Annotated in this window: 420 protein-coding genes, 3 tRNA genes, 2 other RNA genes and 2 riboswitches (2 of these 427 only partly in view); of the genes, 156 read left to right on the top strand and 269 right to left on the bottom strand. The window is 63.8% G+C overall.

Features of this window, described 5'->3' with window-relative positions:
- Positions 1-124 carry the 5' portion of an N-methyl-L-tryptophan oxidase gene (gene solA / locus ACSBOB_RS16085; RefSeq protein WP_442583384.1) on the bottom strand. Its footprint begins 1,022 nt before the window's first position, so 124 of the gene's 1,146 nt are visible here — the first part of the coding sequence; the start codon lies at positions 122-124; its stop codon lies off the left edge, out of view.
- Positions 125-217: 93 nt separating this feature from the next.
- Here solA and ACSBOB_RS16080 point away from each other — a divergent pair, with 93 nt between their 5' ends.
- The 3 genes from ACSBOB_RS16080 to ACSBOB_RS16070 all read left to right on the top strand — a co-directional run bounded on the left by ACSBOB_RS16080 (position 218) and on the right by ACSBOB_RS16070 (position 5,926).
- A complete protein-coding gene (locus tag ACSBOB_RS16080; RefSeq protein ID WP_442583383.1) occupies positions 218-1,795 on the top strand; it encodes a trimethylamine methyltransferase family protein in 1,578 nt (525 codons plus the stop codon).
- Positions 1,796-1,898: 103 nt separating this feature from the next.
- On the top strand, positions 1,899-4,472 hold the full coding sequence (locus ACSBOB_RS16075; RefSeq protein WP_442583382.1) for a GcvT family protein: 2,574 nt from the start codon (positions 1,899-1,901) through the stop codon (positions 4,470-4,472).
- A gap of 134 nt (positions 4,473-4,606) precedes the next feature.
- Entirely contained in the window at positions 4,607-5,926 is a 1,320-nt protein-coding gene (locus ACSBOB_RS16070) for a M24 family metallopeptidase (RefSeq protein ID WP_442583381.1), read from the top strand.
- Here the strand turns inward: ACSBOB_RS16070 and ACSBOB_RS16065 are convergent.
- The 3 genes from ACSBOB_RS16065 to ACSBOB_RS16055 form a co-directional block, all read right to left on the bottom strand.
- Entirely contained in the window at positions 5,916-6,173 is a 258-nt protein-coding gene (locus ACSBOB_RS16065) for a hypothetical protein (RefSeq protein ID WP_442583380.1), read from the bottom strand. The genes ACSBOB_RS16070 and ACSBOB_RS16065 overlap by 11 nt on opposite strands.
- Before the next feature lie 194 nt (positions 6,174-6,367).
- The gene (locus ACSBOB_RS16060; RefSeq protein WP_442583379.1) at positions 6,368-7,141 is read right to left on the bottom strand and encodes a phosphate/phosphite/phosphonate ABC transporter substrate-binding protein; all 774 of its coding nucleotides are present in this window, start codon (positions 7,139-7,141) and stop codon (positions 6,368-6,370) included.
- 132 nt (positions 7,142-7,273) lie between these two features.
- The gene (locus tag ACSBOB_RS16055) at positions 7,274-8,281 is read right to left on the bottom strand and encodes a fatty acid desaturase (protein ID WP_442583378.1); all 1,008 of its coding nucleotides are present in this window, start codon (positions 8,279-8,281) and stop codon (positions 7,274-7,276) included.
- A gap of 222 nt (positions 8,282-8,503) precedes the next feature.
- On the opposite strand from ACSBOB_RS16055, the gene ACSBOB_RS16050 reads away from it, so the two are divergent.
- Positions 8,504-9,352, top strand: a complete 849-nt coding sequence (locus ACSBOB_RS16050) for a helix-turn-helix domain-containing protein (RefSeq protein ID WP_442583377.1) — start codon at positions 8,504-8,506, stop codon at positions 9,350-9,352.
- A 97-nt stretch (positions 9,353-9,449) separates the two neighbouring features.
- The gene (bmt, locus tag ACSBOB_RS16045; protein WP_442583376.1) at positions 9,450-10,469 is read left to right on the top strand and encodes a betaine--homocysteine S-methyltransferase; all 1,020 of its coding nucleotides are present in this window, start codon (positions 9,450-9,452) and stop codon (positions 10,467-10,469) included.
- Positions 10,470-10,472: 3 nt separating this feature from the next.
- Here the strand turns inward: bmt and ACSBOB_RS16040 are convergent, their stop codons facing one another.
- The 4 genes from ACSBOB_RS16040 to ACSBOB_RS16025 all read right to left on the bottom strand — a co-directional run bounded on the left by ACSBOB_RS16040 (position 10,473) and on the right by ACSBOB_RS16025 (position 14,818).
- Entirely contained in the window at positions 10,473-10,928 is a 456-nt protein-coding gene (locus ACSBOB_RS16040; protein ID WP_442583375.1) for a hypothetical protein, read from the bottom strand.
- 135 nt (positions 10,929-11,063) lie between these two features.
- A complete protein-coding gene (locus ACSBOB_RS16035; RefSeq protein ID WP_442583374.1) occupies positions 11,064-11,660 on the bottom strand; it encodes a PadR family transcriptional regulator in 597 nt (198 codons plus the stop codon).
- A 519-nt stretch (positions 11,661-12,179) separates the two neighbouring features.
- Positions 12,180-14,249, bottom strand: coding sequence for a vWA domain-containing protein (locus tag ACSBOB_RS16030; protein WP_442583373.1), 2,070 nt, complete (start codon positions 14,247-14,249; stop codon positions 12,180-12,182).
- A 2-nt stretch (positions 14,250-14,251) separates the two neighbouring features.
- Positions 14,252-14,818: an RNA polymerase sigma factor gene (locus tag ACSBOB_RS16025; protein ID WP_442583747.1), complete on the bottom strand. Its 567-nt coding sequence runs from the start codon at positions 14,816-14,818 to the stop codon at positions 14,252-14,254.
- A 138-nt stretch (positions 14,819-14,956) separates the two neighbouring features.
- On the opposite strand from ACSBOB_RS16025, the gene ACSBOB_RS16020 reads away from it, so the two are divergent.
- Positions 14,957-15,334 (top strand): COG4315 family predicted lipoprotein, encoded by a 378-nt coding sequence (locus ACSBOB_RS16020; protein ID WP_442583372.1) that lies wholly within the window; start codon positions 14,957-14,959, stop codon positions 15,332-15,334.
- A gap of 319 nt (positions 15,335-15,653) precedes the next feature.
- On the opposite strand, the gene ACSBOB_RS16015 is transcribed toward ACSBOB_RS16020, so the two are convergent.
- From ACSBOB_RS16015 to ACSBOB_RS15995, 5 genes are all read right to left on the bottom strand, one after another.
- Positions 15,654-16,082, bottom strand: coding sequence for a DUF1810 domain-containing protein (locus ACSBOB_RS16015; protein ID WP_442583371.1), 429 nt, complete (start codon positions 16,080-16,082; stop codon positions 15,654-15,656).
- Between the two features lie 24 nt (positions 16,083-16,106).
- The gene (locus ACSBOB_RS16010; RefSeq protein ID WP_442583370.1) at positions 16,107-16,841 is read right to left on the bottom strand and encodes a dienelactone hydrolase family protein; all 735 of its coding nucleotides are present in this window, start codon (positions 16,839-16,841) and stop codon (positions 16,107-16,109) included.
- Between the two features lie 143 nt (positions 16,842-16,984).
- Positions 16,985-17,557 carry a ribbon-helix-helix domain-containing protein gene (locus ACSBOB_RS16005; protein ID WP_442583369.1) on the bottom strand — a complete coding sequence of 191 codons (573 nt, stop codon included), beginning with the start codon at positions 17,555-17,557 and terminating at the stop codon, positions 16,985-16,987.
- Between the two features lie 86 nt (positions 17,558-17,643).
- Positions 17,644-19,062 (bottom strand): APC family permease, encoded by a 1,419-nt coding sequence (locus tag ACSBOB_RS16000; RefSeq protein ID WP_442583368.1) that lies wholly within the window; start codon positions 19,060-19,062, stop codon positions 17,644-17,646.
- A 107-nt stretch (positions 19,063-19,169) separates the two neighbouring features.
- The gene (locus tag ACSBOB_RS15995; RefSeq protein WP_442583367.1) at positions 19,170-19,841 is read right to left on the bottom strand and encodes a hypothetical protein; all 672 of its coding nucleotides are present in this window, start codon (positions 19,839-19,841) and stop codon (positions 19,170-19,172) included.
- Between the two features lie 516 nt (positions 19,842-20,357).
- On the opposite strand from ACSBOB_RS15995, the gene ACSBOB_RS15990 reads away from it, so the two are divergent.
- Both ACSBOB_RS15990 and ACSBOB_RS15985 read left to right on the top strand, forming a co-directional pair.
- On the top strand, positions 20,358-22,277 hold the full coding sequence (locus tag ACSBOB_RS15990; RefSeq protein WP_442583366.1) for a M10 family metallopeptidase: 1,920 nt from the start codon (positions 20,358-20,360) through the stop codon (positions 22,275-22,277).
- A gap of 179 nt (positions 22,278-22,456) precedes the next feature.
- The gene (locus ACSBOB_RS15985) at positions 22,457-22,708 is read left to right on the top strand and encodes a hypothetical protein (protein WP_442583365.1); all 252 of its coding nucleotides are present in this window, start codon (positions 22,457-22,459) and stop codon (positions 22,706-22,708) included.
- Positions 22,709-22,919: 211 nt separating this feature from the next.
- On the opposite strand, the gene ACSBOB_RS15980 is transcribed toward ACSBOB_RS15985, so the two are convergent.
- Both ACSBOB_RS15980 and ACSBOB_RS15975 read right to left on the bottom strand, forming a co-directional pair.
- Complete coding sequence (locus ACSBOB_RS15980) at positions 22,920-24,494, bottom strand: trimethylamine methyltransferase family protein (protein ID WP_442583364.1); 1,575 nt, start codon at positions 24,492-24,494, stop codon at positions 22,920-22,922.
- A 174-nt stretch (positions 24,495-24,668) separates the two neighbouring features.
- Positions 24,669-26,243, bottom strand: coding sequence for a serine hydrolase domain-containing protein (locus ACSBOB_RS15975; RefSeq protein WP_442583363.1), 1,575 nt, complete (start codon positions 26,241-26,243; stop codon positions 24,669-24,671).
- Positions 26,244-26,631: 388 nt separating this feature from the next.
- Between ACSBOB_RS15975 and ACSBOB_RS15970 the strand changes: the two genes are divergently transcribed.
- On the top strand, positions 26,632-27,327 hold the full coding sequence (locus ACSBOB_RS15970) for a corrinoid protein (RefSeq protein ID WP_442583362.1): 696 nt from the start codon (positions 26,632-26,634) through the stop codon (positions 27,325-27,327).
- Between the two features lie 380 nt (positions 27,328-27,707).
- Entirely contained in the window at positions 27,708-29,786 is a 2,079-nt protein-coding gene (locus ACSBOB_RS15965) for a hypothetical protein (protein WP_442583361.1), read from the top strand.
- Positions 29,787-29,816: 30 nt separating this feature from the next.
- On the opposite strand, the gene ACSBOB_RS15960 is transcribed toward ACSBOB_RS15965, so the two are convergent.
- On the bottom strand, positions 29,817-30,998 hold the full coding sequence (locus ACSBOB_RS15960) for an alpha/beta fold hydrolase (RefSeq protein WP_442583360.1): 1,182 nt from the start codon (positions 30,996-30,998) through the stop codon (positions 29,817-29,819).
- Between the two features lie 491 nt (positions 30,999-31,489).
- Here ACSBOB_RS15960 and ACSBOB_RS15955 point away from each other — a divergent pair, with 491 nt between their 5' ends.
- Positions 31,490-33,601 (top strand): beta strand repeat-containing protein, encoded by a 2,112-nt coding sequence (locus tag ACSBOB_RS15955; RefSeq protein ID WP_442583359.1) that lies wholly within the window; start codon positions 31,490-31,492, stop codon positions 33,599-33,601.
- Between the two features lie 219 nt (positions 33,602-33,820).
- On the opposite strand, the gene ACSBOB_RS15950 is transcribed toward ACSBOB_RS15955, so the two are convergent.
- On the bottom strand, positions 33,821-33,958 hold the full coding sequence (locus tag ACSBOB_RS15950; protein WP_442583358.1) for an EncA/B family entericidin: 138 nt from the start codon (positions 33,956-33,958) through the stop codon (positions 33,821-33,823).
- A 57-nt stretch (positions 33,959-34,015) separates the two neighbouring features.
- Here ACSBOB_RS15950 and ACSBOB_RS15945 point away from each other — a divergent pair, with 57 nt between their 5' ends.
- From ACSBOB_RS15945 to ACSBOB_RS15885, 13 genes are all read left to right on the top strand, one after another.
- On the top strand, positions 34,016-34,636 hold the full coding sequence (locus tag ACSBOB_RS15945; protein ID WP_442583357.1) for a DUF1638 domain-containing protein: 621 nt from the start codon (positions 34,016-34,018) through the stop codon (positions 34,634-34,636).
- A 232-nt stretch (positions 34,637-34,868) separates the two neighbouring features.
- A complete protein-coding gene (locus tag ACSBOB_RS15940) occupies positions 34,869-35,450 on the top strand; it encodes a DUF4893 domain-containing protein (protein ID WP_442583356.1) in 582 nt (193 codons plus the stop codon).
- Positions 35,451-35,587: 137 nt separating this feature from the next.
- Entirely contained in the window at positions 35,588-36,247 is a 660-nt protein-coding gene (locus ACSBOB_RS15935; RefSeq protein ID WP_442583355.1) for an exopolysaccharide biosynthesis protein, read from the top strand.
- On the top strand, positions 36,235-37,017 hold the full coding sequence (locus ACSBOB_RS15930) for a formyl transferase (protein WP_442583354.1): 783 nt from the start codon (positions 36,235-36,237) through the stop codon (positions 37,015-37,017). Before ACSBOB_RS15935 ends, ACSBOB_RS15930 begins: the two co-directional genes overlap by 13 nt.
- 137 nt (positions 37,018-37,154) lie before the next feature.
- Entirely contained in the window at positions 37,155-37,457 is a 303-nt protein-coding gene (locus ACSBOB_RS15925) for a virulence factor (RefSeq protein ID WP_442583353.1), read from the top strand.
- A complete protein-coding gene (locus ACSBOB_RS15920; RefSeq protein ID WP_442583352.1) occupies positions 37,450-38,100 on the top strand; it encodes a methylenetetrahydrofolate reductase C-terminal domain-containing protein in 651 nt (216 codons plus the stop codon). The genes ACSBOB_RS15925 and ACSBOB_RS15920 overlap by 8 nt, the downstream gene beginning before the upstream one ends.
- The gene (locus ACSBOB_RS15915; RefSeq protein ID WP_442583351.1) at positions 38,097-39,197 is read left to right on the top strand and encodes a methylenetetrahydrofolate reductase; all 1,101 of its coding nucleotides are present in this window, start codon (positions 38,097-38,099) and stop codon (positions 39,195-39,197) included. Before ACSBOB_RS15920 ends, ACSBOB_RS15915 begins: the two co-directional genes overlap by 4 nt.
- A 66-nt stretch (positions 39,198-39,263) precedes the next feature.
- A complete protein-coding gene (locus tag ACSBOB_RS15910; protein ID WP_442583350.1) occupies positions 39,264-40,238 on the top strand; it encodes a methyltetrahydrofolate cobalamin methyltransferase in 975 nt (324 codons plus the stop codon).
- A gap of 58 nt (positions 40,239-40,296) precedes the next feature.
- Complete coding sequence (locus tag ACSBOB_RS15905; RefSeq protein ID WP_442583349.1) at positions 40,297-40,920, top strand: Uma2 family endonuclease; 624 nt, start codon at positions 40,297-40,299, stop codon at positions 40,918-40,920.
- Positions 40,921-41,097: 177 nt separating this feature from the next.
- Positions 41,098-41,496 carry a hypothetical protein gene (locus tag ACSBOB_RS15900; RefSeq protein WP_442583348.1) on the top strand — a complete coding sequence of 133 codons (399 nt, stop codon included), beginning with the start codon at positions 41,098-41,100 and terminating at the stop codon, positions 41,494-41,496.
- A 69-nt stretch (positions 41,497-41,565) separates the two neighbouring features.
- The gene (locus ACSBOB_RS15895) at positions 41,566-43,593 is read left to right on the top strand and encodes an ASKHA domain-containing protein (protein WP_442583746.1); all 2,028 of its coding nucleotides are present in this window, start codon (positions 41,566-41,568) and stop codon (positions 43,591-43,593) included.
- A 4-nt stretch (positions 43,594-43,597) separates the two neighbouring features.
- On the top strand, positions 43,598-44,335 hold the full coding sequence (locus ACSBOB_RS15890; RefSeq protein WP_442583347.1) for a hypothetical protein: 738 nt from the start codon (positions 43,598-43,600) through the stop codon (positions 44,333-44,335).
- A gap of 317 nt (positions 44,336-44,652) precedes the next feature.
- Positions 44,653-44,838 carry a hypothetical protein gene (locus ACSBOB_RS15885; RefSeq protein ID WP_442583346.1) on the top strand — a complete coding sequence of 62 codons (186 nt, stop codon included), beginning with the start codon at positions 44,653-44,655 and terminating at the stop codon, positions 44,836-44,838.
- 65 nt (positions 44,839-44,903) lie between these two features.
- On the opposite strand, the gene ACSBOB_RS15880 is transcribed toward ACSBOB_RS15885, so the two are convergent.
- Complete coding sequence (locus ACSBOB_RS15880; protein ID WP_442583345.1) at positions 44,904-45,803, bottom strand: LysR substrate-binding domain-containing protein; 900 nt, start codon at positions 45,801-45,803, stop codon at positions 44,904-44,906.
- A 41-nt stretch (positions 45,804-45,844) separates the two neighbouring features.
- The gene (locus tag ACSBOB_RS15875) at positions 45,845-46,042 is read right to left on the bottom strand and encodes a hypothetical protein (protein WP_442583344.1); all 198 of its coding nucleotides are present in this window, start codon (positions 46,040-46,042) and stop codon (positions 45,845-45,847) included.
- Here ACSBOB_RS15875 and ACSBOB_RS15870 point away from each other — a divergent pair.
- The 3 genes from ACSBOB_RS15870 to ACSBOB_RS15860 all read left to right on the top strand — a co-directional run bounded on the left by ACSBOB_RS15870 (position 46,035) and on the right by ACSBOB_RS15860 (position 47,904).
- Complete coding sequence (locus ACSBOB_RS15870) at positions 46,035-46,220, top strand: hypothetical protein (RefSeq protein ID WP_442583343.1); 186 nt, start codon at positions 46,035-46,037, stop codon at positions 46,218-46,220. The genes ACSBOB_RS15875 and ACSBOB_RS15870 overlap by 8 nt on opposite strands.
- A gap of 334 nt (positions 46,221-46,554) precedes the next feature.
- Positions 46,555-46,695: a hypothetical protein gene (locus ACSBOB_RS15865; RefSeq protein ID WP_442583342.1), complete on the top strand. Its 141-nt coding sequence runs from the start codon at positions 46,555-46,557 to the stop codon at positions 46,693-46,695.
- A gap of 270 nt (positions 46,696-46,965) precedes the next feature.
- Positions 46,966-47,904, top strand: coding sequence for a GlxA family transcriptional regulator (locus ACSBOB_RS15860; RefSeq protein WP_442583745.1), 939 nt, complete (start codon positions 46,966-46,968; stop codon positions 47,902-47,904).
- Positions 47,905-48,034: 130 nt separating this feature from the next.
- Here the strand turns inward: ACSBOB_RS15860 and ACSBOB_RS15855 are convergent, their stop codons facing one another.
- From ACSBOB_RS15855 to ACSBOB_RS15840, 4 genes are all read right to left on the bottom strand, one after another.
- Positions 48,035-49,120, bottom strand: coding sequence for a Gfo/Idh/MocA family protein (locus ACSBOB_RS15855; RefSeq protein ID WP_442583341.1), 1,086 nt, complete (start codon positions 49,118-49,120; stop codon positions 48,035-48,037).
- Positions 49,121-49,196: 76 nt separating this feature from the next.
- Positions 49,197-50,033 (bottom strand): DUF1194 domain-containing protein, encoded by an 837-nt coding sequence (locus tag ACSBOB_RS15850; RefSeq protein ID WP_442583340.1) that lies wholly within the window; start codon positions 50,031-50,033, stop codon positions 49,197-49,199.
- Between the two features lie 97 nt (positions 50,034-50,130).
- Positions 50,131-50,949, bottom strand: a complete 819-nt coding sequence (locus tag ACSBOB_RS15845; RefSeq protein WP_442583339.1) for a site-2 protease family protein — start codon at positions 50,947-50,949, stop codon at positions 50,131-50,133.
- 118 nt (positions 50,950-51,067) lie between these two features.
- Complete coding sequence (locus tag ACSBOB_RS15840; protein WP_442583338.1) at positions 51,068-53,629, bottom strand: GcvT family protein; 2,562 nt, start codon at positions 53,627-53,629, stop codon at positions 51,068-51,070.
- A 388-nt stretch (positions 53,630-54,017) separates the two neighbouring features.
- Between ACSBOB_RS15840 and ACSBOB_RS15835 the strand changes: the two genes are divergently transcribed.
- Positions 54,018-54,392 (top strand): hypothetical protein, encoded by a 375-nt coding sequence (locus ACSBOB_RS15835; protein ID WP_442583337.1) that lies wholly within the window; start codon positions 54,018-54,020, stop codon positions 54,390-54,392.
- Positions 54,393-54,406: 14 nt separating this feature from the next.
- Here the strand turns inward: ACSBOB_RS15835 and ACSBOB_RS15830 are convergent, their stop codons facing one another.
- From ACSBOB_RS15830 to ACSBOB_RS15790, 9 genes are all read right to left on the bottom strand, one after another.
- Positions 54,407-55,177, bottom strand: coding sequence for an FkbM family methyltransferase (locus ACSBOB_RS15830; protein WP_442583336.1), 771 nt, complete (start codon positions 55,175-55,177; stop codon positions 54,407-54,409).
- A gap of 4 nt (positions 55,178-55,181) precedes the next feature.
- Entirely contained in the window at positions 55,182-56,369 is a 1,188-nt protein-coding gene (locus tag ACSBOB_RS15825) for a hypothetical protein (protein WP_442583335.1), read from the bottom strand.
- Between the two features lie 61 nt (positions 56,370-56,430).
- Positions 56,431-57,870 (bottom strand): aspartate aminotransferase family protein, encoded by a 1,440-nt coding sequence (locus tag ACSBOB_RS15820; protein WP_442583744.1) that lies wholly within the window; start codon positions 57,868-57,870, stop codon positions 56,431-56,433.
- 39 nt (positions 57,871-57,909) lie between these two features.
- A complete protein-coding gene (locus ACSBOB_RS15815; RefSeq protein WP_442583334.1) occupies positions 57,910-58,917 on the bottom strand; it encodes an NAD-dependent epimerase/dehydratase family protein in 1,008 nt (335 codons plus the stop codon).
- On the bottom strand, positions 58,914-59,348 hold the full coding sequence (locus ACSBOB_RS15810; RefSeq protein WP_442583333.1) for an EamA family transporter: 435 nt from the start codon (positions 59,346-59,348) through the stop codon (positions 58,914-58,916). Before ACSBOB_RS15810 ends, ACSBOB_RS15815 begins: the two co-directional genes overlap by 4 nt.
- Before the next feature lie 107 nt (positions 59,349-59,455).
- Positions 59,456-60,808, bottom strand: a complete 1,353-nt coding sequence (locus ACSBOB_RS15805) for an FAD-binding oxidoreductase (protein ID WP_442583332.1) — start codon at positions 60,806-60,808, stop codon at positions 59,456-59,458.
- On the bottom strand, positions 60,808-62,244 hold the full coding sequence (locus ACSBOB_RS15800) for a UbiA family prenyltransferase (protein WP_442583331.1): 1,437 nt from the start codon (positions 62,242-62,244) through the stop codon (positions 60,808-60,810). Before ACSBOB_RS15800 ends, ACSBOB_RS15805 begins: the two co-directional genes overlap by 1 nt.
- 210 nt (positions 62,245-62,454) lie before the next feature.
- Positions 62,455-62,718: a hypothetical protein gene (locus ACSBOB_RS15795; RefSeq protein WP_442583330.1), complete on the bottom strand. Its 264-nt coding sequence runs from the start codon at positions 62,716-62,718 to the stop codon at positions 62,455-62,457.
- 128 nt (positions 62,719-62,846) lie between these two features.
- A complete protein-coding gene (locus ACSBOB_RS15790) occupies positions 62,847-65,330 on the bottom strand; it encodes a mechanosensitive ion channel domain-containing protein (RefSeq protein WP_442583329.1) in 2,484 nt (827 codons plus the stop codon).
- 173 nt (positions 65,331-65,503) lie between these two features.
- On the opposite strand from ACSBOB_RS15790, the gene ACSBOB_RS15785 reads away from it, so the two are divergent.
- From ACSBOB_RS15785 to ACSBOB_RS15760, 6 genes are all read left to right on the top strand, one after another.
- Positions 65,504-66,763 carry a sarcosine oxidase subunit beta family protein gene (locus ACSBOB_RS15785; RefSeq protein ID WP_442583328.1) on the top strand — a complete coding sequence of 420 codons (1,260 nt, stop codon included), beginning with the start codon at positions 65,504-65,506 and terminating at the stop codon, positions 66,761-66,763.
- Between the two features lie 49 nt (positions 66,764-66,812).
- The gene (locus tag ACSBOB_RS15780; protein ID WP_442583327.1) at positions 66,813-67,097 is read left to right on the top strand and encodes a sarcosine oxidase subunit delta; all 285 of its coding nucleotides are present in this window, start codon (positions 66,813-66,815) and stop codon (positions 67,095-67,097) included.
- The gene (locus tag ACSBOB_RS15775; protein ID WP_442583326.1) at positions 67,094-70,087 is read left to right on the top strand and encodes a sarcosine oxidase subunit alpha family protein; all 2,994 of its coding nucleotides are present in this window, start codon (positions 67,094-67,096) and stop codon (positions 70,085-70,087) included. Before ACSBOB_RS15780 ends, ACSBOB_RS15775 begins: the two co-directional genes overlap by 4 nt.
- Positions 70,080-70,667, top strand: a complete 588-nt coding sequence (gene soxG, locus ACSBOB_RS15770; protein ID WP_442583325.1) for a sarcosine oxidase subunit gamma family protein — start codon at positions 70,080-70,082, stop codon at positions 70,665-70,667. The genes ACSBOB_RS15775 and soxG overlap by 8 nt, the downstream gene beginning before the upstream one ends.
- 217 nt (positions 70,668-70,884) lie before the next feature.
- Positions 70,885-71,415 carry a DUF3280 domain-containing protein gene (locus tag ACSBOB_RS15765; RefSeq protein ID WP_442583324.1) on the top strand — a complete coding sequence of 177 codons (531 nt, stop codon included), beginning with the start codon at positions 70,885-70,887 and terminating at the stop codon, positions 71,413-71,415.
- A 176-nt stretch (positions 71,416-71,591) separates the two neighbouring features.
- A complete protein-coding gene (locus ACSBOB_RS15760; RefSeq protein WP_442583323.1) occupies positions 71,592-72,218 on the top strand; it encodes a hypothetical protein in 627 nt (208 codons plus the stop codon).
- A gap of 58 nt (positions 72,219-72,276) precedes the next feature.
- Here the strand turns inward: ACSBOB_RS15760 and ACSBOB_RS15755 are convergent, their stop codons facing one another.
- A complete protein-coding gene (locus tag ACSBOB_RS15755; RefSeq protein ID WP_442583322.1) occupies positions 72,277-72,987 on the bottom strand; it encodes a nitroreductase in 711 nt (236 codons plus the stop codon).
- A gap of 160 nt (positions 72,988-73,147) precedes the next feature.
- Here ACSBOB_RS15755 and ACSBOB_RS15750 point away from each other — a divergent pair, with 160 nt between their 5' ends.
- Genes ACSBOB_RS15750 through ACSBOB_RS15730 form a run of 5 tightly spaced genes read left to right on the top strand, consistent with a single transcriptional unit; the run spans position 73,148 to position 80,537 of the window.
- Positions 73,148-73,735 carry a helix-turn-helix domain-containing protein gene (locus tag ACSBOB_RS15750; RefSeq protein WP_442583321.1) on the top strand — a complete coding sequence of 196 codons (588 nt, stop codon included), beginning with the start codon at positions 73,148-73,150 and terminating at the stop codon, positions 73,733-73,735.
- Between the two features lie 36 nt (positions 73,736-73,771).
- Complete coding sequence (locus tag ACSBOB_RS15745; protein WP_442583320.1) at positions 73,772-76,225, top strand: GcvT family protein; 2,454 nt, start codon at positions 73,772-73,774, stop codon at positions 76,223-76,225.
- 1 nt (position 76,226) lies between these two features.
- Positions 76,227-76,904 (top strand): HAD-IA family hydrolase, encoded by a 678-nt coding sequence (locus ACSBOB_RS15740; protein ID WP_442583319.1) that lies wholly within the window; start codon positions 76,227-76,229, stop codon positions 76,902-76,904.
- 10 nt (positions 76,905-76,914) lie between these two features.
- Complete coding sequence (locus tag ACSBOB_RS15735) at positions 76,915-78,096, top strand: pyridoxal phosphate-dependent aminotransferase (protein ID WP_442583318.1); 1,182 nt, start codon at positions 76,915-76,917, stop codon at positions 78,094-78,096.
- Positions 78,093-80,537, top strand: a complete 2,445-nt coding sequence (locus tag ACSBOB_RS15730) for a GcvT family protein (protein WP_442583317.1) — start codon at positions 78,093-78,095, stop codon at positions 80,535-80,537. The genes ACSBOB_RS15735 and ACSBOB_RS15730 overlap by 4 nt, the downstream gene beginning before the upstream one ends.
- Before the next feature lie 25 nt (positions 80,538-80,562).
- Here ACSBOB_RS15730 and ACSBOB_RS15725 read toward each other — a convergent pair whose 3' ends face one another.
- From ACSBOB_RS15725 to ACSBOB_RS15690, 8 genes are all read right to left on the bottom strand, one after another.
- Positions 80,563-81,057, bottom strand: a complete 495-nt coding sequence (locus ACSBOB_RS15725) for a hypothetical protein (protein ID WP_442583316.1) — start codon at positions 81,055-81,057, stop codon at positions 80,563-80,565.
- Between the two features lie 100 nt (positions 81,058-81,157).
- Entirely contained in the window at positions 81,158-81,742 is a 585-nt protein-coding gene (locus ACSBOB_RS15720; protein WP_442583315.1) for an NAD(P)H-dependent oxidoreductase, read from the bottom strand.
- Entirely contained in the window at positions 81,743-82,324 is a 582-nt protein-coding gene (locus tag ACSBOB_RS15715) for an NAD(P)H-dependent oxidoreductase (protein ID WP_442583314.1), read from the bottom strand.
- Between the two features lie 217 nt (positions 82,325-82,541).
- Positions 82,542-83,933 carry an FAD-binding oxidoreductase gene (locus ACSBOB_RS15710; RefSeq protein WP_442583313.1) on the bottom strand — a complete coding sequence of 464 codons (1,392 nt, stop codon included), beginning with the start codon at positions 83,931-83,933 and terminating at the stop codon, positions 82,542-82,544.
- On the bottom strand, positions 83,908-85,251 hold the full coding sequence (locus ACSBOB_RS15705) for a cytosine deaminase (protein WP_442583312.1): 1,344 nt from the start codon (positions 85,249-85,251) through the stop codon (positions 83,908-83,910). The genes ACSBOB_RS15710 and ACSBOB_RS15705 overlap by 26 nt, the downstream gene beginning before the upstream one ends.
- A gap of 160 nt (positions 85,252-85,411) precedes the next feature.
- Positions 85,412-86,269 (bottom strand): ABC transporter permease, encoded by an 858-nt coding sequence (locus ACSBOB_RS15700; protein ID WP_442583311.1) that lies wholly within the window; start codon positions 86,267-86,269, stop codon positions 85,412-85,414.
- Positions 86,256-87,074, bottom strand: a complete 819-nt coding sequence (locus ACSBOB_RS15695) for an ABC transporter ATP-binding protein (protein ID WP_442583310.1) — start codon at positions 87,072-87,074, stop codon at positions 86,256-86,258. The genes ACSBOB_RS15700 and ACSBOB_RS15695 overlap by 14 nt, the downstream gene beginning before the upstream one ends.
- 61 nt (positions 87,075-87,135) lie before the next feature.
- The gene (locus ACSBOB_RS15690) at positions 87,136-88,140 is read right to left on the bottom strand and encodes an ABC transporter substrate-binding protein (RefSeq protein WP_442583309.1); all 1,005 of its coding nucleotides are present in this window, start codon (positions 88,138-88,140) and stop codon (positions 87,136-87,138) included.
- A gap of 325 nt (positions 88,141-88,465) precedes the next feature.
- Here ACSBOB_RS15690 and ACSBOB_RS15685 point away from each other — a divergent pair, with 325 nt between their 5' ends.
- Together ACSBOB_RS15685 and ACSBOB_RS15680 are read left to right on the top strand one after the other, a co-directional pair.
- A complete protein-coding gene (locus tag ACSBOB_RS15685) occupies positions 88,466-88,861 on the top strand; it encodes a (R)-mandelonitrile lyase (RefSeq protein ID WP_442583308.1) in 396 nt (131 codons plus the stop codon).
- Between the two features lie 31 nt (positions 88,862-88,892).
- Complete coding sequence (locus ACSBOB_RS15680; protein ID WP_442583307.1) at positions 88,893-89,876, top strand: aldo/keto reductase; 984 nt, start codon at positions 88,893-88,895, stop codon at positions 89,874-89,876.
- 7 nt (positions 89,877-89,883) lie between these two features.
- On the opposite strand, the gene ACSBOB_RS15675 is transcribed toward ACSBOB_RS15680, so the two are convergent.
- Positions 89,884-90,183 carry a DUF1905 domain-containing protein gene (locus ACSBOB_RS15675; protein WP_442583306.1) on the bottom strand — a complete coding sequence of 100 codons (300 nt, stop codon included), beginning with the start codon at positions 90,181-90,183 and terminating at the stop codon, positions 89,884-89,886.
- Positions 90,184-90,417: 234 nt separating this feature from the next.
- Here ACSBOB_RS15675 and ACSBOB_RS15670 point away from each other — a divergent pair, with 234 nt between their 5' ends.
- Positions 90,418-90,801 carry a RidA family protein gene (locus ACSBOB_RS15670; protein ID WP_442583305.1) on the top strand — a complete coding sequence of 128 codons (384 nt, stop codon included), beginning with the start codon at positions 90,418-90,420 and terminating at the stop codon, positions 90,799-90,801.
- A gap of 190 nt (positions 90,802-90,991) precedes the next feature.
- A complete protein-coding gene (locus ACSBOB_RS15665; protein WP_442583304.1) occupies positions 90,992-91,795 on the top strand; it encodes a creatininase family protein in 804 nt (267 codons plus the stop codon).
- Between the two features lie 213 nt (positions 91,796-92,008).
- Here ACSBOB_RS15665 and ACSBOB_RS15660 read toward each other — a convergent pair whose 3' ends face one another.
- Together ACSBOB_RS15660 and cobD are read right to left on the bottom strand one after the other, a co-directional pair.
- Positions 92,009-92,518: a tyrosine phosphatase family protein gene (locus ACSBOB_RS15660; protein ID WP_442583303.1), complete on the bottom strand. Its 510-nt coding sequence runs from the start codon at positions 92,516-92,518 to the stop codon at positions 92,009-92,011.
- Positions 92,515-93,564, bottom strand: a complete 1,050-nt coding sequence (gene cobD / locus ACSBOB_RS15655; protein WP_442583302.1) for a threonine-phosphate decarboxylase CobD — start codon at positions 93,562-93,564, stop codon at positions 92,515-92,517. The genes ACSBOB_RS15660 and cobD overlap by 4 nt, the downstream gene beginning before the upstream one ends.
- Between cobD and cbiB the strand changes: the two genes are divergently transcribed.
- Positions 93,563-94,534: an adenosylcobinamide-phosphate synthase CbiB gene (gene cbiB, locus ACSBOB_RS15650; RefSeq protein ID WP_442583301.1), complete on the top strand. Its 972-nt coding sequence runs from the start codon at positions 93,563-93,565 to the stop codon at positions 94,532-94,534. The two genes, cobD and cbiB, sit on opposite strands and share 2 nt — an antisense overlap.
- Before the next feature lie 112 nt (positions 94,535-94,646).
- Positions 94,647-95,228: a class I SAM-dependent methyltransferase gene (locus tag ACSBOB_RS15645; RefSeq protein WP_442583300.1), complete on the top strand. Its 582-nt coding sequence runs from the start codon at positions 94,647-94,649 to the stop codon at positions 95,226-95,228.
- On the opposite strand, the gene cobO is transcribed toward ACSBOB_RS15645, so the two are convergent.
- From cobO to ACSBOB_RS15625, 4 genes are read right to left on the bottom strand one after another with little or no spacing between them, the layout of a single operon-like run.
- Complete coding sequence (cobO, locus tag ACSBOB_RS15640; RefSeq protein ID WP_442583299.1) at positions 95,158-95,772, bottom strand: cob(I)yrinic acid a,c-diamide adenosyltransferase; 615 nt, start codon at positions 95,770-95,772, stop codon at positions 95,158-95,160. The two genes, ACSBOB_RS15645 and cobO, sit on opposite strands and share 71 nt — an antisense overlap.
- Before the next feature lies 1 nt (position 95,773).
- The gene (cobU, locus tag ACSBOB_RS15635; RefSeq protein ID WP_442583298.1) at positions 95,774-96,289 is read right to left on the bottom strand and encodes a bifunctional adenosylcobinamide kinase/adenosylcobinamide-phosphate guanylyltransferase; all 516 of its coding nucleotides are present in this window, start codon (positions 96,287-96,289) and stop codon (positions 95,774-95,776) included.
- Complete coding sequence (locus ACSBOB_RS15630; RefSeq protein WP_442583297.1) at positions 96,282-97,046, bottom strand: CbtA family protein; 765 nt, start codon at positions 97,044-97,046, stop codon at positions 96,282-96,284. Before ACSBOB_RS15630 ends, cobU begins: the two co-directional genes overlap by 8 nt.
- Before the next feature lie 12 nt (positions 97,047-97,058).
- Complete coding sequence (locus ACSBOB_RS15625; protein WP_396650459.1) at positions 97,059-97,238, bottom strand: CbtB domain-containing protein; 180 nt, start codon at positions 97,236-97,238, stop codon at positions 97,059-97,061.
- Positions 97,239-97,272: 34 nt separating this feature from the next.
- A riboswitch (cobalamin riboswitch) is annotated at positions 97,273-97,465 on the bottom strand.
- A 122-nt stretch (positions 97,466-97,587) separates the two neighbouring features.
- Here ACSBOB_RS15625 and ACSBOB_RS15620 point away from each other — a divergent pair.
- Positions 97,588-98,763, top strand: coding sequence for an aromatic ring-hydroxylating oxygenase subunit alpha (locus ACSBOB_RS15620; protein WP_442583296.1), 1,176 nt, complete (start codon positions 97,588-97,590; stop codon positions 98,761-98,763).
- Here the strand turns inward: ACSBOB_RS15620 and ACSBOB_RS15615 are convergent.
- Positions 98,756-99,955 carry an MFS transporter gene (locus ACSBOB_RS15615; RefSeq protein ID WP_442583295.1) on the bottom strand — a complete coding sequence of 400 codons (1,200 nt, stop codon included), beginning with the start codon at positions 99,953-99,955 and terminating at the stop codon, positions 98,756-98,758. The two genes, ACSBOB_RS15620 and ACSBOB_RS15615, sit on opposite strands and share 8 nt — an antisense overlap.
- A gap of 280 nt (positions 99,956-100,235) precedes the next feature.
- On the opposite strand from ACSBOB_RS15615, the gene ACSBOB_RS15610 reads away from it, so the two are divergent.
- Positions 100,236-101,237, top strand: coding sequence for a heparan-alpha-glucosaminide N-acetyltransferase (locus ACSBOB_RS15610; RefSeq protein ID WP_442583294.1), 1,002 nt, complete (start codon positions 100,236-100,238; stop codon positions 101,235-101,237).
- Positions 101,234-101,710, top strand: coding sequence for a methyltransferase family protein (locus ACSBOB_RS15605; protein WP_442583293.1), 477 nt, complete (start codon positions 101,234-101,236; stop codon positions 101,708-101,710). Before ACSBOB_RS15610 ends, ACSBOB_RS15605 begins: the two co-directional genes overlap by 4 nt.
- 25 nt (positions 101,711-101,735) lie before the next feature.
- On the opposite strand, the gene ACSBOB_RS15600 is transcribed toward ACSBOB_RS15605, so the two are convergent.
- The 4 genes from ACSBOB_RS15600 to mgtE all read right to left on the bottom strand — a co-directional run bounded on the left by ACSBOB_RS15600 (position 101,736) and on the right by mgtE (position 106,346).
- Positions 101,736-103,145 (bottom strand): adenylate/guanylate cyclase domain-containing protein, encoded by a 1,410-nt coding sequence (locus ACSBOB_RS15600; RefSeq protein ID WP_442583292.1) that lies wholly within the window; start codon positions 103,143-103,145, stop codon positions 101,736-101,738.
- A gap of 148 nt (positions 103,146-103,293) precedes the next feature.
- On the bottom strand, positions 103,294-103,680 hold the full coding sequence (locus ACSBOB_RS15595; protein ID WP_442583291.1) for a MerR family transcriptional regulator: 387 nt from the start codon (positions 103,678-103,680) through the stop codon (positions 103,294-103,296).
- Positions 103,681-103,806: 126 nt separating this feature from the next.
- A complete protein-coding gene (locus ACSBOB_RS15590) occupies positions 103,807-104,826 on the bottom strand; it encodes a hypothetical protein (RefSeq protein ID WP_442583290.1) in 1,020 nt (339 codons plus the stop codon).
- 101 nt (positions 104,827-104,927) lie between these two features.
- On the bottom strand, positions 104,928-106,346 hold the full coding sequence (mgtE, locus tag ACSBOB_RS15585; RefSeq protein WP_442583289.1) for a magnesium transporter: 1,419 nt from the start codon (positions 106,344-106,346) through the stop codon (positions 104,928-104,930).
- A gap of 284 nt (positions 106,347-106,630) precedes the next feature.
- Here mgtE and ACSBOB_RS15580 point away from each other — a divergent pair.
- The 3 genes from ACSBOB_RS15580 to ggt all read left to right on the top strand — a co-directional run bounded on the left by ACSBOB_RS15580 (position 106,631) and on the right by ggt (position 109,389).
- A tRNA-Leu gene (locus tag ACSBOB_RS15580) sits at positions 106,631-106,715 on the top strand.
- A gap of 140 nt (positions 106,716-106,855) precedes the next feature.
- Positions 106,856-107,599 carry a lipoyl(octanoyl) transferase LipB gene (gene lipB / locus ACSBOB_RS15575; protein ID WP_442583743.1) on the top strand — a complete coding sequence of 248 codons (744 nt, stop codon included), beginning with the start codon at positions 106,856-106,858 and terminating at the stop codon, positions 107,597-107,599.
- Positions 107,600-107,628: 29 nt separating this feature from the next.
- Positions 107,629-109,389, top strand: coding sequence for a gamma-glutamyltransferase (gene ggt / locus ACSBOB_RS15570; protein WP_442583288.1), 1,761 nt, complete (start codon positions 107,629-107,631; stop codon positions 109,387-109,389).
- A gap of 339 nt (positions 109,390-109,728) precedes the next feature.
- Here ggt and ACSBOB_RS15565 read toward each other — a convergent pair whose 3' ends face one another.
- From ACSBOB_RS15565 to ACSBOB_RS15415, 31 genes are all read right to left on the bottom strand, one after another.
- Positions 109,729-110,655 (bottom strand): hypothetical protein, encoded by a 927-nt coding sequence (locus ACSBOB_RS15565; RefSeq protein WP_442583287.1) that lies wholly within the window; start codon positions 110,653-110,655, stop codon positions 109,729-109,731.
- Positions 110,656-111,104: 449 nt separating this feature from the next.
- Positions 111,105-111,785, bottom strand: a complete 681-nt coding sequence (locus ACSBOB_RS15560) for an ABC transporter ATP-binding protein (protein ID WP_442583286.1) — start codon at positions 111,783-111,785, stop codon at positions 111,105-111,107.
- Positions 111,785-113,074 (bottom strand): lipoprotein-releasing ABC transporter permease subunit, encoded by a 1,290-nt coding sequence (locus ACSBOB_RS15555; RefSeq protein WP_442583285.1) that lies wholly within the window; start codon positions 113,072-113,074, stop codon positions 111,785-111,787. Before ACSBOB_RS15555 ends, ACSBOB_RS15560 begins: the two co-directional genes overlap by 1 nt.
- A complete protein-coding gene (gene proS / locus ACSBOB_RS15550) occupies positions 113,071-114,402 on the bottom strand; it encodes a proline--tRNA ligase (protein WP_442583284.1) in 1,332 nt (443 codons plus the stop codon). The genes ACSBOB_RS15555 and proS overlap by 4 nt, the downstream gene beginning before the upstream one ends.
- Before the next feature lie 431 nt (positions 114,403-114,833).
- The gene (locus ACSBOB_RS15545; protein ID WP_442583283.1) at positions 114,834-115,103 is read right to left on the bottom strand and encodes a DUF1467 family protein; all 270 of its coding nucleotides are present in this window, start codon (positions 115,101-115,103) and stop codon (positions 114,834-114,836) included.
- Between the two features lie 17 nt (positions 115,104-115,120).
- Positions 115,121-115,525, bottom strand: a complete 405-nt coding sequence (mce, locus tag ACSBOB_RS15540; protein ID WP_442583282.1) for a methylmalonyl-CoA epimerase — start codon at positions 115,523-115,525, stop codon at positions 115,121-115,123.
- Between the two features lie 144 nt (positions 115,526-115,669).
- Positions 115,670-117,340, bottom strand: a complete 1,671-nt coding sequence (locus ACSBOB_RS15535; protein WP_442583281.1) for a ribonuclease J — start codon at positions 117,338-117,340, stop codon at positions 115,670-115,672.
- On the bottom strand, positions 117,337-118,071 hold the full coding sequence (locus tag ACSBOB_RS15530) for a biotin--[acetyl-CoA-carboxylase] ligase (protein ID WP_442583280.1): 735 nt from the start codon (positions 118,069-118,071) through the stop codon (positions 117,337-117,339). Before ACSBOB_RS15530 ends, ACSBOB_RS15535 begins: the two co-directional genes overlap by 4 nt.
- 48 nt (positions 118,072-118,119) lie before the next feature.
- The gene (gene nuoN / locus ACSBOB_RS15525; protein WP_442583279.1) at positions 118,120-119,556 is read right to left on the bottom strand and encodes an NADH-quinone oxidoreductase subunit NuoN; all 1,437 of its coding nucleotides are present in this window, start codon (positions 119,554-119,556) and stop codon (positions 118,120-118,122) included.
- A gap of 13 nt (positions 119,557-119,569) precedes the next feature.
- The gene (locus tag ACSBOB_RS15520; RefSeq protein WP_442583278.1) at positions 119,570-121,108 is read right to left on the bottom strand and encodes an NADH-quinone oxidoreductase subunit M; all 1,539 of its coding nucleotides are present in this window, start codon (positions 121,106-121,108) and stop codon (positions 119,570-119,572) included.
- Positions 121,108-123,294, bottom strand: coding sequence for an NADH-quinone oxidoreductase subunit L (nuoL, locus tag ACSBOB_RS15515; protein ID WP_442583277.1), 2,187 nt, complete (start codon positions 123,292-123,294; stop codon positions 121,108-121,110). The genes ACSBOB_RS15520 and nuoL overlap by 1 nt, the downstream gene beginning before the upstream one ends.
- Positions 123,295-123,305: 11 nt before the next feature.
- On the bottom strand, positions 123,306-123,614 hold the full coding sequence (gene nuoK / locus ACSBOB_RS15510; RefSeq protein ID WP_396649155.1) for an NADH-quinone oxidoreductase subunit NuoK: 309 nt from the start codon (positions 123,612-123,614) through the stop codon (positions 123,306-123,308).
- A 2-nt stretch (positions 123,615-123,616) separates the two neighbouring features.
- Positions 123,617-124,237 carry an NADH-quinone oxidoreductase subunit J gene (locus tag ACSBOB_RS15505; protein WP_442583276.1) on the bottom strand — a complete coding sequence of 207 codons (621 nt, stop codon included), beginning with the start codon at positions 124,235-124,237 and terminating at the stop codon, positions 123,617-123,619.
- A 189-nt stretch (positions 124,238-124,426) separates the two neighbouring features.
- A complete protein-coding gene (gene nuoI / locus ACSBOB_RS15500; protein ID WP_308056715.1) occupies positions 124,427-124,918 on the bottom strand; it encodes an NADH-quinone oxidoreductase subunit NuoI in 492 nt (163 codons plus the stop codon).
- A gap of 4 nt (positions 124,919-124,922) precedes the next feature.
- On the bottom strand, positions 124,923-125,114 hold the full coding sequence (locus ACSBOB_RS15495; protein WP_442583275.1) for a hypothetical protein: 192 nt from the start codon (positions 125,112-125,114) through the stop codon (positions 124,923-124,925).
- Complete coding sequence (nuoH, locus tag ACSBOB_RS15490; protein WP_442583274.1) at positions 125,114-126,157, bottom strand: NADH-quinone oxidoreductase subunit NuoH; 1,044 nt, start codon at positions 126,155-126,157, stop codon at positions 125,114-125,116. Before nuoH ends, ACSBOB_RS15495 begins: the two co-directional genes overlap by 1 nt.
- A gap of 8 nt (positions 126,158-126,165) precedes the next feature.
- The gene (locus tag ACSBOB_RS15485) at positions 126,166-126,525 is read right to left on the bottom strand and encodes a hypothetical protein (protein WP_442583273.1); all 360 of its coding nucleotides are present in this window, start codon (positions 126,523-126,525) and stop codon (positions 126,166-126,168) included.
- Complete coding sequence (nuoG, locus tag ACSBOB_RS15480) at positions 126,522-128,606, bottom strand: NADH-quinone oxidoreductase subunit NuoG (protein ID WP_442583272.1); 2,085 nt, start codon at positions 128,604-128,606, stop codon at positions 126,522-126,524. Before nuoG ends, ACSBOB_RS15485 begins: the two co-directional genes overlap by 4 nt.
- Entirely contained in the window at positions 128,606-128,917 is a 312-nt protein-coding gene (locus ACSBOB_RS15475; protein ID WP_442583271.1) for a pentapeptide repeat-containing protein, read from the bottom strand. Before ACSBOB_RS15475 ends, nuoG begins: the two co-directional genes overlap by 1 nt.
- Positions 128,918-128,930: 13 nt before the next feature.
- Positions 128,931-129,941 (bottom strand): hypothetical protein, encoded by a 1,011-nt coding sequence (locus ACSBOB_RS15470; RefSeq protein ID WP_442583270.1) that lies wholly within the window; start codon positions 129,939-129,941, stop codon positions 128,931-128,933.
- 82 nt (positions 129,942-130,023) lie between these two features.
- Positions 130,024-130,275 (bottom strand): hypothetical protein, encoded by a 252-nt coding sequence (locus tag ACSBOB_RS15465; protein WP_442583269.1) that lies wholly within the window; start codon positions 130,273-130,275, stop codon positions 130,024-130,026.
- A 10-nt stretch (positions 130,276-130,285) separates the two neighbouring features.
- Positions 130,286-131,590 carry an NADH-quinone oxidoreductase subunit NuoF gene (gene nuoF, locus ACSBOB_RS15460; RefSeq protein WP_442583268.1) on the bottom strand — a complete coding sequence of 435 codons (1,305 nt, stop codon included), beginning with the start codon at positions 131,588-131,590 and terminating at the stop codon, positions 130,286-130,288.
- Between the two features lie 10 nt (positions 131,591-131,600).
- The gene (locus ACSBOB_RS15455; protein ID WP_442583267.1) at positions 131,601-132,866 is read right to left on the bottom strand and encodes an NADH-quinone oxidoreductase subunit E; all 1,266 of its coding nucleotides are present in this window, start codon (positions 132,864-132,866) and stop codon (positions 131,601-131,603) included.
- Positions 132,863-133,852 carry an FkbM family methyltransferase gene (locus ACSBOB_RS15450; RefSeq protein ID WP_442583266.1) on the bottom strand — a complete coding sequence of 330 codons (990 nt, stop codon included), beginning with the start codon at positions 133,850-133,852 and terminating at the stop codon, positions 132,863-132,865. The genes ACSBOB_RS15455 and ACSBOB_RS15450 overlap by 4 nt, the downstream gene beginning before the upstream one ends.
- Complete coding sequence (locus ACSBOB_RS15445) at positions 133,849-135,039, bottom strand: NADH-quinone oxidoreductase subunit D (protein WP_442583265.1); 1,191 nt, start codon at positions 135,037-135,039, stop codon at positions 133,849-133,851. The genes ACSBOB_RS15450 and ACSBOB_RS15445 overlap by 4 nt, the downstream gene beginning before the upstream one ends.
- A 42-nt stretch (positions 135,040-135,081) precedes the next feature.
- Positions 135,082-135,465 carry a four helix bundle protein gene (locus ACSBOB_RS15440; RefSeq protein ID WP_442583264.1) on the bottom strand — a complete coding sequence of 128 codons (384 nt, stop codon included), beginning with the start codon at positions 135,463-135,465 and terminating at the stop codon, positions 135,082-135,084.
- Positions 135,466-135,486: 21 nt separating this feature from the next.
- On the bottom strand, positions 135,487-136,089 hold the full coding sequence (locus tag ACSBOB_RS15435; protein WP_442583263.1) for an NADH-quinone oxidoreductase subunit C: 603 nt from the start codon (positions 136,087-136,089) through the stop codon (positions 135,487-135,489).
- Positions 136,086-136,307 carry a hypothetical protein gene (locus tag ACSBOB_RS15430; protein WP_442583262.1) on the bottom strand — a complete coding sequence of 74 codons (222 nt, stop codon included), beginning with the start codon at positions 136,305-136,307 and terminating at the stop codon, positions 136,086-136,088. Before ACSBOB_RS15430 ends, ACSBOB_RS15435 begins: the two co-directional genes overlap by 4 nt.
- Complete coding sequence (locus ACSBOB_RS15425) at positions 136,304-136,534, bottom strand: hypothetical protein (protein ID WP_442583261.1); 231 nt, start codon at positions 136,532-136,534, stop codon at positions 136,304-136,306. Before ACSBOB_RS15425 ends, ACSBOB_RS15430 begins: the two co-directional genes overlap by 4 nt.
- A gap of 4 nt (positions 136,535-136,538) precedes the next feature.
- Entirely contained in the window at positions 136,539-137,120 is a 582-nt protein-coding gene (locus tag ACSBOB_RS15420; RefSeq protein WP_442583260.1) for a NuoB/complex I 20 kDa subunit family protein, read from the bottom strand.
- Entirely contained in the window at positions 137,111-137,476 is a 366-nt protein-coding gene (locus ACSBOB_RS15415) for an NADH-quinone oxidoreductase subunit A (protein WP_349006576.1), read from the bottom strand. Before ACSBOB_RS15415 ends, ACSBOB_RS15420 begins: the two co-directional genes overlap by 10 nt.
- A 297-nt stretch (positions 137,477-137,773) precedes the next feature.
- Between ACSBOB_RS15415 and ACSBOB_RS15410 the strand changes: the two genes are divergently transcribed.
- From ACSBOB_RS15410 to ACSBOB_RS15375, 8 genes are all read left to right on the top strand, one after another.
- On the top strand, positions 137,774-139,009 hold the full coding sequence (locus tag ACSBOB_RS15410; protein WP_442583259.1) for a winged helix-turn-helix domain-containing protein: 1,236 nt from the start codon (positions 137,774-137,776) through the stop codon (positions 139,007-139,009).
- An 88-nt stretch (positions 139,010-139,097) separates the two neighbouring features.
- Positions 139,098-139,295: riboswitch (cobalamin riboswitch) on the top strand.
- 35 nt (positions 139,296-139,330) lie between these two features.
- A complete protein-coding gene (locus ACSBOB_RS15405; RefSeq protein ID WP_442583258.1) occupies positions 139,331-139,750 on the top strand; it encodes a DUF1636 family protein in 420 nt (139 codons plus the stop codon).
- On the top strand, positions 139,747-140,784 hold the full coding sequence (gene cobW, locus ACSBOB_RS15400) for a cobalamin biosynthesis protein CobW (protein ID WP_442583257.1): 1,038 nt from the start codon (positions 139,747-139,749) through the stop codon (positions 140,782-140,784). The genes ACSBOB_RS15405 and cobW overlap by 4 nt, the downstream gene beginning before the upstream one ends.
- A 241-nt stretch (positions 140,785-141,025) precedes the next feature.
- The gene (gene cobN / locus ACSBOB_RS15395; protein WP_442583256.1) at positions 141,026-144,667 is read left to right on the top strand and encodes a cobaltochelatase subunit CobN; all 3,642 of its coding nucleotides are present in this window, start codon (positions 141,026-141,028) and stop codon (positions 144,665-144,667) included.
- Positions 144,664-146,118 (top strand): precorrin-3B synthase, encoded by a 1,455-nt coding sequence (gene cobG / locus ACSBOB_RS15390; RefSeq protein ID WP_442583255.1) that lies wholly within the window; start codon positions 144,664-144,666, stop codon positions 146,116-146,118. Before cobN ends, cobG begins: the two co-directional genes overlap by 4 nt.
- Positions 146,115-146,747 carry a precorrin-8X methylmutase gene (locus ACSBOB_RS15385; protein WP_442583254.1) on the top strand — a complete coding sequence of 211 codons (633 nt, stop codon included), beginning with the start codon at positions 146,115-146,117 and terminating at the stop codon, positions 146,745-146,747. The genes cobG and ACSBOB_RS15385 overlap by 4 nt, the downstream gene beginning before the upstream one ends.
- Entirely contained in the window at positions 146,744-147,511 is a 768-nt protein-coding gene (locus ACSBOB_RS15380; RefSeq protein ID WP_442583253.1) for a precorrin-2 C(20)-methyltransferase, read from the top strand. The genes ACSBOB_RS15385 and ACSBOB_RS15380 overlap by 4 nt, the downstream gene beginning before the upstream one ends.
- Positions 147,508-148,266, top strand: a complete 759-nt coding sequence (locus ACSBOB_RS15375; RefSeq protein WP_442583252.1) for a precorrin-3B C(17)-methyltransferase — start codon at positions 147,508-147,510, stop codon at positions 148,264-148,266. Before ACSBOB_RS15380 ends, ACSBOB_RS15375 begins: the two co-directional genes overlap by 4 nt.
- Here the strand turns inward: ACSBOB_RS15375 and ACSBOB_RS15370 are convergent.
- Positions 148,236-148,997, bottom strand: a complete 762-nt coding sequence (locus tag ACSBOB_RS15370; protein ID WP_442583251.1) for a cobalt-precorrin-6A reductase — start codon at positions 148,995-148,997, stop codon at positions 148,236-148,238. The two genes, ACSBOB_RS15375 and ACSBOB_RS15370, sit on opposite strands and share 31 nt — an antisense overlap.
- A 19-nt stretch (positions 148,998-149,016) precedes the next feature.
- Between ACSBOB_RS15370 and cbiE the strand changes: the two genes are divergently transcribed.
- From cbiE to cobM, 3 genes are read left to right on the top strand one after another with little or no spacing between them, the layout of a single operon-like run.
- Complete coding sequence (gene cbiE / locus ACSBOB_RS15365; RefSeq protein WP_442583250.1) at positions 149,017-150,231, top strand: precorrin-6y C5,15-methyltransferase (decarboxylating) subunit CbiE; 1,215 nt, start codon at positions 149,017-149,019, stop codon at positions 150,229-150,231.
- Complete coding sequence (locus tag ACSBOB_RS15360) at positions 150,228-150,611, top strand: cobalamin biosynthesis protein (RefSeq protein WP_442583249.1); 384 nt, start codon at positions 150,228-150,230, stop codon at positions 150,609-150,611. Before cbiE ends, ACSBOB_RS15360 begins: the two co-directional genes overlap by 4 nt.
- Positions 150,611-151,369, top strand: a complete 759-nt coding sequence (gene cobM, locus ACSBOB_RS15355; RefSeq protein ID WP_442583248.1) for a precorrin-4 C(11)-methyltransferase — start codon at positions 150,611-150,613, stop codon at positions 151,367-151,369. Before ACSBOB_RS15360 ends, cobM begins: the two co-directional genes overlap by 1 nt.
- Positions 151,370-151,670: 301 nt before the next feature.
- Here cobM and ACSBOB_RS15350 read toward each other — a convergent pair whose 3' ends face one another.
- Positions 151,671-152,765, bottom strand: a complete 1,095-nt coding sequence (locus ACSBOB_RS15350; RefSeq protein ID WP_442583247.1) for a cobalt-precorrin-5B (C(1))-methyltransferase — start codon at positions 152,763-152,765, stop codon at positions 151,671-151,673.
- Between the two features lie 53 nt (positions 152,766-152,818).
- Between ACSBOB_RS15350 and cobA the strand changes: the two genes are divergently transcribed.
- The 5 genes from cobA to ACSBOB_RS15325 all read left to right on the top strand — a co-directional run bounded on the left by cobA (position 152,819) and on the right by ACSBOB_RS15325 (position 157,485).
- A complete protein-coding gene (gene cobA / locus ACSBOB_RS15345; protein ID WP_442583246.1) occupies positions 152,819-153,598 on the top strand; it encodes a uroporphyrinogen-III C-methyltransferase in 780 nt (259 codons plus the stop codon).
- Positions 153,599-153,869: 271 nt separating this feature from the next.
- Entirely contained in the window at positions 153,870-155,252 is a 1,383-nt protein-coding gene (locus ACSBOB_RS15340; RefSeq protein WP_442583245.1) for a cobyrinate a,c-diamide synthase, read from the top strand.
- Entirely contained in the window at positions 155,249-156,049 is an 801-nt protein-coding gene (locus ACSBOB_RS15335) for an adenosylcobinamide-GDP ribazoletransferase (RefSeq protein ID WP_442583244.1), read from the top strand. The genes ACSBOB_RS15340 and ACSBOB_RS15335 overlap by 4 nt, the downstream gene beginning before the upstream one ends.
- Positions 156,050-156,085: 36 nt before the next feature.
- Complete coding sequence (gene cobT, locus ACSBOB_RS15330) at positions 156,086-157,102, top strand: nicotinate-nucleotide--dimethylbenzimidazole phosphoribosyltransferase (protein ID WP_442583243.1); 1,017 nt, start codon at positions 156,086-156,088, stop codon at positions 157,100-157,102.
- Positions 157,103-157,173: 71 nt separating this feature from the next.
- Positions 157,174-157,485: a hypothetical protein gene (locus ACSBOB_RS15325; protein ID WP_442583242.1), complete on the top strand. Its 312-nt coding sequence runs from the start codon at positions 157,174-157,176 to the stop codon at positions 157,483-157,485.
- Positions 157,486-157,497: 12 nt separating this feature from the next.
- On the opposite strand, the gene ACSBOB_RS15320 is transcribed toward ACSBOB_RS15325, so the two are convergent.
- Positions 157,498-158,274 carry an SH3 domain-containing protein gene (locus tag ACSBOB_RS15320; protein ID WP_442583241.1) on the bottom strand — a complete coding sequence of 259 codons (777 nt, stop codon included), beginning with the start codon at positions 158,272-158,274 and terminating at the stop codon, positions 157,498-157,500.
- A 175-nt stretch (positions 158,275-158,449) separates the two neighbouring features.
- On the opposite strand from ACSBOB_RS15320, the gene ACSBOB_RS15315 reads away from it, so the two are divergent.
- A complete protein-coding gene (locus tag ACSBOB_RS15315) occupies positions 158,450-159,328 on the top strand; it encodes a DMT family transporter (protein ID WP_442583240.1) in 879 nt (292 codons plus the stop codon).
- 5 nt (positions 159,329-159,333) lie between these two features.
- On the opposite strand, the gene ACSBOB_RS15310 is transcribed toward ACSBOB_RS15315, so the two are convergent.
- From ACSBOB_RS15310 to ACSBOB_RS15290, 5 genes are all read right to left on the bottom strand, one after another.
- Positions 159,334-160,068 carry a FadR/GntR family transcriptional regulator gene (locus ACSBOB_RS15310; RefSeq protein WP_442583239.1) on the bottom strand — a complete coding sequence of 245 codons (735 nt, stop codon included), beginning with the start codon at positions 160,066-160,068 and terminating at the stop codon, positions 159,334-159,336.
- A gap of 278 nt (positions 160,069-160,346) precedes the next feature.
- Entirely contained in the window at positions 160,347-162,176 is a 1,830-nt protein-coding gene (locus ACSBOB_RS15305; RefSeq protein ID WP_442583238.1) for an IlvD/Edd family dehydratase, read from the bottom strand.
- A gap of 27 nt (positions 162,177-162,203) precedes the next feature.
- The gene (locus tag ACSBOB_RS15300; RefSeq protein ID WP_442583237.1) at positions 162,204-163,133 is read right to left on the bottom strand and encodes a Gfo/Idh/MocA family protein; all 930 of its coding nucleotides are present in this window, start codon (positions 163,131-163,133) and stop codon (positions 162,204-162,206) included.
- A gap of 13 nt (positions 163,134-163,146) precedes the next feature.
- The gene (gene araD1 / locus ACSBOB_RS15295) at positions 163,147-164,139 is read right to left on the bottom strand and encodes an AraD1 family protein (protein ID WP_442583236.1); all 993 of its coding nucleotides are present in this window, start codon (positions 164,137-164,139) and stop codon (positions 163,147-163,149) included.
- 110 nt (positions 164,140-164,249) lie between these two features.
- Positions 164,250-165,206 carry a LysR family transcriptional regulator gene (locus tag ACSBOB_RS15290; RefSeq protein ID WP_442583235.1) on the bottom strand — a complete coding sequence of 319 codons (957 nt, stop codon included), beginning with the start codon at positions 165,204-165,206 and terminating at the stop codon, positions 164,250-164,252.
- Between the two features lie 385 nt (positions 165,207-165,591).
- On the opposite strand from ACSBOB_RS15290, the gene chvE reads away from it, so the two are divergent.
- From chvE to mmsB, 3 genes are all read left to right on the top strand, one after another.
- Entirely contained in the window at positions 165,592-166,602 is a 1,011-nt protein-coding gene (gene chvE / locus ACSBOB_RS15285; RefSeq protein WP_442583742.1) for a multiple monosaccharide ABC transporter substrate-binding protein, read from the top strand.
- Between the two features lie 125 nt (positions 166,603-166,727).
- Positions 166,728-168,281 carry a multiple monosaccharide ABC transporter ATP-binding protein gene (mmsA, locus tag ACSBOB_RS15280; RefSeq protein ID WP_442583234.1) on the top strand — a complete coding sequence of 518 codons (1,554 nt, stop codon included), beginning with the start codon at positions 166,728-166,730 and terminating at the stop codon, positions 168,279-168,281.
- Positions 168,278-169,534: a multiple monosaccharide ABC transporter permease gene (gene mmsB / locus ACSBOB_RS15275; protein WP_442583233.1), complete on the top strand. Its 1,257-nt coding sequence runs from the start codon at positions 168,278-168,280 to the stop codon at positions 169,532-169,534. Before mmsA ends, mmsB begins: the two co-directional genes overlap by 4 nt.
- A 55-nt stretch (positions 169,535-169,589) precedes the next feature.
- On the opposite strand, the gene ACSBOB_RS15270 is transcribed toward mmsB, so the two are convergent.
- The 5 genes from ACSBOB_RS15270 to ACSBOB_RS15250 form a co-directional block, all read right to left on the bottom strand.
- Positions 169,590-170,390 (bottom strand): S1/P1 nuclease, encoded by an 801-nt coding sequence (locus ACSBOB_RS15270; protein ID WP_442583741.1) that lies wholly within the window; start codon positions 170,388-170,390, stop codon positions 169,590-169,592.
- A gap of 88 nt (positions 170,391-170,478) precedes the next feature.
- Positions 170,479-171,099, bottom strand: a complete 621-nt coding sequence (locus tag ACSBOB_RS15265) for an isochorismatase family protein (protein ID WP_442583232.1) — start codon at positions 171,097-171,099, stop codon at positions 170,479-170,481.
- A gap of 59 nt (positions 171,100-171,158) precedes the next feature.
- Entirely contained in the window at positions 171,159-172,094 is a 936-nt protein-coding gene (locus ACSBOB_RS15260) for a CobW family GTP-binding protein (RefSeq protein ID WP_442583231.1), read from the bottom strand.
- Positions 172,095-172,117: 23 nt separating this feature from the next.
- Positions 172,118-172,429 (bottom strand): hypothetical protein, encoded by a 312-nt coding sequence (locus ACSBOB_RS15255; RefSeq protein WP_442583230.1) that lies wholly within the window; start codon positions 172,427-172,429, stop codon positions 172,118-172,120.
- Positions 172,430-172,492: 63 nt separating this feature from the next.
- Entirely contained in the window at positions 172,493-173,398 is a 906-nt protein-coding gene (locus ACSBOB_RS15250; RefSeq protein ID WP_442583229.1) for a polysaccharide deacetylase family protein, read from the bottom strand.
- A gap of 219 nt (positions 173,399-173,617) precedes the next feature.
- Here ACSBOB_RS15250 and ACSBOB_RS15245 point away from each other — a divergent pair, with 219 nt between their 5' ends.
- Positions 173,618-174,028, top strand: a complete 411-nt coding sequence (locus ACSBOB_RS15245; protein WP_442583228.1) for a DUF3830 family protein — start codon at positions 173,618-173,620, stop codon at positions 174,026-174,028.
- Between the two features lie 361 nt (positions 174,029-174,389).
- Here the strand turns inward: ACSBOB_RS15245 and ACSBOB_RS15240 are convergent, their stop codons facing one another.
- From ACSBOB_RS15240 to ACSBOB_RS15185, 12 genes are all read right to left on the bottom strand, one after another.
- Positions 174,390-175,286 carry an NAD-dependent epimerase/dehydratase family protein gene (locus ACSBOB_RS15240; RefSeq protein WP_442583227.1) on the bottom strand — a complete coding sequence of 299 codons (897 nt, stop codon included), beginning with the start codon at positions 175,284-175,286 and terminating at the stop codon, positions 174,390-174,392.
- Between the two features lie 54 nt (positions 175,287-175,340).
- On the bottom strand, positions 175,341-176,798 hold the full coding sequence (gene hydA, locus ACSBOB_RS15235; protein ID WP_442583226.1) for a dihydropyrimidinase: 1,458 nt from the start codon (positions 176,796-176,798) through the stop codon (positions 175,341-175,343).
- A gap of 54 nt (positions 176,799-176,852) precedes the next feature.
- Positions 176,853-177,791, bottom strand: a complete 939-nt coding sequence (locus ACSBOB_RS15230) for an N-carbamoyl-D-amino-acid hydrolase (RefSeq protein ID WP_442583225.1) — start codon at positions 177,789-177,791, stop codon at positions 176,853-176,855.
- 3 nt (positions 177,792-177,794) lie between these two features.
- Complete coding sequence (locus ACSBOB_RS15225; RefSeq protein ID WP_442583740.1) at positions 177,795-178,703, bottom strand: NAD(P)-dependent oxidoreductase; 909 nt, start codon at positions 178,701-178,703, stop codon at positions 177,795-177,797.
- A gap of 1 nt (position 178,704) precedes the next feature.
- Positions 178,705-179,100 carry a carboxymuconolactone decarboxylase family protein gene (locus tag ACSBOB_RS15220; RefSeq protein ID WP_442583224.1) on the bottom strand — a complete coding sequence of 132 codons (396 nt, stop codon included), beginning with the start codon at positions 179,098-179,100 and terminating at the stop codon, positions 178,705-178,707.
- A gap of 22 nt (positions 179,101-179,122) precedes the next feature.
- On the bottom strand, positions 179,123-180,502 hold the full coding sequence (locus ACSBOB_RS15215) for an amidase family protein (protein ID WP_442583223.1): 1,380 nt from the start codon (positions 180,500-180,502) through the stop codon (positions 179,123-179,125).
- 334 nt (positions 180,503-180,836) lie between these two features.
- Positions 180,837-182,006 (bottom strand): ABC transporter ATP-binding protein, encoded by a 1,170-nt coding sequence (locus ACSBOB_RS15210; protein ID WP_442583222.1) that lies wholly within the window; start codon positions 182,004-182,006, stop codon positions 180,837-180,839.
- A gap of 5 nt (positions 182,007-182,011) precedes the next feature.
- Entirely contained in the window at positions 182,012-182,845 is an 834-nt protein-coding gene (locus ACSBOB_RS15205; protein WP_442583221.1) for an ABC transporter permease, read from the bottom strand.
- On the bottom strand, positions 182,845-183,723 hold the full coding sequence (locus ACSBOB_RS15200; protein ID WP_442583220.1) for an ABC transporter permease: 879 nt from the start codon (positions 183,721-183,723) through the stop codon (positions 182,845-182,847). The genes ACSBOB_RS15205 and ACSBOB_RS15200 overlap by 1 nt, the downstream gene beginning before the upstream one ends.
- 163 nt (positions 183,724-183,886) lie before the next feature.
- Positions 183,887-185,185, bottom strand: a complete 1,299-nt coding sequence (locus ACSBOB_RS15195) for an ABC transporter substrate-binding protein (protein WP_442583219.1) — start codon at positions 185,183-185,185, stop codon at positions 183,887-183,889.
- Positions 185,186-185,390: 205 nt separating this feature from the next.
- The gene (locus ACSBOB_RS15190; protein ID WP_442583218.1) at positions 185,391-187,163 is read right to left on the bottom strand and encodes a hydantoinase B/oxoprolinase family protein; all 1,773 of its coding nucleotides are present in this window, start codon (positions 187,161-187,163) and stop codon (positions 185,391-185,393) included.
- A gap of 10 nt (positions 187,164-187,173) precedes the next feature.
- Complete coding sequence (locus ACSBOB_RS15185; protein ID WP_442583217.1) at positions 187,174-189,261, bottom strand: hydantoinase/oxoprolinase family protein; 2,088 nt, start codon at positions 189,259-189,261, stop codon at positions 187,174-187,176.
- A gap of 283 nt (positions 189,262-189,544) precedes the next feature.
- Here ACSBOB_RS15185 and ACSBOB_RS15180 point away from each other — a divergent pair, with 283 nt between their 5' ends.
- The 5 genes from ACSBOB_RS15180 (at position 189,545) to ACSBOB_RS15160 (ending at position 192,832) form a co-directional block, all read left to right on the top strand.
- Positions 189,545-190,447, top strand: coding sequence for a LysR family transcriptional regulator (locus tag ACSBOB_RS15180; RefSeq protein ID WP_442583216.1), 903 nt, complete (start codon positions 189,545-189,547; stop codon positions 190,445-190,447).
- Between the two features lie 36 nt (positions 190,448-190,483).
- Positions 190,484-191,497: an ornithine cyclodeaminase family protein gene (locus ACSBOB_RS15175; RefSeq protein ID WP_442583215.1), complete on the top strand. Its 1,014-nt coding sequence runs from the start codon at positions 190,484-190,486 to the stop codon at positions 191,495-191,497.
- A 23-nt stretch (positions 191,498-191,520) separates the two neighbouring features.
- Complete coding sequence (locus ACSBOB_RS15170; protein WP_442583214.1) at positions 191,521-191,664, top strand: hypothetical protein; 144 nt, start codon at positions 191,521-191,523, stop codon at positions 191,662-191,664.
- A tRNA-Lys gene (locus ACSBOB_RS15165) sits at positions 191,655-191,730 on the top strand. The genes ACSBOB_RS15170 and ACSBOB_RS15165 overlap by 10 nt, the downstream gene beginning before the upstream one ends.
- A 265-nt stretch (positions 191,731-191,995) precedes the next feature.
- Positions 191,996-192,832: a universal stress protein gene (locus ACSBOB_RS15160; RefSeq protein ID WP_442583213.1), complete on the top strand. Its 837-nt coding sequence runs from the start codon at positions 191,996-191,998 to the stop codon at positions 192,830-192,832.
- Between the two features lie 1,088 nt (positions 192,833-193,920).
- On the opposite strand, the gene ACSBOB_RS15155 is transcribed toward ACSBOB_RS15160, so the two are convergent.
- The 6 genes from ACSBOB_RS15155 to ACSBOB_RS15130 all read right to left on the bottom strand — a co-directional run bounded on the left by ACSBOB_RS15155 (position 193,921) and on the right by ACSBOB_RS15130 (position 200,230).
- Entirely contained in the window at positions 193,921-194,934 is a 1,014-nt protein-coding gene (locus tag ACSBOB_RS15155; protein WP_442583212.1) for a LacI family DNA-binding transcriptional regulator, read from the bottom strand.
- A gap of 24 nt (positions 194,935-194,958) precedes the next feature.
- Positions 194,959-195,975 (bottom strand): ABC transporter permease, encoded by a 1,017-nt coding sequence (locus tag ACSBOB_RS15150; protein ID WP_442583211.1) that lies wholly within the window; start codon positions 195,973-195,975, stop codon positions 194,959-194,961.
- A complete protein-coding gene (locus tag ACSBOB_RS15145) occupies positions 195,972-197,540 on the bottom strand; it encodes a sugar ABC transporter ATP-binding protein (RefSeq protein WP_442583210.1) in 1,569 nt (522 codons plus the stop codon). Before ACSBOB_RS15145 ends, ACSBOB_RS15150 begins: the two co-directional genes overlap by 4 nt.
- A 180-nt stretch (positions 197,541-197,720) precedes the next feature.
- Entirely contained in the window at positions 197,721-198,665 is a 945-nt protein-coding gene (locus tag ACSBOB_RS15140; RefSeq protein ID WP_442583209.1) for a substrate-binding domain-containing protein, read from the bottom strand.
- 468 nt (positions 198,666-199,133) lie between these two features.
- A tRNA-Cys gene (locus ACSBOB_RS15135) sits at positions 199,134-199,207 on the bottom strand.
- Between the two features lie 114 nt (positions 199,208-199,321).
- Positions 199,322-200,230, bottom strand: coding sequence for a PhzF family phenazine biosynthesis protein (locus ACSBOB_RS15130; RefSeq protein ID WP_442583208.1), 909 nt, complete (start codon positions 200,228-200,230; stop codon positions 199,322-199,324).
- Positions 200,231-200,492: 262 nt separating this feature from the next.
- Here ACSBOB_RS15130 and ACSBOB_RS15125 point away from each other — a divergent pair, with 262 nt between their 5' ends.
- The 4 genes from ACSBOB_RS15125 to ACSBOB_RS15110 all read left to right on the top strand — a co-directional run bounded on the left by ACSBOB_RS15125 (position 200,493) and on the right by ACSBOB_RS15110 (position 206,489).
- The gene (locus tag ACSBOB_RS15125) at positions 200,493-201,779 is read left to right on the top strand and encodes an efflux RND transporter periplasmic adaptor subunit (RefSeq protein WP_442583207.1); all 1,287 of its coding nucleotides are present in this window, start codon (positions 200,493-200,495) and stop codon (positions 201,777-201,779) included.
- Positions 201,779-202,489 (top strand): ABC transporter ATP-binding protein, encoded by a 711-nt coding sequence (locus tag ACSBOB_RS15120; protein WP_442583206.1) that lies wholly within the window; start codon positions 201,779-201,781, stop codon positions 202,487-202,489. Before ACSBOB_RS15125 ends, ACSBOB_RS15120 begins: the two co-directional genes overlap by 1 nt.
- Positions 202,489-203,697: an ABC transporter permease gene (locus ACSBOB_RS15115; RefSeq protein WP_442583205.1), complete on the top strand. Its 1,209-nt coding sequence runs from the start codon at positions 202,489-202,491 to the stop codon at positions 203,695-203,697. The genes ACSBOB_RS15120 and ACSBOB_RS15115 overlap by 1 nt, the downstream gene beginning before the upstream one ends.
- Positions 203,698-203,963: 266 nt before the next feature.
- Positions 203,964-206,489 carry a PAS-domain containing protein gene (locus ACSBOB_RS15110; protein WP_442583204.1) on the top strand — a complete coding sequence of 842 codons (2,526 nt, stop codon included), beginning with the start codon at positions 203,964-203,966 and terminating at the stop codon, positions 206,487-206,489.
- Between the two features lie 81 nt (positions 206,490-206,570).
- Here ACSBOB_RS15110 and ACSBOB_RS15105 read toward each other — a convergent pair whose 3' ends face one another.
- From ACSBOB_RS15105 to ACSBOB_RS15095, 3 genes are all read right to left on the bottom strand, one after another.
- Positions 206,571-207,245 (bottom strand): hypothetical protein, encoded by a 675-nt coding sequence (locus ACSBOB_RS15105; protein WP_442583203.1) that lies wholly within the window; start codon positions 207,243-207,245, stop codon positions 206,571-206,573.
- A 230-nt stretch (positions 207,246-207,475) separates the two neighbouring features.
- The gene (locus ACSBOB_RS15100) at positions 207,476-208,183 is read right to left on the bottom strand and encodes an NUDIX hydrolase (RefSeq protein ID WP_442583202.1); all 708 of its coding nucleotides are present in this window, start codon (positions 208,181-208,183) and stop codon (positions 207,476-207,478) included.
- 11 nt (positions 208,184-208,194) lie between these two features.
- A complete protein-coding gene (locus tag ACSBOB_RS15095) occupies positions 208,195-209,307 on the bottom strand; it encodes an endonuclease/exonuclease/phosphatase family protein (protein WP_442583201.1) in 1,113 nt (370 codons plus the stop codon).
- A 155-nt stretch (positions 209,308-209,462) separates the two neighbouring features.
- On the opposite strand from ACSBOB_RS15095, the gene ACSBOB_RS15090 reads away from it, so the two are divergent.
- Positions 209,463-210,107 (top strand): BA14K family protein, encoded by a 645-nt coding sequence (locus ACSBOB_RS15090; protein ID WP_442583200.1) that lies wholly within the window; start codon positions 209,463-209,465, stop codon positions 210,105-210,107.
- A gap of 108 nt (positions 210,108-210,215) precedes the next feature.
- Here ACSBOB_RS15090 and ACSBOB_RS15085 read toward each other — a convergent pair whose 3' ends face one another.
- The 5 genes from ACSBOB_RS15085 to ACSBOB_RS15065 all read right to left on the bottom strand — a co-directional run bounded on the left by ACSBOB_RS15085 (position 210,216) and on the right by ACSBOB_RS15065 (position 214,229).
- Positions 210,216-210,557, bottom strand: a complete 342-nt coding sequence (locus ACSBOB_RS15085) for a PilZ domain-containing protein (protein WP_442583199.1) — start codon at positions 210,555-210,557, stop codon at positions 210,216-210,218.
- An 84-nt stretch (positions 210,558-210,641) separates the two neighbouring features.
- Entirely contained in the window at positions 210,642-211,661 is a 1,020-nt protein-coding gene (gene ilvC / locus ACSBOB_RS15080) for a ketol-acid reductoisomerase (protein WP_442583198.1), read from the bottom strand.
- Positions 211,662-211,696: 35 nt separating this feature from the next.
- Entirely contained in the window at positions 211,697-212,341 is a 645-nt protein-coding gene (locus ACSBOB_RS15075) for a TetR/AcrR family transcriptional regulator C-terminal domain-containing protein (protein WP_442583197.1), read from the bottom strand.
- A gap of 133 nt (positions 212,342-212,474) precedes the next feature.
- A complete protein-coding gene (locus ACSBOB_RS15070) occupies positions 212,475-213,785 on the bottom strand; it encodes an FAD-dependent oxidoreductase (RefSeq protein ID WP_442583196.1) in 1,311 nt (436 codons plus the stop codon).
- A gap of 33 nt (positions 213,786-213,818) precedes the next feature.
- Entirely contained in the window at positions 213,819-214,229 is a 411-nt protein-coding gene (locus ACSBOB_RS15065) for a winged helix-turn-helix transcriptional regulator (protein WP_442583195.1), read from the bottom strand.
- A 117-nt stretch (positions 214,230-214,346) separates the two neighbouring features.
- Here ACSBOB_RS15065 and ACSBOB_RS15060 point away from each other — a divergent pair, with 117 nt between their 5' ends.
- Positions 214,347-215,231, top strand: a complete 885-nt coding sequence (locus ACSBOB_RS15060; protein WP_442583194.1) for an SDR family oxidoreductase — start codon at positions 214,347-214,349, stop codon at positions 215,229-215,231.
- Positions 215,232-215,255: 24 nt separating this feature from the next.
- On the opposite strand, the gene ACSBOB_RS15055 is transcribed toward ACSBOB_RS15060, so the two are convergent.
- Complete coding sequence (locus ACSBOB_RS15055) at positions 215,256-216,161, bottom strand: LysR family transcriptional regulator (RefSeq protein ID WP_442583193.1); 906 nt, start codon at positions 216,159-216,161, stop codon at positions 215,256-215,258.
- 103 nt (positions 216,162-216,264) lie between these two features.
- On the opposite strand from ACSBOB_RS15055, the gene ACSBOB_RS15050 reads away from it, so the two are divergent.
- Genes ACSBOB_RS15050 through ACSBOB_RS15040 form a run of 3 tightly spaced genes read left to right on the top strand, consistent with a single transcriptional unit; the run spans position 216,265 to position 219,620 of the window.
- Positions 216,265-217,461: an MFS transporter gene (locus tag ACSBOB_RS15050; protein ID WP_442583192.1), complete on the top strand. Its 1,197-nt coding sequence runs from the start codon at positions 216,265-216,267 to the stop codon at positions 217,459-217,461.
- Between the two features lie 41 nt (positions 217,462-217,502).
- Positions 217,503-218,807, top strand: a complete 1,305-nt coding sequence (locus ACSBOB_RS15045) for an SGNH/GDSL hydrolase family protein (protein ID WP_442583191.1) — start codon at positions 217,503-217,505, stop codon at positions 218,805-218,807.
- 18 nt (positions 218,808-218,825) lie between these two features.
- A complete protein-coding gene (locus tag ACSBOB_RS15040; protein WP_442583190.1) occupies positions 218,826-219,620 on the top strand; it encodes an SDR family NAD(P)-dependent oxidoreductase in 795 nt (264 codons plus the stop codon).
- 45 nt (positions 219,621-219,665) lie between these two features.
- On the opposite strand, the gene ACSBOB_RS15035 is transcribed toward ACSBOB_RS15040, so the two are convergent.
- The gene (locus ACSBOB_RS15035; protein ID WP_442583189.1) at positions 219,666-221,576 is read right to left on the bottom strand and encodes a potassium transporter Kup; all 1,911 of its coding nucleotides are present in this window, start codon (positions 221,574-221,576) and stop codon (positions 219,666-219,668) included.
- Between the two features lie 107 nt (positions 221,577-221,683).
- On the bottom strand, positions 221,684-222,424 hold the full coding sequence (locus ACSBOB_RS15030; RefSeq protein WP_442583188.1) for a pyridoxine 5'-phosphate synthase: 741 nt from the start codon (positions 222,422-222,424) through the stop codon (positions 221,684-221,686).
- Between the two features lie 106 nt (positions 222,425-222,530).
- On the opposite strand from ACSBOB_RS15030, the gene ACSBOB_RS15025 reads away from it, so the two are divergent.
- Positions 222,531-222,926, top strand: a complete 396-nt coding sequence (locus tag ACSBOB_RS15025; protein ID WP_442583187.1) for an STAS/SEC14 domain-containing protein — start codon at positions 222,531-222,533, stop codon at positions 222,924-222,926.
- A 3-nt stretch (positions 222,927-222,929) separates the two neighbouring features.
- Here the strand turns inward: ACSBOB_RS15025 and ACSBOB_RS15020 are convergent, their stop codons facing one another.
- Complete coding sequence (locus ACSBOB_RS15020) at positions 222,930-224,057, bottom strand: ATP-dependent DNA helicase (RefSeq protein ID WP_442583186.1); 1,128 nt, start codon at positions 224,055-224,057, stop codon at positions 222,930-222,932.
- A gap of 208 nt (positions 224,058-224,265) precedes the next feature.
- On the opposite strand from ACSBOB_RS15020, the gene ACSBOB_RS15015 reads away from it, so the two are divergent.
- The gene (locus tag ACSBOB_RS15015; RefSeq protein WP_442583185.1) at positions 224,266-224,982 is read left to right on the top strand and encodes a gamma-glutamylcyclotransferase; all 717 of its coding nucleotides are present in this window, start codon (positions 224,266-224,268) and stop codon (positions 224,980-224,982) included.
- 8 nt (positions 224,983-224,990) lie between these two features.
- Here ACSBOB_RS15015 and ACSBOB_RS15010 read toward each other — a convergent pair whose 3' ends face one another.
- Positions 224,991-226,052 (bottom strand): class I SAM-dependent methyltransferase, encoded by a 1,062-nt coding sequence (locus ACSBOB_RS15010; protein WP_442583184.1) that lies wholly within the window; start codon positions 226,050-226,052, stop codon positions 224,991-224,993.
- Positions 226,053-226,173: 121 nt separating this feature from the next.
- A complete protein-coding gene (locus tag ACSBOB_RS15005) occupies positions 226,174-227,454 on the bottom strand; it encodes an MFS transporter (RefSeq protein ID WP_442583183.1) in 1,281 nt (426 codons plus the stop codon).
- 69 nt (positions 227,455-227,523) lie between these two features.
- Between ACSBOB_RS15005 and ACSBOB_RS15000 the strand changes: the two genes are divergently transcribed.
- A complete protein-coding gene (locus tag ACSBOB_RS15000; RefSeq protein WP_442583182.1) occupies positions 227,524-228,147 on the top strand; it encodes a TetR/AcrR family transcriptional regulator in 624 nt (207 codons plus the stop codon).
- 25 nt (positions 228,148-228,172) lie between these two features.
- Here the strand turns inward: ACSBOB_RS15000 and ACSBOB_RS14995 are convergent, their stop codons facing one another.
- From ACSBOB_RS14995 to ACSBOB_RS14965, 7 genes are all read right to left on the bottom strand, one after another.
- Positions 228,173-230,374, bottom strand: a complete 2,202-nt coding sequence (locus ACSBOB_RS14995; protein WP_442583181.1) for a mechanosensitive ion channel family protein — start codon at positions 230,372-230,374, stop codon at positions 228,173-228,175.
- Positions 230,375-230,536: 162 nt separating this feature from the next.
- A complete protein-coding gene (locus tag ACSBOB_RS14990) occupies positions 230,537-230,899 on the bottom strand; it encodes a nitrile hydratase accessory protein (protein WP_442583180.1) in 363 nt (120 codons plus the stop codon).
- Positions 230,886-231,545, bottom strand: a complete 660-nt coding sequence (gene nthB, locus ACSBOB_RS14985; protein ID WP_442583179.1) for a nitrile hydratase subunit beta — start codon at positions 231,543-231,545, stop codon at positions 230,886-230,888. The genes ACSBOB_RS14990 and nthB overlap by 14 nt, the downstream gene beginning before the upstream one ends.
- Positions 231,542-232,156: a nitrile hydratase subunit alpha gene (nthA, locus tag ACSBOB_RS14980; RefSeq protein ID WP_442583178.1), complete on the bottom strand. Its 615-nt coding sequence runs from the start codon at positions 232,154-232,156 to the stop codon at positions 231,542-231,544. Before nthA ends, nthB begins: the two co-directional genes overlap by 4 nt.
- Positions 232,157-232,256: 100 nt before the next feature.
- Complete coding sequence (locus ACSBOB_RS14975; protein WP_442583177.1) at positions 232,257-235,469, bottom strand: efflux RND transporter permease subunit; 3,213 nt, start codon at positions 235,467-235,469, stop codon at positions 232,257-232,259.
- Positions 235,466-236,695 (bottom strand): efflux RND transporter periplasmic adaptor subunit, encoded by a 1,230-nt coding sequence (locus ACSBOB_RS14970; RefSeq protein ID WP_442583176.1) that lies wholly within the window; start codon positions 236,693-236,695, stop codon positions 235,466-235,468. Before ACSBOB_RS14970 ends, ACSBOB_RS14975 begins: the two co-directional genes overlap by 4 nt.
- Before the next feature lie 143 nt (positions 236,696-236,838).
- Complete coding sequence (locus ACSBOB_RS14965; RefSeq protein ID WP_442583739.1) at positions 236,839-237,435, bottom strand: LysE family translocator; 597 nt, start codon at positions 237,433-237,435, stop codon at positions 236,839-236,841.
- A 162-nt stretch (positions 237,436-237,597) separates the two neighbouring features.
- Between ACSBOB_RS14965 and ACSBOB_RS14960 the strand changes: the two genes are divergently transcribed.
- Positions 237,598-238,824 carry an adenylate/guanylate cyclase domain-containing protein gene (locus tag ACSBOB_RS14960; RefSeq protein WP_442583175.1) on the top strand — a complete coding sequence of 409 codons (1,227 nt, stop codon included), beginning with the start codon at positions 237,598-237,600 and terminating at the stop codon, positions 238,822-238,824.
- Positions 238,825-238,827: 3 nt separating this feature from the next.
- Here the strand turns inward: ACSBOB_RS14960 and ilvN are convergent, their stop codons facing one another.
- The 4 genes from ilvN to ACSBOB_RS14940 form a co-directional block, all read right to left on the bottom strand.
- Positions 238,828-239,400: an acetolactate synthase small subunit gene (gene ilvN / locus ACSBOB_RS14955; protein WP_442583174.1), complete on the bottom strand. Its 573-nt coding sequence runs from the start codon at positions 239,398-239,400 to the stop codon at positions 238,828-238,830.
- Between the two features lie 83 nt (positions 239,401-239,483).
- Complete coding sequence (locus tag ACSBOB_RS14950) at positions 239,484-241,235, bottom strand: acetolactate synthase 3 large subunit (protein ID WP_442583738.1); 1,752 nt, start codon at positions 241,233-241,235, stop codon at positions 239,484-239,486.
- A gap of 329 nt (positions 241,236-241,564) precedes the next feature.
- Complete coding sequence (locus tag ACSBOB_RS14945; protein WP_442583173.1) at positions 241,565-242,599, bottom strand: hypothetical protein; 1,035 nt, start codon at positions 242,597-242,599, stop codon at positions 241,565-241,567.
- Positions 242,554-245,322 carry a hypothetical protein gene (locus tag ACSBOB_RS14940; protein WP_442583172.1) on the bottom strand — a complete coding sequence of 923 codons (2,769 nt, stop codon included), beginning with the start codon at positions 245,320-245,322 and terminating at the stop codon, positions 242,554-242,556. The genes ACSBOB_RS14945 and ACSBOB_RS14940 overlap by 46 nt, the downstream gene beginning before the upstream one ends.
- A gap of 709 nt (positions 245,323-246,031) precedes the next feature.
- Between ACSBOB_RS14940 and ACSBOB_RS14935 the strand changes: the two genes are divergently transcribed.
- The 3 genes from ACSBOB_RS14935 to ACSBOB_RS14925 all read left to right on the top strand — a co-directional run bounded on the left by ACSBOB_RS14935 (position 246,032) and on the right by ACSBOB_RS14925 (position 253,737).
- Positions 246,032-247,834, top strand: a complete 1,803-nt coding sequence (locus tag ACSBOB_RS14935; protein ID WP_442583171.1) for an NAD(P)-binding domain-containing protein — start codon at positions 246,032-246,034, stop codon at positions 247,832-247,834.
- A gap of 482 nt (positions 247,835-248,316) precedes the next feature.
- A complete protein-coding gene (locus ACSBOB_RS14930; protein ID WP_442583170.1) occupies positions 248,317-251,085 on the top strand; it encodes a calcium-binding protein in 2,769 nt (922 codons plus the stop codon).
- A gap of 180 nt (positions 251,086-251,265) precedes the next feature.
- The gene (locus ACSBOB_RS14925) at positions 251,266-253,737 is read left to right on the top strand and encodes a PQQ-dependent sugar dehydrogenase (RefSeq protein WP_442583169.1); all 2,472 of its coding nucleotides are present in this window, start codon (positions 251,266-251,268) and stop codon (positions 253,735-253,737) included.
- A gap of 66 nt (positions 253,738-253,803) precedes the next feature.
- Here ACSBOB_RS14925 and tmpB read toward each other — a convergent pair whose 3' ends face one another.
- The 3 genes from tmpB to ACSBOB_RS14910 all read right to left on the bottom strand — a co-directional run bounded on the left by tmpB (position 253,804) and on the right by ACSBOB_RS14910 (position 257,538).
- Entirely contained in the window at positions 253,804-254,385 is a 582-nt protein-coding gene (gene tmpB, locus ACSBOB_RS14920; protein ID WP_442583168.1) for a (R)-1-hydroxy-2-trimethylaminoethylphosphonate oxygenase, read from the bottom strand.
- Complete coding sequence (gene tmpA / locus ACSBOB_RS14915; RefSeq protein WP_442583167.1) at positions 254,382-255,530, bottom strand: 2-trimethylaminoethylphosphonate dioxygenase; 1,149 nt, start codon at positions 255,528-255,530, stop codon at positions 254,382-254,384. The genes tmpB and tmpA overlap by 4 nt, the downstream gene beginning before the upstream one ends.
- 139 nt (positions 255,531-255,669) lie before the next feature.
- Positions 255,670-257,538 carry a hypothetical protein gene (locus ACSBOB_RS14910; protein WP_442583166.1) on the bottom strand — a complete coding sequence of 623 codons (1,869 nt, stop codon included), beginning with the start codon at positions 257,536-257,538 and terminating at the stop codon, positions 255,670-255,672.
- 190 nt (positions 257,539-257,728) lie between these two features.
- On the opposite strand from ACSBOB_RS14910, the gene ACSBOB_RS14905 reads away from it, so the two are divergent.
- On the top strand, positions 257,729-259,615 hold the full coding sequence (locus ACSBOB_RS14905) for a hypothetical protein (protein WP_442583165.1): 1,887 nt from the start codon (positions 257,729-257,731) through the stop codon (positions 259,613-259,615).
- A gap of 214 nt (positions 259,616-259,829) precedes the next feature.
- Complete coding sequence (locus ACSBOB_RS14900) at positions 259,830-261,662, top strand: ATP-binding protein (protein ID WP_442583164.1); 1,833 nt, start codon at positions 259,830-259,832, stop codon at positions 261,660-261,662.
- A gap of 114 nt (positions 261,663-261,776) precedes the next feature.
- On the opposite strand, the gene ACSBOB_RS14895 is transcribed toward ACSBOB_RS14900, so the two are convergent.
- Together ACSBOB_RS14895 and miaA are read right to left on the bottom strand one after the other, a co-directional pair.
- Positions 261,777-262,571, bottom strand: coding sequence for a GGDEF domain-containing protein (locus ACSBOB_RS14895; RefSeq protein ID WP_442583163.1), 795 nt, complete (start codon positions 262,569-262,571; stop codon positions 261,777-261,779).
- A gap of 83 nt (positions 262,572-262,654) precedes the next feature.
- Entirely contained in the window at positions 262,655-263,629 is a 975-nt protein-coding gene (miaA, locus tag ACSBOB_RS14890; protein ID WP_442583737.1) for a tRNA (adenosine(37)-N6)-dimethylallyltransferase MiaA, read from the bottom strand.
- On the opposite strand from miaA, the gene serB reads away from it, so the two are divergent.
- Both serB and ACSBOB_RS14880 read left to right on the top strand, forming a co-directional pair.
- Entirely contained in the window at positions 263,628-264,515 is an 888-nt protein-coding gene (gene serB, locus ACSBOB_RS14885) for a phosphoserine phosphatase SerB (protein WP_442583162.1), read from the top strand. The genes miaA and serB overlap by 2 nt on opposite strands.
- Positions 264,512-265,069 (top strand): GNAT family N-acetyltransferase, encoded by a 558-nt coding sequence (locus ACSBOB_RS14880; protein WP_442583161.1) that lies wholly within the window; start codon positions 264,512-264,514, stop codon positions 265,067-265,069. The genes serB and ACSBOB_RS14880 overlap by 4 nt, the downstream gene beginning before the upstream one ends.
- Here ACSBOB_RS14880 and ACSBOB_RS14875 read toward each other — a convergent pair whose 3' ends face one another.
- The 10 genes from ACSBOB_RS14875 to ACSBOB_RS14830 all read right to left on the bottom strand — a co-directional run bounded on the left by ACSBOB_RS14875 (position 265,070) and on the right by ACSBOB_RS14830 (position 273,251).
- Positions 265,070-265,330, bottom strand: a complete 261-nt coding sequence (locus tag ACSBOB_RS14875; protein ID WP_442583160.1) for a pilus assembly protein HicB — start codon at positions 265,328-265,330, stop codon at positions 265,070-265,072.
- A 102-nt stretch (positions 265,331-265,432) separates the two neighbouring features.
- Complete coding sequence (tnpA, locus tag ACSBOB_RS14870; RefSeq protein WP_442583159.1) at positions 265,433-265,861, bottom strand: IS200/IS605 family transposase; 429 nt, start codon at positions 265,859-265,861, stop codon at positions 265,433-265,435.
- A 116-nt stretch (positions 265,862-265,977) separates the two neighbouring features.
- Positions 265,978-267,570 carry a DegQ family serine endoprotease gene (locus ACSBOB_RS14865; RefSeq protein WP_442583158.1) on the bottom strand — a complete coding sequence of 531 codons (1,593 nt, stop codon included), beginning with the start codon at positions 267,568-267,570 and terminating at the stop codon, positions 265,978-265,980.
- Positions 267,571-267,760: 190 nt separating this feature from the next.
- On the bottom strand, positions 267,761-267,946 hold the full coding sequence (locus ACSBOB_RS14860; protein WP_442583157.1) for a DUF2065 domain-containing protein: 186 nt from the start codon (positions 267,944-267,946) through the stop codon (positions 267,761-267,763).
- 12 nt (positions 267,947-267,958) lie between these two features.
- The gene (hflC, locus tag ACSBOB_RS14855; RefSeq protein ID WP_442583156.1) at positions 267,959-268,912 is read right to left on the bottom strand and encodes a protease modulator HflC; all 954 of its coding nucleotides are present in this window, start codon (positions 268,910-268,912) and stop codon (positions 267,959-267,961) included.
- Positions 268,912-270,021 (bottom strand): FtsH protease activity modulator HflK, encoded by a 1,110-nt coding sequence (gene hflK, locus ACSBOB_RS14850; protein ID WP_442583155.1) that lies wholly within the window; start codon positions 270,019-270,021, stop codon positions 268,912-268,914. Before hflK ends, hflC begins: the two co-directional genes overlap by 1 nt.
- A gap of 299 nt (positions 270,022-270,320) precedes the next feature.
- Positions 270,321-270,851: a dihydrofolate reductase gene (locus ACSBOB_RS14845; protein WP_442583154.1), complete on the bottom strand. Its 531-nt coding sequence runs from the start codon at positions 270,849-270,851 to the stop codon at positions 270,321-270,323.
- Positions 270,851-271,861 (bottom strand): DUF4424 domain-containing protein, encoded by a 1,011-nt coding sequence (locus tag ACSBOB_RS14840; RefSeq protein WP_442583153.1) that lies wholly within the window; start codon positions 271,859-271,861, stop codon positions 270,851-270,853. The genes ACSBOB_RS14845 and ACSBOB_RS14840 overlap by 1 nt, the downstream gene beginning before the upstream one ends.
- Before the next feature lie 68 nt (positions 271,862-271,929).
- Positions 271,930-272,724 (bottom strand): thymidylate synthase, encoded by a 795-nt coding sequence (locus tag ACSBOB_RS14835; protein ID WP_442583152.1) that lies wholly within the window; start codon positions 272,722-272,724, stop codon positions 271,930-271,932.
- Between the two features lie 215 nt (positions 272,725-272,939).
- Entirely contained in the window at positions 272,940-273,251 is a 312-nt protein-coding gene (locus ACSBOB_RS14830) for a DUF2853 family protein (protein WP_442583151.1), read from the bottom strand.
- Positions 273,252-273,549: 298 nt separating this feature from the next.
- Here ACSBOB_RS14830 and ssrA point away from each other — a divergent pair.
- Positions 273,550-273,904: a transfer-messenger RNA gene (ssrA, locus tag ACSBOB_RS14825) on the top strand.
- A gap of 141 nt (positions 273,905-274,045) precedes the next feature.
- On the opposite strand, the gene ACSBOB_RS14820 is transcribed toward ssrA, so the two are convergent.
- The 3 genes from ACSBOB_RS14820 to ACSBOB_RS14810 form a co-directional block, all read right to left on the bottom strand.
- Complete coding sequence (locus tag ACSBOB_RS14820) at positions 274,046-275,014, bottom strand: tyrosine-type recombinase/integrase (protein WP_442583150.1); 969 nt, start codon at positions 275,012-275,014, stop codon at positions 274,046-274,048.
- Positions 274,998-275,198 carry a helix-turn-helix transcriptional regulator gene (locus ACSBOB_RS14815; RefSeq protein ID WP_442583149.1) on the bottom strand — a complete coding sequence of 67 codons (201 nt, stop codon included), beginning with the start codon at positions 275,196-275,198 and terminating at the stop codon, positions 274,998-275,000. Before ACSBOB_RS14815 ends, ACSBOB_RS14820 begins: the two co-directional genes overlap by 17 nt.
- A 141-nt stretch (positions 275,199-275,339) precedes the next feature.
- Entirely contained in the window at positions 275,340-275,531 is a 192-nt protein-coding gene (locus tag ACSBOB_RS14810) for a hypothetical protein (RefSeq protein WP_442583148.1), read from the bottom strand.
- Positions 275,532-275,868: 337 nt separating this feature from the next.
- Between ACSBOB_RS14810 and ACSBOB_RS14805 the strand changes: the two genes are divergently transcribed.
- Positions 275,869-276,750 (top strand): DUF2806 domain-containing protein, encoded by an 882-nt coding sequence (locus tag ACSBOB_RS14805; RefSeq protein WP_442583147.1) that lies wholly within the window; start codon positions 275,869-275,871, stop codon positions 276,748-276,750.
- Between the two features lie 55 nt (positions 276,751-276,805).
- Here ACSBOB_RS14805 and ACSBOB_RS14800 read toward each other — a convergent pair whose 3' ends face one another.
- A complete protein-coding gene (locus ACSBOB_RS14800; RefSeq protein ID WP_442583146.1) occupies positions 276,806-277,180 on the bottom strand; it encodes a hypothetical protein in 375 nt (124 codons plus the stop codon).
- Positions 277,181-277,724: 544 nt separating this feature from the next.
- Between ACSBOB_RS14800 and ACSBOB_RS14795 the strand changes: the two genes are divergently transcribed.
- The 3 genes from ACSBOB_RS14795 to ACSBOB_RS14785 all read left to right on the top strand — a co-directional run bounded on the left by ACSBOB_RS14795 (position 277,725) and on the right by ACSBOB_RS14785 (position 279,351).
- The gene (locus ACSBOB_RS14795; protein WP_442583145.1) at positions 277,725-278,273 is read left to right on the top strand and encodes a hypothetical protein; all 549 of its coding nucleotides are present in this window, start codon (positions 277,725-277,727) and stop codon (positions 278,271-278,273) included.
- Complete coding sequence (locus tag ACSBOB_RS14790; protein ID WP_442583144.1) at positions 278,258-278,470, top strand: hypothetical protein; 213 nt, start codon at positions 278,258-278,260, stop codon at positions 278,468-278,470. Before ACSBOB_RS14795 ends, ACSBOB_RS14790 begins: the two co-directional genes overlap by 16 nt.
- Positions 278,471-278,736: 266 nt before the next feature.
- Positions 278,737-279,351, top strand: coding sequence for a hypothetical protein (locus tag ACSBOB_RS14785; RefSeq protein ID WP_442583143.1), 615 nt, complete (start codon positions 278,737-278,739; stop codon positions 279,349-279,351).
- 171 nt (positions 279,352-279,522) lie between these two features.
- Here ACSBOB_RS14785 and ACSBOB_RS14780 read toward each other — a convergent pair whose 3' ends face one another.
- Entirely contained in the window at positions 279,523-279,837 is a 315-nt protein-coding gene (locus ACSBOB_RS14780) for a Rha family transcriptional regulator (RefSeq protein WP_442583142.1), read from the bottom strand.
- Between the two features lie 87 nt (positions 279,838-279,924).
- Between ACSBOB_RS14780 and ACSBOB_RS14775 the strand changes: the two genes are divergently transcribed.
- Positions 279,925-280,137, top strand: a complete 213-nt coding sequence (locus ACSBOB_RS14775; RefSeq protein ID WP_442583141.1) for a hypothetical protein — start codon at positions 279,925-279,927, stop codon at positions 280,135-280,137.
- 171 nt (positions 280,138-280,308) lie between these two features.
- Positions 280,309-280,659 (top strand): hypothetical protein, encoded by a 351-nt coding sequence (locus tag ACSBOB_RS14770; protein WP_442583140.1) that lies wholly within the window; start codon positions 280,309-280,311, stop codon positions 280,657-280,659.
- Between the two features lie 137 nt (positions 280,660-280,796).
- On the opposite strand, the gene ACSBOB_RS14765 is transcribed toward ACSBOB_RS14770, so the two are convergent.
- From ACSBOB_RS14765 to ACSBOB_RS14695, 15 genes are all read right to left on the bottom strand, one after another.
- The gene (locus ACSBOB_RS14765; RefSeq protein ID WP_442583139.1) at positions 280,797-282,140 is read right to left on the bottom strand and encodes a DUF2635 domain-containing protein; all 1,344 of its coding nucleotides are present in this window, start codon (positions 282,138-282,140) and stop codon (positions 280,797-280,799) included.
- 49 nt (positions 282,141-282,189) lie between these two features.
- Positions 282,190-282,858 carry a DUF3102 domain-containing protein gene (locus tag ACSBOB_RS14760; protein ID WP_442583138.1) on the bottom strand — a complete coding sequence of 223 codons (669 nt, stop codon included), beginning with the start codon at positions 282,856-282,858 and terminating at the stop codon, positions 282,190-282,192.
- Positions 282,855-283,391 (bottom strand): hypothetical protein, encoded by a 537-nt coding sequence (locus ACSBOB_RS14755; RefSeq protein WP_442583137.1) that lies wholly within the window; start codon positions 283,389-283,391, stop codon positions 282,855-282,857. The genes ACSBOB_RS14760 and ACSBOB_RS14755 overlap by 4 nt, the downstream gene beginning before the upstream one ends.
- 4 nt (positions 283,392-283,395) lie before the next feature.
- Positions 283,396-284,727, bottom strand: a complete 1,332-nt coding sequence (locus ACSBOB_RS14750; RefSeq protein WP_442583136.1) for a DNA circularization N-terminal domain-containing protein — start codon at positions 284,725-284,727, stop codon at positions 283,396-283,398.
- Positions 284,728-284,745: 18 nt separating this feature from the next.
- A complete protein-coding gene (locus ACSBOB_RS14745; RefSeq protein WP_442583135.1) occupies positions 284,746-285,990 on the bottom strand; it encodes a hypothetical protein in 1,245 nt (414 codons plus the stop codon).
- The gene (locus ACSBOB_RS14740; RefSeq protein WP_442583134.1) at positions 285,991-286,353 is read right to left on the bottom strand and encodes a hypothetical protein; all 363 of its coding nucleotides are present in this window, start codon (positions 286,351-286,353) and stop codon (positions 285,991-285,993) included.
- Positions 286,354-286,453: 100 nt separating this feature from the next.
- The gene (locus ACSBOB_RS14735) at positions 286,454-286,801 is read right to left on the bottom strand and encodes a hypothetical protein (protein WP_442583133.1); all 348 of its coding nucleotides are present in this window, start codon (positions 286,799-286,801) and stop codon (positions 286,454-286,456) included.
- Complete coding sequence (locus ACSBOB_RS14730; RefSeq protein WP_442583132.1) at positions 286,798-288,045, bottom strand: HK97 family phage prohead protease; 1,248 nt, start codon at positions 288,043-288,045, stop codon at positions 286,798-286,800. The genes ACSBOB_RS14735 and ACSBOB_RS14730 overlap by 4 nt, the downstream gene beginning before the upstream one ends.
- Before the next feature lie 5 nt (positions 288,046-288,050).
- Complete coding sequence (locus ACSBOB_RS14725; RefSeq protein WP_442583131.1) at positions 288,051-289,028, bottom strand: hypothetical protein; 978 nt, start codon at positions 289,026-289,028, stop codon at positions 288,051-288,053.
- Between the two features lie 74 nt (positions 289,029-289,102).
- On the bottom strand, positions 289,103-289,459 hold the full coding sequence (locus ACSBOB_RS14720) for a hypothetical protein (protein WP_442583130.1): 357 nt from the start codon (positions 289,457-289,459) through the stop codon (positions 289,103-289,105).
- A 7-nt stretch (positions 289,460-289,466) separates the two neighbouring features.
- Complete coding sequence (locus ACSBOB_RS14715) at positions 289,467-289,952, bottom strand: hypothetical protein (protein ID WP_442583129.1); 486 nt, start codon at positions 289,950-289,952, stop codon at positions 289,467-289,469.
- A gap of 312 nt (positions 289,953-290,264) precedes the next feature.
- Positions 290,265-290,429 (bottom strand): hypothetical protein, encoded by a 165-nt coding sequence (locus ACSBOB_RS14710; protein WP_442583128.1) that lies wholly within the window; start codon positions 290,427-290,429, stop codon positions 290,265-290,267.
- A complete protein-coding gene (locus ACSBOB_RS14705; RefSeq protein WP_442583127.1) occupies positions 290,426-290,788 on the bottom strand; it encodes a DUF6074 family protein in 363 nt (120 codons plus the stop codon). The genes ACSBOB_RS14710 and ACSBOB_RS14705 overlap by 4 nt, the downstream gene beginning before the upstream one ends.
- Entirely contained in the window at positions 290,788-291,687 is a 900-nt protein-coding gene (locus ACSBOB_RS14700) for a hypothetical protein (RefSeq protein ID WP_442583126.1), read from the bottom strand. Before ACSBOB_RS14700 ends, ACSBOB_RS14705 begins: the two co-directional genes overlap by 1 nt.
- Entirely contained in the window at positions 291,687-292,013 is a 327-nt protein-coding gene (locus tag ACSBOB_RS14695; RefSeq protein ID WP_442583125.1) for a hypothetical protein, read from the bottom strand. The genes ACSBOB_RS14700 and ACSBOB_RS14695 overlap by 1 nt, the downstream gene beginning before the upstream one ends.
- A gap of 278 nt (positions 292,014-292,291) precedes the next feature.
- Here ACSBOB_RS14695 and ACSBOB_RS14690 point away from each other — a divergent pair, with 278 nt between their 5' ends.
- Entirely contained in the window at positions 292,292-292,852 is a 561-nt protein-coding gene (locus tag ACSBOB_RS14690; RefSeq protein WP_442583124.1) for an AAA family ATPase, read from the top strand.
- Between the two features lie 21 nt (positions 292,853-292,873).
- Here the strand turns inward: ACSBOB_RS14690 and ACSBOB_RS14685 are convergent, their stop codons facing one another.
- A complete protein-coding gene (locus ACSBOB_RS14685; RefSeq protein ID WP_442583123.1) occupies positions 292,874-294,088 on the bottom strand; it encodes a multidrug effflux MFS transporter in 1,215 nt (404 codons plus the stop codon).
- 147 nt (positions 294,089-294,235) lie between these two features.
- On the opposite strand from ACSBOB_RS14685, the gene ACSBOB_RS14680 reads away from it, so the two are divergent.
- From ACSBOB_RS14680 to ACSBOB_RS14665, 4 genes are all read left to right on the top strand, one after another.
- Positions 294,236-294,883, top strand: coding sequence for a TetR/AcrR family transcriptional regulator (locus tag ACSBOB_RS14680; protein WP_442583122.1), 648 nt, complete (start codon positions 294,236-294,238; stop codon positions 294,881-294,883).
- 83 nt (positions 294,884-294,966) lie between these two features.
- Positions 294,967-295,515: an SspB family protein gene (locus ACSBOB_RS14675; RefSeq protein ID WP_442583121.1), complete on the top strand. Its 549-nt coding sequence runs from the start codon at positions 294,967-294,969 to the stop codon at positions 295,513-295,515.
- Positions 295,516-295,533: 18 nt separating this feature from the next.
- Entirely contained in the window at positions 295,534-295,734 is a 201-nt protein-coding gene (locus tag ACSBOB_RS14670) for a DUF4169 family protein (protein WP_442583120.1), read from the top strand.
- A gap of 34 nt (positions 295,735-295,768) precedes the next feature.
- Positions 295,769-295,996: a ribbon-helix-helix domain-containing protein gene (locus ACSBOB_RS14665; protein ID WP_442583736.1), complete on the top strand. Its 228-nt coding sequence runs from the start codon at positions 295,769-295,771 to the stop codon at positions 295,994-295,996.
- 12 nt (positions 295,997-296,008) lie between these two features.
- Here the strand turns inward: ACSBOB_RS14665 and ACSBOB_RS14660 are convergent, their stop codons facing one another.
- Positions 296,009-300,073 (bottom strand): AsmA protein, encoded by a 4,065-nt coding sequence (locus tag ACSBOB_RS14660; protein ID WP_442583119.1) that lies wholly within the window; start codon positions 300,071-300,073, stop codon positions 296,009-296,011.
- A gap of 180 nt (positions 300,074-300,253) precedes the next feature.
- Here ACSBOB_RS14660 and ACSBOB_RS14655 point away from each other — a divergent pair, with 180 nt between their 5' ends.
- Together ACSBOB_RS14655 and ACSBOB_RS14650 are read left to right on the top strand one after the other, a co-directional pair.
- Positions 300,254-300,556, top strand: coding sequence for a type II toxin-antitoxin system RelE/ParE family toxin (locus ACSBOB_RS14655; RefSeq protein ID WP_442583118.1), 303 nt, complete (start codon positions 300,254-300,256; stop codon positions 300,554-300,556).
- Positions 300,549-300,839: an addiction module antidote protein gene (locus tag ACSBOB_RS14650; protein ID WP_442583117.1), complete on the top strand. Its 291-nt coding sequence runs from the start codon at positions 300,549-300,551 to the stop codon at positions 300,837-300,839. Before ACSBOB_RS14655 ends, ACSBOB_RS14650 begins: the two co-directional genes overlap by 8 nt.
- Before the next feature lie 15 nt (positions 300,840-300,854).
- Here ACSBOB_RS14650 and ACSBOB_RS14645 read toward each other — a convergent pair whose 3' ends face one another.
- Positions 300,855-302,258 (bottom strand): FAD-binding oxidoreductase, encoded by a 1,404-nt coding sequence (locus tag ACSBOB_RS14645; protein WP_442583116.1) that lies wholly within the window; start codon positions 302,256-302,258, stop codon positions 300,855-300,857.
- Between the two features lie 101 nt (positions 302,259-302,359).
- Here ACSBOB_RS14645 and ACSBOB_RS14640 point away from each other — a divergent pair, with 101 nt between their 5' ends.
- The 4 genes from ACSBOB_RS14640 (at position 302,360) to ACSBOB_RS14625 (ending at position 305,068) form a co-directional block, all read left to right on the top strand.
- Positions 302,360-302,839 carry a thioesterase family protein gene (locus tag ACSBOB_RS14640; RefSeq protein ID WP_442583115.1) on the top strand — a complete coding sequence of 160 codons (480 nt, stop codon included), beginning with the start codon at positions 302,360-302,362 and terminating at the stop codon, positions 302,837-302,839.
- Between the two features lie 179 nt (positions 302,840-303,018).
- Positions 303,019-303,234 (top strand): hypothetical protein, encoded by a 216-nt coding sequence (locus ACSBOB_RS14635; protein WP_442583114.1) that lies wholly within the window; start codon positions 303,019-303,021, stop codon positions 303,232-303,234.
- 270 nt (positions 303,235-303,504) lie between these two features.
- Positions 303,505-304,614, top strand: coding sequence for a histidine kinase dimerization/phosphoacceptor domain -containing protein (locus ACSBOB_RS14630; protein WP_442583113.1), 1,110 nt, complete (start codon positions 303,505-303,507; stop codon positions 304,612-304,614).
- Positions 304,607-305,068: a response regulator gene (locus tag ACSBOB_RS14625; protein WP_442583112.1), complete on the top strand. Its 462-nt coding sequence runs from the start codon at positions 304,607-304,609 to the stop codon at positions 305,066-305,068. The genes ACSBOB_RS14630 and ACSBOB_RS14625 overlap by 8 nt, the downstream gene beginning before the upstream one ends.
- Positions 305,069-305,078: 10 nt before the next feature.
- Here the strand turns inward: ACSBOB_RS14625 and ACSBOB_RS14620 are convergent, their stop codons facing one another.
- The 4 genes from ACSBOB_RS14620 to ACSBOB_RS14605 form a co-directional block, all read right to left on the bottom strand.
- A complete protein-coding gene (locus ACSBOB_RS14620; protein WP_442583111.1) occupies positions 305,079-305,957 on the bottom strand; it encodes a dienelactone hydrolase family protein in 879 nt (292 codons plus the stop codon).
- Between the two features lie 114 nt (positions 305,958-306,071).
- On the bottom strand, positions 306,072-306,908 hold the full coding sequence (locus ACSBOB_RS14615) for an EamA family transporter (protein ID WP_442583110.1): 837 nt from the start codon (positions 306,906-306,908) through the stop codon (positions 306,072-306,074).
- Complete coding sequence (locus ACSBOB_RS14610) at positions 306,905-307,483, bottom strand: TetR/AcrR family transcriptional regulator (RefSeq protein WP_442583735.1); 579 nt, start codon at positions 307,481-307,483, stop codon at positions 306,905-306,907. The genes ACSBOB_RS14615 and ACSBOB_RS14610 overlap by 4 nt, the downstream gene beginning before the upstream one ends.
- Positions 307,484-307,631: 148 nt before the next feature.
- On the bottom strand, positions 307,632-308,780 hold the full coding sequence (locus ACSBOB_RS14605) for a metallophosphoesterase (RefSeq protein WP_442583109.1): 1,149 nt from the start codon (positions 308,778-308,780) through the stop codon (positions 307,632-307,634).
- 184 nt (positions 308,781-308,964) lie between these two features.
- Here ACSBOB_RS14605 and ACSBOB_RS14600 point away from each other — a divergent pair, with 184 nt between their 5' ends.
- Together ACSBOB_RS14600 and ACSBOB_RS14595 are read left to right on the top strand one after the other, a co-directional pair.
- The gene (locus tag ACSBOB_RS14600) at positions 308,965-309,639 is read left to right on the top strand and encodes a L,D-transpeptidase (RefSeq protein ID WP_442583108.1); all 675 of its coding nucleotides are present in this window, start codon (positions 308,965-308,967) and stop codon (positions 309,637-309,639) included.
- A 10-nt stretch (positions 309,640-309,649) separates the two neighbouring features.
- On the top strand, positions 309,650-310,189 hold the full coding sequence (locus tag ACSBOB_RS14595; RefSeq protein ID WP_442583107.1) for an OmpA family protein: 540 nt from the start codon (positions 309,650-309,652) through the stop codon (positions 310,187-310,189).
- Positions 310,190-310,345: 156 nt separating this feature from the next.
- On the opposite strand, the gene ACSBOB_RS14590 is transcribed toward ACSBOB_RS14595, so the two are convergent.
- Positions 310,346-310,873 (bottom strand): glyoxalase superfamily protein, encoded by a 528-nt coding sequence (locus tag ACSBOB_RS14590; protein ID WP_442583106.1) that lies wholly within the window; start codon positions 310,871-310,873, stop codon positions 310,346-310,348.
- A 220-nt stretch (positions 310,874-311,093) separates the two neighbouring features.
- Positions 311,094-311,612, bottom strand: a complete 519-nt coding sequence (msrA, locus tag ACSBOB_RS14585) for a peptide-methionine (S)-S-oxide reductase MsrA (protein ID WP_442583105.1) — start codon at positions 311,610-311,612, stop codon at positions 311,094-311,096.
- Between the two features lie 184 nt (positions 311,613-311,796).
- Here msrA and ACSBOB_RS14580 point away from each other — a divergent pair, with 184 nt between their 5' ends.
- Entirely contained in the window at positions 311,797-314,646 is a 2,850-nt protein-coding gene (locus ACSBOB_RS14580; protein ID WP_442583104.1) for a UvrD-helicase domain-containing protein, read from the top strand.
- A gap of 18 nt (positions 314,647-314,664) precedes the next feature.
- Here ACSBOB_RS14580 and ACSBOB_RS14575 read toward each other — a convergent pair whose 3' ends face one another.
- Positions 314,665-315,750, bottom strand: a complete 1,086-nt coding sequence (locus ACSBOB_RS14575; protein ID WP_442583103.1) for a DUF4238 domain-containing protein — start codon at positions 315,748-315,750, stop codon at positions 314,665-314,667.
- A gap of 267 nt (positions 315,751-316,017) precedes the next feature.
- A complete protein-coding gene (locus tag ACSBOB_RS14570; RefSeq protein WP_442583102.1) occupies positions 316,018-316,344 on the bottom strand; it encodes a hypothetical protein in 327 nt (108 codons plus the stop codon).
- A 562-nt stretch (positions 316,345-316,906) separates the two neighbouring features.
- Here ACSBOB_RS14570 and ACSBOB_RS14565 point away from each other — a divergent pair.
- Positions 316,907-317,653, top strand: a complete 747-nt coding sequence (locus ACSBOB_RS14565; protein ID WP_442583101.1) for a hypothetical protein — start codon at positions 316,907-316,909, stop codon at positions 317,651-317,653.
- Between the two features lie 87 nt (positions 317,654-317,740).
- On the opposite strand, the gene ACSBOB_RS14560 is transcribed toward ACSBOB_RS14565, so the two are convergent.
- The 5 genes from ACSBOB_RS14560 to ACSBOB_RS14540 all read right to left on the bottom strand — a co-directional run bounded on the left by ACSBOB_RS14560 (position 317,741) and on the right by ACSBOB_RS14540 (position 325,001).
- Positions 317,741-319,555, bottom strand: coding sequence for a DEAD/DEAH box helicase (locus tag ACSBOB_RS14560; RefSeq protein WP_442583100.1), 1,815 nt, complete (start codon positions 319,553-319,555; stop codon positions 317,741-317,743).
- Positions 319,556-319,793: 238 nt separating this feature from the next.
- A complete protein-coding gene (locus ACSBOB_RS14555) occupies positions 319,794-320,633 on the bottom strand; it encodes an EamA family transporter (protein WP_442583099.1) in 840 nt (279 codons plus the stop codon).
- A 148-nt stretch (positions 320,634-320,781) separates the two neighbouring features.
- Positions 320,782-322,239 (bottom strand): phosphonoacetaldehyde dehydrogenase, encoded by a 1,458-nt coding sequence (gene phnY, locus ACSBOB_RS14550; RefSeq protein ID WP_442583098.1) that lies wholly within the window; start codon positions 322,237-322,239, stop codon positions 320,782-320,784.
- A 288-nt stretch (positions 322,240-322,527) separates the two neighbouring features.
- The gene (phnA, locus tag ACSBOB_RS14545; RefSeq protein WP_442583097.1) at positions 322,528-323,784 is read right to left on the bottom strand and encodes a phosphonoacetate hydrolase; all 1,257 of its coding nucleotides are present in this window, start codon (positions 323,782-323,784) and stop codon (positions 322,528-322,530) included.
- 23 nt (positions 323,785-323,807) lie between these two features.
- Entirely contained in the window at positions 323,808-325,001 is a 1,194-nt protein-coding gene (locus ACSBOB_RS14540) for a 2-aminoethylphosphonate--pyruvate transaminase (protein WP_442583096.1), read from the bottom strand.
- A gap of 192 nt (positions 325,002-325,193) precedes the next feature.
- Here ACSBOB_RS14540 and ACSBOB_RS14535 point away from each other — a divergent pair, with 192 nt between their 5' ends.
- Positions 325,194-326,063 carry a LysR substrate-binding domain-containing protein gene (locus ACSBOB_RS14535; protein WP_442583095.1) on the top strand — a complete coding sequence of 290 codons (870 nt, stop codon included), beginning with the start codon at positions 325,194-325,196 and terminating at the stop codon, positions 326,061-326,063.
- Between the two features lie 72 nt (positions 326,064-326,135).
- Here the strand turns inward: ACSBOB_RS14535 and ACSBOB_RS14530 are convergent, their stop codons facing one another.
- The 3 genes from ACSBOB_RS14530 to ACSBOB_RS14520 form a co-directional block, all read right to left on the bottom strand.
- Positions 326,136-326,624 (bottom strand): hypothetical protein, encoded by a 489-nt coding sequence (locus tag ACSBOB_RS14530; protein ID WP_442583094.1) that lies wholly within the window; start codon positions 326,622-326,624, stop codon positions 326,136-326,138.
- A gap of 120 nt (positions 326,625-326,744) precedes the next feature.
- The gene (locus ACSBOB_RS14525) at positions 326,745-327,386 is read right to left on the bottom strand and encodes a DapH/DapD/GlmU-related protein (RefSeq protein WP_442583093.1); all 642 of its coding nucleotides are present in this window, start codon (positions 327,384-327,386) and stop codon (positions 326,745-326,747) included.
- A gap of 38 nt (positions 327,387-327,424) precedes the next feature.
- Entirely contained in the window at positions 327,425-327,913 is a 489-nt protein-coding gene (locus ACSBOB_RS14520) for a CreA family protein (protein WP_442583092.1), read from the bottom strand.
- Positions 327,914-328,268: 355 nt separating this feature from the next.
- Between ACSBOB_RS14520 and ACSBOB_RS14515 the strand changes: the two genes are divergently transcribed.
- Both ACSBOB_RS14515 and ACSBOB_RS14510 read left to right on the top strand, forming a co-directional pair.
- Positions 328,269-328,847 carry an SCO family protein gene (locus ACSBOB_RS14515; RefSeq protein ID WP_442583734.1) on the top strand — a complete coding sequence of 193 codons (579 nt, stop codon included), beginning with the start codon at positions 328,269-328,271 and terminating at the stop codon, positions 328,845-328,847.
- A gap of 13 nt (positions 328,848-328,860) precedes the next feature.
- The gene (locus tag ACSBOB_RS14510) at positions 328,861-329,733 is read left to right on the top strand and encodes a 50S ribosomal protein L11 methyltransferase (RefSeq protein WP_442583091.1); all 873 of its coding nucleotides are present in this window, start codon (positions 328,861-328,863) and stop codon (positions 329,731-329,733) included.
- A gap of 47 nt (positions 329,734-329,780) precedes the next feature.
- Here the strand turns inward: ACSBOB_RS14510 and ACSBOB_RS14505 are convergent, their stop codons facing one another.
- Positions 329,781-329,957, bottom strand: coding sequence for a hypothetical protein (locus ACSBOB_RS14505; protein ID WP_442583090.1), 177 nt, complete (start codon positions 329,955-329,957; stop codon positions 329,781-329,783).
- A 214-nt stretch (positions 329,958-330,171) separates the two neighbouring features.
- On the opposite strand from ACSBOB_RS14505, the gene ACSBOB_RS14500 reads away from it, so the two are divergent.
- The 3 genes from ACSBOB_RS14500 to ACSBOB_RS14490 are packed head-to-tail and all read left to right on the top strand — an operon-like array spanning position 330,172 to position 332,949.
- Entirely contained in the window at positions 330,172-332,013 is a 1,842-nt protein-coding gene (locus ACSBOB_RS14500) for an aminopeptidase P family protein (RefSeq protein WP_442583089.1), read from the top strand.
- 40 nt (positions 332,014-332,053) lie between these two features.
- Entirely contained in the window at positions 332,054-332,593 is a 540-nt protein-coding gene (locus ACSBOB_RS14495; RefSeq protein ID WP_442583088.1) for a DUF6036 family nucleotidyltransferase, read from the top strand.
- The gene (locus ACSBOB_RS14490; RefSeq protein ID WP_442583087.1) at positions 332,590-332,949 is read left to right on the top strand and encodes a hypothetical protein; all 360 of its coding nucleotides are present in this window, start codon (positions 332,590-332,592) and stop codon (positions 332,947-332,949) included. Before ACSBOB_RS14495 ends, ACSBOB_RS14490 begins: the two co-directional genes overlap by 4 nt.
- On the opposite strand, the gene ACSBOB_RS14485 is transcribed toward ACSBOB_RS14490, so the two are convergent.
- The 26 genes from ACSBOB_RS14485 to ACSBOB_RS14360 form a co-directional block, all read right to left on the bottom strand.
- Positions 332,862-333,329 carry a hypothetical protein gene (locus ACSBOB_RS14485; protein WP_442583086.1) on the bottom strand — a complete coding sequence of 156 codons (468 nt, stop codon included), beginning with the start codon at positions 333,327-333,329 and terminating at the stop codon, positions 332,862-332,864. The two genes, ACSBOB_RS14490 and ACSBOB_RS14485, sit on opposite strands and share 88 nt — an antisense overlap.
- A gap of 12 nt (positions 333,330-333,341) precedes the next feature.
- The gene (locus tag ACSBOB_RS14480) at positions 333,342-333,638 is read right to left on the bottom strand and encodes an AzlD family protein (protein ID WP_442583085.1); all 297 of its coding nucleotides are present in this window, start codon (positions 333,636-333,638) and stop codon (positions 333,342-333,344) included.
- Positions 333,635-334,360 carry an AzlC family ABC transporter permease gene (locus ACSBOB_RS14475; RefSeq protein WP_442583084.1) on the bottom strand — a complete coding sequence of 242 codons (726 nt, stop codon included), beginning with the start codon at positions 334,358-334,360 and terminating at the stop codon, positions 333,635-333,637. Before ACSBOB_RS14475 ends, ACSBOB_RS14480 begins: the two co-directional genes overlap by 4 nt.
- A gap of 136 nt (positions 334,361-334,496) precedes the next feature.
- Positions 334,497-336,716, bottom strand: coding sequence for an NAD-dependent DNA ligase LigA (ligA, locus tag ACSBOB_RS14470; RefSeq protein ID WP_442583083.1), 2,220 nt, complete (start codon positions 336,714-336,716; stop codon positions 334,497-334,499).
- Between the two features lie 81 nt (positions 336,717-336,797).
- Positions 336,798-338,468, bottom strand: coding sequence for a DNA repair protein RecN (gene recN, locus ACSBOB_RS14465; protein ID WP_442583082.1), 1,671 nt, complete (start codon positions 338,466-338,468; stop codon positions 336,798-336,800).
- A gap of 164 nt (positions 338,469-338,632) precedes the next feature.
- A complete protein-coding gene (locus tag ACSBOB_RS14460) occupies positions 338,633-339,439 on the bottom strand; it encodes an outer membrane protein assembly factor BamD (RefSeq protein WP_442583733.1) in 807 nt (268 codons plus the stop codon).
- A 237-nt stretch (positions 339,440-339,676) separates the two neighbouring features.
- Complete coding sequence (gene lpxC, locus ACSBOB_RS14455; protein ID WP_442583081.1) at positions 339,677-340,627, bottom strand: UDP-3-O-acyl-N-acetylglucosamine deacetylase; 951 nt, start codon at positions 340,625-340,627, stop codon at positions 339,677-339,679.
- 280 nt (positions 340,628-340,907) lie between these two features.
- Positions 340,908-342,587 carry a cell division protein FtsZ gene (gene ftsZ, locus ACSBOB_RS14450; RefSeq protein WP_442583080.1) on the bottom strand — a complete coding sequence of 560 codons (1,680 nt, stop codon included), beginning with the start codon at positions 342,585-342,587 and terminating at the stop codon, positions 340,908-340,910.
- Between the two features lie 68 nt (positions 342,588-342,655).
- A complete protein-coding gene (ftsA, locus tag ACSBOB_RS14445; RefSeq protein WP_442583079.1) occupies positions 342,656-343,966 on the bottom strand; it encodes a cell division protein FtsA in 1,311 nt (436 codons plus the stop codon).
- A complete protein-coding gene (locus tag ACSBOB_RS14440; protein ID WP_442583078.1) occupies positions 343,963-344,898 on the bottom strand; it encodes a cell division protein FtsQ/DivIB in 936 nt (311 codons plus the stop codon). The genes ftsA and ACSBOB_RS14440 overlap by 4 nt, the downstream gene beginning before the upstream one ends.
- Entirely contained in the window at positions 344,886-345,812 is a 927-nt protein-coding gene (locus ACSBOB_RS14435) for a D-alanine--D-alanine ligase (protein WP_442583077.1), read from the bottom strand. The genes ACSBOB_RS14440 and ACSBOB_RS14435 overlap by 13 nt, the downstream gene beginning before the upstream one ends.
- Before the next feature lie 384 nt (positions 345,813-346,196).
- Positions 346,197-347,648, bottom strand: coding sequence for a GntP family permease (locus ACSBOB_RS14430; protein ID WP_442583076.1), 1,452 nt, complete (start codon positions 347,646-347,648; stop codon positions 346,197-346,199).
- 3 nt (positions 347,649-347,651) lie between these two features.
- A complete protein-coding gene (locus ACSBOB_RS14425; protein ID WP_442583075.1) occupies positions 347,652-348,758 on the bottom strand; it encodes a patatin-like phospholipase family protein in 1,107 nt (368 codons plus the stop codon).
- Between the two features lie 121 nt (positions 348,759-348,879).
- The gene (murB, locus tag ACSBOB_RS14420; protein ID WP_442583074.1) at positions 348,880-349,845 is read right to left on the bottom strand and encodes a UDP-N-acetylmuramate dehydrogenase; all 966 of its coding nucleotides are present in this window, start codon (positions 349,843-349,845) and stop codon (positions 348,880-348,882) included.
- Entirely contained in the window at positions 349,842-351,248 is a 1,407-nt protein-coding gene (gene murC / locus ACSBOB_RS14415; protein WP_442583073.1) for a UDP-N-acetylmuramate--L-alanine ligase, read from the bottom strand. The genes murB and murC overlap by 4 nt, the downstream gene beginning before the upstream one ends.
- The gene (gene murG, locus ACSBOB_RS14410) at positions 351,245-352,372 is read right to left on the bottom strand and encodes an undecaprenyldiphospho-muramoylpentapeptide beta-N-acetylglucosaminyltransferase (protein WP_442583072.1); all 1,128 of its coding nucleotides are present in this window, start codon (positions 352,370-352,372) and stop codon (positions 351,245-351,247) included. The genes murC and murG overlap by 4 nt, the downstream gene beginning before the upstream one ends.
- Before the next feature lie 12 nt (positions 352,373-352,384).
- Positions 352,385-353,542, bottom strand: coding sequence for a putative lipid II flippase FtsW (gene ftsW, locus ACSBOB_RS14405; protein ID WP_442583071.1), 1,158 nt, complete (start codon positions 353,540-353,542; stop codon positions 352,385-352,387).
- Positions 353,542-354,942 carry a UDP-N-acetylmuramoyl-L-alanine--D-glutamate ligase gene (gene murD, locus ACSBOB_RS14400; RefSeq protein ID WP_442583070.1) on the bottom strand — a complete coding sequence of 467 codons (1,401 nt, stop codon included), beginning with the start codon at positions 354,940-354,942 and terminating at the stop codon, positions 353,542-353,544. Before murD ends, ftsW begins: the two co-directional genes overlap by 1 nt.
- 4 nt (positions 354,943-354,946) lie before the next feature.
- Positions 354,947-356,029: a phospho-N-acetylmuramoyl-pentapeptide-transferase gene (gene mraY / locus ACSBOB_RS14395; RefSeq protein WP_442583069.1), complete on the bottom strand. Its 1,083-nt coding sequence runs from the start codon at positions 356,027-356,029 to the stop codon at positions 354,947-354,949.
- Between the two features lie 25 nt (positions 356,030-356,054).
- Positions 356,055-357,488: a UDP-N-acetylmuramoylalanyl-D-glutamyl-2,6-diaminopimelate--D-alanyl-D-alanine ligase gene (locus tag ACSBOB_RS14390; protein ID WP_442583068.1), complete on the bottom strand. Its 1,434-nt coding sequence runs from the start codon at positions 357,486-357,488 to the stop codon at positions 356,055-356,057.
- The gene (locus ACSBOB_RS14385; protein ID WP_442583067.1) at positions 357,485-358,939 is read right to left on the bottom strand and encodes a UDP-N-acetylmuramoyl-L-alanyl-D-glutamate--2,6-diaminopimelate ligase; all 1,455 of its coding nucleotides are present in this window, start codon (positions 358,937-358,939) and stop codon (positions 357,485-357,487) included. Before ACSBOB_RS14385 ends, ACSBOB_RS14390 begins: the two co-directional genes overlap by 4 nt.
- A 69-nt stretch (positions 358,940-359,008) precedes the next feature.
- Entirely contained in the window at positions 359,009-360,727 is a 1,719-nt protein-coding gene (locus ACSBOB_RS14380) for a peptidoglycan D,D-transpeptidase FtsI family protein (RefSeq protein WP_442583066.1), read from the bottom strand.
- Positions 360,724-361,101, bottom strand: coding sequence for a cell division protein FtsL (gene ftsL / locus ACSBOB_RS14375; RefSeq protein WP_442583065.1), 378 nt, complete (start codon positions 361,099-361,101; stop codon positions 360,724-360,726). The genes ACSBOB_RS14380 and ftsL overlap by 4 nt, the downstream gene beginning before the upstream one ends.
- Positions 361,102-361,103: 2 nt before the next feature.
- Complete coding sequence (rsmH, locus tag ACSBOB_RS14370) at positions 361,104-362,120, bottom strand: 16S rRNA (cytosine(1402)-N(4))-methyltransferase RsmH (RefSeq protein WP_442583064.1); 1,017 nt, start codon at positions 362,118-362,120, stop codon at positions 361,104-361,106.
- Positions 362,117-362,581, bottom strand: coding sequence for a division/cell wall cluster transcriptional repressor MraZ (gene mraZ, locus ACSBOB_RS14365; RefSeq protein WP_442583732.1), 465 nt, complete (start codon positions 362,579-362,581; stop codon positions 362,117-362,119). The genes rsmH and mraZ overlap by 4 nt, the downstream gene beginning before the upstream one ends.
- 440 nt (positions 362,582-363,021) lie before the next feature.
- A complete protein-coding gene (locus ACSBOB_RS14360; RefSeq protein ID WP_442583063.1) occupies positions 363,022-363,810 on the bottom strand; it encodes a GGDEF domain-containing protein in 789 nt (262 codons plus the stop codon).
- A gap of 377 nt (positions 363,811-364,187) precedes the next feature.
- Here ACSBOB_RS14360 and ACSBOB_RS14355 point away from each other — a divergent pair, with 377 nt between their 5' ends.
- The 3 genes from ACSBOB_RS14355 (at position 364,188) to ACSBOB_RS14345 (ending at position 369,434) form a co-directional block, all read left to right on the top strand.
- Positions 364,188-366,359 carry a calcium-binding protein gene (locus ACSBOB_RS14355; protein WP_442583062.1) on the top strand — a complete coding sequence of 724 codons (2,172 nt, stop codon included), beginning with the start codon at positions 364,188-364,190 and terminating at the stop codon, positions 366,357-366,359.
- A 100-nt stretch (positions 366,360-366,459) separates the two neighbouring features.
- Positions 366,460-368,166, top strand: coding sequence for a calcium-binding protein (locus ACSBOB_RS14350; protein ID WP_442583731.1), 1,707 nt, complete (start codon positions 366,460-366,462; stop codon positions 368,164-368,166).
- A 152-nt stretch (positions 368,167-368,318) separates the two neighbouring features.
- A complete protein-coding gene (locus tag ACSBOB_RS14345; protein ID WP_442583061.1) occupies positions 368,319-369,434 on the top strand; it encodes a cystathionine gamma-lyase in 1,116 nt (371 codons plus the stop codon).
- A gap of 329 nt (positions 369,435-369,763) precedes the next feature.
- Here the strand turns inward: ACSBOB_RS14345 and rnpB are convergent.
- The 4 genes from rnpB to ACSBOB_RS14325 all read right to left on the bottom strand — a co-directional run bounded on the left by rnpB (position 369,764) and on the right by ACSBOB_RS14325 (position 372,850).
- An RNA gene (gene rnpB / locus ACSBOB_RS14340) (RNase P RNA component class A) lies at positions 369,764-370,213 on the bottom strand.
- A gap of 93 nt (positions 370,214-370,306) precedes the next feature.
- Positions 370,307-371,185 (bottom strand): lytic transglycosylase domain-containing protein, encoded by an 879-nt coding sequence (locus tag ACSBOB_RS14335; RefSeq protein ID WP_442583060.1) that lies wholly within the window; start codon positions 371,183-371,185, stop codon positions 370,307-370,309.
- 184 nt (positions 371,186-371,369) lie between these two features.
- On the bottom strand, positions 371,370-372,134 hold the full coding sequence (locus tag ACSBOB_RS14330) for an N-acetylmuramoyl-L-alanine amidase (RefSeq protein WP_442583059.1): 765 nt from the start codon (positions 372,132-372,134) through the stop codon (positions 371,370-371,372).
- A complete protein-coding gene (locus ACSBOB_RS14325) occupies positions 372,131-372,850 on the bottom strand; it encodes a TerB family tellurite resistance protein (RefSeq protein ID WP_442583058.1) in 720 nt (239 codons plus the stop codon). The genes ACSBOB_RS14330 and ACSBOB_RS14325 overlap by 4 nt, the downstream gene beginning before the upstream one ends.
- A gap of 126 nt (positions 372,851-372,976) precedes the next feature.
- Between ACSBOB_RS14325 and ACSBOB_RS14320 the strand changes: the two genes are divergently transcribed.
- Complete coding sequence (locus ACSBOB_RS14320) at positions 372,977-373,879, top strand: DMT family transporter (RefSeq protein WP_442583057.1); 903 nt, start codon at positions 372,977-372,979, stop codon at positions 373,877-373,879.
- A 60-nt stretch (positions 373,880-373,939) separates the two neighbouring features.
- Here the strand turns inward: ACSBOB_RS14320 and ACSBOB_RS14315 are convergent, their stop codons facing one another.
- The gene (locus ACSBOB_RS14315) at positions 373,940-374,215 is read right to left on the bottom strand and encodes a hypothetical protein (RefSeq protein ID WP_442583056.1); all 276 of its coding nucleotides are present in this window, start codon (positions 374,213-374,215) and stop codon (positions 373,940-373,942) included.
- 318 nt (positions 374,216-374,533) lie between these two features.
- Between ACSBOB_RS14315 and ACSBOB_RS14310 the strand changes: the two genes are divergently transcribed.
- Together ACSBOB_RS14310 and ACSBOB_RS14305 are read left to right on the top strand one after the other, a co-directional pair.
- Positions 374,534-374,776 (top strand): hypothetical protein, encoded by a 243-nt coding sequence (locus ACSBOB_RS14310; protein WP_442583055.1) that lies wholly within the window; start codon positions 374,534-374,536, stop codon positions 374,774-374,776.
- Between the two features lie 148 nt (positions 374,777-374,924).
- Positions 374,925-378,767 (top strand): hydantoinase B/oxoprolinase family protein, encoded by a 3,843-nt coding sequence (locus ACSBOB_RS14305; protein ID WP_442583054.1) that lies wholly within the window; start codon positions 374,925-374,927, stop codon positions 378,765-378,767.
- Here ACSBOB_RS14305 and ACSBOB_RS14300 read toward each other — a convergent pair.
- Positions 378,749-379,138, bottom strand: a complete 390-nt coding sequence (locus ACSBOB_RS14300) for a cupin domain-containing protein (RefSeq protein WP_442583053.1) — start codon at positions 379,136-379,138, stop codon at positions 378,749-378,751. The genes ACSBOB_RS14305 and ACSBOB_RS14300 overlap by 19 nt on opposite strands.
- Positions 379,139-379,307: 169 nt before the next feature.
- Between ACSBOB_RS14300 and ACSBOB_RS14295 the strand changes: the two genes are divergently transcribed.
- Positions 379,308-380,552 carry a DUF3419 family protein gene (locus ACSBOB_RS14295; protein WP_442583052.1) on the top strand — a complete coding sequence of 415 codons (1,245 nt, stop codon included), beginning with the start codon at positions 379,308-379,310 and terminating at the stop codon, positions 380,550-380,552.
- Positions 380,549-381,223, top strand: a complete 675-nt coding sequence (locus ACSBOB_RS14290) for a class I SAM-dependent methyltransferase (RefSeq protein ID WP_442583051.1) — start codon at positions 380,549-380,551, stop codon at positions 381,221-381,223. The genes ACSBOB_RS14295 and ACSBOB_RS14290 overlap by 4 nt, the downstream gene beginning before the upstream one ends.
- A gap of 42 nt (positions 381,224-381,265) precedes the next feature.
- Here the strand turns inward: ACSBOB_RS14290 and ACSBOB_RS14285 are convergent, their stop codons facing one another.
- The gene (locus tag ACSBOB_RS14285) at positions 381,266-382,645 is read right to left on the bottom strand and encodes a serine hydrolase domain-containing protein (protein WP_442583050.1); all 1,380 of its coding nucleotides are present in this window, start codon (positions 382,643-382,645) and stop codon (positions 381,266-381,268) included.
- A gap of 310 nt (positions 382,646-382,955) precedes the next feature.
- On the opposite strand from ACSBOB_RS14285, the gene ACSBOB_RS14280 reads away from it, so the two are divergent.
- The 4 genes from ACSBOB_RS14280 (at position 382,956) to ACSBOB_RS14265 (ending at position 387,429) form a co-directional block, all read left to right on the top strand.
- Entirely contained in the window at positions 382,956-383,714 is a 759-nt protein-coding gene (locus tag ACSBOB_RS14280) for a glycoside hydrolase family 25 protein (RefSeq protein WP_442583730.1), read from the top strand.
- Between the two features lie 113 nt (positions 383,715-383,827).
- Positions 383,828-385,591 (top strand): hypothetical protein, encoded by a 1,764-nt coding sequence (locus ACSBOB_RS14275; protein WP_442583049.1) that lies wholly within the window; start codon positions 383,828-383,830, stop codon positions 385,589-385,591.
- Positions 385,592-385,704: 113 nt separating this feature from the next.
- A complete protein-coding gene (locus ACSBOB_RS14270; RefSeq protein ID WP_442583048.1) occupies positions 385,705-386,919 on the top strand; it encodes a lytic murein transglycosylase in 1,215 nt (404 codons plus the stop codon).
- A 72-nt stretch (positions 386,920-386,991) separates the two neighbouring features.
- Positions 386,992-387,429: a YqaA family protein gene (locus tag ACSBOB_RS14265; protein ID WP_442583047.1), complete on the top strand. Its 438-nt coding sequence runs from the start codon at positions 386,992-386,994 to the stop codon at positions 387,427-387,429.
- Positions 387,430-387,498: 69 nt separating this feature from the next.
- On the opposite strand, the gene ACSBOB_RS14260 is transcribed toward ACSBOB_RS14265, so the two are convergent.
- Entirely contained in the window at positions 387,499-388,722 is a 1,224-nt protein-coding gene (locus ACSBOB_RS14260; protein ID WP_442583046.1) for an alanine racemase, read from the bottom strand.
- A gap of 390 nt (positions 388,723-389,112) precedes the next feature.
- On the opposite strand from ACSBOB_RS14260, the gene ACSBOB_RS14255 reads away from it, so the two are divergent.
- A complete protein-coding gene (locus ACSBOB_RS14255) occupies positions 389,113-390,060 on the top strand; it encodes a DMT family transporter (protein ID WP_442583045.1) in 948 nt (315 codons plus the stop codon).
- A gap of 342 nt (positions 390,061-390,402) precedes the next feature.
- Here ACSBOB_RS14255 and metF read toward each other — a convergent pair whose 3' ends face one another.
- Complete coding sequence (gene metF, locus ACSBOB_RS14250; RefSeq protein ID WP_442583044.1) at positions 390,403-391,332, bottom strand: methylenetetrahydrofolate reductase [NAD(P)H]; 930 nt, start codon at positions 391,330-391,332, stop codon at positions 390,403-390,405.
- Complete coding sequence (locus ACSBOB_RS14245; protein ID WP_442583043.1) at positions 391,332-392,330, bottom strand: ArsR/SmtB family transcription factor; 999 nt, start codon at positions 392,328-392,330, stop codon at positions 391,332-391,334. Before ACSBOB_RS14245 ends, metF begins: the two co-directional genes overlap by 1 nt.
- Before the next feature lie 118 nt (positions 392,331-392,448).
- Here ACSBOB_RS14245 and tsaA point away from each other — a divergent pair, with 118 nt between their 5' ends.
- From tsaA to ACSBOB_RS14230, 3 genes are all read left to right on the top strand, one after another.
- Positions 392,449-392,973, top strand: coding sequence for a tRNA (N6-threonylcarbamoyladenosine(37)-N6)-methyltransferase TrmO (gene tsaA, locus ACSBOB_RS14240; protein ID WP_442583042.1), 525 nt, complete (start codon positions 392,449-392,451; stop codon positions 392,971-392,973).
- Positions 392,973-393,284 (top strand): DUF2293 domain-containing protein, encoded by a 312-nt coding sequence (locus ACSBOB_RS14235; protein WP_442583041.1) that lies wholly within the window; start codon positions 392,973-392,975, stop codon positions 393,282-393,284. The genes tsaA and ACSBOB_RS14235 overlap by 1 nt, the downstream gene beginning before the upstream one ends.
- 72 nt (positions 393,285-393,356) lie before the next feature.
- Positions 393,357-394,934, top strand: a complete 1,578-nt coding sequence (locus ACSBOB_RS14230) for a tetratricopeptide repeat protein (RefSeq protein WP_442583040.1) — start codon at positions 393,357-393,359, stop codon at positions 394,932-394,934.
- 57 nt (positions 394,935-394,991) lie between these two features.
- Here the strand turns inward: ACSBOB_RS14230 and ACSBOB_RS14225 are convergent, their stop codons facing one another.
- The gene (locus ACSBOB_RS14225; protein ID WP_442583039.1) at positions 394,992-395,579 is read right to left on the bottom strand and encodes a TetR/AcrR family transcriptional regulator; all 588 of its coding nucleotides are present in this window, start codon (positions 395,577-395,579) and stop codon (positions 394,992-394,994) included.
- Positions 395,580-395,721: 142 nt separating this feature from the next.
- Here ACSBOB_RS14225 and ACSBOB_RS14220 point away from each other — a divergent pair, with 142 nt between their 5' ends.
- Positions 395,722-396,561, top strand: coding sequence for an SDR family oxidoreductase (locus ACSBOB_RS14220; RefSeq protein ID WP_442583038.1), 840 nt, complete (start codon positions 395,722-395,724; stop codon positions 396,559-396,561).
- Positions 396,562-396,581: 20 nt separating this feature from the next.
- Here the strand turns inward: ACSBOB_RS14220 and ACSBOB_RS14215 are convergent, their stop codons facing one another.
- From ACSBOB_RS14215 to ettA, 9 genes are all read right to left on the bottom strand, one after another.
- The gene (locus ACSBOB_RS14215) at positions 396,582-397,208 is read right to left on the bottom strand and encodes an MOSC domain-containing protein (protein WP_442583037.1); all 627 of its coding nucleotides are present in this window, start codon (positions 397,206-397,208) and stop codon (positions 396,582-396,584) included.
- A 332-nt stretch (positions 397,209-397,540) separates the two neighbouring features.
- Positions 397,541-398,659: a beta-ketoacyl-ACP synthase III gene (locus ACSBOB_RS14210; RefSeq protein ID WP_442583036.1), complete on the bottom strand. Its 1,119-nt coding sequence runs from the start codon at positions 398,657-398,659 to the stop codon at positions 397,541-397,543.
- Between the two features lie 160 nt (positions 398,660-398,819).
- Positions 398,820-399,155: a hypothetical protein gene (locus tag ACSBOB_RS14205; protein ID WP_442583035.1), complete on the bottom strand. Its 336-nt coding sequence runs from the start codon at positions 399,153-399,155 to the stop codon at positions 398,820-398,822.
- Positions 399,156-399,216: 61 nt separating this feature from the next.
- On the bottom strand, positions 399,217-399,996 hold the full coding sequence (gene tam / locus ACSBOB_RS14200) for a trans-aconitate 2-methyltransferase (RefSeq protein WP_442583034.1): 780 nt from the start codon (positions 399,994-399,996) through the stop codon (positions 399,217-399,219).
- Between the two features lie 167 nt (positions 399,997-400,163).
- Complete coding sequence (locus tag ACSBOB_RS14195; protein WP_442583033.1) at positions 400,164-401,168, bottom strand: hypothetical protein; 1,005 nt, start codon at positions 401,166-401,168, stop codon at positions 400,164-400,166.
- A 411-nt stretch (positions 401,169-401,579) separates the two neighbouring features.
- Positions 401,580-401,882, bottom strand: coding sequence for a hypothetical protein (locus ACSBOB_RS14190; protein ID WP_442583032.1), 303 nt, complete (start codon positions 401,880-401,882; stop codon positions 401,580-401,582).
- Positions 401,883-401,890: 8 nt separating this feature from the next.
- Positions 401,891-402,157 carry a type II toxin-antitoxin system RelE family toxin gene (locus ACSBOB_RS14185; RefSeq protein ID WP_442583031.1) on the bottom strand — a complete coding sequence of 89 codons (267 nt, stop codon included), beginning with the start codon at positions 402,155-402,157 and terminating at the stop codon, positions 401,891-401,893.
- Positions 402,154-402,405, bottom strand: a complete 252-nt coding sequence (locus ACSBOB_RS14180) for a hypothetical protein (protein WP_442583030.1) — start codon at positions 402,403-402,405, stop codon at positions 402,154-402,156. Before ACSBOB_RS14180 ends, ACSBOB_RS14185 begins: the two co-directional genes overlap by 4 nt.
- Positions 402,406-402,473: 68 nt before the next feature.
- Complete coding sequence (ettA, locus tag ACSBOB_RS14175) at positions 402,474-404,123, bottom strand: energy-dependent translational throttle protein EttA (protein ID WP_442583029.1); 1,650 nt, start codon at positions 404,121-404,123, stop codon at positions 402,474-402,476.
- A gap of 794 nt (positions 404,124-404,917) precedes the next feature.
- On the opposite strand from ettA, the gene ACSBOB_RS14170 reads away from it, so the two are divergent.
- The gene (locus ACSBOB_RS14170) at positions 404,918-408,247 is read left to right on the top strand and encodes a beta strand repeat-containing protein (RefSeq protein WP_442583028.1); all 3,330 of its coding nucleotides are present in this window, start codon (positions 404,918-404,920) and stop codon (positions 408,245-408,247) included.
- A 250-nt stretch (positions 408,248-408,497) separates the two neighbouring features.
- Here ACSBOB_RS14170 and ACSBOB_RS14165 read toward each other — a convergent pair whose 3' ends face one another.
- The gene (locus ACSBOB_RS14165) at positions 408,498-411,962 is read right to left on the bottom strand and encodes a beta strand repeat-containing protein (protein WP_442583027.1); all 3,465 of its coding nucleotides are present in this window, start codon (positions 411,960-411,962) and stop codon (positions 408,498-408,500) included.
- 536 nt (positions 411,963-412,498) lie between these two features.
- On the opposite strand from ACSBOB_RS14165, the gene ACSBOB_RS14160 reads away from it, so the two are divergent.
- The 3 genes from ACSBOB_RS14160 to ACSBOB_RS14150 all read left to right on the top strand — a co-directional run bounded on the left by ACSBOB_RS14160 (position 412,499) and on the right by ACSBOB_RS14150 (position 415,340).
- Positions 412,499-413,590, top strand: coding sequence for a helix-turn-helix transcriptional regulator (locus ACSBOB_RS14160; RefSeq protein WP_442583026.1), 1,092 nt, complete (start codon positions 412,499-412,501; stop codon positions 413,588-413,590).
- A 150-nt stretch (positions 413,591-413,740) separates the two neighbouring features.
- Positions 413,741-414,721, top strand: a complete 981-nt coding sequence (locus ACSBOB_RS14155) for an alpha/beta fold hydrolase (RefSeq protein WP_442583025.1) — start codon at positions 413,741-413,743, stop codon at positions 414,719-414,721.
- A 166-nt stretch (positions 414,722-414,887) separates the two neighbouring features.
- Positions 414,888-415,340, top strand: coding sequence for a hypothetical protein (locus ACSBOB_RS14150; protein WP_442583024.1), 453 nt, complete (start codon positions 414,888-414,890; stop codon positions 415,338-415,340).
- A 97-nt stretch (positions 415,341-415,437) separates the two neighbouring features.
- On the opposite strand, the gene ACSBOB_RS14145 is transcribed toward ACSBOB_RS14150, so the two are convergent.
- Positions 415,438-417,801: a beta strand repeat-containing protein gene (locus ACSBOB_RS14145; RefSeq protein ID WP_442583023.1), complete on the bottom strand. Its 2,364-nt coding sequence runs from the start codon at positions 417,799-417,801 to the stop codon at positions 415,438-415,440.
- Positions 417,802-418,032: 231 nt separating this feature from the next.
- Here ACSBOB_RS14145 and ACSBOB_RS14140 point away from each other — a divergent pair, with 231 nt between their 5' ends.
- On the top strand, positions 418,033-419,199 hold the full coding sequence (locus tag ACSBOB_RS14140; RefSeq protein ID WP_442583022.1) for a CaiB/BaiF CoA transferase family protein: 1,167 nt from the start codon (positions 418,033-418,035) through the stop codon (positions 419,197-419,199).
- Positions 419,196-420,845, top strand: coding sequence for a thiamine pyrophosphate-binding protein (locus tag ACSBOB_RS14135; RefSeq protein WP_442583021.1), 1,650 nt, complete (start codon positions 419,196-419,198; stop codon positions 420,843-420,845). Before ACSBOB_RS14140 ends, ACSBOB_RS14135 begins: the two co-directional genes overlap by 4 nt.
- Before the next feature lie 20 nt (positions 420,846-420,865).
- Here ACSBOB_RS14135 and ACSBOB_RS14130 read toward each other — a convergent pair whose 3' ends face one another.
- The 6 genes from ACSBOB_RS14130 to ACSBOB_RS14105 all read right to left on the bottom strand — a co-directional run bounded on the left by ACSBOB_RS14130 (position 420,866) and on the right by ACSBOB_RS14105 (position 426,038).
- Positions 420,866-421,288, bottom strand: a complete 423-nt coding sequence (locus tag ACSBOB_RS14130; protein ID WP_442583020.1) for a type II toxin-antitoxin system MqsA family antitoxin — start codon at positions 421,286-421,288, stop codon at positions 420,866-420,868.
- Between the two features lies 1 nt (position 421,289).
- Positions 421,290-421,595, bottom strand: a complete 306-nt coding sequence (locus tag ACSBOB_RS14125; RefSeq protein ID WP_442583019.1) for a type II toxin-antitoxin system MqsR family toxin — start codon at positions 421,593-421,595, stop codon at positions 421,290-421,292.
- 142 nt (positions 421,596-421,737) lie between these two features.
- Positions 421,738-422,709 (bottom strand): ABC transporter substrate-binding protein, encoded by a 972-nt coding sequence (locus ACSBOB_RS14120; RefSeq protein WP_442583018.1) that lies wholly within the window; start codon positions 422,707-422,709, stop codon positions 421,738-421,740.
- A gap of 22 nt (positions 422,710-422,731) precedes the next feature.
- A complete protein-coding gene (locus ACSBOB_RS14115) occupies positions 422,732-423,880 on the bottom strand; it encodes an ABC transporter permease (protein WP_442583017.1) in 1,149 nt (382 codons plus the stop codon).
- A 166-nt stretch (positions 423,881-424,046) separates the two neighbouring features.
- Positions 424,047-424,928 carry an ABC transporter permease gene (locus ACSBOB_RS14110; protein WP_442583016.1) on the bottom strand — a complete coding sequence of 294 codons (882 nt, stop codon included), beginning with the start codon at positions 424,926-424,928 and terminating at the stop codon, positions 424,047-424,049.
- A 327-nt stretch (positions 424,929-425,255) separates the two neighbouring features.
- Positions 425,256-426,038 (bottom strand): ABC transporter ATP-binding protein, encoded by a 783-nt coding sequence (locus ACSBOB_RS14105; protein ID WP_442583015.1) that lies wholly within the window; start codon positions 426,036-426,038, stop codon positions 425,256-425,258.
- Between the two features lie 124 nt (positions 426,039-426,162).
- Here ACSBOB_RS14105 and ACSBOB_RS14100 point away from each other — a divergent pair, with 124 nt between their 5' ends.
- On the top strand, positions 426,163-426,591 hold the full coding sequence (locus tag ACSBOB_RS14100; RefSeq protein ID WP_442583014.1) for a cupin domain-containing protein: 429 nt from the start codon (positions 426,163-426,165) through the stop codon (positions 426,589-426,591).
- Positions 426,592-426,594: 3 nt separating this feature from the next.
- On the opposite strand, the gene ACSBOB_RS14095 is transcribed toward ACSBOB_RS14100, so the two are convergent.
- Entirely contained in the window at positions 426,595-427,062 is a 468-nt protein-coding gene (locus ACSBOB_RS14095; RefSeq protein WP_442583013.1) for a hypothetical protein, read from the bottom strand.
- Positions 427,063-427,089: 27 nt separating this feature from the next.
- Between ACSBOB_RS14095 and ACSBOB_RS14090 the strand changes: the two genes are divergently transcribed.
- Positions 427,090-427,329, top strand: a complete 240-nt coding sequence (locus tag ACSBOB_RS14090; protein WP_442583012.1) for a hypothetical protein — start codon at positions 427,090-427,092, stop codon at positions 427,327-427,329.
- 125 nt (positions 427,330-427,454) lie between these two features.
- On the opposite strand, the gene ACSBOB_RS14085 is transcribed toward ACSBOB_RS14090, so the two are convergent.
- From ACSBOB_RS14085 to ACSBOB_RS14075, 3 genes are read right to left on the bottom strand one after another with little or no spacing between them, the layout of a single operon-like run.
- A complete protein-coding gene (locus tag ACSBOB_RS14085) occupies positions 427,455-428,705 on the bottom strand; it encodes a Zn-dependent hydrolase (protein WP_442583011.1) in 1,251 nt (416 codons plus the stop codon).
- 10 nt (positions 428,706-428,715) lie between these two features.
- Complete coding sequence (locus ACSBOB_RS14080; RefSeq protein WP_442583729.1) at positions 428,716-428,973, bottom strand: cupin domain-containing protein; 258 nt, start codon at positions 428,971-428,973, stop codon at positions 428,716-428,718.
- Between the two features lie 38 nt (positions 428,974-429,011).
- Complete coding sequence (locus tag ACSBOB_RS14075) at positions 429,012-430,340, bottom strand: aspartate aminotransferase family protein (RefSeq protein ID WP_442583010.1); 1,329 nt, start codon at positions 430,338-430,340, stop codon at positions 429,012-429,014.
- Between the two features lie 239 nt (positions 430,341-430,579).
- Here ACSBOB_RS14075 and ACSBOB_RS14070 point away from each other — a divergent pair, with 239 nt between their 5' ends.
- Both ACSBOB_RS14070 and ACSBOB_RS14065 read left to right on the top strand, forming a co-directional pair.
- Entirely contained in the window at positions 430,580-431,212 is a 633-nt protein-coding gene (locus ACSBOB_RS14070) for a TetR family transcriptional regulator C-terminal domain-containing protein (RefSeq protein ID WP_442583009.1), read from the top strand.
- Positions 431,213-431,306: 94 nt separating this feature from the next.
- Positions 431,307-431,615 (top strand): EthD family reductase, encoded by a 309-nt coding sequence (locus ACSBOB_RS14065; RefSeq protein WP_442583008.1) that lies wholly within the window; start codon positions 431,307-431,309, stop codon positions 431,613-431,615.
- A 78-nt stretch (positions 431,616-431,693) separates the two neighbouring features.
- On the opposite strand, the gene ACSBOB_RS14060 is transcribed toward ACSBOB_RS14065, so the two are convergent.
- The 6 genes from ACSBOB_RS14060 to ACSBOB_RS14035 all read right to left on the bottom strand — a co-directional run bounded on the left by ACSBOB_RS14060 (position 431,694) and on the right by ACSBOB_RS14035 (position 435,518).
- Positions 431,694-431,951, bottom strand: a complete 258-nt coding sequence (locus ACSBOB_RS14060) for a DoxX family membrane protein (RefSeq protein ID WP_442583007.1) — start codon at positions 431,949-431,951, stop codon at positions 431,694-431,696.
- Positions 431,952-432,118: 167 nt separating this feature from the next.
- Positions 432,119-432,580 carry a carboxymuconolactone decarboxylase family protein gene (locus ACSBOB_RS14055; RefSeq protein WP_442583006.1) on the bottom strand — a complete coding sequence of 154 codons (462 nt, stop codon included), beginning with the start codon at positions 432,578-432,580 and terminating at the stop codon, positions 432,119-432,121.
- A gap of 33 nt (positions 432,581-432,613) precedes the next feature.
- On the bottom strand, positions 432,614-433,111 hold the full coding sequence (locus tag ACSBOB_RS14050; RefSeq protein ID WP_442583005.1) for an RrF2 family transcriptional regulator: 498 nt from the start codon (positions 433,109-433,111) through the stop codon (positions 432,614-432,616).
- 122 nt (positions 433,112-433,233) lie between these two features.
- Positions 433,234-433,605 carry a DoxX family protein gene (locus ACSBOB_RS14045; protein WP_442583004.1) on the bottom strand — a complete coding sequence of 124 codons (372 nt, stop codon included), beginning with the start codon at positions 433,603-433,605 and terminating at the stop codon, positions 433,234-433,236.
- Positions 433,606-433,799: 194 nt separating this feature from the next.
- Complete coding sequence (preA, locus tag ACSBOB_RS14040; protein WP_442583003.1) at positions 433,800-435,113, bottom strand: NAD-dependent dihydropyrimidine dehydrogenase subunit PreA; 1,314 nt, start codon at positions 435,111-435,113, stop codon at positions 433,800-433,802.
- Between the two features lie 18 nt (positions 435,114-435,131).
- A complete protein-coding gene (locus tag ACSBOB_RS14035) occupies positions 435,132-435,518 on the bottom strand; it encodes a hypothetical protein (protein WP_442583002.1) in 387 nt (128 codons plus the stop codon).
- Between the two features lie 118 nt (positions 435,519-435,636).
- Between ACSBOB_RS14035 and ACSBOB_RS14030 the strand changes: the two genes are divergently transcribed.
- Both ACSBOB_RS14030 and ACSBOB_RS14025 read left to right on the top strand, forming a co-directional pair.
- A complete protein-coding gene (locus tag ACSBOB_RS14030; RefSeq protein WP_442583001.1) occupies positions 435,637-435,867 on the top strand; it encodes a type II toxin-antitoxin system HicB family antitoxin in 231 nt (76 codons plus the stop codon).
- A 3-nt stretch (positions 435,868-435,870) separates the two neighbouring features.
- Entirely contained in the window at positions 435,871-436,107 is a 237-nt protein-coding gene (locus ACSBOB_RS14025) for a type II toxin-antitoxin system HicA family toxin (RefSeq protein ID WP_442583000.1), read from the top strand.
- On the opposite strand, the gene ACSBOB_RS14020 is transcribed toward ACSBOB_RS14025, so the two are convergent.
- A complete protein-coding gene (locus tag ACSBOB_RS14020) occupies positions 436,104-437,468 on the bottom strand; it encodes an NAD(P)-dependent oxidoreductase (RefSeq protein WP_442582999.1) in 1,365 nt (454 codons plus the stop codon). The genes ACSBOB_RS14025 and ACSBOB_RS14020 overlap by 4 nt on opposite strands.
- A gap of 194 nt (positions 437,469-437,662) precedes the next feature.
- Between ACSBOB_RS14020 and ACSBOB_RS14015 the strand changes: the two genes are divergently transcribed.
- Entirely contained in the window at positions 437,663-438,070 is a 408-nt protein-coding gene (locus ACSBOB_RS14015) for a thermonuclease family protein (RefSeq protein WP_442582998.1), read from the top strand.
- A gap of 84 nt (positions 438,071-438,154) precedes the next feature.
- Here the strand turns inward: ACSBOB_RS14015 and ACSBOB_RS14010 are convergent, their stop codons facing one another.
- Genes ACSBOB_RS14010 through ACSBOB_RS14000 form a run of 3 tightly spaced genes read right to left on the bottom strand, consistent with a single transcriptional unit; the run spans position 438,155 to position 442,627 of the window.
- Positions 438,155-440,662: a GcvT family protein gene (locus ACSBOB_RS14010; RefSeq protein ID WP_442582997.1), complete on the bottom strand. Its 2,508-nt coding sequence runs from the start codon at positions 440,660-440,662 to the stop codon at positions 438,155-438,157.
- Between the two features lie 36 nt (positions 440,663-440,698).
- Entirely contained in the window at positions 440,699-441,064 is a 366-nt protein-coding gene (locus tag ACSBOB_RS14005; RefSeq protein ID WP_442582996.1) for a DUF6984 family protein, read from the bottom strand.
- A gap of 24 nt (positions 441,065-441,088) precedes the next feature.
- The gene (locus ACSBOB_RS14000; RefSeq protein ID WP_442582995.1) at positions 441,089-442,627 is read right to left on the bottom strand and encodes a trimethylamine methyltransferase family protein; all 1,539 of its coding nucleotides are present in this window, start codon (positions 442,625-442,627) and stop codon (positions 441,089-441,091) included.
- Between the two features lie 218 nt (positions 442,628-442,845).
- On the opposite strand from ACSBOB_RS14000, the gene ACSBOB_RS13995 reads away from it, so the two are divergent.
- Positions 442,846-443,433, top strand: coding sequence for a transglycosylase SLT domain-containing protein (locus tag ACSBOB_RS13995; protein WP_442582994.1), 588 nt, complete (start codon positions 442,846-442,848; stop codon positions 443,431-443,433).
- 45 nt (positions 443,434-443,478) lie between these two features.
- On the opposite strand, the gene ACSBOB_RS13990 is transcribed toward ACSBOB_RS13995, so the two are convergent.
- The 6 genes from ACSBOB_RS13990 to ACSBOB_RS13965 all read right to left on the bottom strand — a co-directional run.
- Entirely contained in the window at positions 443,479-443,961 is a 483-nt protein-coding gene (locus tag ACSBOB_RS13990) for a pyridoxamine 5'-phosphate oxidase family protein (RefSeq protein WP_442582993.1), read from the bottom strand.
- A gap of 140 nt (positions 443,962-444,101) precedes the next feature.
- Positions 444,102-446,540, bottom strand: a complete 2,439-nt coding sequence (locus ACSBOB_RS13985) for a dipeptide ABC transporter ATP-binding protein (protein WP_442582992.1) — start codon at positions 446,538-446,540, stop codon at positions 444,102-444,104.
- A 35-nt stretch (positions 446,541-446,575) separates the two neighbouring features.
- Complete coding sequence (locus ACSBOB_RS13980; RefSeq protein ID WP_442582991.1) at positions 446,576-447,733, bottom strand: ABC transporter permease; 1,158 nt, start codon at positions 447,731-447,733, stop codon at positions 446,576-446,578.
- A 10-nt stretch (positions 447,734-447,743) separates the two neighbouring features.
- The gene (locus tag ACSBOB_RS13975) at positions 447,744-448,781 is read right to left on the bottom strand and encodes an ABC transporter permease (protein ID WP_442582990.1); all 1,038 of its coding nucleotides are present in this window, start codon (positions 448,779-448,781) and stop codon (positions 447,744-447,746) included.
- Between the two features lie 92 nt (positions 448,782-448,873).
- The gene (locus tag ACSBOB_RS13970; RefSeq protein WP_442582989.1) at positions 448,874-450,526 is read right to left on the bottom strand and encodes an ABC transporter substrate-binding protein; all 1,653 of its coding nucleotides are present in this window, start codon (positions 450,524-450,526) and stop codon (positions 448,874-448,876) included.
- A gap of 383 nt (positions 450,527-450,909) precedes the next feature.
- Positions 450,910-452,011, bottom strand: the final stretch of a protein-coding gene (locus tag ACSBOB_RS13965; RefSeq protein ID WP_442582988.1) for a translocation/assembly module TamB domain-containing protein. It continues 4,664 nt past the right edge of the window; 1,102 of the gene's 5,766 nt are visible here — the last part of the coding sequence; the start codon falls outside the window, past its right edge; the stop codon is at positions 450,910-450,912.

Below are 452,011 nucleotides of genomic sequence, written 5' to 3'. Positions count from 1 at the left end.
GGAACTGCTCGATGCCGATGGCCCGCACGCCGCGCCGCGCGAGGTGGAACAGCGCCGCGCTGCCCATGGCGCCAAGCCCGATGACGGCAACGTCGTACGTGCCTGCTGCTGGTCCCTGCGTCATGTCGCTTCCCTCGCCCAACGGGTCGCCGCCTCCGCAATGGCGGCTTTGTGACCGGTCCATTATGCCGCTCGAATAGCATGAGTGAGGACCAGCATGAACGCAGCCGTCCAGCCAGCGGAGCCGGCCGTGGCCACCGAACGCACCCGTCGCGGCGGGCGAGCGGGAAGCCGCGCCCGGGGTTCGGCCACGTTCGAGCAGCCGCCGTTCCGGCAGCTCAAGATTCCGTTCCAGCCGACAAAACTGATCTCCGACGACGAACTGGAATCCATCCACCTCGCCTCGCTGCGCGTGCTGAAGGAGATCGGCGTCGACGTGCTGCATGAGGGCGCGCGCAAGATCATGAAGGAGCACGGCGCCGACGTGCGTGAAGGCTCGGACCGCGTGCGTTTCGACGCCGCCATGATCCTCGAGCTGGTCGCGCACGCCCCGTCCGAATTCACCATCCACGCGCGCAATCCCGCGCATAATGTTCGCTTCGGCGGCAACAACCTCGTGCTGTCGCAGATGGCCTCGGCGCCCAACTGCTCGGACCTCGACGGCGGCCGCCGCCCCGGAAACCAGCGCGACTTCCGCAATTTCCTGCGGTTGGCGCAGATGCACAATATATTGAACACCACCGGCGGCTATCCGGTCGAGCCGATCGACATCCACCCGTCGGTGCGCCACCTCGAATGCATCCGCGATCTCGCGACGCTGACCGACAAGGTCTTTCACATCTATTCGCTGGGCAAGGAGCGCAACGTCGACGGCATCGAGATCACCCGCATCGCCCGCGGCATCAGCCACGAGCAGTTGCTGGAGGAGCCGTCGGTCTACACCATCATCAACACCAACTCGCCGCTAAAACTCGACGTGCCGATGATGGAGGGCATCATCCAGATGTCGTCCGCCGGCCAGGTGGTCATCGTCACGCCGTTCACGCTGTCGGGCGCCATGGCGCCGGTCACCATCGCCGGCGCGCTGGTGCAGCAGAACGCCGAGGCGCTGGCCGGCATCGCCTTCACCCAGATGGTCAGGAAGGGTGCGCCGGTGGGTTATGGCGGCTTCACCTCCAATGTCGACATGAAGTCGGGCGCGCCGGCCTTCGGCACGCCAGAATATATGAAGGCGCAACTGGTCGGCGGGCAACTGGCGCGGCGTTACAAGATCCCCTACCGCACCTCCAACACCTGCGCCGCCAACACGGTCGACGCGCAGGCGGCCTATGAAAGCGTGTTCTCGCTGTGGGGGGCGATCCAAGCGGGCGCAAACTTCATGCTGCACGGCGCCGGCTGGCTGGAGGGCGGGCTTCGCTGCTCCTACGAGAAGACCATTCTCGACATCGACCTGTTGCAGATGGTGGCCGAATTCCTGACGCCGCTCGATCTCTCCGACGATGCGCTCGGCTTCGACGCCATCCAGTCCGTAGGCCCAGGCGGCCATTTCTTCGGCACCCAGCACACGCAGGACCGCTACAAGACCGCCTTCTACTCGCCGATCATCTCCGACTGGCGCAATTTCGAGACCTGGGCGGAAGCGGGTTCTCCGACCGCGATGGAAAAAGCCAACCGCGTCTGGAAGGAGCGGCTGGCGAGCTACGAGGAACCGTGGATGGACCCCTCCATCCGCGAGGAACTCGACGCCTTCGTCGACAAGCGCCGCGCCGAAGGCGGCGCGCCGACGGATTTTTGATCGATAAATGACGGTGTTCCTTCACTCGCCTTGACCCGCTGATTAAGAGACAGTTGCTCTGCGGCGTATTTGATTCACTCTCCCAACGCACGGACCTAACTATATGAAATCCCACGTTAAAGCGGTTGTCATCGGCGGCGGTGTCGTCGGCTGCTCGGTGCTTTATCACCTCGCCCGAGCCGGTTGGACCGACATCATGCTGATCGAGCGCTCGGAACTCACCTCCGGCTCGTCCTGGCATGCGGCCGGCGGCTTCCACACGCTGAACGGCGACCCCAACGTCGCCAAGCTGCAGGCCTATACGGTGCAGCTCTACAAGGAACTTGAGGAAATTTCCGGCCAGTCCTGCTCGCTGCATCTGACCGGCGGCGTGATGATGGCCGACACGCCGGAACGCATGGACTTCCTGCGGCTGGCGCACGCAAAAGGCCGCTATCTCGGCATGGACACAGAACTGATCACGCCGTCCGAGGCCAAGGCGATGTTCCCGCTGATGGACGAGACGAATTTCGTCGGCGCCATGTGGGACCCGGTCGAGGGCCATCTCGACCCCTCCGGCACGACCATCGCCTATTCCAAGGCGGCGAAGAAGCTGGGCGCCGAGATCGTGCTGCGCAATCCGGTCAAGGAATTGACGCAGCAGCCGGACGGCACTTGGAACGTCATCACCGAACAAGGCGTCGTGCATGCCGAGCATGTCGTCAATTGCGGCGGCCTGTGGGCACGCGAGATCGGCCGCATGGTCGGCGTCGAACTGCCGGTGCTGGCCATGGAGCATATGTACCTGCTTACCGAGCCCATGCCGGAGGTCGAGGCGTTCAACAGGGACACCGGCCGCGAGATGGTCGGCGTGCTCGACTTCAAGGGCGAGATCTACACCCGCCAGGAACGCAACGGCATCCTGCTCGGCACTTATGAAAAGGCCTGCAAGCCGTGGTCCCCGGTCAACACGCCCTGGGATTTCGGCCACGAGCTGCTGCCGCCCGACCTCGACCGCATCGCGCCGTCGCTGGAGATCGGCTTCAAGCATTTCCCGGGCATCGAGAAGGCCGGCATCAAGCAGATCATCAATGGTCCCTTCACCTTTGCGCCGGACGGCAACCCGCTGGTCGGCCCGGTGCAGGGCCTGACCAATTTCTGGGTGGCCTGCGGCGTTATGGCCGGGTTTTCCCAAGGCGGCGGCGTCGGGCTGGCGCTGTCCAACTGGATGGTCAATGGCGATCCCGGCTTCGACGTGTGGGGCATGGACGTGGCGCGCTGGGGCGAGTGGGCGAGCCTGCGCTACACCAACGCAAAGGTGCGCGAAAACTATTCGCGCCGTTTCTCGATCCGCTTCCCCAATGAAGAGCTTCCGGCCGCAAGGCCGGCACAAACAACGCCGCTCTACGACATCATGGTGGCGCAGAATGCGGCCATGGGTGATTCCTGGGGCCTGGAGACCCCGCTGTGGTTTGCGCCGAAGGGAACGGAACCGAAGGACATCGTGTCCTTCCACCGCTCCAACGATTTCGAGCATATCGGCAACGAAGTACGCGCCGTGCGCGACAGCGTCGGCGTGACCGAGATCGCCAACTTTGCCAAATATGAAGTCAGCGGAAGCGGTTCCGAGGATTTCTTGAACCGGCTGATGACCAACCGCATGCCGAAGAAGGGCCGCATCGTGCTGACGCCGATGCTCAACGAATTCGGAAAACTGATCGGCGACTTCACCATCGCTCGCGCTGGCGAAGAGCGTTTCATGATCTTCGGCTCGTCGGCTGCGCAGAAATACCATATGCGCTGGTTCGAGAAGCATTTGCCGAAGGACGGCAGCGTAAAAATCCACCGCTTCGACCAGACGCTCGTCGGCCTCTCCATCGCCGGCCCGAAGGCGCAGGCGCTGCTGCAGAAACTGGTCGACGAAGACGTTTCGACCAAGGCGTTCAAGTTCATGGATTTCCGCGAGATGGCGGTCGGCGGCGCGCCGGCAATGGTCAACCGCGTCACCTATACGGGCGATTTAGGTTACGAGATATGGATGCAGCCGGCCTACCAGCGGCTGGTCTATGCGGCGATCAAAGCTGCCGGCCAGGAATTCGGCATCGTCGATTTCGGCATGCGCGCTTTGCTCTCCATGCGTCTGGAAAAGAATTTTCCGACCTGGTTCCGCGAGCTTCGTCCGATCTACGGCCCGTTCGAGGGAGCGATGGACCGTTTCATCCGCCTCGAAAAGAACGACTTCATCGGCCGCGACGCAGCGGCGAAGGAAAAGGAGGAGGGACCGAAACTCAGACGCGTCTCGCTGATCGTCGACGCACTCGACGCCGACGTGATGGGCGACGAGCCGATCTGGGCGAAGGTCAACGGCAAGGATTTCGGCACCGTCGGCAAGACCCACGATTTCGGCGCCCCGCGCTTCGATGCGGCCGGCAAGCCTGTTCGCGGCTCGACTGCGGCAACCGGCGCATCCGCCGTGCGCGGCATCCATGACGGCGAATGGTCGGTGGTCGGCTGGGTGACGTCGGGCGGCTTCGCGCATTTCGTCGAAAAGTCGCTGGCGCAGGGTTATGTGCCTGCTGAACTCGCCGACGACGAGAGCGAAGGGATGTTCGAGGTCGAGATTCTCGGCCACCGCCGGCCCGCACGCATTAACCGCGAGCCGCTATTCGACCCGGCGGGCGAGAAGATGCGCGGGTAGCACTTTACCCTCCCCCTTGTGGGGAGGGTCGGACGGCAAAGCCGGCCGGGGTGAGGGTAGAATGATTTTCGTGCGGCTTCAAAAGACCCCCACCCCGCCCTGCGGGCGACCCTCCCCACAAGGGGGAGGGTAAAGTGCGCCATCGAAAAATCGCGCCGTTCCTGCCCAGTGAAGAGGCGTCGGTTCGCGCCGCCGCCCGCCAAAAGGCTGCATCGCTGAACCAGCATGTGCTCGGCTATGGCGCTGTCGCCCAAGCCGAATGGGCGGCGGCAAATATTCCCGCCCCCGACTTGCCCGCTATGCGAAAATACCGGCTGGAGTGCATCCGCGCCGAGTTGAAGCGCCGCGACTATGCCGGCATCCTGCTCTACGATCCGGTCAACATCCGCTACGCGACCGACAGCACCAACATGCAACTCTGGGTCGCGCATAACCCGACCCGCCACTGCTTCGTCGCGGCGGAAGGCCCGGTGGTGCTGTTCGACTATTTCTCCTGCGAGCATCTTTCCGACCATTCCGGCGTGGTCGATGAGGTGCGGCCGGCCGTCTCGTGGATGTATTTGTACGGCGGCGAGCTAAGCGGCGAGCGGGTAAAACGCTGGGCGGGGCCGATCGCTGATCTCGTCAAGACCCATGGCGGCGGCAATGTGCGTCTCGCCGTCGATCATTTGAATCCGGAAGGCGTCGCCGAGCTCTCGCGCCTCGGCGTCTCCGTCCACAATGGTGAAGCCGTCATGGAAGAGGCCAGGCTGATCAAGTCGCCGGACGAAATTCTTGCCATGCGCCGCGCCATCGTCGCCTGCGAGGCGGCAATGGTTGAGATGCAGGCGGCGCTAAGGCCGGGTATTTCCGAAAACGAGCTCTGGGCCGAACTGCATCGCGGCAACATCGCGCGGGGCGGCGAGTGGATCGAAACGCGGCTGCTATCCTCAGGGCCGCGAACGAACCCCTGGTTCCAGGAGTGTTCGGCGCGAAAGATCGAGGCGGGCGAACTCGTCGCTTTCGACACGGACCTCATCGGCCCGTACGGTTTCTGCGCCGACCTGTCACGCACATGGCTATGCGGTGACGGCGCGCCGAGCGATGAACAGCGCGACCTGCATTCCATCGCCCTCGACCAGATCGCCCACAACATAGCGCTGGTGCGCCCGGGCATTTCCTTCCGGGCGCTGGTCGAGCAATCCGCTGTTCCGCCGGAAGACTGCTATCCGGCGCGTTACGGGGTGCTTTATCATGGCGTCGGGCTGGCGGACGAATATCCGACCTTGCCGCATGCCTCCGACTGGGCGGCGGACACGCCCGACGGCGTGCTTGAGCCCGGCATGGTGGTTTGCGTGGAGAGTTATATCGGGCGCCTTGGCGGCCATGAGGGCGTCAAGATCGAGGAACAGGTGCTGGTGACCGAAACCGGCGGCGAGACGTTGTCGCGTTATCCGCTGTCGCTTACCGCGTAGTGCCGGCGAGCCGGTCGAAGCGGCGCGAGCGTGTATCGGTTTCGCGTCTGCGCTTCTCGGTGTCGACCCGCACCGGGCATTGGTCGTTCTCTTCCGTATCGGCATAAAGCTCGCCCACTGCCTCGCGCAACTCGCTGCGTTCGGCCGGCGTCAGTTTTCGTTGCTTGATCAATGCATAGGCCATGGCGGCTGCCAGGAGCACGGGACCGGCGATGGTGAGCAACATCCAAGAGGTGGAATCGAGCATGGCACGCTCCTGTCGAAAGTGAGCCCTGTGCCGTAACGCGGCAGGCCGGCCACCGTTCCCTCGAATAATATCGGTGCTCCCTTCCACAACGCACCCGCCCTCTTCGAGTGCAAAAGCATCTGTCGGCTCTTATCCGGGACGCGTCCCGATAAACAGCACCATTTCCAGGCCATGAGGCCGGAGCAAGGTTCGCGTCAGAGCGGCCAGCGCGTGACGGGCGAGCCGAGCGCGGCGATGTAGGGCAAGCCTTTTCGCCTTGCCGTCCAGCCAACGACACGGACGTCCTTTGCTGCCGGCTCGAAGCGCCGCGCCAGCGCCCAGCTCCGGCAATCGATGGCGGCCACATCCGCCCTGCCCTCGGCCACGGCGACGATCGAGCTTCGATGCCCACCGCTCTCGATGCGCTCGGAGAAGATATCGAGGGATTCACCCATCGCCGTCAGATCACGCGTCAAGGCAATGATGCCGGACATGGAGTCGTCGCTGTTGAAAGCTAGGCGCCGGCCGCGAATGAGATCGAGCGGAATGAGCGGCCGGCCGTCCAAAGGACTTGCAATATGCCCCTCATCCCCGACTCGCATCACGATCGCGCTCGAATAGAACTCGCCCTCGCCGCCCTCAAATTCTGAATAATCCGGCTGGCCGATAACACGCACGTCACGCGCCACGCCGAGTTCCAGTGGGCCCCAGCAGGCCTGTCCGAACAGCAGCTTCGGGTGCCGCCACACAGTTGGGAAGTCGAGTTCGTCGGGCGGCAGCGTCGCCGGGTCCGGTGCGATTACCGCGCCCGCCGCATTGCGGATACCGCCGGGCACGGCCGGCATGTCGCCGTTGCGGCGGACAAGCCTTTCGGGCGCATCGAAACCCGCCGCAACCAGCCGCGCGCGGATCGCCGCCCATTCAACGTCGACCTCGGCGCAGACTTCCGGCCAGTCATACATCGGCAGCGCGGCAATGAAGTCGCTCATGGGGCAAATCACGCAGGGATATTTGTGCAGATCAGAAGGCAGCGCTCCGCCACGGCCCTTGATGCGCGGTGGAGTGCCTACGAATTAAGAAGGAAAGACCGCGAAGTCAAAGCCGCCATACGGCGCGGCTGCCTACTCCTTCGGCGGCTCGGCGGGCACGGGCACTGAACCCATGCCGTTCAGCGAATGGCCGCGCACACGCGGCTTGAAGGCGCGGCCCATCTCCGGCGCGCGGCGCAGCGCCGGGTGCACCACCGGCTCCTTGGCACGGAATCCGTAGCTCTTCAACAGCGCTAGATAGTTCGGGAACACATAGCCGTGGTTCATCGCCAGCCACTCGTCACGCCGGGCGCGAAACATTTCCGGCAATTTGTACCAGGCGACGGTCGGGTTCTTGTGGTGCACAAGATGCAGGTTGTTGTTGAGGAACAGGAAGGAGAAGGGCGAGCGCTCGACGATGATGGTGCGCCCGTCAGGCCGCTCGGACCACTGGTGCTCGGCGAAAGTTCTGACCGAGATGATCGACTGGCCGAGCCAGACGGCGAGGAGATAGGCCCAGAGCGGAATGCCGAAGCCGATGAGCACGACCGGAACCACGATCGCCAGCCCCAGCCCATGCAGCAGCCAGGCCTCGCGGACGGCGCGGTCGCCGGCAAAAATCGCCCGCATGTCGTTGAGGAAGAAGCCGACGCTGCCGAGCAGCGGGTTGAGCAGCATGCGGCCGAGCATGGTGTTGTTGACCGCGAGCACATGTTTCATCGGTTGGGGCAGCGTCTCGTGCTGCCATAGCGACTGGTAGTAGCTTTCCGGGTCGTCGAACGGATCGGTCAGGCTTTCGTCTGCATGGTGACGCAGATGGATGGACCGGAATCGCCGGTACGGCCAGACCAGTCCGATCGGCAGGCCGACCAGCAGTTCGTTGACCCAGGCTTTTCGCGTCGGATGGCCATGGCAGGCCTCGTGCATCAGCGAGGATTGCAGCGCAAGCACGAAGCCGAGCGCCACGATCGCGATGACGGGATAGGCCGGCCAGACGATGCTGCCGAGCAGCGCCCAGGCGCCGTATGTCGCGATGATCAGGAGAGCGGTCGGCCACTCCAGTGACCGAACCGTCTTTCCCCTACGCCCATAAGTTTTCATTCTATCGACCACTGCCCCCAGTCGCCGGAACCCAAATCGATTCCTGACAGTATGGTGTCAGGAGTTTTCGCGACCTTCAACGCGACAATGCGCAGAAAATGTTGTGATTGCGCATGTTCAGCCTCAAATGTTATGGAAAGTAAACAAACTGCGGATTCAAATACCTCCCAGATAGCCAAATCCACGCGCCTGGGGGTACGTCATTCTCTGTCGGGAGGCGATGTGGACAAGCGCGATCTTTCAAGCCTGTTTCGCGAGCGTTTGCGAACGCTCCTGCAAAGATATGCCGGGAATCAATCGGCTTTCGCGGCTTCCATCGGCATAGACCGCTCGGCCCTGTCGCAGATGCTGTCGGAAGCCTCGACCCGCCTGCCCCGCGCCGAAACGCTGCTCACCATCGCCGCCGAGCACAAGGTGTCGCTCGACTGGCTGATGGGCCTCAGCCATGACGAGGGGCTGACCGGAGAGATCCGCGAGAGTTTCGAGATCGAGGAAGGGTCCGGCAATTTCGACGACACCTTGCTCGCCAGTTGGCATGCGGAAGCCGTCGGCACGAAGATCCGTTACGTACCGGCCGGCATTCCGGACCTGCTGCGCACCGAGGCGCTGATTGATTACGAGGCAGAGATTTCCAACCGCAGCCGCGAGGCCCAGGCCGGCGAAACCCGCTACCGCATCGACTACAACCGCCGGCCCGAGACCGACATGGAGGTCTGCATGCCGCGCCACACGCTGGAGATTTTTGCACGCGGGCTGGGCGTCTGGAGCGGCTTTCCGGAGGAAGCCCGCCGCGAGCAGCTACGCCACATGGCGGCGCTGCTCGACGAACTCTACCCGACCTTCCGCTTGTTCCTTTATGACGGGCGCATGCGCTATTCCGTGCCCTACACGATCTTCGGGCCGTATCGCGTGGCGGTCTATGTCGGCGACATGTATCTGGTGTTGAACGCCACCTCAGCGGTGCGCACCTTGACCCGGCATTTCGACAATCTGATCCGCTCAGCCGAGATCAACCCGCACGAGGCGGCGGGATTTGCGCAAAGACTGGCGGATATGCCGTTCCGAAGGTGAGTGATTTTGCCTGTTTGCGGGCCACGGAAGATCATTGACCAGACATAAAGACTTCTTTATATGTTTATCCAGCCAATCCCGAGAGAAAAGCCCTTCCATGACCAACCCGATCGACGCCCTGCTTGCCGAAAAGGGCATCCTGCTTGCCGACGGCGCGACCGGGACGAACCTGTTCAACATGGGGCTAGCGTCGGGCGAGGCGCCGGAACTGTGGAACGAGACGGCGCCGGAGAAGATTTCCGCGCTGCACCGCAATTTCGTCGAGGCGGGCGCCGATATCATCCTCACCAACTCCTTCGGCGGCACCCGCCACCGGCTGAAGCTACATGATGCGCAGGATCGCGTCCACGAGTTGAACAGGAAGGCCGCCGAGATCGCCCGCGCCGTAGCAGACGCCGCCGGCCGCAAGGTAGTCGTCGCCGGTTCTGTCGGCCCGACCGGCGAGCTTCTGCAGCCGCTCGGCGCGATGACCTATGACGAGGCCGTCGCGGCGTTCAAAGAACAGATCCACGGCCTGAAGGCCGGCGGCGCCGAAATCGCCTGGATCGAGACCATGTCGGCGCCCGACGAGGCGAAAGCGGCAGCGGAAGCCGCGATCGCCGTCGGCCTGCCCTACACCTACACCTTCTCCTTCGACACCGCCGGCCGCTCGATGATGGGCCTTGCGCCGAAGCATATTCACAGCGTGGCCGACGGGCTGGTCGAGCCGGCGGTCGCCTGCGGCGCCAATTGCGGCGTCGGCGCTTCCGACATTCTTGCTTCGCTGCTCGACATGACCGAGGCGAACCCGGACGCCACGATCATCGTCAAGGGCAATTGCGGCATTCCGGAGTTCCGCGGCACCGACATCCACTATTCCGGTACGCCGGAACTGATGTCGGACTATGTGCGGCTTGCGGTCGACGCCGGCGCAAAGATCATCGGCGGCTGCTGCGGCACCTCGTTCGAGCACCTCGCCGCCATGCGCAGATCGCTCGACGCACACCAGCGCCAAAACCGTCCGACGGTGGCAACGATCGTCGAACGCATCGGCCCGCTGCGCAACAAGACCGCCGACCAGAGCGGCAACACCGGCGAGACCAGCGAAGCCCGCCGCGAACGCCGCCGCCGCGCCTGACCTCTATTCCGCTTCGGCCTGTCGTTCGGACAGGCCGCTCAGCACCTGGAAATAGTGCTCTTCGCGCTCTTCCAGCCATTCATGGCCGCGCGGCCAGGCGCCGGGATCGGTCACCGCCAACGGGTGGTTGCTGAGATAGCAGCACCCTTCCCACCCGCGCAGGCTGGCGCCAAGCGCCAGACCGAGGCCGGGCTCATAGGCCGACAGCCGGTTCACCGTTGTTGCCCAGCGTTCGCCGCGCTGACCACGAACGAACAGGCCGACGCTGCGGTTGGTCAGATAGAGCGAGATGACCAGATCGTCGGCGACATGGCGCCAGCGCGAATAGAGGCTGCCGTATTTGACCGGACAGTTTTCGCGGCGGGTGATGTAGGCATTCCAGAACGTCTTGATCTCCACCGCAGAGAGCGAGCGGAGGCCGCGCGCGAAATCCCATTCGTCGAGGCCGTTGTCTTTCATCACTATCCCGCTTTGCCGTCGGTACCGCCGCCGACCCTGCGGCACCAGGGGACAGTTTACTTTCTTTCCGTAGAAAGGCACGGCCGCTTCCAGGTTCGCGCGGGCGGAAAAAAGTAAACTGTCCCCGGCACTTGACTACAGATCCTCGATGTCGCGGCGCGCCTTCTTGAGGATATCGCGGGCTTTCCGGGCCTGTTCCGGCGTGAACTCGCCGCGCCGCATCCGCACGAACACCGCCTTGGCGACCCCCCTCACCTCGTCGCCGAGCGAGATTTCCCCGCCCTCGGCCGAGACCTCGTCGATCTGCGCGTTGATGCGTGCAAGCTCTTCCGCGTTCTCTTCCAGATAGGCTTTTCCCTGCTCGGTGATCGAGTAGAGCCGCTTGTTGCCATTGGCCTGCGAGGCGACGAGATCGGCCTCCTCCAGCATCTGCAGCATCGGATAGATCGCGCCGGGGCTCGGGCTGTAGGCGCCCTGGAATTTCGCCTCCAGCGCCTTGATGATGTCGTAGCCGTGGCGTGGTTCTTCCGCGATCAGGCCGAGCACGACGAGGCGCAGTGCGCCGGGGTCGAACATGCGAGGGCCGCGCCCGCCGAACGGGCCGCCGCGATGGCGGCCGAACGGCCCGCCCATGCCACCGCCGCGCCGGCCGCCGAAGCGCCCGCTGCCCTCGCCACCCGCCATGGACCAGCCGCCGCAATGATCATGCGACCTGCGAAAATGGTTGAACATTCGGAATTCTCCTTTGTCAGTTATATCTTTCATGAGACATATCTATGCAAAGATATATCTTTCGACAAGGGCGAATTTTGACGTCTTGGCTGCATGACGAAAAAGGCCGGCGGAGAAGCCCATCTCCGCCGGCCTGCCTCACCCGCCCAGAAAGCCGGCTCCCCTGCCACGATCCCCGTCCGAAGGGAGCCGGATATTGCCGCCGCCATTTTGACCACGCGCCGAGGCAATGGCGCGAAGATGCAGGGAACCGTCCTTAAGCCCACCCTTGGACGGCGCCTCGCGGCGTCGGCAATCCGAGGGCCCGGAACGCCGGGCCTCAATCTGCTTTCGATGGTGAGACGCTGCCCAATGCCGCTTCCTTGGGCGTCGTCCAAGAATTCGGCGATTTCCTGCAACACATGCGCGTGATCGGGGCGTGAAGGCCTTTCCGGCAAAAAAATCGGCCGGCCGCCATGAGGCAACCGGCCGCGTCCAGCCTTGGGAGCGCAGTTGGACGTAGAGCTTCCAAAATGACCCTTAGCGTTTCCCGCCATCGAGCGCCGTTGCCAGCCGCACCAGCGACAGGAACTCCGACCGATATCCGAACGGGTCGGCGCCGCGCGCCGCGGTGGCGATCTCGGCGATCTTGTCATAGCCGAAGCTGGCCACCTGGTCGGCGTTCCTGAGCTTCTGGCCGAAGGCGGCGACCGCCACCGAAAACCGCTGGTCGGTCGAGGCGGCGTCGAAGGACGGCACTTCGTTCGCCGCCGTCACCGGCGTGGTGATCAGCTTCGACACGTCGCCGTCCGGCGCCTTGTAGCGGATCTTCACGAAGGCATATTCATCGGCATTGGCGACGCCGCCGTTATCGGTCGAGGCCTGGCCGTAGCGCAGATCGTCGATGACCGTGGCCGGGCTGCCCTTCGGCGTGATCTCGTAGATCGCCGTCACCGAATGCCCGGAGCCGATCTCGCCGGCGTCGACGCGGTCGTTGTTGAAATCCTCGCGCTTCAGCGCCCGGGTCTCGTAGCCGATCAGCCGGTACTCGGCGACCTTTTGCGGATTGAACTCGACCTGGATTTTGACGTCCTTGGCGATCGGGAAGATGGTCGAGGAGGCATCCTGAACCAGCACCTTTTCCGCCTCGGCCAGCGTGTCGATGTAGGCCGCCGTGCCGTTGCCGTTCTGGGCAATCGTCTGCATCATCTGGTCGTTCAGGTTGCCGCGCCCAAAACCGAACACCGACAGGAACACGCCGCTCTTGCGCTTCTCCTCGATGATGCGCTTCAAATCGTCATCGTCGCTCTGGCCGACATTGAAGTCGCCGTCGGTCGCCAGCATGACACGGTTGACGCCGTCCTTGACGAAGGATTGTTCGGCCAGCCGGTAGGCCTCGCGGATGCCCGCCTCGCCGGCCGTCGAGCCGCCCGGCGTCAACGTGTCGATGGCGCGCAAAATCTTGTCGCGCTCCGAAACCTTTGTCGGCTCGAGAACCGTGCCTGCGTCGCCGGCATAAGTCACGATCGACACCGTGTCGTCGGGACCGAGCGTGTTGACCAGCAGCCGGAAGGCGGCCTGCAGCAGCGGCAGCTTGTCGGGCTCGTTCATCGAGCCGGATACGTCGAGCAGGAAGACGAGGTTGGCCTTCGGCTTTTCCGCCGGCTTCACGTCGTAACCCTTGATCGCCACATGCATCAGCTTCGTGCCGGCGTTCCACGGCGTCGGCATCACGGTGACGGTCGAGTTGAACGGCGTCGAGGCAGCGTCCGGCCCCTTCCAGTCATAGGGGAAATAATTGACCATCTCCTCGACCCGCACCGTGTCGGCCTGCGGCAGAAAACCTTCCTTCAGCGAGCGGCGCACGAAGGAATAGGAGGCCGTGTCGACGTCGATGGAGAAGGTCGAGACAGGATTTTCCAGCGCCGAGCGCACCGGATTGGTCTCGAAATCCTGAACGCGGTCGCGGTTTTCTTCCTGCATGACCGGCATGTCGGAAGGCGCGAAGCTCGGCGCCGGCTGCGCCATCAGCTTGGAATTTGCGCCGCCGGCCACCTCGCGGCTCACACGCCCGCCTTGCACCGGCGCAAACTGGATCGCTGCACGAGCCATATCGCCTTCCGCCTTGCTCTCGCTGGCGGCAACCGAATCAGCCTCTGCGGGCACAGGCGACGCCGGCTTCGCCGGCTCGGCCTTCAGGTCGGCCAGCACGTCGCGATGCTCCTCGTCCTGGTCGCCCTTCTTCTTCTCGCCCGCCGTCGCTTCCTGCTTCTGCTGGATCGGCGCGTCGGTCGCTTCCTGGCCGGTGCCGAACACGAAGGGCGATTCCGGCCTGTCGAGCAGATAAAAGGTCGTGTAGCCGGCGATCGGCAGCGCCACCAAGGTGGCCAGGGCCGGCGTTGCGTAGAGTTTCTTGTGCATCATCCCACTCCAAAGCTTGATTGCTCTGTCGGTGAGACGAAGCGGCTTTGCCGTTCCTTGGGTGACCTGCGGATCTTTTTCAGCTTCGAACGCGGCCATGGCGGCCTGAAGCGCCCGCGCCTTCGCCTCGCCCGAGGGTTTTGGCGCGGGAATGTCGCGTAGCCTGAAAAGTTCGTTGTCGTCGACCATGGTCAAACTTCCCCGGCTGAGCGCATCAGCACCTTCAGCCGTTTCTTCGCTTCATGGATGTGCCACGAAACCGTCGTCTCCGAGATTGCCATCACGTCCGCCGCCGCCGCGTGGCTGAGCCCCTCGCCATAGACCAGCAGCACGGCGTCGCGCTGCTTGTCCGGCAATTGCCGCACGGCGGCCCACAGCGCCTCGGCCTGGTCCTCCGGCTCCGGCTGCTGCAGCGCGCCGCCGCCGATCAGCGCCTGCACGCCATAGGCTTCGGTCCTGGCCGTCTCGCGCGCCGCCTTGCGGCCCATGTCGCGGGCGGCATTGAGCGTCAGCGTATAGAGCCATGTGGTGAAGGCGCCGGCGCCGCGATAGGTTTTGATCGCCGACCCGAGCCGAACGCAGACTTCCTGCGTGATGTCCTCGGCATCGGCCTTGCGGCCGCACCAACGCCAGGCGACGCGATAGACGAAATCATAGTGCCTTTCGACCAGCTGGCCGAAAGCCGTCCTGTCGCCGTCGCGCGCCCGACCGATCAGTTCGGTGTCGGAAGCCTCGATATCTTCCACCATCATCGCCATCATTTGCCGATAAGACGAAGCCTATCGGCCATTCCTTGGGGTTTTGCGAAGAATTTTTTGCGGAAGACCTACCGGGGCCACGGCGTTGATCTGTCAGGCCCGTCGTTATGCACGCGGCCGAACCAGGGAGCCACGATCATGAAGAAATTTGCAATGAGCTTTGCCGCGCTGCTGCTCGCCACCGGTGCTGCCTATGCCGCCGATCCGGCGAAGGTCATGGACAGTTCGGCCGGAAAGATCTGGACCGACCAGAACGGCATGACGCTCTACACCTATGACAAGGACGAGGCCGGCAAGTCGAACTGCTACGACAAATGCGCCACCAACTGGCCGCCGCTCAAGGCGGAAGCCGACGCCAAGGCGATGGGCGAATGGACGGTTGTCGAGCGCACCGACGGCACCAAGATGTGGGCCTATGAAGGCCACCCGCTCTACACCTTCATCGCCGACAAGGCCGCCGGCGACGTCACCGGCGAAGGCAAGGGCGGCGTCTGGCACATCGCCAAGGCGGATTGACGGCCGCCCAAGGGCGCATCGGCTGCAATCGAGCAGCGGTGCGTCCTTCGAGGCTCGCCCCTCAAGGTTCGCGCCAATCTCTTCCATGCAGGCGGGTGCGAGCACCTCAGGATGAGGACGGTAGGAGCCAAATCGCCAATCGGAAAAGTCGGCGCTGAAATTGTTCAGCGTATCGCGGCGACGGAAACTTTGAGCCGACTTTACCGGTTAGCGTCTGGCACCTTGCGGTCCTCATCCTAAGGTGCTCGCCCTCACCGGCGTGGAACATTGGCACGAACGTCAATGGGCGAGCCTCGAAGGACGCACCCAAAGCCAATGCTCATCTCTCCTCCAAAATCCGCAGCGTCTCCGCATCCGGCTCGCCGTCGAAATATTTGTCCAACGCCCGCAGAAAAACTTCCTCGCCGCAGGCTTCGGAAAACAGCGTCAGGCAGGAGTGCAGCTTCATGTCGTCCGGGCTGCCGAAGATGGCATGCGCCGAGCGGCCTTCCTGTTCCAGCAGCATCTCGACGCATTCGCGCAGCCGGTTGCCCAGCAACGGATGCGCCAGATAGGCTTTCGCCTCCGCGACCGAGCCGATCGCGTATTTCTGCGACATCATGCTGGATCCCAGCCCGGCAAGTTGCGGAAACACGAACCACATCCAATGGCTGGTCTTGCGGCCGCGCTTCAGCTCTTCCCGCACGCGGTCGAACACCGGCGCCTGAGCGTCGACAAAACGGGAGAGGTCGGAGGAATCGTCGGACATTGTAGCCTTGCCGCAAAGGTTCACTCAGACCGTACCCGACAGGGTTTCGGCGAAGAAGGTGGCCAGTCGCTTCCAGTGGCGCTCCGCACCGCGTTCGTCGAACACGCCGTTGTCGGAAACCGCCCAGCCATGGCTCATGCCGACATAATTCTCGATCACATGGTCGACCTCCGCCTCGCGCAGCGCCTGCGCCAGTTTCGCCGACTGCTCCGGCGGAAAGCTGCGGTCGACGCCGGCGACGCCGACATAGACCCGGCCCTTGATGCTGGCCACGAGACGGTGCGGGCTGTCCGGCGCGTCGGAGGCGAGATTGCCGCCATGAAAACTGGCTGCCGCGACGACGCGATCCGGATAGGTCGCCGCCGCATTCATGGCACGCCCGCCGCCCATGCAGTAGCCGACGGTGCCAATAGGCCCGGTCGCCCCGGCTTCATCCAGCGCGCCGAGAAACGCCGCCGTGTCACGCTGCGTCATCTCCTGCGTCGTGCCGCCGATGAGTCCCACCAGCTGCGCGCGCGTCTCGTCATGGTTGAAAGCCGTCTTCGCGTCGAACGGCCCGTAGGGCGCATTGCGATAGAACAGGTCGGGCACCAGCACCGTATACCCCTCGCCGGCCAGCCGAGCGGCGATCTCGTCCATCGCAGGGCGCACGCCGAACGCATCCATGTAGAGGATGATGCCCGCCGTACCCGTGCCTTTGAACAGGTGGGCCTTGGCTAGACCGTCCCCGGTTCGGATCTCGATCTCGCGTTTTGTCATTTCAAGCCTCAATGATGGATTTGCGCCGGGACATTAGTCCCTGCGGCAACCTTCTCAAGACCCGCTGGATGACTTGCGGATGAAAAGCGTCGTCAGGAGCCCTCAATTTTTCGGCAGCCCGGCCGCTTGGCAGACTCTGTTACTTATTCATCAAAAATGGGAAGCGTCACGTTCCCGAGGCGCTTTCCATAGGCATCTGCGATGGATTTGCTGATCAAAGTGAGCTTCCCATGAAGCTTATGTCCGGCCGATGCGTCACGTCCGTGTCTTTTCCAAGCTTCCGGAGAAATCTCCCATAGCTCGAAATTACGGTCATCTTTCGTGTATGCGCAAATAATAGTTTCCACCTCATTCAACATTGTATTGAGACACCCCCACTGTGTATTTCTTTTTCGGGCCGTCCGGATCGTCGCGCTTCGCTTGTCCGGCAATTGCAAGACGGTTGCTTTAGGACTAGTCAGGCTTCCCAGCTTTTGTGCGAGCATGCGGCCAGCCTTGATGCCGAAGTCACGGCCTTCCCGCCCACTTTCGGCGTCCTGACCGGCGCCGGCGGGAGCACGATTCTTCCTCGAAATCATGGCGGAAGCAGGCAGAAATGCATCCAGGGCTAGCACCGTAGCTGACGACCTAGACTTGGACGGGTTGGCCTCGACGAATGCATCGAGCCTCTTGAGCAAATCCGACGAAACTCGAACCGTGAACCGATGTTCCGACATGCGCTCGCCCGCGGCCAGATGTTCCGATCAAGCGTTTCACGAAGAGCGATAGGATGCAAGAGGTATGCATCTAACCTCTGCCGTGTTCAATTCACGGTGCTTCCAGTGCCAAGATCCTCGACATCCGGCGCCTTCGGCACGACGCCCATCCGCTTGTTGACCATCACGGTCACCGCCCACAGCACGACGCCGATGGCCAGCAGCACGCCGGCGATCGTGTATTGCTCCGGGTTGCGGCCGGTCCACGGGCCGGTCAGGAAGCCGCAGGCGACCGCGCCGATGATGGGCAGGATGGTCGGCGCGCGAAAATGCTCGTGGCTGACCTTGTCCTTGCGCAGCACCAGCACCGCGACATTGACCACCGTGAACACGCACAGAAGCAGCAATGCCGTGGTGCCGCCGAGCTGCGGCACGCTGCCGACGAAGGTGATGAGGCCGAAGGCGAGCAGCGTGGTGAAGATGATGGCGATATAAGGCGTGTGCCGTGTCGGATGCACCGTTCCCAGCACCGGCGGCAGCACGTGCTCTCGGCTCATGCCGTAGACCAGCCGGCTCGCCATCAGCATGTTGATCAGCGCGCTGTTGGCCACCGCGAACATGGTGATGAAGGCAAAAATGCCGATCGGGAAATTCGGCGCACCGGCCTGCACGACTTTCAACAACGGCGCCTCGCCCTCTCCGAGTTCGGCGGGCTCCACCAGCGTCACCGCCGAGATCGACACCAGCATATAGATCAGCCCGGTTATCAGCAGGCCGGCGAGCAGAATCTTGGGGAAGATCTTGCTTGGATTCTTCGTCTCCTCGGCCATGTTGACGGAATCCTCAAAGCCGACCATGGCGAAGAACGCCAGCGTCGTCGCGGCGATGACCGGCCACACCGGGCTCACGCCTTCGGGCGTGTGGAACTCGGTGATGCGCGACACGTCGCCCTGGCCCATGCCGATCGCCCACATGCCGATGACGATGACAATGAGCAGGCCCGTCAGCTCGACGCAGGTCAGAACAACATTGGCCTTCACACTCTCGCCGACGCCGCGGAAATTCACCACGGCCACCACCGCCATGAAGGCCAGCCCCAGAAGGATGATGCCGGTCCCGCCTTCCAGCCCGAGCCCGAAGGCGCTGGAGAAATTCACCGCGAAGGCGCGCGATGCCGTCGAGGCCGAGGTGATGCCGGAGCACATCACCGCGAAGGCGACGATGAAGGTGATGAAATGGATGCCGAACGCCTTGTGCGTGTAGAGCGCAGCACCCGCGGCGCGCGGATATTTCGTCACCAGTTCGAGGTAGCTGAAGGCGGTGATCAGCGCCACGACGAAAGCCACAAGGAACGGCAACCAGACCACGCCACCCACCTGCTTGGCCACCTGCCCGGTGAGCGCGTAGATGCCGGTTCCCAGAATGTCGCCGACGATGAACAGCAGCAGCAGCCACGGCCCCATCACGCGGTGCAGGCTAGGCTCCACGGTTGCCGGTTGGTGGGAAGCGGCGGTGATGTCGGCCATGCGAAATGCCTCCATGCGCGATCTGCCTCGCGCGATGCTCCGGCCTCTTCCGCGGCCGGCATAAACCATCCCCGTGCCCGCAATGGTTGCGCATCCGGCTGCAAATATCAACGACCGGCGAAAGCCCGCATGTGGAAAGCCTGGACATTTGCCGGATAACGATAGGCGAGACCGTAGGGACAGGCATTGCGGTCAAGACAGCCTTGCACCATGCAGCCTTGACCCTCCACCCCCCGGACCAAGCACAGGCAGCCTTCATAGTCGAATCCGGCATGCGAATGCGCGCCGACGGGACAGGCTTTCATGCAAGGTTTTCCGATACATGCGTCGCAAAGGTGAATCGGCGTCTCAGCCGGCGGAAAGTCCAGCGCGACATCGAACAACAACGCGCCGCGATAGGCGTGCCATAGCCCATATTCGGGATGCATGAGGATGCCCAGCGGCGACGGCTTCAGTCCCTCCGCCCGTATCGCCCATTGCTGGAACGGCAGATAGGGCCGGTCGGACGGCGACACGTCGCGTGCACAGAACCTTTTTGCGACCTCGCCGATGACCTGCCGCGCCCAGGTGTCGAACGGATTGGCGAGGTTTTCCGCCTGGGTTTCCCGCCATGCGAGAAAGTGCGGCCACGGCGCTGCACCCGCCTGGCCGACCAGAAGCACGGATTTCGCCGGCACGGCTGAAGGTCCGGCGGGCGGCTCATCCCCGGCGACGAAATTGAAACCGCCGCGTAAAACCAAGCCGTCGACCGACAACTTTGAGTCGATTTCGGATCTCATGCCCGCCAGATCGTGCGGCGTCCCCATTTGCTGCTTCCCGGCTCCATGCAACGATCTTATCTTAACGACAACATCGATGGGAAGTTGACAGACAACGACGGGCATCGCTTCAGGCGCCTTCCACTCCAACACCACGGGGCTGGCGCAGGATGCCGGCGACCGCATCATCGACGAGAACGACACCGGCGAACTCTACTACGACGCCAATGGCAGTGCCTCGGGCGGCGGCATCCTGTTCGCAAAACTCGGCATCGGGCTCGGTCTCACAAACACGGACTTCGTGGTGATCTGACCGCGTTCTTCAATATCCGTCGAGAATCGTGGCCGCGCGGGATTTAAGCATCGTTCGGTCTGGCGGTAAAACCTTTTGCGTCGCCGAAGATCTCGGAAAGAAACCGGTTTGTTTTTTCAACCTGCGATGCGCCGGGCAAATATCTCCGATTGTATTCATCCTAGACATTCGTCCAAACCCAACGTAGTTATCGCGCGGGACAGCACGTCTGAGCGAGGAAATTCATGACCATAACCAATGTCACGACGGCGGAAGCCTATGCGGGTCTTGTCGGCTTAAGCAACGCGAAATGGACCGGAGACATAACGTTTTCCATTCCGGGCGCCGGGGCTGTCTGGCAGGGAGGATACGGCAAGGGCGAGCCGGTTAATGCCCAATATGGGACGCTCGATGCGACGCAGGCGAACGACTTCCGCGCTGCAATGGCGGTCTGGGATTCCTACATCGCTCCATCCATCGGCGAAGTCTCCGATGCGACCCCGGGCAATATCCGTGTGGCGTTCACCGACGTCTCCGGCCTGCAGGGCGGCAACTTCACCGGATTCGCCTATGGCCCGCCAGTTGGAGCCGAGGTTCCGGTGAATGGCGACATCTGGATCGACGAGACGCTCAAGGGGGTTTCACTGGCGCGCGGCACATCCAGTTTCGAACTGCTGCTTCACGAGTCCGGACACGCTCTGGGCCTCAAGCATTCGTTCGAAGCGCCAACCGTGCCGGCCGGCTACGACAGCACGACCTATACGGTGATGAGCTATACCCACCAGGATTACTTCTACACCTGGTCCGGAGGCGGCGGCAGCATTTTTGTAAATTACAATGGCACGGTCGACTTCACGCCGATGGTGCTCGATATCGCCGCCATCCAAACCCATTACGGCGCCGACAAGACGACCGCGACGGGAAACAACGTCTACGCATTCACCGACACAAGCCTCAACGGAAGACAGGCGATCTACGATGCCGGCGGCATCGACACGATCGATCTTTCGGCGCTGAGCCGCGGCTCGAAGGTCGACCTTCGGCCCGGAGCTTACTCCGACATCGCCTACTACAGCGTCGCCGACCAGACCGCCGACCTCATACAGCAGTACGGAGCCCAGTTCGCGAGTTTCATCACGAACACGCTGAACAATCCAGGCGCACCGGCCTACGAATGGGAAAACAATGTCGGGCTTGCCTTCACCACTGTCATCGAAAACGTCACCGGCAGCAAGTTTGCGGACGAACTCATCGGCAATGCCGCCGCCAATGTGCTGAGCAGCGGCAAGGGCGCCCCCGACACCATGATGGGGCTCGGCGGCAACGACACCTACCGGGTCTACAATGCCGGAGACATCATCGTCGAGGCCTCGACGCAAGGCACGGCTGACCGCGTCATGGCGGCGGTGGATTATGTGCTCGGCGCCACTGTCTGCGTCGAACTGCTCACCACCAACGGCTCGAGCGGAACCTCGGCCATAGACCTGACCGGTAACACGCTGAAGCAGACGATCACCGGCAATGCCGGAGCCAACATCCTCAACGACGGCGGCAAGGGCGCCGCCGACACGATGCAGGGACTTGGCGGCAACGACACCTACCGGGTCTACAACAGCGGTGACATCATCGTCGAGAGTGCATCCCAGGGCACGGCCGATCGGGTGGCGTCCGCGGTCGACTACCGGCTGGGCGCCGGCGTGCATGTCGAACTCATGACCACCAACGGATCGAGCGGCACCTCGGCCATCGATCTCGCCGGCAACGAATTCGCGCAGCAGATCACCGGCAACGCCGGCAACAACCGGCTGGAAGGCCGCGAAGGAGGCGACATCCTGCGAGGGCTCGGCGGCGCCGACACCTTCGTCTTCAACACGAAACTCGGTCCGTCCAACGTCGACGTCATCCTCGATTTCAACGTCACCGACGATCGTTTCCTGCTGTCGGATGCGATCTTCACCAAGCTGAACACCGGCGTTCTGGCTTCGGGCTATTTCCGCAACAACACCACCGGGCTGGCACAGGACGCCAACGACCACATCATCTACGAGCGCGACACCGGCGAGATCTACTACGACGCCGACGGCACCGGCGCGATTGCCGGCATACGGTTCGTAAAGATCGCAGTCGGATTGAGCCTCACCAATGCGGATTTCTACGTGGCTTAGGCTAATCGCGACGCAGGATGCAAAGATTATTCCCGGCCGGGAAAGGTTTTTTGGTCCAGAGGCCACGCGGGATGATCTCCTTATTAATAACCGCGCCTCGTCGGCGCGGTCACCTTTGCTGTGGCGTGGCGAATTTATCACTCATCTTGACCGCCTCTGCCTGCTCCTGCATGTCGCTCTTGTGCAGATCGGCCCGCTTCCTGCTGTCGGACGCGATCTTCAAGGCGCTGACACCCGGCCTTCTGCCCGCCGCGGCGTTCCAGGCCAACACAACCGGCCTGGCGCAGGACGCCAGCGACCGCATCATCTACGAGACCGACACGGGCAAGCTGCTCTACGACGCCAACGGCACGGGCGCTGGCGGCGGCATCCATTTGGCGACGGTGGCGGTCGGACTGGCACTGACCAACGCCGATTTCTCCATAGCGTAGCCTGGGCGGCCGGACATTGGGGATCGCCTTCTGTCGATCCACCCCGATCCGATAGTCTTGGATGAAGAGTTCGGAAATCAAGCACGATAGCTCAAGGCTTCTCGGTGCCCTTAGACAAATCTTCCTTCCCCGGCGGCTGCTTGAACGCGCTGCGCCACACTTCCTTGTGAATGATGTCGGCCACTTTAGCCCGGCCGGAATCGGGCTCCCTTCACGTGAAGGCGTCGGGCATCGAGTTCTTCTTCTGGGTGATGAAAGCGGTCAGCGCCTCGTCGATCGCCGGGTCGAGATACGGCGCCTCGTAGCTTTCCAGCCAGCGCCGCGCCAGTTCGTTGGCGCGCTGCGAAGCGTTCTTCTCGCCTTCCGCCAGCCACTGCTCGTAGGAATTGTTGTCGGCGATCGATGAGCGGTAGAAGGCGGTCTGGAAATTCGCCTGCGTGTGGTCGCAGCCGAGATAGTGGCTGCCCGGCCCGACCTGACGGATGGCGTCCATCGCCTGGCCGTTCTCCGACAGGTCGACGCCCTCGGCGAATTTCTGCTGCATGCCGAGCTGGTCGATGTCCATCATGAATTTTTCGTAGCAGGAGGAGAGCCCGCCCTCGAGCCAGCCTGCCGCGTGCAGCACGAAGTTGGTGCCGGCGAGAATCGTCGAGTTCAGCGTGTTGGCGCTCTCATACGCCGCCTGCGCATCGGGGATTTTCGAGGCGCAGAGCGACCCGCCTGTGCGGAACGGCAGGCCGAGCCGCCGCGCCAGTTGCGCAGCACCATAGGACACTAGCGACGGTTCCGGCGTGCCGAAGGTCGGCGCGCCCGACTGCATCGAGATCGAGGAGGCGAACGTACCGAACAGCACCGGCGCGCCGGGGCGCACCAGTTGCGTCAGCGCAGCACCCGCCAGCACCTCGGCCAGCACCTGCGTCAGCGTGCCGGCCACTGTCACCGGGCTCATCGCACCGGCCAGGATGAACGGCGTGACGATGCAGGCCTGGTTATGGCGCGCATAGACCTTCAGCGCGCCAAGCATCGTCTCATCGAACACCATCGGTGAGTTGGCGTTGATCAGGCTGGTCAGCACCGTGTTGTTCTCGACGAAATCGTCGCCGAACACGATCTTTGCCATCGCCACTGTGTCCTCGGCCCGCTCCGGCGCGGTCACCGAGCCCATGAACGGCTTGTCGGAATATTTGATGTGCGAATAGATCATGTCGAGGTGGCGCTTGTTCACCGGCACATCGACCGGCTCGCATACTGTGCCGCCCGAATGGTGGATCGACGGCGCCATATAGGCCAGCTTCACGAAATTGCGGAAATCCTCGATCGTCGCATAGCGCCTGGCACCGTCGAGGTCGCGCACGAAGGGCGGTCCGTAGACCGGAGCGAACACCGTGCCCTTGCCACCGATCTCGACGCTACGCGCCGGGTTGCGCGCATGCTGGGTATAGAGCGACGGCGCGGTCTTCAGCAACGAGCGCGGCAATCCCTTCGGGAAATGCACCCGCTCGCCCCTGACGTCGGCGCCGGCCTCCTTCCACATCTCGAGTGCTTCGGGATCGTCGCGAAAAATGATGCCGATCTCTTCTAGCACCGTGTCGGCATTGGCCTCGATCAGCGAGATGCCTTCCTCGCCCAGCACCTCGTAGAGAGGGATTTTACGCTTGATGTAGGTCAACTGCGGGCTAGGTCCGCCGCCGGAGCGCGCCGCGCGCCTCGCCGCCGCACCGCCGCTGGCGCCCCTGCCCCGCCGCGCGTTCGACGCTTCCTGATCGACTGGCGCGTGCTCGCTCATGATCGCTCTTCCCTGAATCTGTTCCAGCCGCTTCCGGCGCAGCCTTTCGCCAGATCGTAGTCGAGGACCTATGGCAAAACGGCCCGGCAGCGCCAAGCCCTGTCGCAAAATAGACACGGGTGCAGACGGCTTGGCGGAGAGCGTTGCCCACTCCTCGGCGGACGGCGCTCGCGCTTACCGCCGCATGAACGGATATTTCTGCCCGTTATCCCCCGAAATAAACGTGAACCCGCCGATCCCGCCGCTCTGGTCGACCTCGAACTGCGCAATGCCGATCGGCTCCGGGCCGAGGTTTGCGGCGATATCCTGAAACCGCCCTTCCGGCACGAGTGTCACGGCAAAGGCCTGCCCGCCCTGGTCCGCGAGCTTCAGCTTCGCGCCGGTGGCCAGAATCTCGACCGACAGCCCTGCCCCGTCCCCGCTCACCTTGGCCTGTCCAAGACTGTCGTTGGCATAGTCGCCGGTGAGCGGTGCCAGCACCGTCGCCGGCTGCCTCACCGCCGGCGGGGCTCCCGCCTTCTCGCCCTGCGCGAAGGCCGCGTTGGCCGCCTTCAGCTTTTCCGCGACATGGTCGATTTCCGGATTGCCCAGCAGCCGGTCGAGCGCCCACTCGCCGATCGCGTCGGGGAACCCGACATTGGTCTCGTTGGTGAGCACGATGACGCCGACGTCCTTGTCGGGCGCCATGCCGATGAAGGCGCCATAGGCGGTGGTGCCGCCATTGTGCCAGACGATCCGCCCGTTGGGCGTGCTCTGGATCACCCAGCCCATCGCATAGGTCAGCGCTTCGTTGATGCCGGTGCGCGGCGTCTTGGTGACGGCAAGGTTTTTCGCCGAGACGATTTCCTTGCCCTCGAATTTACCGTTTGCAAGATGCAGGCGCACCCATGGGCCGAGATCCTCGACGGTCGAGTTGATTGCGCCGGCTGCCCCGAACCCGTAGGGGAAGATCGGCGTGAACGGCACCTCCACCGTCCCGTGCGGCGTCCAGCGGTAGCCTTCCGTGTGGTTGGGCGCCGCCTGGATCGCTTCCGCGGTGAAGGAAGAGTTCTGCATGCCGAGCGGCTCGAAAATTTCTGTCCGCACCACCGTATCCCAGTCGGGTGCTCCGAACTGCCGGGCGACGATGCGCTGCGCCAGCATGTGCGTCACATTCGTATAGGCGAAGGCCGACCTGAAACTCGACACCGGCTCGACGAAACGCATGGCGCGCACCATGCCCGCCTGGTCGACGCCCAGCATGCCCATCAGATCGTTGGCCGAGGGCGGCATGCTGGAATGCTGGGCGAGCAGGTCGGAGACGCGGAATTCGCGCGTCACCCAGGGATCCTTCATCTCGAAATCGTCATCGAGATCGACGATACGCGCGTCCCAGGCGAGTTTATCGCGGTCGGCGGCGATTGCCATGGTGGTGGCGAGGAAGGCCTTTGTCGTCGAGCCGATCTGGAAGACGGTCCTGGTGTCGACCGGTTCGCCTCCCTTCTTGCGCAGGCCATAACCCTTGCTGAAGTAGAGCTTGTCGCTGGTGACGATGCCGATGGCGAGACCCGGATTGTCGAAATCCTTCATGCCTTTCTGGACATAGGCGTCGAGCGCCGGCCCCAGATTCCGGATTCGGATCTCCATGTCCTGGTCGGCGCGGGCGGTTTGTGCCGCCCCCAAAGTGCAGACGGCCACGGCGGCGAACAACCAGACCGCTTGACCGCGACCGAAGACTTGCCTGCGGATGAAGGCATTCCCGAAAATCATGATTTATCCCTCTGCCACGCCCGCCCCGCGGTCGCGGCCGGACGCCGTTGCCGTTGGCCTCGCAACGGCATGACCCTCTCGCCAATGCGGCGTCCTGACAAGACGCCATCCGCATTCCCGCCCGGCAAGTCCGGTAACGGTTATCGAAATGTAATTTCAGGCCGAAAAGGCGTTTACGATTCCAATCCGCGCGGCTGTCTCGCAGGGCTCCGCCTGCTTGTCAGATGCCGCTGCTCCTTCAAGCGCGATTACATGCTTGCCGCCCCGCGTCCCAGTCGCTTTCGTTTTGCAGGGCGTCGCAAATCAGCTAAGGATTTGTAACGCTTGCGAGATAGAAATCGGCGTTGCTGCGGCACAGGCACCCGCGATCACAAACCCGAGGAAAAAGATGTCCGACGACGAGATCATCCTGTCCGAGCTTTCCGACGACGAACTCGTGCAACAGATGCACGACGATCTCTATGACGGCCTCAAGGAAGAGATCGAGGAAGGCACCAACATCCTGCTCGAGCGCGGCTGGGTGCCCTACAAGGTGCTGACCGAGGCGCTGGTCGAAGGCATGCGCATCGTCGGCGAGGATTTTCGCGACGGCATCCTGTTCGTCCCCGAGGTGCTGCTGTCGGCCAACGCCATGAAGGCCGGCATGTTCATCCTGCGCCCGCTGCTCGCCGCCACCGGCGCCCCCAAGCAGGGCAAGATGGTCATCGGCACGGTCAAGGGCGACATCCACGACATCGGCAAGAACCTCGTCGGCATGATGATGGAGGGCGCCGGCTTCGACGTCATCGACCTCGGCATCAACAATGCGGTCGAGAAATACCTGGCGGCGATCGAGGAGCACCAGCCCGACATTTTGGGCATGTCCGCCTTGCTCACCACCACCATGCCCTACATGAAGGTCGTCATCGACACGATGAAGGAAAAAGGCATCCGCGACGACTATGTCGTTCTCGTCGGCGGCGCGCCGCTCAACGAGGAGTTCGGCAAGGCCGTCGGCGCCGACGCCTATTGCCGCGACGCGGCGGTGGCCGTCGAGACCGCCAAGGACTTCATGAAGCGCAAGCACAACATCCGCGCCGCCTGAGTTTTTCGGCAAGCTCCGTCACGATAGGCACGGCAACGGCGGCTTTTTGGCCGCCGTTTTTCCTGGCACTTCCGTCCCGCCGACCCGCGCGACAGGCTTCGTGCCGGAGGCGATTGAGATCGAGGTGGACACTTCGCCTTGATCTGTCCAGTTATTCCAACCCCCCTCGCCCTGCGGTTATTCTGGCCGAGACTGGATTTCCAGGAAGTATAGGCGTATCCTACAGACATCTGGAACAAGCTTGGGCCGTCAAAAATGGCCTGCAAGCCTTGTCGGGCCGTTAAGTCGGAACCCGGCATTCTCGGGCGGTTCGCGTCCAACTTTCCAAGACGGGGCATACATCTTCGCACTGAAATGATCTTTCATTTCGAGGAGGAAACATGCCTGTTCTCAACGTAGACGTCACGACCGACTTCACGATGGACGATCTCGTCGACATCGACGCGATCATTTATGGCGATGCCGGATCTATTTCCGCGAACTTCGACAGTGCCCAGTTCGGCGCTGGACAAATATCGGAAACCGTCGAGCTGACCGGCGGCGCCGACACCAATTTCCTGCGGGTCGACATGTCCGCGGCCGGCATCTTTTCCGCCCTGGACTGGACGCTGACCAACTGGACCGGACTCGACCAGGTACAGATTTTCGGGACCGTCGGCAACGACGAGATCCACGGAACCGATGGCAGGGACCAGATCGGCGGGCTCAACAATGGCGGCGGCATCGACAAGCTTTTCGCTTATGGCGGCAACGATGTCCTGCGGCTTCCGTTCGGAGCGGTCGCAGGCTCGATCTTCGACGGTGGCGACGGCACCGACGGACTGCTGCTCACGCAGGTCGCCGACTACGATTTCACCGGGACCACGATCGTCGATGTCGAGCAGGTCCAGTTCGCGCAGATCATCACCGCCACCTTCAATGACAACCAGTTTGGCGCAGATGCGATCAACCAGGTCATCGGTACCAAGTCCGAGCAGAACGTCGTGATTGTTGAGGGTTCCGATACCGACCTGAGCGAGGTCAGTTTCCTGACCTGGGGCCGCGACGACCAGACCATCTTGATAGAAGGAGAAATCTTCGTCGCCAACACCCTCGTCGGATCGGATCAGGACGACACCATCAACGGCGGCTCCGCAGGCGACACGCTGGAGGGCGGCGGCGGCACCGACCTGTTGTTCGGCAACGACGGCGCCGACAAATTCGTCTACCGGTCGGGCAGCGACCTTGTGAAAGGCGAAGAGGAAGCCGTGATCGGCGTCGCCGGCACCGACACCGTGCAACTCGTCAACACAGGCTCGATCGACTTCTTCGAGACCGCCTTCAACGACGTCGAGCAACTGACCTATCAGTCCGGCGTTAGCAGCGCTCGTTTCGGTTCAGAAGCGATTATCGATTTCGACAAGGTCACCGGCGGCGGTTCAGTGGACACGCTGACTATCGACCGAACCGGCGCCGGTCTTTTCGACCTGTCCAAACTTGCTTTTTCAAACTGGGCAAACGGTACGGATATCATCAAGGTCAACGGCACCAATGCCGGCGAGATCATCATCGGCACCGCCGAGAACGACACGATCGACGGCAAAGGCGGCAACGACACGATGTCCGGCGGCGCCGGCGACGACGTCTTCCGCGTCGGCCAAGCCGGCGACGTCATCGACGAGGTTGCCGGCAAAGGCGACGACCGGGTGATCGCCACCGTGAGCTACGCGCTGAACGGCGGCGCCTCGGTCGAGCTCATCACCACCAACAGTTCGGGGGCGGTCACGGCCATCGATCTCACCGGCAACACCTTCGCACAGGAGGTCGCCGGAAACGCCGGTGAAAACACGCTGCATGACGGCGGCGTCGGCGCTGCCGACACGCTGCGAGGCCTTGGCGGCGACGACACCTACCGAGTGTTCAATGCCGACGACACCATCATCGAAAATTCGACGCAAGGGACGGAGGACCGGGTGATGGCCGCCGTCGGCTACAAACTCGGCAAGGGCGTCTTCGTCGAACTGTTCACAACCAACGGCTCGACCGGCACCTCGGACATCGACCTTACCGGCAACGAGATCGCCCAGGAAATCCTCGGCAATGACGGCGACAACCGGCTGGAGGGCAAGGGCGGCAGCGACACACTGCGCGGATTCGACGGGAAAGACAGCTTCGTCTTTGCATCGACCATCGGCGCGGCCAATGTCGACACCATTATCGACTTCGTCGTGGTGGACGATCGTTTCCTGCTTTCGGACGCGATCTTCACGGCGCTCGCTGTCGGCACGCTTGCAGCCGCGGCCTTCCGCTCCAACGCCACGGGTTTGGCCGAGGACGGCAGCGACCGCATCATCTACGAGACCGATACGGGAGAAGTCTACTACGACGCGGACGGCACCGGCGGCGGTGCCGCCGGAATCGAATTCGCCACCATCGACACCGGCCTGGCGCTCACCAATACGGATTTTTCCGTGGCGTGAAGCCTCCGCCATGGCAGCGCGGCGCGCCGCTCACGAGGCGAGGAACGCCCCGATCTCCTCCTGGAATTTCAGCCAGCCGGGGTCGGTCGCCAGGATGAGATGGTTTCGTCCCTCGAGGCCCACCAGCCGGGCGCCGGGAATGTTGGCGGCCAGGAAGCGCCCCTCCTCGAAGGGCTGCACCGCGTCGTCATGGCAATGCAGGACGAGCGTCGGCACCGTTACCAGCGGCAGGAGGTCGACGACGTTCATGTAGTCCGAGACCAGCCTGATCCGCACGGCATTTTCCGGCGAGGTGGTCTTGCGCTGCAATTCGTTGAACCAGTCCATCTGCTCCATGGTGGCGCCGGGTATGAACAGCGACGTAAACACTTGGCGGAACGCCGGGTTCTGCTGGCCCCAGCCGGTGCGCATCAGTGTGGTCAACGCCTCCGCTTGCTCGACGTCGACCGGCGTCCCGCGCACCCGCCTCCCCCGCGCGAACCCACCGTAGAGCACGAGCTTGCTGACCCGCTTGGGGTGCCTGACCGCATAGGCGATGGAGAAGGCACACCCCTGGGATGCGCCGAACAGCGCAAACCGATCGAGCGCCGCGGCATCCACCACGCTTTCGAGATCGCGCACGAAGGCGTCGAAGGAAAGGTCCTGCACGTCCCAGTCCGACAGTCCGTTGCCGCGCGCATCGTAGCGGATGAGCTGGCGGCCGGTGGCAAGCCATCTCAGCAGATGGCTCCACACCGGGCTTTCCCAGTCATATTCGAGATGGTTCAGCCAGTTGCCCGTCTTGACGAGCGGCGGGCCGATGCCGACCTTGGCATAGGCGATGCGCACCGCATTACCGGAAGTGCAGTAAAGCACTTCCTGGCGCATCGATGCGGCGCCAGCGGAAGGCGCTGGATGGGTTGTGACAGCCGTGGCGCTGCCCGTGAAGCGGTAGCCGCGACGGGGCACGGTCTTGATCAGATGCTGCCCGGCTCCAGTGTCGCCAATGGCATGGCGAGCCGCGTTGATGCGGCTGGTCAGCGCCGACGGCGATATTGCACGCCTCTTCCAGACGGCATCGAGCAGTTCATCGTTGCCGACCACCCTATCCTGGTTACGCACGAGATAGGCGAGGACCTCGAAGACCTGTGGCTCCACCGCGACGGGCACGCCCGCCTTGCTGAGCTCGATGCGCTCGATGTCGAGCAGATAGTCGCCGAAAGCGTACTGCAAGCCGGCCCCCGCCCCGGCTGCAAGCCGGCACGCAATATGAAGGAATCCTCAAGGGAAAATCAAGCATGTCTCAAGGACACGCGAAAGACATTTGCATACTTTCCCCTACGGAAATACGCCGTTCTTCAGGCTCGGCATTTCGCCGCGGGACCATGATGACTTCGCGCCAGCATGAGCGGATGCAAATCCCCGCCGGGACGCCTCGGCGCCGGCTACATTTGCCAAGTCCACAAGCCTTCACCTTCATTGGACTAGAACTGCTGTCGGAGGTTCAAATCCCGCCGCGGGATATTGCGCCGGCCCTCTGCGTCGATCAGGCGGCCGACCGACACCGCAAGCTGGAAATGTCACCCGGAGAGGCGACAGGCCACGAACAGCCGGGACGACCCGGCAAAGACAATCGGCACATTCGAAGGAATTTTCCTGGGGCATCAACCCAAACAGCCGGACCGGCGCAGGCGCGCCTCCGCGCGATTGCTTGAGAGGTTATCATGGCCACGCTTACGATCACCAATAATGGCAATACCGACTTCCGCGGCGGACCGGCGGAAATCAACATCGACAAGATCCTTTTCCTGACGCCAGGCCCCGCCACTTCCACGGCAATCTTCGCGCCGGCGCAGTTCGGCGCCGGCCTGATCTCCAATACCATGGAACTCATCGGCGACGCCAACCAGAACCGGGTACGTGTCGACTTCGCCGCCGCAACGACCTTCTCTGCGGCAGGCTGGAAATTCACGAACTGGGGCGGCACCGACGAGACGCAGCTCTTCGGCTCCACCGGCAGCGACACGATCACAGGAAGCGCCCAGCGCGACAACATCGCGACGAGCAATGGGCTTACGAACGGCATCGATGTGATCAGCGCCGGCAACGGCAACGACAAGATCCAGATGACTGGCAACAGCTTTGCCGCCGGCACGAAGGTGGACGGCGGCAGCCATAATTTCGGCGGCTTCGACGAGGTCACCTCGAACGGCATCAATGACGACCTCACCCTCGTCGCCTTCTCGAACGTGGAAAGGCTCAGCCTGATTTCGAATGGCCAGACCACGATCGTGAACGGCAAGCAGATCGGCACCGGCGGCTTCACGCAGCTTGCCGCCGACGCGGGCGAGACCGTTACGCTCAGGGTGCGCGGCAGCGACGTCGATCTGCGCGGAGTGACGACCTTCGTCAACTGGGACGCCGACAACGCGATCAGCATCGAAGGCACCAGCATCTCGTCCAACGTGCTGTTCGGTTCGTCCCAGAACGACACGATCAAGGGCACCGGCGCCTCGTCGGACCTGATCACCGGCGGCGGTGGCCTGGACACATTGATCGGCAACAAGGGCGCCGACAATTTCCGCTACTTTGCCGGCGCGGAAGCCGTCGCCGGCGAGATCGTCGACGCAGGATTGGGCATCGACAACCTCAGTCTCTTCAACACCGGCGCCATCGATTTCAGCCCGCTCGCCATCAGCGGCGTCGAGGGCCTCGATTTCATCAGCGGAAACTCAACCGCGACTTTCGAAAGCGACCAGATCGGTGGCGCGGCGATCACCGCGATCTCGGGCTCGGCTGGCGTGGACCAGATCATCGTCAACGCCGTCGGCCAGGCGGCCAATCTCAGCAATCTCACCTTCAGCTTCTTCACCAACGGCGCCGATTCCATAACCATCAACGGTTCCGCCCTGCAGGACGCGCTTACCGGGTCGAGCCAGAACGACACGATCGACGGCAAGGCCGGCAACGACTCCATGACCGGCGGAGGCGGCGACGATGTCTTCCGCGTCGGCGAGGCCGGCGACATCGTCAACGAGGAACTGGGCGCGGGCTTGGCGGACAGGGTCATCATCACCGCGAGCTACGTGCTGACCAAGGGCGCCGAGGTGGAGCTTCTCACCACCAACAGTTCATCGGCGACGGTCGCCATCGACCTGACGGGCAACGAACTCACCCAGGAAATCGTCGGCAATGCCGGCGTCAACACACTGAACGACGGAGGCAAGGGTGCGGCCGACACGCTGAGAGGTCTCGGCGGCAATGACAACTACCGGGTTTTCAACGCCGGCGACGTCATCGTCGAGAGTTCCTCGCAGGGAACCGCGGACCGGGTGACGGCGGCCGTCGACTACGTGCTCGGCAAGGGCGTTTTCATCGAACTGTTCACCACCAACGGTTCAACCGGCACATCGGACATCGATCTCACCGGAAACGAAGTCGCCCAAGAGATTCTCGGGAACGCCGGCGACAACCGTCTGGAAGGCAAGGGCGGCGCGGACACGCTGCGAGGCTTTGCCGGCGCCGACAGTTTTACCTTCGCCACAGCGCTGGGAGCCGATAACATCGACACCATTGTCGACTTCAACGTCGCCGACGACCGCTTCCTGCTGTCCGACGCGATCTTTACGGCACTGACGCCGGGTACGATTTCAGGCGAGGCGTTCCGGGCAAACCTTACGGGTCTCGCCCAGGACGGCGACGACCGCATCGTCTATGAGACCGATACGGGAAAGGTCTTCTATGACGAGGACGGCACCGGTGCCATCGCCGGCATCCAGTTCGCCCTGATCGGCACCAACCTGGCGCTCACCAACGCGGATTTTTCCGTGGCATAGGGTGCTAGGCGAAGGCGCGCAAGGCTCGTTCTCGTGCCTCGCCCGCTCGCGAACGGTTCCTGAGACGACATTCTCGTCTTCGACGCGGGCGCTGGAGGCGACATGCTTCAAAAACCGGCCGCTGGCGGCCGGTCGTCGATCCGTCGTTTCAGCCAGCAGACTTCGACATGAAGAAAGCCGCGTTTTTGGACCTTTTTTGTCGCGTTGACTCGAAAGGGGTCACTCGACCGTATCCTCGACGGCGTTGACGGTGCCTTTGACGTCCTTACCGACGCCGCGCACAGTGTTGGCGCAGGCGGAAACGGCCAGCGCACAAGCCAGCAGGACGGCGAGTGAAGCGATGCGGGTCGATGTCATGGTAGTTCCCTCCGTTGACAAGTGCTACATTCAACTATCGAAACGCAGACAAGTTCCATGGATGCCGCGCAGAACCACAATGCTGACCGGGACGGGCGGGTGCTGGTGATCGCCTGCGGCATGCTGGCGCGCGAAGTGCTGGCGGTGAAGGCGCAAAGCGCGCTCGAACACCTCGACCTCACCTGCCTGCCGGCCGAATACCATTTCCGCCCGGACCGCATCGCACCGGAGATGGACAAGGCGATCGCCAAGGCGAAGGCCGAAGGCTACCGCCACATTTTCGTCGGCTACGGAGACTGCGGCACCGGCGGCATGCTCGACCGGGTGATCGAGAGCCACGGCGTCGAGCGCATGGCCGGGCCACACTGTTTTGCGTTCTACCAGGGCGCTACGGCGTTCGACGCGCAAGGCGACCGCGACATGCTTTCCTTCTACATGACCGACTTCCTCTGCCGTCACTTCGACAGTTTCTTCATGAAGCCGCTCGGCCTCGACCGCCACCCGGAACTGATCAAGGATTTTTTCGGCAACTACGAAAAAGTCGTCTATCTCGCCCAGACCGACGACCCGGCGCTGGACAAGGTCGCGGAGGATGCGGCAAGGCTGCTCGGCCTCGCCTACGAGCGCCGCTTCACCGGCTATGGCGACCTCGTTCCCGTCCTGTCGCGCGTCGCGTGAAAAGCAGGCGAACGGCAGGGTCGGTCAAGCCAATTGCCCCCGAGGGCACGTCAGGCGCGGCAAAAATGGCGCTTGCGTGAAGCCCGGCGTGCAAAAAATCCGAAACCGGAAGGTCAACATGTTGAAGTAATTGATTCTTCCGGACTTCACGGCGAATCCCCGTGGCTGCCCCTTTGCGATCGGGCGCATCGCTGCCATTTGCACAACACATTGAAAAGATATGGAAAAGACGATGAGAACCCTGCCTTCCCTCGCTGCCGCCACCGCGCTCGCCCTGCTGTGCGCCCTGCCCGCGCTGGCCACCGGCGAGATCGTCAATCTGATCACAAAAGCCGACCAGAAGCGGCTGGACGACTATGGCCCGACCCGCGTGACTGCGCTCGCCGAGGCACGGAAAGGGGAACCGGCGGATGTCGCCGTGCTCGACGCGATCCTCGCCAAGCGCATGATTTCGTTCCAGGATTTCGACATGACCGGCAACTGGCAATGCCGCACCATCAAGGCCGGCGGCCTTGCCGAGCTGGTCGTCTACGGCTGGTTCAAGTGCCGCGTCACCGACAACGGCGCCGGCTGGATGCTGGAAAAACTCACCGGCTCGCAGCGCACCGCCGGCCGTTTCTTCGACGACGGCGATAAGCGATTGATTTATCTGGGTTCCGGCTTCATCGCAGGTGAACGCATCAAACCTTATGGCAACGGCCCCGACACCGACCAGGCCGGTTACGCCTTTCGCACCGGACCGAAGGAATGGCGCATAGAATTCCCCGCGCCTTATTACGAATCCAAGCTCGATATACTCGAGTTCAAGCGATAGCGATTTCGCTCGGTGGTGCGGCAAACGCTTTGGCCGCACATTCGCCGTGGGAACATCCTGCCGTCATCAAGGCTTAACCCATCCATGAACAGAATATACTGCTTGCGCAGGGGCTTGCGGGCGTTGGTAAGGGCGGCATGAGAGCGGAGACGGATGGTTTGGAGGCCGGCCGGGCTGGCGGCGCGCCGTTGCGGCGCAAGCCGCGCCGGCTGTCGCAGGTTTTCGCGCGCCTCGCCTCCGACGCCAAGGATCGCGTCACCATCGCCAGCATTTTGGACGCACTCGGTGACCGCAGCTTTGCAGCGCTGCTCGTCATCTTCGCCGTCTTCAACCTCATACCACTGCCGCCGCCCTCCTCGGCCATCCTCGGCCTGCCGCTGCTGGTGGTCGCCGCCCAGTTGACCTATGGCAGCAAGCGCGCCTGGCTGCCGAAATTCATTGCGGAAAAGTCGATCTCAGCCGAGCAGTTCCGCTTGATCATGGACCGGGTGGTCCCTCGGCTGGTGCGGCTGGAAAGGTTCATCAGGCCGCGCTACTGGCCGTTCTGGCGCAAGCGCGGCGACCGGATCGTCGGCATCATGTCGCTGGTGCTGGCCATCATCGTCACCTTGCCGATCCCGCTCGGCAACTGGCTGCCAGCCTTCTCCGTGGCGCTGCTCGGCCTTTCGCTGTCCGAGCGCGACGGCATTCTTTTTGCCGTCGGCAGCGCGGTGGCTGCCGCGTCGCTCGGCGTCGTCGCCCTCGTCTTCGGCACGGCTGTCGCCGCCATCCAGGCCATGTTCCTATGGATATTCTGAAAGGGGCGCCGCGCCGCATCGTCGTGGTCACCGAGGGCGGCCGCCACGTCTGGGGCATCGTCAACGCCATCGCCGCGCGGTTCGGCCCGCCGACCGTCATCCTTGAGCAGCCGGAATCGAAATGGGCTCTGCTGAAGCGCCGTGCTCGCCGCCAGGGCTGGATTTCGGTGGCCGGGCAGATCGGCACGATGCTGATCATCCGCACCTCGAAGGTGCTTTACGCCCGCCGTCTGGCCAGCCTGACGGCCGAAAGCGGCCTCGACACGACCTCGCCGCCGCCCGAACGGATCATCGCGGTTCCTTCAGCCAACAGCCCGGAATTCCTCGCAGCTTTGCAAAAGATCGGCCCGGAAGTGGTCTTCCTCGCCGGTTGCCGGCTGTTGAACCGCGAGACATTGGCCGCGATCGCCTGCCCCGTGCTGAACTACCACGCCGGCATCACGCCGAAATACCGCGGCATGAACGGCGGCTATTGGGCGCTGGCCAGCGGCGACGCTGGAAACTTCGGTACGACCGTGCATCTGGTCGACACCGGCGTCGACACCGGCGCGGTGCTGCACCAGGCACGTGGAAAACCCTCCAAAGGCGACACCATCGCCACCTACGCGCTGACCCAGGCCGCCTTTTCGCGAGACATCTGTGCCCGCGCCGTTGAGGACGCGTTGGCCGGCAGGCTGACGCCGGTCGGCACCGACCTGCCGTCGAGACAATGGTATCATCCGACACTGTGGTTCTATCTCTGGACCGGATTTTCGCGCGGCGTCTGGTAGGTTTCGCGGCTGCATTTCGATATTGCCGATTTGCGACACAGCCCCCTGTCGCTTTTGAAGGCCCGCGCGTCGTCTGATGAGGAGCGGGATTCCCCGCGTTCCGGCAATGCTCCAACAACAGCAAACACAGGGTTTTCATGGCCGACCTCATCGTCGTCTACTGGCGCGACATTCCCGCCCAAATCATCGTCAAGCGCGGCCGCACCAACGCCAAGCGGGAACTGCCGCTGCGCTTCACGGAAGCCATCGACATGGCCGCGATGCGCTCCGGCGCGGCCGAAACCGACGCCTATCTGGCGGAATGGCGCAAGGCCGACCCGGTGCCGGTCGGAGACGATCTGGAAGCCGAGGCTGACAAGGCGATGGCCGACATCGATGCGAAATACGACCGGGAGCGGCTGGTCGCTCTCGCGAAATCCGGCGGCAAGGAAAATGTCTGATACCCAGCCGAATCCCACCACGGCCACGGCGCCGTCCAACGGCACGCCTGTTGTTCCGCTCACCGCGTCCGGCGGCGTAACCCAAGCGACGCAGGTCAAGAAGGCTGCGCCTAAAAGCGACTATAAACCTGCCGACGTGTCGCCGCAGCGGCGCGTCCAGCGCTCCTATTCGGTGCGGCTGTGGGCGATCCGCCACTCGCGCCTGCTCGAATGGTTCTATGCCCGCTTCGCCGACATGTTCCTGATGCTGCATCCGCTGTGGAAGGGCATCGGCTACGGCCGCGTCGAAGCGCCGGTCAAATTCGTCGAGAAGCGGGTGAAGGGTTTCATGTTCGACTGCCGCATGTGCGGCCAGTGCGTGCTGTCCTCCACCGGCATGTCCTGCCCGATGAACTGCCCGAAACAGTTGCGCAACGGGCCGTGCGGCGGCGTGCGCGCCAACGGCAATTGCGAGGTCGAGCCGGATATGCCGTGCGTCTGGGTGAAGGGCTGGGAGGGCTCGCGCCAGATGGTCAAGGGCGACGCCATCCTGACCGTGCAGAAGCCGGTCGACCAGTCGCTGCGCGAGACCTCCGCCTGGCTGCGCGTCACCGCACAGGCGGCAGCAGTCAAGGAAGCCGCGAAGGCCGGGGCAGCCACATGAGCGCCGCCCGCATCCCGCAGCGCGACGAGAACCCGGCCGGCATCCATCTGCCGCTCGATCCCCTGCCCGGCCATACCTCGCGCGGGCGCCTCGAGCGCGTGCTGCGGCGTGGCGAGTTCGCGGTCACCACCGAGCTCAACCCGCCCGACAGCGCCGATCCGGAAGACGTCTACAACCGCGCGAAAGTCTTCGATGGCTGGGTCGACGCCATCAATGCCGTCGATGCTTCCGGCGCCAACTGCCACATGTCGTCAGTCGGCATCTGCGCGCTGCTGACCCGCATGGGCTATGCGCCGATCATGCAGATCGCCTGCCGCGACAAGAACCGCATCGCCATCCAGGGCGACGTGCTGGGGGGGGCTGCCATGGGCGTCGCCAACATGCTGTGCCTGACCGGTGACGGCGTGCAAGCCGGCGACCAGCCGGGCGCCAAGCCGGTGTTCGACCTCGACTCCATGTCGTTGCTGGAAACCATCCGCATCATGCGCGACAACGGAAAGTTCCTGTCGGGCCGCAAGCTGACCACCCCGCCGCAGCTTTTCCTCGGCGCGGCGGTCAACCCCTTTGCCCCCCCTTATGATTTCCGCCCGATCCATCTCGGCAAGAAGATCGCCGCCGGCGCGCAATTCGTGCAGAGCCAGTATTGCTTCGACGTACCTATGTTCAGGACCTTCATGCAGAAGGCGCGCGATCTCGGCCTGACCGAAAAGGTCTTCGTCCTGTGCGGCGTCGGCCCGCTGGCTTCGGCCAAGACGGCGAAATGGATCCGATCCAACGTGCCCGGTATCCACATCCCCGACGCGATCATCAAGCGGCTGGAAGGCGCCCAGGACCAGAAGGCCGAAGGCAAGCGCCTCTGCATCGACATCATCAACGAGGTGAAGGAAATCCCCGGCGTTTCCGGCATCCATGTGATGGCTTACCGCCAGGAGGAGTATGTCGCCGAGATCGTCGACGAATCCGGCGTGCTCAAGGGCCGCCAGCCGTGGAAGCGCGAGGCGCGCCGCGACGACCAGATGGTCGCCGACCGGCTCGACCACATCCTGCACGACGACATCACCGAAACGCAGGCGGAAATGGTGAAAACCGCGCATTAAGCGCGCCGCCGATTGAACCAGAACGAAAACGATATAAAGAAGTCTTTATATCACGAGGAGAGATTTATGACACGCACCATCGTCGCCTCGGCGACCCGCGAAATCGTCATCGGCTTCGACCAGCCGTTCTGCGTGATCGGCGAGCGCATCAACCCGACTGGCCGCAAGAAACTCGCTGCCGAGATGGCGGCCGGCAACTTCGAAACGGTGATCAGGGACGCGATCGAGCAGGCCGCCGCCGGCGCCACCATGCTCGACGTCAATGCCGGCGTCACGGCCGTCGATCCCAATGCGACCGAACCGGCGCTGCTTGTCCAGACGCTGGAAATCGTGCAGCGCACGGTTGACCTGCCGCTGTCGATCGACAGTTCCGTCTCGGCAGCGATCGAGGCTGCGCTGAAGGTGGCGAAAGGCCGGCCGCTGGTGAATTCCGTCACCGGCGAGGAGGAGAAGCTGGAGGCGATCCTGCCGCTGGTGAAGAAATACAACGTGCCTGTCGTGGCTATCTCCAACGACGAGACCGGCATTTCGATGGACCCCGACGTTCGCTTTGCGGTGGCGAAAAAAATCGTCGAGCGCTGCGCCGACTTCGGCATCCCGGCGCATGACGTCGTTGTCGACCCGCTGGTCATGCCGATCGGCGCATTGGGCGATGCCGGCCGCCAGGTTTTTGCGCTGCTCCGCCGCCTGCGCGAGGAGTTGAAGGTCAACACCACATGCGGGCTCTCCAACATCTCCTTCGGCCTGCCACACCGCCACGGCATCAATGCCGGTTTCATCCCGATGGTGATCGGCGCCGGCATGACCTCTGCGATCATGAATCCGGTCCGTCCGCAGGAGATGGAAGCGGTTCGCGCCGCCAACGTGCTCAACGGCACCGACAGTGACTGCATGACCTGGATCAAGACCTACAAGGACTTCAAGCCGGGCGAACACGCTGCCCCTGCTCCGGTGGCCGTGGTCACGCCCGGCGCCGAAGGCGCGGCCGCAGCCGGCGGACGCCGGCGTGGTGGGCGGGAAGCGCGGATGGGCCGGGGATGACGCCGCGCTTCGGCGCGGTTATCATGAACCCGTCAGCGATTGCAGGCCGTAGACCTAGATGACCATCGCTCAAAAGCAACGGAAATGGACTGTCGACGAGTTCTTCGCCTGGAACGAGCACCAGGAGGAAAAGTACGAACTCGTTGACGGCGTCCCCATGCTGAAGCGCGAGCCCGTGCCGATTATGCTGCCGGGAGCAACTGCTCCCGTTATGATGACGGGTGCCAGCCGCCGTCACAATATGGCGAGCGGCAACCTCTTCAGTCTTGTCGGAAATCAGCTTCGGGGTGGTCCGTGCAAGGCATTTGCCAACGACGCGGCGGTGAAAACGGGGCCATCCCAAATCCGGTTCCCCGACCTCGTTGTCGATTGCGGTACGAAGATTGATGATGATTTCATCTTCGAGAACCCGAAACTGGTCGCGGAGGTTCTGTCACCTTCGACCAGGACGTTCGACCTCGCGGGAAAGATCACGGAGTATTGGCAGATCGCGACGATCGCCCATGTGCTGATTATCGACCCCGAGAAGTTTCGTGTTCAAATCCATACGCGCCGCCCTGGCGAAGCACCGACCGTGCGCATCTTCTCCAACAGCGATGACAGCTTCGAGATCCCGGAGATCGGCGTGACGCTTAAGCTCGCCGACATCTTCGAGGGCCTCGTGCCTGTCATGGAACAGTAATTTGTATGGTATCTCGGCATATGTCCCATTCCCTCTTTCTATTCCTGCCTTCTGGCGCACACGCTGCCCCGCCACCCATGGCGGTGGTCACCCTAGGCGCAGACGACGGCACCGCTGCAGTTGGTTACCCTCGGGACGGTGAGCGTGAGGCAAGGATGGCGAAAGGGTAGCGTTCTGGTGGTTGAAGCCACATACACGGAACTGGCAACGGGAGGCTTTCTCGATAGCATCGAAATCAAATCCGACAGCGTCAGGTTCAACTTCATTCTAGCTCGTCGCGGTTGGAATCTGTCAGTCGAATTCTTTATCGACTTCCAGTTCTCCAATTCGCTGAACGATGGGAAGGACTGTGAATTTGACATTGCCAGACGCTCGGGTGCTGTAGAACAGCTCTGGCGGCTTATTGGATTGCAGATCGGACGATTCACCTTCCGATCCGACGAAGTGGCCATAGAGTTTGCGTCGGAGCATCTGAACAGTCCGTTCGTGAGGGCCGCCCCGTCAGTTGGACGAGGCTTTCCGGAACAAGTCGTCTTTCGGATCCATGAAGAAAATGTCTTCGACCATGTGCCTTAAGTCGCCGGTTAGAAAGCTGAGAGCACCTTGAACTCCCCCGCAAACATTACCGACCCCCTCGTCCTTTTCATGCCCTCCGGCAAGCGCGGGCGTTTTCCCGTCGGCACGCCGGTGCTCGACGCGGCGCGCTCGCTCGGCGTCTACGTTGAATCCGTCTGCGGCGGGCGTGCCACCTGCGGCCGCTGCCAGGTCGAGGTGCAGGAAGGCAATTTCGCCAAACACAAGATCGTCTCGGCGCTCGACCACATATCGCCCAAGGGCCCGAAGGAGGAGCGTTACGAGCGGGTGCGCGGCTTGCCCGAAGGTCGCCGCCTCTCCTGTTCGGCCACAGTTCAGGGCGACCTCGTCATCGACGTGCCGCAGGACACGGTCATCAACGCACAGACCATCCGCAAGGCCGCGACCGACCGTGTCATCGAGCGCAACGCCGCCGTGCAGATGTGCTACGTCGAGGTCGACGAACCCGACATGCACAAACCACTCGGCGACCTCGATCGCCTCAAGGCGATGCTCGCCAAGGACTGGGGCTGGAAGGACCTGCTGGTCGCGCCGCATCTGGTCTCGCAGGTCCAGAAGATCCTGCGCAAGGAGAACTGGGCGGTGACCGCCGCCATCCACCGCGACATGGAATCGTCGCGGCCTTTCATCATCGCACTTTATCCCGGCCTGAAGAACGAAGCCTATGGCATCGCCTGCGACATCGGCTCAACGACGATCGCCATGCACCTGGTGTCGCTGCTGTCGGGCCGCATCGTCGCGTCGGCAGGAGCGCCAAACCCACAGATCCGCTTCGGCGAAGACGTGATGAGCCGCGTCTCCTACGTCATGATGAACCCGGACGGACAAGGCGCTATGACCAAGGCGGTCCGCGACGCGGTGAACGAGCTGATCGGAAAAGTCTGCGCCGAGAGCGGTGTCGACCGCCACGACATCTTCGACTGCGTCTTCGTCGCCAACCCGATCATGCACCATCTGTTCCTTGGCATAGACCCGACCGAACTCGGCCAGGCGCCGTTTGCGCTGGCCGTTTCCGGCTCGATGCAATTCTGGGCGCATGAGATCGGCATCGAAGTCAGCCCGGGCGCGCGTCTCTATACCCTGCCCTGCATCGCCGGCCATGTCGGCGCCGATGCCGCCGGCGCAACGCTGTCCGAAGGGCCGTACCGCCAGGACCGCATGATGCTGCTGGTCGACGTCGGCACCAACGCCGAGATCGTGCTGGGCAACCGGCAGCGCGTCGTTGCGGCGTCCTCACCCACGGGGCCGGCCTTCGAGGGCGCGGAAATCTCGTCGGGCCAGCGCGCCGCCCCCGGCGCCATCGAGCGCGTGCGCATCGATCCGGACACGCTGGAGCCGAAATACCGCGTCATCGGCGTCGACAAATGGTCGGACGAGGACGGGTTCGAGGACGACGCGAAAGCGACCGGCGTGACCGGCATCTGCGGCTCGGCCATCATCGAAGTGGTCGCCGAGATGTACCTCTCCGGCGTCATTTCCGAAGACGGCGTGATCGACGGCGGTCTGGCGACCAAGAGCCCACGCATCATCCAGAACGGCCGCACATGGTCCTACCTGCTGCGCGACGGCGAGCCGCGCATCACCGTGACACAGAACGACATCCGCGCCATTCAGCTTGCCAAGGCGGCGCTCTATGCCGGCATCAAGCTGTTGATGGACAAGCAGGGCGTGACCGAGGTGGACACGATCCGCTTCGCCGGCGCCTTCGGCTCCTTCATCGACCCGAAATATGCGATGGTGCTCGGTATCATTCCCGACTGCGCACTTTCCGAGGTCAAGGCGGTTGGCAATGCAGCGGGCACCGGCGCTTTGATGGCACTGCTGAACCGCGAGCACCGCCGGGAGATCGAGCAGGAAGTGTCGAGGATCGAGAAGATCGAGACCGCACTGGAGCCGCAGTTCCAGCAATTGTTCATCGACGCGATGGCCCTGCCCAACAAGGTCGATCCGTTTCCGAAACTCGCCGAGCAGGTAAAACTTCCGCCGCGCAAGCTGAACGAGACCGGCGGCGATCCGGGCGACGGCGGCCCGCGCCGGCGTTCCCGCGAGGACCGCGCGGCGCGCCGGGCGCGGGAGTGACGGCGTGACGATCGATCTCGCGCCCTACGATTTCGTCGACTTCGGCTGTTCCTCGGGAGGCTCCATCAAGTTCGCGATGGAGCGGCTCGGCGGCGTCAACGGCATAGGCGTGGACCTCGATCCGGTGAAGGTGGCGGCCACCCGCGAAAAGGGTTTTACAGCCGAGCTTGCCGACCTGACGCTGCCGATGTCCTTCAAGGGCAAGGCGCGCTTCTCGTTGATCGCGCATGTCCTGGAGCACATTCCCTCGCCGAAGATCGCCGGACAGATCCTGCGCACCGCCGCTTCCATCAGCTCGGAGTTCGTGCTGGTCCGCCAGCCCTGGTTCGACTGCGACGGGCCGCTGGCCGCAATGGGCGTCAAGCTGTATTGGTCGGATTGGAGCGGGCACACCAACCATATGACGACGCTGGAGATGTATCTGGCGCTGAAGCAGCTATTTGAGAAGAAGCTCATCGCGAGCTTCACCATCTTCGGCTTCCGGCGTATCAGCCACACCTCGTCCGACCGGATCGTCCCGCTGGACAGCCCGATCAATCGCCATCATTATGCGGCCGGGATTGACGCCCCCAAACCGCAGGCCGACCTTCCGTTCGATTGTTTCGACGAACTGGTGGCGCTGATCGGGGTCAGCCGCTCCTATGATGCGACGCGGCTTCCGCCATGCTTCCGCGACGCCAAACCAATCCTCGCGCTCCCCGTTCCGGGCGCGGTCGCAATCGCCGAAACCTTGGCTAGATAGGGCAATCTCGCTCGCTGCCCAATAAGGTCGATCCCTTTCCGAAACTCGCCGAGCAGGTGAGGCTGCTGCCCGGCAGACCGCTGGCGACGTCGCCACCCGCCGCCGTTCGCGCGGCCCGACGCAACCGCGAATAGGCGCCGCATCACCAATATTGCGCCGCACCAATTCATTTGCATACGAATGTTTCCGCAAATAAGCATTTGCTGAAACGAAGGTGCTTTCGGGCGCAATCGGGCAGAAACAAACACACGGCATACCTCCGCTCGCGATCGGCTTCCCGGATGGTCCGGAAGCCGCGACACGCGATGGAGATGGAAATGTCGATACTGCATGATATCGGCCGGTTTGGCGCCGCTCTCCGCATGGCGCGCCGCAGCCGGCTGGCGATCCGCGAAATGAACGCGCTTCCGCCGGAACTTCAGAAGGACATCGGCTGGCCGGCCAGCCCTGAGTCCCGCATGGCGACGAACATCCGCAGCGTCTACCTGAAGACGCTGCGCTGAGCGGCCATTCACGGATCGCGGGATCGGATGAAGGTAGAGCGTCTTCCGGTTCCGCAAGTCCGCGGTCAGAACTTTCCCGTATTCCGGAACGCCTCGAAGGTGGCGCGTATATGGTCGGCGACCGCCTTGACCGGCGCGCTGGCGTCCGGCGACACGACCATTGCGAGATTGTAGGTGCCGATCTCAGGCATGCCGTCCTTGGCGCCAAGCTCGACCATATCGCTGCCGAGGAACGATTTCGGCAGGGGTGCGACCGCGAGATCCGCCTGGATCGCGGCGCGTTGCCCGGCGGTGTGGGCGCTCATATAGGCGACGCGGTAGTTGCGCCCCTCCCTGCCGAGGGCATCCAGCGCGTTGGCCCGCCAGGCACAGCCCTCTTCCCATAGAGACACTGGCAGAGGCTCGCGCATATGCGCGCAACCGCCCTTGGCGCCGGCCCAGACGATCGGCTCGGTGAGCAGCACTTCGGCGCCGAGCGCGCTGGTGCGGTAGGAATTGGTGAGCAGCGTGATGTCCAGCGCGCGGTCGTCCATGCGGCGGCGCAGATTGATGCTCTGATCGATGGTGACATCGACCGCGATCGACGGATGCGACTGCGCGAAGCGCTTCAGCACGTGCGGCAGCACCCGCTCGCCGTAGTCGTCCGGCGAACCGAGGCGCACCACGCCGACGATGTCGGGGATGATGAATTTCGACACTGCCTCGCGGTTGATGGCGAGCAGCCGCCGGGCATAGCCGAGCAGCATCTCGCCATCCGTGGTCAGAGTCACGGAGCGTGCATCACGTGTGAAGACAGAGCGGCCAAGGATATCCTCGAGCTTCTTGATCTGCATCGAAACGGCCGAGGGCGTACGGAACACTGCGGTGGCGGCAATGGTGAAGCTGCCCGTTTCGGCGATTGCCACAAAAGTGCGCAGCACGTCGAGATCGAGAAGTGGAAGCGGATGATTGAGCGGGGCGTTCATCAGCGGCAGTCCATTCAAAAAATCTGATCAGAAGCATCACTTCATTTCGTTTGATTGAACATCAGGATGGAGCGATAGTCAACACTATGGAAGGCGGCGAACTTGTCATCCTGACAATCGCCGCCGGACGAAGACCGGAAATCAAAGTTTGACGGATCGCGTGCCGGGTCAACCGGTCTGCGTCGGCGGTCCCGCTCTGCCCGAGCGCGGCCAAAATTGAAGGAGAACGACATGTCCATCTTTTCTGCCATCGGCCATCTGGCCCACGAATACAGCGTTGCCCGTGCCCGTTATCTGACCGAGCGCCAGGTCCGTGCCCTGCCGCAGGAGATCCAGAAGGATATCGGCTGGCCGGATGCCAGCGAGCGGCAGCCCTCCTCGCGCATCGCCCTCGGGTCCTGGGCCGGAGGCCGCTGATCGTGAGGTGTCCCATCTAGACCCGCCGTCATCATGACGGCGGGTTTTTGTTTTCAAGCCTGCCTCATCTCGACGCAGTCATGCTTGCCGCGCATGACGCATCTGAGCCAGCCGCATGGCTGATCTTCAACAGTGAAAACCGGCTGATTTTGCTTGGTTTTTCAAATTTCCGCCACCCGGCGTCGCGGCCCTGATGTCGCTTTTTATATTGAGCGCTTCGCTTTTATTGCTGCACTGCAAAGTGCAAATGCCTATATCAGCGGCATCAAACGAGATGCCCCACTCCTAAGACCTAGCGAAGGCACCCCGTGTAACCACTGCATGGAGCCGTGTCATGAACTTCTTCTCCCGCCTTTTCGGCCGCAACCGCGAAATGAACCTGACGACCGCCCTGGAGCGCCAGCGGCTCGATCGCACCATGCCCGGCCAGTCCGGCGCTATGGCCGCGTCCCGCCTTGGCTTCGTGGTCCGCTAAGCCGCCACCACAAATCCTGTCAATCGATCGAACCGCGTCGGCCTCGCCGGCGCGGTATTTGTTTGCGCCCGATATCCGCACTGATGCTCGCGCGCCGCGATGTCGCATTTTTTGCATCGCACGGCCGCCACTCCATTGACAGCAAGACGTTTTCCTGTTGAGCCTGTGCTGATAGCGACATTGATGTCGCATCCGCGTGAGGCTTGCTTGAACGCCGTCAAACATCCGCTGAAACGGTCGCTTGTCTTCTTTCTCATCCCCGATTTCACCATGATCGCCTTTGCAACGGCGCTTGAACCGCTGCGTTCGGCAAACCGGATGCTGGGCTACGAAGCCTACCGGTGGCGGCTGGCGAGTTATGATGGCAGGCCAGTCAACGCCTCCAACGGCGTCGAATGTGCCGTCAACACTTCGCTGGAGGAGGAACGGCGAAAAATGGCCGGCCCAGAGCGGCCGTCGATGGTGGTGGTCTGCAGCGGCATCAATGTCGAGAAATACCAGAACAAGTCGGCTTTCGCCTGGCTGCGCGAGGAATACAATCGCGGCGTCGCGATCGGCGGTCTGTGCACGGGAGCGCATGTGCTGGCGTCCGCCGGCCTTCTCTCCGGCAAGCGCTGCGCCATCCATTGGGAAAACCTGCCAGGTTTCTCCGAGGCTTTTCCGAAGGCCAATGTGTTTGCCGATCTCTTCGAGGTCGACCAGAATATCTACACCTGCGCCGGCGGCACCGCGGCGCTCGACATGATGCTGAAGCTGATCGGCGACGATTTCGACGACAACCTCGTCAACCGCGTCTGCGAGCAGGTCCTGACCGACCGCGTCCGCAGCCCGACGGACCGCCAGCGCCTGCCGCTACGCGCACGTCTCGGGGTGCAGAATGCAAAAGTGCTGTCGATCATCGAACTGATGGAAGCCAACCTTTCCGAGCCGCTGTCGCTGATCGAGATCGCCGACGACGTCGGCCTGTCGCGCCGCCAGATCGAACGGCTGTTCCGCACCGAGATGGGCCGCTCCCCCGCGCGCTACTATCTGGAGATCCGGCTCGACCGCGCCCGCCACCTGCTGATCCAGTCATCCATGCCGGTGGTAGAAGTCGCCGTCGCCTGCGGCTTCGTCTCCGCCTCGCATTTCTCCAAATGCTATCGCGAACTTTATGCACGGTCGCCACAGCAGGAACGTGTCGACCGCAAGCAGCTGCTCGCCGCATAGATCGGCTGGGCACGGGTGCCTGGGGCGTCCTTCGAGGCTCCCCGGGGAACATTTAGCTTTTCATTTTCAAGGTATTGCGGGCGAGCCTAGAAGGACGCACGATCAACCCGACAACCAGAAGCCGTCGACATCATTCCCGCTCGGCGGGCTGGCCAAGTACTGTCTCGATCACTTCCAGCACCGCGATGCTTTCGCGCAGTGGCATGATGCTCGACTGCGCCGCCCCTGCGCGCACCGCCTCCATGACGGCAGCCGCCTCGAACTGCAGGCCACCGCCGGGGAAACGAAAATGGCTGACCTTGCGGCCCGGCAGCGGCAACCGCGACAGAAATTTGCCCGCAAGGCCGGAATTGGGTCCCCTCGCCCCGATCAGCGGCAGCCCGCTCACTCGCCCCTCGAACAGCGTGATACGCTGCGCCTTGAGAAAAGGCGCCTCGATGCGGATCGCGCCTCGCTCGCCAAAGATCGAAAAGCTGTTCGAGCCGTCGCGGTCAAAGCCGCATGACAGTTCAGCCGTTGCGCCGGCAAAGGAGAGTTCGAAAAGGCAGCGCCGGTCGACGCCGCTGCGCGCCGCCCACCAGCGTCCGGAAAATTTCTCCGGCACACCAAGCAGTTGCACGGCAAGCGACAGCGGATAGACGCCGAGGTCGAGCGCCGAACCGCCGCCCAACGCCGGATCGAAGAACCGGTCACCCGAAATCTCCGGCTTGCGGTAGCAGAGTTCGGCCTCGATATGCGCGACCTCGCCGATGACACCGGACGCCAGCATGTCGCGGACTGCCGTGACCGCCGGCAGGAACCGCGTCCACAGCGCCTCCATGGCAAAGCACCGGTTGGTGCTTGCGAGGTCTGCTATGCGCGCCGCATCCCCGCTCGACGTCGCCAATGGCTTCTCGACCAGCACCGGCTTTCCGGCGCCGAGCGCCTCCAGTGCCTGCGAAGCGTGCAGCATGTTGGGCGTCGCCAGATACACCGCGTCGATCTCTGGATCGCCAAGCAGTGCCGCGAGCGTTGAGTGAAATCCTGCCGCCCCGCTCACCGCCATGAAATCTTGCGCGGCTTTCTCGCTGCGAGAACACACCGCGCCGATCTGCGCACCCTGCACATGGCGGAGATCGGCGGCGAGCTGACGCGCGATCACGCCGGTGCCGACGATGCCCCATGTGAACGGCCGCGCCGGATCAGTGTGTTGCGTGATCGGTTTTTCCTGCTGCATGGCGAGATCATACGCGGTCGCGCCTAAGAGAGGATTGACGGCAAGGGCCTGTTCTGGCGCACAATGCACACGGGCATCAACGCGCGTCCCACATGAACGAGCGATCCCGCCACATCTTCTCGCCGACCATGCAGTCGTAGCTTCGGACGTCCTGTGCCAGGATGACCGGCAATCCCTCGTCAGGGGGCGGCGGCTCAAAAGTGCCGGCCAGTTCGAGCACCAGCTTGCGCCGGATCGCCTCGGGAAACTGCTCCCAGTCATTGACCGGGATCATGAACGAACCCGGCCCGCCGATCACGCAATTGCTGTAATAATTGTCGAGATCCTTCACGTCGTAGACGCTGGTGAAGCCGCCGCTGGTCATCAGCGGCAGACCGTTGATGACGATGCCTTGCGCCACCACCGCGTCGCGCGCCAGCACGATCGGGCCGCCCTGGTTGTTGGGCCCGTCGCCGGAAATGTCGATCACCCGCTTCATCCCGCGGAACTGGCTTTCGGCGAACAGATCCGAACCGAATTCAAGCGCCCCCGAGATCGAGGTGCGGCGGGCGCTGTTCGGCGGATTGGCGCCAAGCTGCTCGGCGACACGCTCGGCGTCGGTACGCGACGCGATCACCGTCCACGGCACGATGAGGTGCTGCGAGGTTGCGCCGGCCCATTCGAAATAGGTCACGGCGATCTTGCCGTAGGCGCCCTCGGCGATCGCCTGGATCACGCGCTCGTCGGTGAGCGCCGCGGCATAGCCGTGGCGCTGGATTTCCAGTTCCTGCGGCGACATGGAAAGCGACACGTCGACTGCCAGCACCAGCTCAACGTCGACCCTTTCCTGGGCTTGCACAGGACCCGCAAATAAGCCGCCGAGAAGCATGGCGGCGATGGCGAGAATCTGTCCGGTGCGCGAGGAACGAGACATGACGCAAGGTTACGCGAAAGCTGCGCCTTGAAAAGAAAGGCCGGAGAAAATCCCCCCGCCGTGGCCTTCACAATTTCGCGACTAGTCGTTCCTACTGTTACTTGCGGATACGCCAGCCGCCTTTGCCTCGCCACTCGATTTCCTCGGCTTCCGCGCTGGCAATGGCGGGTTTGAGTTGCCTTTTTGGCTTGCCGCTTCCGCAGAACGCCCGCCAGTTCGGCCTGAAGGGGGGCGGCAGCCACACGAAGAAGCCCGCTGCCGCCGCAGCCAGCATGACCGGGAAGCGAAGAGCCGAAAGCATCAGCCCGCAGGCGCCAACGATTTTTGTCGCGCGCTGCGGCCCAAGATGCGGTTGCAGGAGTTCCCGGGCGATGATGCCGCCGTCCAGCGGAAAAGCAGGCAGAAGATTGAGGACGCCAAGTGCCAGGTTGACCAGCGCGCCCAGCCATAAGGTCCACTGCAGGAAGCTCGACCGCAGCGGCGGTGGCGTGAAGAACCCACCGTCATAGGGAAGAGGATCGGAGAAAGCCCAAAAGGCCAGGTAGCCCGCCAGGAACAGCCCGCCCAAAACAAGATTCACAAAAGGGCCGGCGAAAATGATCCATATCCAGGAATTGGGTTGCCGCGAGGTCGGCTTGAAGAAAATCCAGCCCCCGAACAGATACAGTTCAATGCGATCCGCATCGACGCCACGTGATCGGGCAGCCCACATATGTGCCAGTTCGTGAAAAAACACCGCTGAAAACAGCAACACTCCCACGATAGCGGTATGAATGAGCGCACCCAACGGCCGCTCCGGCCACTCGAACAGAAATGGCAGCACGATCGGCACGGCAAACGTCCAGTGGATACGCACGGGAACATCGCCGCCGAGCCGGAACGTTAGCGACTCATTCTTTCTGTCCCACCAAAGCATAGGCACACGCGTTCCCCCGTAGCGCGCCGTGACGGGACGGACATTCGCCGATCAGGGTCGGGTTGGCCAGCTTGCCAGGAACATTATTTACGGCGGATCACCGACCTGGAACTGACCCTCAGCTCCGCGGCTTCGAATTCTCCGGGTCATACAGCGGCTTGTAGCCGACGCCGGCCACCTCCACCGGATAAGTCTCACCGAAATACTCGACCGTCAGCTTGCGACCTTCCTGGCAATACGCCCATGGCAGATAGGCGAGCGCGATGTTCTTGCCGATGGTCGGGCCGTAGGCGACGGAAGTGGTGAAGGAGCGGCGGCCGAGTTCGTCGACCAGCGTCTCACCGGTTTCCGGGTCCATCACCGGCATGGTGCCGACGGGATAGCGGGCCACCCCCTTGGAATCGACGTTCTCCGTCATCACCAGTGTGCACAGCATCGCCGGCTGGTTTTTTCGCGCACGATACTCTTCATGCCTGGCCTTGCCGACAAAATCCGCCTCCTTGACCTTCGGGCGGGCGAGGTCGGCCTCCAGCAGATTATATTCAGTCAGCAGGTCGGCATTCTGCAGGCGCAGGCTCTTTTCCATGCGCCGCGTGTTGGCATAGGTCTCGACGCCGAATGGCATGACGCCGGTCGAGCGCAGTGCGTCCCAGACGGCCAGCCCGTCCTCATAGCGCATGTGCAGTTCCCAGCCCTGCTCGCCGACATAGGAGATGCGGAAGGCGGTGACATCCTTGCCGCCGATTTTGATGGGCTTGATGGAAGCGAAGGCAAAATTCTCGGGCGTCAAGCCTTCAGGGTTCTCGACGACCTTCTGCAGATTTGTCCGCGCATTCGGCCCCCAGATGCCAATGGTGACGTATTTTTCCGTCACATCGGTGATAGTGACGTCGAACCCTTTGTCCTCGGCGACCCTGCGCATGTAGTGGAAGTCGCGCGGCCCGGCGTCGGCGCCGTCGACCAAGCGGCAGCGGTCGGCCATGCGGATCACCGTGAAGTCGGCGCGCACCATGCCCGCCTCGTCGAGGAAATGGGTGTAGATGCCTTTTCCGATATTGGCGTCGCCGCCGATCTTGGCCGCGCACAGCCACTCCAGCAGCGCGACATGGTCCGGCCCTTCAATGTCGACCATCGCAAAATGCGAGAGGTTCACAATGCCGCAATCCTCGCTCATGGCGAGGTGCTCGGCATTCGAGACGCGCCAGAAATGCCTGGCATCCCATTCGTTCTCGCGCACGGGAACGCGGTTGCCGTATTTTTCGAGCAGGTGCTCGTTGGCGGCGTAGCCATGGGCGCGTTCCCAGCCGCCCAGTTCCATGAAATAACCGCCAAGTTCCTTTTCGCGCTCCCAGAACGGCGAGCGGCGGATGTTGCGGCCCTTCGAGAACGGCTCGCGCGGATGGACGGCGGGGTTGTAGACCTTCATCGCCGTCTCGGTGCAGCGGTCCCAGATGAACTGCTCTTTCGTCTGGTGCGGATAGAAGCGGGCATAGTCGATCTGGTGATGGTCGATTTCGGTGCGCCCATCGGTCATCCAGTCGGCCATCAGCTTGCCCATGCCGGGGCCGTCCTTGACCCATATGGCGACGGCGTACCACAGACCCCTCACCTTCTGGCTCTCGCCCATCGAGGGGCCGCCATCGGCCGTCACCTGCAGCAGGCCGTTGAAGGAGTGGCTTTCATTGTAGCCGAGTTCGCCGAGGATCGGCGTCAGTTCCATGGCGCGTTCGAGGGGCGCGAGGATCTGGTCCATGTCGAGGTCGCGCTGCGACGGAGACAGGCGCGACTGGTGCTTTTCCAAGATGTCGCGCGGGTGGCAGAGGCGCGGATTGGTCTCCTCGTAATAGCCCCACTCGATCTGCCCGCCTTCCGCCGTCTTCGGGTCGCCAGTGTCGCGCATGTAGGCGGAGTTGCCCTGGTCGCGCAGCAGCGGCCAGCCTATCTCCTTGCCGGTGCCGGCGAATTCCGTGTACGGGCCGAAGAAGGTCAGCGGATGGTCGATCGGCATGACCGGCAGATCCTCGCCCGCCATTTCCGCAATCAGCCGACCCCAGATGCCCGCGCAGACCACCACATAGTCGGCATGAATGGTGCCGCGGTCGGTGACCACGCCCTTGATGCGTCCGTTCTCGATGATAAGAGATTTTGCCGCCGTGTTGGCGAAGGCTTTCAGCTTGCCAGAGGCCTCCGCCTGGTCGACCAGCTTGCCGGCCACCGTCTGCGAGCGCGGAATGACGAGGCCGGCGTCGGGATCCCACAGCCCCCCCTGCACCATGTGTTCCTCGATCAGCGGAAACTTTTCCTTGATCTCGGCCGGTTCGATCATCCGGGCGCGTGTGCCGAACGCCTTTGCCGAGGCGATCTTGCGCTTGATCTCCTCCATGCGGCTGTCGTCGCCGACGCGCGCCACCTCGAGGCCGCCGATGCGCGCGTAGTGGCCCATCTTCTCGTAGAAATCGATAGAATAGAGCGTGGTCCAGCAGGACAGAAAATCGTGGCTGGTCGTATAGCAGAAATCCGACGCATGGGCCGTCGAGCCGATGTCGGTCGGGATTCCCGACTTGTCGATGCCGACGATGTCGTCCCAGCCGCGCTCGATCAGGTGATGGGCGATCGAGGCTCCGACGATGCCGCCCAGCCCGATGACGACGACCTTAGCCTTTGCCGGAAACTCTGCCATTGCTCGCGACCCTGGAGTGGATTTTCGCGCACACTATAGGGTGCGGCGAGCCAATTGCAGCCTGTTTGCGACATCGCAAAAGGGAGCGACGACCAGATACCAGCCGGACAACTCGGGCGGCACTCCTGCAGCGTCGAACCGAACCTCACCACATCCGACGATTGCGCGCGAACGGCATTTGGCTCACTGTATTGCAAGTATCCAGGGTCCGACAGCGATGAAAATCCACCAGGTCATCGGGAAGCGAGAAAATGCAGGGGGACCTTAACCTTCTCCGCTGGCGGCCCAGGCGGCCTGCCCGACGAACAGGTCAAAGTCACGGAAGATCAGTGCAGTTCGATCAGTGGGAAAATCTCGTCAAACACCGGCAAAATGCGGGAGATGCATCATGAAGGAAATAGACTGCATGCTGAAGCTCGCCGAGGATGCGGACTGGAAATCGCAGGACCGCACCGTCGAAATGTCCGTGGTGAGCGGCAAGGGGCGTCACCAAGGCACCTGGCGAATGATCCGCGACGCCCGCGACCCACGCATCTCCGTCGGAACGACGGATGGCCGATGGATCAACCATTCGCTGAGCGATACAGACTGGACGATGACGTTCATACCAAGCAGCGACACCATCGTCCTGTTCGAACTCTTCAATGTCGGGTCGGATCCGCTTGAAAACATCGGCTGCGGGAAAAGCCGCGGGGGCGACGGCTGGCGCCAGGGGCCGCCCAACGCCGACATCAACTACGCGCTGAGTTTCGGCTGCATATAACGGACCGCCGGGCCCTATGAGAACGCCCACACGTCCTCGGCATAGAGCCCGACCTGGTATCCCGCTGTCTTGAGCTTCAGCACGACCTTGCCGATGTCCTCGGCAGTCAGCGCGCCGATCTCGATCTTGACCATGCCGGGCCGGTACCGTTCGATGTCGAGCTGATCGAATACCTGCCAGTCGGCGCCCTCGCAGTCGACAAGAAACGCATCGATGTGCTCGATCCCGTTGCGGTCGAGTAGCGATTGAAGCGTGGCGCCCGGCACCTCGATCGACTTGAGATAGGGTTCGAATTTCTGGAAATTCTTGTCCTGTTCGCCCCAGGCATTGCTGCCCGACATCAGGTTGGTGTCACTAATCGACGAGCAGCCGATGAATTCGAGTGGCAGCGTTCCGGCCTCGAGTGCCGCCGCATCGAAAGTCTTGATGGTGATCGGCCCGCTGGTTTTCGTCACCGCCACCGGCTCGATGATAAAACGCTGCTCGTCCGGGTAGTTGGCGCGCAGCCGCTTCTGGTTGTAGGGGATCGGCTCGACCAGCATGGCGCGCGAGCCCTTGATGCGGTGCAGCCACGGCGTCACGTCGTCGAACAGCTTTCCGTCGCAGGCGCCGACATTGACCATCTGGAACGGCTGGCCGCCGCCCATCCGCGCCCGCATCGCCGCCTGCGCCAGGAAGCGCGTGCCTCTCAGCGGCGCCCCGCGATCCAATATTCCGACCGGCAGAACCAGCGACAGGAAGACGCGCAGGAATTCGATGAATTGCGAGGCTTCCCCACCGTCCATGATATCAGTTCCTTGCTTTCACAATGTCGAAGCGCGGCTTCCAGATCGTCACCAGCAGGATGGCGATGCCGAGGATGAAGACGTGGTAGAAGCGGTCGTCCGGCAGCGGGAAGCTGGCGAACTTGCCGAGCGTGCCGATCATCAGCGCGAAGATCAGGCCGTTCTGCCGGTTGGTGATCGGCTTGCCGTAGCGGTTGAGCAAGGCCCAGCCCGCCGCAAACAGCGCCAGGATCGCCGGCCAGTCGCTGTTGATCAGTGCAACCACGACGCCGCGCACATAACCCTTCAGCATGGTCACCAGCGAGAAGTCGGGGTGGAAGTCGATCATCGAGTTCTGGATCTGTACGCAAGAGAAGTAGAAATGCGCCCACCAACCCGGGTGGTGTCCGTATTTCGAGATCAGCATGCAGCCGACGAAAGCCGCGACGAAGGTCAGGAGCAGCGGCAGGATACGCCAGCCGAAGATCACAGCCGTCACCAGCATGGCGAAGATCAGGATGAGATTGTCAGGCCGCACGAAGACGCTGAGGAACAGCAGCACGCAGGCCAGCGTGTCGCGGCCGCGCATGAAGGCGTAGAGCGCTGCGATCGACACCAACGACAGCAGCATGTCCGGCACCACCGCCGACGTCATCTGCGCCTGGTCCGCCAGCATCAGCAGCGGCGCCAGGATGAAGCCGCCTTGCAGCGCATCCTCGCGCCACAGCCAGTAAAGGAGCATGCCGCCGACCAGCAGCGACGGGATGACCGACAGCAGGATCGACGCCATACCCGCGCCGAAGATCGGCTCCAGCGCGCGGATCGCCCAGATATAACCGACCTTCACGCGATACATCGACAGCTGCGACTGGAAGTCGACCGGGTTCTCCCATTGATGCTTGTTGTAGGGGTTTCCGTACTGGATCTCGTAGAGCTGCGCCGGCCGCGCGCCCTTCTCGATCTCGTTCCAGGTGGCGGTATGCAGTTCCACCGGGTCCTGGTAGCGGTCCTCAAGCGCGGTCGCCACATAGGCGACCATGTCCCAGTTGTAGTCGGGCTTGACCAGCGCGTAGAGCGCGATCACCACGCAGACAATGACGAAGAACGCCGCGCCCAGCCGGTCGAGCAGGGTGCGGTTCGTCGTGGCGTTGGCGATGCCCTTGCCGACACCTGTATCCAGCGCCCATTCGATCGGCGCGCGTTCGATCTTCATCAACATCTGCCCTACCCCTGATTACCCCGGCAGCGCCCCCACGCTGCCGCGACCTCTGCGGTCAGCCCATCTGGCTCTTCACGAAGTCCTTGACGATCGAAACGATGCCACGCGACAGCAGGCTGTCCAGCGCATCGACGAAGCGATCGACATGCTCGCGCTGGCAGATCAGCGGCGGCTCAAGCCTGATGACGTTGCGGTTGTATTCGGTGAAGGCGACCAGCACGTCATAGTCGCGCAGCAGCAGCGCCCCGACGAAACCCGACAGCGAGCCCTTCAGCTTGTCGTCCAGCACGCTCACCACCGGGCGCAGCACCATCGGCAGCGTCTGCGAGAAATCGTGGAACTCCAGCCCGATCATAAGGCCCTGGCCGCGCACGTCCTTGATGATCTTGGGGTACTTCGCCTGCACTCCCTGCAGCCGCTCCAGCAGGTAGGCGCCGGTCTCGGCCGCATTGTCGATCAGGTGCTCGTCGTAAAGCACGTTGAGCGCCTCGATTGCCGTCACGCAGGCCTCGCCGATGCCGCCGAACGTCGCCATCGCGTGGATCATCGCCGTCTTCGGCGTGCCGTAGGCCTTCATGTAGACGTCGCGCTTGGCGATCATCGCGCCGACCGCCGCCTTGCCGCCGCCGAGCGACTTCGCCAGCGCCGTCACGTCCGGCACGACGCCGTAGTGCTCGAAGGCGTAGAAGCGGCCGGAGCGGCCGTATCCGCACTGCACTTCGTCGGCGACCCACAGCACGCCGTACTGGTCGCAGAGCGCCCGCAGCTTCGTCCAGAATTCCGCCGGTGCCTGCACGATGCCGCCGCCGCCCTGGATGGTCTCAAGAACGATCACGCCGATCTCCGGATCGGTGCGGAACGCCCGCTCGATCGCGTTGATGTCGCCGAAAGGCACCTTCACCGTGTTGTCCGTCATCTTGAAATCGGCGCGGTAGAGAGCACCGTCGGTGATGGCCAGCACGCCCTTGGTCTTGCCGTGGAAGGAGTTTTCCGCATAGACGATCTTCGGCCGCTTCGGCCCGGCGGCGCGCTCGGCCACCTTGATCGCCGCTTCCATGGCTTCCGAACCGGACGAGCCGAGGAACACCATATCGAGGTCGCCCGGCGAGCATTTCGCCAGATTGTGGGCCAGGGCTGCCGCATATTGCGACATGAAGGCGATGGCGATCTCCTGCCGCTTCTCCTCCTGAAACTTTTTCCGCGCTTCGAGGATCTTCGGGTGGTTGTGGCCGAAGGCCAGCGAGCCGAACCCGCCGAAGAAGTCGAGGATCTTCCGGCCGTTCTGGTCGATGTAATACATCCCCTCGGCGCGTTCGATCTTGATCTTGTGAAAGCCCAGCAGCTTCATGAAATGCAGTTGGCCGGGATTGAGGTGGGTCTTGAACAGATCGGTCAGCCGCGCGACGTCCATCGCCTTGGCTTCCTCTACCGTGATCAGGTTCGGCTTCGGAATGCTGCCGTGCGCGAGCGCGGGGGCGTGGATCGTCGGGCGCATGGCCATCTGAGGCTTTGTCATGACATTCATTACAATCTCCTATTCGGCCGGAACGTGGGACGCGGAAGGCACGCGGCCTTCCTTCTTGGCGCGGTATTCGGTGTAGGCGGCAATCAGCATGTCCTCGTCGCGGTACTGCGGCACCCAGCCGAGCTGGCGCTTGCCCTTGGACACGTCGAGCACGCATTCCTCGTCGGCGATCAGGTACTGCTCCGGGTCCATGATCGGCATGTTCATCCAGTCGAGCAGGTCGAGCGTGCGTTTCACCGCCCATCCCGGCGTCGGGATCAGCAGCGACTTCGATCCGGCATGCTTGACAAGGTCGCCGAGCAGCTTCCGCACCGGCGGCGGGTTGAGCGAGCCGAGGTTGTAGGCTTCGTTCGGCACGCCGGCCTTATAGGCGGCGCGTGCAGCCTCGGCGCAGTCGAACACCGAGATGAACTGGTAGGGGTTCTTGCCCGAGCCGATCATCGGCACCGGCAGGTTCATGTCGATCAGCTTGAACAGCTTTTCGAGAATGCCCAAGCGTCCGGGCCCGATGATGAGACGCGGCCTGAACAGCGAGATGTTCATCCCGCGCTTGCGCCAGTCAGCGGCAAGCTCCTCGGTCTTCCACTTCGACAGGCCGTATTCGCCGAGCGGCGCGACCGGATGCTCCTCGGTCATCGGATAGGTGACTGTGTGGCCGTAGATCATGTCCGTGGTGAAATGCACCAGCTTTGGTGCACCCGCCTTGTCCATGGCCTGGATGATGTGCTCGGTGCCGTGGAAATTCACCGGGAAGAAAAAATCGTGGCGCTTGGCGCGTACCTGGATTGGCGACAGCATCTTGGCCGAAAGGTTGTACACCATGTCGTCGGCCTTGATGCCGACGCCAGCCACCGATGCCGGATCGGTCACGTCGCAGCGCACATATTGTGCCTGACGGTAATGCGGCAGATCGCTCTTGACGATGTCGGCGACGATGACCTCGTGGCCGTCGGCAAGGAGTTTGGGGGCAAGGTGACGGCCGACGAAACCGTCGCCGCCGAAGATAATGTGTCTCATTTTGAGATCTCGCTGGTTTGCAGGGATGCAGAAGCAACCTTCGTGCCGTCTTCGTGGCTGTCACGCCCGCTCTGCGCGATGAGCACCGTGCCGACGCAGATGAAAGCGATGCCGGCGATGCGCCAGGCGTTCAGATCCTCGTGGAACAGGAAATAGGCGAACACCGCGACGGCCACATAGGCCAGGCTGAGGAACGGATAGGCGAAGGACAACTCCACCTTCGACAGCACATAGAGATGCGATGCCATCGAGATGACGAAAGTGCAGAGTCCGAGGAACACCCATGGGCTGAAGACGATCTGCAGGATCTTGATGATCGGGTTGGCGCCCTCGAACGAAATCGACCCCAGGCTCATCATGCCGTGCTTCAGCATCAGCTGCGCGGCCGCGTTGGTCAGCACCGTGAAGAGGATGAAAGGCAGGTATTTCATATCACTCGCTCTCGTTGTCCCGGTTCTAACTGCAACCCGGAAATATCCCGTGAAACCGGGCGCGGCATTTGATTAAACTTTTACGCGTGCCGACTTTTCGTGGCCGGCTATTCGGCAGCCTTCGCCACGCTCCAGTCGCGCGACTTCAGCCGCATCGCGGTCCTGGCCCAGAAGCTCGACAGGAAGGCCGGATCGCGCATCAATTCGAGCCGCTGCCAGTCCGGAAAGGAGGCGCCGAAGGTGGCGGCGGACATGCGCGCATCCTTGTAGGGATTGACCGCGCCCCCTGCCGCGACGGTGATGGCGTCGAGTTCCTTGAGCAATGCCAGCGTGCGCGCGCCGCGGTTCGGAAAATCCAGCGTCAGCGTGTAGCCCGGCCGCGGGAAGGACAGCATCGCTGGCGAGCGGAGTGTGCCAAAACGCTTCAACACGGTGAGGAAAGAGCCCTGCCCCGCCTCGCGCGCCGCATGCAGCAGCACCGGCACGGTTTCGCGCGCCGCCTCGAAAGGCACGACGCTCTGGTGCTGGAACAGGCCCTTGGGACCATAGAGCCGGTTCCAGTTCGCCACCCCGTCGAGCGGAAAGAAGAAACCCTGGTAGCCGGTGGTGTGCGGACCCTGGTCGCGCCCACGCTTCCAGCGGTAGGCCGCATTGAACGCGGTCAGGAATGGCCGGTTGAGCACGTTGATCGGCGGCTGGAACGGCACCGAAAGCCGCCGCCCGCCCTGGCCGGCCTGACGAGATCCGTTCTCCGCATGGTTGCCGGTGAGCAGCAATCCCCGCCCTGCCCGCTTGCCGCCGGCAAGCTGGTCGATCCATGCGACCGCATATTCGTTGGCGTCGTCCGCGGCCTCGGCGCGGTCGAAATATTCGGGCAACCCGGAGAATGGCGTCACCGTCTCGCTCACGTCGAGCGAGGGTACGCGCATCAGCCGGAGCGATGCCGACAGGATGATGCCGGTCAGCCCCATGCCGCCGATCGTCGCCTGGAACAGGCGCGCATTCGACGCCGGAGAGCAGGTGTAGGTCTTGCCGTCGGACTTCAGCAGTTCGATCTGCTCGACGTGGCAGCCGAACGTGCCGCGCCGGTGATGGTTCTTGCCATGCACGTCATTGGCGATCGCCCCGCCCAGCGTCACGAACTGCGTGCCCGGCACCACCGGCGGAAAGAAACCGTGTGGCGCCGCGTGCGCGATGATGTCGGAAAGCAGAATTCCGGCTTCCGCCGTAAACAGGCCGCTCTCGGTATCGAAACCGATCACCCGTTTCATCGAGCGCATGTCGGCCAGGATGCCGTCCTGTGCCTGGCAACTGTCGCCATAGGATCGGCCATTGCCGTAGGGCAGGATCATGTCCGCCAGGGCCTGCCCGCTCTTCATCAGCGCGATCGCCTCGGCCGCATCCATGGTTCGCTGGGTCGGCGGCGTCACGCGGCCGAAGCTTCCGTGCGATGCGTCCATCAGAGCAGACCCGCCAGCACCAGCATGATCGCGCCCGCCGCAACCACGACCTGGCTGCGCCAGTCGCGCACGATGAACACCACCGGGTCGTCATGCAGTTCGTCGCGCCGCGCCAGAATCCAGATGCGCATGGTGAGGTAGAGCACGGTCGGCGCCAGCGGCCACACCATCCACGGATGCGAATAGAGTTCGCGCACCGCCGAACTGTCGATGTAGAGCGCCAGCACCAGCGCCGACGAGAAGGCAGACGCCATGCCGGCCTGCGCGATGATCTCCTGGTCTTCCGTCCGGTAGCCGCGCCCGGCGATACGCTCGCCCGGCACCAGCACGGAAGAGCGCAACTCGACGTAGCGCTTCACCAGCGCCAGCGACAGGAAGAAGAAGGTGGAGAAGGCGAGCAGCCAGAACGACACGTCGATACCGGTCGCGGCCGCGCCTGCGAGGATGCGCGTGGTGTAAAGGCCGGCCAGCATCAGGACGTCCAGCAGCAGCATGCGCTTGATCGACAGCGAATAGGCGGTCGTGGCCAAAAGATATCCGCAAAGCACACCCAGGAAAAGCAACGGCAGGAAAGCCGCGACCGCGAAGCTAAGCAGCAGCAGCACCGCGACCGAGGCGATGCCGAAGCGCATCGACAGCAGCCCGCTGGCGAAGGGCCGGTTGCGCTTGGTCGGGTGGCGGCGGTCGAGCGCCAGGTCGAAGAAGTCGTTGACGATGTAGATCGCCGATGCCGCCGCGCTGAAGGAGATGAAGGCCAGGATGCAGTCGATCAGCATGCCGAGATTGAAATATTCGTGGGAGAGCACGACCGGCACGGCGATCAGCCCGTTCTTCAACCACTGATGCACGCGCAGCATCTTGAGGACGGTTTTCACCGTCGGTTTCGGCGTCTCGATCAGTTCGCAGCCGTGCTTGGCCTGCCAGCGCGCCGCGCTGCGGTCGGGCGCCACCACGCTCGCCTCGCGCGCCGCCTCGAATATTGCGAGGTCGTGCCGGCTGTTGCCGAAATAGTCAAAGCCGGCATCGCCATAGGCGGCAACCAGCGCCGCGGTCTTGCGCTTCGAGGTCAGGTTTTCCGCGCCGTCGGTGGCGAGCACCGCGTCGAAGATGCCGAGATGTTTTGCGATGGCCTCGGCGAATTTGCGCGGCGTGCCGGTCGCCAGCACCAGCCGTCGTCCGCTCGCCTGTTCGGCGTGCAGCCGCTCCATGACTTCCTTGCGGTAGGGCAGCGCCGCCGGGTCGATGTCGACGCGCTTGGCGATCTCCATCTTCAACGTCGCCGGACCCTTCGCCAGCCAGAACGGCACGAGGAACAAAAGCAGCGGGTTCTGCCGTAGCAGCAGGAACAGGCCTTCCCACAGAAGGTCCGTCGCGATCAGCGTGCCGTCGAGATCGACCGCCAAAGGCACCGCATTCTTGTCGGACCGCGCATCCATCGAGGCTGTTTCCGCAATTGCCGCGACGCACCCCAATGAGCGCCGTGGTCCGGCTATAAGCGTGGGACCGATTAGGCCGCGTTAATACCGCGTCCAGCTTACGCACGGCGCGGACAGCTTTGCAAATCAGGGTTAAGCGACTGCAACCGGAAACGTTAAAAGGCCGGGCGGGCGCCCGGCCTTCCCATCATCATCGTGCCATCGCGAGGCTTACTTGATGCGGCCGACGCCGCCCGAAATCTCGACCGTCTCGGTGCCGGTCAGCGCCTGGCGATCACCGTTCGGCATGGTGACGAAGCAGCCGCCGGAGCAGAACTCGACCTTCTCGCCGGCTGCCAGCGGCAGTTCCGACTTGCTGCCACCTTCGGTGACGATCAGCGTGCGCGGTTCGGAGTCGAGATTGACCGCGCTGGCCGCATGCGCCGCATTGCCCATCACGAGAAGGCAGACCGTCGCAACGACAAGGTTCTTCATGGCTTTCCGGTGTTTCCACCGCCTCTATCAAGAGTTAGGGACGTTTTGTCCCTTTCGAGGAGAACTTATAGACGGCCGAAGCTGAACGCCAACTGAATGGCGTATTCATGCCACATTTGCCGGAACCGTCAAACCGGATCTGCCTTGCGCCGGCGCGGCTTGCGGGCCTTGACCTCTTCCTCGGCCTGCGTACGGCGATGGACCGTCGCGGCAAGCTCGGCTTCCGCCCGGTCGTCGTCCGTCGACCATTTGGGCTTCGACAGGTCGAGCGGTACCTGCGCCGGTATGGCGATGCTGATGTTCTCGCGATCGAACGCATCCAGTATGGCGAAGCGTAGATCGTTCTGCACGATACCGCCATTGCCGATATCGCCAAGGAAGACGCGGATCTCGAAATTCATCGACGTCTGGGCAAAGGCGGTGAACGCCACGAACGGCTCCGGGTTCTTCAGCACCAGCGGATGGCCGGACGCCAGCTCCAGCAGCAGCGCGTGCACTTTTCGCGCGTCCGTGCCGTAGGCCACCCCGACCGGGATCTCGATGCGCCCCAGCTTGTTGCGATGCGTCCAGTTGCCGACCGCGCCGTTGATCAGCTCCGAATTCGGCAGGATCACCGACTGCCGCTGGAACGTCTCGATCTCGGTGGCGCGCACGCTGATCTTCTTGACCGTGCCTGAGACAGCGCCGGCTACCACCCAGTCGCCCGCCTTGAACGGCCGCTCGGCCAGCAGGATCAGCCCGGAGACGAAATTCGACACGACATTCTGGAGACCGAAACCGATACCGAGCGACAGGCCGCCGGCGATCAGCGCGAGATTGGAGAAGTCGATGCCCGCCGCCGACAGCCCAACCAGCCCCGCGATCGCCAAGCCGGCATAACCGACCACGGTGCGGATGGAATTGCGCACGCCGGTGTCGACGCGGCCGCGCGCCATGACCGAACCGTCGAGCCAGCCCTGGAACCACCGCGTCAGCACGAAGCCGAGGGCAAAGACCAGCAACCCCCAGAGGATGCCGGTCAGCGACAGGGTGAACGAGCCGATCTGGATGCCGGTGGCGATCCTGTACATCCACGACGCGATGTCCGCTGGCTGGAAGCCCCACTGGAACAGCACCAGCGGCAGACCGACGATGACGACGGCAACGTTGATCAGGATACTGACCAGCAGGCTGAGCTGGTCGAGGCCTGCATCGTCCAGCTTGAACCAGCGCTGGAAACGGACGCCGATCGTCGTGTGGGCGAAGGCGCCTTCTTCGGCCACGGCGCGCGACGACAGGAAGCCGATATACATCGTCGCCAGCACCGCGCCGGTCCAGACGATCTGCTGCGAGATGAAGCGCGCCAGTCCGATATAGCCGAGCAGCGCCGCCACGATCGTCATCAGGCCAAGCGCGTAGATGAACAGCCGCACCGCCGCCGGCCACCGTCGCGGCTGCCCGGTCTCGTCGGCGAAGGGCCGCACCAGGCCGCTCGCCAGCACCAGCAAGCCGATGATGACGGTCGCCAGCAGCGCCTCACCAACGGTCAGGGAAACCGGCGCGTCGAGCGTCTCGTAGATGCTGCTCGCCAGGAAGTCGATGCCGCTGAACACCGCCGTCGCCGACATGATCCACAGCAGCTTGGCGGCCGCTCCCGACCGCACCGGGATCAGCCGCCAGTGCGGCAGGTTGGGCAACAGCACGGCCTTGCCCAGCCTGTGCACGAAGAAGACCAGCCCGATGACGCCGAAAAGCGACGCCAGCATCGAGCCGATGTCGTCGCGCAGCGCCCCGAAATAATCGAAGAGGAAAAAGGTAAGGCCAAGGAACACGCCGAGCGCCAGCGACGGCAGCAGCGTCGACCAGAACGCCACCGACAATCGGCTGAGATAGGTTGGATCGGTCCTTTCTGGATCGGCCTCGAACAGGTGGCCGAACAGCCGCCGCCCGCCAATCAACAGGATCGCCGCCGCGATCAGCGCGAAGAAGGTGGCGGCCAGCACCGAGCTCAGCTTGAAATTGACGACGAACCGCATCCAGGCGGACACCGACCGGTAGAGCGCGTCCGTCGTCGCATGAAACGCGCCGACCACTTCGCTCAGCAGCGGGAAATTGATGTCGTAGCGTTTCGTCAGCAGGCGCGAGAACAGGTCGCGGCGCATGTCGGTGACGCGTGTGATCAGCATGTTGACACGGATCGACAGGTCTTCGGCGGCGCCCAGTGCGGCGTTGATCTCGGCCTTCTCGGCGGCGAGGCTCTGGCGCTCGGCGGTCACGATGTCCGATTCGGGCGCCGCGCCTTGCGCCGGCGGCGCGCCCAGCTGCTCGATTCGCGAATTGATCTCGCTGAGTCGCGGCCGAAACGATACGCTGCTGTTGATCAGTTCGCGCGCGATCTCCTCCAGCTGAAGCCGGATGTCGACCAGCTTCGCGTCGTCCTCCAGATTGGCGTTGATATCCTTTTCAAGCTCGTTGGTGCGGAACGTCAGGCCGCTGATCACCGTGCGCTGCTCGTCGACGATCGACGAACCGGAGCGGCCGAGCCCTTGCGCCATCGCGGGCGGCGGCAAGGCGGCGGCCGAAAACAGCAGCAGGAACGCCAGGATCAACCTGAACACGGCTTTGTTCATCATCCGACGCTTGAAGGCTGGCAAAATGGCGTTCGCATGGCCGGCAGTGATACTGGTCGCGCCCTCACCGGGCAAGCCGGAGTCGGACTTGTGAAAAGGAGTGGCGTAAAACTGGCTTGCACGCTACGGCTCCGCCTATAGTGTGCCGCTTGCCTAACCTGAAAGTTTCTTTCCCGATGGCGGAATATTCTGCTTTTTCGATCCTCAAGAATGCGCTCACCGGCAACCGCGACTGGAAGCCGGCATGGCGCAAGCCCGACCCCAAGCCGACCTACGATGTCATCATCATCGGCGGCGGCGGCCATGGCCTGTCGACCGCCTATTACCTCGCCAAGGAACACGGCATCACCAATGTCGCGGTGGTCGAGAAGGGCTATCTCGGCTCCGGCAACATCGGCCGCAACACCACCATCGTGCGCTCCAACTACCTACTGCCGCAGAACATCCGCTTCTACGAGCACTCGATGAAGCTGTGGGAGAACCTTTCCCACGATCTGAACTACAACGTCATGTTCTCGCAGCGCGGCATTTTGAACCTCGCCCACACGCCCGGCCAGCTCGACGACTACGCCCGGCGTGGCAACGCCATGCTCCATGAAGGCGGCGACGCCGAATTGCTGAGCCCGGACCAGATCGCCCAGCTCTATCCCGGCCTCGACGTGTCGCCGAAGGCGCGTTTCCCGGTGGTCGGCGGCCTGTTGCAGCCGCGTGCCGGCTCGGCCCGCCACGACGCCGTGGCCTGGGGATATGCGCGCGGCGCCGACCGGCGCGGCGTCGACATTCTTGAGAATTGCGAAGTGATCGGCTTCCTCAAGGAAGGCGACCGGATCGTCGGCGTCAAGACGACACGCGGCGACATCCGCGCCAAGAAGGTGGCTGTCGCCGCCGCCGGCAGCACCGGCCGCGTGCTGAAACTCGCCGGCATCGACAATCTTCCTATCGAGAGCCACGTGCTCCAGGCCTTTGTCTCCGAATCGCTGAAGCCGATCCTGCCCGGCGTGATCACCTGGGGCGGCGGCCATCTCTATGTCTCGCAGTCCGACAAGGGCGGCCTGGTATTCGGCGGCGACCTCGACGGCTACAACACTTACGCGCAGCGCGGGAACCTGCCACTGGTCGAAGAGGTGATGAGCGAACTGCTCGCCATGTTCCCCGGTTTCGCGAAAGTCCGGCTGCTGCGTTCCTGGGGCGGCGTCATGGACATGTCGATGGACGGCTCGCCGATCATCACCACCGGCCCCCTGCCCGGCATGTATCTCAATTGCGGCTGGTGCTACGGCGGCTTCAAGGCGACGCCAGCCTCCGGCTGGTGTTTCGCCTGGACCATCGCCAAGAACGCCCCGCACGAGATCAACGCGCCCTTCACGCTCGACCGCTTCCACCGCGGCGCGCTGATCGACGACAAGGGCCAGGGCGCCACGCCCAAGCTGCATTGAGTTTGATCGCCATCATGTTCGCCAGAAATCATCGCCGGACCGCCGACAAATGCTGATCACCTGCCCCTATTGCGGCCCGCGCGACGTGTCGGAATTCTCCTACCAGGGGGACGGCAACCGCACCCGTCCTGATCCCGCCTCGACCGACCAGGCCGCCTGGAACGCCTATGTCTATGATCGCACCAACATCGCAGGCGACCATCGCGAGATCTGGCAGCATTCCGGCGGATGCCGTTCGCATCTGGCCGTAACGCGCAGCACCTTGACCCACCGCATTTCCGACGTGGCTTTCACCAGTGGTTCCGCTGGCCGCCGGCATGGAGGCCGTTCATGAGCCCGCGTCGCGGCAACACCGCCGGGCGCGTCGATCGCACCCGCACCATCCGCTTCAGCTTCGACGGAAAGCCGTTGACCGGCCATGCCGGCGACACGCTGGCTTCGGCGCTGCTCGCCAACGGCATCTCGTTGATTGCCCGCTCGTTCAAGTACCATCGCCCGCGCGGCGTATTCACCGCAGGCATCGACGAGCCCTCGGCGCTGGTCACTGTGCTGAAGGGCGAGGAACGCGAGCCCAACATCCCGGCCACCATGCTGGAGATTTACGACGGCCTCGTCGCCGTCAGCCAGAACCGTTTTCCGTCGCTCGCCTTCGACGTGGGCGCGGTCAACGGACTGGCCGGCAAGGCACTCTCCGCCGGTTTCTACTACAAGACCTTCATGGGTCCGGTCGTCGGCCCGCTGAAGGGCACCCGCTTCTGGATGTTCTGCGAACATTTCATCCGCCGCGCCGCCGGTCTCGGCCGGGCCGGCCTCGCCAAGGACTCTTCGCGCTACGAACGCATGAACGCATTTTGCGACGTGCTTGTGGTGGGTTCCGGCCCCGCCGGCCTCATGGCGGCGAAGGCCGCGTCGGAAGGCGGCGCGCGCGTCATCCTCGCCGAACTCGACTCGCGCTTCGGCGGCTCGGCCAACTGGTCCGCCGAGCAGATCGACGCCATGCCCGCCGCCGAATGGGCGGCCGAAACGCTGCGTGACCTGAAGGCGCGCGAAAATGTGCGGCTGCTGCCGCGCACCACCGTCTGGGGCTACTACGACAACAACGCCCTCGCCGCGCTCGAGCGCGTCGCCGATCACAAGGAAAAACCCGGCAAGGGCGAGCCGCGCCATCGCCACTGGTCGATCCGCGCCGGCACGGTGATTCTTGCCGCCGGCGCCTTCGAGCGGCCGCTTGTGTTTCCGGGCAACGACCGCCCAGGCGTCATGCTGGCCTCCGCCGCGCAGCGCTACGCGGCCGAATTCGGCGTCCTGCCCGGCGAGAAGATCGCGCTGTTCGCCAACAATGACGGCGCCTATGCCGCCGCGCTTGCCCTGCGCGATGCCGGCGCCTCGATCGCGGCGATCGTCGAAGTTCGCGCCGACATCTCGGCGGAAGCCCGCGCCATAGCCTCGTCCGTCGGTGGCCAGTTGCTGCTGCGCCACGCCGTCGTCGCCACCGAAGGCGGCAAGCACGTCTCCGGCATCAAGGTGCAGGGTTTCGACCTCGCTGCCCGTGCGCTCACCGGAGAGGCGCGTCATCTCGACGCCGACTGCCTGATCGTTTCGGGCGGCTGGTCGCCGGTCATCCACCTCGCCAGCCAGGCCGGCGCCGCGCCGAAATGGGACAATGCGTTGCAGGCCTTCCTGCCGCCGGAGCCATCCCAGAACTGGATCGGCGCCGGCGCCTTCAACGGCCGCTTCACCACCGCCGACGCGCTTGCCGAGGGGCTTTCGGCCGGGCTGCGCGCCGCCGGCGGCGCCACGCATCCCGAAGCCGTGCCGGAAGTCGAACATGCCGCGCCCTTCTCCGAGCCCGCGCCGGTGTTCGAGATTCCCGCGAAGGGCAAGGCGTTCGTCGACCTCCAGCACGACGTCACCGCCGACGACGTGCGCCTCGCCCATCGCGAAGGTTTCGTCTCGGTCGAGCACCTGAAGCGCTACACCACGCTCGGCATGGCGACCGACCAGGGCAAGACCTCGAACGTGCCCGGCCTTGCCATCATGGCCGACGCGCTGGGAAAGCCTATCCCCGAAGTCGGCACCACCCGTTTCCGCCCGCCCTTCTCTGCGGTGTCGATCGGCGCGCTCGCCGCCGAGCGCTACGGCGACATCAAGCCCGAGCGCCTGACACCAATGCACGACTGGCATGTCGCGCAGGGCGCGAAGCTATATGCCGCGGGCCTGTGGTTCCGCCCGCAGATATACGGAAAGCCTGGCGAAACGGTCGAACAGGCCTATGTGCGCGAGACCAGGACCACTCGCGAGATCGCCGGCATCGTCGACGTTTCGACACTGGGCAAGATCGCCATACAGGGACCTGACGCCGGCGAACTACTCGACCGCGTCTACTCCAACATGTTTTCCACGCTCGCCGTCAACAAGGCGCGCTACGGCCTGATGCTGCGCGAGGAAGGCATCGCCTTCGACGACGGCACGACCTGGCGTCTCGGCGAGCACGATTTCCTGATGACCACGACCACGGCCAATGCCGGCAAGGTCATGCAGCATCTCGAATATTTCCTCGACGTGGTATGGCCGGACCTGAAAGTCCATGTCACCTCGGTCACCGACCAGTGGGCGGGTGCTGCGATCGGCGGCCCCAAGGCCCGGGAAATTCTGGCCACTTGCGTCACTGGCACCGCCGTCGACAATGCCGCCTTGCCCTTCATGGGCATCGTCAGCGGCGAGATCGCCGGCGTGCCGGTAAAAATCTGCCGCCTCTCCTTCTCCGGCGAGATGGCCTACGAAGTCTACTGCGGTGCCGGCCACGGCACCCACGTCTGGGAAGCCTTGATCGAAGCCGGAAAACCGTTCGGCATGGTCCCCTACGGCCTCGAGGCGCTGGGCACGATGCGCATCGAGAAGGGCCATGTGACGGGCGCCGAGATTGACGGCCGCACTACGGCAAACGACCTGCATCTCGACTGGATGCTGTCCAAGAAAAAACCGTTCATCGGTTCGAACATGCTCGGACGCGAAGGGTTGGTCGCCGAGGACCGCCTCAAGCTCGTTGGCCTGATCTCGCTCGACAACCGGTCGCTGAACGGCGGCGCGCATATCGTCGAGCGGTTGGACGAGGCCAATCCGCGCAACTCGATCGGACACATCACAGCCGTCTGCTATTCGCCGTCGCTCGGCAAATATATCGGCCTGGCGCTGGTCAAGGGCGGCAAGTCGCGCCACGGCACGCGCGCCTTCGTCTCCGACCCGCTGCGAAAACGCTTCGGCCCGGTCGAGATCGTCAGCCACCATTTCTTCGATCCCGAAGGGACCCGCATGCATGGTTGAGATGCTTTCGCCCCTCCAGCCGGTCTGGCGGCCGGGCTCGCACGGCAATTTCGCCGACGGCGTCGGCGTGGTGCTGTCCGAAACGCAGCCGGGCTCGATCGTCCAGGTCGCCGCCTGGCATGGCGAGGAAAAGGCCGTCATCGCCGCGATCCGCACCGCCACCGGCCTGTCGCTGCCGGATGGCGCCGGCGGCGGCATCGCGGCCGATGGCAAGGCCGCCTTCGGCATCGCACCTGGAAAATTCCTGATCGTCTCCGATGACGAAGGTCTGGCTGATTCTCTTCTTCAGGCGATCCCGATAACGATCGGAACCGTCACGGATCTTTCGCACGGACGCACGGCGCTTCGCATCGCCGGCCCGAAGGCCGAATGGGTGCTGGCAAAATTCTTCGCGATCGATTTTTCGCTGCCGGCCTTCCCTCTCGGCTCGGGCATCTCGACCAACCATCACGACATTTTTGCGCACATCCAGCGCACGGGACCGGACCGCTTCGACCTCACCATCTTCCGCTCCTTCGCCCGCTCCTTCTGGACGGCGCTCTGCCATGCGAGCGAGGAAGTCGGCTACGAGGTGCGGTGAACTTTCCTTCTCCCGCTTGCGGGGGAGAAGAGTGCGAAGCACGAGCGAAGCGAGGTCGGATTGGGGGCTGAGGTTTGCGCTGCGGCGTCATCAGCCTCCCCATCCCACACGGGGCGGCCCGAGGGCCTGCACAAAAGACCAATGGTCTTGCCCTTCGATGGTGCTATTCTTTTATTTGCAATTCCCAGGTCTGAAACCGCAAGCGAACGGATAAACCATGGGCAAGCAGCACCGATTCTCGATCCCTTCCATGGCCTGCATGGCCTTGCTGGCAGCTATCGACGGCACGGCGGCGTCCGAGCCCGCGAAAGACATCGTCGTCTTCGATTTCGAGATGATGGATTCCAGTGCGGCGGCCGGCATCATCCCGCAGGATGAACGCGACACGCGCTACCTGGCCGAATCCACCCAGGCGGCAAAGGATTTCCTGCTGTCGACCGGCCAATACAAGATCGTCGACACGAAACCGGCGGCGGGCGACATCGCCAAGGCCGGCGACTTGCGCGACTGCAAGGGCTGCGAAGCGCCGATCGCCAAGAAGCTCGGCGGGCAATTGGCCATGACCGGCGTGGTCAACCGGGTAAGCCGCACAGAATACGAAATGCTGATCAGGGTGGTCGACGCCGGCACCGGAGCACCGGTCGCCCTCGGCTATTCCGGCCTGCGCATGGGAGCCAACTATTCCTGGCCGCGCGGCGCCAAGTGGGTCATGGAAAAGCGCATCGCCGGCAGCCTGCCAGCGAACTGACAGCGCCCAAGCGCCCAACGCGACGGCCCGCTATCGTCAACGCGCCGGGAAGAATACGCGGGCCACGTGCGTTCGCATACATGTGTCGTGATACGCCACCGACCTGGCCGGGTTCCATGCTACGGGGGCCATGCTCCTGACATCCGCCGGCCAACGCAACGAACGGGAGGAATTTCATGAATCGCCTGATCGGCACTGCCGCCGCTGTTCTCGTCTGCTCGGCGCTTGGCGCCTTCGCGCAGGACACTACGATGAGCTTTTTCGTTACCAGCGCCAATCCGGGCAAGGGCGGCGACCTTGGCGGCCTTGTGGGTGCCGATGCCTATTGCGCGACCCTCGCCGCGTCGGCCGGCATTACCGGAAAGACTTGGAAGGCCTATCTCTCGACCGACGCCGAGAACGCCAAGGACCGCATCGGCGCAGGCCCATGGTTCAACGCCAAGGGCGAGAAGGTCGCCGACGACGTCGCTTCGTTGCATAGTGACAAGAACAACCTCACCAAGCAGACCGCACTCGATGAAAAAGGCAATGCCGTCAATGGGCGCGGCGACAAGCCGAACCAGCACGACATCATGACCGGCTCCAAGCCCGACGGCACGGCCGCGCCGGAGACCTGCGGCAACTGGACGATGGGCGGCGCCGAAGGCGCAGCCATGATGGGCCACCATGACCGCATGGGACTAAACGACTCGGCCGAGGCCAAATCCTGGAACTCCTCCCATGCGTCGCGCGGCGGCTGCAGCGTCGACGCCTTCAAGGGCACTGGCGGCGCCGGGCTGTTCTACTGCTTCGCCGCCAATTGAACTTCGCCGGCCGGGGCGTTTCGCGCCCGATCGTCCTGGCCGCCTTACCGCTCGACCATTATTTGAGGAATGTCACCCAGTCTTCCAGCGGCGCGCGCTCGGTGCGGAACTGGTTCTCCGGCTTGGTCGTGTCCTCGTAGCCCAGCGCCATGCCGCAGACGAGGATCTCTTCCTCGGGAATGTTCAGCACCGGCCGGATCTGCCGGTGATAGGGCGCGAACGCCGCCTGCGGGCAGGTGTGCAGGCCCCTGCCCCTGGCGGCGATCATGATGTTTTCCAGAAACATACCGAGGTCGACCCACGACCCCTTGTTCAGCCGCCGGTCGATGGTGAAGATCATGCCAACCGGAGCATCGAAGAAGACAAAGTTGCGGTCGTGCTGCTCACGCATGCGCTCCACTTCACGCCGGCCGATGCCGAGCGCCGAATAGAGACCGAAACCGACGGTCCGGCGGCGCGTCTGGTACGGTTCGAAGAACTGGTCTGGATAATATTTGTATTCGTCCCAGGCGATCTTCTCGGCGCGTATGCCGGAATTCAGGACGGCGTCGGAAATACGCTGCTTGGTCTCGCCCTTCGTCACATAGACGCGCCACGGCTGCATATTGGTGCCGGAAGGCGCACGCGCCGAAACCTCGAGCATGTCGCGTATCGTCGCGTCATCCACGGGATCGGGCAGAAAAGCCCGCACCGAGCGACGCGACATGATCGCTTCATCGACAATCGAGGCTTCATCGAACTCATCAGTCTTGATGTCCGGTGCCAGCATGCGTGGTCCTTTCCCTACCGCGCGAACAGGCGTCCCTCGACGCTGCCATAACCAGCGTTTGCACGACGCCCCGCTATCGCGCAAGCGATTCGTATCCTTATGAAATTCTCCTTGATTTTTTCATGACAGCCATGTGTATGAAATTATCCTGGATTTTTTCATGAACGCGATCTCTTTCCCTGACCTGGACGGCGACGCCGAGACGATGCTGGCGGGCGACATCCGCGCGTTGCGAAGGTCGCGCGGCATGACGCTGACGGAAACGGCCAGCCAGCTCGGTCGTTCCGTCGGCTGGCTCTCCCAGGTCGAGCGCGGCCTGTCGGTGCCGTCGCTCGGCGATTTGCGCGCCATCGCCGGCGTCTTCTCCGTTCCGCTAAGCTTGTTCTTCGCGCATGACGTACCGCGCGAGGAGGAGCGTGGCGTCGTCGTGCGCGCCGGCTCCCGCCGGACGCTTGGCACAAGCGAATCAGGCCTGGTGGAGGAGCTTCTGTCGCCCGATCTCGGCGGTAGTTTCGAACTGATCCGCTCCGAATTCGCGCCGGGCGCCGCACTGGAGGAAGCATCGCTGCGCGAAACCGAGGAGGCCGGCTACGTGGTCTCGGGCAGCTTCGACATCGAGATCGGCGGCGTCTGGCACAGCCTCGGCGCCGGCGACAGCTTCAGGTTCAAGGATAGGACGCATCGCTGGCGCAATCCGGGAAAAGTCCCGGCCGTCCTCATCTGGGTCGTGTCGCCGCCGGTATATTGAGGACAATCGTGAAAGCCCTTCGCAAGGAGCCGCTCGATGGCTGATCTTCCCTCCCACGCCCGCGTGGTCATCATCGGCGGCGGCGCGGTCGGCGTCTCCGCGCTCTACCATCTGGCCAAGGCCGGCTGGACCGACTGCGTGCTGCTGGAAAAGAACGAGCTTACCTCCGGCTCGACCTGGCATGCCGCCGGCAACGTGCCGACCTTCTCCTCCTCCTGGTCGCTGATGAACATGCAGCGCTATTCCGCCACCCTCTATCGCGGCCTGGCGGACGAAGTCGGCTATCCCATGAACTACCACGTCACCGGCTCGCTGCGTCTGGCGCACGGCAAGGAGCGCATGCGCGAGTTCCAGCGCGCCAAGGGCATGGGCCGCTACCAGGGCATGGCGATCGACGTGGTCGGCCCCGACGAGATCAAGGCGCGCTACCCGTTCATCGAGACGCACGACCTTGCCGGCGCGCTCTACGACCCCAATGACGGGGACATCGATCCTGCCCAGCTCACCCAGGCGCTGGCCAAGGGCGCGCGCGACATGGGCCAGAAAATCGTCCGTTTCTGCCCGGTCACCGGCGTCAAGCGCGACAAGGACGAATGGGTCATCTCCACAGCGCAAGGCGATATCCGCTCAGAATATGTCGTCAACGCTGCCGGCTATCGCGCGCAAGAGGTGGGAAAACTGTTCGGCCGCGACGTACCGATGATGGTGATGAGCCACCAGTACATATTGTTCGAGGAGATCCCGGAACTCGCCGCCTGGACGAAGGAGCAGGGCAAAAAACTGCCGCTGCTGCGCGACGTAGACACCTCCTATTACCTGCGGCAGGAAAAGACCGGCATGAATCTCGGCCCCTATGAGCGCAATTGCCGTGCGCATTGGGTAGGCCACAACGACCCGATGCCTGACGATTTTTCGTTCCAGCTTTTCCCTGACGATCTCGACCGTCTGGAGCACTATCTGAACGACGCCATCGCCCGCGTGCCGATCCTCGGCACGGCGGGCCTGAGCAAGGTCATCAACGGACCCATTCCCTACGCTCCGGACGGAAATCCGCTGATCGGCCCGATGCCCGGCGTACCCAACGCCTTCGAAGCCTGCGTCTTCACCTTCGGCATCGCCCAGGCCGGCGGCGCCGGAAAGGTGCTGGCCGAATGGGTCACCCAGGGCCAGACCGAGTGGGACATGTGGTCATGCGACCCGCGCCGCTTCACCGCCTTCGCGTCGGACAAGGACTATTGCGTCGCCAAGGGCCTCGAAATCTACGGCAACGAATACGCCATCTCCTTCCCCCGCCACGCCTGGCCGGCGGGCCGGAACCAGAAACTGTCGCCGATCCACGACCGCATGACAGCACTCGGCGCTCAATTCAACGCCTATAACGGTTGGGAACGCGCCACCTGGTATGCGATACCCGGCGACGACACGTCGGAAGAATCCACCCAGACCTTCGACCGCGCCGGCCCATGGGAGCCGCGCATCCGTGAGGAATGTCTCGCCGTGCGTGACGCCACCGGCATTCTGGACCTGCCCGGTTTCTCGCGCTTCCGCCTGCAAGGTTCTGGCGCACGCGACTGGCTGTCGTCGCTGATCACCGGCATCGTGCCGAAACCCGGTCGCATCGGCCTCGGATATTTTGCCGACGAACAAGGCCGCATCGTCACCGAAATGTCGATCATGGCCCTCGACGAGGATTTTTTCTTCCTCATCACCGCCGCGGTCGCGCAGAGCCACGACTTCGAGTGGCTTGCGAAGAATTTTCCGCAAGACCATGAAATGACTCTGATGGATGTCACCGAAAAATTCTCCTGCCAGATTCTGTCCGGCCCCAAATCGCGCGAAATCCTCGCAGAAGTCACCGACGCAGACCTGACAAAACCGTGGCTGACGCATCAGTCCTGCCAGATCGCCGGGCGCTGGCTGCAACTGGTGCGCGTTTCCTTTGCCGGCGAACTTGGTTGGGAACTGCACACGAAGGTCGAGGACACGCCGGCCATTTTCGACGCAGTCTGGGCCGCTGGCCAGAAGCACGGGCTGAAGCCTTTCGGCATGTTCGCGCTGGATTCGCTGCGCATCGAAAAGGGCTACCGCGCCTGGAAGGGCGACCTTTCGACCGACTATTCGATCCTGCAAGGTGGGCTGGAGCGTTTCGTCAAGTGGGACAAGCCTGCCTTCGCCGGCCATGCCGCGCTGCTCAACGAAAAACAGCAGGGCGTGGCGAAACAATTCGTGACGCTCACGCTGGACGATCCCGGCCCCTGCGACGCGCCCACCATGTCGACGCTCTGGCATGACGGGAAAATCGTTGGCGAGACGACGTCGGGAGGCTGGGGCTACAGGGTGGACAAGTCGATCGCGCTGGGCATGCTGCGCGCCGACCTGACCGTTCCCGGCACCAAGGTCGAGGTGGAAATCTTCGGCGACCGTTTTGTCGCCACGGTCCAGCCCGACAAGCCGCTCTGGGACCCCGAAAACCTGAGGCTTCGCGCATAACATGACCCTGCCCTTCCCCGACCACGCCTTTGGCGCCTTCCTGTTCGACATGGACGGCACGCTGCTGAGTTCGATCGCCGCCGCCGAGCGCGTCTGGGCGGCCTGGGCGATGCGCCACGGGCTGGACGTCGCTGCCTTCCTGCCGACCATCCACGGCGTGCGGGCAAGCGAGACCATCCGCGCGCTGAACCTGCCCGGCGTCGACGTGCAGGCCGAGGTTGATGCGCTGACCCAGGCCGAGATGGACGATATCGAAGGCATAGAATCAATTGCGGGTGCGGCCGCTTTCCTCGCCGCCCTGCCCGCCGACCGCTGGGCGATCGTCACCTCGGCGCCGCGCCAGCTTGCGATTCGCCGTCTGGAGGCCGCCGGCATTCCGCTGCCGCCGCTGATGGTGGCCGGAGAGGACGTGACCAACGGCAAGCCGGCTCCCGATTGTTTCCTGCTCGCGGCCGGTCAGCTAGGCCAGCATCCCCATGACTGCCTCGTCTTCGAGGACGCGCCCGCCGGCATCCGCGCCGCCGAGGCCGCCGGCGCGCGCGTCGTCGTGGTCACCGCCACGCATTCGCACAGCTTCGAGACCGCGCACCCGACGATCCCCGGCTATGAGGCATTGGCGCCGTTGACCGACGGGGCCGGCCGGCTGGTGATCTCCGGTCTCACCGGTTGGACTGCGTAAGGAGTTTTTCATGCCAAAACCATCTTCACGCATAACCGGCATCATCCCCTCCGGCAGGGACGGCTGGGAGTTGCATTTCGCCGCCATGACCCGCAAGCAGGCGGGCGAGCCGATCATCATGCTGTCGGTCGGCGACCATGATTTCGACACGCCGGCCGAGACGGTCGAGGCCTGCGTAGCGGCGGTGCGCGGTGGCTTTCATCACTACACGCAGCTTCCCGGCATTCCCGGCCTGCGCGCCGCCATGGCGAAGGTGTCCACCGAGGCCACCGGCGTGCCGACCAGCGTCGACGAGGTCATCGCCACGCCGGGTGGACAGGCCGCAATTTATTCCGCGGTGCAGGCCGTGCTCGATCCCGGCACGCACGCCATCGTCGTAGCGCCCTACTACGCCACCTATCCCGGCACGTTCCGCGCCGCCGGAGCCGAGTTCACGGTGGTCGAGACGCATGCGGAAACCGGTTTCCAGCCCGAGGCGCCGGCGATCGAGGCGGCAGTAAAAGAAAATACCCGCGCCATCCTCGTCAACACACCGAACAATCCGACCGGCGCCGTCTACACCCGCAAATCTCTCGAAGGTATCGCCGACATCTGCCGACGCCACGACCTCTGGCTGCTGTCGGACGAGGTGTATTGGACGCTGGGCGGCGGCGAGCATGTCTCGCCGCGCGCGCTGCCCGGCATGGCCAAACGCACGCTGGTCATCAACTCCATGTCGAAGAGCCACGGCATGACCGGCTGGCGCATCGGCTGGCTCACCGGCCCGGCCGAACTCATCCGGCTTGCCATCGATTTGAACCTCGTCACCACCTACGGCCTGACCGACTTCGTCTCGCGCGCCGCCACGGAGGCGCTGGAAAACCGTTTCGGCGTCGACGACATCGCCGCCCGCTACGCCGCCCGCCGCCAGACATTCCTGGCCGAGGTCGCCGGCTCCAACCGCATCACCGTGCGCGGTTCGGAGGGCGGCATGTACATCATGCTCGACGTGCGCGACGTGGAGCCAGACTGCGAAGCCTTCGCCTGGGCTTTCCTCGACGTCGAAAAGGTCGCCGTCATGCCCGGCTCCTCCTTCGGCGAGGCCGCCGCCGGCCACATCCGCATCAGCCTCTGCCAGCCTGAACCCGTTCTGGCCGAGGCAGCGGCCCGGCTGAAACGCTTCGTCGCCAATTACCGGAAGAAAGCCGCATGACTATCCTCCCCCAGAAAGCCCGCGTGGTCATCATCGGCGGCGGCGTCGCCGGCTGCTCGATGGCCTATCACCTCGCAAAGCTGGGCTGGACCGACATCCTCCTGCTCGAGCGCAAACAACTGACCTCCGGCACCACCTGGCACGCGGCCGGGCTGATCGGCCAGTTGCGCGCCACCGCCAACATGACGCGGCTCGCCAAATACACGGCCGACCTCTACGTCAAGCTGGAGGAGGAGACGGGCGTCGCCACCGGCATGCGCCAATGCGGCTCGATCTCCGTGGCGTTGACGTCCGAGCGCAAGGAAGAACTCTATCGCAACGCTTCGATGGCGCGCGCTCGCGGCGTCGACGTCGAGGAAATCGCGCCGGCCGAGGCAAAAGCCCGCTACCCGCATCTGGAGATCGGCGACGTGGTCGGCGCCGTCTACATTCCCAAGGACGGACAAGGCGACCCTGCCAACATCACCCAGGCGCTGGCCAAGGGCGCGCGCATGCTCGGCGCGAAGATCGTCGAGCAGGCCAAAGTCACGGCCATCCACCAGGACAAGGGCCGCGTCACCGGCGTTACCGCCGTGGTCGACGGTGAAGCCACGACCATCGCCTGCGAGCATGTCGTCAACTGCGCGGGCATGTGGGCGCATGGCGTCGGCGCCATGGCCGGCGTGCCGGTGCCGCTGCATGCCTGCGAGCATTTCTATATCGTCACCGAGCCGATCCCCGGCCTCGGTCGCCTGCCGGTCCTGCGCGTGCCCGACGAGTGCGCATACTACAAGGAGGACGCCGGAAAGATCCTGCTCGGCGCCTTCGAGTCGGTGGCGAAACCCTGGGGCATGGACGGCATTCCCGAGGATTTCTGCTTCGACCAGTTGCCGGAGGATTTCGATCATTTTGAACCGATTCTCGAAAAGGCGGTGAAGCGTTTCCCGCTGCTCGCCGAGACCGGCATCCACACTTTCTTCAACGGCCCGGAAAGTTTTACCCCCGACGACCGCTACTATCTCGGCGAGGCGCCGCAACTGCGCAATTTCTGGGTCGCCTGCGGCTTCAACTCAATCGGCATCCAGTCCTCCGGCGGCGCCGGCATGGCGCTGGCGCAATGGATGCAGGACGGCGAGCCGCCCTTCGACCTGTGGGACGTCGACATCCGCCGCGTCCAGCCGTTCCAGGCCAACAAGACCTATCTCTACCGGCGCTCCGTCGAGACGCTCGGCCTGCTCTATGCCGACCATTTTCCGTATCGCCAGATGGCTTCCGCGCGAGGCGTGAGGCGATCTCCTCTCCACGAGCACCTGAAGACGCGCGGCGCCGTCTTCGGCGAGGTCGCCGGCTGGGAGCGCGCCAACTGGTTCGCGAGGCCGGGCCAGGAGCGTGAATACCGCTATTCGTGGAAGCGCCAGAACTGGTTCGACAACGAGCGTGACGAACATCTTTCGGTGCGCAACCGTGTCGGCCTGTTCGACATGACCTCGTTCGGAAAGATCCGCGTCGAGGGCCGCGACGCGCTGGCCTTCCTGCAAAGGCTCTGCGCCAACGACATGGACGTGCCGGCGGGAAAAATCGTCTACACACAGATGCTCAACGAGCGCGGCGGCATCGAGAGCGACCTCACCGTCAGCCGCCTGTCGGACACCGCTTTTTTCCTCGTGGTGCCCGGCGCCACGCTGCAGCGCGACCTTGCCCGGCTGCGCCGCCATCTCACCGACGAGTTCGTGGTGATCACCGACGTCACGGCAGCCGAAAGCGTGCTTTGCCTCATGGGGCCGCGCGCCCGCGACGTCATCAAAAAGGTCAGCCCGAACGATTTCTCCAACGAGAACAACCCGTTCGGCACCTGGCAGAAGATCGAGATCGGCATGGGCGAGGCGCGCGCCCACCGCGTCACCTATGTCGGCGAGCTCGGTTGGGAACTCTACGTCTCGACCGACCAGACGGCCCACGTCTTCGAGGCGATCGAAGATGCCGGCGCGGATTTCGGCTTGAAACTCTGCGGCCTGCATACGCTGGATTCCTGCCGCATCGAAAAGGCGTTCCGGCATTTCGGCCACGACATCACCGACGAGGACCATGTGCTGGAAGCCGGCCTCGGCTTTGCGGTGAAGACAGCGAAACCCGGCTTCATCGGCCGCGACGCCGTGCTGTGCCGCAAGGAAGCCGGGCTGGAGCGCCGCATGGTGCAGTTCCGCCTGACCGACCCCACCCCCCTGCTCTTTCACAACGAGGCGATCGTGCGTGACGGCAAAATCGTCGGCACCGTCACCTCCGGCAATTACGGCCACCATCTCGGCGGCGCGATCGGGATGGGCTATGTGCCGTCGAAGGGCGAGAGCGAGGTCGAGCTTCTGGCCTCGTCCTACGAGATCGAGATCGCCGGCGAGCGTTTTGCGGCGGAGGCGTCGCTGAAGCCGATGTACGATCCGAAGGCGGAACGGGTGCGGGCCTAACGGGTCGGGAGAAGAAACCGTTCGCCTATTTTGGGCGAACGCCCTTCTTTGCATCCGAAATCGTCATCCCTGTGGGCTCTATATGCGTTGGATCCCACCCTACCTTCACAGGTGCTTTCCAATTCTGAGCGGCGATGGCGTTGTTTATCGCTTTCGCGACATTTTTGGGCACCCCCCATCGGATACCGGTCGAAAGTCCCTCCCGCTCCGCAGCCGAAGCAAGCTTTAAAAGATATGGAACACCCGGATTGAGAGGAGCCTCATCATCCAGCATATCGACCGCCAGCGCTTCCTTCTCGCCTTTGGCGCCCGTCACATTGTGAAAACTGTACTTCACTTTGGCATGGCCGGAGTTGTAGGCTATAAGCTGATCGGCCTTTGACCGCCAGGCATCTTGAATCCTTGGTCTTTCGCCTTGTGCTTCGAGATCCTTGATCACATTCGATATCCGTGTCGCGAATGTCTTGTAGAGCTCGGCAACACGATCCTTATTCCTCTGCTTGCGAGCATCTTCCTTCATCTGTTCCTCCCAAAATCTTCCGACATTAATCTTCAGTGAATTAAATCGTCAAACGAATATTTCAGCCAGTTTGATGCGCTCGCGGCCATATCAACTTTCTTCAAAACTTCCTCAGCCTGCCCCTCACCTTCGCCAGGAACGCCATCCGGCTTTCCGGCGTCGAGCGGTCCATGTCGTAATGCGCCAGATAAAGCGTCCGCGCTCGCATCCCGCACAACGCGCGGATTCCGCGTAAAATCGTCTTGCGTCCCGGCTGACCCATCAGGATAGACAGGAACCGCGTCGCGCCGCAGGTGGTGACGATGCCGATGCGCCTGATATGGCCGACGCGCGAGACGATGCCGCCCTTGGGCGCAAGCTCGAACACCACGCCCGTTGCCCAGACGCGGTCGAAAAAACCCTTCAGCATGGCCGGCAGGCCGTACCACCAGGTCGGATAGACGAACAGCACGGCCTCCGCCCATTTCAGATGGTCAGAATAGGGTTTCAAAGCCGGGTCGGCCGGCGGCCCGTCATTGTAGAGCCGCCGCTCGTCGGGCTGCATGACGGGATCGAACCTCTCCGCATAGAGGTCGACCAGCCGCACCTCGTCGCCGCGCGCCGTCAGCGTTTCCACCGCCGCGTCGCGCAGCGCCGCGCAAAAACTCTCCGGCACCGGGTGGCAATAAACGACCAGCACGCGCATTCAGAACGCATCCATCCTCGCCGCCACCTTCTCCATGAAGGCGGCACGCGAGGCGTCGGTGGAAAGGTTCATCGAATAATGCGCCATGTAGGATACCGGCGCGCCGGGCCGCACCGTCGAGCGCATCAGCCGCTGCACCAGCTTTCGGGGCGGATCGCCCATCAGCCAGGCGCGCAACCGGCTGCCGCCATAACTGGTGACAGCCGCGACCTTGCGGATGTTGTGCAATGACGGCCGCGCCTTGCCGTTCACCATCTCGAACGACACGCCGGGCAGGAAGACGCGGTCGAAATAGCCTTTCAGGATGGCGGGATAACCGTAGTTCCACACGGGGTAGCAAAGCACGAGGCCCTCGGCGCTCTTCAGCCGTTCGACATAGGGCGCGATCGCTTCGTCGTGTGTTCGCGGGTCGTGATAGGCGAGCCGCTCGGCCGCGCTCAACCGCGGCTCGAAATTCTCGGCGTAGAGGTCGCAGTCGTCGATCACGTGTCCCTTGGCCTTCAGCCGTTCAACGATCAGCCGGTGCAGTGCGGCATTAAAACTCGTCTCGACCGGATGGGCGTGCAGCACCAGGATTTTCATGCGAGCGCCTTACCCTCCCCCCTGCGGGAAGGGTCGACGAGCGGTCGGAGTGAAGCGAAGACTGCGCGGCGGGGTGGGGTCGCTTCAGAATTGAGTGCGGAAAACACTTCAGGACTGTGGGGTTGGGTCGCCCCAAGGCCGAGCACTGCCGCAGCGACCCCACCCGGCCGCTTCGCGGCCACCCTCCCCTCAAGGGGGAGGGAAACCGCAGCGCTTGTCACCGCTCCAGCCCCTTGAACAAAAACGTCTTGCCGCTGCGATAATCATACTCCGGATGTTCCCAGGCGATCATCTTTCCGGGATTGAGCAGCCCCTGCGGATCGGCCTGGCGCTTGAAGGCGAGTTGGATGTCGTCGGTCTGCTTCATCCCCCCCTCCTCCAGCGTGTAGCGGTGCGGGTTGAAGATCGGGCAGCCATTGTCTTCGTAGGTGCGGATGATCTCGTCCAGCCGCTCCTCCGTGGTGAACTTCACCAGCGGCAGGCCGAAGCAGGTGATGTTGCCGTCGAAGCGTACGAATTCGAGATGCGACATGACTTCCCCCGGAAACATGCCATCGACTTTTTCGACCAGTTTAAGCTGATTCGGGAACGGGTAAAGCGACTGCAGATAGGTGATCGACGGATCGACGCGCAGCGCCCTCAGCGTCGTGTGGTTCCAGGCAAGTTCGTAAGCCGGCGGAATGCCCTTGCGATCATCGACCAGCGAGGCGTCGTAGACGATCTCTCCCTTCTCACGGCGCGTGAAAGCGCGAAAAGCGTCGAGCGCGTGCGGCGCCACCATGCAGATGACGACACTCTGGCCCTCGCGCAGGAATTTCTGATGCCGCTTGAAGTACAGCCATGGCGCGGGTGCGGCCACCGGTGTGATCAGCTTGGTCAAGATGCCGTCCTGGCAGCCGAGCGCGTTGCCGTAGCGCGCCGCAGCGGCAAAATCGTCGAAACCGACGATCACGTCGACCCAGTCGTAGGAGGCCGTGAGCGGCATCTCGACCTCGGTGACGATGCCGTTGGTGCCGTAGGCATGGGTGACCTTGTGCAGATCCTCGCCGGTCAGTTCCAACACTTTCGGCTCGGCCTCCATGGTGATGACGCGCAGCCGGATCACATTGCCGAAGTCGCGCAAGCCCCCGAAATTGATCGAGCCGACGCCGCCCGACCCCCCGGCGATGAAGCCGCCGATCGAGGCGGTGTGATAGGTCGAGGGATGAAGGCGAAGTTCCTGCCCCGAATCCGCCTTCGTCGCCTTGTCGATGTCGGCCAGCACCGCGCCGGGCTCACAGACCACGCGCCCGGCAGAAATCGCCTTCACCGCGTTCATCTCGGCAAGGTTGAGGATCACGCCGCCCGAAAGAGGCATCGCCTGCCCGTAATTGCCGGTGCCCGTGCCGCGCGGCGTCACCGGCACGCCGTGGCGGTGGCAGGCGGCGAGAATGCGGATCACCTCCGCCTCGTCCTTCGGCGTCACGACGAGGTCCGCCGTCACATGCTCCAGCTGCCGCTTCAGCACTGGGCTGTACCAGTAGAAATCGCGGCTCTTCTGCTGGACGAGCGCCGGATTGTCCTCGATCTTCAGCCCTTCGAGGTCAGGCTTCAGCGCCGCGATGTCCATTCGTTCCCCCCATCAGATCGTCCAGTTCAGCATAGTCCGGCAGCTTGCGCTCGATCGCCCGGCCGGCGCGCACGACGATGCGGTCGGCCTCCGGCCGCGACAGAAGCTCGGTCCAACTGCGGCCCTTGAAGATCACCAGGTCGGCGGCAGCGCCGACCGCGATCATCCCTGCATCCTCCAGTCCCATCATTGCCGCCGGCCCGGCGGCGACAGTGCGCGGCCAGTCGCCGACCGGATGGTCGAGATGCAGGATGCGTGTCGCCATGCGAAAAACCTCCAGCATGTCGAGGTCGCCATAGGCGTAGAACGGATCGCGCGTGTTGTCGGAAGCCACCGCAACCGGTATGCCCCGCGCCTTCATCTCGTGCAACAGCGTCACCCCGCGCCAGCGCGGCGTTGTGCCATCGGGCCGGCGGTCCTGGAGATAAAGATTGCACATCGGCAACGACACCACGCCGAGCCCGGCGGCGGCCGCCCGGTCCAGCGTGACCTTCACCTCGCGATCCGGCTGGCGCGACAGCGCGCAGCAATGGCCGACGAGAATTTTTCCCTCGAACCGGTGTCGGAGCGCGGCATCGGCGATCCGTCGCAGCGACACGGCGGTGAGGTCGTCCGTTTCGTCGGCGTGGAAATCAAGGTCGAGCCCAAATTCCATCGCAGTCGCAAACACGCGGTCGAGCAATTCGTCGAGGTCGGGAACCATATAGGTCACCGCGCCAAGCACACCCTTCGCCGCCGCCACGCGCCGCGCCAGCCTTGCGAACCACGCTGCCTCGCGAACCCCTTCGATGCCGATCAGGCTCGCCGCCTGAAGCTCGATGCGCCCTTGCCATTGCTCGCGCATCTCGGCGAACACCGGCCAGGAAATTTCCTCCTGCGGCGCGATCGAATCGAGGTGGGTGCGGATGGCCTTCGTCCCGTGGGCAAACGCCGTGCGCAATGAAAAATCCATGCGCCGCGCCACGTCCTTCGCGCTCCAGTGCACCAGCCGGTCCGACCCCGACGCCTCCAGCGCGCCCATGAACGACCCGTCCGGATTGGGCATGCGCGGCCAGATATGGCCCTTGTCGAGATGTGTGTGGCAGTCGACGAAACACGGCAGCACGATGCGGCCGGCAAGCTCGATTGTGCGCGGCGGCTTCGGCCTGTCGCCACGCGGCGCGATGCCTTTTATCCGCCCATCGGCGACTGCCACGTCCACCAGCACGAACCCGTCCCGGTCGAACGGGCCTTCGAGGCCAGGCGTCAGCGACTGGTGCAGGCGGGCATTGCCGAGCACATACCAGCCGGAGGTGGGGATTTTTACCGTGAACGTCATTGCCGCCCCTCATCCGCCTGCCGGCACCTTCTCCCCGTGAAGGACGGGGAGAAGGGAGAAGCGGCAACCTTGCGGCCAGTCACCTTCTCCCCGTCCTTCACGGGGAGAAGGTGCCGGCAGGCGGATGAGGGGCGGCGAGACACGTCAACTTCCGTCACCCTCACCTCTCCTGCCTCACCGCACTCTCGTGCCAGCGGCGCAGGATCAGGTGCGAGACCAGCGTCAGCACCAGGAAAATCACGATGCCGGTCAGCGAGATCAAGAACAGCGCCGCGAACAATCTCGGCGCGTTCAGCCGGTAACCCGCCTCGATGATGCGCGAGGCCAGTCCCGACGACTGGCCCGACGCGCCGGCCACGAACTCCGCCACCACCGCGCCGATCAGCGACAGGCCGCCGGCGATCTTCAGCCCGCCGAGGAAATACGGCATCGCCGCCGGCAATCTCAGATGCCACAGTTCCTGCCAGCGCGTCGCGCCGTTCAGCCGGAACAGGTCGATCAGATTGCGGTCCACCGAGTTCAGCCCGAGCGTGGTGTTGGACAGGATCGGGAAGAACGCCACGATCCACGAGCACAGCAGCAGCTTCGCCGTCTGGTTGTCGACATAGATGTTGATCAGCGGGAAGATCGCCACGATCGGCGTCACCTGCAGAACGATGGCGAAGGGGAACAGCGACATCTCCACCCATTTCGACTGTGTGAAAAGGATCGCCAGCCCGACGCCGCCGGCCGCCGCCAGGAGCAGGCTGAGGAAGGTGATCCTCAACGTCACCAGCAGCGACGAGAACAGCAGGTTCGCATCGCTCACCAGCGTCGAAAGCACGACGCCCGGCCGCGGCAGGATATATTTGGGGATCTCGTTCCAGACGCAGATGCGATCCCAGAGCCAGATCGCCACGAGCATGATGACCACCGGCAGCACCCATTTGCCGATGCTTTCCAGCCGCGCGTTGCGCAGCCGCCGCGCCTCCTCCGCGTCCAGCACGACCACGCCGCGCCCGTCGTCAATGGCGGCCATGCCGCGCCTCCGCCGAGGTTGCGTTGATGGCGCCGACCAGCACGTCGGATGCCTGCCGGCAGAGTGCCGCGTATTCCGGCGAGGTGCGAAAAGCCTCGTCGCGCGGATAGGCGGCGTCGACCGCCAGTTCCTCGAACACCCGGCCCGGCCGTGCCGCCATCACCACGATTCGGTTCGACAGGAACACGCTCTCGAACACGCTATGGGTGACGAAGACGACGGTGAAACGCTCGTCCTGCCAGAGGTCGAGCAGATCGTTGTTCAGCCGGAAACGGGTGATCTCGTCGAGCGCCGCGAACGGCTCGTCCATCAGGAGCAGCCGGGGTTTCGTCACCAGCCCGCGGGCGATCGACACGCGCATCTTCATGCCGCCCGAAAGCTCGCGCGGCATCGCCTTTTCGAAACCGGTCAGCCGCACGCGCTCCAGCAACGCATTGATCGCCGGTGCCGCCTTCGCCCGCGACACGCCGCGCAGGCGCAGCGGCAGCCATACATTGTCGAAAACATTGGCCCAGGGCATCAGTGTCGGTTCCTGGAAGACGAAACCGACACTGTCCTCGCCCAGCGCCTTGCGCCACTCCAGATGGCCGGAAGTCGGCATCGACAGGCCGGCGATGATGCGCAACGCCGTCGACTTGCCGCAGCCCGACGGCCCCAGCAGGCTGACGAAATCGCCCTCGCGGATGGTCAGCGTGGCGTCGCGCAACGCGGTGACGCCGTTGGAGAACGTCTTGCCGATGTCGTGAAGGATCAGCAGCGGGTCGGCATCGCCTTGCCGCAGCGTTTCGCCGCCCGCCAGGCTCATGCCGTCCCGCCTTCCATGCAATCCCGCCGGGCTTGACCCCGGCAACGCCCGTCGTCCGTCCTCACTTCTTCAGGTCGAGCCCGACGCCCTTGTTGACGAAGTCAAGCGTGTACGACTTCTTGATGTCGAGCCCGGCCGGAACCACCTTGGCCTTCACCATCGTGTCGTAGAATTTCTGGATGTGTTCGTCGGTCATCGCGCCGATGCCGAGCTTTTCCGCCTCGCCCGAATCGACGATGCCGAACTTCTTCATCTGCGCGATGGAGAAGGCGATCTGCTCGTCGGTAATGTCGGGATTGTCCTTCTTGATCATCTCGTTGGCGGCCTTGTTGTCGCCGTAGAGATAATTGTACCAGCCCTTGGCCGAGCCATCGACGAAGCACTGTACGACCTGCGGCCGCTTGTCGATCGTCTCCTGCATGGCCTCGATCGTCGTCGCATAGGTGGCGAAGCCGTAGTCGGCGAGCAGGAACTGGTTCGGCACGAACCCCCCCTCCTTCTCCACCGCGAACGGCTCGGAGGTCACGTAACCCTGCTGCACCGACTTCTTGTTGGCGATGAACGGCGCGGGGTTGAAGGTGTAGGGCACGCGCTTGGCCGGATCCCAGCCGAAGTCCGTGGCGATCCACTGGAAGAAGCTCTGGAACCCCTCGTCGCCGATGATGTACTGGTCGGCATTCTTCAGGTCCTCCCACTTGTCCAGCCCCTCGCCGGGATGGCTCATCAGCACCTGCGGCTCCTTCTGGAACGACGCGGCGACGATGCGCAGCGGGATACCCTGCTGAACCGCGTCAAAGGCCTGCAGGAAATTGCCGCCCATGTAGAAGTCGATCTTGCCGGCCAGCAGCAGCGGCCGGCCGCTGACCTGCGGACCGCCGGGCATGATGGTCACGTCGATGCCGCAGGCGGCATAGCTGCCGTCGGCCACCGCCTGATAGTAGCCGCCATGCTCCGCCTGGGCCAGCCAGTTGGTCATGTAGGTGACTTTTTCGGCCGCAGCCGCGCCGAAAGCCGAATCTGCTAGCGCCGCCAGCGCCACCGAGATTTTTGCAAAATTCCCGTTCATCGACACCACCCTCGTCCTGCCCGCGCACGCCGCGGAATGTTTTCAAACCAAAATTTCGAGAAGCAATTCATGTGCCATCACCGGCTTTCGCGACCAGAGCGCCCCAGACCTGCCCATCGGCAAACCGCACCCGCCGGTTCGTGCCTCTGCGGAAAGCATCGTGCATATTTTGCGGGCGTCTGTCCACGCGGCGGAGCAGACATACATGCCAACCACGCCTGAATCCGTGCCATAGACGATTCGGACGATCCATCTAACCGCAAGGCGCGACCCGCCCTAGATATCGCCACGTCGACAAGCCCAGAACTCACCAAGGAAAACAGACATGGAAATCAGACGCGCCGGTTCGCAATCCTCCGCAAAAGGCCCCTCGGACTGGTTCACCGGCGCCGTGCGGATCGACCCGTTGTTCCCCGTGGCGCAGCCCGCCCGTGCCGCCGGCAACGCGGTGACGTTCGAGCCGGGCGCCCGCACCGCCTGGCACACGCATCCGCTCGGCCAGGTCCTCGTCGTCACCGCCGGTGCCGGGCGCGCGCAGCGATGGGGCGGGCCGGTGGAGGAGATCAGGCCCGGCGACGTGATATGGTTCGCGCCGGGCGAGAAGCACTGGCACGGGGCGGCGCCGAGCACCGCCATGACCCACATCGCCATCCAGGAGGCACTTGACGGCAAGGCCGTCGACTGGCTGGAACACGTCGACGACGACCAGTACGGCGCCTGAGACGAGGCCCGGAGCGAAAGGGAAAACGATGGTGCAGAAACGCAAACTCGGAACCAGCGGCCTCGAAGTCTCCGCCCTCGGGCTGGGCTGCATGGGCATGAGTTCGTCCTACGGTCCGCCCAAGGACGTCGGCGAGATGACCGCCCTGCTGCGCAAGGCGGTCGATCTCGGCGTCACTTTCTTCGACACCGCCGAGATCTACGGTCCCTTCATCAATGAGGAACTGGTCGGCCCGGCGCTTGCCCCGGTGAGGGACAAGGTGACCATCGCCACCAAATTCGGTTTCCGCATCACCGGCGACGATCGGCATTCGGGCGTCGACAGCCGTCCCGCCCACATCCGCGAGGTGGTCGACGCTTCGCTGAAACGGCTGAAGACCGGCGTCATCGACCTCCTCTACCAGCATCGCGTCGACCCCGCCGTGCCGATCGAGGACGTCGCCGGCACGGTCAAGGACCTGATCGCCGAAGGCAAGGTGCGCTATTTCGGCCTGTCCGAGGCCGGTTTCGACACCATCCGCCGCGCCCATGCGGTGCAGCCGGTCTCGGCGCTGCAGAACGAATATTCGCTGTGGACCCGCCGCCCCGAAATCCTCGAGGCGCTGGAAAAGCTCGGCATCGGCCTGGTCGCCTTCAGCCCGCTGGGGCGCGGCTTCCTTACCGGCAAGATCGACGAGACCACCACTTTCGACGCCAGCGATTTCCGCCAGAACCTGCCGCGCTTCAAGCCCGAAGCCAGGAAAGCCAACCAGGCGCTCGTCGACCTGCTCGCCTCAGTCGGCGCTCGCCACGACGCCACCCCCGCGCAAGTGGCGCTCGCCTGGCTGCTGGCGCAAAAGCCGTGGATCGTGCCCATCCCCGGCACCACCAAACTCCCGCGGCTTCAGGAAAATCTCGGCGCGCTCGATCTGTCGCTGTCTGCCGACGACCTTCGCGACATCGACGCCGCCGCGAAGGCGATCCCCATCGAGGGTGCGCGTTACACGGAGCAGATGGAAAAGGCGACAGGGCTTTGAAGCCGCCTTACCGCCTGGCGGGTCCGACCGTGATGTCGACCGAAACCGGATCGCCCGCGGTTATGCCGATCATTCGCCTGACTTTGTCTTTGAGCGGCAAAAGATAGGTGTCGTCCTTGGGAAACAGCGACGTGCGGAATGCCACGCCGGCGATCATGGCCTCTACGGGGATTACGCCCCATCCATACGTCACCTCTTTCGATATCCGTCTGATGTCCTCGGCGTACGGCCGAGGGATCGGTGCGAAGAAGAATGGAGACGGGCCTCTCCAGTGGATCACTTCGGCCTCGAACTTGAACCGGAGCATGCGTCGTCTCCTGCGGCGCGCATCATTTCACAACGCATTCGCCGCCTGAAGTCTTGATTGGATGCAAGGCCGCACCCGCGCGAATATGGCCGGATCGGGCGGCGGCCGCAACGCTCTGGCCGGGACAGCCGGATGCTGCGTCGCCGGTTTGCCGTTCCCAGTGAGTTGGCAACACGGGGTGGCTTGAACACGTCCCGCCACCGCCATAGGCTCGCATCAGCACCGGAGAATGCCGTGGTTCGTCCCCTTCAGCCCAAATCCATCCGCCCGCCCTTCGCCCGTTACAGCCACGGCATCGAGGTGCCGTCCTGCAAGCGTCTGGTGCTGTGTTCCGGGCAGCTCGGCATAGCGCCGGACGATTCGATCCCGGAGGAGGCCGGCGCGCAGGCCGAGCTGTGTTTTGCCAACATCGCCGCAATCCTCGCCGAGGCCGGCATGGGTCTGGAAAACATCGTGCGAATCAACGCCTACGTCACCGATCGCGCTTACCTGCGTCCGTACATGGATGTCCGCGACCGCCTGTTCTCCGACCCCGCCCCCGCCTCCACGCTGATGATCGTCTCCGGTTTCGCCAGGCCCGAGTTCAAGGTCGAGGTGGAGGTGATCGCTGCGGGGTGACAGGTTTATGGTTCCCGCGCTAGATGAACGGAAAATCGGCGCTGCCCCTCATCTGCCTGCCGGCATCTTCTCCCCGTGAAAAACGGGGAGAAGATGGTTGGCCGCAACGCCGACGCCCCCTCTCCCCGTCCTTCACGGGGAGAGGGTAAGGGTGAGGGGCAGCGTCACGTTCAACGCATCGAGGTGCGCCGTGACTGGATTGAACCGACGTCCCTGGTGGGGAGACTACCGCACCACCGAATACGCCTCGATCGATCCGGACAGGACGATCGCGGTCCTGCCGGTCGCCGCGATCGAGCAGCACGGCCCGCATTTGCCGGTCTCGACCGACACGACCATCATGCAAGGCATGTTGGAAACCGTGATCGCCCGCCTGCCGGAAGATCTCGATGTCCGCATCCTGCCCGTGCAGGCGGTCGGCAAATCCAACGAGCACCTTTATGCGCCGGGAACCCTCACCCTCCCCGCCCCGGTGCTGATCGAAGCCTGGACGGAGCTCGGCGCCTCGGTGGCGCGGGCCGGCGTCCGGAAAATCGTCTTCGTCAATTCGCATGGCGGCAACGAGGAGATCATGGGCATTGTCTCGCGCGAGCTTCGCGTCCGCTTCGCCATGCTTTCGGTCAAGACCAGTTGGCAGCGTTTCGGCCGGCCGGCCGTCATGTACACCGATCTGGAGGACCGCCACGGCATCCATGGCGGCGATGTCGAGACATCGCTGATGCTCCACTTCCGGCCCGACCTGGTCGACATGTCGAAGGCGCAGAATTTCGTTTCCAGCGTCGCCCGCGCCGAGACCGATTTCGAATTGCTGCGCCACACCGGCACCCACGCCTTCGCCTGGATCGCCACCGACCTCAATCCGCACGGCGTGGTCGGCGACGCCTCGATCGCCACCGCCGACAAGGGACGCCTCACTGCCGCCCATCAGGCCGACGGTTTCATCCGCCTGCTTCGGGATGTGCGTGGCGCGTCCTTGACGGAGTACCTCTCGTGACGCGGAAAAGTGAATCGAGGCTTTCCGGCAAGCTCGCGACACAAGAAAGACAGCGCGGAGGCGCAAAAATCGGGCAATAGTGAAGCGCATCGCGGTGAAAAATCGCGGGCGACTCCGCAAGTCATTGACGGAATTGCAACTTCCGGGCTTCACGCTTTTTGGATCGCGCTGTGCGGGCCGGCCGAAAAGCCCGGAATTCCGGGGTTTTTGCTTTCAGACGTCGATATTCAGTCCGAACGGCACACCCTCATAAGCATCGGCGCCACGGCCGATCGAACGGATCGCCTCGACCATCCGGTTCTGGCGCCCAAGTATCTGATCCGCCAACGCAATCAGCCGCGGGTTGGGCGTCGCCGAGGGCGAAAGCCGGCGCAAGGTTGCCGCCAGTTCCGCCTCCTCGCGCCTCGGCGCCAGCGCCGCCGCAATGATGTACGCGCTCGCCGTCGACCGGCTGATACCGGCAAAGCAGTGTATTATCAAAGGCTTGCGTCGGTCCCACGCTTGCCCGAAGGTCAGCAGGGAGCGCACATGCTCCTCCGCCGGCGGCGTCATGCCCTCCTGCGCCTCGGCAATGTCGTGCATTTTCAGATGCAGGTGCCGCTCCCGCAGGATCGAGGCCGGCCGCATCACCGCCGTCCCTTCGGACAGCAGCGAGAGCAACCATTCAGCGCCTGTGTTCGACACGGTCTCGTCGATCTTCGACAGCGGGCAGACATAGATCACGGCGCCAACTCCTTGAACCGGCTCTTGTTTTTCCACATCGCCAGTGCCTGTTCCAGTCGGACCCACGCCACCTCGTCCGCCGGCAGGCCGAAACGCAGCGCCGAAGAACGCCAACTGAAATTACGCGACAGGATGCCGTTCCGGCCGAGTTCCGCAAACAATCCCGCCGCGTCCGGCGTCTCGACGAAGCGATAGAGCGACGTCCCGCCGCTGACCGGCAATCCGTACGTTTCCAACAGCTTATCCAGCTTTCCCGAATCATCTGCAAGGCGATGCCGCATCTCTTCCTGCCACGCTTCGTCAGCAAGGGCGCGGATGCCGATCTCCAGCGCCGGGCCACTCACCGCCCATGGTCCCAGCTCAGCTTCGATCCGTGCCGCAAGCCCTTGTTCCGCCAGCGCGAATCCCAGCCGCACACCTGCCAGCCCGAAGAATTTTCCGAACGATTTCAACACTACTAGCCCGGTACGCCCGACATCGCCGGCAAGACCATGCTCCTTCGGCCCGACATCCATGAACGCCTCGTCGACCACCAGCAAACCGCCCCGCGTTTGCATCTCGCCCGCCAGGCCGAGCAAAGCCGGACGGGCCACGATCCGGCCGTCGGGATTGTTCGGATTGACCACGACGGCAACATCCGCACCGGCCAGATCTTTGAAATCGCTCACCTCCTCGACCGAATGCCCTGCGAGCGCCGCAGCCCGTGCGTGCTCTGCATAGGTCGGTCCCAACACCTTTGCCCGTCCCGGCGATACCAGCGCCATGACCCGCGGCAGCAGGATCTGCGTTCCCGGCGCCGCCACGACATTTGTTGCAGCCGCAGCGCCATACGCCCGCGCCGCAACCTCCTGCAATTCCTTGGCGCGGCGTGACTCCGGCAAGCGGGTGAAGGCGGTGGCCGGCAGGTCGAAAAGCGGATAGGAGTACGGATTGATCCCGGTCGAAAGGTCGATAAAGGGTTGCGGCGCCTGCGGAAACAGCGCCCGCGCCCTGCCCAGGCTGCCGCCGTGGTCATCCACCGTTCCGATCTTTCCCGCAGGCGCCATGTCCGCTCCGCTCGCCTTCCTGTCGCTCCTTGTGGAACTCGCCTTCGGTTATCCCGACCGGCTGGTGCGCGCAATCGGCCACCCCGTCATCTGGATCGGCCATTTCATCTCTCTGCTCGACCGGACGCTCAATCGCCCCGCTGCCACCGACCGGGCGCGTCGCATTCTCGGCTGCATCGCCTTGATTCTGCTGGTCGGCATTCCCGCTGGCATGGCCTGTGCGCTGGAAGCCTTGGTCGGTGCCCTGCCCTTCGGCATCCTTTTCACCGCCGTCGTCGCCAGCAGCCTGCTCGCCCAGGGCAGCCTCGCCAGCCACGTCAAGGCGGTCGCCGAAGCGCTTGAGCACGAAGGGCTTTCCGCCGGCCGCAAGGCGGTGTCGATGATCGTCGGCCGCGATCCCGAAAGGCTGGACGAGGCCGCCGTCTGCCGCGCGGCGATCGAAAGCCTCGCGGAGAATTTCTCGGACGGCATCGTCGCGCCGGCCTTCTGGCTCGGCGTCGGCGGGCTGGCCGGCGGTGTCGCCTACAAGGCCGCCAATACCGCCGATTCGATGATCGGCCATCGCAGTCCCAAATATCTCGCCTTCGGCTGGGCCGCCGCACGCTTCGACGATCTCATCAACCTGCCCGCCTCGCGCCTCACGGCCATGCTGCTGGTGACGGCCGCATGCCTCGTGCCCGGCGCCAACCCACGCGCCGCCTGGCGCTCTGTTCTGCGCGACGCCAAAAAACACCGCTCGCCCAATGCCGGCTGGCCGGAAGCCGCGATGGCGGGCGCCCTGGGCCTGGCGCTGAACGGCCCCCGCGCCTATGGCGGCGTCATGGTCGACGACGCCTTCATGGGCGAAGGCGGCCGCCGCGAAGCGACGGCCGTCGATATCCGCAGGGCGCTGCAACTCTATTGGACGGCTGATGCGCTGCTGATTGCGCTGACCGGAGGCGTCGCTGTGGCAATGATCATAATAGGTTAGGTGGCGCAGTTGCCCTGCCCGATTCGCGCCCGATAACGGATTGGCTTTCGCTTGAGCGGAACCGAATGCCGTGAATCTTGTTCCGTCAGCATGACTGCTTGATCGGATCGCCATGGATCAACTGACGTGGCTCGACAAACTGCTGTTCAGGCTGGAAGCGCAGCGCGCCTGTCTTGGTTGGGCCGTCGGCGAAATCGCCGGCCGTCCGGGCGTCGTCTTCGAACTCGGGCTGGGCCACGGCCGCACTTACGACCATCTGCGCAAGCACCTGCCCGACCGCGACATCTACGTTTTCGACCGCGAGGTCGACTGCATCGCCGATTGCACGCCGCCAGACGACAGGCTGGTCATGGGCGACATCGTCGACACGCTGCCTTCCATGGCGCAGCGGTTCCGGGGAAAAGTCGTGCTGGCCCATGCCGATATGGGTACTTATGACGATACCGAGAATCTGACGAGAGGCGCCGTGCTCAGTCGCAATCTTCCAGCGCTGCTCGCGCCCGGCGCCATCGTCCTGTCGGACCTGCTGCCGCTGTATCTTGACGGCGCCACACCGCTGCCGCTTCCAGCCGGCGCGCGCCAAGGTCGTTATTTTATTTACAAAACCGGCCGCACGCCGGCCGCTAGAACTCGATCCCTTGCTGCGCCTTCACGCCCGCAGCGAAATGATGCTTCGTCGCGCCCATCTCGGTGACGAGGTCGGCGGCATCGACCAGCGCCGGTTTTGCATTGCGGCCGGTCACGATCACATGCAGCCCCTCGCGCCGGTCCTTCAGCGCGGCGACGACCGTTTCCAGGTCGAGATAGTCGTAGCGCAGCGCGATGTTCAGTTCGTCGAGGACAATCAGGCTGATCGACGGATCGGCCATCAGTTCGAGCGCCTTGGCCCACGCGGCTTCGGCCGCCGCCACGTCGCGCTTCAGATCCTGGGTTTCCCAGGTGAACCCCTCGCCCATCGAGTACCAGACGACCTTGTCGCCGAAGGCGGCAAAGGCGGCTCGTTCGCCCGTATGCCAGGCACCCTTGACGAATTGCACGACGCCGACCCGCTTGCCATAGCCGAGCATGCGCAGGGCCAGCCCGAAGGCCGCCGTCGTCTTGCCCTTGCCGGGGCCGGTATTGACGATCAGAAGGCCCTTCTCGATGGTCTTTCCGGCGACCTCGGCGTCCTGCACGGCCTTGCGTTTGGCCATCTTGGCCTTGTGGCGGGCCGCTTCCTCGTCGTCGACAGTCTTCATCTCATTTCACCCGCATCGGCAGTCCGGCGACCATGAAGACGACGCTGCCGGCAACAGCCGCCACCGCCTGGTTGAGCCGCCCCGCGGCATCGCGAAATCTTCGGGCCAGCGCGTTGTCCGGCACGATACCGAGGCCGACTTCGTTTGACACAATGAACCAGGGGCCACGCGGGCGCGAAAGCGCATCACTAAGCCGCCAGCTCTCGGCATCGACGTCATGTTCGGCCAGCATATGGTTGGAAAGCCATAACGTGAGGCAGTCGATCAATACCGGCCTGTCGTCCGGCAACGCCGCCAGCGCGCCGACGAGATCGAGCGGCGCATCCACCGTCTCCCAACCGTCGAGCCGCCGGGCGCGATGCAGGGCGATGCGCTCCCGCATCTCGTCGTCATAGGCCTGCGCCGTGGCGATATAGATCCACGGCGAAGGATGGGCTGTGACCAGCGTCTCGGCGTGCGAACTCTTGCCAGAGCGCGCGCCGCCGAGAACGAAGGTCAGCGAACGGTTGTCAGGCAAGCTGGTTGCGCAGCGAACCCGCGGAGCCGGAGAACCGCGTCCTGATCGCTCCGACGAGACCGCCGAGCAGCACCCAGAAGATCAGGTTGGTGACCGTGGATGCCACAACGAACTGGTGGTGCAGGTCGGCGGGGATCGGTGATTCGTGGCTTGCCGGCTGCGGCGCACCCACGACATGCGGCAGGACGATCAGCGCCACGCCGATGATCGACAAAACCACCGTGCCCCGGAAGGCGATGAGCGCCAGCCCCGCTGCCGTCGCGACAACGGTCGCGATCCACCAGGCTTGCCTTGCGCCAAGATCGGCAGCCGGCATCGCAGGCAGTTCCGGCGGCAGGCCAAGCCCGGGCGCCAAGGTGAATACCGCGAAGCCGGCAAAGCCCCAGAGCACGCCGGAACGCCAGCTGGAAATGCCGCCCGCGAATTCCGAAACGGCAACCAGGACCAGGGCAAAACCGAAGCCGCTGACCAGATTAGCCAGCACATTGAAGGAAAAGCGCTCGAACCCGTCGGCCGGAGCCCAGCCTTCCTCTTCATGCTCATGCTCAGCGACCGCCGGAGCCGCCTCGCTGGCGGCGGGCGCCGTGGCGTCTGCGGCCGGCGCGCCGTGGTCGTGTGCCGGTTCGGCGGCATTTTCATAGGTTTCCGCCTTCAGGATCAGCGGGTCGGTGGAAAAGGATTGCATCACGGCCATCACGAGGCTTGCCAATAGCCCCGCGATCGCCGCGATGAACACGACGTTGCGAAAGAGGTTCATGTCAAATCCTCGTCAGTGGCAGGGAAACGCCATCGAATGGCGATAATCGTGAGCCGCGTTGTGGGCTGCTTCCACATGCGAGAAGCCAACGAAGCCAACGATGAAGATGCCGAGGAGCGCCGCCAGCGCCAGTTGCATCGCACGCGACGATGCCGAGACCTGAACGCCAAGAGAGGTCGAAGCCGTGTTCATTCCATGTCCTTCCGCCCTCCACCCGAGGGCCCTTGATCCAAACCTGTCGCCGGCAGGTCTCCTGGCTCGCAGGTTCTCGCCTGGCCCCGCCTTCCCGAGGAAAAACCTCAGTGGCATTCGGGGTAGGCTCGCCGCTTACAGTTGCGGGGGCAGCCGCGGCATTGGGCAAACAGCCCGCACCACATTCCCTCTTGGTTCCCATCGGAACCGACGACGCCGACACCATAGGTATTCTCGCGGTATTCGGCAAACCAAATCCCGGCGGTTTTGGCGCCGAATGCGTCATCAGCACCGTGCATTGTTGACAAAGCCCGATGCGAGGTGTCCGCTCAAACGACCGGAGAGCGCGATGACCCCTGAATCCTCGAAAAGCGATCCTTACAACGGCCTTTCCTCGACCGAACCGACCCTGCCGTCGTCGGTCTACTGGGACACGGCTGAATTCGAGCGGGACATGGATGCGATCTGGTATCGCAACTGGGTCATGGTCTGCCGCGAGGCCGACCTTGCGCACCCCCGCGCCTACCGGGTGTTCACGCTGGGCACGCAGCAGATCCTGGTGCTGCGCGACGACCGGGGGGAGTTGCGCGCCTTCCACAACACCTGCCGGCATCGCGGCTCGCAGCTTTGCCGCGAGACGGAAGGCCGGCTGAAGGCGCGGCTGCTGACTTGCCCCTATCACGCCTGGTCCTATTCGCTGCGCGGCGACCTCGTGCGCGTGCCGTCGAAATCGCTGCCGGCCGGCTTCGACAAGGCCGACTATCCGCTTTACCCCGTCGCTCTTTCCGTCTGGCGCGGCTTCGTCTTCATCAACCTTGCGGACGAACCCGTCGGCATACCGGCTACCACCTTCGATCGCGAATCGGCCGATCTCGGCAACTGGCCGCTGGAGGATCTGGTCACCGGCCATGTGCTGACCAAGGTGATGGAGTGCAACTGGAAAATCTTTTGGGAGAACTTCAACGAATGCCTGCATTGCCCCGGCGTACATAAACATCTGTCCGCCCTGGTCCCGATCTACGGGCGCGGCCTCATGGCCCGCCACGACGATCCGGAATGGGCGCTGCACGCCGACAATGACGAGCCGCAATTCTCGGGCGGCCTGCGCAAGGGGGCAGAAAGCTGGTCGGAGGACGGCACGGCGCTGGCGCATCGTTTTACCGGCCTCAGCGACCGCGAACGCGCCGCCGGCCAGAACTACGCGATGAACCTGCCCTCGATGTTCATCGTCGGCCATGTCGACTATGTCAGAACCGTCCGTCTTGTTCCGCTCGGGCCGGAACAGACGGAACTCACCTCCGAATGGCTGTTCCTGCCCGAGGCGCTGTCGGAGGCCACCAAGGGTATCGACAACATCGTCGCCTTCGGCAGGACGGTGCTGGAGGAGGATGCGGCGATCTGCGAGGTCAACCAGCGCGGCCTGCGCGCCCGGCCGCATCGATCGGGCGTGCTGATGCCGGAGGAATACGACCTGCATCGCTTCCACGACTGGGTTCGCGACGCCCACCGGCGCGCGGCTACATAGATTTCGGCAGGTATCGCCACACGATCAGGCCGCAGACGGCGGTGAAGAAGCCCAGCGTCGCGAACACCGCGCCGAGGCCGCCGAAGGCCAGAACCACCGAATAGACCAGCGGCGGCAGCAGTTCGGAAAAGTCAAGATAAGTCCGATACACCGCCGTCATCTGAGGCCGCTCATAGGCGCGCACCGAGCGGATGAAAGGCGTCGAGCCCAACGCATCCAGCGCCACGGCGAAGAAGGAAGCAACCAGTAGCAGCAGGCCCGCCGCCAGCGGAAAGCCTTCGCCGCAAAGCCCGGCGATCCAGAGCGCCGCCGACAGCGCGAAGAAGCTCATCGCCATCGTGTTGCGCGCGCCAAAACGCCGGCCGAGACGTCCCCACCAGATCGCCGTGAACAGAACCGCATTGCCGGCCGACACCAGCAGGCCGCCAGCAAGCTCGCCCTGCCCGGTCGCCACCATCAGGATCGGCGCATAGACGAAGAAGGTCGTCCAGAAGCAGGAACGGCCGAAAGCGATGATCCAGGCAAGTCTCAGCCGCGGCTGAGCGACGAAACGGCCGATATTGCTGAGCGGATTGACGGCGCGCGTCTTGCCCGGCCGAATCTGAGCGTTGTCTGTGAGCCGGAAATACCAGAACAGTACAAGCAGCGTCAGCGCGAAGGCGACCACTACGAGATGCGGCGCCAGGATGCCGAAGCGGGTGTAAAGGAAGACGCCGAGCGTCGGGCCGCCGGTCCACGCCACCATCGACCAGGCCATGCGCATCGATTCGGACTGCATCACGTCGGCCTTGCGGATGTGGTCCATGATGTAGAGGTTGAGCGTGATCGCCAGCGCGCTGGCGCCCATGACGCGCAGCAGCATGCCGCCGACCTGCCCCGCCAGCGTGTGGGTGACGAACAGCGCCGAGCCCAGCGCCAGGAAACATGTGCCGATCGTGTAGACCCAGCGCCGCGATATCAGTCCGATGATCATCGGCATGAACAGCGTAGCCGACAGGCCGAGCAGCGCCACGACCGTGTAGAGGATCGAAACCCCCTGCTTGCTCGCCAGGATCTCGTAGGCCTGGATGGGGATGACGCTGGAGACGGTGGCGCGGGCGAAGGATTCGGCGGCATAGAGCGTCGCAAAGGTCCGCGCGCCGGGCGGACGCACGGCGGGAAGCCAGATCGGATGCCTGACCTGTGTTGCCATCGGCGCCCCGCGAAACCGCCCGAGACATCGCAGGCGGAGCGGATTGGCGGTAGCAGGAAACCGACGATTCGACGTCGCAGGGGGACGCTGGCCGCAATCGAAACCGCTTGTGGTCCAAAGGCTTGGCATCCCGTTCGGCCGTGTCGCGGCGATGCCGGCCAAAACAGGCCGGCGCGAGCCCGGACCCGCGCTTGGGAAAGGGTGGCCCGCCCAATTCCGTTCACCTCGGCCATCAGCCGTGCTAGCCGTTGCGGACCGACCGGCAACGGAATCTGTCCGCATGCAGCCTGACCAGCAATCCAAGCCCGAGACCGCGGCCGGCCCGTGGCGCATCGAATGGCTCGACGTGGCGCGCGGCGTGGCGTTGCTGGCCATGGCGACCTACCACTTCACCTGGGATCTCGAATTCTTCGGCTACGTGCTTCCCGGCACGACCGGTTTCGGAGGCTGGAAGCTGTTCGCCCGCTGCATCGCCTCGAGTTTTCTGTTCCTGGTCGGCGTCAGCCTTGTCCTGGCGCACGCGCGCGGCATCCGCTGGCCGGGTTTCTGGCGGCGCTTCGCCATGGTCGCGGGCGCGGCGCTGGCGATCTCGGCCGTCACCTATGTCGCCATGCCCGGCGCCTTCATCTTCTTCGGCATCCTGCATCAGATCGCGCTGTCAAGCCTGCTCGGCCTCGCCTTCCTGCGGCTGCCGGCGCTGCTGACCGTCGTCATTGCGGCGGCGGTCATCGCGCTGCCCCAGATTTTCCGGGCGGAATTCTTCAGCCACCCGGCGCTGTGGTGGGTTGGCCTTGCCCCCACGAACCCACGCTCCAACGACTACGTACCGCTGTTTCCCTGGTTCGGGGCGGTGCTTTTCGGCATCGCCGCCGCGCGGCTGGGAATCGATACCGGCCTGACGGCGCGCCTTGCCTTGCTCCATCCGGGCCACTGGTCGCGCCCGCTGCGGTTCCTCGGCCGACACAGCCTCGCCTTCTACCTGATCCACCAGCCGGTCCTGATCGGCAGCGTCTGGCTGTTCTCGCAAGTCTTCCCTCCAACACCCCAACCACCCGAGGCCGGCTTCCGCTATTCCTGCCAGGCGAGTTGCCAACAGAGCCGAGACGAGAACTTCTGCACGCGCTATTGTGCCTGCATGCTGGGCGAACTCGAAGCCGGCGGCGACTTGCAGAAGGTGCTGGCGGGCGACGGCAGCGCGGAACTGCGCGAGCGGGTGACCGGCCTTGCCGGCGTCTGCACAGCGCTCACCGAGGACGACAGATTGGAGGATCCGGCGCCGTGACCACTTCCCTCTCCGCTCCCAACCGGCTGCCATGGCCGCCCATCATCTATCTCGCGGCGATCGCTGCCGGCATCGTGCTGCTGGTTGTCTATCCACTGCCGTGGATCGAAGGACCCTTGGCCGACATCCTGTTTGCTGCGGGCTGGTTGCTGGCCGCCGCGGGAGCGTTCATCGGCCTCGCCGCGGTGCGGGTGATGCACAAGGCCAGGACGACCATCATGCCCAACCGCATATCCGAGCATCTGGTCACCTCGGGTCCGTTCTCCTTCACCCGCAACCCGATCTATCTCTGCAACACGATGATCACGCTGGGCGTCGGCCTGATCGTCGGCAGCATCTGGTTCCTGCTTGCCGGCGTCGTCGCCGCCTTCGTCGTCCAGAAGGTCACCATCGAGCGCGAGGAAAAACATCTCGCCGCGCGCTTCGGCAAGAAGTATCGCGACTATGCCGCCAGGGTGCGGCGCTGGGTGTAGACGCCTTCGTCTCCGCCCCTCGACCTCACGGTATGGCGTAGATGCGCATCTCGCGCTCGATGCCACGCAGGTTCCTGTCCTGCGAAACCGGCTTCAGGCTCCTGGATTCCAGGATGCTGGCCGAATTCGCGTGATCCATCACCGAACTGGTGACGAAGATCGACTGCGCGGTAGCAAGCCCCTGCACCCGCGACGCGATGTTGACGGTCTGGCCAAAATAGTCTTGCCGGTCGTTCATCATCACCGCGATGCACGGCCCCTCATGCACGCCGATCTTCAAGAGGAAATCCTCGCGGCCGCTCTTCTCGTTCAGCGCCTGCATCGCCTCGCGCATCCTGAGCGCCGCCGCCACCGCCCGGTCCGGCGTCGGGAACGTCGCCATCACCGCGTCGCCGATGGTCTTGACCACCGCGCCTGCCTCGGACGCGACGATCTCCTGCAACACCTGGAAATGGCCGCGCACCATGTCGAAGGCCGTGAGGTCGCCGACCCGCTCGTAAAGCTCGGTCGAGCCGCGAAGGTCGGTGAACAGGAAGGTCAGGCTGGTGATCTTCAGCCGCTGGTCCACCGAAACCGTGTCCGTCCGGTAGAGATCGCGAAACGTCTGGTTCGACAGCAGCCGGTTGGCGGTCAGGAAGGGCCGGCGCTTGGCCAGCAGGCCATGCAGCGCGTCACCCGCGATGAGGACCGCCGGCAGGACGCGCCCCTCGGTGCGGTTCTCGATCGAGATGCGCACCGGCCCCGGCCGCAGCTCCAGCGTCTGGCTGTGGACGTGCTCGCGGTCATAGACCAGAGACAGGCTTTGCCGCTCCTTCGTCGGCTCGCCCTTGACGTCGATGAACTGCACCGCGTGCGTCACCACCTCGAAGACGATGATGAACTCGGCCGGCAATTGCAGCGAGAGCACTATCTTCTCGCCGGCGGGCACCTCGACATCCTCGACGACCATGCTTTCCACGACCTCGGCATAATCGTCTTCCGGCAGTTCGACACCGGAGCCCCAATAGAGCTGCCGCAGATATTCGAGCAGCGGCAGGTCGTCGGGCGTATGGGCCGCGATCCGGCGCACCCGCGGGCTGACCGTGAAAGTGACCTCGACCAGTTCGTCGAGCGTCGCGGTGTATTCCTCGGCGCAAAGCGCGCAGACATATTCTTCCTTCACCACCGTCTTCAGCGTCGCATTGCTGTCGAGCACGCCGCCGCAGCCGGGACACAGCACATTCCACGAGATGTCGAACATGCCGAGCGAAGCCGCGTGCAGGAAGCCCGCGATCGTGCGCTCCTCGTCGAGGCCGTTGCGGCAGGCGAAGGCAAGCGCGTTGACGCGGCAGAGTTCGCGGTCGGACCCCTGCGATACAAGTTTTGCGATGGCGTCCGCGACCGACGAATCGACGGAATTGCCGAGCATCATAAAAAGAGAATTCGTCTCGCTCATGGACAGCCTCCATAGCTGGCTGGAGCACCTTCACCGATGATGCAACCACTACACCCACGCGGGCCGTCGTGTCACTTCTTGGCAGGGAGGCTGCTGACAGATCGCTGGCAGGAGCGGGCCAACACGACAGGTCCGAAAGCCGCGCCGGTCAGGTGTTGACGCCGAGCTCCACCAGCCGTTCGACGCAGGATTCCTCCGCCTGGTCAAGCTCCGCCAGCGCCTCCTCGAGGTCGCGGCGCTTCTGGCGAAGGTCTTCCTTCTTCTCGTTGATCCGCTTGATCAGAAGGTTCAGCTGCCCGACCTCGCCCGGCGGCTCGCGATAGATCTGGATGATCTCGCGGATCTCGTTGATCGAGAAACCGAGCCTTTTTCCCCGCAGGATCTGGCGCACCAGATGCCGGTCGGACGGCCGGAACAGCCGCGTGCGGCCGCGCCGGACAGGCTGGATCAGCCCCTCGTCTTCATAGAAGCGCAAGGTGCGCGTCGATATGTCGAACTCCTTGGTGAGTTCGGTGATCGAGTAATATTCGCGCATACGCTGTCCTGACGGAGGTGTCCGAACGGAAGCATCGCACGGCGTTTACGTAAAAGTCAATTCAAGGAATATCAACCTGCGTTCGGAAGTCGGATCGGCCGACGGTGGATCAATCCAACTTCTTACTTATCTGCTCGCCTCCAGGCTTTCGCGCACTTCGTCGATCTTGCCAAAATCGTCGCCGACACCGAGCACATCCTTGGCCCAATCCATCATGTCGTCGTCGACATAGTCGTCGCCATACTGGGCGACGCGATTCTGATTGGCGGCAGCCAGCAGCGCCTCGCGAAGCGTCATGTCGTCCGTGCCGACGGCAGCCGCGTCGGCAGCCTGGCGCGCCTCGACGGCATCCGCCGTTGCGTCCGCGAGGGCGTCCGCTTCGGAGCCACCCAGAATCGACTCCAGATCGGCAATCTCCGCGTTCAGTGCGGCTTCGTCCTCAGGCGCAACATCGACCGACTTCAGATGGTCCAGTCGATCCTTCAGTCCCGCCAGGGTTGGATGGTCGTAGACGCCGATGGCGCCGTCGTAAGGCACCGGATCAATGCGATCGAGTGCGGTTTCGAAATCCTCACGAGCCGTTGCCAGATGGGCGTTCGCATCTTCAAGCTTGTCGCGGGCGATGTCCAATTCGGCCGAAGCCATAACATAGGCCCGAACGGCAGCCATGCGCGGCGACTGCGAATTCAAATAGGCTTGGTAGTTGCGGTTCAGTGAATTTAGGCCCGCCAGCTTGGCATGGAAATTCTTCTCCTTGACGGCCGGCTTGGGACCGGGCACCGGCGCAAACGCCGGAACGGCCGCAACCTGCTGGACCCGCGCCCGGCCGGTCCCCTTGGTGGATTTGGCCTTGGAGCGGCCGTTATCATCCAGGCGACTTGTTGCCCGAGACCGGTCCTTGCCGAAGACCGATCCGGACTGCCCGCGAGCCGAGGCCGATTTTCCCTTGTCGGATTTGCCGGAGCCGGCGTGCCCGCCGCCGTGGCCATTGCCGCCCCCCTTACCGTTTCCGCCGCCATTGCCGTTTCCTTTGGCATAGGCGGGCGACGGACCCAGTGAGCCCAGGCTACCGAAATCCATGTTGAACGGAAGTGCGCTCAGCGCCACGATGGATGCGGTGGCGAGAATGATCCTTGCGTGCTTCATCGCTGAATCCTCCACATACACCCGGACAGAAGTAGCGTTCTACCGGGCGCCCGGCCACCGCCGTTCGATAAATTTATGTCTCGTCGTAAATGCTGGGTTGATCATCCCAGATGCAGCCACCAGGTGGCGAGGCTGAGAAAGGCCAAAAAACCGATGACGTCGGTGATCATGGTCGTGAAGATTGACGACGAAATCGCCGGGTCGGCGCCGAGCCGGTCGAGCAGCAGCGGGATCAGGATGCCGCCGAGAGCCGCCGCCAGCATGTTGATGATCATCGCCGCCGCGATCACATAACCGAGATCGGGGTTGCGGAACCACAGCCCGGCGATGACGCCGATGATTACGGCAATGACCGAGCCGTTGAGCAGGCCGACCAGAACCTCGCGGCGGATGACGCGGCCGGCATTGTAGATGTCGAGGTCCTTGGTGGCGAGCGCGCGCACCGTCACCGTCATGGTCTGCGTGCCGGCGTTGCCGCCGAGCGATGCGACGATCGGCATCAGTGCGGCAAGCGCCACCATCTCCTCGATCGTCGCGCCGAACTGGCTGATGACCGAGGCCGAGATGCAGGCTGTCGCCAGATTGACCAGCAGCCACGGCACGCGCGAGCGCGAGGTCGCCACGACCGTGTCCGACAGTTCCTCGTCGCCGACGCCGCCCATGCGCAGCAGGTCTTCCTCGGCCTCCTGCTGGATCACGTCGACCACGTCGTCGATGGTGAGCACGCCGACCAGCCGCTCGTTCTCGTCGACGACGGCGGCGGACAGAAGGTCGTATTGCTCGAATTCGCGCGCCGCCTCCTCCTGGTCCATCGTGGCCGGGATCGCATGCCGCGTCTCGTGCATGATCTCTTCGATCTTCACCGAGCGTTTTGTGCGCAGGATCTGGTCGAGGTCGATGGCGCCGAGCAGCTTGAACGACGGGTCGATGACGAAAATCTGGCTGAAGCGGTCGGGAAGGTTGTTGTCCTCGCGCATGTAGTCGATCGTCTGCCCTACCGTCCAGAACGGCGGCACGGCGACGAACTCCGTCTGCATGCGGCGGCCGGCCGATTCTTCGGGATAGTCCAGCGACCGCCTGAGCCGGATCCGCTCGGTAAACGGCAGTTGCGCCAAAATCTCGTCCTGGTCGGCCTGGTCGAGGTCTTCGAGGATGTAGACGGCGTCGTCGGAATCGAGTTCCTGCACCGCCTTGGCGATCTGCGCATTGGGCAGGTTGTCGACGATGTCGAGGCGGATGGCCTCGTCGACCTCGGTCAGCGCCGAGAAATCGAAGTCGGCGCCGAGCAGGTCGACCAGCGCGCGGCGCTGTTCCGGCAGCAGCGCCTCCAGCAGGTCGCCGAGTTCCGACTGGTGCAGGTCGCCGACGTCCTTGCGCAGGATCAATATGTCGCGGTCGGCGATCGCCGCGCCGATATGCGCGACGAAGGCCGGGCGGATCACCCCGTCCTCGCCATAGATGTCGGCGTGCTCGGCCTCATGACCGGCGTCGACCGGCGTCGTTTCCTCCTGGCCTTCCACTGCGCGTCTTCCCGCGATGTCCGGATTGTTCGTGCTGCAAGTTTAGCGCGCAAGGGGCCGGACTTTCAAACGAAATGCACCTGTGGCGACCGACGTGGACGATATGTCCGAGGCGCCGGCGAACCCGGGCGCTTCGCCGCGGACGGCATCCTTGGCCGCCGTCGTTTTTATCTCATTGTCGCCAACCGGGATCGCGGCGGTGAATTCCTTTCCACCGCACTTGTTTCGCCGGAACTGATTTGCTAAAGGCCGCAAGCCGGTTTCGACCGGTCCTTTCGTGACGTGCGGTCGTGGCGGAATTGGTAGACGCGCAGCGTTGAGGTCGCTGTGGGGCAACCCGTGGAAGTTCGAGTCTTCTCGACCGCACCATCACTCCTCCAGTCTTTATCAAGTCGCCATAGCGGAACGCTTTTGGGTGGCTCGCCGCGCGTCATCGAGTGGCGGCCGGCTCGCTCCGGGAACTGGACGTTCGGCGTGGCAGCGTCCATATTGTCAGCAAGCGGACAAGACTGATGCAGCGCAGCGATATAGCGACGTCGTTCCACCCTTCCCCGGGCTCGGCTCCGGTTGAGTGGCTGATCGAGCCCGGACTGACGCCCTACGACCGGGCGCTCGCCTTCATGGAGGAGCGCGTCGCCGCGATCCGCGAGGGCCGCGCCGGCGAACTGGTCTGGCTGGTCGAGCACCCGCCGCTCTATACCGCCGGGACCAGCGCCCGCGTCGACGACCTTGTCGACCCCGACCGTTTTCCGGTGTTCGATGCCGGACGCGGCGGTGAATACACCTATCACGGGCCGGGCCAGCGGGTCGCCTACGTCATGCTCGACCTGAAGCGGCGTCGCGAGGACGTGCGCGCCTTCGTGGCAGCGCTGGAAGCGTGGATCATCGCGTCGCTGGCCGCCTTCAACGTGCGCGGCGAGCGACGCGAGGACCGGGTCGGCGTCTGGGTCGTGCGGCCGGACCGCCCGCCGGCGCCGGACGGGACGGCAGCAGAGGACAAGATCGCGGCGATTGGCATCCGCTTGCGCCGCTGGGTGAGCTTTCACGGCATTGCCGTCAATGTGGAACCCGACCTGTCGCATTTCTCCGGTATCGTACCTTGCGGAGTGAGCGACCATGGTGTCACCAGCCTGGTCGATCTCGGGCTGCCGGTCACACTGGATGATTTCGACGTGGCGCTGAAGGCGGCGTTCAGAAAAGTGTTCGGTCCGGTGGCGGAAGCAGCAGCCCAACCCGAGCGGATGGTGGGATGATGGCTGGGCGGCCCAGAGCATCGTACCTGATGTCGGGCAACCTTTTGCGGCTCCTGCCGGCGCTCGCCCTTGCGGCGCTGCTTCCGTTCCAGGCCCTCGCCCAGCAGGCGTCCGACACCGTCGCGCCCGAACAGGCGAGCGGCGTCCAGGCCGCCAGGACCGTCACTGCGTCGCGGCAGATGGTGGTCGCGGCCAACCCGCTCGCGGCGCAGGCCGGGATCGACGTGCTGAGGGCCGGCGGCAACGCCGCGGACGCGCTGATCGCGGTGCAGACCGTGCTGGGGCTGGTCGAGCCGCAATCCTCGGGCATTGGCGGCGGCGCATTCCTTGTCTGGTGCGACGCTGCGAGCGGCAAGATAACGACCTTCGACGCGCGGGAAACCGCGCCGGCGGAGGCTACGCCCGACCTTTTCCGCGACTCGAGCGGAAAGCCGCTCGGCTTCTTCGATGCCGTGGTCGGCGGCCGTTCGGTCGGCACGCCCGGCGTGCCGCGTCTGCTGGAGACCGTGCATCGCCGCTACGGCACGCGGCCGTGGCCTTCGCTGCTGGAGCCAGCGATCAAGCTGGCCGTGGCCGGCTTCGACGTGTCGCCGCGCCTGGCCTCTGCGATCACCGAACGCCCGGAACTGTTCGACGGGCAGAACTCCGCGCGCGCCTATTTCTTCGACATGGCCGGCGCGCCGCTGAAGGCGGGATACCGGCTGACCAACCCTGCCTACGCGGCGACGCTGCGGGCGCTCGCCATGGACGGGGCGGATGCGTTCTACAAAGGCCCGATCGCCGCCCGCATCGTCGAGGCGGTGCGCAAGCACCCGACCAATCCCGGGCTGCTGTCAATGGCAGACCTTGCGAACTACCGCGTCAAGGAACGCCCGGCGGTCTGCGCGCCGTATCGCGGCTACGAGGTCTGCGGCATGGGACCGCCCTCCTCCGGCGCGATCGCCATCGGCCAGATCCTCGGACTAATCGAGCCGTTCGACATCGCGACGCTCGGCCCGGACGACCCGGAAAGCTGGCGGCTGATCGGCGACGCCACGCGGCTGGCCTTCGCCGACCGCGAACGTTATGTCGCCGACAGCGATTTCGTCTCGATCCCGAAAGGCCTGCTCGACCCCGCCTATCTCAAGGACCGCTCGTCGCTGCTGCGCCGCCCGACCGCGCTCGGCGACGGCGAGGCCAGGGCCGGCGAGCCGCCCTGGGACAAGGCGGAACTGCGCATCGACGGCGTGTCGGCGGAAATCCCGTCGACCTCGCATTTCGTCATCGCCGACGCCGCCGGCAACGTCGCCTCGATCACCACATCGGTCGAGAACGCCTTCGGCTCGCGGCAGATGGTCGACGGTTTCCTGCTCAACAACCAGCTCACCGACTTCTCGTTCTCGCCAGTCAAGGACGGCCAGAACGTCGCCAACCGCGTCGAGCCGGGAAAACGGCCGCGCTCGTCCATGTCGCCGACCATCGTGCTCAAGGACGGCAAGCCGGCCTTCGCGCTCGGTTCGCCGGGCGGCAGCAACATCATCTCCTACGTGACCACCACCCTGATCGGACTGATCGACTGGAAAATGGACATGCAGGCGGCGATCTCGCTGCCGCATCTCGTCAACCGCTTCGGCCCCTACGACCTGGAGAAGGGAACGAAGGCGGAGAACCTTGCCGATGACCTAACGGCGCAGGGCTTCAAGGTCGCGGTCAAGGATCTGAATTCCGGCCTGCACGGCATCGCCTGGACGCCGGCGGGCCTAGTCGCCGGCGCCGACCCGAGGCGGGAAGGCGTCGCAGTCGGCGATTGATCGTGGTCGCTCGTCAAAGCGCGCCGATCCACAGCGATACGGTGATCAGAAAGGTGCTCATCGATACCAGCGATACGACGTCCTGGATGAAATCGGTCATCACTCTCTCCTGTTTCGAATTTGTTTACAGTTTGTTCTAATTTTGTTCGATCGTCAAGAAGAGAACAGACCAGAAACATGCATTCCCAACGTGGTGCGAATCGGTGGTTAACGAAAGGTTGACCAGGCCTTCGACCGGGTAAATTGCGTTGGGGACAAACTCCATCGTTGCCGCGCAGCGGAAATCCGCCGGCGTCGCGCCATGACCAGCCCTGTCTCCTGCGCAGAAGACAACCGCCGTCAAGACGTGTCGGGAAACTCCAGCGCATATCGCGCCAGCGCATGGGCGTGCGCCAGAATCTCGTCGATCTCCCGGATTTTTCGCGGATGGTCGGCGGATGGTTCGTAGCGGGACAGCCGGCCGCCGGGCGGGCGGCCGGGCCGCAGCGGCGTGATGCGCCGGAAGCGGCCTGCGGCGGGGTTTTGCTGCGCAAGTGCGGCGTCGTTGCGCGCCTTCCAGCGGGCAAACCGCTTTGCCTGTTCCGGCAGGTCGTCGAGTGCTTCGGCCAGTGCCGCAAGCCGCTGGCCGAGGCGCATGGCGTTCACCGGATCGTCGGGCGAGGGCGGCGCCGGGAAAAAGGACGGCTCGCTGACGCCGGGAAACAGGATGCGCGGGGCGACGCGGTCGGGCACAGGGGGGCGAAAACCGCGGAACGGACGTTTCAGCGGATCGAGCAGCGACGGGCTGAATTTTCGCGGACGGGGCGCGCGCAGGGCGGCGGCTCTCTTCGCGGCGGCGGCCGCCCCCACAAGATCGGCGTGCGACACCGTGACGGCGATGCCGAGGCGGCGCAGCGTCGGCGCCGGGTCAACGGGTTTCGGCTTGCGCGGGCATAGCGGTGGCAGGGCCACCACGATCCCGCGCGCCGCCGCGATGATCAGCCGGCGCGCGGCGGCTTCAGCCGGCTGCAGTAGTTTCAGGATCGCGCGGTGGAGCCGGCGGGGAAGGGTGAATGCCGGGGGCGATGCCGGTGTAAGTGCCGGGGACAGTTTGCTTTTTTCCGCTTGCGCCAGCCCGGAAGCGGCCGCACCTTTCTGCGGAATGAAAGTAAACTGTCCCCCAGCGCCAAACCCGGCGCCGGAGCCCAGCCCGGCCATGGCCAGCAGCGAGACGAGAATACGCTTCAGCGCCTCCCGGTTTTTCTCGATTGCAACGCGTCCATCCATCGCTGCCTCCTCCTCTCACCTCGGCCCAGCACGGCAGGCCCGACGAGTATGAGGCGGGTCTTTAGGAAGGGGACAGAAATCGACTCCGCCGCCGTTTCGCGCGCCGGGCGGAAAAAAGGAGGCTCAGCAAAAACAATAGCTTGTCGTTCCTTGCTGCGTGACAGCCCGGAAAATTCCGTGTGTTGCGCCGATCTTTTGTCCCCCTTTTCAGGATGTGATTTCGACATTTCGGGACGGCTGGCGCGCCCGGCCTTCGTCAAGGCTCGGATCTACGCGGCGGCATGCGGCGTCACCGGCGCATGTCCGGAGAAATCGTACTCCGGTCTTCGACGGGCGGACATTGCATCGCCACGGGGACGGACAGCAGGCAGCTTATCGGCCGCCTTGCCAAGGATCAGTCAACGCGGACTGCGAACCTCGGATACAGGCGGCGTCCCCTCACAAAACCCTCACAAAGGCACGACGTGCCCTTCCGACAGGGTCACGCGGCGGTCCATGCGCCGGGCGAGGTCGTGGTTGTGGGTGGCAATCAGGGCGGCGAGGCCGGACTGGCGGACAAGAGCGGCCAGCGCGTCGAAGACATAGGAGGCGGTCGTCGGATCGAGATTGCCGGTCGGCTCGTCGGCAAGCAGCACCAGCGGGGCGTTGGCGACCGCGCGCGCGATCGCCACGCGCTGCTGCTCGCCGCCCGACAGCTCGGCCGGCCGGTGCTCGCCACGCTTGGCGATCTGCATGTAGTCGAGCAACTGCATGGCGCGGGTGCGCGCCTCGGCGGGCCGCAGGCCCTTGATGAGTTGCGGCATCATGATGTTTTCCACCGCCGAGAACTCCGGCAGGAGGTGATGGAACTGGTAGACGAAGCCGATGTCGTTGCGCCGGATCGCGGTGCGCTCCTGGTCGGAAAGCCGCCCGCAGGCGCGGCCGGCGAGCACGACATCGCCGGCGTCCGGACGCTCCAGCAGGCCGGCTGTGTGCAGCAGCGTCGATTTTCCCGTGCCGGACGGCGCCACCAGCGCCACCATCTCGCCGCGGCTCAGTGAAAAATCCACGCCGTTCAAAATGGTCAGCTTGCGCTGGCCCTGCACGTAATGGCGCTCGACCGCCTTCAGCTCGATGATGATGTCGCTCATTATTCGTACCGCAGCGCTTCGACCGGATCGAGCCGCGCGGCGCGCCAGGCCGGGAAGATGGTGGCGAGGAAGGACAGCACCAGCGCCATGGCGATCACCGAGGCGGTCTCGCCGAAATCCATGCGGGCCGGAAGCTGGCTGAGGAAATAGAGCTCCGGATTGAACAGCACGGTCCCCGACAGCCAGGAGAAGAACTGCCGTATCTTCTCGACGTTGAGGCAGACAACCACGCCCAGCGCCACGCCGGCCAAGGTGCCGGAAACGCCGATCGCAGCACCCGTCATGAGGAAGATGCGCAGCACGGCGCCGCGCGTCGCACCCATTGTGCGCAGGATCGCGATGTCTCGGCCCTTGTCCTTCACCAGCATGATCAGGCCGGAGATGATGTTGAGCGCCGCCACCAGCACGATCAGCGTCAGGATCATGAACATGACGTTGCGCTCGACCTGCAGCGCCGAGAAGAAGGTCTGGTTACGCTGCCGCCAGTCGGCGAGATAGATCGGCCTTTGCGCCGCATCCTCGATTGCCGGTCTTAGCGTGTCGACCGAATCGGGATTGTCGACGAAGATCTCGATCGTCTGCGCCTGGTCCTCCATGTTGAAATAGAGCTGCGCTTCCTTCAGCGGCATGAAGACGATCGACGAATCGTATTCCGACATGCCGACCTCGAAGATGGCCGCCACCGGATAGGTTTTGACGCGCGGCGTCGTGCCGAAGGGTGTGGCGTCGCCTTCCGGCGCGACGAGCGTGATCGTGTCGCCGAGCACCAGGCCGAGATTTTCCGCCATGCGGGCGCCGATGGCGACGCCTTCGCTGGTGTCGAAGCCGACCAGCGAGCCCTGACGGATGTTGTTGGCGACCAGCGACACTTTTGCGAGATCCTCGCCGCGGATGCCGCGCACCAGCGCGCCGGCGCCCGGCCCGGCGGAGCCGGTCGACAGCACCTGCCCGTCGATCATCGGAATGGCGTATTTGACGCCGGCCACGCCGTTGATGCGCTTGGCGATGGCATCGTAGTCGTCGAGCGGCAGATCGACAGCCGACAGAATGAGGTGGCCATTGATGCCCAGGATGCGGGTCAGCAGCTCGGCGCGGAACCCGTTCATGACAGCCATGACGATGATAAGCGCGGCGACGCCCAGCGCGATGCCCAGGAACGAGATCAGCGCGATCACCGAGACGACCGCTTCCTTGCGCTGGGGCCGCAGGTACCGCCAGGCAACCATGCGTTCGAACATGGAGAACGGCCCTGCCCCGGCCGGTCCGGCGGCCGCCGCCTTGGCCGTCATGCGGTTGTCCCCGAAAGGCGCTCGACGACGTCGGCCAGCGGAACGGTCACACGCTCTGATGTGGCGCGGTTCTTGAGCTCGGCCTCGCCCGCAGCCACGCCGCGCGGCCCGACGATCACCTGCCAGGGCAGGCCGATCAGGTCGGCGGAAGCGAATTTTCCGCCCGGCCGCTGGTCGGTGTCGTCGTAGAGCACGTCGCGGCCGGCGGCCGTCAGCGCATCGTAGAGGTCGCCGCAGGCCCGGTCGCACTCCGCGTCGCCAGCCTTCATGTTGATCAGCGCGATGTCGAAGGGCGCCACCGATTCCGGCCAGATGATGCCGTTCTCGTCATGGCTCGCCTCGATGATCGCGGCAATGAGACGCGACGGGCCGATGCCGTAGGAGCCCATGGAGACGAAATGGTCCTTGCCGTCGGGTCCTGCCACCTTGGCGCCCATCGGCTTCGAATATTTCTCGCCGAAGTGAAAAATATGGCCGACCTCGATGCCGCGCGCCGACAGCCGGTCGGTCTCGGGAATCTTGTCCCAGGCGGTCTCGTCGTGCATCTCGTCGGTGGCTGCGTAAGGCGTTGTCCAGTCCTTCACGATGCCGCCGATCTCGGCATCGTCGGAAAAATTCGTCGATTCTCCGGGCACCGGCAATTCAAGAAAATCCTTGTGGCAGAACACCTGGCTTTCGCCGGTGTCGGCGAGGATGATGAATTCATGGCTGAGGTCGCCGCCGATCGGGCCGGTGTCGGCGCGCATCGGAATCGCCTTCAGCCCCATGCGCGTGAAGGTTCTGAGGTAGGAGACGAACATGCGGTTGTAGGCGGCTTTCGCGCCCTCGAAGTCGAGGTCGAAGGAGTAGGCGTCCTTCATCAGGAACTCGCGCGACCGCATGACGCCGAAGCGGGGGCGCAGCTCGTCGCGGAACTTCCACTGGATGTGGTAGAGATTGAGCGGCAGGTCCTTGTAGGACTTCACGTAGGAGCGGAAGATCTCCGTCACCACCTCCTCGTTGGTCGGACCGTAGAGCATGTCGCGGTCCTGCCGGTCCTTGATGCGCAGCATCTCCTTGCCGTAGTCGTCGTAGCGGCCGCTTTCGCGCCAGAGTTCGGCCGACTGGATGGTCGGCATCAGGATTTCCAGCGCGCCGGCGCGGTCCTGCTCCTCGCGGACGATCTTGCAGACCTTGTCGAGCACGCGCTTGCCGAGCGGCAGCCAGGAGAAGCTGCCCTGCCCCTGCTGGCGGATCATGCCGGCGCGCAGCATCAGCCGGTGCGAAACGATCTCGGCCTCGCGGGGTGTCTCTTTGAGGATCGGCAGGAAGTAGCGCGAAAGCCGCATGAAGGGTTCCGTGGATGCAGGAAACGGCGCCGGAATCGGCGGCAGGAAGGAGCGTCCTGCACGGGCTTCATAGCGATTTCATGACGCGATGAAAACCCGCGCACGGATATGGCTGATACGGCAAACCGGGCGTGGTTGTTTTTCGAGCAACCGCTGCCGTTCCATTGTGCAGTGCAGCACATCAAACGCTGTTTCCCGACAAAATTTTCCGTGACATTTTGTCGGGGCTTAGTCTAAGGTACAGCCTCATAAAGAGAGGGCGATAAGCAAATCGCCTTGTTACGCGGTCAAGTCTTGGGAGGATGCGATCTAGGCGCGAGAAATTGCTGCCGCCGGAAACCGGAAAGCAGATCGGACGCGTTAAAATTGCAAGGCCTTGTGCCTTGCATTTTTTTTGTGCAGATTTTTGAGCTGCCGCTGCGTAAGCAGTATTATTTGAAGTCGGGGAAGACGCGCGGAATATCGTCGAAGCTCAAGCCGAAATAGCGCGTAAGCAACGCGAGGAAGCCGAAGATCACCAGCGAGACGATCGTCGTCCAGATGACCGCGCGCAGCATGTGCGGTCCGCGCGGTGCGCTGGACACGGTCCCGAGCACGGTTTCGCCGTCGTCGTCCTGGGTTTTCAGGCCGAACGGCAGGACGGCGAACAGCACCGTCCACCAGATGATGAGAAAGACCGCAGCGGCGGAAATATAGCTCATTTAGCCGGCTTCCTGTCTCAGGCCTGTTCCAGTTCGACCAGCGTGCCGAAAAAGTCCTTCGGGTGCAGGAACAGCACAGGCTTGCCGTGGGCGCCGGTCTTCGGATTGCCGTCGCCGAGCACGCGCGCACCCGACGCCTTCAAGCGGTCGCGGGCGGCAAGGATGTCGTCCACCTCGTAGCAGACATGATGCATGCCGCCCGACGGGTTCTTTTCAAGGAACGCGGCGATCGGCGAGGCTTCGCCCAGCGGCTCCAACAGTTCGATCTTGGTGTTGCCCGTGTCGATGAAGACGACGGTCACGCCATGCTCCGGCAGCGCCTGCGGCGCCGTCACCGTCGCGCCCAGCGTGTCGCGATAGGTGGCGGCAGCAGTGGCGAGGTCCGGGACGGCGATGGCGACGTGGTTCAGGCGGCCAAGCATGGGAACTCCAAGCGAATAGCGAATAGCGAATAGCGAATAGCGAATAGCGAATAGCGAATAGAAAGAATGGAGCAGCCGAACGATCGAAGCGAGAACTATTCGCCACTCCCTATTCGCTATTCGCTACTCCCTATTCGCTCTCTCTCACTTCGTCACAAACACCGTCACCAGCGGCTTCTTGCCCCAGGCTTCGTTGGCGGAGGCGCGCACGGCGCGGCGCACCGCCTCCTGCACGAGGTCGAGGTCTTTTCGGCGCGCGCGAGGGATGGAGTCCACCGCGCCGATTGCCGCATCGAGCATGAGTTCTTCAAGCTCCTCGCCCGTCGCGTCGACCTTGGCGACACCGATCGAAACGAGGTCCGGGTCGCCCGAAAGCTCGTATTTGTCGTCGAGCACGACGTTGACCACGACATGGCCGGCGAAGGAAAGCTTCCGACGATCGCGGATGCCCATCGCCTCGTCGTCGCCGATCAGTTTGCCGTCCTTGTAGAACTTGCCGAACGGCACCTTCTCGATGATCTGGGCCGCGCCCGGCGCCAGCCGGATCATGTCGCCGTCGCGCACCTGCGCGACCTCGGGGATGCCGGAGGCAGCCATCAGCGAACCCTGCGCGACGAGATGCGCGGCCTCGCCATGGACCGGGATGCCGATCTTCGGCTTCGTCCACTCGTACATGCGGCGCAGTTCGGCGCGGCGCGGGTGGCCGGAGACATGCACCAGCGCGTCGCTGTCCTCGATGATCTTGATGCCCTGGTCGATCAACTGGTTCTTGATCTCGAGGATCGCCTTCTCATTGCCTGGAATGGTGCGCGACGAGAACACGACGACATCGCCGGGCGACAGCGCCACCGTCTTCATCTCGTCACGGGCGAGTTTCGCGAGGGCTGCGCGCGCCTCGCCCTGGCTGCCCGTGCAGATGATGACCAGGTTTTCGCGCGGGATGAAGCCGTAGTCGTCCTCGTCGATGAACTCCGGCAGGCCGTCCATGTAGCCGAGTTCACCGGCGACGCTGATGACACGCTTCAGCGAGCGGCCGAGCACCAGGCACTGGCGGCCGGTGTCGCGCGCTGCTTCGGCGATGGAACGGATGCGGCCGACATTCGACGAGAAGGTGGTTACCGCGACACGCCCCGGAGCGGCCTCGATGACGCCGCGCAACCCCTTGCCGACCGCCTGCTCCGAAGGCGAATCGCCCTCGCGCAAGGCGTTGGTGGAATCGCAGACCAGCGCCAGCACACCTGCCGCACCGAGTTCGCGGAACCGCGCCTCGTTGGTCATCGGGCCGATTTCAGGCGCGGGATCGATCTTCCAGTCGGCGGTGTGGACGACCGTGCCGAGGGGCGTCGTGATGGCGAGCGACACCGGCTCGGGAATGGAATGGGTGACGGCGACCGCTTCGATGCCGAACGGACCCACCGTGAATTTCTCGCCGGCGCGGAAGATATTGACTGGAATCCGCGGCCCGCCGCCGTCCGACTGGCGCTTGGCTTCCAGAAGCCCAGCCGAGAACGGCGTCATCCAGACGGGTGCCTTAAGCTTCGGCCAGAGGTCGAGCAGCGCGCCGTAATGGTCTTCATGCGCATGGGTGATGACGATGCCGCGCAGCCTGTCGGCCTGCGCCTCGATATAGCGGATGTCCGGCAGCACCAGGTCGACGCCCGGAAGCGTCGCGTCCGGAAAGGTGACGCCGACATCGACCACCAGCCACTCGCGCGCGTTGGCAGGCCCGAACCCGTAGAGGGCGAAATTCATGCCGATCTCGCCGACGCCGCCCAACGGAGCGAAGACGAGTTCGGGACCGCCGGTCTTGGTCATGATCGAGTTCCTGTGGCTTGGGCGAAGAATAGGTCACCAGCGGAGATGCGCTTGAGTTCGCCGCCGACAGACAGGCAAAGATAGCCGTCGGCGTCGATATCCTCAAACACACCTCTGATTTGGCCTTCCATCAAGTTGACCGTGACAGGCTCGCGGACGCCACGGGCCGCGCGCAGCCATTCTTCACGGATCGAAAAGAAGCCGCCGCCGCGGTTCCACTGCGCCAACGCATCCGCCATTGCTGCCGCCAATCGCGGGAACAGGTTTTCCGGCGCGACGTCAATACCGCAGTCGGCAAGGTCTGTCGTCGGATAGGCAGGGTTGTCGGGATGGTGGCGGCAGTTGATGCCGCAGCCAATGACGACGGCCAGCCCCCCGCCGGTCAGCATCTCGCTCTCGAGCAGGATGCCATTGATCTTGCGCCCGTCGACCAGAATATCGTTCGGCCATTTGATGGCAAGTGCCTGAGGGGTGGCGGCAAAGAACGGCTTCAGCGTGCGATAGACTGCGATGGCTGCCACCAGAGGCAGCGTCCCGATCCTCGTCACCGGGGCGGGATCGATCACGAGCAGCGAGGCGTAGAGATTTCCTTCCTCGGAGACCCACGTCCGGCCTCGACGCCCTCTGCCAAGCGATTGCCGGCACGCGGTGATCCACAGGCCGCCAGGCTCGCCCGCACGCGCGCATTCAAGCGCGAAGGCGTTAGTCGAGCCAACGTCGCTCAGCGCCATGTGTCGATGGCCGGGGACCTCCGGGATTGGCGTCGCGCTCACGCCCACTCAGAAGAACGATTTCGCCGCGGCCTGCGCCATGCTGCCGATCGGCCCGCCGATCAACACATAGAGCAGCACGAAGGCTCCGGAAACGCCGAGCACGAGCCGCAGTTCGCCCGCCATCGGCAGGAAGCCGCCGACCGGCTCGTCGAACCACATGATCTTGATGATACGCAGGTAGTAGTAGGCGCCCACCACGGAAGCCAGCACGCCGATGATGGCGAGCGCGTAGAGTTCGGCGTTGATCGCCGCGAGGAAGACGTACCACTTCGCCCAGAAGCCGGCCAGCGGCGGAATGCCGGCCAGCGAGAACATCAGGATGGTCATGATCGTCGCCATGGCCGGATTGGTCGACGACAGGCCGGCGAGATCGCCGATCTGCTCGACATTGCCGTCCTTGCGCCGCATGGCGAGGATGAAGGCGAAGGTGCCGAGCGTCATCACCAGGTAGATCAGCATGTAGAGAACAACGCCCTGTGCGCCGGCTTCCGAATTGGCGGCGAGGCCGACCAGCGCAAACCCCATATGGCCGATCGACGAATAGGCCATCAGGCGCTTGATGTTCTTCTGGCCGATCGCCGCGACCGAGCCGAGAACCATCGAGGCAATCGAAATGAAGACGATGATCTGCTGCCAGTCCGGCGCGATCGGCTCGAAGGCGCCCATGGTGACGCGCACCAGCAGCGCCATCGCCGCCATCTTCGGCGCGGCGGCGAAGAAGGCGGTGACCGGCGTCGGCGCGCCCTCGTAGACGTCGGGCGTCCACATGTGGAAGGGCACGGCGGAGATCTTGAAGGCGAGACCGGCCAACACGAAGACAAGGCCGAACACCAGCCCGAGTTGGCGCTCGCCCTCGCCGAGCGCCGCCGCGATCGCCACGAAATCGGTATTGCCGGTAAAACCGTAGACGAGGCTGATGCCGTAGAGCAGCATGCCGGACGACAGCGCGCCCAGCACGAAATATTTCAGGCCCGCCTCGGTGGAACGCACGCTGTCGCGGTTGATAGCCGCGACCACGTAAAGCGCCAGCGACTGCAACTCCAGCCCGAGATAGAGCGCGATCATGTTGTTGGCCGAGATCATCAGCAGCATGCCGAGCGTCGCCAGCATGATGAGGACCGGATATTCGAACTTGTCGAATTTTTCCGCCTTGGCAAAGCCGACCGACATGATGAGCGTCACGATCGAGCCAATCAGCGTCAGCACCTTCATGAAGCGCGCGAAGGAATCGCTGATGAAGCTGCCGCCAAAACCCGATCCGTCGCCCGTGAAGAGCAGCAGCCAGGCGCCGGCGGCGATCAGGATCGCCACCGCCAGTCCGGTCACGGTGGTGTTCGCCTTCTCGCCGGAATAGACGCCGACCATGAGCAGCGCCAGCGCGCCGAGCGCGACGATGAGTTCGGGCGCGGCGAGCGAGAGACTAAGCGAAAGATCTGGCGTCATCTGCCTGTCCCTGTCAGTGCGCGGCCGGCTCGGCCGCGGCCGCCGGCTGGGCGGACGCCGTCTGCGACCCCGCCTGGATGGATGCGGAAACCTGGCTGACCAGCGCCTTCACAGAGGCGGCCGTCGCGTCGAACACCGGCGCCGGATAGACACCGAAGAAGATGGTAAGCACCACCAGCGGGTAGATGACCGTCTTCTCGCGAGGCGAGAGGTCGAGCAGGCCTTTCAGGCTCTCCTTGGACAGCACGCCGTAGATGACCCGGCGGTAGAGCCAGAGCGCGTAGGCGGCCGACAGCACGACGCCGGTGGTGGCGAAGAATGCCACCCAGGTGTTGACCTGGAACACACCGAGGAGGACGAGGAACTCGCCGATGAAGCCGCTGGTGCCGGGAAGGCCGACATTGGCCATGGTGAAGATCAGGAACACCACCGCGTATTTCGGCATGTTGTTGACCAGCCCGCCGTAAGCGGCGATCTCGCGGGTGTGCATGCGGTCGTAGATGACACCGACGCAGAGGAACAGCGCGCCGGAGACCAGGCCGTGCGACAGCATCTGGAACAGCGAGCCCTGAATGCCTTCCTGGTTCATCGCGAAGATGCCCATCGTCACGTAGCCCATATGGGCGACCGACGAATAGGCGATCAGCTTCTTCATGTCCTCCTGCATCAGCGCCACCAGCGAGGTGTAGATGATGGCGATGACCGAGAGCGTGAAGACGAAAGGCGCGAAATAGTCGGACGCCAGCGGGAACATCGGCAGCGAGAAACGCAGGAAACCGTATCCGCCCATCTTCAAGAGAATGCCGGCCAGGATGACCGAGCCCGCCGTCGGCGCCTCGACGTGGGCGTCCGGCAGCCAGGTGTGCACCGGCCACATCGGCATCTTCACCGCGAAGGAGGCGAAGAAGGCCAGCCACAACCATGTCTGCATGTTGGCGGGGAAGTCGTGCGCCAAAAGCGTCGGGATGTCGGTGGTGCCGGCCTGCCAGTACATCGCCATGATGGCGAGCAGCATCAGCACCGAGCCGAGCAGCGTGTAGAGGAAGAACTTGAACGAGGCGTAGACGCGCCGCTTGCCGCCCCAGACGCCGATGATGATGAACATCGGGATCAGGCCGGCCTCGAAGAACACGTAGAACAGCACGAGGTCGAGCGCGCAGAACACGCCGATCATCAGCGTTTCGAGCAGCAGGAACGCGATCATGTATTCCTTGACGCGCTTCTCCACCGACACCCACGAGGCGAGGATGCAGAGCGGCATCAGGAAGGTCGTCAGGATGACGAACAGCATGGAGATGCCGTCGACACCCATGTGGTAGGAAATGCCGCCGCCCAGCCAGTCCATCTTCTCGACGAACTGGAAGCCCGGATCGCTGTTGTCGAAGCCGGCCCAGATGAACAGCGAGACAAGGAAGGTCAGGCTGGTCGTCCACAGCGTCACGTTGCGGATGTTGCGGCGCGCCGGCTCGCCCTCGTCGCGGATGAACAGCACGATCAGCGCGCCGACCAGCGGCAGCACGGTGACCAGCGTCAGGATAGGCATGCTGGACATCAGAGGCTGCTCCCGAGCATCATCCAGGTAACGAGCGCGGCGACGCCGATCAGCATCACGAAGGCGTAGTGGTAGAGGTAGCCGGTCTGCAGCTTGACCACACGGTTGGTGAGGTCGACGACACGCGCCGACACGCCGTCCGGGCCAAGGCCGTCGATGACCGTGCCGTCGCCGGTCTTCCACAGGAAATAGCCGAGACGTTTCGCCGGCTGCACGAACAGGAAGTCGTAGAGTTCGTCAAAATACCACTTGTTGAGCAGGAACTGGTAGAGCCCGCGATGGCGGGCCGCCAGTTGCTTCGGCGCTTCGGGGTCGCGGATATAGAACTGGTAGGCGACCAGGAAGCCGGCGATCATGGCGACGAACGGCGCGAGCTTCACCCACACCGGCACCTCGTGGATAGCGTGCAGGATGTGGTTGTCGGGCAGCGTGTACAGCGCCGTCCTCCAGAACGCCTCGTAGCCCGCCCCGATGAAATAGTCGTGGAAGACCAGGCCGGCGAACAGCGCGCCGACGGCCAGGATGTAGAGCGGCACCAGCATCACCGGCGGCGATTCATGCACATGGTGCATGACGTCGGCGGTAGCGCGCGGCTTGCCGTGGAAGGTCATGAAGATCAGCCGCCACGAATAGAAGCTGGTGAACACGGCGGCGACGACCAGCAGCGCGAAGGCGACGCCGGCAAAGGCGTTGTGGCCGGCGAAGGCGCCTTCGATGATGGCGTCCTTGGAGAAGAAGCCGGCCGTACCGATGATGGTGAAGGGGATGCCAACGCCGGTGAGTGCCAGCGTGCCGACGATCATCATCCAGTAGGTCTTCGGGATTAGCTTTCGCAACCCGCCCATCCTGCGCATGTCCTGCTCGTCGGACACGGCGTGGATGACCGAGCCGGAGCCGAGGAACAGCAGCGCCTTGAAGAAGGCGTGGGTGAACAGATGGAAGATGGCGGCGGAATAGAAGCCCATGCCGAGCGCCACGAACATGTAGCCGAGCTGCGAGCAGGTCGAATAGGCGATGACGCGCTTGATGTCGTTCTGCACCAGGCCGACGGTCGCCGCGAAGAAGGCGGTGATCGCGCCGATGATCGTCACGACGAGCAGCGCGGTCTGCGAATGCTCGAACAGGGGCGACAGCCTGGCCAGCATGAACACGCCGGCGGTCACCATCGTCGCCGCGTGGATCAGTGCGGAGACGGGCGTCGGGCCTTCCATGGCGTCCGGCAGCCAGGTGTGCAGCGGCACCTGCGCCGACTTGCCCATGGCGCCCATGAACAGCAGCAGGCAGATGACGGTGAGCGCGGTATATTTGTCGAGGTGGTAGCCGAGGAAGGTCATCACCGTGTCGCCAGCGGGCGCTGCGGCAACGTCGGCGCCGTGCTCGCCGGTCGCGGCGGGAGCCTCGGCGGCCGGAGCAGTCGCAGCCGGCGCCTCTGATGCGGCGTGAGCAGCATCGGCAGCCGCCGGAGCAGTCTCGGTGGCGGCAGGCGCGGCATCATGGCCGGCCTCGGCCGTGGCGGCGCCATGGCCTTCGCCGGTCGTCGCCTCGCCATGCACGGCGGCCGGCGCGTAATTGGCGGTGGCGTTGGCGAAGATGGTGTCGAACGACACCGAACCGAACAGCAGGAACACGCCGAAGATGCCGAGCGCGAAGCCGAAATCGCCGACGCGGTTGACGACGAACGCCTTGATGGCGGCGGCGTTGGCCGACGGCTTCTTGTACCAGAACCCGATGAGCAGGTAGGAGGCGAGGCCGACGCCTTCCCAGCCGAAGAACATCTGCACGAGGTTGTCCGACGTCACCAGCATCAGCATGGCGAAGGTGAACAGGCTGAGGTAGGCGAAGAAGCGCGGCCTGTTCGGGTCGTGATGCATGTAGCCGATGGAGTAGATGTGGACCAGCGCCGACACGGTGTTGACCACCACCAGCATGACCACCGTCAGCGTGTCCACCCGCAGTGCCCAGTCGGCCTGCAGGCTGCCGGAATCGAGGAAGCGCAGCACCGGCACGGTGAAGGTCTCGCCCCCGCCGAAGCCGACGCTGAAGAAGGCGATCCATGACAGCACCGCCGACACCACCAGCAGGCCGGAGGTGACGTATTCCGACGTCTTGGCGCCCAGCGAATTACCGAACAGCCCGACGGTCAGGAAGCCGATGAGCGGAAGGAAGACGATTGCCTGATAGAGCATGATACGACCCGTCAGCCCTTCATCATGTTGACGTCTTCGACCGCGATCGAGCCGCGGTTGCGGAAGAAGACGACGAGGATCGCCAGGCCGATCGCGGCCTCGGCGGCGGCCACCGTCAGCACGAACAGTGCGAACACCTGGCCGACCAGATCGCCAAGCGCCGCCGAGAAGGCGACGAAGTTGATGTTGACCGCGAGCAGGATGAGCTCGACCGACATCAGGATGACGATGACGTTCTTGCGGTTGAGGAAGATGCCGAACACGCCGAGCGTGAACAGGATCGCCGAAACGGTCAGAAAATGCGCGATGCCGACTTGCATGGTCAGATGCCCTTCCCCGTCTCGACTTTCTTGATCTCGATGGCCGTCGCTGGCGTGCGGGCGACCTGCCGCGAGATGTCCTGGCGCTTGACGCCGGGCTTGTGGCGCAGCGTCAGCACGATCGCGCCGATCATCGCCACCAGCAGGATCAGGCCGGCGATCTGGAAGAAATAGATGTAGTCCGTGTAGAGGATGTCGCCGAGCGCCGCCGTGTTGTGCCTTGTAAGCACGTCGGGTGTCGGGTGCGAGACGGTGGACGCGAGGTCCGGCGCGAAGGCGTAGCCGCCGAGCACAACGATCAGTTCTGCGGCAAGGATGATGCCGACCAGCGCGCCGATCGGCGCATAGTGCAGCGCGCCGCTCTTCAGTTCGGCGAAGTCGACGTCCAGCATCATGACGACGAACAGGAACAGCACCGCCACCGCGCCGACATAGACGACCAGCAGGATCATCGCCAGGAATTCGGCGCCGGTGAGCAGGAAGAGTGCGGCTGCGTTGAAGAAGGTGAGGATGAGATAGAGAACCGAATGAACCGGGTTGCGCGCGGAAATGACCATGAACGCCGCGGCGATCGCGACGAAGGCGAAGAGGTAGAAGAAGACCGCCTCTAGTCCGTTGAGCATGGGGTTCCCCCGGGTTCATTTTTCGACTCCACGCCGCCTCCGGCCGCGAAATCGCGTGTTCCTTAGACGAGCCGTTGCGGCCCGTCCATGTTTGCGCTGGGGACAGTTTACTTAATTCCGCTCCCGCCAACTTCGCCGGACGCAGCGCCCGAATGCGGAATTAAGTAAACTGTCCCCGGTCCTGCCTGCCTACCGATACGGCGAATCCAGATCGATGTTGCGCGCGATCTCGCGCTCCCACCGGTCGCCGTTGGCGAGCAGCTTGTCCTTGTCGTAGTAGAGTTCCTCGCGGGTTTCCGTCGCGAACTCGAAATTCGGCCCCTCGACGATGGCGTCGACCGGGCAGGCCTCCTGGCAGAAGCCGCAATAGATGCACTTCACCATGTCGATGTCGTAACGCACGGTGCGGCGCGTGCCGTCGTTGCGGCGCGGACCCGCCTCGATGGTGATGGCCTGCGCCGGGCAGATCGCCTCGCAGAGCTTGCAAGCGATGCAGCGTTCCTCGCCATTGGGATAGCGGCGCAGCGCGTGCTCGCCGCGGAAGCGCGGGCTGACCGGCCCCTTCTCGAAGGGATAGTTCAGCGTCGGCTTCGGCGCGAAGAACTGGCGCATCGACAGGAAGAAGGCGCCGACGAATTCTTTCAGCAACAGCGACTTGGCGGCTTGGGCTAGCGCTGACATCTTTTCATTCTCCAGCAAACAGCGGACCGACGAACCAGCCCACCAGCGGCAACAGCACGAACTGGCTGAGGCCGGTAACATTCAAAACCTTCTTCGTCTCGGGCAGGTCGACCCGCGTGGCGAGAAGCCGCAGCAGGTAAAAATCCGCCGCCGCGATCACCAGTCCCACCAGCGCGCCGATCAGCGAGGCCGACATCACGCCAGCCCCGTGATCTTCAGGAAGGCGGCGACGATGACGACCATCGCCAGCGAGATCGGCAGGAATACCTTCCAGCCGAGACGCATCAGCTGGTCGTAGCGGTAGCGCGGCACGAACGCCTTCACCATGGCGAACATGAAGAACACCAGGCAGACCTTCAACACGAACCAGATGACGCCCGGCACCCAGGTGAAGGGCGCGAAGTCGAAGGGCGGCAGCCACCCGCCGAGGAACAACACGGTGGTCAGCGCGCACATCAGGACGATGGCGACATATTCGCCGAGGAAGAACAGCAGGAACGGCGTCGACGAATATTCGATCATGTGGCCGGCGACGAGTTCCGACTCGGCCTCGACGAGGTCGAAGGGCGGACGGTTGGTCTCCGCCAGCGCCGAGATGAAGAACACGACGAACATCGGGAACAACGCCAGCCAGTGCCAGTCGAGGAAAGTGTTCGGCAGACCGATCATCGTGCCGATGCCATCCTTCTGCGACAGCACGATGTCGGAGAGGTTGAGCGAGCCGACGCAGAGCAGCACGGTTACGATGACGAAGCCGATCGAGACCTCGTAGGACACCATCTGCGCGGCCGAGCGCAACGCGCCGAGGAAAGGATATTTCGAGTTCGACGCCCAGCCGCCCATGATGACGCCATAGACTTCCAGCGACGAGATGGCGAAGACGTAGAGGATGCCGACATTGATGTTGGCGATCGCCCAGCCGTCGCTGATCGGGATCACCGCCCAGGTCGCCAGCGCCAGCGCAGCCGACACCACCGGCGCCAGCAGGAAAATGCCCTTGTTGGCGCCGGACGGAATGACCGGCTCCTTGAACACGAATTTCAGCAGGTCGGCGAAGGACTGCAGCAGCCCCCATGGGCCGACGACGTTCGGACCGCGGCGCAACTGAACCGCCGCCCAGATTTTTCGGTCGGCGTAGAGCAGGTAGGCGACGAAAATCAGCAGGACGACGAGCAGGACGACCGACTTGATCAGGATGATCAGCGCGGGCAGCACGTAGATTGTGAAGAAGGTTTCCATCGCCGCGCCTAGCCCTTATCCGTCGATTCGCCGCGTGAGATGGCATTTTCAATCTCACGCTTCGCTGTATCAGCCATGCGTTTCGTCATCTCGGCACAGAACGCGTCTTTACCCAGTTCCTGGAAGCGTGCCTGCACATCGGCTGCCGAGACGGCATACACAGGGGAATATTCAGCCGGCGATCGACCTTGCTCATCAACAATCTCAATCCGGACAAGTGTAGTCCCTTCCTGTCTTTGTGACGGGCATAGTTGAGAGATTGTCTCGTTGACGCTGTCAGCGTCGGCTTCCGACTCCTGGCACGCCGACATCGCCAGCAAGGCAGGCACCAAGAAGGACAATTGACTCATGCCAGACAGGTTCATCATTCCGCTGCCTGCTTGAAGCCGCCCTTGGCGAGCGCCGAGCACTCGGCCATCACGGCGGAAGCCCGCGCGATCGGATTGGTCAGGTAAAAATCCTCGACCGGCGAGACGAAACCGGCTTTTCCGGGCGAACCGCCAAGCTTTGCCGCATTCGCCACGTCGTCGGCGCTGCCTGCCAATATTTCGTCGATCGCAGCAAGGTGCGGATGTTCCGCATGAAGTTTCGCCCGCAACTGCGCCAGCGAGTCAAACGGCAATTTCTTGCCCAGCACATCGGAGAGTGCGCGCAGGATGGCCCAGTCCTCGCGCGCGTCGCCCGGCGCGAAGCCGGCGCGGCTGGTCTGCTGCACGCGGCCTTCGGTGTTGACGTAGGTGCCCGATTTTTCCGTGTAGGCAGCCGCCGGCAGGATGACGTCGGCGCGGTGCGCGCCCTTGTCGCCATGGGTGCCGATGTAGACGACGAAGGCGTCGCCCGCCCTGGAGAGATCGAGTTCGTCGGCGCCGAGCAGGAACAACACGTCGCTCCCGCCGAGCATGCCGGCAACGTCCTTGCCGCCCTCGCCCGGCACGAAGCCGATGTCGAGACCGCCGACACGCGCCGCCGCGTTATGCAGTACCGCAAAGCCGTTCCAACCTTCGGCGATCGCGCCGACGGCGGTCGCGAGTTGTGCGGCGAGGCCGAGGACAGCCGCGCCATCCGGCCGCGCCAAAGCGCCCTGCCCGACGATGATCATCGGATGTTTCGCGTTCTTCAGCACCTCGAAGAACTTTCCGTTGCCGGCGGCGAGATCCTTCAGCGTGTCCGGCCCGGCGCCGAGCACTTCGTGCGGATAGCGCAGGTCGACCGCCTCGCCGATCACGGCCACCGGGAACGGACCGGCCATGCGAGAGCGCTTGCGGATGCGGGCGTTCAGCACCGACGCCTCATAGCGCGGATTGGCGCCGATGATCAGCAAGGCGTCAGCCTGTTCGATGCCTTCGATGGTCGGGTTGAAGATGTAGCTGCCGCGACCGAGCGACGGGTCGAGGGCGGCGCCGTCCTGCCGGCAGTCGATGTTCTTCGAGCCGAGCGATTCGGTAAGCAGCTTCAGCGCGTACATTTCCTCGACGGCGGCGAGATCGCCGGCAATGGCGCCGATGCGCTCCGAGGCAGCCTTCGAAACCGCCGCCTTGATCGCCGAAAAGGCTTCCGGCCAAGTCGCGGCTACGAGCTTGCCGTTCCGGCGCACATAGGGGCGGTCGAGGCGCTGGGTGCGCAGCCCGTCCCAGATGAAGCGCGACTTGTCGGAGATCCACTCCTCATTCACCTGCTCGTTGACGCGCGGCATGATGCGCATCACCTCCCGGCCCCTAGAATCGACGCGGATGGCCGAGCCGACCGCGTCCATCACGTCGATCGATTCGGTCTTGGTCAGCTCCCACGGCCGCGCCGTGAAGGCGAAGGGTTTCGAGGTCAGCGCACCGACCGGGCAGAGGTCGATGACGTTGCCTTGCAGTTCCGAGGTCATCGCCTGTTCGAGATAGGTGGTGATCTCGGCGTCCTCGCCACGGCCGATCAGGCCGAGTTCGGAGATGCCGGCCACTTCCGTGGTGAAGCGGACGCAGCGCGTGCAATGGATGCAGCGGTTCATCACCGTCTTGACCAGCGGGCCGATATACTTGTCCTCGACCGCCCGCTTGTTCTCCTGGTAGCGCGAGGAATCGACGCCGAAGGCCATCGCCTGGTCCTGCAGGTCGCATTCGCCGCCCTGGTCGCAGATCGGGCAGTCGAGCGGATGGTTGATCAGCAGGAACTCCATCACGCCTTCGCGCGCCTTCTTGACCATCGGCGTGGTCGTGAAGATCTCCGGCGCCTCGCCGTTCGGGCCGGGACGCAGGTCGCGCACGCCCATGGCGCAGGAGGCGGCGGGCTTCGGCGGCCCGCCCTTCACCTCGATCAGGCACATGCGGCAGTTGCCGGCGATCGACAGCCGCTCGTGGAAGCAGAAGCGCGGCACCTCCGCGCCCGCCTCCTCCGCCGCCTGCAGCAGCGTGTAGTGGTCGGGTACCTCGATCTCTTTCCCGTCGACCTTGAGCTTAGCCATTATCTGTCCCCGGCGGTGTTCGCCGCTTCATATGCCTTCAACAGATCGGAGAGTTTCACGCCGTTGATCACCATGCCGGCCACCAGCGCGTTCTCGATCTTCACATTACTCATGTTCACATTGCTGAAATGCGCGCCCGAAAGGTTGGCGTCGGCGACGCGCGCATTGCTCAGCAACACCTTCTCGAATGCCGCCGCCGAGAGGTTGGCGTTGTGGAAATGGCTGTTCGACAGGTTCGCGTCGTCGAAACGCGAATTCGCCACCGAGGCGTTCTTCACGTCGAGCACGTCGCGTATGTCGTGAACCTCCATCGCCTCGCCTTCCCTATCGTCTTGCGCCGGCGAGCGCCGCCGCCTGCCCGATCCAGCCGTCACGGTCGATCCGGCCCTTGAAGCCGAGCGTGTCGTCGACCCAGGCGATCTCCTGCCGGTCCCAGCCCGCGACCTGTGCATAGGTCCACACGCCAAAACCATTCAGCACCTGCTCCAGTTTCGGGCCGATGCCGGAGATTGCCTTCAGATCGTCGGGAGCCTCGGGTTTTTCGATCGCAGCCGGCTTGCGTGGCGACGCGGGCACGGCTTCCGCGACGACGGGCGCAACCTCGGCCACGGCCGGCGGAGCCTCCAGCTGAACCGGTGCCGTCGCGGTCTCTATCGCCACCACTTCCTCTATCGCTGCCACTTCGACCGCCGCAGGTGCGACCGCGACGACTTCGGGAGCCTCGGTGGCCGGCACGACCTCATCGACGATCGGCTCGACCTCTTCGGCTCGCGGCCCGGCCTTGGCGACCGGCTGCTCAACAGCAGCGATCGGCTGAACCTCCTGCGTCGGAGCGGCTGCCTCGGCGGCCTTGCGGCCACCGGTCTTCGCAACCTTCGGCGCAGCTTCGGGAACCACCGAGGGAGGCGTCTCGACGATGCGCAGAACCCTGTCCGCCTTTTCGGCGACCCGCTTTGACAGCCCGGTATCCCCGGCCGCCGGCGCCGCACCGACCTCGGCAATCAGCGCCGACGCAGCGGCCCTGGCGCGCGTTGCCGGCGTCCGCGCCGTATCGCGGAATTCGTCCACCCCGGCCGAATAGTCCTCGAAGGCCGAGTTCATCATGCGCTGCGAAGCGGCGGTCGCGCCGGACAGCGCGCCGAACCAGATGCCGGCAGCATGGCTCGCGAAACCAAGGCCGAGCGCCGACATCGCCGCCATGCCGGCGAGCGGATGCGCCATCAGATTGACGGCACCGGCGAATTCGGCCGGCATCAGCGCTTTCGTTTCCTTCGTCATCTCGTCAAAAATCTTCCCGCTCGGCATCAGTTCGTCAGGTATGGAAAACATCGACATCGGCTGCTCCTTCGGTTCCGGATTTCGCCCGTCTTCGTTTTTCCCTCAGTGCTTCCGCCCTATCCGTCTTTTTGTCGTCAAATCAATGCGATCGTTCGATTCGGTCCTTCCGCCGCTTCAAGTCGGCGATTTCCTTTTCCAGTGCCCCATTCCGGATGTTGGCGTGCGCCGCAAATCCAACACCTGTAGCGGTCGTCTCTTTCCAGTCCTCGATCGCTTTGTCCAAATCATCAAAACGCTTGTCATGTGCATCGAAGCGCTTGTCATGCTCATCCTGCTTTGCGCGAATATCGCGAAGCAGCCGCAGCAGGATGTTGTCCGGCTCCTCGGCCATTGCCGCCTCCCTACTCCGCCGCGACCAGCACCGGTTCGGCGCGGTGCGCGTTGCGGGTGAACTCGTCGATGCGCCGCTCGATCTCGGGCCGGAAGTTGCGGATCAGGCCCTGGATCGGCCAGGCAGCCGCGTCGCCCAGCGCGCAGATCGTGTGGCCCTCGATCTGCTTGGTGACGTCGAGCAGCATGTCGATCTCGCGCTTCTGCGCCTCGCCGCGAACCAGCCGCTCCATCACCCGCCACATCCAACCGGTGCCCTCGCGGCACGGCGTGCACTGGCCGCAGCTCTCGTGCTTGAAGAAATAGGCGAGCCGGGCGATGGCCTTCACGATATCCGTCGACTTGTCCATGACGATGACAGCCGCAGTGCCGAAGGACGACTTCTTCTCGCGCATGCCGTCGAAATCCATGATGGCATCGGCCATGTCCTCGCCCTTGATCACCGGGCAGGATGCACCACCCGGAATGACCGCAAGCAGATTGTCCCAGCCGCCGCGCACGCCGCCACCATGCTTTTCGACAAGTTCGCGGAAGGTGATGCCCATGGTCTCCTCGACCGTGCAGGGCGTGTTCACATGGCCGACCAGCATGAACAGCTTCGTGCCGACATTGTTCGGCCGGCCCATCGACGAGAACCATGCAGCGCCGCGCCGCAGGATCGTCGGCGCCACTGCGATCGACTCGACGTTGTTGACGGTCGTCGGGCAGCCGTAGAGGCCCATGTTGGCAGGGAAAGGCGGCTTCAGGCGCGGCTGGCCCTTCTTGCCTTCCAGGCTTTCCAGCAGCGCCGTCTCCTCGCCGCAGATATAGGCGCCTGCGCCGTGATGCACGTAAATCTCGAAATCGTAGCCGTTCTTGTTGTTCTTGCCGATCAGGCCGGCATCGTAGGCCTCGTCGATGGCGCGCTGCAGCGCCTCGCGCTCGCGGATGAACTCGCCGCGCACATAGATGTAGGCGGCGATTGCACCCATGGCGAAACCGGCCAGCAGGCAGCCCTCGACCAGCGTGTGCGGATCGTGGCGCAATATGTCGCGGTCCTTGCAGGTGCCCGGCTCCGACTCGTCTGCGTTGACGACAAGATAGCTCGGCCGGCCGTCGCTCTGCTTGGGCATGAACGACCATTTCAGCCCGGTGGGGAAACCCGCGCCGCCGCGCCCGCGCAGGCCGGACGCCTTCATCTCGTTGATGATCCAGTCGCGCCCCTTGGCGATGATGCCGTCCGTGCCGTCCCAGGCGCCGCGCGACATCGCACCCTTCAGCGAGCGGTCGAAACGGCCGTAGATATTGGTGAAGATTCGGTCTTTGTCCTGAAGCATTTCTCGTCCCTCAGACCGGCTTCTTGCCGAAGACGCGGATGTACTCGGCGACGCCGCCCTTTGCCAGCGCCTTCGCCTGCTTCACCCAGTCTTCGCGCTCGATGCGCCCGTGGAACGACAGATAGCCGTCGACCCACTCGCGCTCCGCCTTCTTCCAGCTTGCGACCTGCGCGAAAGTATAGATGCCGAGCGAATGCAGCGTGCCCTCGATCTTCGGGCCGACACCGGAGATCAGTTGAAGGTCGTCGACCGCAGCCGGCTTTTCAATGCCGGCCGGGCGGTTCTTGTCCTCCAGCGAAGGCTTGGCCGTTGCCGCCTTGGCATTCGGCGCGGCGCTTCCCTGCCTGGTCTCGGGCGCCTTGAAGGCAGTGGCGGGCTCGCTGCGCGGAGCGCGCGCCGTGCGCTGCTTTTCAGTCTTCTCCACCGCCGGCGATGCAAGGTTGGCATTGGCGGCCGAATGCGCGGGCGCGGCAACGCTGGCGGCCTTTTCGCCGTTGACGCTGGCCTTTTCCGGCGACGGCGATTTCACCGCGGCGCTGGTTTCCGGCGCGTCGGTTGCAGGCCTGGCCGCGTTGGAAGGCGGCACCGCCGCAGCATCCGCTGCCGGTTCCCCAGCCGCGGTCTCTGCTGCTTCCCGCGCCTCGCGGTCGCGGGTGGATTTCAGCACGACCACCTCGTCGCCCAGGCTGGTGAACCCCGAGATCGGCGCGGAATAGGTGCGCCTCACCTGCGGGCCGGGCGTCACCGCCTCGCCGGCCTCGAACGCATCGATGATCTCGGCCAGCCGCTCCGGCGTCAAGTCCTCGTAGGTGTCCTTGAACACCATGACCATCGGCGCATTCACGCAGGCGCCGAGGCACTCGACCTCTTCCCAGGACAGCGTACCGTTGTCGTTCACATGGAACTGGTCGTGATGGATCTTCGACCGGCAGACATCCATCAGCGCTTCCGAGCCGCGCAGCATGCAGGGCGTCGTGCCGCAGACCTGGATGTGGGCGCGGCTGCCAACAGGCTTCAACTGGAACTGCGTATAGAAAGTCGCGACTTCCAGCGCGCGGATATAGGGCATGCGCAGCATGTCCGCGACGTGCTCGATCGCCGCCTTGGTGACCCAGCCCTCCTGATCCTGCGCCAGCATCAGCAGCGGGATGATCGCCGACTGCTGGCGGCCTTCCGGGTATTTCCGGATCCAGGTGTTCGCCTCGGCCGCCATCGCCTCGTTGAAGGCGAAGGTAGCGGGCTGGACGGCTTGCTCGGCTAGTCTGCGAACGCTCATTGTCTTCCCTCGGCTCCCGCGTCGATGGGCGTCGATGTCGCAGCATCGAGCCTGCCCAGCCAGAACGCGCTGCCGCTCGCGATCATATCGTAACCGGTGCGGCGGGATTTCTTGATGGTATCGAGTTCGTCGACCGACCTCAGCTCGCGGATGCGCCCGTCGCCGAGCCAGAATACCCTCAGCTTCATGACATCCAGCACATGCCGGGTGGTCTCGTGTCGCGAATCCGAACCGTGCTCCTCATAGATGAACACGGTATCGCCGGAAAGCAGGCGCTGTGCGCCCGAGAAAGCGGGGATCTCCACGCCTTCCACATCGAGCTTGACGACGAAACGGCGGAGCCCCTGGAAATCCGGCAGGTCCGCAAGGTCGTCGACCGAGATCGTCTCGCAGTCGAGGATCGGCGTGGCGTCGGAGGACGGCGCGACGGTGGAACGCGCCTCGTGCTTGTGGCCGTAGATGCGCACGCGCTCGCCGCTGGTCGAACCGATCGCCCGGTTGAGCGCGGTGAAGCGCCCGGCGTTCAGAGCGCGGTTGTCGTCCAGATTGCGATAAGTGTCGGATGCCGCTTCCACCGCGACCGCCTTCTTCGCGCCGAACTGCTTGCCCGAAACCAGGATCGACCAGTAGCCATGATTGGCTCCGCCGTCGATGAAACCGTAGTCGACATCGCGCGAAGCGGTGAGCAGCGCCCGCACCGACCGTTCGTAGGCGTAGCGCGGCGACAGCAGCACCGACCAATACGTGTCGCAGTAGGACACCCGCATCCGGCTGTCCGGCGTCAGTTGAAACACCATCCGGCGCCGGCTCGGCAAAAGGCTGCGCGTGGCGCGCGCCACGTAGGAAATGCCGAAATTGCTGAACGGCTTCAGGAAGAACATGGCCGAGCGCAACACCAGGATCGCCGCGCGCTCGACGGCGGAAGCACCTTCCACCCGCCCGCTCGAAGCGTCGACCATGATGTCGGCAACGGCCTGTCCGCTCACCTGTCCACCTCGCCGAACACGATGTCGAGCGAGCCCAGGATGGCCGAGACGTCGGCCAGCATGTGGCCGCGGCAGAGGAAGTCCATCGCCTGCAGATGCGCGAAGCCGGGCGCGCGCAGCTTGCAGCGGTACGGCTTGTTGGTGCCGTCGGAGACGACGTAGACGCCGAACTCGCCCTTCGGCGCCTCGACGGCGGCATACACTTCGCCGGCCGGCACGTGGTAGCCTTCGGTGTAGAGCTTGAAGTGGTGGATCAGCGCTTCCATCGAGCGCTTCATCGCCGGCCGCTTCGGCGGCACGATCTTGCCATCCATGTTCGACACCGGCCCGCTGCTCTCCTTGCCGAGCAGCCGGTCGACGCACTGGCGCATGATTTTTGCCGACTGCCGCATCTCCTCCATGCGGATGAGGTAACGGTCAAAACAGTCGCCGTTCTTGCCGATCGGAATGTCGAATTCCATCTCCGGATAACATTCGTAGGGCTGGCTCTTGCGCAGGTCCCAGGCAGCACCCGAGCCGCGCACCATGACGCCCGAAAAACCCCAGGCCCAGGCATCGTCGAGCGAGACCACGCCGATATCGACGTTGCGCTGCTTGAAGATACGGTTGCCGGTGAGCAGGTCGTCAAGGTTCTTGACCGTCTGCAGGAACGGATCGATCCACTTGCCGATGTCCTCGACGAGCTTCTGCGGCAGATCCTGATGCACGCCGCCCGGCCGGAAATAGGCCGCATGCATGCGCGCGCCGCAGGCCCGCTCATAGAAAACCATGAGCTTTTCGCGCTCCTCGAAACCCCACAGCGGTGGGGTGAGCGCGCCGACATCCATGGCCTGCGTGGTGACGTTGAGCAGGTGCGACAGGATGCGGCCGATCTCGGAATAGAGCACGCGGATCAACTGGCCGCGGATCGGCACCTCGACGCCGAGCAGCCGCTCGACGGCAAGCGCGAAGGCGTGCTCCTGGTTCATCGGCGCGACATAGTCGAGCCGGTCAAAATACGGCACGGCCTGCAGATAGGTCTTTGCCTCGATCAGTTTCTCGGTACCGCGATGCAAAAGGCCGATATGCGGATCGACCCGGTCGACGACCTCGCCGTCCAGTTCCAGCACGAGACGCAGAACGCCATGTGCAGCAGGGTGTTGCGGCCCAAAATTGATGTTGAAGTTGCGGACGGAGGTTTCAGCCACGGAACGCTCCGCAGTGAATGGTGAATGGTGAATGGTGAATGGTCACTGCTGAGCCTCGCTTAGCGACCGTACGTACTGGACGAGTCGCCTTCCTAGTCGCTGGCACCGTGAAAACAAATCCTCGAACCGATCGGTTGGTAGGAGCCCCACCTGATTGGCCAAAATTGCGTGAGTCTCCAATTCCTTGAGCGATCCTTGAGCGATCCTCAAAAACTGAATGAATGTCCGCCGTTGCGCACGGCCGAATCCTTCCGCGATATTGGCTGGAATGGAGGACGCCGAACGTCTCATCTGAGAGGTCAAGCCAAACGCCTCTTCCCGAGGAAACTCTCGGGTGAGCAAATAGACCAGACGGGCGATTTCCATCGCCTCCTTCCAGACGATCAGATCGCGATAGTCGCGTATCTGGTCTGGCTTGTCGCCCATTCACCATTCACCATTCACCGTTCACTGCTTCGCCTTCTCATCACCCGGCAGCACGTAGTCCGTGCCTTCCCATGGCGACATGAAATCGAAATTGCGGAATTCCTGCTTGAGCTCCACCGGCTCGTAGACCACCCGCTTGGCTTCGTCGTCGTAGCGCACCTCGACGAAACCGGTCAGCGGAAAGTCCTTGCGCAGCGGGTGCCCCTCGAAACCGTAGTCTGTGAGGATGCGGCGCAGGTCCGGATGGTCGGAGAACAGGATGCCGTAGAGGTCGTAGGCCTCGCGCTCGAACCAGTCGGCGCCGGGATAGACGCTCGTGGCGGAGGGCACCATCGTGTCCTCGTCGGCCTGAAGCTTCACGCGGATGCGAATGTTCTGGCGCGGCGACAGGAGATGATAGACCACGTCGAAGCGTTTTGCCCGCGACGGATAGTCGGCGCCGCAGATGTCGATGAACGACACGAATTGGCACTGCACGTCGTTCTTCAGGAACGACAGCACGTCGACGATGTTAGCCGCCTCGACCGACAGCGTCAGTTCGCCATAAGCGACAACGGCCTTGTCCAGCCGCCCGCCAAGCTTTTCGGAGAGATAAGCCGAGAGATCGTTGAGGGCTTCGCTCACTTGTGAGCCTCCAAATACTCTATCTTGCGCTCCAAGATGGCAATCCGACCACGCAATTCGGCGACACGATCGATCTCGGCGAGATAGCCATCAGCAACAGACGCGCCGATGTCGATATCGGCGAGCTTCGTCAGCGCCCTCAAATAGGCGTCGGGGCGTAAATGCCTGCCCCCCAAATGACGAAGTTTTGCAGCGGTGGAGTTCGAGTTCAGATTCATTTTGCACGCCCCAGGCTCTCGACCTTCTTTTCGAGAGCCTCGATCCGCTCCTCATATTCTCCGATGAGCATCCGGCTCAGCACGGTCTCGCCAGCCATCGCCAGCCGCAGATTCTTTTGACCCGCTTCAAGCTTGGAGAACCGTTCGTCGCTCTCCTTGCGAAACGCGGAGAGGTCCGCCTGAATTTCGCGAAGGAGATGAACAACGAGGTCCTTAGGTTCAGCCATCACGTCACCGTTCGATCGTGCCGGTGCGGCGAATCTTCTTCTGCAGCAGCAGGATGCCGTAGAGCAGGGCTTCCGCCGTCGGCGGACAGCCCGGCACATAGATGTCGACCGGCACCACGCGGTCGCAGCCGCGCACCACCGAATAGGAATAGTGGTAATAGCCGCCGCCATTGGCGCAGGAGCCCATGGAGATGACGTAGCGCGGCTCGGGCATCTGGTCGTAGACCTTGCGCAACGCCGGGGCCATCTTGTTGGTCAGCGTGCCGGCGACGATCATCACGTCCGACTGGCGCGGCGAGGCGCGCGGCGCGATGCCGAAGCGCTCGGCATCGTAGCGCGGCATCGAGATGTGCATCATCTCGACAGCGCAGCACGCGAGACCAAAGGTCATCCACATCAGCGAGCCGGTTCGCGCCCAGGTGATCAGCGCCTCGGACGAGGTGACGATAAAACCCTTGTCGGAAAGCTCGTTGTTGAGCTCGCCGAAGAAAGCGTCATCCGAGCCGATCGGCTTGCCGGTGTTCGGATCGATGATGCCCTTCGGCCTCGGCGCAACGAGCGTGGCGGAAGCGTCGTTCAATCCCATTCCAACGCTCCTTTTTTCCACTCGTAGACGAAGCCGATGGTCAACACGGCGAGGAAGATCATCATCGACCAGAAGCCGAGCATGCCGATCTGGCCGAACGACACCGCCCACGGGAACAGGAAGGCGACTTCAAGGTCGAAGATGATGAACAGGATGGAGACGAGGTAGAAGCGGATGTCGAACTTCATGCGCGCATCGTCGAACGAATTGAACCCGCACTCATAGGCCGAAAGCTTTTCCGGATCGGGATTGCGGTGGGCGACCAGATAGGGCGCAACCACCAGCGCGACGGGAATAGCGATCGACACGGCGAGAAATATCACGACGGGGAGATATGAGCTGAGTAGCCCGTCCATGCTCCGGCCTTCCGTTTGCGATCCTGACTGGTCCGATCATAGCACGGAACGGGAGGCTGGGACCGCGACAGTCTGACCCGTTCGGCCAGTGCCCGAAACCTTGCTGCGATGCGGCGAGGGTTAGCGCAGGCGCTGGGGCGAAGCAAGCCGAACCTTGGCGAATTCGCGGCATGTATCAACCACATATGCTGTCAGGATGATGACGCGGGCCAGTGGACGAGTGCCCGGCACCCCGTCCATATGGTGCAGCGCCAGAAAATGCTCCGACAAACACCAACAAACACCGCCGGAATGCAGATGAAGGAAAAGATCTCGCTCGCCCTTGCCCGCCGCATCGCCATCGCCGCGCAGGGCCTTGCCGATCCGCGCCCGGACGGGCCGATCACGCGCCGGCATCTGGCGAAAACGCTCGACCGGCTGGGCCTGCTGCAGATCGACTCCGTCAGCGCCGTGGTGCGCGCCCATTACATGCCCCTGTTCTCGCGGCTTGGCCCCTACCCGATGTCGCTGCTGGACGATGCCGCCGCGCCGGGGAAAAAACGCGCGCTGTTCGAATACTGGGCGCACGAGGCCTCGCTGCTGCCGCTGGAAAGCTGGCCGCTGATGCGCTGGCGCATGGAGCGCGCGAGCCGCGACGAGGAGATGTATCTTGGCCTCGCCAGATGGGCCGGGTCCAATCGCGGCCTGATCGATGCCATCCACAAGCGCATCGCCGACGACGGCCCGATCGCCGCCTCCGACATAGACGGCGCCAAGGGCAAGGGCGGCTGGTGGGGTTGGAGCGACGAGAAGCATGCCTTCGAATGGCTGTTCTGGGCCGGCAAGGTGACGACCGCCTCGCGCCGTGGTTTCGAGCGGCTCTACGACCTGCCGGAGCGCGTGCTGCCCAGGGAAATCTTCGATCGGCCCGACGTCCCGGCCGCCGACGCGCATCGGCAACTGTTGCTGATGTCCGCCCGTGCGCTCGGCATCGCCACCTATTCCGACCTGCGCGACTATTTTCGCCTGTCGCCGGCCGACATGAAAGGTCGCTTGGAGGAACTGGTCGAATCGGGCGACCTGCTGCCGGTCTCGGTCGAGGGCTGGAAAAACCAGGCCTATCTGTTCACCGGCGCACGGCTGCCACGAAAAGTCGAGGCGCGCGCGCTGCTGGCGCCGTTCGATCCGCTCGTATGGGAGCGCGCCCGCTCCGAGCGGCTGTTCGACTTCCACTATCGCATCGAGATCTATACGCCGGCCGAAAAGCGGCAGTTCGGTTATTACGTGCTGCCCTTCCTGCTCGGGGACACCATTGTCGGGCGTGTCGACATGAAGGCCGACCGCCCTGCCGGCGTGTTGCGTGTGCTCGCCGCCTATGCCCAGCCCGGCGCACCGCCGCATACGGCTGCCGAACTCGCTGCCGAGATCGAGCTTATGCGCGGCTGGCTCGGCCTGGAGCGGATCGAAGTTACCCCTGCCGGCGATCTAGGCCCGGCGCTGGCCGATACTCTGCCCGGTTCCGGCGCGTTGACAGGCTCCGTGGCCGGGGCGTAAACCGCATGTGACGGTCCCGACCGGCGGATGCCGGGGACAGTTTACTTTTTTCCGCTCGCGCCAACCTTGAAGCGTTGCGACGATCCTGCGGAAAGAAAGTAAACTGTTCCTTGCGCTTCGCTGGAAGGGCTAAGAGGGAATACGGTGCGGGTTTCGCCCAAATCCGTAGCTGTCCCCGCAACTGTAGGCGGTCAGCCCGCGCCGAAGGCCACTGGAGAAATCCGGGAAGGCGGCGTCAGGCGGAAGAGCCGTGAGCCAGGAGACCTGCCGTCATCAGATCAATCCGACTGTCCGGCGGGTGACCCGGGCAAGGAGTATCGTTTGGACCAAACCGCCTTCTCCGCGGCGACGACTGCCGAGCCATCCGCCGACACCGGCGTGACGCTGGTCGTCTGCTCGTCCTGCCGTGACGAGACCGGCTCGGACGTCCGCCCCCGTCCCGGCGAAATTCTCGGCGACCGGGTGCGCGAGATGGCGCGGGGTGCCGGCGTCGCCGTCCGCCAGATCGAATGCCTCGGCAATTGCAAACGCCGCCTCAGCGCCGTCATGCTGCGCGAAAACTGCTGGAGCTACGTCTTCGGCGACCTCAGCGTCGACAACGGTCCGGACCTGATCGCCGGCGCAAAACTGTTTGCCGCGTCGCAGGACGGCCTGCTTCCCTGGCGCGGCCGCCCCGACTGTCTCAAGCGCGGGCTCGTCGCCCGCATCCCGCCCGCTTCCCTGCTGAAGGATTTTTCATGACCGCCTTGCTTGCCAGGACCCCCTGCACCGTCGTCACCGGCTTCCTCGGCGCCGGCAAGACGACGATGATCCGCCACATCCTGGAGAACGCCGGCGGACGGCGACTGGCGCTGATCGTCAACGAATTCGGCGACATCGGCATCGACGGCGAGATCTTGAAGGGCTGCGGCGTCGAGGCGTGTCCGGAGGAGAACATCATCGAACTGGCCAACGGCTGCCTGTGCTGCACGGTCGCCGACGATTTCGTGCCGGCGCTGGACAAGATCCTCGCCATGGAGCCGAAGGTCGACCACATCATCATCGAGACTTCCGGGCTCGCTCTGCCGAAGCCGCTGGTGCAGGCGTTCCAGTGGCCGAGCGTCAAGAGCCGCGTGACGGTGGACGGCGTGATCGCGGTCGTCGACGGTCCGGCACTTGCAGCCGGAAAAGTCGCCAACGACATGGACGCGCTCGCCGCCCAGCGTGCCGCCGACTCCACGCTCGACCACGACGATCCGGTCGAGGAAGTTTTTGAGGATCAGTTGGCTTGCGCCGATCTGGTGATTCTTTCGAAGAGCGACCTCATGAATGCAGAGGCGGCTGGCAAGGCAAACGGACTGATTGCCGAGCATCTTTCCCGCGCCGTGAAAATCGTGCCGACGGCACAGGGCCGCGTCGACCCTTCCGTGCTGCTCGGGCTTGGGCTGGCTGTCGAGGACGACATCGAGAACAGGAAAACCCACCACGACGACGAACTCGACCACGAGCACGACGATTTCGATTCCTTCATCGTCGAACTGCCGAACATCACCGATGCCGAGCAGCTCGCCGGCCGCATCTCGGCCGCCGCCGAAAGCGAGAACGTGCTGCGCATGAAGGGTTTCATCCAGGTCGAGGGCAAGCCGATGCGGCTGCTGGTGCAAGCCGTCGGCCCGCGCGTCAATCATTACTACGACCGCGCCTGGACGACCGCCGACGACCGCCGTTCGCGGCTGGTGGTGATCGGGCTAAAAGGGCTCGATCGGGGGAAAGTGGAACGGATTTTGCTGGGATAGCCGATCGGAATTCAATGAAGCGCTTGCGCCCTACGTTGCCCCCCTCTGTCCTGCCGGACATCTCCCCCGCTTGGGAGGAGATTGCCCCGGCCGCTTTGGCTTCGCCAATCGCCACCCTTGCAGGAAGGTCTGTGTCGCCGAAACTGCCGATCTCCCCCCAAGCGGGGGAGATGTCCGGCAGGACAGAGGGGGGCGACGTAGAGCGCAGCAAACTTCCGAACTTCCAGCACTAGGCAGGATCATGCACATCCTGCCCACGACATCCGCCTCGCTCGACGATCTGGTCGAGCCGGTCGACCTGGCGCAATCGCCGGCCGATGTCGTGGCGCTCTCCTTCACCGACAGCGACCTTGCCGCACTCGCTTCCGCCTGGCGGCGCGGCGGCGAAAACCTGCCGTCGATGCGGCTGGCGGCGCTGCGGGACCTGCGCCATCCGATGTCGGTCGACCTCTGGCTGGACAAGGTCGCGGCACACGCCAAGGTAATCCTCGTGCGCATCCTCGGCGGCTACGACTGGTGGCGCTACGGCTGCGACCAACTTGCCGCACTCGCCCGCGCAAAAAACATCCGGCTGGTGATGCTGCCCGGCGAATGCCGGGAACAGGACGAGCGGCTGGTCGAATGCTCGACCTTGTCTCGGCCGGAACTCGACGACCTGCTGGCCTTCTTCCGCGAAGGCGGGCCGAGCAATATGGACGCGCTCGCCGGGCGACTTGCGGGACTGGCGCGGGGCGAAGACAGGGCATCGGCATCGCTGTCCCCGGTCCCGAAAGCTGGGTTCTACTGTCCTAAGCGGGAGATCGTCAGGCGCGGCGTTCTCTCCCCCCTTGAGGGGGAGATGTCGGCGAAGCCGATAGAGGGGGTTGGTCAAGGAAGCGCTCGGCATAAGTGGCACAAGAGGACATCGAGCACTGCGGAGGCGACCCCACCCGGCCCTTCGGGCCACCCTCCCCTCAAAGGGGAGGGGAAAGCCGCACCCGTCGTCCCCATCCTCTTCTACCGCTCCATGCTGCTCGCCGACGACGTCGCGCCGATCGACGCGCTCTGCGAAGCCCTTGAGGCACAGAACATCCATCCGGTTCCGATCTTCGTCTCCAGCCTCAAGGACAAAGACTCGCTCGCCTTCGTCGAGGCAGTCATCGCCGACCTGAATCCCGCCGCCATCATCACCGCCACCGCCTTCGCCACCGGAGCGGAGCCGGGCGCCGAGACGGTGTTCGACCGTGCCGGCGTTCCGGTGTTCCAAGTCATCGTGGCGACGACGCGCCGCGAGGCGTGGGAGAAGAACCCGCGCGGCCTGGCGCCGGCCGACCTTGCCATGCATGTCGTCATGCCCGAACTCGACGGCCGCATCCTCGCCGGCGCGATTTCGTTCAAGGCGCAAAGTGCCGCCGACCAGGCGCTCGGTTTCACCGCGCAAATCAACGGCCCGGAGCCGGATCGCATAAAACAGGTCGCGGCGCGCATCGCCGCGTTCCTGCGGATGGCCACCACGCCGCGTGATGAAAGGCGGTTGGCAATACTCCTCCCCGATTATCCGTCCGCGCCGGGCCGCACCGGCTACGCGGTCGGGCTGGACGTGCCGGCCAGCGTGCTCGCCATGCTGCACGACCTGAAGAACGCCGGATATTATGTTGATTCGATCCCCGAATCATCGCGCGCATTGCTGGATTTGCTGGAACGCCCGGGCCAAGGGCTGGAACTGGAAGACTATCGGAGGATGGTGGCCGGTTTGCCGGTCGAGGCGATGGCTGTGGTCGAGGCAGCATGGGGCGATGCGGCTGAAGATGCTGCGCCCTCACCCTCCCCTTTGTGGGGAGGGTCGCCCGCAGGGCGGGGTGGGGGTTTCGGGGGCTGGAGCTTGTCCGTACCCCCACCCCGACCCGCCATGCGGGTCGACCCTCCCCACAATGGGGAGAGTAACACCGCACTGTTCCCATTCCGCGCCGCCACCTTCGGCAACATCACTGTCGCGCTGGCCCCCGACCGCGGCCGCTCCGCCGACCGCCGCGCCGACTATCATGACGCCGCGCTGCCGCCGCGCCACGCGCTGATCGCCTTCGGCCTGTGGCTGCGCGAAACGCTCGGCGTCCATGCGCTCATCCATGTCGGCGCCCACGGCACGCTGGAATGGCTGCCGGGCAAGACCGTGGCGCTGAGCCGAAACTGCTTCCCCGAGATCGTCACGGGCGCCCTGCCCGTCATCTACCCCTTCATCGTCAGCAATCCCGGCGAGGCGGCGCAGGCGAAGCGCCGCATCGCGGCGATCACGCTCGGCCATCTGCCACCGCCGATGACCAGCGCGGGCCTCGACGAGGACAAGCAGAAGCTGGAACGGCTGGTCGACGAATATGCACAGGCCGACGGGCTCGACCGTCGTCGCCGCGACAGGCTGGCAAGACTGATCGTCGAGACGGCGGCGAAATCCGGCCTCGCCGCCGAGGCCGGCGTGGCCAACACCGACGCGCCGGACGAGGCTCTGCGCCGCATTGATGCCTGGCTCTGCGACCTCAAGGATTTTGCCGTCAAGGACGGGCTGCACATCTATGGCCGCGCCGCGCCGGGCGAAGCGGACCCGCTGCGCCTCGCCAGCGCCGAGGCGGAGCGGAAAACGCTGCTGGGCGCACTCGACGGCCGCCATGTCCGCGCCGGGCCGGCCGGCGCGCCCGCGCGCGGCCGCACCGACGTGCTCCCAACCGGCCGCAACCTGTTCACTGCCGATCCTCGCGCCATGCCGACGCCAACAGCCTTCGATCTCGGCAAGGCCGCCGCCGAGGAAGTCCTGCGCCGCTACTTGCAGGACCATGGCGACTGGCCACGCTCGCTGGTCATCGACCTGTGGGGCAGCGCCTCGCTGCGCACCGGCGGCGAGGAGATCGCCCAGGGCCTTGCGCTGATGGGCTGCCGCCCGCAATGGGATGCAGCCACGGGCCGGGTGACCGGCATCGAGGTCCTGCCGCAGGCGCTGCTCGGCCGTCCGCGCATCGACGTGACGTGGCGGATTTCCGGCCTGTTCCGCGACATGTTCCCGACGCAGATCGCGCTGATGGACGCCGGCGCGCGCGCCGTCGCCACCTGTAACGAGGATGACGCCGACAATCCGCTGGCCGCCGAGGCGCGCGCCGCCGGATCGACGCCGGCGCGCATCTTCGGCTCATCGCCGGGCACCTACGGCGCCGGCGTCGAGGACGTCTTGGCACGTGGCGAGTGGAGCACCAGAGAAGAGATCGGAAACGCCTATCTCGACGCTGCTTCCCATGTCTACGGTGGCGCAGAGGGAGAAGGCATAGCGGCGCCGGGCGCCTTTGCCGGCCGCATCGCCGAGGCCGACCTTCTGATCCACACCGGCGACGACCCTACACGCGACATCCTCGAAGGCTCGGCCGACGTGGCCTTCATCGGCGGTTTTACGGCAGCGCTCGCCGCGCTCGGAAGGAATGCTGACGTGATCGTGCTGGACACGACCGACCCGGTAAGACCGCGCCCGCGCTCGGTGACGGAAGCGGTGACGCGGGTCGTGCGGGCGCGCTCCACCAATCCCGTCTTCATTGAAGGCCAGATGCGGCACGGGCCGCGCGGCGCTTCGGAATTCGCCGAGACGGTCGACCGGCTCGTCGGCTTCGCCGAGACGACGAACGCCATACCCGGAGCGCTGATCGAGGCCGTTCATGACGCGTATCTCGGCGACCCGCGCGTCCGCGATTTCCTGCTGCGCGAAAATCCTGCCGCCGCCCGTTTCATCGCCGAGCGTTTTGCCGCCGCGCGTCGCCGCGGCCTGTGGCACCCGCTACGCAACGCGGTCGACGGCGATCTTGCGGCCCTGATCGCGGAAGCCTCCGACTCGCTGATCGTGCATGCCTCCGAGCCGCAGGCCGCCGAATGAACGCCCCGCTCAGACGGGGTGCCTGTCCGGCGCTTTCGGCGCCGATGCCGACCGGCGACGGCCTGCTCATTCGGCTCTCGCCTGTTTCCGGAGGATTTTCACCGAAGCAGTTGATCGGACTCTGCGAATCGGCGGCGCGTCACGGCAACGGCATCGTCGAGGTGACAGCGCGCGGCAGTTGCCAGTTCCGTGGATTTTCGGCCATGTCGGCCAACCGCTTCGCCGGGGATGTCGATGCGCTGGCGATAGACGTCCGCACCGGCGTACCAGTGGAGATCAGCCCGCTGGCCGGCATGGACCCCTCCGAAATCGGCGACGCAGCGGGTCTGGCGGAGCGCATCCGGCAAGGCATCCTGGCCGCAGGGCTCGAAGGCCGGCTGGGGCCGAAAGTGTCGATGGTGGTCGACGGTGGCGGCCAGGTTTCGCTGGATTCGGTGGCGGCCGATGTCCGGCTGGCCGCCGGTCGTCGCGACGGCACAGTGCTTTGGTGCCTGGCGATTGCAGGCGATGCGGAGACATCGACGCAGCTCAGCTGGTACGATGACGCTGGAGCGGTCCAGGGTGCGATATCGGTTCTCGGTAGAATTGCGGAGGGAGGCCGCGAGGCACGAGCAAGGGATTTCTTCGAAACGGATTGGACGAATCTACTCGCTCTGCGCCGCCCCTCATCCCCCTGCCGGGACCTTCTCCCCGCGAACAACGGGGAGAAGGTGGCTGGCCGCAACGACGCCACTTCTCCCTTCTCCCCGTCCTTCACGGGGAGAAGGTGCCGGCAGGCGGATGAGGGGCGGCTCGGATCGATCCGTACTGCCTTGCTGAGCCTTGTAGGCAACCAATACGCCCTCCCCATCGCCCTATCCTTCGGCCACATCGACGCTGCGGTCCTGATCGACCTCGTCCGGACAGCCGAAGCCCTCGGCATCACCGATTTTCGGCCCGCGCCGCATCGTTGCCTGCTGCCGGTCTGCCCATCCCTCGAAGCCGCGCAGGCGTTGCGCGAACACGCCCAAAAACTCGGCTTCGTCACCGATCCCTCCGATATCCGCAAGACTATCGCCGCCTGCCCCGGGGCGCCGGCCTGCGCATCGGGAACCATCGCCGCGCGCACCATCGCAGAAGAGGTGGCTAGGACACTTGGCACGCACGACGCGCACAATCTCTCCATCCATATCTCCGGCTGCGAAAAAGGCTGTGCCCGGCAGGCCCCGACAGACATCACCATCATCGGCGGCGAAAAAGGCGCGGGGCTTGTCGTCCACGGAACAACCAGGACACGCCCCCTCGCCTACAGGTCGGCTGGCGGACTGCCCGAGGCAATAGCGGCGGTCGCAGCGAAGCTTGACGCGGCGCAGCCGTCGGATTCCGCAAAGGCCGCCGGCAGGACGACAAAAACCCTTTCGCCGGCACAACTGGCATGCTTGAAGGCCGCATTCGAACAGGACGGACCATGACGGCATACGACTACATCCGCGACGGCGACGCCATCTACGAAAGATCCTTCGCGATCATCCGCGCCGAGGCAGACCTTTCGCGCTTCTCGGAGGCGGAGGCTGATGTCGCGATCCGCATGGTCCATGCCTGCGGCGAGGTCGAGGCGACCCGGCATTTCGAATTCTCGGACGATTTCGTCGGGGCGGCGCGGACGGCGCTGAGCGCGGGCGCGCCGATCCTTTGCGATGCCGAGATGGTCGCGCATGGCGTCACCCGCGCCCGCCTGCCGGCCGGCAACGAGGTGGTCTGCACGCTGCGCGACCCGCGCACCCCAGCGTTGGCGAAGGAGATCGGCAACACCCGCTCGGCCGCTGCGATAAAACTCTGGGGCGAGCGCATGGCGGGCTCGGTCGTCGCCATAGGCAACGCGCCTACCGCCTTGTTCTATCTGCTGGAACTGCTGCGCGACGGCGCACCGAAACCGGCGGCGATCATCGGCATGCCGGTCGGTTTCGTCGGCGCCGCCGAATCGAAGGATGCGCTGGCGGAGAATTCGTACGGCGTGCCCTACGCCATCGTGCGCGGGCGGCTGGGCGGCAGCGCCATGACCGCCGCATGCCTGAACGCCCTGGCGAGGGCCGGCCTGTGACTGCAATGCAGAAAGGCCGGCTGATCGGCGTCGGCACCGGGCCGGGCGACCCGGAACTGCTAACGCTGAAGGCGGTGCGGGCGCTGGGCGAGGCCGACGTGCTGGCGCATTTCGCCAAGCGCGGCAACAACGGCAACGCGCGCGCCATCGTCGAGGGCCGCCTGAAGCCGGACATCATCGAACTGCCGCTGCACTATCCGGTCACCACCGAGATCGCCAGGGACCACGGCGACTACAAGGCGCAGATTCTTGCATTTTACGAGGAGTCCGCGGCGGCTGTTGCGCGCCATCTCGACGCTGGCCGCACCGTGGCGGTGCTGAGCGAGGGCGATCCGCTTTTCTATGGCTCCTACATGCACCTGCATGTGCGGCTGGCGCATCTTTATCCAACCGAGGTCGTTCCCGGCGTCACCGCCATGTCCGGCTGCTGGTCGGCCACCGGCCAGCCCATCGTCCAGGGTGACGACGTGCTCACCGTGTTGCCCGGGACAATGAGCGAATTCGAACTGGCGCGCCGTCTTGCCGACACCGACGCGGCAGTGATCATGAAGGTCGGTCGCAACCTGCCGAAGATCCGGCGCGCGCTGGAATCCACCGGCAGACTCGAGCGCGCCTTTTATGTCGAGCGCGGCACGATGGCCAACGGGGCGACCATGCGGCTCGCCGACAAGGCCGACGACATGGCGCCGTATTTCTCGATCGTACTCGTTCCCGGCTGGCTCGGCCGCCCCGGCAGCGTGACGGCTTCCGGAGTGGTGCTGTGAGCGGGAAGCTGTTCGTCATCGGGCTTGGGCCGGGCAATCCCGACCAGGTGACGCCGCGGGCAAGCGCGGCGGTGGTCGCGGCGAAATTCTTCTACGGTTACAAGCCTTATCTCGACCGCCTGCACCTGAGACTCGATCAGACGGCGGTATCTTCCGACAATCGTGAGGAAATTTCCCGCGCAGGGGCCGCGCTCGCCAAGGCGGCGGAAGGCGAAGCGGTCGCCGTCGTCTCCGGCGGCGATCCGGGCGTGTTCGCCATGGCGGCCGCGGTCTGCGAGGCGATCGAAGCCGGGCCAGAGACCTGGCGGAATATCGACGTCGAGATCGTGCCTGGCGTGACGGCGATGCTGGCGGTCGCGGCCCGCATCGGCGCGCCGCTCGGCCATGACTTTTGCGCGATCTCGCTCTCGGACAATCTAAAGCCGTGGGAAGTGATCGAACGGCGGCTGGCCGCAGCCGCCGAGGCCGGCTTCGTCATCGCCCTCTACAACCCGATCAGCAAGGCGCGGCCCTGGCAACTCGGCAAGGCCTTTGCGCACCTGCGCAAAACCTTGCCCGCTGAAACCATTGTGATTTTCGGACGCGCCGCCGGACGGCCGGAGGAGCGTATCGAGACGTTCACGCTGGGCGACGTCGATGCCGAAAAAGCCGACATGGCGACCTGCGTCATCATCGGCTCGACGGAAACGCGGGCTATTCCGCGCGGCGACCGGCCGCCGCTGATCTACACCCCGCGTTCGCTGGCCAGCCAATGATCGATCGCGGCAATCGTTGCTTCGACGGTGTCGGCCGCGGGGACTTCCGGCAGCGCCGGTCGGCGGAACAGGATGACCTCGATGCCGAGCGCGCGTGCGGCGACGATCTTGCCGTAAGTGGCTGTTCCGCCGCTGTTTTTTGCGACGACAGCGTCTATTCGATTGTCGACCAGCAGGGCCTTTTCCGCCTCCAGGGCGAACGGCCCGCGCGCCAGAATGTAGGTCGCATCGGGCACGCCGAGCGGCGGCTCGATCGGGTCGACGCTGCGGATCAGATAGGAATGCTGGGGGGCGGCCTCGAAGGGGCCAAGTTCCTGCCGGCCGAGCGCCAGAAATACTTTTCGCGAATGGCTTCCGAGCGCGGCGACGGCGGCTTCGGCGTCAGCCACCAGCGTCCAGCGGTCGTAGGGCTGGCGCGGCCAGGGCGGGCGGCGAAGCGCAAAAATCTTGACGCCGGTCTGCTCGGCAGCCTGCGCGGCATTCGCGGAAATCCGCGCCGCATAGGGATGCGTCGCGTCGATCAGCAAGGAAATCTCCTGTTCCTTCAGATAGTTGGCAAGGCCCTCGGCGCCGCCGAAACCGCCGCTGCGCACCGGCACGGGATGTCCGATCGGGTTGGCCGTGCGGCCAGCCAGAGACAGCGTAACGGTGAATTCGACGCGGCCGGCGAGCCGTTCGGCAAGCTGCCGGGCGTCGGTGGTACCGCCGAGAATCAGAACACGGTGGGTCATGATGTCCACTGATGAGAGCATGCCGGCGGAACGATGGCTATCCGTCATCGGCATTGGCGAGGATGGGCTGGACGGGCTCGGCGCGGAGGCCCGGCGGCGGATTTCCGAGGCCGAGATTGTATTCGGCGGCAAGCGCCACCTGGCCTTGGCAACAAGCGAAATCAAAGGCGAATCAAGGCCTTGGCCGTGGCCTTTCGATTCGGAGATGCGGGCGGTGGTAGCGCTGCGGGGCCGCAAAGTCTGCGTCCTGGCATCTGGCGATCCGTTCCTGCACGGCGTGGGCGCAACGCTGGCGCGGCACGTGGCAACACACGAAATACGAACGATTCCAGCACCTTCGGCCTTCTCGCTTGCCGCGAGCCGGCTGGGCTGGTCGCTGCCAGAGATAGAGACGATTTCGCTGCATGGAAAATCCATCGATCTGATCCGCCCGTTGCTGCACCCCGGCACGCGTATTCTGGCGCTAACATCGGACGCCGAAGGACCGGCAGCGGTCGCCAAGCTGTTGACAAAATTGGGTTTTGGGCCGTCGCGGCTGACGGTGCTCGAAGCGCTTGGCGGCCCGGACGAGCGGCTACGGGCCATGCGCGCCGACGGCATGAAGTCCGAAATATTCAATCCTCTCAACGTGTTGGCAGTCGAGGTCGCGCCAGAGGCCGCCACGGGCTTCATTTCGCTCGCTCCGGGCCAGAGTGACGGCCTCTTCGAACACGATGGACAGCTAACAAAACGCGAAATCCGCGCGATGACGTTGTCCGCCCTCGCTCCTCTCCGAGGCGAGTTGCTGTGGGACATCGGCGCCGGCTCCGGCTCGGTCGCCATCGAGTGGATGCTGAGACATCCGTCGATGCGGGCGATCGCGGTGGAAGCCAACGGGGGTCGGGCCGAGCGCATCGGCCGCAATGCAACGGCGCTGGGGGTGCCGGGGCTGAAGGTGGTGCAGGGCGCCGCGCCCAAGGCTCTGGCGGGACTGCCTGCGCCGGATGCGGTGTTCGTCGGCGGCGGCGGCAGCGAGGCCGGCGTGATGGATGCGGCGGTCGACGCGCTGAAACTGGGCGGCCGGCTTGTCGCCAACGCAGTGACGCTGGAGATGGAGGCGGTGCTGATCGCCAGGCAGGCGACGCTCGGCGGCGAGTTGATCCGCATCGCAGTTTCGCGCGCCGCGCCGGTTGGAACCATGACCGGCTGGCGGCCGGCAATGCCGGTGACGCAATGGGTGTGGCGCAAGCCATGATCGTCGCGGGCATCGGCTGCAAGGCGGGCGTGAGCGAGGCCGAGGTGCTGGCGGCGTTTCGCGCCGCGCTTGCCACCCACCGCATTAAGGCTGGAGACGTCGAGGCGCTGGCGGTGCCGGAGCAGAAGTCCGCGGAGCCGGGAATTCATGCGGCGGCCCAGGCGTGGGGACAACTCGTCCTGGTGATCGGCCGGGCCGACCTTGCGAGGGCGGGTGAGAAGACGCTGACCCGCTCCGACCGTTCGCTCGAAGTGACGGGAGCCCCGTCCGCATCGGAAGCGGCGGCGCTGGCCGCCCTCGGCACGCGCGGAAAACTGCTCGGGCCACGCGTCGCCGTCGGGCCTGTCACCTGCGCGCTGGCAAGCGACGGAGTGTTTTGATGACCGTGCATTTCATCGGCGCAGGCCCCGGCGCGGCAGACCTGATCACCGTGCGCGGCCGCGACCTGATCGCCCGCTGCCCGGTCTGCCTCTATGCCGGCTCGATCGTGGCGAAAGAAATGCTCGACTGGTGCCCGCCCGGCGCGCGGCTGGTCGATACGGCTCCGATGTCGCTGGACGAGATCGAGCAGGAATATGTCGCGGCGCACAAGGCCGGGCAGGACATGGCGCGGCTGCATTCCGGCGACCTTTCGGTGTGGAGCGCGGTGGCCGAGCAGGTGCGGCGGCTGGAGAAACATGGCATCCCCTACACGCTGACCCCCGGCGTACCCTCCTTCGCGGCGGCAGCGGCAAGCCTCGGGCGCGAACTGACAATCCCCGAAGTGGCGCAAAGCTTGGTGCTGACGCGGGTTTCCGGGCGCGCCTCGCCAATGCCGCCGAAGGAAACGCTGGCCGCCTTCGGCGCGACCGGCGCGACGCTGGCGATCCATCTGGCGATCCACGCCATCGAGCGGATCGTCGAGGAGCTTTCGCCGCTTTATGGGGAGGATTGCCCGGTGGCGATCGTCTTCCACGCGTCGCGGGCGGACGAGCGTATTTTGCGCGGCACGCTTGCGACGATCGCCGGGCAACTGGCCGCGCAGCCGATCGAACGCACGGCGGTGATCTTTGTCGGCCGCTCGCTGGGCGCGGAGGATTTTCGCGAGAGCTCGCTGTATGACCCGACGTACCAGCGGCGGTTCAGGGGGCGGGAGTGAGCATGCCTCCATCGAGGAATATGGTGGCGACTACGCAATTCGCAGTGTCTTGCCGTTCAACTCTCACGTCAAAGGCGGCGCTCCACGTTGCCCCCTCTGTCCTGCCGGACATCTCCCCCGCTTGGGGGAGATTGGCTGTCATCTGGGCTTTCGCCAATCATCAACGATGCAGGACGAGCGCCGACTAAGCGGCCGGACATCTCCCCCCCAAGCGGAGGAGATGTCCGGCAGGACAGAGGGGGGCAGCGTAGAGCGCTTCCCGGGAAGACCTAACGTCTCCAAAGGCACGCTAACGTGGTGCCTACCCCGCCTTCACTGACGCAAACGCCTTTCGGCCCCGCAAGCCGCCTTCCCGGTCAAACACCAGGATTTCCAGCTCGACATCCGCCCCCCGCAACACCGGTGCGGCGGTGCGCCAGGCGGCCGCGGCAATCGCATCGCCGATCGGCACGCCTGCCGCCTCGGCCAGCGAAAACGCCTCGGCGACGGTGTTGGCGCCTTTTACCGCCTCAGCCAGGTCGGCCGGACCGTCGGCATCTAGCACGACGGACGCCAGCGCCTCCAGGTCGGCGGCGCCCCGCTTGGAATGGACGTCGAGCATGCCTTGCGCCAGTTTTGTCATCTTGGCGACGCCGCCGGCGATGGTGACGCGCGGCACGGGATGCGCCCGCACATATTTCAGCATGCCGCCGACGAAATCGCCCATGTCGATCAGCGCCACCTCGTGCAGGCCATGGAATTTCTGCACGGCGGCTTCCGAAGCATTGCCGGTGGAGCCGGCGATGTGGGTCAGCCCCATGGCGCGGGCGACGTCGATGCCGCGATGGATGGAGTGGATCCAGGCAGAGCACGAATAGGGGATGACCACGCCGGTCGTGCCAAGGATCGAAATGCCGTGCAAAATGCCAAGGCGCGGGTTGAGCGTTTTTTGCGCCAGCGCAGCGCCGTCGGGAACGGATATCTCGACCTCGATGTCGGCGCCCTCGCCTGCCACCTCGCGCACGGAGTCCGCGATCATCTTGCGCGGCACGGGATTGATCGCCGGCTCGCCGACTGCCACCGGCAGGCCGGGACGGGTGACGAGGCCCACCCCCTCGCCGCGCCGGAAGGTGACGCCGGAACCCGCAGCACCGTGCCGCACCGTGGCCTTCACCAGCGCGCCATGGGTGACGTCCGGATCGTCGCCGGCGTCCTTGACGATGCCGGCCGTCCCCTGGCCGTCTCCCGGCTCGTTGACGGCGAGCGCGAAGGCGACACGGCGCCCGCCGGGCAGGCCGATCTCAACCGGATCGGGGAACTCGCCGGACAAAAGCGCCGCACAGGCAGCCTTCGCCGCCGCCGCGGCGCAGGCGCCGGTGGTCCAGCCGCGCTTCAGCGGTCGGTCTTCTGTCTCCATGATGTCGTCTATAGGCTTGCATAAGCCCAGCGTCATCGTCCAAAGCGGCATGCATGAGCCTCGCCGACGCCATTACCCGCCTCGACTACCGCCCGCGCGATTTCCTGCCGGGCCATGTTTGGCTGGCCGGCGCCGGGCCGGGCGATCCCGGCTGCCTGACGCTCGACGTGCTTTCGGCGCTGACTGATGCCGACTGCGTCGTCTACGACGCGCTGGTGTCGGAGGCCGTGCTGGAGATCGCGCGCGGCGCCGAACTGCATTTCGCGGGAAAACGCGGCGGCAAACCTTCGACCGACCAGGAGGATATCACGAAGCGGCTGATCGGCTTCGCGTGGGCGGGAAAGCGCGTGCTCAGGCTGAAAGGCGGCGACCCCTATATGTTCGGGCGCGGCGGCGAGGAGGCTTTGGCGCTGGTGCGTGAAGGCATACCGTTCCGCGTGCTGCCGGGGCTGACCTCGGCCCTGGCCGGACTGGCCGGCGCGTCGATTCCGGCGACCATGCGCGGCATCAACAAGGCCGTGGTGCTGGCCACCGGCCATGCGGCCGGCACCGACGAGGATCTCGACTGGGCAGCGCTTGCCAGGACCGGCCAGCCGGTCGTCATCTATATGGGGCTGAAGAACCTGCCGATCATCGCCGCGCAGCTCGCCGCCGGCGGGCTTGCCGCCGAGACGCCGGCGGCAGTGATCGAGCACGCGACGACGCCGCGCGAGCGCGTCGTGGTGGCGACGCTGGGGACGCTTGCGGAAGAAGCTGCGCGCGCGGACATCGGCGCGCCGGCGCTGATCGTCATCGGCGGCATCGTGTCGATGCGGGCGGAGTTGCGGAGATGAGCGGTATGGGCCTGGCAGACTCAGCGAGGCTAGTTGGCTTCCCGCGCCCGCTCCTGCGTGCTCCGTACGGCGCGTGGCATACCCCCACCCCTAACCCCTCCCCACGAGGGGGAGGGGGACTTTGCGACTGCAATGCCATGCGAAACCGTCGACGATTGACGCCAAGCAGAGATGCCGACCTGTCCCCCTCCCCCTTGTGGGGAGGGGTTAGGGGTGGGGGTATCGCGGCGATGCATCCGAAGGCGTCCAACAACAACTGCGTTCGTCCGAAATGACCGCGCGCGGCATCATCGTCGGCGCGCCGCGCTCCGGGTCGGGCAAGACCAGCGTCACCATCGGCCTGCTGCGCGCGCTGAAGCGGCGGGGGTTTTCCGTGCGCGGCGCGAAGTCGGGGCCGGATTATATCGACCCCGCCTTCCACGAGGCCGCGACCGGCCTTCCCGGCGTCAATCTCGATTCCTGGGCGATGCCCCCCGCCCTGCTCGACGGGCTTGTCGCCGGCGCGACTATAGGGGCTGACATCGTCGTCATCGAAAGCGCCATGGGTCTGTTCGACGGCATTGTTTCGCCGGACGGCCGCTCCGGCTCGGCCGCCGACCTGGCGCGGCGTTTTGGCCTGCCTGTGCTGCTTGTGCTCGACGTTTCGGGCCAGTCTCAGACGGCGGCGGCCGTGGCGAAGGGGTTTGCCGTCTACGATCCGGGGGTGCGCATCGCCGGCGTCGTGCTCAACCGGGTGGGCAGCGAGCGGCACCGGCGGCTTGCCGGCGCGGCGATCGAGGCAATCGGCCTGCCGGTGGTCGGCTGCGTGATGCGCGACCCGTCTATGACGCTGCCCGAACGCCACCTCGGCCTGGTGCAGGCCAGCGAACACGCCGACCTCGACGCCCATATCGATGGGTTGGCGGATGTGATGGAGCGCTCGCTGGATATCGACGCGGTAGCCGGGATGGCGGAAGCGGTCGACGCGATCGCCACGGAGGAAAATCCGCCGGTGTCGCGCTCTTTGTCGACCGGATCGGAGGAAAGGAAAGGACGATCGTACCAATCCACCGTCGCCCTCCCCCCGCCCGGCCAGCGCATCGCGCTGGCGAAGGACGCGGCGTTCACCTTCCTCTATCCGCATCTGATCGCTGCATGGCGGGCGGCCGGGGCGGAGATCGTAGCGTTTTCGCCGCTGGCCGACGAGGCGCCGGACGATGGCTGCGACGTGTGCTGGCTTCCCGGCGGCTATCCGGAACTGCATGCCGGAAAACTGGCGGCGGCGGCGAATTTCCGCGAGGGCATGGGGCGCTTCGCGGCGCAAAAGCCGGTGCATGGCGAGTGCGGCGGGTTCATGGTGCTGGGCGAAGCACTGGAGGATGCGGACGGCGTGACGCACCGCATGCTCGGCCTGCTCGGCCATTCGACGAGCTTTGCGAGACGAAAGATGAACCTCGGCTACCGGCAGGCGACGCTGCTGGCCGATTGCCCTATCGGGCAAGAAGGCGATGTCGTGCGCGGCCACGAGTTTCATTATGCATCGCTGACCGATGCCGGACAGGATGCGTCATTGGCGGAAATCGCCGATGGGCAGGGCGTGGCGCTCGGCGCGTTCGGCGGACGGCGGGGATTGGTCAGCGGGACGTTTTTCCATGCGATTGCGGGGGCGACATGACTCCGCAAAACCTCGTCCGCGACATCGGCTTCTGCATCCTGTTTTTCACGCGGCTGCCGCTGCCTGAGATGCGTCTGGCCGACCGAAAGCTGAGCAGGGCGATCTGGGCGGCACCGGTCGCCGGTTGGATCGTGGCAACCATCGGCGGCGCGGTGTTCTGGATTGCGACCGGCCTCGGCGTGCCGGCGGGACCCGCGGCGGCGCTGGTGCTGGCGGCGACGATGCTCGTCACGGGGTGCCTGCATGAGGACGGGCTTTCGGACACGGCGGACGGGTTCGGCGGCGGCAGGAACCGCGAGCGCATCCTCGAAATCATGCGGGACAGCCGCATCGGGGCGTTCGGGGCGTGCGCGCTGGGGCTGACGATTCTGCTGCGATGGAGTGCGCTGGCCGCTCTGGCGGCCGGTCCTGCGGCAAATGTCGCAACCGGGTCGGAGGCGGCATATTCGGCGTCGGCCGCCGTCCTTGCCGCGCTGATCGCCGCCCATGGCGGTTCGCGGGCGATGCTGCCCATCTTCCTCCAGCGCCTGCCCCCTGCCCGAACCGACGGCCTGTCGGCCGGCGCGGGCATGGTCGAAGGACCGGCCGCCAATGCGGCGCTGGCGCTCGGCCTGCTGTCGCTGCTGGCGCTTGGCCTTTCCGCAGCACTCGTGGCAGCCGTGCTGCTGGCGGCGGCCTTCTTCGCCTTCCGGGCGCTCTGCCTGAAAAAGATCGGCGGGCAGACCGGGGACGCCGCCGGCGCCTTGCAGCAGGGCGCCGAGATCATCATCCTGCTCGTCGCCTGCGCCGTTTTCTGACGTGATGCTGTTATCGTTTCCGAAAGGGGAATTTCCATGAATTTCGCGTCCTTCGAAGCCTTGCGCGCCGCCTGCCAGGACCTGCCGACCGGCGATCCGAAGGCCGCGGAAGCCGTGGCCCGCCGCCAGGACACACTGACCAAGCCGCAGGGCAGCCTGGGACGGCTGGAGACGCTGGTCGCCTGGCTGGCGCGCTGGCAGGGGCGCGAGGTGCCGAAGCTCGACAAGGTGAAGGTGATCGTCTTCGCCGGCTCGCACGGCGTGACCGCGCAGGGCGTGTCGGCTTTCCCGCCGGAGGTGACGGCGCAGATGGTGGCGAACTTTGCCGCCGGCGGCGCCGCGATCAACCAGCTGGCGCGCATGGCGGGCGCCGAGCTGGACGTCATCCCGCTCGACATCGAGCGGCCGACCGCCGACTTCACGCTGGCCCCTGCCATGGACGAGCAGGAATTTCTGGCGGCGATCGGACGCGGCTACAGCGCGGTCGAGGGCGGCACAGACCTGCTCTGCTTCGGCGAGATGGGCATCGGCAACACCACCGCCGCGGCGGCGATCGCCTCGGCCTTGTTCGGCGGCGTCGACCAGTGGGTCGGGCGCGGCACCGGCGTTGACGACGCCGGTCTCGGCCGAAAAATCGCGGCGATCGAAGTGGCGATGAAGCTGCATGGCGAGGTGCTGCACGACCCGCTGAAGGCAGCGGCGGCGGTCGGCGGGCGCGAACTGTCGGCGATCATGGGCGCGACGCTCGCCGCGCGCCACCAGGGCGTGCCGGTGCTGCTCGACGGCTTCGTCTGCACGGCGGCGGTGGCGCCGATGGTGCGGCTGCATTCGCACGGGCTGGACCACGCGGTCGCCGCGCATGTGTCGGCCGAGGCAGGCCATCGCGGCCTGCTGACGGCGATGAATTTGAAGCCGCTGTTCGATCTCGGCATGCGGCTCGGCGAAGGGTCGGGAGCCTGCCTTGCCGTCAATATCCTGCGCTCGGCGCTGGCCTGCCATACCGGCATGGCGAGTTTTGCCGATGCCGGCGTCTCGGAAAAGGCCGCGTCGTAAGCTTGCCCGGAACCATCGACCCCGGTGTCGCGTTGGAGAGCGATTCACCCTCTCTGCGCAAGGACATGATGATGGCTTCCACTTTCTCGAAATTCCGCGACGACATGACCGAAGAGCTTGAGGACCAGGTGGCGCGGCTGCAGAAGGAAGTGAAGGTGCTGCGCAAGGCGCTGGGAAAGCGCGGCGCGGCGGCCTATGACGACACCCGCGAGACGGCGGCGGATTTCTACGACGAGATCGCAGCCCGCGTCGGCGACGCCCTGCCGATGATCCAGAAGCAGTCGCGCGTCGTGCAGCGCGCCGCCACCGACCATCCGCTGACGACTGCCGTCGTCGGGCTGGCGGTCATCGGGCTGGTGGTTGGGTTGATGTCGCGAAAATAAGTCAGCGGCCAATCAGAAATAGCACTGCGGGCCCTTGCCCTTGGCGTAGGCGCTGCGTTCGCCGCACTGCTTGCCGCTGAGCATCAGATCGTAGGGGCACTGGCAGTCGCCGCCCTGCGGCGCGCGGGCCGGACGCAAGGCACCCCACATCGACTTGTCCTCCGGCAGCGAGATGGGCTGGGCCGCAGGCGCCGATTCGGGTTCCGCCACGGCGGGCACGGCCTCGGGCTCCGGCGCGACATCCTGCTTCGGCCGGGGCGCGAAGGCGACTTCGGACGAATCGGCAGGCGTTGCCTGCGGCGCGGGTTTCGGCACGGCGGCTACGGCCGGCGTCGGCTTCGGGGCGACGGCAGCGGTCTCTAACGAGACCGGGCCGGGTTTCAAATAATCGCCATGCACCCAGCCGACCATGCCGTCGGCGGACACCTTTCGCCATTTGCCGTCGGTGACGCTGGCCTCGACGGCCTGGCCGCCCTTCAGCGTCGCCACGACGGCGCTGGATTTGCTCGCCTCCTTGCGCAAGCGGACCTTTTCGGTTGTCCGCATCGTCACGGACACGGGCGCGACCGGCTTTTCCGGGCGTGGAATCGAGGCGGTGACGAAATCCTGCGGTTTCGGTTCGGGCGCGACCGCGACGACCGGCGCAGCCGGCTTCCTCTCCACGGACGCCTGCTCGACGGCGCGCTGGCGCTGCCAGTGCTCACGCTTCGGCGGCTCCTGGGTCATTGCCCACACGCCGGCTGCGACCGCGCCGACGACGAGCCATCTCAATCTGGGAAGCTTCAGCATCGAACTCGCCGAAAACTTCCAACGGGGCTTTGCTTTTGCTGGTTTCTTCGCCATGCGTCCATCATGACCGCAATCACTTAAGGCTTGGTTTACCACGATCGCCGGCCGCCGCTGGACCAGCCTTTGCTGCGCCTTAGCGGTTGCGCGATACCCGGATAGTTGCGAAACGCCGTGCATGGCGACGCAATCAAACCTCAAGGCCGCATTCTGGATGGGATGCTCGCTGGGCTGCATGATCCTGATGACATGGGCCGGCCGCGAGACGACGAGAGAGCTCGACGTGTTCCAGGTGATGGAGCTGCGCTCGCTGATCGGGCTGGTCATGCTCTATCCGCTGGTGCATCTGGCCGGTGGATTTCCGGCAATGGCGACGAAGCGGCCGCTCCAGCATATCGGCCGCAACATCGCGCACTATACGGGCCAGTTCTCATGGCTGGTGGCGCTGACTATGATCCCGCTCGCCCAGCTCGTCGCCATCGAATTCACCACGCCCATCTGGACGGCGCTGCTCGCCATGGCGTTTCTCGGCGAGCGGATGACCGCGCCAAAGACCATCGCGGTGGCGCTCGGCCTTATCGGCGTCGTGGTGATCGTGCGGCCGGGCGTCGGCAGCTTCGACGCGGGCCACATGATCGTGCTGGGAGCGGCCGTGGCCTTCGGCATCTCGATGACCATGACAAAATCGCTGACCCGTACCGAATCCGTGGTCAGGATCATCTTCTGGATGCTGGTGATCCAGTCGGTGATCGGCCTCGTGCCGGCGATCCTCGTCTGGCGCACGCCGAGCGTCGACGTATGGCCGTGGATCCTTGTGATCGGCTTCAGCGGCTCGTACGCACACTACTGCATGGCGCAAGCGCTGTCGCATGCCGACGCCACAGTGGTGACGCCGATGGATTTTTTGCGCGTGCCGGCCACGGCGGCGCTCGGCTACTTCGCCTATTCGGAAGGCGTCGACATGTTCACCGTGCTGGGCACGGTGCTGATCCTTGCCGGCAATTTGATCAACCTCGCGGTACGGCGCAGGGCGGCGGAACCGGTCGAGGCACCTTAAGAGCGCTACCCAGCCTCCCGCAGCGCCAGCCGCACCCGCTCGACGCCGTTGATGATCACCGATTGCATCGCCGCACGGGCGCCATCGACGTCGCGGTTGCGGACGGCTTCGACGATGCGGCGGTGCGAGGCCTGCGCGTTCTGGATCTCGCCACGGTCGGCGCTGGGCGACGACAGCTTGAACACCCCGACGAGTGCCGCCTCGATCAGGCTGCCGACGGAACGCATGAACGGATTGCGCGAAGCCTCGGCCACCGCAAGGTGGAAACGCAGGTCGGCCATGGCGTGGCTCTCGGCGCTCTCCGTCTCGCCCATGGCGTCGGCCAGCCGCTGCAACGTGGCGATGTCGTCTCGCGTGGCGCGCTCGGCGGCAAGGCCGGCCGCGTAGGGCTCGAAGGCCAGGCGGATTTCACTCAAATGGACGAGGAACGCCTCGTCGATACCCGCCTCGAAATGCCAGTTGAGGATATCGGGGTCGAACAGGCTCCAGCTTTCCCGCGTCGTGACGCGCGTGCCGATACGGGCGCGCGGCACGATCATGCCCTTGGCGGTCAGCGTCTTCAGAGCCTCGCGCAACACGGTGCGTGATACGCCGAAGCGGGCCATCAGTTCGGCGTCGCCGGGGAGTATCTCGCCGGAGGGGATGGCCCCGGAGACGATGTCGCGGCCAAGCGAATCGACGATATGCGCGTGGTTCGTGCGCAGCCTCTGGCCGGAGATCACCGTCTGCAGCAGACCCATCGTCGGTTTTCGCAAGCCTCCAAATACGTCAATCTCGATATTTGACCATTCCAGCTGGATAGCTAGACAATATCTGGAACACCCCTCATCCGACCTCGCTTCGCGAGGCCACCTTCTCCCACAAGGGGAGAAGGTAGAGTTTCGCATCGGCCTTCCCGCCAACCGCCAGCGTTGGAGCTTGGCAGAGGCGGTGCGGCAGCGCTCCACCTTCTCCCCTTGTGGGAGAAGGTGGCCTCGTGAAGCGAGGTCGGATGAGGGGTGTTCCTAACATCAACCTCTCAGTGATTGTCCCTCGGAATGCCCATCGTCTGGGCGATGCGCTGGTATTTGACGGCGGGCTCCAGCACCGCGCCGGTCTCCATCTGGCCGACCATCGAGCGCTGGATCTCCTGCCATGGCGACTGGTGCGGCGGGTATTTGTAGCCGCCACTGGCCTCCAGTTCCGTGCGGCGGCGTTCAAGCTCCTCGGCGGAAACGAGGATGTCGGCCGTGCCCTTGTCGAGGTCGATGCGCACGCGGTCGCCGGTCCTCAGGATGGCGAGGCCGCCGCCTGCCGCAGCCTCGGGCGAGGCGTTGAGGATCGACGGCGAACCCGACGTGCCGGACTGGCGGCCGTCGCCGATGCAGGGCAGAGAGTGGATGCCGCGCTTCAGCAGATAGTCGGGCGCGCGCATGTTGACGACTTCCGCGGCACCGGGATAGCCGATCGGGCCGACGCCGCGCATGAACAGAACGGACGTCTCGTCGATGCCGAGATCGGGATTGTCGATGCGGGCGTGATAATCCTCCGGTCCGTCGAACACTACGGCCGGCCCCTCGAAGGCGTTGGGATCGTTCGGATTGGAGAGATAGCGGTCGCGGAACTCCTGCGAGATCACGCTGAGCTTCATGATCGCCGAGTTGAACAGATTGCCGCGCAGCACGCGGAAACCGGCATGCTCGCGCAGCGGCCGGTCGATAGGGCGGATGACCCGTTCGTCCTCGATCTTGGCGTCCTTGCAGTTCTCGCCCATCGTCTTGCCGTTGACGGTCATGGCGCCTTCCTCGATCAGGCCGTGGCGCATCAACTGGTTTACGACCGCCGGCACGCCGCCGGCATGATGATAGTCCTCGCCGAGATATTCGCCGGCCGGCTGCAGATTGACCAGCAGCGGTATTTGCTCGCCATAGGTCTGCCAGTCGTCGATCGTCAGTTCGACACCGACATGGCGGGCGAGACCGTTGAGGTGGATCGGCGCGTTGGTGGAACCGCCGATCGCCGAATTGACGCGGATGGCGTTGATGAAGGCCTCGCGCGTCAGGATATCGGAGGGTTTCAGGTCCTCATTGACCATCTCGACGGCGCGTTTGCCGGTGAGATAGGCCATTTCCTGGCGGTCTCGGTGCGGCGCGGGAATAGCGGCCGAACCGGGCAACTGCATGCCTAGCGCCTCGGCCAGCGAGTTCATGGTGCTGGCCGTGCCCATCGTGTTGCAGTAGCCGGTCGACGGCGCCGAGGAGGCGACGAGCGCCACGAATCCGGCATAGTCGATCTCGCCGGCGGCCATCATCTCGCGGGCCTTCCAGACGATGGTGCCGGAGCCGGTGCGCTCACCGCGGAACCAGCCGTTGAGCATCGGACCGACCGACAGCGCGATCGCCGGGATGTTGACGGTGGCGGCGGCCATGAGGCAGGCCGGCGTGGTCTTGTCGCAGCCGATGGTGAGCACCACGCCGTCGAGCGGGTAGCCGTACAGCACCTCGACCAGGCCGAGATAGGCGAGGTTGCGGTCGAGTGCCGCGGTCGGGCGCTTGCCGGTTTCCTGGATCGGATGGACGGGGAACTCGAACGCGATGCCGCCGGCCTCGCGGATGCCTTCGCGCACGCGCTTGGCGAGATCGAGATGGTGGCGGTTGCACGGCGACAGATCGGAGCCCGTCTGGGCGATGCCGATGATCGGCCGGCCCGACTGGAATTCCTCCTGGCTGATGCCGAAATTCATGTAGCGCTCGAGATAGAGCGCCGTCATGTCGGGATTTGCCGGATTGTCGAACCACGCCTGCGACCTGCGCGTCAGCTTGGTTCCATTCCAGCTATAGGCGCCGCTTCCGTTTCCTGGCTTGCTCATCTGCTTGCTTCCTGCCTGACAGTTTCTTCAGTCTTCGAAAGGTTCTGTAAAATCGTGCCGGCCGACCATGAAGGCGTCGGCGACATGGCGCAGCGGCCGTAGGTCGACATCGCTTTGTCGGGCCGCGATCAATTCCGCGAAATGCCTGTAAATGTCGGCATATTCGACGTCGCCCTGGTCGACGACGAGTTCGCCCCTGATCAGCAGTTTTGCACCGCCGGATTGCAGCAACAACTCGCCGTCATCGGTGACGACGCGGATATCCCAGGTCTGCGGGCCGGTCTGGCGCCAGTCGAAGGTGGCGCTGGCGCGGTCCTCGCCGGCGCTGTCGGCGAAGACGAGATCGGCGGCGATCGGCTGCGCCCGGTTTTTTGGGAACAACAGCGTCGCCGAGGTGAGGAAGATCGGCATCGGCAGGATCTCGGTGACGATCGACAGCGCATTGATGCCGGGATCGAACACGCCGAAACCGCCAGGCTCCCAGATCCAGGCCTGGCCGGGGTGCCATTTGCGCACGTCTTCCTTCCAGTCGACCCTGAGCGAACGGACGGTGCGGGTTGCCAGCCACGCCTTGGCCTTGGCGACGCCGGCGGCATGACGCGAATGCCAGGTGGCGAACAGCGAGACTTTTTCCGTCTTGGCCGAGGCAATCAGGTCGTCGAGTTCGGAGACGGTGGCGCCGGGCGGCTTTTCCAGCAGCACATGCTTTCCGGCGGCCAGCGCTTTCACCGCGGCCGCGTGGCGCGGGCCGGGCGGCATGCACAGCGCGACCGCATCAAGGTTCTCGACGCCGTCCAGCAGCGATTCGATGTCGGGAAAGCTTGGCACGCCGTCGATCGTGCCGTGACGGCTGGCAGTCGCCACCAGTTCGAAATCGCGGTTGCCCCAGATCGACGGCACATGCTGGTCACGGGCGATCTTGCCGACGCCGACGATGGCGATGCGGATAGGAGCCATGGGAAAACTTCTCCTACAGCGCCTTTACCGAAAAACCCGAGGCCTTGTCGGTGGCCAGCGGGTTGCGCAGCGGCAAGGTGAAGGGCTTCGCCTCGATCTCGAACACGTCGCCATCCTGCGGCTTGATGCCATCCGAGAACGACAGCGTCGCCGTGCCGAAGAAATGCACATGCACGTCGCCGGGGCGGCGGAACAGATCGTATTTGAAATGATGGTGCTCGAGGTTGGCGATGGTATGGGACATGTTGTCCTCGCCAGACAGGAACGGCTTTTCCCAAATCACCTCGCCGCCGCGGCGGATGCGCGAAAAACCCTCGACATGGCCGGGCAGCGGGCCGGTCAAAAGTTCCGGGCCGATCGAGGCCGGACGCAGTTTTGAATGCGCCAGCCAGAGATAGTTTTGCCGCTCGGTGACGTGGTCGGAGAACTCGTTGCCGAGCGCGTAGCCAATGCGGAACGGCGTGCCGTCCGGGCCGATGACGTAGATCGCGGCGATCTCGGGCTCCTCGCCGCCGTCCTCGGCGAAGGAAGGCGAAGTGAGCGGCGCGCCCGGCGCGATCACGCTGGAGCCGTCGCCTTTAAAGAACCATTCGGGCTGCGCGCCGACCTCGCCCGGCTTCGGCTTGCCGCCCTCGACGCCCATCAGGAACATGCGCATCGAATCGGTGGGCTTTTCCGCTGAAGTGGCTGCCTTGTGCATCTTGTCGCGGCCCTCGGCCGAGCCGAGATGGGTCAGGCCGGTGCCGGCCAGCATCAGATGCGACGGATCGGGATGGTCGATGGGGGCAAGCACCCTGCCCTCGGCAAGTGCCGAGGCAAGATCGACGGCCGGCCCGGCCGGCAGCGCGGCCACGGTCGCCTCCAAGCTCTTGCCCTCGGCGATGGCGCGCTGCGCCAGATCGTAGGTGGAGGATACGCCGCCCACCAGTTTCGCCGCACCGCTGTCGTCCACAGCCGCGACATGCCGTTCGCCATTCTGGGTGAGCTGAACCAGTCTTAGTGCCATATGTGCCTACCGGCGGTACGCCGGCTCCTCCCTGGAAATCTGCTTGGGCTGAAAAGTCATATAGTACGACTTTTCAGAAGTGTATAGCCGCCGCGATGCGACGGGCGCCGTCAAACGGAAACCTGGCCGATCTCGTCGATGATGTATTGATAGAGGGAAGCGGCCGCCGGAGACAGTTCGCGGTTGCGCATCTTGATGAGGCTGTAGGGCTGGACGTCGATCTCGAACTCCACCGGCAGGATATCGATCGCACCGCCAAGGCCATGCTCGCCGCCGATGAACCGCGCCACCTCGACCGAGACCGGCGCGATGGCGTCGGACTGCGCGACCATGACGAGCGTGAGCAGCAGCGATCCGGTGTTGAGCATGCGCTCCGGCAGCGCCACGTTGCGGGAGAGCAGGATGCGCTCCATGGTGCGCCTCAGCAACGAGCCTGCCGGCTGGAACACCCAGTCGTAGCCGACGAGACTTTCGGCCGGCACGACGCCGCGCCCGGCCAGCGGGTGGCCGCGCCGCACGATCAGGCAGGCCCGCTCGACGCCGATCTCGCGGCTCTCGAACAGGCGCGGATTGAGATCGTCGGGGATGCGCGCGATGATGAAGTCGTGGCGCGACGCGAGCAGTTCGCGCGAAAGCACGGCGCTGGTGTCGACCTGGAAGTTGACCTCCAGCCGCGGGTTCTGCTCGCGCATCTTGCGGATGGCCGGCACGGCGAGTTCGATCGCCGGCGCGGTCACCGAGCCGAGGAAGACGGAACCACCCTTGCCCAGCCGCAGATCGGAGATCTCGCGGTCGACCTCGCGCAGTTCGAGCAGGATGGCGCGGGCCCGCCGCGCCAATGCCTGGCCATAGGCGGTCAGGCCGACGCCGCGCGACAGCCGTTCGTAGAGCGGCACCTTGAGAATGCCTTCCATCTCCGAAATCATGCGCGACGCGGCGGGCTGCGACATGCCCAGCACCTGCGCCGCGGCGCTGACCTGGCCATGGTCGTCCAGCGCCACGATCATCCGCATATGGGCGAGCTTGATGCCGCTGCGCAGCAGCATGTCGGCCCCGACTGCAGGCATATCGCGCTGTTCGGTCGCATCTAAATCGATTCGTATATCCCGCATCGCCGATCCCGCCCTTTCCGGCGCATTCCTGCCCCATATATCAAAATCGGCATATCATTTGTCAGAAATCTTATTTGACAGTTATATCGAATTAGGAACAGGGTCGGATCGTCTCAGGGCCTGCCCTGACGGCGCGGTCATTCATGCGCTTGTCACGGGGTCCCGGAGCGCCGGGAGGAATAGCAGAAAAACAACAATGCCCGCATGGGCCGGCTTCGTGACGTGGGCGACCGCGCAAGGCGCCCCGAAAATCCTAAAGGGAGAAATTACCGTGAACTTTACCAGAAGAACCATTCTTGCCGTCGCGGCGGCCGGCTTCGCCGCCTGCTCCGCGCTGTCCATGCCGGCCTTCGCGCAGGACAAGGGCCTGGTCGGAATAGCGATGCCGACAAAATCCTCGCTGCGCTGGATCAGCGACGGCAACGAGCTTAAGGCCGCTCTGGAAGCCAAGGGCTACACCGTCGACCTGCAGTATGCGGAAGACGACATCCCGAACCAGCTCGCCCAGCTCGAGAACATGGTGACCAAGGACGCCAAGGTCCTGGTCATCGCCTCGATCGACGGCACCACACTGTCGGCCGTTCTCCAGCAGGCTGCCGACAAGGGCGTCAAGGTCATCGCCTATGACCGCCTGATCCGCGACAGCGGCAATGTCGACTATTACACCACCTTCGACAACTTCAAGGTCGGCGTGCTGCAGGCCGAATCGCTGCTCAAGGGCCTCGGCTATCCGGAAAAGAAGGGTCCGTTCAACATCGAGCTGTTCGGCGGTTCGCCGGACGACAACAACGCCTTCTTCTTCTACGACGGCGCGATGTCGGTCCTCCAGCCGCTGATCGACAAGGGCGACCTCGTCGTCAAGTCGGGCCAGATGGGCATGGAGAAGGTCGGCACGCTGCGTTGGGACGCCGCTGTCGCGCAGGCCCGCATGGACAACATCCTGTCGGCCAACTACTCGGACGGCAGCCGCGTCGACGCGGTCCTCGCCCCGTATGACGGCCTGTCCCGCGGCATCATCTCGTCGCTGCGCGGCGTCGGCTACGGTTCGGCCGAACAGCCCTGGCCGATCATCTCGGGCCAGGACGCCGAAGTGCCTTCGGTGAAGGCGATGATCGCCGGCGAGCAGTATTCGACCGTGTTCAAGGACACGCGCGAACTGGCCAAGGTCACCGCCACGATGGTCGACGCGATCCTCGCCGGCGGCAAGCCGGAGATCAACGACGAGAAGACCTACAACAACGGCGTGAAGGTGGTTCCGTCCTACCTGCTGGTGCCGGTTGCCGTCTACAAGGACGACATCCAGAAGGTGCTCGTCGACTCCGGCTACATCAAGGCCGAAGACATCAAGTAATCCACAACAGCCGGAAGGCCCGTGCAAGCGGGCCTTCCGGTCTTCTTCCGCCTTGTGTACGCTGCGTTCCGGCGCCGCGAACGAATACGCGGCCTGCCGCGACTTGGGAGCAGGACAGCGGGCTCATGAACGACATCATCCTGGAGATGCGCGCCATCACCAAGACGTTTCCGGGCGTGAAGGCGCTGGAAGACGTCAATCTCAAGGTCCGGCGCGGCGACATCCACGCCATCTGCGGCGAGAACGGCGCCGGCAAGTCGACGCTGATGAAGGTTCTGTCCGGCGTCTACCCGTTCGGCAGCTATGACGGCTCGATCCATTACGAAGGCAAGGAATGCCGTTTCAACGGCATCCACGACAGCGAGAAGGTGGGCATCGTCATCATCCACCAGGAGCTGGCGCTGGTCCCCATGCTGTCGATCGCCGAGAACATGTTTCTGGGCAACGAGCAGGCGACCAACGGCGTCATCAACTGGGACAAGGTGCGGCGGCGCGCCGGCGAGCTGTTGAAAAAGGTCGGCCTGCGGGAAGACCCCGATACGCTGATCACCAACATCGGCACCGGCAAGCAGCAGCTGGTCGAGATCGCCAAGGCGCTGGCCAAGGACGTCAAGCTGCTCATCCTCGACGAGCCGACGGCGTCTCTGTCGGAAAAGGACAGCCAGGCGCTGCTCGACCTGCTGCTCGAATTCAAGACGCAGGGCATCACCTCGATCATGATCAGCCACAAGCTGAACGAGATCAAACGCATCGCCGACCAGATCACCGTCATCCGCGACGGCCGTTCGATCGAGACGATGGACAAGGCCGACATCACCGAGGACCGCATCGTCACCTCGATGGTCGGGCGGACGCTGGAGAACCGCTACCCGTCGCGCACGCCGAAGATCGGCGAGACCATCTTCGAGGTCAGGAACTGGTCGGTCTATCACCCGCTCAATCCGGAGCGACAGATCATCAAGAACGTCAATCTCTCGGTCCGCAAGGGCGAGGTGGTCGGCATCGCCGGCCTGATGGGCGCGGGGCGCACGGAACTCGCCATGAGCGTCTTTGGCCGCAGCTATGGCGTCAACATCAGCGGCGAAGTTTTCCTGCACGGCAAGAAGGCCGACACCTCGACGGTGGGCAAGGCAGTTGCAAACGGTCTCGCCTATGCCACAGAGGACCGAAAGGTCTACGGGCTGAACCTGATCGACCACATCAAGCACAATGTGACCATCGCCAACCTGCCGGGCGTCTCGAAAAGCGGCGTCATCGACGACATGGACGAGCTGAAGGTCGCCAACGAATACCGCAGGAAGACCAACATCCGGTCGTCCAGCGTCTACCAGATCACCGGCAACCTTTCCGGCGGCAACCAGCAGAAGGTGGTGCTGTCGAAATGGCTGTTCGCCAATCCCGACGTGCTGATCCTCGACGAACCGACGCGCGGCATCGACGTCGGCGCCAAATATGAAATCTACACGATCATCAACAAGCTGGCCGACGAAGGCAAAGGCATCCTCGTCATCTCCTCCGAGATGCCGGAACTTCTCGGCATATGCGACCGCATCTACGTGCTGAACGAAGGCCGCATCGTCGGTGAACTCGCCGGGCACGAGGCCTCGCAGGAAAAGATCATGCGGGCGATCGTGCGGGGGACAGCCCAGGAGGAACAATTGGAGAGGGCAGCGTCATGAGCACCGAAACCGCCGCGCCGACCGTCAGCGCCGCCAAGGCGTCCGCGCAGTCCGCGATGAAGGAGAACCTGCGCGAATATGGGCTGGTGATCGCGCTGATCGCGATCATGCTGTTCTTCTACTTCATGACCAACGGGGTCCTGTTCTACCCGGTCAACCTCACCAACATCGTTCTGCAGAATTCCTACATCATCGTCATGGCGCTGGGCATGCTGCTGGTCATCGTCGCCGGCCACATCGACCTGTCGGTCGGCGCCGTGGCCGGCTTCATCGGTGCCGTGGCGGCGATCCTGATGGTCGACTACGGCATGAACCCGCTGCTCGCGGGCCTGCTGTGCATCGCGCTGGGCGCGGTGATCGGCGGCGCGCAGGGCTATTTCATCGCCTTCATGAAGATCCCGTCCTTCATCGTCACGCTGGCCGGAATGCTGGTGTTCAAGGGATTGCTGCTCAATGTGCTCAGCGGCCGCTCCGTCGGCCCCTTCCCGCCATTGTTCCAGTCGCTCAGCGCCGGCTTCATTCCCGATTTCATCGGCCCTCTGACGCTGGTGGCGCCGACGCTCAACGCCTCGGGCGCACCGACGCCGGGGACCGGCGTGGTGCTGCATTCGACGACCATGCTGATCGGCGTGCTGATCGTCGTCGCAATGCTGTATTTCGCGCTGAAGAGCCGCAAGAACCGCGAAAGCCACGGCTACGACGCGGAGCCGTTCGTCTTCTTCGTGATCAAGAACCTGGTCATCGCCGGCATCATCCTGTTCTTGATGTACAAATTCGCTTCGTTCAAGGGCCTGCCCAACGTCCTGGTGGTGATGGGCATCCTGATCGCGCTGTTCGTTTTCGTCACCACACGCATGACCTTCGGCCGGCGCATCTACGCGATGGGCGGCAACCTCAAGGCGGCGGCGCTGTCCGGCATCCACACCGAGCGGCTGACCTTCTACATCTTCGTCATCATGGGCGCATTGGCCGGGCTGGCCGGGCTGATCTATTCGGCGCGCCTCAACATGGCGACGCCGAAGGCCGGCGCGGGACTGGAGCTGGATGTCATCGCCGCGGTCTTCGTCGGCGGCGCCTCGGCTCTCGGCGGCGTCGGCCAGGTGACCGGCGCGGTCATCGGCGCCTTCATCATGGGCGTCATGAACAACGGCATGGGCGTGATGGGCATCAACATTGACTGGCAGCAGGTCATCAAGGGCCTTGTGCTGCTCGGCGCGGTCGCCTTCGACCTCTACAACAAGAAGAAGGCCTGAACGATCTTCCCAGGAGATCTCCCAGCATTGCCGCCGGCAGGATGCAGCCGGCGATTCAGTCCGCGTTGGGCGCCTTGTCCAACGCGCGGTTGAGCAGCGCGGCCAGCCTGTATCCGCCCTGCTTCAGCCGCTGGCGCACGATCGGCCAGTTTTCGTCCAGATAGGTTTTCGGCAGCCACGGCAGCACGTCGCGGCGACGGGTTTGCAGATCTGGGTCCGTGAAAATCCGGTCGCGGGCGATATCCCTGCCCTCCAGCGCCCAGCCGGCCGGCGTCGAACTTGTATCGGGCACGATGGGATCGGCTTCGACCGTGGTGACCAGCGCGCGCCAGTCCGCGCCCTGGTTGTCGATGATGGCGTCGTCCCAGACGTCGTGGAGCCTCGTCACCGAGCCATTGAGCATCACCGCCCGCGCACCGGTGTCGGCGCTGGCGTGCAGCGGCTGGTGCAGGTCGCCGACCAGGTGGACCAGATATTTCAGCGCGGTGACCCGCGCCGCCGCCTCGTTGTCGCGGTCCGCCAGCACGGCCGAATAGGCATCGATAGCGGCAACGATGCAGCGGCCCGTCTTGCAGACCTTTGCCGGGTCATAGCTGGAATGGTCAAGCGGCAGGCGCACGACATGCGACGGCTGGCCGGGAATGCGCAACGCCTTGATCAGGTCCGCCCACAGCGACACCTCGGCCATGCTTTTTGCGCCCTCGGTGGCGAGCAGCGTATCGACTTGCCTGCGTGCCTCGGGCGACAAATGGCGTTCGGCGATTTCGGCAACGATCGCGTGGCCGGCGCGGCCCCAGGCCAGCGCCGACGCCGGATCGGCGGCAAGCAGGACAAGCACGAGCAGGATTCGTATCATCGTCACGCAGGATAGCGTGGATCGGGGCGGATATCAGCATGGCAGCATCGTGCTGTCCGGCACTCTCCGGCGCGGCCTGCGGAAGCGATCAGCCCAGCGCCGCCAGAACCTCGGAGCAAGTCATCAGGTCGGAATATTTCTGGCCCATGTCGAACAGGTTGGCGTGATGTGGCCCCAGCGCCCGATCGCCGACGCAATCGGTGACGACGACGGTGCGGTAGTTGAGGCTCATGGCGTCGATGACGCTGGCGCGCACGCAGCCGCTAGTGGTGCAGCCGGAAACCATGAGCGTGTCGACGCCGAGCCGGAACAGGGTGGCCGAGAGCGGCGTGCCGAAGAAGGCGGAGGCCTGGGTCTTGCGCACGACGATCTCGCCGGTGCGCGGCGCGAGCGCCGCCACGACCTGGCTTTCGTAGGCGGTCTCGGTGAGGCTGCGCAGGCGCGGCAGCTTTTCCGACCAGAGGCTCGCATCCGAACCGTCCTCGGCATAGACGATGCGGGTAAAGACGACCGGAAGCCCGCGCGAGCGAAAAAAGTCGAGCAACGGGCGCGTCGCGATCACCGCCTCGGCGATATTGCCGCCGCCAAGGATGTCCGGGTCGTGGAAGCCGTTGACAAAATCGACCACCAACAGCGCCGGAGACTTGCCGAAACCGGTCCTGGCGCCGAACTGCTGCCGGCGGTAGACGTCAGCATCGTCGGTGGTCATCCCGTCCCTCCCCTTGCCGTGTCTGCGTTCTCGACGCCGGAGCGCCGGCATCGAACAGCCTAACGGACGCCGGCGAAATAGTTCAACGACCGCCTCAAATCATCCGCCTCATAGCCCCGGCCGATGACGACGATCGTGTCATCCTCGCGGGCATCACCCTGCTCGGGCAGGAGTTCGGGCGACTGCACGATCTTGCGCACGCTTTGCAGCAGCAGCCGGCCGGCCGGCGTGCGCACCACGCCCTTGACCCGCATCACCTGGTCGCCACGCGCATGCAAAAGCGCCGACAGCCAGACGCCGAAGGCCGTCCAGTCGACCGTCTCGTCGAGCTTGAGGCGGGTGGCGAAGATCGGCGCGGCGCTTTCGCCCGAGAGATCCGGCAGATCGGCAGGTTCCGCCCCGGCATCCTGCGGCGGCGGCGCCTCCGACCCGTTGATCGCGCCGCCGATCGCCGCGCCGGGATTGAGCCGTTTCAAGGTGGCGACCAGCCGCGCCAACGTATCCGGTTCGGCCGCGTCGAGCTTGGTGACGACAAGCCGGTCGGCGATTTCCGCTTGCCGACGCCCGAGCGGCTCGCAGGCAAGCTGCGACAGCCCATGCAACCCATCGACAGCGACCACGATCTCGCTGACCACAATGTGATGCACCAGCATCGGATCGCCGCGGACCGCCTCGACGATGGCGCCCGGATCGGCAAGGCCGCTGGTCTCCAGCACGATACGTTGCAGCCGGCTTTCGCTCGAAAGAGAGCGGCTGCGTTCATCGCACAGGGTTCGCAGGGCGGCAATGAGGTCGGCGAGTCCGGCACAGCAGGCGCAGCCGCCGGCCAGCACCGTCAACGCCGATGATTTTTGCAGAAGCGCGTCGTCGACCGGCGTCTCCGCCGCCTCGTTGACGATGATGTGGGCGTCACTGTACCGGCCTTCATGCAACTGATGGCGCAGCCATGTGGTCTTGCCCGAGCCAAGGAATCCGCCGAGCACGGTGAGCCGCATCCGGGTCTCTGCGGCGGCCACCGTCAGGCGACCTCGCGCTCGCCGCCGCGACCAAGGAAGCGTGGATCGAGCGGATCGACCGGCCTGCCGATCATTCGCTCCGCCTCGACCCAGAACACCTCCAGGTTCTGGACGATCACTTCCTGGCCGGACAGAGTGGAAAGCTGGATGCCGGGGATGATCCCCCCGTCATGTGCGGCGAGACCATAGGAAGGCAGGACCGACCTCAGCACCTGCGAGCGGCGGAACCGCGCGCGCAAGCGCTCGCCCGACCCCGCAGCGCCCGCCTCGGTCCAATGCCCCGGCGCGGCGGGATTTCCGCAATTCGCGCACATGGCGATCTCCTCTTCCGCGAAGGCGGCGCGGCCCGCCTTCGATATCGGCCGAAATAGCGGCGGCTAGATGACTTCCGGCCGCTTGCCGGCGGCAAACGGAAACCGCTTGCGGAAATCCTCGGCGATCTCCTCGAAGGTCATCCATTTCACCCCGTCATGGCCGTTGATATATTCGATCAGGCGTTCCAGCATCAGCAACACCTGCGGCCGGCCGCTGACGTCCGGGTGGATTGTGAACGGGAAGACGCCATAATCCATCTCGCGATAGACCCAGTCGAACTGGTCGCGCCACATGCTCTCGATGTCGCGCGGGTTCATGAAGCCGTGGCTGTTCGGCACCTTCTTCATGAACATCATCGGAGGCAGGTCGTCGACATACCAGTTCGCGCCAATCTCGACGAGGTCGATCTCCTTGCCGTGCTTTAGCGGATGCATCCACTCCTCGGCCTTCTTGGAATAGTCGATGACGTTCCAGCTATCGCCGACGCGGGCGTAGAACGGCTGGAAATCGCGATAACCCTGGCTGTGATCGTATTTGAATCCGTATTTCTGCAGCAGATCGGCCGTCGCGGCCGACATCTCCCACCACGGCGCCACATAGCCGCGCGGCTTCCTGCCGGAGAGCTTTTCGATCAGGTCGACCGACTTCGCAAGCACCGCCTCTTCCTGCGTCGGCGTCATGGCGATCGGGTTTTCGTGCAGATAACCGTGCGCGCCGATCTCATGACCCTCGTCGACAATGCGCTTCACCTGGTCGGGGAAGGTCTCGATCGAGTGGCCGGGGATGAAGAAGCTGGTCTTCAAATCATATTTCTTGAACAAATTGAGCAGGCGGATGTTGCCGACCTCGCTGGCGAAGATGCCGCGCTGGATGTCCGACGGCGAATCGCCGCCGCCATAGGACCCGATCTGGCCCGCGACCGAATCGATGTCGGTGCCGAACGCGCAGATGATTTCTTTCCTGGCCATCTCCACTCTCCCATTAAGGCTGCCCGGGCAGCGTGCTGGATCACTCGTTCCTTCTTCGATTGGATCATGGCTTCCTTGAGAAATCCAGAATTTTCTTTATCCATGATAAGGGGTTAGACATGAGAAGCTGAAGATTAAGATTAGGATAGCATCAATTGATGCGGGATTCATATTGCCGGATGTGCAGCCGTTCGGCGCAATGCAAAAGGGAGGAAAACAATGCCGCTCACCGTCGAAATCGCCGGAATGACATTCGATGCTCGGCTTGAAACAGAAAAGGCGCCAAAGACCTGTTCCGCCTTCGCCAGCCGCCTGCCGTTTGACGGCAAGATCGTACATGTGCGCTGGAGCGGCGAGGCGGTGTGGATCCCGCTGGGCGACACCAATTTCGGCGTCGGCTACGAGAACCATACGAGTTACCCCGCGCCCGGCCAAGTCCTCCTCTATCCCGGCGGTATCTCGGAAACCGAGATTCTGCTCGCCTATGGCGGCGTCCATTTCGCCTCCAAGATGGGCCAACTCGCCGGCAACCATTTCATCACACTGACCTCCGGACTCGACCGCCTGCCAGAAATCGGGCGGCTGGCGCTGTGGGAAGGCGCGCAGCCGATCTGTTTCCGCAACGGATAGGACAGGCCACGCAATCCCGTCTCCGCCCCATCACACCCTGACCGCAACGAGACCCTGCAAATCGCACCTGTCAGAAATTGCGTGGTGGCGTTGACTCTTTCAGGTGTTCATGATTTGTTCATGTCGCAAATAGCCTTGCCTGTCAAGGAGTGCGGACATGTTTCTTCAGGGTGGGTTCGATTTCATAACCGGCCTATGGCCCCGGTCAAAACATTCCGAGCGACCGTTCCTCGGCATTTTGCGCCATTACGCAGCCCGCGTAATGGCGCAATTCAGCCGGTACTTCACGGAAGGAAACCGACCGACGGGGCTGCCGCCTCGGGAAGGCACCCGCACTCGACAGGAGGCCGCAATCCATGCGTCATCGCTGCGCGGCCAGCCAATCCGCATAGGAGCAGACACCATCCTCCAGCGTGACATAAGGGCGATAGCCGAGGTCACGCTCGGCCGCCGAAATGTCGAAGCGCGCCTGCACGTCGTCGATCGGGTCGGGGCCGGCTCCCATCGTGATATCGGCCTGCGGCAGCACACGCTTCACCGTCTGCGCCACTTCGGCGAGCGTGATGTAGCTGCCGCCGGTGATCGTGTAGCTGCGGCGCGGCAGCTTTTCCATGTCCAGCGCGAGGACCAGCGCTGTCGCGACATCGTCGACATGCACGTACTGTCGATAGAAATCGCACCCGAAAGGAAAATGCGTGGTACGACCGGCCTGCGCATCGAGAATCATGGTGCGGATCCCGCATTCCGTCGTACGTCCCGGTCCATAGACCCAGGCCGGCCGGATGCTGACACCATCAATGCCGTGCTGGAACGCATAACCGTCCAGCAGATGTTCACCGGCAGCCTTGCTCGCACCGTAGACGCTGGTCGGTCTCAACGGCACATCTTCTGGCACGAGGTCGAGCCCCGCGGGCGTGTTGCCGTAGGCGCTGACCGACGAACAGCAGACGACCCGCCGCATTTTTCGGACCCGTGCCAGTTCTAGGACATTCGCCGTGCCGACGACATTAGACGAAACGATGAGAAAAGGATTGTCCCGCGCCACCATCGGTCCCGAGATCGCGCCACAGTGTACGACCGCCGTTACGGTAGCGGCGAGTTCGTACAGCCGATGGACCTCGGTCAGGTCGCAGGCTGTGATATTCTCGCCGCCGATGCGGTCGATGGCTATGACCCTGTCGCCACGCTCGCACAGCATATGATGCACCACGCGGCCGATCAGGCCGGCCGCGCCGGTCAGCAAAATGGTTTCGGTCATTGTGAGTCCAACCCACGAGCAGCGGGCGGCGGTCGCCGCCCGCGGAGGAAAAAATCACACGCCGATCGGCATGTGCTCGGCCGAGCGCGTGACGGCGCGCGGCGCGGTCAGTTCCTTCCAGGTCGACAGCGCGCGGTTGACCTCCGGGAACGGCTTACGCTTGACCAGTTTGCCGCGGCCGGGTTGCGGCTGCGAGTTCTGCCCGTACGACCACACCACGTCGCCGCGCGACAGCGTGTAGCGAGCCTGCCCGTTCACCTTTACGCCCTCGAAAACGTTGTAATCGATGATCGACTTCTGGTTGGCGGCCGAAATCGTCTTCGACAGTTTCGGATCCCAGACCACCAGGTCCGCGTCCGAGCCGGGCAGGATCGCGCCCTTCTGCGGATAGATGTTGAGGATGCGGGCGATGTTGGTCGAGGTGACCGCGACGAACTCGTTCTGCGTCAGCCGACCGGTCTCGACGCCCTTGGTCCACAGCACCGAAAGCCGGTCCTCGAGACCGCCGGTGCCATTCGGAATCTTCGTGAAGTTTCCGAGCCCGGTACGTTTCTGGGCGGTGGTGAAGGCGCAATGGTCGGTTGCGACGACCTGCAGCGAGCCGGCGGCAAGACCGGCCCACAGCGAATCCTGGTGGCTCTTGTCGCGGAAGGGCGGGCTCATCACGCGCTGCGCGGCATAGTCCCACTGCTTGTTGAAATATTCCGTCTCGTCGAGCGTAAGGTGCTGGATCAGCGGCTCGCCATAGACGCGCATGCCCTTCTGGCGGGCGCGGCGGATGGCTTCATGCGCCTGCTCGGAAGAGGTGTGCACGATGTAGACCGGCACACCGGCTGCGTCGGCGATCATGATGGCACGGTTGGTCGCCTCGCCCTCGACCTCCGGCGGACGGGAGTAGGCATGCGCCTCCGGCCCCGTGTTGCCCTCGTTCATGTATTTCTGCTGGAGTGCGGCGACGATGTCGCCGTTCTCCGCATGCACCAACGGCAGGGCGCCAAGTGCCGCGCAGCGCTGGAACGAGGCGAACATCTCGTCATCGTTGACCATCAGCGCACCCTTGTAGGCCATGAAGTGCTTGAATGTGTTGATGCCCCGCTCGATGACCTTCGGCATCTCGTCGAAATGTTTCTTCGACCAGCCATTGACGCACATATGCAGCGAGTAGTCGGAGGACGCCTGGCGCTTCGCCTTGCCTTCCCAGTCATCGAGCGCGGCGATCATGCCGGCCTCGCCGGGGATGACGAAGTCGACGACAAGCGTGGTGCCGCCGGACAACGCGGCAAAAGTGCCGCTTTCCCAGGTCTCGGCCGCGGTGGTGCCCATGAACGGCATTTCGAGATGGGTATGCGGGTCGATGCCGCCCGGCATGATGTAGGCACCCTCGGCGTCGATCGTCTTGTCGCCCTTGAGATCCTTGCCGATGGCCGAGATCGTCTCGCCCTCGATCAGGATATCCGCCTCATAGGTGCGATCCGCGGCCACGATCGTGCCGCCCTTGATCACTGTGGACATCAAGCTTCTCCTCTTTCTGTGGTCATGCGACCGATCCCGTTGTTTCCCGGCGCCTCATTCCCCGGGCGGCGGAACCGCCCCCTTGCGCTCGACGATCAGCCTATAGGCTTCCGGCTCGCGATGCTTGGCGAAATTGAAGATCGTCTCGCGATAACGCTTGCCGAGGTCGAGGTCGCAGCGCGCCGTGATGATCTCGTCCTCCAGCGACACCGCCTGCGCAACGATCTCGCCCGACGGCGCGATGATGGCGCTCTGGCCGACCATGTTCGATCCTTCCTCCACACCGCATTTTGCCGTGCCGATCACCCAAGTCGCATTCTGGTAGGCGCCCGCCTGCATAGAGAGATGGTTGTGAAATTGCGTCAGACTGTCGATGTCCGCATGTCCCGTGTGGTTGTAAGGCGTGTTGTAGCCAAGCATGACCATCTCGACCTGCTGAAGGCCCATGACGCGGTAGGTTTCGGGCCAGCGGCGGTCGTTGCAGATGCACATGCCCATGACGCCGCCAAAACCGCGCCAGACTTTGAAGCCGAGATTGCCCGGCTCGAAATAGCGCTTCTCCAGATGCTGGTGGTCGCGCGGCTGCGGCTCGGCGAAGCCGGGCAGGTGCACTTTCCGGTATTTGCCGATGATGGCGCCGGATCGATCGACCAGGATCGCGGTGTTGAAGCGCCGCTTGCGGCCGTCTTCGACCACGAGTTCCGCATAGCCGAGATAGAAGCCGACGCCGAGTGTTTTCGCCTCGTCGAACAACGGCCGGGTTTCCGGTCCCGGCATCTCCTTCTCGTAAAAGCTGTCGAGCTCCGCCTCGTCCTCGATCAGCCAGCGCGGGAAGAAGGTGGTGAGCGCAAGCTCGGTGAAGACGACGAGTTCGGCCCCCCTGCCCTTCGCTTCGCGCATCAGCGCGATCAGCCTTCCAACCGTGTCCTTGCGGGTTTCCGATCTGGCGATCGGCCCCATCTGCGCCGCCGCCGCGTGGACGATGCGTGCCATCTGTCAGCCTCCCTTTTCCGGCTTGCCGCCGCGCGCCGCGACGAAGCGGTGGATTTCGGTGTGGTCGGCCGCCTTGCCGAGCGTGGCCGCGGCTTCCGCCCAGAGTGCGGCGGCGTTTTGCGCGCCCTTGGCGTCGACGCCGAGTTGTTCCGAGAGATCGGCTGCCGTGCGCAGGTCCTTGGCCATCAAAGCCATCGAGAAGCCGGATGCAAAACTGCCGGAGAGTATGAAGGGCTTGAGTTTCAGTTCGGTGGAGTTGTTCTTGCCGGTCGAGACATTGAGCACGTCGACCAGCACGTTTGGGTCGACTCCGAATTTTTCGGCAATCAGCACGGCTTCGCAAGCGGCCACCAAGCCGGCGGCGGAGACGTAGTTGTTGAGCGCTTTGACGGCGTGACCAGAGCCGGGTTCGCCGGTGTGGATGATGGTGCTTCCCATGGCGGCGAGCAGCGGCCGGGCGCGCTCGATCTGCACCGGATCGCCGCCCGCCATGATCGCCAGCGTGCCGGATATGGCGCGCTTCACGCCGCCGGAGACTGGCGCGTCCACAAGGGAGATGTTCCTCACCGAAAGATTCTCGGCAAGCCGGCGGGTCTCCATCGGCGCCGACGAACTCATGTCGATGACCAAGGAGCCAGGCGACAATGCCAAGGCCGCGCCACCCGAGCCGAGCAGCGCGTCGCGGACAATGGCCCCATTGGGCAACATAGTGATGACGATCGAAGCCTCTTCGGCAGCCTTCCGCGCGGAGGTACAGCCGATTCCGCCCGCCGCCGCGAAAACCGCCAGCGCCTGCTCCGAAAGGTCGCTGCCGTGCACGGAAAAACCGGCGGCAACCAGCCGCGAGGCCATCGGCAGGCCCATCATGCCAAGGCCGATGAAGGCGACTGGCTCTTGGGCGGATGGATCGATGTCAGTCAATCCCCATCTCCTTGATAACCTCCTTGGCGATGCGGAAACTGTCGAGTGCGGCCGGCACGCCGCAATAGACTCCGATCTGCAGGAATATTTCCTTCAGCTCGTCCTTGGTCAGCCCGTTGTTGATCGCGCCGCGCACATGCAGCTTCAGCTCATGCGGCCGGTTGAGTGCGGCGATCATGCCGAGGTTCAGCACGGAGCGCGTCCGCCGGTCGATGCCCGGGCGGTTCCATATCTCGTCCCAGCACCACTCGGTGGTGAGTTGCTGCATGGCCCAGTTAAAGTCGTCCGCCTGTTCGAGCGAGCGGTCGACATAATCGGAGCCGAGCACGGCGCGGCGTGTTTTCAGCCCGCGCTCGAATTTTTCGGACCTGGGTTTGCCTTCCGTCATCGTCAAAACTCCCGGTTTTCAATCATATCGCGCCAACCTCGCGCACCACGCGTTCGATTTCCAATGCATGGCCGAGAAGACGCGTGTCGTCGCCATGCGGTGCCGAAACGAGGAAACTGGTCGGCAGACCGCCACCGTCGCGGCCGTTTGGCAGGGCGACGCCACAGAGGTCGAGCACATTGGTGACGGCGGTGTTGCGCAGCGTCCTGAGATTGACCTTGTGGAAGAGGTCGTCGTCGACTTCGAGCGGCGCGACTTCCGGCGCGGTGATCGCCGTGGTCGGCATGACGAGCAGCGCACCGGCGAGTTGGGCGGCGACCATCGGGATAAAACGTTGCCGGCCACGCTGGATCGACAGCACGTCGCGCGCCGACATCTTCTTGCCGCCGAGCATGCGGAAGAGCACGCGGCGGTCGATCCGCTGGCCCTGCTCGCTGTCGGCAATTTCGTTGTATTCGGTATAGGCCTCGGCGGCGATGAGCGTGCCGAACTGCGCAGTCATATCGACGACGTGGTCGAGCGCCTCGACCCGCTGCCGGCGGATGGTTGCGCCGGCCCGCGCCAGCGCTTCCAGTGAACGTTCGTAGTTTTCCAGAACGGCCGGCTGCGCGTCGTCAGTCACGATATTGGTCGGCGCAACCAGCGTCAGCGAACGCAGATCGGCGCGGCGCACCGGCGAGACGGCCTCGCCGCGCAGGAGCATATCGAGCAGAACGCAATCCTCGACCGAGCGCGCCAGCGGGCCGATCGTGTCGTAGGTGGTAGCGAGCGGGACAAGCCCTGTCTTGTCGATGCGGCCGGTGCTGGTCTTGTAGCCGACCGTGCCGTTGAAGGAGGCCGGCACGCGCACCGATCCGCCGGTATCCGAGCCGACAGCGCAGGGCACGAGTCGCGCGGCGACGGCTGCGCCCGAACCGGAAGACGAGCCGCCGGGGGAACGCGGCGTGGCCCGGTCGTTGGGATTGAGCGCCGTGCCGAAATGCGGATTGAGGCCGAGGCCGGAATAGGCGAACTCGGTCATGTTGAGTTTCCCGACCGTCACCATACCCGCGGCGGCCACGCTCGCCACGCATGGCATGTCGGCCAGCTTTGCCGGCGTGTCCCTGAACAGGATCGAGCCTGCCGTGGTCGGCGCGCCGGCGACGTCGAAAATGTCCTTCCAGGCAATCGGCACGCCATCCAGCGCCGACAGCGGCTTGCCGTCGCGATAGCGGGCTTCGGCCTTGCGCGCCTCGTCGAGCGCCCGCTCCGGCGTAACGGTGATGAAGATGTTGTCGGCCTTCGCCTTGCCGATACGGTCGAGCAGGCATTCGGTGACCGCTACCGGCCCGGCCTCGCCGCTCCTGTAAGCCAGCGCGATGCCGGCTGCCGTGCGGTTGGCGATTCTGTCTATGTCGGTCACGTCCTGCTCCCTGCTCGCGGCGACGGGATCGCCAGCAATAGTTCTCTTGCGCCGCGCGCCGCATGCGCGAGGCGTCCCGTCCGTTGTTTCCTCAACGGACACGCTCCGGTTTTGCATTCCACCCTCGGTCGCCAGGCAGGCAGACACGCGCCGGCGGCCGGGCAATACATTTCCTCCACGCAAGGCCTTTGCCCGCGCGTTGCGGTCCCGGACCGGGACCATCAGGTTTCATCTGAACGGGAGCCCGGCAACCTTGCGAGAGCGACCTTGCCCGTTCTTCCTTCTTCGCCTCGCCCGTTGCAGGCGGCGTCAACCGCTCAGACGCTGAAGCGCCTCAGTGACCCGCGTCGAGATACGGATCGCCCGCCCCGCCGGTGTCGACCTTGCCGAGGATATGCACATCCTCCGTCTTCCAGCTGGCCACGACCGGATCGCCGCGTTCCACCGGCTCGGCGAAATAATCGCGGTCCGAAACGTTGGCGACGAATTCCCGCCCGCCAACATCCAGCGTCACCTTGACATAGCTGCCTTGGTATTCCGTCGCCGAGACCACGCCCCATAGCGAGTTGACGGCATTCGACGGCGCATTGCCGTTGCGGCGGCGCAGCCGGATGCGGTCGCGGCGCACCGCCACCGACAGTTCCGATTTCGGCCTCTCGCCATCGGCCTTCGTCTCGAACTGCGAGCCGTCGGCCGCCTTCAGGCGGATCGCACCGGGCGCGGCGCCGTCGGTCACGGTGCCCGTCAACACGTTCTGGCCGCCCATGAAGCGCGCCACATAGGGCGTCGCCGGCTTGTCGAAGATCACGTTCGCCGTATCGGCCTGGTCGATGCGGCCCGTATCCATCACCACCACCATGTCGGCCAGCGCGATCGCCTCCGGCTGCGTGTGGGTGACGTGAACGAAGGTGATGCCGAGTTCGTTCTGCAGGCTCTTCAATTCGCCGCGCATCCTGAGCCGCAGGAACTCGTCCAGCGCCGAAAGCGGCTCGTCGAGCAGCAGCACCTTCGGGTTGGTGATCAGCGAGCGGGCCAGCGCCACGCGCTGCTGCTGGCCGCCGGAAAGCTGCGCCGGCATGCGGTCCTTGAGGTGGTCGAGCTGCACGCGCTGCAGCATCTCCAGCGCCCGCGCCCGTCGCTCCTCCTTACCGACACCGCGCATCTTCAGGTAGAAGGCGACGTTGTCCTGGATGGTGAGGTGCGGGAACAGCGCGTAGCTCTGGAACATCATCGCCGTGCCGCGCTCCACCGGCGGCTTGCCGACCACCATGTCGCTGCCGATAAAGATTTCGCCGGAGGTCGGCGTCTCGTGGCCGGCGATCATGCGCAGGATCGTGGTCTTGCCGCAGCCCGACGGTCCGAGCAGGCAGCAATAGGAGCCATGCGGGATGGTCAGGTTGATATCCTTGACCGCGTAGGAATTGCCGAACTGCTTGGTCACATTGACCAGACGGATATCGCCCGATCCCTGCGCCGCGCCGCCCTTGCCAGATGAATTCGCCATACTTGTTATTTTCCGCGGGAACGTCTGCGTTGAATGAGGATGATCGAGGACAGCGCCAGCGCGATCACGGCGAAGGAGACGATGGTGGTGACCGTGCCCAGCGCATAGAGTGCCGGCGACGTGACGTTGGTTGTCATCGTCCAGATCTCGAGCGGCAGCGTGTTCTTGGTGCCGACTGTGAGCCAGCTTCTCGGGAACTCGTCATAGGACAGTGTGAAGCCGAACAGCGCCACGGCGATCATGCCGGGGAAGACGATCGGCACGACAACTTCCTTGACCGTTTGCCAGCGCGACGCGCCAAGGTCGTGCGCGGCCTCCTCGTAGGACGGATTGAGCCGTCCGAGCACAGCGAACATGATCAGCAGGCCGAACGGCAGCGCCCACGTCAGATGCGCGCCGAGCGCCGAGCCGTACCATGTCGCCGACAGGCCGAGATACCGGAACGTGACGAGGATGCCGATCGAAAGCACAAGGCCGGGCACGATCAGGCTGGCAATCGCCATGTAGAAGATCGCCGTCGACCCGCGGAACCGCTTGCGGAAGGCAAAACCCGCCGTCACCGAAATCAGAACCGTCATGAACATGACGATGAGGGCGAGCGGCAGCGAGCGGTTGAAGGCGCCGGCCACGTCGCCGGTGCGGCGCGGATTGAACAGCTCATCGAACCACATGAAGCCGGGATCGCGCAGCGGGAAGACCAGCGACGCCGACGGTCCCTGGAACGACAGCACCAGCACCGCGATCATCGGCCCGTAGAGGAAGATGACGAACAGCGTGAACAGCAATGCCAGGACGTAGAAGGTCCAGGGCCGCGGGCCATAGGAGGGCGAAGCCGACATCAGCGGACAAGCTCCTTGCGCACGTCGACCAATCTGAAGATGGCCGACGCAATGAGCAGCACCACGATCAGCAGGATCACCGCGTTTGCCGCCGCGCGTGGATAATTGAGGAATTGCAGGTCGTTGAAGATGCCCGACGTGGCCGACCCTGAAAGACCGCCGCTCATCACGGTAACGACGAAGAAGTCGCCCATCACCAGCGTGACGACGAACAGTGCACCCAGCGCGATGCCGGTCTTGCAGAGCGGCAGCACGACGTTCCAGACCACGCCCCAGCGCGTGGCGCCGGCGTCGACCGCGGCCTCCAGCAGCGACTTGTCGATGCGTGCCATCGAATTGAAGATCGGCACGATCATGAACAGCGTGAACAAATGGACGTAGGCGACCACCACCGAGAAATCCGAATAGAGCAGCCATTGCAGCGGCTGGTCGATGACGCCCAACTTGAGCAGCGCACTGTTGATCAGGCCCTCGGTGCCGAGCACCGGCCGCCACGAGATCATCCGGATGATGTTGGACGTCCAGAACGGCACGGTGCAGACCAGGAACAGGCCGATCGCCGTGAGCAGGTTGCGGACATGGAAGACGAGGAAATAGGCGATCCAGAAGCCCAGCACGAAGGTGATGACCAGCACGATCAGCGTGAATTTCAGCGTCGAGAGATAGAGCGTCCAGGTGGTCGGGTTGGAGAACAGGTCGATGTAGTTCTTCAGCGTGAAGTCCGGCACGATGCCGACCAGCATCTGGTAGCGGAAGAAGCTGACAACCACGACCAGAGCGACGGGAATCGCGAAGAAGAAGAAAAGCACCAGCGTCAGCGGCGCGACCTGCAGATAGGTCGTGAGCGAAGCTCTGCTGGTCGATGGCGTAGGCGTCATTCCAAAACCCGGTTGTTGCGGCAGTTTCCTTCCCCCCGTTTACGGGGAGAAGGTGGCCCGAAGGGCCGGATGAGGGGCAACGCAGAAGGTTGAAGGCTGGCGCCGCCCCTCATCTGCGTGCCGGCAACTTCTCCCCGTGAACGGGGAGAAGACAGCTACACGATCACGCCGCGTTGAACTCGTTCCACTTGGCGTAGAGGAACTCGGCCTGGTCCATCAGGTTGTTCCACACCGCCACTTGCGAGAAACGCTCCTCGTAGGAGCCGCCGTCACGCACCTCGCCGGCCGAGTTGGTCTTCTCGCCGGTCGGGCTTGTGATGTCGGCGGTCGCCGCCTTGCCCTCGTAGAAGAAGCCGCGCTCGTTCTCGGTCAGCGCTGCTTTCGCGGTCTCGACATTGGCGCTGTAGTAGCCCTGCTTGGCGATGAAGCCGCCGACCCAGCCGGAATTGTACCAGTTCAGGTACTCGTAGGCGGCATCTTTCTTGATGCCATCGAGATGCGCCATCAGCGCAAGGCCGTTGCCCCAGCCGCGATAGCCTTCCTTGAGCGGCTGGTAGACGCACTTCACGCCTTGGCCCTTCACGGCTGTGACGGCCGGCGACCACATCGACTGGATAACCACCTCGCCGGCCGCCATCAGGTTCACGCTCTCGTCGAACGTGCTCCACAGCGCCCGGAAATGGCCCGCTTTCTTAAGCTCGATCAGGCGTGCGATCGTCTTGGTCAATTCTTCCTGCGTCGGGTTGCCCTTGTCGCCGTATTTCATCTCGCCGGCAGCCTCCATCGCCATCATGGCGTCCATGATGCCGTTGGTCGGGATGTTCTGGATCGCCGCCTTGCCCTTGAAGTCGGGCGAGAACAGGTCGGCCCAGGTCGTGATGTCGCGACCGACGAGGTCCGGGCGGATACCCAGCGTGTCGGCGTTGTAGACGCTGGGCACGAAGGTAGCGAAGTCGGTCTTGCCTGCGGCGAAGGTCTTGGCGTCAACGGCGTCGCGGTACATGAACTTGATCGGCGCATCGCCCTGCAGCGACACTTCCTTGCCGGCGAACTTGCCTTCCGTATAGAGCGGGGTGAGCTGAGCCCAGTCCTTGATCTTGGCGATTTCAGCGGCCTGGGTGACACCTTGCGGCACAGCCACCTTGGTCTGCCAGATCTCCATGTCGGCGATGTCGATGGAGTTCGGGTCGTTGACCATGCGGTTGAGCAGGCCCGGATGGTCGACCACCGACATCTCGATCTTGAAGCCGAGGTCCTTGCTGGCCTGGTTGGCGATGTCGATGATGGTTGAATAGGACATGCCGGTGTGCACCAGCGTCACGTCCTTGATGTTCTGTGCCCACACGGTCGGAAAGCCGGTGATGACGCCGGAGCCCGCCGCCGCGCCGGCAAGGGCGGCGCCGCCCTTCAGCACAGAGCGGCGAGAGATACCCTTGTTCAGAATTCCGTTCGTCTTTTTCATGTCTAAGTCTCCCATTGCAGTTGATTTACACGAGTTGGACGTCGCCGCTTCCGCGCCGAGTGTGTCACGGTCTTATGTGCGAGGCCGATAGGCCAGCGCCGTCCCGAAAGTGATGCACGTCCCTGCTTTCTTCCTCACTATCCTCCGCGGAGGTTTTTCCGGCAAATCAAATCCCCGCCCCAGGGAGGAATGTCGTTTTGCCGGCTTACGGGCGCGCCAGTTCGGCGCGCAGCTTGCGGGTGGCCTCCGCGTCGAGCGCCCATCCATATCCATCGTCCACCTCACCGAGGATCACACCGTAATCGTCGCGAGCATGCTCGACGGTGATAAAACCGTCCAGCACGTCGTCCAATACCTTTTCTGCATCGCGCTCCAGCGGGTCGCCGTAGCCGCCGCCGGTCGGCGAATAATAGGTGACGACGTCACCTTCTTCGGTGCGCAGGCCGGAGAACTTCGCTGGCTGGAAGCTGGTCTTGCCGGTGTGGATGTTCCTGATCTCGACCTTGCTGCAGGCGCCTTCCTTGCCGCCGAAGATGCCCCACGGCGCATCCTCGTTGCGGTCGCTCTCATGGGTCATGAAACCCGGGCTGAGGTAGCGCTGCGACTTCACCACCCCTGCCCCGCCACGGAATTTTCCGGCGCCGGGAGGCGCGTCGTCGCGCACCTCGTAGCGGTCGCAGATCAGCGGCAGGTGCATGCCGAGATCTTCCAGCGGGTTGTTGCGCGTGTTGCGCATCAGTTCCTCGACCGTATCAGGCCCGTCCGACAGCGGCCGCCCGCCCATCGCCGCCTCGTTGACTTCGAGGAACACCCAGTAGTCGCCGTTCGGCCGCACGCCCGAATAGGCAGCAAACGACAGCACCGCCGCGTTGCCCGCCGTGCATTTGTCCGGCAGCACCGGCGCAAGCGCCTTGATGATCAGATCGCAGAGCCGCTGAATCTGGCTGAAGCGCGCCTCGGCGGCCACGGGTGCGATCGGGTTGAAGATCGATCCCAGCGGCGACGTCACCTTGACCGGCCGGAACGACCCTTCGTTCTGCGGGATGTATTCCTCATGCGTATAGGTATCGAGCAGCAGCGCGCGGAAGGCGAAGAAACATGCGACCTTGGTCGAGCCATCGAACGGCACGTTGAAGGCGGTCGGCACCTGCGCCGATGAGCCGGTGGTGTCGACCTCGACGCCATCTCCGCGCACCTTGACGGTGACCTTCAGCGGCAGGGTCACACCACGGTTGCGGCCGTCATCGTCGAGAAAACCTTCGGCCACATAATCACCGTCCGGGATTTTGGCGATCTCCCGACGCAGCATCGCCTCGGTGTAGTCCATCAACTGCTTTGTCGCCTGGATCACCGTGTCCTTGCCATAGGTGGTCAGCAACTCCTCGAAACGCCGCACCCCGAGTTCGGCGGAGGCGATCTGCGCCTCAAGGTCACCCATCACCAGGCCGGGCACGCGGGTATTGCCGCGGATGAAAGTCCACAGCGCCTCGTTGCGCACGCCCTCATTGTAGAGTTTCAGCCCGTTGAGCAGCATTCCTTCGGCGAACACGTCGGGGATATCGATGACCAGACCCGGCGTCGCGGCGCCGATGTCGACGTGATGCGCGGTGTTGGCGGAGAAGCCGACGAGTTCACCACTATGGAAGACCGGCATGACGATGCCAATGTCCGGCGAATGGCTGGCGCCGAAATAGGGATGGTTGTGGATGACGCAGTCGCCCGGCTTCCAGGCGTCGAGCCGGATCGTCTTCTCGATACCGCGCAGATAGCCCGGCAGCGAGCCGATATGCATCGGCGTGGAATCGCTCTCACAGAGCGTGTTGTAGTCGCGGTCGAACAGGCCGGCGCCGAGATCCTGGCTCTCGCGGATGATCGACGAATAGCTCATGCGGTAGAGAACGTTGCCCATCTGCTCGGCGATGGAGTGCAGCGCCCCGCCGATGACCTGCAAGCTGATGGGATCGACTTCTTTCACCATCCGAGCCTCCTCAAGCCTTCGCCACCAGCATGTCGCCGTGGCTCATTACCGTGGCGGTGTAGCCGGGCGGCACCAGCGTCGTCGAATTGTGCTGCACGATCAGCGCTGGACCCTCGATGCAATCATCCGCTAGCAGCTTCTCGCGCTGGTAGCGCGGCGTGTCCACCGCCTTGCCATCGTCGAAGACCGTGCGCCTGTTGTAGAGCACTGCATCCGCCGGATTGGCGCGCCCGCCCTTGGCGAGCTTCGGCAGTCGCAGCGTGTCGACCTCGACGGTGGCAATGACGCGCAGCGTGATGATCTCACAGGATTGCTCGCGGAAAGCATGGCCGTAGACTTGGCGGTGCGCCTGGTAGAAATTCTCGTTCACCGTCGCGGCGGATTCAGCCGTCAGATGGCCATTCGGCATGTCGGCGCGCAGTTCGAACCCCTGGCCGACATAACGGCACTCCGCCACCTGGCGGAAACGGCGTTTTCCGGCCGGGATGCCGTCGGCGTCAAGTTGGCCATTGGCGCGCGCGATGAGGTCATCGAGAGCGTCGTTGACCTTCCTGAACTCAGCCTCTGTCGCCTTGTCGAGCGTCAGCAGCGTGGAATGGGTGTATTCGTACTGCAGGTCGGTAACCAGCAGGCCGGTCGCGGCGGTAATGCCTGGATGCATCGGCACCAGAACGTCCTTGGCGAAGATCGCCTCGGCCAGCGATACCGAATGCAAAGGCCCTGCCCCGCCGAAACCCATCAGCGAAAAATTGCGCGGGTCGATGCCCTTGGCGACGGAATTTGCGTTGATCGCCAGCGCCATGTTGTTGTTGACGATTTTCAGGATGCCCAGTGCGGCCTGCTCCACCGACAGTTTTAGCGGCCCGGCGATGTGTTTTGCGATCGCCTTTTCCGAAAGCGACGCATCGATCTTGAGGTCGCCGCCCAAAAAGTGTTCGGGATCCATGCGGCCGAGCACCACCTGCGCGTCGGTGACGGTTGGCTCATCGCCACCCTTGGCGTAGCAGGCCGGCCCCGGCACCGCGCCGGCCGAGCGCGGCCCGACGCGGAACGCGCCGCCCGGATCGAGATAGGCGATCGAGCCGCCGCCGGCGCCGATCGCGTCGATGTCGATCATCGGCACCAGCACCGGCAGGCCGGCCACCTCGGTGTCGCGCGGGTTCTTGATGCGCAACTCGCCCTGCTGGATGACCGAGATGTCGGCCGACGTGCCGCCGATATCGATGGTGATGATGTTGTCGCGGCCACAGTTCGCGCCGGTCCAGCGCCCGCCCATGACGCCGCCCGCCGGGCCGGACAGCAGCAGGCCGATCGGCAGTTCGGAAGAATTCTCGATGGTTGAGATGCCGCCGTTCGACTGCATGATGCGCACGATGGCGTCGATGCCATTGGCGCGCAGCCGGCCTTCGAGGCTGCGAAGGTAGGCCGAGGTGCGCGGCCCGATATAGGCGTTCATTGCCGCGCTGGAGAAGCGCTCATATTCGCGAATGGTGTTCACCACATCCGACGACGCCGACACGAAAGCGTCCGGTAGGATCACCTTCACGATCTCCCTGGCGCGCTGCTCGTGTTCGTTGTTCAGAAAGGAGAACAGGAAGGCGACGATCACCGCATCCATGCCGCGCCTGGCGAACAGTTCGGCCGCCTGCTTCACCTCGTCCTCGACCAGCGGCACGGCGATCTCGCCGGTGGGCGGCATGATCCGCTCGGTGACAACCAGCCGGTCACGGCGCCGGACCAGCGGCTTCGACTGCCAGGGAAGATCGAACTGCAGCGAGAAATTATGCGGCCGCTTGTGGCGCGCCATGTGGAGGATGTCGCGAAAACCGCGCGTGGTGATCATGCCGACCTTCGCGCCGGCGCGCTCGATCACCATGTTGGTGGACACGGTCGTGCCGTGGAAGACGGCGTCGATCTCGCCCGGCTTGACTCCGGCGAGCGCGCAGACCTTCAAAATGCCCTCGACCACGCCTTCCGACTGGTCGTGCGGCGTCGACGAGACTTTCGTGACAACGACCTTGCGTTCGGCGCCCTCACCCGATCGCTCCAGCACGATATCGGTGAAGGTACCGCCGACATCCACGCCCACCCGGATCATGCCGCGCACCCTTGCAACTTGATCCCAGCATCGGCTGCGCCGAGCTCGCTTTTTTTCAGCAGGGAAAGCGCGGGCAAGCAGGCTACACCGCTGGCCGGGCTTGGGAGGATGCCCGGTAAGGCTGCACGGAAAGCGCGCGAAAGCAACGCGGTACGACCCATTGATGTGTTCACCCTAGCGCCGCTGGAGAGCGCTTTTTTCAAGTGATATAAGTCGTAGACAGCCTCCTTTAAGATGTGAAATAATTATTTCCGCGACAATTGATACGAAAACGGCATCAGTCTTGCGATATGACCTGAAACACCTCGCAACCTTCGTGGCGGTGGCGGAGGAACTGAATTTTCACCGCGCCGCCGAGCGGCTGACCATGGCCCAGCCGGCCGTCAGCCGCATCGTGCTGGAACTGGAGGAGCGGCTTGGCGTAAAACTGCTGGAGCGCACGACACGTAAGGTACGGCTTACCGAATCCGGGCGCTATCTTCTGGAAGAAGCGCAGGACATTCTCGGCCGCATCGACGTAGCAGAAAACACCGTTCGCCTGCTCGCCTCCGGCACCAAGGCGATCCTGCGCATCGGCTACACCACCATCACCGGCCATTCGCTGGTGCCCGACATCACCCGCGAATTCCGCAACGCCAATCCCGACGTGCGCGTCGAGCTCACCTATCTCCACTCGCCCGCCCAGCGCGACAAGATTCTTCAGGACGAGATCGACCTCGGCTTCATCGAGGGGTCGTTCCAGAATTCCGAGATCGAATCCCGCCCGGTCGCGCACCATCGCCTGATGGCGCTGCTGCCGCCGGACCACCCGCTGACCTCCAGGACGGAACTGACCGTCGAGGAACTCGCCCGCGAGCAACTGGTGATGGGCACCAACGCCGAGTGGCCGACGCTGCGCCGCATCGTCATCGATGCCTTCCAGAACGCTGGCCAAGTCATGACAGTTGCGCAGGAAGCGCCGAGCCTCGTCGGCATCCTCGGCCTTGTGACGGCCGGCGTCGGCATCACCATCTTCACCGGCATGCCGCGCTTCTGCGGCGAACAGGCGATCGCGCCAAGGCCGATCGTCACCGACCCGCCGGTGATCGTCGAAAGCCATCTCGCCTGGCGGCGGGCCTCGATCAGCAGCGCAAAACGCCGCTTCATCGAGACCAGCCAGAGGGTCGGCCGGGCCTACATGACCTGACCGCCAAACAATCATCCGACAGAAGGGACCATCGCAATGGAAAACTGGGCCAACCGCAAGACGCTCATCCTCGGCCGCAGCGAGATGATCGGCCTCTTGAAGCCGCACGAATACAATGACTGCGTCGAGCAGGCCTACCGCATGCATGGCGAGGGCCGCTACTACATGGACCCGAAGGGCCACATCGTGCTCGACCGCTTTCCCGGCGAATGGGAGGCGATGCCTTCCTACATCGAGGAGCCGCATGCCGCCGCCTGCAAATGGGTGTCGATCCGCGAGAAGAACCGCGAAAACTACAATCTGCCGACCGTCTTCTCGATCCTGATCTACACCCATCCCGAGACCGGATTTCCGCTGGCGATCGTCGACGGCAGCTATCACACGGTGATGCGCACGGGCGCCGCCGCCGCCGTTTCGGCGAAATGGATGGCGCGCAAGGACTCCAAAACGCTCGCCATCGTCGGCGCCGGCCATATGGCCGAGGGCGCGCTGGCGACCTGCAACGAAGTGTTCAAATGGTCGGAGGTCCGCATCTGGAGCCGCGGCAAGGACACGCTCGACCATTTCGTGAAAGAGCAGCAGCCGAAATACGAAAGCTTTGAGATCAAGCCATCGCAGAACCTGGAGCAAACAGTGCGCGGCGCCGATGTCGTGGTGACGCTGACCCCGGCGCGTGGCCCGATCGTCATGGCCGACTGGATCTCGCCCGGCACGCACATCGCCGCCGTCGGCGCCGACAAGAAGGGCGACCAGGAACTTGAGGGCAGCCTGCTGACGCGCGCCAGGATCTTCGTCGACGATATCAGGCAGTGCCGCACCGACGGCGAGATCAACGTGCCGCTGTCGGAAGGGCTGATCACCGAGGCCGACATCGCCGGCGAGATCGGCGAAGTTATCACCGGCCGCAAGCAGGGCCGTACCTCGGACGAAGAAATCACCATCTTCGATTCTACCGGCATCGCGCTGCAGGATTCGGCCACCGTGCCGCTCGAATACGAGCGCGCCATGGCCGCCGGCGTCGGCATCGAGAAGAAGATGATCTCGACCTGAACAAGGCCTCGCAGAGCCTTGGCGTGGCGCGGCGGCCGAAGACCGCCGCGCCACGCATGACCGCCATGCGCATTTTTGTCGGCAAATGCCGGACGCAAGGGCTGGACAGGCCGGATCGTCATGGCTATATCGCGCCCATCGCCTTCACCGGCGGCCCGGGTGCGTAGCTCAGTTGGTAGAGCAGCTGACTCTTAATCAGCGGGTCACAGGTTCGATCCCTGTCGCACCCACCAAAGATTTCAAAGACTTGGATGGAAATTCAAACCGGCCTTTTTGGGGTCCAGTCCGGTTCGAACTAACGCGCTGCTAACGAGATGTGATAGCCACCTTTGTCCGCCGCCCACAAAAGGCGAAACATCCGAAGTAAGCGAGACAGATCGCCCTATTTTATAAGAACGCCCGCTTCTTTCGCGGCCTCGGCGATCGTTGTATTATAAATAGGCGTAACTGGATTAGGCAAAAGCGAGGTCACGCTTCCGCCTACAAAGGAGAACCACGATGAAGATCGAGGCATTCCTTCCCCTCGCCACCTATCCAGAGCCGAATACGGACGCCGCCGCCTCGACTGCCGTCGACTTCGCCACCGGGATCGGCGCCAGCCTTCACGCTCTCGCGCTCGCTGTAGACATTCCGGATGTCTCCAATACCTTGTCACGCCTGTTGCTTGACACGCCCGGAATGATCCGAAAGGCCGAGACCGCGAGCCGCAAGAGCGGCGAGCACTTGCTCGGCATCGTCAAGGAAAAGGCCACATCCGCTGCCATTGATGCAACCACAGAAACGATTGCCGCACCTCTTGTCTCGCTTGGAGACGTTGCGGCGATGCATGCCCGCTATTTCGATCTCAGCCTGATCGCGTGGGAGACCGGCAATGCGTCAGTTCGCATGATAGCAGAAGCTGTCATTTTCGGCTCGGGTCGCCCAACAATCCTGCTGCCGGCGGCGCCAGATATCCACTTGATCGAACACGTTGCCGTCGCCTGGGATGGCAGCCGGGTCGCCGCGCGCGCCGTTGCCGACGCAAAGCTCTTTCTGGAGCGGGCATCGCGTATATCGGTCATTACCGTTCTGGATGAAAAGCCGCTGGAGCAGAACGACGCCGGAGAGCGGCTCGCAACCAGACTGCGCAACTGCGGGCTCGCGGCTGAAGCCGTGCGGATCAACGCCGAAGACTGCCCGATCGCCGAGACGCTCCAACAGACCGCATTGCAGAAGGGCTGCAAATTACTTGTCATGGGTGGTTATGGCCACTCACGCATGCGCGACTTCGTGCTGGGTGGAGCCACGGAAGGCGTTATCAGCAATCTTAGGCTTCCCGTTCTGCTCTCGCACTAACGTTGCGGCATTGTCGGAGTTTCACTCAATCGGGGTGTCCGCCTCTTTCGCGGCCTCGGCGAATGCCCTCCAAGCCTTGCCCAGCGCCGTACCCGAGGCTTGATTGCCCGCGCCGATCCAACGCCTTCGGGAAGCATAAGATACACCCTCACCGATCATGGCAAGTGTACGCGGAAAGGTTTTGGGCAGTCTCGATCGAGCCGCCGCGTCATCCTGATTTGGCCTCGCTGCGAAATCGCGCAGGAGATCAGAACCAAACTGACAGGGTGTAGAGTGCCGCGATGATCACCAGCAGCGGCGCGACGACAACGATGAGGACCTTGACGGTATCCATCGACGGAAAGTTAGGCGACCGCGCAACGATTTCATCACCGATAGGCGTAATAAACCTGCGCAGCTGGGATGAAGCGGAAGAGATCGATCTCGACGATAAGGTCGGTCGCTTGCTCCTATTCCAACGTAGGCGGGGTGACTATCAACCAAGACATAGCCCGGCCGCGTTACCGCTCCGACCTGAAACCTTCCTTATTGGACCTCCCCCAACATGACCTGGGCCGCAGGGCATGAGTCCAACGGCTAACTATTCGGGCTCGCCGTATAGGCATAGTCTTCCTGGGCGGATCGCTGGGAGGAACAGGTCTTGGCCTACAGGACTTGCCAACGATTCAGCCGCTGGCCTTGGTGCCCCCAACCCAAACCCTAGCCGAGGCCAGCGGCACTAAGGCAGCGTGGCAACGGGGAGGGTTTGGATCGTGCCGACTGCTTTCACCTCGCCGCAAAAAGGTCCAGCGCCGGTGGGCTGGGTCTGCCGCGCTCTGGCGACACTGGTTGCATCGCCACAACCCCCGCGACAATCTGCACAGCAGATATGCATGTTTGTGCGTTGCCGAATCGGCGGGCATTTCATAGATATTGGTTGTCGGCCATCTACTCCTCCCAGATGTGATGCCGACGCTGAAAGCGGCGAACCTCCTCCCTCGCCGCAATCAAATCGAGCCCGCTGCCACCTCCTCCCGGCAGCGGGCTTTTTCTTTTGCGCGACGGGCGCGTCCGAGCGCACCTCGCTGCATCTCTCCCGAAAAGCGGCCTCAATTCCTGGAAGGCGGCGCAACGGACCGCCGCACGACAAGCGTCGGCTCGATTGCGATGATGGGCGGCAGCGGGCGGTCGTGATCCAGATGGTCGATGAGGGCGTTGGCGGCCACGGTGCCGAGTTCGATCGCCGGCTGCCGCACCGTCGTCAGCGGCGGAAAGGTGTAGGCGGCGAATTCGATGTCGTCGTAACCGACGACCGAGACGTCGCCGGGTATGTCCAGGCCGAGTTCGCGAATGCCGTTCAGCAGGCCGATCGCCATGACGTCGCTGAGCGCGAAGATCGCCTGCGGCCTGGTCTCGGTCGTCCCTGCCAGCAGTGGGCCAGCGGCCAGCCTGCCGCCTTCCATGGTCAGGCTGGCGCGGTGCAGGAGATCGGGCTCCAGCTTGAGCCCATGCCGTGCCAGGGCGCTGGAAAACCCCTCGATGCGGTCGATCATGCGCGGATGCTCGGCGGGACCGGACAGGCAGGCGATGCGCGAAAAACCGCTGTCGGCAAGATAGTCGGCGACGATGCGCCCGCCGAGGATGGAATCATCCGAGACCACCGACGACACGGAATGCGGCGGCGCGTCGATCGCCACCACCGGCACGCGCTCGATCTGCCCGAGTTTTTCGAAGAAGTCCGGGCTGGCATTCGAGGTCATCGCCACGATGGCATCGACGCGCTTGGTGAACAGCGTGTGCATGTAGGTGACGAGGTGTTCGGTCACGTCGTCGGTGTTGCAGATCATCAGCGCGTAACCCGCCTCGAAGCAGGCGCGCTCGACGCCGCGGATCACCTCGCCGAAGAACGGGTTCGAGGTGGTCGTCACGATCATGCCGATGGTGCGGGTGCGATTGGATTTCAGCGAGCGCGCCACCTCGGACGGCAGATAGCCGAGATCGACGATTGCCGCGTTGACCCGTTTCGCCGTCTCGGGACTGACCGGCCGCGTCTTGTTGATGACGTGCGAGACCGTCGTGAACGACACGTTCGCCCGCCGTGCGACGTCCTTGATGGTGACCAAGGGTTTGCGCTCTGGCTGTCCTGCCTAGCGCCCCACCCGCGACTTAAGCCAGCGGTCGAAGGCGACGGCGAGCACCAGGATGAGGCCGATGACGATGCTCTGCGTATAGGACGAGACATTGTTGAACTGCAGCCCGTTCTGCAGCACGCCGATGAGGGCAGCACCTACGACCGTTCCGGTTATCGATCCGACGCCGCCGAACAGCGACGTGCCGCCGATGACCACCGCCGAGATGACGGTCAGTTCATATCCCATGCCGGCAACCGCTTCCGCCGAATTGAGGCGGGCGGAAAGCACGAAGGCGGCAAGCCCGGCGAAGAAGCCGACGATGACATAGACGGAGATCAGGATGCGGTCGACGCGCAGGCCCGACAGCCGCGCCGCCTCGGCATTGCCTCCGACGGCATAGACCGCGCGGCCGTAGCGCGTGTAGCGAAGCACGATGTGGCAGAGGATGGCGGCGACGACGAAGATGATCGCCGGAACCGGAACCGGACCGATCAGACCCGTGCCGAACCAGCGCATCGACGCGTCGAAGCCGGAAATCGGCCCGCCATTGGAGATGGTGAGCGTCAGGCCCCGAAAAATGGTGAGGCCGCCCAGCGTCACCACGAAGGGCGGCACTTTCAGCCGGGTGATGGCAAGGCCCTGGATGCCGCCGCAGGCGGAACCGACGACGATCGCCGCAAGCAGTGCGGCGAACCAGCCGTAGCCGGCCGCCTGCGACGGATCGAGCGACAGAGTGTTGGCCGCGCCGCCTTTGGCGACGACCGCCGCCACCATGCCGCAGAAGGCGAGCAGCGAGCCTACCGACAGGTCGATGCCGGCGGTCAGGATGACGAAGGTCATGCCCAGCGCGATCAGGCCAGTGATCGAGATCTGCCGCGTGATGTTGAAGAGGTTGATCGGATCGATGAAGCTGGGCTTCATAACGGTGAAGACGACCATCAGCGCGGCAAGGAAGATCAGCGGCCCGAAGCTGACGAGCAGCCGGGCGACATTGATGCCGCTGCGTTGGTCTTCGGCGACGGTGGTGCTCATGCAGCCTCTCCCTGGCGCTGGTCGAGCGCCATCAGCGCCATCAATTTCTCTTCATCGGCCTCGATCGCCGGCATCTCGCCGGTGATGCGCCCGCGCCGCATGGTGACGATGCGGTCGCTGACCGCAAGCACTTCCGGCAATTCGGACGAGATCATCATGACGGCAATGCCGCGCGCCGCAAGCTGGACGAGGATCTGGTGCACCTCGGCCTTGGCGCCAACATCGACTCCGCGCGTCGGCTCGTCGACGATCAGCACTTTCGGATCGCGCGCCAGCCAGCGGGCGAGGATCACCTTCTGCTGGTTGCCGCCGGAAAGGCCCTCGATCGCCTGCTCCGGCGAGGCCATGCGGATCGACAGCATTTTCTTGTAGTTCGCCAGCGCCGCGCGTTCGCGACGCTCGGCCATGAAGCCCAGCCCGTTGCTGTAGGAGCCGAGCGCGGCCACCGAAAAATTGTTGAGGATACCGAGCGCGGCGAAGATCGCCTGGTGCTTGCGGTCCTCCGGCACGAGGCCGACGCCAAGCCGGATGGCATCGGCCGGCGACGCCGGCGCGATCGGCTTGCCGTCGAGGCTGATCGAGCCGGCGGCAATGCGGTCGGCCCCGAAAATGGCGCGCGCAAGCTCCGTGCGCCCCGAACCGACAAGGCCGGCGACGCCCAGAATCTCCCCCGCCCTCAAGTCGAGGTCGACACCTTCCAGCACGATGGCATGCGGGGCTTCCGGATCGCGCACGGTGCGCAGGCCGCGCACAGACAGCCGCACGTCGCCGGCGACCCTGCGCTCGGTCGGCCGCGCATAAAGTTCGGAGGCCGCGCGGCCGACCATGCGCTCGATGATGCGCGGAATGGGGATCGGCTGGCCGTCACGGTTGAGATGTCCGGCAAGCTTGCCGTCGCGCAACACGGTCATGCGGTCGCAGATGCCGGAGGCCTCCTCCAGCCTGTGCGTGACGAACATGATGGCGACGCCGTCCTTGCGCAGCCGGTCCATGATCGACAGCAGCCGCTGCACCTCCGTCTCGGTGAGCGCCGAGGTCGGCTCGTCCATGATGATCAGGCGGCTCTCCAACGACAAAGCTCGGGCGATCTCAACAAGCTGTTGCTCGGCGACCGAGAGAGCGGAGACCGGTGTCCTCGGATCGATCTTCAGGCCGACACGGGCGATGATGTCGCGTGACTCGCGCTCCATCCTGCGCCAGTTGACCAGCCCAAGCCGATTGACCGGGGCGCGGCCGATGAAAATGTTCTCGGCGACGGTGAGCGTCGGGATCAGGCTAAGTTCCTGATAGATGGTAACGATGCCGAGCCGTTTCGCGTCGTCGGGATTGGCCGGTTTGAAGGGAATGCCGTCGAAGACGATGCGGCCGCTGGACGGCGGCTGCACGCCGGACAGGATTTTCAGCAGCGTCGATTTTCCGGCGCCGTTCTCGCCGAGAAGTCCCAGGATTTCACCGCGACGGACGTCCAGAGAAACATCGCTCAGCGCGGTCACGCCGGCGAAATGTTTGGTCAAGCCCTCGACGGTCAGGAGGACGTCGGTGGCGGCGATTTCTGCTGACGACATTGCACCTCTTCAGGAGCCACCGAGGATTGGTCTGACGGTTCGACTGCGACGAGCAGCAGGCTATGACAAGCATAGCCTGCCTGCGCGGACGTGAAACCAACTCGGACGGTTGCATTGATGCGTGACTAGCCGGCCGCCGGTCGCGGTTAATAGCCACGCATCCAACGTTTCGGCTAAAGACTACTTCGCCTCGCCGATGCGCTCCGCCTTGTCGACATTGTCCTTGCCGATGACGATCGGCGTCAGCAGCACGAGCTTTTCCTTGGGCTCGGTCTTGTCCTTGGCGTAGGCGACGGCGATGCGGACCGCCGTGCGCGACTGCTCGCCTGGGAACTGCTCGACGGTGCCGGCGAGCTTGCCGTCGCGGACGGCGACCAGCGCCTCTGGAAGCGCGTCGAAGCCGTAGATCTTGACGTCAGTGAAGCCACGCGCAGCGCAGGCTTCCATGGCACCCAGCGCCATGTCGTCATTGGCGCACAGGATCGCATCCGGCTTGCCGTTGGCGGCCAGGCCGGCTTCGGTGACGGAGAGGCCTTCAGCGCGGGCGAAATTCGCGGTCTGCTCGAAGATGATCTGGTACTTGTCCTTGACCGGGTCGATGACGTTGTGGACGCCCTTGTTGCGATCGATCGCCGGGCCGGCGCCGGGCTGGCCCTGCAGATGGAATATCTTCGCGCCATTCGGGAACGCATCGATCACCGCCTGGGCTTCAGCCTCGCCGCCCTTGACGTTGTCGGCGCCCACATGCGCCAATATGCCTTCGACGCCGTCGACACGCCGGTCGATGGTGACCAGCGGGATACCGGCCTGCACCGCCTGCTCGACGGCCGGCGCCAGCGCGTTGACGTCGAGCGGCGAAATGACGATCGCGTTGACCTTCTGGACGATCGCCGCCTCGATGTCTGCGGTCTGTTTCGGCGCTGAATTCTGGCCGTCACTTTCAATCAGATTGACGCCCTGCGCCTCGGCCTCGACCTTGATCTGGTTCAGCATGTGCACGAAGAACGGAAAGCTGAGGCTCGGCACCGAGCCGAGAATCGTCAGCTTGTCCTGGGCAAAGGCGGCGGATGTCGCCACCAGCGCGCCGGCGGCAGCCGACGACAGCAAAAACTCACGTCTGTTCATAATGATGCTCCTCCCAGAGCCGGTTGTCGCTGATCCTCCATCAGCGTCGACAGCGGAAAGCTAGCCAACGCCAAACGTTTGCGCAAGACGAATGACGGCCTCCAGACGCCACAATCGATGATGCGGTGCAGCGCGAAGTGACGCCGCCTGCACAACGTCTGGGCTGCAAATTACACGCCTGACGCCCTCGCCGCATTTGGCATCGATGTGGTAGGGGAAACGCAGGCGATCGTAGGAGAGCGAAAAGTATGCGGCGACTGCTTTTGGCCATGATGGCTTTCGCGGTGCTGGCCGGCTGCCAGAGTTCCGGCTCACGCAGCTACGAACCGTCAACATGCGATCCGCGCGCGACAGACAGCGGCATGTGCGTGCCTGGCGCATATCCGGCTGAGGAATAGCGGACGTTGGGCGACCGTGCGGATACACGGAACGATCGCGCATCCAAACCAGTTCTCGATCTTGTAGAGTTGGAGGGCCGAGCGGGAATTGAACCCGCTGCGCCGGATTTGCAGTCCGGAGCGTCACCGTTCCGCCTTCGGCCCCCATCAGTCACGCCTTAGCTTGAATTTGCCGGCCGGCCAATGGCGGAAGAATTCATTCTCCCGCACGCACCTCGAAAAGGGGCGGCCAGCCAAGCCATGCACAATCGGGAAAGCTCAGGCAAACAGCACGCCTTCCGCCACCTTCACCGCCTGGCCGCCGATGCGCGCGGCGGCGATCGCGCCCTTCGCCATGTCGATCTCCAGCCTGATGCGCGACGGCCGGCCCATCTCCATCCCCTGCTCGATCCAGTATTGCGACGCGCCGTCGACCGGCTTGTCGAAATGCGCGATGGCGCCGGCGAAGGCCGCCACGGCCGACCCCGTCGCGGGATCCTCGTAGGAGGGATTGCCCGGTACGAACATGCGGGCGTGGAAGGCGCTGTCATGGTGCACCGTCTCGCGGCAATAGACATAGGCCGAGGCGACCGCGCTGCCGCTCTTTGCCGGCGAGATCTCCATCCAGGCGGCGTTGTCGAAACGCACCTTCCCGGCAACCTCCAGGCCCGACACCGGCACGGCCACGTAAGGCACGCCGGCTGTCCAGTAGGATATGCGATGATTCTCGAAGCCGATCTCATGCGGCCCGAGGCCGAGCGCGGCGGCGACCGCTCCCGCATCGGCCGAGAAGGATGGCGATTGCGGCAGTTGCGCCAGGCTGAACTCGGCGAACGCCGTGCCCCCGGAATGGCCGACGGCGCAGCGCACCGGCCCGATATTCTCCTCCAGCACGAAGATCGACGGCGCGTTGCTGCCAGACTGCTCGGCCAGCGCGATCGCCGTGCCAACGGTCGGGTGCCCGGCGAAAGGCATCTCGTAGTCCGGCGTGAAGATGCGCACCCGCGCCCTGTGGCGAGGGTCTTCCGGCGGCAGCACGAAGGTCGATTCGGACAGGTTGAACTCTCGGGCGATGCGCTGCATGGCGGCGGTGTCCAGGCCGTCGCAGTCGAGCAGCACGGCAAGCGGGTTACCGGTCAGCACCTCGCTGGTGAACACGTCGTAGACCACGTAACGGCGGCTTTTCATCGTTCAGAATTCTCCGGTCGCCTCAACATGAGCGAAATTTAACTTGAAATAACCCCCTCTTCGCATGACCTGTGGAGACGAAGGGATTTTCTGGGTCGAAACTGCCGATATTTCCGGAGGGAGCCGACGCTCGACGACGAGATGTGCGGAAAAGTGCTGACGCCGACGCAAAACCGTCGGCCCAACTGTCGTGCAAAGCACCCGCTTCAAGCGCCCTTCATTCCTGTCGGCAGGGTTGATCCTGCATCATAAGGGGTCCGCGATGGACCAGATTGTCAATCGGCCACGTGTGGACAACCCACCGTCCATCGAGGCCGCGCTCGACCTCGGCGCCCATGGCGGTTTCCGCTGGGGCCGGATGCTGCTGCGCGCGCTGATCGCGCTGGCCGTCGTCACAGGGCTAGCCGGCGCCTATTGGTGGTCCCGCCCGTCGCAGGCTCCCGTTTCCTTCATCACCGTGCCCGTGGCGCGCGGCGATCTGACCGTCGAGGTCTCCGCCACGGGCACGTTGCAGCCGCTGACCCAGGTGGACATCTCGAGCGAGCTTTCCGGCGTCGTCCGTTCCGTCGCGGTCAACGAGAACGAGACGGTGAAGAAGGGCGACGTGCTCGCCGAACTCGACACCGTGCGCATCGCCGCCAATGTCGACCGCGCCGAAGCGTCTGTGGAAGTGTCAGAGGCGCAGGTCGGCCAAGCCGAGGCGACGCTGAAGGAGGCCGAGCAGACGCTGACCCGCGCCCAGCAGCTTTCGGATCGTGGCATGGTCGCACAGCAGGCGCTGGACACTGCGGTAGCCGCCCGCGACCGCGCTACGGCAGCCGTCGCCGTGGCCAAGGCAAACGTTGCCATCGCCCAGGCCGAGCTGAAACTGCAGCAGGCGGACCTGCAGAAGAGCACGATCTATGCACCCATCGACGGCATCGTGCTGACACGCTCGGTCGACCCCGGCCAGACGGTGGCCTCGTCGCTGCAGGCACCGATATTGTTCGTCATCGCCGCCGATCTGAAGAAGATGGAGCTGAAGGCGGCGATCGACGAGGCCGATATCGGCGCGGTCCGCCCCGGCCAGAAATCCCGCTTCACCGTCGATGCCTTCCCTGACCGCCCCTTCGATGCCGAGATCCGCGACATCTCCTTCGCCTCGGTGACGACAGAAGGCGTTGTGACCTACGATGCGCGCCTCGACGTCGACAACGACGAACTGCTGCTTCGTCCGGGCATGACCGCCACCGTCGCCGTGGTGACGCGCGAGGCCAAGGATGTGCTGACCATTCCGAGCGCCGCCTTCCGCTACAGCCCGCCGGCGCAGGCGACTGAAAGTGGCTGGAGCCTGCAAAAACTGTTCATGCCGCGCATGGGCCGTCCGCGCGGCAACCGCCCGACCGCGCGCGAGCCCGATGGCCTGCGCACCGTCTATGTGCTGCGCGACGGCCAGCCGGAAGCGGTGCGCGTCAAGACAGGCTCTACCGACGGCGAGAACACCGAGATTCTTTCCGGCCTCACCGAAGGCGACAAGGTCATAACCGGCGCTCGCGAGGGGCGCAGCTGATGGCCTCGGGCGACAGGACGCTTATCCGCTTCGACGACGTCTGGAAGACTTATGGCAAGGGCGAAGCGAAGGTGCATGCGCTGGCCGGAGTGTCGTTCTCGATCGACCGCGGCGAGTTCGTGGCGATCATGGGGCCGTCCGGCTCCGGAAAATCGACGGCCATGAACATCGTCGGCTGCCTCGACACGCCGACCGGCGGCCGTTACGGTTTTCTCGGCGCCGATGCCGGCCGTCTCGACCGCGCGCGCCGTGCGACGCTCCGCAACCGCTACATCGGCTTCGTCTTCCAGGGCTACAATCTGCTTGCCCGCACAACAGCCGCCGAGAATGTCGAGTTGCCGCTGATCTATCGCGGCGTGCCCGCCTCCGAGCGACGGCAGCTTGCCATGCGGGCGCTGGCCGAGGTCGGCCTCGAAGGCCGCGAGCACCATACGCCGGCCGAGCTTTCCGGCGGCCAGCAGCAACGCGTGGCCATCGCCCGCGCCATCGTCACGCGGCCGACGCTCGTGGTCGCCGACGAGCCGACCGGCAACCTCGACACCGCGCGCAGCCACGAGATCATGAACCTGCTGACGCGGCTCAACGACGATTTCGGGCTGACCATTGTGATGGTGACACACGAGCAGGACGTCGCGGACTATGCGCATCGCACCATCGGCTTCCTCGACGGCCATGTCGCCTCCGACCGGCTGAAGGTGGAGGCCGCCTGATGCTTTTGGAAACCATCCGCCTGGCGCTGCGTTCGGTCCGCCGCAACGTGCTGCGCTCCTTCCTGACTTTGCTCGGCATCGTCATCGGCGTGGCGGCCGTCATCGCCATGCTCACCATCGGCAGCGGCACCACGGAGAAGGTGAAGTCCGACATTTCACGGCTGGGCAGCAATCTGCTGGTGGTGCGCGCAGCCCGTCCCGACCGCTCCGGCTCCACATCCTTCACCCCGCGCAAGCTGAACGAAAAGGACGTGGCCGGCCTTGTCGCCGGGCTCGCCTCGGCGCGCGCCGTCTCTGCGGAAGCGCAAAGCACGGTGCGTGTCGTCTTCGGCGCGCAGAACATTTCGGCCAGCGTCAGCGGCACCGACATCGGCTATTTCACGGCGCGCGACTGGAACGTCGCGCTGGGCCGCATCTTCACCGAATCGGAAGTACGCGGCGGCACCAATGTCTGCCTCGTCGGCCAGACCGTGCGCGACCAGTTCTTCGGCGCCGGCGATCCCGACGGCCAGTCGATCCGCGTCGGCAAGATGAGTTGCCGGGTCATCGGCGTGCTGGAAAGCAAGGGCACGTCCGGCTTCGGGCAGGACCAGGACAATGTCGTGCTGATGCCACTGCTCTCCTTCCAGCGCCGCATTGCCGGCGACCGCGACATCGACACGATCTATGTCTCGGCGCTTGACGGTGTCGCCACGTCCGACGTTCAGCAGGAGATCGAGACGATCCTGCGCGAGACCCGCCGCATCGCGCCGGGCGCCGACGACAACTTCGACGTACGCGACATGACGCAGATCGCCGACGCCATGGCCAGTGCCACCGCCACGATGACCGGCATGCTCGGCGCCGTCGCCGGCGTCAGCCTCTTGGTCGGCGGCATCGGCATCATGAACATCATGCTGGTGTCGGTCACCGAACGCACGCGCGAGATCGGCATCAGGCTCGCCATCGGCGCGCATGAGCGGCACATTTTGGTCCAGTTCCTGGTCGAGGCCACCGTGCTGTCACTGCTCGGCGGACTGATCGGCATAGCGATCGGCCTTGCGCTGGCCGGAGCCGCATCGCTGACGCTGTCGATACCCTTCGCGCCGAGCCTCGCCGTCATCCTGCTCGCCGTCGGTTTCTCGGCGCTGATCGGCATGGTGTTCGGCTTCTTCCCGGCGCTTCGCGGCGCCCGCCTCGACCCGATCGTGGCGCTCCGGCACGAATAGGCAGCCTCGTCTGCCGAAACCATCCGCGACTTCATTGCGAGGCGGACGGCCGCCGGAGCACGATACTATAGACCAACGCAAACATGATTTACCTGCCTTCAGGATGCTGGGGCATTTACTGAGGCCAAATTGCAGGCGCAATTTAGTCACAACAAAACAAGCAGTTAGGCAGAATATGCGCTAACTTTTCGCTCGATTGTTAACTTCCGATTTAGCGGACCGGAATATAGGCGTATAGTTTGTCGTATCGCCATGGGTGGTTCCTCATGCGGAAGGCCACGTCGATTGGTACGCATGCGAATGGGCTATTTGCCGCCGCTTTAAACGGCATCCCCCATAGCATCTCGGTGTACGACGCGAGCCACAGGCTGATCATCTGCAACAGGCGATACAAGGAGATGTACGCGCTGCCGGAACACCTGGCCGTTCCTGGAACATCCACATTGCAGATGCTGGAATTCCATAAACAGCGAGGCACAGAACCTGTCGATTTCGATATGGACATCGTCCAGCGCGCGCTCATGTCGACGGACGCAAGTGTCCTGGACGCCCTGTCGTTCCGCCTCGGCGATGGAAGGGTCGTGCAATTGTTTCACTCGGCGATTGCCGGCGGCGGCTTCGTCAACACCCATCAGGACGTGACGGTCGAAGTCGAGCGCTTCGAACAGCTGGAGGCGAATCGCGCGGAGCTGGTCAAGCAGAACATGCGTATCGATGCGGCCCTGAGCAGCATGGTCGAAGGGCTGTGCGTGTTCGATGCGAACCAGCGACTCGTCATCTGCAACGAGCGATATGCCTCTCTGTACAGCCTGCCGCCGGATTTGCTGAGACCCGGCACGCCCCATGCCGCAATCATCGCCTATCGAACCGCGAACGGCATGCGTCCGGCCAATCGCGCCGACAGCATGCAGGCCCGGCACCAGCAATTGATGGAAAGCGGGGCTCCGGCAGTCGTCGATGTGGAAATGGCCGACGGACGGCGGATCGCCATCCGCCACCAGCCTATGCGCGACGGCGGCTGGGTTGCAACCCATCGGGACGTGACCGAAGAGCATCAAAGGATTGCAGCGCTGGAAACCCGCGAACGCGAGCTTGCGCTTCAGAACATGCGGCTCGAAACGCTGGTCAACGGCATGAGCCAGGGGCTTTGCATGTTCGATTCGCAAAGGCGTCTTGTCATTTCCAATGACCTCTATGCGACGCTCTACAATCTGCCGCCGGCGCTTCTGGTGCCGGGCACCACGCTCGACGAGGTCCTTGGCTACCGGCTGGCGAGCGGCATGACGATGGTGGGAGGCAACGAAGCCTATGTCGACGCGGTCATCGACGACGTCGGCGCCGGCATTGAGAAACGGACCTTGATCGAAACGGCGGACGGCAGGGTCATCCTGACACATCATCACCCGACCGCGGATGGCGGTTGGGTGGCTACCCATGAGGACGTGACCGAGCAGCGCAAGCACGAAGCCCGCATCCAGTATCTGGCGCGGCACGATGCCCTGACGGGCCTGCCCAACCGGACGCAGTTCCGCGAAGACGTGGAAAAGGCTGAAGAGTATATCCGGCGCGGGGCGGTCGCGGCGGTGCTCTGCATCGATCTCGACCGGTTCAAATCGATCAACGATACGCTTGGCTACGTCGTTGGAGACACGGTGCTCGTCGAGGCGGCTCAGCGGCTCCGGCAGTGCGCAGGGCCGGTCGATGTGCTCGCGCGGCTTGGCGGTGACGAATTCGCTGTTCTTGCCACCCCGCTGAATGGACCGGACCACGCGGCGGGTCTCGCGGAAAAGATCGTCCGTGTCATGGCCGAGCCTTTCGAGCGCGAGGGACAGCAGATATTCCTCGGCGCCAGTGTCGGCATCGCCGTCGCGCCCAGCGATGGCACGGCATTCGAGATGCTTATCAAGAATGCCGATTTTGCGCTTCATCATGCAAAGAACGAAGGCAAGAGCCGCTACCGTTTCTTTGAAACGGGAATGGACATGGCGATACGCCACCGCCGCTCCATCGAAGCTGGCCTGAAGGTCGCGCTTGCCGGTGAACAGTTCAGGCTCTTCTTCCAGCCGTTGATCTGCCTTGCCAGCAACCGCGTCCGCTGCGTCGAGGCCCTTCTGCGCTGGGAGCATCCGGAGCGGGGCATGATTTCACCGGCCGAGTTCATACCCATCGCCGAGGAGACTGGCATCATTGTCCAGATAGGCGAATGGGTGTTGCGCGAGGCCTGCAGGCTGGCGATCGACTGGCCGGACGACATCAGCGTAGCCGTCAATCTTTCGCCGATCCAATTCCGCAATCCGGGTCTTATCGAGACAGTGACCTCGGCGCTCGAAACGGCCGAATTGCCGGCTGAACGGCTTCAGCTCGAGATAACCGAATCGCTGCTGCTGGAGGAAACCAGGACCGTACTGGCCGCCCTGCATGAGTTGCGCCGGCTCGGCGTGCGGATCGCCATGGATGATTTCGGCACCGGCTATTCGTCGCTGAGCTATCTGCGCAGCTTTCCGTTCGACAAGATCAAGATCGACCGCTCGTTCATCAGCGGCATGGACGACAGCGACAGCCGCGCCATCGTCAAGGCGATAATCGGGCTCGGCAAAAGCCTCGGCATGACAACCACGGCCGAAGGTATAGAAACCAAGGCCCAGCTCGAGACGGTACGCGCCGCAGGCTGCGACGAGGTGCAGGGATATCTGTTTTCGCCTCCACTGCCCGCCGCAGCGGCAGCCGCCATGCTGGACGCGCTGAACGTCAAGGCCAGGAAACTCGCGGAACCAAGGCTGCAAACCGCGTAGGGCCTGGCGGGAAAGCGGGCCGAACGCCGGCCTCGCCAGGAATCGCCCCAGATGAGGACCCAATGGCGTTGCGCCTCGCTCTCAGCAGGCGCGCTTCACATACACCTTGCCGCCCTGCACGATGCCGACCGTGCAAATGACCTCGTCATAAACTTTCCTGTTCCACTCCTGCCGCGTGGCAACGATCTGCGAGCGTATTTGCCCGGCGCAGAGATCCTTCGAAACGTCGGCCAGGCAGATGTTTGCCGAACGCCACCAATAGTCCCGCTCAACCTCATACTGATCGTCGGGAACTCTCTGCAGCCTCTGGACATATCGGTCGAGCAGCCTGGGCAGCATGCGCGCGGCGTAACGCAGGCGGGTCAGGTCCCGCGTGTCGGCAAGCGGGTTGCGATCGCCGGGATCGGGCTCGAGGCGCAGGGCCAGGGCATTCACGGCGGGATTTTCGGCAGAGGCGATGCAGTCGAAGTAACCCAGCGACAGGTACCGCGAAGCAAGCCGCCTGAACTCATCCGAGGCTTCGAAGGGATAACGGAAAAGCACGAAATTGATGACGTCGCCCAAAAGCGCCTTGTTGGCGGGCTCCATCTCGGGAACCGGCGGCCCCCCCGCGTTGATCGTGCTGAAATAGTCGACATAGGCTGCGTATTTGCGCGCCCTCGGATCGTCGTAGCGTTGAACGCCGCCGCTCTTCGTCCTGGCGACATCGGCCGATCTTATCGTCTCGTCGCGCGGATCAAGTCCGAGGTCCGGCATCTCGGCGCAGAATTCCGGAAGAGCCCGCGGCTCGGCGGCGGAAGCCTTTTGCGCAGCCAAGGGCAAGGACAAGACCGCGACGAGCAGAATACAGCGGCGGATCGAAGCCGCCACTGATGGGCCGATATCCAGGCAGGCAAGGTTCGGCAAGGCTCGCCCCAAAAGGTTTGGTTGCGGAGAATGTAGGAAGCACCGACCGGTGCCGCCACGCCCCCGGCCACGTGTGCGTGCTATCCGGCAAAATGCCAGTCGATGATCGCCCTCATGTAAGGCATCACACCGTCGGGAAGGTCATCGCCATTACGGATGATGACGGCGCCATCGATCTCGGATTGCTCTTCGCTCGCCACGAAGTCGGCTATGCGCCGGGCAATCTCATCGGCGGTCTCATCAAGATAGCAACGGCGAAAGATCACCGTCGCGCCGTCGCGCGAGAACAAATGGTAGTGCGCATCGTGCGGCGTGGCGGAAATGTCGAGGCCGGTTTCCTCCCCCACCTCGCGCGCCATATTCGCCTCGACGTCGACCAGCCCGTCGCGGAAATCGAACGGCTCGAACGAGCCGGCGGCGAAATAGATGCGGCCGGGATTTGCGGTGTGGGCGGCCATGCGGATCGCCACCAGCGCGCCGTCGCTGGAAACCAGCGCCGCATGGGCGAAGGCATGCTCGGCGCCTACGGGTCGGTTGCGTCGCCAGTAAAGCAGCGTCGCATAACGCACCGCATGGCAGCGACCTGTCAGCCGCCCGTCCGCATAGACGAGTTCGGCGAGCAGCACGATGGTTCCGTCGAACAGCGCCGGATTGGCCGCGACCTCCTTTTGCCAGTTGGCCTCGATCGCATCGGCGTTGGCCACTTCGAAGGGATGCGCGCCCGGGTCGAGGCGAACCTCGATCGCCGAGACGGGAACGATGGTGTCGCGGGGAATGTCGAATCCCATAGCCGTCTCCGTCAGGCCATGTTCAGCGTCACGGCAACGGGGCAATGGTCCGACGCCTTCGGCCGGTCCCAGCCGACGCGCGGGAATCGCTCGACCTGTTGTCCAGGCGGAAAGATGGTGCGCCAGGGCTGGCCGCCGCGGATGATATCGGGAACGGCGGTGGAATTGCGCTTAGCCAGCGCGGGCGACAGCAGCAGGTAGTCGAGCTGGCACAAATGCCGCTCCTGCGGCCCGCGCGTATGATAGAGCGTCCATCGTTCCAGTTCAGGCCGCCGCTCGACGATGTTTTCGGCAAAGCCGTCGCCAATCAGAATGTCCAGCGCCGAGCCCTGTTCGTCCACCACCGAGAAATCGTAACCGGGATCCTCGTCGCCGCCGATGACGATGCGCTGGCGATAGTCGTTCAGATCGCCGCAGATCACCCAGCGCTTCGAGCCGGCGTGCTCGTTGCCAAAGCGGCTCTCGATGATGTGGCGCACGGCGCGCGCCTCGGCGTGGCGCACCGGCATGGTCGCGTCCCGGCCCGGAATGCCTTCGCGCGGCCCGCCCATCGACTTGAAATGCACCGCGTAAACGGTCAGCGGCAGGCCGCCGATGCGGACGTCGATCTCCAGGCAGTCGCGCCGGAAGATGCGCTCATGCGCCTCGATGCCGAGCGCCGCCAGTTCAGGCGTGTGCAGGTCGAGATCGCCGAAGGTCAGCGCCGCATGGCTGTTCATGCGCACGAACTCGATCGGCTGGCCGTCGCGCGTCTGCTCTCGGATCATCACGGCAACGTCGATGCCGCGTGAATCATTGCCGGCGGTGGTGAATTTCTGACGATATCCCTGCCCGACCATCTTGAACAGGTAGCCGTATTCGAAAGCCTTAAGCGCTTCGATATTGTCGACCTCCTGGAGGCACAATATGTCGGCGCGCGTCGCTGCGATGGCCAGCGCCGTCAGTTGCCGCGTATCGTCGGTGTGGGCGATGGCGCGCGCCTGTTCCAGCAGCCTGTACTCCGCCTCGTCGCGAATCTGGAACAGCGCCAGCGTCCGGTCCTGATGCAACTGATTGCGGAAGCCGGAGAAATCGAACCTGTTCATCAGGTTCTCGACGTTGAAGGTGGCGAGGCGGAAGGACATGCTGGCGCTTGTGCCCGCTGGCGGGCGCGAAGACAAGCCCAGCCACGCCGGCCGGGGAACCGCAACCGTTCATCGCGCGTTCATCGTGGTCGCCCTACGGTGCACCTTATCGGGACATCAAGCGGGCGGGCTGTTTTCGCTTCTGGAGACCGGAGATGATTACCGTTTTTTCCAATATGGCTCGCGTTGGCGTGATCGCGCTCGGCGTGCTTACGGCCGTGACGTCGGCGGCGGGATCGGCGCCGGTCGGGCCGATCGCCCTGCCGCAATCCGTGCAGGCTTCCGGCAGCACGCAATCTGGCGCCAACCTGCCCGTGGAACTCGTGCAGCAGCGGGAGTGGCGGCACAATCGCGGCTGGCGCGGCGGCGATCGCGGCTGGCGCGGTGGAGATCGCGGATGGCGCGGCAATCGCGAATGGCGAGGTGACCGAGGATGGCGCGGTAATCGCGAGTGGCGCGGAAATCGGGAATGGCGCGGCGACAGGGGCTGGCGCGCGGATCGCGGCTGGCGCAACGGACACCATTGGCGGCAGGACCGCCGCTGGGCCCGCCGCAACTACTGGCGGGACCCGTATCGGTACGGCGGCTCAGGCCTGTATCTTGGCTTCGGCGCGCCCTATTGGGGTTACAATTGGGGCTATGCCGATCCGGGCTACTATGCCCCGCGCTATCGCGCGCCGGTGAGGGCGACCTCCCACACCGAATGGTGCTATGCGCGCTATCGCAGCTACCGCGCTTACGACAATACCTACCAGCCCTATAACGGCCCCCGCCGGGAGTGCTATTCGCCGTTCATCTGAGCCTTCTTCTCAAATAGGTCGAGCCGGCGCAGTTCCCCCCTGCGCCGGCTCGTGCGTTGTCCTGGGGCTCCCCCGCCGGGGCCCGTCGGATCAACGCAAAGCTGGGCGTCAGTCGAACGACACGCCCAGTGCGGTCATGGTGCGCCAGCGCACGGTGGCTCTCCGGGCGACATCGTCACCGGAAATCAAAAGATCGAATTGCGAGGGAACCGCCGAGGTATCGCCGAAGGTGAGCCGCGCGCCGCTGTCGGAGACGTTGCGCACCAGGCACTCGAACGCGCCATAACCCTTGTTGAAGGAAAGCCTGGCGCCCTTGAGCACACGCCGACGCTCGGTGACCCGCCGGTCCGCAAAGACCTGCCCGTCGATGCCGATGGATTTTTCGGTGATCGGTTCCATGTGTAGCTCCTCGACCAGATGCGAGAAGCCGAGCAAGAACCGCGCCAGCATCCAATTGTGCCGTATTGGGACGCCATAAAAAACAACAGCCCCGGTCGAATGACCGGGGCTGCTTTATTCGAAAGACCTTGAAGCTTAGTTCTTTGCCTTGTCGACCAGCTTGTTCTTGGAAATCCACGGCATCATGCCGCGCAGCTTCTCGCCGACCTGCTCGATCTGGTGAGAGTCGTTCATGCGGCGGATGCCCTTGAAGCGCGACAGGCCGGCGCGGTATTCCTGCATCCACTCGGAGGTGAATTTTCCGGCCTGGATGTCCTTCAGCACACGCTTCATCTCGGCCTTGGTCTCGGCGGTGATGATGCGCGGGCCGGAAACATACTCGCCCCACTCGGCGGTGTTGGAGATCGAATAGTTCATGTTGGCGATGCCGCCTTCATAGATCAGGTCGACGATCAGCTTCACTTCGTGCAGGCATTCGAAATAGGCCATTTCCGGCGCGTAGCCGGCTTCCACCAGCGTCTCGAAACCGGCGCGGATGAGCTCCACCAGGCCGCCGCAGAGCACGACCTGCTCGCCGAACAGGTCGGTCTCGCATTCCTCGCGGAAGTTGGTCTCGATGATGCCGGAACGACCGCCGCCGACGCCGCAGGCGTAGGAGAGCGCGAGGTCGAGCGCGTTGCCCGAAGCGTCCTGGTTGACCGCGACCAGGCACGGCACGCCGCCGCCCTTCTGGTATTCACCGCGCACGGTGTGGCCGGGGCCTTTCGGCGCGACCATCACCACGTCGACTGTCGCCTTCGGCTCGATCAGGCCGAAATGCACGTTGAGGCCGTGGGCAAAGGCGATTGCCGCGCCGTCGCGGATGTTCGGCGCGATCTCGGACTTGTAGATGTCGGCCTGCAGCTCGTCCGGCGTCGCCATCATCATCAGGTCGGCCCATTTGGCGGCTTCCGCCACCGAAAGCACCTTCAGGCCGTCGGCCTCGACCTTCTTGGCGGTCGCCGAACCGGCCTTCAATCCGATCGCGATCTCCTTGACGCCGGAATCCTTCAGGTTGAGCGCATGCGCCCTGCCCTGGCTGCCGTAGCCGATGATGGCGACCTTCTTGCCCTTGATGAGATTGAGATCGGCGTCGCGATCGTAATAGACACGCATTTCGGTTTCCTTCCCTTTGCGAGATCTGGCCGGTCTCACCGGCCGGTTTGTGCTCCGTAGAGAGCGAGAAACTGCCGCGTCGCCTCGCCCGCATCGCGGGCGATCTCGGCGGCAGTCAATTTCAGCCGGTCGCCGAGCAGCAACCGGATCTGAACGTCGCGGGCAACCAGCCCGAAAAAACTGCGGAACGCCGACTCGGAATCGTCGAAGGCGAGCAGGCCGGCGTCGCGCCCGGCTTCCAGCACCGGCTTCAGCCGGGCGGCCAGCGCGAAGCGGCCGTTCTCCAGCACGATGGCGCCGAGATTGGTCTTTGCCGAGCCGGCATGGCTGACCGCGACACGGTTCAGCGCGATGGACGTTTTGGAAGAAATCACCGTCAGCCAGTCGGAAGCGAAGCGCTCAAGGCTGTTGGTCAGTGAAAACAGGGCGATCGGCTCGCTGCCCAACGGCTGGACGCGCACGCGCGAGGCTTGCCAGCGAACCGTGGCGGTCAGCAATCCGTCGCGGTCGCCGAACCATTTGTAGAGCGTTTCCTTGGAACAGCTGGCGCGGCGGGCCACGGCGGTCATGGTCAGCGCGTCACCTTCCTCGACCAGCAGCGCAAGCGCGGCATCGAGGACCGCCTTCTGGCGTTCCGTCAGCGCTTCTCCGTTCTCGGCTTCGGGGGCAATCTGCAACACGGGTCTTTCCGCTGCGAACGGCAACCTCGCGAGAGCCGTACCGTACGTTACGGTTCCGTATGACCGCGATGGTCAAAATGCAAGCTGAAAAGTGATATCAATAGATCGAAAGCAGAAGAAAGCAGCGGTGTCTTCAAGGCATGCTGTGCTCAATCGCCTCATTCTGCTCTTGGTCCGGCCGACGCACATTCATCGACCCTTCAGTTTTCAGGCGGGATGCGCTTCGCCACTCCACTTCCCGCAGTCCCACGCGACGAAACGGATCGACGAGTGTCCCCGCCACCATCGACGCGAGCACGCGCGGCGCGGGCGGGATTTCCGCCACCGTGGCGACGAGGCGGTCGCGCAGAAAGGGCAGCAACACCGAATCCGACTGGTAGAACGGCGTGAACATGCGTGACAAAACCTGGAAGACGCGCACATGCAGCCGCCTAGCGCGGACATAGTCTTCAAGCGCATCGTCCAGGCTCGGATGAAGCTGCAATGCGTACGCCAGCCCCACGGCATCCAGCAGCGCCATATTCGCTCCTTGCCCGAGCTGCGGACTGGCCGAATGCGCGGAATCGCCGATGATCGCCAGCCGCCGCCCTGTGGGCCGCATCAGCGTGTGGTGGCCGTAACGTGCCAGCACAAGCTGGTCAAAACCGTCGATCTGATCGGTGAAGGCCCGGCACTCGGGCCAGAGCGAAACAAGCCTTTCCTTCCATGCATCGATACCTGCCGCGCACACGCTCTCGGCATCCGCCGGCTTGAGGCTCCAGAAGAAGGCGGCCATGGGATCTGCGTCCAGTTCCGGCCGCCCGATCGGAAGCACGCCGATCATCACGCTGGCCTTGTCATAGCGCTGCAGCAGCGCATGCGGGTCGAACCCCTCCCGCCAGCCGAGCGAAGCCCAGAACGCGCCATAAGCGAGCGGCTTTGGCTCGCAAGAGGCATCCGCGCGCCGACGCAAGGCGGAGCGAGTCCCCGAGGCGTCGACCACCAGCTCGAACGGCCCAATCCGCTTTCCATCGCCACCGAGCAGCGTGGCACGTTCTCCGCCGGCGTCGATGTCGGTAATTTCCGTCCCGGTCTCGACAACAATGCCTTCGCGCAGCGCCGCGCGATGCAGTACGCCAAACAGCGCTGCCCGATGCACCGCCAGCCCGAACCTTCCGCCGGGCCGTGCATCGTAACGCACGTCGAGAACCGTACGTCCGGTCCTCGCATCGGCGCCGAACAGACGGTCGATCCGCGCACCCAGTGACAGAATCTCGCCGAGCAGCCCGAGATGGTGGAGCACCGTCAGGCCGGTCGGCTGCAGGATAAGGCCGGAGCCCAGCGGCTTGGGTTCGTCGAAACGCTCGAAGACCGAAACTTGGTGACCGGCACGCTGGAGCAGCAGCGCAACAGCCAGCCCAGCCGGACCCGCGCCGACGACAGCTATATGCAGACGGCCTGTCATGCGGCGTCACGAAGCATCGCCTTCAATCGCCGATCAGTTGCCGTCGGCATCGAATGCGGAACGCGCCTCTCTCACCGCGCGATGATTCATCTCCGCCCATTGCAGCAGCATGTGCAGCGGCTCGAACATCGAGCGGCCAAGATCGGTCAGGCTGTATTCGACGCCCGGCGGCTTGGTCGGAAAGACCTCGCGATTCACATAGCCGTCGCGTTGAAGGTCGTGCAGCGTCTGTGTCAGCATGCGCTGGGAAATGTCGGGCACCAGGCGGCGCAACTCGCCGAAGCGATAGGGCTTTTCGGCCAGCGCCATCATAAGCAGCGAGCTCCAGCGCCCGCTGATCGTCTGGATCACGTCGCGGATCGGACAATTCGCCAGCCCGGCGTCGCCACTGTCCGCCCTGTAGATTTCAAGCTTCGTCCGCAGGTTCGCCGGCCTTGCGTCCATCGGTGGTTCCCTGAATGTGCCTACCTCCCAGAAAACTGCCTTCTTTACAGTTTTCGGTCAAATCCTAATTTAGTGCTGCTCTCAAAAAGAGACCATCAATCGAGGCAGCGACACACCATGACCGACACGATCTTCGTCACCGGCGCTTCCGGCCATCTCGGCGGCCGCATCATCCACCACCTGCTGGAGCGCGGCGTCGCGCCGTCAAAACTCATTGTGGGCAGCCGCAACCCGGACAAGCTTGCCGACCTCGCCGCCAAGGGCGTCACCGTCCGCGCTGCGGATTTCGACGACAAGGCCGGGCTGGTCAAGGCGTTTGCCGGCGCGGACACCATCCTCATCGTTTCGACCGACGCGCTTGACGGCGCCGGCACCCGCCAGCGGCAGCACCTTACTGCGGTGGAGGCGGCCGCCGAGGCCGGCACGAAGCGCCTCGCCTACACCTCGCTGCCGGTGCCGGAAACCTCGAAGGTCAGCTTCGCGCCGGACCATCTGAACACCGAGAAGGCGGTGAAGGCGACCGGCCTCCCCTATCTCATCTTCCGCAACAACTGGTATCAGGAGAACCTGTTCATGGCGCTGCCGCACGCCTTCGCCAGCGGCCAGTGGTACACATCCGCCAGTGGCGGGCGCACGGCCTACGTCGCGCGCGACGACATCGCGGCGGCAATCGCCGGCGCGCTGGTGAACTGGCCCGCCGCAAGCACCATTTATACGCTGACCGGCGCGGAGACCTTCGACAATGAAGAGGTCGCGAAACTGGCAAGTGCTGCCGTCGGCAAGCCGTTGCAGGTCGTCAACCTGACCGACGAGCAGTTGGCGGGCGGCATGAAGGCGGCGGGTCTGCCCGAGGCGATCATCCCTACCATCGTCTCGTTCGACACGGCCGCTCGCGCCGGCGACCTCGCGGCCGTCACCGGCGACGTGGAAACGCTGTCCGGCCGCAAGTCGAAGCCGCTGAAAATCTTCATCGAGGAGAACAAGGCGGCGCTTGCCGGCTGATCGCGAGCCAATCAGGCCGGCCGCCTAAAACCGCGCCCTCTCCACCAGGAAATCCAGAAACGCTCGAACCCGGGCGGGCAGATGCCCGCCCGGCCCGACGAAGATCGCGTGAAGCGGATCGGTGTCGCCGGGATTGAACTTTTCCAGCATCGGAACGAGCCGGCCCGCCTCGATATCGTGCCGGATGTGGAATTCTCCCATCCGGGCGATGCCCAGCCCCGCCAGCGCCAGCCCGCGCAACGCCTCGCCGTCGCTGACAAGCGCGTTGCCGATCGGCGGCACATAGGTCACCTGCCCGCCCTCGTCGGCGAAAGGCCAGCCTTCGATCAGCCTTGTGAAGCAGAAGCCGAGCCGGTTGTGGTTTGCGAGGTCTGCAGGCGACCTTGGCTCTCCATGCCGCCGCAGATAGTCCGGCGAGGCGACGACCAGATTGCGGGACTCGCCGAGCTTGCGCGCTAACAGCCGGGATTCCCGGAGCGGCCCGACACGGATCGCCACATCGGCCCGTTCCTCCAGCAGGTCGACCACGGCGTCGGTCAGCACCACATCGACCGTCACGCCAGGGTGCCGGGCAAGAAAGTCCGGCACCAGCGGCAGCAGATAATGCAGCCCGAACGGGATGTTGCAGTTGATCCGCAATCGCCCGCGCGGCGTCGCCCCCGTCGCCGCTTCGCGCTCGGCCGTATCCATGTCGCCGAGGATGCGGACGCAGCGATCGTGAAAAGCGACGCCCTCCGGCGTCAGTTGCAGCTTTCGGGTCGAGCGGTTGATCAGTCGCACGCCGAGCCGCCGCTCCAGTCGGGCGACGAGCTTGCTGACCGCCGACGGCGTCATGCGGAAGTCGCGCGCTGCGGCGGAAAAGCCGCCGAGTTCGACTACGCGTGAAAAGACTTCCATCTCGCCGGACCGGTTAACGTCGAGCCGCGCCATGATGACTTCAACTCACAGGTTCTATGCCTTCAGGCAGGCTAGTTCACCGACAGCGGCATGTCCATCTTGAGGCACAAGACAGCTTTCACGGAAAGGCCGCACCGTGCCTCTAGCCCTTTATGCCCTCACCGCCGGCGCCTTCGGCATCGGCGTCACCGAATTCGTCATCATGGGCCTGCTGCTCGAAGTCGGCGCCGATCTCAGCGTGTCGATCTCGGCGGCCGGCCTGCTGATTTCCGGCTACGCGCTGGGCGTCGTCGTCGGCGCGCCGCTGTTGGGTATGATAGCCGGCCGCTGGTCGAAGAAGACCTTGCTGATGGGGCTGATGGTGGTCTTCACCGTCGGCAACCTCGCCTGTGCGCTGGCGCCCGATTACTGGACGCTTATGGCGGCGCGCGTGCTGACGGCCTTCGCCCACGCCTCATTCTTCGGCGTCGGCTCTGTGGTCGCCACCGGTCTCGTCGCGCCGAATCGCAAGGCCTCGGCCATCGCCATCATGTTCACCGGGCTGACGGTTGCCAATATCCTCGGCGTTCCCTTCGGAACCTGGCTCGGCCAGGCCTATGGCTGGCGCTCGACCTTCTGGGCCGTGACGCTGGTCGGCGTCGCCGCCTTCGCGGTTATCGCGCTGCTCGTGCCGCGCGACGAACCGGGAACGAAGGAAGAGGCCTCCGGCAGCGCGCTTGCCGTGCTGATACGCCGACCGGTACTGCTCGGCCTGCTGACGACGGTGCTCTCCTGGGTCGGCGTGTTCGCCGCGTTCACCTACATCGCGCCGATCCTGACCGAGGTTACCGGTTTCCCCGCGGCCGCGGTGTCGCCGATCCTGCTGGTTTTCGGCGCGGGGCTGGTTGCCGGAAACCTGATCGGCGGCCGCTTCGCCGACCGCTGGCTGGTGCCGACCATGCTCGTCACTCTGGCGGCGCTGGCCGTGGTGCTGTTCGCCATGACCTTCGCCATCCACCAGCAGGTGGCGGCAGTCGTCGCGGTCGGCTTGTTCGGTGCGGCCGCCTTCGCCACCGTTCCGCCGCTGCAGATGTGGCTGCTCGAAAAGGCCGACGGCGCCGGCCAGGGCCTGGCCTCCAGCTTCAACATCGCCGCCTTCAACCTCGGCAACGCCATCGGTGCATGGCTGGGCGGCGCGGTCATCGACCATGGCCCCGGCCTCGGCGCCGTCACCTGGGTGGCCGGCATCGTGCCGTTCGCAGCGCTCGCGGTTGCCATCCTCAACCTGCGCCTCGACGCCGGCGCCCAGCGTCCCCACCTCGCTGCGGCGACGGCGGAAGGTGCCGACTGCTGAAACCCCGTTCGATTTGAACACAATTGGGAGAGGTCGACAAAATGCTGAACCAACTCGAACCGGAGGAACTCGGTCGCCCCGCCGCCAGCCTGAAATCCTCGCTTGTCGTGCCGCTGGTGGCGCTTCTGGCGGTCGCCGGCGCGACCCCAGTGGTTCCGGCCCGCGCCCAGGAGGCAGGCAACTGGATCGGCACATGGTCGGCCAGCCCACAACCCATTTGGGCGCCCGGCTTCCTGTTTCCGACCAACATTCCGGAAACGCTGCGCGACAAGACGTTCCGGCAGTCCGCCCGTATCAGCGTGGGCGGCAACCGGGTACGCATCGTGTTGTCGAACGCGTTCGGCGCAAGCCCCGTCGTGATCGGCGAGGCGCGTGTGGCGCTGGCCGGCACGGGCGCTGCGACCCTCGAAGCCTCGGACCGGGCCGTCACCTTCGGCGGCCGGACAAGCGCAACCATTCCGCCGGGCGCGCCCATCATCAGCGACCCGATCGATCTCCCGGTGCAGCCGCTCGCCAGCCTGTCGATCTCGCTGTTCCTGCCCGAGGAGACCTCGCCGAACACCTTCCACTGGGATGCGCTCCAGACCTCCTACATCGCGGACGGCAATCAGACGGCGACGAGCAATCTATTGACCAACGACACGACTTCCGCCCGAATCCTGCTCAGCGGCATCCTGGTCGATGCGCCAGCACATAAGGGCGCGGTCGTCATTCTCGGCGATTCGATTTCCGATGGCGCGGCGGGTACGCCGGACGCCAACCGCCGCTGGCCGGACTATCTCGCCGAAAGGCTGGCGCCGAAGAACGTGGCGGTGCTCAACGCCGGAATTTCCGGTGCGCGCCTGCTGACCGACAAGATGGGCGTCAACGCCCTCGCCCGCTTCGACCGCGACGTACTCAGCGAGCCGCACGTCAAAACGGTTGTCGTGCTGATCGGCATCAACGACATCAGTTGGCCGGGCTCATCCTTCGAGCCGGACAGGCAATCGCCAACGGCGGAGGCGCTGGTCGAAGCCTATCGCCAACTGATCCTCCGCGCCCGCCTGCGCGGTATCCGCATCATCGGCGCGACGCTGACGCCCTTCGAAGGCGCGCTCGATGGCTCGCCGATCGAGGGCTACTACACGCCGGCGAAGGACGCCCTGCGCCAGCAGGTCAACGAGTGGATACGATCGAGCGGAGAATTCGACGCCGTCATCGACTTCGACGCTCTCGCACGCGACCCCGACCATCCGGAGCGCATGCTTCCCGCCTTCGATTCAGGCGACCATCTCCATCCCGGCGACGCCGGTTACAAGACCATGGCCGACGCCGTGGATATCGATATGCTGCTTCCCGAACACTGACCTTCCAGGACAAAAACCATGAAAATCGACCTGACCAACAAGACCGCCATCGTCACCGGCTCAACCGCCGGCATTGGTTTTGCCATCGCCAAGGGCCTGGCCGAGGCCGGAGCGACGGTGGTCGTCAACGGCCGCACCGGCAGCCCCGTCGAGAAGGCGGTTGCCGCCTTGATCGCAGCCGTCCCCGGAGCGCGGGTGCGCGGGTTTGCCGCCGATGTCGGCACGGCGGAAGGCTGCGAGGCGCTCCTGAACGCCGAGCCCTCGGCCGACATCCTCGTCAACAATGTCGGCATCTACGGTCCGCAGGATTTTTTCGAAATCCCCGACAGCGAGTGGTCGCGTTTCTTCGAGGTGAACATCATGTCTGGCGTGCGCCTCTCGCGCGCCTATCTGCCGGGCATGCAGGAGAAGGCCTGGGGCCGGGTCGTCTTCGTCTCTTCCGAATCGGGGCTGAACATCCCCGCCGACATGATCCACTACGGCTTCACCAAGACCGGCAACCTCGCGATCTCGCGCGGCCTCGCCAAGCGGGTCGCCGGCACGGGCGTCACGGTCAACGCCGTGCTTCCCGGCCCGACGCTCACCGAAGGCGTCGAGGAGATGCTGCGGGAGGGCGCGGAAAAGGCCGGACAGACCATCGCCGAAGCCGGCACGGCCTTCGTCAAGAACGAGCGCTCGACATCCATCATCCAGCGCATGGCGACGGTCGACGAGGTCGCCAACCTGGTCGTCTATGTCTGTTCGCCGCAGGCTTCGGCGACCACCGGCGCGGCGCTGCGGGTCGACGGCGGCGTGCTCGACACCATCGCCTGATATTGGGAAAGAATGAGCGCGGCTAAATCTTGCCGCGCTCTATCATCAGATCGCCACCTGCGTGCCGATCTCGACCACCCGGCCGGTGGGAATCTGGAAATATTCGGTGGCGTCGGCGGCCGTGCGCGCAAGCCCGATGAACAGCTTGTCCTGCCAGGCCGGCATGCCGGAATTCGGCGACGGCCTGAGCGAGCGGCGCGACAGGAAGAACGACGTCGTCATGATGTCAAACTTCCACCCCTGCTTGCGGCAGATCGCCAACGCCTTCGGGATGTTCGGCCGCTCCATGTAGCCGAAGGTCAGCGAGATGCGCATGAACAACTCGTTCACGGTCTCCATGCTGACCCGCTCTTCGTCGGGCACGACGGGTTGCGGCGCAGTGACCACCGTCAGGATGACGTTCTGCTGGTGCAGCACCTTGTAGTGCTTGAGGCTGTGCATCATGGCCGTCGGCGCACTCTGCGGGTCGCTGGTCAGGAAGACCGCCGTGCCGGGAACCAGATGCGGCGGCTTCTTGGCGATGTTGGCGGAAAGGAAGTCGAGCGGAATCTCGTTCTTGCGGGTCTTCTCGAAGAGCTGCCGCGTGCCCCGCACCCATGTCGTCATGATCAGCACCACCGCGATCGCCACGGCCAGCGAGGCCCAGCCGCCGTCGAACACTTTCACGATGTTGGAGGCGAAGAAGCCGACGTCGATGATGGCGAAGACGGTGGTCAGCGCCACCGCCCAGATCAGCTTCCATTTCCAGATGCGCGTCATCACGACGTAGAGCAGGATGGTCGTCATCAGCATATTGCCGGTGACGGAGATGCCGTAGGCGGAAGCGAGTTCGCTCGACTCCCCGAAGCCGACCACCAGCATCATCACCACCAGCGCCAGCAGCAGGTTGACACGCGGCAGGTAGATCTGGCCGGACTGCGTTTTCGACGTATGCTGGATTTCGAAGCGCGGCAGAATGTTGAGCTGCACGGCCTGCCGCGTCAGCGAGAACGCGCCGGAAATCACCGCCTGACTGGCGATGACGGTCGCTGCGGTGGCCAGCACCACCATCGGCACCAGCGTCCAGCCCTCGTTCATCTCGAAGAAAGGATGGCCGATGCCGCCGCCCTTGGCGAGCACGAAGGCGCCCTGTCCGAAATAATTGAGCAGCAGGCACGGGAAGACGATGGCCAGCCAGGCAAGCACGATCGGCCGCCGTCCGAAATGCCCGAGATCGGCATAAAGCGCCTCGGCACCGGTCACCGCCAGGAAGATGGCGCCAATGGTGACGAAGGCAACGTCGGGCGAGCGGATCAGGAACAGGATGCCTTCCGCCGGATTCAGCGCATAGAGGATTTCCGGGTCGTGGATGATATGCATGAGACCTGACAGCCCGATCGCCAGGAACCATACCGCAGTGATCGGCCCGAACACCGTCGCCACGCGCCCCGTGCCGAACCGCTGGACGGAGAACAGCACCGCCAGGATGAACAGCGTCAGCGGCACGATGAACGGGTCGAAAGTCGGCGTGACGACACTCATGCCTTCAACCGCCGACAGCACCGAGATCGCGGGCGTGATGACCGCGTCGCCGTAGAACAGCCCCGCGCCGAGGATGCCGATGATCAGGATGAAATGCGAACGGTTGGCAAAGCTCGAACGCGCCAGCGCCATCAGCGACAGCGTGCCGCCCTCGCCGCGATTGTCGGCCCGAAGCACGAAGCTGATGTACTTGACCGTGACGATGATCGTCAGCGCCCAGACGATCAGCGACAGCACCCCGAACACATTGTCGCGCACCGGCAGCCCGTCGCTCGCCGACGCCACCAAAGCCTCGCGGAAGGCGTAGATCGGGCTGGTGCCGATGTCGCCATAGACGACGCCGAGCGCGCCCAGCATGAGGACACGCGTATCGTGGGAATGATCGCTGGCAACCGGCGCCGGACGCTCGTCTTCCGCTGAGCCTTCAATGGCCATCTAGATGTGCGTCTCCGGCAAAACGGGCGGTGCTCTACGCCTGCTGCAGTGCAATAGCAACTGCCAGCATGAGATAGCGCACAAATACCAATTGCCGATAGGGCAAACTACCAGCCGCAGGCCGCAAGGAAACGCCGGACGGTTTCGCGCATGCCGAATTCCAGCGCGTCCGCAGTGACCGCGTGGCCGATGGAGGCCTCTGCCGCCCGCGGGATGCGTCTCATCAGCGCTGGCAGGTTGGCGACCGTCAGGTCGTGACCGACATTCACCTGCAGCCCGAGAGCCAGCGCGGCATCGGCTGCTTTTCCCAATCTTTCCAGCTCGTTGGCAGCTTTTGCGGAATCGGAATGGCAGCTTCCGTACGGCCCGGTGTAGAATTCGACGCGGTCCGCGCCAAGCTCGCGCGCGATCTCAAGCCCTTTCGGATCGGGGTCGGCGAAAAGCGATACCCGCAACCCACTCTTCTTAAACCTGAGCACGATCGGGCGCAGAAAATCCGCCTGTCCGGCAAAATCCCAACCATGGTCGGAGGTCGCCTGCGACGGATCGTCCGGTACTAAAGTCACCTGCTCCGGTTCCGCCCGCTCGACCAGTTCAAGGAACTCCCCGGCGGGATAACCCTCGATGTTGAACTCGGCCTTCGGGAATTCGTCGTCGATCAGCGCGCGAATTTCCGGCAGGTCGGTGAAGCGCACATGCCGCTGGTCGGGCCGCGGATGCACTGTCAAGCCGTGTGCTCCAGCGGCAAGAGCGATCCGCCCCAGGCCTGTCACGCTTGGCCATGGCAGATCGCGCCGGTTGCGCAGCATGGCGATGGCATTGAGGTTCACGGAAAGTCTGGCAGGCATCGTCGTCTCTCAAAAGGTCGGTCCGTGACCGGTATAGCCCTGCTGACGGGAACAGAAAGCGGATTATTGTGTTCCAGACATTCCAACACCATCATGGAGGGACCCGATGAACATGCTCGAATCCGTTCCGGCAGTCCGCCGCATCGACACCGGCCGCCGCGACTTGCACGCCTTCGATGTCGTCGGGCACGTCTCTTCCGCCGATATTGAAAACCTGTTCGGCCTATTGGAGGCTGCCTGCGCCATCGACCCGCGCGTCGACGTATTGCTGCGGGTCGTCGATAACGAGGGCTTCGACTGGCGGGAGGTCTCGCCGGACACAATGAAGCAGGGCAAGGCGCTCGCTTTCCGCCATGTCCGGCGCTGCGCGGTGGTGGGCAACCGCGCCGGCTTGGCCGCGACGCACGGCATCTTCCTTGATACCAAGCCGGTCGAATTCAGGGAATTTCTGTCAGAGGACGAAGATGGTGCCTGGGACTGGATCGAGGATCAACCCGAATGACGCTTAGCGCACCACGGTCAGCCGCTCCGCCGCCCGCGTGATCGCCGTATAGAGCCAGCGTTCGCGCGTGTCCTTGAAGGCAAAGCTCTCATCGAAGAGCACGACCTCGTTCCACTGCGAACCCTGCGCCTTGTGCACCGTCAGCGCGTAGCCATAGTCGAAATCGTCGAACCGCTTCTTCTGCTGCCACGGGATCTCGGCGTCGGGATCCTCGAAAGCCGCCTTCAGCAGCTTGATCTTGGCGACGCCGCGGTCCGGATCGTCTTCCTCCGGCGAAACCAGGAGGTTGATGCCCGGCTTCACCGTTTCCCGCGCGGAGGTCATCACTTTCCACAGGGAGCCGTTGAGAAGGCCCTTGTTGGGATCGTTGCGCAGGCAGACCAGCTTGTCGCCGGCCTGCGGATAGTCGGCGGTAAAACCCTTGAGCTCGCGCAATCGCTTGTTGTAGCGTTTTCGCGTCCGGTTGGTGCCCACCAGAACCTGGTCGGCGCCCATCACCAGTTCCTGCGTCACGTCCTCGCGGCCGATGACCTGCGCGGTGCCATAGTCGCCGCGCATGAACTCCCTGCCCTCGCGCACGTCCAGCGCCAGCCGGATGATCGGATTGTCGCGCGCCTGCCGATGGATTTCGGTGAGCAGGAAATCCGGCTCATGCTCGGTGAAGAACCCACCGCCGGATATCGGCGGCAACTGGCCGGGATCGCCGAGCACCAGGATCGGCGTGCCGAAGCTCAGCAGGTCGCGGCCAAGCTGCTCGTCGACCATCGAGCATTCGTCGACGACCACGAGCTTGGCCCGCATGATCGGACTCTGCCGGTTGAGCGAGAAGGTCGGCGACATCGAGGTCTTGCCGGTCGTCTCGTCCTCCACAGCCTCCTCGCCGCGCGGCCTATAGATCAGCGAATGGATGGTGCGGGCGTTGGTCGCGCCCTTGGAGCGCAGCACCTGCGCCGCCTTGCCGGTGAAGGCGGCGAACTGCACTTGGCCGTCGACATGCTCGGCGAAATAGCGTGCAAGTGTCGTCTTGCCCGTGCCGGCATAACCGAACAGCCGGAAAATTTGCGGCTTGCCGGCCTTCAGCCAGCGCGCCACCGCCTTCAGCGCATCATCCTGCTGCGGAGAGAATTCCATGGACCTGACAGAGAGGATTCGAACGCACTTCGCAAGACCAGATCGGCAAGACAGGCCCGAAATAGGAACATACAAAGAACAAACAGTCATTGCAATCTGCGTGCGGTTATCAAATGTGGGCCGCAAATATCGGGAGCCGTCATCAGGTAGAAGCCTTGAGCGACGCCGGAAAGCCGCTAGTCTGGACCTGACACAGGGAATCTCCGGCTTGGCTCCAAACAGCACAATGGCGCTCACGCCCGATCTCGTCGCGCTCTGCGAACGCGTTGTAGCCGATCCCGGGCCTGAGCCGGACCGGCCGGCGCTGACCGACGCCGAGATCAAGGCCAAGGCTGTCCGCATCGACGCCGAGTGCGGCGACGCGCCGGTATGGCTGTTCGCCTACGGCTCGTTGATCTGGAAGCCGGTGTTCGAGGCCGCCGAATTGCGCACGGCCACCGCTGTCGGCTGGCATCGGTCTTTCTGCATGGACATGCGTCGCTGGCGCGGCTCCGACGAGCAACCCGGACTGATGATGGCCATTGTACGTGGCGGCACTTGCCGCGGGGTGGCCTATCGCCTTCCAGCCGAGGGCCGACGCGAGATCATCACCCAGATGATATCGCGGGAAACAAGTTCACCGGACGACCTGAACACCGTCCGCTGGCTGGACGTGAACACTGATGCCGGAAAAATCCGGGCACTCTCCTTCTGGGTGGGGCCGAAGGGCAGCTTCATCCTCGACAAGCTGCCATTGGAGGAAGCCGCGCGCCGCATCGCGCGGGCCTGCGGCCATGTCGGCTCCAATGCCGCCTATCTCTACAACACCGTCCTGAAGCTCGGCGAATTCGGAATCCGCGACCGTAATCTGTGGCGTCTGCAGGAACTGGTGGCGATGGAGATCACTGCGATGACGGCGGCGGAACCCCTCGCCGCCGTCGGCTGAGCGGCCGGCTACGGCCTCGCCTCGAACACCATGTTGACCGGCGTTTCCGTGGCCTTGCGGAAGCGGCTGAAGCCGGCGTCCAGCGCCACCTTGCGCAGGCGCAACTCGCCCGCTTGCGCACCGAGGCCAAGCCCCACCTCCTGCGACAGCGAGGCCGGCGTGCAGACCATGGTCGAGGCGCCGTAATAGATGCGGCCGATCGGGTTGAGGTTGTCCGAAAGCTTGTCATTGGCAAAGGGCTCGACGATCATCCACACCCCGTCCTTGCCCAGCGCCTCCTTCACATGCCGGCCGGCGCCCACCGGGTCGCCCATGTCATGTAGGCAGTCGAACATGGCTACGAGATCGTAGCCACGCGCCGGAAAATCCTTCGCCGACGCCTGCTCGAATTTCACCCTGTCGGCCACGCCCTCTTCTTCGGCGCTCTCCCGCGCCCGCGCGATCGACGGGGCGTGATAGTCGAAACCGGTGAAACGGGACTTCGGATAGGCCTTGGCCATCAGGATCGTCGAGGCGCCATGTCCGCAGCCGACGTCGGCAACCGACGCGCCTGCTTCCAGGCGCTCGCGCACGCCATCCAGCGCCGGGATCCAGCCGCTCACGATGTTGGCGTTGTAGCCTGGCCGGAAGAACCGTTCCGTGCCCCGGAACAGGCAATTGCTGTGCTCGTGCCAGCCGACGCCCCGGCCGGTGCGAAACGCATCGGCGATCTTCGGTTCGTCGAGCCACATCGACTGGACGACCTCGAAAGCCCCGGCGAAGAAGGCGGGGCTGTCTTCCTGCGAGAAGGCCGTCGCCTGCTCCGGCGTCAAGCTGAAGGAGTCCGTCGCCTCGTCATATTGCATGTAGTCGGCCGCCGCCTGTGCGGACAGCCATTCGCGAAGATAGCGCTCCTTGTACCCGGTCTTTGCCGCGAGTTCCCCGGCCGTGACCGGCTCTCCGTCCGCCATGGCCTTGTACAGCTCCAGCCTGTCGCCCAGCACGACCAGCGCCCCGGTGACGCAGGCGCCGATGTCGCCGATCAACCGACCGGCCAATGCGTCCAGTTTCTGTCCGTCGATTTCGCGCATGACACTCTCCACGACAACAATCGAGGTCGCGGCCATGAGCGGCCGAGGCCGACTGCGCACGGAAATGCTGCGCTCCCGCAGGAAGAGTGTCAATCAACCGCCGGTCGTGCCCGCTGTCGCCTCACGCCGGCTGCGGCTCGCCGATCCGGTCGCTGCGCGCCGGCCGGATCAGCAGCGACAGCGCCGCCGCGGCAATCGCCGTCATACCGGCGATCTGGAAGGCCAGATCGTAGTTGCCTTGCAGTTCTCGCATGTAGCCGCCGAAGAAGGCTGCTGCCGCGGCGCCGACCTGGTGGCCGGCGACGATCCAGCCGAACACCAGCGGCCCGCTGCGGTCGCCGAACGCCTCGTTGGAGAGTTTCAGCGTCGGCGGCACGGTGGCGATCCAGTCCAGCCCGTAGAACACCGCGAAAACGGCAAGCGCCCATGGTGAGAAGCCGGATAGCGGCAGGTAGATCAGCGCCAGGCCGCGTATGCCGTAATAGACGCCCAGCAGCTTTCGCGCATCGAAACGATCGGTGAGCCAGCCCGACAAGGTCGTGCCGATCAGGTCGAAAACGCCCATCATGGCGAGCAGGCCAGCCGCCTGCACCTCCGGAATGCCCATGTCGCCGCAGAAGGCGATGAGATGCGTGCCGACAAGCCCGTTGGTGGTGAAGCCGCAGATGAAGAAGGTCGCGAAAAGATACCAGAACACGCGGGTTCCCGCCGCCTTGCGCAACGTCGACAGCGTGTGTGTCAGGAAATTGCCGGCAACCGCCGGCGCTTCTGGCTCCGGACCATCGGCGCCGAAGCGTGTCAGCCCGATCGACGACGGCCGCTCCGGCACAAGCAGCCAGACCAGCGGGATCAGCGCCGCAGTGGCGATCGCCACCGTGATCGCCACCGGCTGCCAGCCGCCCCACTGCGACAGCGCCGCCAGGACCGGCAGGAACACCAGCAGGCCGGTCGCGGCACTGGCCGACATCAGCCCCATCATCAGACCGCGATTGGTCTTGAACCAGCGGTTGACGATGGTCGCGCCGAGCACGGTCGCGACCGCGCCGGAACCGACGCCGGACAGCACGCCCCAGGTCGCGATCAGGTGCCAGGGCTGGGTCATGAACAGGCTGAGCGCGGTCGAGCCCGACATGATGAGCAGGGCCCAGAGCAGCGTCCGCCTCAGGCCGATACGCTCCATGAGCGCGGCAGCGAAGGGGCCGGCAAGCCCGTAGATAAAAATGCCGACCGCAGCGGCCAGCGAGATCACGTCGCGCCGCCAGCCGAATGCGTCCTCCAGCGGCAGCATCATCACCGACATGGATGAGCGCAGCCCGGCCGCGATCAGCAGGCAGAGGAAGATGACGCCGACAACGACGAATGCGTAGCGCTGGCCGAAGGGACGAGAATTTGCTATTGCCATGTGACTCACCGGTACGTATCTTGATACTTGATACGTACCGTTCAGTAACATTGTCAAGCAGCCAGATCGATGAGCGACGAAAAAAAAGCTGATGCCACCGTCGAACACGAAGCACCCGGCCGGTCGCTGCGCGCCGCCGATCGCATTCTGGATACGGCCCGCAGGCTCTTTTACCTTGAAGGCATCCGCGCTATCGGCGTCGATGAGATCGTCAGGCAGGCAGGCGTCACCAAGCCCAGCCTCTACCGCAGCTTCGCGTCCAAGGATGAACTCGCGGCATCCTACTTGAGAGTCTACGACCAGGAATTCTGGAAGCGCTTCGACGCGGCGGTTGCCGCCCATCCCGGCGATCCCCGCAGGCAGATTTTTGTTTTCCTGTCGCGGGTTGGCGAGCGCGCGGTCATGGAAGGCTATCGCGGCTGCGGCATGACCAATGCGGCGGTGGAATACCCCGAACCGAACCACCCGGCCCGTGCCGTCGGCGAAAACAACAAACGCGAGTTGCGCCGCCGCCTGCGCGAGATGGCGGCCGGCATGGGCGCGGCCGACCCCGATACACTCGGCGACGGACTGCTGCTTTTGATCGAAGGCGCCTACATCAGTGGCCAACTCTTCGGACCGGACGGCCCCGCCGCCTCGGTTGCACAAAACGCCGACCGGCTGATCGAGGCAAGCCTGCCGCGAGGCAGTTGAAAGTCTCCGCGAGCATTCCTGTCGCTCACTCCCCTTCCGCCGCTGCCGCGGCAGCCTTCTTCTTGCGCGACCGGGTGACCAGGTTCTGCGCCGCCGCGGCAATCGCCGCCTCATCCTGCTGGACATGCACTGTCGGCGACGGCAGGACGATGCCGGCGTCCTTGAAAGCCTGTCGGATGCGCACGTAGAACTTGCGCTTCATGCTGAACCCCTCGCCGGGTTTTGTCGTCATCTTGATCCTGAGATCGATGCCGTATTCGCCAAAACCCTGGACGCCCTGCATCTTGATCGGCTCGATAACGGCAGCGGAATATTCCGGGTCCGCCGCCAGTTCCAGGCCGATCTTTTTGATCAGCTTGCGCGCCGCCTCCAGGTCCGTGTCGAAGCCGACTGTGATGTTGAACTTGTCCGTCACCCAGTCGCGGCTCGAATTCTGCACCGCCCCCAGTTCGCCGAACGGGATGGTGAACAGCGGCCCGCGATGATGGCGCAATTTCACCGAGCGCAGGCTGAAGCTCTCCACGGTGCCCATGTATTTGCCGCTGGTGATGTACTCGCCGACGCGAAATGCGTCGTCGAGCAGGTAGAACACACCGGAGATGATGTCCTTCACCAGCGTCTGCGCGCCAAAACCGATCGCCACGCCGACCACGCCCGCGCCGGCTATCAGCGGCCCGATCTGGATGCCCACCGACGACAGGATCATCAGGATCGCCATGATGACGATCGCAGCGAACAGGATGTTCTGCACGATGGGCAGAAGCGTGCGCAGCCGCGCCTGCTGCGGATCGACCGCGTGATGCTCCTCGCCGTCGGCGGCTGGCGGCGGCGTCATCACGCCCAGTCTGTGCCCGATGATGGCCTTGATGATGCTCCAGCCGAAATCCGCCGCGAGCGCGATCACCGCCGCGTTCAGTATGCCGCGCAGGATCAGCGTATGCGTCGCATCCGCGTTGCGCATCGACTGCATGTCGAGGCCCCACACATTGGCCAGCAGGTAGGCGGCGAGCACCACCAGCGCGATGCGGATGCCGCGGTCGATCACAGCCACGGTCACGGCCGGGACCGGCTTGGCGTCCGTGCCACCCTGCGGTGCGCGCAGAACGTAATGTACGGCCCGATGCATCATCAGGATGATCCCCGGCAGCGCCACGATCGCCACAGCGAACCAGAACAGGATGAACGCCCCGCTGGTTCGGATCAGGAACAGCAGGATGAAATAGACGGTGAGCAGCCATGTCGCCGCCGTCGGGCTGATCTGGCCCTGCGTGGCTCCGCCTCCCAGTTCCGCCTTGGGACGCAGCCACACCGCGCCGAGCGCGATCGCCAGCATCAGCAGGTCGATCGGAACGGCGATCGCCAGTACGCTATCCTGGTCGAAGCCGAGTGTCGGCAGCAGCGTGAAGGTCGCGGCGATGGCCATGAAGACGCCGGTCGCCACGCCGATCCAGCGATACCAGTGCATCGCCCGCGCGTCGGTCATCGGCAAAGCCCGCACCTCGATCGCATCCGCCACGCTGATATGCGGCGGCATCAGCGAAAAACGCAGGAAGGTGACCATCGCCCAGGTGACGATCGCCGCGGACAAATAGAGCAGCACGATCTCGCGCAGCAGCGGCGGCCAGTCGAACAGCAGGAAGGCGCCGGCGCTTCCCAGCATGAAGGCACCGACCTTGAGCAGCCCGAAAATGAACCGGCCGCCAAACTTCTTCGCCCTGCCCTGCGGCGTGTTCTTCGGCTGGGCGGTCGTCCATCGCCGCAGCCCGGCCGTCAGCCAATGGGTCAGTCTGGCAGCCGCCGCGCCCACCGCGATGAAAAAGGCGATCAAAAGGGCGATGCCGACAAGGCCACGATCCGCGAACTCCAGCATCATGATGGTGCGGGCGCGCTCTAACTCCTGCGGCAGGCGCGTCGTGGCCGCCGCGAGGCGCTGCAGATGCGTCTTCACACGGGCAAGCGCCGCCGACATCGGCGATTCCTGCATGCCACTGGCTGCTGCAGCGGCCTCGGGCTGAGGCGTGAGCGGCGCAGCCTGCGCCTGCTTCTCCACCCATTGCTTGATCGCCGGATCGGAAAGCAGCTGGATCAGCTGGTCGAGCTTTTCCTTGGGCGGAGCGTCCGCGGCGGCCGGTGGCGCCGCAGTCTGCGCCGAGGCCGGGATCGCAGCGGCAAACAACCCCAGCGCGAGAACGAACGCCAGTTTCAGGAAGGCGGCACGAACTGTCATGATGGTCGCTTTCAACACGGCTTCCTGCGCGCAATCGGACGTCAAGGCGCGATTCCAGCCAGCATATCGCGCACGTGCATCCGCGCAATGCTATGCGCGCTGCCAGGTCGTGATGAACTTTGAGCCGGATTGAGGCCTATCCGTCGTACATGCCCTATCGAGCTATCCCGCCAACGAACGCTGCGGATCGTTCTCCAGCAGGACCGGTTTTCCATGCGGCGTGGCATGTGCCGCGCGCTCCCATGCCGCCGCCAGCGCCTCGACTTCGGCAGGCGACGCTACGTCCTTCTTCGCCAGCAGCTTTTCAAGCGCCGCCAGCCAATGGTCGTAATAGTCGTGACCATCATGCGCGGCATCCTCGCGATGCACTTCGGCGCAAAGCGCCTCGGCCCATTCGCTCCACGAAAACACGCCGCCCTCGTTCAGCGCCACCACGAGCGCGAAAGCTTCCGCCTGCCAAGGCTCGGCAAAAACTGGTTCGTCGATCCCGTCCGGTAGCGCAAGCGCCGTTTCACGCCGGTTCAAGATAACTCTCCCAGGCGTCGATCGAGACGGTGAGCGTCGGGTCGGCGCCCTCGCCCCAGATTTCGCCGGCGGAAAACACCACCGTATAGACATGCTGCGGCTGCTCGCCCCCGCCATGCGCGTTGGTGTCGGGAAACACGTATCCCTCGCGCACCGCTTCGACGACGCCCGCCTTGCTCCGCGCATAACGCGGCAGCCGCGTGTGGCCGGTCGGATTGAAATTTTTCGTCCGCACCCGGTCGCCCGCCTTGAAGCGTGGCGTCGCCTCGACCGGCCGGTCGCAGGGCGCGCCCTTCGCCAGCACCGCTGCGACGTTCTCGGCCTTCAATACCCGCTTCGGTGTGGTCGCCGGCGACAGCGCCTCGCCCTTCGCCAGCTCCTCATCCGTCACGAATTGGTGGCGGACAAGCAGCCGCTCCAGCGCCTTGATCCAGATCTCGTAATAGCTGGACGAATAGTAGTCGGCCGGGTGCAGCGATTCCCGCATGTGCCGGCTCTCGTCGGTCGTCCAGGCGCCCATCGCGCCCGCCGAGATCGTGACGCCGAGCGCACGCTTCTCCCATTCGCCATGAAAATACGGCTCGTCCTTCTCGGGCGCGACCGGCCCGAACCCCATCTGGCCGCCGAGATCGTGCGGCCCGTTCATGCCGCCGGCTCCAGCGCCAGTCCGGTGCCGATCATCGAATCGCGCGTCACCAGATCGGCAAGCCGTTCCTCGTCCCAGCCTTCGGCACCGACCGGACGAAGCGGCACGACGAGATAGCGCAGCTCGGCGGTCGAATCCCAGACGCGGATTTTCCTGTCGTTTGGCAGAGTTAGGCCGAACTCCTCAAGAACCCCACGCGGATCGATGACGGCGCGGCTGCGATAAGGCGGCGCCTTGTACCAGACCGGCGGCAGGCCGAGCACCGACCACGGATAGCAGGAGCACAGCGTGCAGACGACGAGGTTGTGCGTCTTGTCGGTATTGAACACCGCCTGCATGTGCTCGCCCTGCCGGCCACTGTAGCCGAGCGAGGCGATTGCCGCCGTCGCGTCACGCCTCAGCCAGTCGGCAAAGCTCGCATCGCTCCACGCCTTCGCCACGACGCGCGCGCCGTTGCGCGGCCCGACCTTTGTCTCGTAGGTCTCCACGATGGCGTCGATCGCCGCCGGATCGACCAGCCCCTTGCGGGTCAGGATCGTCTCCAAGGCCCGCACCCGCGCGGCCATGGGATCGAGATCGTTGTCGTGATGGTGGTCGTGATCGTGGGACATGCCGTGAGTTTAGGATTGGTTCGGCGCGTAAACAAGTCGCCGCCAGCGGCGAGGAATTGCGCCAGCGGCCGGTGGCTCAATGCAGAGATGAGAGACGGCCCTATGCGATCCGCTGGCCGGATCGCGACGGCGAAAGCCCCAGCAGCCAGCCCGAAAACTGCTCCATGTAGATATAGATCACCGGCGTGATGAACAGCGTCAGCGCCTGCGAGACGACCAGTCCGCCGACCACCGCGACGCCCAGCGGCTGGCGCAGTTCGGCGCTGGCACCGGCGCCGAGCGCGATCGGCAGCGTACCCATGAGGGCTGCAAGTGTGGTCATCATGATCGGCCGGAAGCGCATCAGGCAGGCGCGGTGGATGGCGTCGTCCGGCGCCATGCCCTCGCGCCTGAGGTTCAGCGCCACGTCAATCATCATGATGCCGTTCTTCTTGACGATGCCGATCAGCATCAGGATGCCGATGATGGCGATGATCGACACGTCCATGCCGGCCAACATCAGCGCCAGCAACGCGCCGAGCACGGCCGACGGCAGGCCGGTGAGGATGGTCAGCGGGTGGATGAAGCTTTCGTAGAGGATGCCGAGCACGATGTAGATCGTCAGGATCGCCCCGCCGATCAGAAAACCCTGGTTGGCGAGCGAATCCTGAACCGTCTTGGCCGTGCCGGCAAAGGTGGTCGATATCGCCGGCGGCATGTCGATCTGTTGCTTGAGCGCGTTGATGCGGGTGACCGAGTCGCCCAGCGCCACGCCTTGCGGCAAATTGTAGGAGATCGTCACCGCCGGAAGCTGGCCGAGCTGATTGACCGTCAGTGGCCCGGCGGTGCGGTCGACATGGCCGAAGGCGCCGATCGGCACCAGGCTGCCGCTGGCGGTGCGCACGCGAATTCCCTGGATGCGCTCCGGCGTCCAGTCGATCTGAGGATCGAGTTCGAGGATGACCTGGTAGCTGTCGGCGGAGCCGTAGATAGTCGAAATCTGCTCGGTGCCGAAGCCGCCATAGAGCGTCGAGCGCAAAGTATCGGCGTCGATGCCGAGCGACGCCGCCTTGTCGCGGTCGATCACCAGCGTCGCCTGCAAGGCGTTGTTGGTGAGGTCGGTCGTCACGTCAACGAAGGTTCGGCGGTCGCCGCTCATCGCGTCCGCAAGCTTTTGCGCCCACAGATCCGTGGCGTCCGTATCCAGTCCTTGCACCACAAGCTGATACTGGCTCTTGGAAGCGCGCGTGCCGATGTTCAAGTTCTGCACCGGCACCATGTAGGTGTTGATGCCGGGTATCTCGGCAAGCTGGCGGCGCAGATCGGCAAGCACCTTCTCCAGGTCGGGCCGCTGGTCTTTGGGCTTCAGCTCGACGAACAGGCGGCCGTTATTCATCGGCGTCGACCCGCCTCCCCCGCCGCCGCCAACCGACGAAGCGATATTGCCGACATAGGGCGAGTGCTCGAAGACGTCAGCCACCTCAGCCTGCAGCCTGACCATGGCGTCGAAGGAAACATCCTGCCGCGCCTCGGTGGTGACCGAGAGCTGCCCGATGTCCTCCTGCGGGAAAAACCCTTTTGGCGATACCATAAGCAGCCAAACGGACAGTGCCGTCGTTGCGAAGAAGACCAGCACGACGAGCGGCCGAAAACGCAGGCAGACACGCAGCATCCGGTCGTAGCCGCGCAGGAAGAAGCCCCCTCCACCACGCTTCGCGTGGTCCCCCTTCCCCGTAAACGGGGGAGGATCAACCGGCTCCGCTGCGAATCCTCCCTTGCGAAGCGGGGGAGGGGGACCGCCGAAGGCGGTGGAGGGGGCATCCGTTTCTGCATCAGTCCCCTCCCCGGCCTTCTTCTCCACCCTGATCAGCCTAGAACACAGCATCGGCGTCAAGGTCAGCGACACGAACATCGAAGCAAGAATCGCCACCGTCACCACCACGGCGAATTCGTTGAAGATGCGGCCGACCACGCCGCCCATCAGCAGCACCGGGATGAACACCGCTACCAGCGAGATCGAGATCGAGACGATGGTGAAGCCGATCTCGCGCGCGCCCTTGATCGCTGCGTCGAAGGCCGACAGCCCCTCCTCCTCCATGTGGCGGACGATGTTCTCCAGCATGACGATGGCGTCGTCGATGACCAGTCCGACGGCCAGCGTCAGGCCCATCAGCGAGATGTTGTCGATGGAGAAGCCGAACAGATACATCGCCCCCAGCGTTGCGATCAGCGAGATCGGCACGGCAACGGCGGGGATGATCGTGGCCGTCACCCGCCGCAGGAACAGGAAGATCACCGCAATGACCAGCACGATGGTGAGGCCCAGCGTGAACTGCACGTCGGTCACCGCCGAGCGGATCGAAGTGGAGCGGTCGTTAAGCAGCTTTATGCTCGCCGCCGCCGGTAACTGGTCGTTGAAGGACGGCAGCATCGCCTTGACCCGGTCGACCACGTCGACGGTGTTGGCGTCCGGCTGGCGCTGCACGGCGAGCAGGATGGCACGCGTGCCGTTGTACCAGCTTGCCGTGGTGTCAACCTCGACCGAGTCGATCACCCGCGTCACCTCGCCGAGCCGCACCGGATGCCCGTCGCGGGTGGCGATGATCAGGTCGGAGAAGGCGGCCGCATTGTCGAGTTGCGTGTCGGCGGTGATGGTCAGTTGCTGGCGGTCGTTGGTGAGCGTGCCGAGCGGCGTGTTGCTGTTGGCGAGCGCCACGGCGTTCTGCAGCGTGTCGATGGCGATGCCGCGCGCCGCCAGCGCCGTCGGGTCGATCTGGATGCGCACCGCGAATTTCTGGCTGCCGAAGATCGACACCTGCGCGACGCCGTCGATGGTGGACAGCGACGGCGAAATCACGTTCTGGGCGAAGGCGTCGAGATCGGTGAGCGGCACCGTATCGCTGACCAGCGCCATCAGCAGGATCGGCTGGTCGGCCGGATTGACTTTTCGATAGCTCGGCGGGCTGGTCATTTGCGGCGGCAGAGTCTTCAACGTGCGGGCGATCGCCGCCTGCACATCGGCCGCCGCCGCGTCGATGTCACGGTTGAGCACGAACTGGATGGCGATGGAGGTCGAGCCCAGCGAATTGGTGGTCGATATCGAATCGATGCCGGCAATCGTGGCGAACTGTTTTATCAGCGGTGTCGCCACCGAAGTCGCCATGGTCTCGGGTGAAGCGCCCGCCAGTTGCGCCGAGACGTTGACCACCGGGAACTCGGCGCTGGGGAGCGCTGCCACCGGCAGGAACTTGTAGGCGAACAGCCCGCCCAGGACGAGTGCGAACGACATCAGCAGCGTCGCGACCGGCCGGCGGATGCAGAATTCGAAGATCATGGGCTTGTGCCGCCGGAGTTTGCCGAAGCCGCGGCGGGCTCGCTCTGCCCTGCCGTGTCGCCGGCCTTGCCCTCCCGGATCTTCACCCCCTCGGTCAGACGTATCTGCCCCTCGACCACTACCTTTTCGCCGCTCTTCAGACCCTCGCTGACGGCGCTGTTCACGCCCTGGTTCACCGCGATCGTCACCTGTCGGATCGTTACCGTCTCGTCGGGCTTGACCACGAACACGAACGGACCCTGCTGGCCCGCCTGAACGGCGACGGTCGGGATGGACACCAGCCCCGGCATCACGCCGGCTTCCACGATGATGTCGGCATATTGGCCGGGCCATAGCGTCAAGCCAGGATTGGGGACGGTGGCCTTCACCGAGATGGTGCCGGACGCGGTGTCGACGCTGGAATCGACGAAATCCACAGTGCCCGTGCCGATCGGCGTCGGGTCGCCGTCCTTGTGCAGCGTGACCGTCGGCGGCGATGGCGACGCCAGCCCCTTCTGCAGCAGGGCGAGTTCACTTTCGGGCAGGGTGAACTGCACCTCCAGCGGGTCCATCTGGGTGACCGTCACCAGCGCCTGTATGGCCGTGCCGCCGGTATTCGGGCCAACAAGGTCGCCGACCGTCGTGTTCACCTGCCCCAACCTGCCGGCGATCGGCGCGGTGATGGTCGCGAATTCGAGCTGCACCTGGTCGGCGTCGATCGCCGCCTGGTCTGCCGCCACGGTCGCCGCCGCCGATTTTTCGGCCGCGAGCGCCTGGTCGTAGGCCTGCTGGGTACCCGACTTGTCGTTGGCAAGGTCCCTCGCCCGCACAAGGTCGGCCTGTGCGCTGACCTGCAGCGCCTGGTCCTTGTCAAGCGTCGCCTGGTCGCGGTCGACTGCCGCCTTAAGCTCGCGATCGTCGAGCCGGATCAGCACGTCGCCGGCCGCCACCATCTGCCCGTCCTTGACCTCGATCGCGGTGACCTGGCTCGAAACCCGCGCGCCGACCTCGACCACCGCCGGAGAAACGACAAACCCGATCGCATAGCGACGGATCGGGAAATCCGCTGTCGTCGCCGTCGCCGTGGTGACGGTTGCAGCCTGCTGCCTTTGGCGTCCGCCGGTCGGGGCGGCATGATCGAGACCGATCATCTGGCGCACCTTGCCTAATGTCGACGGCGACGCGGCCAGCAGCGCCGCAACGGCGCAGGCAAGCAGGAGCATCGAAAACAAGGCTTTGCGACGCATCGTTCGGGGATCCCGCAACTGGCGGCCCGGCGGATTCGTCTGCGCCAGGGTCATGTCCCCGATAGATAGTCGCGCGGAGAGGCCGAACAGCGGCCTTCAGGCTACATTAAGAACATTTAATAGCCAGTGCCGGCGTGCTTGGACTATCGGAGCATCGGCCACAGCGTGGCCGCCAGCAATAATCCCATGGCGATATTGAACCACTTAAGCCGGACCGGATCATCGAGGAACCCGCGCAATGCCACGCCAAAACCCGCCCAGGTCGAGACGCTCGGGAAATTCACTGCGGCAAAGGCGAAGCCGATGACCAGCACCGACAGGAAAGGCTGCGCATGATTGGTGTACAGCGACATCGCGCCGACCGCCATCGCCCAGGCCTTCGGATTGACCCATTGGAACGCGGCCGCTTCCAGGAACGTCATCGGCCGCGCCTTGCCGTCGCCGGCATTGCCGAGCGTCCGCGATATCGCGATCTTCCAGGCGAGATAAAGCAGATAGGCCCCGCCTGCGACCTTCAATGCCAGTTCCAGCGCTGGGAAAGCGGTCAGGATGGCGCCCAGCCCGAAGCCCACCGCCAAGAGAAGCACGAGGAAGCCGATGGCGATCCCCACCATATGCGGGATCGTCCGCACGAAGCCGAAATTCACGCCGGACGCCAGCAGCATGAGATTGTTCGGCCCCGGCGAGATCGAGGTGACGAAGGCGTAGACTAGCAGAGCGAGAAACGTATCGTAGGGCATCGGTGACAACATGCGAAATGCGTCAGTTATACTGACCTATTAACGGCAACCGGTCGATCTCTAACTTGTAATCGAGACAATATTCTCGGCTGCTGTCCAACGAGCCTACACAAACTGGCAGGATCGATTTCGCCCATCCCACCGCCGTGCTAACAAGATTCGATGCTGCCTGAATCCGTTGACTCGATTCTAGACTGGTTGGCGCAGACCGGTTTGGCTGGCGCGGACGAAGCCTCACTCGTACGCGGTTTCTCGCAACGATGCATCGCCGCGGGTTGCCTTCTCAGCGGCGGGCTCGTCATCATCGACACATTGCATCCGCTCTACGAGGGCCGAGCCTTGATTTGGGAAGAAGACCCTGGGGCCAATTTTCGCGACAACGAATTTCAGCCCATCCGCAACGACGACGCAAATTGGGAGAGTTGGCAGCGCAATCCTTTCTTTCACATGTTGCGAGACGGCGAAACCTATATGCGCTGCCGCCTGGTTGATGGCGAGACCTTGGGCTACCCGCAACTCGAAGAATTGCGGGTAGCCGGCCAGACAGACCATCTCGCTGTTGTCCATCGATTGCGCGATGCGCCAAGCGTGGAGGACGCAGACGGATTCTACGCCAGATGGACAACCGCCGCGCCGCAAGGATTCAGCGATCCCGACATTGACGCGCTCAAAAGGCTCACCACCCAGCTTGCGCTGGCGCTTCGCCTGGCGGCCCAGACGCGGCTCGCCAATACGCTGGTAGAAACATATCTCGGCCGCGACCCCGGCCGCCGCGTGCTGCAGGGCGGCATCGTTCGCGGCCGCGTCGAGAAGATCAGCGCAGTCCTGTGGTTCTCAGACCTTACCGGCTACACACGGCTTTCGGAGGAGGTGCCATGGGACCAGATGATAAGCCTGCTGAACGACTACGCAGAGGCGGTGATTGGCTCCGTGCACGATGCCGGCGGCGACGTATTGAAGCTGATCGGCGACGGCGTGCTGGCGATCTTCTCCGGTCCTGATCTGAAGGACGCCTCCATGGCCGCGATGACCGCGGGGCGAGCACTGGGACAAAAGCTGCGCGATCTGTCAGACAGGCGCGCAGCCGAGGGGTTGCCGACCGCGAATGTCCATCTCGGCGTCCATTTCGGCGATGTTTACTACGGCAATATCGGCAGCCCCGACCGCCTCGATTTCACGGTTGTCGGTCCGGCCGTCAACGAAGTGAGCCGCATCGCGGCCATGTGCCATTCGGTTGATCGCCGGATCCTGTGCTCGTCCGAATTTATCAGCCTGCTGCCCGAGGAGGAGCGCACCGATTTCGTGTCGGTGGGACGTTTCGCACTGCGCGGCGTCGGCAGCGCCAAGCATCTCTACACCCTCGATCCGGCGATCCTTCAGAACCGATAGGAGTTACATCCCCTGCGGGCCGCGGTTCATCGCCGCCACGCCGGTGCGGCAGACCTCGACTAGCCCGAGCGGCTTCATGATGGCGATGAACTGCTCGATCTTGGTGACGGCGCCGGTGATCTCGAAGATGAAATGCTCGGTATTGGCGTCGATCACCTTCGCCCGGAACGCCTCGGCCAGCCGCAGCGCCTCGACGCGCTCGTCGCCAGTTCCTGCGACCTTGATCAGCGCCAGTTCGCGCGCCAGCGGCTTGTCCTGTCCGAGTTCGCCGGCCCTGACCGACAGGTCGACCACACGGTGCACCGGCACGATGCGTTCGAGCTGATGTTTGATCTGCTCGAGAACATGCGGCGTGCCGCGCGTCACCACGGTGATGCGCGACAGATGCTTTTCATGCTCGGTCTCCGAAACCGTAAGACTTTCGATGTTGTAGCCGCGCCCCGAGAACAGGCCGATGACGCGGGCGAGCACGCCCGGCTCGTTGTCGACCAGCACCGACAGCGTATGCGTTTCGGGACGCTCCGTCTCGCGGGCGATGAAATAGGCGGAGCCGGTGGGCTGAAGCTGGGCGTTCATGATGAAATTTGCTTTCGCGGACAGACTGAACTTTCTTGCGGAATGAAATGGGCCGCCAGTCACGAGCGGCCCGCAATCCAGGGCTACACCAGTTCCCGACCCTTGGCGTCGATCGCATTAGCGACCGCCTCGTCGGTCGCCTCGTCCGGCAACAGCATCTCGTTATGCGCCTTGCCGGACGGGATCATCGGGAAACAGTTGGCGAGGTTCGCCACACGGCAGTCGAACAGCACCGGCTTTTTCACGTCGATCATCTCCTGGATTGCGTCGTCGAGATCGCCCGGCTTCTCGCAGCGGATTCCATGCGCACCATAGGCCTGCGCCATCAGCACGAAATCCGGCATCGCCTCGGTGTAGGAATGCGACAGCCGGTTACCGTGCAGAAGCTGCTGCCACTGCCGTACCATGCCCATATACTGGTTGTTCAGGATGAAGATTTTTATCGGCGCCTCGTACTGCACCGCGCAGCTCATCTCCTGCATCGTCATCTGCACGGAAGCGTCGCCAGCGATGTCGATGACCAGCGAGTTGGGATGGGCTATCTGCACGCCGAGTGCGGCCGGCAGGCCGTAACCCATCGTGCCCAGCCCGCCCGAGGTCATCCAGCGGTTCGGCTTGTCGAAATGGAAATGCTGGGCCGCCCACATCTGGTGCTGGCCAACTTCGGTGGTGATGTAGACGTCCTTGTCGCGCGTCAGATCGAACAGCCGCTGGATCGCATATTGCGGCATGATCACGTCGTCGTTCGGCTTGTAGGCGAGCGAATCCCGCGCCCGCCAGCGCGCGATCTGCTCCCACCACGGATAGAGGGACTTTTTGTCGGTTTTCGCCGTCGCCCGCCACAGCCGCACCAGATCTTCCAGCACGCGCCCGACATCGCCGATGATAGGCACGTCGGCGCGCACGTTCTTGTTGATCGAGGACGGATCGATGTCGATGTGAATCTTCTTGGAGTTCGGCGAGAAGGCGGTGAGGCGCCCTGTGATGCGGTCGTCGAAACGCGCGCCGACGCACAGCATCACGTCACAATCGTGCATTGCCAGATTGGCTTCGTAGGTGCCATGCATGCCGAGCATGCCGAGCCAATTCTTGCCGCTCGCCGGATAGGCGCCGAGCCCCATCAGCGTCGAGGTGATCGGGAAGCCGGTCAGGTCGACCAACTCGCGCAGCAGGTGGCTCGCCTCCGGACCGGAATTGATGACGCCGCCGCCGCTATAAATGACCGGCTTCTTCGCCGAAGCCAGCAGCGCCACCGCCTCCTTGATCCTCTCCAGGTCGCCCTGCACCTTCGGCTGGTAGCTCATGCGCGGCGCCGTCTGCGGCGGCGTGTAGATGCCCTTGGCGAACTGCACGTCCTTCGGGATGTCGACGACCACGGGGCCAGGCCGGCCGGTGGTGGCGACGTGGAAAGCCTCGTGGATGATGCGCGAAAGATCGTTGACGTCCTTCACCAGCCAGTTGTGTTTTGTGCAGGGCCGCGTGATGCCGACGGTGTCGCATTCCTGAAAAGCGTCGGAACCGATCAACGAGGTCGGCACCTGCCCGGTCAGGCAAACCAGCGGGATCGAATCCATCAGCGCGTCCTGCAGCGGCGTCACCGCGTTGGTGGCGCCTGGCCCCGAGGTCACCAGCATGACGCCGGCCTTGCCGGTCGAGCGGGCGTAACCCTCCGCGGCGTGCCCCGCCCCCTGCTCGTGGCGGACGAGGATGTGCTGAACATCCTCCTGCTGGAAAAGCTCGTCGTAAATCGGCAAAACCGCGCCGCCTGGATAGCCGAACAGATGCTCGACGCCATTGTCCTTGAGCGCCTGGACGACCATTTCGGCGCCCGTCATCTCGCGCCTGCCGGTTTCGATCTTTGCCATGCTCGTCATCGCTGCAGTCCCGTCTGTTCTCGCCTTCGTCGGCGTGTGCTGGTCGTTTAGTCGTGTTGAGGGCAATAAAAAAGGCCCCCGGGAGGGAGCCTGTCTGGTGCGCATGGGTGGAATTCGCCCGGCGGTTACACCGCCTTGCCCATGCGCCTTCCTACGAGAATGAGGATCGTCTTCATGGGGGCGGACAATAGGGGCGAGGAACGGGAACTGTCAACGGGAAAATCGCCGGCCCATTGCTGGGCCGGCGACAGAGGCAGATTTGGAAAGTCGAACTCGCTTTCAGAGGGGTATCAAGGTTCGCGCCGGTAGACGGCGGATCCCCGGAAGCGGGTCGTATTGGTCAAGGCAGCGTTGGTCAGCGATACCGCGCCAGTTGCACTGGATTGGTCGTATTCGATCACGGTATTGGCGACCCGGCAAAGCGGCGTTCCGGTCAGGCCTGAGGTTGCAGAGAGAACCGTCATACCGACTGTGTTGGCGGTATCCTCATCCTGATCGAACGGCAGACCGGCAACTGAAACGGGACCGGTATTCGAGCCCTTGCTTGTGAGGGTTATATCCCAATCGATGGATACGCTGTCCTCCCAAACCATGTAGGTGCCCAATCGTGCGCCATAGGTGATACCCGTGCCTACGCCGCCAATCCTCAGGTCGGGTACCCAGGTTCCTGACTGCAATACCGACCTACCTTTCGCGTCCCGGTTCCCGGAAAACTGGAATGTATCGCTCGAGATTGAAGCGTGGGCGGTCAGCGGCTTCCCGATCGAGTCGGGATCAAGAGGCACGAAGATGCTGTCTCGCAGATAGCCGCCGATAGCATCAACATCTACCAGCAAGTTGTAGTTCACTCGCTGGCCATCCTTGAAGATCAGCTTGTCGGCACGCAGCGTGCCTTGAGCGCCAACGACCACGTCACGGGTGGCAGCGCTCGGACTCAGCTTCACCCTCATGACGCCGCTGTTGGAGAAAGTCGTTCCGTCGATGTCGACGATCGCGCCGGTATGGACAAGCGCGCCATATTGGCCGCAGTCCCTGATCATGCCTCCATGTATCTGGACACCCTCCGAACCAGAGATATCCAGGCCGTACCGGCCACCCACGATCTCGCAATTGTCGAACTGGATGTTCCTGCTCATTCGCTCGAGCTTGAAAACCGCCGACGCAGGTGCCGATGCAGGTGCCGGGGTGATCGATACCTTTTTTTCGGTATGGTTGCTGTACCTTGTCGCATATACAACTCCTCCGTCATAAGTGATCTTGTCGCCGATACGGACATCCGTCAGAAGGAAACCTGCATCGAGGTGGAGAACATCGTCACCGGCCAAGGTGCGGTTTCCAAAGTCGCTTCGAGCACGTCTCCCTGTATCATTACCGTTCTGTTGGAGACGCTGCCGACGCCGTTCAGATTGATCGTGGTGCTGGGGGCAGTCGGCTGCCCCTCCCCGTCGAGCTTGTTCAGTATCTCGCCGCTGATGGGAGTTCCCCCACCCACAATCGGCTCGCTCCCCGAGAAGATGTTCCACGGCGCCGAAGCTAGGCGGACTCGAAGGATGTTATTTGGCAGGTCTACCAGATAAACCGTGCCCTTCACCTGAGTTGAAGCTCCCTGCACGACATCGCCGCGAGCGAAATCTGCGGCGCTGGCAACTGCCAGCGAAACGATATCGGTATTCTCGAACGTGCAGTTGGTGAAACTCGCGCCGTCGACCGCGGACAAGTATGTGTTGCCCGGAATGATGCAGTCCCGGAAGTCGTAGCGGCCGAGAGCGCTTCTGATTTCCAGGCCTTCCACGCACCCCAGGGCGCGGGCGTCGATGTTGTCGAATTTCGCGTACGCGCGGGTGTTGCGGAAGCGAAAAAGGTCTTCGGTGCCACCCAACCCATACAGCCGCCAGTTGGAGAAACTGCACCCGGTCCACAGTGGCTGGCGCTCGAGTCTCTGTCGGGAGACAAATGCCGTCACGGTTCCGGCCTTGAGATTGAACGGCGCCGAGCCGTCGTTGCGAAAGGTTACACGAATGGTAGTCGCGTTAAGCACTGTCGCGTCCATGGCAATCTTGGAGCTGAGGTCATCTTCATGGCTGTACCAGCAGGAAGGCGTCTGATCCGTCGGATCATCGCTGACCGTTATGTCGACGGTGAATTCGTTGTCCGGAGATCCATCCGGGTCGATAGTCTCAGGCCCGATCTGCTCCTGGCCGAAGATGTCGTCCCTGGCGAAAGTTTCGCCGTCGGCGTTGACATACTTGCTCGATGCCCCTCCCGGCCAATCGAATAGCGAGTCACCATCCGCGTTCGGACTGTCGCCGTCGAGGTTCCAGCCGACAACGTTCTCGACGCAGATGTTGGAGTAAACCTTGCCCTTGTCGTCCGGATGGGCATAGGCGTCCGCATCGTCGCCGACGGTGAGGTTTAGGATCTGCGACCCGTTCTCCTTGGCGCCGTCGTCATATCCGTCCATATCGACGTCGCTGATGTGAATATTGTAGGCGGCCGAGGAGACGAACAGGCGGGTGCACTGGCGCAGGCGCAGGCGCCGGGCGGTCAGATTGTTCGGGTGGTAGGTGACAGGATCCTTGTCGGTATCCCACTGCATGATCAAGGGATGGATGATGGTTCCCTCGAAGTCTTCGGGAAACGGATCTGCGACAGTGCCCCAATGGGCAATGATCGCGTCGCCCAGAATGCTGTTCTGAGCCGGCGATGCGTCATTTTGATGTCCGTGGAACAGGATATCCTCGACAAGAAGGCCGCCGACGCGGCCGACATAGGCAATGGCATGCCCGCCCTCCGAATAGGCTGGGCGTATCAGGTCCATGTCGCGCAGCACGTTCCCGGTCAGCAAGGGCGGATGGACGAGATTGCCGGCACCGTCATCGTAGTCTGCGGGGCTATAAAGCACACGGCCAACCGTGAAGCAGGTGGCGTTGTCGCCTTGACCGTTCTGGATATTGTCCTTGCTGTAGGAACTCACCGTCATCTGCTCGAACGTACAGTTCGATGCCATGATGTGGATACCAGGCATCGTGCGGTCGATTTCAAGGCCGATGCCCGTCTTGCTGCGATTCGTGCCCTTCACGGTGATCGGCTTGTCGATCAGGAACGTGCCAACATACTTATAACGCGACGTGAGCAGCATGATCTTGCCGGTCTCCGCGCAATAATCCCGGCATGCATCGAGCGCCGCCGTGTCGTCCGTACCGAAAATCTTATCGGCCTCAAGGTCGGCGTCGCCCACCGCACCGAATTGCTCCGGGGTCGCGTAGGGATGGACCGATATCTGGACCTCATTCAGATAGTTCCGCAGGATGCTGTCGAGTTCGGCCACCTGCTCGGCCGACAAGCCGCTTCCGAAATAGGCGACCGAGATCGTCGCGCCGCTGTAGTCGATCGTGCCACGACTCAGGAGCGTGATATTGGAGGCGGAATAGGTTGGGCTCGCCGACGAAACGGCCTGGGCATTCCTGCCGTTGAAATAACGCGTGATGCTGGTATTGTCGGTTCGCGAAACGGTCAGGTGGACCGAGTTTACCGGTGCCTTCCCAAGAGCGACTACGCCCACGCTGCCCAAACGGCCGGCGAGCGATCCTGTTGCGTCACTCTGGGCCAAAACCGTACGCTCGCCCGACGAACTTACCTGACCAATCAGATATTGACTCCCGCCGGGTGGATTCTCGTGAACCCATAACCCCATGACGGCAGAAGTGGTCGTGAAGACCGCTGGATCGTTGCCGGCGAGATTGGTGTCGATATAAGCGTCGGCACCATCGCCTTTGTAGCCGACATCCGGAATGAATGTTGGCCCGTAGAAAGGAGTGAGCTTGTAGCTTCCGGCAGTTCCAGGGGTGCCGGGAGATTTCCAGTTTATATGCGCAGCCTCGGGCTCGTGGGCAGCGAGAACGTAGAAGGCATCAAGTTTGTCCCAGAGGGTGGGGGAAGGGCCTCCCATCAGAGCCCGGATCGTATCGTTGATCAAAGCTATACGTTTGTCGGAGGGTGGGGTCGTGAATACGGCGATCAGATCTTCTGTTTCCGGCAGGAGAGCCATGATGTTCCTCAAAAGGTGACTTGTGTTGACATGCGCGACGGCTGCGCGGCGCGCCCGCGTCCGTTGCGTCCGTCAGGGGATTTTTTGCAGCCGCACCGTGCAGCCACCGGCTCCCCTTTCGGAAGCCGGACTATGTGGCCAAACGGCACATTGTAAACAAAATAGGAACAAATCCAGCGCCGCAAATGGCGAATAATATATCAAGCCATTGAAATAAATGGATTATAATCAACGACAGCTGGCCATCACGAACTTTTTACCTGACATTTTATCCCCGTCCCGAAAATCGCGAGATCAACACCGAATCAGCCCATAGGCGGCCCCCAAGCACGCAGCCTCACTCGAAATGCCCCGCCCGCCGCCGCTTGCGGTTCCGCTTTATCTCGGTGAACCGCCCGGCGTCTTCGGCCCGCAGATGCCGACCGCCCCCGAGCAAATCCAGCCTGCATTCCGCATATATCGGGCCAGTCGGCGCGGCCTTCGCCAACCTGAACAGCGCCATATCGCACGACTTCGGCTACCACGTCGCACTGCGCGCGTCGGCCTCACGCGGCACGGAAGGGCGATCTCCGGGCCCACGGCACAACATTCGGGATTGGTCCCGACTTTGGTCGGGCATGACGGAGGGCCGCCGCTGCGCTCATACTGTCGACCGGTTCGCCGCGAGGAGGCGCGCGAGCCGTTCGGCCTTTTCCAGGGAGGAATTTTCATGCTCGACAAGGCGCCCAACAAAAAGCTGTCGGACCTGCTCGACAAATTCGGCGGCGCGCTTGCCGTCGGCGATATTGATTCCGCAGTCGAGTGCTTCCAGGAGGATTGCTACTGGCGCGACCTCGTGACCTTCACCTGGAACATCAAGACGATGGAAGGTCGCGACCAGATCCGCGACATGCTGAAAAGCCAGTTGGCCAAGGCAAAACCGTCCAACTGGTCGATCGCCGAGGGCGAGGACGCCACCGAAAACAACGGCCTGCTGGAAGGCTGGATCAGCTTCGAGACCACTGCGGCGCGCGGCTTCGGCCAGATCCGGGTGCGCGATGGGAAAATCTGGACCTTGCTGACCACCATGGTCGAGCTGAAAGGTTTCGAGGAACCCGCCGGCTTCGGCCGGCCGATGGGCGCAAAGCACGGCGCGGCCCGCAACCGCCCGACATGGAAGGAGGAGCGCGAGAAGGAATCCGCCGAACTCGGTTTCAGCAAGCAGCCCTATTGCCTGATCATCGGCGGTGGCCAGGGTGGCATCGCGCTCGGCGCGAGATTGCGCCAGCTCGGCGTCCCCACCATCATCGTCGAGAAGAACGAGCGCCCGGGCGACAGCTGGCGCAAGCGCTACAAGTCGCTCTGCCTGCACGATCCCGTCTGGTACGATCACCTGCCCTACATCGACTTCCCGAAGAATTGGCCGGTTTTCTCGCCGAAGGACAAGATCGGCGACTGGCTGGAAATGTACACCAAGGTGATGGAGCTCAATTACTGGGGTTCGACCGAGGCGAAGAGCGCCTCGTACGACGACACGAAGAAGGAATGGACCGTCACCGTCACCCGCGACGGCAAGGATATCGTGCTGAAACCCAAGCAGCTTGTGCTCGCCACCGGCATGTCGGCCAAGGCGAACATGCCGAAGTTCAAGGGCATGGAAAAATTCAAGGGCGACCAGCACCACTCGTCGAAACATCCTGGCCCCGATGCCTATACCGGCAAGAAGGCGGTGGTCATCGGCTCGAACAATTCCGCCCACGACATCTGTGCTGCTCTCTGGGAAGCCGGCATCGACGTCACCATGGTGCAGCGCTCGTCGACCCACATCGTGCGCTCCGAGACGCTGATGGATGTCGGCATGAGCGCGCTCTACTCGGAAAAGGCGGTCCGGTCCGGCATGACCACGGCCAAGGCCGACCTGATCTTCGCCTCCCTGCCCTACAAGATCCTGCACGAATTCCAGATCCCGCTCTACGCCGAGATGAAGAAACGCGACGCCGACTTCTACGCCGGGCTGGAGAAGGCCGGTTTCATGCTGGACTGGGGCGACGATGAATCCGGCCTGTTCATGAAGTACCTGCGGCGCGGCTCGGGTTACTATATCGACATCGGTGCCTCGCAGTTGATCATCGACGGCGAGATCAAGCTGAAGAGTGGCCTCGACGTGACGGAGATAAGGGAGCATTCCGTGCTGCTCAGTGACGGCACCGAACTGCCCGCCGACCTGATCGTCTACGCCACCGGCTACGGCTCGATGAATGGCTGGGCGGCCGATCTCATTTCAAGGGAAGTCGCCGACAAGGTCGGCAAATGCTGGGGCCTCGGCTCCAATACCACCAAGGACCCCGGCCCGTGGGAAGGTGAGCAGCGCAACATGTGGAAGCCGACGCAGCAGGAGGCGCTGTGGTTCCACGGCGGCAATCTGCACCAGTCGCGCCACTATTCGCAGTTTCTGTCGCTGCAGTTGAAAGCGCGCATGGAAGGTTTGCCGACACCCGTCTACGGGTTGCAGAAAGTCCATCACAAAGGGTAGCGCGGCCTTGGCCGGATAACGGCAACGGCGCTTCATCCAAACCGTCGATTTGGGTGAAGCTGTCTTGTTCATCGTGAAACAGGTTCGAAACGAAAATTCGCTTCGCCGAACCTAATTCGAAACAGAGTGAAACTAAACGGGCGTCATCAACGCACCGGCACGCGGAGCTTGCCAGAACGCCTTCTGCCTTTTCTTCAAGGCTGAGGGCACATGGCAGGTTCTTGTTCGTCGAAACCGCTCGGGGGAGCATGAGGGGAAAGGCGTCGCATCGGCCTGAACGATGTGTCGCACGGCAATTGAGCCGAAGCCCGCGGAACAAGACGAACACGCCTACGCGCATACCAGCCTAGCAATCGAGAATGCTGTCCAAGCCGGAACCAAGCGTCCGGCCTTGGAAGAAGCTCGCCCATAACAACTTCGAAAAGACGTCGCTGCGCCGATGCGCACCGGCGCTTCCGACATTTTGCAACAGGACACTGACCATGGCCGTTACCAGCACCTATTCGTACTCCACCACCAAGACCGAATTCCAGGCGAACAGCTTCGAGACCGGCGATCAGCTCGTCCCGAACGTCGTCGGCCTTTCAAACGGCGGCTTCGTCGTCGCCTACCACAGCGGCACCCTGAATACCGGCACAGTCGAGGTGGACTTCTACAATGCCGCCCACGAGCGCATCGGCACCTTCAAGACGCCTTATGACGGCGCCATCACGGCTGAAGACCAGCCGCAGGTGATCCTGCTCGACAACGGCAACGTTCTGGTCGCCTGGCGGGATGCCAGCGAGGGGCTTCGTGGACACCTCTATTCGCAGGACGGCACGGCGATCGGCAACGAGATCGTGCTCAGTGTCTCGACCGGCGGCGACAACCTGCAGTTGACGGCGCTGACCGGCGGCGGGTTCGTTGCCGTGACGGGGACAGGCGACACCGTCTATCAGGCCCGCTTCAACGATAGCGGCGTCAATTTGGACGCTGGCTTCTACCAGGTCAACACACCGCTTGCCGGCGACCAGAACGACGGCGCTGTCGCTTCGCTCAGTTCCGGTGGATATGTAGTCACCTATACCGACACCGGCCCTTCGGACCAGATGATCCGCGCCCGCATCTACAATGCCGATGGCACGACCAAGGTAAACGACTTCATCATCGGCGACATCGGCGACAACACGGAATCGTCCGTGGTGGGGCTGGGCAACGACCGCTTCGCCGTCGTCTACAAGGACACCGGCTGGACCGGTGGCGACACCGGCAATTCCGGCATCACGCTGCAGATATTCGACAGCAACGGCCTGAACGTAACCCCCGGCGACTATCTCCGCGTCAACGCGCCGTCGCTCGTCGTCGAAAGCGACCCGGACATCAGCGTCCTGGAAAATGGCTTCATCGTCGTCAGCTGGACCCGGCAGCTGAGCGGCACCGACCACGACATCATGGCCCGCGTCTATACGCCGGCAGGCGCCGCCGTCACCGACGAATTCGTCGTCACCGCTTCCGCCGACATGGATGTCAATTCCGCTGTCTCCGGCCTTCTGTCCGGCAAGTTCGTCACCGCCTGGCAGGACAACACCAGCGATGGCGACGGCGGCCAGATCTCGGCCGAGGTCAACGAGCTCGTCCGCGTCACCACCGGCGACGGCAACGACAACTCATTCGTTGGCGACGCCTTGCGCGACGACATCGCGGGTCTTGATGGCAAGGATACGCTGGAAGGTTTCGGCGGCGACGACATCATCAATGGCGATGACGGCAACGACACGCTCTATGGCGACTCAGGCAACGATTATCTGAACGGCGGCTCGGACGACGACAGAATCCTCGGCGGCGACGGCAACGACAAGCTCGTCGGCGGGGCGGGCGTGAACGAGATGGTGGGCGGCGACGGCGACGACACCTATGTCGTGCAGAACGCCGCCGACAGCATCACCGAAGACGCCAATGGCGGCGCCAACGACCGGATCGAGACGCTGATCAGCTACACGCTGACCGAGGGCGCCAACATCGAGGTCCTAGCCACCAATCTCTATACCGACGTGCTCGACTTCAAGCTGGTCGGCAACAGCGACGACAACCAGATCGTCGGCAACTGGGGCGACAACACGATCGAAGGCAAGGGCGGTGTCGACAAGCTGGAAGGCTTGAAGGGCAACGACATCTACATCGTCGACAACGCCGCGGACACGGTCATCGAACTGGCAGGCGACGGCAAGGCCGACCGCGTCATGGCGCGGGTCGACTACGCGCTCGGCAAGGACGTAGACATCGAACTGTTCACCACCACCAACGCCTCGGGCGTCACCGCGATCGACCTGACCGGCAACGCGCTGGTCCAGGAGATCATCGGCAACGCCGGCGTCAACACGCTGAAGGACGGCGGCGGCGCGGGCGACACATTGCGTGGCATGGCCGGCGACGACACCTATCTCGTCTATAGCGCCGCCACGCAGATCGTCGAAGGTTCCTCACAGGGTGCGGCCGACAAGGTCATGTCCAATGTCGATTTCACGCTCGGCGCGGGTGTCTATGTCGAGCAACTCGCCACCACCAACAGCAACGGCAATGCGGCGATCGACCTCACCGGCAACGACCTTGCCCAGGAGATCACCGGCAATGCCGGCCAAAACATCCTCAAGGATGGCGGCGGCGTCGCCGACGTGATGAAGGGCCTCGGCGGCGATGATACCTACATCATCTATGCCGCCGGCACCGAGGTCATCGAGGGCGCCGGGCAAGGCACGGGCGACAAGGTGCTGGTCAATGTCGACTTCGTGCTCTCGAGCACCTCCCAGGTCGAGCATCTGGCCACCACCAGCGGCGCCGGCAAGGCCGTCATCGATCTGACCGGCAACAGCTTCGCCCAGGACATCACCGGCAACGCGACTTCCAACCGCATAGACGGCAAGGGCGGACACGACACGCTAAACGGGCTGGGCGGCACCGACACCTTCGTCTTTTCCGCAACGATCGGCGCAGCCAATATCGACACGGTCGCCGACTTCAGCGCCGCCGCCGATACGGTCGAACTCGAGAACGCGATCTTCACCAAGCTCACGGTAACCGGCGCTTTGGCGAACGGCAATTTCCGGGCAAACGCCTCCGGCGTGGCGCTGGATGCCAACGACCACATCGTCTACGAGACCGACACCGGAAAACTCTTCTACGACGCCGACGGCAACGGCGCTGGCGCCGCGATTCAGTTCGCCGTGCTCACCGGCAATCCGGCAATCACCGCTGCGGATTTCGTGGTGGCCTGATCCCGGGTCGGCGCCAGGTCGGCCCTTGTCTCGATCCACTTGATGTCCGGAAGACTTCCGCCCCACGGCGGAAGTCTTTTGACATTTTCCGCGAGGCGCACATGCCTGCCTTGAAGACATCCCGCCGACGCCTATACTCCCGGTCTGCGCCAACTTGCCCTGGCCGCGGAGAGTGCTTCCATGATCGGAACCGTCAACGACGACAGGCTCGACGGCGGCACGGGCGCCGACACCATCTCCGGTAGTGACGGCAACGACACGATTACCGGCGGCGGCGGGAACGACACGCTGTACGGACACAGCGTCGCCGATCTCGACCCGACGTCCGGCAACATCCAGGCCCAACTCCTCGCCAATATCGGCGCCGGCGCAACCTTCCTCACCGGCGCGCCCGGTGACGACGGTTTCGTCTATGCGCTGAAGAAAGACACCGGCGAAGTCCTGCGCATCAACTCCGCCACCGGCGCGCAGACCACTTTCCTTGACATTCCCGACGACCAGTTGGCCGACGGCAATGAACGCGGCCTTCTCGGTCTCGCCTTCCACCCCGACTTTGAGACCAACGGCCGCTTCTTCGTCTTCATCACCAATGCGTCCGGACACATAGAAGTCCGGGAATATGCGCGCTCGGATGACGATCCAGCCCTTGCCGATGCCACGATGGTCCAGAGGCTGCTGACCATTCCGCATCCGGGGCACAGCAACCACAATGGCGGTTTTCTTGGCTTCGGGCCCGACGGCAATCTCTACATTACCGTCGGCGACGGCGGCGGCTCCAACGATCCCAACGGCAACGCCCAGAACCTCGATTCCCTGCTCGGCAAGATTTTGCGCATCGACGTCAACGGGGACGATTTTGCCGCCGATCCAACCCGCAACTACGCGATCCCCAACGACAACCCGTTCGCCGGGGCCACGCCCGGCGCAGACGAAATCTGGGCTTACGGGCTGCGCAACCCCTGGCGCATCAGCTTCGATTCCGCCACCGGCGATCTCTACATCGGCGACGTTGGCCAGGGTGCGCGCGAGGAAGTGGATTTCGAGGCCGCCGGTGGCACGGGCGGCGTCAACTATGGCTGGGATTTCCGCGAGGGCTCGATCCAGGGGCCGAGCCCGCCACCCAATCCGCCGAACCTCACCGATCCCGTCTTCGACTACGCGCATCCCTTCGGCGAAGCCATCACCGGCGGCTACGTCTATCGTGGCCCGGGCGCTGGCCTGCAAGGCGCCTATTTCTTCGGCGACTACGTCACCAACCGGTTGATGACGCTCAGAATTGTCGACGGCGAGGCGCAAGGTTTTATCGACCACACCGGGCACATCACTGGCGCCACACTCGGCCATATCTCCTCCTTCGGCACCGACAATGCGGGCAACCTGTACGCCGTCAGCCTGTCGGGCCAGATCTACCAGCTCAATCCCGGCGTCGCCGCTGGCGACGGTTCGGACGTACTCGACGGCGGCGCTGGCAACGACACCCTTTTCGGCGGCATGCGCGACGACGTGCTGATCGGCGGCGCCGGCGATGACGTCATGACGGGCGGGGCCGACGACGACACCTATTTCGTCGACAGCCAGGGCGACGTGGTGGTTGAGATTGCCGGAGGCGGCAACGCCGATCTCGTCGCCACCGCCGTCAGTTATACGCTCGGCGCCGCGGCGCGGGTCGAAGTGCTGCGGACGACCGCCAACGAAGGCCTGTCCGCCATCGACCTGACCGGCAACGGTTTTGCCCAGGCCCTCATCGGCAATGCGGGCGCAAATGTGCTGAATGGCAAGGGCGGCGCCGACACGATGCAGGGCCTTGCCGGCAACGATACCTATTTCGTCGACAATGCTGGCGACGTCGTCCTCGAGGCGGCCGCCGGCGGCAACGATGTAGTCGCGGCCAGCGTGAACTATTCGCTTGCGGCCGGCGTCTCGGTCGAAACGCTCCGGACCACATCCAATGCAGGTACGTCCGCGATCAACCTGACCGGCAACGGCCTGGCGCAGACGATCATAGGCAATGCCGGCGTGAACGTGCTGAAGGATGGCGGTAGCGCGGGCGACGTGCTGAACGGCCTCGGCGGCGACGATACCTACCTCATCTACAGCGCCGCGACCGGGATCGTGGAAACATCGACGCAAGGCGCGATGGACCGCGCTCTGGTCAACACCGACTACACCCTCGGTGCCGGTGCCTCCGTCGAATGGCTGGCCACGACCAGCGGCGCCGGAAGGTCGAGTTTCGATCTCACCGGCAACGGGTTCGCCCAGCAGATCGTCGGCAATGCCGGCGCCAACCGTATCGACGGCAAGGGCGGCAGCGACACGCTCACGGGCCGCGCGGGCAAGGACATGTTCGTCTTCTCGTCGCCGCTGGCCCCCGGCAATGCCGACATCGTCACGGACTTCAACACCACGGACGATCGGATCGAACTGGAAAACGGCGTCTTCACCGCCCTTCCCGCCGCCGGTGTACTCGCCTCATCGGCCTTCCGCGCCAACACGACAGGCCTTGCCGGCGACGCCGACGACCGCATCGTCTACGAGAACGATACCGGAAAGCTTTTCTACGATGCGGACGGCACAGGAGCTACCGCCGGCATCCTCTTCGCCACCCTCACTGCCAGGCTAAACCTCTCAAGCGCGGATTTTGTCGTCGCCTGAAGTACTCGGCCAGCCCCAGGAGGGATTTGCCGGCTATAGGAGCCTCAATAACGCGCGAGCGGGAACTCACGCCTCCGCATGGGTGTTCACCACCCGCTCCAGCAGCGGCACGTAATCGCGAAAAGTCCGGGTCTTCATGCCCGCGATCTTGCCGCCCTCGTCCCACAGCCGCACCCGCACCGCCTCGTCGTGGAAGGGATTCTTGCGGAACTCTGCAACCTCTTGCGCATTCATAGGCCCACCCTGCAGCGACAGCGTGTGGACCGACGCTTCGGACAATTTTCCAAAATAGGTCGGGTCGGTGGCGCAGAGGTAGCGCTTGGCAGACACATGCAGCCGCACGCATTCGACGATCACCGGCGGGAAGAACGGCTCGAGCAGCGCACCGCCAGCATCGTCGTGGTGCTTGTCCTCGATATCGTCGGGCGAATAGGTGCCGAACTCGCTGGTGAAATGGCCTATGTCGTGCAGCAGCGCCGCCGCGACCAGTTCCTCCGGCGCGCCCTCCTGCTCGGCCAGCCACGCGCCCTGCAGCATGTGCTCGGACATGGTCACAGACTCGCCCAGATAGGCATCGGAGCCGCGTCGCTCGAAAATATCGGCAATGACCTCGACGATGGTTTCGGATGTAGGGATGGTCCGGCTCATTCGGCGGCTTCCTTCACGTTTTCCTGGAGCGCGGCGAGCGTCGACAGCAGTCCGTCCTTGTCGGCGTAGCAGCCTTGCAGCCAGCGCTTGCCCGAGCCTGAAAATGCCCGGCGGGCGTGCATCACCCGTGTGTTGTCGACGATGAATGCCTGGCCCTGCTCAAGCTTGAACGAGACTTCGAAGGACGGGTCCTCGATCAGTTCGGCGAACCGGCGATAGGCGCGGTAATAGGCCTCCATCTCGTCGAACGGCACGTCGACGACCGGAGCCAGCGAGCGATTGTTGAAGCGGACCGCCAGCAACTCGCCGTCTGGCCCGAGTTCGATCATCGGCCGCTTCGAGCGCAGCCGCACCCCCGCGGAACCGGCATATTCGAAGCGCGCCGGCCGCGACGACAGCAGCCGGAACCCATCAGAATCCTCTTCCTGCAAGGCGGCGGCGACCGAGAAACCATCGACGACGCTGGACTCGCCGCCCTCCACCGTATTTTCGATGCAGGCCAGGACTTGAAGGGTCGGAACCGGGTCGCGGTAGGGATTATCCGTATGCGCCTGAAGCCCGAGATTGGTGTAGGCGAGGTTGTTCGGATTGACCTCGGCCCGCACCTCGAACCAGCGCCCGTAATTCGTCTCCCGCACATAGCCGAAGAGATCGACGACCTTGAGCAGCGCGCCGGATTCGGCCGGCAGCCCATCCATCACGGCAAAACCGTAGCGATGAACCGACGCCAGCCAGTCGCGCAGGATGGACGAATGCGCAACCGCGGCGCCAAGGCTGGCGCGGGGCACGTCCTGCATCGTCGCACGCTTCCAGCGGTGGATGGTGTCGTCCGTCCAGCCTGCCGGCCGATCGTGATCGCGGTCATAGACATGCTCGGCCAGCCAGCCAGCCGGAAACCGCGCCGTCTTTTCTTCCGGCAGGAAGCTGAGCGACAGGTCGCCCCCGGCAAGCGACGCCTCGCCGATCCGCGTGTCGGCCGGAATGTCGAGGACGGTGATCAGCCTCTGCCGGTTGCCCGGGCTCCGCGTCCTGTCGTCCAGCGCATTGTCGCGCAGCCATGCGGCGTGAAACCGAGCGCTTGTTCCATCCGACCACGCAAGGCGGACAGTCCGCCCGGAATCCTCGACGACGACGTTCGTCAGCATGATGGCTTCCCTGTGTGCCCAGGTTCGCATCCTGTCGGAAGCGGACAGACAAGACAATTGATCGTTTTATGACAGAAGCAATCCGACGATCACACCGGCAAATTTGAACGGTCCGTGCTTGCTTCCACACAGGCCGGATTTATGGAAACATCACTGGCGGCGGCAATCCCCTGTCCGGCTGTGCGGCTACAACGGTGGGCTGCTCTTGGCGTCTATGCGCGACGCCTTCGAGAGCGCCGACGAGCAGTTGCTCAAGATTGAGCAATTGACGAGCACGGCTTTGGCTTAGAAGACTGACATTTGGGTCGTCGGGGCGAGCGGTTTGATATACGTCGCGATACATATATTCAACGTAGGCACGTGTCGGCTCGTCCATGATCCTCGGAATAACCATTGAATTTTTCGGATCGAGGCGCTCCATATTGCCCATAAGAAGAGCGTCTCCCGCGAACTTGTCCAATTTCCGGAGATTAAAGTTTCCGCGCGATTGCGTGGTCATCTTGCTGTACGGCATGCCTGCGAGCTTCTGGACGTATGCGTACGTTTCCTTCTTCGGCCTGAGCGCACGCGAAAGCTCGATCGGCTTGCCGACGAAGTACGTAACGATCGGACCACTCGACGCGACAAGAAGCTGACGACTTCCGTCCGGAGTTGGCAAGGTAGCGAGCCGTTTGTTGCCGATATGGGCATAGGTATAATATCGGACAAGATGAATCGCCAATGCTGGATCCAGATCCTTGATTCCAATGAAATTTCTGAATGTATCAACCTCGATGTCCAGATTTTCGATCTGATCGACCGGATAGTCGGCCTTTCCCAATAGATTTGGCGCCTGAGCCGATATCATACCGCGCAAGATGCCGCGGTGACCAGGATCAGGATCAGATATTGTCCCGTTATGCAACCTGGAAAAGAATGACAATGTTTGCTTCTGAAATTCAACATCGTTCAGGTACTGCGGAGTAAATTGTAGATTTCCAATAAAATACTCATACTGCAATACCTTCTCCGCATCCGTCTTAGCCTGCTTCACTCCGTCGGCCGAGAGATACCCTCGCTCAAGATTTGCCTGAAGAACAACCATATTGATTTTGGATATTGCGTCCATGTTCTGACCATGAAGGACGAGCGTACCTGAAAGATTCTTCTCCAGAAGAGCCACGCTCGGCCCCCTACTGAAGACAATATCCTTCTTCATCATCTCCACAAGGATAGCGTTTGTCTTTAAAGATCCCGAATAATTATCTTTCACATGATCGACTTTTATTCCAAGTTTGTCCGCAACGGCGAAGGCTCTATCCGGCCCATTAGCTCGATTGTGATCGACAGTGATCGCACGGATATTTGCTGTCCCGATCTTTTGCCGCATTGCCAGATATATGCTGAGCGAGTCGACACCACCCGAAAACATGATTGCCGGCTTTATCCCTCGGCGCTTGCAATATGCAGCAATTGCACCACTCACCTCATTCATAGCCGCGTCGAACGACGCTGCAGGACCAAGTTCTCTACCCTTCATTATGTAGCTGGAATAGCGGGTGAGTTTGCCCTCCTCAAACTCGACGAGCGAAGCCGGAGGAAGGCGAAATATCTTATCGAAAACAGTTCGGAATGGCAGTTGGTTGTAGGAATGTCTCGACGCGTAGTTCAGGAAAAATCCCAAACCGAACGAATCCATCCGTATGTCGCCCTTAAGGACCTGCAGGATAGGCGAGAGCGTAGTCGCGGCTACTGATCCATTGGGTCCAGTGTGGACGTAACCCCCACAATAGCCGGGGGCCGTCACAATACGGCAGCGATGAGGCGTTATATCCACCAGCGCATAATTGCCGATGCCGAAGCGCGCCTGAATAGCGAGAAATCCGTCGAGCGGCATTTCCTTGTAGAGATCGATGACAGCATTGGGGTCTGCATGGATCGTTTCGCCGTACAATCTCAACTCTGCAGGGCCATAGGCAGCACGAGTCACTTTTTGCTCGACGAGCAGCGCATCAACAGGAGAATTCATGCATCCCACCACAAAGGAACTTACAACACGAACCCATAGCGAAACTGGACGCAACTAGCTATCCCCAATCGTCCGCCACGCATATTGCACAAACGAGCAAAGGATGGGTTGCCTCACAGCGCGCATCCCTATAATTGCGGTTCGTTCGGAATAGGGCGATTTTGGGGGAAACATGGATTCGGACAAGCTCATGACGGTTCTCGGCTATCTTTCAATAGCCACTATCATTATGGTGACAACCACGCTCTATTATGTATTTTTGGTAAATAGAAAATTATTGGTTCTGAAAAGAAAAGCAAGTCGTTCATTGCAAAAGGCGGAATCTACCGAGGGGTTTGTTAAAACTATAGAAAAAACGGTGAAATTCGCAGATAAAACGGTGAAATCCATAGACAGAACGGTAAAATCTGTACAAGAATCTTCAAAAAGCACCCAAAGATCTGCGGCATCGGCCTCGAAATCTGCCGGATTGGTAGCCGAAAGAGCAGGCTGGCTGACACCTCAAACCGCGGGAGAGTTCAGCGAGGACGAGATAAAGGCCATCGATCTGGCCGCAACACTTCGGTCTTCAGATCTTATGTCAGAGTCGGTCGAGGCAGTGGTTTCGGCGCTGTCCGGAGCCCGTGTAGCGCTTGGCGTCGGCCAATCGTTCATGGCTGGAAGCGCGAGCGCTACACGTCTCAATATGGTGCCGGACATAGCCCTCAAGGATGTAACCTATCGCGCCCAAATGCTTGGCTGGGCCGAGCGCTGCCATGGAGATGGGCCATCTTATCATCACTACGGCAGTGCAGAGCTTACGCCGCTGACGGAGACACTGGTCCGAAACGATGTTCAATTCTCCGATGAACAGCGAATATCCGGCGACTATCATCCGAAGGCCCGGGGAGCGACCCCTCTTCCCACAGCGTGCATTACATTCGAACAGTTGTTTGATGAACATCGCAGGGTTCAAGGAGATTCTACGCAAGCAACGTTTGCGGACTTTGATGTGGCAGTGAACGTAGCCCGAAAAGAAGTCAGCCTTGAACAGATATCCGGCCCGCCTTCTATAGATCGCACCAAGGATGCCATTCGGAAAGCCTATGACATGTCGCGGGTCGAGTTTCCGGACTTGCCTTCCGGTCATTCGATCACGTTCGAACGGCACGGACAAAGCAATGAGGGCAGCAGTACCCTGGCCGGCCAATATATGACGGACCATCGGGCTTTCCGTCAGAAAGTGAATTCCTGGGCGAAAGAGGTCACGGGTTCCGAACTGCCCGCCCCTTGGATCGCTACGCAGGTGTCCGGCGCCTATGGTTCGCCGCGCCGGCAGACCGCCGGGGCTCAGTTGTCGATGGCGCTCAGCGACGCGGATTACTTCCTGGCGGCGCCGGATTATCCCTTCCCGCATTTTGGAAAGGCGAAGGAACCTCACCCTAGAGCTGGTGACCGCCATCCCACGGCCAACGGCACCATGATGGCAGCCATCTATATGGCCTACGCTCGCTACCACGTGCAGGTTTTGCGGAAGAACTGGTTCCCCACGCATATGGGAGAAGCTTTCTTTCGTGGTAATTTCATCCTTGTCAGTTTCCGGGCAATGGTGCCGCCCTTGCGGATTTCGCCGGTCTGCGTTTCGACGACGCTGACCATGATTGAGGCACTGGGTTTTGACGTGGAAGATACAGGCGTCCCTGTTCGAATTGTCGGCACGCCTGAATTGGTGGGCGAACTGACCTTCAGAATCCAATGCGCTCGCGAGCTCAAGAATCCGATTGTCGGACTGGCCAAGGGTTCTTTCGGACTGGCAGAGACCGGCGCCATGGGTAGCGGTGCGACAAACATATCGGATAGCCAGAAATTGAACCCCAGGTTCCGGCCGTCATTTCGTGAAGGTTATACCGACCACTTCGCAAAGGGCTTCGTGGACGAGTTCGGGCTCGAAGACCTCGAGGGTTGGTACCAGACGTTCGAGTTCAGCAACTGGGCAGTCGCCCAGCGCGTGCGATGCAAGCCCATGCTGCAGACCATCGGTGAACCCATCTCGCTCGAAACTGTTCGTCCCGACGATAGTGAGGCCGATGACATGTGAAAGGAAGCTGGCCCCCGTTGGACGAGGCAGCAGGACTTAGAACGCCGCTCCCGTAGGGGTCATTCAGCTTGGTTGCCCACTGCTGAAACCCACTCAGTCGATATCGAAACCTGTACTGTGGTCATTAAGTCTCCCGAAACCATCACGCCACACGCGACCTTAACCCAGCCAAGCTATGGTTGACTTGGATTTGGAAACCGGGGCGCCAGCCTGAATGTTTGTAGAGCGGGATCGATCCGCCGGGGAAGACACGGTGCAGGAACGGCGCGACGCTGCCCAGAACGACAAGCGCATACTCGGCCATGTCGTTCAATGCGATGGCGCCAGGGCGACGATCGCCGCTTTCGCCGACGACGAGGACGGCGCGATTACCGGCATGTGGACCGTCGGCAAGATGATCTCCATCAATCTCGGCCCGATCCGTACCGTCGGCCTCGTCTACGCCATCGGCAAGGCCGACCGTCACTGGAACCCCGGAGACCAGAATGCCATCGAGGTCAGTGTCGAACTGATCGGCGAGGTGCGCGACGGTCTTCCGTCCGCCTCCGGGACTTTCGATCGCGGCATCACGCAGTATCCGCACATCGGCGCGGTCGCCCATCGTATCCGCACCCGCGATCTGCAGGCCGTCTACGACCTCGCCGGCCGTCGCTCCGTCACCGTCGGCTCGCTGTCGCAGGATGAGAGCATAGATGCCTGCATCGCCATCGACGACACGCTGGCGCGCCATTTCGCCGTCGTCGGCACCACCGGCGTCGGCAAATCGACCGCCGTCTCGCTGCTGCTTCGCAAGACCATCGAGGCGCGGCCGGACCTGCGCGTCCTCATCCTCGACCCGCACAACGAATTCGCCAGCGCCCTGCCGGAATACAGCTACCGCATCGACACCGGTAGCCTTGAACTGCCCTTCTGGCTGTTCCGGCTGGAGGAACTGGCCGAAGTCCTGTTCCGCGGGCGCGAGGTCGTGCCGGAAGAACTCGACGTATTGCGCGACCTCATCCCGATTGCCAAGAGCGCCTACAAGAGCACAAATTCCGGCACGATCGTCCGGCGCGGCCAGGATTCAATGACGGCCGACCTCCCGGTGCCCTACCGCATCGCCGACCTGATCCGGCTGATCGACGAGCGGATGGGCCTGCTGGATAGCAAGACCGACCGCCCCGCCCTCAAGGCCCTGCGCACGCGCATCGAATCGGCCATCGCCGACCCGCGCTACCGCTTCATGTTCGCGTCGCGTCTGATCGAGGATTCCATCCACGAGACCATCGGCAAGATTTTCCGCGTGCCGCACAACGGCCGTCCGGTGACTTGCTTCGAGATGGCCGGCCTGCCTTCCGAGGTCGTCAATTCGGTCTGCTCGGTGCTGGCGCGCCTCGCCTTCGACCTCGCGCTGTGGAGCGAAGGCAAGCTTCGCCTGCTGCTGATGTGCGAAGAAGCGCATCGCTACATGCCGTCCGACCCGAACCTCGGCTTTGCGCCGACGCGCCATGCTCTGTCGCGCATCGCCAAGGAAGGCCGCAAATATGGCTGCTTCCTCGGCGTCGTCACCCAGCGCCCGGGCGAACTGGACCCGACGATCCTGTCGCAATGCTCGACGGTCTTCGCGATGCGCCTTGCCAACGAGCAGGACCAGGCAATCATCCGTTCGGCGATCGCCGACTCATCCGCGTCGACCCTCTCCTTCCTGTCGTCGATGGGCCAGCGCGAGGCGATCGCCTTCGGCGACGGCATCGCCACCACCATGCGGTTCAAGTTCGAAAGGCTGGCGCCCGATCGCATTCCAGGCGCCGGAAAACATCACGAGGCCGATGTCGTGGCCGGCGTCGGCGGCGAGGTCGACCTGGCGATGATCGTCGACCGGCTTCGCAACCAGCAGCGGCCCGCGGCGGCGTCCTTGGCTTCCGCCGAGCCGGCCGATCCGACGCGGCAGGCCGGCGATCCCGGCTACCGCAGGGCGCCCTTCCCCGAACCGCCGTCCACGCAGCCGGCGCCGCGCGAAGAGCAGCGCGGCGAATTTCGCAACACCAGTTTCGGACTGCGCCGATAGGCTGGCCGGCTCGGCAGCGCTGCATTCGGGGATTGTGGCCGCTGGTGCAGACGCCTGGCGCTGCAAGACGTGATCCAACGCACTGCGCATACGGCGTCAACCGTTCAAGGTCTCTCAAGCGCTGACGCGATTGCGGCCCTGTTTCTTCGCCTGGTAAAGCTGCTGGTCGGCGCGGCGGAAGAAATCCTCAGCGCTTTCCTTGTGGTCCCAGACCGCCAGCCCGACGCTGGACGTTATCCTCAACCGCACATTGCCCGACATGATCGGCATGGTGGCGATGCCCTTGCGGATACGCTCCGCCAGCCGCGTCAGCATTTCGACGTCCATGTTCGGTGCGACCACGGCGAACTCCTCACCGCCCAGCCGCGCCACGACGTCGTGATAGCGCGTCATGTCCTTCAGGCAGCCGGCAACGGCACGCAGCACTTCGTCGCCGACATCATGGCCGTGCGTGTCGTTGACCTGCTTGAAATGATCGAGGTCGAAGATCATCAGCCCGACCGGCTTGTCGATCTTGCTGAACTCGTCGAGATATTCCTTGAGCGCCTCGTCGAAGTAGCGCCGGTTCTGCATGCCGGTCAGCGCATCGGTCAGCGCCGCCTGCTCGAGTGTCACCGAGCGGTCGCTCAGCGACTTGGTCATGGCACGCAGTTTTCCCTCTTCCTTCACCTGCGTGCGGATCAGCGGGTAGATGAAGAAGACGCCGAAGAACAGCGCGGTGGCGATCAGCACGCCCGTCGCAAACAGCAGGTGCCCGAGATAAGCGAAATGCGCTGCCACGTTTTCGTCGCCGGCCAGCACCCGCGGGCTGTCCTGAAGCACGTCATAAGCGTGCAGAACCACCACACCGGCCGCAAGGATCACGACGATGAAAACGATGAAGGCCGATTCGGATTTGTGGAACCGCATTGCTCTCCGCACCCTGCGGCGGACTTATCGCAGCTTCGACCTTACGGAGCGTTAATATCGACAACCGTGACGTGAACAATGACTTAAACGTCAGGTAACCATAGGTGCCGACAAATGTCTGGATCCTTACCTTCGAATCCGCCGTTTACCGCTTGAATTCTCTGCCATTCCGGCCCGAACTGGTTGCGAAACCATGTCGATTGGCGTTTCGCATACTGCCGGGTTGCAATCTTTGCGCGAAGGATTGCTTCCTGCTCCGAAATCTCTCCCGTTGCCGCCGCCGAAAGTTCCCGCACGCCAATCGCCTTCACCGCCGGCAACGCGGGATCGAGGCCGAGTTTAGTCAGCTTCGCCACCTCTTCGCGCGCCCCGCGCTCCAGCATGCGGTCGAAACGCTCGTCAATGCGCCGGACAAGCTCCGCCCGGTCGGGTTCGATGACAAAGAGGCGCGCGCTGCCATGATCGACCAGCGGTTGCCCCTCCACCGCCTGCCACTCCCGCAGAGGCTTTCCCGAGCTTTCCAGCACCTCCAGCGCCCGGACGATCCGCTGGCCATCGGACGGCCGCAGCCCGGACGCGGTCGCCGGATCCTCCCGCATCAGGAGCCGGTGGAGGCGTTGCGGCCCCTGCTCCATCAATTCGTAGCGCCAGCGGTCGCGGACGTTCTGCGGAATCTCGGGCATTTCCGACAGGCCTTGCAGCAGCGCCCGGAAATACAGCCCCGTCCCGCCGACGAAAACCGGCCTGCGCCCCGCAAGCGCACCACTGTCAATCAGCCGCATGACGTCGCGCAGCCAGGCGCCGGTCGAATAGGGCGTGGAGGGATGGACGTGTCCGTAGAGGTGATGCGGCACCCGCTTGAGTTCCACTTCGGAGGGACGCGCCGACAGCACGTCGAGCACCGAATAGCCCTGCATGGAATCGGTGTTGACGATCGCCCCACCGACACGCTCGGCGATGTCCAGCGCCATCGCCGACTTGCCGCTGGCGGTCGGCCCGGCTATCAGGATCGCATTCTTCAGCCGTCCCCGGCCCTCATCCCGAACGGACTCTTCCATGTCGCTCGTCGCCACGCTGATCTCGCACCCGGCTGAACGCGCCGTAAAACCTGCGCTGCTGGATATGGCATCGCGCGCGTTGAAGGCAACCGATTCGCGCTGGCTGGCGGACGGCATCGCCTGCGACCTCACCTTGCCCGACGGTTTCGATGCGAGCGGCCCGGCATCCGGGCTGCGAGCCGACCTGGCATCCGCAAGAATCGATCTCGTCATCCAGCCCGCGGAGGGCCGCAGGAAGAAGCTGCTGTTGGCCGACATGGATTCCACCATGATCGACCAGGAGTGCATCGACGAACTGGCCGACGAAGTCGGCTTGAAGCAGCATGTCGCGGCGATCACAGCGCGTTCGATGAATGGCGAGATCGCCTTCGAACCGGCGCTGCGCGAGCGCGTCGCCCTGCTGAACGGACTCGACGCCGCCGTCATCGACCGCATCGTCGCCAACCGGCTGACGCTAGCTTCCGGTGGAACTCAACTCGTCGCCACCATGCGCCGCAATGGCGCCTGGACGGCGTTGGTATCCGGTGGCTTCACCGCTTTCACTGCGCGCATAGCCGAAAAGCTCGGCTTCGACGAGAACCGGGCCAACATTCTGCTGGAAGCCGATGGCAGGCTGACCGGCAAAGTCGCCGAGCCCATCCTCGGCCGCGAGGCCAAGGCCACGGCACTTGCCGAGATCGCGACGCGCCTGGGCTTCACGGCATCCGATGCCATCGCCGTCGGCGACGGCGCCAACGATCTCGACATGCTGGCCGCCGCCGGCGCCGGCGTCGCCCTGCATGCCAAGCCGGCGGTCGCCGAACAGGCGCGCATCCGTATCGACCATGGCGACCTGACCGCCCTGTTGTACATCCAGGGTTATTGCGAGGCAGATCTCGTCAGATGAGCCAGTTCACCACCGAGCGTCTCATCCTCCGCAACTGGCAGGACCGCGACCGCGAGCTCTTCCATCGCATCAATTCGGACGACACGGTGATGGCGTTCTTCCCGTTCCGCCGCAACCGGGCGGAAAGCGATGGGATGATGGACCGCATACGCGCCGAGATCGACGCCGACGGTTTCGGTTGGATGGCGGCCGAACTGACTGCCACCGGCGAATGCATCGGCTTCGTCGGGCTGCATGCCGCCGAGATCGTTCCGGTGGTGCCGGCCGGTTCGTTCGAGATCGGCTGGCGGCTCGCCCCGGAATTCTGGGGCAAGGGTTATGTCGGCGAAGGGGCAGCCGCGCTGCTCGACTTCGCCTTCGATAGCCTCGAGCTCGAAGAGGTCGTCTCATTCGCGGTCTGCAACAACGACCGCTCCACCGCCGTGATGAAACGTCTCGGCATGCGGCGCGACCAGGATTTCGACCACCCGCGCGTTCCCGACACGCATCCCCAGTTTAAGCGCCACCAGCTCTATCGGCTCTCCCATGACGGCTGGCGGCAACGGCGCCCTTGATCAGCGCCGATCGGTTGGGAGTTCATCACCGGGTTCAGGTGGTCCCGCGGGAACCTTCTTAAGCATGTCCGAAAAATCGTCAGCGGAGGCGGCCGCCGCTCTGCCGCGCAGGAAATTGCCGGCAGTCTCAACAACCCCAACCTTTTGCGCGACTGCGGAGGCAATCCACTGATTCAGCGACACGCCGTCGTCCTTGGCGAGGCGGGCGGCGGCTTCCTTGATCGACAAAGGTAGCTTTAGCGGAAAGGTCGCCTTGCTCATCTGGTCACAAGAACCTGTGAATGCTCCACCGCCTAAGAGGCGGTGGCTTCGGGTTACGGCTCAAAGCCGGATCGGTCCGCCGTCGGCGGACGCGGCATTCACTCACGTCACGTTGAACTCGTCATCGGGCTCGGGTGGCATCTGGTTCTTAATGTACTCCATCCACATCTCGTCCGTGACGTTGCCGCTCGTCGTCACCCAATAGCCCCGCGCCCACAGATGCTGACCCCAGTAGCGCTTGCGCAATATCCCGAACTCACTCAGCAACTTGTGCGAACTGCGCCCTTTCAGGTACTGCACGGCGCGCGATACAGACAGGCGCGGCGGGATCGACAACAGCATATGCACATGGTCACGGTTGATCGACCCGGCGTGAATGACCATCTCGTGCGCTCGCGCAGTCTCCCGTAGCAATTCTCGGCAGCGGTTGCCGACATCACCGCCAAGCACCGCGTAGCGGTACTTCGTCACCCACACCAGATGATACTTACAGTACCAAGCTGTGGGGCTGCCACGCTTGTACGCTTCCATAAAGCCAATCTACACAGGATGCGACTCAATCCCAGCCGCCTAAAGGCGTGGGGTTTCCTGATCCCCTATCGGGGACTCTAAATCGACGCTGACGACCGTCGACCGGCGATGCTTGATCAATCCATCCGCAGCGTGACGAAACGCAGTTCGCCTGACTTCGACGCCAGCATCAGCAGCGCGTTCTTGCGGCCTTGTTCCTTCAGCGCGCCGATGCGGTCCATCACATCCTTCGGCGAAGACACCGATTCCTGCGCGATCTCGGTGATGACCTCGCCGGCGAGAATGCCGCGTTCTGCGGCAATCGACTTCGCATCGACTTCGGTGATCACCACGCCCGAAACGTCGCCGGCGATCTCGAACTTCCTGCGCGTCTCGTCATTGAGTTCGCCGACGGTCATGCCAAGCACGGTGGCGGTGGTCACCGCCTGTTCCTGCTGCTGCTCGTCATCTTCTTCGGCGGAAGCCTGCTTCTCGCCGTCCTCCAGCCGCCCCAGCGTCACCTTCACCGTCTGCTCGACGCCCTTGCGCACGATCAGCACGTCGACCGCCTTGCCGACCGGGCTTTCGGCCACGACGCGCGGCAGGTCGCGCATTTCCTTCACGTCCTTGCCGTCGAACTTGATGATCACGTCGCCCGCCTGGATGACGCCGTTGTCCACCGGGCCGCCCTTGATGATGCCGGCCACCAGCGCGCCCTTGGCGGTCGCCATGCCAAGGCTCTCGGCGATCTCGTCGGTCACCGGCTGGATGCGCACGCCGAGCCAGCCGCGCCGCGTCTCTCCGAACTGCCGAAGCTGGTCGACCACGCCGATCGCCAGTTCCGAGGGGATCGAGAAGCCGATGCCGATCGACCCGCCGGAGGGCGAGATGATCGCGGTGTTGATGCCGATGACCTCGCCTTCCATGTTGAACAGCGGCCCGCCGGAATTGCCCCGGTTGATCGCCGCATCGGTCTGGATGAAGTCGTCATACGGGCCGGCATTGATGTCGCGGTTGCGCGCCGAGACGATGCCGACGGTCACCGTGCCGCCAAGCCCGAACGGGTTGCCGATCGCCATCACCCAGTCGCCGATGCGCATGACGTTGGAATCGCCGAATTTCACGGCGGTAAGCTTCTTCTGCTTCGGGTCGACCTTCAGCACGGCGATGTCGGTCTTGGTGTCGGTGCCGACCAGTTCGGCCTTCAGCTTCGATCCGTCCGAGAAATTGACCTCGATCTCGTCCGCGTCGGCGATCACGTGGTTGTTGGTGACGACGATGCCTTGTTCCGCATCGACCACGAAGCCCGAGCCCAGCGACTGCACCTTCTGGGTTCCGCCGCCTCTCTGGCCGTCCTCGCCTTGCCGGTTCTTGAAGAAATCGTCGAAGAAGTCCTGGAACGGCGAGCCTTCGGGAAGCTGCGGCATCGGCACGGCGTTCGGCGCCTCGGTGCCCTTGACATTTTGTGAAGTGGAGATGTTGACCACCGCGCCCAGTAGGCGCTCGGCGAGGTCAGCCACCGAAGCGGGACCGTGCGACGGCTGCAACTGGACCTGGGGAGGAGCGACCGGAGCCGGCTGCGCGGCAGGCTGGACCTGCGCCGGTGCCTGCTGGTCCTGTGCCAGCGCGAGCGGCGCAAAAGCAGGCATCACCAGCACACCGGAAAGCACGGCTGCGGTCGTCGCGAACAGTCTCTTGGTGATGGCCGAACGGACGGACGGTGCGCTCATAAAGTCGTTCTCCGGAAATCTGCGAAAAAGCTGATCCTGCGCAAATGCTGAACCAGCGGCTCGCTCGAGGTTTTGGGCATGCTGGCATTCAGGTCGGCCAGCATCACCCCGATGTCGACTGTTGGCGAGAAATTAGGGCGCGTTTGCGGCCTTGCCTATCGGGAAAATCACAAAGTTGCGTGAGAGTGGTCTACCCCCGCACCATCCAGACGATGGCGACCCCGGCGGCGATCGCCACGAGCCCGGCGCCGCGCAGCGTGTTTTCCGACATCGAAAGGACTTCGGTGGCGAGTTTCTTGGCAAGCGTTGGAAAGCCGCCATAGACCAGGCCCTCGACGACGAGGACGAGGCCCATGGCGGCCAGGAAGTCGTTCACGCGGGCCGGCGCCTATTGCACGGCGCCGGTGGTGGAAGCTCCGCTCGGCGCGGGAGCCGGGGCGGCGGGCGCCGCGGATTTGGGCGGACCGCCCTGCGCATTGTTGAAGTAGCGGAAGAACTCCGAATCCGGCGAAAGCACCATCGTCGTGCCCTGGCTGTTCAACCCTGCACCATAGGCGATCATCGAGCGATAGAACTCGAAGAAGTCCGGATCGCGCTGGAAGGCGTTGGCGAAGGTCGCGCTTCGCTGGGCCTCGCCTTCACCGCGCAGGATTTCCGATTCCTTGCGGGCTTCCGCCACCGTCTCGACGACCTCACGGTCGGCGCGCGCCCGGATACGCTGGGCCGCCTCGTTGCCGCGTGCCCGCAGGCGCTCGGCCTCGGCCAGGCGCTCGGCCTTCATGCGGTCGAAGGTCTGCTGCGAAACCTCGGCGGTGAGATCTGTACGGCGGATACGCACGTCCACGATCTCGAGCCCGAGCGACGTTGCATCAGGCCGCAACTGATCGCGCACTTCGCGCATCATCGAGCCGCGTTCCTCGGACAATGCCGCCTCGAAGCCGCGCAGACCGTAGACACGGCGCAGGGCCGCGTCGAGGCGGGTGCGCAGCCGCTGCTCGGCAAGCTGCACGCTGCCCGACACCGCCGCGCGGAACACCCTCGGATCGGCGATCCTGTATGTGACGAAGGCGTCGACCTCGTAGAACTTTCCGCCCGAGACCTGGACGCGGATGTTGTCCAGGTCGAAGCGCATGATGCGATCCTCGATGATCTGGACGTTGTCGGCTTCCATGAAGCCGAACGGCGCCTTGAAGTAGATGCCCGGCTCGGTCTTCACGTCGACGATCTCACCGAAACGCAGCACGATCGCCTGCTCGCGTTCGTTGACGACGAAGATGGCAGAATAGATCAGGAAAAGGACGACGAGGGCGACGACGCCGATCGCTGCAAGACGGTTCGACATCAGTTCGCTCCTCCAGTGGCCGCCGGGCGCTTCTGCAACTCGGGCAGCGGCAGGTATGGCACCACGCCCTGTCCGTTGCCTTGCTCGATGATCACCTTGTTGGCGCCCTGCATGACGCGCTCCATGGTCTCCAGATAGAGCCGCTTGCGGGTGACGTCCGGCGCCTTGGCGTACTCGTCATAGACGGAGATGAAGCGCTGCGCCTCGCCTTCCGCTTCCTGGACGATGCGGTTTTTGTAGGCGGCCGCCTCTTCACGAATTTGCGCCGCGTCGCCTCGAGCCGCACCGAGCTTCTGGTTCGAATACTGGTTCGCCTGCTCAACGAAGCGGTCCTCGTCCTGCTCGGCGCGCTGCACCTCGTCGAACGCATCGGCCACTTCGCGCGGCGGCGCCACGTCCTCGATCGAGATGGCGTTCACGGCGAGGCCCGCACCATACTCGTCCAGCGTCTGCTGGATGTTGGTGCGCACCGCGTCCGCGATGCCCTGGCGGTCATCGCGGAAGATGTCCTGTGCCGGACGCCTGCCGACGGCCTCGCGCATGGCGCTTTCCGCCACCTGGCGGACCATGTCGTCAGGCTGCACCACGTCGAACAGATACGCCTTGGGATCGGAGACCTGGTAGGCCACGGAAAAACGCACGTCGACGATGTTCTGGTCGCCGGAAAGCATCAGGCCGGAGGTCGAATTGCCGCGGGTTTCGGGGATGTTGATCAGCTTCTCGGCCGTGTTGGCCTTCTCGACCGTCTCGATCGGCCACCAGTGGAAATGCAGGCCCGGCTCGGAAAGCTCGGCCTTCGGCTTGCCGAAGCGCAATTCGACGGCAAGTTCGTCCGGCTGGACGGTATAGACCGCCTGGAACACCCAGAACACAACGAGCACCAAGCCGATGATGGCGAACATCAGCGGGCTGGCCCCGCCGCCACCACCGGGCAGCACGTTCTTCAGGCGATCCTGGCCGCGCCGGATGATGTCCTCAAGATCGGGCGGAGACCCCTGCGGGCCGCTTGGACCGCGCGGCCCCTGCCCCCACGGTCCGCCGCCACCACCATTGCCGCCGCCGCCGCCCCATGGGCCACCGCCGCCGCCGCTCTGATTCTTCCAGGGCATCGAATTCCTTTCGTTTCCGCTCGCCGCGCCTGAACGCGGCGTTCGTATGCAGACGTTGGTCCTTGTATAGGGTTGCGCCGTCACGCTTTCAACGCGGGCCACGCCCGCCGCGCTCGATCCGGCGATCAAAATACAGGGAAACCTTCCGTCTTCCTCCCAATTTGCTGTTGCGCACGCTTTTGCCACGCAAGGCACGCCATCGACAATGCGGCATTACGGTCCGCTTGTCGTCTCTCCGTCAACCGGATTTCGAAACAGCCGCCGCCCGGCAATTCGCGGCGAGCACGACGAAGGGAACATCAAGCTCGCCGCACATCCCCGCCACGCCGTTCGTAGACGGTGTAGCGCGTCGCGTGACTGTCTTTTTCGCCGGCCGGCACGTCCTCTGCCGAGACGACGCCCCAGACGTCCGGATCGATGACGGGGAACAGCGTATCGCCATCGATCGCGGCCAGAACATGCGTCAGTTTCAGGGTGTCGGCCATGCCGATCGCCTGCCTGTAGATCTCGCCGCCGCCGATGATGCAGATCTCTTCCGCACCCGCCATGCAGCGGCCCTTCGCCGTCGCCAGCGTCAGCGCATCCTTGAGCGAAGTGACCACCTCCGCGCCTTCCGCGCGATAGGCGGGATCACGGCTGATCACGATGTTGAGCCTTCCGGGCAAGGGTTTCCTGGGAAAACTCTCCCAAGTCTTGCGTCCCATGACGATCGGATTGCCCATCGTCGTCGCCTTGAAGCGCTTCATATCGGACGACAATCGCCACGGCAGGCCGCCCTCGCGACCGATCACGCCGTTCTCTGCGACAGCGGCGTAAATCGTCACCCGCATCAGTTCGCCGCACCGCTCGGCGTCAGGATCAGGATGTCGAGGTCGCGCTGCGGATAATAGTCCGTGGCCTCGAGTTCGAACCGTGTCGGCCCGGTCTTTTTCAGCCCGGAGGCGCAAAAGCTGACGAGGTTCTTCGAATCGCCCTTGTCCACCGTGAGATGGAATTTGCCGATCGTGCCCAGCGCCCAGTTGCCGCCGGTGGTCAGCACATATTGCAGCCGGCTTTCCGACAGCGCCGGAAAGCCGTCCTTGTCATCCTTCGCCTTGACGACGGCGTTCTCGAAGCTTTTGTCGATGCAGTATTTCTGCTTGTACTCCGGGTACGGATCGTGGAACGCGCCGCCGCCGTAGAAATTCAACCCGACCGAGGCGCCGACGCTCGGCCTGTAATGGTGCGCCACCGCCACCGGTTTGCCGGCCGGAAATTTCGTCCGCCACCAGTAGGTGGACTTCAGCGTCCACAGCGGCGTGCGCACATTCTTCCAGCCCGAGCCTTCGTCGTAGGAATCGATGAGGATCATGCCGCGGTCGATCCAGTCCGCCGCCACATCCTCCGGCAGCTTTTCCAGCGCCGCATACACCGGCTTGGCGAACGGGTTCACCGGCAAGCCCTGCGCCTTCAGGAGATCGGTTACGTCCACGCCCACGGCTTGAGCCCGCTGCTCCAGTTCCGCCTTCACCGGCGTACCGTCGACCGTCACCGCGAAGCCGAGGAAATTGTCGGAGGCATCGTCCGGCAGTTGCGGCATCTCGTGCGGATTGGCGTCTATGTCCGGCATCGGGAACGCCACGATCGTCTCGAAATCCTTGTCGGACTGGTTGCGAAAAATATAGTCGACCTTCACCTCGTCCATCGAGATGAACAGGTTCTCGCTTTCCATCGCAATATCGTCGGTGCGTCCGAGCATGATCCCGCCAGCGCCGAGCCCGGCGATGGAATCGTTGGCCAGGGCCGGCGCTGCGATGCCGACGCACCCGGCCGCCAGCAGGATACGGACGAGACGGATCATCTTTTCCCCTTTGATGCAAAGAACCGCACGACGCGCGCCGCGCCCAAGATGGGCGACAAGCAGGCTACCTATACGGCAATAGGAGCCTTGATGCTGGCGTCCGCGACATAATTTTCGAGCGAAAAATCCTCGAAGCGGAAGGCGAACAGGTCGGTCACGTTGGGGTTGATGCGCATGGTCGGCAGCGCCTTCGGCGTACGCCTGAGTTGCTCGCGCGCCTGCTCGAAATGATTGGAATAGAGATGCGCGTCGCCCAGCGTGAGGATGAAGTCGCCGGCCTCCAGCCCGGTCACCTGCGCCACCATCATGGTCAGCAGCGCATAGGAGGCAATGTTGAACGGCACGCCGAGAAAGATGTCGCCCGAGCGCTGGTAGAGTTGGCAGGAGAGTTTTCCGTCGGTCACGTAGAACTGGAACAGGCAATGGCACGGCGGCAACGCCATGGCATCCACCTCCGCCGGGTTCCAGGCCGAGACGATCAGACGGCGCGAGTGAGGATTCTTCCGTATCTGTATGAGAAGATTCGCGATCTGGTCGATCTCGCCGCCGTCGCGCGTCGGCCACGACCGCCACTGCGCGCCATAGACCGGGCCGAGATTGCCGTTCTCGTCGGCCCATTCGTCCCAGATCGTCACGCCATGGTCGGTGAGATATTTGGTATTGGTGTCGCCGGCCAGGAACCATAGGAGTTCGTGGATGATCGACTTCAGGTGCAGCTTCTTGGTGGTGGTCACCGGGAACCCGCGCGAAAGGTCGAAACGCATCTGGTAGCCGAACACCCCTCGCGTGCCCGTGCCGGTGCGGTCCGGACGGTCGATGCCGTTGTTCAGCACATGGTCGAGAAGGTCGAGATACTGGCGCATCGGATCCGGACTTTTTCAGCGGGTTGGACAATAGCAGATATCGCCCGCGCGATCAGCAGCCGACTGTCCAATACCCACATATTGTGGCCAACGCGCAAACGACAAGCACGAGTGGGGCGGCAGGAAACATCAACCAGCGACATACGGCGGTTGATGCAACGGACCGGGAAATGGATCAGAGCGCAGCGTTCAGCCCGCCCTCACCCCCAAAAAACCTACAGCGAGCCGAGCTTCCCCAGTTCCTTCGCCACCAGATAATAGAACGTCACGCGGCTCTTGGAATTGTCGGCAGCCATCGCCTTGGCGGTGTTGCCGATTGCCGCGTCGGCCTTGGCGCCATCGGTCACGCCGAGCTTCTTGCCGACCCAGCTTGTTTTGACCCGCTCCAGTTCCTTGGGATCGGTGGCCGAGACGAGCGAGGAGTCGCGGTTGCGGAGCGCGATGCCAAGATGCTTGACGATCTTGTCGACGACGTCCGCGCTGGCACCGGAATCGTATTTTTTGACGTCTGCGAGGTAGTCGGCCATTTCTCATCCCTCTCACTGTGCCTGCGCGTCCCAGCGCTCCGAATCGCGGAGGCGGACCCGAGCAAGGCTCTACGATTTTCAAGAGTTGTGGACCACGCCGCGCGAGTCAAGTCCGAAGCCCCATCCACACAGGGCACTCGCTTGAAAGATTGCCCCCTTCCTGGAGGCAGTCGGCAATAGGCATTCGGATTGCTTGAGGCGAAGGGCTCCCCGGCGACGAAGTTCCTCGCCAATGTTCGAGCAGGTCCACCACCACCCGACTGCCTATTGCCGACTGCCCACTGCCACCAGGAACGGAGGGCTTTCAATTCCTTCGCCGGCCCCCTATATTCGATCCGTCAGCTTGTCTGACTATGGCGATAAATGGGCGATGTAATAAGCCGTTCGGACCCGGGGGCGGTACCCGGCGCCTCCACCAAAAGCCGCTTCGAGAAGCGGTTTCTGCTGGGGGCGAAATAGGATCGACGAAGGTGTAAAGATCGTACTTTTGCCCGGCATTGTACCACCGTTATCGGGCTAATCTTATAGTTGCCAACGACAACTATGCGGAAGCACGTCTCGCCGCGTAAGCGGTGCGATAGCTTCAATTCAAGTCCTAGGGGTTCGCACTTCTAGGCGGGGTTCGGAGGTACCTGGCAACAGAAACCTCCACTTCATTTTCTTATCGCCAAGCACTTGATTTTCCTCGTTTTCTTGTTTCCAGTTTTTCAGCGTTTTACAGCTCTGTCCTGCGAACGTTCTTTCAGGTCCAACAGGATCGCTTGCCCTGCCGCCTTGCGGTCGGCGTAGCGTCACTAGCGCTCAACGATAGGAGGGCTCATCCCGAGCATGTCACAGATGGCGGCAATCGAGTGATTGGCTTGTCGGAGGCGGATTGCGGCATTGGCGCGCAAGCCATGCCAGACAGCTCCGTCGAGCGGTGTTTCTTCGCGCGCGGCGTTGAAGACCTTCCACAGCTGGTTGGTTGTGAAGGGACGGCCATTGTCCTGAAGAAGGAACGGACCTGGTCTCCTTTCCCATTTCGACATTTCGGTATCGAGCTCCGGGAATATCGGGCACCACGGCCGGACGCCGGTCTTTTTCTGGCGAAGCCCAAACCCACCGTCGTCGACGTCGGTCCAGCCAAGGCGAATGATATCGCTGGCCCTCTGCCCGGTGTAGCGCGCCAGCACATAGGCTCGGCGCAGCATTCCTGTCAGGTGTTCATCGGCATATGACAGTTGCTCAGGTGTCCACGGTCGGTGCCCTTCGCCGCGGTCGAAGTGAACAACGCCCTGCGTAGGATCCCGGTCGAGCAACTCGCGCGGACCGCAGGCCCATCGGCACATAGCCCGAAGCGCATCCAAGACGTTGTTGGCGCTGCCGGGCGTGTTCGCTCCCAACTTTTCAATCAGAGCTTGAACGTGTGACGGTTTAAGGCTCGATGCCTGGAGATCGCCCCAGGCAGTGCGAACGACCTTCAGTGAGCGCCGATATTGTTCCCGAGTGCCTTCGGTTAGCTTGCGAGGGAGCCCGGGCCACGCAGTCTCATAGGCGTCAATGAGCGCGCCGATCGTGTCGGCCGGAACCTGCCCAATGAGACCTTGTGCCTGCCGGACTGCCTGCCAAAACTCGGGCGAGCGCGGGTCGTTCGGGAGCTTTATCCGGTCGCCTTCGTGATCGGTGCCCCTGCCGATCTGGTAGTAGAAATATTCCCGCCCCCGTGAAATGACACGGTGGACGCCCTTCGGCAGAGAGACCGACGCCCTATTCCGCTTTGACATTGTCGATGCCAGCCATGAATAGATCGATGTTCGCCGTCTCGGGGGAAGCGAGAGACCGGAGCGCGGCGTCCACTTGCTTCCAATCCCAGCGCACCGCGCCACCGAACTGGATTGGTTTTGGCAAGGCGCCCCGCTTGACGTAGTCGTCTACCGTCGATTCGCCGATATCCAGTTCGGCCGCCAAGGTTGCTTTCGACACGTACGACGGGGGGCGCTCGCCAACCAGGCGGCCGCGCTTGAACTCCCTCGGCTCCGGGCGACCGGATGTGATGGCCGAAGGATCAAGAGGTGGCGTGGACGATAGCGTGCGGCGCGGCATGGAAACCTATGCCACCTCGGCAGTTCCGGACGCGGTTTTTTCGCGGATCAGGTGGCGCAGTGCGGCTTTACGGGTGGAGAAACCTTGCGCGGCTGCCCAGGTGTCGAGTTGGTCTACTTCGGCGACCGGCAACTTGATCACCATGCGCATCTCGGTGTCGCGCTTCTGATTGCGGACTTGCTTATATACCTCACGCACGAAACTGAACTCCATCCTCTGAGATGGCAAACCATCTACACAACAAAGAGTGCACAAGGGTACACCCAAACGAGGCTCATCCGTGACTATTTTCGGGGGCATTTTGTCAGTTGAGTAAAGTGCCCACACCGCTTGATTTCCGGGGGCTACCTGCGACACTCGCACGACGTTCAACGCGACATAGGAGACCGCTTTGGGTGTCGATAGTGGCGCCTCGGACGATCGGGGAGTTTCGGCGTCAGTTAAGCTGACAGATTCAGGAGCGACGGTCAGTTTGAAGTCCCGAGCGGCTTCGGCATGGGATCGATTGTGGGGCTCAAAGGCGGACCGGCGTCGGATGCCAATCGATGCCGAAAGCGCAGAGATTCAGGCCATATCAGATGCTCGGGTAAAGTTGATCGGCGCATTGGCTGATCTGGGTATCGATCGATTGAAATCTGACCCAGAAATGGCTGCTCGAGCAGTGGAGAATTTTCTCCCGGGGTTGATACGTCAACAGCAAAACAAAGATGCGATCCTAGACTTTGCCCTTGAAGATCTACGCGTCAATCCTGCAACCCCCGAACAACCTTCCGTAAATGAGAAGGTCGACGAGGTATTTCTGGATCGTTTTGAAAGGTATGCCCAAGAGGCATCAACCGACGAGCTTCGTGAAAGGTGGGGACGTGTCTTGGCATCAGAAATTCGAAAGCCGAACACGTTTTCGGGTAAAGTTCTGCGCGTTATCGACGAACTTGATGCCAAAACGGCGAAAATATTCGAAAGGGTTTGCCAAAGTCGGATGGATACGACGGTTATAAAAGCGCTGTCTGGGGAAATTTCATTCAATGATCTAAAGCAGCTTGTTTCATCGGATTTAATTGTCGATCCGGGGATTGTTGGTCACATTCGTTTTCCAGTCGAGATGAAGGATAACGGCGGGAACGAACTTTGGTTTTGGCCTGTGGGTGGTTCTGCCGTGGCAGTCAAGAAAGGACAGGAACCAATTCCAAGCGGCAGTAAGGATTTAATAGTCGAGAAAGAAGCAAAGCCAGCCATAGCAATATACTTACTGACGGACGCCGGGTATGCTATCTCGTCGATTTTAGATAGTAACGAGGCGAACAACGCTAATATGCTTTTCGGAAAATTATGCGAGGCATTTTCCAAGTCAGAAGTTCGTCTTTACCCCAGTCAACCCGATGGCACTTGGGGGGCCCCGGAACGACGAATCCCTTGATCGGTTCTGCCGAGTCGCCCGTCGCCAAGACGGCGGGCCGATCTCGGCGAGGCTGCTATGCCTCGACCTCGACGCGCCACAACGCATCGGCCGTCAGGCAGCCGCTGTACACGGTGCAGTCGACGTCGCCGAGACCGTGACCGACATCCTCCCGAAGCGCCTGCATGCCCCTGACATAGGCGGCAGAGCTGGTGCCGCATACGGTCCACCGTTCAACGGATGGATCGATCTCCGCCATCGCGGCTACGAACTGGCGCCAATGGTGAAGCAAGCGATCGGCTGGGCGCAGGCCATGCGTGCCCGCTGCCGCGCGTCGCGGCTCGGCGACGATGGAGGAAGCCTCCGGCGCGGGCAACGCGCGTCCTGGGGCTGCCGTGGCAGGCAGGGCGGCAAAGCCGGCGATAAGGGAACGTCGGTTGATGAGGGTCATGGTGGTTTCTCTGGATTCACCGGCTTCTCAGGGCCGGGTGCCAGCGGGCAGCGCTGGCGCCGGGAAGCTGAGAACAAAGCCAGAGACTTTGCGCCGTGGCCTTCACCCGAAGGCTATTGTATCTCCGCAAGATTTCTCTTGCGGTGCCGCGGCCTTCCCGACATAACTACGCCGGTCACGCCCACGGCATGGGCGCGTCACTTTTCGTCGGTACTTGATCCCGGCAAGGATCGCCTGCCGACGCTCTGGGTGCCAATGGCCCGGCAAGGCCACTCGCGGGAGTTCTCAGGCTCCGCTCGGCACGATGTTCCCAATCCGTCGAATCGTCAAGCGCTCCCCTCGCGGGGAGGAAGCTTGCGCGCTGTCGATGGGCGCCGCAGGTATCCCACCCCAAGAGAAGTCTTGAAACTTCCCCGCAATCCTTTCCACTTTGCATAAGCCCAGAGGAAACCGGGACTCTCGGAAAATCGGCATCGCGATTCGCGGAAATCCGGTGTGTCGTCTCAGTGCGCGTACTGAACGCGTTTCACTGGAGATTGGTGCAATGACAGTCACGACTTCATCTCGCCGCGCCAGAATTATCCGGCGTGACAACAGTTGGACCTATTCCGAGACAGAAATCATCCGAAGCCACTGGCCAGATAGTGATGCCATCCGGAGCGCGCTAAAGCATCGGTCCAGCCTCGCCATTACGAACATGGCAAAACGACTCGGACTTGTGCCCCAACGCGACCAGCACATTTGGACTGCGGCCGAGATATCGCGGCTGCGTCGTCTTGCTGCCAGCGGAGCTTCTCGTCAGGAAATGGCTCGAGAGCTGGGCGTAACATTGAAGCAGGTCACCAGTCAGTTGAATCGTACAAGAATCCATGTCGCCAAACGCAGGCCCGTGATGGTTGGCGACGAACTCGTCGACGCGGTTCGGCAGCGGGCATTCGATGTTGACATGTCGCTTGCGACCCTGGACCGTTCGCTCGGGCGCCGAAAAACCTTCCAGACAATTGGGCGCGGGAAACCTGTTAACCCCGTCCACATCCATGAAGCCGTGAAGGCTCTTGGAGGAAGGTTGCTGGTCCAATGGCCGAGCGACTGATCGGCATCCGGCCTTTGATTGAGGACGCGATTGAACGTCTTATCGCCGTTCTGGACGATATCGATGGAGATCCCGATCTCGAAGTCGACGAAGTAGAAGAGCAGGACGATGCCGAAGCGGACGTGACCTGGCAGAGCGAAAGCGTGCCGTCGTTCTATCTGCTCGCAGAAGCTGCACGACGACGAGGCCGTGTTTGAATTCTGCCAGATGGAAGGCATCCACCAACTGTTGCTCGACGCGGCGGCGGACCGTAGCCCGCCGCCTCTTGCCTATCTCAGGTAATCGCGACATTCGCAGCAATCGGCCTGTTCGCAGCGAAGGTGTCCTTCGTGCTCATCCCGACTGCCCGTACTAAAGCGAGGCTGTGGATACAGGCACCACGCCTTAGCAGATGCAGAGCTTGCGCGCGCTCTCGATCGGCGCGATCTTCACTATGGGCTGATACACGCCCGGAGGAAATCGCATGCGCAGTTTCTCCATGATTTTGCTGGGCATGTCGCTCGCTATCACTTCTATCGCGCCGGCACAGGACGCAAAGTTCTCCGGCCTCACCGACCAGCAACTCGCCGACGCTATCGCTGCAACGGCAGACGGTCCCGACAAATGGGCCATGATGCACGAGGCAAACAGCCGAAAGCGCCAACACGATGATGAGGAGTTGAAGCTCCGGACGAAGGCGGCAGAAAGCGCCTTTAATTTCATGGAAGGACTGACGTCCGCGATTGACGGATTCGGAAGGGCGACACAACAACGGGATGCAGAAGCCCGAGCCGAAGAGGATTTTCGCCGCGTTCAGGAAAGAGCCATCGCCGAGGCACCGCGCCGGGATCAACTCGTCGCGGATGTCCGCGAGTGCATCGCCACGAACGCTCGATCGCTTTCTCGCGGTCAAGATGCTGCATATTTCATCGCAAATGCAGCCATCGACCTATGCCATGACCAGATCTTGCAGGCGGTTCAGAGCATCGCTATCGCGGAGATGAGGCCGCACCTGGTCGATCGATATTACAACCAGGCCATCGCGAATGTGAGAGAATCGGCGATTACCGTTGTCATACAGACGAGGGCAGGCCAATAGGCCGGCCTCGTGATGGTCGCGGGCCTATCGCTCTTAACCTGCAAAACGAGGACTGGATGTACCATATCATAGGAATACAGCGCGATGAGCAGCGGCATGCAGTGGCCGCGACGGAATCGCCACGGGATGCTCTAACCCGGTTTCGTGCAGCTCAAGGAGAATATCCCCGCGTCATAGTGCAGGGATCCGAGGGGGAAGAGATCGATGGATTCGAATTGAACCGACGCGCGTTGGTAGAAGCCGACCGTTAAAGACCTTGGCGCTGGTGAAGCCCATCGCGAGCAGCGCAAAGCCGTCGCGGTCCATCTCGTAGGCGCGTGACTGGATTGGTGCGCCGCCGCTCGGATTTTCGCGACTGACGACCGTCTCTCCAAAATTGGATAGACGCAGGTTCGGCTCCTGCTTGATCAAGTTATCGATGTCGCGAAGGACATGACCATGCTGCTTTCCAAACGACAGAGCCACATCTTGGCTCGTCGCGAACACCTCGCCGTCGCGGATTGCGACATACCTCGAACCGCTTGCACATAGGCACGCGCCGCGCGATGCTGTCGCGGATGGGGAGGCAGCGGCGTGATCGTTATTCCTGACTGCAAAGTCGCTTCAGCCGCTGGAGGTGTCTCGCTGGAACCGGCGCGCGGCGATGACGATGGGGTGCGTGCGTTCGACCGTAGTGTGAGAGCTTTCCTGCGAGAGAATCCCGACTATGAAATCTTCCTTCCGCACCGTTATCCCTTCAGTATCGAAGAGGTTTGGGATCACGTAATCATCAAGTTGTCGGCTTGATCGGAAAATCTCCGGAGAAACTCCGGAAGATGTCCGGAAAAACTCAGAGTTGCCGACCGAAGGTATCCGTATGACACGGATACCTTCCGCCAAGATCGGGTCTTCCGAGAGGCGCTTGCGCGCGCGCAGTTTTGCGCTAACCTTGCGCCAAGTCACAGCGGAGGAACGCGGATGCGCTTTCCATGCATGGTTCTGGAAACAGGCGGCACGTCGATCATCGTGAAAGGTGTGCTGGATATCGACGACGCGCAGCGCCTATTGCACGATGACGAATTTCTCGACGACATTGCCGGCGCCACCCGCAACGGCGTCCCTGTATGGGATCGCGTCGCAGCGTTGACGTGGCGGCCGGGGAGCGAAGAGGAAGGCGGGTGGTTGGAGCGCTCGGTCGAACACAACAACGAACGCTATGGCTTGACCAGCCCGAGCGGCGGCGTCTTCTTCCCCGGCATCGAGCCACGCGCCAATCCGGCATTGGACGATTTCATGAAGAGTTATGAGCGCGACGCGCTATTTCTCTGACACCGACAATCCCTCGTCGACCACGGATGGACTGGCGGCGAGGCTCACGGAGGGGCCGGGCATTGACCCGGCCCTTTCCATGCCGCGGGGCGAGTTTGTCCTGAGTTTGGGGCGAGTTTGTCCGCAAAATGTCCGCGTCAAGCACCACGGGGTGCCGTGACGATGTACGCCGCCACCGCCTTAAACATCTCCTCGCGCAACCTGTCTTGCGGGTGTGCGTCGCCGCTGGAACCGGTTCGCCGGACGCCGGTGATCGGGTCCGGCGTCGCCTCTCGCAACGGGTAGCCAAGCCCGCCCTGGTCGGCGAATGCCCATGACGGGCAAAGCGTGATGCCGGCATCGTTGCGCTCTGCGATGGCGCGCATGACGCCCTTGAGCAGCGGGATGTACTTGCCGGTCCAAATCTGGTCGCGAACAGGATCCCGGAACGTGCCCGGCATCCACCGAATGATCGACGCCGACGGATCGAAGGCGCGGACGCGGCGATAGAAATAGGCGTCGGATGCGTAGGCTAAGGCTTCGATTTCTTCGGCCGTCCCGGTTTTGATCTCGTTCGTCCCGAACCCCCAGAGGTATGTGGTCGGCTTCACGACGCCTCGCCCCGGCGGAACGCCGGTGGCGCCTTCGGCGAAGCGCTGAAAGTAAAAGCCAAAGTCGAGCACCTGGCCGTTGACCACGTCGGCCGGGTCGTCCGAAGGCTTTGCCGCGCGACCGAGTGAATTCACCTCTTGGGGCCAGTGCGGCCATGTCTTTGCGAAAAACTTGGCGACGGTCGTAGGGCCGCCAGGTCCACCGATGATCGGCCGGCCGGTGACGTGATTCGTGATTTCTCCGGCTTTCCAACTCGGACGCCCCTCACCAAGGGGGCCGCCGAATCTGACCATGTCGAGACTGTATTCCTGCAAAGTGCCGGTGAACCGGGGACGATATCCGCGCTCGCGCAACAGCTTGTCGAGCCAGGCGGCACCGCTGAATGAGGTGATGCTATCGCCGATCGGCATGATGACGAGGCCGAGATCGGGAGCACCGTCGATGACCAGACTGCCATCCTGCAGGCGGCGCTCGATGTAAGGTGTCCGCGGGACCGTCCGACCTTCTGGCGGAAAGAAGCCGCCGGTCTCCTCATCGGGAACCAACTTGCCGGCGGCCGGCGCGACGCGCACCATCTCTCTTTCGGTGAGATCGGGAGCCATCGGCGGCGCGCGGCGGGCAACACGAACTGTCAGCGCTACGGTCGCAAGATCACCGCAATACACCTTCGGGGCGACCATCAGGTCGGCCGTGGCGCCGAGCTGGTCAACGTCGATGCAAAGCTGATCATCACCGGCATAGGCCTTGCCGCTATCGCCCATCAGCACGGCGCGGCAGAGCCGGGCATCATCGCGATTCTGCAGGATGTTGCTCAGATAGAGGCAGGTCGTTTCGCCCGCCCAGCCGGCGAGCGTCGGGCCAATGAACGGTTCGATGTCGGTGGGCGTCATTCTGATCTCGTCACCGAACCGCTGGACGCCGATCGACCAGCACCCGAAATTAGTTGTGACCGACACCGGCGCCGGCCTCCCGCGCCAATTTCATGTATTTGTGGGCAGTCTTGGCCGCGATGCCCTCCTGCCCCTCCAGCCAGCGGGCGAACTCGCCGCGCGGCAACTCGGCTTTCTTCGCCATGAGCTGCCGGCCGACCTCGATGCGCTCCTGCGGCGTCCGCCAGCAACGGCTGAACGGCGGACGGCCCTTCTCCCGCTCGCTGGCATTGGTACGGCTGGCCTTATGATAGTCGGCCGCCTTGCCGGTGAGGCTGTCGTCGCGGAGCCGGCGGACATGTAGGTAAATCATTCCGACCAGCGCGGCGCGCTGCGGGCGGACGACCGAGCGCAGCTCATTCGTGATCGCCAGGTAGGGACCGAGCGGAACTTGATCCATCAGATCGAGGAAGTCGGACGGGCGTTCTTCGACGATGTCGGCACAGGCGCGGACCAGGTCGCTGATGCACCATAGCGTCACCTCGTCGATCAGCCATTGGTTGCCCTTGCCCTCGGCCAGGGTCATCAGCACGAGCCGCGTATGGGCCTCCCCATGGCGGCTGATGATGCGCGAGATCGTGGTGACCGCGCGCGTCTGACCGGGCTCGGGATAGCGACGGCCGTCGATCACCTCGATATCGAATTCATCGCAGAGAGCCTTCACGCGAGGATCCGTCATGCTGCCTCACGTGCAAGGCGGCGCTTCCGGCTGTTCGCACGGCTCTTGCGCAAAATCGCCAATCTCTCGGCTTTCCGTGCGGCTTCCTCCGGATCGATACGCGGAAAGAGTTTATCAGGCGGCGCCAAGCGCCAGAGCAGTGCAGAGGTCATCAGCGCGATCGTCGGGGCTTCCTTGGACCGGAGCGCCGTGGCCCATTTGCGGAGCTCAAGCAGGTTGACCTGGTCGAACGCTTCGAACAGCGCGCCGTCGACATCGACACGGCCGGACAGCACGACGGCCGACACGGCCTTGAGGGCATCCGAGAACAGCGCCAAGCCGTTTCCGGTTTCCGTGAAGAGGCGCAGCACGAGGGCGAGGTGCGCCTCACCGTGGGCGATGCCGATCTCTTTGAGCGTGCCCTTTGAAGCGCACATGCCGGGCGGCCGGTGAGCATCGGCCCGGTAATCCTTGGGCTCGACGAGGTGAACGCCGCACTGCTGGGCGATCTTGTGGATGTCGCAACCCCACTGGCCTTTCCGTGCGCGGGGCATCAGATCACCGTGACCCCAAGCGTCTTCCGGACTTCTTGGCTCCGGGCCGTATCGCCTCGACTTCAAGCGGCATGTACAAGGGGTGGGAAACGGCGTTTCGGGTGACGAGTTCAACGTCCCGCGAAGCGTCGTTGTAAAGGGCTGTTGCCAGAACCGCCGCCGGCATGGAAACGTCGAGCTTGACGATGACAGTTTCCGGCAACTCCGCGCCGACGCGCGAGAGATAGGTCACGGCGGCATCCCGTGCATTGATCATCCCGGCAGAAGCATCCGGATCGTCGAGCGTCGCCAACTCATTCGAAAAGCCGCCCGCAACCGCCTCCCGCGCGGCCAGGGCATCGGCACGCGAACCGTAGGTGATGCCGATCATGGCCTCGCAGCGGTGCAGAAGGGCGAGGCGCCGGACCAGCGCCGCGACGTCGGCCGTCAGCGCCTTTTCGGCCCTCACCGAAAGACAATCATATGGCGACGTAATCGGCTGCGGCGCAAAGGTGATCAACGGCTCCAGAACACGCGCCAGTTCCGCCTTGTCGGCGGCGCCGTCTTGGATGGCGCGAAATATCTCCGAGACCGCCACCGAGAAGCCGGATACCGCGACTTCCTGATCGGCAACGAACCGATTGTTGGCGACGAGATCGGCGCGATTGCCCTGATAGGCGAGCATCGTGGCATCTGCAGCGATCTGCCTGATCAAGAGTTCGGCCTTCGACGCCTGTGCGGTGCTCTTGAAGCGGATCGACCGACGCACCGTCGTCAATGCCGCGGCGGAAAGCCTGATCGTCTCCGCCGCTGCGTCCCGCGCTACCGCGGGCACTATGGAGACCGGCGAAAACCGCCGCATCAAAGAATCGAACGTGCGGCCAAAGAGAGCCTGCAGCGCTAGCTCCGCCAGCGCGTTGGCGTTGAGCACGGATCCCGCCAGCAGGATCACGGAAACCAGCCCGCCGCGCCCCGGGGCTTCGAGAACGAAGTCCATCTCGATCAGGATGCGGCCCATCGCATCGGCCTCGAAGGTCGAGTGACAGGTCAAGCAACGGGCGTAGGACATACCATGGGCACCGCGACTCGATAGATCGAGAAACCCAGCGCCTGGTTCTGAACATTTATCCATGAGCCTCTGAGCTTGAGTGTGACAGTCATCACCATGGACGTAACCATTGACGGCTACGCGTTGGTGCAGACGCCCGAGGTCCTCGTTATCCCAGCTTTCTCGGCTCGGATATTCATGCGTGACAACGCGGCGTCCACCGGAGACGGTGTCACTTTCGATCTCGAAATTTACACCCTTGAAGGATGCCGGCTTCATGAAATCCGGCCAGGCGCGACACGCGGTCATTAGTGTGAACTCCGAAAGCTACAAGTTCCTGGCGTCGGCGGCCCAATGGACACCCAGCTTGCCGCCGACGACGGTGGAGGCGTTCCCGGTGCACGCGAGGTCGAAACCCTTCTCGGTGATCGCCGAAGCCGCCGCCGCTGAGCAATCGGCGCCGGCCGTGAGGTCGCGAACCTGGGCATTGGCAGCTGCGGGATTATAGAGGGTGACCGCCGGGGTACCTCGCATCGGGACCGGGAATATGATGCGCGGCGCGCGTTCGGTGTTCGCTCCAGCTACGGGAGCGGGGAAAGTGAATTCGCCGGTACCAGCGCCCAGGTTTTGCGCCGGCGCGGTCGCGGCGTTCGGGCTCTGTTGGTAGTATCGCAGCGCCCACGCCCGCTGTACCGCGAGATCGGGCACCTCGAACGGCGTCGCCAGGTCCCCGACTTCCAGCTTGACGTTCGTGATCTCGAAATAGTCGTTGGCGCCAGCTGTTCCCACGACGCCTGCGCCGTACAGAAATCTGATAGCGAGATGCGTGGCGTTGGCGGGGATGATGTAAGGTGCAAACGTGTGGCGCTGGGCCGTCGGACTGATGACCTTCGGGCCGAGTTGGCCGGAACTGACGCCACCCGTTGCAAACGCGACACTACTGCCCAAATCCATCCCGAATTGCTCATCCCCGCTGGCGGTGCCGGTGGAGATCGTGGCGCTGATACTTGTCCCCGAAAAATCAGCACCGGCGCGGATATCGGCAGAGAGAACAACCTTCTTACCGGCCAACTGCAGAACAAGTTCGCGTGGCAGCGCCTGCCCGACACGCCTCGCGTCGCTGTTGGTGCTGGCGCCAGGATCGACCCCGACGCGCATGCAGTAGCGCGAGCCGGAGAAACCCGCCTGGCGAGAATAGGTACTGCCGGACGCGCCTCGCACCTTCCATAGGTCGGCTGCGGCGTAAGCCGATGTTGCAACGCCTGCACCCGATTGTGTGACCCCACTCTGCCAGATATCGAAGCTCGGATTGAGAATGTAATTCTTGCTGGGCTGTATCGCGCGCAACAGGAGTTGCCGCAGAAGAGTGTCGTCCCCTTCAACGTCCGTTATGCTGAAGTAGGCGCGGGCGTTTCTGAATTGGGCAATGATGCTATTCCAATCCTGATCGTGGATACGGGTGCCAGGTCCAGCATTGGACGCCCACTTTTCAACACCGGCGTCGGTGTTGACGTGGGCGGGCCGGATGGAAGTTGAGAAATCGTTATCCTTGGGATTGAAGTTGCCGACCACTCAATTGATCCTTCTGATTTCAAGGCGGCGCTCGATGGCGTCGATGACTTGGTTGACAGTGACGCCGCGATCGGCGGCGGCGATCTCGACACGGCGCCGACCCAGCAGTTCCGCAGCCTCGCGTGCCGCTCTGTCGATGATGGCGGCACTGTCAGGATCCGGACACGGGTGCAGTCGGTCGGCTTGCCGCCAGACGTTGAATGCGCGCCGTCCGGCACGAAGAGCGGCGTCGACATCGGCCGGCGTCGAGGTGATCAGCATGGCGCGGTCGAACAGCGCGTGAAAGGCATCGAGCCGCAGCTTGACACGGGCGGCGCGTCGATTGTGGGTTGCGAGGGCGGGCAGGCCGGCGAGCGCGTTCATGGGCTCACCGTAAGGTAGGCGCCGCCGCCGCGCCGGCAGCGGCGACGCCAAGCGCGCGAGGAGCGCGCTACATCGGCGGGCATGGAAACCGCCGAATCTTTCATTGGACAGAACCGCAATTGCGGCGGTCGAGATGGGTGAGCGTCTGCGTCACCATAAGGTCGACCTGCAAGCCGCGGGTCGCCGCGGCGATATGCAATGCCATGGTGATGATCTGCTCGGCACTTTGACCTGCCAGGCGATCGATATCGCGGCGCCGGGCATCCGTCGTTGCGGGATCGATGTCGGCCACCGCGCGCCATTCTTTGAAAAGCGCGGCGGATGCGATCATCGCCTCAACGACCTTGATTTCGTCAGCGTCGGGCTGATGCAGTGCACGGTACGCGAAGTCGAGCGTCGCGGCGAGCGAGACGGTATAGGAAATACGGGATTCGAGTGAAGTCGTCATTTCCGGGCCTTCTGCAGTTCATGCAGGAGCACGGTCTCGACAGTGATGCCGGCGAGACCAATATCGGCAGCGCTGTAGCTGACTGCGGGCGGCTCATGCATCGGTTCCGGCGCGACCCTTACGGCGATAGGGAATTGCGCCTCCGCCGACCTGACCTGAGCTTCCGCGTCGGCCGGCACGGTCACGAAAGACACCTCGTAAGGCGTCCAGCGCTCCACGATGTGTTGCTCGACTTGACCCTTGTTCTGCGCCTCGACGATGCGGACCTGGTCGATGCTATAACCGACCGACACGTTCTTGATGATGCGCTCGGCAACTAGGTTGAAAACGCGATCTGCGGCCTTATCGACGCCGGCCGATGGGAAGCGGACAGTGGCCCAAGCCTCACTGCCGTTAATCCAGGCGCGATCAACTACAGCCAACTGCGCCGCCGTGGAATAGAGGTTGTGGCTATCAAGCACCGGTGCACCGGCGTTCATGCGCGAGAGGTCGACGGCGTCCTTGCTGACAAGCAGCGTTTCATCGAACGGGACGACCGTGTCCCAGCCAACCCACTTGCGGCGGCGGACCTTCGCACCCGTCGAAAACACGAGATTAAACGTCCGATTCGATGTCGCAACCTCGGTCAGGGGGGCCAGCCGGTGCTGCATCGGTAGTTCGGCTGGAGCCTTTCGGGTTTCAACATTCCGAGCCGCCAAGGGTGTTATTACATGCGAGTAGCGTTCAGCGGGAAGGAAAGGCAGGATTGCAGCGCCCCGCATGTCGCGAACGCGCAAAAGCTCCGCTGCCAGACGTTCTATGTAGTTCCAGCGATACTTGAGTTCTGCGCGGGTTGTCGCAATCGACATACGGATTACAGATTCTAGCGCGCTGAGGTTGTTGATGAGGCGCAGGCCCTCGAGATCCAGGACGATGTTCTTTACGTCGTATCGCCCGCCATCCAGAGCGCGTTTCGGATCGACCACCGTTGCGCTTGCCAGCGGCCCGGCGAGATGGACGGATATATCTCTGATCAGTCCAGTCCTGCGCTCGGCGTAGGTATGAGCATCGTGGCGCGGTCCAAGCTCTGAGAACCCATCGAAGTCGGGGATTCCGGTCCTGTCGCTCCCGACAACAATGCGTTCAACACTTTGGCCGTTAACGTGGCCGATGACTGCATGCGCGGCCTCATGCAGCGAAATCTCACGAAAGCGGTCGGTTTCGGGAATAGCCTGGCCCACTGGAAATTGGATGGAACGCCACATCTGGGCTACTCCACCGCGCCGCTGTTGCGGGCCTCGATCTCGTGGGTGACGTTTACCACCAGCTCGCCGCGGGGATCCTTCGGACGGCGGCGCGAGGCTTCCGCAAGCGCCTCGACCTGCGCCAGAACGGTATCCGCACCGCTGCCGAGTTCTCCGTAGAGGCCGCCGATGCTGCCGACCGGCCGCCATAGATCATCGGCACCGGGCGCGAAGCCCGGCAAAGTTACGGAGCCGGCCAAGGGAATTGGCAGATGGGGCGAGAGACCGAGTTGCGTTCGAATTTCGATCCGGCGTCTTTTCTCGACCAAGTACTTATTCAACTGGGTGTAGTTGCTGTGAACGCGGGTTTCGATGTAGTGTCGGCCGTTCTCCTCCTGTACAGGGCAGGTTGCGAGAAGGCCCTCGTCGACAAATCCCCATTGTTCGTTGGTGCCTGCGTAGTGCCATGCCCACGCCTGCGGCTTCCGCGACAGTTCGATGGTCGACGTGCCGGGGATGCCGCGTGCCGTCTGTTCTGGCGATTCGATCTTGGCCGAGCCGGTCGGCAAATCGCTGTTGGCAGCGGCGATGATGCGCTCGGCGGCGGCAATCCGGCGGATGACATCGATAATCGTTTGGGCCGCGGGGACGTAGTCGCGCAGGGCGGTGAGACCTTCGGCATGTGCAGCCAACGCGGCCTCGTATTTCCGCTTCCTCTGAGTTTCGGCGTCTTCGGCCTCCGCCGCGGCCAGCTTTTCCGCGAGCGCATCTTTGACCGCGAACAGCCGTTCGATACCGCGATTGGCAGCGGCAATGTCGGCATCGATGGTGGAAAGTTCGGCGTCGGTCGCCGTCAGCAGCATGTCCCGGCGGCGCCGCTCCAAGGCATCGGCAGCGCGCTCGGCGGTATCGATCTCGGACGGCAACGCGGCCGCACGGTCGCGAAGCTCGGCAAGCTTCGGCTTCGGCTTGCGCAAAAATCCGAGAATGTCCTTCAGGTCCATCGGCCTTCCCTTCATCTGCTGAAAAGGGTGAGCGATTGAACGTCAAAAGGCCATTTCGGAAATTCTCGGATTTCCTACGATTTTTTATGGTTCGACCGGCCTGCGAGATAGTTTCGAAAGGCGCTTTCTGAGATCAGCCAGCTTCCCCGGCCGTTGATCTTCGAAGCGAAAGCATGATCCTTCCCATAGGTTGCGCACCACATGTTGACGGTGCCGGCCGTCTTCCGCGCGATCGATGCTGCCTCTTTGATGGTTATCAGACGGTCAGGGCGGGCACTGATCGACGGTGGATGTTCGATCACCACTCGACCGCCCGATTGCCGCCGCTGCAACTCTTCGTCGACGATACGTCGGACGGCCGCCAGGTCGTCGGTGTCGGCATCCGTCGCGACAGCCGCGATGATCTTAGCGAGGGCGATGGGCGAGGTCACGGCGCGGTTATTGCGCTAAACCGAGCTTCTCCAAGAGCTGGAAACTGCCCTCTCTCTTGAGAGAGGCGGCTGTCATTGTCATCCATTCGATGGCCCACGCGATCCTGATCGTAAAGCCTTTCCCGGTGCCAAAATGACCCCGTTGCGCGTATGGCATGCCGGCGCGCAGGCAGAGCAAAAGTTGCTCCGAATCGAGGCGCATCAGCGGAGCGGCCACATCGAAATCGAACAGCATCTCGTCCTTGTCGTCATCGCCGTAGATCTCAGGCCAGGCGTCCAGCCTATCGAATATCAGGTCAGCGTGCTTCGTTTCAGACCGTTCCGAGTTGCGAGAGACCTTGTCCAGGTGGCGCCATGCTGTTGCGAGGCTCCATCCGTCGTAGCGCCCAGCACGCCCATCAGGTGTCACGCCGCGTAAAGCGGCGGTGACTGTACGACGGTCGCGCCCCAGCTTCTCCGCTAACCCATTGAGTGTGAATAGCTTTTCAGCCATAATACGTTCTTCCCCTAGTTGTGGTGGTACGAAACTCAAAAACCCGAAAAACGCTCAAACGGTGCCGCGCGAATAACCCGCGCCGGGCACCCCTCTGGGAAGGACCCAAAGGCCCCATCCCACCCAAAACCCCAATGATTTCAGGTATTTGTGAGCGATTTGAGGGCTGCGTCAGATAGCGCTCGCGCCGGTTGTATTGTGGGCGCCGACCTCGCTGAGTCCTCCCCGGCCAAGGCTGAATGCGGGTTATTCGCGGGGCGTTGGTCGCGCATTTTCTGGCTGGGGCGATTCCCACTTCGCTTCGCATCGAGGTCACAACACGAGCCCCGCAACGAGCATGATGACGGCGACCGCGCCGACGACGGCCATGACATCCCGACCGACGAGGGCGGCGCGTCGCAACGCCTGCCGTCGGCGATGACGACGGTAGGCCGCATGGGCGGCCGGACAGCGAAGGGGCGCCGAGGCGTCGATCATGCCGCACCGTCCATCTGCGGATCGGCCTGCTGGTCGGGATTGATCGCTTGCTCGACGGCAGCACGAAAGGCGAGCAGTTCGCGTCGGATCTCTGAATCCGACATTGCGGCAAGACGCAGTTGGTCACGCAACAGGTCAATCTGCCCGTTCCAGTAGGCGACGCGCCTCTTGCCTCGAAAGCGCTGGAGCCCCAGCACTACACCCTTTATCGTAGAGCGCTGCCTTGACGGGGGGAACGCGGATATCGAAGCCGTGACCTGGCCACTGGCGCACCGCTTCATCGGTCTCCGGCGTTCAATGTAGGGCGCGAGATGAACGACACCTAGTATTGCTTCGAAGTCGAGCTCGAGCTGGCGCATCACAACCACTCCGGCTTCGTGGCGGCGGACGATGAGGGCGAGTCGACTGGAGGGGGCCTTTTCGGGCCCCCGTCTCCGAGCGCATGTTCGAAGGATTGTTTCGCTACTTCGCCCGCCGCTGATCCGACGTTCCCGACGGGCGCTGCCTCGCCAGTTTTGGCGGCAGCGTAAGAGTTGGACGCCACATCCTCGACGCTGGGTGCAAGCGGAGGTGATTGAATCACGGCAGAGGCGGCAGCCTTCATAGATATTTGGGCACGTGGCACGGCATCCGGAACACGTGCCCAAGATGAATCCGGTGTTTTTCGACCTTGGATTTCGTCATCAACTTGGGCACGTGACACAACTTGATTTCCGCTTGGTTGAGCGTACGGGAGGTCGATGGACACCCCCTCGGGGAATGGATCGGGCATCGCGAGCCGGATCGTTCTCGACTTCCGCAGCTTGCCGTTGCCATCTCCGGCGAAGCCGATCTCGACAATCACGAGACCTTGGCTCGCGAGAAACGACACTGCCTTGCTGGCTTCTGTCGGATCCATGTTGCCTGCCCATCTCGCAAGCGTTTCGTTGCCGTCTGTGGTTGTCCCGCTATCGCGGCGGATTGCCTTGGTAAGTGCGAGCAGCAGCCGAAAGTGATTTTTCGTCTCGGCTATCTGCGCGGCGACGAAGAACCATAGGTCGGCGAGCGCGTACCTTGATCGGTCTTTGGGCCAGCGCATCGGCACCGGCTTTGCGGTCGAGACGGCGCGCTTTTTCCGCTCGCCTGTGGCCTCCCAAGGGCGCCTATGCGATTGCGCGCCGGCACGTGGCGGTGATATCAATTCAACTTGAAATGCTTCCATATCAGCCGCGCCGTCGCCTGCCAGCGACGCGCGGCTTTCCAATTTTGGGGCGGCCATCAATGCGCCCTCGCGAGCTCGAGGTTTCGCGCCCTGATGATCTCGACCGCCATGACGGCAGAAAGACCGAACCGGCGCTGAAGCTCCGGAACGGCCGGACCGCGCTGCGATCTCGGTGTATCGCGAAGCCAGTCAGCAGCGGCGGTGAGGTCGGGGGATGCAGGGACCTCGTCGGACGCGCCGGGTATGGTCAGACGGAATCGGTGTCTGGTTCTGCGGGCGCCTCGGTCGATAGATTCTTCGGTTCGTTCGACGCCACGTTCTACCTCTTCGCCCTGGCGTTTTATGTTCGCAAACTCCTCTCGCATCTGGTCGGGGGCGCTCATGCTATCGCTCCCACTGTTTTACAGCAGGCCGGTTTGTTCTGGTCCCGTTCGTGCTTTTTCGGGCATGCGCTGAAAAACGCATGCCCTTGATTATTCAGCGGAAACGGTCCATTGGATAGAAACCTCCACTTTTCCCTTCCAAAGTTTCACGAACGCTGGAACCGCGAAAAATCGCTTCCGGGGTTTCATTGCCGCTGTCCGCGGGAAAATGCCCTCTGCCCTACCGGCATTTCAACTTCAGCAGTGCCTCGGCCACAACTCAACGAAAGGATTATCGCATGTCGGCAAACACCGACCGTTTCTTCGTGTTCACCGGCGGACCCGGTTCCGGCAAGACCACGCCGATCGATGCATCGCGCGCCGAAGGTTTCGCGGTCACCGAGGAAGCCGGGCGCGGCATCATCCGCGACCAGGTCACTATCGGCGGCGGCGCACTGCATTGGGCGGATAAAAAACTCTTCGCCGAACTGATGCTGGCCTGGGAAATGCGCTCGTGGAACCAGGCGCTCGCTACCACCGGCACGGTCTTCTTCGACCGTGGCGTACCCGATTGCATCGGCTACTTGAACCTCTGCGGCCTGCCCGTTCCCGATCATTTCCGCCGCGCCGCGGAAAAATTTCGCTACAACGGGACCGTCTTCATCCTGCCGCCGTGGCTGGAAATCTACGGCAACGACACCGAGCGCAAGCAGGATTTTGCCGAGGCGGTACGAACCTTCGAAGCGGTAGCCGCGGTCTACACCGCCTGCGGCTACGATCTGGTGGAAGTGCCGCGCGCGCCGATTGCCGACAGGCTGGCCTTCATAAAATCGAGGGCGCTCGCGGCGCCCTCGGGATAGTCCCACTCATCAAGCCCTCATTCATTCGGCCGGCGCGACCTCCATGTCGCTTCGACCGCGCCGAGAACCGAGCGTCAGCATGGACAAAACCAGCGCAATAACCGCGCAGGCGGCAATGCCGGTGATCATCGGCATCGGCAGGCCGTTGGCGAAAAATCCCGTCACCGTCATGGCGGCGACGCCGGTGATCATGTGCAGCGTGCCCATGAGCGCCGACGCCGTTCCCGCGATCTCGCCATGGTCTTCCATCGCCAGCACCGAGGTGGTGGGAATGACCAGCCCGAGGAATCCGTAGCCGAAGAACAGCGCGACCGCCATGAAGGCGAGCGACTCAATGCCCGTCGCCATCACCGCATACATGGCGATCATCACGGCCGCGTATCCGAACACCGCGATGCGAACGACGCGGCGCAGGCCGAACTTCTGCGCCAGCCAGCCGCTGAGCTGGGATACGGCGAAGAACGATACCGCGTTCACCGAGAAGAACAGGCTGTAGGTCGACGGCGACATGCCATAGTGGTCGATGATCACGAAGGACGAATTGGCCAGGTAGACGAAGAAGCTGGCGATGCCAAAGCCGCCGATGAGCACAAGGCCGAGGAAGCTGCGGTCGACCGAGAGCTTCTTGTAGCCGGCCCAGGCGGCGGAGAACGAACTGCCGCCGCGCATCTCGGCCGGGCGCGTCTCTTCCAGGGCCGCGACCATCAGGAAATAGCCAAGCACGGCCGCGATCGTCACCGCCCAGAATACGGCACGCCAGCCGAAAGCGTCGATGATGAAGCTGCCGGTCAGCGGCGCAAGGATCGGCGACACGCTGAACACCAGCATCAGCAGCGACATCAGCTTGGCCGCCTCCGGGCCGGTGTGTAAGTCGCGCACGATGGCGCGCGGCACCACCATGCCGGTGCTGGCGCCAAGCCCTTGCACCAGGCGGAAGAAGATCAGCCATTCGACCGTTGGGGCAAGCGCCGCTCCGATGCTGGCCAGCGCGAACACCACCAGGCCGCCATAGAGGATCGGCTTGCGGCCATAGATGTCGGCCAGCGGCCCGACCAGAAGCGGCCCGATGGCGAAGGACAGGAAGACGACCACAAGGCTCATCTGCACGGCCAGGTCGCTGGCGCCGAGATCGGCGCCGATCGACGGCAACGCCGGCAGGTACATGTCGATCGCGAACGGGCCGATGGCTGAAACCAGCCCAAGCACGATCGCGTAACGCAGGTAATTCGTTTGCATGACGTATGGCTCTTTTGCTGCGGCCGCGGATCCGGAATGGCGGCGGCCTGGCAACGCGAAGCTTCGGCAAAAGCTCCCGCACTGCACAATGTCGATATTTTTGGACGCTCTTGTCCAAATTGTCAATCAGGTGTACATAAATTTCCGATGCCACCTGTCACCGCTCCTGACATAGCCGGCCCGCGCGGCCATATCGAGAAGCGCCTGTCGATCATCGACGCGGCCGCCTGCGTCTTCTGCCGCGAAGGCTTTGGCGGCACCAACATCGACATGATCGCCGTCCAGGCCAACGTCTCGCGCCAGACCGTCTACAACCACCATGGCGACAAGGAAAAACTGTTCCAGGCCGTCGTCCGCGAGGTTACGGAGCGCATCAACGCCGACATTTTCGACACACTCGCCACCTTTCCGGACAAGCCTACCGATCTGGAAGCCGATCTCACAGCCTTCGCGGTCCGCCTGACCCGCAACTGCATCTGCAACCGCGACGGAAAATTCCTGCGCAAGCTGATCCAGTCGGAAGGCGAGCGTTATCCCGAACTGTTCGCCGACTGGCGCGTCAACGGCCCGGCAAAGACCTGGTCGGCACTCGCCGCCCGCTTCGCCCGCCTCGCCCTTTCCGGCCATCTAGACCTGGACGATCCCGACCTCGCCGCCCGCCAGTTCCTGGCGCTGGTCAATGCCGATTTGCAGACCGCCATGCTGCTCGGCGACGACATGGACGACGATTTTCTCGTCGCCTCGGCGAAGAACGCGGTCCGCACCTTCCTCCGCGCTTATGGCAAGCGAGCCTGAGGGTCCGTCTGCATAATCCGTTTACGGCGGCCCTATCCTTCATTAGAGGTAGTGTTGTCGATTCACTCGGAACCCGCTGCGCGATGGCCGAAGACCACATCCGTTACGACATCCTTGCCCAGGAGGCATTGCGCGGCGTCATGCGCAAGGTTCTGGCCGAGGTTGCGCGCACGGGCCTGCCTGGCAGCCACCATTTCTTCATCACCTTCCTGACCGGCGCGCCCGGCGTGCGCGTCTCGTCGCGGCTGCGCGAGCGTTACCCCGAGCAGATGACCATCGTCATCCAGTTCCAGTATTGGGACCTCAAGGTGACCGATGTCGGCTTCGAGATCGGCCTGTCCTTCTCCGACGTGCCGGAAAAGCTGGAGATTCCCTTCTCCGCGGTGCGCGGCTTCTACGATCCGTCGGTCAATTTCGAGCTGGAGTTCGACGTCAAGACCGAGGCGGCCACGCCTGCCGCGCCCGAACCGCTGCGTCCTGTCGCCGTCGAAAAAAAGCCGGTTCCCGTTGCCGCGTCCAAGAAGGCGGAACCAAAGGAAAAAGAAAAGCCGGCTCCCGCCAAGCCGGCCGCCGTGACCGAAGAAGGCAAGGGCGCCGACGTCGTCTCGCTCGACGCCTTCCGCAAGAAATAGCGCCGTCCTCACCCGGCCGTGGGCGAGATCGTCAACCTTCGCATTGCCAGGAAACGCCGTCAGCGCGACGATCAGGCGAAGCTTGCCGACGAGAACCGCGCCCGCCACGGCCGCACGAAGGTGGAAAAGCAGCGGGACCGCGCCGATGCCGCGCGCCTCTCCGATCATGTCGAGGCGCACCGCCGCGATGCTGGCCACGCCGGCGACGCTGAAGAATGATGCGGGCGACCGGTCGGGGCGTCAGGCCACCCCCATGAGCCTCGTGCACAAACACTCGGTCTCGATCCGCGGCCACCGCACCAGCTATTCGCTCGAACAGCCTTTCTTCGATGAACTCTGCGGGATAGCCAGCGACCGCGGGTTGCCTCTCGCCGCGCTGATCGCGGAAATCGACGAAGGTCGGCCCCGCGAAGCCAATCTCTCTTCCGCGATCCGCGTCTACGTCCTGGATTGGGTGAAGCGCGGGACGATCGGCAAATGACGGACGATCCCGTCAGCCACCCGTCAGCGAGCGGATGATGTTCTCGAAAGCCGACGGTTTCGGCTTCACCGGCGGCGGATAGTCGCCCATCTCGGTGCCCTGGCGCACGCCGGGCAGCGGCGCCTGTTCGGCTTCCCGCGCGGCTGGCCTGGCGGGTTTCTCCTCGGCGGCACGGCGGGCAGCTTCGTCGGCCTGCTGCGCTTCCTGCGACGCCCTGCGGCGCACGACCTCCTCGGTCTGGCGCCGGGAAGCCGCGGCCTTTTCGGCGGCCTGCCCGTCCTGCTCGCCCCGCTCGGCGGCCTGCCGCTCACGTTCTGCCTGCTCGGCGGCGATCCGCTCCCGCTCTTCAGCCTCCGCCTTCAGCCTTGCGTCTTCCTCCGCTTTCCGTCGCGCATCCTCTTGCGCCCTCTGCCGTGCTTCCTCTTCGGCTTTCAGGCGAGCCTCTTCCTCCGCCTGGCGCCGCGCCGCCTCTTCGGCCTGCCGCCTCGCTTCCTCGGCCGCCAGCCGCTGGCGTTCCTCCTCTTCCGCCTTGAGCCGCGCCTCTTCCTGCACTTTGCGCCGCGCTTCTTCCTCGGCCTTGCGCAAGGCCTCGGCGGCGATGCGGCTGCGCTCCGCCTCCAGCGCCGCATAGTAGCGGACCTCGCGGCGCAGCCTCTGCTTTTCCAGCAGCACGGCCTGCATCGCCTCCACCCGCGCCTGCTCTCGCTCCAGCGCCCTTTGCGTCAGGAACTGCGCCAGCGGCTCGCTGTCGAAGGTGATGCTGACCGCGCCGGCCTGGCCTTGCGCCGTGAAGCGCAAGGCGGGTTCGGACCCGGCAAGCGCCTCGTCGCCCGCCGCATAGGTCACGGTGCCGTTCAGCGATAGCTCGCCCGTGTTGAGATCGGCACGCAATTCCGCCGAAACTTGCGCCGGCGGGCTTTGCAGCGTCACCGGCGGCGCGCGCAACACGCCGTTGGCGATGGTGAACGCCACATCCGCATCACCACCGGCAAAGGAGCCGGCCGCCGCGATTTCCGGCGCAAAACCGGCTGTCCTGGCGGCGTCGATGTCGCGCCCGACCTTGTCGGCCGCGGCCAGCAGCGCCGGCAACGCTTCGCCATTGATGCCGTCGACGCGCAGCCCCTTGATCGACGCGGTGCCGGAACCCGAAAGTGCTGCCACGATCGCCTCGACCGATTTGCCGCTTCCCGACACACTCGCCGAGAAATCGCCCTTTCCCGCCAGGCCGCTGGTGGCCAGATCCGCGTTGCCGAGCTGCATCTGCCCCGAAACCAGGCCGTTGCCGCCATTGTTCTTGATCTCGAATCGGCCGCTCAACTGGCCACCGTCATAGGTCGCCTTGAGATCGTCGACCCGCAGTCCTTCCGCGCCGATGCCGAGCGACAGCGTCGCGTCGTAGGCGGTGGCGCTTCCGGCGGTGAGCGTTCCCGCCGAAACGTCCACTGCCGCGGAGAAGGGCAGCACGGCCTTCCCGACGAAAGGCGCGGACGGCCACGCCCCCTCGCCGCTCTTCAGCGCCTCGTCGCCCACCAGCATCGCGGCGAAGGGATCGAGCGACAATTCGTCCAGCACCAGCGCGCCGCTCAGATTGGGCAAGCCGTCCTTGAACTCCGCGTTGAGATCGCCGGCCACCGCCGTCTCGTTGACGACGCCGTCGATGCCGCTCAGCACCAGCAGGCCGGATCCCAGATCGGTCTGCGCCGAGAATTCCGCCGCCGTTCCCAGCCCCATGCCCGGCAGCACGACGCCAGAGGTCGTCAGCCACGGCTCGATATCCCCCGCCTCGACACTGACCTTGCCCTTCGCGGCAAAGCCGTCATCGTCGAGGTCGGTCATACCGTTGAACGAAGCCAGGAACCGGTCGCCCTTCAGTTCCAGCGCGCTTTCCAGGCCGGTCGCCGGCACGCCCTTGGCCGACAGCGTCAACTCGCCGGCGCCTGTGCTGGAAAGCGGGAGCGTTGGCAGGCCGATCAATGCCAGCAGCGCCGTCGAATCCTCGTTGCGCGCCGACAGCGTCAGCGACAATTGCGCATCGCGCGCCTCCGCTGGACGGCCATTTCCCGACAGGCTGGCCGACAGCGCCGAGCCGCCGGCATTGCCTTGCAGGCTCAGCGCCATACCGCTTGTGCCGTCGGCATTCGCGGCAGCACTTGCGACCACATCGAAACGCGCATCCGAAAGCAGTGACGGGTATGCGACAACCCGCCGCTGAAGCTGCTGCAGGGGGTAGTTTTCGGGAAAACTCTCAGCCGCGAGTTTTGCCAGCGGTGCAAGATCCACCGCGACGATGGATGCATCGACATTGCCGGTGGGATTGTCCGGAAAATCCTTGATGGAGCCCGTTGCGCTGATCGACGCGCCGGCCAGCCCGCCGATCGACAGCCGGTCGATCTCCAATTGCCCCTGCCGCAGCCGCAGCGCCGTATCGACCGTCTCGGCGGATAGCCCCGCCACGCGAACCGGACCCGCCTTGACGTCGAAATCGAGGTCGGATTCGGCGAAGCGATTTCGCCCGGCATCGCTGACGAACAGCGAGGCGAAGGCCGAAAGCCCGTCGACATCCATGGCGTCGCCGTCGAGCCTGATGAACACCGAGGGGCGGACGCCCTCCGGCTGGCGGCTGTCGATCTCGCCGCGGAAGCGCGCATCGCCGAGCACCAGTTCGAGGTCGCGGAACAGTTGCCGCCGTTCCGTCATGTCCACCTTGGCGCTGAATCCGGCAGCCGGCAGCCGGCGGATCGCCTCGTCTATGTCCTTGGCGACCCAGGCGGCAAAGCCGGAGGGCTGGGCGACCGCCAGCAGCAGCCTGCCGTTGAAGCCGAAACCGCCGTCTGTCTTGAGCAGCCCGTCGGCTTCCAGCGTCGTACGGCCGGGCAGCGTCGCGCCCATCGACTTGATCGTCCAGCCGTCCTTGGCCGGCTCCGCCGCGAGCTTCACATCGCGGATCGTCGTATCGCCGACCACCACGGCAGGGAGGTCGACCTCGATGGAACCCGGCATCGTCGGCTTCGGCAGGCCGAGCATCGCCGCCTCGAAGGCTTTCATGCGTTGTTCGAGCGACAGGCTGGATCCTTCGGTCGCGCCCAGCGCCTCGTCGAAACGCATCTGCGCGCCGCTCGCCTTGATGGCAAACCGCGGCTCGGCGCCGAAATCGACGCTGGCCGTTCCATCGGCTGTGTAGGGCCGGTCGAGCGGCCCGGTCTCGAAGCGGAACGCCGGCACGTCGAGCTTGCGGCTGTCCACCGAAAACTGGCCGGCAAGCCGGTAGCCCGGCGCTTCCGCCTGCGTGGGCGCAGCCGGCTCTGTTCCACCAGTCTCCGCACCAACCGTCCTGACTGCCGACTCGGCCAGCCTGAACGACCCCGCGTAGACCAGTCCATCCGGATTGAGGGCCACTTCGCCATCCGCCTCCAGCGAAACCGGCTGCTCGGTGGGCGTCGCGCGGATACGCAGGCGCATGCGGCCATCCCCGCTGGCAACGCCCGTGGTTGCCGAGATCGCCGCCTGCGCCCCGTCCAGCCTCAGCGTTCCTTCCACCCGCCACGGGCCGGCCAGCGATTTGGCCGCCATCTCGCTGTTGATCTCGGTGACGAGATGCGTGCGGCCGCTCAGCCGGTGGCGGACTTCCACCTGTCCGTCCGTCACCGTCAGCTTTTCCAGCGCGATCTTCGACGCGGGTATCGGGCTTGAAGGGCGAACCGCCCAGTCGACGGTGCCGTCCTCGGCAATGTCGACGATGCCCCTCGGCTTGACGATGCGCATGTCGAAGATCAGGAACTCACCGCGCAGGAACGGCGCAAGCTCGGCATCCATCGAGAACGTCTCGATGGTCATCGCCGGTTCGCCCCGCACGCCGCCGCCAACCGCAACATCGGAAAACGTCACGGAGGGAAACGGCAGCAGCCGGGCCTCGGCGTCGCCGCGCACCACCACCTTGCGGCCGAGAACCGCGCTCGCCTCGCGCTCGAAGTCAGCACGGTAATTCGTCCAGTCGATGAAATACGGCGCCACCAGCGCCACGGTCAGCGCCAGTACGATCAGTCCACCGACGAAGACGAAAAGCCGCGCCAGAATCAAACCCTTTCATTCGTGGAAGCGGGACCGCACTCTACCCGCATCCGTCTGTCCATAAAGTGGCAATGTTTCTAAACCGCCTACGCCGTCGCTTGTACGCCGTCGTTTGCGGGATCACCGAACTTCAGGCCTATCTTAACGCCTGTGTTGACGATATGTAATTTATAAATTACACCAATCTGGATGCGGCTCAAACAAACAGAAACGTTCCGTAGCTGGGAGAGCAAGCTCAAGGATTCCAAGGCCAGGGCGGCAATCGCAGCCCGACTTTTTCGCTTGGCGAACGGGCTTTTCGGAGATGTATCGCCGGTGGGCCAAGGAATCAGCGAACTTCGTATCCACTACGGACCGGGTTTTCGCATCTACTTTCAGCAGCGCGGCGCAGAGATCATCATCTTGCTCTGCGGCGGAGACAAAAGCACGCAGGATCGCGACATCAGCACGGCAAAACGGCTTGCCGTCGAATGGGAAACTCGAAATGGCTGAGAAACTATACGATTATGATCCGGCGGACGCTTTGACCTCGGATGAGGCCATCGAAGTCTTTCTCAACGATGCCTTCGAAACCGGCGACGCGCGATATATCGCGCGGGCGTTGGGTGTTGTAGCCCGTGCCAAGGGCATGACGAATATCGCCCGGGAAACCGGGCTGGCTCGTGAACAGCTCTATAAATCGCTCAGCGAGAACGGCAATCCGACGCTCGAGACCGTTCTTGCAGTCCTTAAGGCAATCGGCTTCGAGATGACCGGCAGGCGCCATGCCGCCTGAAGCGGCTCGCTACCTCTAGAAAATCTTCCCTGGATTCAAGATTCCCTTTGGATCCAGCGTCGACTTGATCGCCCGCATCACGTCCACGCTGTGGCCAAGCTCATGCTCGATAAAACCCATCTTGCCCTGGCCTATGCCGTGCTCACCTGTGCAGGTACCGTCCATGGCGATCGCCCGCATGTTCAGCCGCGACACGAATTTTTCGGTCTGCTCGATTTCTCGCGGGTCGGCAGGGTCCATCAGCACCATGACATGGAAATTGCCGTCGCCGACATGGCCGACGATCGGTGCGATCAGCTTCATCTCGTCGATGTCCGCCTGAGTCTCGGCGATGCATTCCGCAAGCCGCGAAATCGGCACGCAGGTATCCGTCGACAGGCTTTTTGCGCCGGGCCTTAGCGTCAGCGCCGACCAGTAGGCGTCGTGCCGCGCCTTCCAGAGTTTGGCGCGTTCCTCGGCCACCTTGGTCCACTGGAACGGCCCGCCGCCATATTCCGCGGCGATCTCGCCGAACATTTCCGCCTGCTCGGCAACACCGCCGTCGCTGCCGTGGAACTCGACGAACAGGCAAGGCGATTCCGGATAGTCCAGCTTGGAATAGGTCTTCATCCCCCGCATCTGCAACGCGTTGACCAGTTCGATGCGCGCCACCGGAATGCCCATCTGAATGGTGGCGATCACCGCCTCGCAAGCCTTTTCGATGCTCGGGAACGGACAGACCCCGCCCGAAATCGCCTGCGGAATGCCGTAGAGTTTGAGCGTCAGCGAGGTGATGATGCCCAGCGTGCCCTCCGAGCCGACGATCAGTCGCGTCAGGTCATACCCGGCCGAGCTTTTCTTCGCCCGCCGCCCTGTGCTGATAAAACTGCCGTCGGCCAGCACCGCCGTCAGCGCCAGCACATTCTCGCGCATCGTGCCGTAGCGCACCGCATTGGTGCCCGAGGCGCGTGTCGCCGCCATGCCGCCCAGGCTGGCATTGGCGCCGGGATCGATCGGAAAGAACAGGCCGGTGTCGCGCAGATGGGCGTTCAACGCCTCGCGCGTCACCCCGGGCTCGACGATGCAGTCGAGGTCCTCAGCGTGCACGGCCAGGATCCGGTTCATGCGCGAGGTGTCGAGCGAGATGCCGCCGCCCGGCGCGTTGACGTGACCCTCCAGCGATGTGCCGGTGCCGTAGGCGATCACCGGCACGCGATGCTCTGCGCAGAGCCTCACCACCTCCTGCACCTCCTCGCTGTTCTCCGGGAACACCACGCCGTCCGGCGCCTGGTTCGGGATATAAGTGGTGGTGTGCGCATGCTGCTCGCGGATCGACTGGCCGGTCTGGAACCGCTCGCCGAATCGCTGCTTGAGTACGCCCAGCACGATGCCCACGCCCTCTTCGTTACGCGGAACGCGCCGCAGGTCGCTCAAAGCCATGTTTTCCTCCGCGAATGGGCCATCGGCGGCTTCCGCCGAACTTTATGCTCGCCTAAGCCCAGAGCCAGCCCCTTGTCCAGCTTTTGAGAGAGCCGCCACCCATGTCCCTGCCCGTTCCCTTCGTTTCCGATATCATGGACATCCAGAAGGACTGGATCGACTACAACGGCCATCTCAACATGGCCTACTACAACGTGCTGTTCGACAAGGCTTCCGACGACGCCTTCGAGTTGATGGGGCTGGGCGCCTCCTATGCCCGCGAGCGAAAGCTGACCGTGTACACGGCGGAGGTCCACATCTGCTACGTGCAGGAACTGCATCTGGGAGACAGCGTGAAGGTCAGCTTCCAGCTTCTCGACCATGACGAGAAGCGCTTCACCGCCTACCAGGAGATCCGCCATATCGACGGCTGGCTGGCCGCCACCTCCGAAACGCTGTCGCTGCATATCGACATGGCCGGCCCCAAGGTCGTGCCCTACCCTCCCGACATCGCGGAGAAGGTAGTGGCCTTCCGGGCGGCTCATGCGAGCCTGCCGAAACCCGAGCGTTCCGGCCGTTCGATTGCGATCAAGCGCAAATAAGGGCGCGCGGTGCCGTTAACCGCTGGTTAACCATAAATCGCCGCTAATTCTTAAGGTTACCGTTTATGCACAATTTGAACGGTTCCGGCCGGTTGATCCCGCGCGCTCCGGCGCGAAGACTCGTCGCACATCGAATCGGGTCGCGTGGGGGCGGGACTAGCGGCTTGCCGGAGACGAAGATGAAACTCGATATCGCCACGATGTCGGCACGGCTCGCCTCCGACGCGAAGTTGACCGACTACGATTTCTGGCGGGCGATCAAGATGATCGACGACGAACTCTACCAGATCGAGCGGCGCGGCCGGCCGATACCGATGCAGATGATCTACGCCCGCCATGTGCTGAAGACCGCCCGCTCCAAACGCCTTCATTCCAGGGATATCTGGAGTGATTGACAGATATTTAGAAGAGAAATTCTACATTTCATGAAACAATTAAAGTAATATAGAATGCCAAAGCGAACAAATCCGCTCGAATATCGTCGGAAAGACGCGATTTCTTCTTGATATTGCGGCCATGCACCCTCCCTGCTGCGATGATCGAATCCTTCGGCCGGATTTAAATTTGAACCTTTTGCCCGCGTTTTCCGTTGTTGGCGCAACAAACGTGATCGAGGGCTTCAGATGGAATGGAAATCCGCATCCGAAATTGGCGACGATTGGCATATGACCGATCGCCTCCATGCGGAGCATGGAAAAGGCGATCCCTTCGCCGCAGCCATTCGTGCAACCCGCATGGCGATGATCATCACCGATCCCCGCCAGAACGATAATCCGATCGTCTTCGCGAACGACGCCTTCCTGCGTTTGACGGGTTACGATCGCGACGAGATCATGGGACACAACTGTCGGTTCCTCCAGGGCACCGAAACCGAGACCGAAACGGTGTCCCGGATTCGCCGAGCCCTGCTGGCGCGCACCGACATCAATGTCGATATCCTCAATTACCGCAAGGACGGCACCTCGTTCTGGAACGCGCTCTACATCAGCCCCGTGGTCAACGAGGCCGGCGAGTTGCAGTTCTTCTTCGCTTCGCAACTCGACGTCACCGACCGCAAGGACGCCGAGCATCGCGTGGTGGCCGACAAGGAGCGGTTCGAAGCGGCGGTCCGCGCCCGCACGAGGGAGCTGGAGGCGGCACTCGATGCGCAGCGGACGCTGCTGCACGAGGTCGACCACCGCGTGAAGAACAATCTGCAGATGGTCTCCTCGCTGATCCTCATGCAAAGCCGCTCGATTACGGATGAAAAGACAAAGCGTTCGCTGCAGGCCATGTTGGAACGCATCGAGGCGCTGAGCACCGTTCATCGCCGGCTCTACCAGTCGGACGACGTCACCAGCTTCGACCTTGCGGATTTCATCCGCGATCTCGTCCGCGACCTGATAGCAGCGTCGGGCCGCTCTCACATCCACGCCGAGTTCGATCTCGAAGCCACCGTGATACCGGCCGAAAAGGCGACGCCGATCGCATTGATGGTGAACGAACTCGTCACCAACGCCTTGAAACATGCCTTTGACGACATCGAGAATGGTGCCGCCTCTTCGGCACTGGCGCTGGGCCTGACGCGCTCCGACGGCCGTTTCATTATCGAGGTCGCCGACAACGGCAAGGGCATGCCCCTGACCGAAAACGGCACGTCCTTCGGCAAGCGGCTGGTCCATTCGCTGGCCCGGCAATTGCGTGCCGACATCACATGGAGCGCGGCGTCCCCCGGTACGCGCGTCCGCGTCATCATTCCGGATCAACAGCCCAGCGGCGGTACACTCCATGCGTGATCAAGAGTTCGAACCCTTCCGTGTCCTCATCGTCGAGGACGAAGCGCTTCTCGCCATGGAACTGGAGCTGCTGCTTGAAGACGCGGGGCACAAGGTGGTGGGCTGGGCAACTTCGTCGGCGGAAGCGCGCGATCTGGCGGACACGCTCGACGTGGACCTCGCCTTCGTCGACGTCCATTTGACGGACGGCCCGACCGGCGTCGGCGTAGCCGAATACATCGGCCGCCGGAAACGGTCGACGATCGTGTTCATGACCGCCAATCCCAAGCGCATCCCCGAACATTTCGCGGGCGCGGTCGGCGTAATCGCAAAACCCTACACCGCGAACGGCCTGAATGCCGCGCTACGCTATCTGGATGAGGGCGTCCGCCGGCCTCCCCCCGTCTCCGCACTGCCGGTCGGCTTCATCCTCTCGCCCGATTTCGAGGCGGCATGGAAGACAGCGCCGAGCTGAAGCCTCGCCGTCATGACAGTTTTTCCTTGAAGAAGGCGATCGTCCGGCCCCAGGCGAGATCCGCCGCTCTCTTGTTGTAGCGCGCCTCCGAGGTATCGTTGTTGAAGGCGTGCTGGGCGCCGTCATAGACGTAGACGGTAAAATCCTTGCCCGCCGCCGTGAGTGCGGCCTTGTAGGCGTCGATGCCGGCGTTGATGCGTTCGTCCTGCCCGGCATATTGCAACAGCAGCGCCGCCTTGATGTTGGTGATGGCCGCCGCATCTTTCGGCTGCGCTCCATAATAAGCAACGCCCGCAACAAGATCGGGCGAGGCAATGGCGAGGTTGTTCACCGTGCCGCCGCCCCAGCAGAAGCCGACCGCGCCAACTTTGCCGTTCGACCAGTCCTGCGCCTTCAGCCAGGTGACGGTCGCCGCGCCGTTCGCGGCCGTCTTCGCTGGATCGAGCTGTGAAAACATTTCGCGCGCCTTCTCCTCGTCGGCGGGCGTGCCGCCCAGCGGCGACAGGTAATCGACGGCCAGCGCATCGAACCCTTCCAGCGCGACGCGGCGCGCCACATCCTTGATGTGGGCGTTGAGGCCGCGGTTCTCGTGGATGACGATCACCGACCCGAGTTTGCCCGCCTGGTCGGCGGGCTTGACCAGATAACCCTTCATCTCGCCGTCGGCGCCCGGCCAGGTGATGTCCTCCGCTTTCAGCCGCGCATCGTCCTCGGCGACAACAGCCGCCTGCGCCGAATTCGCCGCCAGCATCGGCGCGATGACGGCGGCGGCCGCGCCCGTACCCGCCAGCTTCGTCAGCTTTTCCATGAATCCACGCCGGTCGAGCGTCAGATGCGTGTATTCGTCATAGGCGTCGATCATCGCCTGGGTGATGGCAGGCTTGTCCATGGCTCGCTCCCGAATTGTATGAGGAATGCAAGATAGGTCGCGGGCGCGAGCGGTCCAGTCAAGGCTTCGTGAGGCGGGACCGCTTTGGGGGGCTCGCAGCAAACTGGAAGAGGGTCATGGCTGGTATCCCAGGCAGATGGCGCCGAGCGCGACGACAGCGCAGGCGGCGATCCGTCTCGCGGTCAGCTTCTCGCCAAGGAATATCCCGCCGATAACAGCCGCGAACACGACGCTGGTTTCCCGCAGCGCGGTGATCGGGCCGGCTGGCCCGAGCGCGAAAGCGGCGACGACGGCGCCATAGGCAACCAGCGCGACGACTCCGCCTGCAAGCGCCTTCCACGTCTCGGGCGCCCGGACCTCCACCGCGAGTTTTCCCCTCAACAGGTCGAACGCCGCCGCCAGCATCAGGCCATAGAGAAGGACGACCCAGGCCGTATAGGCGCCGGCATGGCCTGCCTGGCGAACGCCCATGGCATCCACCGTCGCATACGCGGCGATGATCGCCCCGGTCGCCAGCGCGAACAGGATCGACGACACGGCGGCCCTGTCCCGCCCCAGCGAGAGGCTCATGATGCCTACAGCGACAAGGATGACGCCGGCCGTCTGGTAGGGGCCAAGACGTTCGCCGGCGAACAAAAACCCGCCGGCCGTCACCAGCAGCGGCACCGTCCCGCGAACGATCGGATAGACCTGCCCGAGTTCGCCGTGTCGGTAGGCTGCCACCAGGAAGATGCTGTAGCCGACCTGCAGCCCCGCCGAAAGGACGATGCAGGGCCAGGCCGTGGAGGCAGGAAAGGGAAACAGCATCGCCAATACCGCGCCGGCGATCGTGCTGGAGAAACTCATGACCGTGACGGTCCAGAAGCGGTCGGCGCCGTTGCGAAGAAAGGCGTTCCATGTCGCGTGCAGTATCGCCGCCGAGAGAGCCAGGCCGATGACCGTCGCGCTCATCGGTCCTTCGCCGCGATGATGCCCGATGCGGCCTTCCAGGCGTCGGAAATCGCCTCGTCGCCCCGTCCCATCTGCGCCATCAACGTGGCCCCCTCGATCAGCATGAGCAGAGCCGCGGAAGCGCTCTCGGCCCGCTCGGCGGGCATGATGCCTTCGAGAATGGTTTTCATGCGCCGCTTGAGTCCGGTCTTCTGATCGACAACCGCGCGGAAGACGGGATGCGTGGGGTCGCCGAATTCCGCTAGGGCATGGGCGAACAGGCATCCATGGAAATCGGCGGCCTCGAACCAGCACCGGTGCCAGTCGAAGATGGTCCCGATCTTCCGCTCGGGCGCGATCGCATCGTCAACCAGTTGGTCGAGCTGGCGGTCGAAACGCTGTGCCCGCCAGTTCAAGACCTCGACGATCAGGCCGTCCTTGCTCGGAAAGTGACGGTACATCGTCATCTTCGCCACGTCTGCTTCCGCGATGATCCGGTCGATGCCGGTGGCGTGGAAGCCGAAGCGCTTGAACAGGCGATAAGCGGTTTCGACGATGAGCTGCCGTTTGTCGGAAGTGCCGGGAGGTGCAGTCATGGTGGAACCCATGCAAGAGTGATACAGACCTGTCTCACCTCTACATGGATATGACGTCACCCGTCAACGTAGCTTCAGAATGACGTCTATGAATGCGGTCCTCCAAGTCTGGGCCAGACCGGGATTTCGGGCTTGATACGCTGAACGGCTACCCCGGCAGCGGCTTGCTGAACGCGTCGGTGAAAATCACCTCACCCACCTCGCCCGCCGTCTCGCCGAGCACGACATCTATGAAGCGATCGGTGACGCGCACCAGCGCGAAGCCACCCATATAGGCCGCCTTCGGCTTGAACAGATCGAGCCCGTCGCGTCGGTAGATCATCGGCGTCTCGTGCTGGTGGCCGTGGAAGACGGCGATGACGGTGTAGGCTTTCAACACGTCGAGCATCGCCCGGCGGTCCGCATCGCTCCACCAGTGAGGCGCGCCACTGCCCTCGTCGTCGAACGTGCTTTTCGCCGGGTCCCAGCGCTCCATCGAGAACGGGTCCCAGCCATAATGCTGGAACAGGACGACCGGACGGCCGTCACCGGCATAGGCCGCAAGGTCCGCCTTCAGCCAGGGCAGGCCGCTCACCGCGCCTTTTGTCGTGTCCCCGGCGAAACGGTGCGACTGGACGAGATGCAGCCGGCCCCAATTCCACGAATAGCAGTCCGACCCGGCATCATAATTGTCGGCCGGCACCGGCGGCTTGAAGAACACGCTCGGCCGGTGGTTGATCTCGACATAGTCACGCAATTCCCGCCGATACCAGTCGGCATGCGGCGGCAGCCCGTCCTGGTCGAGGTCGTGGTTGCCGAGCCCGGCATAGACCGGAAAATGCACGCGCTCCGGCCCGACTCCTTCCCGGTAGCGGTGGCTGAACTGCAGGAGTTGCGTGCCTTCCCGCGGCAGGGCGATCTGGCCGCCGCCGTCGTCGGTCATATCGCCGCCGATCACCAGTCCGCGCGGCCTGCCGATGCGTTCGCCGGCACTGGCCAACCTGCTCGCCGCACCGTTCACCGTCTCCGGCCAGTGCCGATGCTCCAGTCCGTTCAGCCCGGCGATATGGCGCAGCAGGTTGGCGTCGGTCTTGCCTTCCTCCTGGCAATTCGGACTGAGGCCGTCCGCCGTCCGGCAGGCATGGATGTCGCTGGAAAACAGGAAGGTAGCATCGGTCCGGCTGGCATCCTCCCCCGTCTGCGCGAAAGCCCCTCGGACGCGCATCGCGCCCAGGCCGGCCAGGGCGCCGCCGATCAGCCGTCGCCGCGAAGGGGCAACGAGGCCGCCCAGGGGATCGGGCAAGGATCTATTTACCATAGCCCATCTTCAACCGTTGATCCGGCCAAGAATACCGCAGTGCGAAAGTGCTTCAACAGCGACCATGCGTGGCCGCGCAGTGACACCACGCCAACTCTTTGGAAAACCGCCGATTTCCATTTGAACTCCAAGCACTCTGCATTATGCTCCGCCGCGATCGGAAGGTTACGGGGGACGATTGCCGATGATTCTCTCTAGACGCGAAGTGATGCTCGGCGGAATGGCGGCACTGGCGACCGGGTTTGCCGGGGCCGAGGCCAATGCGCAGGCGTCGTCCTATTTCGCCGGCACGATCACCGACAATGGCATCACCTTCCGCGCCACCAACTTCAAGAAGATCGACAAGAAGTGGCAGCGCCAGGTCGTAAAATTCAAGTCGAGCGAGCCGCAAGGCACCATTGTCGTCGATACGCGCAACCACTTCCTCTACGTGATCATGGAGAACAAGACGGCGATCCGCTATGGCGTCGGCGTCGGCAAGGAAGGGTTCCAGTGGTTCGGCCGCTCGACCATCGACCGCAAGGCGCTGTGGCCGCGCTGGACTCCGCCGCCGGAAATGATCAAGCGCCATCCCGAACTTCCCCCCTTCGTCGAAGGCGGCTCACCGAAGAACCCGCTCGGGCCCCGCGCCATGTACCTGCATCGCGACGGCGCCGATACCGGTTACCGCTTCCATGGCACGATCCAGCCCTGGAGCATCGGCACGGACGCCTCGTCGGGCTGCATCCGCATGTTCAACGAGGACGCGATCGACCTCTACCAGCGCTGCCCGATCGGCACCGCGGTGCAGGTGCTGCCGCACCTTGCCGAGCAGGCGCAGCGTTCGATCTCCAAACCCGAAGAAATCGAAGCCCAGTAGGATCGCCGCCATGATCGCCCGCCACGACGCCTTCCGGCGGCTTCTCGCCGCCGGTCTGCTGGTCACGCTTGCCGCCTGCACCACCGCGAAGCTGGAAACGCCGGAAGCGCCGGGCGTTAATCCCAACGAGGTCGGCAACACCAACGACCCCGCCGCCGGCTTCGCCAATGCCGGACCGGGCAGCGAAGAGGATTTCATCCTCAATGTCGGCCGCCGCACCTTCTTCACCTCCGGCTCGGCCGAACTCGACTCGGTGGCGCGCGCCACGCTCGACAAGCAGGCGGCGTTCATGCAGCAGAATCCGCGCTGGCTGATGAAACTGCAGGGTTTCGCCGACGATCCCGGCTCCGAGTCTGCACAACTGGCTTTGTCGCAGAAGCGCGCCGACGCCGCCATGCGCTACCTCGTCTCGAAGGGCGTCGATCCCAAGCGCATGTGGGCGAAAGGCTATGGCAAGGAGCGCCTGGTCCGCGCCTGCACCGAAAATTCCTGCCGCGTGCAGAACCGCCGCGTCGTCTCCAACCTGCGCAACGAATACGACACGCCGTAGCTATCCTCCCCCCTTGAGGGGGAGGTGCCCGCGAAGCGGGCGGAGGGGGTACTCGCAGAAGGCACCGCCCGAACGTCGAGCACTGCCGCGGCGACCCCACCCGGTCGGACTGCGTCCGGCCACCCTTCCCTCAAGGGGGGGAGGGAAGCCGGTGCGTCACGCCTCCAGAAACCGTATCCGGTTTCCGAACGGGGCGATGACCTCGCATTCGACGCCCCAATCCTGCCGCTGCAGGCCGGGCCGGTTGTATTTATAGTCCTTGGCGACGAGCGACTTCTGCCACGCCTCGACGCCCTTCATGTAGACCAGCATGTTGGCGCCCGGGCTGGCGTCGCCCGAATGTTCGGAAAGATGCAGTTTTAGCGCGCCGCGCGACACCTGGCAGTAGAGCGGCATAGTCGTCTCGAAGCGGTGCTCCCAGTCGAGCGTCATGCCGAGGAAACCGAGATAGAAATCGCGCGCCCTCGCCTCGTCGAAGATTCGGATGATCGGCGCCGGCGGCTCGAAGCGCCACGCATCCGTCTCCTTTCCCTCGATCTTCGCCGACAGCACGTTCCAGCTTGCCAGCCCGAACTGTTTCGCCACGATCTCCAGCGCCTGGCTGTGGCTGACCGTCAGATCGGCGGCGGCAAGCGCCTCGCGCATGGCTTTCGCCATCGCCTTCGCGTCACGATAATTTCGCATGATTCCGGTTCTCCAGCCCGGCGGAATCCTGCCTCAGCGCCCGCATTGCCGAAGTCTTCGCCGGAACCGTTCACCGGTTGGACTCTCTTGTTCCGACGCATTCGCCAAACCCTTACGGGCGCGGACTGCCGGCTGCATCGGGGCCGGCAGGAAAGCTACCGGCGGTGGCGCGCGGCGTCAACAAATCCGGCGCGGCGCCCGTTTGCCATATCCGGAAACCTCACGCGCTCTTGCGCGCCGCCTCCCGCCTCGGCAGCTTCCAGTTCGGCCGCGGAAAATGGCAGGTGTAGCCGTTCGGGTAGCGCTCGAGATAATCCTGGTGCTCCGGCTCGGCCTGCCAGAAATCGCCGGCCGGCGTCACCTCGGTCACCACCTTGCCCGGCCACAGCCCGGAGGCGTCGACATCGGCGATGGTGTCTTCCGCCACCCGCTTCTGCTCGTCATTGAGGTAGAATATCGCCGAGCGGTAGCTCGCGCCGACATCGTTGCCCTGCCGGTCGCGGGTGCTCGGGTCGTGGATCTGGAAGAAGAATTCGAGAATGTCGCGGTAGCTGATCTCAGCCGGATCGAACAGGATTTCGATCGCCTCGGCATGGCTGCCATGGTTGCGGTAGGTCGCGTTCGGCACGTCGCCACCTGTATAACCCACGCGGGTGGAAATGACGCCGGGATAGCGTCGTATCAAATCCTGCATGCCCCAGAAACAGCCGCCGGCAAGCACTGCGCGTTCGGTCGTCATGTCGTCGCTCCTTCGGTTGGGATTGCCCCATAGATAGGAAGTGCCGGCGGGAATTGGTAGCGCGCGGCCATACGCACAGGGTCAGGAGGAAAGAATTCCTCAATTCTCGATCATCCCCTCTTGCTTTCGGTACAAAACGGAAACGCTGCTGGCCTTTCGGCCCCGAATCACTACATTCGGGGGAATGGCCGGCCAGCCCGACGATATCCCTTTCTTCGACGACGACGCCCCGCGTCCGGCGCGTGGCGAGCCTGCGTCCGCGCGGCCGCCGCAATCCGGCGCTTCCGGCATCGCCGCGCGCGCCATGGCCGCAAGGCAGGGCCACAACAACGCGCCGGATTATCTGCGCGGCCTGAACCCCGAGCAGCGGCTGGCGGTGGAGACCACCGAAGGCCCGGTGCTGGTTCTGGCCGGCGCCGGCACCGGCAAGACCCGCGTGCTCACCACCCGCATCGCCCACATCCTCGCCACCGGCCGTGCCTGGCCGAGCCAGATCCTCGCCGTCACCTTCACCAACAAGGCGGCGCGAGAGATGAAGCAACGCGTCGGCATCCTGGTCGGCGAGCAGGTGGAAGGCATGCCATGGCTCGGCACCTTCCACTCGATCGGCGTAAAAATGCTGCGCCGCCATGCAGAGCTTGCCGGCCTGCGCTCCGACTTCACCATTTTGGACACCGACGACCAGATAAGGCTGCTCAAGCAACTGATCCAGGCGGAGGGGCTGGATGACAAGCGCTGGCCGGCCCGCCAGTTCGCGCAGATGATCGACGGCTGGAAGAACAAGGGGCTTGGCCCGGCCGAAATCCCCGAGGGCGATGCCCGCTCCTTCGCCAACGGAAAAGGCCGCGAACTCTACAAGGCCTACCAGGACCGCCTTGCGACGCTCAACGCCTGCGACTTCGGCGACCTCCTCTGCCACCCCATCCGGATTTTCCGAAAGCACCACGACGTGCTGGCGGAGTATCATCGCCGGTTCAAATACATCCTGGTCGACGAGTACCAGGACACCAACACCGCGCAGTACATGTGGCTGCGATTGCTGGCGCAGCGGCCGCAGACCGGACGCCCCACCTCCCCCTCGAGGGGGGAGGTCGCGCCGCGCAGCGGCGCGGGTGGCAGCGCTGAACGTCCAGTCGAAAGCGCCATCCACCCCACCCCGGACCTACGGTCCGACCCTCCCCCTCCAGGGGAGGGTAACTCGCGCCTTTCGGCCGAAGGCCGCAAGCCCGACCGGGCGTCGGCCGGTCAGGCCGCCCCCGCGGAGGGCCAGCCGCCGGAGGCGGCGGTACGGCCCGTGAGCGAAAACAAGGTCAACATCTGCTGCGTCGGCGACGACGACCAGTCCATCTATGGCTGGCGCGGCGCGGAAGTGGACAACATCCTGCGCTTCGACAAGGATTTTCCTGGCGCCACAATCATCCGCCTCGAACGCAACTACCGCTCCACCGCTCACATATTGGGCGCGGCCGCCCATCTCATCGCCCACAATGAGGGCCGCTTCGGCAAGACACTGTTCACCGATCGCAACGACCCCGAGGACGGCAAGGTCAACGTCCACGCCGCCTGGGACTCCGAGGAGGAAGCCCGCGCCATTGGCGAGACCATCGAGCAGTACCAGCGCCAAAACCACCTGTTGAACGACATGGCGATCCTGGTGCGCGCCTCCTTCCAGATGCGCGAGTTCGAGGACCGTTTCGTCACGCTGGGCCTGAACTACCGCGTCATCGGCGGCCCGCGTTTCTACGAGCGCCAGGAGATCCGCGACGCAATGGCGTATCTGCGCATCGTGGCTCAGCCCGCCGACGACCTCGCCTTCGAGCGCATCGTCAACGTGCCGAAGCGCGGGCTGGGCGAAAGCGCCGTGCGCCAGGTCCACGACACCGCCCGCGCACTCGGCATCCCGATGCTCGCCGCCGCCGAAAAACTCGCGGAAAGCGACGAGCTGAAGCCGAAACCGCGCGCGGCCCTTCGCCAGATCGCCGCCAATTTCGCCCGCTGGCAGGAGTTGTTGGAAACCCAGCCGCACACCGAGCTTGCGGAAACCATTCTGGAAGAATCCGGCTACACGGAAATGTGGAAGAACGACCGCTCGGCGGAAGCCCCCGGCCGGCTGGAGAATCTGAAGGAGCTGATCCGCTCCATGGAGGAATACGAGTCGCTGCGCTCCTTCCTCGAGCATGTCGCGCTGGTCATGGATAGCGAGCAGAACGCCGAGCTCGACGCCGTCTCCATCATGACGCTGCATTCCGCAAAAGGGCTGGAGTTCGAGACGGTGTTCCTGCCCGGCTGGGAGGAAGGCCTGTTCCCCCACCAGCGCGCGCTCGACGAGGGCGGCCGCTCCGGCCTGGAGGAAGAGCGCCGCCTCGCCTATGTCGGCGTCACCCGCGCCAAGAAGAATCTTCACATCTGGTTCGTGTCGAACCGCCGCATCCACGGCCTGTGGCAATCCACCTTGCCCTCGCGGTTCCTCGACGAACTGCCGGAAAAACATGTCGAGGTGCAGGAGGGCGGCAATTCCTACGGCGGCTACGGCAACTCCTACGGAGGGCGCGGCGGCGGCTTTTCCGAACCCGGCCGCAAAAACCCCTACGGCGCCTCGCGCTTCGACTCGATCGGCTCGCCCTCAGGCGCCGCCGCCGCGCGCGGCGACCAGCGCGCCGCCGGCGATGCCGGCCGCGCCTTCTCCAACTCCTACGCCACCCCCGGCTGGCAGCGCGCCCAGCAGAACCGAACTGAAGCTACCGACCGCAACTGGGGCACCCGCTCCGGCCACGCCGTCGAGCGCATCGGCTACGGCGAGACCGATTCCGGCTACGGCGCCGGGCGCGGTTCGGTGAAAGGCAAAACCATCGACGGCGAGCTGGTCGCCAAATCCGTCGCCAACACCCCCTCCCCCTTCACCGTCGGCGACCGCGTCTTCCACCAGAAATTCGGCAACGGTAACATTGCCGCGATCGAAGGCAACAAGCTAACCATCGATTTTGACCGGGCCGGGCAGAAGAAGGTGCTGGATGGGTTCGTGACAGGGGTGTGAGGAACAAGCTGTTCCGAGTCACTTACTTTGCCAAAACCCATTTACAATTTCATCGATCTGGGCGTCTGTGACAATATTCTGCCGTAATAGATGCACCCCAGCGAGAGTTCGGAGCTTTTGATCATATCGATTTGCAAAGAAGTTTTCAAAAGAGCTTGAAACAGTACCCTTGACAATGTCTTCCTCGGTCCAAATTCGGCAGTTTTCACTGAAAATTCCAACTGCCGTAACATGTGGATTTATGGGAAGGAATAGGCAATCCGCATTGCTACCCATCCCAATAAACGGGCTAAACTCCCCACTGTTATTTGCCAAGATGGCGCCGCTGTCACCAAGAACAAATAATCCATCCGGGCTTACCATCGGATACCATCTTTTGGGTCTCAGCTTTTCTGGACAGCGTTCTCCCGTAGCGATCATGTCCGTCAACACACGGTTGTGCTCGTTGTCGAGCGCGGGCGTTTCTCGCGCTGCCAGCCCAAATGACGTCAGAATCCGGCGGAAATGCGATGCAAATTCCTCTGATCGAAGAAATTCATTTGCCTGGTGCTTCGCTACAAGAAGGCTCTTTTGAAATTCAGGCTGTCGTCGCATAGCGGCCTTCTGTTTCCTATTTAAGCCTATCATCTTTTCGTCAAATATCTTGAGCAATCGAGCATCGATTTGCGTCGAAAAACGCTTATGTAGGCGCCCTGCAGTCACGCTTCCTGCTACACGGTCTACGGTTGAAGTAATACCGAGTTTTAATTTTTCGCGCAGTGCGCGCGTTCGAAAGCTGAAAAGCCAACAAAGGTCCGACAATTGATCTGCATATTTTGTAACGTCATCAGGCAATCTTTCAAGCGCGCTGAACACGCCTCCGTAAACACTCTCTCGATCGCTAAAGGCGTTTTCCAGATCATCGTCAGATTCTCCGTAGAATTTTATCGCAGAACCGACGTTTTGGATATTCTTCGCCTGCGGCTCTTCGTCACCAGAATAAACCCAGACAAAATATCGTCCTGGCTTATTCTTCGGCGGATCGCAAAGGAACCTACGGAGCTGAAACCGCGAAACGAAATGGTTGTTGTTTTTTGATTTTGAGATTTTGTCCTGCGCTTTCAACGACGATTTAGTGGGCTAGAGTTGAACATCTCCGGGGACAGTTTACTTTCTTTCCGCAGAAAGGCACAGTCGCTTCAAGGCTGGCGCGGGCGGAAAAAGTTCCCTGCGCTCACTTACAACCGCTTCCGCCAAACCCCTTCACCAGCCTCTTTATCACCGCGTCAAAAACCTTCGCGCTCGCCTGCGGATACTCCCGCCTGAAATACCCGGCCGCCCGTCGCAGAGCGGGATTGCGCGGACGTAGAGGATGCGGCCGTTGCGCAGGCCCTACCAGCTCGCGCCGAAAACTGTCTCGCGGCGATAGCTCAGCGCCCAGCCATCGGCCTCGTCGCCGCGCATGCGCTCGGCAATTTCTGCGCTGAAACCGGTGTCGACCAGCCAGGCGCCCCACACGGCAAGTTCGGCACTGCCGTCCGCCGGGCGGCTGGTGCCGCCGTCGCTGTCGTCGGCCTCGGCGACTTCGGAAAAGCCTGGCGGGATGTCGATGGCATAGCCGAAGCGCGCATTGGCGTAGCGCTGCCAGCCGTCCGCGCCGGCCACGAGGACCGACGCAACGATCAGGACTGCCGCCATCGGAATCTTGTGAAGGCTCATATGTCGGTCTCCGGCGTCGTTAGATAAGCGAATGCCGGCGGCTGTTGACCTTGACCGCGCGCGTCCGCCCTGACTGTCCTACGGGGGTCCGTGAGCCTTCTCAAGAACGGCGCAACTGGACATGTCGCACTCCGTCCAGCACCCCTCATCCGACCTCGCTTCGCGAGGCCACCTTCTCCCACAAGGGGAGAAGGGGGAGTTGGCGTCGACCTCGCCACCAATCGCCAACGTTGTAGATTTGCGGAGACGACGCGGCAGCACTTCCCCTTCTCCCCTTGTGGGAGAAGGTGGATCGGCGCGTAGCGCCGAGACGGATGAGGGGTGTTGGACGGAGTACGACGTGGGCCACGCTCCGCCGAACATATGACTTCAAAAATGGGGGAAGAAAAATCCACACTGCGAAAAAATATTCCCGCCAACGCCTTGTTGGCTATCGCCAACATATTGAAATCGTTCATCCGCCCGACTTTGCTGCCGTATCATTCAACAAATCCGCCGGCATCCCGTCCCCGCCTCTTCGACCAATGCGACAATGGCGCCGGCCTTGTCTGGAGAAGCGGCGATGGACGGAAGTGCAGCTATCGAGCGGAACCGGGAAGCGCTGAAGCGCATCCTGGCGATGCTCGTCTCCATGGCCGGGATGGCGGATGGTGGGTCAACCTTGCCCCGCCGGCTTCATCGCGCGATCCTGCGGCTGCTGCGCCCGGCCGAGGCCGCCGCACGGCGGCTGATCATCGCGGCGGCGCGTGGCCTGGTGGTGGCCTTGCCGGCGGCACGCATGCGAAAGCCGAAACCCGCGATCGGGCGCGGTCCCCGCGCCTTCATGCCGGTCATGCCGAAAAAGCGTCGCCGGTGCCCCCAGCATGCACGAAACCTGCGGCTGCTCGATCCGCTGAAACGCCCGTTCCGCCCCTGCTTCCATTACACGCCGGCGCACGCCGCCCCGCGCATCCTGTCGCTCGATGCGCCATTCCGTCTCTTGCCTCCGCCGCCCTCGCCGGACGACCCGGTCGATGCGGCGCGGCTGGCCTTGCGCCTCGAGGCGCTGGGTCGCGCGCTCGACGACCTGCCGGGCCAGGCAAGACGTTTCGCCATCTGGAAGGCGCGCAACGACGCCGCGCAGCAAAAACCCGCCGCCGGCCGCTTCCGGCGGCTCTCGCCGCTGCGGCGCGGGCGTCCGCCCGGTGGGCGGCTGTCCGGCTATGACCCATCCGCCGACCATCCCCGAAGAATTCGCGAGATCGACGAGATTCTGGCGCACGCCCATGCGCTGGCCGTCTACGCGCTGGAGTTTTCCGACACGTCCTGACGGCATCCTGGCCGGACACGAGGCCTCAGGGATCGACGGCCACGGCGGATTTCCGCCGCATGGCGGCGATGGCTGTTGCCTTCCGGCTTACGGCTTCTTGCGTTTCTTTGCCTTGTCGAACCCCGGCTTGCCCGCCTTCTTGCCCGCCCATGGCGCCTTGTCGACTGATTTGTCGCCCTTCCGGTCGCGGAACTTCGGCCGCTCCGGCTTGCCTGCATCCGCCGCCGCAAAATCCTTGCGCTTCGAATAGGCTCTTTGCGGCGCCTCGCCCATGTCGGGCGCGCCCTCCAGCCGGGTAGCGCGAATGCCGTTCTCCAGCACCCGCTCCGGGCCGAGCGCGGCCAAAAACCCGTCGGCGCTGGCGGCGGTCAGTTGCACGAAGGTCTCCGCCTGCTGCATGCGGATCGCGCCGATGTCGCCCTTGGTGATGTTGCCGCGCCGGCAGAGCATGGGCAGCAGCCAGCGCGGCTCGGCGTTCTGCTTGCGCCCCACCGACACGGAGAACCAGACGCTCGGCCCGAACTCGCGCTCGCGCGCCGGTTTTGCCGCCTGCCGTTCGCCGCGTTCCGGGCGCTCCCGCTCGGGGGGCTGGCTCTCCGCCAGTTCCTCCGGCGCCGAGCGGCCGGCGCGCAGCACGCGCACGAAGGCCGCCGCGATCTGCTCGGGCGAATTCTGCTCCAGCAACTGCCGCACCAGCGCCTTCTCCTCGGCGGCCACCGGCCCGGCCAGCAGCGGGTTGGCGAGCAGCCGCTCGTCGTCGCGTTTGTTGACGTCCTCGATGGTCGGCGGCGTGGTCCAGAACGCCTTGACGCTGGCGTTCTGCAACAGCCGCTCGATGCGCCGCCGCGCGCTGTACGGCACGATCAGCACGCTGATGCCCTTCCGCCCCGCCCGTCCGGTGCGGCCGCTGCGGTGCAGCAGCGTGTCGGGGTTGGTAGGCATGTCGGCATGCACGACCAGTTCGAGGTTGGGCAGGTCGATGCCGCGCGCCGCGACGTCTGTGGCGATGCACACCCGCGCCCGCCCGTCGCGCATCGCCTGCAAGGCATGCGTCCGCTCGCTCTGGCTGAGTTCCCCCGACAGCGCGACGACGGAAAAGCCGCGATTGTTGAAGCGGGCGGTCATGTGGTTGACCGCCGCGCGCGTCGAGCAGAACACCAGCGCGCTGGCCGCCTCGTAATAGCGCAGCACGTTGATGATGGCGTTCTCGCGGTCGTGGCCGGCCACCGTCAGCGCGCGGTAGTCGATGTCGGCATGCTGCTTCTCGGCGCTCTGCACGGAAACGCGCAGCGCGTCGCGCTGGTAGCTCGCGGCAAGGGCCGCGATGGCGCGCGGCACGGTGGCCGAGAACATCAGCGTGCGGCGCTCCGGCGGCGCGGCGTTGAGGATGAATTCGAGGTCCTCGCGAAAACCCAAATCCAGCATCTCGTCGGCCTCGTCGAGCACCACGGCGCGCAGTGCCGACATATCGAGCGAATTGCGCATGATGTGGTCGCGCAGCCGGCCGGGCGTGCCGACCACGATATGCGCGCCGCGCTCCAGCACGCGCCGCTCGGTGCGCATGTCCATGCCGCCGACGCAGGAGGCGACGGTGGCGCCGGTCTCGGCATAGAGCCATTCGAGCTCGCGCATCACCTGCAAGGCGAGCTCGCGCGTCGGCGCGATCGCCAGCGCCAGCGGCGCGCCGGCCGGGCCGAAGCGCTCGGCATCGCCGAGCAGCGTGCGGGCAATGGCGATGCCGAAGGCCACCGTCTTGCCCGAGCCGGTCTGCGCCGAGACCAGCGCGTCGCGCTCCTCGAGGTCCGGCCCGGTGACCGCCTGCTGCACCGGCGTGAGTTCGAGATAGCCGCGTGCGGCGAGCGCATGCGCCAGCGCGGGAACGATGCCGTCGAATGTCGTCATGATTGTCTTTCAAATACGAGGCGCCTCCGTCACGGAAGGCGCAAAAATCGGCTGCGACCCGATGGCATTGTGCGATTGAGGGTCCCTGGCGGTGGTTTAGAGCCTGGGCGGGCGGCTTGCCAGCAAAATACGCCGCCTGCGGTCAATCCGCCTTCTTCTCGCCCTTCTCGCCGGCCTTGACGCGCCAGCGCGCGCAACTCACCACCGAGGAGAGATGAGGCCGGGCTGCCGAACGAGATCAGTCGAACACCGCGAGCGTGATCACGCCCGCTGCGACAATCACGGCCGATATCAGCCGGCCGAGCCACGGCCGTTCGCCGAAAAAGACCAGTCCGATCAGCGCGGCGATGACCACGCTGGATTCGCGGATCGCCGAGACCGCCCCGATCGGGGCGAAGGTTTTCACGTAGAGCACGGTCGCGTAAGCGGCGACAGAGAACACGCCGCCGACCATGCCGATGCCGAACACCCGCCAGTCGAACGCGGTCGCCTTGCGTCGCCGCTGCCATAAAATGGCAAACAGCACCGGCGATTCCAGCAGGAACAGCCAGCCGATATAGCCCATCGGAGCCTGCGAAAGCCGCACGCCGATGCCATCGGCGATCGAATAGCCGGCAATCGTCAGCCCGAGCAGCAAAGCCACGCCCACCGCCCGCTTGTCGGCATGCGCGGCCCCGCGCTGGATCGCCAGGAAGAAGATGCCGAGTGAGATGGCGGCGAGGCCGGCCCAGCCGAGCGTGGTCAGGTTTTCGCCGATGATCAGATAGGTGCCCATCGCCACGACGGCCGGCGCCATGCCGCGCGAGATCGGATAGACCTGGCTGAGGTCGCCAAGCCTGTAGGCCTGGAACAGCAGGATATAATAGGCATAGTGGATCAGTGTCGAAGCGGCGATCGACGGCCAGCTCGCCATCGCCGGCGGCGCGCTGAGCATGATCAGGATCAGCCCGCCAAGCCCATGCATCGACGCCACCGCCGCGATGGTCAGCGCGCGATCGGAGGCCGCCTTGACCAGTGCGTTCCAACTGGCGTGCAGCACGGCGGCGGAAAGCACGAGCGAGAGCGCAAATGCGGACATTTTTGTTCCTGCCCTTCCCGCGGGAAGGGCGGCCGGGCGGCCTGATTGGCGGGCGGGAACACTTCGAGCGAAGCGTTTTCGTTGGTCAGCTAAGCATCAATCGGTTTGGCCGGCTTGTGCCAAGTGCCTCGCTTCGCCTGCCCTGCCTTTATCCCCAGGGCAGGGAAAACGTCTTCACATTGGTAAAACTCTTCATCGCCTCGATGACGCCCTCCTTGTAGCCATTGCCGGAATCCTTGATCCCGCCGAACGGGCTCATCTCGATGCGATAGCCCGGCACTTCCCAGATGTTGACTGTACCGACCCTGAGCCCGGCGATGTATTTCTGCATCCGCCGGAAATCGTTGGTGCACACGCCTGACGACAGGCCGAAGGCGGTCGAGTTCGACAACGCGATCAGCGCGTCGTCATCGTCCGGCGCCCGCACGATCGGCACGATCGGCCCGAACGTCTCCTGCATGACGAGTTCCGAGGAGTGCGGCACGCGGTCGACGACGATCGGCGGCAGCAACGCGCCCTGCCGGCCGGGATGATAGAGAATTTCGGCTCCCTCTTCCGCCGCCATCTCGACGCGCCGCTCGAACAGCGCGGCCGCTTTCTCATGGATGACCGTGCCCAGATCGGTCGAACGATCCATCGGATCGCCGAAGCGCAGCTTTTTCGCCCGCTCCAGCACCAGCGGCACGAAACGGTCGGCGACCTTTTCCTGGACGAGGATGCGTTTCACCGCCGTGCAGCGCTGGCCGGAATTCTTCGTCGCGCCCGCCACCGCGAGATCCGCCGCCCGCGCCAGATCGTCGTCCGAAAGATCGTTCAGGATGATCAGCGGGTCGTTGCCGCCGAGTTCCAGAACCTGCCTTTTGTAGCCTGCCTTCGAGGCGATCATCTTGCCCACTGGCACACCGCCGGTAAACGTGATGAGATCGATATTGTCGTTGAGGATCATCTCGTCGCCGATCTCGGCCGGCCAGCCGGTGACGACCGACAGCATCTGAGGCGGCAGGCCGGCTTCGTAAAGGATGTCGGCAAGCACGAGCGCCGTCATCGGCGTCAGTTCGGTCGGCTTGACCACCACGCAATTGTTGGTGGCGATCGCCGGCGCCACCTTGTGCGACACCATGTTGAGCGGATGGTTGAACGGCGTGATCGCCGAGATCGAGCGAAGCGGTTCGCGCATCGTGAAAATCTTGCGCTGCTTGCCGTGCGGGGTGAGATCGCAGGAAAAAATCTCGCCGTCGTCATGGATGCACATCTGGCCGGTCAGTGTGAACACGTCAAAGGCGCGCCCGACCTCGTAGAGGGAATCCGTCTTGGAGATGCCGAGTTCCAGCGTGATCAAGTCGGAAATCTCCTCCTTGCGCGCGGCCAGCATCTCGGCGGTTTTCAGCAGGATGCGCTGGCGTTCGTAGCGTGTCAGCTTCGGCGTGTACTCCGCCGCGATCCGGAACGCTTCGCGGGCGTGGTGCGCCTGCCCCGCCGGCACGGTGCCGATGACGGTATCCGTGTAGGGATAGCGCACCTCGACAACGGCATCGGCATCGACCTTGCGGCCGGCAATCCGCATCGGCTCGTGGCGGACCTGGAATGACGTCTGGGCCTTGGTCATGGCTGTATCCATTGTGATTTGTCGGTCGTGCGTCCTTCGAGGCTCGCCCGCCAATGATTTCACTTTCCCAATCAACGCGGTGCGGGCTCGCACCTCAGGATGAGGACCGTCGTGGCTGCACCGCTCACCGTCAACCTAGTTTCTGACAGGCAAGCGGAATCTCGGAAAGCCTGCAGATTTGGCGATTGGCGATGTAACTACTTCGGTCCTCATCCTGAGGTGCGAGCCCGTACGACGGGACTTGTTGAGCGACAATCTCAACGGGCGAGCCTCGAAGGACGCACATCGTCAACCACGCGCCGCCGCCATCGCTGCGTAAAAAAAAGCATCGAAATTCCGCAGCGCCGGTGCATCCGGCAGATCGGCAAGCTGGCGGTTGACGATGAACGGCACCGCCTGCTCGGTCAGCCCGCCATGCGAACGCAGCGGCTCGTCGAGTGCTGCGAGATCGTGACGGTGCTCGCTCGTGCCGATCGTCTTGTTCTCCGACGAGACCAGAACGATGTCGCCGATGCGGTCGGCCGGCAGTTCGAAGCGCGCGCAGGCGGTCTCGCGATCGATCACCACGTCGAGCCCTTCGATGCCCGCCAGCCGCCGCATGATCGCCGCACGGTCGGCGCCGGCCGGAAGGTAAGCCGTGGCGAACGAACCCAGTGCGCCATGATGCACGACATAGGGATCGGTGATCGGCAGTATGACCCGCGCCGCGTCCTTGCCCAGCCATTCGTCGAGCAGGTCCTGCACGTAGATGACGTCCGGCCTGCCGTCGGCCTTGTGTTTCGGCTTCATGCCATGGTCGGCGGTCACGACGATCGCCGCGCCCAGCGTGTCGAGTTCGGCGAGATAGCGGTCGAACATCTCGTAGAAATCGTTCGCCTGCTTCACGCCCGGCGCGTATTTGTGCTGCACATAGTCGGTCGTGGTCAGGTACATCACGTCCGGCTGGAATTCCTTGAGCAGCTTGACGCCCGCGGCGAACACAAATTCCGACAGTTCGGCCGAGTAGACTTCCGGCACCGGTCGCCCCAGCCATGCCGAGGCATTGTCGATGCCGTTTTCGGCCTTTGTCGCCTTGTCCGATTTTTCAGAAGAGAAGCACACCGCGCGCCCGTCCTCATAAGACAGACCATGACCGAGCAGCGCCCGCAGCTTGTCCTTGGCCGTCACCACGGCGACCTTGGCGCCGGCATCGAAGAAAGCCTTGAAGATGGTCGGCGCGCGCAGGAAACGCGGATCGTTCATCATCACTTCCTGGCCGGTCTCCGGCTCGTAGAGATAGTTGCCGCAGATGCCATGCACTGACGGCGGCCGCCCGGTGGCGATCGACAAATTATTGGGATTGGTGAAGCTCGGGATGACGCTATGCGCGGTGCGCACCGTGCCTTTCACCTTGATCTTTTCCAGCGCTGGCATCAGCCCCGCTTTGATCGCTTCATCCAGATAGGCCGGCTCGCAGCCGTCGAGGCAGATGGCGATGGCCGGCACGGTCGGCCAGGCATAGTCCCGGCCGTTGACGGTCACCGCGACGCGGGAGAACTGGTTCATGGCAATATCCTTTTGGAGCCGTATCAAGCGGCAAGTTTGGCGCGTTCGGCAATCGCGACGGCAGGCGGCGCGGCGCTGTCCACGCCCATTTCGGCCAAGCACTCGCCCGCCGCGGTCACCACCCGGCGCATGACATGCTCGTCCATCCGGCCGATGCAGCCGATGCGGAAACTGTCCACCGCCGTCAACTTGCCGGGATAGATGATGAACCCCTTGTCCTTCATCAGCCCATAGAAGCTGTCGAATGCAAAATTATGGTGGGCCGGGTTGAAGAAGGTGACGATGATCGGCGACAGCCAATCGTCGGACAGCAGCGTCTCGAACCCCAGCGCCCGCATGCCGGCGACCAGCACGTCGCGATTGCGGCGATACCGCGCGCCGCGCCCGGCGACACCGCCCTCTGCTGCGTGCAGCCGCAGTGCTTCGAGGAAAGCGGCCACCGCATGCGTCGGCGGCGTAAAGCGCCACTGGCCGGTCTTTTCCATGTAGGCCCATTGCGCATGGACATCGAGGCTGAGCGAATGGCTGCGACCTTTCGCGGCCTCCAGCTCGCTCTTCCGCGCGATGACGAAGCCGAAGCCCGGCACGCCCTCGATACATTTGTTGGCCGAGGACACCAGCGCATCATAGCGGATCTCGCTGACATCGAGCGGCACCGCGCCGAAGGCGCTCATTGAATCGATCAGCAGCCGCCGGCTTTTTTTCGCCACCACTTCGGCGATTTCCGCCACAGGATTGAGGATGCCGGAACTCGTCTCGCAATGGATTACGACGACATGGGTGATCGCCGGATCGGCGTCGAGCGCCGTTGCCACCTCGTCGCCGAGCGGCGGCAGGTAGTCGCCCTTGTCGATCACCGCATGAGCGCGGCCGAGATAGGCAAGCGTCTGCGCGGTGCGCTGTCCGTAGGCGCCATTGGCCAGCACCAGCACCTTGCCGTCACGCGGCACCAACGAGCCGAGCATCGCCTCGACGGCAAAAGTGCCGCTGCCCTGCATCGGCACGCAGTCGAACTCGCCGGCCGTATCGCCCGCCAGCGCGATCAGTTGGCGGCGCAGATCGGCAGTCATCCCGCGAAAATCCGCGTCCCAGGAGCCCCAGTCGCGCAACATCGCCTGCTTGACCGAAGTGGCGGTGGTGAGCGGGCCGGGCGTCAGCAGATAGGGCTCGCCCATCGCGGGCGCCGCGAACGGCTCGGCGGCATCGTTGTCGGGCATCTCGTTCTCCCAGCGCGTCTGCGACGCGCACATCTCCCACTTACCGATCTATCTGTAAAATCGTTATTTTGTATCGATCTATAAGTTTGACTGGAAAAACGACTACCAAGCGTTTCGCCGATCTGGGCACGTTCCCTTGCCGATCGCAAGCGCCCATCGCAGCCGTTCCGCCGGACTCGGCAAGGAGATACGATGCGCTACGTCCAACTCCGGGCATTTCACTACGTCGCCATCTCCGGCGGGTTTTCGCGCGCGGCGGAAGAACTCCTGCTCACCCAGCCGGCGATCTCCGACCAGGTGCGCAAGCTGGAAGAGGAATATGACGTGCTGCTGTTCAACCGGCAGCGCAAGCAGGTTTTGCTCACGCCGGCCGGTGAAAAGCTGCTGGTCATCACCCGCCGCATGTTCGACAACGAGCAGCAGGCTCTGGAACTCCTGTCGGAATCGCGCGCCTTTCGCGCCGGCACGCTGCGCATCGTCGCCGACGCCGCCCATCATCTGCTGCAAATCCTCGCTGAATTCCGGCGCAAATATCCGGGCGTCAAAATCTCGGTTCGCGCCGGCAACACGGAAAGCGTGATCGAAAGCCTCTACAGCTACGACGCGGACCTCGGCGTGCTCGGCGAAATCCCGTCAAGCCGCGACTTCGATATCGTCAAGCTGAACGCGACGCCGATCGTCGCCTTCGCGGCGATCGATAATCCAGTGGCACACAAGAAATCCCTCACCTTCCACGAACTGTCCAACCTGCCGCTGGTCATGCGCGAGCGCGGCTCGAAAACCCGCCGAAAGCTGGAGGACGGCGCGGCGGAGGCTGGCGTGGAACTCAAGCCGATGATCGAGGCCGAGGGCCGCGAGGCCGTGCGCGAGATCGTCGCCCCCGGCGCCGGCATCGGCTTTGTCTCGGCCGCCGAGTTCGGACAGGATTCCCGGCTGGTAAAAATTCCGATCGACGCGCCGGGTTTGCTGATGGACGAGGCGCTGATCTGCCTCACCGAGCGCAGCGGCGGCAAGCTGGTGCGTGCCTTCCTCGACATAGCCCGGTCAGCGGCGGCAGGTTAGCGGGCGGCCACGCGCGAAAAAATGCCGGCCCGAAGGCCGGCACAGTCATCGCGCAAGAGAGATGGCTAAATGTCAGCCGCCATACGTGTAGACGACCAGGGTCCCATCTGGCATGACTTGGCTCGCCACGACATGGTCGGTCATGACCTTCTGTTCGGTCAGCCTTGTGGTGACGACAGTGTTCGCCGCCAAAGCGGCGCGCAGGTCGCCGACAGGTCCCGCACTCTGGCTCATCGCTGCGTCGAACGCCTGCTTGTCGGCGCTCGCCCAGTCGTCGACCCGCACCACCTTCACGGACGAAATCGTGGAAATCGTCTGGATCTGGCCCGCGGTCGTCGTGCCCGCTGCCATTACCGGCGTAAGGGTACGGACGTCGCCGATGCTGGCGGTGGTCATCGTATCGGTATCGCTTTCGGCGTTGAATTGCTGCGCGCCGGGATTGATCTGGGTCTGGCCGGTGGAATCCGGATCCTTGGCTTGAGCCGGGCTCTCGGCGAAGGCCGGAACTGCAAAAGCCGTGATCGCCGCCACGGAGGCGGCATACAGGAGGCTGCGTTTCATGGAGAATCTCCTCTGTTTGTCCCTCGCGGCGTCAACCCTTGGGCGTGGAGATGGTTCCCGAAAAATGCCGGCCGCATGCTTGCGCCGCAACGGACTCGATGTGGGAAATGAAGGCTTCGGCTAACCGAGCCGCGCTTCCCAGCGGTCGAGAAATGCCTCGATCGGCATTGTCTGCATGTCGGGAACCGCCTCGAACAGCGTTTCGGCCGGCCAGTCCCACCAGGCCAGCTTTTCGATGCGGCGGCATGCATCGTCTGCGAACCGACGCCGCAACGCGCGCGCCGGCGCGCCGGCAACGATTATGTATGGCTCGACATCATGCGTGACGACCGCATTGGCACCAACCACGGCGCCGTTGCCGATCGACACGCCCGGCATCACCACCGCGCCGTGGCCGATCCAGACGTCATGGCCGATCGTCACCTGCTTGCCCTGCCGGCGTTTTCGGAAGGCCTCGTCGACGCCGAGATAGCGGAAATATTCGTTCGGCCGGTAGCTTAGCTTGTGCTGGGTGATGCGCTCGATCGGATGCTCCAGCGCGTTAATGCGGGTGTTGGCGGCGATAGAGCAGAACTTTCCGATGGATGTGTAGATCGCCTCGGCATGCCGCTCGAAATAGGAAAAATCGCCGACGCTCACCTCGCGCAGGATGACGCGCTCGCCGATCACCGCATAGCGCCCCAGCTTGCAAGATTTCAGCTCCGCCGTCGGATGAATGCGGGGTTCGGAATCTTTGAAGCGCAGATTTGGATCGATATCCATTTCAGCGATCTACTTGCCGGCGAAACCGTCGGCAAGCCTCACTGCGGCTTGCCGTTGGTCCACACCACCTCCTGGCCATAGAGCGGCACGGTCGAGATCGCCATCTTGGCCGACCCGTCCTGCACCTGCCGCGAATGCGAAAGATAGATCAGCGTCTGGTTGGCCTTGTCGTAGATGCGGTTCACCACCTGTTTCTTCCAGATCAGGCTGATCCCCTGCTTGAACACTTCCTCGCCCTCCTCGCCGAAATCGATGTCGCGGATGGTGATCGGTCCGGTCTGGCGGCATGAGATTGCGGAATCGGACGGGTCCTCGAACCAGTTGCCCTTCTGCAGCCGGTCGACCACGCCGCGGTCGAAATAAGAGACATGGCAGGTGATGCCGTCGACCTTCGGATCCTTGATTGCTTCGACGATGATGTCGTTGCCGAGCCAGTCGACGCCGACCTCGCCGACCTGCTGGGCTTGGGCGAGCCCTGAAGACAAGGCAACGGCGGCGGCCGATATCAGTACGGCGAGCGGGCGCATAAAATTCTCCTGTTGCGAACGGCGAGACCAGACGTGGGACCACAGCGGCGCGAATGCAAGTGCGACGGCACCGGCAGCGTCAACATGGCCCCTTCCGCTATGACCCGCCCAAGGCTATTTTCAGCAAATGACGCCTCGAACCGCATTCCACGTTCCGCGCGCTGCCGGCTGTATCGCGGCAGCGACGGCATTTGCGGCCACGACCGGAGCGACGTTCGCGGCCTGGGCAGCTCAAGGGTCCGATATCTTCATGGCAATGATCCAGTCCGGCATGTCCTGGTGCTTCTGACAACCTCGTCGCCATCGGCTACACATTCCCTCTTGCCCAGAACCTGAGACCGCCATGCAATCGAAGATGATGCGATTTGTTCTCGTCGGTATCCTCGTCGTCATGGCTGCCGGCGTCGGTTGGCTGACGTTCGACTGGTATCGGCAGATGAACAGCAGCGACGCCTATGGCGCGCCGTTCACGCTGCTCGACCAGAAGGGCGCCGAAATTTCCGAAGCGGCGTTCCGCGGCCATCCGTCGGCGGTGTTCTTCGGCTTCACCCATTGCCCGGAAGTCTGCCCGACCACGCTGGTCGAAATGGACAGCTGGCTGAAGAAGCTCGGCGACGACGGCCGTGACGTCCGCGCCTATTTCGTCTCGATCGACCCCGAGCGCGACACGCCGGAGACGATGGACACCTATGTCGGCAATGTCTCCGACCGCATCACCGGCATAACCGGCGACCCGGAAAAGGTCGCCGCCATGGCAAAAGCCTTCGGCATCTACGCGCGAAAAGTGCCGCTGGATGGCGGCGACTATACGATGGACCACACCGCCTCCGTCCTGCTGCTCAACCGCGAAGGCGGCATCTTCGGCACGATCTCCTATGGCGAGGATCCCGACACGGCGCTTGCAAAACTCAAGCGACTGATTGCCGAAGGCTGAGGCGACAAACCTGATGGGCCAGACCCGGTTTTTCTTCGTCGCCGACAAGACGGCGTGCCTAAAACTCTTTCCGGCGCTTGAAGCCGAGTTCGAGGAAGATGGCCTGCCGCTTGCCATGATCGAGTTCGACGAGGCCAAGCACCTTGAGGAAATATCGCTTTACGTCGACGGTGACCCGTCCGATGCCGAACGCCGGATGGCTGGCGTTCTGCGCGATCACGGACGGCCGGAAAGCCTTTCGCGCGAGGACCTGCCGGATATCGATTGGGTTGCGCGTTCGCTCGAAGGGCTGAAACCAGTCCGCGCGGGCCGCTTCTTCGTCCATGGCGGGCATGACCGCCACCGCCGCCGTATCGGCGACCTCGCCATCGAGATCGAGGCCGGCATGGCCTTCGGCACCGGTCATCACGGCACGACGGCCGGCTGCCTGGAAATGATCGAGATGGTCGTCCGGCGCGAGCGTCCGAAAAATGCGCTCGACCTCGGCACCGGCAGCGCCGTGCTGGCGATCGCCGTCGCAAAGATGGCGCATATCCCGGTGCTTGCCACCGACATCGATCCCGTCGCCGTTCGGGTGGCCGCCGAGAATGTAAAGCTGAACGGCGTTCCCGCGCTGGTGCGCACCGCCACCGCGCCGGGCTTCCATCATCCGGTCTTCGGCCTCGCCGGGCCGTTCAACCTGATCGTCGCCAACATCCTGGCACGGCCGCTGATGCAGCTTGCGCCACAGATGGCGCGGCATGTCACCTGGGGCGGATCGCTGATCCTCTCAGGCATATTGGAACGCCAACGCGATGCAGTTGTTGCGGCCTATTGCGGCCAGCGCTTCCGGCATGTGCGCACCTTGCACCGCGAGGGCTGGGTGACGCTGCACCTCAAGCGCTGAAGGGTCCCAGGCCTGGCGGGCTCGTGACGCCCACTTGCCGCTGATCGTTACAGATAATACGCGCCCGCGCGCTTCCGCAGTTCGGAGCGGCTGTAGCCGTGCGACCTCAGAGTCTCGTCGTCGAAGCCGAGCAGGGCCGAAGCGACATAGCGTTCCGCCTGCTTTTCACGCGCCTGCATGAAAGCATCGAAGGCGGATCTGAAAAAACTGGTTTTCGTGGTCATAGGCGTTTTCCTTGTTCAGGATTCGCAGTCATGTCCTCCACGGAAGAAAGGTAAGTTCTGCTGACCTTTTACCCAAGTGCGAATTCGGCATGGGTGCCATCTACAATTGCATACACCAGTCGGCAGGCGGTGCTGGACCATCGCGCCCGCGTTGCCACAATGGGTGCCTGAAGATACGGTCACGCATTCGAATCCGCTGGGGAAACCGCAGGCCATGTTCCAGACCTTCGACGAGGAAAGTGATCCGACGCTGGGTGCCGGCCGCGTGGCGCAACTGCGCGAGTGGCTGGTCGCCAAAAGCCTCGACGGCTTCATCGTGCCGCGCTCCGACGAGCATCAGGGCGAATACGTCGCCGAGCGTTCGGAGCGACTGAAATGGCTGACCGGCTTCACCGGCTCAGCCGGCGTGGTCATCGTGCTCGGCAGCCGCGCCGTGCTGTTCGTCGACGGCCGCTACACTTTGCAGGCGCGCCAGCAGGTCGATCCGGCAGTGTTTTCCATCGAAAGCCTGATCGCCAACCCACCGCCGGACTGGCTGAAGGAGAACGCCGGCAAGGGGCTTCGCCTCGGCTTCGACCCTTGGCTGCACACCATCTCCGAGGTGAAGGCCCTGCGCTCCGCCTTGGAGGGCAAGGGCGCTGAACTGGTCGCCGTGGAGAAGAACCCGATCGACGAATTGTGGCCCGACCAGCCCGACGCGCCGCTCAAGCCCGTTGAGATCCATCCCAACGCCCTTGCCGGCGAGCTCGCCAAGGAAAAGCTGGCACGGCTGGCAGCGGCAATCGCCGCCGACGGGGCGACCCATGCCGTGCTCACCGACCCCTCCTCTCTGGCCTGGGCCTTCAACATCCGCGGCAACGACGTGCCGCACACGCCGCTGGCGCTCGGTTTCGCCATCCTCGCCGCCGATGGCGCGCACCGGATTTTCATCGACAAGCGCAAGCTGCCGATCGAGCCGAGAGCCTATCTGACACAGCTTGCCGACATCAGCCCGCCCTCTGCGCTGGAGGCCGACCTCGTGGCGCTTGCCAGGGCCGGCGCCCGCGTCGCTCTCGATCCGGTGCTAGCGGCTGAACAGTTGCGGTTGCTCGTCGCCGACAATGGCGGCACGGTTGTCGAGGCGGCGGACCCGGCGCGCATCCCGCGCGCCACCAAGAACGCAGCCGAACTCGCCGGTTCGCGGGCCGCACATCGCCGCGACGGAGCCGCGATGGTGAAGATGCTGGCCTGGCTCGACCGCCAGCAGCCAGGCTCGATCGACGAGATCAGGACCGTCGAGCAACTGGAAGGTTTCCGCCGCACCGTCGGTGAGGAAACGCAGATGCCGCTGCGCGACGTCTCCTTCTCGACCATCTCCGGCTCGGGTGCGAACGGCGCAATCATGCATTACCGCGTCTCGCGCGCCACCAACCGCGTGCTTGGCGACGGCGAACTTTTCCTGATCGATTCCGGCGGCCAGTACCAGGACGGCACCACCGACATCACCCGCACCGTTCCCGTCGGCACGCCGACCGAAGAGATGCGCGAGCGCTACACGCTTGTGCTGAAAGGCATGATCCGCATCTCCATGCTGCGCTATCCGCCCGGCACGCGCGGCTGCGACATCGACGCCTTCGCCCGCGCGGCGCTCTGGCAGCACGGGCTGGATTTCGCGCACGGCACCGGTCACGGCGTCGGCTCCTATCTTTCCGTGCATGAGGGGCCGCAGCGCATCGCCAAGACAGGCACGCAAAAGCTGCTGCCCGGCATGATCCTCTCCAACGAGCCGGGCTATTACAAGGAAGGCCACTACGGCATCCGGCTTGAGAACCTTATCGTCGTCACGCCCGAGGCGACAATTCCCGGCGGCGACATCGCCATGCACGGCTTCGAGACGCTGACGCTTGCGCCGTTCGACCGGCGCATGCTTCAGCCGGAACTGCTCAACAAGGACGAGTTGCAGTGGCTGGACGCCTACCACGCGCGTGTGCTGGCGGAGATCGGTCCGATGCTGGACGGCGAGAACCTGGCCTGGCTGGACAAAGCGGCGGCGCCTCTTCCCCACCTGCCGCATTAAGGGTCCGTCGAGATCAAGTCAGGATGGGCCGGACTCGAAGATGATCGACCGGGCGAAAATTGAACAACTACTGATCGCAATTGGCGATCGTCTGCGCCGACCGTCTACAATCGTCATTGTTGGAAGCACGGCAAGCATGCTTTCGGGGCAGGATGATCGCCAGACGCCCGATATCGATATATGGTATCCGATGTCGGACTTCGATCCGGGTGACATGAGACAGGCTGTGGAAGCTGCAGGTCTGCGCTACGATCCACGTGGCGAAATCGGCGCGGAGGACATCTATCTGCAGATACTGCGGCCAGGCATCACGATGTACCCTCCTACGTTCCAGACCATGCAGCTTGGGACCTACGGTAACCTCAGCGTTGCCATGCCGCCGCCCGCTTTGATCGTCGCGACCAAACTCGCGCGCGCCACGGAAAGCGACCTGGAAGATGTTGCCTGGTGGATGGAGCATACCGACATTTCGCGAGACGACATTGAGAACGCCATCAGCCTGATCCCTCAACGCCGAAATCGGGAAGAAGCCACCGCGAACCTCATTTTCCTCGACATCGACCGGGACCAGGACCGATGACCGCGCGCCGCAGCATCCGCACCTTGCGCGTAGAGGCAGAGGCCGCCCTGATCGAAAAGAGGGTCTTCAGGGTGATGGCGGCGAGAGACTGGGAACTGCTGATCAAGATCGCCGAAATTGCCCAGGCGGATGCCGATGTGCGTCTGGCACAGACCGATCCGTCGCGCTTCATCCTCCTGCGCAACGGCGTGTCTTCATGGCACCTGAAAGGGCTGACGGGCGTTACGCCGGATAGCATCCGAAAAGCGCTCGAGAAGCATCAAATCGCTTACCTGGACCCAACCGACCGGGCGGCCAAACCGCGTGCTCGCGCCGAAGGCCCCGCGACACGCACGCATCCTTCACAGCCCGCATGAAACGCGGCACCGCAGCGCCGCTCCATCTCAAATGCCATTGGCCTGCGCCCACCCAGGCCCACTACCCGCCACGATGCGATAGTGGTCGACGTTTTTCGGACGCTCGACCAGGAACTTGTCGTCCTCGGATAATGGCGCGCCACCTCAGGATCGTCGCCGGCGAATGCCTTGATGGCTTCGAGCGAGGTCCACCAACTCAGCGTCGTCACTTCGCTGGTGCCGTCACCACGCGCGCGCAACACCATCTGGAAGCCAAGATTGCCCGGCGTCGATTTGTAGTCCTCAAGCCCGGTCGCCTTGATGTAGTCGACATAGACCTGCTCGTCCGCAGTGCGGTCGACGCCGGTCCATTTGCGCAGGATTTTGGTTTCCCCGCTCATCGCCGCCTCCTTCTATCCAATCACCTGCCGCAGCAAAATCAGCGTCGCCCCGCCGGCGAGGAACAGCGCCAGCATGCCGTAGCGCAACGACACGATCGCCGTTACTACCAGCGCAACGAACTCGGCCGGCCCTGCCGTCAGCAGCGCCGGCGCGACCAGCGTGGTCAGCACCGCAGCGGGAACGACGTTCAACGCCGCCTCGATGCGCGGATGCACCGTCTCGAAACGCGACAGGATGAGATGCCCGCCAATGCGCGTCAGATAGGTCAGCGCCGCGCCCCACAGGACGATCCAGGCGATGTTGCTCACGGCGCGGACCTCTTCGCGGCATTCGGCGCGACGACCGCACCGAGGATAATGCCGGCCGCCGCCCCCACCGACACATGCCAGGGCGACCCGATGGTCTTGTAGGCGATGAGCGAGACCACGCCACTGACCAGCACAACCGGCAGCCACAGCGGCCGCTTGCGAAAACTCATGACCAGGCCGAGAAAATAGATCGGCAGAAGGAAATCGATGCCGATGGCATGGGTATCCGGGATCAGCTTGCCGAACACCGCGCCCAGCCCGCTTTCGATGACCCAGCAGACATAGATCGCCAGGCCCATGCCCATGTACCAGACGAAGCCGACCTTCTCGCCGCTTTCGGCTTTCCGTTCGGCCTCGGCGAATTGCGGGTCGGTCAGCACGAAATAGCCAACCGCCTGCTGCCAGAGCGGCCAGTGCGCCAGCCGTCGGCCGATGGAGGCTGAATAGAGCACATGCCGGAAATTCACCGCGAAGATCGACGCCACCACCAACCACGGCGCGATGTTCTGTCCGAACAGTTCGATGCCGACCATCTGGCTGGCCCCGCCATAGATCAGCGCGCTCATCAGGATCGCCTCGGCGACGGTGAAGCCGTTGTCCACCGCGATGGCGCCGAACAGGACGGCAAAGGGCGCCGAGGCGACGACCACGGGGAGGCCGAGCCGCACACCCTGCCAGAACGTGCTCTCTGCTGGTCGCATAACGACGGATTCGGTGGCCATGACATTCCCCGGAAACCGGGATAGCTATGTCAGCACCCCTGTCCTGTCACACGAATTCGCTTGAGCCAAACAATCAGGGATGGTGAACCTTGCTTTGGCTGCGGTAACCATACGCCATTCAGAGAACCGACAAGATTCATCGCGCCTGCGCTACCCGCTCCAGCCACTTGTCCTCGTCAATCACCTCGATGCCGAGTTCCGTCGCTTGCTTGAGCTTCGATCCCGCGCCAGGTCCGGCCACGACGAGATCCGTCTTGGCCGAGACCGAGCCGGCAACCTTGGCGCCAAGCCTCTCCGCCATCGCCTTTGCCTCCGACCGTGACATCTTCTCCAGCGACCCGGTGAAGACGACGGTCTTGCCGGCCACCGGGCTGCCGGCCGAGACGTTGACCACGTAGGGTTTTGGGCGGACCTGATCGAGCAGCTTGTCCAGCACGTCGTCGTTGCGCTCGTTGCCGAAGAAATCGATGAGCGCGCCGATCACCGTGTCGCCGATGCCGTTGACGGAGGGAAACACAGTATGCGGGTCTTCCGCAGCGGCAGTCTCCTTGCCGACGCGGATGAATTCCTCCACCGTCGAAAAGGTCTTCGCCAGCAGCGCCGCCGTGGTGTCGCCAATATGGCGAATGCCAAGCGCGAAGATAAAGCGGTCGAGTTCCGGCTCCCGCCGTGCATCGATCGCGGCGAACAGCTTGTCGAGGCTCTCGTAAGTGCGCTCCTCGGCCGACAGCACCTTCTTGCGCGTTGTGCCCTTGGCGGCCTCGCGCTCACGGGCCTGCGCCTCGCGCCGCTCGAACAGCGCCTGCTGTACTTCCGCGCGGCGGTCCTTCAGCACAAAGATGTCGGCGGCGGTCTTGATCAGCCCGGCACTGAAGAAGAGGTCGATATTCTCCGCGCCCAGCCCCTCGATATCCATCGCACCGCGCGACACGAAGTGACGCAACCTCTCCATCGCCTGTGCCGGACAGATCAATTCGCCTGTGCAGCGCCGACGCGAATCCTCCTTGCCGGTCTTCTCGTTGACCTCGCGCGTGGCGGGCGAGCCGCAGACCGGGCAGGTGTGCCGGAACTCGTAAGGTACGGCATCGGCGGGACGCTTTTCCAGCACGACCCTAACGATCTGCGGAATGACGTCCCCTGCCCGCTGGATTACGACGGTGTCGCCGATGCGGATATCGATCGGTTCGTCGCCGCGGATGGGCAATCCGTTGCTGTCGATCCCGGCGATGTAATCCTCATTGTGGAGCGTGACGTTGACGACGGTGACGCCGCCGACGGTCACCGGGTCGAGCCGCCCCACCGGCGCCAGCGTGCCCGTGCGGCCCACCTGAATGTCGATCTGGCGGAGCACGGTGGTCGCCTGCTCGGCCGGGAATTTATGCGCGATCGCCCAGCGCGGCTCGCCGCTGATGAAGCCCCAGCGGCGCTGCAACTCGAGCTGGTCGACCTTATAGACGACACCGTCGATGTCATAACCAAGCGACGAGCGCTGCGCCTCGATCAGTCTGTAGTGCGCGATCAGTTCCTCGACCGATTTGGCGCGCACCATCAGCGGGCTGATCTGAAAACCCCAATCGGCAAATTTCTGCACCGACTCGAACTGCGTCGGCGCAGGGTCCTCGGTCGTGTAGCCCCATGCATAGGCGAAGAATTTCAGGTTGCGGCTGGCTGTTACCGACGCATCCTTCTGGCGGAGCGACCCCGCCGCCGTGTTGCGCGGGTTGACGTAGTCCTGCCCGCCGGCCGCCGCCGAGCGCTCCTTCAACGCCTCGAACTCCGCATAGGTCATATAGACCTCGCCGCGAATCTCGATCGTCTCCGGCCAGCCCGAGCCTTTCAGCCTGTGCGGTATGTCGGCAATGCTCTTCAAATTGGCGGTGATGTCCTCGCCGACAGTGCCGTCGCCGCGCGTCGCGCCCTGGACGAACACCCCCTTCTCATAGCGTAGCGAGGCCGACAGCCCATCGATCTTCGGCTCGGCTGTGAACGCGATGTCGAAATCCTTGTCGCGTTCGAAGAAGCGTTTCGCGCGCTCCAGAAAATCGACCACGTCCTCGTCGGTATAAGCCTTGGCGAGGCTGAGCATCGGCACGGCGTGCCGCACCTTGGCAAACCCCTCCGCCGGCGGAGCGCCGACCGTACCGGTCGGGCTATCCTCCCGGATCAGATCGGGAAATCGTTCTTCGATCGCCGCGTTCCGCCGCCTCAGCGCATCATAGTCCGCGTCCGAAATGGTCGGCGCGTCTTCCTGGTGATAGCGCCGGTCGTGTTCCGCAATCTCACCAGCCAGTCTGGCGAGTTCGCCAGCGGCCTGCTCTTGGGTGAGTTCTTCGACGGGAATTTGAGGGGCGGCCATGGGGACATTCTTCTTTTTCGGGACGCAAACGCCAAAAACTCTTCGGCAAAATCCCGATAAAAGTAAACCGCTGCCAATGCTTCAACTGACAGGCGACGTCGCGCCCAGCAGCCTCGCGGCCGCCGCCCGTGCCTCCTCGGTGATCGTCTCGCCGGCGAGCATGCGCGCGATCTCCTCCTGCCGCGACGGCCGGTCGATCTCGGCGACGGTGGTCGACACCCGTTCCGTCCCCGATTTGGAGATGAGGAAATGCGTCTCGGCGCGCGCCGCGACCTGCGGCGCATGGGTGACGGTCAGCACCTGCACACGCTTAGCCAACCGCGCCAGCCGCTGGCCGATCGCATCGGCCACTGCGCCGCCGACACCCGAATCGATCTCGTCGAACACCAGCGTCGGCGCCGAGCCCCGGTCGGCCAGCGCAACCTTCAGCGCCAGCAGGAACCGCGAAAGCTCGCCACCCGAGGCCACCTTCATCATCGGCCCCGGCCGCGTGCCGGGGTTGGTCCGCACCCAGTACTCGACCTGGTCGATGCCCTCCTCCGCGCGGTTGTCAGCCTCCGACGTCAGTTCGACGATGAACGCCGCCCGTTCCAGCCTGAGCGCCGGCAGTTCGGCCATGACGGCCGCTTCCAGGCCGGCGGCCGCCGACTTGCGCAGGTCGGAAAGATGTGCCGCATCCTTGTCGTAGGCGGCGCGCGCCATGCTCGCCATCCCGTCCAGCCCGCGCAGCCGCTCCTCGCCGGCATCGAGGTCGGCGAGATCGGCCACCATGGCGTCGCGCAGTTGCGCCAGATCGTCGACCTGCACATTGTGTTTCCTGGCCATGGCCCGCAGCGCGAACAGCCGCTCCTCGGCCCGCTCCAGTCGCTCGGGGTCATATTCGGTCGCTCGCAGCGCGGCATCCACGCCTGACTGCGCGGCATCGAGCGAAATCAGCGCCTCGTCCAGCGACTTGACCACATCGTCGAGCAGGCCCGGCACATCCTGCGCCTTGCGTTGCAACCTCCTCAGCAGGCTGGCCAGTTGCGGCAGCGGCGAGTTCGCCCCGGACAGCACGTCCTGCGCATCCTTGATCTCGGAAGCGATCTTTTCCACACGCATCATCGACGCGCGCATCTCGGCAAGATCCGTTTCCTCGCCGGGCTGCGGATCGAGCTTGGAAAGCTCGGCCACCGAGGAACGCAAGAAATCCGCCTCGCGCGCCGCCGCGTCGACCCTTGCCTTGTGGCGGGCCAGTTCCTGCTCGGCATCCCGCCAGCGCCGCCAGGCGGCAGCCACCGTCCTCGCCTCGCCGACATGACCGCCGAAGGAGTCGAGCAGGTCGCGATGCGCACCCGGATCGACCAGCGCCCGCTCGTCGTGCTGGCCATGGATTTCCACCAGCGCCCGGCCGATATCGCGCATCAGCGTCACGCTGGACGGCTGGTCGTTGACGAAGACGCGAGTCCGCCCGTCGGCCGTCTGCACGCGCCGCAGGATGATGTCGCCGTCGTCCTCGAAGGCATTGTCGGAAAGGATGCTGCGCGCCGGGTGGTTGCGCGGCACGTCGAACACCGCCGTCACCTGCCCTTGCGCCGCGCCATGGCGGACCAGCGAGGCGTCGCCGCGCGCCCCGAGCGCCAGCGACAGCGCGTCCAGCAGGATCGACTTGCCGGCACCGGTCTCGCCGGTCAGCACGGAGAGGCCGGCCGTAAAATCGATATCCAGCCTCTCGATCAGGACGATATCGCGGATCGAAAGACGCGCCAGCATCACAACCCTTGGAATTCAGGAATCGGCATCGCAACGCAGACTGTCACGACCTGCGAGCCGCCAATACCATGATTTCGGGATTTTAGGCGACCCGCGCAACACAGCCAGGCAATATGCACGATGAAACCCTGCGGCCGGCGGCGCAGGTCCAGCCGCAGCAAGAATCAGGCACCGCCGGTGATCAGCGTGCCCGCCTTCGATATCCACGAACCCTGATTCTCGCGCGGCTCAAGCCCGCCCGATTGCAGCAGCTTGTAGGAATCCTTGTACCACTGGCTGTCGGGATAGTTCTGCCCGAGCACCGCCGCCGCCGTCTGCGCTTCGGACGTCAGGCCCATGGCCATATACGCCTCGGTCAGGCGGGCCAGCGCCTCCTCGATATGGCGCGTGTTGGAATAATTCTCGACGACGTAGCGGAAGCGCTTGATCGAGGCAATGTATTCGCGCCGCTCGAGATAGTAGCGGCCGGTCTGCATTTCCTTGCCGGCGAGTTGGTCGCGGGCAAAGCGAATCTTCGTGCGCGCGTCGTCGACGTATTCCGATTCGGGCCAGCGCTGCACCAGCTCTTCCATCGCCTCGATGGTGCGCCGCGCTTCCTTCTGGTCCTGCGTCACGTCGCGGATCTGGCGGAAATAGGATAGCCCGATGATATACTGCGCATAGGCCGCGTCGGGAGTGTTCGGGTAGAGCGAAACGTAACGCTTGGCCGAATTGATCGCTTCTTCGTACTTGCCCTGGCGGTAATTGGCGAATGCGCCCATCACCATCGATTTGCGGGCATATTCCGAGTACGGGTGCTGGCGGTCGATCGCGTCGAACTTGCGGCTGGCCTCGGTGAGCCGGCCGGCATTCATATTGGCAAGCGCCTGATTGTAGAGCACATCCGCCGGCTCCGTCTGTTCCACATAGGTGGAGAGATCGATGTCGTCATCCGACTGGCAGGCCGAGAGGGTCAGGGGAATGCCGATCATCGCGACGGCCAGCAAGGCCCGTCGAATCCCCCGATTGTCTAGTGCACCGTGAAACGACATATTTTTGATTCTGCCCCTCGTGGCGTCGACGCAAGCGAAGGCGAGCAGCCATAAACCAGAACGGCTCGCCACGGCAACGCTATCAGGCCGCAATGGCGCTTTTTTGTGGCCGTGCCCGTAAACCGGGCTCCCCATCGACGCTCAAGGCGACGAAAGTGGGAACAAATGCCGCCCCGGTCAGAGAACCCAAGGAGCGTAGACCGGCGCGTTGACGGCGGTCATTTCCGCGCCGCGTCCCCGCGAACGGCGATTCGTCTCGACGATCTCGAACGCCGTCGGATCGGACAACAGGTGCCGGAGCGCCGCGGCGTTCAGCCGGTGCCCGCCGCGGAACGACTTGAAGCAGCCGATGAAGCGCGCACCGGCAAGCGCGAGGTCGCCCATCGCATCCAGCGTCTTGTGGCGCACGAACTCGTCAGCGTAGCGCAACCCTTCCATATTGATCACATGGTTGTCGTCGCCGATCACGATCGAATTCTCGAGCGACGAGCCGAGCGCATACCCTGCAGCCCACAGCCGCTCGACGTCGCGCATGAAGCCGAAAGTGCGGGCACGGGCGAGATCGCGGCGGAAGGAAACCGGGTCAACATCGGCGGCAAACGCCTGGCGCCCGATCGCAGGACTGTCGAAATCGATCTCTACCTCGAAGCGCGTACCGCGATACGGCCGAAACTCCGCCCACGAAGCACCGCTCTCGATACGCACCGGCTTGACGACGCGGATGTAGCGGCGCTTGACGTCCAGCGTCTCGATGCCGGCCTGGTCGATGGCCTCGACGAACATCCCGGCGCTGCCGTCCATGACGGGCACTTCGTTGCCGTCGATCTCGATGAGCACATTGTCGATGCCAAGCCCGAGCAAGGCAGCCATCACATGCTCGACCGTCGCGACATGGAATCCGGCGGGCTCGCCGAGCACGGTGCAAAGGGCAGTCGCGCCGACTTCCGAGACCAGCGCCGGCAACTGGCGGCCCGCGCCATGCTCGCCACTGTACACGAAGACCACACCAGTATCGGGGTCTGCAGGATTGAAACGGATCGTAACAGGCTTGCCGCTATGAACGCCGATGCCGGACAAGGTCGCGCACGATTTCACTGTGGTCTGATAGTCGTGCAAATTTATCCCCATATGCGCTTCATTGCCAAGGCCGCGGCTCCATCCCAACTCCCCGCGGCTCGTCACTGTCTCGACAGAAGCGGCCCGAACAAATGGGTCCAATTGCTGCCATCTTTCAGCCTTGAAGATAGTCGTCCGGCAGAGCCGTCACAAATCACGCTTTCTTACTCTGTGTTACCGCGTAAGGTTGCCCCGCGCATATCCTAACGTATTGGTTTTACTGGAGATAAATAAAATGCGGACAGGCAGTCTCCTGCCTGTCCGCACACACCCGTTAACAACCGTTTACGGTTCAGTTCGCCTGCCGGCGAAGGAACGCCGGAATCTCCAACTGATCGTCCTCATGAGTCGTGCGGGCCTGCGGCGTAACCCGGCCCTGGTCGTCGAGCTGTCCGCGGCGCGGCGCGTAAAGCTGCGGATCCTGGCTGTTCAGACGGCGCGCTTCCGGCGCCGGCTGGCGCAGCCTGGGCTCGCGCGGCTGCGCCGGCTCGAGCTTGGCAGGCTCTTCCTCGCGACGGGTCAGGCCGACCGTCAGGCGCTTAAGCAGGCCCATCGGACCGCGATCTTCCTGGTCGACCGGGCGGGCCTTGGCTTCCGCCTCGGCTTTCACCATCGGCGGAAAATCCTCGACGCGGGGCATACGCGGCTGCACGGCGACGGGCGCCGGCTCGCGCTGCTGCACGGGCGCAGGCTGCGGCGCAACCGGCTGCAGCATCACGGGCTGCACTTCCTCGACATGGAACTGCGGAGCCGCCTGCGGCGCGGCGGCCACCGGACGCTGCTGCATCGGCGCCGGTTCAGGAGCCTGGAACAGCTTGCTCTGCGGCCGAAAATCCTCGGCGGCCTGCTGGCGCGGCGCTACTGCCGCATTCTGCTCGGCCATTCTGATCGCGTCGGCAACCGGATCGGCCGTCCGCACCTCGACGCGCGGTGCCTCCGCGGCAGGACGCGGAGCCGGCTTCGGCGGCTGGCGGATGTTGATCGGCGTCGCCGCGATCTGCTCCGCCGACTTGTCGATGCCGGTGGCGACCACCGAGACGCGGATGACGCCTTCCAGTTCCTCGTCGAACGTGGCACCCAGGATGATGTTGGCGTCCTGGTCGACCTCTTCGCGGATGCGGGTCGCCGCTTCGTCGACCTCGAACAGCGTCAGGTCGCGGCCGCCGGTGATCGAGATCAGCAGGCCCTTGGCGCCGCGCATCGAGGTCTCGTCGAGCAGCGGGTTGGCGATCGCCGCTTCGGCCGCCGCCATCGCCCTGCCCTCGCCGGACGCCTCGCCGGTGCCCATCATCGCCTTGCCCATTTCGCGCATCACCGAACGGACGTCGGCGAAGTCGAGATTGATCAGGCCTTCCTTGACCATCAGGTCGGTGATGCAGGCGACGCCGGAATAGAGCACCTGGTCGGCCATCGCGAAGGCGTCGGCGAAGGTGGTCTTGTCGTTGGCGAGCCGGAACAGGTTCTGGTTCGGGATGACGATGAGCGTATCGACGCTCTTCTGCAGCTCCTCGATGCCCATATCCGCCGTCTTCATGCGGCGCTGGCCCTCGAAGTGGAACGGCTTTGTCACCACGCCGACAGTCAGGATGCCCTTTTCACGGGCCGCGCGGGCAACGACAGGCGCCGCACCCGTACCGGTGCCGCCGCCCATGCCCGCGGTAACGAAGCACATGTGGGTGTTCGACAAGTGATCGATGATCTCGTCGATGCACTCTTCCGCCGCGGCCCGGCCGACTTCCGGCTGCGAGCCGGCGCCGAGCCCCTCGGTGACGTGAGCGCCGAGTTGGATCAGCCGCTCCGACTTCGACATTGTCAACGCTTGCGCGTCGGTGTTCGCCACGACGAAATCGACGCCGCGCAGACCCGCCGTGATCATGTTGTTGACGGCATTGCCGCCGCCGCCGCCAACGCCGAATACGGTGATCCGCGGCTTGAGCTCGGTGATGTCCGGTCTCTGGAGATTGATGGGCATATCCTCGTCCTTTGCCTTCCTGCCGCGTCGCCGTCGCGGCTGATTTATGGGGCTAGCCCCGCCGATATTTAGAAACTGTCTCTCAACCACTGACTCATGCGCTGGAAACGGCCGCCCGTTCCGCTCATACGCAATTTGGAACTCGTACTGACCCTGCCATTCTCGAAGCTTGCGACCTGGGGATAGATCAGCAAGCCGACAGCCGTCGAAAAAGCCGGACCCTTGGCTGCCTCCGGCAAGCTGGAAACGCCCAGCGGCCGGCCGATCCGGACATTCCGGCCCAGAATACGCCGCGCCGCATCGGGCAGCCCGGCAAGCTGGCTCGCGCCGCCGGTCAGCACCACGCGCTTGCCGACGACATTGCCGTAGCCCGATTTGTTCAGGCGGTCGCGCAGCATCTCCAGCGTCTCCTCGACGCGGGCGCGGATGATTCGGGTCATCACCGAGCGCGGCACCTGCAGCGGAACCTCGCTGTCGTCGCCGCCGATCGGCTGCACCGAAAGCACGTCGCGATCATCTGCGCTGCCTGGCATGGCCGATCCGTGCATGACCTTCAGCCGCTCGGCATCGTCGAAGCGCGTCGACAGACCCTTGGCGAGATCGAGCGTGACATGCATGCCGCCGACCGCGATCGCGTCGCCATGCACGAACTTGCCGTCGGCGAAAACCGAGATCGTCGTCGTGCCGCCGCCCATGTCGATGCAGGCCGCGCCCATTTCCAGTTCGTCGTCGACCAGCGCCGCGAGGCCGCTGGCGTAAGGTGTTGCCACCAGCCTCTCGACCGAAAGGTGCGAGCGGTTGATGCAGAGTTCCAGGTTGCGCTGCGGAGCGGCATCGCCGGTCAGCACATGCATGTCGACGCCCAGCGTGTCGCCCACCATGCCGCGCGGATCGCGCACGCCGCGCTCCGCATCCAGCGAGAAGGCGACCGGCAGGGCATGCACGACCTGGCGCTCGGCCTTCAGCGATTGTTTCGCGCCGGCCGCCAGCACGCGCTTGATGTCGCCCTCGTCGACCTCATGGCCGCCGAGATTGATGGTCGCCGAATAGGTATGACTCCGAAGCCGGCCGGAAGTCAGGTTGACCAGCAGCGAGTCGACCGTCAGCCCCGCCATGCGCTCGGCCGCATCGACGGCCAGCCGGATCGCCTGCTCGGCGCGATCGAGATCGATCACCACGCCGGACTTCACCCCATGCGACTTCTGGTGGCCGATGCCGATCACCTTGGCCTTGTGGGTGCGGCCGCGAAGCTGCTGGCTCGGCTCGCAAGGCTTGAGCTGCGCCACCACGCAGCAGATCTTGGTCGAACCCACGTCGAGGACCGTGACGATGCCGGCCTTGCGCTGGGTGACGTCCTTCTGACCGCCAAGCCAGTTCATGTACGCTTCTCCGACTTGGACTTCTTCGGCTTGCCGCTGCTGTCCAGCGCAGCCTGACGCGCTTCGGCCGCTTCCGGCGTCAGCTGCAGCACCATGCGGTCGGAGAACCGCATGTCGATCGCCGTCACCTGCCGATTGAACAGACCCTTCTCGCGATCCATGCGAAGCAGTTGCGCGATCGCCTTGTCCATGCCCGCCTCAGGCAACTTGACCGTGATGCCGTTGGCGAGCCTCAGGTTCCAGCGCCGGTCGGCGACGAGGATATACCCCTTCACCCGAGCCGCGAGATCGGGATATTTCGCCATTTCCTCGACGAAACCGGCCGCCTGCTCTGCAGCACCTGCCCCAACGACAAGCGGGAGGTCGGCATGCCGCCCGCCGGTGTAAGGCACGATCACATTACCCTTGCGCCCGATGATCGAAAGCTGGTTGTCGTGCTGCCAGATCGCGAAGGGCTCGCGCTCGGTGATCCTGATCTCCAGCGTCTCGGGATAGACTTTCCGCACCGAGGCGACCTCGATCCACGGCAGCGAAGCGACACGCTCGCGGGCGGCGTCGACATCGAAGCCGATCAGCGAGGTCCAGCCCGTCAGGTCGAGCTTCTCGAGGATGTCGATCTCGGAGGTCTCGCGATGCCCGACGACACGCACCTGGTCGACGGCAAAGCCGGTACGCGCCGTGACCGCCTGCGCCAGTTCGGGCATCCGGCCGCCTACATAGGTCCCGTAGAGACCAGTCGCCGCGAAAAGCAATGCGGAAGCCATCGTCGCCGCATAGCGCGGCGGCACGAAATCGCCAGTCCCGAGACGCGCAAACAACCGCGCCGGACGCCTCGCCCAGCGCGGCAGCAGGAACCGGTCGCCCAGCCGAGCGCCGCCGGACGCCTGCGCGCCGGCACCCAGCCTGCCATGCTCCGCCTTCAACGCGAACACGATGCGTCCTCCACCATCCAACTCAGCAACTCTCCGAAGGAATGCCCCGCCTCGGCGGCAATCTCCGGAACAAGCGATGTCGGCGTCATGCCCGGTTGCGTATTGATTTCGAGCCACACGACCTCGCCATTTTCGGAATGGCGGTCGTCGTAGCGGAAGTCAGATCGGGAGACGCCCCGACAGCCGATTGCTTGATGAGCCTTGAGGGACAGTGTCTGTATCTTTTGGTAAATATTTAGTGAAATTTTAGCGGGGCAGACGTGTTTTGAACCGCCCGGCACGTATTTCGAGTCGTAATCGTAGAAGGAATGACCGGTCGGCACGATCTCGCAGACGCCGAGGGCCACATCGCCCATGACGGCGCAGGTCAGTTCGCGTCCATGCACGTAGCGCTCGACCATCACCCGGTCGCCATATTTCCAATCCGAGGAGGCCACGACCTGCGGCGGGAAGGACTGACCCTCCTTGACGATCACCACGCCGAAGCTCGACCCTTCATTGACAGGCTTCACCACATAGGGCGGCTTCATCGGATGCTGGCCCTGGATGGAATGCCGATCCATGACACGGGACTCCGCAACCGGAATCAGGGAAGCCCTGGCGATCTTCTTTGCCAGCTCCTTGTCCATTGCCAGCGCCGAGGCCAGCACGCCGGAATGCGTATAGGGAATGCCGAGATATTCGAGGATGCCCTGAATCGTACCGTCCTCGCCATACGGTCCATGCAGCGCATTGAACGCCACGTCCGGCTTGAGCTCGGAAAGTACCGCGCCGACATCGCGCCCCACATCGACGCGGGTGACCAGGTAGCCGGCAGCCTCCAGCGCGTCGGCGCAGGCGCTTCCGGAAGACAACGACACGGGCCGCTCCGAGGAAAACCCTCCATAGAGAACAGCTACGTGCTTTTTCGCCATGCTTCGTCGTCCCCTCGCAGGCCGCATTCCACCGTTGTTTCCCAGGCAGAGTCCGAGTCCTCCGGTGACCACCCCTCACCAGCGACGCGCCGCACGACTCAAATCAGGAAACGCTTTCAAGCCAAAGAATCAGAGCATGATTCCCGTGGCAAGCTTTGATTTTCAGGAAAGAGAATTTCGTGCCCTGCAGCCGTCATTCATGTGTCCGTTATGGCATTTTGGACTCACCGTTCCGGCGCCGGGAGGCTGGAAAGGCAGTACATCGGATCGGGAAGAAACCAGCCGTAGTAGTTGCGGCCGAGCGCATGGGCCTGAGGATGGCGCCCGAATTGTTCTACCCCGGCGCCCGTCGGTGATATCGCCCTTCAGACGGCATAGCGCACGTCAGAAGCTGCCGGCCACCGAGCCGAGCACGATGACCGCGACGAGGGCCAGCAGGGCGCCAACGATGGCGACCATGACGATGTCGAGATAACTCTGCCGCGGGGTCACGCCGCAGACCGCCAGCAGCGTGACCACAGCGCCGCTGTGCGGCAGGCTGTCGAGCGTTCCCGCGCTCATCACCGCCACGCGGTGCAGCAGGGCCGGGTCGATGCCGAGTTCGGTCGCGCGCTGGAGAAACGTCGCGCCGAGGGAATCGAGGGCGATGGTGAGGCCGCCGGAGGCCGAGCCCGTCAGGGCGGCGAGAATGTTTGTGGCTATGGCCAGCGAGACAAGCGGGCCGCCCTCGATCGACAGCACCCAGTCCCGAACCAGCGCGAAGGCCGGCAGCGCCGCCACTACGGCGCCGAAGCCGACCAGGCTTGCCACGCTGAAGATCGGCAGCACCGAGGCATTGGCGCCGGCATCCATGGTCTCGCGCAGCTTGGGCAGGCGCCTCCGGTTGATCAGGATGGTCGCGAGAATGGCGACGACAAGCGCCACCGCCACCGACCAGACGCCGCTTACGGCGGCAAAGCTGACGCCGCCCCACCGCTCCTCGGCGAGGAAACCGAAATCGAGCCGCGGCAGGATGACGAAAGACATCAGCAGGTTGACGACGATCACCAGCGCCAGCGGCAACGAGGCGAGGAGGATGGACGGCCGGTCGGCGCTCAGGTGCCCGCGTTCGATCTCCGCCGGATCGAACTCGCGCGCAGTCGTCGCCCGCTCGCGCAGCACAGGATCGGCAACCACTTCGTGCATATCCAGCATCATGTCGCCGAACCCTTCGCCTGCGCCGCGCGCGGCCTTCTCGGCACGGGCAAGCCACCACAGGCCGAAGCCGAGCATGATGGCCGAGGCGATGATGCCCAGCCCCGGCGCGGCGAAGGGCGTCGTGCCGAAGAACGGCATGGGGATGGCGTTCTGGATCGCCGGCGTGCCGGGCAGCGCCATCATGGTGAAGGTGAAGGTGCCGAGCGCGATGGCCGGCGGCATCAGCCGGCGCGGAATGTCGGCGGCGCGAAACAGCGCCTCAGCCATCGGCGCCAGCACGAACAGCGCGACGAACAGGCTCACACCGCCATAGGTGACGATCGCGCCGGCCAGCACCACCGCGAGAATGGCGCGCTGGGCGCCGAGCTTCTCGGTCATGAACTCGGCGATAGCGGTCACCGAGCCGCTGTCCTCCATCAGCTTGCCGAACAGCGCACCGAGCAGGAACAGCGGAAAGAACTGGCCGACGAAGCTCGCGGCGCTGCCCATGAAGGTCTGTGTCCAACTGGCGAGCAGCGGCTCCCCGGACAGCAGGGCGGCAATGGCAGCCGAGACCGGCGCCAGCAGCAGCACGCTCCATCCGCGATAGGCGAACCAGATCAGCAGGCCGAGGGCAAGCAGGATGCCGAGGAGACCCATGGCTCACACCCCTTCGAGCAGGATGTCGAGATCGACCGAGGAGCGCTTGCCGATGTTGTGGCCGTCCGCCTTCAGGAAGGTGTCGGCCGCCTTGCGCCCCTCGTCCCGCAGCATGCTGAGGAATTCCCACTCGGCATTCAGCTTCGAGGAATAGCCGAGCGTGCCCAAGACGGCGTTGCGCACGAGGTGGATGCGCATCTTCGCCCATTGCGCGCCCTCGCTGTTGCCAGGGTCTGCAACCTGCCGCAGCAGGGCGATCATGCGCAGTTCCTTGAGCAGCACCGAGTTGAACGACACCTCGTTGAGGCGGTTCAGGATCTCGGCGGCCGTGCGCGGCGTGCCGGGGCGCTCGACGGGGTTGATCGGCACAAGAATGGTGTCGTCCGAATCGAGTTCGCGCACCAGCGGCGTCATGGTCGGGTTGCCGGCATAGCCGCCGTCCCAATAGCTCTCGCCGTCGATCTCCACCGCCTGGAACAGGGTCGGCAGGCAGGCGGAGGCCAGCAGCACGTCCGGCGTGATTTCCGCGTTGCGAAACACCCTGCCGCGGCCGGTGCGCACATTGGTGGCGGTGACGAAAACCTTGACCGGCGAAGTCTTGAGACGGTCGAAGTCGATCGCTTTCTCTAGCACGGCGCGTAGCGGATTGATGCCGCCCGGATTGAGGTCGTAAGGCGAATAGAGGCGGGACATAAGGTCCATGGCAATGAACATGGGCGAAGTGTCGAGCGTCCAACGTCCGAGCAGCACGTCGATCGGGCTACGCTGGAACGGGCTGAAGCGCGCCGCGTCCGCCACATGCCGCCAATAGGCATCGAGCGCGGCGCGCGCACCTTCGGCCCCGCCGGAGGCGTAGCCGTCGGCCATTACCGCCGCGTTCATCGCACCGGCCGAGGTGCCGGACACACCGTCAATGCGCAGCCAATCTTCTTCCAGCAGGCGATCGATTACGCCCCAGGTGAAGGCGCCGTGCGATCCGCCGCCCTGCAATGCAAGATCGATGAGCACAGGCTCGCGCCGTGCGTCCTCGTTCGATTCAGGGCTCCGGGAGGGCTCCCGATCGGTTCCCGATGGCTGGCCGGCACTGGTCGCGGGCGTTCGGCGTGGCATGAAGCAGCGTCTCCATCAGGACGACGGCACCGTATCGTCACCCATGCTGCACCGCAACATGCAAGAAAGAAGCCATCGCACTTTCCAACCGCCCTGGCGTGATGCTGAAGAAAAGCAGTCTCTACAGCAACTGCCCCAGGAACTCGTGCACCTTGCGTCCCGGCGCGAACTGGCCGAGCCGCTTGATCTCCCATTCAAGCCGGATGCCGGAGTGCTCCAACACACGCGCCCGCACGGTCTCGCCTAGATATTCGAGGTCGTAGCCCGTAGCGGTGCCGGTGTTGATCATGAAGTTGCAATGCATGGGCGACATCTGCGCGCCGCCGATCATCAGGCCGCGGCATCCGGCGGCGTCGATCTCCTTCCAGGCCGACGTGCCGGGCGGATTCTTGAAGGTCGAGCCGCCCGTCTTCTCGCGGATCGGCTGCACGGTCTCGCGATGATGCTGCACCGCATCCATCGCCGCCTTGATGGCAGCGCGATCCTCCGGAAAACCCTCGAACACCGCCGAGGTGAAAATGAGTTCCTTCGACACAGAAGAGTGGCGGTAGGAGTAGCCCATGTCGGCGTTGGACAGGACGTGCAGATTGCCCTGCCGGTCGAGCGCGCGCACCTCGACCACGCGCTCGCGCGTCTCGAAGCCATTGGCGCCCGCATTCATCCGCAACGCTCCGCCGATCGCGCCCGGAATGCCGTGGTAGAAGTGGAAGCCGCCGATACCCGCCTCCAGTGCCACGGCGGCCAGCCGCTTGTCCGGCATGGCCGCGCCCGCCCTTATGCGGGTATCGCCGATGACCTCGGCCTCGCCGAAACCCTTGGCGGAAAGGCGAATGACAAAGCCGCGAAGACCGCCGTCCCGCACCAGCAGGTTCGAGCCGATGCCGACCACCGCGAGCCGGACATCTTCCGGAACAGCCCTCAGGAACGCGGCGAGGTCTTCCTCGTCGGCCGGCTGGAACAGGGCGTCGGCCGTGCCGCCGGCGCGGAACCAGGTGATCTTCTCCATCTCGGCGTCGGGCGTGATGCGGCCGCGCAAGCCGGCAAGCCGGTCGCCAAGCTGACTGAGAAGGGCCTCGCCGCGCTTCATGCGGCCTCGCCGCCCAGTTCCTTCGGCAGGGCATAGGCCCATTGCGTGATGTTGCCGGCGCCCAGGAAGATGACGTAGTCGCCATCCTTCGCGAGATCGCGCACCGCCGGCGCGATCGCCGCCGGGCCGTCGATGTAGCGCGCGTCGCGGTGCCCGCCTGAGCGGATGCGTTGCGCCAGCGTCTGCGAATTCACGCCCTCGATGGGATCCTCGCCAGCCGGATAGACCGGCGCCACTAAAATCGTGTCGGCGTCGTTGAAACAGGCCGAGAATTCGTCGAACAGGTCTCGCAGGCGCGTAAAGCGGTGCGGTTGGGCAATGGCGATCACCCTGCCGTCGGTCGCGTCACGCGCCGCCTTCAGCACCGCCTTGATCTCCACAGGGTGGTGCCCGTAGTCGTCGAAGATGCGCACGCCGTTCCACGACCCCGTCGGCGTGAACCTCCGCTTGACCCCGCCAAAGCCCGACAGCCCCTTGCGGATCGCCGCGCCGGAAATCCCGAGCTCGTGCGCGACGGCCACCGCCGCCGTGGCGTTGGAGACATTGTGACGGCCGGGCATCGGCAACGTGAGGTCGTCGATTCGGGTTTCCGCGCCGGTCTTGCGGTTGCGGATGATCACGTCGAATTTCGACGCGCCGTTCTCCATCCGATGGCGCGTGAAGCGCACGTCGGCCTGCGCGTTCTCGCCATAGGTGATGACGCGGCGGTCCTCGATGCGGCTGACCAGCGCCTGCACCTCCGGATGGTCCGTGCACATCACGCCAAACCCGTAGAACGGGACGTTCTCCACATATTGCCGGAAAGCCTCGCGCACCTTGTCGAAGCTGCCATAGTGGTCGAGATGCTCCGGGTCGATATTGGTGACCACGGCGATATCGGCCGGCAGCTTCAAAAAAGTGCCGTCGCTCTCGTCGGCCTCCACCACCATCCAGTCGCCGGCGCCCATGCGCGCGTTGGTGCCGTAGGCGTTGATGATGCCGCCATTGATGACGGTCGGGTCGAGCCCGCCGGCGTCGAGCAGCGCGGCGACCATCGAGGTCGTCGTGGTCTTGCCATGCGTGCCGCCGATGGCGACGGCCTGGCGGAAACGCATCAGCTCGGCCAGCATCTCGGCGCGCCGCACGATCGGCAGCAACTTTTCACGCGCCGCAACCAGTTCGGGATTATTCTTCTTGATCGCCGTCGACACCACGACGACCTCGGCGTCGCCGAGATTTTCAGCACGATGCCCGACAAAACACTCGATGCCCTTCTCGCGCAGCCGCTGCACATTGGCGCCGTCGGCCTGATCGGAGCCCTGCACGCGGTAGCCGAGATTGCGCAGCACTTCGGCAATGCCGCTCATGCCGATGCCGCCGATGCCGATGAAATGCACCAGCCCTATGGTCTGCGGCATCTTCATGCGCGAGCGTCCTCCTTGAATTCGTCCAAACTTCTTCTCTCGGCAATAGCCTCTGTGAGGTCGGCGAGCAACCGCGCCGCATTTGGCTTGCCGGCCGACCTGGCCGCTGCCGCCATGCCCACCAGAGCGCTCGGAGCGTCCATCAGCCCGCCGAACAGATCAGCGATGCGGTCCGGCGACAGCGTCGACTGCGGGTGCACCTGCGCGCCGCCGGCAGCGGCGAGCGCAGCGGCGTTCGCCGCCTGGTCGTGGTCGAGCGCATGCGGATAAGGCACGAACAGCGCCGGCCGGCCGATCACTGCGATCTCCGACACGGTCGAAGCGCCCGACCGCGACATCACCAGATGCGACGCGGCGATGCGGCCGGCCATATCGGTGAAGAAAGGTGAAATTTCGGCAGGAACTCCCAGTTCCGCATAGGCTTTCCCAACCTTCTCGGCGTCTTCGGCGCGTGCCTGCTGCGTCACCTTCAGGCGCTTGCGCTGCTCGGCCGAAAGCTTGCCGACCGCGGCCGGAATGGCGTCGGAAAAGAATTGTGCGCCCTGGCTGCCGCCGAACACCAGCAGCCGGAACGGCTCGCCCGGCCCCGGTGCCTGGTACGCTGTCTTCGCCGCTTCCAGCACCGCCGGCCGCACCGGATTGCCGGTCTCGACGATCTTCGCCGCGACACCGCTTGCCCCCGGCTTGAGGAAGCCGCCCGCAATCGCATTGACGCGCACCGCCAGCGCCTTGTTGGCGCGGCCCATGACGGCATTCTGTTCGTGGATCAGCGTCGGCACCTTGCGCCGCGTCGCTGCGTAGAGCGGCGGCAGCGTCGGATAGCCGCCGAAGCCAACGACGGCCGCCGGCTTGATCTGGCGTATCAGGTCCGAGGACTGACGCACGCCACGCCAGATCGTCCAGAACGCGGCAGCCAGCTTTATGGGATTGCGCGACCCGAAGGTCGCGGATGCGATCGGATGGGTCGCCGCGGCCGGGAAATTGCCGGCATAGCGCTCTGCCCGGTCGTCGGTCGCCAGATGCATGGTCCACCCGCGCCCGGTGAGTTCGTGCGCTAGCGCCTCCGCCGGAAACAGATGGCCGCCCGTGCCGCCTGCCGCGAGAAGAATGGTTCCCTTCGCCATGCCGCTCCGCCGTTATTCGGCCGGAAGGGCATGGCGCGCCAGCATCGCCGCGCCGGGCTGCATCAGCCGCGTCGGCTTCTTGCGCGTCAGCGCCAGCACCATGCCCATGGAGATCGCAATGGCGATCAGCGAGGAGCCGCCATAGGAGATGAAAGGCAGCGTCATGCCTTTCGCCGGCATCATCTGCAAATTGACGCCCATGTTGATGATTGACTGGAAGCCGAACACGCACACCAGCCCCGCCACCGCGTAACGCGTAAAATCGTCATGCTCCTTCAGCGCCGTGTTCAGGCCCCGGAGCACGACGAAGGCGAATAGAAGCATGATCAGGAAACACATGATCAGGCCATATTCCTCGCCGGCGACGGCGAAGACGAAGTCGGCATGGCTGTCCGGGATCATCTTCTTGTACAGGCCCTCGCCCGGCCCGACACCCAGCCATCGGCCGTTGATCAAGGCGTCGAGCGCCATGTCCACCTGATACTTGTCGCCCTCGCCGGTCAGGAAGCGATCGATGCGGCCGGCGAAATGGTCGAAGGTAGCGTAGGCGCCAAAGGCTCCCACCACCGCCAGCGAGCCGATCGCGATGATCCAGAACCACGGCATGCCAGCCATGAAGAACATCACGCCCCAGGTGCTGATGGTCAGGATCGTCTGGCCGAGGTCAGGCTGCAGCACCAGCAGCGAGATGACGACGCAAAGCAGCATCATGGCCAGCACATTGCCCGGGATCGCCGGGTTGCGCGCCTTCTCGGCGAACAGCCAGGCGCAGACGATGACGAAGGCGGGCTTCAGGAACTCGGACGGCTGCACCGAGATGCCGGCGAACGACACCCAGCGATGCGCGCCCTTCACCTCGACGCCGACGAACAGCACTGCCACCATCAGCAGCAGGAACACGCCGAGCATGACGATCGCCAGCCGCCGCACCTGTCGCGGCGTCAGGAAGGAAACCGCCAGCATCGCCCCCAGCGCCGGGATCATGTAGATGATCTGCCGCGTCGCGAAGTGGAAACTGTCGAGGCCGATGCGCTCGGCGACCGCCGGGCTGGCCGCGAACGACAGCACCACGCCCAGCCCCATCAGCGACAGGAACGCGGCGAGGAACCAGCGGTCGATGGTCCGCCACCAGACGGCGACCGGGCTGCGATCCAGGCGGCTGGTCTGCATCAGCGTGTCCCTCCGATGGGCGTGACGTTCTCTATGGCCTCGACGGCGGCGCGGAAGGCATCGCCGCGCACCTCGAAATTGCGGAACTGGTCGAAGCTGGCGCAGGCCGGCGACAGCAGCACCACGGCCTCGCCCGATCCGTCTGCCTCCGCGTCCTTGGCCGCGTGTTCCACGGCGGCCGCCAACGTTCCCGATATCTCGTAGGGTACGGCCTCTCCGAGCGTGGCGGAGAATGCCGGCGCGGCCTCACCGATCAGGTACGCCTTGGCGACGCGCGGAAAATACGAACGCAGCGGCTCGATGCCGCCTTCCTTGGCCAGCCCCCCGGCGATCCAGTAGATGCGCGGGAAGCTGGACAGCGCCGGCGCGGATGCATCCGCATTGGTCGCCTTGGAATCGTTGACGAACAGCACCTTGCCCTTGCGCCCGACCTGCTCCATCCGATGCGCGAGTCCCGGAAAGCTCTCGAGCCCCGACTGGATCTCGCCGAGGTCGAGACCGACCTTCAGACAGCCGGCGACCGCCGCCAGCGCGTTCTGCGCATTGTGCTGGCCACGCAGCGAGCCGATGCCTTCGAGGAAGGCGATGCGCTCATAGCGGCCATCGCTCGCCTCCATCAGGTTCGTGCCGTCGGCGAAAAACCCGTCGGTCAGCGGCAGCCGCTTGGAGATGCGCACGACATGTTTGCCTACCTTCTCCAGCCGGTCGGCGATCTGCGCGCAATAGATGTCGTCGACGCCGATGATCGCAGTCTCGCTGCCGGAAACCAGCCGCTCCTTGATCGAGGCGTAGTGCTGCATCGTGCCGTGGCGGTCGAGATGGTCGGGCGTCAGATTGAGCAGCACGCCCGCCGTCGGATTGATCGAGGGCGCCAGATCGATCTGATAGGACGAGCATTCGACCACATAGAAGCGGTCGTCCTCGACTTCGTCAAGCGTCATCACCGCGCGGCCGATATTGCCGCCCATCTGCGTATCGCGTCCCGCCGCCTTCAGGATATGGGCCGTCAGCGCCGTGGTGGTCGACTTACCGTTGGTGCCGGTGATGGCGATGAACGGCGCGGCCGGCGCCCTTGCGATGCGCTCGCGTGTAAAAAGCTCGACGTCGCCGATGATCTCGACCCCCGCGCCGCGCGCCAGTTCCACGGTCCAGTGCGGCTTGGGATGCGTCAGCGGCACGCCGGGCGACAGCACGAAGCTGGAGAACCCCGCCCACTCCGCCGCGCGCAGGTCGCCGGTCGGAATGGACTGCTCGGAAGCCTTTGCCACGCTGTCGGGATTGTCGTCCCAGGCCAGCACATCCGCTCCGCCGTCGATCAGCGCGCGCGCCGTCGCGATCCCCGAGCCGCCAAGCCCGAAGAGCGCAACTTTCTTTCCGGAGAAGGAGCGCGCGGCGATCATCGGGTCACCGAAGTTTCAGGCTGGAAAGCCCGACCAGAGCCAGGATGACGGCGATGATCCAGAAGCGGATCACCACCTGGCTCTCCGTCCAGCCGAGCTTTTCAAAATGATGATGGATCGGCGCCATAAGGAACACGCGCTTTCCGGTCATCTTGAAGAAGCCGACCTGGATGATCACCGACAGCGCTTCCATGACGAACAGGCCCCCGATAATCGCCAGCACGATCTCATGCTTGGTGGCAACCGCGATGGTGCCGATCAGGCCGCCCAGCGCCAGCGAACCGGTGTCGCCCATGAAGATCGCCGCCGGCGGCGCGTTGAACCACAGGAAGCCGAGGCCGGCGCCGATCACGGCGCCGAGGATGACAGCGAGTTCGCCCGTGCCCGGTACGAAATGGATCTGCAGATAGTCGGCGAACACGGCATTGCCCGACAGATAGGCGATCACACCGAAAGACGCGGCGGCGATCATGATCGGCACGATCGCCAGTCCGTCCAGTCCATCGGTGAGGTTCACCGCATTGCCGGCGCCGACGATGACGATGCAGCCCATCGGGATGAAGAACCACCCGAGATTGAGCAGGAAATCCTTGATGAACGGAAAAGTCAGCGACGAGGAGAACGGCGCCTGGCCGTTATGCATGATCACCCAGGCTGCGATGCCCGCGATGACGAATTCGATCGCCAGCCGGGCCTTGCCCGAAAAGCCGAGATGCGACTGTTTCGTCACCTTGAGATAGTCGTCATAGAAGCCGATCGCGCCGAAACCGAGCGTCACCAGCAGCACCACCCAGACATAGACGCTGGTGATGTTGGCCCACAGCAGTGTCGAGCCTACGATGCCGGAGATGATCATCAGCCCGCCCATCGTCGGCGTGCCGGCCTTCTTGAAATGCGTCTGCGGTCCATCGGCGCGGATCGGCTGCCCCTTGCCCTGCCGGACCCGCAGCGAATCGATGATCGGCTGGCCGAACATAAACACCAGCACCGCGGCAGTGATCAGCGCACCGCCCGTCCGGAAGGTGATGTACCGGAAGATGTTGAAAAACTTTATGTGGTCGTCGAAATTCGCAAGAAGCGTAAGCATTATCCCCTATCCCCCGGAACCGCGGTCAGGTTGGTTTCTGGCCGCCGGCATGCGCCGGGAACCGGTTGAGGAGTGCATCGACCAGTTTGGAGAAGCCGATGCCCTTTGAGGACTTGACCATCACCACGTCGCCCGGGCCGATCGCGTCCAGCAGGATCGGCTTCAGGTCGTCGACGCTGGCGCGATATTCTTTGCGCATGTCGCCGGGCAGCGTATCCGCCAGGTTCTTCATATGCGGCCCGGCCATCAGCACGATGTCGGTGTTCGTCTCCGACAGCACCTGCGCCAGCCCGGCGTGCAGCTTTGCCGAATGGCTGCCGAGTTCCAGCATGTCGCCGAGCACCGCGATGCGCCGCCCCTCCGCGGCGACCGGCGTCGCGTCGAGCAGTTCGATCGCCGCCTTCATCGACACCGGATTGGCGTTGTAGCTCTCGTCGATCAGCGTGAAGACGCCGCTTTCCGTATCGAGGCGATGCTGCCGCCCGCGCCCGTTTTCCGCCACCAGGTCGGCAAGTGCTGCCACGACCTTGTCCATGTCGGCGCCGACCAGCCGCGCCGTACCAAGTACCGCAAGTGCGTTCTGCACGATATGGCGCCCCGGCGCGCCAACCCGCACGTCGATCGTCGTTCCGCCGATCTTCACCGATATCGCCGAATGGTCGGCGTGGAGTTCGCATTTCGTCAGCCGAAACTGCGAGCGTCCGTTCTCGCCGAATCCGACGACGTTCTGCACGCCGGCCTGGCGCGCCAGTCTGTCGAGAAGCTTCCACCGGCTGTCGTCGCGGTTGAGCAGTGCATAGCCGTTCGGCTCGACGCCTTCGAATATCTCGGCCTTGGCCTGCGCGATCTCGTCGAGGTTGTTGAAGAAACCGAGATGCGCAGGCGCGATCAGGGTGATGATCGCCACATGTGGCCGCACCATCTTTACCAGCGGCCTGATTTCGTTGGGGTGGTTCATGCCGATCTCGAACACCGCGTAGTCGCAGTCGGCCGGCATGCGCGCCAGCGTCAGCGGCACGCCCCAATGGTTGTTGAACGACTTGTCGGAGGCGTGCACCTTGCCAACCGCCGAGAGAACGTGGCGCAGCGCTTCCTTGGTCGTCGTCTTGCCGACCGATCCTGTCACCGCGACGATCTTCGCATTGCTGCGCGCGCGCGCCGCGATGCCGAGTTTCTCCAGCGCAACCAGGACATCCGGAACCACGACCATCGGCGCCGTCAGCCGCCCGAGTGCCGGCAGCTTGCCTTCCGACACGACCAGCAGCGCGGCACCCGCCTTGACGGCGGCGGTCGCGAAATCGTGGCCGTCCATCACCTCGCCCTTGATAGCGAAGAACGCATCGCCCGGCTTCAGCGACCGGCTGTCGATCGAGATACCACTGATACCGGCCGGCATGTTGCCCACCGGGCGGCCGTCCATCGCCCTGATCAACTCATCGGCGGTCCAAAGCAGGCTCATGCGGCGCGCTCCCGGAGGGCTTTTCGCACCTCCTCGTGGTCGGAGAAGGGGAAAGTCTCGTTGCCGATCGTCTGCCCCTCTTCATGCCCCTTGCCCGCCACGATCAGCGTGTCGCCGGCCTTCAGCATCTCGACAGCCGAATGGATCGCCTCGCGGCGGTCGCCGATCTCGATCGCGCCGGGCGCCGCGGCCATGATCGCCGCGCGGATTGTCGCCGGCACTTCGGAGCGCGGATTGTCGTCGGTGACAATCGAAACGTCGGCCAGCCGCGTCGCGATCTCGCCCATGATCGGCCGTTTTCCCCGATCGCGGTCGCCGCCGCAACCGAACACCACGATCACCCGGCCGGTGGTGAACGGCCGCACCGAGGACAGCACGTTCTCCAGCGCGTCGGGCTTGTGCGCATAGTCGACATAGACCGGCGCGCCATTAGCGTGCGTGCCGACGAGATCGAGACGACCCGGCGCGCCCTTCAGCTTCTCCAGCGCCGCGAGAGCCCTGTCAGCAGGCGTGCCCGTGGAGATCGCCAGCCCGGCGGAGACCAGCGCGTTGTAAATCTGGAAATCGCCGGCAAGCGGCAGGTCGATCTCGAAAATCTCGCCGCCATGCTCGATCTCGGCGCGCTGCCGGTAACGCTCGTGCTCGACACGCTTCAGCGCCAGGAAGTCGCCATGTCTACCGACGGTCAGCACATTCATCCCGGCGGCGCGTGCCGCCGCGATCGCCGGTGCGGAATAGGGATCGTCGGCGAAGATGACCGCAGGAGCGCCCTTCGGCAACAGCGTATCGAACAGCCGGAGTTTTGCGTTGAGATAATCCTCGACCGTCGGGTGGTAATCCATGTGATCGCGGCCGAGATTGGTAAAGGCGCCGGCCTTGAGCCGCACCCCGTCCAGCCGCCGCTGGTCGAGCCCGTGGCTGGAAGCCTCCATGGCTGCGTGGGTGACGCCCACCTCCGCCAGTTCCGCCAGCAGCCGGTGCAGCGCCACGGGGTCGGGCGTCGTCAGCGAGCCATAGTCGTTGCGGCCTGGCGCGACCACGCCGGTCGTGCCGATGCTGGCGGCCGCATATCCAGCCTGCTCCCAGATCTGCCGCGTGAACGAGGCGACCGAGGTCTTGCCGCTGGTGCCCGTCACCGCCACCATGGTCTCGGGCTGGCGGGCGTAGAGCCGCGCCGCGATCTTCGCCAGCGCAAGGCGCGGATCGTCGACGGAGATCACCGGCACCAGCAAAGAACCGACGGATGCTCCCTTGGCCGCAACCACCGCCACCGCGCCGCGCGCCTCGGCATCGGCTGCGTAGGCGGAGCCGTCGACCTTGGAGCCGGCCACCGCGACGAAGATCACGCCCGGCCGCACCGCGCGCGAATCCGAAGTCACGCCGGTCACATCCAGATCGACCGGCAGACCTTGCGCGGCCGGCACGATGGCAGAGAGGTCGGCGAGTTTCATCGAGGCGTTTTCGATTCTGTGTCCGGTCGTCATAAACAAGCGGCGCGCCTTGCCCGCGCGCCTTGGGAATCACTGAGAAGATGCGAGCGTTGCCCCGCCTTCATGGCTGAAATCGGGCTTTACGCCAAGCATGGAGGCCGAGCGGCGGATGATGTTGGCGACGATCGGCGCGGCGTTGAAGCCCGCCGTGGCGCCCGCCCCCGGCTTCTCCGGCTTCGGCTCGTCGATGATCGACAGCACGATATATTGCGGATCGTCCATCGGGAACGACGCGACGAAGGCGTTGAAGCGCACACTGTTCGAATAGCGGCCGTTGACCACCTTTTCCGCCGTGCCGGTCTTGCCGCCGACCCGGTAGCCCGGAACCTGCGCCCGCGCGCCGGAGCCGCCCGACCCCTTCGTGGCGTTGAGCGTATAGAGATAGCGCATGCTCTCGACCGTATAGTCCGTCACGACCTGCTTTCCGGCGGCCTGCGCTGCACTCTCGTCGCGCAGCAGGAAGGTCGGCGGCAGCAGCGTTCCGGTCATCAGCGCTGCGCAGCCCACCGCCGTCTGAAGCGGAGTGGTGGAAAAGCCATGTCCGAACGCGGCAGTGATGGAATGCACCTTCTTCCAGACCCTCGGTTCCGTCGGCTTCGCGACCTCCGGCAGTTCGGTCTTCATGCGATCCAGCAATCCCATGCGCTTCAGGAAATCCCGGTGGCCTTCGACGCCGACGACATCCGCCTCCCGCGCCGAGCCGATGTTGGACGAAAAGATGAACACCTCGGGAACCGACAGCACCCTGCCCTTGCCGTGGAAATCGCGGATGGTCTGGCGGCCGATGGTGATCGGGCGGCTTGCGTCGAAGCGGCTCTGCATCGTCACCTTGCCGGAATCCAGCGCCATCGCCGTGGTGAAGCTCTTGACGGTCGAGCCCATCTCGTAGACGCCGCCGGTCATCCGGTTCAGCCTGTCCTTGTCCAGCGCGTTGACCGGATTGTTCGGATCGAAATCCGGCACCGACGCCATTGCCAGCACCTCGCCGGTCTTGACGTTGAGCACAACCGCGCCGGCGGCGATGGCATGGTAGCGCTGCATCGCCTGCGAGACCTCGTCGCGCACGATGTGCTGTACTCGCAGGTCGATCGACAATTTCACCGGCTGCAGATCGTCGGCAACCGCCAGCCCCGAAGCCTGCAGGTCGGCAAGACCGTTGTCGTCGATGTATTTCTCCATCCCGGCGATGCCCTGATTGTCGATGTTGGTCAGGCCGAGGATGTGCGAGGCGGTCGGGCCGCCGGGATAGAAGCGCCGCTTTTCGGTGCGGAAGCCGATGCCGGGAAGACCGAGCGCCATGATGTCGGACTGCTGCCGGGGCGTCAGCTGCCGTTTCAGCCAGACGAAACCCGCACCGCTCTTCAGCTTGTGATAGGTCTGCTCGACCTCCAGGTCCGGCAGCACGGTCGACAGCTTTTCGATAATCTCGTCGGCGTCGACGATCCGCTTGGGTTCGGCAAACAGCGACGCCGTCTTGATGTCGGTCGCCAGCACCTGGCCGTTGCGGTCGACGATGTCCGGCCGCGACGCCGTCACACGCGACACCGGTGGGCCGCCGGATTCCGGCTCCTGGAAACCGAGATAGACCAGCCGTCCGGCGATCGCCGCATAGATGCCGAAGAACACCGCCATGGTCATGACGACACGGGTCCTGGTGCGTCCGCCGGTCGACATGCGTGCGCCGTCGACGACGATCGATGCCGTCGAACTCTGGGCGGCCGCCGTCCTCTTGCGCCAGAACTTCATCATTGCTGCACCGCGCCGGTTTTGGTTTCGTCCATGCTGCCGCCGCCCGCCACAAGGTCGTGGGCCTGCCCGATGATGTCCTGGATATCGAGGGAGCGGATGGGTATCTCGTCGAGTTTCGCGAATTGATGCGGATCGACCGGCTGCAATTGCAGGTCGGACTGAAAGATCTCGCTCAGCTTCTGCAGCCGCAGCGGCTGCGTCAGCAGGCTCCAGTCGGCCTTCAGCAGCGCGATCGAATCCTGCTCAAAGCGGATCTGCTGCTGGAGTTTTCGCACCGACGCCAGCTGGTCCTCGGCCTCCTGCTTGGTCTTGTAGGTAAAGGCGGCAGCCGAGACCATGACCGCGATCAGCACCATGTCGCTTGTACGGAACACCGTTACCTCTCCGTGCTCGAGCGTATGTCTGGAAGTTTCGGCAGCCCGAACAGCGCCGGGTCGACCGGCCGAACCGGAGCGGCGGTCCGCATCGCGGCACGCAGCTTCGCCGAGCGGGCGCGTGGATTGACGGACACCTCCGCCTCGCATGCCGAAACGACGCCGCCCAGTCTGTCGAAGGTCGAGACCACTGCCTGCCTCTGCGGCAAATGCCGCGAGCCTGCCGGATCGGTCGAACGGTCGGCGATGAAACGCTTGACGATGCGGTCTTCCAGCGAGTGGAACGTCACCACCACCAGCCGCCCGCCGGGCTTCAGCGCCCGCTCCGCCGCGACCAGCGCGCGCGCCAATTCGCCCAACTCGTCATTGACGTAGATGCGCAGCGCCTGAAAAACCCGCGTCGCCGGATGGATCTTTTCGCGCGGCGGAAACCCGACCAGATCGGCGACGGCCTTGGCAAGGTCCGTCGTCCGTTCGAAAGGCTTTTCGGCACGCCGCCGCTCGATCATGCGGGCGATGCGTCCCGCATGCTTTTCCTCGCCGAGCAGTCCGAAGATGCGGGCAAGGTCGCCGGCCTTGTAGCGGTTGACGACGTCCGCGGCCGAAAGCCCCGCCTGCGCCATGCGCATGTCCAGCGGCCCGTCGGCGCGGAACGAAAAACCCCGCTCCGCCTGATCGACCTGCATGGAGGAGATGCCGATGTCGAGCACCACGCCGTCAACCTGCTCCGCATGCTCGTCCAGCGACGAGAACGGCGCCTGCACCAGCGTCAGCCTGCCCTCGGACGCAGCCTCCAGCGCCCTGCCGTCCCGGATGGCGTCGGGATCGCGGTCGATGCCGATGACGGAAGCGCCCCGCGAAAGGATTGCCCTGGTATATCCGCCCGCGCCGAACGTGCCATCGATGACGACCTGCCCCGCCGCCGGCGCCAGCGCCGCGAGCACCTCGTCAAGGAGAACCGGAATGTGGCGGGCCGGTCCGCCAACCGCAAGACTATCCTCGCCGTGGCCCGCCATCATTCCGACGCCCTCGCACCAATACTCTCGCGAGCTTGCCTCTGGCTGAGCAGCCGCCCGCGCACCGCCTTGCCGTGCTCCACGAACCGGCCCGGCTCCCATATCTGAAAGAACGCGCCACGTCCGACGAACACCGCCTCGGTGGTGATCCCCGTATGCTCGCGGATAAAGTCGCTCATCGTGATGCGGCCGTCCTGGTCGAGCTTCAAAAACGTCCCGTCGCCATGCACGAAGAACGACATGTCGTCCCCCGCTCTCAGGAAAGGATCCTCCTGCGCGATGCGCTGCTCGTAGCGGTCGAGCAGGTCGAGCCCGCCGACATCCATCGCCGGCACGTCGAGCGCCCGCAGCGCGTAGAGGTCCGAATAGCCACGCTTCTGCACCACCGTGCGAAAATGCGCCGGCACCGAAACCCGGCCCTTCGCATCGATCCTGTTGACGGCGTTCGACAGAAACCGGTCCATCATCCGATGCGGCGGCCGCATCCCTCCTGTTCTGCGCCGGGTGCGACGCGCCTTTTCCAGGCCCCTTCCGGGCTTCGGAGTCGAGACCGGCCAACCACGGCGTGCCCGCTCCCTGCTCCGTCAAGACCTCGCCAGCGCAGGCTCGCGGCTGAAAAACGCCAAGGCCGGCCGCCGAAAATTTCGACGCCGTCACCCGTCCACGCACGCGCTGCTGAAGTTGGAAATGGGATAGCATGGGCCAATATGGGCGTCAACGGGATCGGGTTACGACTGCCGGGACGGACAGCCCCGACGGGAGCCTTTCCGGCCCAACATGCTTTATGGTCCATTAAGACTAACGAAGGGTTATTGCCGGGCGTGACGCCGCAACGGCACAGGGCCGGCCGGTAAATACACGCCAGTCGGATTTCATCGATTGGTGCGAAGGACGCCCGGCGGCGTCAGTGCATGACCGGACCGGCGCTTCCGTCCAAGCCTGCCGCCCGCGCAATCTCCACGCGATTGCGGCCGTTGCGCTTGGCTGCGTAGAGCCGCAAGTCGGCGTGTTTGTAGAGCTGCGCGAACGACGCGCTCCGCTCGAAGGTCGCGCCGCCGACGCTGACCGACAGCGCGCATCGCTGCCCGTCGGGCACGAATTCGGCGGCATTGATCGCCGCCCTGATCCGCTCGGCCACCGCCGCCGTCCGGTCAGAATCCAGCCCCGGAAGAAAGACGCTGAATTCCTCGCCGCCCAGCCGCCCGACCAGATCGATTTCCCGCACCGCGCCCTTGATGGTGTTCGCGATCACCTTCAGCGCCTCGTCCCCCCGGTCGTGGCCGAAACTGTCATTGATGTTTTTGAAATTATCGACGTCGATGACGAGCAGCGCCCCTTCCCGCCTGTTCTCTTCCGCCGCCACCTTCTCCAGATAGGCGTCGACCAGCGTCGTGAAGGCGCTGCGCGTCAGGCACGAGGTCAGGCCGTCGGTCGAGGCGACGATCATCAACCGGTGATGGGCGATGGCCAGCGCCCGCTGCCGGCTGAGCAGAAAGCCGAAGATCGGCGGCCCGAGCACCAGCGGGATGAAAAAATTGTTCCAGGGGTCGCTGCCCCACCGCCACATGCCGGTCTCGAACGAATAGCTGTCGATGGCGAAGGCAACGGCGATGCACCCCAGCGTGCCGAGCACGCTGAGCAGACAGACACGGCCCCAGCCCCGGGATGAGAAATCCAGTTTTTTCGCCGACACGCGACGCCTCGCTGCACTGCAGCATATTCAAGGATTGTTAAGGGAGGGTTCCCGCGAGACCGCAAAGTCGAACGGTGCGCGCCAAGAATGTCCCTGCGCGGCCTCCATACAGCAATCCCCAAAACGCCGACAGGGCCGAAAAATCGAACAACCGCCCCTGTTGCTGGATTTCCTCACACCGCCGTCAAATACTTGCCTTGATTGACTCGACAAGTATGAATTTGCGATACAGCGTCTGAAACACAATAAAATCACAACCGGCCGGCTTCGTTCCACGCGGGAGGGGAATGGGGCCGGACGATCAGCTATCCCGAAAACTTTCTTCGGTCGCCGGTGAACGGCGAATCGCGCAACGGCATTCGACCCAGGGAAATTCCATGACCACCTACAACCTTACCAAAGGCGACGATACGATCATCGGCAGTGCGGATGCTGATACGTTTGAGGGAAATCTGCCAAGAAGAATCGGCGGAATCGACACATTGAACGGCGAGGGCGGGAATGACAAATTTATACTCGGGGGATACCAATTTCTAACCGGAGGAAATGAAAAAAACCATGCCTATGTCGACGGCGGAGAGGGCGATGATACAATCGTTCTTGATCAAAGATATCATACAGATTATTTTATATCAATAAAAAACGTAGAGAATCTTGACGTTACGACAATTAGCATAAGTGCAAGCACAGAATTTCTTGCTTCTTTTGAAATAATATACGGCTCAAATCCATCCGCCAGCTATGTTGGCATAAATTTGAATAGCAATGGAAAGTATATTGATTTCTCATCAAGAATCACCAACGGGCAAAGCGCTCATATATATGGTGAGTATTCCGATCGCGGACTTAATATAACTGCAACAAAAGAAGGCGATCTAATTTCGGGGTCGGAGCATAGCGATATCATTGACGGCGCCGATGGAGACGATTATTTTTATTTCTCTGAAGGAAAGGATATTCTGAACGGTGGGAATGGAAATGATACGTTCTCAACGCTTTTGACATATTCCAGCGGAAGCATTGTTGATGGCGGTGCGGGTATGGACACCTTTATAGCTGCTGATGCGTACATACCGCGGTTTTCAGTTAAAAATGTAGAGAATCTTGTTCTGAATGGGCTTTCAACTACAACTTTGGAATTTATATCCTTATTTGATAGCGTAGAAATCGAGGGAGGGACCGGATTGCAATTGGTTGGAATCGGTGGAGAGTTTGATTTTTCCAAAAATAAAGCTTTAGGAGGATTAGATATTCAAGCAGACTACGCTACTTCAGGCGTTGAATTGATAGGAACCTCCCATTTTGACAGAATAACCGGAACTAAATTCGCCGATATCCTCCAAGGGGGAGATAACACCGATGTGCTTTATGGTGGCGCTGGCAACGACGTCCTGATCGGCGGGCTTGATTCCGACGATCTGAGCGGTGGGGACGGTATCGACCGCGCTTGCTATGCCGGTGCGACGGCTGGCGTCACTGCCAGTCTCACCAATCGTTCGCAGAATACCGGCGAGGCCAGTGGCGACACCTACGACTCCATCGAGAATCTCACTGGCTCGGCCTTCAAAGACATACTGGAGGGCGATACCGCAGCTAATAATGTTGACGGCGGCGGCGGCGACGACAATCTCAGCGGCCTTGCCGGCGACGACAAGCTGTTCGGCGGCGACGGCGGCGATCTGTTGATGGGTGGTCTCGGCGCTGACTATCTCAGCGGCGGAAAGGGCGGTGACCGCGCCTCCTATGCCGGCGCGGTCGCGGGCGTCACCGCCAGCCTCACCGATCCCTCGCTCAATATGGGCGAGGCCAAGGGCGATACCTACAATTCCGTCGAGAACCTCACCGGATCGGCCTTCAACGACACGCTGGAGGGCAACGCCTCCGCCAACCATGTCGATGGAAGCGCCGGAAACGACACGCTCAGCGGCTTGGCCGGCGACGACACGCTGTTCGGCGGCGATGGCAACGATCTGTTGATGGGTGGTCTCGGCGCTGACTATCTCAGCGGCGGAAAGGGCGGTGACCGCGCCTCCTATGCCGGCGCGGTCGCGGACGTCACAGTCAGCTTTGCCGATCCCTCGCTCAATACGGGCGAGGCCAAGGGCGATACCTACAATTCCGTCGAGAACCTAACCGGATCCGCCTTCCACGACACGCTGGAGGCCAGCGCCTCCGCCAACCATGTCGATGGTGCCGCCGGCAACGACACGCTCAGCGGCTTGGCCGGCGACGACACTTTGTTTGGCGGCGAGGGCAACGATACTTTGCGCGGGGGGCTTGGCGCCGATTATCTCTCCGGCGGGATCGGCACCGACACCGCTTCCTACAAACTCGCCGCTGGTGGCATCGCGATCAGCCTAACCGACCCTTCGATCAACACTGGCGAGGCGAAAGGCGATACCTTCAACTCTATCGAGAACCTGACAGGCTCGGCTCACGATGACCTCCTGAACGGCAACAATGAGAACAACACCATCATTGGCGATGCAGGCGACGACACGATCAAGGGGTATGGCGGCGACGACAAGCTTTCGGGGGGGGGACGGTAACGACATTCTGTTGGGCGGCGCCGGCTCAGATTATCTGAGCGGAGGGAGAGGCATCGACACGGCCTCGTATGCTGACGCGATTGCTGGAGCCCGAGCATCCTTGACCAGCCCTGAATATAATCGGGGAATCGCTGCCGGCGACACCTACAACTCGATCGAAAACCTGACCGGGTCCAGTTTCGACGACATTTTGGAGGGCAATTCAGGGTCAAACGTGTTGGTCGGAGGAAACGGCAACGACTCGCTGTCAACCGGGCTCCGAGGACGCGACGAACTTTATGGAGGTGACGGAGACGATATATTATTCACTGTCAACGAAACTTACGATCGAGGTGTTTTCAATGGCGGCACCGGGATCGATACGCTGAAAGTGGAGTATGCGAACCTTGTCGGCAGGACGATCGTCGATGTCGAGAACCTGTCGGTGGAGGGCAAGGTCGTCGCAACCATCGACATCCTGTCGAAGTTCCAGAAAATCTCGGGATCTATGATCGACGGTATAGTCATCGAACTCGAAGGCTCCGGAGGCATATTGGATTTTTCTAAATCAGCGACCAATGGAATAAATATTCTGACTTCAACAACAACATCCGGTTACACGTTGATCGGAACATCGAAGAATGATTACTTGCGTGGCTCCGCCTTCAACGACATATTGCAGGGCGGCAAGGGCATGGACAGTATTACGGGTGGCGCGGGCAACGATACGGCCAGCTATTCGACGTCGAACGCTGGGGTGACCATCGATCTTCGACTCGATTTTCAAGACTACAGCCTTGGGGACGCCAAGGGCGACTATATTCGGGGCATCGAGAATGTAGTCGGTTCCGGTTTCGTCGACTCTTTGACGGGCGACGAAGGCGACAACCGGCTGTATGGTGGCGGCGGCAACGATAGATTGGTCGGCGACCTCGGCAACGACTATCTGAGCGGCGACGCTGGACTGGACACTGTCTCCTATGCGGAGGCATCTTCCGCCGTTAAGGTCAGCCTTGTCAATCCGTCGCTCAATACCGGCGAAGCGAAGGGGGACACTTACAATTCCATTGAAAGCGTGGAGGGTTCAGCCTTCTCCGATACGCTTGAAGGGGACGTTGGGGACAACATTCTGTCAGGCCTTGATCACATGGACGTTCTCAACGGGGGCGCCGGAAACGACACGTTGATCGGCGGCGAAGCGATGGACAGGCTCAACGGTGGTGACGGCAATGACATTCTTATCGGAGGGGGGGACGGCGACCATCTAGATGGTGGGAACGGCAGCGATACCGCTTCTTTTTCCGACGCCGCTAACGGCGTTCGGGTCAGCCTGGCTGATCCCGACGGTGATGCAGTTGCCGACACGTTTGCTTCTATCGAAAACCTGGAAGGTTCCGCCTTCAACGACAAGCTGATCGGTGATGCAGCGAAGAACGTCCTTTCTGGCTTGAAGGTAAGCGACGCGATCGACGGGGGATTGGGCGCTGACCGGCTCAGCGGCGGCGCGGGAAAGGACGTGTTCGTCTTTTCCTCCACACTCGGCGCTTCCAATGTCGACTCGATCACTGATTTTTCGGCCGCCGATGATACGATCCAGTTGGCGAAAAACGTCTTCAAGGCGCTGACTGCAATCGGCCCTCTTGCTGTGACCGCCTTCAACGCCAACGCTTCCGGACTCGCCGGCGACGCCGACGACCGCATCATCTACGAGACCGACACCGGCAAGCTCTTCTATGACGCCGATGGCAATGGCGCGGGTGCCGCCATCCATTTCGCCACGCTGGCAGGGCTGCCCCCCGTAAGCGCAGCCGATTTCGAGGTGGTATAGGACGACCGAGGCGCCGATAGCCTCATCCGTTGCAACAGCACAGTGCGGCACGCAGCCCTTGCCCCATCCCATCCGCACGGCTAGGCAAGGGCTCCACGAGGCGCTGCGGTTATTTCAACGCACAACGCCCCGCGTTCTGGGAGCGCCTTAACATGACCGACACCACCGCCTCCCGCGCCGCGAGCCTGCCGCATCTGCGCCGCCGCAAGCTCGCCAAGGGCGATCCCGTCGCCCTGCCGTTGACGCTGGCCTCGACCTATCACCTGCCGGGCGATCCCGGAAACTTCAACCAGTACGGCCGTTTCGACAACGCCACCTGGGAGGCGGCGGAGGAATTGCTGTCGCATCTGGAGGATGCGCCCTGCCTCGCCTTCCCCTCCGGCATGGCCGCGATTTCCGCCGTGTTCTTCGGCCTTCTGAAGTCCGGCGACCGCATCCTGCTGCCCTCCGACGGCTATTATACAACACGCGTACTAAGCGAGCGGTTCCTGTCGCGCTTCGGCGTCTCCTTCGACCTAAGGCCTACCGCATCCTTCCTTGATGGTGGTTTTGACGGCTACCGTCTGGTCTTCGTCGAGACCCCCGCAAATCCCGGCCTCGATGTCTGTGACATCGCCGCGGTAGCAATGGCCGCGCATGCCTCGGGCGCGCTGGTCGTCGCCGACAACACCACCATGACGCCCTACGGCCAGCGGCCGCTGGATTTTGGCGCAGACATCGTGGTGGCCGCCGACACCAAGGCTCCCAATGGCCATTCCGACGCCCTGTTCGGCCATGTCGCCACCCGCGACGCCGAAATCTTCGAATCAATCCGCCGCTGGCGCGAACTCTCCGGCTGCATCCCCGGCCCGTTCGAGGCCTGGCTTCTGCATCGCGGCCTTGAAACGCTGGAGGTGCGCTTCGACCGCATGAACAGCTCGGCAGGCACGATCGCCGCGCGGCTGAAGGAGCACAAGACCGTCGAGGCGGTGATCTATCCCGGCCTGCCGGATCATCCGTCGCACAATCTTGCCTCCACGCAGATGCTGCGCTTCGGTTCGCTGATCGGGTTGACCCTCGGGAGCGCCGAAAAGGCGGAAGCCTTCATCGACGGCTGCGCGCTCATCCAGCCCGCCACCTCCTTCGGCAGCGTGCACAGCTCGGCCGAGCGCCGCGCCCGCTGGGGCGACGCGGTGGCGCCGGGTTTTGTCCGCCTGTCGGTCGGCTGCGAGCCGATCGAGGAACTGTGGCGGGCGATCGATCGGTCGCTGACTGCCGCCGTTGCGTGAGGGGAGCAACCTGGGGCCCAATCATCAACTGTAGATTGGCGATCCGCCTGTGCTTGAGCCGCGTCCAGTCGCAAAGCTAAATCGTCCCTCCCATAGGCCAAAAATACCCCAAAAAGCGGTGCGTCCCGTCAAAAAACGGGTCGTCGTGAAGCTTGCGGCGCTGTTTGGCAATGCATGCGGACGCAAGCTGCTGAAATCGCTGACTATTCCAGACTTCACGTGCTTGCGCGTAGCTCAGTCGCCAACGCCGTGGCGGCGCAACGGGACAGTCGCACCGGGCCTGACTCACCTTGTCAGGCACCCTGCATAACCGCTTGAAAAGGCAGAAAAATGTCAGCCGGCCTGTAAGCCGGGTTCTGTATGGCCCGCCCACCTTGCGGCGTGCGGACGTGGCGGCCATTCGTCTTGGACGCGGATTGCTCCGCGCCTCGCGCAACCTACCCGGATGGCCGGACCGGAAACAGTCCTGAGGGTTGCCCCTCGCGCCATCCCTATTCGGTTTTGCTCCCGGTGGGGTTTGCCGTGCCGCTCCCGTTGCCGGCAGCGCGGTGGGCTCTTACCCCACCCTTTCACCCTTACCCCGCCTATAGATCGGTCCCTTCGCGGCGGCGTGCCCGAGGCGAAAGGGCCGATTTATCGGCGGGGCGGTCTGCTTTCTGTGGCACTTTCCCTGGGGTCGCCCCCGCCGGTCGTTATCCGGCACCGTGTATCCATGGAGCCCGGACTTTCCTCACCCGCGGCCTTTCGGCGGTTGCGGGTGCGGCCGCCCGGCCGGCTGACGCGCCGTATAAAGGTGCTTTGGCGGCAAAACGCAAGTCAAATCCAACCTTTGCCGGAATTCCGAATGGCGCCAGACGACGCCGCCGCCGTGATCAGCTCGCCAGGAGCCGCTGCACCTTGCCGCAATAGGCCTGCGACACCGGGTTCATTCGCCTTGCGCCATGGCCGGCATTGTATTTCAGGATCGTGCCGCAGGTCGTTCCGCCGCCGAGTTCGTGGGCCATGGCAAGATACTTCATGCCGAAGCGGATGTTTGTTTCGGGATCGTAGAGACCCGCCACCGATCCGCTGTAGCCCAGGCCGCGCGCCGTCGCCGGCTTGATCTGCATCAGCCCGACTTCGCCGGCCGAACCGGTCATGTTCGGCCGATAGCTGCTCTCGACGCTGATGACGGCATGGGCGAGCGAGACCGGCACGCCATACTCGGCGGCATAGCGGGCGATCACGGCATGATAGGGCCCTGCTGCCCCGCCAGGCTTCGCCGCGACCTCCGGCTTCACGGGATAACCCGCCGTTTTCGCCTTGAGGATGACTTCCGTCACCGTCGTGGCATTCGGCTTCGCCGTTCTGGCAGCCGACTTCGTCTTCTTGATATCCAGCTTTGCCGTCTTGCGCTGCGCCTTTGGCGCATCGCTCGCCTTCCTGGTTTTCGCCGCCATCGCCGGCGCGTTCGGCCTTGTTTTGGCAGCCGGTTTCGCCTTCTCTGCGTTGGAAGCGGCCTGCGTCAAAAACAGCGGCGTACGCGCGATGACTGGCTTCTTGCCGGCGAGATTGGTGGAAGTGGCCGACTTTGTCCTGGTCTTGGAGACGCTCGCCGGTCTGGCGGCCGGCTTGGCCGCCTCCTTCGTTGGAGCGGCTTTCTGCGTCGAAAACAGCGGCGTGCGCGGGATGTTGGGGAACTCCGCCGCCTGCGCGGCAAAAGCATTCAGGGCGGCGGCAAATGCCACCGTCAACACGATCGTCTTGTTCATCAGGTCCTGTTTTGGCGAGGCGGGCAACAGCGTGCCCGGCCGTTCGGTCGTAGGCGCATGGAGAGCGCGCCGGCGGAGGGCTGGCCGTTTGACGGCGAACTATGGGGCGAAAAGGGCGCAGCCGATCACATTGTGTTTCAGATTGTGTCGGCGGCCATCAGACAGGCCGGAAGCTTCCGCAGCGTCAACCGGCGACCAATGGCAATGCTTCCAGCAGCCGCCGCAGCGTCTGCACGGTCGTCCGGTCGGCAACGCCGTCGACCTTTGCCGGCCTGAAATGAAGCTGGAACGCCGAGACGACAGTCGCCGTAGCCAGGTCGTAGTCGCCGGTTATCGCGATGCCATAGCCATAACGCGCTAGCATCCCTTGCAGGGTGGCGACGCCCTCGCCTGCGTCGCCGCGTGCCAGCAGCGATCCGCCGCGATGCAGCGACGGCCGCACGAAATGCCCGACGCCGGCACGCGCCAGCACTCCCCACGGGAACTTCTCGCCCGGATCGACCTTGCGGCCGGGCGCCACGTCGGAGTGCGCCAGCACCATGTCGGGCCGGATGCCATGGCGCGCGATGATGCCCTGGCAGAGCGCGATCACCGCCGCGATCTGTTTGCGCGGAAATGGGCTGTAGCCGAGTTGGTGCCCAGGATTGACGATCTCGATGCCGATCGACTGCGAATTGACGTCGGTCACCCCGCGCCAGGAACTCTTGCCGGCATGCCAGGCGCGGTCCGCCTCGCGCACCATCTGCACGATGCGCCCGTCCTCATGCACGAGATAATGCGACGACACTTCGCTCCGCACGTCGCAAAGCCAGTCCTCGGCCGCCGCGCCGCTCTCCATGCCGGTATAGTGGAGGATGACGATCTCCGGTCTCAGCCCGCCGCGGCGCTCGCCGAAATTCGGCGAGGGGCGGATCGTCGCGCCGGCATGGTCGGCGGCAAAGCCGGTCATATGGCGCGCACGCCGCGCTCGATCATCTCGTAGGCGGTGTTGATGGCGGCAAGCCGCGTCGTCGCGATGGCGATGAATTCCGCCGGCAGGCCGCGTGCGATCAGCCGGTCCGGATGGTTGTCGGCGACCAGCTTGCGATAGCGCCGCTTCACCGCCTCGAAAGGCTGTCCCCGTTCTATGCCAAGGATGACATAGGGATCGCCGTCGCCGAGATTGACGTGGCGCGCCAGGATGCTGCGGTAGTGATCCTCGCTGATCTCGAAGATCTCGGCGACCCGACGCAGGTAAAGTCCCTCGCGCTCGTGCAGCAGCCCGTCCGCCTTGGCGATGTGGAACAGGCCGTCGAGGATATCCTCCAGCATCGTGCAGTTCGGACGGCCGGAGCCGCAAAGCCCCGCCATCTTTTCCGCATAGGCTTCAAAGCCGGCTACATTGCCCTGTGCCAGATCGTAGAGCCGCGCCACATTGCGCGCCTCCGCCGGCGGCACGGAAAAAATTTCCTGGAAGGCGCGCACCTCATCTTGGGTGACGATGCCGTCGGCCTTCGCCATCTTGGCCGAAAGTGCAATCATGGCGACCGAGAAAGCGACGCGGCGGCGCAGTTCGGGATCCCCGACGAACACGCTACGCACCGCTTCGGCGAGATCGGACGCGCCGGCACTTGCGGAAGCGCCGACCCGGCTGACGAACTCCCCGATGCGGATCCAGATCGACATGGCCGCTACATATCCAACGCGCCGCCGCTTGGCGAGGCTCAATTCGCAGCCAGCGTTCCTCGGTGCGTGCTGGTGGCCCAAGCGATTCTCCGCGACGCAAGCCCCGCCAGGCAGTAACGGCGGCCCATGCAAACCTCCGCCGACCAAACCAGGCCCCGCTCGTTGTCCCGCGAGAACACCGGCCTGCTGCTCGGCCTGCTCGGCGTCGTCATCTTCGGCGGCACGCTGCCGGCGACGCGGGTCGCACTCGCAGCCTTCTCGCCATGGTTCGTCACCTTCGGCCGCGCCGCCGTGGCTTCCGCCGCCGCGGCCATCCTGCTTGCCGTCCTGCGCCGCCGTTTTCCACGCGAGGATCTGGGTGCGCTGCTGATGATCGGGCTGCTGCTGGTGTTCGGTTTTCCGGCCTTTTCCTCAATCGCGCTGCAGACCGTGCCGGCCGCCCATGGCGGCGTCGTGCTGGGCATCTTGCCGCTTGCGACAAGCATCTTCGCGGCGCTGATCGGCGGCGAACGCCCCTCGCCGCTGTTCTGGCTGTGCGGCGTTGCGGGAGCCGCGCTGGTGGTGGTGTTCGCGATGCGCGACGGCGGCATGACGCTGTCGTCGGGCGACCTCTGGCTGCTTGCAGCCGCCGCGTCCGCCAGCGTGGGTTATGTGATTTCCGGAAAGCTTTCCCGCCGCCTGCCGGGCTGGGAGGTGATCTGCTGGGCGCTGGTGGTGACCGCGCCGGTCAGTCTGGTCGGCACCGCCGCAAGCCTCGGCGACGGTTTCCTGCGCGCCGGCCCGGCGGAGATCGTCGCGTTTCTGTATCTCGGATTCGGGTCGATGTTTTTCGGCTTCTTCGCCTGGAATGTCGGCCTTGCCATGGGCGGTATTGCCCGAGTCAGCCAGGTCCAGTTGTTCCAGTCCTTCGTGACGCTGACCATCTCGGCCCTGCTGCTTGGCGAGCATGTCACTACCGAGACGGTTGTCTTCGCGTTGGCGGTTGTGGCCACTGTTGCGCTCGGCCGCGTGGCGCGGGTCGCGCGCTGATCTTCCAAAAGCGGAAGGGCCGGAAAACCGGCCCTTCCAAACCCATTCCCGATAACCCGCTTACTGGGCGGGAGCCGGTTCCGCAGGCGCCGGGGCAGGCTCGGCTGGAGCCATCTGCGTATCGCTGCCGGTGCCGGTCTGCGGCGCAGGTGTGATGCTCTGCGTGGTCGATTTGTCCGTTGCCGGCGGCGGGGTCGCCTCGGGCGTTGCAGGCTTCGTCTGCTCGGCAGGCGGTGGCGTGGTGCTCTGCGTCGTCGTAGTGTCGGCGCTGTCGCTGCACGCGGCCGCGGTCAACAGGGCAAGGGCAGCGATGGAGCCCATAATCAGTTTCTTCATAGCCTCTTCCTTCCTCTCTTGTCATACGCACGATGGTCGGACGGACAATGCCGAAGCAGCGGATACGTTTCTTCACGCTTGACGACAGCCGGCAACAATTCGCGAGGCAAAATGTCGCAGCGGCGGTTCAGCCGTCGATTGGTGCGTGCCTTAGAGGGTTTGCAGCAATTTTCGCTTTCAGGCCGCTTGCCGTTCGCAAAAGTGCACTTGTCTTCGGGCCACAGCGGTCCTAGAAAGGCCACCTTTCGTGACATTTCTTCCGCGCGGCTTCGGCCATCAGGGTCGATGCTTCGAAACACTTGAGAGGGTACTAGGGTCATGTGGATTAAGCTTACGCGAAACGATCTCGAGCCAGTTCTGGTCGATGCCGACCGTTTGACGCATATCGTTCCGAGGACGGGCGGCGGTTCGACCCTGTATTTCGCCGAGGACGGCGAGAAGAAGGCCGATGCCAAGCCGAAGGCACTGGCGGTGCGTGACACCGTTCCCGAAATCTACAATCTCCTGAAGGCGGCCGAGGGTACGCCCGCTGCCGGCTCGCGGGCACGCGCCGTGAAATAATCCATCCGGCATTTTCGAACGAATTGCTTCGCCCACGTGCTCCCAAGCGTGGGCGAAGTCGTTTCCGGCCCTGGCTTATCTGCAATGCGCCGGTGACCACCCCTCCGGTTTCCGCTATCTGTCGGGCGCAACCCGGACGGAGCGGCTCGTGAACGGCAGATGGGATTTCTGGATCGACCGCGGTGGCACCTTCACCGACGTCATAGGCCGTTCCCCTGACGGCACGCTGCACCCCGTAAAACTTCTTTCCGAGAATCCCGAAGCCTATCGCGACGCTGCCATCCAAGGCATCCGCGACCTGCTCGGCGTTGACCGTGATGCGGTGGTCCCATCCCACCTGATTGGCGAGATCAAGATGGGCACCACCGTCGCCACCAACGCGCTGCTGGAGCGCAAGGGCGATCGCGTCCTGCTGCTCATCACCAGGGGTTTTCGCGATGCCTTGCGCATCGCCTATCAGGCGCGACCCGACATTTTCGCCAAGGAGATTCTTCTCCCCGAACTGCTCTACGAGCGCGTCGTCGAGGTGAACGAGCGCGTGCGCGCCGACGGCTGCGTCGAGACACTGCTCGACCTGGCCGATGTCATTCCCGCCATCGAACGGGCCAAGGTCGACGGCATCGACGCCGTCGCCATCGTCTTCATGCACGCCTGGAAATATCCGGACCATGAACGCGCGGTCGCCGAACTCTGCCGCAAGAAGGGTTTTGGCCAGGTTTCCGCCAGCCACGAAGTCTCGCCGCTGGTGAAGCTCGTCGGCCGCGGCGACACGACGGTGGTCGACGCCTATCTGTCCCCGATCCTGTCGCGTTATGTGCAAAGGGTGGCGGAGGAGTTGGGTGCGGCGCCGAAACTGCCAATCTCCCCCCAAGCTGGAGAGATTGGCCAACCTTCATCCCCCCGCCTAATGTTCATGATGTCCTCCGGCGGCCTTACCGCGGCGGAAAAATTCCAGGGCAAGGACGCGATCCTCTCCGGCCCTGCGGGCGGCGTGGTCGGCATGGTGGAGACCGCCAGATCCGCGGGTTTCGGAAAAGTCATCGGCTTCGACATGGGCGGCACCTCCACCGACGTCGCCCATTACGACGGCGACTATGAGCGCGCCTTCGACACGGAGGTCGCGGGCGTACGAATCCGCGCGCCGATGATGCGCATCCACACGGTAGCCGCCGGCGGCGGCTCGATCCTGCACTACGAAGCAGGCCGTTTCCGCGCGGGCCCCGATTCGGCCGGCGCCAATCCCGGCCCCGCAAGCTACCGACGTGGCGGGCCACTGACTGTCACCGACGCCAACGTCATGCTGGGCAAGCTCCAGCCGGATTTCTTCCCGTCGATCTTCGGGCCGCACCAGGATCAGCCGCTCGACCGCGAGACGGTGAGCCGGCGCTTCGCGGCACTTGCGGATGAGATCGGCGACAGCCGTTCTCCCGAAGCGGTGGCGGAGGGCTTTGTCACCATCGCCGTCGAGAACATGGCCAACGCCATCAAGAAGATCTCCGTGCAGCGCGGCTACGACGTCACCGAATACCTGCTCAACTGTTTTGGCGGCGCCGGCGGCCAGCATGCCTGCCTGGTCGCCGACGCGCTCGGCATGGAAGCCGTGCTGATCCACCCCTTCTCCGGCCTGCTCTCGGCATACGGCATCGGCCTCGCCTCGGTCTTCGCCTCGCGCCAGCAGGGCGTGCTCGCGCCGCTGTCGGAAGCCTCGCGCAGTGCTATCGAAGCAACCATCGAGACGCTGAAAGCCGGCGTGCTGGCCGAACTTCTCGACCAGGGCATCGAGCCCGACGATGCCGCTTGCCGCGCGGTGCTGCACATCCGCTATGACGGCACCGACACCGCCCTGCCCGTCCCGTTCGAGGATGGATCGCTGGAGAACGCCAGGACCGAATTCGAGCGAGCCCACAAGGCGCAGTTCGGCTTCGTCTACGAGGCGAAGCCGATGATCGTCGAGGCCGTCGCCCTCGAGGGCTCCGAAAGCCGCGGCGTGGAGGCCAGCGAGGCAGAATCGGAATTGCAGGAAAACGACGCAAGCCCCTCGCAACGCAGGCAAATCTATGTCGACGGCGCATGGCGCGAGGCCGGCATCCATCGCCGCGAATCGCTGCTCCCCGGCAGCCGCGTCGCCGGCCCGGCGCTGATCGTCGAGCCGCACCAGACCATCGTTGTCGAACCGGGTTGGCGCGCGGAAATCACCACGAAAGACCACGTGTTGATGCGCCGCGCGGAAAAAAAGCAGCGCAGCAAGGCGATCGGCACCGAGGCCGATCCGGTCATGCTGGAAGTCTTCAACAATTTGTTCATGTCGATCGCCGAGCAGATGGGCGTGACGCTGCAGAACACCGCCTATTCGGTCAACATCAAGGAGCGCCTGGATTTCTCCTGCGCCGTCTTCGGCCACACCGGCGCGCTGGTCGCCAACGCCCCGCACATGCCGGTGCACCTCGGCTCGATGGACCGTTCGGTCGAGACGATCATCCGGCTGAACGAGGGCGACGTGCACCCCGGCGACGTCTTCGCCCTCAACGCGCCCTACAATGGCGGCACGCATCTGCCTGACATCACGGTGGTCACGCCGGTGTTCTCCCTCCCCCTTGAGGGGGAGATGCCCGCGAAGCGGGCAGAGGGGGTCGCTGCGGCCGCGCTCCGACCTGACTCTTCATCTGTACAAGAAGAAGCACCGAGCACTGCCGCAACGACCCCACCCGCCGCCTTCGGCGGCACCCTCCCCTCAAGGGGGAGGGAAGAACCCCGCATCCTTTTCTGGGTCGCCTCGCGCGGCCACCATGCCGACATCGGCGGCACCGCCCCCGGCTCGATGACCCCCCTCGCCACAACGGTGGACGAGGAAGGCGTTCTATTCGACAATTTCCGAATCGTCGAACGCGGAACGTTCCGCGAGACGGAACTTCACCGGCTGCTCACCGACCACCCCTACCCTGCCCGCAACCCGCACCAGAACATCGCCGACCTCAAGGCGCAGATCGCCGCCAACGAGAAGGGCGTGGCGGAATTGCGCAAGATGGTCGCGCATTTCGGGCTGGACGTGGTCGAGGCCTATATGGGCCATGTGCAGGACAACGCCGCCGAAAGCGTCCGCCGCGTGCTGGAGCGCCTGCCGGATTCATCCGAATACGAGTACCCCACCGACACCGGCCAGGTGATCAAGGTAAAAATCACCGTCGACCGCGAGAGGCGCGAAGCGACCGTCGACTTCACCGGCACCTCTCCTGTGATGAAGAACAATTTCAACGCGCCCGAACCGGTCGCCCGCGCAGCCGTGCTCTACGCCTTTCGCGTGATGGTCGAGGACAACATCCCGATGAACGCCGGCTGCCTCAGGCCGATCAACATCATCATCCCCGACGGCTCGATGCTGAAGCCCGCCTATCCGGCAGCGGTCGTGGCCGGAAATGTCGAGACCTCGCAGCATGTCACCAATGCGCTGTTCGGCGCCATGGGCGCGCTGGCCAACGCGCAAGGCACGATGAACAACCTCACTTTCGGCAACGACCGCTACCAATATTACGAGACGATCTGTTCCGGCTCGCCGGCCGGCCGCATGAATGACGGGCGCGGTTTTGCCGGCACGTCGGGCGTGCACGTCCACATGACCAATTCGCGCCTCACCGACCCTGAAGTGCTTGAACTGCGTTTCCCCGTGCTGCTGGAGGATTTCCACATCCGCGAAAACTCTGGCGGCAAGGGCGCCTTCCCCGCCGGCGACGGCACAAAACGCACCATCCGCTTCCTGGAGCGCATGGAATGCGCCATCCTGTCGTCGCACCGCAACCGCCCACCGCGCGGGCTCGACGGCGGCGGCGACGGCGAGGTGGGCCGCACGGAGGTCCGCCGCGCAGGTGGTGCGGTCGAGACGCTAAAGGCCTGCGACCAGACCATGCTGGAAGCCGGCGAGGCCGTCATCGTCACCACGCCGACGGCGGGCGGTTTGGCACGTGATAAGCTGCGCACCTATTCCAGATTGGTCTGAATCCATTTTGGCGACAGGTGAATGTCGAGCGTCTGCAGCCGTCCCGGCCCGAGATTGATGAAGCGATGCGGCAGCGCGGCCGGGCCGAGCACGACCTCGCCCGCCTCCGCATCGATCACCTGATCCCCGACAAAGAACCGCGCCCGGCCGTGCTGGATCACGAACACTTCATCATAGGGATGAACGTGCAACATCGGGCCGGTACCCGGCTCGTCATTGCCATAGGTCAATACGGTGACCTGGGTAGGCAGCGTTTCGCCATTGACGGAACCGCGATAGGGACCGTCGAGCGCGCTGTCGAAGAGCCGGGCCTTGGCGGGCGAGCGGCCGTCGGGAGCGACGGTTGCGGGATCAAAATCGCGTCTAGCCATTTGGGTCTCCAATTTGCCGCCTGAAGGATGAGCGAGACGACCGGCGGACGCAAGCCAGCGCGCGTGTCCTCCTGACAGCCGTCACACGCCCGTCATGCCAGCGTCACCCGTCCGTCACGGCATCGCGGTACCGGCTTGCGGAACATTTCCAACGGGATTCGCGCCACTCATGACCGAAACCTCCGCCGCCCCGCTTCTGCGCGGAAATGCCCGTCTCAAGCAGGCCGTCTACCAGCACAAGGCGCTGTCGAAGGCCGGCTTTTCCGAGCGGTTGTTCACGCTTCTGTTCTCCGGCCTCGTCTATCCGCAGATCTGGGAGGACCCGGCCGTCGACATGGAAGCCATGCAGCTCGGCGAGGGACACCGGGTCATCACCATCGCGTCGGGCGGCTGCAACGTGCTTGCCTATCTCACGAGTTCGCCGGGATCCATCGACGCCGTCGACCTGAATTCCGCGCATGTCGCGCTCAACCGCCTGAAACTCGCCGCGCTGAAACACCTTCCAAGCCAGCGCGACTTCTTCCGCTTCTTCGGCGAGGCCGGCAACCGCGAGAACAGTGAGGCCTACGACCGTTTCATCGCCCCCAACCTCGACGAGACATCGCGGCGCTACTGGGAAAAGCGCCGGCTGCGCGGCCGCCGGATCGGCGTGTTCGAGCGCGATTTCTACCGCACCGGCCTGCTCGGCTGGGCGATCGCCGCCGGTCACCTCGCCGCGCGCGCCCACGGCGTCGACCCCCGCAAGCTGGCAGAGGCCCGGAGCATCGACGAGCAGCGCCGTTTCTTCGACGAGCGGCTCGCGCCCGTCTTCAACAAGCCCGTGCTGCGCTGGGCAACGGCGCAGAAGGCGTCACTTTTCGGCCTCGGCATCCCGCCCGCGCAATACGATTCGCTGGTCACCTCGGGCGACGGCACCATGGCCAGCGTGCTCCGCGCCCGGCTGGAAAAGCTCGCCTGCGATTTTCCGCTCTCCGACAATTATTTCGCCTGGCAGGCTTTCGCCCGCCGCTATCCGCGCGAGGGCGAAGCGGCGCTGCCCGCCTATCTCACCCGCGAGAATTTCCCGAAAATCCGTGCCAATGCCGACCGCGTCACGGTGCATCACGCCAATATCGGCGAGATTCTAGGCGGCAAGCCGGCCATGTCGGTCGACCGCTACATCCTGCTCGATGCCCAGGACTGGATGACCGATGCGCAGTTGAACGCGCTGTGGAGCGAGATCACCCGCACCGCAGCACCCGGCGCGCGCGTCATCTTCCGCACGGCGGCGGAGCCCACCTTGCTGCCGGGCCGCGTATCGGATGTACTGCTCGATCAATGGCGCTATGAGGAAGAACAATCCCGAAATTATTCGGCGCGCGACCGCTCGGCGATCTATGGCGGCTTCCATCTCTACGTGCTGAAAGACCGATGAGCATCGCCGAGGGATCCGGCCGCCACGCGGCGCTGATGGACCAAAACTACCGGTTCCAGCGCCACGTCTACGACCTTACCCGCAAATATTACCTGCTCGGCCGCGACCCGATGATCGCCGGCCTCGGCGTGCCGGACGGCGGCTCGGTGCTGGAGCTAGGCTGTGGCACCGGCCGCAATTTGATTCTTGCCGGCCGCCGCTATCCCAAAGCAAAACTCTTCGGCCTCGACATATCAGCCGCCATGCTGGAGACCGCCGCCGCCAACCTCGCGAAGGAAGGCATTGCGGGCCGGACCACACTGGCGCGCGGCGACGCGACCTCCTTCGACGCCTCCGATCTGTTCGGCGAAGAAAAATTCGACCGCGTCTTCATCTCCTACGCACTGTCGATGATCCCCGGCTGGGAAGGCGCCGTCGCCGCCGCCCTGCGCGCGCTGTCGCCCGAAGGCTCGCTGCACATCGTCGATTTTGGCCAGCAGCAGCGCCTGCCCCGCTGGTTCCGCAGCGCCCTGCACGCCTGGCTGGCGAAATACCACGTCTCGCCCCGCGCCACGCTCGACGCGGAATTGTACCGGCAAGCGACCGAGCATGGCCGCCCCTTGCAGTTCGACCGACTCTATCGCGACTATGCGCATCTGGCCGTGGTGGGCGCGGCTTCCCCTCCTCCTTGAGGGGAGGGTCCGGCCGAAGGCCGGGGGAGGGTTAGGTCGGTGCTACTCCATCGCCTTCACCACCGCCGCCACCATCTTCTGCGGCCTGTAGCCCAGCTTGTCCGGCGTCAGCCCCATGCGCACCACCACCAGCTTGCGCGACGGGATGACGGTCACCGTCTGCCCGTCATGGCCGTTGATCCAGAAGGCGTCGTCCGGAATGCCGAACGCGGCGTCTTCCGCGCGCGTGCCTCTCGGTCCGCGCAGCCAGAGCTGCCCGCGCCCATAGGCGCCCGACGAGGCCGGCGCCGGCTGCCGCATCCATGCCCCGAATCCCTCCGGCAGGATCGCCTCGCCTTTCCAAACGCCGTCCTGAAGCAGGAACTGGCCGAAGCGCGCCCAGTCGCGCGCCGTGGCGTAGAGGTAGGACGAGCCGACAAAGGTGCCCGAGGCATCGGTTTCCAGCACCGCGCTGTCCATGCCGAGCGGGCCGAACAGTTTTGCATGCGGCCACACCAAGGCTTTCTCGCCGTCGCCAAGCGCATGCTGCCACACCCGCGACAGGAGCATGGTGGTGCCGCTTGAGTAGCTGAACGTGCTGCCGACCGGATGCGCCAGCGGCTTTGCCGCCGCGAACGCGGCCATGTCCGGCTCGAGGAACAGCATGCGCGTCACATCGGTGACGTCGCCATAATCCTCGTTGAATTCCAGCCCGCTCGACATCGCCATCAGGTCGGCCACCGAAATGCCAGCGCGGCCGTCGGTGCGCCAGTCGCCAAACAGCCTCTTGTCGTCGACGGTCATCTTGCCGTCCTTGACCAGCGTGCCGATGATCGCGGCGTTCACCGTCTTGGTCATCGACCAGCCGATCAGCGGCGTCGCCGCCGAAAACCCGTCGCCGTAGCGCTCGGCGACGATGCGGCCGTCCTGGACAACAACCATCGCCCGCATGCCCGGCCCGGCCATCGCCGGATCCTCCAGCACGGCGGCGATTTCCGGATCCTGCGACGCCGCGACGCCGTCGCCGTCGGGCCATAGCCCGGAGACGGGCACCGCCCGCGCCGTCGGAGCCGGCGGCACCTGTTCCAGCGAATCGGCCGAAACCCCTTCCGGCAGCACGGTGCAGCCCAACCCATCACGCGCCACGGCCGTCCGCTCGCCGAGGAAACCGAACAGGCCGGCGCTCACCGCCTTGCGGTCGCGGTCGACGCTCACCCGCATGATCTTCAGCAGCGGATGTCCCGGCGCCTGCACGTCGTCGGCCAGCACCTGCCCGGCGTCGCGCCCGGCCAGGAACACATTGGAGCAGACGATCTTCGCGCTGTAGCCCGCGCCAACGCGAATCAGTTCCGGCGGCGCGACATACAGCCAGCCGACCAGTGCCGCCACGGCGACGACCAGAAAAATGGCCAGCCCCTTCACCAACCGCCGTATAAGCCGCATGCCTTGCCCTCGTCCGTCCTTCAAATTGCCGGAATTCGTCCCGCAGTTCGGTATCGATGTCGAGCAGGATCAACCGAATATCAACCATGTTCGGCGATGACGGTCAGGAAACGCTCACCGTAGGCAACGGTGTCGGCCAACCGGAACGGGGGAATGGATGCGCCGGCTGGCTGCTCTTTCTTCGAAGATCACAGGGCTTCACCGCCCCAGCCGCCCCTCATCCGCCTGCGCGCGGCGAGAACTCAAATCCCTGACTGCCGCCAGCCTCATCCTCTCCTCCCTGCTCGCCGCCTGCAGCACCAGCGGCGACATGGGCCTCGACTCCTCCGCTTCCGCCCTGCCCCCGGCCGGCGCCAAGGCGACAGCCAATGTCTCGGTGCTCAACCCGCGCTTCGGCGATAGCGACCCGCACGAGTGGACGGCGCGCACGCCGTTCTCCTACGCCGTGCACGGCACCGACGTGTCGAAATACCAGACCTCGATCGACTGGCCGAAGGCCCGCGACGCCGGCATCTCATTCGCCTTCATCAAGGCGACCGAGGGCGGCGACCGCGTCGACGACAAATTCGCCGAGCACTGGCGCAACGCCAGGGCGGTCGGCATCCCGCGCGGCGCCTATCATTTCTATTATTTCTGCCGCACCGCCGCCGAACAGGCGCGCTGGTACATCGACAACGTGCCGAAGGAGCGCGGTGCTCTTCCCCCCGTGCTCGACATGGAATGGAACCCGCAATCGCCCACCTGCAAGCTGCGCCCCGACGCGGCGACGGTCCGCAGCGAGATGCGCATTTTTCTGCAAATGGTCGAAAAGCACTACGGCAAGAAGCCGATCATATACACCTCGATCGATTTCTTCGACGACAACCTGTTGGCGGGCTTCACCGACTACCCCTACTGGCTGCGGTCGGTCGCCGACCATCCCAGCGACCGCTACGGTGCGCATCCCTTCACCTTCTGGCAATACACCGGAACCGGCACCGTGCCCGGCATCAAGGGCAATGCCGACATCAATGTCTTCAACGGCAGCCAGGCGACGTGGCGCAAATGGGTAGCCGCAAATACGCATTGAGCGGCGTGCCCGCCTCCCCCGGTATTCGTGCAAATTCGCGCCGTCCAAAACGCTGAAATTTAACGAAGCCGCGCTATCTCGCTCCTTTTCGTCACCACCCCAAAGGACGAGCCATGTCGGTCATCAATGGCAACACCAGCTTCACCCTCGACGGCGTGAACGACTTCACCATCGGCGGCGACGTCTACGCCTGGAAGGACGGCACGCTCGGCCTGGTCGACGTCTATTCCGCCGACATCGGCAGCACCTATACCGCCACCGTCAACCTCAGCGGCAAGTGGAGCATGAGCACCTTGCGCTTCAGCAGCGAGGCCAACATCCGCGTCGTCGTGAACGACGCCGCCTCGCCGGTCGCCGCACGGCATATCGAGACGCTGATCCTCAACGGCAATGACGGTGGCAGCAAGGTCACGCTCACCCAGACCAGCATCGACCTGATCCAGGGTGGCCGCGCGGCCGACGCCATCACCACCGGCTCCGGTGCAATCACCACCATCGACACCCGCGACGGCAACGACGTCATCAAGACCGGCAGCGGCTCGGTCGGCTCCATCCTGGCCGGCAGCGGCAACGACACGCTGACCACCGGAGCCGGCACGGTCGGCATCATCAGCATGGGCGAAGGCAATGACACGGTGACCCTCGGCTCCGGCAGCGTCGACAGCCTCGCCACCGGCGGCGGCAACGACACCGTCACCGCCAGCACCGGGTATCTCGGAATCCTCGACACCAACGCCGGCGACGACACGGTCAATGTCGGCAATGCCAATGCCGAACTGGTTCGTCTCGGCGACGGCAACAACACGCTCACGCTCGGCAACGGCGTGCTCAATGCCGTCGTCGCTTTCGATGGCAACGACAAGGTCACCGTGACAGACACGGGGTTCCTCGGCAGCGTGTCGCTCGCCTCCGGCGACAACACGGTGAAAACCGGTGCCGGCTATGTCGAATCGATCGTCACCCGCGAGGGAACCGACAATGTGACGATCGGCGCGGGCGGCGCCGGCTCCGTCAATCTCGGCAACGGGGCGAACACCATCGCCGCCGCCGGCTTCGTCGACATGATCTTGACCTATGCCGGCAACGACACCGTCACCCTCGGCTCGGCGGGTGCCGGCGCCGTCAATGTCGGCGCTGGCGACAATCTCGTCACCACGGGAAAAGGCTGGGTCGGCTCGATCGTCGGCTACAGCGGCGCCGACCAGGTCAATCTCGGCAGCGGCGGCGCCGGTTCGGTCCGCCTCTCCGACGGCAATGACAGCCTGTCGCTCTCGATGCTGGATTTCACCGGCGACACGGTGATGGCCAATGGCGGCAACGGCATCGACGCCGTAAGCTTCTCCAAATTCACCTCCGGCGTCGTCATTTCGCTGGCAAGTTCGGCGCAGGCTGACACCGGCAAGGGCATCTTCATCCTCACCGGCTTCGAGAATTTGACGGGCGGCGCCGGTGCCGACCTGCTCACCGGCAACAGCGCGGCCAACATCATCGACGGCGGCAAGGGCAACGACACCATCCGCGGCTATGCCGGTAACGACACGCTGACCGGCTATGCCGGCATCGATACTTTCGTTTTCAACACCGCGCTCAATGCCACGACCAATGTCGACACGATCACCGACTTCAATCCGGTCGCCGACCACATCCACCTCGACGACGCAATCTTCACCACGCTGACCGCCGGCGCGCTGCCTGCCTCAGCCTTCAAGGACATGGATACCGCCTCGATCGACGCTGACGACCGCATCATCTACAAGCCCAGCACCGGCGCCCTGTACTACGACGCCGACGGTTCGGGCACCGCCTTCGCCCCGGTCAGATTCGCCAACATCGCCAACCACGCAATCCTGACGGCGGCTGACTTTGTCGTGATATGACCGCCGCTTATGGCTGGCCACCGGAAGTCGCGCTTGCCGTGCCGCCCGCTTTTCGCCATGAGACTTGTGCAGGGAACGCGACGTTCTCCTCCCAGACCCAGGATGCGCCCGGAATGCGAATTGCCGTAGCTGCCCTTGTTTTCGCCACCCTCGCCGCGGCCACCGCCGCGAGCGCGCAGACGCAGGCGCCCGCCGAGCCCGCGCCGGCCGCCGCACCCGAATGCGGCATCGACTTCGAGACCTGGCGCAGGCAGGTCGCCGACGAGGCGCGCGCGGGCGGCGTCGGCGAGGCCGGGCTGGCCGCACTTGCCGCAGCCGACGTCGACACGCGCGTGCTCGCCCGCGACCGCGCGCAGGGCGTCTTCAGCCAGACCTTCATCGAATTCTCGTCGCGCATGATCTCAGACTACCGGCTGAAGCAGGGCGCGGCCAATCTGAAGAAATACGCCGACACCTTCGCCCGCGCCGAGCAGGAATATGGCGTGCCCGGCCCGGTCATTGCGGCCTTCTGGGCGCTGGAGACCGATTTCGGTGCCGTGCAAGGCGATTTCAACACGCTGAACGCCGTCGTCACGCTGGCGTACGACTGCCGCCGGCCGGAACTCTTCCGCCCGCAACTGATACCGCTGCTCACCCTCATCGACCGCGGCATCGTGCCGGCAGACGTTCAGGGCGCCTGGGCCGGCGAGATCGGCCAGACGCAGATCCTGCCCACCGACTATCTTTTGCGCGGTATAGACGGCGACGGCGACGGCAAGGTGGACCTGCGCGGCAGCGCGCCGGACGTGATCATGACCACCGCCAACAAGATCCAGCATCGTGGCTGGAAGGCCGGCCAGCCCTGGCTGGTCGAGATCCGCGTGCCCGACGACATGCCGTGGGACCAGACCGGCCGCACCAACAAGCTGCCGGTGGCGCAATGGACCGAGTGGGGCGTCACCAACCGCGACGGCTCGCCGCTGCTCGACCACGGGCTGACCGCCGGCGTCGTGCTGCCGATGGGCCGCAAGGGCCCAGCCTTCCTGAGCTACGACAATTACGACATTTATCTCCAGTGGAATCAGTCGGCCACCTACACGCTGACCGCCGCCGTGCTCGCCACCCGCCTCGCTGGCGCCCCGCCCTACGACAAGCGCAATCCCGAGCCCGGCCTCGTTGGTGACGCAATGAAGCAGCTCCAGCAGAAACTTGCCGACAAGGGCTACGACGTCGGCGGTATAGACGGCATCCTTGGCGTCAACACCCGCGAGGCCGTGCGCCAGGAACAGATGAAACTCGGCCTCCCCGTCGACGGATGGCCGACGCCGGCGCTGCTGGGTATGATGTAATGGAGGGTGCACGCAGCGGCCCGCCGCCTGAGTGCTTGCCTCAACAGCGTCGATAATAGGCCGGACATGCCGATGGACGTGGTGGCCGCGCTTTCGGGACTGTTCGCCACCGCTTTTTTTGCGGCCACGCTACTGCCGGTGCAGTCGGAGACCGTGCTGGTTGGTCTGCAACTGGCGGGCTATCATTTGGAACCGTTAGTCATTGTGGCCAGCATCGGCAACACGCTGGGCGCTGTGGTGAACTGGGCGCTCGGACGTGGCGTCGAGCACTATCGCGATCGGCGCTGGTTTCCGGTCTCCCCCGCCGCGCTTGGTCGCACAACAAGCTGGTACAGGCGGTGGGGGCGCTGGAGCCTGTTGCTTTCCTGGGCGCCGCTTGGCGGCGACGCACTCACCGTGGCTGCGGGCGTCCTCCGGGAGCCGTTCTGGAGTTTTCTGATCCTGGTCGCGATCGCGAAGACCGGCCGTTACATCGTCCTCGCGGCCATCACGGCGGGTTTCATCGGATGATGTCGCCGGCTTGTGGCCACGACGCGACATGACACAGCTCATCTGACATGGGGCAGGCAGTGTCCACGTTTACTCCGCCGCCATCGTCTCCAGGCTCGCAAACCCCTCCGGCTTGTCGCCCTCGTCGAACGGCGTCGTCACCTCCACGAACGTGTCGGGATAAAACCCGTTGAAGCGAGTCCTCAGCGACAGCGAATAGGCACCGATGTGGCCGATCTCGATCCAGTCGCCGGTGTCGATCGTCTCCGGCAGCCAGAAGGGGCGTGACAGGATATCGACGGAATCGCAGGTCGCACCGCACACCTTGAACGGCACGATGGTCTTCTCGTCGCCGTTGCGCGAACGGATCGCCGGGTCGGGGATGAAGCGGGCGGGAAGCGTCAGCTTGCCGGTCCAGCTGTCCGACAGCGACGCCCAGATGCCATCGTTGATGTAGAGCCGCCTGCCCTTGCGCAGCAGCACCCGCACGATCAGCGAGAAGGCCCGCGCCACGATAACCCGCCCCGGCTCGGCCACCAGCGGCATCCCGTCGAAGTTCCAGGCGGTGATGTCGGCCGAGAGCCGCGACATCAACTGCCCCAGCGCGGGCATGGGCGGCTTTTTCGACGTCGGGTCGGCGCCATATTCGGCCGGAAAGCCGCCGCCGATATCCAGCCCGGCCAGCGGAAAGCCGACCCGGTTGCGCACCCAGTCGGCCGAGGCCAGCGCCCGGTCGTAGGTATCGGGATCCTCGATCTGGCTGCCGACATGGAAGCAGATGCCGACCTTGTAGCCGGTCTTGTCCAGCCGCTGCGCCAGTTCGACCGCATAGGCCGGTCCTGCCCCAAACTTCTTCGACAATTCGTAGGCGGCGGAACCCTTCGTCTGAATGCGCACGAACACGGTGATCTGGCCGGGATCGATGTCGAGCGCGCGCACCACCCGCGTCAGTTTTGTGATCTCGTCCTCGTGGTCGACCGAGATCACCCTTATGCCGTATTTCTCCAGCGCCAGCCTGATGTCGGACTGCGCCTTCACCGGGTGCATGTAGAGCATCTCGGCGTCGGCCGAGACCGCGCGCACCGCCGCGAACTCGCCGGGCGAGGCGACGTCGAACGCCGTCACCCCGGCCTCCACCAGCGTTTTCAGCACAAGCTGCTCGCCATTGGTCTTCACCGCGTAGGCGGTCTTGCCGGGAAACATGCTCATGAACTGCCGTGCATCCGCCTTCAGCACCTCGGGGCGGAAGCAGTAGACCGGGTCGTCCGGGCGCATCGCCAGCGCCGCGTCCTTGGCATTGTCGAATCTCTGCATGGCGGCTCCTCGAGTGGCCGCCAACCGATAGCCTGTTTCGGCCTCCGGTTGAACGATCTTTGCATAGTCTGGCCGCAACGTTGAGAGGCCGGCAAGGCTCCCTTCGTCCGGCAGGAACGCACTCGTTCCGCGGCGATCGGCAGCATCCGGCCGGCATCGATCGAAAACAGTTCTTACGCCCTGGATCAGCTCGGCAGGCGAAATGGACGCATGATCCCGGCCGAAAAAGCCTCCGAATCAAGCCCGAAACGGACTTTCCCCCGCGCCGTCCGCATAGAGAACTTAAATCCTTGATTCTTTGCGACTTCAGGCGCGTCTGGAACAGCATGTCGGGAAACGGGTGGCAGGCCGCCGCAGGCCGGTTTAAGCCGCATCATCGGGAGATGAAAAATGCCATCGGATCAGGTACATGCACCATCGACAGCGATGTCCGCACGAAGCTGGGCGATGCTCATCCTGCTCGGCATCATCTGGGGCGGTTCGTTTTTCTTTGCCCGCATCGCCGTCTCCGAACTCCAGCCGCTGACACTGGTGCTGTTCCGGGTTGCCATTGCCGCGCTAGCTCTCCAGATCTACCTCGCGGCGACGGGCGTCTCGTTCCGCGCCGCCCTGCCCTACGCGCCCGGCCTGGTCCTGCTCGCCATACTCAACAACGTCATTCCCTTTTCGCTGATCTTTGCCGGCCAGACGCAACTCGGCGCCGGCCTAGCCTCGGTCCTCAACGCCACCACGCCGTTCTGGACGGTGCTGCTCGCCAGCCAACTGACGACAGACGAAAAACTCTCCTGGAACAAGGTGTTGGGCATATTGCTCGGTATCGCCGGCACGGCGGTGATGATCGGCCCCGGCCTGTTTTCCGGTCTCGGCGCACCGATATGGGCTAAACTTGCGCTGATCGGCGCATCGCTCTCCTATGCCTTCGCCCTGATGGTCGCCAAGCGTCTCAAAAACATCCCGCCCGCAGTCGTCGCCACCGCCCAACTGACGGCTTCGACCGCCGTCATGATCCCCATCGTATTGATCCTGAACGGCTCCGACGGTCTGTTCGCGTTCAGCGCCCCGGTCTGGGCGGCGGTGCTGTCGCTGGCGCTTCTCTCCACCGCCTTCGCCTACCTGCTCTATTTCCGCCTGGTCGCCGAAGCGGGCGCCACCAACGCCTCCCTGGTGACCCTGATCGTGCCGGCCAGCGCGGTCCTGCTCGGCGTGCTGTTCCTCGGCGAAAGGCTGGAGCCGATCGAGATGCTGGGCATGGTCATCATCGCGCTCGGACTGGTGACGATCGACGGCAGGCTGCTTGACAATGTTAGCAGGGCGCTCGGGCCGAAACGCTCGCCATAATTTTACCGGCCGATATTGTAAAATCTTTTCAACGGCTAACGACCCGGAACGCCAAGGGTTTTCCATAATTCCGCCGCAATGCAGCATGGTTTCCGCTTGTCTGCGGCCCAAACTCCCCTAGACTCTGCCCTTGTGCTCTACTCATGGAGGCATCGTATGGGACTTGCACGGCCAATCAACGCATTGATGATTTGTGCTGCGTTCGCATTTATCGGCGCCCTGATAATGGGGGTTCTTCCTTGACCTTATGAGCCTGGGGGGTATCGGACGCGCTCTGGTACCGAAAACGACAAAGGCCCGCCGTCCGTCGGCGGGCCTTTTGTTTTGGCTGAAGCTTGCCGGTCAGGCCGCGGCCGATCCGGGAATTTCAATGGCTTGCGGAGCTTCCTGCGCCCGGAGCCCGATCATGTGGCAGATGGCGAAGGCCAGGTCAGCGCGGTTCATCGTGTAGAAATGGAATTCCTCGACGCCACGCTCCATCAGGTCCATCACCTGTTCCGCGGCAACGGCGGACGCCACCAGCGCGTGCGTCTGCGGATCATTGTCGAGCCCTTCGAACCGCTCCGCCAGCCACGCCGGCACATGGGTGCCGGCCTTCGCGGAAAAGTTCGCCACCTGCCGGAAACTATGGACAGGCTGGATACCCGGCACGATCGGAATGTAGATGCCGGCGCGCCGCACCCGCTCGACATAGCGTTCATAAAGGTCGTTGTCGAAGAAGAACTGGGTGATCGCGCGTGTCGCGCCATTGTCGACCTTGCGCTTCAGCATCTCGATGTCGGTCGCGAAGTCAGGGCTTTGCGGATGCTTTTCCGGGTAGGCGGCAACCGAAATGTCGAAATCGGCGATCGATTTCAGCCCCGCGACCAGGTCGGCGCCGTTCTGGTAGCCGCCCGGATGCGGACGATACACGCCGCCGACGCCAGTCGCCGGATCGCCGCGCAGCGCCACGAACCGCTCGATGCCTATGCCCTGGTACTCGCGCACCACCGCGTCGACCTCCTCCCTGGTCGCGCCGACGCAGGTGAGGTGCGCGGCCGCCGGAATGCCGGTCTCAGTCAGGATGCGCTTTACCGTGCGAGCCGTGCGCTCGCGGGTCGAACCGCCGGCGCCATAGGTCACCGACACGAATTTAGGCCCGAGCGGCGCCAGACGGGTGACCGTCTGCCACAGCCGCTGCTCCATCTCGTCGGTCTTGGGCGGGAAGAACTCGAAGGAGACACGCACGCGGCCGCCGATGTCGGGGCGGCGCGAGAAACGGAACTGGTTCATCAGACGGCTTCCCTCTGCAGCGCGGGTTGGTCGGCGATCAGCACGCGGCGGTCGCGGCCGAACCAGAGTTTGACGGTCAGTGTCGCGCGACCCGCGGAGCGCGGCTGGAACGCCTTGGTGGCTTCGACGTCCAGGCCGGCTTCCGAGAACCATTCGGCGATCTGCTGGTCGGAGAAGCCGAGCCTGAGATGCGCGTGCTCGTCGCGCAGGAACTCCAGCGCATGCGGCGCGAAGTCGACGATGACCAGCCGTCCCGACGGCCTGAGCAGCCGCGCCGCCTCGCGGATCGCGGCACCCGGCTCGTCGAGATAGTGCAAAACCTGATGCATGGTGATGAGATCAAAACTGTCGCGCTCGACCGGCGGCGCGAACAGGTCGCCCTGCCGCACCTGCGCATGCGAAACCCCTGCCCTGTCGAGATTGGCGCGAGCCACCGCCAGCATCTCGCGCGACAGGTCGATGCCGACGCCGCGCCTATAGAGCGGGGCGAACAGTTCGAGCAGCCGGCCGGTGCCGGTGCCGAGGTCGAGCATGGACTGGAACGGCCGCTTGCCGACCAGCGCCAGCAGTGCGGCCTCCACCGCCTGGTCCGGTGCATGCAAGGTGCGCAACTGGTCCCAGGAGGCGGCATTGCGGTCGAAATAGGCGCTCGCCTTCTCCTGCCGCCGATGCTTGACCGCTTGCAGCCGTTCGAGGTCTCGGTCGACCAGCGCATCGCGCTCATGAACTCGCGACACGATCCCGGCGACGAACTCGCGAACATCCTCGTCATCGGAGATGCGGAAGAAAGCCCAGGAGCCTTCCTGGTAGCGCTCCACCAGCCCGGCTTCCATCAACAGCTTGAGATGGCGGGAGACGCGCGGCTGCGACTGATTGAGAATCTCCGTAATGTCGGAAACGGTCAGGTCGCCCCGCGAGATGAGCGCCAAGATGCGCAATCGGCTGGATTCGGCGGCCGCCTTCAATATATCAACCATCAGGTCCAAGGTTATGCGCATGGCCATCTCAACTATCAGAAAGACATAAACATATCTTTATGTGAAGAATCTGAAGGCTGCAACCCTTATGTCGTTCGGGGACAAGAAAATGCCGCTTGCCGGTGACCGGGAGAGACCCATGTTCGAGATGCGCGGCGGCGAGATCGCTCTGTCAGACGACCCGGCCGCCCACCCGGGAGACGCACATCTCGTCTTCATCGGCACGGTACGCTCGTCCTGGGTGAAGCGTGACGACTGCCCGAAGAACATGCGCGAGGCGCGCGAGCGCGGCGAGCCGGCCAGCGTCGAGATCGCGCCCGCCTTCCGGCTGGGATTGCAAGGCTTGTCCAACGCAAGCCATGTCGTCCTGCTCACCTGGCTGCATCACGCGCCGCGGAATCTGATTGTGCAGAAACCGCGGCATGCCGCTGATTCGAAAGGCGTCTTCGCCCTGCGCTCGCCGGCGCGGCCGAACCCGGTGGGACTGCATGTCGCCCGGCTGCTGGATGTCGACGTCGCAACCGGCGTGCTCAGGCTGGAAGCCATCGACGTGCTGGACGGCACGCCGGTCGTCGACGTGAAACCCTATTTCGCATCAAGCGATGCCGTGCCCGAGGCGACCTATGCCAGGAGCCAGCCGGCAGCCGATACGGACACGGACTGATGTCGACCAACCGCCAGCGGGCGATTGCCAAGGCGCTGACGGCGCTGCTGCCGCTGGCGCCCTATGCGGACGCCGAGAAGATCAGGACGGATGCCGGCGCAAGGCATTTGAAGACCTTGCCGCCGACGGTCGCGGTCTGGCTGGCGACCGTGGCGCATGTCCGCCACGCGCACACGGACTACGAGGCTCTGCTGGAGGATGATTACGACCGCGACTCCGCCCGTTTCTTCGTCATCGACCAGATCAATGCCGCCCTGACACGCTGGCGCGCGACGAGGCTGCTCGATCCGGACGATCCCGACGCTGGGTGACCCTCGCGCCGGACATACGGATTCCTTTTCCTGGCCCGATGGGCTAATTCTTGGGCGGGCACGGGATTTCGAATGGCGCGCGCAGTTGGCAAGACCGCGAAGGCGGCTGATGGAGGAGCGAGGATTTCGCTTTGGCGGCGGCTGCGCGAGCGTCTCTCGCTGCCTGGCCTCGAAGCGTGGTCCACCAGCATCCGCAGCGTCTTTCTCAATGCGCTGTTCCTCGTCGCCATCGTAGTCGTCGTCCCGGTGCTCGTCAGCCAGTTCTGGCGCGACGAGGTGATCATAGAACCGATCGCGGTTCCCGAGGCCTTGGTCGAACAAGGGCTGACCGCCGATGTCGCAGCCAGCCGTGTGTGGGACGGCCTTCAGGACACGATCGCCCAGGCCCATACATCGAAGGAAAGCATCATCTCGCTGCCGGATTCGCGGCGGGTCGAATTCTCGTTTCCGGATTCGGGTTTTTCCATCGAGTCGCTGGTTTTCCACCTGCGCCGGCTGGTGAACGCCTATGAAACGCGGGTTGCCGGCGAGTTCGTCTGTTCGAACGCTGCCTGCGACCGGTCGGGCATGCGCCTGCGCCTGCGTGTCATCCGTTCCGGCGTCGAATTGATCGACCTGCCGCCGATCGGAAACCAGTCGGAGCGCGAGTATTTCGCCGAGGCCGGATCGCGTGTCCTGTCGATCCTCGATCCCTTCGTGGCCCTGGCCGCGCTGTCGCAGACCCAGCCGGTGAAGGCCACGACGCTCGCCCGCCAGCTGATCCGTTCGCACCACAAGGACGCACGCTGGGCGCATAATCTGGTTGGGTTGATCCGTATCGACCAGGGCGAGACGCCAGCGGCCATCGATGAATTCCTCGCCGCGCTCGCCCTCGATCCAGCCTTCGCCCAGGCCCGCGCCAATCTGGGCAGCGCGCTTCTGAGGCAAGGCGATCTCGTCGGCGCCGAGGCGGAATTCGCCAAGGTGCTTGCCGCGAAAGGCGACGACGTCTGGGCTTTGCAAGGCATGGCCAACCTGGCCCTTGCCAGAAACGAGCCGCAGCAGGCGATCGACAATTTGCTGAAGGCCGCGGACGCGGATCCCGTCAATCCCCTCTATTTCGCCAAGGCCGGCAAGATCGAACTGGACCGGGGCAACAAGGCCGACGGCCAGAAACTGCTGATGCGTTCGCTCGAACTCGATCCCGGCTATCTGCCTGCCTTCGCTTTCCTCGCTGCCATGCAACTGGCAGACGGCGACAACGAGGCGGCCGAGAAGATCTATCGCGACGCGGCGGACTATGCCCCCGACGACGCGGACGCACAGGCCTCGCATGGGCGGATGCTTGCGATCCTGCACAAATGGCCGGAAGCCGCTGCTCGCTACGAACGGGCGACGGCACTCGAGCCTGCCAATGCCGCCTATTGGCTGGAATACGCCCGCTGCCTGACCAGCATGGGCAAGCCCGAGGCCGCACTTACTGCGCTCCCGAAAGCACTGGCGCTTGCGCCGGACGACGCCAGCATCTTCCTTGCCATGGCCAACGCCTATCGCGACACCGACCGCAAGGCGGAAGCGGTTGCGGCGTATCGGAAATTCCTGGAACTCGACAAGGACGATTCGCCGATGCGTCCGGTGGCGGAGCGTTTTATCGAGATCCTGTCCGAATAGGTTTCCCGGCGGCGAGAGCCGGTTCGCGTTCTGGAAGCGACGACGAATCGGGCGAGTTCAGGCCTTGCCGTCCTGAAACCGCAGCCCGTCGACGATCAGGCCGAGCAGGCGTTTGCCGCGCGCGGCCGAATCCTCGCGGTAGAGGCTCGCGGAAATGGTTGCCGCCACCGCCATCAGCACGTCCTCCGGATCGATGCCGCGACGCACCGCGCCGGCATTGGCCGCCGCGTCGAGCAGCGCCGACAGCGCGCCGGCCGCCTCCACCCGTGACTGCGAAAACACCTCGGCGTCCGAATTCAGCGCCGACTTCATGGCGTCGGCAAAGCCGTATTTTACCGCCATCAGCGCCGCATAGTGTTCAAGCCAGGTGGTAAGCGCCTGCAGCGGCGGCAGTTTCTCGGCCAGCACGCCGGCCTCGGCCTTCAGGCGCGCCACCTCGTTGCGATAGAGCCCGGCAAGCAGCGCGTCGCGGTTCGGAAAATGCCGGTAGAGCGTACCGATGCCCACCCCGGCGCGCTCCGCGACGGCGGCAAGCGACAGTTCTCCGCGCTTCTCGGCGACCAGCGCCGTGGTCGCATCCAGCAGTTTTTCGCGGTTTCGCGTCGCATCGGCGCGGGGCGGCTTTCGCTTTTCGGGCGATTTCAAAAAACTTCTCCCTGGACCTCTGGTAAAACGGAGGAGGCTCCGTATATTTCCGAAACGGAGGTCACTCCGCTTATCTATGGCCGCCCGCGTCGGCGGGCAAGAGGCTGCTATTTGCCCCAAGGGGCAGGAAGGCAATACGATCATGGCAAACAAGGTTTGGTTCATCACCGGATCGTCCAAAGGTTTTGGCAAGGTGTGGGCGGAAGCCGCGCTGGCGCGCGGCGATTCCGTCGCCGCCACCGCGCGCGATCCCCGGACGCTCTCCGATCTGGTCGAAAAATACGGCGACCGCGTCGCCGCGCTGAAACTCGACGTCACAGACAAGGCCGAGGTCACGGCGGCCGTCGCAGAGGCACACAAAAAATTCGGACGGCTCGACGTCGTCATCAACAATGCCGGCTACGGCCAGTTCGGCGCCATCGAGGAGATCAGCGAGGAAGAAGCGCGCGCCCAGATGGAGACGAATGTATTCGGCGCTTTGTGGGTGACGCAGGCGGCACTGCCGATCATGCGTGCCCAGAAATCCGGCCACATCATCCAGATTTCCTCGATCGGCGGGGTCAACGCCTTCCCCAATATCGGCCTGTATCACGCTTCCAAATGGGCGCTCGAAGGTTTCAGCCAGGCGCTCTCCCTCGAAGTTGCCGATATGGGCATCCATGTGACGCTGGTTGAACCGTCCGGCTTCGCCACCGACTGGAGCGGCCCTTCGGCCAAACGCGCCACGCCCAATCCTGTCTACGAGTCCGCCCGCGCCCGCATGGCCGAGCGCCGCGGAAATGTCGTCCCGGGCGATCCGGAAGCCACCGGCACAGCCATGCTGGCGCTGGTCGACGCGGCCGAACCGCCGCTCCGCGTCTTCTTCGGCGATGTCGGTCTGCCGATGATCAAGCAGGAATACGCCAGCCGCCTCGCACTGTGGGAGAAGTGGGATTTCATCGCCGACATGGCGCAGGGCGAGAAGAAGAACCGCAAGGCCTGAGGCACTGCCCGGCCTGTCGATCAGGCGGGCCGGTAGATCCACTGCTCCGGGACGCGGACGGAGACCTCCTCGTCCATCGTTAGCGTCCCGGGCTTCTCCACCCAGGCGACGAGGCCGCGCAGGCGCTTCGCCGCCTTGGGAAACAGCAGCGAACCGGCATCCTCGTCGGCCATGCCGGCGCGCAGGGCAACCTGTCTGCCGGCATAGCGGCACGGGCCGTTCTGCGCGTCGATCTTGATGGTCACGCCGCCCTTGAAGAACAGCAGCGTGCCGGATGGCAGCATCGACAGGTGCGGGACGCCGTCGAGCAGGATGTTGGCGCCGATCCATTCCGGCCGGATTTCGGGCAGTTCCATCCGCCTGGCGACCAGCGCCAGTTCGTCCGGCGCCACGATCGACAGTTGCCGCTCGTTGCGGATTTCCGTGCCGCGCGGATACCACGGCTCGCGGCTGCCGGAGCGACGCGTGCCGCCTGCGTGGAAATCGCCTGGGATGCCGTCGAAGCCGAGCGGCAGCGAATCGACCACCGCGGTCTCGAAATGGTCCGTCGCAGCGAGATAGAGCCCGGCGATGCGGCCGGAAATCTTCTTTGCCGGGACGATGTCGAACGTCGCCTCGCGGGCGGGCGGGACCGGCAGGTCGAGCATGGGCACTCCTTCGCTGTGGCGCAAATCTGCCTATGGCAGAAGGTGCCGTCCAGCCAAAAAGCCTGATCGGTCAATCAAGGCATCTAATAGGGTGCGTCCTTCGAGGCTCGCCCACGGACGATTACCCTAATCATCAGCGTTTTGCGGGCTCGCACCTCAGGATGAGGACCGGCGTGGCTGCAACGCCAATCGTCTTTGTCAGCCTCTGCAACAGCAACGGTTGGCGTTACAGCACAACAGTCCTCATCCTGAGGTGCGAGCCCGCAAAGCCATTGCAAATATGAGACAATCGTCGGCGGGCGAGCCTCGAAGGACGCACCTGCAAAGCCTGTTCACATCATCCGGAGCAGCGCGCCGCCGATAGAGTAACCCGCGCCGAAGGCGCAGAGCAGGCCCCAGTCGCCTTCGACCATGTCCTCATGGTTCTCCTTCAGCGCGATCACGGCGCCGGCGGCCGCCGTGTTGCCGAGGCGGTCGAGCACCATCGGCGCGCGGTCGCGGCCGACATCGTGGCCGAAGGACAGTTTGAGAATCATGGCGTTCATGCGGGCATTGGCCTGGTGAAGCCAGAAGCGTCTGATGTCGTCGGGCGTCAGCCCGTGCTCGGCCAGGAATTCAACGATGAAGCGGTGGCCGGCGACGGTGACTTCCTTGAACACCTTGTTGCCAACCTGCTTGATCAGATTGCCTTCCGTCGGGACGGCCGAAGTGTCCTCCAGCCCGTCGCGCAAAAGGAAGCCGAAATTGGTGCGGATGTTGTTGGAGAACTGCGTCCAGCCGCGCGTGTCGATCACCTCGAAGCGGCCCGGCCGAGGCTCGTCGCCCATGCGCTCGACGATCATCGCCGTGGAGGCGTCGCCAAAGATGAAATGCGTCTGCCGGTCGCGGAAATTCAGATGCCCGGTGATGATTTCGGGCGTGACCACCAACACGCGGCGCTGCGCCCCTGCCCGCACCAGATTGGCGGCGACGTGAAGGCCGGCGGCGGCCGAGGAGCAGCCGAGGCCCATGTCGAAGCCGGCGCCCGGCGCGCCGATCGCCTGCTGGATCTCGATGGCGATCGCCGGATAGGGCCGCTGGTGGTGCGAGGCCGCGCAGATGACGAGGTCGATGTCGGCGCCGGTCAGCCCGGCATGATCCAGCGCCCGCAGGGCGGACCCGACGCCGAACTCGGCCATGACCGACATCTCGTCGTCGCCGCGCGGCGCGATGCGGGGCGCCATGCGCTCCGGGTCGAGGATGCCGTCCAGCGTATGCACATGGCGGGTCTTCACGCCGGATGCGTAGACGATGAAGTCCTCCGCCGATGTCGAAAGCGCCGGCTCGCCGGTGCCCTGGCGCCGCGCATTCTCGGCGTCGACATAGGTGTTGAAGCTTGCGACCAGTTGCTCGTTGGTTATTGAGGCCTCGGGGATCAGAACCCCGATCCCGCTGATCATGACGCGATGCATTCTTATCAGGACTTCCGTGGCTTCCGCGCGATCAGCTTCCGCGCCGGTCCGGTTCGCCCGTTCCGGCGCGGCAAATATTGCGCCGCACCCGTTTACGCCGAATTAAGCGCCGCGCAAAGCCTGTCCCCGCAGGTCGCCGTGCGATCCGGGTAGAGCGGCGTCACCAGGCGCAGATGCGGCTGCCGGTGTCGGGGTTCTGCCAGCAGGCGCGGTCGTCGCGCGCCCGATAATAAGGGCCGGGCAAGGCCACGTTGCGGCTGCCGAAATCGGCAAAACCCCAGGCGACGCCCGGGCGCTCGACCTCAATGGTCATGGTCGGATAGCCGGGCGCGGTGATGACAAAGCTGCCGTCGCGGTCGAGCCCGCGAAAATTGCAGGGATAGTGGCCGTCGTCAGTGGTGAAGCACTGTGCCGGCTTGGCGCTCGCGGGCTGGGCGGACAGAACGGCCAGGGCACAGGCCGCCCCGGCAAACACGACGCTTCGATGTGCCTTCACAGATTTTTCCCCTGTCTCGCCCGCTGGCGAATTAGGCATGAGGCCTGCCTGCGGTCAACCGTCACGCCCGCTGGGCGACGATGAACATCCTCGGGAATCTGAGCAGCACGCGGCCGTCGACCCGCGGCGGATAGGCCGCGGCGATTCCAGCCGTATAGGCGGCGAGGAACTGCGCCTGCTCGCCGGCGTCGAGCGGGTCGAGGAACGGCCGCAGGCCGGTCGAACTCACCCAGTCGACGATGGCCCCGGCGTCGGCCAGCGGATGGTTGTAGGCGACGTGCCAGACATCGACCCGCGCGGCATGTGGCGCCAGCAGGTCGTAATAGAGGCCGACGGGCGGCAACTGCGGGCGCGCCGCGTCGGCGAGTTTCGCGGCGAAAGGCACGGCCGCCGCCGTCTCTCGCATCAGCCGATGCGACGGCTCGCCGATATTGTCGGGCATCTGGATCGCCATCACGCCGCCCGGCGCCAGGAGGCCGAACAGTTTTGGCAGAAGCGCCGCATGGTCGGGCAACCATTGCAGAACGGCATTGGCGAACAGCACGTCGACCGGCTCGCCCGGTGTCCAGGTGGCGATGTCGGCCAGCGCGAAATCCACCTGCGGCAGCCGCTTGCGCGCCTCCGCGATCATAGCCGGCGACGAATCGATGCCGCTGACCTTCGCCTCCGGCCAGCGCCGGATGAGAAGTTCGGTCGAATTGCCCGGCCCGCAGCCGATGTCGACCACACGGCGCGGCGCCTCGAGCGGCACATGAGCCAGAAGGTCGCGCGCCGGCCGCGTCCGCTCGTTCTCGAACTGGAGATATTTTTGGGCAGACCAGTCTTTCGTCGTCTTCCGCATCGTGCCCGCCGAGCTTTCGAGAATTGGGTGTTCAATCCGGCCTGTGTTTGCAAAACCGTTGCTAGATCGATTGCGCCGTCGCCACAAGCACCACCGCCCCCACGCGGCGGAAATCCGCGCCAGCCGTCGATGCTTCGTTTGTCGCCTTCGGCTTGGCCGGCGGCGCGTCAGGACGTGTCGGGAAACGCCAGTGCGTATCGCGCCAGCGCATGGGCGTGCGCCAGAATCTCGTCGATCTCGCGGATTTTTCGGGGATGGTCGGCGGATGGCTCGTAGCGCAACAGCCGGCCGCCGGGCGGGCGTCCGGGCCGCAGCGGCGTGATGCGCCGGAAACGGAAAGCGGTGGGTTCTTGCCTGTCTTGCGCAACCCCGGCGGCGCGGGCCTCCCGGTCCCGCGCGAGCGCCGCGTTGTTGCGCGCCTTCCAGCGGGCGAACCGTCTTGCCTGTGCCGGCAGGTCGTCCAGCGCCTCGGCCAGTGCGGCAAGCCGCTGGCCGAGACGCATGGCATCGACCAGATCGTCGGGCGCGGGCCGCGCCGGAAAGTGGGAGGTTTCGCTGACGCCGGGAAACAGGATGCGCGGGACAACGCGGTCCGGCACAATGGGACGAAAGGCGCGGAACGGATTCTTGAGCGGATCGAGCAGCGACAGATGGAAGGAGCGCGGGCGGGCGGCGCGGAGTGCGGCGGCTCTCTTCGCCATGGCAGCGCGGGCGAGGTCGGCACGCGAGACGGTGACGGCGATGCCAAAACGGCGCAGCATCGGCGCCGGGTCGACGGGTTTTGGCTTGCCCGGACGCGGTGGCGGCAGGGTCACGACGATCCCGCGCGCCGCCGCGATGATCAGCCGGCGTGCGGCGGCTTCGGCGGGATGCAGCAGCTTCAGGATCGCGCGGTGCAGCCGGCGGGGGAGGGTGAATCCCGGGGACGGTGCCAGGTCAAGTGCCGGGGACAGTTTACTTTTTTCGGCCCGCGCCTCGTTCTCAACTGCCGCGCCCTTCTGCCGAAAGAAAGGAAACTGTCCCCCAGCGCCAAGCCCGGCCCCAGCGCCAAGCCCGGCCCCAGCGCCAAGCCCGGCCCCAGCGCCAAGCCCCTTCCCGGCACTCAGCCCGGCCATGGCGAGAAGCGAGACGAGAATACGCTTCAGCGCCTCCCGGTTTTTCTCGATTGCCACACTCGCGTCCATCGCCGCCCGCCTTTCGCCGCCTCAGCCGGCCGATATCAAGCCCGGTGCATCCCGACCCTCGTGCCGGGCGCCGGATGCGCCCTCCCCGCGCAATCGTCCTCGTGACCGACGCTCGCGCGGGAGCAAGTATGGGACGGGTCTTTGGGGAGGGGGATAAAAATCATGCTCGACGGCGTTTTACGCGCCGAGCGGAAGAAGACGGGTTCAGCAAAAACAATGGCTTGGCAGTCTATGCCGACACGCGCGCGGAGAAAAATCGTCGAGAGGAAAAAAATTCCATCCCCATTTCGGCGCTGAAAATCCGGGGACAGTTTACTCAATTCCGGTTCACGCTCTGCCGCAAACGGCAGCCTGCGAAGCGGAATTGAGTAAACCGTCCCCGGATTTGTCGCGCCGGCGCTATTCCGGCGCCTTGTCGCGCGCCTCGCGCACGATGGCGGATACATCCCGGTAAATCTCGTCGAGCCGGTCGTCCAGTGCATCCAGTTGCTCGGTGGTCAGCCCGAAAACCTCCTGGCAGGCGCCCCGGATCTTCCGGTCCACCACGCCCTCCAGGATCAGGTCGAGCGCGTCCACCCTGTACCGCGCCCGCTCCAGCGTCTCTTTCGCTGCAATCAGTCCAGAGCGGATGTCGTCCAGCCGATCGATGTGTTCCATGTCAATTATCTCGATCTCGCACAAGTGGCTGATGATGACCGCCATGCAGTCGATCAGCGATAGATCTCGCGCCGATTGCCGATCTCGACAATGAGTATGACAAGTCGGTCACCGAGAAACTTCGCGATAAGGCGATAGTCTCCAACACGGAACCGCCACAACTGTTCGTCCTGGCCCGCCAAGCGTTTCGCCAAGGAATGAGGATCAGGATGTCCTGCAACACGCTCGAACAGGTACGCAAGGATGCGCTGCGCGTCTCCTTTGGAAAGTTTGGCTAGCTGGCGCTCGGCCCTCGGTGCGATTTCAACTCGCCACGTCATTCTGCCGCGGGCTTTGTCATCGCGCGTTTTGCTTCAGGCGACATGCCGTATTTGCGCATCACCTCTTCCAGAGGGATGGCCACGAGGGGTTCGTCCTTCAGCGCCTCTTCGACGCTCTTCAAATCTTCCCAGTCTTCCAGGTGTTCAAGAAGTGCTCTGTACGCGATCGTTTCCGCACTCTGGCCGGTGTCAGCGGACATCCTGCCAAGGATTTCCTCGACTTCAGCCGTCAGGTTCAACTTCAGCATGGGCTCACTCCGGAAAGGATTGTTACCTCGCTCGACTGCAAAATAGCACAACCCGCCGGAAAACGCCCCTACCGCGTCAGCCGCTTGTACGTCATCCGGTGCGGGTTGACGGCGTCGGCGCCCAGCCGGCGGATCTTGTCCTTTTCATAATCCTCGAAATTGCCCTCGAACCATTCGACATGGCTGTCGCCCTCGAAGGCCAGCATGTGGGTGGCCATGCGGTCCAGGAACATGCGGTCGTGGCTGATGATGACCGCGCAGCCGGCATAGTTTTCCAGCGCGTCTTCAAGGGCTGCCAGCGTCTCGGTGTCGAGGTCGTTGGTCGGCTCGTCGAGCAAGAGCACGTTGCCGCCGGTCTTCAGCATTTTTGCCAGATGCACGCGGTTGCGCTGGCCGCCGGAGAGGTTGCCGACCTTCTGCTGCTGGTCGCCCCCGCGGAAATTGAACGACGCGCAGTAGGCGCGGGTGTTGGCCTCGAACTTTCCGAGTTTCACCACCTCGGCGCCGCCGGAAATCTCCTCCCACACGGTCTTGTTGGGGTCGAGCGCGTCGCGGCTCTGGTCGACATAACCGAGCTTCACCGTCTCGCCGATGCGGATCGAGCCGTCATCGGGCTTCTCCTGCCCGGTGATCATCTTGAACAGCGTGGTCTTGCCGGCGCCGTTCGGACCGATGATGCCGACGATGCCGCCCGGAGGCAGCTTGAACGACAGGTTCTCGATCAGCAGTTGGTCGCCAAAACCCTTGTCGAGGCCTTCGACCTCGATGACGACGTTGCCCAGCCGCTCGCCATGCGGGATGACGATCTGGGTGTCGCTCGGCCGGCGCTTGTCGGCGGCGTCCAGAAGATCCTGGAACGCCTGGATGCGGGCCTTGGACTTGGTCTGCCGCGCCTTCGGGCTGGACGAGATCCATTCGCGCTCGCGGGAAATGGCGCGCTGGCGGGCGTCGTCCTCGCGGCCCTCCTGCTTGAGGCGCTTGGCCTTGGCTTCCAGGTAGGCGGTGTAGTTGCCCTCGTAGGGAATGCCCCGGCCGCGGTCGAGCTCGAGGATCCAGCCGGTGACGTTGTCGAGGAAGTAGCGGTCGTGGGTGATGATCAGCACGGCGCCCTTGTAGGCGCGCAAATGCTTTTCCAGCCACGCCGTGGTCTCGGCGTCGAGATGGTTGGTCGGCTCGTCGAGCAGCAGCAGGTCCGGCTCGGAAAGCAGCAGCTTGCACAGCGCGACGCGGCGCCGCTCGCCGCCCGACAGCGTGGTCACGTCGGCGTCCTTGGGCGGGCAGGCCAGCGCCTCCATCGCCATCTCGACCTGCTGTTCGAGATCCCAGAGGTTCTGCCGGTCCATCTCGTCCTGCAGCTTCGCCGATTCCTCCGCCGTCTCGTCGGAGTAGTTCATCATCAGCTCGTTGTAGCGCTCGATGATGGCGGTCTTCTTCGTGACGCCTTCCATGATGTTCTCGAACGCCGTCTTCGAGGGATCGAGCGCCGGCTCCTGCGCGAGGTAGCCGACGGTGGCGCCCTCCGACAGCCAGGCTTCGCCCGACCAGTCCTTGTCGATGCCGGCCATGATCTTCAGCACGGTCGACTTGCCGGCGCCGTTGGGGCCCAAAATGCCGATCTTGGCGTCGGGGTAGAAGGAGAGGTGGAGATTCTCCAGCACCTTCTTGGTGCCGTAGGCCTTGTTCAGACCGGCCATGTGATAGATGAACTGGCGTGCCACGCGCGCGATATCCTTGGGGACAGGTTTCGGAGGGTCGCGCGCTATGTAGGCGAAGCGACGCCAAACGGCAATCGCCAAGTGGCGTCGATCAGGTCTGCCCTGCCGCCCGGCTGATCTCCATCCCGCAGCAAGCCGGCAACGGCGATGCCGGGGCTTCCCGCAAAACGCAGGGTTGCGCCTGCACACCGCAGTGTTGCAAGTCTCAACAAAAATGCGACAGCTTCAAATATCCGCGCAAGATCCCAAGGCCTTGTTATGAAATAGTATTTTTGGCAAATCGAGCACACGCCGAGGTGTCAGCAATCATCGGTTGCACTATAATTAAAGATTAACTCTTGCCTTGATTCGCAATCCTGACGTAAAGTGAGAGAAAACAAAGAAGTTATTCGGCGACATATTGAAAGGGTTCCCTGTTCACATCGGGGTTCCTGCCGTCCCCCCTTAGGGACATTGGGGCTGTTTGAGAAACAACAGCAATGGTGCTGGGTGATGCCCACACCAGATAAGGGAAATTTTGACAAAAAGAGCTTGAGACGTGGACAGCTTGGGTGGCTCCGCTCTCGAGCATCATGCGGGACTGCAACGCTCTCGGCTCGTAAGCGGGAGAGACGGCGCGTTGTCGTAGTCGTATCGGGCTGGGCTCACCTCCAGGCGGTCCGGATGAGGGCGTGTGTGCTTTGCAGCGCCCCACCGTTGCCTGTGACCCATCCATGCCGTGCGAGACCCAGGCCATGCCGGCCTTGGAACCGGGCGCGCCGCACAAGCCGGATCAACCAGATCGGGAGTTTCCAGCCATGGCCATCACCACAAGCTTTTCATTCGGTTTCGTCGAAAGCATCGATCCTTTCTCCATTACGGGGCGTGCGGACGCCACCAGCCTTTCCGACGGCGGCGTCGCCGTCGTCGGCGATCATATCGGGCACACCGACCTCACGACCTTCGAGGCTGACGGAGACATCGCGGGAAGCGCGTCCGTCATCCCCGGCGTCGACGCGGCTGTGACCCAGCTCAGCAACGGAAACCTCGTCGTGCTCTCGGACACCGGCACCGACATGTCATTCCGCATCGTAACGACCACAGGTGCGACCGTGCGGGTCGACACCAGCATCGGCGAGTCCGGGCCTGACGTTCTGGATCCGGAAGTCGCGGCCCTGACCGGCGGCGGTTTCGTCGTCGCCATCCAGGATTTCTTCGGCGGCACGGACAACGACGTCGACCTCCGGATTTACGACAATGACGGCAACCTGCTCCTGAACTTCGCGGCCGACGCCAGCGGCGCCAATGACCAGAACCCGAGCGTGGCCGGACTGGCTGACGGCGGCTTCGCCGTCGCCTGGCACCGCAACATCGGCTCCGAAAACGAGATGTGGTATGCCGTCTATGAGGCCAACGGCACCGTGCGACTGGCGCCGACGCTGCTCGACTCGGCCGGCACCGTGAACCGCAACGCCAGCGTGGTTGCGCTCGACAATGGCGGCTTCGCCATTGCCTACGAGGATAACGGCTGGTCCACCACGGACATCGACATCACGCTCGCGCGCTTCGACGCCGCCGGCAATTTCGTCGACTGGGACGACATAACCCAGAGCACCGCGAACGAAACCGGGCCGTCGGCCACGGTGCTTTCGAACGGCATGATCGCGGTCGCCTACACCGACGACGTCTTCGCCGACACCGACACCAGAGTCACGCTCGTCGACCAGAACACCGGCGCGGCTCTTACAACTTCGACGATCGGCGGCTCGTTCAACAACGAATCGGAGATCACGATCGCCGCCATGGGCAACGGCAAGATCGGGACGTTCCATACCGATTCGACCGCGGGCGACGTCGTCGGCTCGATCCGGCAGGCCACACGCTTCTCGACCAGCGATGGCGCAAGTGACACCATCGTGGTCGACAGCCTGCGCGACGTCGCCGCGGGCAATGCCGGCGACGATACGTTCCAGGGAGGCGGGCTGGATGCGTTCACCAGCGACTCGATCGACGGCGGCGCCGACAATGATCGCATCCTGGCTACCGGCGACATCAGCCTCGTCGACACGACGCTGACCTCGATCGAGGAGATCGAGATCCAGTTCCCGAACACGGCGACCTCGGTGACCGTCCGCGCCGACCAGATCGGGGCAGGCCTCGCCGCCAATCTGGTCGTCGACTTCAGCCTCAATAGCAGCCCCGACAAGTTCCGCGTCGAGATGCTTACTGCCACCACGGTCGACCTGTCCCAGTTGCAGGTCCAGGATTTCGATCCGGCGGGCACCGAGAACGACCGGCTGATCATTCTCGGCGACGACGACGACGAACAGATGCGCGGCACATCGGTCCGCGACGAACTGTTCGGCACGGGCGGCAACGACATCCTCGACGGCGGCGGCGGCGGCGATCTTCTGTCGGGTGGGCTCGACAACGACCGCGCCACCTATGCCAACGCAACAACCGGCGTGGTGGCGAGCCTCTTCGATCCGTCCGTCAATACGGGTGAAGCGGCCGGCGACACGTATGCGTCGATCGAGAACCTCACCGGCTCCGCCTTCGCCGACACACTGACCGGCAACGCTGGCGCCAACAGCATCCTCGGCGGCAATGACGACGACAAGCTCTCCGGCCTCGGCGGCAGCGACAATCTGTTCGGCAATGACGGCAACGACATCCTGGTCGGCGGCGCCGGCGCCGACGATCTGTCGGGCGGCCTCGGCAACGACCGCGCCTCCTACGAGAACGCCGCGGCCGGCGTGATTGCCAGCCTGTCCAATCCCGCAAGCAACACCGGCGACGCGCTGGGCGACACCTATGCGTCGATCGAGAACCTCACCGGCTCGGCCTTTGCGGATACGCTGACCGGCAACAACGGCATCAACAGCATCCTCGGCGGCCTCGGCGACGATCTGCTGAGCGGGCTTGGCGGTGCCGACAATCTGTTCGGCAATGACGGCAACGACGTGCTGATCGGCGGCACAGGCGCCGACGACCTCGCTGGCGGCGCCGGCAGCGACCGCGCGTCCTACGAGACGGCGGCGGCGGGCGTGGTCGCGGCCCTGCTCAGCCCGGCCACAAACACCGGCGACGCGCTGGGAGATACCTTCACCTCGATCGAGAACCTCACCGGCTCGGCCTTCGCCGACAAGCTAACCGGCACCAACAGCGCCAACAGCATCATCGGCGGCGCCGGCGACGACCTGCTGATCGGCCTCGGCGGCGACGACAATCTGTTCGGACAGGACGGCAACGACCTGCTGAACGGCGGCGCCGGCGCCGACGATCTCTCGGGCGGCGCGGGCAGCGATCGCGCCACCTACGAAACGGCGGCGGCCGGCGTCACGGCAGCCCTGCTTAGCCCGGCCACAAACACCGGCGACGCCCTGGGCGACACCTACAGTTCGATCGAGAACCTGACCGGCTCCGCCTTCGCCGACAAGCTCACCGGCACCAACAGCGCCAACAGTATCATCGGCGGCGCCGGCGACGACCTGATCACCGGCCTCGGCGGCGACGACAATCTGTTCGGACAGGACGGCAACGACACCTTTATCGGCGGCGCCGGCGCGGACGACCATTCCGGCGGCAACGGTTCGGACACGGCGTCCTACAGCACCGCGGTGGCCGGCGTCATAGCAAGCCTGACCACACCGGCGATCAACACCGGCGACGCCGCCGGCGACACCTACTCGTCGGTCGAGAACCTCACCGGTTCGGCGTTCGGCGACACGCTAACCGGCAACAGTGTCATCAACCTGCTTCTCGGCGGCAACGGCGCCGACACGCTCAACGGCCGGGCGGGCAGCGACACGATGACGGGTGGAGCGGGCAACGACAACTTCCTGTTCGACACCGCGCTCGGCGCCACCAATGTGGACGCCGTCACCGACTTCAACTTCGTCAACGACACGATCCAGCTCGACAATGCGATCTTCAACGCCATTCTAGGCGTGGGCGTGCTGACGGCGTCGCAGTTCACCTCCAACGTCACCGGCACGGCGGCCGACGCCAACGACCGCATCATCTACGAGACCGATACCGGCAATTTGTTCTACGACACCAACGGCAACGCTGCCGGAGGTTCCACCCTGTTCGCAACCCTCACCGCCGGGCTCGGTATCACAAACGCCGACTTCTTCATCGTGTGAAGCCGTTTTCCAGGTTCGGCCGGGACATGGTTCCCGGCTGTGGCCGGACCTGAAACCGGAACGCCGGGAGCATCATCGCTCCCGGCGTTTTCATGAGGCCGGCCGCCGAAGCGGCGGCATGGCATTTTTCGACGGAGACTCCCGCCTTCACAGGCGCGCGGCGGTGGGTGATACCAGCGGCCCTTGGCATGACCGTCTGCGCCGCTCCGGCGGTCAATGCCAAGGGCCGCTGGTATGAGATAGTGGCGCTCTACGCGACGACAAAATCGGCGTTGTTCAATGCCAGGCCAACCGTCAGCGTGGCAAAATGGATTCCTGCCGTGGCGCCCGTGCCGTCCGCATCATAGAACAGCTTTCCCGTGTCGGTCTCGTAGATGATGCGGTCGCTGGCATCGCCCGCTGCGCCGGTCGTGTTGGCGCGGAACGCCGCGGCGGCGAGCACGCCGGGCGTCGTCAGGGCGGTGAACACCCCGTTTTCCAGCTCGATGCGGTCGTCGACCGTGTTGAAGTCTGTGATCAGGTCAACGTTGCCGGCGACGAGCGCCGTGGAGAACACGAACATATCCTTGCCGCCGAGGCCGGCCAGCGTGTCCAGCCCGCCCTTGCCGTCGATGCGGTTCGACCCGGCATTGCCGGTTATGGCCTGCGCCAGTTCGTTGCCGGTGAGGTCGATCGCCGCGCTTCCGGCCGCACTGGTGGTCGCCAGCGTCTCGACATGGACGCCGGCCCCCAGCGTGTAGTCGACATTGACCAGCGCGCGGTCGGCTGCCCCTTGTGTTGAACTTTCGACGATCGTCGTCGCGGCGCTGTAGACGAGGTAGGTGTCGTTGCCGCCCATGCCGCGCAGCACGTCGCCGGCCCCTGCCCCGTCCTTCAGCGTGTTGATGCCGGCATTGCCGATGATCTCCTGCGCCAGCGCATTGCCGGTCAGGTTGATCGACGTGGTCGCGGACGCGCTGGTGGTCGTCAGCTGCTCCACATAGGCGCCGGCGGTGAGCGTGTAGCTGACCGCAGCCAGCACCCGGTCTGCCGCGCCCTGGGAGGAACTCTCGATGATGGTCGTGGCCGCGCTGTAGACTTGATAGATGTCGTTGCCGCCGAGCCCGCGCAGCACGTCGCCCGCGCCGCCACCGTCCCGCAGCGTGTTGACGCCGGCATTTCCGGTGATCTCCTGCGCCAGTGCGTTGCCCGTAAGGTTGATCGCCGTGGTGGCCGCCGACGACGTGGTCGTCAGTTGCTCGACATAGACGCCGGCCGCCAGCGTGTAGCTGACCGCCGTCATGACCCTGTCGGCGCTGCCCTGCGTCGAGCCCTCGAACACTTGTGTTGCCGCGCTGTAGATCTGGTAGGTGTCGTTGCCCGCCATGCCGCGCAGGATGTCGCCGGCCCCCACGCCGTCCTTCAGCGTGTTGACGCCGGCATTGCCGATGATCTCCTGCGCCAGCGCATTGCCGGTCAGGTTGATCGCCGTGGTGGCGGAGGCCGAGACGGTGGTGAACAGCTCGATGTCGACATCCTTGGCCAGCGCATAGGTGGCGCGCGCCATCACGCGGTCGGCAGTGCCGTTGCCAGCCGTCTCGATGACCACGTCGCCGGCGTTGTCCACGATGTAGGTGTCGTTGTCGACGCCGCCGTCCAGCGTGTCCGCGCCGGCGCCGCCGTCCAGCGTGTCCTTGCCGACAAGCCCGGTCAGCGTATTGGCGGCGCTGTTGCCCTTGATGACGTTGTCGAACTCGTTGCCGGTGCCGTCGATCGCGGCGGTGCCGAGCAGGGTCAGGTTCTCGAAATCGCCATAACCCTTGGACGAGGCAAGCAAGGTGTAAGTGTAATAGGTCTGCACCTCGTCGATGCCGCTGGCGCCATACTCGTCGATATAGTCGCTGCCCGGCGAACTCTGGATGTAGATGTCGTTGCCGGCGCCGCCGCGTGCCGAACCGCCATCCGCGCCGAGGTCGAGCGTGTCGTTGCCGTCCTCCCCGTAGAGATAGTCGTTGCCGGCGCCGCCGCGCAGTACGTCGTTGCCGATGCCGCCCTGCAGGCTGTCGCTGCCACCGGCGCCGGCCAGCGTGTCGTTGCCGCCATAGCCGTAAAGCGTGTCGGCAAGATCGGAGGTCACGAAGCTGTCGTTGCCCGAGCCGCCATACAAGTAGAAGCGCTCGACATTGACGACCGTGGTGCCATCGCCGACCAGCGTCGTCACCGCCGCCGAGGATTTGAACGCGAAGGTCAGGTTGGCGACCGCGTCGGTGCGCGAGAGATAGAGGATATCGCTGTCGGCGCCGCCGTCGATCTGGTCGGTGCCGCCGTAGGATTCGATCGAATCCGCGCCTGCACCGGCATCGATAATGTCGTCGCCGGTGATGTCGCCGCTATAGGCGCCGTCGCGGACGGTGTCGGCGCCATCACCGGAATCGATGGTGTCGCTGCCCTCGTCGCCGTAGATGCTATCGCTGGAGGCGCTGCCGGTGATCGTGTCGTTGCCTTCGCCGCCATAGCCGTAGCTGCCGTCGGCCCCGAGGATAAGCGTGTCGTTGCCGTCGCCACCGGAGAGCGAGTCGGAGCCGGCGCCACCGTCGAGTGTGTCGTCGCCGTCGCCGCCCCGGATGGTGTCGTTGCCGGATCCGGTTGTGACATTGTCGTTGCCGGAGCCGAGGGTGATGTCGAAGCGCTCGACATTGACCACCGTGGTGCCGTCGCCGACCAGCGTGGTCACGCTGGCAGTCGATGCCAGGAGGAAGGTCAGCGCCTTGGTGGCGTTGGACCGATCGAGATAGAGGACGTCGAAATCCGCGCCGCCGTCGATCGTGTCCTTGCCGCCGCTCGAACTCAGCGTGTCGTAGCCGGCTCCGCCGTTCAACGTATCGATGCTGGTGACGTCGCTGTAGCTGCCGTCGTAAAGCGTGTCGTCGCCCAACCCGCCCTGCAGCGTGTCGTTGCCGCCTTCGCCGTAGAGGTAGTCGTTGCCGTCGCCGGCATCGACCGTATCGTTGTCGGCTCCGGCGCTGATGGAATCCGCGCCCTGCCCGGTGCTGATGATGTCGTTGCCGGCGCCGCTGTAGATCGTGTCGTCGCCGGCGCCGGTGGTGATCTCGTCGTGGCCGAGGCCGGTGCGGATGTGGAAGCGCTCGACGCCGGTCACCGTGGTGCCGTCTCCGACCAGCGTCGTGGTCGCGGCCGCCGAGACGAAATTGAACTTCAGCGAGACCAGCGCGGAAGAGCGGTCGAGATACAGACGGTCCAGGCCGATGCCGCCGTCGATCTTGTCGGCGCCGCCATAGGACTCGATCTCGTCATTGCCGGCGCCGCCGTTCAGCGTGTCGGACGAGCTGAGGTCGTTGTAGGGGCCGTCGATCAGATAATCGTCGCCGTCGCCGGCGTTTATGATGTCGCTGCCGGCCTCGCCGTTGAGCGTGTCCCAGACATCGCTGCCGATCAGCGTATCGTTGCCCTCGCCGCCATAGGCGCTGCCGCCGTCGAGCCCGACGTCGATCGTGTCGTTGCCGGAATGGCCGTAGAGATAGTCGCGCCCGGCGCCGCCATAAAGCGTGTCGTTGCCACCGCCGCCGTAGACGCTGTCGTCCCCGCCAGCGCCGTCGAGGACGTCATCGCCCACATCGTCGGTAGGGTTGGCGTTTTCCTGATAGCCGTAGAGATAGTCGGCATCGGCCGTTCCGGTACGGTTTTCCGTACCGTTCGACGTATAGATGTATGGCATTTCTTCCCACCCGTTGCCCGAAACCGGCCGGCCACCCCAAAGGCCAATCGGTCAACAAATATCTATGCGCGTTCAACAAACAAAAGCAAGAGGCACAAAAAGGCAAGAATTTCCTCAATTTCGGTCATTTACCGGAAACAAACCTTCGATGACCGCAAGGAAGACGCGAAGAAATTCTTTGCCGCGGGCGAAAACACGCCACGGCCGCGGTCACACGGTAAAATGCACGGCTACCGGCAAATTTGCCCGGCCAAGTACGAAAACAACCCAGGAAAGCGGCAAATTTCCGGAACGGAAGCGAGTATGCAGTGGTGTTTTCCCGAGCATTTCGAGCCTTGAAATACGCCGGCAAAGCTCTGACGGGTGCGCGAATCAATCAACGGGCCGGGCAAACATCTTGCCAAGCCGCACGGTGCGAAGCATAGTTCGATCACCGATGGCGCGCATCCCCCGTTTGGGGGGCTGTCGTCGGGCAGCACCGGGCCGGAGCGGCGCTCCGGCATTTGCCCCCGGCAACGGGCGGGGTTAGGGCACGGATGCTTCGGGCGGACGAGCTGAAGGCGGCGGCCGGCGATGTCGTTGCGGCTGCTCTTCTGTCGCAAGGCTGGGAGCAGGCCTTGCTGCGGTTCGCCCGCGCCGCCGGCGCCCGCGACGCCGTGCTGATGCGTAACTCCAGTCACGCCATGGTCGTCGGCGTGGCGACGGAAGAGGCGACCGAGACGGTCGCCGCCTTCGCAGCCGGCCGTGCGCCGCCGAACTCGCGCTACGATCGCGTCAAGCCGGACATTTCCGGCGGTTTCCGCATCGACCATGACGACTACACGGACGACCTGCTGGCGCGCGATCCCTTCTACAACGAGTTCCTGCGCCCGGTCGGCCTCTTCTGGCATGCCAATGCGGTGCTCTCCTCCGGCGCGAACCAGTATGTCGAACTGAGCCTGAAGCGGCAGACGCGGGCGGGCCCCTACAGCCGCGCCGACGCCTATACGCTCGACGCAGCGCTGCCGGAACTCAGGGCGGCCGCCCGCATCGCCGAGGCGTCGATGCGTGCCGAGGCGCGCGGCATGGCGCGGCTGCTCAGCCATCGCGGCGGCACGGTGCTGGAATTCGACGGCTGGGGCAGGCTCGTCGCCGGGCAGCCGGCCGGCGAGAACGACCCGGCCTCGCCATTCCACAGCCGCAGGGACCGGCTTTGCGCGCGCCATCCGATGGAACAGGCCTCGCTGGATGCCGCCATCGCCAGGGCCGTGCTGCCGCCCGGGCAGATCGGCCTCGCCTCTCTCAGCGGCGCGGACGGCCGCCCCTATGTCCTGCAGGTCCACCCCATCCCCAACCGGGTACGCGATGTCTTCCTCGCCGCCGCTGCCATCGGCGTTCTGATCGAACGCGATCCGGTGACGGCGCCGATCAGCCTCGACCCCGGCACCATCCAGCCGATCTTCGACCTCACCGACCGCGAGGCCGACGTCACCTGCCTGCTGGCCGAAGGCGTCGATCTCGCCAGCATCTCGCGGCGGTTGCGCATCAGCCGCGGTACGGTACGAAGCTACCTGAAAAACGTCTTCGAAAAGGCTGGCGTCAGCCGCCAGGCGGAACTCGTCGCCCTGCTGTCGCGGCTGAGGCCGTGAGCGGCAGGGGCCGGACGGCGTCCTCGTGAACCGGTTTCGGTGCTCCGGTCCTCGAACACTCCGAGCCTGCGCTCGATTGCTGCCCTCCGCGCCATCGTCTAAGGCTATGACGCGGCACAGGGCGCCGCCGCCGAACATGGCTGGGCAAGCATGGCCACTCGCCACCGCAGGGAGTTCACATCGCCGACAGGCGCGGTGCTTTCGCAGACGGTCACGCTGGCCGACGGCGATCCGGTCGGCGTCGTCCAGGTCAACCACGGCATGGCCGAACATTCGGCCCGCTACGACCGCTTCGCCGATGCGCTGGCCGCGGCTGGATTTCACGTCTACACCCACGACCATCGCGGCCACGGCAGCACCAAGGCGAGCGACGCCGCCCCGGGACGATTCGCTGCGAGCGACGGCGTCGAAAAAGTACTCGCCGACATCGACGCCATCCACGATCAAATCGCGGTCGAGCAGCCCGGCCTGCCGCTGATCATCTTCGGCCATTCGATGGGCGGCATCATCGCGCTGAACTCGGTTCTCCGCCGCTCGAACCATCTTGCCGGCGCTGCAATCTGGAACGCCAATTTTTCGCCCGGCCTGCTCGGACGGGTCGGCCAGGCGATTCTTGCCTGGGAAAAATTCCGGCTCGGCTCCGACGTGCCGTCCCGCATCCTGCCAAAGCTGACCTTTCAGGACTGGGCCAAAAAAATCCCGAACCACCGCACATCAGCCGACTGGCTGTCGCGCGATCCGGCGGAAGTCGACAAATACGTCGCCGACCCGCTGTGCGGCTGGGACGCTTCGGTTTCGATGTGGCAGGACGTGTTCAAGATGGTCTTCGCCGGCGCCGACGACCGCAGTTTCGCGACAGTCCGCCGCGACCTGCCCTTCAACCTTGCAGGCGGCGGCGCGGACCCCTCGACGGTGAACGGCAAGGCTGTCGAGGAACTCGCCGCGCGCATGCGAAAAATGGGCTTTTCGAATCTTCATTCAAAGGTTTGGCCGGAAACGCGCCACGAAAGCTTGAACGACATCAACCGGAACGAGATCACGGCGGATTTCATCGGCTGGGAGAAACGCGTGGTTTCCGAGCGTTCCGTCCGGCAACAGAGGCAACGAACGAAGTCTGCCGCTGACAAGTGACGTTGTCCGACGTCAAAGAATTTTTGCACAGCAACTTCAACGGGCGCCTCGAGTTCTTTATTGAAGTGGTTGAGGCGGGCTGACCTGAATTGCCCCAGATTTTCTTTTTTAGCTCCCTGTGATACTATCTCCGGGCGTTTGATATATCGGTCAAGGAGGGCATTCCATGTTCGGCCGCGTTACCGATCATGACGGAAATCCAGTCTTTATGGTTAAAGTCGGCGTCTACCGCGACGGTGTTCTGGTGGAAAAAGAATACACCGGCGAAGACGGGCGATATTCGGTCGATTTCAGCAGCGAGGGTCCCGTATCCATTCTGTTCGATACGCATCCCACATTGAACACATCAGAGAAGTGGCACCCGTCCATCCTGTCGAACCTTGTCGGCAAATCGGACCTGCCGGTCGATCGCATCGTGGCCAGCACCGAGAGCCAGCCGGACGATCAATCGGCCCTGGATGCTCTGAGCGCCTATCTGTTCGCCGCGGCACATCTGGATCAGGCGCCGGATGAGTATCGCAGCGTGGCGGCAAGGCGGCTGGGAACGATCAAGTTCGCGGATTCATTTCTGCACGAAACCCAGCAGAGACTTATCCGGCATTTCCAATCGGGCCAGTAACATCCGATCTGCCGACCCGGCGACAGCGACACCCGCAAACGCGGCAAGAGCCCGGCCGCCGTCGATTTCGCCTGCCGGGCGCATCTTCGCCCGGCTTTCAGGCGATGACGAAATCCGCATTCGTCATCGTCACGCCCGCTCCGACAGTCGCGAAGTGAATGCGCAGGCCCAGCCCCGAGCCGTCGGCATCATAGTATAGCCGGCCGTTGTCGACGTCCTGGATGATCAGATCATTGGCATCCTCGGCCTCGCCCGCCGCGTTGGCACGAAATTGACTGGCTGAGATCGTGCCGGTCTGCGTGAAAGCCGAGAAGATCGCCTTAGACAGTTGGAAGCGGTCATCGGCGGCCACAAAACCGACGATAGTGTCGATGTTGCCCGATCCCAGCGAGTTGGCGAAGACGAATGTGTCGAGGCCGTCCAGCCCTCGCAAAGTATCGGCACCGCCTTTGCCCTCCAGACGATTATTGCCGGCGTTGCCAATAATGGATTGTGCGAACTCATTGCCGGTCAGGTTGATTGCGCCCAGCCCTAGCGTCGAACTGGTCTGGATCGTTTCCACCTCCGCACCTGCCGTCAGTACATAGCTGACCGCAGAGGCCACGCGGTCGTTGCCGTTGCCCACTGCTTCGAAGATGACGTCGCCGGCGTTGTGCACCCGGTATGTGTCGTTGCCGCCCAGCCCGCTCATCGAGTCGGCCCCGCCGACACCCCCATCATGCAGGGCATTGTTGCCCGCATTGCCGATGATTTCCTGTTTGAGAGCGTTGCCGGTGAGATCGATCGAAGCCGTGCCCGTCGTGCCGTTGGTGACCATCAGCTCGATATGGACATTCGCGCCAAGCACGTAGTCGACAGCCGCGGCCAATCGGTCGGACGCCCCTTCCGCCGCACCTTCGACGATCGTGTCTCCCGAATTGTACACACGGTAGGTGTCGTTGCCGCCCAGTCCGCGCATGACGTCCGTCGCGCCGTTCGCCCCGCCGGGGCTCAGCACATTGTTACCGGCGTTGCCGTAGATCGTCTGGAACCCCAGATTGCCGGTAAGATTGATTGACGACGTGGCGGCGCTGTTGGTCGTGGTCAACAACTCGATGTCGTCGTCGGCCGCAAGCGCATAGCTGGCGCGAGCCGCGACCCGATCAGCCGTGCCGTTTCCCACCGTCTCGACGACCACGTCGCCCTGCTGATCAACCATATAGAAGTCGTCGCCCTTGCCCCCAGCCATCGTGTCGGCGCCCAATCCGCCATCCAGCCGGTCGTTTCCGCTCAACCCGTTCAGCGTATCGTTGCCACCATAGCCATAGAGCGAATCGGCGCCGCTTGTGCCGTTGAGCGTGCTGTTACCACCGCCTATGCTCAAGGCGTTGACACCGTCGCCGAAAGCCCCTGTTGCGAGCAGATACCCGGTGCCACCCAGCTCCACGAAATCGATATGCGAGGCACCTGTCAGGCGCGATACCGAATCGTCGGAGAAGCTGTCGATGTGGGTGAGCGAGCCGTTCGCCTCGATGCGAAAATACGAAACCGTCCCGCCAAATCCGGTAGCGGCAGCCGCCAGGTAGGTTTCACCGCCGAACGAGAAAACCTTCAAGCCGCGCGCACCATTGAGCGGAATATCCGCGGAATGCGAGATGTTGAAGACATTGAGCAGAAGGCCGGCATCGGAGACCGAAAAGACGCTCAAACCGTCGGATCCCTCGCCCGAGGCAACGAGGTAGTGGTTTCCGCCGACGGTGGCGGTCGCGAGCGAGAACACGCTTGCGATCTCGAGGCCGATTGTGTTGAAGACCGTGTCGGTCGCCGCCAGCGAGCCGTCGGCGCCCATTTCAAAGACCGAGATGCCGTGGTCGTCGCGCCCGCCGACAAAGACGAAGGTGTCGGTTCCGGTTGTCAACGAGGTCGTGGTATAGGCGCCGTTCAGGGCGGTCGCTGCCGTATCCGAAACATTGGCCACGTTGTTCAACGAGCCGTTCGATTGCAGTTCGAAGACGCTGACACCGTCGTCGACTCTGCCGGGCGCGATCAGGAACTGCTTGCCGCCCTTCTGGACGACGGTCATCTCGCCTTCATTGTTGAGAAGTTCGAGAGTCGCGTCGTCTGTGACGCTGCCGACGAAGGTCAGGCTTCCGTCATTGCCGACCTTGAAAGTGTTGATGCCGTTCTCGAGCGCTCCGGCGGCGTAGAGATAGCGTGTCGAACCGAAGCTGGCAGATGCGAAGTTTGCCACCCCATCAAGTTTTGTCGCGCCAACGTCGAAAATCGAAGAGACGAAGGTGAGATTGCCGTTGGTATCCATCTTGTTGATGGATATGCCGTCCTCCGCATAACCCGCGACATAAACGAAGGTCTGCCCTCCGGCAGACAGAATTTCCAGGCCAAAAGCATTGCTTAAAGCCAGTGCCCCCTGATCGAACTGTACCGAAGCCAACCCCAACGTATTGTCTTTGACGACTGCCACAGGCTTCACCCCATCCAGACTTACGGTTAACAGAACTTATTGCTGAATTTTTCTTGGAATTTTGACAAAAGTCATAATAAGTTTTACGAAAGTTGCTTCGGCCCACGAAAATATTGCACTCATCACCTTCACGGCAGCTGTTCACCAGCGCCGCACGTGCCTGCAGGCCCGGTGTCGTTGTCGCATCCGAATCCTGTTTCCTGGCGCACGCCGGACTGGCATAGAGGAGCGATGTGCAATCCACCTCTTCACGGCATCCGCGTCATCGAACTCGCCCGCATCCTCGCCGGCCCCTGGGCCGGGCAGGCGCTGGCCGACCTCGGCGCCGACGTGATCAAGGTGGAAAGCCCGGAAGGCGACGACACCCGCAAATGGGGGCCGCCCTTCGTCACCGGCCATGACGGCGAGAACCTGTCGTCGGCCTATTACCATTCCTGCAATCGCGGAAAACGCTCGATCGCAGTGGATTTCTCGACGCCGGAGGGCGCCGAAACGATTCGGAAACTGGCGGCTTCCGCGGATGTGCTCATCGAGAACTTCAAGCTCGGCGGGCTGAAGAAATACGGGTTGGACTATGACAGCCTGCGAAAACTCAATCCGAAACTGATCTACTGCTCGATCACCGGCTTCGGCCAGGACGGGCCCTATGCGGCGCGCGCCGGCTACGACTTCATCGTCCAGGGCATGTCGGGTCTTATGTCGATCACCGGCGCCGCCGGCGGCGAGCCACAGAAGGTCGGCGTCGCCGTCAGCGACATTTTTACCGGCCTCTATTCCGTCATCGCCATCCAGGGCGCGCTTCGCCACGCCGAGGCGACCGGCGCAGGCCAGCATATCGACATGGCGCTGTTCGACACGCAGATCGCCGTGCTCGCCAACCAGAACATGAATTTCCTGGTGTCGGGCAACACGCCGACGCGCATGGGCAACGCCCACCCCAACATCGCGCCCTACGAGGTGCTGCCGGTGGCGGACGGCCATTTCATCCTGGCGACCGGCAACGACAGCCAGTTCCGGAAATTCTGTGCCGTCGTGGGGCTGGACGGCTTTCCCGACCATCCGGATTTTTCGACCAATTCGGCGCGTGTCGCCAACCGCGTCGCGCTGCGCGCGGCGATGGTGGAGAAGCTGGCAGCCTTCGATCGCGCGTCCCTTCTCGCGAAACTGGAGACGGTCGGCGTGCCGGCTAGCCCCATCAACACCATCGAAGACAGTTTTGCCGATCCGCAGACCGTTGCGCGAAAAATGCGGCTCGACCTCGACGACGGCCACGGCAACGTCCTGCCCACGGTGCGTTCGCCGATCGCCTATTCGCAAACGCCGCTGGCCTACGATCGCCCCTCGCCTCGGCTTGGCGAGCACACGGCCGAAATCCTTTCCGAACTGGAGGGCTCATGAAGACCGGCGGACAACTGATCGTCGACGCGCTGGAGGCCAACGGCGTCGACCGCCTTTATTGCGTGCCAGGGGAATCCTATCTGGCGGTGCTGGACGCCCTGCACGATTCGCCGATCAAGACCATCGTCTGCCGGCAGGAGGGCGGTGCGGCGATGATGGCCGACTGCCACGGAAGGCTGACCGGCAAGGCAGGCATCTGCTTCGTCACCCGCGGTCCCGGCGCCACCAACGCCTCGGCCGGCATCCACATCGCCATGCAGGATTCGATCCCGATGATCCTGTTCATCGGCCAGATCGCCAGCCATGCGCGCGAGCGCGAGGCTTTTCAGGAGGTAAACTACCGCGCTTTCTTCGGCCCGATCGCCAAATGGGCGACCGAGATCGAGGACGCCTCGCGTATCCCTGAAATCGTCACCCGCGCCTTTTCCGTCGCGACGTCCGGCCGGCCGGGACCGGTGGTGATCGCACTGCCGGAAGACATGCTGACAAGCGAGGTCGAGGCGCCGGCGGCGAAAGCCTGGACACCGGTCGAGACCCGGCCGGGCGAACCGGAGATGCGGCAGCTTGCCGAGTTGCTGGTCAACACCAGGCGACCGATCGCCATTCTTGGCGGGACGCGCTGGACGGCCGACGCCAAATCGGCATTCGAGAAGGCTGCGGAAGCCTGGGCGCTGCCGGTTGGCGTGTCCTTCCGCCGCCAGATGCTGTTCGACCATCTGCACCCTTGTTACGCCGGCGATGTCGGCATCGGGCCAAACCCAAAACTCGCAAACTATATCAAGCAGGCCGATCTCGTCCTGCTGGTCGGCGGGCGCTTCGGTGAGATGCCGTCGTCCGACTACACGCTGCTCAAAAGCCCCTACCCCGACCAGACGCTGGTTCACGTGCACGCCGATCCGGACGAACTCGGCCGCGTCTACCGGCCGACGGTCGCCATCAATGCATCGCCGGCAAGCTTCGCCGAGGCTTTTGCGAAAACCGCGCCGAAAGCGCCGCCCGCCTGGGAGACCGAGACCGAGCGCCTGCACGCCGCCTATCTCGACTGGTCGACGCCGCCAGAGACCAGCCCCGGTTCGGTCGCCATGGGCCAGATCATGACCTATCTCGAATCCGTCCTGCCGGACGACACGATCTTCACCAATGGCGCGGGCAACTACGCCACCTGGATCCACCGTTTCCACCGCTTCCGCCGCTTCGCCACGCAGGCGGCACCCACCTCCGGCTCGATGGGCTATGGCACGCCAGCGGCGGTCGCAGCAAAACAGCTTTTCCCCGACCGCGACGTCATCTGTTTCGCCGGCGATGGCTGTTTCCTGATGAACGGCCAGGAATTCGCCACCGCCGTGCAATACGATTTGCCGATCATCGTGGTGCTGGTCAACAACGGCATCTACGGCACCATCCGCATGCATCAGGAACGCGAATATCCCGGCCGCGTCTCCGGCACTGACCTGAAAAACCCGGATTTTGCCGCCCTTGCCCGCGCCTATGGCGGACATGGCGAGACGGTGGAGAAGACTGACCAGTTCGCGCCGGCCTTCGAGCGGGCGCGTGCCAGCGGCAAGCCGGCGATCATCGAGATCAAGCTCGATCCGGAAGCGATCACGCCGACCAGGACGCTGACGGATATCCGGGAGCGGCGGTAGCGACCAAGCTTCTGCGCTGCCTACTTTCGCAACTCGTCGACAAGTTCCGGATGCTTCGACAGCAGCTTCATGAGCTGGGTCGTAGGGCCGCTCGGCTCGACGAGCCCGCGCTCGTATTTGTCGAACGCGTTCTCTCCGACCTTGAAGAGTTCGCCGGCTTCGCGCTGCGAGAGCTTTAGCTTGGCACGGATTTCGCGGATGTCGTTCGGCGCAGGCAACCCATCGACGCGGCGTTTGAGTTCGCGTAGCGCAGCGTCGGACGGCTCCATGTCCCGCCCGACGAACACGGCATCTTCTTCATTGCGTGGATTGTAGTAGCCCGGTTGATCAACCGTTATGGCCTGTCCCTTGTAGGTTACGGTAAACGGCCGAACGCCCCGAACCAGTTGCTCACCACTTTCCGGTGACACCATCGTCTCGGGAAGTATGCGCTCTGCAACCATCTCATTTTTCCTTGAACGACATCACGGTAAAGTCTGTCACGACGTTTGCCTGAAATTTCACATAGAGCACCAAATTGCGCGCCCGCGCCTGATATACATCCTGCCAGATTCGATGATCGGCGTAAGTCGTCATCGATTTCTGGAACATCCGTCGCTCCAGACTATGGATTACCTCCACCACGCCCGCAGCATCGAATCCAAGTTGGAGCGCGTTGCGGCGCGCTACTGCTGTTATTGACAATGTTTCCGGCGAGCTAAGCGCCGCGTTTATCGCCGTCAAATCGTAGCTGGGCTTGCGCTTTTCCATCACCATTATGCCACCATTAAGGTGGCATATCAAGAGTGCTCCAATAAGGATTCAGGACGTAGCCAACACCGAATCCGGCATTTTGCTATGGAGAAGGGGCGGTCGCCCGCCCCTTCCTGATCTTGCGTGAAACCAGTCGAGCTTACTTGATCGCCTTGTCCGTGATCGCAGCCGTCCAGGCGCCGGAAGGCTCCTTGGTGATGATCTTCTGGGCCAGCAGGGCGTCGGCGGTGCGCTTGTAGGCTGCCTCGATCAGCTTGCCGTCGGCATTGTCGATGAGTTTTGCCACCTCGCCCATCATGCGCTTCTGGTGGTTCTCGTCCTGGCCGCCGGCTTCGACCACGATGCCCGCCGCTTCGTCCGGATTGTCGACGGCATATTTCCAGCCCTTCATCGAAGCGCGCACGAAACGCACCATCTTGTTCTCGAAGGCCGGGTCCTTGAGCTTGTCCTCCATGGCGTAGAGGCCGTCCTCGAGCAGGTCGTTGCCCATCGCCGTGTAATTGAAGACGATCAGGTCCTCCGGCTTGTAGCCGGCGTCGATCAGCTGCCAGTATTCGTTGTAGGTCATGACCGAGATGCAGTCGGCCTGCTTCTGGATCAGCGGCTGCACGTCGAACGACTGTTTTAGCACGGTAACGCCGTCCGCTCCGCCTTCGGTCGGCAGGCCGAGCTTGTTCATCCAGGCGTAGAACGGATATTCGTTGCCGAAGAACCAGACGCCGAGCGTATGGCCCTTGAAGTCGGCTTCGGTCTTGACCGGCCCGTCCTTCGGGCAGACCAGTTCCATGCCGGCCTTCTTGAACGGCTGAGCGATGTTGACCAGCGGCACGCCCTTTTCACGCGCTGCCAGCGCCCCACCCATCCAGTCGACGATGACGTCGGCGCCGCCGCCGGCGATCACCTGCTCCGGCGCGATATCCGGACCGCCCGGCTTGATGGTGACGTCGAGGCCTTCCTCCTCATAAAAACCCTTTTCCTTGGCGACGTAATAGCCGCCAAACTGCGCCTGCGTCACCCATTTGAGCTGCAGCGTCACCGCGTCGGCGGCGAGCGCCTGGGCGGCCGCCAGCGACATCGCGCCGGCAAGCAGAGAAACGATCGTTCTTTTCATTTTTTCTACCCTCTGGATAAGTCTATCCACCACGGACAGACGGATGCCAAAACGTGGCGGCCCTCTCGAACAGGGCGACCACGCCATAGAAGACCGAACCCGCGAGCGCCGCAACCGCGATTTCGGCCCACACCATGTCGATGTTCATGCGCCCCACCTCGGTGGAGATGCGGAACCCCATGCCGACGACGGGCGTGCCGAAGAATTCGGCGACGATGGCGCCGATGAGGGCCAGCGTCGAGTTGATCTTCAGCGCATTGAAGATGAAGGGCGCCGCGGCCGGCAGGCGCAGCTTGAACAGCGTCTGCCAGTAGGAGGACGCATAGGTGCGCATCAGGTCGCGCTCCATATGGCCGCTGGCCGCCAGCCCGGCGACCGTGTTCACCAGCATCGGGAAAAAAGTCATGATGACGACCACCGCAGCCTTCGATTCCCAGCCGAAGCCGAACCACATGACCATGATCGGCGCCACGCCGATGATCGGCAGCGCCGACACCATGTTGCCGATCGGCATCAGACCGCGGCGCAGGAACAGGAAACGGTCGGCGAGGATCGCGGTGACGAAACCCGCCGCACAGCCCATCGCGTAGCCGGCAAGGGCTGCCTTGAAGATGGTCTGCTGCACGTCGGCGGCGAGGATCGGCAACGAACTGGCGATGCGCGCGCCGACTGCCGACGGCGGCGGCAGGAGGATGAAGGGGATGCCTGCACCGCGCGTGATCGCCTCCCAGATGACCAGCAGCCACAGGCCGAAGATGGCGGGGATGGCCAATCGGAGCAGGATTTGAGCCCGGCGCGCCGCCGGCTGCAGGCTGGAGAGCAGGGTTACGCAGCGCCAGGCGAGCAGCCACGCGGCTGCCATCAGAAGATAGAACGGCGTACGCGCCGTGCCTTCCGAGCCCGCGAGCCCTGAGAGCAACAGCCAGGCAGCGGCGTGCGCGCCGATGAACAAGACGAAAGCCGCGGCAAGCGGTGGGACGCGCATCATAGAGATCACGCCTGCGGCGAGGATGAGATCGAAGATGAAGATTCTTGCGTCGGCGAACGGATAGCCGGCAGCCGAACCCAAAGGGACGCCGGCCTCGGTCGCTGTGATCGGGCCGAGCAGAGCGGCCAGGATGCAGAGCAGGACGACAAGCAACACCTGCCAAGACGGCGTGAACCACCTCATGCCGGCAAGCCTTCCCGAGTGGACGACTGTGGACTCCTAACCCCTCCCCACAAGGAGGAGGGGGACTTGGCGCCGACGCTTCCGAATCCCCCTCCGCCTTGTGGGGAGGGGTTAGGGGTGGGGGTCCACAGCCGCATGCCACGCCGGTGTCCGTCGCCAATGCGCCTCATACCGGCCGCGCTCCCATCGCGCGCTCGACGATGCGGCCCGCAAGTGCGACCAGCGCCACCAGCAGCACCGCCACCACCGAACCGGCCACAAGTGCTGCCCAGATGTCGATGGTCTGGCTGTAATAAGCGCCGGCCAGGAGCTTCGAGCCGATGCCGGCCACCGCGCCGGTCGGCAGTTCGCCGACGATGGCGCCGACAAGGCTCGCCGCCACCGCCACCTTCATCGAAGCGAACAGAAACGGCACGGAAGCCGGCGCCCTGAGTTTCCAGAAGATTTGCGACGGGCTGGCGAAATAGGTGCGCATCAGGTCGAGATGCATGATTTCGGGCGAGCGCAGCCCCTTCACCATGCCAACGGCGACCGGGAAGAACGACAGATAGGTCGAGATCATCGCCTTGGGGATCAGCCCGGTGACGTTCACCGCCGCCAGCACGACGATGATCATCGGCGCGATGGCGAGGATGGGAATCGTCTGCGAGGCGATGATCCACGGCATCAGGCTTCGGTCCAGCGATTTCAGATGCACGATGCCAACGGCGATGGCGATGCCGAGCGCAGTGCCGAACAGGAAACCGACCAGCGTCGAGGAGAGCGTCACCCAGGAATGGTAGACGAGGCTGCGGTTGCTGGTGATTTTTCGCAGGAACGTGTTCTCGAAGAAATTGGCCGCGACCTGATGCGGGGCGGGAAGCGTCGGTTTTGGCTGGGACAGGGTCGCCTGCACGAACTCCAGCGTGGTGCGCGTGACATTCCCTCGCCGGTCGAGATCGCGCTGGAACGGCGCGTTCATAGCCACCGCGCCGATGTACCAGACGACGATCAGCCCGAGCAGGATCGTGGTGACGGGGATGATCTTGTCACTGAGGCGGTCGGTCATTCGGCCACCTTGGCCGTCGGCGTACGCCTCTTGACGGGCCGAGGTTCGCAAAGTCTACGGAATTGCCAAGCTGGAACACCCCTCATCCGACCTCGCTCCGCTCGGCCACCTTCTCCCACAAGGGGAGAAGGTCGGAGCCTGGACTTGCCGCCTCTGCAAATCTCCAACGTTGACGATTGGTCGAGACGTAAGCGCAGCGCTCCACCTTCTCCCCTTGTGGGAGAAGGTGTCGAGCCCGAAGGGCGAGACGGATGAGGGGTGTTCCAGCTTGGCGCTATCGCGGGGCGGAGCGAAGCGATGCCTGATGAAGACTGGGAAAGCGACAAACTAATCCTCATAACTATGCCCCGCCCGCAACCCATCCCGCACCCGTGCCGCGATCTCCAGAAACTCCGGCGTCTCGCGGATGTGCAGCGGGCGCTCCTTTGGCAAAGTCGATTCGATGACGTCAGTCACCCTGCCTGGCCGCGGCGACATGACGACGATGCGGGTGGAGAGATAGACGGCCTCGGGGATGGAGTGGGTGACGAAGCAGATGGTCTTGGTGGTGCGCGCCCACAGTTCCAGAAGTTGCTTGTTCAGATGGTCGCGCACGATCTCGTCCAGCGCGCCGAACGGCTCATCCATCAACAGCAGGTCGGCGTCGAAGGCGAGCGCCCGGGCGATCGAGGCGCGCTGCTGCATGCCGCCGGAAAGCTGCCAGGGGTATTTTTTCTCGAAGCCGGAAAGATTGACGAGGTCGAGTGTGCGCTTCACCCGCTCGCGCTGCTCGGCTCTTGAGATGCCCATGATCTCCAGCGGCAGCGCGACGTTGTTTTCGATGGTGCGCCACGGAAACAGCGCCGCCGCCTGGAAGACGTAGCCATAGGCGCGTTTTTCGCGCGCCTGCTCGGCAGTCATGCCGTTGACGAGGATCTTGCCGGCGGTGGGCTTTTCCAGGTCGGCGATGACGCGCAAAAACGTCGTCTTGCCGCAGCCGGAGGGGCCGATGAAGGACACGAACTCGCCCTTGCCGATCGAGAGATCGACGTCGGACAGGGCGTTGACCGGACCGTCATTGGTCTGGAAGGTAAGCGACAGGCCGCTGGCGGAAACGACTGCAGTATTCATGAAATCATCTTGTTGCACACGCCACGATAGCTTCAAGAGCGGCAGGCTGTCGCTGATGCCGTATGAACATCAATTTGCACCCTGATCGTCATCATTCGCTGGACAGGGCTTGCCGGAGACGAAAATGGAAGAGGGATCGAAGCCGACATGCCGCCTGCTGCGGGCTGAAGAGAGTTACGACGGCAAGCAGGGTTTTCGTTATCTCGCCGGCATCGCCCGCGAGACGGTCGGCTCGCAAGGCATCTGCATGCATCTGCTGACGGTGCCACCGGGCGGCCGCGCCAAGGCGCATATGCATGAAAGCCACGAGACCGCGATCTACGTGCTGTCCGGCGAGGTCCACACCTGGTTCGGCGACGAACTGGAGAATGTGCTGGTCGCGCGCGCCGGCGACCTGTTCTACATCCCGGCCGGGGTGCCGCACCTGCCAGCCAATCTGTCGAACGAACCGGCCTCGGCGGTGATCGCCCGCACTGATCCGAACGAGCAGGAGAGCGTCGTGCTGCTTCCGCATCTCGACGCTCGCGTGCCGGCCGAGGCGCCAGCCATTTGAGGTTCAGGGCGCCTTGCAGCGCTCGACCGTTCCCCAAGAATCCCCCTGCTCGTCGTAGATCGTGAAGGCGTCGCGATCCGTTTCCCTGCGCAGGCGCATCATGCCGAGCGTAATGAGGTCCTCGCCCTCATGTCCGCATGTGACCGTCGCGACGAGGTCAACATCGCCGCCGGGAAGGAGCTGGACGAAGCTGCACAGCGTCGCATATGTGCCGACCTCGCGCGGCGTCAGCATCAGCAGGTCCTCACTGTCGGCGACCCCGCCGGCAGCCGTCCGGCATCCGGCCTCGTTGCCGTAGTTGCCGGCGATGACAAGCGGTTCGGCTGCTGCCGCTGGCGGCGCCTGCATGGCAAGTGCCACGACTGCCAGCGCCAGCGCGCGCAGCGCGGCCGTGTGCAAAACCGTCATCGACAGGACATCGAGCCGTCGCGCGAGCGTCACCGCCCATTCATGGCACGGCCATAGGGTCATTTCCGCAACCCTTTTCCGGAGGCCGAAATGACCGAAGAAACCAACGTTCACGAAGAAACCCCTTCCCCGGCCGCGTCCGAGGAAATTCTCGCGGCCGCCCAGCCGGAGATTGAAGCCGGCGAGGCCGTCGAACAAGCCGAAACCGATGTGGCTGAAGAAGAAATCGTTGCCGAGGCCGACGAGGAGGCCGAGACTGACGAGGAAGCCGACGACGCCGAAAGCGAGGACGAAAAGTCCGAAAGCGATGAAGACGAGAAGGACAAGTAGCCCTCCCGCCCGTCCGGCGCCTCCTGTCAGTCAACAGGCGCGCCGGCAGCACTGCCACCTGTCAGCAAAACCATCAACGGCGCGGGAAACCGCGCCGTTTTGCGTTGCTCAGCCGATGCGCAGCGTCACGTGACAATCCCCGCCGTTTCCACCACCGCGTGGAACAGCACGTCCGCCCCGGCGGCGGCCCATTCCTTGGAAATGTCCTCAGCCTCGTTGTGCGACAGCCCATCGACGCATGGGCACATGACCATCGCCGTCGGCGCGACGCGGTTGATCCAGCACGCATCGTGGCCGGCGCCCGACACGATGTTGCGATGGCTGTAGCCGAGCCGCTCGGCGGCGTCGCGCACCGCCTTCACGCAGTTCTCGTCGAAGGTGACGGGGTCGAAATGGCCGACCTGCTGGATCTCGAATTTGATGTCGAGCGCCTCGCAGATCAATTCGATGCCTTCGCGGATGCGCCCGTCCATGGCGTCCAGCACTTCCTTCTCCGGCGAGCGGATGTCGATGGTGAAGACAGTTTTTCCGGCGATGATGTTGCGCGAGCAGGGGTAGACTTCCATGTGGCCGATCGCGCCGACCGCGTCCGGCTGGTAGTCCATCGCCACCTCGTGCACCAGTTCGGTGACGCGCGCCATGCCGAGGCCGGCGTTGCGGCGCTTCGGCATCGGGGTGGAGCCGGTATGCGCCTCCTTGCCGGTCAGCGTCACCTGCAGCCATTTCAGGCCCTGGCCGTGGGTCACCACGCCGATGTCGATGCCTTCGTCCTCAAGGATCGGCCCCTGCTCGATATGCAGTTCGAAGAAGGCGTGGATCTTCCGGTCGCCGACCTTTTCGTCGCCCTTCCAGCCGATGCGCTCCAGCTCCTCGCCGAATTTCTTGCCGTTGCGGTCGGTGTGTTCGTAGACGTCGGCCTGGTCGAGCACGCCGGCGAACACGCCGGACGCCATCATCGCCGGGGCAAAGCGCGCGCCCTCCTCGTTCGTCCAGTTGGTCACGACGATCGGATGTTTCGTCTTGATGCCGAGGTCGTTGAGCGTGCGGATAACCTCAAGCCCGCCGAGCACGCCGAGCACGCCGTCGAATTTTCCGCCGGTCGGCTGGGTGTCGAGGTGGCTGCCGACATAGACCGGCGGCAGGCTGGGGTCTTCCCCTTCGCGGCGGGCGAACATGGTGCCCATCTCGTCGACGCCCATTTCCAGCCCGGCGGCGTCACACCAGCGCTTGAACAGATGCCGGCCCTCGCCGTCCTCGTCGGTCACCGTCTGGCGGTTGTTGCCGCCGGCGACGCCGGGGCCGATCTTCGCCATTTCCATGAGCGAATCCCACAAACGCTCTGGATTGATTCGCAGATTCTCGCCGGGGGCTGCCATCAAGTTGCCTTCATGCTTTCAGTTCGACTTCGATGAACGACATGGGCTGGTCGCCGCCGTTGACGACATTGTGCTCCACGCCCTCGTCACGCCGATAGACCGATCCAGCCTCCATGTCGACACGCCGCGTGCCGCCGCCGGGTTCCTCCAGCAGGAAGCTGCACGGCGTCAGCGTGGTGACCACATAATCCATCTCGTGGCGGTGCCATCGCGTCTCGGCGCCGGGATCGAAATCCCAGCGCGTGACGCGCACCTTGTCGTCCTCCATCAGCTTCGTGGCTGTCGCCTGCTGCCGCGCCTGGTAGGTCACGCCACGGCCCTAATCGTGTCGCGGACGTGGTCGATCAGTTCGTCGATCTGGCCCTTGGTGATGATAAGTGGCGGCGAGAGCGCGATGATGTCGCCGGTGATACGCAGCATCGCGCCGTGCTCGAAGGCGCGGATGATCGAGTTGAAGCCGCGCTTGCCCGGCTCGCCGGGGATCGGCGACATCTCGACCGCGCCGATCAGGCCGATATTGCGGACGTCGATGACGTTCGGCTCGCCCTTCAGCGAATGCACCGCCTCTTCCCAATAGGGCGCGAGTTCGGCGCCGCGCGTCAGCAGGCCCTCATCCTTGTAGGTGTCGAGCGTGCCGAGGGCGGCGGCCGACGCGATCGGGTTGCCCGAATAGGTGTAGCCATGGAAGAACTCGATGATGTGCTCCGGCCCGTTCATGAAGGCGTCGTGGATCGCCTTGGTGACGAACACGGCGCCCATCGGGATGACGCCGTTGGTCAGGCCCTTGGCGGTCACCATGATGTCCGGCGTCACGCCGAAATAATCGGCGGCGAACGGCGTGCCGAGGCGGCCGTAGCCGGTGATGACCTCGTCGAAGATCAGCAGGATGCCGTGCTTCGTGCAGATCTCGCGCAGGCGCTTCAGATAGCCTTTCGGCGGGATGAGAACGCCGGTGGAGCCGGCCACAGGCTCGACGATGACGGCGGCGATGGTCGAGGCGTCGTGCAGGCCGACGATGCGCTCCAGTTCGTCGGCGAGTTCCACGCCATGTTCCGGTTCGCCCTTTGTGTAAGCGTTCTTGGCGAGATTGTGCGTATGCTGCAGGTGGTCGACGCCGGTCAGCATCGTGCCGAACATTTTCCGGTTGGGAACGATGCCGCCCACCGAGATGCCGCCGAAATTGACGCCGTGATAGCCGCGCTCGCGGCCGATGAGGCGGAAGCGCGAGCCGTCGCCCTTGGCGCGGTGATAGGCGATGGCCGTCTTCAGCGCGGTATCGACCGATTCCGAGCCGGAATTGGTGAACATGACATGCTCGAGCCCGGCCGGCGCGATGTCGACAAGGCGGTTGGCAAGCTCGAAGACAAGCGGATGGCCGAACTGGAAGGTCGGGGCGAAATCGAGATTGGCGGCCTGCTCCTGGATCGCCTCGGTGATCTTGGGCCGGCAGTGGCCGGCATTGACGCACCACAGGCCGGCCGCACCGTCGAGGATCTGCCTGCCATCGGAGGACTGATAGTGCATGTCCTTGGCGGAGACGACGATGCGCGGCTGCTTCTTGAACTGGCGGTTGGGCGTGAACCCCATCCAGAAGGCGCTGAGATCGTTCGGCGTGACTTTCAAACGGTTGGACATGACCAAGCCTTTCCCACAAATTCCCCTAACCAGCTAACGGCCGACGCTTGGTCTTCGCGACGTTTGGTGATACGCAAATTTTTGACCGATTGGACAAACGTTAGCACCGCCGCATCGGCGGTCAAGCCGGTAGTAGCGGAAATGAGGCGCCGAAATCGCGTTCCACGGCGGGATAGCAACTGGTCCAGACGATTGGGCCAGATGACCTGTTTTGCCGGCTGCGAAAGGCGCCACGCCTGATGGACAGCCCAACGCGCCGGCCCCGCACCCGCATCCAGCAGGAGAAGCGCGAACTCATCCTGGAAGCTGCACTTGAAGTGTTTTCCACCCACGGTTTTCGCGGCGCCACAGTCGACCAGATCGCCGAGGCGGCCGGCATGTCGAAGCCCAATCTGCTCTATTATTTCCGCAGCAAGGAAGACATCCATGTGACGCTGATGCGCCGCCTGCTCGACACCTGGCTTGCGCCGTTGCGCGAGTTGGACGACATCGGCGACCCGATGACCGAGCTGCGCAGCTATATCAGACGCAAGCTGGAGATGGCGCGCGATTTTCCCCGCGAAAGCCGGCTGTTCGCCAACGAGATCCTGCAAGGCGCGCCGCGCGTCATGCCGATCCTCGAAGGCGACATGAAGGCGCTGGTCGACGAAAAGGTCGAGGTGATCAAGGGCTGGATGCGTTCGGGAAAGATCGCCCGCACCGATCCCTATCACCTGATCTTCTCGATCTGGGCGACCACCCAGCACTATGCCGATTTCGACGTGCAGGTGCGCGCCGTGCTCGGCCCGGATCGGGGGGGCGAAGGCCGCTTCGAGGACGCCGCGCGGTTTCTCGAGCAGCTTTTCATCGGCGGGTTGAAGCCGCCGTCCTGAGCTCGCAACCGTCAGGCCAGCGGGTGCCCGAAAGTCCGATTGCCCGCCCGCACCACTTGCGTCAGCATGCCGCCTCCAACTGGGAGGAGAAAAAATGGCAAAACTGATCGCTCTTTATAAGACGCCGAAGGACAGGGACGCCTTCGACCGCTACTACCATGCCACCCACATCCCGCTGGCCAAGAAGATTCCCGGCCTGCGCAAATACGACATCAGCAAGGGCGGCGTGAACACGCCGGCCGGGCCGTCGGATTTCCATCTGGTGGCGGTGCTGGAGTTCGGGTCGATCGGCGACCTCCAGGCCGGGCTCGACTCGCCCGAAGGCCAGGCAGCCGCCGGCGACCTCGGCAATTTCGCCGATGGCGGCGTCGACCTGCTGGTCTTCGATACGGTCGAGGTTTGAGCGTCTCAGGAGGCGCCCCCTCACCCGCCCTCCTTTTCGCTCGGGCGGGCGAGGGGCGCTACCACGCGCTCAACTCACTCACCCCGCCGCGATCAACAATCCCCCCGTTATTGCCGCGTTGCTGATCCAGCCGTTGAATTTCGCCGCGCGCTCCGGTCCCTGAAAATCCCAGAAATTGTGGAACATCGGGGTGGCGGCGATCAGGAAGACGATCAACGCCAGCGCGGCACACGGCACCCACAGGCCGGCAACGAGCAGCAGGCCGGCGAGTATCTGCAGCACAATGCCGGCATAAAGCACCGGCTTTGCCATCGGCACGCCGCGCGCCGCCATCATGCCGCTGACCAACTCGCGTTGACGATGTTGCGGATGCCGGCGAACGCAAACGCGCCACCGAGCAGGACGCGCCCGACCGTGATCAACACGGCCGCCATTTCGGAATCCATCGCCCCCTCCACTGTTCTCGCGGGCGGCACGCAACATGCCGGCCGCCCCCGGCAACCTTAGGCCGCCTCGGCCTTGCGGTCGATCGGATGCTGCGAACGGAAGCCGACGGCGAGACGGTTCCAGGTGTTGATGACGCCGATCAGCACGGTGAGTTGTACGATCTCGACATCGGAAAAATGCGTCTTCAGCGGATCGTAGAACTCATCGGCGGCGCGGCTCTGCGGCAGCAGCGTCAGCGCCTCGGTCCATTCCAGTGCAGCGCGTTCACGCTCGCTGTAGAGCGGGCTCTCGCGCCAGGCGCTGATCAAATGGATACGCTGCTCGGTCTCGCCGTCCTTGCGCGCCTCCTTGACATGCATGTCGACGCAATAGGCGCAGCCATTGATCTGCGAGGCGCGCAGCTTCACCAGATGCACCAGCATATGATCAAAGCCGGAGTCCTGCACCGCCTGCTCCAGGGCGCTTACCGCCTTCAGCAGGTCCGGCGCCTTGGCGAAATAGTTCATGCGCGTCTTCATGGTCGTTCCTTTCTTTTGGTTGAGGAAAAATGCTCAGCGCGGCATGCGCTGATAACGTTCGAGGAAGGCGCAGCCGAACGCCACCGCCTTCGGGTCAGCGTCGATCTCGTACTCATCCATCAGGTCGGAGAGTTTTGTCTCGGCGAGCACGGCGCGATAGGCGCGCTCGGCCCTCAGCATCGCCGCGTTGATGCCGCATGGCTTCTTATAGGAGGCGGTTTCCAGCGCGCCCGGCCCTTTCTGCCGGATCTCCAGGCAGCGGAAGGCCGGCTGCGGCCCCTCCACCGCCAGCACGATGTCGAGCAGGCTGATCCTGTCGACGCCACGCGCCAGCCGGTATCCGCCGGCCGGCCCCGGCACCGACTCCAGGATTCTTGCGGCAACGAGCTCCTTCAGGTGCTTGAGCAGATAGCTTCCGGAGACGCCGTGATATTCGGCCAGCGCCGACCCCGGCAGGGTCGCCCCCTCGGGCAGGTCGGCGAGAACGATCGCCGAATGTATCGCCGCCTCCACGCCTTCACTCAGTTTCACGGCCGATCTCCATATCGTGGATATTTAGTATCATGGATATTTTTTATCCACAATAAGCGTAGCGATTATGTCTCCTATTCTGGTGGCAGCTTTTGCTCGTTTCCTGGAGTGACCGAGGCTGGCTACAGCGCGTCGGCAATGATCATCAGCAGGCCGCCGGCAAGCGTGATGTTGACCAGCGTCAGGTAAAGATGCGGGTCGCGCTCCTTGCCCTGGAACATGAAGAAATTGTGGTAGAGCGACGTTGCGACAACGAGGAAGACGATCAGCAACCCGGCTCCGGTCGCGGCATGCAGGTTGAAGATCAGTGACACGCCGCCGACCAATTGCATCGCGAAGCCCACGGCGACCAGAACAGCCGGAAGCCGCCAGCCGTAGTTGGTGGAAAGTTCCGTGCGCTCGCGGAAATGCAGGAAATTCCGGATGCCGGCGATCAGGAAGAAACCGCCGAAAACGATCCGGCCGATATGCGTCAGGAGTTCCGCAGTCGTCATGTCCACCCGCCTGTTTCAAGCGGTGATAGACGATCGCGGGTGCGACCGAAAGCGGCGCGCGTATTTGGGCACCATATTCGTAGGTGGCGACGCAGGGCCGGGGAATGCCGGGGACAGTTTACTTTTATCCCCGGACAGGGCTCGACGATCAGACGGCCGCGCAAGGGGATAAAAGTAAACTGTCCCCTGCGTTTCTACTCCGCCGCCACCTTCGCCATCGGGTTGTTCGGGTGCGTGGTCCAGTTGGCGTAGACCGGCGACACCGGTTTTTGCGTGCGCTGGTCGATGACGCCGGCGGCAAGCGGCTCCATGGTGATGCAGCCTTCCACCGGGCAGACGTTGACGCAGAGGTTGCAGCCGACGCACTCGTCTTCCATCACCTCGAAATGGCGCACGCCGTTGACGATCGAGGTGATCGCCTGGTGCGAAGTGTCCTCGCAGGCGATGTGGCAGCGGCCGCATTTGATGCACAAATCCTGGTCGATGCGCGCCTTGGCGACATAATTGAGATTGAGGAACTGCCAGTCGCTGACGTTCGGGGTGGCGCGGCCGATCACGTCGTCGAGCGAGCGGTGGCCCTTTTCGTCCATCCAGTTCTTCAGCCCCTCGATCATCTCCTGCACGATCTTGAAGCCGTAGGTCATCGCCGCCGTGCACACCTGCACGTTGCCGGCGCCGAGCGCCAGGAATTCCGCCGCGTCGCGCCAGGTGGTGATGCCGCCGATGCCGGAGATCGGCAGGCCTCGCGTTTCCGGATCGCGGGCGATCTCGGCCACCATGTTCAGCGCGATCGGCTTCACTGCTGGGCCGCAATAGCCGCCATGGCTGCCGCGTCCGTCGATTGACGGCTCCGGCGAGAACGTGTCGAGATTGACGGCGGTGATCGAGTTGATGGTGTTGATCAGCGACACGGCGTCGGTGCCGCCCGAATGCGCGGCGCGGGCCGGCTTGCGGATGTCGGTGATGTTTGGCGTGAGTTTGGTGATCACCGGCATGCGCGTATACTGCTTGCACCAGCGCACCACCATCTCGATATATTCCGGCACCTGGCCGACCGCGGCGCCCATGCCGCGTTCGCTCATGCCGTGCGGACAGCCGAAATTCAGCTCGATGCCGTCGGCGCCGGTTTCCTCAACCAGCGGCAGGATCGCCTTCCAGGCGTTTTCCTCGCAGGGCACCATGATCGAGGCGACCAGCGCCCGGTCCGGCCAGTCCATCTTGACCTGCTTCATCTCCTGCAGATTGATCTGCAGCGCGCGGTCGGTGATCAGTTCGATGTTGTTCAACCCCAGCAGACGCCGGTCGGCGCCCCAGATCGCGCCGTAGCGCGGGCCATTGACATTAACCACCGGCGGCCCCTCCTCGCCGAGCGTCTTCCAAACCACGCCGCCCCAACCCGCCTTGAAAGCGCGGACGACGTTGTAGGCCTTGTCGGTCGGCGGCGCCGAAGCTAGCCAGAACGGATTTGGCGATTTGATGCCGACGAAGTCGTTGCGGATGTCAGCCATGGACGTTCTCCATTAAGCCTAGGAGGCGATGAAAGTAGTATCGCGGTCGACCGGTGCTTGATGCCCTGAAAAATTGACAACAATCTCGACCAGTTCATTCCATGTGACACGTGGATCGAAATCATCGCCCCGGAGTCGTCGTTTGTTGACGACGACATCGAACAATTGTCCGAACGTGACAGCATTTTCGAGTTCCCCGGGCATAAACTCCATGCCATGGAACCGCTCGATTATCCCGACGAGGTCCAACTCGTCCCCATCTCCAACGAGATAAAACGAATTCTGCTTCGGCCTCAGATATTTGAGGATCAGCATTTTTGGCAATGCGAGCATGCTCGCAGCCACTTCGCCGCCGACCGCCACGGCCGCCAAAGTCAAATCCTTGCCTGCGGTAGTCCAAGCCACGTCGCTTTACCTCACGCGAATACTGCGGATGTCAGCCATGGGATCTCCGGAGTTGGAGATTTCCTGGTGCGGTAATATGTTTGGTTAGGCACGGACTGTCGCCGAGAGGTTGCGAAGGATGACCACAGAGAGACGCTTCACTATCCATCTGCTGCCCGAGCCGCAGGGCGGTTTCACCGTCCGCGTCCCTGCCCTGCCCCCGGTCGTCACCTATGGAGCCACCTACGAGGAAGCGCTGACCAATGCGCGGGAGGCGATCGAGGCCGTCCTCAACGTCTACAGAGAAGACGGCATCGACATACCGCCCGACATCGAAACCCGCATAGACACGCTTACCATAGCAGCCTGACCGGTGAATCCGCGCCGGCTTCCAGTTGTCGGCGGCAAGGAAGTCGTCCGCGCGCTTCGCAGGGCGGGGTTCGAACTGCGCCACGTCCACGGCAGCCATCATGTTCTGACGCATACCGGACCTCCGCGGAGAATGGTCTCCGTGCCTGTCCATGGCAGCAGACAGATACCCGTCGGTACGTTGTCCGCCATTCTGGAGGAAGCAGGCCTTTCTGCCGACGAGTTCATCGCGCTGCTCTAGGCTCCTCGCGAGACGAGTGCCCGGTGAATGCTCTCCGCCGCATCGCGCCCCGCGGCCACCGCCGAGACCGTCAGATCCTCGCGCGCGTCGGCGACACAGTCGCCGCCGGCCCATACCTTTGCCAGCGAAGTCCGGCCCTCGGCATCGACTTTTATACGCCCTCCTTCCAAGGCAATGACCGCCCCGCTGCCGTTCAGCGCCGCCGGCACGAAAATCTGGCCGATCGCCTTGAACACCTGGTCGGCGGGGAGCATAAGAAGTTCGCCGGTTCCCGCCAGCCTGTCGCCGGCCAGCGCGGTGTATTCGAGTTCGATGCCGACCACCTTGCCGCCCTCGGCAATCACCCGCTTCGGCTGCATCCAGTGGCGGATGGTGACGCCGTTGGCGGCGGCCAGATCCTGCTCGTATTCCGAGGCGTTCATGTGTTCCTGGCCGCGCCGGTAGCAGATGGTGACTTCTTCCGCGCCGAGCAGTTTCGATTGCACCGCGGCGTCCACCGCCGTCATGCCGCCGCCGATCACCACCACCCGCCGCCCGACCGGCAGGCCGGAAAGCTCGGACGCCTGTCGCAGTTCGGCGATGAATTCCACTGCGTCGCGGACCCCGTCCGCGTCCTCGCCCTCGGCGCGCAGCGCATTGACGCCGGCCATGCCCATGCCGAGGAACACCGCGTCATACTTCGCCGTCAGTTCGGAAAGCTGGATGTCGCGCCCCAGCGCCTTGCCGTTCTCGATCGAAATGCCGCCGATCGCCGTCACATAGTCGACTTCGGCGCGCGCGAAATCATCGACGCTTTTATAGGCCGCGATGCCATATTCGTTGAGCCCGCCGGATTTCTGCCGCGCCTCGAAGATGGTCACGTAGTGGCCGTGGCGCGCCAGCCGGTGCGCGGCGGCGAGCCCGGCCGGCCCCGCTCCGACCACGGCGACCGTCTTGCCGCTCGGCGCGGCGCGCTCGTAAAACTGCTTGCCCTGCCGCATCGCGGTGTCGGTCGCGTAGCGCTGCAGCCGGCCGATCTGCACCGGCTTGCCCTCCGCCGTCTCGCGCACGCACACTTCCTCGCACAGCGTCTCGGTCGGGCAGACGCGGGCGCACATGCCGCCCAGGATGTTCTGGTCGAAAATGGTCTTGGCCGACCCGATCGGGTTGCCGGTGGAAATCTGGCGGATGAACAGCGGGATGTCGATCGAGGTCGGGCACGCATTCATGCACGGCGCGTCGTAGCAGAAATAGCAGCGATCGGACTCGACCAGCGCCTCATGATGATCCAGCGGCGGGTGCAGGTCGGAGAAATTCTCGGCATATTGCGAGGGTGCCAGCCGTCCGCCGGCCACACCCTCCTTGAATTGACCAGCGGCCATCCAATTTTCCCCAATTCTTGCTCTTACGGGGAAGGCTAGCACGTTTTATTTTTTTATCAATCGGTCAAATTTTGGGTAAGCGCTTGAACGCACTCAATAAAAAGATGATTATGATTGTCATCTTTTCGCCGGCCTTATCGGCAGATGCCGACATGCCGTATATCCGGCGGGAACCTTGAATCGGAAACTTCGCAATGCTGCACTTCAACCGTCAGCTGATAACCAGCGTGATTGCGGCAGGGCTTGCCGCGGCGCCGCAGTCCGCCTTGGCCGAAACACGCATAATGGACGGGGCCACGCTGGTGATCGACGGAAAAACGTTCCGACTGTGGGGCATCGAAGCCCCCGCGCCGGGCAGGATGTGCCCTGCATCAAACGGAATCGACTGGCCTTGCGGCGACCGCGCCCGCGACCAGTTGGCCGCCGTGGCCGGCGAAGACGAGATCACATGCGAACCGAAAGGAAACGGCGTGGCCATCTGCCGCGCCGCCGGGCTCGATCTCGGCATGCTGATGGTGAAGGAAGGTCTCGCCTGGTCGCGCGGCGGCTACGACGCGGTCGAGGAACAGGCCCGCGCCGCGAAGGTCGGCATCTGGGAGTAGCACGTCTTCCTTGCAGTCCGACCTAGGGGCGCTGTCGATGCGTCCATCATCGCTGCCGGAAAGCAGCCGCCTCGCGCGTGATATCTACCCCCGCATCCGCTCCAGATTGGCGTCGAACAGCGGCACCGGCTGCATACGCGCGGCATGCCGCCTGCCGAGCAGTTCGATCTCGAAACCTTCATTTTCGTCAGCGACCTCCTTCGGCACATAGCCGAGCGCCACCGATTTTTTGGCATTGTGCGCGTAGCCGCCTGATGTCACCCAGCCTACAACCGTGCCGCCGTGCCAGATCGGCTCATCGCCGATCACATCCGCGTCGACCGCATCGAGGAGGAAAGCGCGCAGCCGGTATTTTCCGCCGGTTTTCCGCTCGGTAAGTGCTCCCTGCCTGCCAATGAAATCCGCATCCTTCGAATAGGCGACGAAACGGTCCAGCCCTGCCTCCAGCGGCCCGTAGATCGGCCGGTATTCGCGCGCCCACGAGCCGTAATTCTTCTCCAGCCGGAGCGCGTTCAGCGCCCGTCCGCCGAACAGGCCAATGCCGAATTCGGCACCCGCCTCCATCAGCGTCTGGAACACATTCCGCTGGTATTCCGGCGCCATCCAGATCTCGTAGCCAAGGTCGCCGGTGTAGCTGACGCGGCCGACGATGCAGGGCGCCATGCCGATGTCGAGTTTCCGGATGGCCATGAACGAGAACGCGGCGTTCGACACGTCGTCGCGCGTCACCTTCGCCAGCACGTCGCGTGCTTTCGGCCCCGCAATCGACAGCCCGTTGAGTTTCAGCCCGAGTGCTTCAACGCGAACGGAGCCGTCTCCCGGCAGATGCTGCTCGAACCAGCGCATGTGGTATTGCTCGGCGAGGCCTGAACCGAGGACTAGGAAATCCGGGGACAGTTTACTTAATTCCGGTATTTCACCGGCGGCTACGACAGTGCGGTCATTGGAATTAAGTAAACTGTCCCCGGATTTCCTGCCCAGATTCGCCACCGAAAAATCGCCGATCAGCTTTCCGTCTTCCTTCAGCATCGGCGCCAGCGTCATGCGGCCGGGCTTCGGCAGCCGGCAGGCGAGCATGCGGTCGAGCCAGGCCTCCGCCCCCTCGCCCGTCACCGAATATTTGGCGAAATTCGAGATCTCCGAAAGCCCGACGCCCTCGCGAACTGTCGCCACCTCCTTCGCGACGTGTTCGAAATCCGTCGAGCGCCGCCACGAGAATTCGTCCTTCACGCCCTCCGGCGCATACCACAGCGGCACTTCCAGACCGTAGGAAACACCCCATTGCGCGCCCTTCGCCGACAGCAGGTCGTAGATCGGTGTCGTCCTGAGCGGCCGGCCCGCCTGCAATTCCTCGTTGGGAAAGCGGATCGAGAAGCGGCGCGAATAGTTCTCCCGCACCTTGACGTTGGTGTAGCGCATCGACGCCCAGTCGCCGTAGCGCGCCACGTCCATCGCAAAAATGTCGAAACCCGGATCGCCGTGGATCATCCAGTTCGACAGCGCCAGCCCGACCCCGCCGCCCTGCGAAAATCCTGCCATCACACCGCAGGCTACCCAGAAGCCCGGTAGCCCGCGCACCGGCCCGACCAGAGGGTTGCCGTCCGGCGCAAAGGTGAATGGGCCGTTGATGATCTGCTTGATGCCGGTGTTCTGGAAGGCCGGGAAATGCCGGAACCCGACCTCCAGCGACGGCGCGATGCGATCGATGTCCGGCTCCAGCAATTCGTGGCCGAAATTCCACGGCGTCGAAAATTCCGACCACGGCTTGTTGGCCTTCTCGTAGGTACCCATCAGCATGCCGCCGCGTTCCTGGCGCAGATAAAGCTCCCCGTCGAAATCGACCGCGTGGATCACCTCTTTCCCGGTGGTGCGATTGACCTCGGCCACCTCCGGCATGTCCTCGGTGATCAGGTACATGTGCTCCATGGCGAGCACTGGCAGTTCCAGCCCGACCATGCGACCGACCTCGCGCGCCCATAGCCCGCCGGCGTTGACCACATGCTCGGCGACCACTGCGCCCTTGTTGGTGACGACGCGCCATTTGCCGTCGGCAAGCCTCTGGATGTCCTCGACCTTGGTGAAACGCTCGACCTCCGCGCCCAGTTTTCGCGCCGCCTTGGCGTAGGCGTGGGTGACGCCCGACGGATCGAGATGCCCGTCTTCCGAATTGCGCACCGCGCCGACGAACTGTCTTGGGTCGAGCAGCGGCATAAGCCGATGCGCCTCCTCCGCCGAAATCTCTTCCAGGTCGAGCCCGAGATAGCGGCCCTTGGCGACGACGCCTCGCAGCCAGTCCATGCGCGCCTCGGTGGCTGCCAGCAGCACACCGCCGGTGATATGCACGCCAGTTGCCTGGCCGGAAAGCTCCTCGATCTCCCTGTAAAGTTCGATCGTGTATTTCTGCAGTTTTGCGACGTTCGGATCGCCGTTGATCGTGTGCATGCCGCCGGCGGCGTGCCAGGTGGAGCCGGACGTCAGCTCATCGCGCTCCAGCAGCACGACGTCGGTCCACCCGGCCCGCGCCAGATGGAACAGCACGGAGCAGCCGACCACGCCCCCGCCAATGACCACGACCTGCGCATGCGATTTCATGATTTGGATTCTCGTTCAGGAGGTTGGATCAAGTTTCTAAGATTCTCGTTCCGCGAGAAACGGAGATAGTATGAGGTCGGAGGGTTCTGGAAATGCGAGTAAGGCGCCAAAGTCGTAGCGCCAGAAATCAAACGACGAGATCCGTCTTCCGTCCCTCGAGAAAACGGTAATGAGAACACCTGCGCCATCCAGGTCCGTGTAACCCCACTCGCCCTCCAGTCTCTCGAGGCCGCAATGCTTGAAGGAGGGAAAGACCTTGAAGCTGCCCATCTGGCCATCATCGAACCCCTCGAACGTGGCCGCCGTCGTCGAGTCCATGGAGAGGGCAGCCGTCGCATAGTCCAAAATGAGCTGGCGGGCAGCAAACAGCGCCTGATCCGAAAGTGGTAGCTTGTGCACCATCTCATACGTCCGCGCCGATTGCGATCACGGGTCGCCTCCGCCGATCTCCTGCCTGCGCCGGGCGACGTAGGCGTCGAGTTCCTCGCGCACAGAAGCATCCATCACCGGCTGCTGATATTCCTCCAGCGCCTTCTTCCACACCCGCGTCGCGCGCTGAGTTGCATCCAGCCCGCCGGCTTCCTGCCACGCCTCGTAATTCTGCCAGTTGGATACGATCGGCTGGTAGAACGCGGTCGAATAGCGTTCCAGCGTATGTGCATCGCCGAAGAAATGCCCGCCGGTTGGCACGCGGCCGAGCGCGTCCAGCGCCAGTTCGCCCTCGTCCACCGCGATGGGCTTCAGGAACTCGATCATGTGCTGGATCATCTCGACGTCGAGGATGAATTTTTCGAAAGACGCTGTGAGACCCCCCTCCTGCCAGCCGGCGGCGTGGTAGACGAGGTCGCCGTGGCCGAGCACGGCGCCCCACAGCGCCATCATCGTCTCATAGGCGCCCTGCGCGTCGGCGGCGTTGGAAGCACTGCCCGGCGTCGTGCGGTAGGGGAGAGAATAACGCCGCGCCAATTGCCCGGAGGCGATGTTGGCCTTGGTATTTTCGGGGGTGCCGAAGGCCGGCGCGCCCGAACGCATGTCGACATTGGAGGTGAAGGCGCCGTACATCACCGGGGCGCCCGGCCGCACAAGCTGCGTCAGAACGATGCCGAACAGCGCCTCGGCATTCTGCTGCGCCAGCGCGCCGGCCAGCGTCACCGGGCTCATCGCGCCCATCAGCGTGAACGGCGTGACGGCGACAGATTGGCCATGCTCGGCCATGGTCATCAGCCCCTCCGCCATCATCTCGTCGAAGCGGCGAGGCGAGTTCACCGAGATAATCGTTGTCACGCCAGGGTCGACGGCCATCTGCTCCAGCGTCAGTCCCCGGCTGATCGCCATCATCTCGATACCGTCGAGCGCCCTGCCCCGCCCGATCGCCGATACGTGAAAACTCTTGTCGGTCAGCGTCAGATTGGCCAGATAGGTGTCGAGGTGGCGCGAATTGGCCGGCAGTTCCACCGGCGCGCAGACCTGGTTGCCGAGCATCGTAATGCAGTTGAAATGCTGCGCCAGCCGCACGAGGTCGGAGTAGTCGCGCAGATTGCCGGCACGCCGCCCGCGCTCAAAATCGTGAACGTTCGGCGGCCCGGCGACCAGCGTAAAATTGATCATGTCGCCGCCGATGTGCACCGCCTGCGCCGGGTTGCGCGGCGTGAGCCGATAGCTCGGCCGCGTCGTTTTGAGTTGCTCCTCGATCAGGCCGCGATCCAGCCGGACGGTTTGCGTGGCGTGATCGACCGATGCACCCGCCTGCTCGAACAGGGCGAGCGCGCGGGCAGACATCACCTCGATGCCGAAATTTTCGAGGATATGCATCGAGGCGACGTGGATCGCCTCGATCTGGTCGGCCGACAGCAACTGCATCGGCGGATAGGGATTGCGCACGCTTTTCGCGGTAAGCTGCGGGATGGCTGCGCCGGCCCGCGAATGGGCACGGTCGGCGCTGCGTCGGCTGCGGGATGCGGTCATGACCGATATCAAAGACCCCGGCCGGGTCGCCAGGCTGTCAGGAATTCGTCATATGCGGGCGTGATTTTAGCCGTGGCGTCATGAGTGAGGGTTGAGGACGAATAAAGCGACGCAAGGTGTCGCAATCCTGATGCTTCACCCTCTATTGCGGCCGCGCCGCCAATTCCTTAACGGCGCCCGAAAGACTCCTTTCAGGTTTTGGGCCTATTGCTCGCGCAATGTGTGTGTCGCGTTTTAGTAAAATCGTACCGATCGCGCTGTTGCTCGCGCTGTCGGCCTGCGCCACGCCTCCAAGCCGCATCAACGACATCTGCGCCGTGTTCGAACAGCGCGACGGCTGGTTCGACAACTGGCATCGATCGGCCAAGGCCACCGAGCGCAAATACGGCATCCCGGTCCATGTGCTGATGGCGACGGTGCGCAAGGAATCCGGCTTCAAGGGCAACGCGCGACCGAGGCGCACAAAACTGTTCGGGTTCATCCCATGGACCCGCGTTTCCAGCGCCTACGGCTATTCGCAGGCGCTTAACGGCACCTGGTCGCAATACCAGCGCGAGAGCGGCAACTTTGCCGCGCGCCGCACCAAATTCGCCGACGCGGTGGATTTCGTCGGCTGGTATCATTCGAAGACGGTCAACAATTATGGCGTCGCGCCCGACGACACGTTCCGCCTGTATCTCGCCTACTACCATGGTTGGGGCGGCTTCAAGCGTGGCAACTGGACCCCGGAAATCCAGAAATACGCCCGCGACACGGATGACATGGCGCGCCGCTACCAGGCCCAGTTGCGGTCCTGCGGAGGCTGAGCCGTCCGCCTCGCCGCGGCGACCGAAGCGCTTGCTGGCCGAGAACTACAAGCGAACCCGCTTGTTCTCGCCGATATCGTCGGCCGGTTCGCCCGTGAGCTTGGCTTTCACATAGCCGATCGCCTTGCTGACCGGGGCGGACGGAAACGTCCAGTATTCGCCGAGGTCGGGTTCGACCTTCAGCAGGATCAGGTTCGGGTCGCTCTTGCCTTTCGGGAACCACGCCTTGACCTCCTCGCTCCACAGCGCATCGATCATGTCACGGTCGTCCACCGTCTCGCCCTGCCCGCTCACCGCGACATAGGCGCCGCTGCTGGCATAGCCGAGGGTCACCTTTGGATTGGCTTCGATATCCTGCGCCGCCGAGCCGCTCTTCTCGGTGAAGAACCAGATCGCCCCGCCCTCGTCGGCCTTCTGATTGGCCATCGGCCTTGTGTGCGGGGTTCCGCTCCCGTCGATGGTCGTCAGCATCGCGATCTCGATGTCGTCGATCAGCTCGTAGAGCTTTTCCTTGCTGTTCTCGGTCATGGAATTCTCCTTCTGAAGATGTCCCGGCAGCAACCGCCGAACACAGAAAGAGTTCCTTGCAAAAACGACGGGCGCCGGCGCTCGGGCGCAACGCCGGTCGCCCGCACATCCCGTCCGACAGCATTTCCCCGGCCGGAATTTCAGCGCTTCGGCTCGTCTTCGGGTCGCGTATCCTCCTCGAAGGCGGAGGACACGTCGGCGTCGTCGGCCTGCCGCCCGTCGCCGACCTGCAGCGGCGAGATCGGCCCGACATCGGTGTTGGCGTTGCGCGTCGCCCCAAAATCCTCCGAGCGGTCGTCGCGCTGTTCATGCAGCCGCGCATGGCCACGCGCCTCGGACTGCTCGAACGCCTCCTCCACTTCGCCCGCGCCCACGCTTGCCGTCTTGCCATGCGGGCGCTGCGGCGGCGTGCCGGCAAACCCCGGACCCGACCCGTGCGGCGCGTCCTCCGGCATGCCCTCGTGCGCCGCATGCTCCTTGTCGTAGCTGATCACCGGCTCCATCGTCGCAAGCTGCTCGTCGTCGAGCCAGCACAGGCTCATATGGCCGTCGCCCAGCGCCTTCGGCGGCGGTAGCTGCGTCTCGCATCTGTTGCCGGGCACGAATTTCTTCCAGCGGCAGCGCGTCTGGAACGGGCAGCCCGGAGGCGGGTTCATCGCCGAGGGGATGTCGCCCTCCAGCACGATGTGTTTCTTGACCACGCTTGTATCCGCGATCGGGATCGCCGAAAGCAGCGCCTCCGTATAGGGATGATAGGGCGGCGCGAAAATCTGGTCGGTCGTGCCCTGCTCGACGATATGGCCGAGATACATAACGACCACGCGGTCGGCGATGTAGCGCACCACCGACAGATCGTGGCTGATGAACAGCATCGTCGTCTTGTTCTTGCGCTGGATGTCCATCAGCAGTTCGGTGACGGCAGCCTGCACCGACACGTCGAGCGCCGAGACGGGCTCGTCAGCCACCACCACTTTTGCGTTGCCGGCGAAGGCGCGGGCCACGCCGATGCGCTGCTTCTGGCCACCCGATAGCTGGCGCGGCATGCGGTCGGCGAAGGCGCGCGGCAACTTCACCAGGTCGAGCAGCTCCAGCATCCGCTTCTTGCGGTCGGCGACCGTCTTGCCGACGCCGAATTTCTCCAGCGTCCGGATGATCTGCGAGCCGACCGAATGGCTGGGGTTCAGCGTGTCGAACGGGTTCTGGAACACCATCTGGATCGACGACACCGTCTGCACGTCGCGCATCTCGATGCCGGTCGACTGGATGTCGTTGTTGCCGAGCGTCACCTTGCCGGCACTCGCCGTCTCCAGGCCGAGCAGCACTTTCGCCAGCGTCGACTTTCCGCAGCCGGATTCGCCGACGATGGCGACGGTCTCGCTCTCGCGCGCCTCGAAGCTGATCGCCTCGTTGGCCTTGACGACGCGGCCTTCGCCGCGGCTGCCGAACACCTCGTTGGCGGCAACCCGGTAATACTTCTTGAGGTCGGTGATTCTCAGCACCGGGGCACCGGGCTTCACCGGCTCCGCCTGCCTGCGCGCGCCTTCCGGCAATGCGGCCCAGTCGATCTCGTTGAAGCGGATGCAGCGGGAAAAATGCCCGTCATGGCCTTCGACCGGGATCATCGGGATCTCGTCGGCGTCGCAGCGGCCCTTGACGAAATGCTGGCAGCGCGGGCCGAAATTGCAGCCCTTCGGCCGCTCGTGCGGCAGTGGCAACTGCCCCGGAATGGCGATTAGCGGCCGAGCGTTCTTGTCGGCGCCCGGCAGCGGGATCGAGCGGAACAGGCCCTGCGTGTAGGGATGCCGCATCCGGTCGAACACGTCCTTGATCTTGCCGGTCTCCACCGCCTCGCCGGAATACATCACCGTGATGCGGTCGCATGTCTCCAGGATCAGCCCCAGATTGTGCGACACGAAGATCATCGACGTGCCGAACTGTTTTCCCAGCCCCTTCACCAGTTCGACGATGCCGGCCTCGACCGTCACGTCGAGCGCCGTCGTCGGCTCGTCAAGCAGCAGCAGCGCCGGCTTCGACAGCAGCGCCATGGCGATCACGATGCGCTGCTGCTGGCCGCCCGAAAGCTGGTGCGGATAGGAGCGCATCATGCGTTCCGGGTCGGGCAGGCGAACCGCGCGCACCGTCTCCAGCGCGCGTTTGTAGGCCTCCTCCTTCGACACCTTGTCATGCAGGATCGGTACTTCCATCAGCTGCTGTCCGACCTTCATCGCCGGGTTGAGGCTGGCCATCGGCTCCTGGTAGATCATGGCGATCTCGTTGCCGCGGATGGAGCGCAGCTCCTCCGCAGTCATCTCGCCCATGTCCTTGCCCTTGAACCGGATTTTGCCGCCGACGATTTTTCCGATGTTGGAAAGGTCGCGCATGATGCCGAGCGATACGGTCGACTTGCCGCAGCCGCTCTCGCCGACGATGCCCATAGCCTCGCCCGGCTGCACCGCGCAGGAGAAATCCATGACGGCGGGAATCTCGCCCCGCTTGGTGAAGAACGAGATAGACAGGTTCTCGATCTCGAGGATCGGCTGCGAGCCCTGGACTGCGGAGGGTTTGACGACTTCGTTCATGGCTGGCTCCTAGGGTCGCTAGCGGCAGTTCGGTCTCAATCCTTCAGCGATTGCTCGCGTAGCGCGTCGGCCAAAAGGTTCAGGCCCAGCACGAAACTCATCAGCGCAATCGTCGGCGGCAGGGCGGGGTGGATGAAGGAGCGCAGCAGGCGGCTGGCGTCCTTGATCGCCGTGCCCCAGTCCGGGCTCTCCGGCGCCAGGCCGAGCCCGAAATAGCCCAGCGTGCCGAGCAGGATCGTCGTGTAGCCGATGCGCAGGCAGGCGTCGACGATCAGCGGCCCGCGCGCATTGGGCAGGATCTCCCACAGCATGATATACCACGGGCTCTCGCCGCGGGTCTGCGCCGCCGCGATGTAGTCGCGCGTCTTGATGTCCATGACCAGGCCGCGCACGATGCGGAAAACGCCGGGACTCGATGCAAACACCACCGCAACAAAAATGTTGAGCTGGTTCGGGTCGATCGAGACGATGCGCAACGGATCGGCGTCGAACACCAGGCCGACATAGACCCAGCCGCCGATCAGGATTGTCAGGCCGAGCAGCAGATAGAGCCGCTCCGGCCGGTCCTTGAAGCGCGTGTAGAACAGCGCAACGAAGAAGATGATGGGGAACAGGAAGAACAGCCCGGCCAGCCAGACCGGCAGCCCCGTCTCGACGATGCCGGGCGTCACCAGCAGGTAGAACAGGAGGATGACGGGGAAGGCCAGCACGAGATTGGCCAGGAACGACAGCACGGAATCGATCCTGCCCCCGTAGTAGCCCGCAGGCAGGCCGAGCGTGGCGCCGACCATGAGCGCGAAGGCGGTGGCCGCCGGCGCGATGATCAGCACGATCTGGCTGCCGTAGACCATGCGGCTGAACACGTCGCGCGACAGCTTGTCGCCGCCGAAATAATAGACGGCCCCGGTGTCCGGCACGATCGCGCCGGGAAGGGCGTCCTTCATCACCGGTATCTGCACAAGCGGATCGAACGGTGCGACGGTCGATGCGAAGATCGCGGTGAACAGCCAGAAGAAGCAGATCAGCACGCCGGCGACACCGACGCCATTGCCATAGATCTGGCCGTAGAGGCCGAGCTTCTTCCGGTAGAAAAGACTTGCGCCGACGACGATCGCCATGGCCAGCCACACCGGCCAGAACCGCGCCAGCACGCCGAGGATGATTTGGAAAGCGCCGACATATTCCACTGGCATGGCTCGGCTCCTACTGAACGCGGATGCGCGGGTTGAGGTAGGCGTAGCCGACGTCAGAAATCAGCTGGGTGAACAGCACGACGAACACCGAAACCAGCGAGCAACCGAGCATAAGATCGATGTCGTTGTTCCCCGCCGCCTCGACCAGCGTGAAGCCGAACCCCTGGTAGCGGAACATCGTCTCGACGATCACCACGCCGGTCAAAAGCCACGGAAACTGCAGCATGATGACCGTGAACGGCGCGATCAGCGCGTTGCGCAGCGCGTGCTTGATGACCACGCTGGAAAAGCTGAGGCCCTTCAGCCGCGCGGTGCGGATGTATTGCTGCGTCATCACCTCGACCATCGAGGCCCGCGTCATGCGGGCGATGTAGCCGATGCCGTAGATCGCCATCGTCATCACTGGCAGGGTGAAATTGTAGAAGGTGATGCCTTGCGAGGTGGCCGACGCTGCCGAGCCGTTCAGCCAGCCCAGCCACGAGGCGAAGATGACGGTGAAGATGACGCCCGACACGTATTCCGGCGTCGCCGTCGTGGCGATCGATGCGATGGAGAGCGTTCGATCGGTCCGCGATCCCTCCCGCATTCCGGCCAATATGCCGACGAGGAGCGCGATGGGCACCATCGTCACCATCACCCAGAACATCAGGATGCCGGTGGCGCCCAATGCCGGCCAGAGTTTCGATGACACCGTCGTCTTGAATTTTGTCGAGCAGCCGAAATCGCCCTGCAAGATGCCGCCGAAATAGGGCTCCGCCGGCTCGTTGCAGAAGGAGAAGCGCGGCGTCGCCTTGCCGGTGGCGGCATCGAAGTTGGGCTGCTTTTGGACAACCCCGATCCACTGGCCGTAGCGGACGAAGAAGTTCTGCCGATAGCCGTTCTTGACCAGCCAGCTTTCAAGCTGCTCGGCCGGCGTGCGCATGTCGAGCTGGCTGATCGCGAGCTTTTTGAGATTGGGCTCGAGATTGACCATGAAGAAGACGACCATCGTCAGGCACAGCATCGTAACGAGCATGGTGCCGAGACGGCGCAGAATGAAAGCAAGCATCGTCGCCCCCTGCCGTGTGGGTTGGGGTCAGTGGTCGTCACCCCCGATAGAGCGGGAAAGGGGGCTCGCAGCCCCCTTTCGTGAAATGCCCATCAAGCTTCTTCGAGCCAGACCTTGCCGAAGTCGTGCTCGTAGGTCGGGTGCATGCCGTGGTTCTTAACAACCGGCATCGAGCTGTTGTAAAGCTTGCGCCAATAAGGCTGGACCATGATGCCGGAGGTCTGAAGGATGGTCTCGATATCCTTCATGACCACCTTGCGCTTCTCGGCATCGGCGATGCCAAGCGCCTCCGAGATCTTGCTGTCCAGTTCCGGGTTGGCATAGCCCGTCTCGTTCCACGCCTCGCCGGAGCGGTAAGCCACCGCGATGACCTGGATGCCGAGCGGGCGCATGTTCCAGTTCGTCTGCGAGAAGGGGTACTTCGTCCAGTCGTTCCAGAAGGTCGAGCCCGGCAGCACCGTGCGCTTCACCTTGATGCCGGCATCGCGGATCTGGGCTGCGACGGCGTCGCCGGTATTCTTGTGATAGTCTTCGTCGTTGGTGATCAGCTCGTGCTCGAAGTCGCCAAAACCGGCGTCGTCGAGCATCTTCTTGGCGCCGGCGGCGTCGCGGACCAGCTTCGGCAGCTCGACATATTCCGGATGGATCGGGCAGACGTGGTGGTTCTCGGCGACCGACCCGGCTCCGGCGATGCCGAGCTGGAGGACGACCGAGTTGTCGACCGCCTTGACGATGGCCTGACGGACCGCCTGGTTGTCGTAAGGCTTGTTGTTGACGTTCATGCGGGTGCAGACCGTCGCGGCGGTTACGACCTCGGAGGTGATCGCGCCGACGCCCTCGAGAATCGTCACGTAATCCGGCTGGGTCTCGTGGTTGGTGTGCACCTCGCCCGATTCGTAGGCCGAGACCATGGCCGACGGATCGGTGCCGTAGTCGATGAACTCTACGCCATCGAGATAGGCTTCGCCGTTCCACCACTTGCCGTTCTCGCGGCGCTTGTAGACGACCTTCTGGCCGACATCGTACGAGACGAGTTCGAACGCGCCGGTGCCGATCGGATTCTTGACGAAGTTGGCGCCGGTCTCGTCGAAGGAGCGGTGCGTCACCAGAGCGGGATAGTCGCAGAGCTGCGGGATCAGCGCGATGTCCGGCTTGGTGAGCTTGAGCTTCACCGTCAGGTCGTCGACCTTCTCGACGGAACCCTCGCGCAGCTTCTTGGTGTTGTCGTCGACCAGCGTGCCGAGACGGCCGGGCATGGAATTGCCCTCGGCGGTCTTGTCGGCCCAGCGGGTGAAATTGGCGATCACGTCGTCGGCGTTGAAGGTGTCGCCGTTGGTCCAGGTCACACCCGGACGGATCTTGAGCGTATACTCGGTCGCTTCGTCATTGATTTCCCAGCTTTCGAGCAAATAGGGCTCGAAGGTATATTCCCTGGTGTACTTGACCAGCGGCTCCAGCGTCTGGCGCTGGGCGTTGGCGATCTCCGACCAGTCGGCGGTACGCGGATCCTTCGGATCCTTGATCGACATGGCGACCTTGAGCACGCCGCCCTTCTTGGGTTCTTGCGCCATCGCCGGCGTCGGCGCGGCAAGGCCGATCATGCCGTAGGCCATCGCGGTGGTAGCGCCGAAGACGCTGGCCATCGCCAAGAATTCACGGCGATCGACCTGCCCGGTCTTCACGCTTTCGGCCATCTTTTCAATGTGCCCCGGCACACGGTCGCCGTTGCTTTTGTAGAATGTCATTGCAAACTCCCATTTTTTTGGCTTTTCGCCGTTACCATTCCGCATCCGGCCCGCATTGTCAAAGCGGACGGGCGGCGTTCCCATCTTGGAATGTGCAACTTTGCGGGAGGGGCGGTTCGCGCGAATACGACAAGTTTGGCGCAAATTCACAAATTTGCGGTGACGACACCGGATTCTCGATTTTCTCGATCTTGGGCGCCACCACGGTCCGCCGACAGCACCAGACATATGTATCGGCAGTGCCAGGCCCCGGCCTGAAACCGGCGCGGAAATAGATCGGGCACAGCAAAAACGTCGTATTCGAGCACGGAGGCAGAACGCGCTTCAAGGACGCAAAAAATCGGAACGTGGCAAGGCGGCGGCGTCTCGGCCAGTCCTCTCCCTCAATATTCGCGCTCGTAGAAGATGCCGCCCTTGGCCTCGCCGTCGTTGCGAGCCTCGCCCCTGAGTTTCACCCCACGTCCGACATCGAGGTCGATCGCCGCCCTGCCCGATCCGGCCTTGTCGCCCGTCTCTATGGTCAGATAGGTCTTGTCGTTCAGGTATTTGCCGACCGACAGCGCCGTGCTGCCGTCCGAATTCGTCTTGACGTCGAGGTCGTCGACGCCGAGCTTTTCGCGAAGCGAACTCAGCAGCCCGGTCGTGCCGCCGGCGCCAGCCAGTTCCGCCGCCGCCTCCGCCAGCCGCGCGATCTGCAGCGGCGACAGGTTCCCCATCGCCTGCCCGAAGATCAGCCGCGCCAGCACCTCGTCCTCCGGCAGCGCCGGAACCGACGAGAAGCTGAATTTCGGATTGTTGGCAGGTCCAGACACCGCCACCGTGATCGTCGCGTCGCTGGCGCTGGTTTCCGCCGCCATGTCGAGCGTCGGCACCAGCGAACCGGTGAAGCCGAGATTGCCGCGTGTAAAAGTCAGCCGCCGCCCGAGCAGCGACAGCCGGCCGCGGCGCATGGTGAACTGGCCGGTGGCGCGCGGCGCGGCCAGCGGCCCGACCAGCTTCAGCGAGCCGCCCAGTTCCGCGTCGAGGCCCCTGCCCTGCACGAAGATGCGCTGGGGCGCGTTGATCGTCAGGTCCAGCGACAGGCCGGACCCGCCGCCGCCGCTGGTCGCGGCCGGCCTCAGCGCCTGTTCCTGCCTCACCACCGCCGCCGGCGCGTTCTTGTGCCTGACGTCCAGTGCCGTCAGCGAACTCGGCAGCCGCTGCGGGATCGCGATCACCGTGCGCGAAAGATTGACGGTTCCACCGATCTGCGGCGCCGACGCCAGCGGCCCCTTGACCGTCAGGTCGCCCGACATCGTCGTGGTCACCACCTCGCCGTCGGTGTAGCGGGCGTCTGTCAGCTTGATGGCAATGTCGCCGGGAAAGCCGCGCGCCGGATCGATGCCGACCGACCCCGACGCCGACACGCTGCCGCCGCTGGACAGTTTGCCGCTCATCCGGCTGATCGTCGCCTTGCCCGCGCCCAGCGCGATGTCGGCCGCGATC

Origin of the sequence: Mesorhizobium sp. KACC 23794 (genome assembly GCF_052180275.1) — a bacterium.
Taxonomy (GTDB): Bacteria; Pseudomonadota; Alphaproteobacteria; order Rhizobiales; family Rhizobiaceae; genus Kumtagia.
Note: the sequence above shows the minus strand (reverse complement) of the source record. Positions and strands in the feature narration are given on the sequence as shown.

What these genes read in the sequence shown, in the direction of transcription:
- ACSBOB_RS16080 (WP_442583383.1), top strand. Translation starts at nt 218, where the DNA reads ATGAACGCAGCCGTCCAGCCAGCGGAGCCGGCCGTGGCCACCGAACGC.
- ACSBOB_RS16075 (WP_442583382.1), top strand. Translation starts at nt 1,899, where the DNA reads ATGAAATCCCACGTTAAAGCGGTTGTCATCGGCGGCGGTGTCGTCGGC.
- ACSBOB_RS16065 (WP_442583380.1), bottom strand. Translation starts at nt 6,173, where the DNA reads ATGCTCGATTCCACCTCTTGGATGTTGCTCACCATCGCCGGTCCCGTG.
- ACSBOB_RS16060 (WP_442583379.1), bottom strand. Translation starts at nt 7,141, where the DNA reads ATGAGCGACTTCATTGCCGCGCTGCCGATGTATGACTGGCCGGAAGTC.
- ACSBOB_RS16055 (WP_442583378.1), bottom strand. Translation starts at nt 8,281, where the DNA reads ATGAAAACTTATGGGCGTAGGGGAAAGACGGTTCGGTCACTGGAGTGG.
- bmt (WP_442583376.1), top strand. Translation starts at nt 9,450, where the DNA reads ATGACCAACCCGATCGACGCCCTGCTTGCCGAAAAGGGCATCCTGCTT.
- ACSBOB_RS16040 (WP_442583375.1), bottom strand. Translation starts at nt 10,928, where the DNA reads ATGAAAGACAACGGCCTCGACGAATGGGATTTCGCGCGCGGCCTCCGC.
- ACSBOB_RS16035 (WP_442583374.1), bottom strand. Translation starts at nt 11,660, where the DNA reads ATGTTCAACCATTTTCGCAGGTCGCATGATCATTGCGGCGGCTGGTCC.
- ACSBOB_RS16030 (WP_442583373.1), bottom strand. Translation starts at nt 14,249, where the DNA reads ATGGTCGACGACAACGAACTTTTCAGGCTACGCGACATTCCCGCGCCA.
- ACSBOB_RS16025 (WP_442583747.1), bottom strand. Translation starts at nt 14,818, where the DNA reads ATGGCGATGATGGTGGAAGATATCGAGGCTTCCGACACCGAACTGATC.
- ACSBOB_RS16020 (WP_442583372.1), top strand. Translation starts at nt 14,957, where the DNA reads ATGAAGAAATTTGCAATGAGCTTTGCCGCGCTGCTGCTCGCCACCGGT.
- ACSBOB_RS16015 (WP_442583371.1), bottom strand. Translation starts at nt 16,082, where the DNA reads ATGTCCGACGATTCCTCCGACCTCTCCCGTTTTGTCGACGCTCAGGCG.
- ACSBOB_RS16010 (WP_442583370.1), bottom strand. Translation starts at nt 16,841, where the DNA reads ATGACAAAACGCGAGATCGAGATCCGAACCGGGGACGGTCTAGCCAAG.
- ACSBOB_RS16005 (WP_442583369.1), bottom strand. Translation starts at nt 17,557, where the DNA reads ATGTCGGAACATCGGTTCACGGTTCGAGTTTCGTCGGATTTGCTCAAG.
- ACSBOB_RS16000 (WP_442583368.1), bottom strand. Translation starts at nt 19,062, where the DNA reads ATGGCCGACATCACCGCCGCTTCCCACCAACCGGCAACCGTGGAGCCT.
- ACSBOB_RS15995 (WP_442583367.1), bottom strand. Translation starts at nt 19,841, where the DNA reads ATGAGATCCGAAATCGACTCAAAGTTGTCGGTCGACGGCTTGGTTTTA.
- ACSBOB_RS15990 (WP_442583366.1), top strand. Translation starts at nt 20,358, where the DNA reads ATGACCATAACCAATGTCACGACGGCGGAAGCCTATGCGGGTCTTGTC.
- ACSBOB_RS15980 (WP_442583364.1), bottom strand. Translation starts at nt 24,494, where the DNA reads ATGAGCGAGCACGCGCCAGTCGATCAGGAAGCGTCGAACGCGCGGCGG.
- ACSBOB_RS15975 (WP_442583363.1), bottom strand. Translation starts at nt 26,243, where the DNA reads ATGATTTTCGGGAATGCCTTCATCCGCAGGCAAGTCTTCGGTCGCGGT.
- ACSBOB_RS15970 (WP_442583362.1), top strand. Translation starts at nt 26,632, where the DNA reads ATGTCCGACGACGAGATCATCCTGTCCGAGCTTTCCGACGACGAACTC.
- ACSBOB_RS15965 (WP_442583361.1), top strand. Translation starts at nt 27,708, where the DNA reads ATGCCTGTTCTCAACGTAGACGTCACGACCGACTTCACGATGGACGAT.
- ACSBOB_RS15955 (WP_442583359.1), top strand. Translation starts at nt 31,490, where the DNA reads ATGGCCACGCTTACGATCACCAATAATGGCAATACCGACTTCCGCGGC.
- ACSBOB_RS15950 (WP_442583358.1), bottom strand. Translation starts at nt 33,958, where the DNA reads ATGACATCGACCCGCATCGCTTCACTCGCCGTCCTGCTGGCTTGTGCG.
- ACSBOB_RS15945 (WP_442583357.1), top strand. Translation starts at nt 34,016, where the DNA reads ATGGATGCCGCGCAGAACCACAATGCTGACCGGGACGGGCGGGTGCTG.
- ACSBOB_RS15940 (WP_442583356.1), top strand. Translation starts at nt 34,869, where the DNA reads ATGAGAACCCTGCCTTCCCTCGCTGCCGCCACCGCGCTCGCCCTGCTG.
- ACSBOB_RS15935 (WP_442583355.1), top strand. Translation starts at nt 35,588, where the DNA reads ATGAGAGCGGAGACGGATGGTTTGGAGGCCGGCCGGGCTGGCGGCGCG.
- ACSBOB_RS15930 (WP_442583354.1), top strand. Translation starts at nt 36,235, where the DNA reads ATGGATATTCTGAAAGGGGCGCCGCGCCGCATCGTCGTGGTCACCGAG.
- ACSBOB_RS15925 (WP_442583353.1), top strand. Translation starts at nt 37,155, where the DNA reads ATGGCCGACCTCATCGTCGTCTACTGGCGCGACATTCCCGCCCAAATC.
- ACSBOB_RS15920 (WP_442583352.1), top strand. Translation starts at nt 37,450, where the DNA reads ATGTCTGATACCCAGCCGAATCCCACCACGGCCACGGCGCCGTCCAAC.
- ACSBOB_RS15915 (WP_442583351.1), top strand. Translation starts at nt 38,097, where the DNA reads ATGAGCGCCGCCCGCATCCCGCAGCGCGACGAGAACCCGGCCGGCATC.
- ACSBOB_RS15910 (WP_442583350.1), top strand. Translation starts at nt 39,264, where the DNA reads ATGACACGCACCATCGTCGCCTCGGCGACCCGCGAAATCGTCATCGGC.
- ACSBOB_RS15905 (WP_442583349.1), top strand. Translation starts at nt 40,297, where the DNA reads ATGACCATCGCTCAAAAGCAACGGAAATGGACTGTCGACGAGTTCTTC.
- ACSBOB_RS15895 (WP_442583746.1), top strand. Translation starts at nt 41,566, where the DNA reads ATGCCCTCCGGCAAGCGCGGGCGTTTTCCCGTCGGCACGCCGGTGCTC.
- ACSBOB_RS15885 (WP_442583346.1), top strand. Translation starts at nt 44,653, where the DNA reads ATGTCGATACTGCATGATATCGGCCGGTTTGGCGCCGCTCTCCGCATG.
- ACSBOB_RS15880 (WP_442583345.1), bottom strand. Translation starts at nt 45,803, where the DNA reads ATGAACGCCCCGCTCAATCATCCGCTTCCACTTCTCGATCTCGACGTG.
- ACSBOB_RS15870 (WP_442583343.1), top strand. Translation starts at nt 46,035, where the DNA reads ATGTCCATCTTTTCTGCCATCGGCCATCTGGCCCACGAATACAGCGTT.
- ACSBOB_RS15875 (WP_442583344.1), bottom strand. Translation starts at nt 46,042, where the DNA reads ATGGACATGTCGTTCTCCTTCAATTTTGGCCGCGCTCGGGCAGAGCGG.
- ACSBOB_RS15865 (WP_442583342.1), top strand. Translation starts at nt 46,555, where the DNA reads ATGAACTTCTTCTCCCGCCTTTTCGGCCGCAACCGCGAAATGAACCTG.
- ACSBOB_RS15860 (WP_442583745.1), top strand. Translation starts at nt 46,966, where the DNA reads ATGATCGCCTTTGCAACGGCGCTTGAACCGCTGCGTTCGGCAAACCGG.
- ACSBOB_RS15855 (WP_442583341.1), bottom strand. Translation starts at nt 49,120, where the DNA reads ATGCAGCAGGAAAAACCGATCACGCAACACACTGATCCGGCGCGGCCG.
- ACSBOB_RS15850 (WP_442583340.1), bottom strand. Translation starts at nt 50,033, where the DNA reads ATGTCTCGTTCCTCGCGCACCGGACAGATTCTCGCCATCGCCGCCATG.
- ACSBOB_RS15845 (WP_442583339.1), bottom strand. Translation starts at nt 50,949, where the DNA reads ATGCTTTGGTGGGACAGAAAGAATGAGTCGCTAACGTTCCGGCTCGGC.
- ACSBOB_RS15840 (WP_442583338.1), bottom strand. Translation starts at nt 53,629, where the DNA reads ATGGCAGAGTTTCCGGCAAAGGCTAAGGTCGTCGTCATCGGGCTGGGC.
- ACSBOB_RS15835 (WP_442583337.1), top strand. Translation starts at nt 54,018, where the DNA reads ATGAAGGAAATAGACTGCATGCTGAAGCTCGCCGAGGATGCGGACTGG.
- ACSBOB_RS15830 (WP_442583336.1), bottom strand. Translation starts at nt 55,177, where the DNA reads ATGGACGGTGGGGAAGCCTCGCAATTCATCGAATTCCTGCGCGTCTTC.
- ACSBOB_RS15825 (WP_442583335.1), bottom strand. Translation starts at nt 56,369, where the DNA reads ATGAAGATCGAACGCGCGCCGATCGAATGGGCGCTGGATACAGGTGTC.
- ACSBOB_RS15820 (WP_442583744.1), bottom strand. Translation starts at nt 57,870, where the DNA reads ATGCGCCCGACGATCCACGCCCCCGCGCTCGCGCACGGCAGCATTCCG.
- ACSBOB_RS15815 (WP_442583334.1), bottom strand. Translation starts at nt 58,917, where the DNA reads ATGAGACACATTATCTTCGGCGGCGACGGTTTCGTCGGCCGTCACCTT.
- ACSBOB_RS15810 (WP_442583333.1), bottom strand. Translation starts at nt 59,348, where the DNA reads ATGAAATACCTGCCTTTCATCCTCTTCACGGTGCTGACCAACGCGGCC.
- ACSBOB_RS15805 (WP_442583332.1), bottom strand. Translation starts at nt 60,808, where the DNA reads ATGGACGCATCGCACGGAAGCTTCGGCCGCGTGACGCCGCCGACCCAG.
- ACSBOB_RS15800 (WP_442583331.1), bottom strand. Translation starts at nt 62,244, where the DNA reads ATGGATGCGCGGTCCGACAAGAATGCGGTGCCTTTGGCGGTCGATCTC.
- ACSBOB_RS15795 (WP_442583330.1), bottom strand. Translation starts at nt 62,718, where the DNA reads ATGAAGAACCTTGTCGTTGCGACGGTCTGCCTTCTCGTGATGGGCAAT.
- ACSBOB_RS15790 (WP_442583329.1), bottom strand. Translation starts at nt 65,330, where the DNA reads ATGATGAACAAAGCCGTGTTCAGGTTGATCCTGGCGTTCCTGCTGCTG.
- ACSBOB_RS15785 (WP_442583328.1), top strand. Translation starts at nt 65,504, where the DNA reads ATGGCGGAATATTCTGCTTTTTCGATCCTCAAGAATGCGCTCACCGGC.
- ACSBOB_RS15780 (WP_442583327.1), top strand. Translation starts at nt 66,813, where the DNA reads ATGCTGATCACCTGCCCCTATTGCGGCCCGCGCGACGTGTCGGAATTC.
- ACSBOB_RS15775 (WP_442583326.1), top strand. Translation starts at nt 67,094, where the DNA reads ATGAGCCCGCGTCGCGGCAACACCGCCGGGCGCGTCGATCGCACCCGC.
- soxG (WP_442583325.1), top strand. Translation starts at nt 70,080, where the DNA reads ATGGTTGAGATGCTTTCGCCCCTCCAGCCGGTCTGGCGGCCGGGCTCG.
- ACSBOB_RS15765 (WP_442583324.1), top strand. Translation starts at nt 70,885, where the DNA reads ATGGGCAAGCAGCACCGATTCTCGATCCCTTCCATGGCCTGCATGGCC.
- ACSBOB_RS15760 (WP_442583323.1), top strand. Translation starts at nt 71,592, where the DNA reads ATGAATCGCCTGATCGGCACTGCCGCCGCTGTTCTCGTCTGCTCGGCG.
- ACSBOB_RS15755 (WP_442583322.1), bottom strand. Translation starts at nt 72,987, where the DNA reads ATGCTGGCACCGGACATCAAGACTGATGAGTTCGATGAAGCCTCGATT.
- ACSBOB_RS15750 (WP_442583321.1), top strand. Translation starts at nt 73,148, where the DNA reads ATGAACGCGATCTCTTTCCCTGACCTGGACGGCGACGCCGAGACGATG.
- ACSBOB_RS15745 (WP_442583320.1), top strand. Translation starts at nt 73,772, where the DNA reads ATGGCTGATCTTCCCTCCCACGCCCGCGTGGTCATCATCGGCGGCGGC.
- ACSBOB_RS15740 (WP_442583319.1), top strand. Translation starts at nt 76,227, where the DNA reads ATGACCCTGCCCTTCCCCGACCACGCCTTTGGCGCCTTCCTGTTCGAC.
- ACSBOB_RS15735 (WP_442583318.1), top strand. Translation starts at nt 76,915, where the DNA reads ATGCCAAAACCATCTTCACGCATAACCGGCATCATCCCCTCCGGCAGG.
- ACSBOB_RS15730 (WP_442583317.1), top strand. Translation starts at nt 78,093, where the DNA reads ATGACTATCCTCCCCCAGAAAGCCCGCGTGGTCATCATCGGCGGCGGC.
- ACSBOB_RS15725 (WP_442583316.1), bottom strand. Translation starts at nt 81,057, where the DNA reads ATGAAGGAAGATGCTCGCAAGCAGAGGAATAAGGATCGTGTTGCCGAG.
- ACSBOB_RS15720 (WP_442583315.1), bottom strand. Translation starts at nt 81,742, where the DNA reads ATGCGCGTGCTGGTCGTTTATTGCCACCCGGTGCCGGAGAGTTTTTGC.
- ACSBOB_RS15715 (WP_442583314.1), bottom strand. Translation starts at nt 82,324, where the DNA reads ATGAAAATCCTGGTGCTGCACGCCCATCCGGTCGAGACGAGTTTTAAT.
- ACSBOB_RS15710 (WP_442583313.1), bottom strand. Translation starts at nt 83,933, where the DNA reads ATGGACATCGCGGCGCTGAAGCCTGACCTCGAAGGGCTGAAGATCGAG.
- ACSBOB_RS15705 (WP_442583312.1), bottom strand. Translation starts at nt 85,251, where the DNA reads ATGACGTTCACGGTAAAAATCCCCACCTCCGGCTGGTATGTGCTCGGC.
- ACSBOB_RS15700 (WP_442583311.1), bottom strand. Translation starts at nt 86,269, where the DNA reads ATGGCCGCCATTGACGACGGGCGCGGCGTGGTCGTGCTGGACGCGGAG.
- ACSBOB_RS15695 (WP_442583310.1), bottom strand. Translation starts at nt 87,074, where the DNA reads ATGAGCCTGGCGGGCGGCGAAACGCTGCGGCAAGGCGATGCCGACCCG.
- ACSBOB_RS15690 (WP_442583309.1), bottom strand. Translation starts at nt 88,140, where the DNA reads ATGAACGGGAATTTTGCAAAAATCTCGGTGGCGCTGGCGGCGCTAGCA.
- ACSBOB_RS15685 (WP_442583308.1), top strand. Translation starts at nt 88,466, where the DNA reads ATGGAAATCAGACGCGCCGGTTCGCAATCCTCCGCAAAAGGCCCCTCG.
- ACSBOB_RS15675 (WP_442583306.1), bottom strand. Translation starts at nt 90,183, where the DNA reads ATGCTCCGGTTCAAGTTCGAGGCCGAAGTGATCCACTGGAGAGGCCCG.
- cbiB (WP_442583301.1), top strand. Translation starts at nt 93,563, where the DNA reads ATGTCCGCTCCGCTCGCCTTCCTGTCGCTCCTTGTGGAACTCGCCTTC.
- cobD (WP_442583302.1), bottom strand. Translation starts at nt 93,564, where the DNA reads ATGGCGCCTGCGGGAAAGATCGGAACGGTGGATGACCACGGCGGCAGC.
- ACSBOB_RS15645 (WP_442583300.1), top strand. Translation starts at nt 94,647, where the DNA reads ATGGATCAACTGACGTGGCTCGACAAACTGCTGTTCAGGCTGGAAGCG.
- cobO (WP_442583299.1), bottom strand. Translation starts at nt 95,772, where the DNA reads ATGAAGACTGTCGACGACGAGGAAGCGGCCCGCCACAAGGCCAAGATG.
- ACSBOB_RS15630 (WP_442583297.1), bottom strand. Translation starts at nt 97,046, where the DNA reads ATGAACCTCTTTCGCAACGTCGTGTTCATCGCGGCGATCGCGGGGCTA.
- ACSBOB_RS15625 (WP_396650459.1), bottom strand. Translation starts at nt 97,238, where the DNA reads ATGAACACGGCTTCGACCTCTCTTGGCGTTCAGGTCTCGGCATCGTCG.
- ACSBOB_RS15620 (WP_442583296.1), top strand. Translation starts at nt 97,588, where the DNA reads ATGACCCCTGAATCCTCGAAAAGCGATCCTTACAACGGCCTTTCCTCG.
- ACSBOB_RS15615 (WP_442583295.1), bottom strand. Translation starts at nt 99,955, where the DNA reads ATGGCAACACAGGTCAGGCATCCGATCTGGCTTCCCGCCGTGCGTCCG.
- ACSBOB_RS15610 (WP_442583294.1), top strand. Translation starts at nt 100,236, where the DNA reads ATGCAGCCTGACCAGCAATCCAAGCCCGAGACCGCGGCCGGCCCGTGG.
- ACSBOB_RS15600 (WP_442583292.1), bottom strand. Translation starts at nt 103,145, where the DNA reads ATGAGCGAGACGAATTCTCTTTTTATGATGCTCGGCAATTCCGTCGAT.
- ACSBOB_RS15595 (WP_442583291.1), bottom strand. Translation starts at nt 103,680, where the DNA reads ATGCGCGAATATTACTCGATCACCGAACTCACCAAGGAGTTCGACATA.
- ACSBOB_RS15590 (WP_442583290.1), bottom strand. Translation starts at nt 104,826, where the DNA reads ATGAAGCACGCAAGGATCATTCTCGCCACCGCATCCATCGTGGCGCTG.
- ggt (WP_442583288.1), top strand. Translation starts at nt 107,629, where the DNA reads ATGTCGGGCAACCTTTTGCGGCTCCTGCCGGCGCTCGCCCTTGCGGCG.
- ACSBOB_RS15565 (WP_442583287.1), bottom strand. Translation starts at nt 110,655, where the DNA reads ATGGATGGACGCGTTGCAATCGAGAAAAACCGGGAGGCGCTGAAGCGT.
- ACSBOB_RS15560 (WP_442583286.1), bottom strand. Translation starts at nt 111,785, where the DNA reads ATGAGCGACATCATCATCGAGCTGAAGGCGGTCGAGCGCCATTACGTG.
- ACSBOB_RS15555 (WP_442583285.1), bottom strand. Translation starts at nt 113,074, where the DNA reads ATGACGGCCAAGGCGGCGGCCGCCGGACCGGCCGGGGCAGGGCCGTTC.
- proS (WP_442583284.1), bottom strand. Translation starts at nt 114,402, where the DNA reads ATGCGGCTTTCGCGCTACTTCCTGCCGATCCTCAAAGAGACACCCCGC.
- ACSBOB_RS15545 (WP_442583283.1), bottom strand. Translation starts at nt 115,103, where the DNA reads ATGAGCTATATTTCCGCCGCTGCGGTCTTTCTCATCATCTGGTGGACG.
- mce (WP_442583282.1), bottom strand. Translation starts at nt 115,525, where the DNA reads ATGCTTGGCCGCCTGAACCACGTCGCCATCGCCGTCCCGGACCTCGCC.
- ACSBOB_RS15535 (WP_442583281.1), bottom strand. Translation starts at nt 117,340, where the DNA reads ATGACCAAGACCGGCGGTCCCGAACTCGTCTTCGCTCCGTTGGGCGGC.
- ACSBOB_RS15530 (WP_442583280.1), bottom strand. Translation starts at nt 118,071, where the DNA reads ATGGCGCTGAGCGACGTTGGCTCGACTAACGCCTTCGCGCTTGAATGC.
- nuoN (WP_442583279.1), bottom strand. Translation starts at nt 119,556, where the DNA reads ATGACGCCAGATCTTTCGCTTAGTCTCTCGCTCGCCGCGCCCGAACTC.
- ACSBOB_RS15520 (WP_442583278.1), bottom strand. Translation starts at nt 121,108, where the DNA reads ATGTCCAGCATGCCTATCCTGACGCTGGTCACCGTGCTGCCGCTGGTC.
- nuoL (WP_442583277.1), bottom strand. Translation starts at nt 123,294, where the DNA reads ATGCTCTATCAGGCAATCGTCTTCCTTCCGCTCATCGGCTTCCTGACC.
- nuoK (WP_396649155.1), bottom strand. Translation starts at nt 123,614, where the DNA reads ATGCAAGTCGGCATCGCGCATTTTCTGACCGTTTCGGCGATCCTGTTC.
- ACSBOB_RS15505 (WP_442583276.1), bottom strand. Translation starts at nt 124,237, where the DNA reads ATGCTCAACGGACTAGAGGCGGTCTTCTTCTACCTCTTCGCCTTCGTC.
- nuoI (WP_308056715.1), bottom strand. Translation starts at nt 124,918, where the DNA reads ATGTCAGCGCTAGCCCAAGCCGCCAAGTCGCTGTTGCTGAAAGAATTC.
- ACSBOB_RS15495 (WP_442583275.1), bottom strand. Translation starts at nt 125,114, where the DNA reads ATGTCGGCCTCGCTGATCGGCGCGCTGGTGGGACTGGTGATCGCGGCG.
- nuoH (WP_442583274.1), bottom strand. Translation starts at nt 126,157, where the DNA reads ATGGAAACCTTCTTCACAATCTACGTGCTGCCCGCGCTGATCATCCTG.
- ACSBOB_RS15485 (WP_442583273.1), bottom strand. Translation starts at nt 126,525, where the DNA reads ATGATGAACCTGTCTGGCATGAGTCAATTGTCCTTCTTGGTGCCTGCC.
- nuoG (WP_442583272.1), bottom strand. Translation starts at nt 128,606, where the DNA reads ATGGCTAAGCTCAAGGTCGACGGGAAAGAGATCGAGGTACCCGACCAC.
- ACSBOB_RS15475 (WP_442583271.1), bottom strand. Translation starts at nt 128,917, where the DNA reads ATGGAGGTTCACGACATACGCGACGTGCTCGACGTGAAGAACGCCTCG.
- ACSBOB_RS15470 (WP_442583270.1), bottom strand. Translation starts at nt 129,941, where the DNA reads ATGTCGATGTTTTCCATACCTGACGAACTGATGCCGAGCGGGAAGATT.
- ACSBOB_RS15465 (WP_442583269.1), bottom strand. Translation starts at nt 130,275, where the DNA reads ATGGCCGAGGAGCCGGACAACATCCTGCTGCGGCTGCTTCGCGATATT.
- nuoF (WP_442583268.1), bottom strand. Translation starts at nt 131,590, where the DNA reads ATGCTTCAGGACAAAGACCGAATCTTCACCAATATCTACGGCCGTTTC.
- ACSBOB_RS15455 (WP_442583267.1), bottom strand. Translation starts at nt 132,866, where the DNA reads ATGAGCGTTCGCAGACTAGCCGAGCAAGCCGTCCAGCCCGCTACCTTC.
- ACSBOB_RS15440 (WP_442583264.1), bottom strand. Translation starts at nt 135,465, where the DNA reads ATGGGCGACAAGCCAGACCAGATACGCGACTATCGCGATCTGATCGTC.
- ACSBOB_RS15430 (WP_442583262.1), bottom strand. Translation starts at nt 136,307, where the DNA reads ATGAATCTGAACTCGAACTCCACCGCTGCAAAACTTCGTCATTTGGGG.
- ACSBOB_RS15425 (WP_442583261.1), bottom strand. Translation starts at nt 136,534, where the DNA reads ATGGCTGAACCTAAGGACCTCGTTGTTCATCTCCTTCGCGAAATTCAG.
- ACSBOB_RS15420 (WP_442583260.1), bottom strand. Translation starts at nt 137,120, where the DNA reads ATGGGATTGAACGACGCTTCCGCCACGCTCGTTGCGCCGAGGCCGAAG.
- ACSBOB_RS15415 (WP_349006576.1), bottom strand. Translation starts at nt 137,476, where the DNA reads ATGGACGGGCTACTCAGCTCATATCTCCCCGTCGTGATATTTCTCGCC.
- ACSBOB_RS15410 (WP_442583259.1), top strand. Translation starts at nt 137,774, where the DNA reads ATGAAGGAAAAGATCTCGCTCGCCCTTGCCCGCCGCATCGCCATCGCC.
- cobW (WP_442583257.1), top strand. Translation starts at nt 139,747, where the DNA reads ATGACCGCCTTGCTTGCCAGGACCCCCTGCACCGTCGTCACCGGCTTC.
- cobN (WP_442583256.1), top strand. Translation starts at nt 141,026, where the DNA reads ATGCACATCCTGCCCACGACATCCGCCTCGCTCGACGATCTGGTCGAG.
- cobG (WP_442583255.1), top strand. Translation starts at nt 144,664, where the DNA reads ATGAACGCCCCGCTCAGACGGGGTGCCTGTCCGGCGCTTTCGGCGCCG.
- ACSBOB_RS15385 (WP_442583254.1), top strand. Translation starts at nt 146,115, where the DNA reads ATGACGGCATACGACTACATCCGCGACGGCGACGCCATCTACGAAAGA.
- ACSBOB_RS15370 (WP_442583251.1), bottom strand. Translation starts at nt 148,997, where the DNA reads ATGACCCACCGTGTTCTGATTCTCGGCGGTACCACCGACGCCCGGCAG.
- cbiE (WP_442583250.1), top strand. Translation starts at nt 149,017, where the DNA reads ATGCCGGCGGAACGATGGCTATCCGTCATCGGCATTGGCGAGGATGGG.
- ACSBOB_RS15360 (WP_442583249.1), top strand. Translation starts at nt 150,228, where the DNA reads ATGATCGTCGCGGGCATCGGCTGCAAGGCGGGCGTGAGCGAGGCCGAG.
- cobM (WP_442583248.1), top strand. Translation starts at nt 150,611, where the DNA reads ATGACCGTGCATTTCATCGGCGCAGGCCCCGGCGCGGCAGACCTGATC.
- ACSBOB_RS15350 (WP_442583247.1), bottom strand. Translation starts at nt 152,765, where the DNA reads ATGGAGACAGAAGACCGACCGCTGAAGCGCGGCTGGACCACCGGCGCC.
- cobA (WP_442583246.1), top strand. Translation starts at nt 152,819, where the DNA reads ATGAGCCTCGCCGACGCCATTACCCGCCTCGACTACCGCCCGCGCGAT.
- ACSBOB_RS15340 (WP_442583245.1), top strand. Translation starts at nt 153,870, where the DNA reads ATGACCGCGCGCGGCATCATCGTCGGCGCGCCGCGCTCCGGGTCGGGC.
- ACSBOB_RS15335 (WP_442583244.1), top strand. Translation starts at nt 155,249, where the DNA reads ATGACTCCGCAAAACCTCGTCCGCGACATCGGCTTCTGCATCCTGTTT.
- cobT (WP_442583243.1), top strand. Translation starts at nt 156,086, where the DNA reads ATGAATTTCGCGTCCTTCGAAGCCTTGCGCGCCGCCTGCCAGGACCTG.
- ACSBOB_RS15325 (WP_442583242.1), top strand. Translation starts at nt 157,174, where the DNA reads ATGGCTTCCACTTTCTCGAAATTCCGCGACGACATGACCGAAGAGCTT.
- ACSBOB_RS15320 (WP_442583241.1), bottom strand. Translation starts at nt 158,274, where the DNA reads ATGCTGAAGCTTCCCAGATTGAGATGGCTCGTCGTCGGCGCGGTCGCA.
- ACSBOB_RS15315 (WP_442583240.1), top strand. Translation starts at nt 158,450, where the DNA reads ATGGCGACGCAATCAAACCTCAAGGCCGCATTCTGGATGGGATGCTCG.
- ACSBOB_RS15310 (WP_442583239.1), bottom strand. Translation starts at nt 160,068, where the DNA reads ATGGGTCTGCTGCAGACGGTGATCTCCGGCCAGAGGCTGCGCACGAAC.
- ACSBOB_RS15305 (WP_442583238.1), bottom strand. Translation starts at nt 162,176, where the DNA reads ATGAGCAAGCCAGGAAACGGAAGCGGCGCCTATAGCTGGAATGGAACC.
- ACSBOB_RS15300 (WP_442583237.1), bottom strand. Translation starts at nt 163,133, where the DNA reads ATGGCTCCTATCCGCATCGCCATCGTCGGCGTCGGCAAGATCGCCCGT.
- araD1 (WP_442583236.1), bottom strand. Translation starts at nt 164,139, where the DNA reads ATGGCACTAAGACTGGTTCAGCTCACCCAGAATGGCGAACGGCATGTC.
- ACSBOB_RS15290 (WP_442583235.1), bottom strand. Translation starts at nt 165,206, where the DNA reads ATGCCTGCAGTCGGGGCCGACATGCTGCTGCGCAGCGGCATCAAGCTC.
- chvE (WP_442583742.1), top strand. Translation starts at nt 165,592, where the DNA reads ATGCCGGCCTTCGCGCAGGACAAGGGCCTGGTCGGAATAGCGATGCCG.
- mmsA (WP_442583234.1), top strand. Translation starts at nt 166,728, where the DNA reads ATGAACGACATCATCCTGGAGATGCGCGCCATCACCAAGACGTTTCCG.
- mmsB (WP_442583233.1), top strand. Translation starts at nt 168,278, where the DNA reads ATGAGCACCGAAACCGCCGCGCCGACCGTCAGCGCCGCCAAGGCGTCC.
- ACSBOB_RS15270 (WP_442583741.1), bottom strand. Translation starts at nt 170,390, where the DNA reads ATGATACGAATCCTGCTCGTGCTTGTCCTGCTTGCCGCCGATCCGGCG.
- ACSBOB_RS15265 (WP_442583232.1), bottom strand. Translation starts at nt 171,099, where the DNA reads ATGACCACCGACGATGCTGACGTCTACCGCCGGCAGCAGTTCGGCGCC.
- ACSBOB_RS15260 (WP_442583231.1), bottom strand. Translation starts at nt 172,094, where the DNA reads ATGCGGCTCACCGTGCTCGGCGGATTCCTTGGCTCGGGCAAGACCACA.
- ACSBOB_RS15255 (WP_442583230.1), bottom strand. Translation starts at nt 172,429, where the DNA reads ATGTGCGCGAATTGCGGAAATCCCGCCGCGCCGGGGCATTGGACCGAG.
- ACSBOB_RS15250 (WP_442583229.1), bottom strand. Translation starts at nt 173,398, where the DNA reads ATGGCCAGGAAAGAAATCATCTGCGCGTTCGGCACCGACATCGATTCG.
- ACSBOB_RS15245 (WP_442583228.1), top strand. Translation starts at nt 173,618, where the DNA reads ATGCCGCTCACCGTCGAAATCGCCGGAATGACATTCGATGCTCGGCTT.
- ACSBOB_RS15240 (WP_442583227.1), bottom strand. Translation starts at nt 175,286, where the DNA reads ATGACCGAAACCATTTTGCTGACCGGCGCGGCCGGCCTGATCGGCCGC.
- hydA (WP_442583226.1), bottom strand. Translation starts at nt 176,798, where the DNA reads ATGTCCACAGTGATCAAGGGCGGCACGATCGTGGCCGCGGATCGCACC.
- ACSBOB_RS15230 (WP_442583225.1), bottom strand. Translation starts at nt 177,791, where the DNA reads ATGGCACGCATCGTCCACGCGGCGGCGGCGCAGATGGGGCCGATCGCC.
- ACSBOB_RS15220 (WP_442583224.1), bottom strand. Translation starts at nt 179,100, where the DNA reads ATGACGGAAGGCAAACCCAGGTCCGAAAAATTCGAGCGCGGGCTGAAA.
- ACSBOB_RS15210 (WP_442583222.1), bottom strand. Translation starts at nt 182,006, where the DNA reads ATGGCGAATTCATCTGGCAAGGGCGGCGCGGCGCAGGGATCGGGCGAT.
- ACSBOB_RS15205 (WP_442583221.1), bottom strand. Translation starts at nt 182,845, where the DNA reads ATGTCGGCTTCGCCCTCCTATGGCCCGCGGCCCTGGACCTTCTACGTC.
- ACSBOB_RS15200 (WP_442583220.1), bottom strand. Translation starts at nt 183,723, where the DNA reads ATGACGCCTACGCCATCGACCAGCAGAGCTTCGCTCACGACCTATCTG.
- ACSBOB_RS15195 (WP_442583219.1), bottom strand. Translation starts at nt 185,185, where the DNA reads ATGAAAAAGACGAACGGAATTCTGAACAAGGGTATCTCTCGCCGCTCT.
- ACSBOB_RS15190 (WP_442583218.1), bottom strand. Translation starts at nt 187,163, where the DNA reads ATGGTGAAAGAAGTCGATCCCATCAGCTTGCAGGTCATCGGCGGGGCG.
- ACSBOB_RS15185 (WP_442583217.1), bottom strand. Translation starts at nt 189,261, where the DNA reads ATGATCCGGGTGGGCGTGGATGTCGGCGGTACCTTCACCGATATCGTG.
- ACSBOB_RS15175 (WP_442583215.1), top strand. Translation starts at nt 190,484, where the DNA reads ATGGAAAACTGGGCCAACCGCAAGACGCTCATCCTCGGCCGCAGCGAG.
- ACSBOB_RS15160 (WP_442583213.1), top strand. Translation starts at nt 191,996, where the DNA reads ATGAAGATCGAGGCATTCCTTCCCCTCGCCACCTATCCAGAGCCGAAT.
- ACSBOB_RS15150 (WP_442583211.1), bottom strand. Translation starts at nt 195,975, where the DNA reads ATGAGCACCACCGTCGCCGAAGACCAACGCAGCGGCATCAATGTCGCC.
- ACSBOB_RS15145 (WP_442583210.1), bottom strand. Translation starts at nt 197,540, where the DNA reads ATGTCGTCAGCAGAAATCGCCGCCACCGACGTCCTCCTGACCGTCGAG.
- ACSBOB_RS15140 (WP_442583209.1), bottom strand. Translation starts at nt 198,665, where the DNA reads ATGAACAGACGTGAGTTTTTGCTGTCGTCGGCTGCCGCCGGCGCGCTG.
- ACSBOB_RS15130 (WP_442583208.1), bottom strand. Translation starts at nt 200,230, where the DNA reads ATGAAAAGCCGCCGTTACGTGGTCTACGACGTGTTCACCAGCGAGGTG.
- ACSBOB_RS15125 (WP_442583207.1), top strand. Translation starts at nt 200,493, where the DNA reads ATGGACCAGATTGTCAATCGGCCACGTGTGGACAACCCACCGTCCATC.
- ACSBOB_RS15120 (WP_442583206.1), top strand. Translation starts at nt 201,779, where the DNA reads ATGGCCTCGGGCGACAGGACGCTTATCCGCTTCGACGACGTCTGGAAG.
- ACSBOB_RS15115 (WP_442583205.1), top strand. Translation starts at nt 202,489, where the DNA reads ATGCTTTTGGAAACCATCCGCCTGGCGCTGCGTTCGGTCCGCCGCAAC.
- ACSBOB_RS15110 (WP_442583204.1), top strand. Translation starts at nt 203,964, where the DNA reads ATGCGGAAGGCCACGTCGATTGGTACGCATGCGAATGGGCTATTTGCC.
- ACSBOB_RS15105 (WP_442583203.1), bottom strand. Translation starts at nt 207,245, where the DNA reads ATGCCGGACCTCGGACTTGATCCGCGCGACGAGACGATAAGATCGGCC.
- ACSBOB_RS15100 (WP_442583202.1), bottom strand. Translation starts at nt 208,183, where the DNA reads ATGGGATTCGACATTCCCCGCGACACCATCGTTCCCGTCTCGGCGATC.
- ACSBOB_RS15095 (WP_442583201.1), bottom strand. Translation starts at nt 209,307, where the DNA reads ATGTCCTTCCGCCTCGCCACCTTCAACGTCGAGAACCTGATGAACAGG.
- ACSBOB_RS15090 (WP_442583200.1), top strand. Translation starts at nt 209,463, where the DNA reads ATGATTACCGTTTTTTCCAATATGGCTCGCGTTGGCGTGATCGCGCTC.
- ACSBOB_RS15085 (WP_442583199.1), bottom strand. Translation starts at nt 210,557, where the DNA reads ATGCTGGCGCGGTTCTTGCTCGGCTTCTCGCATCTGGTCGAGGAGCTA.
- ilvC (WP_442583198.1), bottom strand. Translation starts at nt 211,661, where the DNA reads ATGCGTGTCTATTACGATCGCGACGCCGATCTCAATCTCATCAAGGGC.
- ACSBOB_RS15070 (WP_442583196.1), bottom strand. Translation starts at nt 213,785, where the DNA reads ATGACAGGCCGTCTGCATATAGCTGTCGTCGGCGCGGGTCCGGCTGGG.
- ACSBOB_RS15065 (WP_442583195.1), bottom strand. Translation starts at nt 214,229, where the DNA reads ATGGACGCAAGGCCGGCGAACCTGCGGACGAAGCTTGAAATCTACAGG.
- ACSBOB_RS15060 (WP_442583194.1), top strand. Translation starts at nt 214,347, where the DNA reads ATGACCGACACGATCTTCGTCACCGGCGCTTCCGGCCATCTCGGCGGC.
- ACSBOB_RS15055 (WP_442583193.1), bottom strand. Translation starts at nt 216,161, where the DNA reads ATGGCGCGGCTCGACGTTAACCGGTCCGGCGAGATGGAAGTCTTTTCA.
- ACSBOB_RS15045 (WP_442583191.1), top strand. Translation starts at nt 217,503, where the DNA reads ATGCTGAACCAACTCGAACCGGAGGAACTCGGTCGCCCCGCCGCCAGC.
- ACSBOB_RS15040 (WP_442583190.1), top strand. Translation starts at nt 218,826, where the DNA reads ATGAAAATCGACCTGACCAACAAGACCGCCATCGTCACCGGCTCAACC.
- ACSBOB_RS15035 (WP_442583189.1), bottom strand. Translation starts at nt 221,576, where the DNA reads ATGGCCATTGAAGGCTCAGCGGAAGACGAGCGTCCGGCGCCGGTTGCC.
- ACSBOB_RS15030 (WP_442583188.1), bottom strand. Translation starts at nt 222,424, where the DNA reads ATGCCTGCCAGACTTTCCGTGAACCTCAATGCCATCGCCATGCTGCGC.
- ACSBOB_RS15025 (WP_442583187.1), top strand. Translation starts at nt 222,531, where the DNA reads ATGAACATGCTCGAATCCGTTCCGGCAGTCCGCCGCATCGACACCGGC.
- ACSBOB_RS15020 (WP_442583186.1), bottom strand. Translation starts at nt 224,057, where the DNA reads ATGGAATTCTCTCCGCAGCAGGATGATGCGCTGAAGGCGGTGGCGCGC.
- ACSBOB_RS15010 (WP_442583184.1), bottom strand. Translation starts at nt 226,052, where the DNA reads ATGCGCGAAATCGACGGACAGAAACTGGACGCATTGGCCGGTCGGTTG.
- ACSBOB_RS15005 (WP_442583183.1), bottom strand. Translation starts at nt 227,454, where the DNA reads ATGGCAATAGCAAATTCTCGTCCCTTCGGCCAGCGCTACGCATTCGTC.
- ACSBOB_RS15000 (WP_442583182.1), top strand. Translation starts at nt 227,524, where the DNA reads ATGAGCGACGAAAAAAAAGCTGATGCCACCGTCGAACACGAAGCACCC.
- ACSBOB_RS14995 (WP_442583181.1), bottom strand. Translation starts at nt 230,374, where the DNA reads ATGACAGTTCGTGCCGCCTTCCTGAAACTGGCGTTCGTTCTCGCGCTG.
- nthB (WP_442583179.1), bottom strand. Translation starts at nt 231,545, where the DNA reads ATGAACGGGCCGCACGATCTCGGCGGCCAGATGGGGTTCGGGCCGGTC.
- nthA (WP_442583178.1), bottom strand. Translation starts at nt 232,156, where the DNA reads ATGTCCCACGATCACGACCACCATCACGACAACGATCTCGATCCCATG.
- ACSBOB_RS14975 (WP_442583177.1), bottom strand. Translation starts at nt 235,469, where the DNA reads ATGATCTTCGAATTCTGCATCCGCCGGCCGGTCGCGACGCTGCTGATG.
- ACSBOB_RS14970 (WP_442583176.1), bottom strand. Translation starts at nt 236,695, where the DNA reads ATGCGTCGCAAAGCCTTGTTTTCGATGCTCCTGCTTGCCTGCGCCGTT.
- ACSBOB_RS14965 (WP_442583739.1), bottom strand. Translation starts at nt 237,435, where the DNA reads ATGCCCTACGATACGTTTCTCGCTCTGCTAGTCTACGCCTTCGTCACC.
- ACSBOB_RS14960 (WP_442583175.1), top strand. Translation starts at nt 237,598, where the DNA reads ATGCTGCCTGAATCCGTTGACTCGATTCTAGACTGGTTGGCGCAGACC.
- ilvN (WP_442583174.1), bottom strand. Translation starts at nt 239,400, where the DNA reads ATGAACGCCCAGCTTCAGCCCACCGGCTCCGCCTATTTCATCGCCCGC.
- ACSBOB_RS14950 (WP_442583738.1), bottom strand. Translation starts at nt 241,235, where the DNA reads ATGACGGGCGCCGAAATGGTCGTCCAGGCGCTCAAGGACAATGGCGTC.
- ACSBOB_RS14940 (WP_442583172.1), bottom strand. Translation starts at nt 245,322, where the DNA reads ATGGCTCTCCTGCCGGAAACAGAAGATCTGATCGCCGTATTCACGACC.
- ACSBOB_RS14935 (WP_442583171.1), top strand. Translation starts at nt 246,032, where the DNA reads ATGCTCGACAAGGCGCCCAACAAAAAGCTGTCGGACCTGCTCGACAAA.
- ACSBOB_RS14930 (WP_442583170.1), top strand. Translation starts at nt 248,317, where the DNA reads ATGGCCGTTACCAGCACCTATTCGTACTCCACCACCAAGACCGAATTC.
- ACSBOB_RS14925 (WP_442583169.1), top strand. Translation starts at nt 251,266, where the DNA reads ATGATCGGAACCGTCAACGACGACAGGCTCGACGGCGGCACGGGCGCC.
- tmpB (WP_442583168.1), bottom strand. Translation starts at nt 254,385, where the DNA reads ATGAGCCGGACCATCCCTACATCCGAAACCATCGTCGAGGTCATTGCC.
- tmpA (WP_442583167.1), bottom strand. Translation starts at nt 255,530, where the DNA reads ATGCTGACGAACGTCGTCGTCGAGGATTCCGGGCGGACTGTCCGCCTT.
- ACSBOB_RS14910 (WP_442583166.1), bottom strand. Translation starts at nt 257,538, where the DNA reads ATGAATTCTCCTGTTGATGCGCTGCTCGTCGAGCAAAAAGTGACTCGT.
- ACSBOB_RS14905 (WP_442583165.1), top strand. Translation starts at nt 257,729, where the DNA reads ATGACGGTTCTCGGCTATCTTTCAATAGCCACTATCATTATGGTGACA.
- ACSBOB_RS14900 (WP_442583164.1), top strand. Translation starts at nt 259,830, where the DNA reads ATGTTTGTAGAGCGGGATCGATCCGCCGGGGAAGACACGGTGCAGGAA.
- ACSBOB_RS14895 (WP_442583163.1), bottom strand. Translation starts at nt 262,571, where the DNA reads ATGCGGTTCCACAAATCCGAATCGGCCTTCATCGTTTTCATCGTCGTG.
- serB (WP_442583162.1), top strand. Translation starts at nt 263,628, where the DNA reads ATGTCGCTCGTCGCCACGCTGATCTCGCACCCGGCTGAACGCGCCGTA.
- miaA (WP_442583737.1), bottom strand. Translation starts at nt 263,629, where the DNA reads ATGGAAGAGTCCGTTCGGGATGAGGGCCGGGGACGGCTGAAGAATGCG.
- ACSBOB_RS14880 (WP_442583161.1), top strand. Translation starts at nt 264,512, where the DNA reads ATGAGCCAGTTCACCACCGAGCGTCTCATCCTCCGCAACTGGCAGGAC.
- ACSBOB_RS14875 (WP_442583160.1), bottom strand. Translation starts at nt 265,330, where the DNA reads ATGAGCAAGGCGACCTTTCCGCTAAAGCTACCTTTGTCGATCAAGGAA.
- tnpA (WP_442583159.1), bottom strand. Translation starts at nt 265,861, where the DNA reads ATGGAAGCGTACAAGCGTGGCAGCCCCACAGCTTGGTACTGTAAGTAT.
- ACSBOB_RS14865 (WP_442583158.1), bottom strand. Translation starts at nt 267,570, where the DNA reads ATGAGCGCACCGTCCGTCCGTTCGGCCATCACCAAGAGACTGTTCGCG.
- hflC (WP_442583156.1), bottom strand. Translation starts at nt 268,912, where the DNA reads ATGTCGAACCGTCTTGCAGCGATCGGCGTCGTCGCCCTCGTCGTCCTT.
- hflK (WP_442583155.1), bottom strand. Translation starts at nt 270,021, where the DNA reads ATGCCCTGGAAGAATCAGAGCGGCGGCGGCGGTGGCCCATGGGGCGGC.
- ACSBOB_RS14845 (WP_442583154.1), bottom strand. Translation starts at nt 270,851, where the DNA reads ATGCGGGTGACGATTTACGCCGCTGTCGCAGAGAACGGCGTGATCGGT.
- ACSBOB_RS14840 (WP_442583153.1), bottom strand. Translation starts at nt 271,861, where the DNA reads ATGATCCGTCTCGTCCGTATCCTGCTGGCGGCCGGGTGCGTCGGCATC.
- ACSBOB_RS14835 (WP_442583152.1), bottom strand. Translation starts at nt 272,724, where the DNA reads ATGCGCCAGTATCTCGACCTTCTCGACCATGTGCTGAACAACGGCATC.
- ACSBOB_RS14830 (WP_442583151.1), bottom strand. Translation starts at nt 273,251, where the DNA reads ATGGCCGACTACCTCGCAGACGTCAAAAAATACGATTCCGGTGCCAGC.
- ACSBOB_RS14820 (WP_442583150.1), bottom strand. Translation starts at nt 275,014, where the DNA reads ATGTCAAAGCGGAATAGGGCGTCGGTCTCTCTGCCGAAGGGCGTCCAC.
- ACSBOB_RS14805 (WP_442583147.1), top strand. Translation starts at nt 275,869, where the DNA reads ATGCCAATCGATGCCGAAAGCGCAGAGATTCAGGCCATATCAGATGCT.
- ACSBOB_RS14800 (WP_442583146.1), bottom strand. Translation starts at nt 277,180, where the DNA reads ATGACCCTCATCAACCGACGTTCCCTTATCGCCGGCTTTGCCGCCCTG.
- ACSBOB_RS14795 (WP_442583145.1), top strand. Translation starts at nt 277,725, where the DNA reads ATGACAGTCACGACTTCATCTCGCCGCGCCAGAATTATCCGGCGTGAC.
- ACSBOB_RS14790 (WP_442583144.1), top strand. Translation starts at nt 278,258, where the DNA reads ATGGCCGAGCGACTGATCGGCATCCGGCCTTTGATTGAGGACGCGATT.
- ACSBOB_RS14785 (WP_442583143.1), top strand. Translation starts at nt 278,737, where the DNA reads ATGCGCAGTTTCTCCATGATTTTGCTGGGCATGTCGCTCGCTATCACT.
- ACSBOB_RS14770 (WP_442583140.1), top strand. Translation starts at nt 280,309, where the DNA reads ATGCGCTTTCCATGCATGGTTCTGGAAACAGGCGGCACGTCGATCATC.
- ACSBOB_RS14765 (WP_442583139.1), bottom strand. Translation starts at nt 282,140, where the DNA reads ATGACGCCCACCGACATCGAACCGTTCATTGGCCCGACGCTCGCCGGC.
- ACSBOB_RS14760 (WP_442583138.1), bottom strand. Translation starts at nt 282,858, where the DNA reads ATGACGGATCCTCGCGTGAAGGCTCTCTGCGATGAATTCGATATCGAG.
- ACSBOB_RS14755 (WP_442583137.1), bottom strand. Translation starts at nt 283,391, where the DNA reads ATGCCCCGCGCACGGAAAGGCCAGTGGGGTTGCGACATCCACAAGATC.
- ACSBOB_RS14750 (WP_442583136.1), bottom strand. Translation starts at nt 284,727, where the DNA reads ATGACCGCGTGTCGCGCCTGGCCGGATTTCATGAAGCCGGCATCCTTC.
- ACSBOB_RS14740 (WP_442583134.1), bottom strand. Translation starts at nt 286,353, where the DNA reads ATGAACGCGCTCGCCGGCCTGCCCGCCCTCGCAACCCACAATCGACGC.
- ACSBOB_RS14735 (WP_442583133.1), bottom strand. Translation starts at nt 286,801, where the DNA reads ATGACGACTTCACTCGAATCCCGTATTTCCTATACCGTCTCGCTCGCC.
- ACSBOB_RS14730 (WP_442583132.1), bottom strand. Translation starts at nt 288,045, where the DNA reads ATGTGGCGTTCCATCCAATTTCCAGTGGGCCAGGCTATTCCCGAAACC.
- ACSBOB_RS14725 (WP_442583131.1), bottom strand. Translation starts at nt 289,028, where the DNA reads ATGGACCTGAAGGACATTCTCGGATTTTTGCGCAAGCCGAAGCCGAAG.
- ACSBOB_RS14715 (WP_442583129.1), bottom strand. Translation starts at nt 289,952, where the DNA reads ATGGCTGAAAAGCTATTCACACTCAATGGGTTAGCGGAGAAGCTGGGG.
- ACSBOB_RS14710 (WP_442583128.1), bottom strand. Translation starts at nt 290,429, where the DNA reads ATGATCGACGCCTCGGCGCCCCTTCGCTGTCCGGCCGCCCATGCGGCC.
- ACSBOB_RS14705 (WP_442583127.1), bottom strand. Translation starts at nt 290,788, where the DNA reads ATGCGCCAGCTCGAGCTCGACTTCGAAGCAATACTAGGTGTCGTTCAT.
- ACSBOB_RS14700 (WP_442583126.1), bottom strand. Translation starts at nt 291,687, where the DNA reads ATGGCCGCCCCAAAATTGGAAAGCCGCGCGTCGCTGGCAGGCGACGGC.
- ACSBOB_RS14695 (WP_442583125.1), bottom strand. Translation starts at nt 292,013, where the DNA reads ATGAGCGCCCCCGACCAGATGCGAGAGGAGTTTGCGAACATAAAACGC.
- ACSBOB_RS14690 (WP_442583124.1), top strand. Translation starts at nt 292,292, where the DNA reads ATGTCGGCAAACACCGACCGTTTCTTCGTGTTCACCGGCGGACCCGGT.
- ACSBOB_RS14685 (WP_442583123.1), bottom strand. Translation starts at nt 294,088, where the DNA reads ATGCAAACGAATTACCTGCGTTACGCGATCGTGCTTGGGCTGGTTTCA.
- ACSBOB_RS14680 (WP_442583122.1), top strand. Translation starts at nt 294,236, where the DNA reads ATGCCACCTGTCACCGCTCCTGACATAGCCGGCCCGCGCGGCCATATC.
- ACSBOB_RS14675 (WP_442583121.1), top strand. Translation starts at nt 294,967, where the DNA reads ATGGCCGAAGACCACATCCGTTACGACATCCTTGCCCAGGAGGCATTG.
- ACSBOB_RS14665 (WP_442583736.1), top strand. Translation starts at nt 295,769, where the DNA reads ATGAGCCTCGTGCACAAACACTCGGTCTCGATCCGCGGCCACCGCACC.
- ACSBOB_RS14655 (WP_442583118.1), top strand. Translation starts at nt 300,254, where the DNA reads ATGCGGCTCAAACAAACAGAAACGTTCCGTAGCTGGGAGAGCAAGCTC.
- ACSBOB_RS14650 (WP_442583117.1), top strand. Translation starts at nt 300,549, where the DNA reads ATGGCTGAGAAACTATACGATTATGATCCGGCGGACGCTTTGACCTCG.
- ACSBOB_RS14645 (WP_442583116.1), bottom strand. Translation starts at nt 302,258, where the DNA reads ATGGCTTTGAGCGACCTGCGGCGCGTTCCGCGTAACGAAGAGGGCGTG.
- ACSBOB_RS14640 (WP_442583115.1), top strand. Translation starts at nt 302,360, where the DNA reads ATGTCCCTGCCCGTTCCCTTCGTTTCCGATATCATGGACATCCAGAAG.
- ACSBOB_RS14635 (WP_442583114.1), top strand. Translation starts at nt 303,019, where the DNA reads ATGAAACTCGATATCGCCACGATGTCGGCACGGCTCGCCTCCGACGCG.
- ACSBOB_RS14630 (WP_442583113.1), top strand. Translation starts at nt 303,505, where the DNA reads ATGACCGATCGCCTCCATGCGGAGCATGGAAAAGGCGATCCCTTCGCC.
- ACSBOB_RS14625 (WP_442583112.1), top strand. Translation starts at nt 304,607, where the DNA reads ATGCGTGATCAAGAGTTCGAACCCTTCCGTGTCCTCATCGTCGAGGAC.
- ACSBOB_RS14620 (WP_442583111.1), bottom strand. Translation starts at nt 305,957, where the DNA reads ATGGACAAGCCTGCCATCACCCAGGCGATGATCGACGCCTATGACGAA.
- ACSBOB_RS14615 (WP_442583110.1), bottom strand. Translation starts at nt 306,908, where the DNA reads ATGAGCGCGACGGTCATCGGCCTGGCTCTCTCGGCGGCGATACTGCAC.
- ACSBOB_RS14610 (WP_442583735.1), bottom strand. Translation starts at nt 307,483, where the DNA reads ATGACTGCACCTCCCGGCACTTCCGACAAACGGCAGCTCATCGTCGAA.
- ACSBOB_RS14605 (WP_442583109.1), bottom strand. Translation starts at nt 308,780, where the DNA reads ATGGTAAATAGATCCTTGCCCGATCCCCTGGGCGGCCTCGTTGCCCCT.
- ACSBOB_RS14600 (WP_442583108.1), top strand. Translation starts at nt 308,965, where the DNA reads ATGATTCTCTCTAGACGCGAAGTGATGCTCGGCGGAATGGCGGCACTG.
- ACSBOB_RS14595 (WP_442583107.1), top strand. Translation starts at nt 309,650, where the DNA reads ATGATCGCCCGCCACGACGCCTTCCGGCGGCTTCTCGCCGCCGGTCTG.
- ACSBOB_RS14590 (WP_442583106.1), bottom strand. Translation starts at nt 310,873, where the DNA reads ATGCGAAATTATCGTGACGCGAAGGCGATGGCGAAAGCCATGCGCGAG.
- msrA (WP_442583105.1), bottom strand. Translation starts at nt 311,612, where the DNA reads ATGACGACCGAACGCGCAGTGCTTGCCGGCGGCTGTTTCTGGGGCATG.
- ACSBOB_RS14580 (WP_442583104.1), top strand. Translation starts at nt 311,797, where the DNA reads ATGGCCGGCCAGCCCGACGATATCCCTTTCTTCGACGACGACGCCCCG.
- ACSBOB_RS14570 (WP_442583102.1), bottom strand. Translation starts at nt 316,344, where the DNA reads ATGAGCCTTCACAAGATTCCGATGGCGGCAGTCCTGATCGTTGCGTCG.
- ACSBOB_RS14565 (WP_442583101.1), top strand. Translation starts at nt 316,907, where the DNA reads ATGGACGGAAGTGCAGCTATCGAGCGGAACCGGGAAGCGCTGAAGCGC.
- ACSBOB_RS14560 (WP_442583100.1), bottom strand. Translation starts at nt 319,555, where the DNA reads ATGACGACATTCGACGGCATCGTTCCCGCGCTGGCGCATGCGCTCGCC.
- ACSBOB_RS14555 (WP_442583099.1), bottom strand. Translation starts at nt 320,633, where the DNA reads ATGTCCGCATTTGCGCTCTCGCTCGTGCTTTCCGCCGCCGTGCTGCAC.
- phnY (WP_442583098.1), bottom strand. Translation starts at nt 322,239, where the DNA reads ATGACCAAGGCCCAGACGTCATTCCAGGTCCGCCACGAGCCGATGCGG.
- phnA (WP_442583097.1), bottom strand. Translation starts at nt 323,784, where the DNA reads ATGAACCAGTTCTCCCGCGTCGCGGTGACCGTCAACGGCCGGGACTAT.
- ACSBOB_RS14540 (WP_442583096.1), bottom strand. Translation starts at nt 325,001, where the DNA reads ATGCCCGACAACGATGCCGCCGAGCCGTTCGCGGCGCCCGCGATGGGC.
- ACSBOB_RS14535 (WP_442583095.1), top strand. Translation starts at nt 325,194, where the DNA reads ATGCGCTACGTCCAACTCCGGGCATTTCACTACGTCGCCATCTCCGGC.
- ACSBOB_RS14530 (WP_442583094.1), bottom strand. Translation starts at nt 326,624, where the DNA reads ATGAAACGCAGCCTCCTGTATGCCGCCTCCGTGGCGGCGATCACGGCT.
- ACSBOB_RS14525 (WP_442583093.1), bottom strand. Translation starts at nt 327,386, where the DNA reads ATGGATATCGATCCAAATCTGCGCTTCAAAGATTCCGAACCCCGCATT.
- ACSBOB_RS14520 (WP_442583092.1), bottom strand. Translation starts at nt 327,913, where the DNA reads ATGCGCCCGCTCGCCGTACTGATATCGGCCGCCGCCGTTGCCTTGTCT.
- ACSBOB_RS14515 (WP_442583734.1), top strand. Translation starts at nt 328,269, where the DNA reads ATGATGCGATTTGTTCTCGTCGGTATCCTCGTCGTCATGGCTGCCGGC.
- ACSBOB_RS14510 (WP_442583091.1), top strand. Translation starts at nt 328,861, where the DNA reads ATGGGCCAGACCCGGTTTTTCTTCGTCGCCGACAAGACGGCGTGCCTA.
- ACSBOB_RS14505 (WP_442583090.1), bottom strand. Translation starts at nt 329,957, where the DNA reads ATGACCACGAAAACCAGTTTTTTCAGATCCGCCTTCGATGCTTTCATG.
- ACSBOB_RS14500 (WP_442583089.1), top strand. Translation starts at nt 330,172, where the DNA reads ATGTTCCAGACCTTCGACGAGGAAAGTGATCCGACGCTGGGTGCCGGC.
- ACSBOB_RS14495 (WP_442583088.1), top strand. Translation starts at nt 332,054, where the DNA reads ATGATCGACCGGGCGAAAATTGAACAACTACTGATCGCAATTGGCGAT.
- ACSBOB_RS14490 (WP_442583087.1), top strand. Translation starts at nt 332,590, where the DNA reads ATGACCGCGCGCCGCAGCATCCGCACCTTGCGCGTAGAGGCAGAGGCC.
- ACSBOB_RS14485 (WP_442583086.1), bottom strand. Translation starts at nt 333,329, where the DNA reads ATGAGCGGGGAAACCAAAATCCTGCGCAAATGGACCGGCGTCGACCGC.
- ACSBOB_RS14475 (WP_442583084.1), bottom strand. Translation starts at nt 334,360, where the DNA reads ATGGCCACCGAATCCGTCGTTATGCGACCAGCAGAGAGCACGTTCTGG.
- ligA (WP_442583083.1), bottom strand. Translation starts at nt 336,716, where the DNA reads ATGGCCGCCCCTCAAATTCCCGTCGAAGAACTCACCCAAGAGCAGGCC.
- recN (WP_442583082.1), bottom strand. Translation starts at nt 338,468, where the DNA reads ATGCTGGCGCGTCTTTCGATCCGCGATATCGTCCTGATCGAGAGGCTG.
- ACSBOB_RS14460 (WP_442583733.1), bottom strand. Translation starts at nt 339,439, where the DNA reads ATGATCGGCATTCCCCTGACCCTCTCGGCCTGCCAGTCGGATGACGAC.
- lpxC (WP_442583081.1), bottom strand. Translation starts at nt 340,627, where the DNA reads ATGGGGATAAATTTGCACGACTATCAGACCACAGTGAAATCGTGCGCG.
- ftsZ (WP_442583080.1), bottom strand. Translation starts at nt 342,587, where the DNA reads ATGCCCATCAATCTCCAGAGACCGGACATCACCGAGCTCAAGCCGCGG.
- ftsA (WP_442583079.1), bottom strand. Translation starts at nt 343,966, where the DNA reads ATGAACTGGCTTGGCGGTCAGAAGGACGTCACCCAGCGCAAGGCCGGC.
- ACSBOB_RS14435 (WP_442583077.1), bottom strand. Translation starts at nt 345,812, where the DNA reads ATGGCGAAAAAGCACGTAGCTGTTCTCTATGGAGGGTTTTCCTCGGAG.
- ACSBOB_RS14430 (WP_442583076.1), bottom strand. Translation starts at nt 347,648, where the DNA reads ATGGGTCTCCTCGGCATCCTGCTTGCCCTCGGCCTGCTGATCTGGTTC.
- ACSBOB_RS14425 (WP_442583075.1), bottom strand. Translation starts at nt 348,758, where the DNA reads ATGCCACGCCGAACGCCCGCGACCAGTGCCGGCCAGCCATCGGGAACC.
- murB (WP_442583074.1), bottom strand. Translation starts at nt 349,845, where the DNA reads ATGAAGCGCGGCGAGGCCCTTCTCAGTCAGCTTGGCGACCGGCTTGCC.
- murC (WP_442583073.1), bottom strand. Translation starts at nt 351,248, where the DNA reads ATGAAGATGCCGCAGACCATAGGGCTGGTGCATTTCATCGGCATCGGC.
- murG (WP_442583072.1), bottom strand. Translation starts at nt 352,372, where the DNA reads ATGGCGAAGGGAACCATTCTTCTCGCGGCAGGCGGCACGGGCGGCCAT.
- ftsW (WP_442583071.1), bottom strand. Translation starts at nt 353,542, where the DNA reads ATGCAGACCAGCCGCCTGGATCGCAGCCCGGTCGCCGTCTGGTGGCGG.
- murD (WP_442583070.1), bottom strand. Translation starts at nt 354,942, where the DNA reads ATGATCGCCGCGCGCTCCTTCTCCGGAAAGAAAGTTGCGCTCTTCGGG.
- mraY (WP_442583069.1), bottom strand. Translation starts at nt 356,029, where the DNA reads ATGCTTACGCTTCTTGCGAATTTCGACGACCACATAAAGTTTTTCAAC.
- ACSBOB_RS14390 (WP_442583068.1), bottom strand. Translation starts at nt 357,488, where the DNA reads ATGAGCCTGCTTTGGACCGCCGATGAGTTGATCAGGGCGATGGACGGC.
- ACSBOB_RS14385 (WP_442583067.1), bottom strand. Translation starts at nt 358,939, where the DNA reads ATGAAACTCGCCGACCTCTCTGCCATCGTGCCGGCCGCGCAAGGTCTG.
- ACSBOB_RS14380 (WP_442583066.1), bottom strand. Translation starts at nt 360,727, where the DNA reads ATGATGAAGTTCTGGCGCAAGAGGACGGCGGCCGCCCAGAGTTCGACG.
- rsmH (WP_442583064.1), bottom strand. Translation starts at nt 362,120, where the DNA reads ATGATGGCGGGCCACGGCGAGGATAGTCTTGCGGTTGGCGGACCGGCC.
- mraZ (WP_442583732.1), bottom strand. Translation starts at nt 362,581, where the DNA reads ATGGACCGGTTTCTGTCGAACGCCGTCAACAGGATCGATGCGAAGGGC.
- ACSBOB_RS14355 (WP_442583062.1), top strand. Translation starts at nt 364,188, where the DNA reads ATGACCACCTACAACCTTACCAAAGGCGACGATACGATCATCGGCAGT.
- ACSBOB_RS14345 (WP_442583061.1), top strand. Translation starts at nt 368,319, where the DNA reads ATGACCGACACCACCGCCTCCCGCGCCGCGAGCCTGCCGCATCTGCGC.
- ACSBOB_RS14335 (WP_442583060.1), bottom strand. Translation starts at nt 371,185, where the DNA reads ATGAACAAGACGATCGTGTTGACGGTGGCATTTGCCGCCGCCCTGAAT.
- ACSBOB_RS14330 (WP_442583059.1), bottom strand. Translation starts at nt 372,134, where the DNA reads ATGACCGGCTTTGCCGCCGACCATGCCGGCGCGACGATCCGCCCCTCG.
- ACSBOB_RS14325 (WP_442583058.1), bottom strand. Translation starts at nt 372,850, where the DNA reads ATGTCGATCTGGATCCGCATCGGGGAGTTCGTCAGCCGGGTCGGCGCT.
- ACSBOB_RS14320 (WP_442583057.1), top strand. Translation starts at nt 372,977, where the DNA reads ATGCAAACCTCCGCCGACCAAACCAGGCCCCGCTCGTTGTCCCGCGAG.
- ACSBOB_RS14315 (WP_442583056.1), bottom strand. Translation starts at nt 374,215, where the DNA reads ATGAAGAAACTGATTATGGGCTCCATCGCTGCCCTTGCCCTGTTGACC.
- ACSBOB_RS14310 (WP_442583055.1), top strand. Translation starts at nt 374,534, where the DNA reads ATGTGGATTAAGCTTACGCGAAACGATCTCGAGCCAGTTCTGGTCGAT.
- ACSBOB_RS14300 (WP_442583053.1), bottom strand. Translation starts at nt 379,138, where the DNA reads ATGGCTAGACGCGATTTTGATCCCGCAACCGTCGCTCCCGACGGCCGC.
- ACSBOB_RS14295 (WP_442583052.1), top strand. Translation starts at nt 379,308, where the DNA reads ATGACCGAAACCTCCGCCGCCCCGCTTCTGCGCGGAAATGCCCGTCTC.
- ACSBOB_RS14290 (WP_442583051.1), top strand. Translation starts at nt 380,549, where the DNA reads ATGAGCATCGCCGAGGGATCCGGCCGCCACGCGGCGCTGATGGACCAA.
- ACSBOB_RS14285 (WP_442583050.1), bottom strand. Translation starts at nt 382,645, where the DNA reads ATGCGGCTTATACGGCGGTTGGTGAAGGGGCTGGCCATTTTTCTGGTC.
- ACSBOB_RS14280 (WP_442583730.1), top strand. Translation starts at nt 382,956, where the DNA reads ATGGGCCTCGACTCCTCCGCTTCCGCCCTGCCCCCGGCCGGCGCCAAG.
- ACSBOB_RS14275 (WP_442583049.1), top strand. Translation starts at nt 383,828, where the DNA reads ATGTCGGTCATCAATGGCAACACCAGCTTCACCCTCGACGGCGTGAAC.
- ACSBOB_RS14270 (WP_442583048.1), top strand. Translation starts at nt 385,705, where the DNA reads ATGCGAATTGCCGTAGCTGCCCTTGTTTTCGCCACCCTCGCCGCGGCC.
- ACSBOB_RS14265 (WP_442583047.1), top strand. Translation starts at nt 386,992, where the DNA reads ATGGACGTGGTGGCCGCGCTTTCGGGACTGTTCGCCACCGCTTTTTTT.
- ACSBOB_RS14260 (WP_442583046.1), bottom strand. Translation starts at nt 388,722, where the DNA reads ATGCAGAGATTCGACAATGCCAAGGACGCGGCGCTGGCGATGCGCCCG.
- ACSBOB_RS14255 (WP_442583045.1), top strand. Translation starts at nt 389,113, where the DNA reads ATGCCATCGGATCAGGTACATGCACCATCGACAGCGATGTCCGCACGA.
- metF (WP_442583044.1), bottom strand. Translation starts at nt 391,332, where the DNA reads ATGAACCAGTTCCGTTTCTCGCGCCGCCCCGACATCGGCGGCCGCGTG.
- ACSBOB_RS14245 (WP_442583043.1), bottom strand. Translation starts at nt 392,330, where the DNA reads ATGCGCATAACCTTGGACCTGATGGTTGATATATTGAAGGCGGCCGCC.
- tsaA (WP_442583042.1), top strand. Translation starts at nt 392,449, where the DNA reads ATGTTCGAGATGCGCGGCGGCGAGATCGCTCTGTCAGACGACCCGGCC.
- ACSBOB_RS14235 (WP_442583041.1), top strand. Translation starts at nt 392,973, where the DNA reads ATGTCGACCAACCGCCAGCGGGCGATTGCCAAGGCGCTGACGGCGCTG.
- ACSBOB_RS14230 (WP_442583040.1), top strand. Translation starts at nt 393,357, where the DNA reads ATGGCGCGCGCAGTTGGCAAGACCGCGAAGGCGGCTGATGGAGGAGCG.
- ACSBOB_RS14220 (WP_442583038.1), top strand. Translation starts at nt 395,722, where the DNA reads ATGGCAAACAAGGTTTGGTTCATCACCGGATCGTCCAAAGGTTTTGGC.
- ACSBOB_RS14215 (WP_442583037.1), bottom strand. Translation starts at nt 397,208, where the DNA reads ATGCTCGACCTGCCGGTCCCGCCCGCCCGCGAGGCGACGTTCGACATC.
- ACSBOB_RS14210 (WP_442583036.1), bottom strand. Translation starts at nt 398,659, where the DNA reads ATGCATCGCGTCATGATCAGCGGGATCGGGGTTCTGATCCCCGAGGCC.
- tam (WP_442583034.1), bottom strand. Translation starts at nt 399,996, where the DNA reads ATGCGGAAGACGACGAAAGACTGGTCTGCCCAAAAATATCTCCAGTTC.
- ACSBOB_RS14190 (WP_442583032.1), bottom strand. Translation starts at nt 401,882, where the DNA reads ATGGCGGTCATCATCAGCCACTTGTGCGAGATCGAGATAATTGACATG.
- ACSBOB_RS14185 (WP_442583031.1), bottom strand. Translation starts at nt 402,157, where the DNA reads ATGACGTGGCGAGTTGAAATCGCACCGAGGGCCGAGCGCCAGCTAGCC.
- ACSBOB_RS14180 (WP_442583030.1), bottom strand. Translation starts at nt 402,405, where the DNA reads ATGCTGAAGTTGAACCTGACGGCTGAAGTCGAGGAAATCCTTGGCAGG.
- ACSBOB_RS14170 (WP_442583028.1), top strand. Translation starts at nt 404,918, where the DNA reads ATGGCCATCACCACAAGCTTTTCATTCGGTTTCGTCGAAAGCATCGAT.
- ACSBOB_RS14165 (WP_442583027.1), bottom strand. Translation starts at nt 411,962, where the DNA reads ATGCCATACATCTATACGTCGAACGGTACGGAAAACCGTACCGGAACG.
- ACSBOB_RS14160 (WP_442583026.1), top strand. Translation starts at nt 412,499, where the DNA reads ATGCTTCGGGCGGACGAGCTGAAGGCGGCGGCCGGCGATGTCGTTGCG.
- ACSBOB_RS14155 (WP_442583025.1), top strand. Translation starts at nt 413,741, where the DNA reads ATGGCCACTCGCCACCGCAGGGAGTTCACATCGCCGACAGGCGCGGTG.
- ACSBOB_RS14150 (WP_442583024.1), top strand. Translation starts at nt 414,888, where the DNA reads ATGTTCGGCCGCGTTACCGATCATGACGGAAATCCAGTCTTTATGGTT.
- ACSBOB_RS14140 (WP_442583022.1), top strand. Translation starts at nt 418,033, where the DNA reads ATGTGCAATCCACCTCTTCACGGCATCCGCGTCATCGAACTCGCCCGC.
- ACSBOB_RS14135 (WP_442583021.1), top strand. Translation starts at nt 419,196, where the DNA reads ATGAAGACCGGCGGACAACTGATCGTCGACGCGCTGGAGGCCAACGGC.
- ACSBOB_RS14130 (WP_442583020.1), bottom strand. Translation starts at nt 421,288, where the DNA reads ATGGTTGCAGAGCGCATACTTCCCGAGACGATGGTGTCACCGGAAAGT.
- ACSBOB_RS14125 (WP_442583019.1), bottom strand. Translation starts at nt 421,595, where the DNA reads ATGGAAAAGCGCAAGCCCAGCTACGATTTGACGGCGATAAACGCGGCG.
- ACSBOB_RS14120 (WP_442583018.1), bottom strand. Translation starts at nt 422,709, where the DNA reads ATGAAAAGAACGATCGTTTCTCTGCTTGCCGGCGCGATGTCGCTGGCG.
- ACSBOB_RS14115 (WP_442583017.1), bottom strand. Translation starts at nt 423,880, where the DNA reads ATGAGGTGGTTCACGCCGTCTTGGCAGGTGTTGCTTGTCGTCCTGCTC.
- ACSBOB_RS14110 (WP_442583016.1), bottom strand. Translation starts at nt 424,928, where the DNA reads ATGACCGACCGCCTCAGTGACAAGATCATCCCCGTCACCACGATCCTG.
- ACSBOB_RS14105 (WP_442583015.1), bottom strand. Translation starts at nt 426,038, where the DNA reads ATGAATACTGCAGTCGTTTCCGCCAGCGGCCTGTCGCTTACCTTCCAG.
- ACSBOB_RS14100 (WP_442583014.1), top strand. Translation starts at nt 426,163, where the DNA reads ATGGAAGAGGGATCGAAGCCGACATGCCGCCTGCTGCGGGCTGAAGAG.
- ACSBOB_RS14095 (WP_442583013.1), bottom strand. Translation starts at nt 427,062, where the DNA reads ATGACCCTATGGCCGTGCCATGAATGGGCGGTGACGCTCGCGCGACGG.
- ACSBOB_RS14090 (WP_442583012.1), top strand. Translation starts at nt 427,090, where the DNA reads ATGACCGAAGAAACCAACGTTCACGAAGAAACCCCTTCCCCGGCCGCG.
- ACSBOB_RS14085 (WP_442583011.1), bottom strand. Translation starts at nt 428,705, where the DNA reads ATGGCAGCCCCCGGCGAGAATCTGCGAATCAATCCAGAGCGTTTGTGG.
- ACSBOB_RS14080 (WP_442583729.1), bottom strand. Translation starts at nt 428,973, where the DNA reads ATGGAGGACGACAAGGTGCGCGTCACGCGCTGGGATTTCGATCCCGGC.
- ACSBOB_RS14075 (WP_442583010.1), bottom strand. Translation starts at nt 430,340, where the DNA reads ATGTCCAACCGTTTGAAAGTCACGCCGAACGATCTCAGCGCCTTCTGG.
- ACSBOB_RS14070 (WP_442583009.1), top strand. Translation starts at nt 430,580, where the DNA reads ATGGACAGCCCAACGCGCCGGCCCCGCACCCGCATCCAGCAGGAGAAG.
- ACSBOB_RS14065 (WP_442583008.1), top strand. Translation starts at nt 431,307, where the DNA reads ATGGCAAAACTGATCGCTCTTTATAAGACGCCGAAGGACAGGGACGCC.
- ACSBOB_RS14060 (WP_442583007.1), bottom strand. Translation starts at nt 431,951, where the DNA reads ATGATGGCGGCGCGCGGCGTGCCGATGGCAAAGCCGGTGCTTTATGCC.
- ACSBOB_RS14055 (WP_442583006.1), bottom strand. Translation starts at nt 432,580, where the DNA reads ATGAAGACGCGCATGAACTATTTCGCCAAGGCGCCGGACCTGCTGAAG.
- ACSBOB_RS14045 (WP_442583004.1), bottom strand. Translation starts at nt 433,605, where the DNA reads ATGACGACTGCGGAACTCCTGACGCATATCGGCCGGATCGTTTTCGGC.
- preA (WP_442583003.1), bottom strand. Translation starts at nt 435,113, where the DNA reads ATGGCTGACATCCGCAACGACTTCGTCGGCATCAAATCGCCAAATCCG.
- ACSBOB_RS14030 (WP_442583001.1), top strand. Translation starts at nt 435,637, where the DNA reads ATGACCACAGAGAGACGCTTCACTATCCATCTGCTGCCCGAGCCGCAG.
- ACSBOB_RS14020 (WP_442582999.1), bottom strand. Translation starts at nt 437,468, where the DNA reads ATGGCCGCTGGTCAATTCAAGGAGGGTGTGGCCGGCGGACGGCTGGCA.
- ACSBOB_RS14015 (WP_442582998.1), top strand. Translation starts at nt 437,663, where the DNA reads ATGCTGCACTTCAACCGTCAGCTGATAACCAGCGTGATTGCGGCAGGG.
- ACSBOB_RS14010 (WP_442582997.1), bottom strand. Translation starts at nt 440,662, where the DNA reads ATGAAATCGCATGCGCAGGTCGTGGTCATTGGCGGGGGCGTGGTCGGC.
- ACSBOB_RS14005 (WP_442582996.1), bottom strand. Translation starts at nt 441,064, where the DNA reads ATGGTGCACAAGCTACCACTTTCGGATCAGGCGCTGTTTGCTGCCCGC.
- ACSBOB_RS14000 (WP_442582995.1), bottom strand. Translation starts at nt 442,627, where the DNA reads ATGACCGCATCCCGCAGCCGACGCAGCGCCGACCGTGCCCATTCGCGG.
- ACSBOB_RS13995 (WP_442582994.1), top strand. Translation starts at nt 442,846, where the DNA reads ATGTGTGTGTCGCGTTTTAGTAAAATCGTACCGATCGCGCTGTTGCTC.
- ACSBOB_RS13990 (WP_442582993.1), bottom strand. Translation starts at nt 443,961, where the DNA reads ATGACCGAGAACAGCAAGGAAAAGCTCTACGAGCTGATCGACGACATC.
- ACSBOB_RS13985 (WP_442582992.1), bottom strand. Translation starts at nt 446,540, where the DNA reads ATGAACGAAGTCGTCAAACCCTCCGCAGTCCAGGGCTCGCAGCCGATC.
- ACSBOB_RS13980 (WP_442582991.1), bottom strand. Translation starts at nt 447,733, where the DNA reads ATGCCAGTGGAATATGTCGGCGCTTTCCAAATCATCCTCGGCGTGCTG.
- ACSBOB_RS13975 (WP_442582990.1), bottom strand. Translation starts at nt 448,781, where the DNA reads ATGCTTGCTTTCATTCTGCGCCGTCTCGGCACCATGCTCGTTACGATG.
- ACSBOB_RS13970 (WP_442582989.1), bottom strand. Translation starts at nt 450,526, where the DNA reads ATGACATTCTACAAAAGCAACGGCGACCGTGTGCCGGGGCACATTGAA.